Source organism: Pseudomonas sp. WS 5021, assembly GCF_012985535.1.
In the GTDB taxonomy this organism is placed as follows: domain Bacteria; phylum Pseudomonadota; class Gammaproteobacteria; order Pseudomonadales; family Pseudomonadaceae; genus Aquipseudomonas.
The window spans coordinates 114,150-556,500 of the sequence record NZ_JAAQWP010000005.1; the positions used below are offsets into that span (position 1 = coordinate 114,150).

395 protein-coding genes, 6 tRNA genes and 6 pseudogenes (1 of these 407 running past the window's edge) are annotated in these 442,351 nt (G+C 61.2%); 187 read left to right on the top strand and 220 right to left on the bottom strand.

The features are described 5' to 3' along the window. Nucleotides 1-567 carry the beginning of a glutamine synthetase family protein gene (locus HBO19_RS17000; RefSeq protein WP_169956165.1) on the bottom strand. The gene continues 780 nt to the left of window position 1, outside the view, so only the first 567 of its 1,347 coding nucleotides appear in the window; the start codon lies at nucleotides 565-567; its stop codon lies off the left edge, out of view. Nucleotides 568-589: 22 nt separating this feature from the next. Continuing rightward, nucleotides 590-1,147 (bottom strand): XRE family transcriptional regulator, encoded by a 558-nt coding sequence (locus tag HBO19_RS17005; protein WP_038441866.1) that lies wholly within the window; start codon nucleotides 1,145-1,147, stop codon nucleotides 590-592. A 206-nt stretch (nucleotides 1,148-1,353) separates the two neighbouring features. Here HBO19_RS17005 and HBO19_RS17010 point away from each other — a divergent pair, with 206 nt between their 5' ends. Beyond that, entirely contained in the window at nucleotides 1,354-1,659 is a 306-nt protein-coding gene (locus tag HBO19_RS17010; protein WP_070995670.1) for an RcnB family protein, read from the top strand. A 175-nt stretch (nucleotides 1,660-1,834) separates the two neighbouring features. After that, on the top strand, nucleotides 1,835-3,040 hold the full coding sequence (locus HBO19_RS17015) for an MFS transporter (protein WP_170057918.1): 1,206 nt from the start codon (nucleotides 1,835-1,837) through the stop codon (nucleotides 3,038-3,040). A gap of 129 nt (nucleotides 3,041-3,169) precedes the next feature. Here the strand turns inward: HBO19_RS17015 and HBO19_RS17020 are convergent, their stop codons facing one another. The 3 genes from HBO19_RS17020 to HBO19_RS17030 form a co-directional block, all read right to left on the bottom strand. Beyond that, nucleotides 3,170-3,418, bottom strand: coding sequence for a DUF1652 domain-containing protein (locus tag HBO19_RS17020; RefSeq protein ID WP_029296553.1), 249 nt, complete (start codon nucleotides 3,416-3,418; stop codon nucleotides 3,170-3,172). Between the two features lie 11 nt (nucleotides 3,419-3,429). Beyond that, nucleotides 3,430-3,681, bottom strand: a complete 252-nt coding sequence (locus HBO19_RS17025; protein ID WP_029296551.1) for a CsbD family protein — start codon at nucleotides 3,679-3,681, stop codon at nucleotides 3,430-3,432. A gap of 134 nt (nucleotides 3,682-3,815) precedes the next feature. Beyond that, nucleotides 3,816-5,309 (bottom strand): helix-turn-helix transcriptional regulator, encoded by a 1,494-nt coding sequence (locus HBO19_RS17030; RefSeq protein WP_169956161.1) that lies wholly within the window; start codon nucleotides 5,307-5,309, stop codon nucleotides 3,816-3,818. Between the two features lie 264 nt (nucleotides 5,310-5,573). Between HBO19_RS17030 and HBO19_RS17035 the strand changes: the two genes are divergently transcribed. Both HBO19_RS17035 and HBO19_RS17040 read left to right on the top strand, forming a co-directional pair. Beyond that, nucleotides 5,574-6,542: a hypothetical protein gene (locus tag HBO19_RS17035; RefSeq protein ID WP_169956159.1), complete on the top strand. Its 969-nt coding sequence runs from the start codon at nucleotides 5,574-5,576 to the stop codon at nucleotides 6,540-6,542. An 87-nt stretch (nucleotides 6,543-6,629) separates the two neighbouring features. Then, nucleotides 6,630-7,250, top strand: a complete 621-nt coding sequence (locus tag HBO19_RS17040) for a hypothetical protein (RefSeq protein WP_169956157.1) — start codon at nucleotides 6,630-6,632, stop codon at nucleotides 7,248-7,250. Nucleotides 7,251-7,287: 37 nt separating this feature from the next. Here the strand turns inward: HBO19_RS17040 and HBO19_RS17045 are convergent, their stop codons facing one another. Next, entirely contained in the window at nucleotides 7,288-8,457 is a 1,170-nt protein-coding gene (locus tag HBO19_RS17045) for a hypothetical protein (protein WP_170057919.1), read from the bottom strand. Between the two features lie 14 nt (nucleotides 8,458-8,471). Continuing rightward, nucleotides 8,472-9,358, bottom strand: a pseudogene (locus HBO19_RS17050) (nitrilase family protein). Between the two features lie 181 nt (nucleotides 9,359-9,539). Here HBO19_RS17050 and HBO19_RS17055 point away from each other — a divergent pair. The 3 genes from HBO19_RS17055 (at nucleotide 9,540) to HBO19_RS17065 (ending at nucleotide 12,071) form a co-directional block, all read left to right on the top strand. Beyond that, nucleotides 9,540-9,884, top strand: a complete 345-nt coding sequence (locus HBO19_RS17055; RefSeq protein ID WP_169956153.1) for an FKBP-type peptidyl-prolyl cis-trans isomerase — start codon at nucleotides 9,540-9,542, stop codon at nucleotides 9,882-9,884. Nucleotides 9,885-10,020: 136 nt separating this feature from the next. Then, a complete protein-coding gene (locus tag HBO19_RS17060; protein WP_170057920.1) occupies nucleotides 10,021-11,241 on the top strand; it encodes a putative DNA modification/repair radical SAM protein in 1,221 nt (406 codons plus the stop codon). Continuing rightward, nucleotides 11,238-12,071 (top strand): TIGR03915 family putative DNA repair protein, encoded by an 834-nt coding sequence (locus tag HBO19_RS17065; RefSeq protein WP_169956149.1) that lies wholly within the window; start codon nucleotides 11,238-11,240, stop codon nucleotides 12,069-12,071. Before HBO19_RS17060 ends, HBO19_RS17065 begins: the two co-directional genes overlap by 4 nt. 279 nt (nucleotides 12,072-12,350) lie before the next feature. Here the strand turns inward: HBO19_RS17065 and HBO19_RS17070 are convergent, their stop codons facing one another. The 7 genes from HBO19_RS17070 to HBO19_RS17100 all read right to left on the bottom strand — a co-directional run bounded on the left by HBO19_RS17070 (nucleotide 12,351) and on the right by HBO19_RS17100 (nucleotide 18,297). Beyond that, nucleotides 12,351-12,848 (bottom strand): Lrp/AsnC family transcriptional regulator, encoded by a 498-nt coding sequence (locus HBO19_RS17070; protein WP_029296543.1) that lies wholly within the window; start codon nucleotides 12,846-12,848, stop codon nucleotides 12,351-12,353. Nucleotides 12,849-12,862: 14 nt separating this feature from the next. Further along, nucleotides 12,863-13,705: an ATP-binding cassette domain-containing protein gene (locus HBO19_RS17075; RefSeq protein ID WP_262377052.1), complete on the bottom strand. Its 843-nt coding sequence runs from the start codon at nucleotides 13,703-13,705 to the stop codon at nucleotides 12,863-12,865. Nucleotides 13,706-13,708: 3 nt separating this feature from the next. Further along, a complete protein-coding gene (locus HBO19_RS17080; protein WP_057439424.1) occupies nucleotides 13,709-14,422 on the bottom strand; it encodes an ABC transporter permease in 714 nt (237 codons plus the stop codon). Continuing rightward, on the bottom strand, nucleotides 14,419-15,120 hold the full coding sequence (locus tag HBO19_RS17085) for an ABC transporter permease (protein WP_169956147.1): 702 nt from the start codon (nucleotides 15,118-15,120) through the stop codon (nucleotides 14,419-14,421). Before HBO19_RS17085 ends, HBO19_RS17080 begins: the two co-directional genes overlap by 4 nt. A gap of 155 nt (nucleotides 15,121-15,275) precedes the next feature. Beyond that, complete coding sequence (locus tag HBO19_RS17090) at nucleotides 15,276-16,055, bottom strand: ABC transporter substrate-binding protein (RefSeq protein WP_169956145.1); 780 nt, start codon at nucleotides 16,053-16,055, stop codon at nucleotides 15,276-15,278. Between the two features lie 257 nt (nucleotides 16,056-16,312). Further along, on the bottom strand, nucleotides 16,313-17,359 hold the full coding sequence (locus HBO19_RS17095; RefSeq protein WP_076962598.1) for an ornithine cyclodeaminase: 1,047 nt from the start codon (nucleotides 17,357-17,359) through the stop codon (nucleotides 16,313-16,315). Nucleotides 17,360-17,370: 11 nt separating this feature from the next. Further along, nucleotides 17,371-18,297 (bottom strand): arginine deiminase-related protein, encoded by a 927-nt coding sequence (locus HBO19_RS17100; RefSeq protein ID WP_170057921.1) that lies wholly within the window; start codon nucleotides 18,295-18,297, stop codon nucleotides 17,371-17,373. A gap of 307 nt (nucleotides 18,298-18,604) precedes the next feature. Here HBO19_RS17100 and HBO19_RS17105 point away from each other — a divergent pair, with 307 nt between their 5' ends. Then, on the top strand, nucleotides 18,605-19,495 hold the full coding sequence (locus HBO19_RS17105) for a GNAT family acetyltransferase (RefSeq protein ID WP_170057922.1): 891 nt from the start codon (nucleotides 18,605-18,607) through the stop codon (nucleotides 19,493-19,495). A gap of 134 nt (nucleotides 19,496-19,629) precedes the next feature. On the opposite strand, the gene HBO19_RS17110 is transcribed toward HBO19_RS17105, so the two are convergent. The 5 genes from HBO19_RS17110 to HBO19_RS17130 all read right to left on the bottom strand — a co-directional run bounded on the left by HBO19_RS17110 (nucleotide 19,630) and on the right by HBO19_RS17130 (nucleotide 25,825). Beyond that, nucleotides 19,630-20,649, bottom strand: a complete 1,020-nt coding sequence (locus tag HBO19_RS17110; RefSeq protein ID WP_169956137.1) for a branched-chain amino acid aminotransferase — start codon at nucleotides 20,647-20,649, stop codon at nucleotides 19,630-19,632. A gap of 230 nt (nucleotides 20,650-20,879) precedes the next feature. Next, on the bottom strand, nucleotides 20,880-22,259 hold the full coding sequence (gene lpdA / locus HBO19_RS17115; protein ID WP_170057923.1) for a dihydrolipoyl dehydrogenase: 1,380 nt from the start codon (nucleotides 22,257-22,259) through the stop codon (nucleotides 20,880-20,882). A gap of 4 nt (nucleotides 22,260-22,263) precedes the next feature. Continuing rightward, complete coding sequence (locus HBO19_RS17120) at nucleotides 22,264-23,529, bottom strand: dihydrolipoamide acetyltransferase family protein (protein WP_169956133.1); 1,266 nt, start codon at nucleotides 23,527-23,529, stop codon at nucleotides 22,264-22,266. Further along, nucleotides 23,530-24,588: an alpha-ketoacid dehydrogenase subunit beta gene (locus tag HBO19_RS17125; protein ID WP_029296529.1), complete on the bottom strand. Its 1,059-nt coding sequence runs from the start codon at nucleotides 24,586-24,588 to the stop codon at nucleotides 23,530-23,532. Nucleotide 24,589: 1 nt separating this feature from the next. Beyond that, a complete protein-coding gene (locus tag HBO19_RS17130; protein WP_169956131.1) occupies nucleotides 24,590-25,825 on the bottom strand; it encodes a 3-methyl-2-oxobutanoate dehydrogenase (2-methylpropanoyl-transferring) subunit alpha in 1,236 nt (411 codons plus the stop codon). 196 nt (nucleotides 25,826-26,021) lie between these two features. Here HBO19_RS17130 and bkdR point away from each other — a divergent pair, with 196 nt between their 5' ends. Further along, nucleotides 26,022-26,510, top strand: a complete 489-nt coding sequence (gene bkdR / locus HBO19_RS17135; RefSeq protein WP_169956129.1) for a Bkd operon transcriptional regulator BkdR — start codon at nucleotides 26,022-26,024, stop codon at nucleotides 26,508-26,510. An 81-nt stretch (nucleotides 26,511-26,591) separates the two neighbouring features. Here bkdR and HBO19_RS17140 read toward each other — a convergent pair whose 3' ends face one another. Beyond that, the gene (locus HBO19_RS17140) at nucleotides 26,592-27,455 is read right to left on the bottom strand and encodes an MBL fold metallo-hydrolase (protein ID WP_170057924.1); all 864 of its coding nucleotides are present in this window, start codon (nucleotides 27,453-27,455) and stop codon (nucleotides 26,592-26,594) included. A 169-nt stretch (nucleotides 27,456-27,624) separates the two neighbouring features. On the opposite strand from HBO19_RS17140, the gene HBO19_RS17145 reads away from it, so the two are divergent. From HBO19_RS17145 to HBO19_RS17165, 5 genes are all read left to right on the top strand, one after another. Continuing rightward, nucleotides 27,625-28,869, top strand: a complete 1,245-nt coding sequence (locus HBO19_RS17145; protein WP_170057925.1) for an FAD/NAD(P)-binding oxidoreductase — start codon at nucleotides 27,625-27,627, stop codon at nucleotides 28,867-28,869. Nucleotides 28,870-28,878: 9 nt separating this feature from the next. Continuing rightward, nucleotides 28,879-29,682, top strand: coding sequence for a sulfite exporter TauE/SafE family protein (locus HBO19_RS17150; RefSeq protein WP_170043151.1), 804 nt, complete (start codon nucleotides 28,879-28,881; stop codon nucleotides 29,680-29,682). A gap of 153 nt (nucleotides 29,683-29,835) precedes the next feature. Further along, nucleotides 29,836-31,011 (top strand): porin, encoded by a 1,176-nt coding sequence (locus HBO19_RS17155; RefSeq protein ID WP_169956121.1) that lies wholly within the window; start codon nucleotides 29,836-29,838, stop codon nucleotides 31,009-31,011. Nucleotides 31,012-31,269: 258 nt separating this feature from the next. Then, nucleotides 31,270-32,433 carry a nitric oxide-sensing protein NosP gene (gene nosP, locus HBO19_RS17160; protein ID WP_170043150.1) on the top strand — a complete coding sequence of 388 codons (1,164 nt, stop codon included), beginning with the start codon at nucleotides 31,270-31,272 and terminating at the stop codon, nucleotides 32,431-32,433. Continuing rightward, nucleotides 32,402-34,663, top strand: coding sequence for a PAS domain-containing hybrid sensor histidine kinase/response regulator (locus HBO19_RS17165; RefSeq protein ID WP_170043231.1), 2,262 nt, complete (start codon nucleotides 32,402-32,404; stop codon nucleotides 34,661-34,663). The genes nosP and HBO19_RS17165 overlap by 32 nt, the downstream gene beginning before the upstream one ends. Before the next feature lie 179 nt (nucleotides 34,664-34,842). On the opposite strand, the gene HBO19_RS17170 is transcribed toward HBO19_RS17165, so the two are convergent. Beyond that, nucleotides 34,843-35,508, bottom strand: a complete 666-nt coding sequence (locus HBO19_RS17170; RefSeq protein WP_029296512.1) for a response regulator transcription factor — start codon at nucleotides 35,506-35,508, stop codon at nucleotides 34,843-34,845. 27 nt (nucleotides 35,509-35,535) lie between these two features. After that, on the bottom strand, nucleotides 35,536-36,090 hold the full coding sequence (locus HBO19_RS17175) for a PQQ-dependent catabolism-associated CXXCW motif protein (protein ID WP_169954425.1): 555 nt from the start codon (nucleotides 36,088-36,090) through the stop codon (nucleotides 35,536-35,538). Nucleotides 36,091-36,366: 276 nt separating this feature from the next. Between HBO19_RS17175 and HBO19_RS17180 the strand changes: the two genes are divergently transcribed. Then, nucleotides 36,367-36,993, top strand: a complete 627-nt coding sequence (locus HBO19_RS17180; protein WP_169954424.1) for a response regulator transcription factor — start codon at nucleotides 36,367-36,369, stop codon at nucleotides 36,991-36,993. A 42-nt stretch (nucleotides 36,994-37,035) separates the two neighbouring features. Here the strand turns inward: HBO19_RS17180 and HBO19_RS17185 are convergent, their stop codons facing one another. Further along, nucleotides 37,036-37,683, bottom strand: a complete 648-nt coding sequence (locus HBO19_RS17185) for a pentapeptide repeat-containing protein (RefSeq protein ID WP_169954423.1) — start codon at nucleotides 37,681-37,683, stop codon at nucleotides 37,036-37,038. Between the two features lie 86 nt (nucleotides 37,684-37,769). Beyond that, a complete protein-coding gene (exaA, locus tag HBO19_RS17190; RefSeq protein ID WP_169954422.1) occupies nucleotides 37,770-39,662 on the bottom strand; it encodes a quinoprotein ethanol dehydrogenase in 1,893 nt (630 codons plus the stop codon). A gap of 254 nt (nucleotides 39,663-39,916) precedes the next feature. Between exaA and pedF the strand changes: the two genes are divergently transcribed. The 10 genes from pedF (at nucleotide 39,917) to HBO19_RS17240 (ending at nucleotide 51,333) form a co-directional block, all read left to right on the top strand. Next, nucleotides 39,917-40,378: a cytochrome c-550 PedF gene (gene pedF, locus HBO19_RS17195; protein ID WP_169954421.1), complete on the top strand. Its 462-nt coding sequence runs from the start codon at nucleotides 39,917-39,919 to the stop codon at nucleotides 40,376-40,378. Nucleotides 40,379-40,381: 3 nt separating this feature from the next. Next, entirely contained in the window at nucleotides 40,382-41,137 is a 756-nt protein-coding gene (locus HBO19_RS17200; protein WP_169954420.1) for a quinoprotein dehydrogenase-associated SoxYZ-like carrier, read from the top strand. Continuing rightward, a complete protein-coding gene (locus tag HBO19_RS17205; protein WP_170057926.1) occupies nucleotides 41,134-42,060 on the top strand; it encodes a quinoprotein relay system zinc metallohydrolase 1 in 927 nt (308 codons plus the stop codon). Before HBO19_RS17200 ends, HBO19_RS17205 begins: the two co-directional genes overlap by 4 nt. Before the next feature lie 27 nt (nucleotides 42,061-42,087). Further along, nucleotides 42,088-43,608 (top strand): aldehyde dehydrogenase family protein, encoded by a 1,521-nt coding sequence (locus HBO19_RS17210; protein ID WP_169954418.1) that lies wholly within the window; start codon nucleotides 42,088-42,090, stop codon nucleotides 43,606-43,608. A 411-nt stretch (nucleotides 43,609-44,019) separates the two neighbouring features. Next, on the top strand, nucleotides 44,020-44,091 hold the full coding sequence (pqqA, locus tag HBO19_RS17215) for a pyrroloquinoline quinone precursor peptide PqqA (RefSeq protein WP_003243383.1): 72 nt from the start codon (nucleotides 44,020-44,022) through the stop codon (nucleotides 44,089-44,091). Between the two features lie 103 nt (nucleotides 44,092-44,194). Further along, complete coding sequence (gene ercA, locus HBO19_RS17220) at nucleotides 44,195-45,358, top strand: alcohol dehydrogenase-like regulatory protein ErcA (RefSeq protein WP_169954417.1); 1,164 nt, start codon at nucleotides 44,195-44,197, stop codon at nucleotides 45,356-45,358. Further along, nucleotides 45,342-46,733, top strand: coding sequence for a hybrid sensor histidine kinase/response regulator (locus HBO19_RS17225; protein WP_169954416.1), 1,392 nt, complete (start codon nucleotides 45,342-45,344; stop codon nucleotides 46,731-46,733). Before ercA ends, HBO19_RS17225 begins: the two co-directional genes overlap by 17 nt. Nucleotides 46,734-46,857: 124 nt before the next feature. Further along, nucleotides 46,858-48,336, top strand: a complete 1,479-nt coding sequence (locus HBO19_RS17230; protein ID WP_169954415.1) for a DASS family sodium-coupled anion symporter — start codon at nucleotides 46,858-46,860, stop codon at nucleotides 48,334-48,336. A 187-nt stretch (nucleotides 48,337-48,523) separates the two neighbouring features. Next, the gene (locus HBO19_RS17235; protein WP_169954414.1) at nucleotides 48,524-50,185 is read left to right on the top strand and encodes an MFS transporter; all 1,662 of its coding nucleotides are present in this window, start codon (nucleotides 48,524-48,526) and stop codon (nucleotides 50,183-50,185) included. Further along, nucleotides 50,182-51,333 (top strand): HlyD family secretion protein, encoded by a 1,152-nt coding sequence (locus tag HBO19_RS17240; RefSeq protein ID WP_170057927.1) that lies wholly within the window; start codon nucleotides 50,182-50,184, stop codon nucleotides 51,331-51,333. Before HBO19_RS17235 ends, HBO19_RS17240 begins: the two co-directional genes overlap by 4 nt. A 43-nt stretch (nucleotides 51,334-51,376) precedes the next feature. On the opposite strand, the gene copD is transcribed toward HBO19_RS17240, so the two are convergent. Both copD and copC read right to left on the bottom strand, forming a co-directional pair. After that, a complete protein-coding gene (gene copD / locus HBO19_RS17245; protein ID WP_170057928.1) occupies nucleotides 51,377-52,234 on the bottom strand; it encodes a copper homeostasis membrane protein CopD in 858 nt (285 codons plus the stop codon). A gap of 3 nt (nucleotides 52,235-52,237) precedes the next feature. Next, a complete protein-coding gene (gene copC, locus HBO19_RS17250) occupies nucleotides 52,238-52,603 on the bottom strand; it encodes a copper homeostasis periplasmic binding protein CopC (RefSeq protein WP_169954411.1) in 366 nt (121 codons plus the stop codon). A 115-nt stretch (nucleotides 52,604-52,718) separates the two neighbouring features. Here copC and HBO19_RS17255 point away from each other — a divergent pair, with 115 nt between their 5' ends. After that, nucleotides 52,719-53,339, top strand: coding sequence for a TetR/AcrR family transcriptional regulator (locus HBO19_RS17255; protein ID WP_029298440.1), 621 nt, complete (start codon nucleotides 52,719-52,721; stop codon nucleotides 53,337-53,339). A 111-nt stretch (nucleotides 53,340-53,450) separates the two neighbouring features. Here the strand turns inward: HBO19_RS17255 and preA are convergent, their stop codons facing one another. From preA to hydA, 3 genes are all read right to left on the bottom strand, one after another. Further along, nucleotides 53,451-54,725, bottom strand: coding sequence for an NAD-dependent dihydropyrimidine dehydrogenase subunit PreA (gene preA, locus HBO19_RS17260; RefSeq protein WP_169954410.1), 1,275 nt, complete (start codon nucleotides 54,723-54,725; stop codon nucleotides 53,451-53,453). Beyond that, nucleotides 54,726-56,093, bottom strand: coding sequence for an NAD(P)-dependent oxidoreductase (locus tag HBO19_RS17265; protein WP_170057929.1), 1,368 nt, complete (start codon nucleotides 56,091-56,093; stop codon nucleotides 54,726-54,728). It lies immediately after the preceding gene. Between the two features lie 146 nt (nucleotides 56,094-56,239). Continuing rightward, nucleotides 56,240-57,679 carry a dihydropyrimidinase gene (gene hydA / locus HBO19_RS17270; protein WP_169954408.1) on the bottom strand — a complete coding sequence of 480 codons (1,440 nt, stop codon included), beginning with the start codon at nucleotides 57,677-57,679 and terminating at the stop codon, nucleotides 56,240-56,242. Between the two features lie 602 nt (nucleotides 57,680-58,281). On the opposite strand from hydA, the gene HBO19_RS17275 reads away from it, so the two are divergent. Beyond that, a complete protein-coding gene (locus HBO19_RS17275; protein ID WP_170057930.1) occupies nucleotides 58,282-59,769 on the top strand; it encodes an NCS1 family nucleobase:cation symporter-1 in 1,488 nt (495 codons plus the stop codon). A 155-nt stretch (nucleotides 59,770-59,924) separates the two neighbouring features. Then, complete coding sequence (locus HBO19_RS17280) at nucleotides 59,925-61,205, top strand: Zn-dependent hydrolase (protein ID WP_170057931.1); 1,281 nt, start codon at nucleotides 59,925-59,927, stop codon at nucleotides 61,203-61,205. 38 nt (nucleotides 61,206-61,243) lie between these two features. Here the strand turns inward: HBO19_RS17280 and HBO19_RS17285 are convergent, their stop codons facing one another. Beyond that, a complete protein-coding gene (locus tag HBO19_RS17285; RefSeq protein WP_169954405.1) occupies nucleotides 61,244-61,405 on the bottom strand; it encodes a hypothetical protein in 162 nt (53 codons plus the stop codon). A 212-nt stretch (nucleotides 61,406-61,617) separates the two neighbouring features. Between HBO19_RS17285 and HBO19_RS17290 the strand changes: the two genes are divergently transcribed. Continuing rightward, on the top strand, nucleotides 61,618-62,304 hold the full coding sequence (locus tag HBO19_RS17290; RefSeq protein WP_170058082.1) for a peptidase C39 family protein: 687 nt from the start codon (nucleotides 61,618-61,620) through the stop codon (nucleotides 62,302-62,304). A gap of 48 nt (nucleotides 62,305-62,352) precedes the next feature. Here HBO19_RS17290 and pbpG read toward each other — a convergent pair whose 3' ends face one another. Both pbpG and folD read right to left on the bottom strand, forming a co-directional pair. Continuing rightward, nucleotides 62,353-63,276, bottom strand: a complete 924-nt coding sequence (gene pbpG / locus HBO19_RS17295) for a D-alanyl-D-alanine endopeptidase (RefSeq protein WP_169954404.1) — start codon at nucleotides 63,274-63,276, stop codon at nucleotides 62,353-62,355. Between the two features lie 207 nt (nucleotides 63,277-63,483). Then, on the bottom strand, nucleotides 63,484-64,338 hold the full coding sequence (gene folD, locus HBO19_RS17300; protein ID WP_169954403.1) for a bifunctional methylenetetrahydrofolate dehydrogenase/methenyltetrahydrofolate cyclohydrolase FolD: 855 nt from the start codon (nucleotides 64,336-64,338) through the stop codon (nucleotides 63,484-63,486). A gap of 280 nt (nucleotides 64,339-64,618) precedes the next feature. Between folD and HBO19_RS17305 the strand changes: the two genes are divergently transcribed. The 10 genes from HBO19_RS17305 (at nucleotide 64,619) to HBO19_RS17350 (ending at nucleotide 74,015) form a co-directional block, all read left to right on the top strand. Further along, nucleotides 64,619-64,695: transfer RNA gene (locus HBO19_RS17305), tRNA-Arg, on the top strand. 32 nt (nucleotides 64,696-64,727) lie between these two features. Then, a tRNA-His gene (locus HBO19_RS17310) sits at nucleotides 64,728-64,803 on the top strand. 58 nt (nucleotides 64,804-64,861) lie between these two features. Next, nucleotides 64,862-64,946, top strand: a tRNA-Leu gene (locus HBO19_RS17315). 77 nt (nucleotides 64,947-65,023) lie between these two features. Further along, nucleotides 65,024-65,099: transfer RNA gene (locus tag HBO19_RS17320), tRNA-His, on the top strand. 401 nt (nucleotides 65,100-65,500) lie between these two features. Further along, nucleotides 65,501-66,811 (top strand): trigger factor, encoded by a 1,311-nt coding sequence (gene tig, locus HBO19_RS17325; protein WP_029298423.1) that lies wholly within the window; start codon nucleotides 65,501-65,503, stop codon nucleotides 66,809-66,811. A 92-nt stretch (nucleotides 66,812-66,903) separates the two neighbouring features. Continuing rightward, nucleotides 66,904-67,539, top strand: a complete 636-nt coding sequence (gene clpP, locus HBO19_RS17330; protein ID WP_029298421.1) for an ATP-dependent Clp endopeptidase proteolytic subunit ClpP — start codon at nucleotides 66,904-66,906, stop codon at nucleotides 67,537-67,539. Nucleotides 67,540-67,651: 112 nt separating this feature from the next. Beyond that, nucleotides 67,652-68,935: an ATP-dependent Clp protease ATP-binding subunit ClpX gene (clpX, locus tag HBO19_RS17335; RefSeq protein WP_029298419.1), complete on the top strand. Its 1,284-nt coding sequence runs from the start codon at nucleotides 67,652-67,654 to the stop codon at nucleotides 68,933-68,935. Nucleotides 68,936-69,095: 160 nt separating this feature from the next. Then, entirely contained in the window at nucleotides 69,096-71,492 is a 2,397-nt protein-coding gene (gene lon, locus HBO19_RS17340) for an endopeptidase La (protein ID WP_170057932.1), read from the top strand. Between the two features lie 148 nt (nucleotides 71,493-71,640). Continuing rightward, nucleotides 71,641-71,913, top strand: coding sequence for an HU family DNA-binding protein (locus HBO19_RS17345; protein WP_003174819.1), 273 nt, complete (start codon nucleotides 71,641-71,643; stop codon nucleotides 71,911-71,913). Nucleotides 71,914-72,143: 230 nt separating this feature from the next. Continuing rightward, nucleotides 72,144-74,015 (top strand): SurA N-terminal domain-containing protein, encoded by a 1,872-nt coding sequence (locus HBO19_RS17350; protein ID WP_170057933.1) that lies wholly within the window; start codon nucleotides 72,144-72,146, stop codon nucleotides 74,013-74,015. Between the two features lie 63 nt (nucleotides 74,016-74,078). Here the strand turns inward: HBO19_RS17350 and HBO19_RS17355 are convergent, their stop codons facing one another. After that, complete coding sequence (locus tag HBO19_RS17355) at nucleotides 74,079-75,254, bottom strand: MFS transporter (RefSeq protein ID WP_170057934.1); 1,176 nt, start codon at nucleotides 75,252-75,254, stop codon at nucleotides 74,079-74,081. A gap of 126 nt (nucleotides 75,255-75,380) precedes the next feature. On the opposite strand from HBO19_RS17355, the gene HBO19_RS17360 reads away from it, so the two are divergent. Both HBO19_RS17360 and HBO19_RS17365 read left to right on the top strand, forming a co-directional pair. Next, nucleotides 75,381-76,325, top strand: coding sequence for a LysR family transcriptional regulator (locus HBO19_RS17360; RefSeq protein ID WP_169954399.1), 945 nt, complete (start codon nucleotides 75,381-75,383; stop codon nucleotides 76,323-76,325). Nucleotides 76,326-76,369: 44 nt separating this feature from the next. Continuing rightward, a complete protein-coding gene (locus HBO19_RS17365; RefSeq protein WP_170057935.1) occupies nucleotides 76,370-77,158 on the top strand; it encodes a DUF2242 domain-containing protein in 789 nt (262 codons plus the stop codon). Between the two features lie 268 nt (nucleotides 77,159-77,426). Here the strand turns inward: HBO19_RS17365 and HBO19_RS17370 are convergent, their stop codons facing one another. Beyond that, nucleotides 77,427-78,467 carry an AraC family transcriptional regulator gene (locus HBO19_RS17370; RefSeq protein WP_169954397.1) on the bottom strand — a complete coding sequence of 347 codons (1,041 nt, stop codon included), beginning with the start codon at nucleotides 78,465-78,467 and terminating at the stop codon, nucleotides 77,427-77,429. A gap of 4 nt (nucleotides 78,468-78,471) precedes the next feature. Further along, the gene (locus HBO19_RS17375; RefSeq protein ID WP_169954396.1) at nucleotides 78,472-79,602 is read right to left on the bottom strand and encodes a carbon-nitrogen hydrolase family protein; all 1,131 of its coding nucleotides are present in this window, start codon (nucleotides 79,600-79,602) and stop codon (nucleotides 78,472-78,474) included. Nucleotides 79,603-79,813: 211 nt separating this feature from the next. Here HBO19_RS17375 and HBO19_RS17380 point away from each other — a divergent pair, with 211 nt between their 5' ends. After that, a complete protein-coding gene (locus tag HBO19_RS17380; RefSeq protein WP_170057936.1) occupies nucleotides 79,814-81,853 on the top strand; it encodes an NADPH-dependent 2,4-dienoyl-CoA reductase in 2,040 nt (679 codons plus the stop codon). Nucleotides 81,854-81,910: 57 nt separating this feature from the next. After that, complete coding sequence (locus tag HBO19_RS17385) at nucleotides 81,911-82,801, top strand: pyridoxal-phosphate dependent enzyme (protein WP_170057937.1); 891 nt, start codon at nucleotides 81,911-81,913, stop codon at nucleotides 82,799-82,801. Here HBO19_RS17385 and HBO19_RS17390 read toward each other — a convergent pair. The 3 genes from HBO19_RS17390 to HBO19_RS17400 form a co-directional block, all read right to left on the bottom strand. Further along, nucleotides 82,798-83,343 carry a cytochrome b gene (locus HBO19_RS17390; RefSeq protein WP_170057938.1) on the bottom strand — a complete coding sequence of 182 codons (546 nt, stop codon included), beginning with the start codon at nucleotides 83,341-83,343 and terminating at the stop codon, nucleotides 82,798-82,800. The two genes, HBO19_RS17385 and HBO19_RS17390, sit on opposite strands and share 4 nt — an antisense overlap. Nucleotides 83,344-83,457: 114 nt before the next feature. After that, nucleotides 83,458-84,285: a phosphonoacetaldehyde hydrolase gene (phnX, locus tag HBO19_RS17395; RefSeq protein WP_169954393.1), complete on the bottom strand. Its 828-nt coding sequence runs from the start codon at nucleotides 84,283-84,285 to the stop codon at nucleotides 83,458-83,460. Between the two features lie 78 nt (nucleotides 84,286-84,363). After that, a complete protein-coding gene (locus HBO19_RS17400; RefSeq protein ID WP_170057939.1) occupies nucleotides 84,364-85,473 on the bottom strand; it encodes a 2-aminoethylphosphonate--pyruvate transaminase in 1,110 nt (369 codons plus the stop codon). Nucleotides 85,474-85,585: 112 nt separating this feature from the next. Here HBO19_RS17400 and HBO19_RS17405 point away from each other — a divergent pair, with 112 nt between their 5' ends. Next, nucleotides 85,586-86,446, top strand: coding sequence for a LysR substrate-binding domain-containing protein (locus HBO19_RS17405; RefSeq protein WP_170043132.1), 861 nt, complete (start codon nucleotides 85,586-85,588; stop codon nucleotides 86,444-86,446). 146 nt (nucleotides 86,447-86,592) lie between these two features. Here HBO19_RS17405 and HBO19_RS17410 read toward each other — a convergent pair whose 3' ends face one another. The 4 genes from HBO19_RS17410 to HBO19_RS17425 form a co-directional block, all read right to left on the bottom strand. Beyond that, nucleotides 86,593-87,102, bottom strand: coding sequence for a flavin reductase family protein (locus HBO19_RS17410; RefSeq protein WP_170057940.1), 510 nt, complete (start codon nucleotides 87,100-87,102; stop codon nucleotides 86,593-86,595). Nucleotides 87,103-87,110: 8 nt separating this feature from the next. Next, complete coding sequence (locus HBO19_RS17415; RefSeq protein WP_076962641.1) at nucleotides 87,111-88,139, bottom strand: methionine synthase; 1,029 nt, start codon at nucleotides 88,137-88,139, stop codon at nucleotides 87,111-87,113. A gap of 26 nt (nucleotides 88,140-88,165) precedes the next feature. Next, complete coding sequence (locus tag HBO19_RS17420) at nucleotides 88,166-89,149, bottom strand: DUF1852 domain-containing protein (protein ID WP_076962662.1); 984 nt, start codon at nucleotides 89,147-89,149, stop codon at nucleotides 88,166-88,168. A 276-nt stretch (nucleotides 89,150-89,425) separates the two neighbouring features. Then, the gene (locus tag HBO19_RS17425) at nucleotides 89,426-90,304 is read right to left on the bottom strand and encodes a LysR substrate-binding domain-containing protein (RefSeq protein ID WP_169954389.1); all 879 of its coding nucleotides are present in this window, start codon (nucleotides 90,302-90,304) and stop codon (nucleotides 89,426-89,428) included. Nucleotides 90,305-90,570: 266 nt separating this feature from the next. Here HBO19_RS17425 and HBO19_RS17430 point away from each other — a divergent pair, with 266 nt between their 5' ends. Both HBO19_RS17430 and HBO19_RS17435 read left to right on the top strand, forming a co-directional pair. Then, nucleotides 90,571-91,896 carry an MFS transporter gene (locus HBO19_RS17430; protein WP_170057941.1) on the top strand — a complete coding sequence of 442 codons (1,326 nt, stop codon included), beginning with the start codon at nucleotides 90,571-90,573 and terminating at the stop codon, nucleotides 91,894-91,896. 118 nt (nucleotides 91,897-92,014) lie between these two features. After that, nucleotides 92,015-92,722, top strand: coding sequence for a YebC/PmpR family DNA-binding transcriptional regulator (locus HBO19_RS17435; protein WP_170057942.1), 708 nt, complete (start codon nucleotides 92,015-92,017; stop codon nucleotides 92,720-92,722). Between the two features lie 133 nt (nucleotides 92,723-92,855). On the opposite strand, the gene HBO19_RS17440 is transcribed toward HBO19_RS17435, so the two are convergent. Genes HBO19_RS17440 through HBO19_RS17455 form a run of 4 tightly spaced genes read right to left on the bottom strand, consistent with a single transcriptional unit; the run spans nucleotide 92,856 to nucleotide 96,570 of the window. Further along, on the bottom strand, nucleotides 92,856-94,160 hold the full coding sequence (locus HBO19_RS17440; protein ID WP_170057943.1) for a protein kinase: 1,305 nt from the start codon (nucleotides 94,158-94,160) through the stop codon (nucleotides 92,856-92,858). 35 nt (nucleotides 94,161-94,195) lie between these two features. Next, nucleotides 94,196-95,308 (bottom strand): cell division protein ZapE, encoded by a 1,113-nt coding sequence (gene zapE / locus HBO19_RS17445; RefSeq protein ID WP_170057944.1) that lies wholly within the window; start codon nucleotides 95,306-95,308, stop codon nucleotides 94,196-94,198. Nucleotides 95,309-95,320: 12 nt separating this feature from the next. Next, nucleotides 95,321-96,067 carry an anti-sigma factor gene (locus HBO19_RS17450; RefSeq protein WP_169954385.1) on the bottom strand — a complete coding sequence of 249 codons (747 nt, stop codon included), beginning with the start codon at nucleotides 96,065-96,067 and terminating at the stop codon, nucleotides 95,321-95,323. Beyond that, complete coding sequence (locus tag HBO19_RS17455) at nucleotides 96,064-96,570, bottom strand: sigma-70 family RNA polymerase sigma factor (protein WP_169954384.1); 507 nt, start codon at nucleotides 96,568-96,570, stop codon at nucleotides 96,064-96,066. Before HBO19_RS17455 ends, HBO19_RS17450 begins: the two co-directional genes overlap by 4 nt. A 205-nt stretch (nucleotides 96,571-96,775) precedes the next feature. Here HBO19_RS17455 and HBO19_RS17460 point away from each other — a divergent pair, with 205 nt between their 5' ends. From HBO19_RS17460 to HBO19_RS17475, 4 genes are all read left to right on the top strand, one after another. Continuing rightward, nucleotides 96,776-98,383 (top strand): amino acid adenylation domain-containing protein, encoded by a 1,608-nt coding sequence (locus tag HBO19_RS17460; protein WP_170057945.1) that lies wholly within the window; start codon nucleotides 96,776-96,778, stop codon nucleotides 98,381-98,383. Beyond that, on the top strand, nucleotides 98,380-99,657 hold the full coding sequence (locus tag HBO19_RS17465; protein WP_170057946.1) for a hypothetical protein: 1,278 nt from the start codon (nucleotides 98,380-98,382) through the stop codon (nucleotides 99,655-99,657). Before HBO19_RS17460 ends, HBO19_RS17465 begins: the two co-directional genes overlap by 4 nt. A gap of 101 nt (nucleotides 99,658-99,758) precedes the next feature. Further along, complete coding sequence (locus HBO19_RS17470) at nucleotides 99,759-100,850, top strand: catalase family peroxidase (RefSeq protein ID WP_170057947.1); 1,092 nt, start codon at nucleotides 99,759-99,761, stop codon at nucleotides 100,848-100,850. After that, a complete protein-coding gene (locus tag HBO19_RS17475) occupies nucleotides 100,847-101,383 on the top strand; it encodes a cytochrome b (RefSeq protein WP_170057948.1) in 537 nt (178 codons plus the stop codon). Before HBO19_RS17470 ends, HBO19_RS17475 begins: the two co-directional genes overlap by 4 nt. Here HBO19_RS17475 and HBO19_RS17480 read toward each other — a convergent pair. Continuing rightward, nucleotides 101,281-102,546 (bottom strand): MFS transporter, encoded by a 1,266-nt coding sequence (locus HBO19_RS17480; protein ID WP_170057949.1) that lies wholly within the window; start codon nucleotides 102,544-102,546, stop codon nucleotides 101,281-101,283. The two genes, HBO19_RS17475 and HBO19_RS17480, sit on opposite strands and share 103 nt — an antisense overlap. Nucleotides 102,547-102,643: 97 nt before the next feature. On the opposite strand from HBO19_RS17480, the gene HBO19_RS17485 reads away from it, so the two are divergent. Continuing rightward, nucleotides 102,644-103,099, top strand: coding sequence for a helix-turn-helix domain-containing protein (locus HBO19_RS17485; protein WP_169954378.1), 456 nt, complete (start codon nucleotides 102,644-102,646; stop codon nucleotides 103,097-103,099). Nucleotides 103,100-103,120: 21 nt separating this feature from the next. Here HBO19_RS17485 and HBO19_RS17490 read toward each other — a convergent pair whose 3' ends face one another. Both HBO19_RS17490 and HBO19_RS17495 read right to left on the bottom strand, forming a co-directional pair. Next, nucleotides 103,121-104,272 carry a carboxypeptidase family protein gene (locus tag HBO19_RS17490; protein ID WP_170057950.1) on the bottom strand — a complete coding sequence of 384 codons (1,152 nt, stop codon included), beginning with the start codon at nucleotides 104,270-104,272 and terminating at the stop codon, nucleotides 103,121-103,123. Between the two features lie 479 nt (nucleotides 104,273-104,751). Then, nucleotides 104,752-105,099: a DUF3077 domain-containing protein gene (locus tag HBO19_RS17495; protein WP_169954376.1), complete on the bottom strand. Its 348-nt coding sequence runs from the start codon at nucleotides 105,097-105,099 to the stop codon at nucleotides 104,752-104,754. Nucleotides 105,100-105,229: 130 nt separating this feature from the next. On the opposite strand from HBO19_RS17495, the gene HBO19_RS17500 reads away from it, so the two are divergent. Next, on the top strand, nucleotides 105,230-105,874 hold the full coding sequence (locus HBO19_RS17500) for an XRE family transcriptional regulator (RefSeq protein ID WP_169954375.1): 645 nt from the start codon (nucleotides 105,230-105,232) through the stop codon (nucleotides 105,872-105,874). Here HBO19_RS17500 and HBO19_RS17505 read toward each other — a convergent pair. Genes HBO19_RS17505 through HBO19_RS17520 form a run of 4 tightly spaced genes read right to left on the bottom strand, consistent with a single transcriptional unit; the run spans nucleotide 105,871 to nucleotide 111,423 of the window. Beyond that, nucleotides 105,871-107,823, bottom strand: coding sequence for an acetyl/propionyl/methylcrotonyl-CoA carboxylase subunit alpha (locus tag HBO19_RS17505; RefSeq protein ID WP_170057951.1), 1,953 nt, complete (start codon nucleotides 107,821-107,823; stop codon nucleotides 105,871-105,873). The two genes, HBO19_RS17500 and HBO19_RS17505, sit on opposite strands and share 4 nt — an antisense overlap. Continuing rightward, nucleotides 107,820-108,626 carry a gamma-carboxygeranoyl-CoA hydratase gene (locus HBO19_RS17510; RefSeq protein WP_170057952.1) on the bottom strand — a complete coding sequence of 269 codons (807 nt, stop codon included), beginning with the start codon at nucleotides 108,624-108,626 and terminating at the stop codon, nucleotides 107,820-107,822. Before HBO19_RS17510 ends, HBO19_RS17505 begins: the two co-directional genes overlap by 4 nt. A gap of 14 nt (nucleotides 108,627-108,640) precedes the next feature. Beyond that, nucleotides 108,641-110,248 carry a carboxyl transferase domain-containing protein gene (locus HBO19_RS17515; protein ID WP_170057953.1) on the bottom strand — a complete coding sequence of 536 codons (1,608 nt, stop codon included), beginning with the start codon at nucleotides 110,246-110,248 and terminating at the stop codon, nucleotides 108,641-108,643. Between the two features lie 11 nt (nucleotides 110,249-110,259). After that, entirely contained in the window at nucleotides 110,260-111,423 is a 1,164-nt protein-coding gene (locus HBO19_RS17520) for an isovaleryl-CoA dehydrogenase (RefSeq protein ID WP_038441790.1), read from the bottom strand. A 171-nt stretch (nucleotides 111,424-111,594) separates the two neighbouring features. Here HBO19_RS17520 and HBO19_RS17525 point away from each other — a divergent pair, with 171 nt between their 5' ends. Continuing rightward, on the top strand, nucleotides 111,595-113,280 hold the full coding sequence (locus HBO19_RS17525) for an AMP-binding protein (protein WP_170057954.1): 1,686 nt from the start codon (nucleotides 111,595-111,597) through the stop codon (nucleotides 113,278-113,280). 671 nt (nucleotides 113,281-113,951) lie between these two features. Here the strand turns inward: HBO19_RS17525 and HBO19_RS17530 are convergent. From HBO19_RS17530 to HBO19_RS17540, 3 genes are all read right to left on the bottom strand, one after another. Beyond that, nucleotides 113,952-114,851 (bottom strand): hydroxymethylglutaryl-CoA lyase, encoded by a 900-nt coding sequence (locus HBO19_RS17530; RefSeq protein ID WP_169954369.1) that lies wholly within the window; start codon nucleotides 114,849-114,851, stop codon nucleotides 113,952-113,954. A gap of 13 nt (nucleotides 114,852-114,864) precedes the next feature. Beyond that, nucleotides 114,865-115,266, bottom strand: a complete 402-nt coding sequence (locus HBO19_RS17535) for a MerR family DNA-binding transcriptional regulator (protein WP_154220670.1) — start codon at nucleotides 115,264-115,266, stop codon at nucleotides 114,865-114,867. A gap of 70 nt (nucleotides 115,267-115,336) precedes the next feature. Then, nucleotides 115,337-116,266 (bottom strand): LysR family transcriptional regulator, encoded by a 930-nt coding sequence (locus HBO19_RS17540; RefSeq protein ID WP_169954368.1) that lies wholly within the window; start codon nucleotides 116,264-116,266, stop codon nucleotides 115,337-115,339. 151 nt (nucleotides 116,267-116,417) lie between these two features. Here HBO19_RS17540 and HBO19_RS17545 point away from each other — a divergent pair, with 151 nt between their 5' ends. Next, a complete protein-coding gene (locus HBO19_RS17545) occupies nucleotides 116,418-117,647 on the top strand; it encodes an acyl-CoA dehydrogenase (RefSeq protein WP_170057955.1) in 1,230 nt (409 codons plus the stop codon). A gap of 104 nt (nucleotides 117,648-117,751) precedes the next feature. On the opposite strand, the gene HBO19_RS17550 is transcribed toward HBO19_RS17545, so the two are convergent. Next, nucleotides 117,752-119,092 (bottom strand): phosphate ABC transporter substrate-binding/OmpA family protein, encoded by a 1,341-nt coding sequence (locus HBO19_RS17550; RefSeq protein WP_170057956.1) that lies wholly within the window; start codon nucleotides 119,090-119,092, stop codon nucleotides 117,752-117,754. A 136-nt stretch (nucleotides 119,093-119,228) separates the two neighbouring features. Continuing rightward, complete coding sequence (gene xthA / locus HBO19_RS17555; protein WP_170057957.1) at nucleotides 119,229-120,041, bottom strand: exodeoxyribonuclease III; 813 nt, start codon at nucleotides 120,039-120,041, stop codon at nucleotides 119,229-119,231. A gap of 187 nt (nucleotides 120,042-120,228) precedes the next feature. Here xthA and HBO19_RS17560 point away from each other — a divergent pair, with 187 nt between their 5' ends. From HBO19_RS17560 to HBO19_RS17585, 6 genes are all read left to right on the top strand, one after another. Then, entirely contained in the window at nucleotides 120,229-120,879 is a 651-nt protein-coding gene (locus HBO19_RS17560) for a GNAT family N-acetyltransferase (RefSeq protein ID WP_169954365.1), read from the top strand. Between the two features lie 64 nt (nucleotides 120,880-120,943). Next, complete coding sequence (locus HBO19_RS17565; protein WP_169954364.1) at nucleotides 120,944-122,671, top strand: autotransporter assembly complex family protein; 1,728 nt, start codon at nucleotides 120,944-120,946, stop codon at nucleotides 122,669-122,671. Then, complete coding sequence (locus HBO19_RS17570) at nucleotides 122,668-126,342, top strand: translocation/assembly module TamB domain-containing protein (protein ID WP_170057958.1); 3,675 nt, start codon at nucleotides 122,668-122,670, stop codon at nucleotides 126,340-126,342. The genes HBO19_RS17565 and HBO19_RS17570 overlap by 4 nt, the downstream gene beginning before the upstream one ends. Before the next feature lie 220 nt (nucleotides 126,343-126,562). Continuing rightward, a complete protein-coding gene (locus HBO19_RS17575; RefSeq protein WP_169954362.1) occupies nucleotides 126,563-127,036 on the top strand; it encodes a MarR family transcriptional regulator in 474 nt (157 codons plus the stop codon). Between the two features lie 41 nt (nucleotides 127,037-127,077). Further along, nucleotides 127,078-128,280: an HlyD family efflux transporter periplasmic adaptor subunit gene (locus tag HBO19_RS17580; protein ID WP_169954361.1), complete on the top strand. Its 1,203-nt coding sequence runs from the start codon at nucleotides 127,078-127,080 to the stop codon at nucleotides 128,278-128,280. Further along, nucleotides 128,280-129,809: a DHA2 family efflux MFS transporter permease subunit gene (locus tag HBO19_RS17585; protein ID WP_169954360.1), complete on the top strand. Its 1,530-nt coding sequence runs from the start codon at nucleotides 128,280-128,282 to the stop codon at nucleotides 129,807-129,809. Before HBO19_RS17580 ends, HBO19_RS17585 begins: the two co-directional genes overlap by 1 nt. Before the next feature lie 133 nt (nucleotides 129,810-129,942). On the opposite strand, the gene lpxH is transcribed toward HBO19_RS17585, so the two are convergent. Beyond that, nucleotides 129,943-130,692 carry a UDP-2,3-diacylglucosamine diphosphatase gene (gene lpxH, locus HBO19_RS17590; RefSeq protein ID WP_170057959.1) on the bottom strand — a complete coding sequence of 250 codons (750 nt, stop codon included), beginning with the start codon at nucleotides 130,690-130,692 and terminating at the stop codon, nucleotides 129,943-129,945. Next, complete coding sequence (locus tag HBO19_RS17595; RefSeq protein ID WP_169954358.1) at nucleotides 130,689-131,192, bottom strand: peptidylprolyl isomerase; 504 nt, start codon at nucleotides 131,190-131,192, stop codon at nucleotides 130,689-130,691. Before HBO19_RS17595 ends, lpxH begins: the two co-directional genes overlap by 4 nt. 247 nt (nucleotides 131,193-131,439) lie before the next feature. On the opposite strand from HBO19_RS17595, the gene HBO19_RS17600 reads away from it, so the two are divergent. Next, the gene (locus HBO19_RS17600) at nucleotides 131,440-133,140 is read left to right on the top strand and encodes a glutamine--tRNA ligase/YqeY domain fusion protein (protein ID WP_169954357.1); all 1,701 of its coding nucleotides are present in this window, start codon (nucleotides 131,440-131,442) and stop codon (nucleotides 133,138-133,140) included. Between the two features lie 41 nt (nucleotides 133,141-133,181). Then, nucleotides 133,182-134,564: a cysteine--tRNA ligase gene (cysS, locus tag HBO19_RS17605; protein WP_170057960.1), complete on the top strand. Its 1,383-nt coding sequence runs from the start codon at nucleotides 133,182-133,184 to the stop codon at nucleotides 134,562-134,564. A gap of 73 nt (nucleotides 134,565-134,637) precedes the next feature. On the opposite strand, the gene HBO19_RS17610 is transcribed toward cysS, so the two are convergent. The 3 genes from HBO19_RS17610 to HBO19_RS17620 all read right to left on the bottom strand — a co-directional run bounded on the left by HBO19_RS17610 (nucleotide 134,638) and on the right by HBO19_RS17620 (nucleotide 137,916). Further along, entirely contained in the window at nucleotides 134,638-135,186 is a 549-nt protein-coding gene (locus HBO19_RS17610) for a dihydrofolate reductase family protein (RefSeq protein ID WP_170043109.1), read from the bottom strand. Nucleotides 135,187-135,413: 227 nt separating this feature from the next. Continuing rightward, nucleotides 135,414-135,773 (bottom strand): hypothetical protein, encoded by a 360-nt coding sequence (locus HBO19_RS17615; RefSeq protein WP_170057961.1) that lies wholly within the window; start codon nucleotides 135,771-135,773, stop codon nucleotides 135,414-135,416. Nucleotides 135,774-136,095: 322 nt separating this feature from the next. Next, nucleotides 136,096-137,916 carry a sigma-54-dependent Fis family transcriptional regulator gene (locus HBO19_RS17620; RefSeq protein WP_170057962.1) on the bottom strand — a complete coding sequence of 607 codons (1,821 nt, stop codon included), beginning with the start codon at nucleotides 137,914-137,916 and terminating at the stop codon, nucleotides 136,096-136,098. A 328-nt stretch (nucleotides 137,917-138,244) separates the two neighbouring features. Here HBO19_RS17620 and HBO19_RS17625 point away from each other — a divergent pair, with 328 nt between their 5' ends. From HBO19_RS17625 to HBO19_RS17650, 6 genes are read left to right on the top strand one after another with little or no spacing between them, the layout of a single operon-like run. Next, on the top strand, nucleotides 138,245-139,339 hold the full coding sequence (locus HBO19_RS17625; protein ID WP_170057963.1) for an ABC transporter ATP-binding protein: 1,095 nt from the start codon (nucleotides 138,245-138,247) through the stop codon (nucleotides 139,337-139,339). Beyond that, nucleotides 139,339-140,436, top strand: coding sequence for an ABC transporter ATP-binding protein (locus HBO19_RS17630; protein ID WP_170057964.1), 1,098 nt, complete (start codon nucleotides 139,339-139,341; stop codon nucleotides 140,434-140,436). Before HBO19_RS17625 ends, HBO19_RS17630 begins: the two co-directional genes overlap by 1 nt. Beyond that, nucleotides 140,433-141,299 carry a sugar ABC transporter permease gene (locus HBO19_RS17635; RefSeq protein WP_029293322.1) on the top strand — a complete coding sequence of 289 codons (867 nt, stop codon included), beginning with the start codon at nucleotides 140,433-140,435 and terminating at the stop codon, nucleotides 141,297-141,299. Before HBO19_RS17630 ends, HBO19_RS17635 begins: the two co-directional genes overlap by 4 nt. Before the next feature lie 10 nt (nucleotides 141,300-141,309). Next, complete coding sequence (locus HBO19_RS17640) at nucleotides 141,310-142,110, top strand: carbohydrate ABC transporter permease (RefSeq protein ID WP_017735079.1); 801 nt, start codon at nucleotides 141,310-141,312, stop codon at nucleotides 142,108-142,110. A gap of 10 nt (nucleotides 142,111-142,120) precedes the next feature. Further along, nucleotides 142,121-142,393, top strand: a complete 273-nt coding sequence (locus HBO19_RS17645) for a DUF2160 domain-containing protein (RefSeq protein WP_029293327.1) — start codon at nucleotides 142,121-142,123, stop codon at nucleotides 142,391-142,393. 38 nt (nucleotides 142,394-142,431) lie between these two features. Then, nucleotides 142,432-144,174 (top strand): ABC transporter substrate-binding protein, encoded by a 1,743-nt coding sequence (locus tag HBO19_RS17650; protein WP_169954352.1) that lies wholly within the window; start codon nucleotides 142,432-142,434, stop codon nucleotides 144,172-144,174. A 233-nt stretch (nucleotides 144,175-144,407) separates the two neighbouring features. Here HBO19_RS17650 and nuoN read toward each other — a convergent pair whose 3' ends face one another. From nuoN to HBO19_RS17755, 21 genes are all read right to left on the bottom strand, one after another. Then, a complete protein-coding gene (nuoN, locus tag HBO19_RS17655; protein ID WP_029293335.1) occupies nucleotides 144,408-145,871 on the bottom strand; it encodes an NADH-quinone oxidoreductase subunit NuoN in 1,464 nt (487 codons plus the stop codon). A gap of 7 nt (nucleotides 145,872-145,878) precedes the next feature. Next, nucleotides 145,879-147,411 carry an NADH-quinone oxidoreductase subunit M gene (nuoM, locus tag HBO19_RS17660; protein ID WP_170057965.1) on the bottom strand — a complete coding sequence of 511 codons (1,533 nt, stop codon included), beginning with the start codon at nucleotides 147,409-147,411 and terminating at the stop codon, nucleotides 145,879-145,881. A 39-nt stretch (nucleotides 147,412-147,450) separates the two neighbouring features. Next, nucleotides 147,451-149,304 carry an NADH-quinone oxidoreductase subunit L gene (gene nuoL / locus HBO19_RS17665; protein ID WP_029293339.1) on the bottom strand — a complete coding sequence of 618 codons (1,854 nt, stop codon included), beginning with the start codon at nucleotides 149,302-149,304 and terminating at the stop codon, nucleotides 147,451-147,453. Next, nucleotides 149,301-149,609, bottom strand: coding sequence for an NADH-quinone oxidoreductase subunit NuoK (nuoK, locus tag HBO19_RS17670; protein ID WP_003174727.1), 309 nt, complete (start codon nucleotides 149,607-149,609; stop codon nucleotides 149,301-149,303). The genes nuoL and nuoK overlap by 4 nt, the downstream gene beginning before the upstream one ends. Nucleotides 149,610-149,611: 2 nt before the next feature. Beyond that, nucleotides 149,612-150,115 carry an NADH-quinone oxidoreductase subunit J gene (nuoJ, locus tag HBO19_RS17675; RefSeq protein ID WP_017476146.1) on the bottom strand — a complete coding sequence of 168 codons (504 nt, stop codon included), beginning with the start codon at nucleotides 150,113-150,115 and terminating at the stop codon, nucleotides 149,612-149,614. A gap of 9 nt (nucleotides 150,116-150,124) precedes the next feature. Further along, nucleotides 150,125-150,673, bottom strand: a complete 549-nt coding sequence (gene nuoI / locus HBO19_RS17680) for an NADH-quinone oxidoreductase subunit NuoI (protein WP_003174725.1) — start codon at nucleotides 150,671-150,673, stop codon at nucleotides 150,125-150,127. Between the two features lie 11 nt (nucleotides 150,674-150,684). After that, nucleotides 150,685-151,692 (bottom strand): NADH-quinone oxidoreductase subunit NuoH, encoded by a 1,008-nt coding sequence (nuoH, locus tag HBO19_RS17685; protein ID WP_017737147.1) that lies wholly within the window; start codon nucleotides 151,690-151,692, stop codon nucleotides 150,685-150,687. After that, a complete protein-coding gene (nuoG, locus tag HBO19_RS17690; RefSeq protein WP_169954351.1) occupies nucleotides 151,689-154,403 on the bottom strand; it encodes an NADH-quinone oxidoreductase subunit NuoG in 2,715 nt (904 codons plus the stop codon). The genes nuoH and nuoG overlap by 4 nt, the downstream gene beginning before the upstream one ends. A gap of 135 nt (nucleotides 154,404-154,538) precedes the next feature. Beyond that, the gene (nuoF, locus tag HBO19_RS17695; RefSeq protein WP_169954350.1) at nucleotides 154,539-155,894 is read right to left on the bottom strand and encodes an NADH-quinone oxidoreductase subunit NuoF; all 1,356 of its coding nucleotides are present in this window, start codon (nucleotides 155,892-155,894) and stop codon (nucleotides 154,539-154,541) included. Next, complete coding sequence (gene nuoE / locus HBO19_RS17700; protein ID WP_029293358.1) at nucleotides 155,891-156,388, bottom strand: NADH-quinone oxidoreductase subunit NuoE; 498 nt, start codon at nucleotides 156,386-156,388, stop codon at nucleotides 155,891-155,893. Before nuoE ends, nuoF begins: the two co-directional genes overlap by 4 nt. 2 nt (nucleotides 156,389-156,390) lie before the next feature. After that, entirely contained in the window at nucleotides 156,391-158,175 is a 1,785-nt protein-coding gene (gene nuoC, locus HBO19_RS17705; protein WP_090402815.1) for an NADH-quinone oxidoreductase subunit C/D, read from the bottom strand. 71 nt (nucleotides 158,176-158,246) lie between these two features. Next, nucleotides 158,247-158,921: an NADH-quinone oxidoreductase subunit B gene (locus HBO19_RS17710; RefSeq protein WP_012724951.1), complete on the bottom strand. Its 675-nt coding sequence runs from the start codon at nucleotides 158,919-158,921 to the stop codon at nucleotides 158,247-158,249. Nucleotides 158,922-158,931: 10 nt separating this feature from the next. Next, nucleotides 158,932-159,345 (bottom strand): NADH-quinone oxidoreductase subunit A, encoded by a 414-nt coding sequence (locus HBO19_RS17715; RefSeq protein WP_003219575.1) that lies wholly within the window; start codon nucleotides 159,343-159,345, stop codon nucleotides 158,932-158,934. Nucleotides 159,346-160,003: 658 nt separating this feature from the next. After that, nucleotides 160,004-161,329 (bottom strand): isocitrate lyase, encoded by a 1,326-nt coding sequence (aceA, locus tag HBO19_RS17720; protein ID WP_003219577.1) that lies wholly within the window; start codon nucleotides 161,327-161,329, stop codon nucleotides 160,004-160,006. Nucleotides 161,330-161,836: 507 nt separating this feature from the next. Further along, nucleotides 161,837-162,562 carry a secretin N-terminal domain-containing protein gene (locus tag HBO19_RS17725; RefSeq protein WP_170057966.1) on the bottom strand — a complete coding sequence of 242 codons (726 nt, stop codon included), beginning with the start codon at nucleotides 162,560-162,562 and terminating at the stop codon, nucleotides 161,837-161,839. A 237-nt stretch (nucleotides 162,563-162,799) separates the two neighbouring features. After that, nucleotides 162,800-163,222 carry a GNAT family N-acetyltransferase gene (locus tag HBO19_RS17730; RefSeq protein ID WP_169954348.1) on the bottom strand — a complete coding sequence of 141 codons (423 nt, stop codon included), beginning with the start codon at nucleotides 163,220-163,222 and terminating at the stop codon, nucleotides 162,800-162,802. Beyond that, the gene (locus HBO19_RS17735; protein WP_170057967.1) at nucleotides 163,215-164,384 is read right to left on the bottom strand and encodes a cupin domain-containing protein; all 1,170 of its coding nucleotides are present in this window, start codon (nucleotides 164,382-164,384) and stop codon (nucleotides 163,215-163,217) included. The genes HBO19_RS17730 and HBO19_RS17735 overlap by 8 nt, the downstream gene beginning before the upstream one ends. Before the next feature lie 84 nt (nucleotides 164,385-164,468). Continuing rightward, on the bottom strand, nucleotides 164,469-165,839 hold the full coding sequence (purB, locus tag HBO19_RS17740) for an adenylosuccinate lyase (RefSeq protein WP_029293372.1): 1,371 nt from the start codon (nucleotides 165,837-165,839) through the stop codon (nucleotides 164,469-164,471). Between the two features lie 125 nt (nucleotides 165,840-165,964). Further along, on the bottom strand, nucleotides 165,965-166,588 hold the full coding sequence (hflD, locus tag HBO19_RS17745) for a high frequency lysogenization protein HflD (protein ID WP_005789104.1): 624 nt from the start codon (nucleotides 166,586-166,588) through the stop codon (nucleotides 165,965-165,967). Continuing rightward, complete coding sequence (gene mnmA, locus HBO19_RS17750; protein WP_169954347.1) at nucleotides 166,585-167,709, bottom strand: tRNA 2-thiouridine(34) synthase MnmA; 1,125 nt, start codon at nucleotides 167,707-167,709, stop codon at nucleotides 166,585-166,587. Before mnmA ends, hflD begins: the two co-directional genes overlap by 4 nt. Nucleotides 167,710-167,768: 59 nt before the next feature. Further along, nucleotides 167,769-168,215 (bottom strand): NUDIX hydrolase, encoded by a 447-nt coding sequence (locus HBO19_RS17755; RefSeq protein ID WP_169954346.1) that lies wholly within the window; start codon nucleotides 168,213-168,215, stop codon nucleotides 167,769-167,771. 212 nt (nucleotides 168,216-168,427) lie between these two features. Between HBO19_RS17755 and HBO19_RS17760 the strand changes: the two genes are divergently transcribed. After that, nucleotides 168,428-169,324 (top strand): DMT family transporter, encoded by an 897-nt coding sequence (locus tag HBO19_RS17760; protein ID WP_170057968.1) that lies wholly within the window; start codon nucleotides 168,428-168,430, stop codon nucleotides 169,322-169,324. A gap of 80 nt (nucleotides 169,325-169,404) precedes the next feature. Further along, entirely contained in the window at nucleotides 169,405-170,286 is an 882-nt protein-coding gene (locus HBO19_RS17765; RefSeq protein WP_170057969.1) for a LysR family transcriptional regulator, read from the top strand. 50 nt (nucleotides 170,287-170,336) lie between these two features. On the opposite strand, the gene HBO19_RS17770 is transcribed toward HBO19_RS17765, so the two are convergent. Then, entirely contained in the window at nucleotides 170,337-172,562 is a 2,226-nt protein-coding gene (locus tag HBO19_RS17770) for an NADP-dependent isocitrate dehydrogenase (protein WP_170057970.1), read from the bottom strand. 495 nt (nucleotides 172,563-173,057) lie between these two features. Between HBO19_RS17770 and icd the strand changes: the two genes are divergently transcribed. Beyond that, nucleotides 173,058-174,314: an NADP-dependent isocitrate dehydrogenase gene (gene icd / locus HBO19_RS17775; protein ID WP_169954344.1), complete on the top strand. Its 1,257-nt coding sequence runs from the start codon at nucleotides 173,058-173,060 to the stop codon at nucleotides 174,312-174,314. A 68-nt stretch (nucleotides 174,315-174,382) separates the two neighbouring features. Here the strand turns inward: icd and cspD are convergent, their stop codons facing one another. After that, nucleotides 174,383-174,682 carry a cold shock domain-containing protein CspD gene (gene cspD / locus HBO19_RS17780; protein WP_169954343.1) on the bottom strand — a complete coding sequence of 100 codons (300 nt, stop codon included), beginning with the start codon at nucleotides 174,680-174,682 and terminating at the stop codon, nucleotides 174,383-174,385. Nucleotides 174,683-174,906: 224 nt separating this feature from the next. Here cspD and clpS point away from each other — a divergent pair, with 224 nt between their 5' ends. After that, the gene (gene clpS, locus HBO19_RS17785) at nucleotides 174,907-175,275 is read left to right on the top strand and encodes an ATP-dependent Clp protease adapter ClpS (RefSeq protein ID WP_029293391.1); all 369 of its coding nucleotides are present in this window, start codon (nucleotides 174,907-174,909) and stop codon (nucleotides 175,273-175,275) included. A 29-nt stretch (nucleotides 175,276-175,304) separates the two neighbouring features. Further along, complete coding sequence (gene clpA, locus HBO19_RS17790) at nucleotides 175,305-177,575, top strand: ATP-dependent Clp protease ATP-binding subunit ClpA (RefSeq protein ID WP_070995983.1); 2,271 nt, start codon at nucleotides 175,305-175,307, stop codon at nucleotides 177,573-177,575. A 152-nt stretch (nucleotides 177,576-177,727) separates the two neighbouring features. Here clpA and infA read toward each other — a convergent pair whose 3' ends face one another. The 3 genes from infA to aat form a co-directional block, all read right to left on the bottom strand. Beyond that, complete coding sequence (gene infA, locus HBO19_RS17795) at nucleotides 177,728-177,946, bottom strand: translation initiation factor IF-1 (RefSeq protein ID WP_002553999.1); 219 nt, start codon at nucleotides 177,944-177,946, stop codon at nucleotides 177,728-177,730. Between the two features lie 100 nt (nucleotides 177,947-178,046). Continuing rightward, entirely contained in the window at nucleotides 178,047-178,754 is a 708-nt protein-coding gene (locus tag HBO19_RS17800; protein WP_169954342.1) for an arginyltransferase, read from the bottom strand. 55 nt (nucleotides 178,755-178,809) lie between these two features. Next, nucleotides 178,810-179,490 (bottom strand): leucyl/phenylalanyl-tRNA--protein transferase, encoded by a 681-nt coding sequence (aat, locus tag HBO19_RS17805; RefSeq protein ID WP_169954341.1) that lies wholly within the window; start codon nucleotides 179,488-179,490, stop codon nucleotides 178,810-178,812. A 521-nt stretch (nucleotides 179,491-180,011) separates the two neighbouring features. Here aat and HBO19_RS17810 point away from each other — a divergent pair. Genes HBO19_RS17810 through cysG form a run of 6 tightly spaced genes read left to right on the top strand, consistent with a single transcriptional unit; the run spans nucleotide 180,012 to nucleotide 187,497 of the window. Then, nucleotides 180,012-182,417, top strand: coding sequence for a DNA translocase FtsK (locus tag HBO19_RS17810; RefSeq protein WP_169954340.1), 2,406 nt, complete (start codon nucleotides 180,012-180,014; stop codon nucleotides 182,415-182,417). Between the two features lie 57 nt (nucleotides 182,418-182,474). After that, entirely contained in the window at nucleotides 182,475-183,098 is a 624-nt protein-coding gene (gene lolA, locus HBO19_RS17815) for an outer membrane lipoprotein chaperone LolA (protein ID WP_029293564.1), read from the top strand. A 10-nt stretch (nucleotides 183,099-183,108) separates the two neighbouring features. Further along, complete coding sequence (locus tag HBO19_RS17820; RefSeq protein ID WP_169954339.1) at nucleotides 183,109-184,434, top strand: replication-associated recombination protein A; 1,326 nt, start codon at nucleotides 183,109-183,111, stop codon at nucleotides 184,432-184,434. Continuing rightward, entirely contained in the window at nucleotides 184,431-184,805 is a 375-nt protein-coding gene (crcB, locus tag HBO19_RS17825) for a fluoride efflux transporter CrcB (protein WP_169954338.1), read from the top strand. Before HBO19_RS17820 ends, crcB begins: the two co-directional genes overlap by 4 nt. A 16-nt stretch (nucleotides 184,806-184,821) precedes the next feature. Beyond that, nucleotides 184,822-186,102 carry a serine--tRNA ligase gene (serS, locus tag HBO19_RS17830; RefSeq protein ID WP_076963826.1) on the top strand — a complete coding sequence of 427 codons (1,281 nt, stop codon included), beginning with the start codon at nucleotides 184,822-184,824 and terminating at the stop codon, nucleotides 186,100-186,102. Further along, nucleotides 186,103-187,497: a siroheme synthase CysG gene (cysG, locus tag HBO19_RS17835; protein WP_170057971.1), complete on the top strand. Its 1,395-nt coding sequence runs from the start codon at nucleotides 186,103-186,105 to the stop codon at nucleotides 187,495-187,497. Nucleotides 187,498-187,563: 66 nt separating this feature from the next. Here the strand turns inward: cysG and HBO19_RS17840 are convergent, their stop codons facing one another. The 7 genes from HBO19_RS17840 to HBO19_RS17870 all read right to left on the bottom strand — a co-directional run bounded on the left by HBO19_RS17840 (nucleotide 187,564) and on the right by HBO19_RS17870 (nucleotide 191,774). After that, entirely contained in the window at nucleotides 187,564-188,559 is a 996-nt protein-coding gene (locus tag HBO19_RS17840; RefSeq protein WP_170057972.1) for a glutathione S-transferase family protein, read from the bottom strand. Nucleotides 188,560-188,647: 88 nt separating this feature from the next. Further along, nucleotides 188,648-189,649: a glycosyl transferase family protein gene (locus HBO19_RS17845; protein WP_170057973.1), complete on the bottom strand. Its 1,002-nt coding sequence runs from the start codon at nucleotides 189,647-189,649 to the stop codon at nucleotides 188,648-188,650. Beyond that, nucleotides 189,646-189,981 carry a TusE/DsrC/DsvC family sulfur relay protein gene (locus HBO19_RS17850; RefSeq protein ID WP_170043092.1) on the bottom strand — a complete coding sequence of 112 codons (336 nt, stop codon included), beginning with the start codon at nucleotides 189,979-189,981 and terminating at the stop codon, nucleotides 189,646-189,648. Before HBO19_RS17850 ends, HBO19_RS17845 begins: the two co-directional genes overlap by 4 nt. After that, nucleotides 189,978-190,271 carry a sulfurtransferase complex subunit TusB gene (tusB, locus tag HBO19_RS17855; RefSeq protein WP_169954334.1) on the bottom strand — a complete coding sequence of 98 codons (294 nt, stop codon included), beginning with the start codon at nucleotides 190,269-190,271 and terminating at the stop codon, nucleotides 189,978-189,980. Before tusB ends, HBO19_RS17850 begins: the two co-directional genes overlap by 4 nt. Beyond that, nucleotides 190,271-190,621 (bottom strand): sulfurtransferase complex subunit TusC, encoded by a 351-nt coding sequence (gene tusC, locus HBO19_RS17860; RefSeq protein WP_057960003.1) that lies wholly within the window; start codon nucleotides 190,619-190,621, stop codon nucleotides 190,271-190,273. Before tusC ends, tusB begins: the two co-directional genes overlap by 1 nt. 1 nt (nucleotide 190,622) lies before the next feature. Beyond that, on the bottom strand, nucleotides 190,623-191,015 hold the full coding sequence (tusD, locus tag HBO19_RS17865) for a sulfurtransferase complex subunit TusD (protein ID WP_170057974.1): 393 nt from the start codon (nucleotides 191,013-191,015) through the stop codon (nucleotides 190,623-190,625). Between the two features lie 87 nt (nucleotides 191,016-191,102). After that, nucleotides 191,103-191,774, bottom strand: a complete 672-nt coding sequence (locus HBO19_RS17870; protein ID WP_029293588.1) for a Bax inhibitor-1/YccA family protein — start codon at nucleotides 191,772-191,774, stop codon at nucleotides 191,103-191,105. Nucleotides 191,775-191,926: 152 nt separating this feature from the next. Between HBO19_RS17870 and HBO19_RS17875 the strand changes: the two genes are divergently transcribed. Next, nucleotides 191,927-192,017, top strand: a tRNA-Ser gene (locus HBO19_RS17875). A 115-nt stretch (nucleotides 192,018-192,132) separates the two neighbouring features. Here HBO19_RS17875 and HBO19_RS17880 read toward each other — a convergent pair. From HBO19_RS17880 to HBO19_RS28560, 5 genes and pseudogenes are all read right to left on the bottom strand, one after another. Continuing rightward, nucleotides 192,133-192,369 (bottom strand): hypothetical protein, encoded by a 237-nt coding sequence (locus tag HBO19_RS17880; RefSeq protein WP_178121273.1) that lies wholly within the window; start codon nucleotides 192,367-192,369, stop codon nucleotides 192,133-192,135. A 320-nt stretch (nucleotides 192,370-192,689) separates the two neighbouring features. Next, nucleotides 192,690-192,899: pseudogene (locus tag HBO19_RS28555) on the bottom strand (hypothetical protein). Between the two features lie 188 nt (nucleotides 192,900-193,087). Beyond that, nucleotides 193,088-198,040, bottom strand: a complete 4,953-nt coding sequence (locus tag HBO19_RS17885; protein WP_170057975.1) for a hemagglutinin repeat-containing protein — start codon at nucleotides 198,038-198,040, stop codon at nucleotides 193,088-193,090. 104 nt (nucleotides 198,041-198,144) lie between these two features. After that, the gene (locus HBO19_RS17890; protein ID WP_262386285.1) at nucleotides 198,145-199,812 is read right to left on the bottom strand and encodes a ShlB/FhaC/HecB family hemolysin secretion/activation protein; all 1,668 of its coding nucleotides are present in this window, start codon (nucleotides 199,810-199,812) and stop codon (nucleotides 198,145-198,147) included. A 726-nt stretch (nucleotides 199,813-200,538) separates the two neighbouring features. Continuing rightward, nucleotides 200,539-201,238, bottom strand: a pseudogene (locus HBO19_RS28560) (tyrosine-type recombinase/integrase); the annotation flags it as partial. Nucleotides 201,239-201,407: 169 nt separating this feature from the next. Here HBO19_RS28560 and HBO19_RS17900 point away from each other — a divergent pair. The 4 genes from HBO19_RS17900 (at nucleotide 201,408) to HBO19_RS17915 (ending at nucleotide 206,561) form a co-directional block, all read left to right on the top strand. Further along, on the top strand, nucleotides 201,408-201,971 hold the full coding sequence (locus tag HBO19_RS17900; RefSeq protein ID WP_170057977.1) for a hypothetical protein: 564 nt from the start codon (nucleotides 201,408-201,410) through the stop codon (nucleotides 201,969-201,971). A 99-nt stretch (nucleotides 201,972-202,070) separates the two neighbouring features. Further along, nucleotides 202,071-203,351 (top strand): DNA cytosine methyltransferase, encoded by a 1,281-nt coding sequence (locus tag HBO19_RS17905; RefSeq protein ID WP_170057978.1) that lies wholly within the window; start codon nucleotides 202,071-202,073, stop codon nucleotides 203,349-203,351. Beyond that, nucleotides 203,338-205,647 (top strand): ATP-binding protein, encoded by a 2,310-nt coding sequence (locus tag HBO19_RS17910; protein WP_170057979.1) that lies wholly within the window; start codon nucleotides 203,338-203,340, stop codon nucleotides 205,645-205,647. Before HBO19_RS17905 ends, HBO19_RS17910 begins: the two co-directional genes overlap by 14 nt. Then, a complete protein-coding gene (locus HBO19_RS17915; RefSeq protein ID WP_170057980.1) occupies nucleotides 205,647-206,561 on the top strand; it encodes a hypothetical protein in 915 nt (304 codons plus the stop codon). Before HBO19_RS17910 ends, HBO19_RS17915 begins: the two co-directional genes overlap by 1 nt. 592 nt (nucleotides 206,562-207,153) lie before the next feature. Here the strand turns inward: HBO19_RS17915 and HBO19_RS17920 are convergent. The 4 genes from HBO19_RS17920 to HBO19_RS17935 all read right to left on the bottom strand — a co-directional run bounded on the left by HBO19_RS17920 (nucleotide 207,154) and on the right by HBO19_RS17935 (nucleotide 209,374). Next, nucleotides 207,154-207,360: a hypothetical protein gene (locus HBO19_RS17920; protein ID WP_170057981.1), complete on the bottom strand. Its 207-nt coding sequence runs from the start codon at nucleotides 207,358-207,360 to the stop codon at nucleotides 207,154-207,156. 360 nt (nucleotides 207,361-207,720) lie between these two features. Next, nucleotides 207,721-207,957, bottom strand: a complete 237-nt coding sequence (locus HBO19_RS17925) for a hypothetical protein (protein ID WP_170057982.1) — start codon at nucleotides 207,955-207,957, stop codon at nucleotides 207,721-207,723. 185 nt (nucleotides 207,958-208,142) lie between these two features. Continuing rightward, entirely contained in the window at nucleotides 208,143-208,919 is a 777-nt protein-coding gene (locus HBO19_RS17930) for a hypothetical protein (RefSeq protein WP_170057983.1), read from the bottom strand. Nucleotides 208,920-209,020: 101 nt separating this feature from the next. After that, on the bottom strand, nucleotides 209,021-209,374 hold the full coding sequence (locus tag HBO19_RS17935) for a siphovirus Gp157 family protein (protein WP_170057984.1): 354 nt from the start codon (nucleotides 209,372-209,374) through the stop codon (nucleotides 209,021-209,023). Nucleotides 209,375-209,466: 92 nt separating this feature from the next. On the opposite strand from HBO19_RS17935, the gene HBO19_RS28565 reads away from it, so the two are divergent. Then, nucleotides 209,467-209,592: a hypothetical protein gene (locus HBO19_RS28565; protein WP_262386288.1), complete on the top strand. Its 126-nt coding sequence runs from the start codon at nucleotides 209,467-209,469 to the stop codon at nucleotides 209,590-209,592. Nucleotides 209,593-210,229: 637 nt separating this feature from the next. Here the strand turns inward: HBO19_RS28565 and HBO19_RS17940 are convergent. Beyond that, nucleotides 210,230-210,838, bottom strand: coding sequence for a hypothetical protein (locus HBO19_RS17940; RefSeq protein WP_169954328.1), 609 nt, complete (start codon nucleotides 210,836-210,838; stop codon nucleotides 210,230-210,232). A gap of 486 nt (nucleotides 210,839-211,324) precedes the next feature. Between HBO19_RS17940 and HBO19_RS17945 the strand changes: the two genes are divergently transcribed. Continuing rightward, nucleotides 211,325-211,885, top strand: coding sequence for a hypothetical protein (locus HBO19_RS17945; protein ID WP_170043084.1), 561 nt, complete (start codon nucleotides 211,325-211,327; stop codon nucleotides 211,883-211,885). Nucleotides 211,886-211,961: 76 nt separating this feature from the next. On the opposite strand, the gene HBO19_RS17950 is transcribed toward HBO19_RS17945, so the two are convergent. After that, a complete protein-coding gene (locus tag HBO19_RS17950; protein WP_170057985.1) occupies nucleotides 211,962-212,492 on the bottom strand; it encodes a hypothetical protein in 531 nt (176 codons plus the stop codon). Nucleotides 212,493-212,542: 50 nt separating this feature from the next. Beyond that, nucleotides 212,543-212,983: a PACE efflux transporter gene (locus HBO19_RS17955; protein ID WP_169954325.1), complete on the bottom strand. Its 441-nt coding sequence runs from the start codon at nucleotides 212,981-212,983 to the stop codon at nucleotides 212,543-212,545. A 115-nt stretch (nucleotides 212,984-213,098) separates the two neighbouring features. Here HBO19_RS17955 and HBO19_RS17960 point away from each other — a divergent pair, with 115 nt between their 5' ends. From HBO19_RS17960 to HBO19_RS17970, 3 genes are all read left to right on the top strand, one after another. Beyond that, nucleotides 213,099-213,989, top strand: a complete 891-nt coding sequence (locus HBO19_RS17960; protein ID WP_169954324.1) for a LysR substrate-binding domain-containing protein — start codon at nucleotides 213,099-213,101, stop codon at nucleotides 213,987-213,989. 278 nt (nucleotides 213,990-214,267) lie between these two features. Beyond that, the gene (locus HBO19_RS17965) at nucleotides 214,268-214,705 is read left to right on the top strand and encodes a hypothetical protein (protein ID WP_169954323.1); all 438 of its coding nucleotides are present in this window, start codon (nucleotides 214,268-214,270) and stop codon (nucleotides 214,703-214,705) included. Nucleotides 214,706-214,777: 72 nt separating this feature from the next. Continuing rightward, nucleotides 214,778-215,098: a hypothetical protein gene (locus HBO19_RS17970; RefSeq protein ID WP_170057986.1), complete on the top strand. Its 321-nt coding sequence runs from the start codon at nucleotides 214,778-214,780 to the stop codon at nucleotides 215,096-215,098. Between the two features lie 46 nt (nucleotides 215,099-215,144). Here the strand turns inward: HBO19_RS17970 and HBO19_RS17975 are convergent, their stop codons facing one another. The 3 genes from HBO19_RS17975 to HBO19_RS17985 all read right to left on the bottom strand — a co-directional run bounded on the left by HBO19_RS17975 (nucleotide 215,145) and on the right by HBO19_RS17985 (nucleotide 216,885). After that, a complete protein-coding gene (locus HBO19_RS17975) occupies nucleotides 215,145-215,663 on the bottom strand; it encodes a hypothetical protein (protein WP_170057987.1) in 519 nt (172 codons plus the stop codon). Nucleotides 215,664-215,922: 259 nt separating this feature from the next. Then, entirely contained in the window at nucleotides 215,923-216,105 is a 183-nt protein-coding gene (locus HBO19_RS17980; protein ID WP_170043068.1) for a hypothetical protein, read from the bottom strand. A 60-nt stretch (nucleotides 216,106-216,165) separates the two neighbouring features. Beyond that, on the bottom strand, nucleotides 216,166-216,885 hold the full coding sequence (locus HBO19_RS17985; RefSeq protein ID WP_262380955.1) for an endonuclease: 720 nt from the start codon (nucleotides 216,883-216,885) through the stop codon (nucleotides 216,166-216,168). A 295-nt stretch (nucleotides 216,886-217,180) separates the two neighbouring features. On the opposite strand from HBO19_RS17985, the gene HBO19_RS17990 reads away from it, so the two are divergent. From HBO19_RS17990 to HBO19_RS18015, 6 genes are all read left to right on the top strand, one after another. Then, nucleotides 217,181-217,606 (top strand): hypothetical protein, encoded by a 426-nt coding sequence (locus tag HBO19_RS17990; RefSeq protein ID WP_169954319.1) that lies wholly within the window; start codon nucleotides 217,181-217,183, stop codon nucleotides 217,604-217,606. 167 nt (nucleotides 217,607-217,773) lie between these two features. Continuing rightward, nucleotides 217,774-217,980, top strand: coding sequence for a hypothetical protein (locus tag HBO19_RS17995; RefSeq protein ID WP_170057988.1), 207 nt, complete (start codon nucleotides 217,774-217,776; stop codon nucleotides 217,978-217,980). Continuing rightward, nucleotides 217,977-218,777, top strand: coding sequence for an aminoglycoside phosphotransferase family protein (locus HBO19_RS18000; RefSeq protein ID WP_222934695.1), 801 nt, complete (start codon nucleotides 217,977-217,979; stop codon nucleotides 218,775-218,777). The genes HBO19_RS17995 and HBO19_RS18000 overlap by 4 nt, the downstream gene beginning before the upstream one ends. 111 nt (nucleotides 218,778-218,888) lie before the next feature. Continuing rightward, nucleotides 218,889-219,221 carry a DUF2790 domain-containing protein gene (locus HBO19_RS18005; RefSeq protein ID WP_169954317.1) on the top strand — a complete coding sequence of 111 codons (333 nt, stop codon included), beginning with the start codon at nucleotides 218,889-218,891 and terminating at the stop codon, nucleotides 219,219-219,221. Between the two features lie 11 nt (nucleotides 219,222-219,232). Continuing rightward, the gene (locus tag HBO19_RS18010; protein WP_170057989.1) at nucleotides 219,233-220,144 is read left to right on the top strand and encodes a LysR family transcriptional regulator; all 912 of its coding nucleotides are present in this window, start codon (nucleotides 219,233-219,235) and stop codon (nucleotides 220,142-220,144) included. 207 nt (nucleotides 220,145-220,351) lie between these two features. After that, nucleotides 220,352-221,674, top strand: coding sequence for an OprO/OprP family phosphate-selective porin (locus tag HBO19_RS18015; protein WP_169954315.1), 1,323 nt, complete (start codon nucleotides 220,352-220,354; stop codon nucleotides 221,672-221,674). Nucleotides 221,675-221,851: 177 nt separating this feature from the next. Here the strand turns inward: HBO19_RS18015 and proP are convergent, their stop codons facing one another. Further along, complete coding sequence (gene proP / locus HBO19_RS18020; protein ID WP_169954314.1) at nucleotides 221,852-223,354, bottom strand: glycine betaine/L-proline transporter ProP; 1,503 nt, start codon at nucleotides 223,352-223,354, stop codon at nucleotides 221,852-221,854. A gap of 299 nt (nucleotides 223,355-223,653) precedes the next feature. Here proP and HBO19_RS18025 point away from each other — a divergent pair, with 299 nt between their 5' ends. From HBO19_RS18025 to HBO19_RS18065, 9 genes are all read left to right on the top strand, one after another. Continuing rightward, nucleotides 223,654-224,988 carry an EAL domain-containing protein gene (locus tag HBO19_RS18025; RefSeq protein WP_170057990.1) on the top strand — a complete coding sequence of 445 codons (1,335 nt, stop codon included), beginning with the start codon at nucleotides 223,654-223,656 and terminating at the stop codon, nucleotides 224,986-224,988. Between the two features lie 381 nt (nucleotides 224,989-225,369). Beyond that, nucleotides 225,370-226,035: a response regulator transcription factor gene (locus tag HBO19_RS18030; RefSeq protein WP_169954312.1), complete on the top strand. Its 666-nt coding sequence runs from the start codon at nucleotides 225,370-225,372 to the stop codon at nucleotides 226,033-226,035. A 113-nt stretch (nucleotides 226,036-226,148) separates the two neighbouring features. Continuing rightward, nucleotides 226,149-226,814 (top strand): response regulator transcription factor, encoded by a 666-nt coding sequence (locus HBO19_RS18035; RefSeq protein ID WP_170057991.1) that lies wholly within the window; start codon nucleotides 226,149-226,151, stop codon nucleotides 226,812-226,814. 20 nt (nucleotides 226,815-226,834) lie between these two features. Continuing rightward, nucleotides 226,835-229,198 (top strand): ATP-binding protein, encoded by a 2,364-nt coding sequence (locus HBO19_RS18040; protein WP_262386281.1) that lies wholly within the window; start codon nucleotides 226,835-226,837, stop codon nucleotides 229,196-229,198. Continuing rightward, nucleotides 229,195-231,543 (top strand): transporter substrate-binding domain-containing protein, encoded by a 2,349-nt coding sequence (locus tag HBO19_RS18045; protein ID WP_170057993.1) that lies wholly within the window; start codon nucleotides 229,195-229,197, stop codon nucleotides 231,541-231,543. The genes HBO19_RS18040 and HBO19_RS18045 overlap by 4 nt, the downstream gene beginning before the upstream one ends. A 401-nt stretch (nucleotides 231,544-231,944) precedes the next feature. Next, on the top strand, nucleotides 231,945-232,493 hold the full coding sequence (locus tag HBO19_RS18050; protein ID WP_169954308.1) for a fimbrial protein: 549 nt from the start codon (nucleotides 231,945-231,947) through the stop codon (nucleotides 232,491-232,493). A gap of 117 nt (nucleotides 232,494-232,610) precedes the next feature. Next, on the top strand, nucleotides 232,611-233,312 hold the full coding sequence (locus HBO19_RS18055) for a fimbria/pilus periplasmic chaperone (protein WP_346266500.1): 702 nt from the start codon (nucleotides 232,611-232,613) through the stop codon (nucleotides 233,310-233,312). 87 nt (nucleotides 233,313-233,399) lie between these two features. Next, nucleotides 233,400-235,943: a fimbria/pilus outer membrane usher protein gene (locus HBO19_RS18060; RefSeq protein WP_346266501.1), complete on the top strand. Its 2,544-nt coding sequence runs from the start codon at nucleotides 233,400-233,402 to the stop codon at nucleotides 235,941-235,943. Beyond that, nucleotides 235,940-237,067 (top strand): fimbrial protein, encoded by a 1,128-nt coding sequence (locus tag HBO19_RS18065; protein ID WP_170057995.1) that lies wholly within the window; start codon nucleotides 235,940-235,942, stop codon nucleotides 237,065-237,067. Before HBO19_RS18060 ends, HBO19_RS18065 begins: the two co-directional genes overlap by 4 nt. Before the next feature lie 20 nt (nucleotides 237,068-237,087). Here HBO19_RS18065 and HBO19_RS18070 read toward each other — a convergent pair whose 3' ends face one another. The 5 genes from HBO19_RS18070 to HBO19_RS18090 are packed head-to-tail and all read right to left on the bottom strand — an operon-like array spanning nucleotide 237,088 to nucleotide 243,550. Next, nucleotides 237,088-238,359, bottom strand: a complete 1,272-nt coding sequence (locus HBO19_RS18070) for an FAD-dependent oxidoreductase (protein WP_170057996.1) — start codon at nucleotides 238,357-238,359, stop codon at nucleotides 237,088-237,090. 2 nt (nucleotides 238,360-238,361) lie between these two features. Beyond that, nucleotides 238,362-239,933 carry an aldehyde dehydrogenase (NADP(+)) gene (locus HBO19_RS18075; RefSeq protein WP_170057997.1) on the bottom strand — a complete coding sequence of 524 codons (1,572 nt, stop codon included), beginning with the start codon at nucleotides 239,931-239,933 and terminating at the stop codon, nucleotides 238,362-238,364. Between the two features lie 55 nt (nucleotides 239,934-239,988). Beyond that, on the bottom strand, nucleotides 239,989-240,936 hold the full coding sequence (locus tag HBO19_RS18080; protein ID WP_169954303.1) for a dihydrodipicolinate synthase family protein: 948 nt from the start codon (nucleotides 240,934-240,936) through the stop codon (nucleotides 239,989-239,991). Nucleotides 240,937-240,980: 44 nt separating this feature from the next. Continuing rightward, nucleotides 240,981-241,907: a 4-hydroxyproline epimerase gene (locus HBO19_RS18085; protein ID WP_170057998.1), complete on the bottom strand. Its 927-nt coding sequence runs from the start codon at nucleotides 241,905-241,907 to the stop codon at nucleotides 240,981-240,983. Between the two features lie 26 nt (nucleotides 241,908-241,933). Further along, nucleotides 241,934-243,550, bottom strand: a complete 1,617-nt coding sequence (locus HBO19_RS18090) for an APC family permease (protein ID WP_170057999.1) — start codon at nucleotides 243,548-243,550, stop codon at nucleotides 241,934-241,936. 200 nt (nucleotides 243,551-243,750) lie between these two features. Here HBO19_RS18090 and HBO19_RS18095 point away from each other — a divergent pair, with 200 nt between their 5' ends. Then, entirely contained in the window at nucleotides 243,751-244,518 is a 768-nt protein-coding gene (locus HBO19_RS18095) for an AraC family transcriptional regulator (protein ID WP_170058000.1), read from the top strand. A 701-nt stretch (nucleotides 244,519-245,219) separates the two neighbouring features. Here HBO19_RS18095 and HBO19_RS18100 read toward each other — a convergent pair. The 4 genes from HBO19_RS18100 to HBO19_RS18115 all read right to left on the bottom strand — a co-directional run bounded on the left by HBO19_RS18100 (nucleotide 245,220) and on the right by HBO19_RS18115 (nucleotide 247,770). After that, nucleotides 245,220-246,056 (bottom strand): HAD family acid phosphatase, encoded by an 837-nt coding sequence (locus tag HBO19_RS18100; protein ID WP_170043201.1) that lies wholly within the window; start codon nucleotides 246,054-246,056, stop codon nucleotides 245,220-245,222. Nucleotides 246,057-246,405: 349 nt separating this feature from the next. After that, nucleotides 246,406-246,897, bottom strand: a complete 492-nt coding sequence (locus HBO19_RS28710; protein WP_170058084.1) for a hypothetical protein — start codon at nucleotides 246,895-246,897, stop codon at nucleotides 246,406-246,408. A 67-nt stretch (nucleotides 246,898-246,964) separates the two neighbouring features. Next, nucleotides 246,965-247,603, bottom strand: a complete 639-nt coding sequence (locus HBO19_RS18110) for an XRE family transcriptional regulator (protein ID WP_170058001.1) — start codon at nucleotides 247,601-247,603, stop codon at nucleotides 246,965-246,967. 5 nt (nucleotides 247,604-247,608) lie between these two features. After that, on the bottom strand, nucleotides 247,609-247,770 hold the full coding sequence (locus HBO19_RS18115) for a hypothetical protein (protein ID WP_169956945.1): 162 nt from the start codon (nucleotides 247,768-247,770) through the stop codon (nucleotides 247,609-247,611). Nucleotides 247,771-247,941: 171 nt separating this feature from the next. Between HBO19_RS18115 and HBO19_RS18120 the strand changes: the two genes are divergently transcribed. From HBO19_RS18120 to HBO19_RS18140, 5 genes are all read left to right on the top strand, one after another. After that, nucleotides 247,942-250,089, top strand: coding sequence for a TonB-dependent receptor (locus HBO19_RS18120; RefSeq protein WP_170058002.1), 2,148 nt, complete (start codon nucleotides 247,942-247,944; stop codon nucleotides 250,087-250,089). Nucleotides 250,090-250,221: 132 nt separating this feature from the next. Continuing rightward, on the top strand, nucleotides 250,222-250,764 hold the full coding sequence (locus HBO19_RS18125) for a sigma-70 family RNA polymerase sigma factor (protein ID WP_170058003.1): 543 nt from the start codon (nucleotides 250,222-250,224) through the stop codon (nucleotides 250,762-250,764). Beyond that, on the top strand, nucleotides 250,764-251,708 hold the full coding sequence (locus HBO19_RS18130) for a FecR family protein (protein WP_170058004.1): 945 nt from the start codon (nucleotides 250,764-250,766) through the stop codon (nucleotides 251,706-251,708). Before HBO19_RS18125 ends, HBO19_RS18130 begins: the two co-directional genes overlap by 1 nt. Before the next feature lie 102 nt (nucleotides 251,709-251,810). Continuing rightward, nucleotides 251,811-254,288: a TonB-dependent siderophore receptor gene (locus HBO19_RS18135; protein ID WP_170058005.1), complete on the top strand. Its 2,478-nt coding sequence runs from the start codon at nucleotides 251,811-251,813 to the stop codon at nucleotides 254,286-254,288. A 119-nt stretch (nucleotides 254,289-254,407) separates the two neighbouring features. Beyond that, complete coding sequence (locus HBO19_RS18140; RefSeq protein WP_169956949.1) at nucleotides 254,408-255,046, top strand: hypothetical protein; 639 nt, start codon at nucleotides 254,408-254,410, stop codon at nucleotides 255,044-255,046. Nucleotides 255,047-255,103: 57 nt separating this feature from the next. Here the strand turns inward: HBO19_RS18140 and HBO19_RS18145 are convergent, their stop codons facing one another. Beyond that, on the bottom strand, nucleotides 255,104-255,649 hold the full coding sequence (locus tag HBO19_RS18145; RefSeq protein WP_169956950.1) for a hypothetical protein: 546 nt from the start codon (nucleotides 255,647-255,649) through the stop codon (nucleotides 255,104-255,106). A gap of 168 nt (nucleotides 255,650-255,817) precedes the next feature. On the opposite strand from HBO19_RS18145, the gene HBO19_RS18150 reads away from it, so the two are divergent. Together HBO19_RS18150 and HBO19_RS18155 are read left to right on the top strand one after the other, a co-directional pair. Continuing rightward, entirely contained in the window at nucleotides 255,818-256,147 is a 330-nt protein-coding gene (locus HBO19_RS18150; protein ID WP_169956951.1) for a hypothetical protein, read from the top strand. A gap of 462 nt (nucleotides 256,148-256,609) precedes the next feature. Then, on the top strand, nucleotides 256,610-256,858 hold the full coding sequence (locus HBO19_RS18155; protein ID WP_169956952.1) for a DUF1652 domain-containing protein: 249 nt from the start codon (nucleotides 256,610-256,612) through the stop codon (nucleotides 256,856-256,858). A 3-nt stretch (nucleotides 256,859-256,861) separates the two neighbouring features. Here HBO19_RS18155 and HBO19_RS18160 read toward each other — a convergent pair whose 3' ends face one another. Continuing rightward, complete coding sequence (locus tag HBO19_RS18160; RefSeq protein WP_170058006.1) at nucleotides 256,862-257,224, bottom strand: NUDIX hydrolase; 363 nt, start codon at nucleotides 257,222-257,224, stop codon at nucleotides 256,862-256,864. A 141-nt stretch (nucleotides 257,225-257,365) separates the two neighbouring features. Here HBO19_RS18160 and HBO19_RS18165 point away from each other — a divergent pair, with 141 nt between their 5' ends. The 8 genes from HBO19_RS18165 (at nucleotide 257,366) to HBO19_RS18200 (ending at nucleotide 269,408) form a co-directional block, all read left to right on the top strand. Continuing rightward, the gene (locus HBO19_RS18165; protein ID WP_170043207.1) at nucleotides 257,366-258,334 is read left to right on the top strand and encodes a Gfo/Idh/MocA family oxidoreductase; all 969 of its coding nucleotides are present in this window, start codon (nucleotides 257,366-257,368) and stop codon (nucleotides 258,332-258,334) included. A gap of 79 nt (nucleotides 258,335-258,413) precedes the next feature. Next, complete coding sequence (gene lexA, locus HBO19_RS18170; protein ID WP_169956955.1) at nucleotides 258,414-259,031, top strand: transcriptional repressor LexA; 618 nt, start codon at nucleotides 258,414-258,416, stop codon at nucleotides 259,029-259,031. Next, nucleotides 259,031-259,642, top strand: a complete 612-nt coding sequence (gene imuA, locus HBO19_RS18175; RefSeq protein ID WP_170058007.1) for a translesion DNA synthesis-associated protein ImuA — start codon at nucleotides 259,031-259,033, stop codon at nucleotides 259,640-259,642. Before lexA ends, imuA begins: the two co-directional genes overlap by 1 nt. Before the next feature lie 7 nt (nucleotides 259,643-259,649). Beyond that, nucleotides 259,650-261,065 carry a DNA polymerase Y family protein gene (locus HBO19_RS18180; protein ID WP_170058008.1) on the top strand — a complete coding sequence of 472 codons (1,416 nt, stop codon included), beginning with the start codon at nucleotides 259,650-259,652 and terminating at the stop codon, nucleotides 261,063-261,065. Then, a complete protein-coding gene (locus HBO19_RS18185) occupies nucleotides 261,041-264,139 on the top strand; it encodes an error-prone DNA polymerase (RefSeq protein WP_346266502.1) in 3,099 nt (1,032 codons plus the stop codon). The genes HBO19_RS18180 and HBO19_RS18185 overlap by 25 nt, the downstream gene beginning before the upstream one ends. A 229-nt stretch (nucleotides 264,140-264,368) precedes the next feature. Further along, complete coding sequence (locus tag HBO19_RS18190) at nucleotides 264,369-266,498, top strand: PAS domain-containing hybrid sensor histidine kinase/response regulator (RefSeq protein ID WP_170058010.1); 2,130 nt, start codon at nucleotides 264,369-264,371, stop codon at nucleotides 266,496-266,498. Nucleotides 266,499-266,555: 57 nt separating this feature from the next. Then, nucleotides 266,556-269,090, top strand: coding sequence for an excinuclease ABC subunit UvrA (locus HBO19_RS18195; protein ID WP_170058011.1), 2,535 nt, complete (start codon nucleotides 266,556-266,558; stop codon nucleotides 269,088-269,090). 78 nt (nucleotides 269,091-269,168) lie between these two features. Then, on the top strand, nucleotides 269,169-269,408 hold the full coding sequence (locus HBO19_RS18200) for a DUF465 domain-containing protein (protein ID WP_032857259.1): 240 nt from the start codon (nucleotides 269,169-269,171) through the stop codon (nucleotides 269,406-269,408). A gap of 150 nt (nucleotides 269,409-269,558) precedes the next feature. Here HBO19_RS18200 and HBO19_RS18205 read toward each other — a convergent pair whose 3' ends face one another. The 3 genes from HBO19_RS18205 to HBO19_RS18215 form a co-directional block, all read right to left on the bottom strand. After that, a complete protein-coding gene (locus tag HBO19_RS18205; protein WP_170058012.1) occupies nucleotides 269,559-270,929 on the bottom strand; it encodes a VOC family protein in 1,371 nt (456 codons plus the stop codon). Between the two features lie 179 nt (nucleotides 270,930-271,108). Next, a complete protein-coding gene (locus HBO19_RS18210) occupies nucleotides 271,109-271,423 on the bottom strand; it encodes an SCP2 sterol-binding domain-containing protein (protein ID WP_169956963.1) in 315 nt (104 codons plus the stop codon). Nucleotides 271,424-271,478: 55 nt separating this feature from the next. Beyond that, on the bottom strand, nucleotides 271,479-272,189 hold the full coding sequence (locus HBO19_RS18215; RefSeq protein ID WP_169956964.1) for a histidine phosphatase family protein: 711 nt from the start codon (nucleotides 272,187-272,189) through the stop codon (nucleotides 271,479-271,481). Nucleotides 272,190-272,382: 193 nt separating this feature from the next. Here HBO19_RS18215 and sohB point away from each other — a divergent pair, with 193 nt between their 5' ends. The 4 genes from sohB to HBO19_RS18235 all read left to right on the top strand — a co-directional run bounded on the left by sohB (nucleotide 272,383) and on the right by HBO19_RS18235 (nucleotide 275,597). Beyond that, the gene (gene sohB, locus HBO19_RS18220) at nucleotides 272,383-273,405 is read left to right on the top strand and encodes a protease SohB (protein ID WP_170043213.1); all 1,023 of its coding nucleotides are present in this window, start codon (nucleotides 272,383-272,385) and stop codon (nucleotides 273,403-273,405) included. A 283-nt stretch (nucleotides 273,406-273,688) separates the two neighbouring features. Further along, complete coding sequence (locus HBO19_RS18225) at nucleotides 273,689-274,093, top strand: hypothetical protein (protein WP_169956966.1); 405 nt, start codon at nucleotides 273,689-273,691, stop codon at nucleotides 274,091-274,093. 259 nt (nucleotides 274,094-274,352) lie between these two features. Beyond that, complete coding sequence (locus tag HBO19_RS18230; RefSeq protein WP_170058013.1) at nucleotides 274,353-274,961, top strand: LysE family translocator; 609 nt, start codon at nucleotides 274,353-274,355, stop codon at nucleotides 274,959-274,961. Nucleotides 274,962-275,147: 186 nt separating this feature from the next. Beyond that, complete coding sequence (locus HBO19_RS18235; RefSeq protein WP_170058014.1) at nucleotides 275,148-275,597, top strand: hypothetical protein; 450 nt, start codon at nucleotides 275,148-275,150, stop codon at nucleotides 275,595-275,597. Nucleotides 275,598-275,909: 312 nt separating this feature from the next. Here the strand turns inward: HBO19_RS18235 and HBO19_RS18240 are convergent, their stop codons facing one another. Both HBO19_RS18240 and HBO19_RS18245 read right to left on the bottom strand, forming a co-directional pair. Further along, complete coding sequence (locus HBO19_RS18240; protein WP_346266503.1) at nucleotides 275,910-276,287, bottom strand: hypothetical protein; 378 nt, start codon at nucleotides 276,285-276,287, stop codon at nucleotides 275,910-275,912. Continuing rightward, entirely contained in the window at nucleotides 276,274-276,417 is a 144-nt protein-coding gene (locus tag HBO19_RS18245; protein ID WP_170057877.1) for a hypothetical protein, read from the bottom strand. Before HBO19_RS18245 ends, HBO19_RS18240 begins: the two co-directional genes overlap by 14 nt. Before the next feature lie 171 nt (nucleotides 276,418-276,588). On the opposite strand from HBO19_RS18245, the gene HBO19_RS18250 reads away from it, so the two are divergent. Then, the gene (locus HBO19_RS18250) at nucleotides 276,589-277,263 is read left to right on the top strand and encodes a response regulator transcription factor (RefSeq protein ID WP_169956972.1); all 675 of its coding nucleotides are present in this window, start codon (nucleotides 276,589-276,591) and stop codon (nucleotides 277,261-277,263) included. Then, entirely contained in the window at nucleotides 277,256-278,587 is a 1,332-nt protein-coding gene (locus tag HBO19_RS18255; RefSeq protein WP_170058015.1) for a HAMP domain-containing sensor histidine kinase, read from the top strand. Before HBO19_RS18250 ends, HBO19_RS18255 begins: the two co-directional genes overlap by 8 nt. 57 nt (nucleotides 278,588-278,644) lie before the next feature. Here the strand turns inward: HBO19_RS18255 and HBO19_RS18260 are convergent. After that, nucleotides 278,645-278,731, bottom strand: a tRNA-Leu gene (locus tag HBO19_RS18260). Between the two features lie 302 nt (nucleotides 278,732-279,033). Here HBO19_RS18260 and HBO19_RS18265 point away from each other — a divergent pair. Further along, nucleotides 279,034-279,387 (top strand): hypothetical protein, encoded by a 354-nt coding sequence (locus HBO19_RS18265; protein WP_169957038.1) that lies wholly within the window; start codon nucleotides 279,034-279,036, stop codon nucleotides 279,385-279,387. A gap of 185 nt (nucleotides 279,388-279,572) precedes the next feature. On the opposite strand, the gene HBO19_RS18270 is transcribed toward HBO19_RS18265, so the two are convergent. Then, a complete protein-coding gene (locus HBO19_RS18270; RefSeq protein WP_170058016.1) occupies nucleotides 279,573-280,184 on the bottom strand; it encodes a TetR/AcrR family transcriptional regulator in 612 nt (203 codons plus the stop codon). Between the two features lie 15 nt (nucleotides 280,185-280,199). After that, complete coding sequence (locus tag HBO19_RS18275; protein ID WP_170058017.1) at nucleotides 280,200-281,420, bottom strand: multidrug effflux MFS transporter; 1,221 nt, start codon at nucleotides 281,418-281,420, stop codon at nucleotides 280,200-280,202. A 259-nt stretch (nucleotides 281,421-281,679) separates the two neighbouring features. Between HBO19_RS18275 and HBO19_RS18280 the strand changes: the two genes are divergently transcribed. The 5 genes from HBO19_RS18280 (at nucleotide 281,680) to HBO19_RS18300 (ending at nucleotide 287,536) form a co-directional block, all read left to right on the top strand. Next, the gene (locus HBO19_RS18280) at nucleotides 281,680-283,740 is read left to right on the top strand and encodes a TonB-dependent receptor (RefSeq protein ID WP_169957041.1); all 2,061 of its coding nucleotides are present in this window, start codon (nucleotides 281,680-281,682) and stop codon (nucleotides 283,738-283,740) included. Between the two features lie 151 nt (nucleotides 283,741-283,891). After that, a complete protein-coding gene (locus HBO19_RS18285) occupies nucleotides 283,892-285,103 on the top strand; it encodes an EAL domain-containing response regulator (RefSeq protein WP_170058018.1) in 1,212 nt (403 codons plus the stop codon). A 55-nt stretch (nucleotides 285,104-285,158) separates the two neighbouring features. Continuing rightward, complete coding sequence (locus HBO19_RS18290; RefSeq protein ID WP_170058019.1) at nucleotides 285,159-285,638, top strand: VOC family protein; 480 nt, start codon at nucleotides 285,159-285,161, stop codon at nucleotides 285,636-285,638. 53 nt (nucleotides 285,639-285,691) lie between these two features. Continuing rightward, a complete protein-coding gene (locus HBO19_RS18295) occupies nucleotides 285,692-286,252 on the top strand; it encodes a nucleotidyltransferase family protein (RefSeq protein ID WP_170043220.1) in 561 nt (186 codons plus the stop codon). 156 nt (nucleotides 286,253-286,408) lie between these two features. Continuing rightward, nucleotides 286,409-287,536, top strand: a complete 1,128-nt coding sequence (locus tag HBO19_RS18300) for a GGDEF domain-containing protein (protein ID WP_170043221.1) — start codon at nucleotides 286,409-286,411, stop codon at nucleotides 287,534-287,536. 2 nt (nucleotides 287,537-287,538) lie between these two features. Here the strand turns inward: HBO19_RS18300 and HBO19_RS18305 are convergent, their stop codons facing one another. From HBO19_RS18305 to HBO19_RS18330, 6 genes are all read right to left on the bottom strand, one after another. Beyond that, nucleotides 287,539-289,725, bottom strand: coding sequence for a response regulator (locus HBO19_RS18305; protein ID WP_170058020.1), 2,187 nt, complete (start codon nucleotides 289,723-289,725; stop codon nucleotides 287,539-287,541). Between the two features lie 85 nt (nucleotides 289,726-289,810). Next, entirely contained in the window at nucleotides 289,811-290,662 is an 852-nt protein-coding gene (locus HBO19_RS18310; RefSeq protein ID WP_170058021.1) for a CAP domain-containing protein, read from the bottom strand. Nucleotides 290,663-290,742: 80 nt separating this feature from the next. Continuing rightward, on the bottom strand, nucleotides 290,743-292,071 hold the full coding sequence (locus HBO19_RS18315; protein ID WP_090290982.1) for an MFS transporter: 1,329 nt from the start codon (nucleotides 292,069-292,071) through the stop codon (nucleotides 290,743-290,745). Nucleotides 292,072-292,243: 172 nt separating this feature from the next. Continuing rightward, complete coding sequence (lhgO, locus tag HBO19_RS18320; protein WP_169957047.1) at nucleotides 292,244-293,437, bottom strand: L-2-hydroxyglutarate oxidase; 1,194 nt, start codon at nucleotides 293,435-293,437, stop codon at nucleotides 292,244-292,246. A 109-nt stretch (nucleotides 293,438-293,546) separates the two neighbouring features. Next, nucleotides 293,547-294,257, bottom strand: a complete 711-nt coding sequence (locus HBO19_RS18325; protein WP_029295107.1) for a FadR/GntR family transcriptional regulator — start codon at nucleotides 294,255-294,257, stop codon at nucleotides 293,547-293,549. A gap of 54 nt (nucleotides 294,258-294,311) precedes the next feature. Then, nucleotides 294,312-295,532, bottom strand: a complete 1,221-nt coding sequence (locus HBO19_RS18330; protein WP_170058022.1) for an MFS transporter — start codon at nucleotides 295,530-295,532, stop codon at nucleotides 294,312-294,314. A gap of 119 nt (nucleotides 295,533-295,651) precedes the next feature. Between HBO19_RS18330 and HBO19_RS18335 the strand changes: the two genes are divergently transcribed. Further along, nucleotides 295,652-296,557, top strand: a complete 906-nt coding sequence (locus tag HBO19_RS18335; protein ID WP_170058023.1) for a LysR family transcriptional regulator — start codon at nucleotides 295,652-295,654, stop codon at nucleotides 296,555-296,557. 28 nt (nucleotides 296,558-296,585) lie between these two features. Next, nucleotides 296,586-297,269 carry a GNAT family N-acetyltransferase gene (locus HBO19_RS18340; protein WP_170058024.1) on the top strand — a complete coding sequence of 228 codons (684 nt, stop codon included), beginning with the start codon at nucleotides 296,586-296,588 and terminating at the stop codon, nucleotides 297,267-297,269. A 180-nt stretch (nucleotides 297,270-297,449) separates the two neighbouring features. Here HBO19_RS18340 and HBO19_RS18345 read toward each other — a convergent pair whose 3' ends face one another. The 6 genes from HBO19_RS18345 to HBO19_RS18370 all read right to left on the bottom strand — a co-directional run bounded on the left by HBO19_RS18345 (nucleotide 297,450) and on the right by HBO19_RS18370 (nucleotide 301,723). Next, the gene (locus HBO19_RS18345) at nucleotides 297,450-297,848 is read right to left on the bottom strand and encodes a hypothetical protein (protein ID WP_170043224.1); all 399 of its coding nucleotides are present in this window, start codon (nucleotides 297,846-297,848) and stop codon (nucleotides 297,450-297,452) included. 32 nt (nucleotides 297,849-297,880) lie between these two features. After that, nucleotides 297,881-299,137: a 3-phosphoshikimate 1-carboxyvinyltransferase gene (gene aroA / locus HBO19_RS18350; protein ID WP_170058025.1), complete on the bottom strand. Its 1,257-nt coding sequence runs from the start codon at nucleotides 299,135-299,137 to the stop codon at nucleotides 297,881-297,883. A 102-nt stretch (nucleotides 299,138-299,239) separates the two neighbouring features. Continuing rightward, entirely contained in the window at nucleotides 299,240-299,797 is a 558-nt protein-coding gene (locus HBO19_RS18355; RefSeq protein WP_170058026.1) for a UPF0149 family protein, read from the bottom strand. A gap of 84 nt (nucleotides 299,798-299,881) precedes the next feature. Continuing rightward, nucleotides 299,882-300,574 (bottom strand): anti-sigma factor, encoded by a 693-nt coding sequence (locus HBO19_RS18360; protein ID WP_169957054.1) that lies wholly within the window; start codon nucleotides 300,572-300,574, stop codon nucleotides 299,882-299,884. Beyond that, nucleotides 300,571-301,110, bottom strand: coding sequence for a sigma-70 family RNA polymerase sigma factor (locus tag HBO19_RS18365; protein WP_169957055.1), 540 nt, complete (start codon nucleotides 301,108-301,110; stop codon nucleotides 300,571-300,573). Before HBO19_RS18365 ends, HBO19_RS18360 begins: the two co-directional genes overlap by 4 nt. Nucleotides 301,111-301,201: 91 nt before the next feature. Then, nucleotides 301,202-301,723, bottom strand: coding sequence for a DUF3455 domain-containing protein (locus HBO19_RS18370; RefSeq protein WP_169957056.1), 522 nt, complete (start codon nucleotides 301,721-301,723; stop codon nucleotides 301,202-301,204). 203 nt (nucleotides 301,724-301,926) lie between these two features. Between HBO19_RS18370 and HBO19_RS18375 the strand changes: the two genes are divergently transcribed. Further along, complete coding sequence (locus tag HBO19_RS18375) at nucleotides 301,927-302,712, top strand: sulfite exporter TauE/SafE family protein (protein ID WP_169957057.1); 786 nt, start codon at nucleotides 301,927-301,929, stop codon at nucleotides 302,710-302,712. Between the two features lie 134 nt (nucleotides 302,713-302,846). Here HBO19_RS18375 and pcsA read toward each other — a convergent pair whose 3' ends face one another. Together pcsA and HBO19_RS18385 are read right to left on the bottom strand one after the other, a co-directional pair. Further along, nucleotides 302,847-303,569: a phosphatidylcholine synthase gene (gene pcsA, locus HBO19_RS18380; RefSeq protein ID WP_169957058.1), complete on the bottom strand. Its 723-nt coding sequence runs from the start codon at nucleotides 303,567-303,569 to the stop codon at nucleotides 302,847-302,849. A 150-nt stretch (nucleotides 303,570-303,719) separates the two neighbouring features. After that, on the bottom strand, nucleotides 303,720-304,658 hold the full coding sequence (locus HBO19_RS18385; protein WP_170058027.1) for a class I SAM-dependent methyltransferase: 939 nt from the start codon (nucleotides 304,656-304,658) through the stop codon (nucleotides 303,720-303,722). A gap of 192 nt (nucleotides 304,659-304,850) precedes the next feature. On the opposite strand from HBO19_RS18385, the gene mdeB reads away from it, so the two are divergent. After that, entirely contained in the window at nucleotides 304,851-307,529 is a 2,679-nt protein-coding gene (gene mdeB / locus HBO19_RS18390; RefSeq protein ID WP_170058028.1) for an alpha-ketoglutarate dehydrogenase, read from the top strand. 147 nt (nucleotides 307,530-307,676) lie between these two features. Here the strand turns inward: mdeB and HBO19_RS18395 are convergent, their stop codons facing one another. Together HBO19_RS18395 and HBO19_RS18400 are read right to left on the bottom strand one after the other, a co-directional pair. After that, on the bottom strand, nucleotides 307,677-308,165 hold the full coding sequence (locus tag HBO19_RS18395) for a DUF1289 domain-containing protein (protein WP_170043229.1): 489 nt from the start codon (nucleotides 308,163-308,165) through the stop codon (nucleotides 307,677-307,679). Between the two features lie 36 nt (nucleotides 308,166-308,201). Continuing rightward, nucleotides 308,202-309,092: a LysR substrate-binding domain-containing protein gene (locus HBO19_RS18400; RefSeq protein WP_170043230.1), complete on the bottom strand. Its 891-nt coding sequence runs from the start codon at nucleotides 309,090-309,092 to the stop codon at nucleotides 308,202-308,204. A 112-nt stretch (nucleotides 309,093-309,204) separates the two neighbouring features. On the opposite strand from HBO19_RS18400, the gene HBO19_RS18405 reads away from it, so the two are divergent. Further along, on the top strand, nucleotides 309,205-310,215 hold the full coding sequence (locus tag HBO19_RS18405; RefSeq protein WP_170058029.1) for a zinc-binding alcohol dehydrogenase family protein: 1,011 nt from the start codon (nucleotides 309,205-309,207) through the stop codon (nucleotides 310,213-310,215). Nucleotides 310,216-310,298: 83 nt separating this feature from the next. Further along, the gene (locus HBO19_RS18410; protein WP_169957065.1) at nucleotides 310,299-310,598 is read left to right on the top strand and encodes a putative quinol monooxygenase; all 300 of its coding nucleotides are present in this window, start codon (nucleotides 310,299-310,301) and stop codon (nucleotides 310,596-310,598) included. A 39-nt stretch (nucleotides 310,599-310,637) separates the two neighbouring features. Here HBO19_RS18410 and HBO19_RS18415 read toward each other — a convergent pair whose 3' ends face one another. Next, nucleotides 310,638-311,888 (bottom strand): ribonucleotide-diphosphate reductase subunit beta, encoded by a 1,251-nt coding sequence (locus tag HBO19_RS18415; protein WP_169955302.1) that lies wholly within the window; start codon nucleotides 311,886-311,888, stop codon nucleotides 310,638-310,640. 224 nt (nucleotides 311,889-312,112) lie between these two features. Here HBO19_RS18415 and HBO19_RS18420 point away from each other — a divergent pair, with 224 nt between their 5' ends. Together HBO19_RS18420 and HBO19_RS18425 are read left to right on the top strand one after the other, a co-directional pair. Beyond that, entirely contained in the window at nucleotides 312,113-312,580 is a 468-nt protein-coding gene (locus HBO19_RS18420; RefSeq protein WP_169955301.1) for a GNAT family N-acetyltransferase, read from the top strand. A gap of 151 nt (nucleotides 312,581-312,731) precedes the next feature. Next, entirely contained in the window at nucleotides 312,732-316,490 is a 3,759-nt protein-coding gene (locus HBO19_RS18425; RefSeq protein ID WP_170058030.1) for a hypothetical protein, read from the top strand. Between the two features lie 2 nt (nucleotides 316,491-316,492). On the opposite strand, the gene HBO19_RS18430 is transcribed toward HBO19_RS18425, so the two are convergent. The 8 genes from HBO19_RS18430 to HBO19_RS18465 all read right to left on the bottom strand — a co-directional run bounded on the left by HBO19_RS18430 (nucleotide 316,493) and on the right by HBO19_RS18465 (nucleotide 327,504). Continuing rightward, nucleotides 316,493-317,281: an ABC transporter ATP-binding protein gene (locus HBO19_RS18430; RefSeq protein ID WP_170058031.1), complete on the bottom strand. Its 789-nt coding sequence runs from the start codon at nucleotides 317,279-317,281 to the stop codon at nucleotides 316,493-316,495. A gap of 11 nt (nucleotides 317,282-317,292) precedes the next feature. Continuing rightward, nucleotides 317,293-318,054 (bottom strand): ABC transporter permease, encoded by a 762-nt coding sequence (locus HBO19_RS18435; RefSeq protein ID WP_169955298.1) that lies wholly within the window; start codon nucleotides 318,052-318,054, stop codon nucleotides 317,293-317,295. A gap of 9 nt (nucleotides 318,055-318,063) precedes the next feature. Then, the gene (locus tag HBO19_RS18440) at nucleotides 318,064-318,825 is read right to left on the bottom strand and encodes an ABC transporter permease (protein ID WP_169955297.1); all 762 of its coding nucleotides are present in this window, start codon (nucleotides 318,823-318,825) and stop codon (nucleotides 318,064-318,066) included. Between the two features lie 205 nt (nucleotides 318,826-319,030). Continuing rightward, nucleotides 319,031-321,493, bottom strand: a complete 2,463-nt coding sequence (locus tag HBO19_RS18445; protein ID WP_170058032.1) for a TonB-dependent receptor — start codon at nucleotides 321,491-321,493, stop codon at nucleotides 319,031-319,033. A 152-nt stretch (nucleotides 321,494-321,645) separates the two neighbouring features. Beyond that, nucleotides 321,646-323,883, bottom strand: coding sequence for a TonB-dependent receptor (locus HBO19_RS18450; protein ID WP_169955295.1), 2,238 nt, complete (start codon nucleotides 323,881-323,883; stop codon nucleotides 321,646-321,648). A 306-nt stretch (nucleotides 323,884-324,189) separates the two neighbouring features. Next, on the bottom strand, nucleotides 324,190-325,248 hold the full coding sequence (locus HBO19_RS18455) for an ABC transporter substrate-binding protein (protein ID WP_169955294.1): 1,059 nt from the start codon (nucleotides 325,246-325,248) through the stop codon (nucleotides 324,190-324,192). Nucleotides 325,249-325,268: 20 nt separating this feature from the next. After that, nucleotides 325,269-326,333, bottom strand: coding sequence for an ABC transporter substrate-binding protein (locus HBO19_RS18460; protein ID WP_170058033.1), 1,065 nt, complete (start codon nucleotides 326,331-326,333; stop codon nucleotides 325,269-325,271). Nucleotides 326,334-326,352: 19 nt separating this feature from the next. Beyond that, on the bottom strand, nucleotides 326,353-327,504 hold the full coding sequence (locus HBO19_RS18465) for an LLM class flavin-dependent oxidoreductase (RefSeq protein WP_169955292.1): 1,152 nt from the start codon (nucleotides 327,502-327,504) through the stop codon (nucleotides 326,353-326,355). A gap of 412 nt (nucleotides 327,505-327,916) precedes the next feature. On the opposite strand from HBO19_RS18465, the gene HBO19_RS18470 reads away from it, so the two are divergent. The 3 genes from HBO19_RS18470 (at nucleotide 327,917) to HBO19_RS18480 (ending at nucleotide 331,696) form a co-directional block, all read left to right on the top strand. Next, nucleotides 327,917-328,357, top strand: coding sequence for a cytochrome c (locus tag HBO19_RS18470; protein WP_154842703.1), 441 nt, complete (start codon nucleotides 327,917-327,919; stop codon nucleotides 328,355-328,357). Between the two features lie 3 nt (nucleotides 328,358-328,360). Beyond that, nucleotides 328,361-329,782 carry a cbb3-type cytochrome c oxidase subunit I gene (locus tag HBO19_RS18475; protein WP_170058034.1) on the top strand — a complete coding sequence of 474 codons (1,422 nt, stop codon included), beginning with the start codon at nucleotides 328,361-328,363 and terminating at the stop codon, nucleotides 329,780-329,782. Between the two features lie 72 nt (nucleotides 329,783-329,854). Next, on the top strand, nucleotides 329,855-331,696 hold the full coding sequence (locus HBO19_RS18480) for a VWA domain-containing protein (RefSeq protein ID WP_170041585.1): 1,842 nt from the start codon (nucleotides 329,855-329,857) through the stop codon (nucleotides 331,694-331,696). Here the strand turns inward: HBO19_RS18480 and HBO19_RS18485 are convergent. Continuing rightward, the gene (locus tag HBO19_RS18485) at nucleotides 331,690-331,890 is read right to left on the bottom strand and encodes a protein DnrP (RefSeq protein ID WP_170058035.1); all 201 of its coding nucleotides are present in this window, start codon (nucleotides 331,888-331,890) and stop codon (nucleotides 331,690-331,692) included. The genes HBO19_RS18480 and HBO19_RS18485 overlap by 7 nt on opposite strands. Continuing rightward, entirely contained in the window at nucleotides 331,887-332,588 is a 702-nt protein-coding gene (locus HBO19_RS18490) for a Crp/Fnr family transcriptional regulator (RefSeq protein ID WP_170041583.1), read from the bottom strand. Before HBO19_RS18490 ends, HBO19_RS18485 begins: the two co-directional genes overlap by 4 nt. A 513-nt stretch (nucleotides 332,589-333,101) precedes the next feature. Between HBO19_RS18490 and HBO19_RS18495 the strand changes: the two genes are divergently transcribed. After that, nucleotides 333,102-334,289, top strand: a complete 1,188-nt coding sequence (locus HBO19_RS18495) for an NnrS family protein (RefSeq protein ID WP_170058036.1) — start codon at nucleotides 333,102-333,104, stop codon at nucleotides 334,287-334,289. Between the two features lie 10 nt (nucleotides 334,290-334,299). Then, complete coding sequence (locus tag HBO19_RS18500; protein WP_169955287.1) at nucleotides 334,300-334,731, top strand: hypothetical protein; 432 nt, start codon at nucleotides 334,300-334,302, stop codon at nucleotides 334,729-334,731. A gap of 40 nt (nucleotides 334,732-334,771) precedes the next feature. On the opposite strand, the pseudogene HBO19_RS18505 reads toward HBO19_RS18500, so the two are convergent. After that, a pseudogene (locus HBO19_RS18505) lies at nucleotides 334,772-335,209 on the bottom strand (hemerythrin domain-containing protein); the annotation flags it as partial. Nucleotides 335,210-335,399: 190 nt separating this feature from the next. Here HBO19_RS18505 and norR point away from each other — a divergent pair. From norR to HBO19_RS18540, 7 genes are all read left to right on the top strand, one after another. After that, on the top strand, nucleotides 335,400-336,917 hold the full coding sequence (gene norR / locus HBO19_RS18510; RefSeq protein ID WP_170041580.1) for a nitric oxide reductase transcriptional regulator NorR: 1,518 nt from the start codon (nucleotides 335,400-335,402) through the stop codon (nucleotides 336,915-336,917). A 100-nt stretch (nucleotides 336,918-337,017) separates the two neighbouring features. Next, entirely contained in the window at nucleotides 337,018-337,665 is a 648-nt protein-coding gene (gene pdxH, locus HBO19_RS18515; protein ID WP_170058037.1) for a pyridoxamine 5'-phosphate oxidase, read from the top strand. Nucleotides 337,666-337,757: 92 nt separating this feature from the next. After that, nucleotides 337,758-338,312, top strand: coding sequence for a molybdenum cofactor biosynthesis protein B (moaB, locus tag HBO19_RS18520; RefSeq protein ID WP_169955283.1), 555 nt, complete (start codon nucleotides 337,758-337,760; stop codon nucleotides 338,310-338,312). After that, nucleotides 338,309-339,544: a gephyrin-like molybdotransferase Glp gene (gene glp / locus HBO19_RS18525; RefSeq protein WP_169955282.1), complete on the top strand. Its 1,236-nt coding sequence runs from the start codon at nucleotides 338,309-338,311 to the stop codon at nucleotides 339,542-339,544. The genes moaB and glp overlap by 4 nt, the downstream gene beginning before the upstream one ends. Nucleotides 339,545-339,727: 183 nt before the next feature. Then, entirely contained in the window at nucleotides 339,728-340,723 is a 996-nt protein-coding gene (locus tag HBO19_RS18530) for a peptidase U32 family protein (RefSeq protein WP_170058038.1), read from the top strand. A 10-nt stretch (nucleotides 340,724-340,733) separates the two neighbouring features. After that, a complete protein-coding gene (locus tag HBO19_RS18535) occupies nucleotides 340,734-341,624 on the top strand; it encodes a U32 family peptidase (protein ID WP_169955281.1) in 891 nt (296 codons plus the stop codon). Beyond that, on the top strand, nucleotides 341,618-342,085 hold the full coding sequence (locus tag HBO19_RS18540; protein WP_169955280.1) for an SCP2 sterol-binding domain-containing protein: 468 nt from the start codon (nucleotides 341,618-341,620) through the stop codon (nucleotides 342,083-342,085). Before HBO19_RS18535 ends, HBO19_RS18540 begins: the two co-directional genes overlap by 7 nt. A 194-nt stretch (nucleotides 342,086-342,279) precedes the next feature. Here HBO19_RS18540 and ampC read toward each other — a convergent pair whose 3' ends face one another. After that, on the bottom strand, nucleotides 342,280-343,422 hold the full coding sequence (gene ampC / locus HBO19_RS18545; protein WP_169955279.1) for a class C beta-lactamase: 1,143 nt from the start codon (nucleotides 343,420-343,422) through the stop codon (nucleotides 342,280-342,282). A gap of 132 nt (nucleotides 343,423-343,554) precedes the next feature. Between ampC and HBO19_RS18550 the strand changes: the two genes are divergently transcribed. Continuing rightward, complete coding sequence (locus HBO19_RS18550; protein WP_170041575.1) at nucleotides 343,555-344,433, top strand: LysR family transcriptional regulator; 879 nt, start codon at nucleotides 343,555-343,557, stop codon at nucleotides 344,431-344,433. A gap of 314 nt (nucleotides 344,434-344,747) precedes the next feature. Here HBO19_RS18550 and cysC read toward each other — a convergent pair whose 3' ends face one another. The 4 genes from cysC to HBO19_RS18570 are packed head-to-tail and all read right to left on the bottom strand — an operon-like array spanning nucleotide 344,748 to nucleotide 351,487. After that, nucleotides 344,748-345,368: an adenylyl-sulfate kinase gene (cysC, locus tag HBO19_RS18555; protein WP_169955277.1), complete on the bottom strand. Its 621-nt coding sequence runs from the start codon at nucleotides 345,366-345,368 to the stop codon at nucleotides 344,748-344,750. A 30-nt stretch (nucleotides 345,369-345,398) separates the two neighbouring features. Beyond that, complete coding sequence (locus tag HBO19_RS18560) at nucleotides 345,399-346,406, bottom strand: NAD(P)-dependent alcohol dehydrogenase (RefSeq protein ID WP_169955276.1); 1,008 nt, start codon at nucleotides 346,404-346,406, stop codon at nucleotides 345,399-345,401. A gap of 4 nt (nucleotides 346,407-346,410) precedes the next feature. Next, the gene (locus HBO19_RS18565; RefSeq protein ID WP_170058039.1) at nucleotides 346,411-350,514 is read right to left on the bottom strand and encodes an SDR family oxidoreductase; all 4,104 of its coding nucleotides are present in this window, start codon (nucleotides 350,512-350,514) and stop codon (nucleotides 346,411-346,413) included. A 37-nt stretch (nucleotides 350,515-350,551) separates the two neighbouring features. Then, complete coding sequence (locus HBO19_RS18570; protein ID WP_169955274.1) at nucleotides 350,552-351,487, bottom strand: DMT family transporter; 936 nt, start codon at nucleotides 351,485-351,487, stop codon at nucleotides 350,552-350,554. A 91-nt stretch (nucleotides 351,488-351,578) separates the two neighbouring features. Between HBO19_RS18570 and HBO19_RS18575 the strand changes: the two genes are divergently transcribed. Next, on the top strand, nucleotides 351,579-352,484 hold the full coding sequence (locus HBO19_RS18575) for a LysR substrate-binding domain-containing protein (protein ID WP_169955273.1): 906 nt from the start codon (nucleotides 351,579-351,581) through the stop codon (nucleotides 352,482-352,484). A 92-nt stretch (nucleotides 352,485-352,576) separates the two neighbouring features. On the opposite strand, the gene HBO19_RS18580 is transcribed toward HBO19_RS18575, so the two are convergent. The 6 genes from HBO19_RS18580 to HBO19_RS18605 all read right to left on the bottom strand — a co-directional run bounded on the left by HBO19_RS18580 (nucleotide 352,577) and on the right by HBO19_RS18605 (nucleotide 359,114). Next, nucleotides 352,577-353,719, bottom strand: a complete 1,143-nt coding sequence (locus HBO19_RS18580; RefSeq protein ID WP_170058040.1) for an aromatic ring-hydroxylating dioxygenase subunit alpha — start codon at nucleotides 353,717-353,719, stop codon at nucleotides 352,577-352,579. A 41-nt stretch (nucleotides 353,720-353,760) separates the two neighbouring features. Next, on the bottom strand, nucleotides 353,761-354,864 hold the full coding sequence (locus tag HBO19_RS18585; RefSeq protein ID WP_170058041.1) for a mandelate racemase/muconate lactonizing enzyme family protein: 1,104 nt from the start codon (nucleotides 354,862-354,864) through the stop codon (nucleotides 353,761-353,763). After that, entirely contained in the window at nucleotides 354,861-356,231 is a 1,371-nt protein-coding gene (locus tag HBO19_RS18590; protein WP_170058042.1) for an NAD(P)-dependent oxidoreductase, read from the bottom strand. Before HBO19_RS18590 ends, HBO19_RS18585 begins: the two co-directional genes overlap by 4 nt. 23 nt (nucleotides 356,232-356,254) lie before the next feature. Beyond that, nucleotides 356,255-357,184 (bottom strand): isopenicillin N synthase family oxygenase, encoded by a 930-nt coding sequence (locus HBO19_RS18595; protein WP_169955269.1) that lies wholly within the window; start codon nucleotides 357,182-357,184, stop codon nucleotides 356,255-356,257. 13 nt (nucleotides 357,185-357,197) lie between these two features. Beyond that, nucleotides 357,198-357,872: a class I SAM-dependent methyltransferase gene (locus tag HBO19_RS18600; protein WP_170058043.1), complete on the bottom strand. Its 675-nt coding sequence runs from the start codon at nucleotides 357,870-357,872 to the stop codon at nucleotides 357,198-357,200. 330 nt (nucleotides 357,873-358,202) lie between these two features. Next, nucleotides 358,203-359,114 (bottom strand): LysR substrate-binding domain-containing protein, encoded by a 912-nt coding sequence (locus HBO19_RS18605; RefSeq protein ID WP_169955267.1) that lies wholly within the window; start codon nucleotides 359,112-359,114, stop codon nucleotides 358,203-358,205. A gap of 432 nt (nucleotides 359,115-359,546) precedes the next feature. Here HBO19_RS18605 and HBO19_RS18610 point away from each other — a divergent pair, with 432 nt between their 5' ends. Next, nucleotides 359,547-360,236: an isochorismatase family protein gene (locus HBO19_RS18610; RefSeq protein WP_170058044.1), complete on the top strand. Its 690-nt coding sequence runs from the start codon at nucleotides 359,547-359,549 to the stop codon at nucleotides 360,234-360,236. Between the two features lie 64 nt (nucleotides 360,237-360,300). After that, nucleotides 360,301-360,927, top strand: a complete 627-nt coding sequence (gene ycaC, locus HBO19_RS18615; protein ID WP_032861405.1) for an isochorismate family cysteine hydrolase YcaC — start codon at nucleotides 360,301-360,303, stop codon at nucleotides 360,925-360,927. Nucleotides 360,928-361,494: 567 nt separating this feature from the next. Here the strand turns inward: ycaC and HBO19_RS18620 are convergent. The 10 genes from HBO19_RS18620 to HBO19_RS18665 form a co-directional block, all read right to left on the bottom strand. Next, nucleotides 361,495-362,832 (bottom strand): cation:proton antiporter, encoded by a 1,338-nt coding sequence (locus tag HBO19_RS18620; protein ID WP_170058045.1) that lies wholly within the window; start codon nucleotides 362,830-362,832, stop codon nucleotides 361,495-361,497. A gap of 24 nt (nucleotides 362,833-362,856) precedes the next feature. Then, entirely contained in the window at nucleotides 362,857-364,329 is a 1,473-nt protein-coding gene (locus HBO19_RS18625) for an amidase (RefSeq protein WP_262386283.1), read from the bottom strand. Nucleotides 364,330-364,334: 5 nt separating this feature from the next. Further along, complete coding sequence (locus tag HBO19_RS18630) at nucleotides 364,335-366,005, bottom strand: tryptophan 7-halogenase (RefSeq protein ID WP_170058047.1); 1,671 nt, start codon at nucleotides 366,003-366,005, stop codon at nucleotides 364,335-364,337. 63 nt (nucleotides 366,006-366,068) lie between these two features. Then, entirely contained in the window at nucleotides 366,069-366,710 is a 642-nt protein-coding gene (locus tag HBO19_RS18635; RefSeq protein ID WP_169955799.1) for a peroxiredoxin-like family protein, read from the bottom strand. Between the two features lie 19 nt (nucleotides 366,711-366,729). Next, nucleotides 366,730-367,494 (bottom strand): hypothetical protein, encoded by a 765-nt coding sequence (locus HBO19_RS18640; protein WP_169955800.1) that lies wholly within the window; start codon nucleotides 367,492-367,494, stop codon nucleotides 366,730-366,732. Then, nucleotides 367,491-369,128: an FAD-binding oxidoreductase gene (locus tag HBO19_RS18645; RefSeq protein WP_170058048.1), complete on the bottom strand. Its 1,638-nt coding sequence runs from the start codon at nucleotides 369,126-369,128 to the stop codon at nucleotides 367,491-367,493. The genes HBO19_RS18640 and HBO19_RS18645 overlap by 4 nt, the downstream gene beginning before the upstream one ends. Continuing rightward, a complete protein-coding gene (locus tag HBO19_RS18650; protein ID WP_169955802.1) occupies nucleotides 369,118-369,984 on the bottom strand; it encodes a class I SAM-dependent methyltransferase in 867 nt (288 codons plus the stop codon). The genes HBO19_RS18645 and HBO19_RS18650 overlap by 11 nt, the downstream gene beginning before the upstream one ends. Nucleotides 369,985-370,018: 34 nt before the next feature. After that, complete coding sequence (locus tag HBO19_RS18655) at nucleotides 370,019-370,948, bottom strand: GNAT family N-acetyltransferase (protein WP_169955803.1); 930 nt, start codon at nucleotides 370,946-370,948, stop codon at nucleotides 370,019-370,021. Nucleotides 370,949-370,998: 50 nt separating this feature from the next. Beyond that, a complete protein-coding gene (locus tag HBO19_RS18660; protein ID WP_038441617.1) occupies nucleotides 370,999-371,511 on the bottom strand; it encodes a MarR family transcriptional regulator in 513 nt (170 codons plus the stop codon). Between the two features lie 178 nt (nucleotides 371,512-371,689). Beyond that, complete coding sequence (locus tag HBO19_RS18665; RefSeq protein WP_170058049.1) at nucleotides 371,690-372,307, bottom strand: LysE family translocator; 618 nt, start codon at nucleotides 372,305-372,307, stop codon at nucleotides 371,690-371,692. Between the two features lie 106 nt (nucleotides 372,308-372,413). Here HBO19_RS18665 and HBO19_RS18670 point away from each other — a divergent pair, with 106 nt between their 5' ends. Then, nucleotides 372,414-372,866, top strand: a complete 453-nt coding sequence (locus HBO19_RS18670; protein WP_169955805.1) for an Lrp/AsnC family transcriptional regulator — start codon at nucleotides 372,414-372,416, stop codon at nucleotides 372,864-372,866. Nucleotides 372,867-372,916: 50 nt separating this feature from the next. On the opposite strand, the gene tatC is transcribed toward HBO19_RS18670, so the two are convergent. From tatC to tatA, 3 genes are read right to left on the bottom strand one after another with little or no spacing between them, the layout of a single operon-like run. Next, nucleotides 372,917-373,663: a twin-arginine translocase subunit TatC gene (gene tatC, locus HBO19_RS18675; RefSeq protein WP_169955806.1), complete on the bottom strand. Its 747-nt coding sequence runs from the start codon at nucleotides 373,661-373,663 to the stop codon at nucleotides 372,917-372,919. Continuing rightward, nucleotides 373,660-373,956 (bottom strand): Sec-independent protein translocase protein TatB, encoded by a 297-nt coding sequence (gene tatB / locus HBO19_RS18680; protein ID WP_169955807.1) that lies wholly within the window; start codon nucleotides 373,954-373,956, stop codon nucleotides 373,660-373,662. The genes tatC and tatB overlap by 4 nt, the downstream gene beginning before the upstream one ends. Beyond that, nucleotides 373,956-374,171 (bottom strand): twin-arginine translocase TatA/TatE family subunit, encoded by a 216-nt coding sequence (tatA, locus tag HBO19_RS28715; protein ID WP_346266504.1) that lies wholly within the window; start codon nucleotides 374,169-374,171, stop codon nucleotides 373,956-373,958. The genes tatB and tatA overlap by 1 nt, the downstream gene beginning before the upstream one ends. A gap of 161 nt (nucleotides 374,172-374,332) precedes the next feature. Here tatA and gspK point away from each other — a divergent pair, with 161 nt between their 5' ends. After that, a complete protein-coding gene (gspK, locus tag HBO19_RS18690) occupies nucleotides 374,333-375,298 on the top strand; it encodes a type II secretion system minor pseudopilin GspK (protein WP_169955808.1) in 966 nt (321 codons plus the stop codon). Between the two features lie 1,420 nt (nucleotides 375,299-376,718). On the opposite strand, the gene HBO19_RS18695 is transcribed toward gspK, so the two are convergent. The 6 genes from HBO19_RS18695 to HBO19_RS18720 form a co-directional block, all read right to left on the bottom strand. Continuing rightward, a complete protein-coding gene (locus HBO19_RS18695) occupies nucleotides 376,719-377,447 on the bottom strand; it encodes a hypothetical protein (protein WP_169955809.1) in 729 nt (242 codons plus the stop codon). Between the two features lie 16 nt (nucleotides 377,448-377,463). Beyond that, nucleotides 377,464-380,178 carry a magnesium-translocating P-type ATPase gene (gene mgtA, locus HBO19_RS18700; protein ID WP_170058050.1) on the bottom strand — a complete coding sequence of 905 codons (2,715 nt, stop codon included), beginning with the start codon at nucleotides 380,176-380,178 and terminating at the stop codon, nucleotides 377,464-377,466. Between the two features lie 207 nt (nucleotides 380,179-380,385). Further along, nucleotides 380,386-380,670, bottom strand: coding sequence for a hypothetical protein (locus HBO19_RS18705; protein WP_170058051.1), 285 nt, complete (start codon nucleotides 380,668-380,670; stop codon nucleotides 380,386-380,388). A 308-nt stretch (nucleotides 380,671-380,978) separates the two neighbouring features. Further along, nucleotides 380,979-381,590 carry a LysE family transporter gene (locus tag HBO19_RS18710; protein WP_170058052.1) on the bottom strand — a complete coding sequence of 204 codons (612 nt, stop codon included), beginning with the start codon at nucleotides 381,588-381,590 and terminating at the stop codon, nucleotides 380,979-380,981. A 38-nt stretch (nucleotides 381,591-381,628) separates the two neighbouring features. Then, nucleotides 381,629-382,456 carry an AraC family transcriptional regulator gene (locus HBO19_RS18715; RefSeq protein ID WP_170058053.1) on the bottom strand — a complete coding sequence of 276 codons (828 nt, stop codon included), beginning with the start codon at nucleotides 382,454-382,456 and terminating at the stop codon, nucleotides 381,629-381,631. A gap of 42 nt (nucleotides 382,457-382,498) precedes the next feature. Beyond that, entirely contained in the window at nucleotides 382,499-383,782 is a 1,284-nt protein-coding gene (locus HBO19_RS18720; RefSeq protein WP_170058054.1) for an arsenic transporter, read from the bottom strand. 139 nt (nucleotides 383,783-383,921) lie between these two features. Here HBO19_RS18720 and HBO19_RS18725 point away from each other — a divergent pair, with 139 nt between their 5' ends. From HBO19_RS18725 to HBO19_RS18745, 5 genes are all read left to right on the top strand, one after another. Further along, complete coding sequence (locus HBO19_RS18725) at nucleotides 383,922-384,137, top strand: hypothetical protein (protein ID WP_003212603.1); 216 nt, start codon at nucleotides 383,922-383,924, stop codon at nucleotides 384,135-384,137. A 116-nt stretch (nucleotides 384,138-384,253) separates the two neighbouring features. Next, nucleotides 384,254-384,949, top strand: coding sequence for an alpha/beta hydrolase (locus HBO19_RS18730; RefSeq protein WP_170058055.1), 696 nt, complete (start codon nucleotides 384,254-384,256; stop codon nucleotides 384,947-384,949). Nucleotides 384,950-385,063: 114 nt separating this feature from the next. After that, a complete protein-coding gene (locus HBO19_RS18735) occupies nucleotides 385,064-385,759 on the top strand; it encodes an AzlC family ABC transporter permease (RefSeq protein ID WP_057440118.1) in 696 nt (231 codons plus the stop codon). Further along, complete coding sequence (locus tag HBO19_RS18740) at nucleotides 385,756-386,067, top strand: AzlD domain-containing protein (protein WP_169955816.1); 312 nt, start codon at nucleotides 385,756-385,758, stop codon at nucleotides 386,065-386,067. Before HBO19_RS18735 ends, HBO19_RS18740 begins: the two co-directional genes overlap by 4 nt. Nucleotides 386,068-386,106: 39 nt before the next feature. After that, nucleotides 386,107-386,460 (top strand): hypothetical protein, encoded by a 354-nt coding sequence (locus HBO19_RS18745; protein ID WP_170041544.1) that lies wholly within the window; start codon nucleotides 386,107-386,109, stop codon nucleotides 386,458-386,460. Nucleotides 386,461-386,597: 137 nt separating this feature from the next. Here HBO19_RS18745 and HBO19_RS18750 read toward each other — a convergent pair whose 3' ends face one another. The 11 genes from HBO19_RS18750 to HBO19_RS18800 form a co-directional block, all read right to left on the bottom strand. After that, entirely contained in the window at nucleotides 386,598-387,302 is a 705-nt protein-coding gene (locus HBO19_RS18750; RefSeq protein ID WP_169955818.1) for a YoaK family protein, read from the bottom strand. A gap of 80 nt (nucleotides 387,303-387,382) precedes the next feature. Beyond that, nucleotides 387,383-389,017 (bottom strand): ABC-F family ATP-binding cassette domain-containing protein, encoded by a 1,635-nt coding sequence (locus tag HBO19_RS18755; protein ID WP_170058056.1) that lies wholly within the window; start codon nucleotides 389,015-389,017, stop codon nucleotides 387,383-387,385. 167 nt (nucleotides 389,018-389,184) lie between these two features. After that, the gene (locus HBO19_RS18760) at nucleotides 389,185-390,201 is read right to left on the bottom strand and encodes a DNA topoisomerase IB (RefSeq protein ID WP_170058057.1); all 1,017 of its coding nucleotides are present in this window, start codon (nucleotides 390,199-390,201) and stop codon (nucleotides 389,185-389,187) included. A gap of 64 nt (nucleotides 390,202-390,265) precedes the next feature. Next, complete coding sequence (modC, locus tag HBO19_RS18765) at nucleotides 390,266-391,351, bottom strand: molybdenum ABC transporter ATP-binding protein (RefSeq protein WP_170058058.1); 1,086 nt, start codon at nucleotides 391,349-391,351, stop codon at nucleotides 390,266-390,268. Next, nucleotides 391,351-392,031: a molybdate ABC transporter permease subunit gene (modB, locus tag HBO19_RS18770; protein ID WP_169955822.1), complete on the bottom strand. Its 681-nt coding sequence runs from the start codon at nucleotides 392,029-392,031 to the stop codon at nucleotides 391,351-391,353. Before modB ends, modC begins: the two co-directional genes overlap by 1 nt. Further along, nucleotides 392,032-392,799: a molybdate ABC transporter substrate-binding protein gene (gene modA, locus HBO19_RS18775; RefSeq protein WP_170058059.1), complete on the bottom strand. Its 768-nt coding sequence runs from the start codon at nucleotides 392,797-392,799 to the stop codon at nucleotides 392,032-392,034. Between the two features lie 110 nt (nucleotides 392,800-392,909). Continuing rightward, nucleotides 392,910-393,974 carry a nitronate monooxygenase gene (locus HBO19_RS18780; protein WP_169955824.1) on the bottom strand — a complete coding sequence of 355 codons (1,065 nt, stop codon included), beginning with the start codon at nucleotides 393,972-393,974 and terminating at the stop codon, nucleotides 392,910-392,912. An 83-nt stretch (nucleotides 393,975-394,057) separates the two neighbouring features. Next, the gene (ada, locus tag HBO19_RS18785) at nucleotides 394,058-395,134 is read right to left on the bottom strand and encodes a bifunctional DNA-binding transcriptional regulator/O6-methylguanine-DNA methyltransferase Ada (protein WP_170058060.1); all 1,077 of its coding nucleotides are present in this window, start codon (nucleotides 395,132-395,134) and stop codon (nucleotides 394,058-394,060) included. An 87-nt stretch (nucleotides 395,135-395,221) separates the two neighbouring features. Then, the gene (alkB, locus tag HBO19_RS18790; RefSeq protein WP_170058061.1) at nucleotides 395,222-395,890 is read right to left on the bottom strand and encodes a DNA oxidative demethylase AlkB; all 669 of its coding nucleotides are present in this window, start codon (nucleotides 395,888-395,890) and stop codon (nucleotides 395,222-395,224) included. 25 nt (nucleotides 395,891-395,915) lie between these two features. Then, entirely contained in the window at nucleotides 395,916-396,083 is a 168-nt protein-coding gene (locus HBO19_RS18795) for a hypothetical protein (RefSeq protein WP_169955827.1), read from the bottom strand. A gap of 26 nt (nucleotides 396,084-396,109) precedes the next feature. Further along, entirely contained in the window at nucleotides 396,110-396,412 is a 303-nt protein-coding gene (locus tag HBO19_RS18800) for a DUF1883 domain-containing protein (protein ID WP_003173824.1), read from the bottom strand. A 214-nt stretch (nucleotides 396,413-396,626) separates the two neighbouring features. On the opposite strand from HBO19_RS18800, the gene HBO19_RS18805 reads away from it, so the two are divergent. From HBO19_RS18805 to HBO19_RS18820, 4 genes are all read left to right on the top strand, one after another. Continuing rightward, nucleotides 396,627-396,977: a hypothetical protein gene (locus tag HBO19_RS18805; RefSeq protein WP_029294633.1), complete on the top strand. Its 351-nt coding sequence runs from the start codon at nucleotides 396,627-396,629 to the stop codon at nucleotides 396,975-396,977. A gap of 182 nt (nucleotides 396,978-397,159) precedes the next feature. After that, nucleotides 397,160-397,810, top strand: a complete 651-nt coding sequence (locus HBO19_RS18810) for a c-type cytochrome (protein ID WP_170058062.1) — start codon at nucleotides 397,160-397,162, stop codon at nucleotides 397,808-397,810. Next, the gene (locus tag HBO19_RS18815; protein WP_169955830.1) at nucleotides 397,807-398,730 is read left to right on the top strand and encodes a c-type cytochrome; all 924 of its coding nucleotides are present in this window, start codon (nucleotides 397,807-397,809) and stop codon (nucleotides 398,728-398,730) included. The genes HBO19_RS18810 and HBO19_RS18815 overlap by 4 nt, the downstream gene beginning before the upstream one ends. Nucleotides 398,731-398,804: 74 nt before the next feature. Next, on the top strand, nucleotides 398,805-399,035 hold the full coding sequence (locus HBO19_RS18820; RefSeq protein ID WP_169955831.1) for a hypothetical protein: 231 nt from the start codon (nucleotides 398,805-398,807) through the stop codon (nucleotides 399,033-399,035). A gap of 9 nt (nucleotides 399,036-399,044) precedes the next feature. On the opposite strand, the gene HBO19_RS18825 is transcribed toward HBO19_RS18820, so the two are convergent. Together HBO19_RS18825 and HBO19_RS18830 are read right to left on the bottom strand one after the other, a co-directional pair. Next, on the bottom strand, nucleotides 399,045-399,326 hold the full coding sequence (locus tag HBO19_RS18825) for a hypothetical protein (RefSeq protein ID WP_169955832.1): 282 nt from the start codon (nucleotides 399,324-399,326) through the stop codon (nucleotides 399,045-399,047). A gap of 144 nt (nucleotides 399,327-399,470) precedes the next feature. Then, on the bottom strand, nucleotides 399,471-399,656 hold the full coding sequence (locus HBO19_RS18830; protein ID WP_076960784.1) for a hypothetical protein: 186 nt from the start codon (nucleotides 399,654-399,656) through the stop codon (nucleotides 399,471-399,473). A gap of 311 nt (nucleotides 399,657-399,967) precedes the next feature. On the opposite strand from HBO19_RS18830, the gene galU reads away from it, so the two are divergent. Together galU and gorA are read left to right on the top strand one after the other, a co-directional pair. After that, nucleotides 399,968-400,807, top strand: coding sequence for a UTP--glucose-1-phosphate uridylyltransferase GalU (gene galU, locus HBO19_RS18835; RefSeq protein ID WP_029294645.1), 840 nt, complete (start codon nucleotides 399,968-399,970; stop codon nucleotides 400,805-400,807). A gap of 100 nt (nucleotides 400,808-400,907) precedes the next feature. Further along, nucleotides 400,908-402,266 carry a glutathione-disulfide reductase gene (gene gorA, locus HBO19_RS18840; protein WP_170058063.1) on the top strand — a complete coding sequence of 453 codons (1,359 nt, stop codon included), beginning with the start codon at nucleotides 400,908-400,910 and terminating at the stop codon, nucleotides 402,264-402,266. Here the strand turns inward: gorA and HBO19_RS18845 are convergent, their stop codons facing one another. Beyond that, on the bottom strand, nucleotides 402,267-403,274 hold the full coding sequence (locus HBO19_RS18845; RefSeq protein ID WP_170058064.1) for a DNA-binding protein: 1,008 nt from the start codon (nucleotides 403,272-403,274) through the stop codon (nucleotides 402,267-402,269). 196 nt (nucleotides 403,275-403,470) lie between these two features. Here HBO19_RS18845 and HBO19_RS18850 point away from each other — a divergent pair, with 196 nt between their 5' ends. The 3 genes from HBO19_RS18850 to ahpF all read left to right on the top strand — a co-directional run bounded on the left by HBO19_RS18850 (nucleotide 403,471) and on the right by ahpF (nucleotide 406,779). Next, complete coding sequence (locus HBO19_RS18850) at nucleotides 403,471-404,403, top strand: site-specific integrase (RefSeq protein WP_170058065.1); 933 nt, start codon at nucleotides 403,471-403,473, stop codon at nucleotides 404,401-404,403. Nucleotides 404,404-404,535: 132 nt separating this feature from the next. Beyond that, a complete protein-coding gene (gene ahpC, locus HBO19_RS18855) occupies nucleotides 404,536-405,099 on the top strand; it encodes an alkyl hydroperoxide reductase subunit C (protein WP_010210361.1) in 564 nt (187 codons plus the stop codon). A 126-nt stretch (nucleotides 405,100-405,225) separates the two neighbouring features. After that, on the top strand, nucleotides 405,226-406,779 hold the full coding sequence (ahpF, locus tag HBO19_RS18860; RefSeq protein WP_169955836.1) for an alkyl hydroperoxide reductase subunit F: 1,554 nt from the start codon (nucleotides 405,226-405,228) through the stop codon (nucleotides 406,777-406,779). A gap of 127 nt (nucleotides 406,780-406,906) precedes the next feature. On the opposite strand, the gene gloA is transcribed toward ahpF, so the two are convergent. Continuing rightward, nucleotides 406,907-407,428, bottom strand: a complete 522-nt coding sequence (gene gloA, locus HBO19_RS18865) for a lactoylglutathione lyase (RefSeq protein ID WP_169955837.1) — start codon at nucleotides 407,426-407,428, stop codon at nucleotides 406,907-406,909. Nucleotides 407,429-407,628: 200 nt separating this feature from the next. On the opposite strand from gloA, the gene HBO19_RS18870 reads away from it, so the two are divergent. Then, on the top strand, nucleotides 407,629-408,165 hold the full coding sequence (locus HBO19_RS18870) for a DUF4946 domain-containing protein (RefSeq protein ID WP_262381009.1): 537 nt from the start codon (nucleotides 407,629-407,631) through the stop codon (nucleotides 408,163-408,165). A gap of 203 nt (nucleotides 408,166-408,368) precedes the next feature. On the opposite strand, the gene HBO19_RS18875 is transcribed toward HBO19_RS18870, so the two are convergent. Both HBO19_RS18875 and HBO19_RS18880 read right to left on the bottom strand, forming a co-directional pair. Beyond that, entirely contained in the window at nucleotides 408,369-408,734 is a 366-nt protein-coding gene (locus HBO19_RS18875; protein ID WP_038441053.1) for a histone-like nucleoid-structuring protein, MvaT/MvaU family, read from the bottom strand. Between the two features lie 198 nt (nucleotides 408,735-408,932). Then, the gene (locus HBO19_RS18880) at nucleotides 408,933-410,474 is read right to left on the bottom strand and encodes an EAL domain-containing protein (protein ID WP_169955839.1); all 1,542 of its coding nucleotides are present in this window, start codon (nucleotides 410,472-410,474) and stop codon (nucleotides 408,933-408,935) included. Between the two features lie 366 nt (nucleotides 410,475-410,840). Between HBO19_RS18880 and HBO19_RS18885 the strand changes: the two genes are divergently transcribed. The 6 genes from HBO19_RS18885 to hppD all read left to right on the top strand — a co-directional run bounded on the left by HBO19_RS18885 (nucleotide 410,841) and on the right by hppD (nucleotide 417,913). Continuing rightward, on the top strand, nucleotides 410,841-411,404 hold the full coding sequence (locus HBO19_RS18885; RefSeq protein WP_169955840.1) for a fimbrial protein: 564 nt from the start codon (nucleotides 410,841-410,843) through the stop codon (nucleotides 411,402-411,404). 27 nt (nucleotides 411,405-411,431) lie between these two features. Then, the gene (locus tag HBO19_RS18890; RefSeq protein ID WP_169955841.1) at nucleotides 411,432-412,181 is read left to right on the top strand and encodes a fimbria/pilus periplasmic chaperone; all 750 of its coding nucleotides are present in this window, start codon (nucleotides 411,432-411,434) and stop codon (nucleotides 412,179-412,181) included. A gap of 18 nt (nucleotides 412,182-412,199) precedes the next feature. Next, nucleotides 412,200-414,803 (top strand): fimbria/pilus outer membrane usher protein, encoded by a 2,604-nt coding sequence (locus HBO19_RS18895; RefSeq protein WP_170058066.1) that lies wholly within the window; start codon nucleotides 412,200-412,202, stop codon nucleotides 414,801-414,803. Continuing rightward, the gene (locus HBO19_RS18900) at nucleotides 414,800-415,825 is read left to right on the top strand and encodes a fimbrial protein (protein ID WP_170058067.1); all 1,026 of its coding nucleotides are present in this window, start codon (nucleotides 414,800-414,802) and stop codon (nucleotides 415,823-415,825) included. The genes HBO19_RS18895 and HBO19_RS18900 overlap by 4 nt, the downstream gene beginning before the upstream one ends. Beyond that, entirely contained in the window at nucleotides 415,822-416,541 is a 720-nt protein-coding gene (locus HBO19_RS18905; RefSeq protein ID WP_170058068.1) for a molecular chaperone, read from the top strand. Before HBO19_RS18900 ends, HBO19_RS18905 begins: the two co-directional genes overlap by 4 nt. 295 nt (nucleotides 416,542-416,836) lie before the next feature. After that, complete coding sequence (gene hppD / locus HBO19_RS18910) at nucleotides 416,837-417,913, top strand: 4-hydroxyphenylpyruvate dioxygenase (protein ID WP_057440066.1); 1,077 nt, start codon at nucleotides 416,837-416,839, stop codon at nucleotides 417,911-417,913. Nucleotides 417,914-418,032: 119 nt separating this feature from the next. Here the strand turns inward: hppD and rarD are convergent, their stop codons facing one another. Continuing rightward, the gene (gene rarD / locus HBO19_RS18915) at nucleotides 418,033-418,914 is read right to left on the bottom strand and encodes an EamA family transporter RarD (protein ID WP_170058069.1); all 882 of its coding nucleotides are present in this window, start codon (nucleotides 418,912-418,914) and stop codon (nucleotides 418,033-418,035) included. Nucleotides 418,915-419,047: 133 nt separating this feature from the next. On the opposite strand from rarD, the gene HBO19_RS18920 reads away from it, so the two are divergent. Next, a complete protein-coding gene (locus tag HBO19_RS18920) occupies nucleotides 419,048-419,524 on the top strand; it encodes an Lrp/AsnC family transcriptional regulator (RefSeq protein ID WP_169955850.1) in 477 nt (158 codons plus the stop codon). A gap of 33 nt (nucleotides 419,525-419,557) precedes the next feature. Here the strand turns inward: HBO19_RS18920 and HBO19_RS18925 are convergent, their stop codons facing one another. From HBO19_RS18925 to HBO19_RS18970, 10 genes are all read right to left on the bottom strand, one after another. Next, a complete protein-coding gene (locus HBO19_RS18925) occupies nucleotides 419,558-420,568 on the bottom strand; it encodes an aldo/keto reductase (protein ID WP_170041526.1) in 1,011 nt (336 codons plus the stop codon). A gap of 54 nt (nucleotides 420,569-420,622) precedes the next feature. Further along, entirely contained in the window at nucleotides 420,623-421,795 is a 1,173-nt protein-coding gene (locus HBO19_RS18930; protein WP_170058070.1) for an acyl-CoA dehydrogenase family protein, read from the bottom strand. Between the two features lie 8 nt (nucleotides 421,796-421,803). Beyond that, nucleotides 421,804-423,444 (bottom strand): ABC transporter ATP-binding protein, encoded by a 1,641-nt coding sequence (locus HBO19_RS18935; protein WP_170058071.1) that lies wholly within the window; start codon nucleotides 423,442-423,444, stop codon nucleotides 421,804-421,806. Next, the gene (locus tag HBO19_RS18940; protein ID WP_170041523.1) at nucleotides 423,441-424,292 is read right to left on the bottom strand and encodes an ABC transporter permease; all 852 of its coding nucleotides are present in this window, start codon (nucleotides 424,290-424,292) and stop codon (nucleotides 423,441-423,443) included. The genes HBO19_RS18935 and HBO19_RS18940 overlap by 4 nt, the downstream gene beginning before the upstream one ends. Continuing rightward, complete coding sequence (locus tag HBO19_RS18945; protein WP_170041522.1) at nucleotides 424,289-425,617, bottom strand: LLM class flavin-dependent oxidoreductase; 1,329 nt, start codon at nucleotides 425,615-425,617, stop codon at nucleotides 424,289-424,291. Before HBO19_RS18945 ends, HBO19_RS18940 begins: the two co-directional genes overlap by 4 nt. A 14-nt stretch (nucleotides 425,618-425,631) precedes the next feature. Further along, the gene (locus tag HBO19_RS18950) at nucleotides 425,632-426,873 is read right to left on the bottom strand and encodes an acyl-CoA dehydrogenase family protein (protein WP_170058072.1); all 1,242 of its coding nucleotides are present in this window, start codon (nucleotides 426,871-426,873) and stop codon (nucleotides 425,632-425,634) included. A gap of 178 nt (nucleotides 426,874-427,051) precedes the next feature. After that, on the bottom strand, nucleotides 427,052-427,975 hold the full coding sequence (locus tag HBO19_RS18955; protein ID WP_170058073.1) for an ABC transporter permease: 924 nt from the start codon (nucleotides 427,973-427,975) through the stop codon (nucleotides 427,052-427,054). Further along, nucleotides 427,972-429,684: an ABC transporter substrate-binding protein gene (locus HBO19_RS18960; RefSeq protein ID WP_170058074.1), complete on the bottom strand. Its 1,713-nt coding sequence runs from the start codon at nucleotides 429,682-429,684 to the stop codon at nucleotides 427,972-427,974. Before HBO19_RS18960 ends, HBO19_RS18955 begins: the two co-directional genes overlap by 4 nt. Before the next feature lie 16 nt (nucleotides 429,685-429,700). Further along, the gene (locus HBO19_RS18965; protein WP_262381006.1) at nucleotides 429,701-431,830 is read right to left on the bottom strand and encodes a TonB-dependent receptor; all 2,130 of its coding nucleotides are present in this window, start codon (nucleotides 431,828-431,830) and stop codon (nucleotides 429,701-429,703) included. Between the two features lie 205 nt (nucleotides 431,831-432,035). Next, nucleotides 432,036-432,965: a LysR family transcriptional regulator gene (locus tag HBO19_RS18970; protein ID WP_170058075.1), complete on the bottom strand. Its 930-nt coding sequence runs from the start codon at nucleotides 432,963-432,965 to the stop codon at nucleotides 432,036-432,038. 100 nt (nucleotides 432,966-433,065) lie between these two features. Between HBO19_RS18970 and HBO19_RS18975 the strand changes: the two genes are divergently transcribed. Both HBO19_RS18975 and HBO19_RS18980 read left to right on the top strand, forming a co-directional pair. Then, nucleotides 433,066-433,770, top strand: coding sequence for an SDR family oxidoreductase (locus HBO19_RS18975; RefSeq protein WP_170058076.1), 705 nt, complete (start codon nucleotides 433,066-433,068; stop codon nucleotides 433,768-433,770). 611 nt (nucleotides 433,771-434,381) lie between these two features. After that, nucleotides 434,382-434,753: pseudogene (locus HBO19_RS18980) on the top strand (SDR family oxidoreductase); the annotation flags it as partial. 116 nt (nucleotides 434,754-434,869) lie between these two features. Here the strand turns inward: HBO19_RS18980 and HBO19_RS18985 are convergent. Next, nucleotides 434,870-435,082, bottom strand: coding sequence for a hypothetical protein (locus tag HBO19_RS18985; RefSeq protein WP_170058077.1), 213 nt, complete (start codon nucleotides 435,080-435,082; stop codon nucleotides 434,870-434,872). A gap of 239 nt (nucleotides 435,083-435,321) precedes the next feature. Here HBO19_RS18985 and HBO19_RS18990 point away from each other — a divergent pair. Then, nucleotides 435,322-435,792: pseudogene (locus tag HBO19_RS18990) on the top strand (SDR family oxidoreductase); the annotation flags it as partial. A 117-nt stretch (nucleotides 435,793-435,909) separates the two neighbouring features. Here HBO19_RS18990 and HBO19_RS18995 read toward each other — a convergent pair. Next, on the bottom strand, nucleotides 435,910-437,220 hold the full coding sequence (locus tag HBO19_RS18995; protein ID WP_032860575.1) for an MFS transporter: 1,311 nt from the start codon (nucleotides 437,218-437,220) through the stop codon (nucleotides 435,910-435,912). Between the two features lie 170 nt (nucleotides 437,221-437,390). Here HBO19_RS18995 and HBO19_RS19000 point away from each other — a divergent pair, with 170 nt between their 5' ends. The 3 genes from HBO19_RS19000 to HBO19_RS19010 all read left to right on the top strand — a co-directional run bounded on the left by HBO19_RS19000 (nucleotide 437,391) and on the right by HBO19_RS19010 (nucleotide 440,325). Next, nucleotides 437,391-438,491, top strand: a complete 1,101-nt coding sequence (locus HBO19_RS19000) for a sugar diacid recognition domain-containing protein (protein WP_169955874.1) — start codon at nucleotides 437,391-437,393, stop codon at nucleotides 438,489-438,491. A gap of 112 nt (nucleotides 438,492-438,603) precedes the next feature. Beyond that, complete coding sequence (locus HBO19_RS19005) at nucleotides 438,604-439,752, top strand: glycerate kinase (protein ID WP_170058078.1); 1,149 nt, start codon at nucleotides 438,604-438,606, stop codon at nucleotides 439,750-439,752. A gap of 60 nt (nucleotides 439,753-439,812) precedes the next feature. Beyond that, on the top strand, nucleotides 439,813-440,325 hold the full coding sequence (locus HBO19_RS19010; RefSeq protein WP_169955878.1) for a GNAT family N-acetyltransferase: 513 nt from the start codon (nucleotides 439,813-439,815) through the stop codon (nucleotides 440,323-440,325). On the opposite strand, the gene HBO19_RS19015 is transcribed toward HBO19_RS19010, so the two are convergent. Continuing rightward, on the bottom strand, nucleotides 440,313-441,014 hold the full coding sequence (locus HBO19_RS19015) for an aspartate/glutamate racemase family protein (protein WP_170058079.1): 702 nt from the start codon (nucleotides 441,012-441,014) through the stop codon (nucleotides 440,313-440,315). The two genes, HBO19_RS19010 and HBO19_RS19015, sit on opposite strands and share 13 nt — an antisense overlap. Nucleotides 441,015-441,133: 119 nt before the next feature. On the opposite strand from HBO19_RS19015, the gene HBO19_RS19020 reads away from it, so the two are divergent. Beyond that, a complete protein-coding gene (locus HBO19_RS19020) occupies nucleotides 441,134-441,628 on the top strand; it encodes a hypothetical protein (RefSeq protein ID WP_169955882.1) in 495 nt (164 codons plus the stop codon). Nucleotides 441,629-442,351: the final 723 nt, after the last annotated feature.

Below are 442,351 nucleotides of genomic sequence, written 5' to 3' on the forward strand. Positions count from 1 at the left end.
GAGTACCGGGGCGAAACGCGACAGCCGCTCGATGTGCAGGGTCGGTTGGTCATCGGGGTCGTCGCTCAACGGGTCGCGGGCAAATTGCGGCAGGCCGTCGGCCAGTTTCCGGTCGAACAGGTAGAACTCCAGCTCGAACGCCACCACCGGGTGAATGCCCTTGCCGTGCAGGCGCTCCAGGACTTTGGCCAGGACTTCGCGGGGCTCGAACTCAATGGGTGCCTCGGTGCCGTCGGAGGTGATCAGCATCTGCCCCAGGGGCTGCGCTTCCCAGCTCACCGGCTTGAGCGTGCCGGGCACCAGGCGGCGGTTGGCGTCGGGATCGCCGTCGTGGAAGCAATAGTCGCCGATCTTGAACAAACCGCCCTGGGCGCCCAGCAGTACCGCGTTCTGTGGCAGCTTCAGGGGGCTGCCGGCGGCGACTTTTTCCAACATTTCAACCGGGTAGCGCTTGCCGTAGAACCGCCCTGGGATGTCCAGGCAAATCAGGTCGACGTAACGTACATCCGGATGGTTCTGGCGAAAGGTCCGCACTTCGGCCAGTAACGTGGAGGAATGGCTTTTCACGGGTGACGCTCCTTGGTGTGCCTCAGTTATAGACCCACAGCACGCGGGCCGGCAGGTCGGTCAGGTTGCCATAGCGGCAGTGGGCGAAACTGGCCAGGTGAAAGCTGTCGCCGGGGCCGAGGGTGACCGCATCGGCTTCGCCCTCGACCCACAGCGTCAGGTGGCCTTCAAGTACGTAACCGGCCTGTTCGGCGCGGTCGCTCATGGTCTGTTCGCCACTGTTGGCGCCGGGTTCGAGCAGGCTGTCGAGGATCGAAAACGCCCCTTGCATGCTCGGCGAGACGAGGATATCGGTGATGCCATTGGCGTAATACACCGTGCGCCGCTCGTTGGGGCGCGTGACCCAGTCCACCGCCTTGGGCTTGGACAGGCTGTAGAAATAAGTAGTGGGCACATCGAGGGCATGGCTGATGGCAGTCAGGTCCGCTACGGTGGGGCGCGATAACCCCCGCTCGACCTGGGACAGGAACCCCACGGAACGCTCGATCTTCTGTGCCAGTTGGGCCAGGGTGAGCTTTTTGTACTTGCGCAGGTCGTGAATCAGGATCGCCAGGGCGTCCAGTTCTTCTTGTTTGTCCATGGGGATTTCGTGAAATTCTTATCTAAAAATTTCATGAAAAATTACAGGATTAATTTCACCAGCGCAATAGGCGGTCCAGTGTAGGAGCCGGCTTGCCATCCACCGCGGGATTTTCCGGCAGGCAATCGGTGCCTGGATTGCCGGTGAATGATTGCCCAGCCCTGCTGTCGGAACCTGGGTACACATCATTTATTGAAGGAATGCCCATGAAAGCAACGTCCCTGATTGCCAGCCTGCTGGTTGCCGCCAGCCTGTCCGCCACCAGCCTTACCGTGCAGGCCGAGGACAATCCGCAGAAAACCGTGGAGCCTTCAAACATCAATACCCGAGACTTGAAAGTGGGAGACCGTGCGCCGGATATCCTGGTGCGCAAGGAATCGGCCCTTGCAGACTGGAAAAAGCGCGGGCTCAAAGCGCCCCATGACGACAGCCAGTGGGCGCGGGTCAATGACCGTTATGTGCTGGTGAAAATCACCAATGGCACCATTCTCGATATCACCCCTGCCAAGTAACCGGGTTGGGGGAAGGGGCCCGCGCCCTTCTTCCCCCTTTGCGCTGCGCATTTAAAAATTGCATGCACGAATGCATAAAAACAGTCTTTTTTGCCGCTCATCCTGAGTTAAGGTAGCTGCGCTTCGCGCCCGTCATGGCGTGTGCAACGACTCCTTTTCAGGAAACGAGAGCAGGATGCTGAACACAATAAAAAACTACCCCCGCAGTGTGAACCTGCTGCTGTCGGCCACGCTGGTGCTGACCCTGGCCAAGGCGATCACCTTTCCCTACATGGTGATCTACCTGTCCAGCCACTTTGCCCTGGGCATCAGCCAGGTGGGCCTGGTGATCGGCAGTTCGCTGATCGTCGGATCCCTGCTGAGTGTGTATGGCGGGTTCCTTGTGGACCGGGTCAACAGCTACCGGCTGTTGCTGGGCCTGAGCCTGTTGTTCGTCCTCGGGTTTGTCGGCACGCTGCTGGCACGCGAGCTGTGGCTGTTCTATAGCTGCCTGATCCTGATCAACCTGGCGTATGCGGTGATCGACGTCGCGGTCAAGGCCGGTTTTGCCAGCCTGTTGCCCGTCGACGCGCGCAGCGAAGTGTTTTCCATCAAGTACACCCTGACCAATATCGGCTACGCGGTAGGGCCGTTTTTAGGGGCGATGGTGGCCAAGGTCGACATGAGCCTGCCATTTGTCTTGTCGGTGCTGCTGGGGCTGGGTTTCTTCCTGCTGTACTGGCGTTGGGGCGACCGCAGCCTGGCCACGGTCGACGCCGCGCAAAAGCCGGTGCCCTTCATCGCGGTGGGCCGGGTGTTGCTGCGCGATCATCGCCTGGTGTGCTTCACCCTCGGTGGCCTGCTCAGCGCCGTGGTGTTCGGGCAGTTCACGGCCTACCTGTCGCAATACCTGGTGACCACCTCGGACGCCGAATACACCTACACCGTAATCAGCGCCATCCTGACCACCAACGCCCTGCTGGTGATCGCCCTGCAATACGTGATTGGCCGGCAGATCAGCCACCGTCACCTGAGCCGCTGGCTGCTCCTGGGGCTGGCGATGTTCATGGTGGGGGTGATCGGCTTTGCGCTGTCCACCAGCGTGTGGTGGTGGGTGGTGTCGATGGCGATCTTTACCGTGGGGGAAATCATCGTATTCCCCGCCGAGTACATGTTTATCGACCGCATCGCCCCGGACCACCTGCGGGGCATGTACTACGGCGCGCAAAACCTCTCGAACCTCGGCGCCGCGCTGGGGCCGGTGTTGTGCGGGTTGGTGCTGGCCAGCCTGCCGGCGCACTACATGTTCTACATGCTGGCGGGGTTTATCGTGGCCGGAGGGCTGTTCTACTTTATCGGGGCGTCGTTGAAGCCGCGCCCTGACATCCCACCACCGGTGTAAACGTCTGCGTCCCTGTGGGAGCGGGCTTGCCCGCGATTGCGGCCTGTCAGTAAATGCATCTTTGACTGAGCCGCCGCCATCGCGGGCAAGCCCGCTCCCACAGGGGATAGTGCCTACAAGGGGGCGGGGTCAGATGGAGATGGCACCGCCCACGGTGTTGCTGTGCAATTCGTAGCGCAATTCTTCGACCATCGTCGCGACGTCCTGCGGGGTCTTGAGCTTGTTCACGCTGATCCCGGTGACCACCAGGTCCACGCGCCCACTCTCGGCATCAAACACCTTCAACGTCAGTGACGAATCGCGGCACAGGGTGAACTCGCAAGTCAGTGGCAACAAGGCTTCTTCGATGCAATTACGCAGTTGGGACAAGGTAAACATGCCGGCCCCCATTAACGACGACGCAGCAACAGGCCCAGGACCAGACCCACGCCCGCGACGATTGCCACGGTGGCCAGCGGCTTGCGTTGGGCAAAGTCACCGACATTGTCCAGCACATCGCCATAGGTCTGTTGCAGTTGGCCGGCCGCCTGGCGCGCTACGCCCTGGGCCTGGAGTTGTTCGTCATCGGTCATGTCGCCAAGAAAGTCCTGGGCCTTGCCGACGGCCTTTTCCACGCGGCCTTTGATTTGTTCACTTTTCATGATGTCTCCTTCAAGGGCAACAATCGCCATGGCACAGAGCGTCAAACCCTGTGGCTACCCTTCAAGGTTAAGCAGCCCATCCCCTCGCAATAAGGCGAATTTGCACTGGTAGGGCTAGTGCATTTGCACTTGCTTCATGGTTTTTTTACCCGTCGCTCGCCGGCAAACAGCCCTCGTTCCCGCGCCCATACAATCGCGGCGCTGCGGCTGTGTACGTTGAGCTTGGAGTACACCGTTGCCACATGATTGCGCACGGTATTGGGCGCCAGCTTCAGGCGCGAGGCGATTTCCTTGTCGGCCAGGCCTTCACAGATCAACCCCAGTACATCCCGCTCACGGGCGGTCAGGTCGGTGAAGGCGATGTTCGGCTGGTTGGGGCTGTTGACGCTCTTGGCGTTGGCCAGTTTTTCGATCAGCGTCTGGCTGAACCAGGAGGCGTCCTTCATCACTTCCTCGATGGCCGACACCAACTCCAGCTCCGAGCGTTTGCGCTCGGTGATGTTCATCATCACCAGCAGGTAACAGGCGGTGTCCTGGATGGTTACGGTGTCGGCCGACACCACGCAGTCAATCACCTCATTGCCTTTTTTGCGGATCTTCAGGTCCTGGCCTTCGAGGCTGCCGGCCTTTTCCAGGGTGGCGAACAACTGCGTGCAGGCCTCGCTGCTATCGATAAAGTTGATATCGCTGATGGATTTGCCGATCAACTCTTCGCTGGTGTAGCCGGTGATGGTCATGAACGCATCGTTGACGTCCACCACCTGCTGATTGCCCGCGTCGCACACCAGGGTTGGCACCGGCGTCAGGCGGAACGACTTGGCAAACCGCTCCTCGCTCTGGCGCAGGGCGGTTTCGGCCTTGCGCCGGGGCTCAAGGTCAGTGAAGGAAAACAGCATGCATTCCTCATCGTTCATATCCAGCGGCTGGCCGGCGACAATCACCAGTTTGCTGCCGCCTTCGGGCAGCTTCAGCTCGGCTTGCATCTGCGGGATGGTCGCACCTTCGCCCAGGCGCTGGATTGCCAGCTCCTTGCGCTCGGCCTGTTCCAGCACGTCCAGTTCGTACACCGAACGGCCGATGACCTGGTCGCGGTTGTAGCCGGTCATTTCGAGGAAGCCCTGGTTGACCTTGATATAGCGCAAGTCACTCAGGCGGCAGATCACTGCCGGCGCCGGGTTGGCGTTGAAGGTCTTTTCAAAGCGCTGCTCGGCGCTGGCCCATTCGGTGGCATCGCTCAAGATCAGCACCAGCAATTCCGGCTTGCCGGCGCTGTCGGTGAGCGCCAGGCTGCGCAGACGATGGACCCAGGTACGGTCGGTGTCGGCGGCGGGCGTGACTTCGACCACCACATCGCTGAACTCTTCGCCGTTGGCCACCCGGCTCAGGGGATAGGCCTCCAGGGGCAGCGGGTGATTGTTGCGGTAGCGCAGGGCAAAGCGCTCGGCGTATTCGGCGGTGTTGGCCCCCAGCCCGGCGATGTCATCCAGGCCATGCATGGCCAGCGCGGCTTCGTTGGCCCACAGAATGCTCTGGTCGATCTCGGCGAGAATCACCCCATCGGACAGGCCGGAAATGATCTGCTGCAATTGGCGGCGATTGGTTTCTTGGGCGAGGACGGCCTGGCTCATGGTTTCTCCAAAAAAATCCGCGTAGGAGCCGGCTTGCCGGCGATGAGGCCCAGAGCTTCATCGCACGCCTTACGGCCGTCTTCGCCGGCAAGCCGGCTCCTACAGTTGGTGTGTGTGGAGTACGACAACTGGCCTTGAGCATAGTGCAGACCGATTCGGCTTGGCGGGGTGCGAATGCACCAGTTGCCCTAGTGCAATTGTGCCGAGACCGCAACCTCCGGCCTCGACACACTGACGGCCTACTCACTTGTCCAAGGAACGATCATGACCACTTTGTATGAAACCAACCGCTCGCCTTTTCGAGTGTCCTGGGGCTCGGTACTGGCCGGTAGTGCAATTGCCCTGGTGACCTACCTGGTGCTGAGCGTGCTGGGTACCGCCATCGGCGCCAGTGCAGTCGACCCCATGGCGGCGGGTAACCCGCTGAGCGGTTTTGGCACCGGTGCCGGGATCTGGCTGTTTGTCTCCACACTGTTGGCGATTGGCGTGGGCGCCTTCGTCGCCGGCCGCACCGCCCCGGATCGCGGCGGCCTGCACGGCGTCCTGAGCTGGACCATCACCACCTTGCTCACCACCTGGCTGCTGGCGGCATTGGCCACCAGCGTGGTCGGCGCAGCGGGCAATGTGGTCGGCAAAGGCCTGTCGGCGGCCGGCAGCGGAATTGCTGCGGTAGCCCCCGGCATCAGCGACAGCGTCAAGCAGCAGTTGAACGAGAAGGGCATCAGCCTGGATTGGGATAGCTTGCAGGGCGAACTCGACACCTTGCTCAAGCAAAGCGGCAAGGCTGAACTGGATCCGGCCAATGTCGAACAAAAAGCCGACCAGGCAGCGGCAGACGGCCAGCAAGCGGCTACTGATGCCGCCACCAACCCGGCCCAGGCTGCGACTGAGCTCAAGCAATGGTTCGAACGCGTCAAAGCTTCGGGTGAGCCTGCGTTGAATGCAGCGGACAAAGAGGCGCTGGTCAACATCGTCGCTGCCCGCACCGGCAAGAGCCAGGCCGAGGCTAGCCAGATCGTCGAAAACTATGCCCAGGCGTATCAGCAGGCCGTGCAGAAAGTCGAAGAACTGAAAGCCCAAGCCGAACAAAAGGCTCGTGAAGCTGGCGAAGTGGCGGCCAAGCAACTGTCCCGCGCGGCGTGGAGCACTTTGTTGATATTGGTACTGGGCGCCGCATTGAGCTTTGGCATCGGTCGCCTGGCCATTTCGACCCGCAAAGTACCCGTGGCTTGATCAAGGCTCATTGATGCCGTAACCACAACACCTTGCGTGAGCGCGTAAACTGTCGGTTTTTTTACGCGCTCATGCAAAGGTAAGCTTTTGACCCCGCTAAAAACCACAGCCCTCCTGCTATTCACCACCCTGTTGGCGGCGTGCGGCACTTCACCGCCACGCACCCCTGACGACATCTGCGGCATCTTCCGCGAAAAGGACGACTGGTACGACGCGGCCAAAGTCACCCAGAAGCGCTGGGGTGTGCCGATTCAGGTGCCGTTCGCCATCATGTATCAGGAATCGGGCTTCCGGCAGAACGCCAAGACCCCGCGCAAGTACCTGCTATGGATCATTCCCTGGGGCCGCGTCAGCACCGCAGCCGGCTACGCCCAGGCCAAGGATGAAGTGTGGGGCGACTACCAGAAAAGCACCGGCCGCAACTGGGCCAGCCGCCAGGACTTCGACGATGCCATCGACTTTGTCGGCTGGTACATGGACAAGACCGCCAGCATCAACGGCGTATACAAATACGACGCCTATGGCCAATACCTCAACTACCACGAAGGCTGGGGCGGCTACCGTAACCGCACCTACGCCAGCAAGGCGTGGCTGTTGCCGGTAGCCGGCAAGGTCAAGGCCCGCTCCGATCTGTATGCGCGCCAGTATGCGGGGTGCAAGGCGGATCTGGAGCGGGGGTTCTGGGGGCGGTTCTGGCGCTGGTTGTGAGGCCAGCGGGTCAGGCTCATGAGCCTGACCCGCGTGTTTACGCGATCAGCCTGCCAACGATGGGCACAATCAATAATGTGCTCAACGCCATCGAGATCACATTGCCGATATACGGATGAACGTGTGCCGGCAGCCGGCCCGCAATGGCACAGGCCAGCGGTGGTGCAATCAGCGCGCCGAGCAACGCGCTCGAACCGACCACCATCCAACTTCCGCCATGGGTCAACACCGCCGCCGGTACGACCGACACCAGCGGCACATAGGTGGGATACCAACCGCGCTTGATCCACTGACTGCGCCAGATCAGCACGCCCAATGCCGATGTCAGCGCCTGGGCACCGATCAGTTGCAGCACCAGTCCCGAACCATAGGCAGCGCTCAATGGGTTCAAGGCATACGCCAGCAGGACCCCCGCCAGCAGGCCAAGGCTGGCCCACTCATTGCCGAAGAACGGCGCTTCGGAAAAGTCCGCCAAGACCCTGCGCAAACTCCAGCCCAGGCCATAGGTTGGCGGCTTGAGCGGCAACGGTTTGTCCGCGGCGATAAAGTCCGAACGCACCAGAATCGGAACGCAACGACAAACGACAAAGGCCATCACACTGCCCGCCGCCATGCCCAGTACGTTGCCAATCACCACCGGTAACTCCAGCGGTACACAGACAAAATTGACGATCAGCAAGCACATCGGCGTGACCAACAGCGCACCCAGCAACGCGCCGTTGAGGGTGACCTTCCAGCCGCCACCAAACATCAGCACCATCGCCGCCGGCAGGGAAACAAACGCGGCGAAGGTGGGCTGCCAGGTGTCCGCAGTGAGCGTCCACCCCCACAACAGATTGCTCAACAGCAGGCCCAGCAGGGAACTGGTCACCAGCCACGGCCACAGCCCACTGCCGTAGCAAATCGCAAAACCCTGCCAGCGCCTGCCGGTGCGGCTGGCCCACCAGGCCAGGTACGCACCCGCCAGCAACCCAAGGGAAGCCAGTTCATGCTTGTAGAAGGCTACCTCGCTGATATCCCCCAATACCCAGCGCAGCCAGGCGATTGGCTCGGGTAAGCCTGCCACCATATCGCCGTAGCCGGGCCAGGAGCCCTGATGTGTGAGGGCCGTCCAGAGGATCAGCAAGGCACTGATGAACACCAATGCGATGATCGCCTTATCGACTTGAGATCGCGCGGTCCCGGGCTTGATGAATAGATTTTCCATGACCCACCCTCCCTTCAGCGTGGCAGGGCAGGGTGATGGAATAGCCGAGCATCTGATCGTACAGATCATGGCGCCGGTCACGGTGCAGGTCGTTGAGGCTGTTCCAGATCGGCGCACTGCGGGCGCTGGTCAGGTCGATATCGGCGAACAGGATTTCCTGGCGGTTGGCCGACGCCACCTTGCCGATAGGCCAGCCATTGGTCCCGGCGATCAGCGAACACCCCAGGTAGCGCGCATCGCGCTCCTCACCGATACGGCTGGCAGCGGCGATAAACACGTTATTGACATGGGCGGCGGTCATGGTCAGGTACGACGCCATGCATTTGCCGGCCTCGTCGAACAGCGGCGACGGCGTCCACACCCAGTTGTTGAGGCTGCAAATGATATCGGCGCCTTGCTGGCTGAGGATCCGTGGCACTTCCGGGAACCAGATATCCCAGCAGATCAACAGGCCAATGCGCCCGATAGGCGTTTCAAATACCGGAAAACCCAGGTTGCCGGGGGTGAACCACAACTTTTCCAGGTTCCACAAATGGGCCTTGCGATACTTACCGATCAACCCATCCGGGCCCAGCAGTACTGCGGTATTGAACAACTGCCGGCCATCGATCTCATCCAGGCCCGCCACCAGATACACCTGATGGGTGGCGGCAAACGCCATCCAGGCCTGCACACTGCTCCCGCCGGGAATGGCCTCGGCATGCTCGAATGCGTCCTGGCGGCTGCGGAAGAAGTAACCGCAGTTCGACAACTCCGGCAGCACGATCAGATTAGCCCCACCACCGACCGCCTCCGCGGCCAAGGCCAGGCTGCGCTGAAGATTGTCTTCGCGGTTGTCCAGACCGACCTGGGGATCGAACTGCACCACAGCGACACGGACGGGGCTTGTTGATTCGTTCATTGGGGGTGACCTCTTATTTTTATACAACCGGGGTGGTTGGTTTTTTATAAGAGGGGAAAAAATGGACAGGGTTAAGTCAGGCGCTTCTGGCTGGGGTGTAGTCTGGATCCTTTAGAGGGCACTTGCCAAAGACGCTGGATTCTGGGAAAAAGCCCGCCAGTGTGAACCCAACGAGACCCCCATGAGCACCGAAGAACTGCAAATCACCGACATCCGCCAAGGCGACGGCAAAACCGTGGTCAAGGGTGCGCTGATCACCACCCAATACACCGGCACCCTGGAAGACGGCACGGTGTTTGATTCGTCCTGGGAGCGGGGCAAACCGTTTCAGTGTGTGATCGGTAGCGGTCGCGTTATTAAAGGCTGGGACCAGGGCCTGATGGGGATGAAGGTCGGTGGCGTGCGCAAGCTGTTTGTGCCGGCGCATCTGGCTTATGGCGAGCGGACGATGGGCGCGCATATAAAGCCCCATAGCAATCTGCATTTCGAGATTGAGTTGCTGGAAGTGCTGACGCGCGACGATTGACGGCCTGACACCATGCAATCGTAGGAGCCGGCTTGCTTGCTCCTACGGTGATTTGTTCTACCGTTCGCCTGTCTCCCCTTGAATGGCGGGTGCTGCTGCTGATACTGTACAAAAATACAGTATTGGGTGGCCCGCCATGCCGTTGATCGAAAAACTCAGCATCCTCGCCGATGCCGCCAAGTACGACGCGTCCTGCGCCAGCAGCGGGGCGCCCAAGCGCACCTCCGAGGGCAAGGCCGGGCTGGGGTCGAGCGATGGCATGGGCATCTGCCACAGCTACACGCCCGACGGGCGCTGTGTGTCGTTGCTCAAGGTGCTGCTGACCAATTTCTGCCTCTACGACTGCCAATACTGTGTCAACCGCCGCTCCAGCGACGTGCCCCGTGCACGGTTCAGCCCGGAGGAGGTGGTGAGCCTGACCCTGGACTTCTACCGGCGCAATTGCGTCAGCGGGCTGTTTCTCAGCTCGGGGATCATCCGTTCGGCGGACTACACCATGGAGCAATTGGTGCGGGTCGCCAAGTTGCTGCGTGAGGAGCATGACTTTCGCGGTTATATCCACCTCAAGACCATCCCCGAAGCCGATCCTGCGTTGATTGCCGAGGCCGGGCGGTATGCCGATCGCTTGAGCGTGAACATCGAATTGCCCACTGATAAAAGCCTGCAGATCCTCGCGCCGGAGAAGCAGATCGGTTCGATCAAGCAGGCGATGCAGACGATTTTCACCGGTGAGCAAACCGTGCTCAACGAGCCACGGGCACCGCGTTTCGCCCCGGCCGGGCAAAGCACCCAGATGATTGTCGGCGCCGATGACACGGACGACAGCACCATCCTCCACGGGGCCGAGGCGTTGTATGGCAACTTCAAGCTGCGCCGGGTGTATTACTCGGCCTTCAGCCCGATTCCCAATAGCCCGAAAAGCGTGCCTCTGGCGGCGCCGCCATTGATGCGCGAGCACCGGTTGTACCAGGCGGATTTCCTGCTGCGCAGTTACGGGTTTCGCGCCAATGAGTTGTTCGCGGGGCCGGGGGATCTGGCGCTGGACATCGATCCCAAGCTGGCCTGGGCCCTGGAACATCGCGAGGTGTTCCCGCTGGACCTGAACCGCGCCGAGGCGACGTTGATCGCGCGTATCCCGGGGATTGGCCTGCGCACCACCGAGCGCCTGGTGGAGCTGCGCCGGCAACGCAAGATCCGTTTTGAAGACCTGGCACGCATGCGCTGTGTGTTGAGCAAGGCCAAGCCGTTTTTCATCACCAGCGACTACCACCCCCAGCAAGCAGAAAGCACCAGCGTGCTGCTGCGCGAGCAACTGCGCGACCGCCCGCAACCGCAACAGATGGGGTTGTGGGGATGATCAGCCTGGAATGCGACAACCTGTTCAGCACCTGGCGCGAGCAGGCGCGCTGGCTGCTCAGTCATCAGATCGACCCCAGCCATGTGTGTTGGGGCGAAGCGGAAGTGGCGGACCTGTTCGCCACCGATGAGCACTACCCCCCGCACAATGGCCCGTTCCAGGCGCGCATTCCCAAGGCCCTGCTGGAGCTGCTGGAAAGCGCCGCCTGTTACCACGGCGAACAGCGCTGGAGCCTGTTGTATGAAGTGCTGTGGCGCGTCAGCCATGGTGACCGCACGGCGATGATGGCGGGGGATCAACTGGGCAGCGAGCTGCAGCGACGGATCAAGCAGGTACGGCGTGAGGCCCATCACCTGCATGCGTTTGTACGTTTTATTGCCCTGCCGCAAGCCGCGGGACCGCAACTGCCGGAGTATGTGGCGTGGCACGAGCCGGCCCACGACATTCTGCACAGTGCCAGCCAGCACTTTGTCGGGCGCATGGGCCGCCATCGCTGGATGATCGCGACGCCCCTGGATGGGGTGTATTACGACGGTGAGCAGTTGATCCATCAACGCCAGTGCCCGGAGCAATGGCAGCAGTTGGCGCAGAATGTCGAAGACCCGCACAGTGCCATGTGGCTGACCTATTACAGCCATATCTTCAACCCGGCGCGGTTGAATCCCAAGGTCATGGAAGGTCACCTGCCGAGCCGGTTCTGGAAAAATTTGCCGGAGGGCAAGTTGATACCGGGGTTGATCAGCGAGGCGCGGACGGGCAAGCAGCGGGATGGGCAGGCGAAGCTGATTGGTGAGCGCCCTGGCAAGCGGATTTCAAGCGGGCAGGGTTAAAACGTGTGGGAAACATATGGGAAACATATGGGAAACATATGGGAAGCATATGGCGGGCTGGCTTGTGTGGGAGCTGGCTTGCCTGCGATAGCGTCACCTCGGTATAGCTGATAGACCGAGGCGTCTGCATCGCAGGCAAGCCAGCTCCCACACAGGCCAGCTCCCAGGCAAGCCAGCTCCCACACAGGCCAGCTCCCAGGCAAGCCAGCTCCCACACAGGCCAGCCCCCACACCAGCCCACCCCCCACATCTTATCTGCATCGTGTGAGGCGATGGGGTTCAGGCCAGCTCAGTCGCGGTGTTTTTCACCACCGCCAGCTCTGGATGGGCCACCAGTTTGTCGATGTGCAGCTCGTCGTTGTTCAACCAGGTTTCCGTCAGCACGCGGTAGTGCTCCATGTCCCGGCAGCGCATGCGCAGGCTGTAGTCGAAGGGGCCGCTGATCAGTTGGCATTCGAACACCTGCGGGCAGGCCTTGACGCAAGCTTCGAAGGCTTTTTGCGCCGAGCGCCCGCTCTGGTTCGACAAGGCCACCAGCACCAGCAACGACAATCCCGGCGAGACCATCTGCACATCGATGATCGCGCCATAGCCGCGGATCACCCCGCGCCGTTCCAGCTTGCGCACCCGTTCCAGGCAGGGCCTGGGCGTCAGGTGCACCAGCGAAGACAGCTTCTCGTAGGTGATTCGCCCCTGATGGCGCAGTACATCGATGATGGCTTCATCGATGCGATCCAGCGCAGGGGAGGAATGGGGTCCGTTGGCCTTGGTATCCATGGTCGATTCTGTGTTCACTTCAAGCGGTTGGAGAGAAATTGCTGCAAGCGTTCGCTGTTGGGATGGTCGAGGATCTCGGCGCTGCCTTGTTCTTCGACGCGGCCCTGATGCAGGAACAGCACCTGGCTGGACACTTGCCGGGCAAAGCCCATTTCGTGGGTGACCATGAGCATGGTACGACCTTCCTCTGCCAACGTCTGTATGACTTTTAGGACTTCCCCTACAAGCTCTGGGTCGAGTGCCGAGGTCGGTTCGTCGAACAGGATAATCTCCGGCTCCATGGCCAGGGCCCGGGCGATGGCCACGCGCTGTTGCTGGCCACCGGAGAGAAATGCCGGGTATTGGTCGGCGACCCGGCCCGGCAGGCCCACTTTATCCAGGTACATCCGCGCGCGTTTTTCTGCCTCGGCGGCACTGACGCCCAACACCCGGCGCGGTGCCATGCAGATGTTTTCCAGCACGGTCATGTGGCTCCACAGGTTGAAGTGCTGGAACACCATGGCCAGGCGCGTGCGCAGGTTCTGCAGTTGCGCCTGGTGCGGCGCCTGCACGCCTGCGCGGCCCGGGCGCATTTCAATGCTGATGCCGTCCAGGGTGATCACCCCGGCGTCGGGTTGTTCGAGGAAGTTGATGCAGCGCAGCATGGTGCTTTTGCCGGAGCCGCTGGCGCCGATCAGGCTGATCACATCGCCCTTGCTGGCGTTGAGCGAAACACCCTTGAGCACTTCATGGTCGCCATAGCTTTTATGCAGGTCTTCGACCTTGAGTTTGACGTTGGCGCCGGCCGCCACCACGCTCGGGCGGGGCGCGGCAACGTGGGTGGGATGAGCGGCCAGGGCCTGTGCGGACTGATTCATGGGTTAGCCTCGGGTCGGGACAAGAAAGCGCATCCAGCGTCGTTCGGCCAGTCGGAACAGGCCCACCAATGCAAAGGACAGCAGCATGTACAGCAGCGCGGCAATGCCGAAGGCCTGGAACGTGAGGAACGTTTCGGCGTTGGCGTCGCGGGCCACCTTGAGGATGTCGGCGATGGTTGCGGTAAACGCCAGGGACGTGGCGTGCAGCATCAGGATCATTTCGTTGCTGTAGGCCGGCAACGCGCGGCGCAGCGCGGCGGGAATCACCACGAACAGGTTCATCCGCCAGCCGTGCAAGCCGTAGGCCCGTGCTGCTTCAATCTCGCCGTGGGGAATATTGCGAATGGCCCCGGCGAAGATCTCCACGGTGTAGGCGCAGGTGTTGAGCACAAAGGCCAGCAGGGTGCAGTTCAACGCATTGCGGAAAAACTGGTTGAGCAGGGCGTTGTCCTGCACCACCTCCAGGCTGTACAGGCCGGTGTAGCAAATCAGCAACTGGATATACAGCGGCGTGCCGCGAAACAGATAGGTGTAGACCTCCACCGGCCAGCGTAGCCAGAAGTGCTCGCTGACGCGGGCAATTGCCAACGGGATCGACAGGAAAAACCCGAGGATCACCGACACAATAAACAGCCACAAGGTCATGGCCACCCCGGAAAACCCCGAGCCATCGGTCCACAGATACGCCAGGCCGTATTGCTGGATCAGTTCAATCATCGCGCCACCCCTTTGATGCCAACGTTGTAGCGCCGTTCCAGGCGCTTGAAGATGCGGTTGGAAAGGGTGGTGATCACCAGGTACACCAGGCCCGCGAGGATCAGGAAGTACAACGGGTCGTTGGTGGTTTTGCCGGCGTTCTGCGCGGCCTTGACCAGGTCTGCCAGGCCGATGATCGACACCAGCGCCGTGGACTTGAGCAGCACCAGCCAGTTATTGCCCAGCCCCGGCAACGCAAACCGCATCAACTGCGGGAACATTACCAGCCGAAAGCGCTGCCAGCGGCTCAAGCCGTAGGCGGTTGCCGCCTCCAGTTGGCCCACCGGCACACTGAGCATGGCGCCGCGAAAATTCTCGGTGAAATACGCACCGTAGATAAAGCCCAGGGTGATCACGCCTGCGGTGAATGGATCGATTTCGAAGTAATTCCAGCCGAGCATCTCGGTCAGGTCATTGAGCCACAGTTGCAGGCTGTAGAAGATCAGCAGGATCAGCACCAGGTCCGGCACGCTGCGGATCAAGGTGGTGTAGAGCGTGGCCGGGATGCGCAACAGCTTGTGGCTGGACAGCTTGGCACCGGCGGCGATCAAGCCCAGGGTCAGGCTCAGGACCAGCGCGAGGAACGCCAGCTTGATGGTCATCCAGGCACCCTGGGCCAACAGCGGGCCGAAGCCTTGCAGGTTGAGGAGTTCATTCATGAAGGGAGATCTCGATGGGCACGGTTTCCCTTTGTAGGAGCAAGCTTGCTCGCGAAAATCGTCAACGATGACCGGGTAAAACGGGTACCCGGTGGCGATCTTGAGTTTTTCGCGAGCAAGCTCGCTCCTACAGGGGGAGAGGCTATCTACTGACGTTATTCGTGATAGATATCTTCGTCACCGAAGTATTTCTTTTGGATCAGCGAGTAAGTGCCATCAGCCTGGATGGCCGCGATGCCCTTGTTGATCAGTGCCAGCAACTCCTGGTCGTTCTTGCGCAGGCCCATGGCGATGTCCAGCGGCAAGGTCGGGTCCTTGAAGGCCGGGCCGGACTGGTAGTCGGCGCCTTCAGGCTTGGACAAGAAGTTGAGCTGGGCTTCGAGCTTGTCGGTCAGCGTCGCGTCGAGGCGGCCGTTTTGCAGGTCGGCGTAGTTCTGGTCCTGGGACTGATACGCCTTGACCTGGGCACCGAGCTTGGCCAGGTGAGCACGGGCGTAGGCTTCTTGCAGCGAGCCCTGGAGCACACCCACCTGTTTGCCCTTGAGGGATTCTGGGGTGTCGCCGAAGCCTGCACCCTTGCGGGTGATCACTGAGGTGGGGCTGAGGAACAGACGGTCACTGAAGTCGATCTGTTTTTGCCGGGCCGGGGTCACGGCCATCGAGGACATAATGGCGTCGAACTTGCGCGCACGCAGTGCCGGGATCATGCCGTCGAATTCGTTGTGGACCCAGGTGCATTTGACTTCAAGCTTGGCGCAGATGGCGTTGCCCAACTCAATGTCGAAACCTTGCAGGCTGCCGTCGGCGGCCACGGATTCAAAGGGTGGGTACTCGGGGAACACGCCGAAACGGATTTCTTTCCATTCCTGGGCCTGGACGGCGGTGGCGCACAAAGGCAGGAGCAGCGCGGCGACGAGTGATCGGAGCGGAGTCATGGTGTTTTCCCTATATTTTGTAATTGATGTCAGGGCAGTAGAAAGGGTGCGGCATGCATTCATTTGCTGACTCTTTGGTCGCGCTCAGAATGCTTCATGATGGTGCGTTTTTTGTGTCGTTTACCTAGGCGTTGGCACGCGGAATACGCTGTTAAAACACCGGTTGCAGCAGAATCGGCTGCAACACCCTGTATATCGGCTTTTCAAATCAGGATTTACGGCCCGCCGCTCGCGCAAAGCGGCAGGCCAGAGCGGTTTCAGGCGCGCTTTTTGTGCTGTGCGACCGGTTGCTGGGCCAGGCGTGCGAACAGATCCTTGGGGTCGGCCAGGTCCGGCACCAGTTCCAGCTCGCTGCCCACGTCCAGGGCCTTGGCCACATCCAGCACATAACGCAGGGCCGAGTAGTCTTCGAGGGCAAAACCCACCGAGTCGAACAGGGTGACCTGGCGCGCGTTTTCCCGGCCCGGCTTCTGGCCGTTGATCACTTGCCACAGCTCGGTGACCGGCGAGTCCTCGGGCATATGCTGGATTTCGCCTTCGATACGGCTTTGCGGTTCGTACTCGACGATCACCCGCGCGCGCTCGACAATGCGCCGGTCCAGCTCGGTCTTGCCGGGGCAGTCGCCGCCGACGGCATTGAGGTGCATGCCGGGCTCGATCATGTCGTCGGTAAGGATGGTGGCGTAGGCCTTGTCGGCAGTGACGGTGGTGACGATATCGGCACCTTTCACCGCCTCGGCAACGCTTGCGGCCAGGGTCACTTTGATCGCCGGGAAAGCCTTGAGGTTGTTCGCCAGCTTGTGCATGGCCTTGGAATCGATATCGAACAGGCGGATCTCATTGATGCCCAGCAAGGCATGGAACGCCAGGGCCTGGAATTCACTTTGCGAGCCATTGCCGATCAACGCCATGCTGCGGCTGTTGTCCCGTGCCAGGTAGCGCGCGACCAGGGCCGAAGTGGCGGCAGTGCGGATCGCGGTAGTCAGGGTCATCTCGCTGAGCAGCACCGGCTTGCCGGTGTCCACATCTCCCAGGGCGCCGAACGCCATGACCGTGAGCATGCCGCTCTGGGTATTTTTCGGGTGGCCGTTGACGTATTTGAAGGCATACAGCGAAGCATCCGAGACCGGCATCAGCTCGATCACGCCCTCGGGCGAGTGGTTGGCCAGGCGCGCGCATTTTTCGAAGTCATTCCAGCGCAGGTAGTCGGCGCGGATGTACTCGGCCATCTCCGTGATGCAGGTTTGCAGGCCTTTTTGCGATACCAGGTAGCTGAGGTCGTTGACGTCGATATAACGGGTCATGGAAAAACTCCTTATTGGAATGAGGCGCGGGCCGGAAGATGCACTTCGGCCAACATGCAGCGGGCACTGCCGCCGCCGATGCGTTCGATGTTGTCGATATTCACCACGACTGGGTGGGTGTGGCGCTCCACATGCTGGCGCTGCGCCGGCTTGAGCGAGCGCCAGGCGCTGGCGGACATCACCAGCAGCGGCTGGCCGTCGCGGTCGTGGAGTTCCAGCATGTTGCCGGCGAAGGCTTCCAACTGGTCGAAGTCCAGGGCCAGGATGTCTTTGCCGGTGTCGCGCAGGGAGCGTTCCAGGCCTTGGCGTTCGTGGGCTTCGGGCAGCGCGTCCAGGCACACCACCGACAGGTCGCGGCCGACGCTCATCATCACGTTGCTGTGGTAGATCGGTGCGTGATGGCGGTCGACGGCGTGGAAGGCGCAGACCTGATAGTCCAGGCGCTCGGCGAACTGGCGCAGCGCATCGCGATGGGTGCGCCCAGAGTGACAGGCGTAGCTGATGCGGTGCTGGCGGTCGAGGACCATGCTGCCGGTGCCTTCGAGGAACATGTTCTGTTGTTCCAGGTGGCTGAAATCAATGGTGTGCTTGATCGCGAAGCGCTGCTCCAGTACTTGCAGCACACCTTTGTTGCGTTCCAGGCGACGGTTCTGGCCTTCCATCGGGTACAGCACCAGGCTGCCGTCGGCATGGCTGCTCCACCAGTTGTTGGGGAAGATCGAATCCGGGGTATGGGGTGCGGGCGTGTCCTGCACCACCAACACTTCCACGCCATGCTCGCGCAGGGTGGCGACGTAACCGTCGAACTCTTGCAGCGCTTTGTGCTGTGCGGCCACCGGGTCGACGGGCGCGCGCTGGAAGCGGTTGTTGATCGCGGTGTCCGGGTTAAAGGCAAAGTGCGCCGGGCGGATCATCAGGACGGTATTGGTGGTTTGCATGGGGGCACGGGTCCATGGGGTTGGGCATTGCGGCTATTTTGTGCGCTCTGGCCGCAGAATCCCGGCTGAAACAGGGGAGCGGCCCAGCCGGGAAAGCTGAAAAGAGGGGTGTGGCAGCCGAATCGGCTGTCAGGGGCGCTCAAACCTGTAGGAGCTGGCTTGTGTGGGAGCTGGCTTGCCTGCGATAGCATCACCGCGGTGTGGCGGACACACCGAGGTGCCTGCATCGCGGGCAAGCCCGGCTCCCACACAAGCCCACACATGGGTATTGTGGTGGCTGTCATAACGCTGCCCGTCAGGAGGAGTCATGTCTACCGCCGTCCGCCTCGCCCAACCCACCGATGCCGAAGGCATCAGCCAAGTCATCCTGGCGGCCCTGCACAGCAGCAACGCCGGCGACTACCCGGCGGACGTGATTGCGCGGGTGGCGAGCAACTTCACGCCAGAGGCGGTGCTGCAATTGCTCACGCGGCGTACCGTGCTGGTTGCACTCCAGGATCAGGCAATCGTCGCTACCGCCGCCTTGGACGCCAATGTGGTGCGTTCGGTGTTCGTCAACCCGGCGCTGCAAGGGCAGGGCATCGGCCGCCAACTGATGGTCGTTATCGAACAGCGGGCCCGTGAGGCTGGGGTCACGGTATTGAGCGTACCGTCGTCCCTCACCGCCGAGCCGTTTTATACCAAGCTGGGGTTCCAGACCGTGCGCGATGTGTACCACGGCAACGAGCGCACCCTGGTGATGGAGAAGGTATTGTCGTCCCGCCACCCCATCGGGATTTACCGCGACCGCCTGCATCGTGCCCAGGTAGCGGCGCTCTGGCAGTTGGCGTTTGGCTACGACACCCCGCATAACCGGCCGGAACTGGCGATTGATAGAAAGCTTGCGGTGGAGGACGGGCTGTTTTTTGTCGCCACCCACGGCAAGACCGTGATCGGCACCTTGATGGCAGGCTACGACGGGCATCGTGGTTGGTTGTATTCGGTGGCCGTGCATCCGGACTATCGCCGGCAAGGCCTGGGCGCGTCGCTGGTGCGCCATGGGGAACAGGCGTTGATCGCCCTGGGCTGCCTGAAGATCAACCTGCAGATCAATCTGGGCAACGAGACAGTGGTGGGGTTCTACGAGGCGCTGGGGTATGGCGTGGAGCCGAGGATCAGCATGGGCAAGAAGATTGCGCAGAACCTGCCAAAATCCTGAAACCACCGCAAAACAAATGTGGGAGCTGGCTTGCCTGCGATAGCGATATGTCAGTCACCAATGCGTTGACTGACAGTCCGCTATCGCAGGCAAGCCAGCTCCCACACAAGCCAGCGCCTACAATCAGGGTCGGCTTAGACCTTGACGATCCAGCCGGCCGGCGCTTCAACGTCGCCGGACTGCACGCCAGTCAGCTCTTTGTAGAGCTTCTGGGTCACCGGGCCGACGTCTTTTTCGCTGTAGAACACGTGCAGCTTGTCTTTGTACTCGATCCCGCCGATCGGCGTGATTACCGCTGCGGTACCGCAGGCGCCGGCTTCCTTGAAGTCTGCCAGTTTGTCGATCAGCACGTCGCCTTCGACCACTTCCAGGCCCAGGCGGGTCTTGGCCAGTTCGATCAGCGACAGGCGGGTGATGCCCGGCAGCACCGATGGCGAGTTCGGGGTGACGAACTTGTTGTCGTGGGTGATCCCGAAGAAGTTGGCCGAACCGACTTCTTCGATTTTCGAGTGGGTGGCCGGGTCCAGGTAGATGCAGTCGGCAAAGTTGGCTTTTTTCGCCAGGGAGCCGGGCATCAGGCTGGCCGCGTAGTTGCCACCGACCTTGGCGGCACCGGTGCCGTTCGGCGCGGCGCGGTCATAGCCGGAGATCAGGAAGTTGTGCGGGGTCAGGCCGCCCTTGAAGTAGGCGCCGACCGGGATGCAGAAGATCGAGAAGATGAACTCGGGCGCGGTACGCACGCCGATGTTGTCACCGGTGCCGATCACGAACGGGCGCAGGTACAGCGCGCCGCCGGTGCCGTACGGCGGGATGAAACGCTCGTTGGCGCGGACCACTTCCTTGCACGCCTCGATGAAGGCTTCGGTCGGCACTTGCGGCATCAGCAGGCGGGCGCAGCTGCGTTGCATGCGGGCGGCGTTCTGGTCCGGGCGGAACAGGTTGATCGAACCGTCCTTGCAGCGATAGGCCTTCAGGCCCTCAAAACACTGCTGGCCATAGTGCAGGGCGGTGGAGCCCTCGCTGATGTGCAGCACGTTGTCTTCGGTCAGGGTGCCTTCTTGCCAGGCGCCGTCTTTCCAGGTCTGGAGGAAACGCTTGTCGGTCTTGATGTAGTCAAAACCCAATTTGTCCCAATTGATGCTTTCGTTACCCATGACACCCTCTATCTTTTTTCAACCGCCTGGTCGAAGGCAGGCTTTCGGTTTATTTCTGGATGGGCGCAACAATACTTCATTCTTGGCCTGTGTGGGAGCGGGTGGGGGGACCATTGAGCATCTGTTTTGGCTGATCCACCGCTATCGACGGCAAGCCGGCTCCTACATTTGGTCGGCGTAACGCGCTCGATTGTAGGAGCCGGCTTGCCGGCGATAGCATCACCACGGTTTTACAGGTGCAACGCATGCCCCAACGCCCGCAGCGCCGCTTCCTGCACCGCTTCACCCAGGGTCGGGTGGGCATGAATGGTGCCCGCCACATCCTCCAGGCGTGCACCCATTTCCAGGCTCAGGCCAAAGGCCGTGGACAGCTCGGACACGCCGACCCCCACCGCCTGCCAGCCGACAATCAGGTGATTGTCGCGACGTGCCACCACCCGCACGAAGCCGGTCTTGGACTCCAGGGTCATGGCCCGGCCATTGGCCGCAAACGGGAAGCTCGAGACGATACAGTCCAGGCCTGCGGCCTTGGCTTCGTCCGGGGTCTTGCCGACCACCACCAGTTCCGGGTCGGTAAAGCACACCGCCGGGATCGCCGCCGGGTTGAATTCGCGGGATTTACCGCTGATCAGCTCGGCCACCATCTCGCCCTGGGCCATGGCCCGGTGTGCCAGCATCGGCTCGCCGCTCAGGTCGCCGATGGCCCATACGTTGCGCATGCTGGTCTGGCAGCGGCTGTCGATCTCGATCGCCGCGCCATTCATCGCCAGGTTCAAGGCTTCCAGGTTCCAGCCCTGGGTGTTGGGTTTGCGACCAACGGCGACCAGTACCTGATCGGTCTCCAGGGCCAGGGTGCCGCCCTCCGGATCGCGTACTTGCAGGCTGCCGCCTTCAAAGCCAGTCACGCTGTGCTTGAGGTACAACTTGACCCCCAATTGCTTGAGGGATTCGGCCACCGGTTGCGTCAGCTCGGCGTCGTAGGCTGGCAGGATGCGGTCCTGGGCTTCGACCACGCTGACCTCGGCACCGAGCTTGCGATAGGCAATCCCCAGTTCCAGGCCGATGTAACCGCCACCGACCACGATCAAGCGTTTTGGCACACGGCTCGGCGCCAGGGCTTCGGTGGACGAGATGATCGGCCCGCCAATCGGCAGCATCGGCAGGTTGACGCTTTTCGAGCCAGTGGCCAGCAGCAGGTGCTCGCACTGGATACGTTGGTCGCCCACGTCCACGGTCTTGCCGTCGACGATCTTGGCCCAGCCATGGATCACCTGCACTTTGTGCTTTTTCAGCAGGGCGGCAACCCCGGTGGTCAGGCGGTCGACGATCCCGTCTTTCCACTCGACGCTCTTGCGGATGTCCAGGGTTGGCACATCCACGTCGATACCCAGGGCCGAACCCTGGCTCAGGTGCACGGTTTGCTGGAACTGTTCGGCGACATGGATCAGCGCCTTGGACGGAATGCAGCCGATATTCAGGCAGGTGCCGCCCAACGCCTGGCCTTCTACCAGGATGGTCGGGATGCCCAGTTGGCCAGCGCGAATCGCCGCCACATAACCGCCGGGGCCGCCGCCGATAATCAGCAGGGTGGTCTGTAATGTCTGAGTCATGCCCTTACTCCAGGAACAGGCTGGCGGGTTGTTCGAGCAGGCCACGGATGGCCTGGATGAATTGCGCCGCGTCCATGCCATCGACCACCCGGTGATCGAAGGAGCTGGAGAGGTTCATCATCTTGCGGATCACGATCTGCCCCTTGATCACCATTGGCCGCTCGACGATGCGGTTGACACCCACAATCGCCACTTCCGGCAGGTTCAGCACCGGAGTGCTGACAATCCCGCCCAACGCGCCGAGGCTGGTCAGGGTGATGGTCGAGCCCGAGAGCTCGTCACGACTGGCCTTGCCATTGCGCGCGGCAGTGGCCAGGCGAGTGATTTCTTCGGCGGTGCCCCACAGGCTGCGGGCCTCGGCGTGACGCACTACCGGCACCATCAGGCCGACATCGCTCTGGGTGGCAACGCCCACATGCACCGCGCCAAGGCGGGTGATGACTTGGGCTTCGTCGTCATAACGCGCGTTGATCTGCGGGAAATCGCGCAAGGCCACGACCATCGCGCGCACCAGGAACGGCAACAACGTCAGCTTGCCGCGGCTGGCGCCGTGTTTTTCATTGAGGTGTACGCGCAAGTCGTCCAGGGCCGTCACGTCGATCTCTTCGACGTAGCTGAAATGCGCAGCGCGGCGCGTGGCATCCTGCATGCGCTGGGCGATCTTGCGGCGCATGCCGATCACCGGGATCTGCTCTTCGTCATTGCGCTCGGCATACGGGTTGGCGCCGACCGAGGCGCGGGTGTTGCCCTGTTGCAGATAGGCATCGAGGTCTTCATGCAGAATGCGCCCGGCCGGGCCCGAGCCCTGCACCAGACGCAGCTGGATCCCTGCGTCCAGCGCGTGCTTGCGCACGGCGGGGGAGGCCAGCGGGCGCTCATTGGCGTCCCGGGCCACCGGAGCCTGGGCCGCTACCACCGGCTTGGCGGCCGGTTTGCTTTCAGCCACCGGCGCCTTGATTTCGGCTTTCGGGGCCGGCGCGGCTTCTTCAACCACGGCCGACAACGCCGACTCCCGGGTATTGCCCGCGCCTTCGACTTCAATGCTGATCAGGATACTGCCCACCGCCATGACTTCACCCGGCTCACCGCCCAGTGATATCACCTTGCCGTGGACCGGCGAGGGAATATCCACCATCGCCTTGTCGGTCATCACATCCGCCAGCACCTGGTCTTCCACGACCATGTCGCCGACCTTGACGTGCCAGACCGACAATTCCACTTCTGCGATGCCTTCGCCAATGTCCGGCATCTTGATAACGTGCGTGCCCATTCAGACCTCCATGACCCGTTGCAAAGCCGCGCCCACACGGGTCGGGCCAGGGAAATACGCCCACTCTTGTGCGTGAGGGTAGGGGGTGTCCCAACCGGTCACACGCTCGATAGGCGCTTCCAGGTAATGGAAGCAGTGCTCTTGCACCAAAGACACCAGCTCGGCACCAAAACCGCAGGTACGGGTGGCTTCATGCACCACCACGCAACGGCCGGTTTTTTTCACCGACTTGACGATGGTTTCCAGGTCCAGCGGCCACAGGCTGCGCAGGTCGATGACTTCGGCATCGATCCCGGTTTCTTCGGCGGCCACTTGTGACACATAAACAGTGGTGCCGTAGGTCAGCACCGTGACGGCCGAGCCTGGGCGCACGATGGCGGCTACATCCAGCGGTACGGTGTAGTAACCGTCCGGCACCTGGGCTTGCGGGTGCTTGGACCACGGGGTCACCGGGCGGTCGTGGTGGCCGTCGAACGGGCCGTTATACAGGCGCTTGGGCTCGAGGAAGATCACCGGGTCATCGTTTTCGATGGAGGCGATCAGCAGGCCCTTGGCGTCATAGGGGTTGGACGGCATCACCGTGCGCAGGCCGCAGACCTGGGTGAACACCGCTTCGATACTCTGGCTGTGAGTCTGCCCACCGTAGATGCCGCCGCCGCAAGGCATGCGCATGGTCAACGGCGCGGTGAACTGGCCAGCCGAGCGGTAACGCAGGCGCGCCGCTTCCGAGATGATCTGGTCGGTGGCCGGGTACACGTAGTCGGCGAACTGAATCTCGGCCACCGGGCGCAGGCCATAGGCGCCCATGCCCACGGCCACGCCGACGATGCCGCTTTCGGAGATCGGTGCGTCAAACACCCGCGAGGTGCCGTACTTGGTCTGCAAGCCTTCGGTGCAACGGAACACGCCGCCGAAGTAACCGACGTCCTGGCCGAACACCACCACATTGTCGTCGCGCTCAAGCATCACATCCATGGCCGAGCGCAGGGCCTGGATCATGGTCATGGTGGTCGTGGTCATGGCGGTTTCCAGCTCGATTTTATTGTTGTGATCGTTCATGTCAGATCCCCAACTCTTGACGCTGGCGCTTCAAGTGCTCCGGCATCTCTTTATAAACGTCTTCGAACATGCTCGCGGCGCTTGGAATCTGGCCACCGGCCAGGGTGCCGTACTGTTCGGCTTCTTTCTGCGCGCTGAGCACTTCGGCTTCAAGCTGTGCACTGACCGTGGCGTGTTCCTCTTCGGACCACTGGCCAATCTTGATCAGGTGCTGCTTGAGGCGGGCAATCGGGTCGCCCAGGGGGAAGTGGCTCCAGTCATCGGCAGGCCGGTATTTGGACGGGTCATCGGAGGTGGAGTGCGGGCCGGCGCGGTAGGTGACCCATTCGATCAGGGTCGGGCCGAGGTTGCGGCGGGCGCGTTCGGCAGCCCAGGCAGAGGCGGCGTACACCGCGATGAAGTCGTTGCCGTCGACCCGCAGGGAGGCGATGCCGCAGCCCACGCCGCGTCCGGCGAAGGTGGTGGCTTCACCACCGGCGATGGCCTGGAAGGTGGAGATCGCCCACTGGTTGTTGACCACGTTGAGGATCACCGGCGCGCGGTATACGTGGGCGAAGGTCAGGGCGGTGTGGAAGTCTGATTCAGCGGTGGCGCCATCGCCAATCCACGCCGAGGCGATCTTGGTATCGCCCTTGATCGCCGAGGCCATGCCCCAACCCACGCCCTGTACGAATTGGGTGGCGAGGTTGCCGGAAATGGTGAAGAAGCCATAGTCCTTGACCGAATACATGATCGGCAACTGGCGGCCCTTGAGCGGGTCGCGCTCGTTGGACAGCAGTTGGCAGATCAGGTCGACCAGCGGCACTTCGCGGGCCATCAGGATGCTTTGCTGGCGGTAGGTGGGGAAGCACATGTCGTCGATGTTCAAGGCCAGGGCCTGGGCGCTGCCGATGGCTTCTTCGCCAAGGCTTTGCATGTAGAACGACATCTTTTTCTGACGCTGGGCGACCACCATGCGGTTGTCGAAGATCCGCGTCTTGAGCATGGCACGCATGCCACGGCGCAAAATCTCTACCGGCACACCTTCAGCCCATGGGCCCAGGGCCTGGCCCTGGTCGTCGAGCACGCGGATCAGGCCCTTGGCCAGGTCGGCGGTGTCGGCGGGTTCTACGTCTACGGCGGGTTTGCGCACCGTACCGGCGTCGGTCAGGCGCAGGTAGGTAAAGTCGGTCTTGCAACCAGGACGGCCCGAGGGTTCGGGAACGTGCAGGCGCAGCGGTTCGTAATGCTGGGTCATGGCTTTCTACGCTCGATCTTGTGAATTTCTTGTAGTGGGCGCGCTTAGCTGACAGTCATTCCCCGGGTAGGAGAAATCTTGTCCTACAACAATCATAGGCCGGGCCGCGGAGAATATTTATCTCTGTTTGGTTGCGCCTGAGATCATTTGAGGATAAAAAATCTGCATAAACATAATAAACAGGTGGTTTTGTCTCATGCGCAAGCTGGACCGTATCGATATCGGGATTCTCAACAGCCTCCAGGAGAACGCCCGCATCACCAACGCCGACCTCGCACGCTCGGTCAACCTGTCGCCCACGCCGTGTTTCAACCGGGTCAAGGCGATGGAGGAATTGGGCTTGATCCGTGACCAGGTCACGCTGCTGGATGCCGATTTGCTGGGGCTGCACGTCAACGTGTTTATCCACGTCAGCCTCGAGAAACAGAACGAGGAAGCCCTGCAGCAGTTCGAGGGCGCGATTTCCGACCGGCCGGAGGTGATGGAGTGCTACCTGATGGCCGGCGACCCGGACTACCTGATCCGGGTGCTGGTGCCGACCATCCAGTCGCTGGAGCGCTTTATGATGGATTTCCTGACCAAGGTGCCGGGGGTGGCGAACATCCGGTCGAGCTTTGCGCTCAAGCAGGTGCGCTACAAGACCGCGCTGCCTCTGCCGGCCAATGGCATCAACCTGGGCTCCTGACGCAAACCGTTGTAGGAGCCGGCTTGCCGGCGATGACGGTGGATCAGGCAGGCCACCATCGCCGGCAAGCCAGCTCCTGCATCAAAGCTGGTTGAGGGGGATCTTCAGGTAGGTCACGCCATTGTCTTCCGCCGGCGGCATATTGCCCGCCCGCACATTCACCTGGATCGCCGGCAGCAACAGGGTCGGCATTCCAAGCCCGGCGTCGCGCTGGGTGCGCATCTGCACAAACGCCGCCTCGTCCACCCCGTCATGCACATGAATATTGCCCGCGCGCTGTTCGGCCACGGTGGTCAGGCATTTGGCCGCGCGGCCTTCAGGCGGATAGTCGTGGCACACATACAGGCGCGTCTCGCCGGGAAAGGCCAGCAACGTGCGCATCGAGGCATATAACTGGCGTGCATCGCCGCCGGGGAAGTCGCAGCGGGCGGTGCCGACGTCAGGCATGAACAGGGTGTCGCCCACCAGGATCAACTGGTCGTCGATCAGGTAGGCCATGTCCGCCGGAGTGTGCCCAGGCACGTGCAGGGCCTGGGCCTTGAGGTTGCCGATGTGGAAGATCTCGTCGGGAGCAAACAGATGGTCGAACTGCGACCCGTCGGCCCGGAACTCCGGCTCCAGGTTGAACAGGTTCTTGAACACATCCTGGACTTTGCTGATGGACTGGCCAATTGCAATCTTGCCGCCCAATTGCCGGCGCAGGTAGGGCGCGGCGGACAGGTGATCGGCGTGGGCGTGGGTTTCCAGCAGCCATTGCACCTTTAGGCCTCGTTCACGGACGAAGGCAATCACTTTGTCGGCCTGGGTCGTGTCGGTACGCCCCGAGGCCGGGTCGTAGTTGAGCACTGAATCGACGATGGCACAGGGGCTGCCGGGCGTTTCATAGACGACGTAGGTGTAGGTTGACGATGCCTCGTCCAGAAAGGATTGAATCAACGCGGGCATGACGGTGTCCTGGGTAGCTGATAGCAGCTTACATTCGAGGTGATTTCCACATAGGCTTGCGAGCTTAGTGAAACAAACGACCCGAAGCAAAGGATCGATTCTGAACGGGGCGTGACGCCAAACGGCAACGACCCTTGTGTGCATTGTTGAAATAAGAAAGGCCAGGACTATGAACGACCAACACTGGGGACCGACCATCAGTGGCGACATCGTGGTCATCGGCGGCGGCTCGGCAGGCATCGGCCTGCTAGCCAGCCTGCTCAAGCGCGACCCGCAACTCAATATCATCCTGATCGAACCCAGCGCCGAACATTACTACCAGCCCGCCTGGACCCTGGTGGGCGGCGGCGCCCATGACATCCGCAAGACCATGCGCCCCATGGCCCGGGTATTGCCCGATGGCGTGACCTGGGTGCAGGCGGCGGTCAGCCAGTTGCTGCCCGACGAACAGGCCCTGGTGCTCGACAGCGGCCAGCGCGTGACGTGGAACAACCTCGTCGTCTGCCCCGGCCTGCGCCTGGCCTGGGAGAAAATCGAAGGCCTGGAGCAGACCCTGGGCCAGAACGGCGTCACCTCCAACTACAGCTACCAGCACGCGCCCTACACCTGGCAACTGGTGCAGCAGCTCAAGGGTGGCAAGGCGATCTTTACCCAGCCGGCCATGCCGATCAAATGCGCCGGCGCGCCGCAAAAGGCCATGTACCTGTCTTGCGATCATTGGCTCAAGCAGGGTGATCTGAACAACATCGACGTCGAATTCAACCTGGCCGGTGCCGCGCTGTTTGGTGTGGCGACCTTTGTGCCGCCGTTGATGAACTATGTCGAGAAATACGGCGCGCAGTTGGCCTTCAACTCCAACCTGATCAAGGTTGATGGCCCGGCGCGCAAGGCCTGGTTCGAGGTCAAGGACGCCGCAGGCAACATCAGCATCGAGGAGAAATCCTTCGACATGCTGCACGTCGTACCGCCACAAGTGGCCCCGGATTTTATCCGCCACAGCCCACTGGCCGACGCCGCTGGCTGGTGCGAGGTCGACCCCCACAGCCTGCAACAGGTGCGTTACCCGCACATCTTCGCCCTGGGCGACGTGTGCTCCACCAGCAATGCCAAGACGGCCGCCGCGGTGCGCAAGCAAATCGTGGTGGTGGCCGAGAACCTGCTGGCCCTGCGCAAACAGGCGCCGTTGCCGCTCAAGTACGACGGTTATGGCTCCTGCCCACTGACGGTGGAGAAGGGCAAGGTGGTGCTGGCCGAGTTCGGTTATGGCGGCCGATTGCTGCCGACCTTTGCCCTCGACCCTACCGTGGCGCGGCGTTCGGCGTGGTTCTTGAAGGCGACGCTGCTGCCGTGGTTCTACTGGAACGGCATGCTCAAGGGCCGCGAATGGCTGACCCGTCTGGCCAAGGTGGAGTGAGAGAACCCTATGCTGCTGGCAAGTTTTTTGGGTGTGTTGATGGGCCTGGTCATGGGGTTGACCGGGGCCGGGGGCGGGATTCTCGGTGTGCCGGCGTTGGTCCTGGGGCTGGGCTTGACCATGACCGAAGCGGCGCCGGTGTCGTTGTTTGCGGTCGGCGCGGCAGCGGCAGTTGGAGCGCTTGATGGCTTGCGCCATGGCCTGGTGCGTTACCGCGCGGCGCTGTTGATCGCGTTGCTCGGCGCGCTGTTTTCGCCTTTGGGGGTGTTTTTTGCCCATCAGTTGCCGGACAAGATCCTGATGGGCCTGTTCAGCGCGCTGATGGTGCTGGTGGCATGGCGCATGCTGCGGCGCGAGAAAGTCGAGGCCGGCCCCAGCGACCATGGCGCCGCGTCCTGGGGGCAAAAAAACTGCATGCTCGATCAGCAGACCGGGCGTTTTTCCTGGACCGCCAAATGCACCGCGACCCTGGCCGCCCTGGGCGCTGTAACCGGCGCAGTATCGGGCCTGCTGGGGGTGGGCGGCGGTTTTCTGATCGTGCCGGCGTTCAAGCAACTGACCGACGTGCAGATGCGCGGGATTGTCGCCACCTCGCTGATGGTGATCAGCCTGATCTCGCTGATTGGCGTGGTCGGTGCGTTCCATGCCGGGGTGGTGATCGACACCCTCGGCTGGGTATTTATTGGCGCCAGCATCGTCGGCATGCTTGCTGGCCGGCGCCTGGGCTCGCGGGTCCCGGCGCGGGCCCTGCAAATCGGTTTTGCCAGCCTGTGTGTCGTGGTGGCAGGCGGGATGTTGTTCAACGCCCTTTGACCCCAACCCCGCGCCTACTGGTGTAAGCCTTAAGTGGCGGGCCCTCGGCGCCCTCCAAAGCACCGCGCATCCCCCTCCAAGGCAGCGTTTAACCGCGCTGCCCGACTTTCGATAATCGCCTCCGACACCCAGACCCCCGTCGCGGAGCGCGCCATGCATAACAATAAGAACTTCCCCCGTCGTTTGTTGCCAGCCTTTATCGCCAGCCTCGGCTTGAGCTCGCTGGCCCAGGCCGAGATCGTGCTGTACGACAAGGACGAGACCACCTTCTCCACCGATGGCTATATCAACGCCTTCTACGTCAACAGCGACGTGGACCGTGCCGGCGAGCAGTACGACCGGCGCCAGTCGCGGGTGAAGATGGGGTTTTTGCCCAACTACCTGGGCTTCAACATGGGCAAGCAGGTCGATGACCTCAAGCTCGGCGCCCGTGCTTCGTTCTGGGTGACCATCAATGACAGTGAAACCAACGGCACCGACACCGCCATCGACGTGCGCCAGTTCTACGGCACCGTGGCCAACCCCGAGTGGGGCGAAGTGCTGATCGGCAAGGACTTCGGTCTGTTCGCCCGCTCCAACATCCTGCTCGACGAACTGCTCGCAGGTTACGGCCAAGTCAGCGACAGCCTGGGCCTGGTGGACGGTGGCGGGGTCTCGTTCGGCAACATCGGTAGCGGCTACCCGTACCCGTTCCCCACCTCGCAGATCACCTACCGCACCCCGGTAATGGAAGGCCTGCGGGTGGCCGTGGGCATCATGGACCCGGTCGACACCAACGACAGCAGCGCGCTGGGCAAGGCCTACCAGAAGAACCCGCGCACCGAGAGCGAGATCACCTACCAGTTCGACGTGGGCGGGGCGAAGATCTACAGCTGGCTCAACGGCAGCTACCAGACCTCGGACAACACCGACTCCAGCGTCGAGTCGGTGACCTCCAAGGGCCTGGGCTATGGCGTGCAGGCGAAGATGGGCGGCTTGTCGCTCACCGGTTCCGGCTTCCAGGCCAAGGGCATCAACCCCTTCTTTACCAACAACGCCGGGGAAGCCACCTTGCGCAATGTCGACAGCAACGGCTACCTGTTGCAGGGCTCCTACAAACTGGGTAAGAACCGCCTGGCGCTGTCCTACGGCAAGACCAAGGACGACGGCAACGGCGTGGTCGGCAGCGGTGCCGACTACCAAACCCGTGGCATTGCCCTGTTCCATGACATCAACGACAACCTGAAGCTGGTGGCCGAGTACAACCAGTTCGAAATCACCGGCCACGACACCAGTGCGCAGAATGAAGATACCGATACCTTTGCGGTGGGGGCGGTGCTGACCTGGTAATGACCTGGAACACGGTCAAACGTGTGGGAGCTGGCTTATGTGGGAGCTGGCTTGCCTGCGATGCTTGCGACTCGGTGGATCAGTTACACCGCGGTGATGCAATCGCAGGCAAGCCAGCTCCCACACAAAGCCTGTTCCCACAGAGATTCATCTGTTGCTCGGTGGCTCTCATCCCATCGAAGCCCCGACCCAGTACCCAAGTAGCATAGGTCGCCACCCCGCGCGTTCGTACACTTGAGCTTCAACGGGGAGATGACCATGCAGCAGGTGCACAGCGAAGGCGTAGTCACAGCCATGTCCCAGGCCAGCGAGGCGCGGCAGGTGGCCGATGAGCTGGCGCGCCAGTTGTTGCACCCGTACCTGGGTTTCGTGCTGTTCTTCTGCTCTGCCACCTACGACCTGCAGGCCCTCGGCCAGGCCCTGCAACACAGTTTCGGTGGTGTTCGTGTGGTGGGTTGCACCAGTGCCGGCGAGATCACACCCCAGGGGTACGGGCGCAATTGCGTGACGGCGGTGGGGTTTGACCACGCGCACTTTTCCATCGCCACCGAGCTGATCGACCAGGTCGAGCACTTCAGCCTGATCGACGCGCAACAAATGGTCGAACGCCTGGTGGGCGGCTGTCGCAGCAACACCCTGGCGCCGATCAAGGGCAACAGCTTTGCCTTGACCCTGCTCGATGGCCTGTCCAGCCGTGAAGAAATGGTCCTCGCCGCCCTGAGCGCGGCGCTTGGTGATATCCCCCATTTCGGCGGTTCGGCCGGCGATGACAACCACCTGACCCACACCCACGTGTATTTCGACGGCGCCTTTCACAGCGGCGCGGCGGTGGTGGTACTGGTCAATACCTGGCTGGATTTCGAGGTGTTCACCACCCACCACATCCTGCCCTTGGCACAGAAGCTGGTGGTGACAGGAGCGGACAGCGCCTCGCGACGGGTCTTTGAATTGAACGCCGAACCTGCCGCCGAGGAATACGCGCGGCATATCGGCGTGGCCGTGGCGCAACTTGATCACCGGATCTTCGCCGCCCACCCGTTGGCGGTGCGCGTCAACGATCAGTACTACGTGCGGGCGATCCAGCAGGTCCACGACGACTTGAGCTTGAGTTTCTACTGCGCGGTGGAAAACGGCATCGTCCTCACCGCCATGACCCCGGGGCCGATCCTGCCCAACCTGCAGACCCTGTTCGACGGCCTGCAAGCGCGCCTTGGCGACTTGCTGCTGACCATTGGCTGCGACTGTTTCCTGCGGCGCCTGGAGCTCGAAGAGCACGGCGCCCTGGAGCCGATCGGCGCCTTTTTGCGCGAGCAACGGGTGATGGGGTTCAACACCTACGGAGAACAGTTCAATGGCATGCACATCAACCAGACCTTTACCGGGGTCGCCATTGCCCGTGGTCGAACCCCTGGACAGCGCTGAACTGCACGCGCAGATCCGCGCCCTGCAGCAGGACAATCGCAAGCTGGCGCGGATCAACGCCGCGCTGATCGAGCGCGTCGAGTCCGGCGCGACCCGTGGCAACGACCCCTATGCGGCGTTCCAGCATTCGGTGGTGCTGGCCGAGCAGGTGCGCGAACGTACCGATGCGCTCAACCAGGCGATGGCCGAACTCAAGGCCAGCAACCATCTGCTGCGCGAGGCGCGGCTGCGGGCGGAAACCGCGCACCAGCATTTGATCGATGCCATCGAGAGCATTTCCGATGCCTTTGTGCTGTTCGACCAACACCAGCACATCGTGTTGTTCAACAGCCGCTTCCAGGGATTTTGGAGCAATAGCCCGGTGCAGATTGTCGCGGGCATGGGCCTGCGCGAGGTCAAGCGGTTGATGACGGTCAACGGCCTGTTCACCGAAGAAGCCCATGGGCATGCCGATGAAACCCTGTTCTACCGCCTGGATAACGGCCGTTGGCTGCAAGTCAGCGAACGGCCGACCCAGGACGGCGGGCGGGTGATTCTGTTTACCGACATCACCGACGTCAAACTGGCGGAAACCCTGCGCCGTGAACAGGCCGTCGCGCAGAAATCCCAGGAAAGCGAACGCTGGATCCGCCTGATCACCGACCATGTGCCGGCGTTGATTGCCTACCTCAATGCCGACCTGGTCTACGAGTTCACCAACAAGGTCTACGAGCAATGGTATTGCTGGGCGCAGGGCGCGATGCTCGGCAAAAGCCTGCGCCAGGCCCACAGCGAACAGCATTACCAGCGCCTGGAAGCCTACGTGGCGCAGGCGTTGGCGGGGGAGAGCGTGACCTTTGAGTTCGCCGAAACCAACATCAACCACCAGGAGCGCTACATGCTGCGCTCCTATGTGCCCAATCGCCTGGCCAGTGGCGAGGTGGTGGGGATCTTTGTGCTGATCCGCGACATCACCGAACGCCGGCGCACCGCCGAGGCCCTGCACCAGGCGTATCAGAACCTGGAGCTGCGAGTGCGCGAGCGCACGGCCGAACTGACCTCGCTCAACGACCAGCTGTTGCAGGAAATCCACGAGCGCCGCCGCGTGGAGTCGCGCCTGCGTGAAGCCAAGCTGGAGGCCGAGCAGGCCAACCTGTCGAAAACCAAGTTTCTGGCGGCGGTCAGCCATGACCTGCTGCAACCGCTGAATGCCGCCCGCCTGTTTACCGGGGCCTTGCTGGAACGCCGTGACCCGGTGGCCAACGAAACGTTGGTGCGCAACGTCAGCAATTCCCTGGAAGATGTGGAAAACCTGCTGGGCACCCTGGTGGATATTTCCAAGCTCGATGCCGGGGTGATCAAGGCCGATATCGCGCCATTTGCCTTGAGCGAACTGCTGGACAACCTCGCCGCCGAATACACCCAAGTGGCGCGCAGCGAAGGCTTGCAGCTGCACTTTATTGGCTGCTCGGCCCTGGTGCGCAGCGATATCCAGTTGCTTGCGCGGATCTTGCGCAACCTGTTGAGCAATGCCATTCGCTACACCTACGGCGGGCGCGTGGTGCTGGGTTGCCGGCGCGAGCATCAGCGCTTGTCGATCCAGGTCTGGGACACTGGTATGGGCATCGCGGAGGAGCGTCTGGAGGAGATTTTCCAGGAGTTCAAGCGCGGCGATGTGCAACGTCCCGACCAGGATCGCGGGCTGGGCCTGGGCCTGGCGATTGTGGAGAAAATCGCCAGGATTCTCGGGCACCGGATCAGCGTGCGCTCATGGCCGGGCCGGGGTTCGATGTTCAGTGTGGAGGTGCCGTTGAGCAGCACCGCACCCAGGGTCTTGCCTATGCCGGTGATGAGCGAGCCGATGCTCGAGCGCTTGCAGGGTGCGCGGGTGTGGGTGCTGGATAACGACGCGGCGATCTGCGCCGGCATGCGCACTTTGCTGGAGGGTTGGGGCTGCCAGGTGGTGACGGCCTTGTCCGAGCAGGACCTGGCACGCCAGGTGGACAACTACCATGCCCAGGCGGACTTGCTGATTGCTGATTACCACCTGGATGACGAACAGAATGGCGTGGACGCGGTGGCCAGGATCAATGCGCGGCGGGCCAGTGCCATTCCGGCGATGATGATCACCGCCAACTACAGCAACGAGCTGAAACTGCAGATCCGCGAGCTGGGGCACACCTTGATGCACAAGCCGGTGCGGCCGATGAAACTCAAGACTGCCATGAGCCACCTCTTGGGCCGCCCCTGACACAATCTCGATCAAAAATGTGGGAGCGGGCTTGCCCTAATGTCAGTCAGTTAAGCGCAGATCCCCTGTGGGAGCGGGCTTGCTCGCGAATGCGGTGGGTCAGTCAATACATTCATTACTGACCCACCGCATTCGCGAGCAAGCCCGCTCCCACATTTTGATCTCAGTCGTCAGGAAAATCAGCGCCGCAGGTAGGAGCCGAAGTCGATATCTCCAGCGCTCAAGATCGCCTGCACCCGGTTATGCACATTCAACTTGCGCAGAATCGCCGACACATGGGCCTTCACCGTGGTCTCGGCAATTTCCAGGGTGTAGGCAATCTGCTTGTTCGACTCGCCCTTGGTCATGCGTTCCAGCACCAGCAGCTGTTTGCGCGTGAGGGCCTGGAGCAGTTCCGGGGCGAAGGCCGGGTTGTCGTGCATGCGCCGCTGGCCGGGGTTTTTCTGGGTGCGGATGATGTCCGGCGGCAGGTACACGTTGCCATTGAGGATCTGCTGGATCGCCTCGGTCATCTGCGCCCGTGGCGAGGACTTGGTGATAAAGCCGACCGCCCCGTAGGTAATGGCCTGCAGCACGATCTGCTTGTCCTGCTCGGCCGAGACGATCACCACCGGAATCGTCGGTGCTTCGTTGCGCAGGTTGATCAGGCCGTTGAGGCCGTGCATGCCGGGCATGTTCAGGTCCAGCAGGATCAGGTCGAGGTCGTCATGCTCCTGGGTCAGGGCCAGGGCGCTGTCCAGGTCGGCGGTTTCCATCACTTCGCTACCGGCAAAACCGTCGCTGATGACGTTATGGATCGCTTCGCGAAACAGCGGGTGATCGTCGGCAATCAGAATTTTATACATGGCCGTTCACCTTTTTATTGTGGTTTTTCAGGGGGCAAGCTCAAAGGGCTCAGGGTGTGCTGCGGCGACTGGCAGCTTGGCTGCCTCCCACGCGTCCAGGCCATCGCGATACCAATACACAGCGCTATAGCCCAAGGCATTGGCCCGTTTTACCGCGTTCCAACTCAACCAGCAATCTGAGCGGCAGTAGAACACCAACGGGTGTGCAAGGTTACCGCCGCTGTAGGTATACAGGTGGCGGGCAAAGTAGCTTTGCCATTCTGGCGTCAGCTCCCCATCGCCGGTATTGGCCAGCCAATGGCTGCCGGGCAGGTTGGCGTGGGGCTGGTCTTCGATGAACTGGCCGTGCAGCCATTGTCGGCGGTAGACGTCGATCAGCACCGGGCGCGGTTGTTGCGCCAGCAGCGCTTGCAGGGCAGGGGTGTCGACGATGGTCGCGCCCGGCAGGTGCGCAGGCGTGGGGCTGCGATAGAGGTTGATGCGGTAGCCATCGCTGGAAAACAGCGCAGTGGGCGGCTGGGCAGCCGCCAGCAGCGGGGTCAGCGACAGCACGGCAACCAGGGTCAGTCGGGCGGGCAGCATGGCAGGTACGATCCTTATAGTTATGCGCCCATTACATGCCAGTCGCGCTGCCTTGGGAATGCGACGATAGACAGCAAAACCAGTACCAAAGTAGTAATTCACCGCGTGCCCGGGGGCTCTAGCATGCAAGGCAACGATCATCCCCGGGAGTTGTACGATCATGCGAATCCTCAAGGCGCTGCTCTTGCCGTTTTTGCTGATTGTCAGCCTGATCGGCGTGGACAAGCTCCACGGCCCGCGACCGGCGCCAGTTTTGGTGATGCCGGCGCATGCCTCATGAATATCCTGTTGGTCGACAAACACGCCGTGGTGCGCCTGGGCTACAGCAGCCTGTTGCGGGCGCTGCTACCGGGCGTGGAGCTGCGCGAGGCGGGCAGTGGCGAAGAGGCGCTGGCGCGGGTGCAGGAGGCGGTGCCGAACCTGGTGATCACCGGTTTTGGCCTGCCGGGCATCAGTGGCCTGGAGACCACCCGCCGCCTGCGCCAGCGCCTGCCGCAATTGCGCGTGCTGTTTTTCAGCCAGCATCAGGAACTGCCCCTGGTACGCCAGGCCCTGGAGGTCGGCGCTGCGGGTTATATCACCAAGGGCGCGACGCCTGCGGTGATGAACGAGGCGGTGCAGCGCATTCTCGACGGCCACACTTACATCGAACAGGCCCTGGCCACCGAGCTGGCCTATCACCCGGTCGATCACCGCCTGCAGGGCATGACCGCCCGCGAGTTGGAGATTTTCCTGATGCTCGCCAAGGGCACGCCCACCCGGGCCATTGCTGATCAACTGAGTATCAGCAGCAAGACCGTGTCCAATCACCTGACCTTGCTCAAGAGCAAATTGCAGGTCAGCTCCCATGCGGAGTTGGTGCATGTGGGGATTGATATGGGCGTGGTGCGGGCGGCGGGATAAATCGCACCTCGGTAGGCACCGACGAGCCGGCGCCTACAGAGGTTAACGGTCCCAAGTGGTGGGGCAGTCCTTGCAGCCCTCCATATTCGCATCCTGGAAGTTTGCATAGTGCTGGCGGGTGCCGGTGAGGGTGGCCTGTTCCAGGTTGCTTTCACCGAACTTGGCTTCTTGCAGGTTGGCATCGCTCAGGTCCGCACCTTGCAGGTCGGCCTTGCTCAACCAGGTCATTTCCAGGTCCGCGGCACGCAGGTTGGCCTTGTGCAGCTTGGCCCCCGACAGCCGCGCAAATTGCAGGTAGGCGGCGCTGAGGTTGGCGTTTTCGAACTGTGCACCCTGGGCGAACATGCCCCAGCCTTGCACGGCCATCAAGGTGGCACCGCTGAAATCCGCCAGGCGCAGGTTGGCTTGTTGCAGGCTGGCGCGGGTCAGGTTGGCACCTTGCAGTTGGGCTTTTTCCAGGTTGGCCAGGTCGAGGTTGGCGTGGCGCAGATCGGCCTCGCGCAGGTCGGCACCGGCCAGGTTCATTTTGCTCAAATCCTCGTTACGCAGGTTGGCGCCCTTGAGGTTGGCGCCGGGGCATTGGCTGTGGGGGGCGATGGTGCAGCCGTTGATGACCAGGGGTTGGTCGTCGCCATCGTCGGCGTAGGCCAGGGGGAGGGACAGCAGAAGTAAGAGGGGCAGGTAGTTCATGGCGGGGATCTCGTGGTGGCCGTTGGGGCGCGGAGCACCCTGGGAAGCGTTCCCACGCAGAGCGTGGGAACGATCATCAACGGGGGTTATTTTTGCGCGGTCTTGTTATCCCAGCTCGGGATCTTGAACACCCAGAATGACCCGCCTTGCGCCACCGGCTTGGTCAGCTCGGCCATGTCGCCGCCCCACAACGGCACCGCGCCGCCGTAGCCAACCGTCACGCCGATGTACTGCTCGCCGTCCTGTTCCCAGGTGATCGGCGGGGAGACGATGCCGCTGCCGGTCTGGAACTTCCACAGCTCCTTGCCGGTTTTCGCGTCGAAGGCCTTGAAGAAGCCATCGCCAGTGCCGGTGAACACCAGGTTGCCCTTGGTCGCCAGCACGCCGGCCCACAATGGCAGGGCTTCCTTGTGTTCCCATACCACCTTGCCGGTGGTCGGGTTCATCGCGCGCAGGGTGCCGACGTGGTCGTCATACATGCGCTTGATGCGGAACCCCATGCCCAGGTACGCCGAGCCCTTCTTGTAGTTGACCTCTTCGGTCCAGTATTCCTCTTTCCACTGGTTGCCCGGAATGTAGAACAGGCCGGTGTCCTGGCTGTAGGCCATGGGGTTCCAGTTCTTGCCACCGAGGAACGGCGGCGAGACTTCCACCGATTTGCCCTTGGTTTCACCCGGCAGCGGCTTGGCCGGACGCTGGCCTTCGTTTTCCACGGGGCGGCCGGTCTTCAGGTCGATATGGCTGGCCCAGGTGATGTTGTCGACAAACGGGAAGGCGTTCTGCAGCTTGCCGTTGTTGCGGTCGACCACGTAGAAGAAGCCGTTGCGGTCGGCGTGGCCGGTGGCCTTGACCACTTTGCCGTCCTTGTCCTTGTAATCGAACAGCACCAGCTCGTTGTTGCCGGAGAAGTCCCAGGCATCGTTTGGCGTGTGCTGGTAGAACCACTTCACTTCGCCGGTGCTTGGGTCGACACCCACTTGGCCGGAGGTGTAGAGGCTGTCGAAGTCGTGGGGGTTGCCGTCCTTGGAGGTGCGCGCCCAGGTGTTCCACGGCCCTGGGTTGCCGGCGCCGACGATGATGGTGTTGGTTTCGGCATCGAAACTGGCGCTCTGCCAAGGGGCGCCGCCGCCGTGGCTCCAGGCCTCGACCTTGCCGGTTTCGGTGGTTGGATCATCCGGCCAGGACGGTGCTTTCACATCGCCGGTGGTGGTGCTGTCCTTGCCATTGAGGCGGCCCATGTGGCCTTCGACAAACGGGCGCATCCACACTTCTTCGCCGGTGTCCGGGTCGCGGGCAAACAGCTGGCCGACCACGCCGAATTCATCACCGGAGCTGCCGTGGATCAGCAGGACCTTGCCAGTGACCTTGTCTTTGATCAGCACCGGGGCGCCGGTCATGGTGTAGCCGGCGGCGTGGTCGCCGAATTTCTTGTTCCACACCACTTTGCCGGTGTTTTTATCGAGGGCGATCAGGCGTGCATCGAGGGTGCCGAAGTAGATCTTGTCGCCAAAGATCGCCGCCCCGCGGTTGACCACGTCACAGCACGGGCGAATGTTGTCGGGCAGTCGGTGGTTGTAGGTCCACAGGCGCTTGCCGGTCTTGGCGTCGAGGGCGAATACCCGGGAGTAGGAGCCGGTGACATACACCACGCCGTCGTTGACGATGGCCTGGGATTCCTGGCCGCGTTGCTTCTCGTCACCGAACGAGTAGGACCAGGCCGGTGTGAGCTTGAAAACGTTCTTGTCGTTGACCTGGGCCAGGGGGCTCCAGCGCTGGGCGTTGGTGCCCATGCCGTATTGCAGCACGTCCTTGGTGGTCAGGTGGTCGTTGGCAATGTCTTCCCAGGTGACGTTGCGCGTCTGCTTGGCAGGTTCGGCAGCGGCGAAGCTCGCCGCACTCAAGGACAGGCTGCCGACCAGCAGGAAAGCCTGCACGGCAAGGCTCAGCGGCGAGAGGGCGGGTAGCGATCTTATTGTCATGGTTGCAGTTCCCAGTGGAGGTTTTGGCCTGCACAGGTTGCTGGCTGGATGGGGCACAGGGATACGGAAAATATCCCGGTGTAGCCGGGACAATTTCCCGAACCGCATCTGATTTAGCAGGGGCCCGCAAGCCTTACTACGAAGGGAGTAGAACCCGGCCACCAAAGCAGCATACGGGCCCTGGCGAGGCATTCCTATGATGGTTGCCATAGCCTCTGTAGAGAGGTTTTGCGTGCAATCCTGAGGGGACAATAATGACAACAAAACGCAACGCCTTGCTGGTTGCCGGCCTGTTGGCCGGGGTGATCGGCGCAGGTTCCGCCTGGGCCCATGGCAACGTCACACCCACTGCCGTGGAAACCAAGGGACTGACGCCGGTCAAGGATGCCGGCGTGACGCTGGATGCGGACGGCTGGGCGGCGGTGAACCCATATCGCCAGTCGCCGGAACATGACAAGGCTGTGGAAGTCGGCGCCTCGGCCTATAACCAGAACTGCGCCGCGTGCCATGGCCTGGAAGCCAAGTCCGGCGGTATCGCGCCGGACCTGCGCATGCTTGACGAGGGCGATGCCGGGGACGAGTGGTTCGTCGAACGGGTGCGCCACGGTGCCGTGCGCGATGGCCGGGTGTACATGCCGAAAATGGCCGACTACCTGAGCCAGGAAGCCTTATGGGCGGTACGCACTTATCTTGATAGCGTGCACGTCGAGGAGTAAGCCATGGGCTGGCGCGCACGTTGGCTGTTGGCTTGTTGGTTGCCAGTGGCCGCCTACGGGATGGACCCCGGCAAAGACCCGGTGCCATCGGTGATGTGGAGCTATTTCCACCAGCAGTTGCTCGGCAATGCGCCGTTTGTCTTTGATGAGCGGGTCCAACTGCTGGCGCCGCCCTTTGCCGAAGATGCGCGGCAGGTGCCGCTGGAAATCGATGCCCGCGCCTTCAAGGGCGAGGTAGTGAAGATCATCGCCTGGGCCGAACTCAATCCACTGCCGAAAATCGTCGACTTCCAGCCGGGCGAGGGCGTGTTGCCCTGGCTGGCGATTCGTATCCGCATCGAACAGGCTACGCCGTTGCGCGCGGCCGTGTTGACCAAAGATGGCCTGTGGCATGTGGGCTCGACCCTGATCGACGCCGCCGGCGGTGGCTGCACCGCGCCCAGCGTGGTGCGCAGCCAGCCGGGTTGGGAAGAGCACCTGGGAGAAGTGTTGGGCGGCCGTTACCCCCGCGCGGACTTCAGCCGGCTGCGCCTGCAAGTGGCGCACCCGATGGACAATGGCATGGTCAGCGGCATCCCTGAGTTCTACATCAACCACGCCGAGCTGCGCGACGCCCAGGACCGGGTGTTGGCGCGCCTGGAGCTGTTCGCGGCGGTCAGCGAGAACCCCGACCTGGCGTTTGACCTGCAAGGAGCGGGGCCGGTGCGCCTACTGTTGCGCGACACCAGCGGCAGCGAGTTTTCCGGAGCCATCCCATGAAGTGGCTATGGCTGCTGTTGTTCGGCCTGAGCCTGCCCGCGCTGGCCGACCTCGACTACGCCCTCAAGCCCCGGCAGATCGCTGTCGACACCTGGCTGCTGGAAGGCAGCACCGACAATTTCGCCAGGGCCAACGGCGGCAATATCGTCAATACCGCCTTTATCGTGACCCAGGCCGGGGTAGTGGTTATCGACACCGGGCCGTCCCGGCGCTACGGCGAGGCGATGCGCCAGGCAATTGCCACGGTCACCGACAAACCGGTGATCCAGGTCTTGCTGACCCATCACCACCCCGACCATGTACTGGGCAACCAGGCGTTCAAGGATGTGCCCATCGGCGCGCTGGCAGGCACCACCACGCTGCTGCGCGAGCAGGGCGATGGCATGGCGGAAAACATGTACCGCATGGTCGGCGACTGGATGCGTGGCACTGAAGTGCTGCTGCCCAGCCAGACGCTGAGCCCCGGCGTGCAGACCTTTGGTGGGCACTCCTTGCGCCTGCTGAGCCTGAGCGGCCATACCGGCGCCGACCTGGCGATTTTCGACGAGACCAGCGGCGTGCTGTTTGCCGGCGACCTGGTGTTTTACCAGCGCGCCCTGACCACCCCCAATACCCCCGGCCTTGCAGTATGGCTGGCGGATATCGCCACCCTGCAAGGCCTGCCCTGCAAGCTCATCGTGCCCGGCCACGGCCCCGTGGCCAGCGACGCGCAGCCCTTTGCACAAATGCGTGACTACCTGGGCTGGCTCGACCAGCTCATGGCTACCGGTGCCGCCAACGGCAGTGCCATGGGCGAGATGATCCGCAGCCCCATCCCCGAACGTTTTGCGGCCATCAGCCTGAGCCGCTACGAACTGATCCGCAGTGTCAGCCACCTGTATCCGCGCTATGAACGCGCCCAGATGCAACGGATAGATCAATAACAACATCCCCCCGAAAGAGGCCTCATCATGATCTACGCACAACCTGGCACCCCCGGCGCCATCGTCACCTTCAAGCCGCGCTACGGCAACTTTATCGGTGGCGAGTTTGTGGCCCCGGTCAACGGTGAATACTTCACCAACACCTCGCCGGTCACCGGCGAAGTGATTGCCCAATTCCCGCGCTCCAGCGCCGCCGATATCGACAAGGCGCTGGACGCCGCGCATGCCGCCGCCGATGCCTGGGGCAAGACCTCGGCCCAGGATCGTTCCCTGGTACTGCTGAAAATTGCCGACCGTATCGAGCAGCACCTGGAAGTGTTGGCCGTGACCGAGACCTGGGACAACGGCAAGGCCGTGCGCGAGACCTTGAATGCCGACGTGCCATTGGCCGCCGACCACTTCCGTTATTTCGCTGGCTGCATCCGCGCCCAGGAGGGCGGCGCTGCCGAGATCAACGAACTGACCACCGCTTATCACTTCCACGAACCCCTGGGTGTGGTCGGGCAGATCATCCCGTGGAACTTCCCGTTGTTGATGGCCGCCTGGAAACTCGCACCGGCCCTGGCCGCTGGCAACTGCATCGTGCTCAAGCCGGCCGAGCAGACGCCGCTGTCGATCATGGTGTTTGCCGAGCTGATCGCCGACCTGTTGCCGGCCGGCGTGCTGAACATCGTCCAGGGTTTTGGCCGCGAAGCCGGCGAGGCCCTGGCCACCAGCAAGCGCATCGCCAAGATCGCCTTTACCGGCTCCACCCCGGTGGGCGCGCACATCATGCATGCGGCGGCCGAGAACATTATTCCGTCTACCGTCGAGCTGGGCGGCAAGTCGCCCAATATCTTCTTTGAAGACATCATGCAGGCGGAACCGGCCTTTATCGAGAAAGCCGCCGAGGGCCTGGTGCTGGCGTTCTTCAACCAGGGCGAGGTCTGCACCTGCCCGTCGCGGGCGCTGGTGCAGGAGTCGATCTACGAGCCGTTCATGGCCGAGGTCATGAAGAAGATCGTCAAGATCAAGCGCGGCAACCCGCTGGACACCGAAACCATGGTCGGCGCCCAGGCGTCCGAGCAGCAGTACGACAAGATCCTCTCGTACCTGACCATTGCCCAGGAAGAGGGCGCCGAACTACTGGCCGGTGGCGCCGCCGAACACCTGGAGGGCGACCTGTCCAGCGGCTATTACATCCAGCCGACCCTGCTCAAGGGCCACAATAAAATGCGCGTGTTCCAGGAAGAAATCTTCGGCCCGGTGGTGGGCGTGACCACCTTCAAGGACGAAGCCGAAGCCCTGGCGATTGCCAACGACAGCGAATTTGGCCTCGGTGCCGGGCTGTGGACCCGCGACATCAACCGCGCCTACCGCATGGGCCGGGCGATCAAGGCCGGGCGCGTGTGGACCAACTGCTACCACCTGTACCCGGCGCACGCCGCATTTGGCGGCTACAAAAAGTCCGGCGTGGGCCGTGAGAACCACAAGATGATGCTCGACCATTACCAGCAGACCAAGAACCTGCTGGTGAGCTATGACATCAACCCGTTGGGGTTCTTCTGATCGCCTGATTGAACTGCCAGCTTCCACCCTTTGATGGGCAGACATCAGCCTCCCTGCTTGAAATGCAATCAAGTGTGGGAGCTGGCTTGTCGGATCGCTGCGATAGCGGTGTATCAGTCGATAAATGTATTGGCTGATACACCGCCATCGCAGGCAAGCCAGCTCCTACAGGGGAATGCAGCTTCGCGCTCTTGCTCTGCTGTTGATCTGCTTTTGATCTGGCTTTTGATCTTGGGCGCCCCGTTAAACCACGATGGCCGTCGCAGGTAAGCCCGCTCCCACATTTTTGATGGGGGTACACCCGCGACCATTGCAGGCTGCCGGCTCGTTCGAAAGTAGCATTCGCCCGCCAGCCCACCCATGCATTAATGCCTGTACCGGACTTTCCCGGCATAACAAGAGGAACGCCCCATGTGGACCAAACCCGCCTACACCGACCTGCGTATCGGCTTTGAAGTGACGATGTATTTCGCCAATCGCTGAAATTTCAACGGGGATGTGGGCCACCCATTGGTCTGATTGCATTCGCCAGCGGATGCGTTAGTGTGGCCCGTATCTTCCAAAAACAATAAAAACAGGCTTACCAATGAGCCAGAGTCTCAGCCAACTGCGTAAATTCGTTTCCCCAGAAATCATCTTCGGCGCCGGTTCCCGGCACAATGTCGGCAATTACGCCAAGACCTTTGGTGCGCGCAAGGTCCTGGTGGTCAGCGACCCCGGCGTGGTGGCTGCCGGTTGGGTCGCCGATGTGGAGGCCAGCCTGCAGGCCCTGGGTATCGAGTACTGCCTGTACACCGCCGTGTCACCCAACCCGCGTGTGGAAGAAGTGATGCAGGGCGCCGAGGTCTACCGCGAGCACCATTGCGATGTGATCGTCGCCGTCGGCGGCGGCAGCCCGATGGATTGCGGCAAGGCCATTGGCATTGTGGTTGCCCATGGGCGCAGCATCCTTGAGTTCGAAGGGGTGGACACCATCCGCGTGCCCAGCCCGCCGCTGATCCTGATCCCGACCACCGCCGGCACCTCCGCCGACGTGTCGCAGTTCGTGATCATTTCCAATCAGCAGGAACGCATGAAGTTTTCCATCGTCAGCAAGGCGGTGGTGCCGGATGTGTCGCTGATCGATCCGGAAACCACCGCCAGCATGGACCCGTTTCTCTCGGCCTGTACCGGGATCGACGCGCTGGTGCATGCCATCGAGGCCTTTGTGTCCACCGGCCACGGCCCGCTGACCGACCCCCATGCGCTGGAGGCCATGCGCCTGATCAATGGCAACCTGGTGCAGATGATCGCCAACCCCAGCGATATCGCCCTGCGCGAGAAAATCATGCTCGGCAGCATGCAGGCGGGCCTGGCGTTTTCCAATGCGATCCTGGGTGCGGTGCATGCCATGTCCCACAGCCTGGGCGGTTTTCTCGATTTGCCCCATGGCCTGTGCAACGCGGTGCTGGTCGAGCATGTGGTGGCGTTCAACTACAACTCGGCGCCGGAGCGTTTCAAGGTGATTGCCGAGACTTTTGGCATCGACTGCCGGGGGCTCAACCACCGGCAGATCTGCGGGCGGTTGGTGGAGCACCTGATTGCGCTCAAGCATGCCATTGGCTTCCATGAAACCCTGGGCCTGCACGGGGTGCGGGTGGCGGATATTCCGTTCTTGTCGCAACACGCCATGCACGACCCGTGCATCCTGACCAACCCGCGCGAGTCGAGCCAGCGTGACGTCGAGGTCGTCTATGGCGAAGCTCTCTGACGATCAACAGCGGGCCCTGGCCGGGCTGCTGGGGCTGGGTGATCATTCGGCACGCAAGAGCCACTACCCCGAGCTGACGGCGCGGTTGGATGAGCTGGAGGCCGAGCGCAAACGCTATATCCGCCTCAACGATGAGCTGGAGCAAAGGGTCGCGGCACGCACCGATGAACTGCTCGACGCCAACCACAATCTGCAACAGCAGATCGCCCGGCGCGAGCGCATCGAACAGGACCTGCGCGACGCCCGCGACGCTGCCCAGGCCGCCAACCGCAGCAAGGACAAATACCTCGCCGCCGCCAGCCACGACCTGCTGCAGCCGCTCAATGCCGCACGCTTGTTGATCTCCACCTTGCGCGAGCGAGAGCTGCCCAGCGTGGAAAAAGTCCTGGTGGAGCGTACGCACCAGGCCCTGGAAGGGGCGGAAGACCTGCTGGCGGACTTGCTGGATATTTCCCGCCTCGACCAGGCGGCGGTCAAGCCGGACATTGCCCTGTATCGCCTCGACGAACTGCTGGCGCCGCTGGTTTCGGAGTTCCAGTCGGTGGCGGCGGCGGCCGGGTTGAACCTGCGTGTGCACATGGGCCGCTATGCGCTGCGCACCGACCTGCGCCTGTTGACACGCATCCTGCGCAATTTCCTCAGCAATGCCTGCCGCTATACCGAGCAGGGTTGCATCCTGCTGGGGGCGCGGCGGCGCGGTGATCGCCTGCGCCTGGAGGTGTGGGACACTGGCCGTGGGATTGCCGCCGACAGCCTGGAGTCGATTTTCCTCGAGTTCAACCAACTGGACGTCGGCCGGGCGGCGGATCGCAAGGGCGTAGGCCTGGGCCTGGCGATTGTCGAGCGTATCGCGAAGATCCTCGGCTGCCAGGTGAGGGTGCGCTCATGGCCGGGGCGCGGCTCGATGTTCAGTATCGAGGTGCCGCTGTCCGAGGAAATACCGCTGCCCATCAGCCTCGCGCCACCCCAGGCCGGTGCCGGCAACCCATTGCCGGGGCGGCGCCTGCTGGTGTTGGATAACGAAACCAGCATCCTGGAGAGCATGCGCGCGTTGCTTGGGCAGTGGGGCTGCGAAGTGGTGACCGCCACTGATCAGGCGGGCGCGTTGGTGGCGTTGCAGGGTAGGGCGCCGGAGCTGATCCTGGCCGATTACCACCTCGATCATGGTGTGGTCGGCTGCGAGGTGGTCAAGCAGTTGCGCGAGCATTTCGACCGCAGGATCCCTGCGGTGATCATCACGGCCGACCGCACGGACCAGTGCCGGCGTTCGTTGCAGCGCCTGGAGGCGCCGTTGCTCAATAAACCGGTGAAGCCGGGCAAGCTGCGGGCGGTGTTGAGCCAGCTACTGGGTGCCGCGCCTGACACGACGGCCTGAATGTGGGAGCAGGCAAGCTGCTCCCACAGGCTTAAATCGCGTGTGCCTTGATACCTGTCAAAACCTGCCGCGACGCTTTGCCTCATGCTGCAGGCCTTGATTGTCATGGCCGACGGAGATTTCCATGAGTGCCCCCGCAACACCTGCTGTTTCTTTCAAGCTGCCCATGGGCCTGGTGATCGCCGTGCTGGTGATGATCGGCGTGCTGTTGTTGCCGTTGCCCGCCGATTTGCCGGTAGCCGGGCACCGGATGTTGGCGATCCTGGCGTTTGCCGTGGTGGTGTGGATCACCGAGGCGGTGTCCTACGAAGCCAGTGCGATCATGATCACCTCGTTGATGGCCTTTCTGCTGGGCACCGCGCCGTCCCTGCAGGACCCGACGCACCTGATCGGTTCCAGCCCCGCCATCAGCATGGCGCTTACCGGGTTTGCCAACCCGGCCCTGGCCCTGGTGGCCGGTGCGTTGTTTATCGCCGCCGCCATGACCCACACAGGCCTCGACCGGCGTATCGCCCTGGTCACCCTGACCCGGGTTGGCACCAGCACCCGCGGGATTCTGGTGGGGGCGATTGCGGTGACCATCCTGCTGAGCCTGGTAGTGCCCAGCGCCACGGCGCGCAGTGCTTGCGTAGTGCCGATCATGATGGGGGTGATCGCCGCGTTTGGCGTGGACAAACGCTCCAATATCGCCGCTGGGATCATGATCGTCGTCGCCCAGGGCACCAGCATCTGGAACGTCGGGATCCAGACCGCGGCGGCGCAGAACCTGTTGACCGTGGGCTTTATGGACAAGATGCTCGGCCAGCGCGTGTCGTGGATCGACTGGCTGATCGCCGGGGCGCCGTGGGCGTTGATCATGTCGGCGGTATTGCTGTTGCTGGTGCTCAAGTTGCTGCCTCCGGAAACCAACAGCATCCCCGGTGGCAAGGAGGCCGTGGCGCAATCTCTGGCCGATATCGGCCCGATGACCGGGCCGCAGAAGCGCCTGCTGACGGTCTCGCTATTGCTGCTGCTGGCCTGGGCCACGGAAGGGCGCCTGCACAGCTTCGATACCACCTCCACCACCTACGCCGGCCTGGTGTTCCTGCTGCTGCCGGGGATTGGGGTGATGACCTGGAAAGACGTGCAGTCGCGCATCCCCTGGGGCACGGTGATTGTGTTTGGCGTGGGCATCAGCCTCGGTACGGCGCTGCTGACCACCCAGGCCGGGCAATGGCTGGGCGCGCAGGTGGTGGGGCATACCGGCCTGGATCAACTGGGTCCGCTGGGGGTGTTTGCGATCCTTGGGGCATTCCTGATTGTGATCCACCTGGGCTTTGCCAGCGCCACTGCGTTGACCTCGGCCTTGCTGCCGATCCTGATCGCGGTGCTGCAAACCCTGCCGGGGGACTTCAGCCGGCTGGGCATGACCATGTTGCTCGGGTTTGTGGTCAGCTATGGCTTTATCCTGCCGATCAACGCCCCGCAGAACATGGTGTGCCTGGGCACCGGCACCTTTACCGCGAGGCAGTTTGCCAAGGTGGGCTTGTTGGTGACCTTGATTGGCTACCTGTTGATGCTGGTGTTCGCCGCCACCTATTGGAGCTGGCTGGGCTGGATCTAAAAGCCCCAGTGTGAGCCCGCTCCCACAGGGGAGCTCGGCTGGGCACATAAGTTGCGTCACATAGCAAATCAAATGTGGGAGCAGGCAAGCCAGCTCCCACAAAGATGACAAGATGAACCCCGCTCAGGTCTACTACGCTCTGAGTCATGGTTTTACCGGCCTCGTGCGTCGGTCATCAAGGTCACGAATGGATAAATACACCCCGCATACCTGGCAACCCCACGAGCGTCCGAGCTTGCCGGGGTCGCCGTCGACGCCCCATCACCCCACGCTCAAACGCTGGGCCTTTGCCCTGGTTGGCGTGCTGGTGGCAATCACCGGCGGCCTGGGCAATGCACTGGTGATCGCCAACCTGCCGTATCTGCAAGGGGCATTGGGCGCGACCACCGCCGAAATGGCCTGGCTGCCCGCGGCCTACGTGATGACCAACGTGTCGATGAACCTGCTGCTGGTGAAGTTCCGCCAGCAGTTCGGCTTGCGCGCGTTTACCGAAGTGTTCCTGGTGCTTTACGCCCTGGTCACCTTTGGCCATCTGTTCGTCAATGATCTCAGCTCGGCAATCGCCGTGCGTGCGGCCCACGGCATGGTGGGCGCGGCCCTCAGTTCCCTGGGTTTGTACTACATGGTCCAGGCGTTCCCCGCAAAGTGGCGGCTCAAGGCCCTGGTCTTGGGCCTGGGCACCGCGCAACTGGCCCTGCCGATGGCACGGCTGTTTTCCGAGGACTTGCTGCAAATTGCCGAGTGGCGCGGCCTCTACCTGTTTGAACTGGGCATGGCGCTGACCTGCCTGGGCTGTGTATTCCTGCTCAAGTTGCCACCGGGCGACCGCTTCAAGACCTTTGAAAAGCTCGACTTCCTGACCTTCGCCTTGCTCGCCTCGGGGGTGGCGTTGCTCTGCGCGGTACTGTCCCTGGGGCGTATCGACTGGTGGCTGGAAGCGCCGTGGATTGGCGTCGCTTCTGCCTGTTCGCTAGTGCTGATCATGGCCGGCCTGGCCATCGAACATAACCGCGCCAACCCGTTGCTGATGACCCGCTGGCTGGGCGGCGGGGTGATGATTCGCCTGGCCCTGGCGGTGATCCTGATCCGCATGGTGCTGTCCGAGCAGTCCACCGGCGCCGTCGGCTTTTTGCAGGCGCTGAACATGAGCAGCGAGCAGATGCGCACCTTGTACCTGGTGATGCTGCTGGGGGCGATCAGTGGCCTGGTGATCAGCGCGTTGACCATCAACCCGGCACACCTGCTGATGCCGCTGGTGATATCCCTGGCCCTGATGGCCACAGGTTCGGTGATGGACAGCTTCTCCAGCAACCTGACTCGCCCGCACAACATGTACCTGAGCCAGTTTTTGCTGGGGTTTGGCGGTACCTTCTTCCTCGGCCCGACCATGGTGCTGGGCATGCGCAATGTGCTGACCAACCCGCGCAACCTCGTGAGTTTCTCGGTGTTATTCGGTATTTGCCAGAACCTTGGCGGGCTGATGGGGGCGGCGTTGCTCGGCACGTTCCAGATCGTGCGGGAGAAGTTCCACTCCAGCATGATTGTCGAACACCTGACATTGTTGGACCCGCGCGTAGCCGCCCGGGTGCAGAGCGGTGGCTCGGCCTATGGCTCGGTGATTGCCGACCCGGAACTGCGCAACCTGATGGGCATTCGCAGCCTGGCCACGGCGGCCACCCGTGAAGCCAATGTCATGGCCTATAACGACGTGTTCATGCTGATCGCGATCATCGCGATCCTCACCATGTTGTGGATTTTTACCCGCAGCCTGTGGCTGATGAGCACCACCAAGAAAGCTGCCGCCAGCGCAGCGCCTTCCGTTCAACCTAGCGGCGCACTTCCTTCATGAGCGAACCTACGGCTACCACCACGACCACCAATGCCATTGCTTCCACCCCGGAGGGCACCACGCCGCCCGGTGCCACGGTCACCGAACAGCGTTCGTTGGGTGTGCGTGTCATCTCGTCCCTGGGCTTTGCCGCGATTGCGATCGTCGGCGTGTTGATCGTGTTGTACGCCTGGCAATTGCCGCCTTTCAGCAGTGCCGTCGAAACCACCGAAAACGCCCTGGTGCGCGGCCAGGTAACGATCATCGGCCCGCAATTGAGCGGTTATGTGTTCGAGGTGCCGGTGCAGGATTTCCAGTACGTCAAGGCCGGGGATCTGCTGGTGCGCCTCGACGATCGCATCTACAAGCAGCGCCTGGACCAGGCCCAGGCGCAACTGGCGGTACAGCAGGCGTCCCTGGCCAACGTGGTGCAACAGCGCAACAGCGCCGAGGCGACCATCAAGTTGCGCCAGGCGGCCCTGGCCGACAGCCAGGCCCAGGCGCGCAAAAGCACCGCCGACCTGCGCCGCAACGAAGAACTGATCAGCGACGGCTCGGTATCGCGCCGCGAACTGGACGTGACCCGCGCCGCCAACGCGCAGACCATCGCCGCCGTGGCCCAGGCCCAGGCCAGCCTGGAAATCGCCCGCCAGGATCTGCAGACGGTGATCGTCAATCGCGGCTCGCTGGAAGCCGCCGTCGCCAGCGCCGAGGCCGCCGTGGAGTTGGCGCGGATCGACCTGTCGAACACCCGTGTGCTCGCACCCAGGGACGGCCAGTTGGGGCAGATCGGCGTGCGCCTGGGGGCCTACGTCAACTCCGGCGCGCAGTTGATGGCGCTGGTGCCGAACCAGCTGTGGGTGATCGCCAATATGAAAGAAACCCAGATGGACAACGTGCAGGTGGGCCAGCCGGTGATGTTCACCGTCGATGCCCTGAACCACCGCAAGTTCCACGGCACGGTGCAGCGTATCTCGCCGGCCACGGGAGCCGAGTTCAGCCTGTTGCAGGCCGATAACGCCACCGGCAACTTCGTCAAGATCGCGCAGCGGGTGCCGGTGCGGATCACGGTGGACCCGGATCAGGAGCAGAGCGAACGCTTGCGGCCGGGGTTGTCGGTGGTGGTCAGTATCGACACGGCGGGGCGCTTGAAGAACAGCCCGCCCTGACCCCTGGCAGGAGCCGACTTGCCGGCTCCTGCAGAGGTTTTGTTTATGGGGCCATGAGCATCGGTGGCAGGGTGCCCAACAGCGAAACGGCCGCCACGGCCGCCGCGCCCAGCAGCCATTCCAGCAACACGCTGGCCTGCAATTGGCCCGGACGTTGCTGGCAACCCTTGATCCGTAGCCGGTTGAGCAATGCCAGGCCCAGCATGCCCGCCACCAGCAGCACCTTGATCAACAGGATCAAGGCAAACCCGCTGAACAGCGGGGTAGGCCACAATTGCCCGGTAAGCACGCGGACATTGATCAGCCCGCTGATCAGCAAACCCGTTACCAGCCCGTAACCGACACCACTGAAGCGCCGCAGGACCTCTTCCAGGTCGGTGCGCTGCGCTTGACGCAGGATCAACACCAACAGCAGCAACCCACCGAGCCAGGCCCCGACGCAGAGCAGGTGTACCACCTGATTGAGGATCAGCAATTGGCCGTTCAGGCCACTGAGCATGGCGCCATGGCCCACCGGGGCCAGGGTTGCCAAAAGCAGTACCGTCAGTGGCAGGCGCAGGCGGCTCCAGGGCGTCAGCAAGCCCAGCACCAACAAGCCATTGAGCAGCAGGTGCGCGCTCCAGACCTGGCCGAAGAAGGTCTTGCCCAGCACCAATTGCACGGTGGCCAGGTCCAGCGCCAGCAGTTCCCTGCCGGCCATGCTGGCACTGATCAATAGCAACCACGCCACGCCGCTGCCCATGGCCAGCCAGGCCAGTAGCGTGGTGATGCGCGCCAATTGCCGATCCAGTGCCGGCTGGGGTTTGTTGCCCAGGAGCACGGGCCGGAACACACAAGCCCCGAACATCAGCAGCACCGCCAGAAAGTGCAGGAAACGGCACAGCACCAGCAGGGTTGCCATGGGTTATTGGCCGACCTTGAAGCTGTAGCTGCCTTCGCTCTTGTGGGTATCGACCGAGACCGCATGCCACTCCACCTTGTAAGTGCCGGCAGCCAACGGCGCGGCAGGGGTCACCACCAGGGTTTTCTTGTCGGCGTCCGGGGTTTCCAGGCCTTTGACCGCCACTTCGGTGCCGTCCTTGCTCAGGGAGACCTTGGTGAACGTGGCTTCGACACCTTCGGAGAACACCAGGCGCAGGTCGGCGGGCGCGGCGACGGTGCTGTCGGCCGCCGGCGTGGTGTTTTTCAGGTGGGCATGGGCAAAAGCCGCCGAAGCGCCCAGCAGCGAGGCCAGCAAGGTCACCGTGGTCAGGGTTTTCTTGATCAACATCGTGCACTACCTATCAATGGGAGGAGTGGGCAGTGTACGAAGTTTCCACTCGGGCTGTCGCCCCGATCTAGAGCGGATGGTAGTCTTCAAGGCATGTCGTTGTCAGGGAGCCCCTATGGGCAATCACAAGATCGGTATCCGTCGGGTCAACGTCGAAAAGATTCTGCTGGCGGCTGAGAAGGTCTTCGCCGAAAAGGGCTACGGCAGCACCGCCATGGCCGACATTGCCGAACAGGCGCAACTGCCGCGCTCCAACCTGCATTACTACTTCAGCACCAAGAGCGAGTTGTACAGCGCGGTGCTGTTCGACCTGCTGGAAGTGTGGAAGCAGGACGCCCTGTGTTTCGAGATGTTCGATGACCCGCGGGTGGTCCTCAGCAGCTACATCCGGGCGAAGATGCAGCATTCGCGCAGTCGCCCCTATGGCTCCAAAGTCTGGGCCAATGAAATCATCCACGGTGCGCCGACCCTCGGTGAAGCGTTGGATGCAAGCCTGTACGACTGGGCCAAGATGAAGGAAGCGAAAATCCGCCAGTGGGTGGAAGACAAACGCATCCTCGCGGTGGAGCCGTCGAGCCTGCTGTATATGATCTGGGCCTCGACCCAGCACTATGCCGACTTTGATCATCAGGTGATGATCCTCAACGACCATCAGGCGTTGTCGGATATGCAGTTCGAACGGGCGGTGCAGACGGTGACCAGTGTGATTTTGCGGGGGATTGGCTTGGAGCCCTGAGTTTGTGGTGCGGTTGAGGGCCTTATCGCAGGCAAGCCAGCTCCCACATTTTGATTGTGTGAACCCGATCAAATGTGGGAGCTGGCTTGCCTGCCATAGCGATTTAAAAGGCTACACCGCCTCTCGGTAGGGGTTGCGTGGGTCCTGCGTCCAATTCAAAAACGGCTTGCCGGTGTCCATCGGCACCATCTCGATGCAGTCCGCCACCGGGCAGGTGATCTGGCACAGGTTGCAGCCCACGCATTCGTCGTCGATCACTTGGTACACGTGGGTCCCATCGGCCTGCTTGAGGCTGGCAATGGCCTGGTGCGAGGTGTCTTCACAGGCAATATGGCAACGCCCGCAGCCAATGCAGGCGGCCTGGTCAATTTTGGCGATGACCTGGTAGTTGATGTCCAGGTATTTCCAGTCCGTGGTGTTGCCCACGGCGCGCCCGGAGAAATCCTGCAGGCTGTTGTAGCCCTGGCTGTCCATCCACCGCGACAAGCCATCCTTCATCTCGTCGACAATGCGAAAGCCATGCAGCATCGCCGCCGTGCATACCTGCACCGCGCCGCAGCCCAGGGCAATGAACTCTGCGGCATCGCGCCAGTTGCCGATGCCGCCGATCCCGCAGATCGGCAAGCCCTGGGTCTGGGGGTCACGGGCAATTTCAGCGACCATGTTCAAGGCAATCGGCTTGACCGCCGAGCCGCAGTAGCCGCCGTGGGTACTCTGGGTGCCGACGATCGGCAGGGCGACCATGCGCTCCAGATCGACACTGGTGATGGAGTTGATGGTGTTGATCAGCGATACCGCATCGGCGCCCCCGCGATACGCGGCACGGGCGGCCACGCGAATGTCGGTGATATTAGGTGTGAGCTTGACGATCACCGGCAGCGAACAGTAGGTCTTGCACCAGCGTGTCACCTGCTCCACATACTCCGGCACCTGGCCCACGGCCGCGCCCATGCCCCGTTCCGGCATGCCGTGGGGGCAACCGAAGTTCAGCTCGATGCCGTCGCAACCGGTGGCCTCCACCAGCGGCAGGATGTTTTTCCATGACTCTTCGACGCACGGCACCATCAGCGACACGATCAGCGCGCGGTCCGGCCAATCCTTTTTCACCTGGGTGATTTCCCGCAGGTTGATCTCCAGGGAGCGGTCGGTAATCAGCTCGATATTGTTGATACCCAACACTTCACGGTTGGCGCCAAAGTGCGCCGAATAACGGGACGAGACGTTGACCGCCGCCGGGTCTTCGCCCAGGGTCTTCCAGACCACACCCCCCCAGCCGGCCTCGAAGGCGCGCACCACGTTGTAGGCTTTGTCGGTGGGTGGTGCGGAGGCCAGCCAGAACGGGTTGGGGGCTTTGATACCGGCGAACACAATCGATAGATCGGCCATTTACGCAGCCTCCACATTGAGCATGAGTTGAGCGTGCATGGCCTCGGCGGCCAGCTTGCCGTGTTGCACGGCCTGGACGGTGAGGTCTTGCCCGAGGCTGACGCAATCGCCACCGGCATACACGCCGGGGATGCTGGTTTGCAGCTGCGCATCGACAAAGATCCGTTCGCCCTGGCGTTGCAGTTGCTGGGCCAGTGGGTCGTGCAAGGCCTGGTCGTCGAAGCCTTGGCCGATGGCCTTGAAGATCGCATCTGCCGCCAGCTCGAAAGTTTCGCCGGTGGGGTGCAGGCGGCCGTTTTCCAGGCGCGTGCGGGCAAAGCGCATGCCGCGTACCTGGCCCTGGTCGTCCAGCAGCACAGTGTCGGGTTGGGCCCAGGTCAGCAGGCGCACCTGGTTGGCCTTGGCGATATCTTGCTCATGGCCGGTGGCGCCCATGTCGGCAAGCCCACGGCGGTAGACCAGGTTGACATCGCGCGCGCCCAGGCGGGCCATTTGCACGGCCATGTCGATGGCGGTGTTGCCGGCACCGAGCACGATGCAGCGGTCGGCCAGGGGCAGTTGGCTGAGGTCGTCGGCCTGGCGCAGTTCGCGGATGTAATCGGTGGCGGCGAGCAGGCCGGGGGCGTCCTCATGGGGCAGGCCCAGGTGTTTGCTGGCGGCCAGGCCCAGGCCGAGGAACACCGCGTCGAACTGCTGGTGCAGGTCGCTCAGGCTCAGGTTGTCACCCAGGCGCTGACCGTGGCGGATTTCGATGCCGCCGATCTGCAGGAGGAAATCCAGCTCCCTCTGGGCGAAGTCATCCACCAGTTTGTATTTGGCGATCCCGTATTCGTTGAGGCCACCGGCCTTTTCCCGGGCTTCGAAAATCACCACGTCATGCCCATGCAAGGCACTGCGATGGGCGCAGGACAAACCTGCCGGCCCGGCGCCGACCACCGCGATGCGCTTGCCGGTAGGGGCGGCGCGCTGGAACGGGTGTTGCTCGAAGTGCGCGTTGTCGATGGCATAGCGTTGCAACAGGCCGATCAGCACCGGGGCGCATTCTTCGCTGTGGTTGCGCACACAGGCCTGCTGGCAGAGGATTTCGGTCGGGCACACCCGGGCACAGCTGCCACCGAGGATGTTGGCCGAGAGAATCTTTTGCGCTGCGCCCTGGACGTTGTCGGTGTGGATGTTGCGGATGAAGGACGGAATGTCGATCTCGCTGGGGCACGCGTTGACGCACGGTGCGTCGTAGCAATACAGGCAGCGCGAGGCTTCCAGGTGCGCCTGGCGGGCGTTGAGGGGCGGTGCCAGGTCGGTGAAATGGCTGGCGAGGGTCGCCTTGTCTTCGTCGGGGTGGGGGAGGTGGTTCAGGGTCTGGATCACGGTAGTGTCCTCACGGTTTTTTGCCTCTGGCGGGCATTGATTTTTTTGTTGTTTGCACTGGCCTCATCGCGGGCAAGCCCGCTCCCACATTTGAACTGTGTGAACCCGATCAAGTGTGGGAGCTGGCTTGCCTGCGATCGGCGATGTCAGCGTTTCACCGCGGCTGGCTTGGAATGCTCCGCACGCTTGCGCAACTGCTCGAACACCGCCGGATACGCCGGCCGCTCGACATAGCGCCCGGCACCGCGCTCGGCGCGCAGGTCGCCGTCGACCCAGACCAGCTTGCCCTGGCTGATGGTGTGGCTGGGCACGCCGCGTACGGTCTTGCCTTCGAAGATGTTGAAGTCCACCTGCTGATGGTGGGTCTTGGCCGAGATGGTTCGCGAGCCCTGGGGATCCCACAGCACCAGGTCGGCATCGGCGCCGACCCGGATCGCACCTTTGCGCGGGTAGAGGTTGAAGATCTTCGCCGTGTTGGTGGAGGTCAGCGCGACGAACTCCTGCATCGACAGTCGCCCGGTGTTGACCCCTTCGTCCCACAGCAGCGCCATACGGTCCTCGATGCCGGCGGTACCATTGGGAATCTTGCTGAAATCGTCACGCCCAGCGGCCTTTTGTTCGGCGCAGAAGCAGCAGTGGTCGGTGGCGGTGGTGTGCAGGTTGCCCGATTGCAGGCCGCGCCACAGCGCGTCTTGGTGCCCGAGTGGGCGGAAGGGCGGGCTCATCACATAGCCCGCAGCGGTCTGCCAGTCGGGGTGCTGGTACACGCTGTCGTCCAGCAGCAGGTGCCCGGCCAGGACTTCGCCATAGACCGCCTGGCCCTTGGCGCGGGCGTAGGTGATTTCGTCGAGGGCTTCCTGGGTCGAGACGTGTACCAGGTACAGCGGCGTGCCGATGGTTTCGGCAATGCGGATCGCGCGGCTGGCGGCTTCGCCTTCCACTTGTGAGGGGCGCGACAGCGGATGGGCCTCGGGCCCGGTGATGCCCTGTGCCATCAGCTTGCGTTGCAGGTGATACACCAGTTCGCCGTTCTCCGCATGCACGGTGGGCACCGCGCCCAGTTCCAGGCAGCGCTCGAAGCTGGCGACCAGGGTGTCGTCGGCGGCCATGATCGCGTTCTTGTAGGCCATGAAGTGCTTGAAGCTGTTGATGCCGTGATGGCTCACCAGCTCGGCCATTTCCTCGCGCACCTGTTCGCTCCACCAGGTGATCGCCACATGAAACCCGTAGTCGGCCGCCGACTTCTGGGCCCAGCCACGCCACTGGTGAAAGGCTTCCAGCAACGACTGCTGTGGGTTGGGAATCACAAAATCGATGATCGACGTGGTCCCGCCCGCCAGGCCCGCTGCCGTACCGCTGAAAAAGTCCTCGCTGGCCACGGTGCCCATGAAGGGCAGTTGCATATGGGTATGGGGGTCGATACCGCCGGGCATCAGGTATTGGCCGCTGCCATCGAGTATCTCGGTGCCGGCGGGAATATCCAGATCAGTGCCAATAGCGCGGACTAGACCGTCTGCGCACAAGACATCGGCTTTATAACTTTCATCATGGGTAACAACGGTAGCGCCACGGATCAACAGAGACATGCCGAGTTCCTCAGAGGCTTGACCGGCTTATGCCAGTTCTAAGTGTTGTAGTGCTGCACACCGTGCAAGATTTATTCTTGTCAGTGGTGACAGGAATAGAAACTAGCCCGAGTTTTTCGAATGATCAAGATTATTTTTTATAAACATATATCCAGATTAAGTTGTTGAAATATATAGATAAAAATCTGAAATCACCAAAATGTAGCGTCCATTCACCATTTTGACGCACTTGACAGGTTCCCAATATGAGCAACATTTCCTATTGCAAATCAGACGCTTGAGAGTTGCCTCTTGACGGCGGGTAGTAATAAAAATAATTGTGTTGCACCAGATTGAGTCCTGATTGTTCGGACAACTTCTGCGTTATTTGGCCTGAGTGACGTTGAAAGTGCCGTGGGACTTTTCGGTAAATAAAATAAAGCTGATAAACATCAGCCAGTTATATAAGCGGTACGGATGGGGTGACGGCTTGCGGCACGGTAATTGAGTGCGCTGGCGGTTGGCCGGGTCCGTGATGTCATGTTGTCCATGCGGGACTACGGCCATCCAGCGTTGAGCGCCGGATGAGCAACAATAATTTTAAAAAAAACCGTGGAGCGGCCATGCAACAGAACAGATCGCAAGTCATAGAACGCGACGGCCTGTATGAACTCGACGCCGGCAGCGACGTCCTCGACAGCCCCCGCTACAACCACGACATGGCACCGACCAAGGTGCACGAACGAACCTGGAACAAGTGGCACATCACGGCGCTGTGGGTCGGCATGTCGATCTGCGTACCGACCTACACCCTGGGTGGGGTGCTTACCGCGTACTTCGGTTTGTCGGTGGGCGAGGCGCTGATGGCGATCCTGCTGGCCAATATCGTGGTGCTTATCCCCCTGACGCTCAACGCTTTTCCCGGGACCAAGTACGGCATTCCGTTCCCGGTGCTGTTGCGCTCATCCTTCGGCATCCTTGGTTCCAATGTGCCGTGCCTGATCCGTGCGCTGGTGGCGTGTGGCTGGTTCGGTATCCAGACGATGTTCGGCGGGCTGGCGATCCACTTGTTCCTCGGCTCGATTTTCGAGGGCTGGAAGAGCCTGGGCGGCACCGGCGAGGTGATCGGCTTCATGATCTTCTGGGTGCTGAACCTGTGGGTGGTGCTGCGTGGCGCCGAGTCGATCAAATGGCTGGAAACCCTGTCGGCGCCGCTGCTGGTGGCGGTAGGTATCGGCCTGCTGGTGTGGGCGTTGCCCAATGTGTCGCTCAGCGAACTCATGGCGATTCCGCCCAAGCGGCCCGAAGGCGCGAGCCTGACGGGTTACTTCATGGCCGGGCTGACGGCGATGGTCGGGTTCTGGGCCACGTTGTCGTTGAATATTCCCGACTTCAGCCGCTATGCCAAAAGCCAGAAGGACCAGATCCTGGGGCAGATTTTTGGCCTGCCGCTGACCATGTTCCTGTTCGCCGCATTGGGCGTGATCATGACCGCCGCCTCGGTGAAGTTGGTGGGGGTCAGCGTCTCCGACCCGGTGACCCTGATCGGCCACATCCAGAGCCCGGTGTGGGTGGCGGTGGCGATGGCGTTGATCATCATTGCCACGCTGTCGACCAACACGGCGGCGAATATTGTCTCGCCCACCAATGACTTCCAGAACATCGCGCCCAAGCTGATCAACCGCACCACCGCCGTGGTGCTTACCGGCCTGGTGGGGCTGGCGTTGATGGCCCATGAACTGCTGAAAAAACTCGGCCTGATCGTGTCCGATGTCAGCCTGGAAACCGTGTATTCCAACTGGCTGCTGGGTTATTCGAGCCTGTTGGGGCCGATTGCCGGGATCATGGTGGTGGACTATTTCCTGATCCGCCGCCAGCAACTGGACCTGGCGGGGTTGTACCGCGATGACGTGTACCCGGCGTGGAATGTGGCGGGGTTTATCGCCTTTGGCGTGCCGGTGGTGCTGACCTTGCTGTCGCTGGGTAGCGATGCATTCAGTTGGTTCTACAGCTATGGCTGGTTCACCGGCTCGGCGTTGGGCGGGGTGTTGTATTACGGCCTGTGCAGCAAGCGCAAAACCAGCCCGGTCGCTGCCAAGACATCCCTGTAAGCGATGTGGAATGCAATCAACTGTGGGAGCGGGCTTGCTCGCGAAGGCGGTGGGTCAGTGATGGATATATTGACTGATACACCGCCTTCGCGAGCAAGCCCGCTCCCACAGTTGGACCGCGTCAATCATAAGAAATACTGCCTGAGGAGATCCCCATGAACGCTGCCATCGACGTTCTACAATCGACCCATCAGCATATCAACCGCGACCGCCTGTGGCAGTCGTTGATGGACCTCGCCAAGCTTGGCGCTACCCCCAAGGGCGGTGTGTGTCGATTGGCCCTGACCGACCTGGATCGCCAGGCTCGCGATCTGTTTGTGCAATGGTGCGAGGATGCGGGTTGCACCGTGACTGTCGATGGCGTGGGCAATATTTTCGCCCGTCGCCCTGGGCGCAACCCGGCGCTGGCGCCGGTGATGACCGGCAGCCATATCGACACCCAGCCGACTGGCGGCAAGTTCGACGGCTGCTTCGGTGTATTGGCGGGAGTGGAGGTGTTGCGCACGCTCAATGACCTGCAGATCGAAACCGAGGCGCCGCTGGAGGTGGTGGTGTGGACCAACGAAGAAGGCTCGCGCTTCCCGCCATGCATGATGGGCTCCGGGGTGTTTGCCGAGAAATTCACCCTGGCAGACACCCTGGCCAAGACCGATGCCGAGGGCGTCACGGTGGGCGATGCGCTGAATGCGATTGGCTATGCGGGCCCCCGGCCGGTCAGTGGGCACAAGGTAGGGGCTTATTTTGAAGCCCATATCGAGCAAGGCCCGATCCTTGAAGATGAGCGCAAAACCATCGGCGTGGTGCTGGGGGCGCTCGGCCAGAAATGGTTCGACCTGACCCTGCGTGGGGTCGAGGCCCACGCTGGGCCAACGCCGATGCACCTGCGCAAGGACGCCCTGGTCGGTGCTTCGGCAGTGGTGGCTGCGGTCAACGCCGCAGCCCTCGGCCATCAGCCCCATGCCTGTGGCACCGTGGGTTGCCTGCAAGCCTACCCGGGCTCGCGCAATGTGATCCCTGGCGAGGTGCGCATGACCCTGGACTTCCGCCACCTGGAGCCGGCACGCCTGGACTCGATGATTGCCCAGGTGCGCCAGGTGATCGACGACACCTGCGCCAAGCACGGCCTGACCTTCGAAATGGTGCCTACCGCCGACTTTCCACCGCTGTATTTCGACAAGGGGTGTGTCGATGCTGTACGTGAGGCGGCCAATGGCCTGGGGCTGTCGAACATGGATATTGTCAGTGGCGCCGGGCACGACGCGATCTTCGTTGCCGAATTGGGGCCGGCGGGGATGATATTCGTGCCGTGTGAGGGCGGGATCAGCCATAACGAGATCGAAAACGCGGCGCCGGATGACCTGGCGGCGGGGTGCGCGGTATTGCTGCGGGCGATGGTGGCGGCGTCGGCGGCCGTGGCCAACAAGCGGGTGGCCTGAACCTGTAGGAGCCGGCAAGCCGGCTCCTACATTATTTATCAGGCGTGATGGGCGACAGGCTTATGGGCCTTGGCGCGTGTCGCGGCCTTGGGCTGTGGATGATGATGCCGGCGGGTCACGCGCAATACCCCCCACAACATGGCGCCGGCGACGGCCAGCCAGCCAAGCACCAGCAGGAAAATCGTGGTTGTCAGGCTCATGAGTGCCTCCTTTTGCCCTGTGCAGGGCACACACTGTCTTTGCAATGGACAGTCTAGCTGCCTCCCGGTTGCGTGCTATTGACCAATGGTCGTGTCCGTCCAACTTGTTTGCTCTATCCCGGGCTTTTTACTGCTGCCCAAGGCTATACCGGCGTCCAAGAGCGCCCTATGATCAACGCCCCAGCCCGCAGATGATCAAGAGAGTGAAGAAGTTGCGTTTACGGTCGAGTCTCAAAAAATCCTCGCTGGTGGCTGCCTGCGTCCTCGGATTGGCCGCGTGTGCCGGGCATCCCACCCCCTCGAAAATCCACGGACTGCCCGAACGTGTAGAGCTCAACGGTGTGCCGGCCTTTCGAGGCGACACCTACCAGGGTGGCCCAGCCGCCTTGGCCAGCATGCTGTCGCAACAAGGCATTGTGATTACACCGGGCTTGCTGGATAAGCCATTGCACCTGCCGGGTGGGGAAGCGGACCTTGAGCGCAATATGCAGATACTGGCGCGTGAGTACGGGATGCTGGTGTATCCGCTGGATGCCAAGCTAACCGCGCTGTTGGCGCAGGTGGCGGCGGGGTATCCGGTGATGGTGCGCATCACCGAGGGCTCGACACTCTGGGCCGAGCCGCGTTATGCGGTACTGGTGGGCTTTAACCAGCAGAACAGTACGGTATTGCTGCGAGTCGCAAGGGACCGGCGACGCCCGGTGGCGTTCAGCGACTTCGAGTCCGCCTGGAGCAGCGCCGGGCAGTGGGCGGTGCTGGTCCAGCGCCCAAGCCAGTTGCCGGCCAATCTGGATGCGGGGCGGTGGCAGCAGGCCGCTAACGCAACCGCCCAGGCCGGCCAGGAGCAGGCGGCAGCCCAGGCACTCAAGGTGATGGCCGAAAGACCGAAGCAGCCATAAAGCAAACGGCGCCCGAGGGCGCCGTTTTTTGTACCTGCCAATCGTGTATCAATGGGACTGGGCGACCCCGGTCTGGCGGGCCTTGAGATTCTTGTCGGCCTTGTATTGCAGGGCCACGTCCGGCACCGAGCCACTCTTGCCGGTTTCAATCCACTTGCGGATGCGGCTGGCATCGGCAAAGTGCGTGAACTTGCCGAAAGCATCGAGGATCACCAGCGATACCGGACGATTGCCCATGCTCGTCACCAGCACCAGGCAGTGGCCGGCCTGGTTGGTGAAGCCGGTCTTGGTCAGCTTGATATCCCAGTTGGCCCGGTTGACCAGGTGATCGGTATTGGAAAAGCCCAGGGTGTAGCTGGGCTTGCGGAACGACACGGTTTTTTCCTTGGTGGTGCTCAGTTGCGTGAGCAGCGGGTATTTGTGCGCGGCTTGCACCAGCTTGCTCAAGTCGCGGGCGGTGGACACGTTATGGATCGACAGGCCGGTGGGCTCGACATAGCGCGTGCTGTTCATGCCCAGGGCCTTGGCCTTGGCGTTCATCGCGGCAATAAATGCGGCATAACCGCCCGGATAGTGGTGGGCCAGGCTGGCAGCGGCACGGTTTTCCGAGGACATCAGGGTGATCAGCAACATCTCCTTGCGCGGCATCTCGCTGTTGAGCTTGACCCGTGAGAACACGCCTTTCATTTCCGGGGTGTCGCTGATGTTGATGGAGATGTACTCGTCCATGTTCTGCTTGGCGTCCAGCACCACCATGCCGGTCATCAATTTGGTGACGGAAGCAATCGGCACGACTACGTCGGGGTTGCTGGCGTAGATCACCTTGTTGGTTTGCAAATCCACCAGCATCGCGCTACCCGAAGCGATATGCAGCTGCGAGGTATCCCGTGGGGCCAGGGTGGTTTCACTGGCGTTGGCGACAGTGCCTGCGAATGCGAAGAACAGGCTGACGAGAGAGAGACGAATATTCACGCGGATGGACTCGCTAAAAGATAGAAAAATACCGGGTGCGACCGGCTTAATGAAAAATGACGTTACATATTATTAGTATGGGCCAGAAACTGTCGAATGTTCTTCTAAAACCAGACGAAAGCTCTTAAAAACAAAGAAAAAACGACTTTTTTTGCGGGCAATAAAAAGCCCCGCCATAAGGCAGGGCTTCTTTAGTGCGGCGGGTTATTAGCTGTGCAGCGTTTCGGCCGCGTACAGGGTGTTTTCCAGAAGGCACGCACGGGTCATCGGGCCTACGCCACCCGGCACCGGAGTAATCCAGCCTGCACGGGGCAGGGCGGTTTCATACACTACGTCGCCCACCAGCTTGCCGTCTTCCTGGCGGTTGATGCCGACGTCGATGACGATGGCGCCTTCCTTGATCCACTCGCCCTTGACCAGGCCCGGCTTGCCGGCGGCGACCACTACCAGGTCGGCACGGCCGACGTGGCCTGCCAGGTCCTTGGTGAAGCGGTGGGTGACGGTCACGGTGCAGCCGGCCAGCAGCAGTTCCATGGCCATCGGGCGGCCAACAATGTTGGAAGCGCCAACGACTACCGCATCCAGCCCATACAGGTCCACGCCGGTGCTTTCCAGCAGGGTCATGATGCCTTTTGGCGTGCAGGGGCGTAGCAGGGGGATACGCTGGGCCAGGCGACCGACGTTATAAGGATGGAAACCGTCGACGTCTTTGTCGGGGCGGATGCGCTCCAGCAGCAGGGAGGCATCCAGATGCTCCGGCAGCGGCAATTGCAGCAGGATGCCGTCGATGTTCGGATCGTCGTTGAGGCCGTCGATCAGGTCGGTCAGCGCCTGTTGGGTGGTGTCGGAAGGCAAGTCGTAGGCCTTGGAAACAAAGCCGACCTCTTCACAGTCTTTACGCTTGTGCGAGACATAAACCTGGGAGGCAGGATCGCTGCCGACCAGGATCACCGCGAGCCCCGGCGTGCGCAGGCCAAGCTTGCGACGTTCGGCGACACGTTTGGCGATCTGCTGGCGCAGGCTGGCGGCGATTGATTTGCCGTCGATAAGTTGTGCAGTCATTACGCGTGATTAACCATCGAGAGGGGGAGGAAAAGTGCGCGCATTCTCGCACGCCAGGACGTGAGGGCAAAGGCGCTTGGTCTGCAAATTCCCCTAACCCCTTAAATAAAATGAATTTTTTTCAAAAAAGATTTGACGGCCCCTGGGGGCGTCTATACTATTCGTCGCACTTGTCGGGCACAGCCTAGCACTGGTTAAGAAGGTCGAGCGCAATAGTGGTTTTATTGTGTGAGGCTGGAAGCATTTAGTTTGTAGTCCTCCAAGAGTACAGATTAATCAGGCGCCCGTAGCTCAGCTGGATAGAGCATCCGCCTTCTAAGCGGATGGTCGCAGGTTCGAGTCCTGCCGGGTGCGCCATTAGGCAGCTTTGGCACAAGTAGCGCAAGATGGTGGGCGTAGCTCAGTTGGTAGAGCACGGGATTGTGACTCCCGTTGTCGAGGGTTCGATCCCCTTCGTCCACCCCATATTTCAAAAGGCGCCAGATTTAACGGTCTGGCGCCTTTGTTTTAAAAGCTTCAAGCCGCGGATGTGGTGGAATTGGTAGACACACTGGATTTAGGTTCCAGCGCCGCGAGGCGTAAGAGTTCGAGTCTCTTCATCCGCACCAAATACAGCGTCACCCTTGCCATGGGCTGGGTTGGTGCTTAACAGAGAAGGCGATTGGCTTCTTTGTCACGCAATATGGTGGGCGTAGCTCAGTTGGTAGAGCACGGGATTGTGACTCCCGTTGTCGAGGGTTCGATCCCCTTCGTCCACCCCATATTCCGAAAGGCGCCAGATTTAACAGTCTGGCGCCTTTTTTGTTTTAGCGGTTTACGTATTCGGCGACTGCAGGTTCTGGGTCGCAGGGGTGGGCGCTTCGTCGTATTTTTGTTTCTCGATGATGCCGTACTACCCGCCGGCCTTGTGCGCAAGGTTGGCAGCCAGGGAGATGGTTGGCAGCTTCTTCTATATATAGAAGGGTTGGTACAGAGCCCTGGCGTGATTGGCTGTATTTGTCACTGGGGCGAGGAGCATTCGTGCATTCGTACCTGTAAAATGCCTGCTGTTTTTTAACCCGTTTTCAGTAGGGTGACTTCTTGAGTTTGACCCACTAGAATGCATGCCCTTGATTCTTGGGTCGGAAACGGCCGGCTAACGTCTGTGCAACGAGGAATATCCATGCAAGTTTCTGTTGAAAATACTACTGCTATCGAGCGCCGCATGAGCATCACCGTGCCGGCAGAGCGCATCGAGACTGCGGTCAACAAGCGTCTGCAGCAGACTGCCCAGAAGGCCAAGATCGCTGGTTTCCGTCCAGGCAAAGTGCCGATGAGCGAAATCAAGCGCCGCTTTGGTGCTGACGCGCGTCAAGATGCCGTAGGTGACGTGATCCAGGCTTCCTTCTACGAAGCTGTTGTCGAGCAAAAGCTGAACCCGGCTGGTTCGCCTTCCATCGAGCCTAAGTCCTTGGAAGCTGGCAAGGACCTGGAATACGTTGCCGTATTCGAAGTGTTCCCAGAGTTCACCGTCGCTGGCTTCGAAGGTATCGAAATCGAGCGCCTGAGCGCCGAAGTGGCTGATGCCGACCTGGACAACATGCTGGAAATCCTGCGCAAGCAGAACACCCGTTTTGAAGTGGCCGATCGCGCTGCCCAGAACGAAGACCAGCTGAACATCGATTTCGTAGGCAAGGTTGACGGCGAAGTCTTCGCTGGCGGCTCGGCCAAAGGCACCCAGTTGGTACTGGGCTCCAATCGCATGATCCCGGGTTTTGAAGACGGTCTGGTTGGCGCTAAAGCCGGTGAAGAGCGTGTTCTGAACCTGACTTTCCCTGCTGACTACCAGAACCTGGACCTGGCTGGCAAAGCCGCCGAGTTCACCGTGACTGTCAACAGTGTTTCCGAGCCTAAGCTGCCAGAACTGAACGAAGAGTTCTTCGCCCAGTTCGGCATCAAGGAAACCGGTATCGAAGGTTTCCGCGCCGAAGTTCGCAAGAACATGGAGCGTGAGCTGCGCCAGGCCATCAAGTCCAAGGTCAAGAACCAGGTCATGGACGGTCTGCTGGCCGCCAACCCGATCGAAGTGCCTAAGGCTCTGCTGTCCAACGAAGTGGACCGCCTGCGCGTACAAGCTGTTCAGCAGTTTGGTGGCAACATCAAGCCTGACCAACTGCCGGCCGAGCTGTTCGAAGAGCAAGCCAAGCGCCGCGTCGTGCTGGGCCTGATCGTGGCTGAAGTGGTCAAGCAGTTCGACCTCAAGCCTGACGAAGACCGCGTTCGCGAAATGATCCAGGAAATGGCTTCGGCCTACCAGGAGCCTGAGCAGGTCGTGGCTTGGTACTACAAGAATGACCAGCAGTTGAACGAAGTCCGTTCGGTTGTGCTGGAAGAACAAGTTGTGGATACTGTTCTGCAGAAGGCTAAGGTGACCGACAAAGCGGTCTCTTACGAAGAAGCAGTCAAGCCGGCAGAAGCAGCACAAGCCGACTGATTGTCCAACTCGTTTGAAAATACACCCATAAGCCAGCCTCGCGCTGGCTTATGCGTATTCAAGACATGACTATTTGGGAGTAACTGCAGAGCATGTTCCGTAATTCGTATATTCAGCAGAACTCTGATATCCAGGCCGCAGGCGGCCTGGTCCCGATGGTTGTCGAGCAATCTGCTCGTGGCGAACGCGCCTACGACATCTACTCGCGCCTGCTCAAGGAGCGAGTGATCTTTCTGGTTGGTCCGGTAGAGGACTACATGGCCAACCTGATCTGTGCGCAACTGCTGTTCCTTGAAGCGGAAAACCCGGACAAGGACATCCATCTCTACATCAACTCCCCAGGCGGTTCGGTGACGGCGGGCATGTCGATCTACGACACCATGCAGTTCATCAAGCCGAACGTATCCACCACATGCATTGGCCAGGCCTGCAGCATGGGTGCATTCCTGCTGACCGCAGGTGCTGAAGGCAAGCGTTTCTGCCTGCCTAACTCGCGCGTGATGATTCACCAGCCACTGGGCGGTTTCCAGGGCCAGGCGTCGGACATCGAAATCCACGCCAAGGAAATCCTGTTTATCCGTGAGCGTCTCAATACGCTGATGGCCAAGCACAGCGGGCACACCCTGGAAGAAATCGAGCGCGATACCAACCGCGACAACTTCATGAGTGCCGAAGCCGCGCGTGAATACGGGCTGATCGACGCCGTGATCGACAAGCGCCCCGCTTAATATAAGCCGCTCAAAATAGGGCTGGTCGGCATGTCCGACCACCGGCGGGCTTGAAAAAGCCCGCATAAGCCTTCATCTTGTGTTGCAAGCCTATCGGATTTGGATCGAACGAATGACTGACACCCGCAACGGCGAGGACAACGGCAAGCTGCTCTATTGCTCCTTCTGTGGCAAAAGCCAGCATGAAGTGCGCAAATTGATTGCCGGCCCCTCGGTCTTTATCTGCGACGAGTGCGTCGACCTGTGCAATGACATCATCCGTGAGGAGGTGCAGGAGGCACAGGCCGAAAGCAGCGCGCACAAATTGCCTTCGCCTAAAGAAATCAGCGGCATCCTTGATCAGTACGTGATTGGTCAAGAGCGTGCAAAGAAGGTTCTGGCCGTAGCGGTGTACAACCACTACAAGCGCTTGAACCAGCGTGACAAGAAAGGTGACGAGGTCGAACTCGGCAAGAGCAACATCCTGCTGATCGGTCCTACAGGCTCGGGTAAAACCCTGCTTGCAGAAACCCTCGCTCGCCTGCTGAACGTTCCGTTCACCATCGCCGACGCCACCACCCTCACCGAGGCTGGCTACGTGGGTGAAGATGTCGAGAACATCATTCAGAAACTGCTGCAGAAGTGCGACTACGACGTAGAGAAGGCCCAGATGGGTATTGTCTATATCGATGAAATCGACAAGATTTCGCGCAAGTCCGACAACCCGTCGATCACCCGGGATGTTTCCGGCGAAGGCGTGCAGCAAGCCCTGCTGAAGTTGATTGAAGGCACGGTTGCTTCCGTACCGCCCCAAGGTGGCCGCAAGCACCCGCAGCAGGAATTCCTGCAGGTTGATACGCGTAACATCCTGTTTATCTGTGGCGGTGCGTTCTCCGGCCTGGAAAAGGTTATTCAAAACCGTTCCACCCGTGGCGGCATCGGTTTCAGTGCAGAAGTGCGCAGCAAGGAAGAAGGCAAGAAGGTGGGCGAGTCCCTGCGTGAAGTCGAGCCTGACGATCTGGTCAAGTTCGGTCTGATCCCGGAATTCGTTGGCCGTCTGCCGGTCCTGGCTACGCTGGACGAGTTGGACGAGGCTGCTCTGATTCAGATCCTCACCGAGCCGAAAAACGCCCTGACCAAGCAATACGCCAAGCTGTTCGAAATGGAAGGTGTAGACCTCGAGTTCCGTGCCGATGCGCTCAAATCGGTGGCCAAGCGGGCACTGGAGCGCAAAACTGGCGCACGTGGCCTGCGCTCGATTCTCGAAGGCGTACTGCTCGACACCATGTACGAAATCCCCTCGCAGTCCGAGGTGAGTAAAGTGGTGATCGACGAAAGCGTTATAGAAGGTAAGTCCAAGCCACTGTATATCTACGAAAACAGTGAGCCGGCTGCCAAGGCTGCGCCAGACGCGTAAGCGTTTCGCAGTTTCGGTACAAACAAGGGGCCTCTAGGGGCCCCTTTGTTTTTCATAGGGATTTTTACTGTGTGTAACTGCCAGCATTGAGCTTGTTTTTTTTACACGCAGCCCCCATCTTGGTTTCAAGCTTACTTTCATCTGTCATAGAGGCGAAATCATGAAGACAACCATTGAATTGCCTCTCCTGCCATTGCGTGATGTGGTTGTGTATCCGCACATGGTTATCCCGCTGTTCGTGGGGCGCGAGAAGTCTATCGAAGCCCTCGAGGCCGCGATGACGGGCGACAAGCAGATCCTGCTGTTGGCCCAGAGAAATCCGGCTGACGACGATCCAGGCGAAGACGCCCTGTATCGCGTCGGCACCATTGCCACCGTTCTGCAATTGCTCAAGCTGCCGGATGGCACCGTCAAGGTGCTGGTCGAGGGTGAGCAGCGCGGTGGGGTCGAGCGCTTCATGGAGGTGGACGGCCACCTGCGTGCAGAAGTGGCGTTGATCGACGAAGTCGATGCGCCTGAGCGCGAATCCGAAGTGTTTGTACGCAGCCTGCTGTCCCAGTTCGAGCAATACGTGCAACTGGGCAAGAAAGTCCCGGCTGAAGTCCTGTCCTCCCTCAACAGCATTGATGAGCCAAGCCGTCTGGTCGACACCATGGCCGCACACATGGCGCTGAAGATCGAGCAGAAGCAAGACATCCTCGAAATCATCGACCTGTCGACCCGGGTCGAGCACGTCCTGGCCCTGCTGGATGCCGAGATCGATCTGTTGCAGGTCGAGAAGCGCATTCGCGGTCGCGTCAAGAAACAAATGGAGCGCAGCCAGCGCGAGTACTACCTGAATGAGCAGATGAAGGCCATTCAGAAAGAGCTCGGCGACAGCGAGGAAGGTCACAACGAAATCGAAGAGCTGAAAAAGCGCATCGATACCGCAGGCCTGCCAAAAGATGCGTTGACCAAAGCCACCGCCGAGTTGAACAAACTCAAGCAAATGTCGCCGATGTCGGCCGAAGCCACCGTGGTTCGTTCCTACATCGACTGGCTGGTGCAGGTGCCGTGGAAAGCCCAGACCAAGGTGCGCCTGGACCTGGCGCGTGCCGAAGATATCCTCGACGCCGATCACTACGGCCTGGAAGAGGTCAAGGAGCGCATCCTCGAATACCTCGCCGTGCAAAAGCGCGTGAAGAAGATTCGTGGCCCGGTGTTGTGCCTGGTCGGTCCTCCGGGCGTGGGTAAAACCTCGCTGGCCGAGTCGATTGCCAACGCCACCAACCGAAAATTCGTACGCATGGCCCTCGGTGGCGTGCGTGATGAAGCGGAAATTCGTGGGCATCGCCGGACTTACATCGGTTCGATGCCGGGAAGATTGATTCAAAAGATGACAAAGGTTGGCGTGCGCAACCCGCTGTTCCTGCTCGATGAAATCGACAAAATGGGCAGCGACATGCGTGGCGATCCTGCATCAGCCTTGCTCGAAGTGCTCGACCCCGAGCAGAACCACAATTTCAACGACCATTACCTGGAAGTCGACTACGACCTGTCCGATGTAATGTTCCTGTGCACCTCCAACTCGATGAACATCCCGCCAGCCCTGCTGGACCGGATGGAGGTGATTCGTCTGCCGGGTTACACCGAAGACGAGAAGATCAATATCGCCGTCAAGTATCTCGCGCCCAAGCAGATTGCGGCCAACGGCTTGAAGAAGGGCGAGATCGAATTTGATGTCGAGTCGATCCGCGACATCATTCGCTACTACACCCGCGAGGCCGGTGTACGGGGCCTTGAGCGTCAATTGGCGAAGATCTGCCGTAAGGCAGTCAAAGAACATGCCCTGGAGAAACGCTTCTCCGTGAAGGTCACGGCTGATGCGCTGGAGCACTTCCTGGGTGTGCGCAAATTCCGCTACGGCCTGGCCGAGCAGCAGGATCAGGTCGGGCAGGTGACTGGTCTGGCGTGGACCCAGGTGGGCGGCGAATTGCTGACCATCGAGGCCGCGGTGATCCCGGGCAAGGGGCAACTGATCAAGACCGGTTCCCTGGGTGACGTGATGGTCGAGTCCATCACGGCCGCGCAGACCGTGGTGCGCAGCCGCGCCCGCAGCCTGGGGATCCCCCTGGACTTCCACGAGAAGCACGACACCCACATCCATATGCCGGAAGGGGCGACCCCCAAAGACGGCCCTAGCGCTGGCGTAGGCATGTGCACGGCCCTGGTATCGGCCCTGACCGGCATCCCCGTGCGCGCCGATGTGGCCATGACCGGGGAAATCACCCTGCGTGGTCAGGTACTGGCCATTGGTGGCCTGAAGGAAAAACTGCTGGCTGCACACCGTGGTGGTATCAAGACGGTGATCATTCCTGAAGAGAATGTTCGCGACTTGAAGGAAATTCCTGACAATATTAAGCAGGATCTGCAGATTAAACCGGTTAAATGGATTGACGAGGTCCTGCAAATTGCGCTGCAATACGCGCCGGAGCCCTTGCCGGATGTGGCTCCCGAGATAGTCGCGAAGGACGAAAAACGCGAGACTGACTCTAAGGAAAGAATTAGCACGCATTAATACGTTTAAGCTTGGTGGCTTCCTTGACAGCTTTTTAGAGCCCTTGTTATAAAGCGGCTCTTATAAGTGCCTGTAGGCCATTCAGCACTGGTTTTTGCTTTCACCAAAAAACTTAGAATCATACTCAATAGATATAAGGGGACTTAGAGTGAACAAGTCGGAACTGATTGATGCTATCGCCGCATCTGCTGATATCCCGAAAGCCGCTGCTGGCCGTGCGCTGGACGCAGTAATCGAATCCGTCACTGGCGCTCTCAAGGCCGGCGACTCCGTGGTACTGGTAGGTTTCGGTACTTTCTCTGTGACCGATCGTCCAGCCCGCACTGGCCGTAACCCACAGACTGGCAAAGCACTGCAAATCGCTGCTGCCAAGAAACCAGGTTTCAAAGCCGGTAAAGCCCTGAAAGAAGCCGTCAACTAAGCTTCGTTCAAGCCTTTGCCTATCCGGGCTGGACGCAGGTCTGGCCTGGCAGCGGAGCGGCAACTGACCTGAGTATCCATTGGGTCGCGACGCCGGGGGGCGGGTTCAACACCCGTCCGTTCCGCCAGTTACGAGAAGGCGCATCCTCGGATGCGCCTTTCTTCTATCCGGATTCTACCCACGCTCCACGGTTGCCTAATTTTTGAAGTTCAACCGTTTCTGGGGGACGCATGCTGCAGAATATCAGGGACAATTCACAAGGCTGGATTGCCAAGACCATTATCGGGCTCATCGTTGTATTGATGGCCTTCACCGGTATCGAGGCCATTTTCCAGGCCACGACCAACAGCCAGGACGCGGCCAAGGTCAATGGTGAAGAAATCACTCAAAACGAGCTGAGCCAGGCCGTCGACATGCAACGTCGGCAGCTGATGCAACAACTGGGCAAGGACTTCGACGCGTCCTTGCTGGATGAAAAAATGCTGCGCGAGGCGGCCCTCAAAGGCCTGATCGATCGCAAGCTGCTGCTGCAAGGCGCGGCCGATTCGAAGTTCTCTTTCTCGGAAGCTGCACTGGACCAAGTGATCCTGCAGACCCCGGAGTTTCAGGAAGACGGCAAGTTCAGCGCTGAACGCTTCGACCAGGTGATCCGTCAACTGGGCTACAGCCGTATGCAGTTCCGGCAGATGCTGACCCAGGAAATGCTGATCGGCCAACTGCGCGCAGGCATTGCCGGCAGCGGTTTTGTCACCGACCAGGAAGTGCTGAACTTTGCGCGTCTGGAAAAACAGACCCGTGATTTCGCCACCGTCAGCATCAAGGCCGACCCGGCAGCCGTGAAACTCACCGACGACGAGGTCAAGGCTTACTACGACCAACACGCCAAAGAGTTCATGACTCCGGACCAGGTCGTCATCGACTACCTGGAGCTGAAGAAGTCTTCGTTCTTTGACCAGGTAGCGGTCAAGGACGATGAGCTGCAGGCCCTGTACGAGAAAGAAACCGCCAACCTCGCTGAACAGCGTCGTGCCGCGCACATTCTGATCGAAGTCAACGACAAGGTTACCGAGGCCCAGGCCAAGGCCAAGATCGAGGAAGTCCAGGCGCGCCTGGCCAAGGGCGAAAGCTTCGAGGCCCTGGCCAAGGAGTTCTCCCAGGATCCGGGTTCGGCCAACAGCGGCGGCGACCTGGGTTTTGCAGGCCCTGGCGTCTACGATCCTGAGTTCGAAAGTGCCCTGTACGCCTTGAACAAGGACCAGGTCTCGGCACCGGTACGTTCCAGCTTCGGCTGGCACCTGATCAAGCTGCTGGGTGTTGAAGCGCCAGAAGTGCCTTCGTTCGCCAGCCTGAAAGACAAGCTGACCCGCGAGCTGAAGACCCAGCAAGTGGAGCAGCGCTTCGTCGAGGCAACCAAGCAACTGGAAGATGCGGCATTCGAAGCCTCCGACCTGGCCCAGCCAGCTTCGGACCTGAAGCTGACCGTGCACACTTCGGCGCCGTTTGGCCGTGAAGGTGGCGAAGGCATCGCGGCCAACCGTGCTGTGATCCAGGCGGCTTTCAGCCCTGAAGTGCTGGATGAGGGTGCCAACAGCACCGCCATCGAGCTGGATCCGGAAACCATCGTGGTCCTGCGCGCCAAGGAGCACCGCAAGCCGGAGCAACTGCCGCTGGAAAGCGTGGCGACCGCCATCCGTGCCCAGTTGACCAAGGAGCGTGCAAGCGCTGCGGCGAAGACCCATGCTGACGAGCTGATCGCTAACCTGCGCGACGGCAAGCTGGCATTGGACCAGGCGGTTGATGGCCAGGCCTGGAAAGTCACCGAAGCTGCTACCCGTGGCCAGGAAGGCGTCGAGCCTGCCGTGCTGCAAGCGCTGTTCCGCATGGCCAAGCCGGCGGCGAAGGACAAACCGACCTTCACCGACGTGACCCTGCCGGATGGCAGCTTGATGATCCTGCGCTTGAACAACGTCAACGAAGGCGCTGCGCCAACCGATGAAGAGAAGGAGCAATATCGTCGCTTCCTCGCTTCGCGGGTCGGTCAGCAGGACTTCGCTGCGTTCCGCAAGGAGCTGGAAACCAAGGCTGACATCAAGCGGTTCTGATGTACTAATACCGTTTCAAAAAAACACCCCGGCCTGAAACCGGGGTCTTTTTTTGCCTGTTTGTCAGGTGCGGCGAGGCTGCAGGGTGGTGATCAATGCCAGCGTAGCCAAGGCGGCAACGACCCAGGGAAACCACATGACGCCCCATCCCTGAAGCAGTATGCCTCCCAGCAGCCCACCGCCGGCAATCCCCAGGTTCCACACCGTCACCAGCATCGACTGGGCTGCATCCGCCGAGTCACCGGCCGATTTGGCCAGCGCGGTTTGCAGCAAGGCAGGCAAGCCGCCAAACGCCAGGCCCCAGATGGCGACTGACAGGTAGACGACCTCGGTAGAGGCGATCCACAGCCCCAGGGCCAATGCTGCAGCGGCAAACAGGGTGCAACTGCTCACCAGTAGGACCTGCAGCAGGCGGTCAATCAACAGGCCGACGATCCAGATCCCCATCAGCGCGGCCAGGCCAAATACCAGCAATACCCGGTCGATGTCGGCGGTAAGCCCGGCGGGCGCCAGGAACGGCGCGATATAGGTGTACAGAATGTTATGCGCCAGCACGTAGGTAAAGGTCACCCACAGCACCGGTCGCACCCCCGGCAAACGCAGGACCTGGCGCAAGCCCAGGCGCTGTTGCGCACGTTGCCCGGCAAAGTCCGGCACCTGCCAGCGTACCCACGCCAGTAGCAGCACTGTCAGCCCGCTCATGATCGCAAAGCTCAAGCGCCAACCCACTGCAGTGCCCAGAAACGTTCCGGCAGGCACTCCAAGGGATAACGCCAGGGGCGCGCCCAGCATTGCCACGGCAATCGCCCGGCCCTGTAGGTGCGGGGCCACCATGCGGCTGGCATATCCTGCCAGCAGTGCCCAGAGCAAACCCGCGAACACCCCGGCCAACAGCCGTGCAACCAGGGTCAGCCAATACACGCTTGATAGTGCCGTGACACTGTTGACTAGCGCGAAGCCACCAATGGCTAGCATCAGCAAGGGGCGGCGGCGCCAGCCACGGGTGGCGATGGTCAGGGGGATGGCGGCCAGCAACGAGCCGAGGGCATACAGCGTGACGAGCTGGCCGACCAGCGCCTCGCTCACCCCGAGGCCGGCGCTCATCTGGGGCAGCAGACCTGCGGGCATCGCCTCGGTGAGGATGGTGATGAAGCCGGCGGTGGCCAGCGCCAGCAAGCCCGCCATGGGCAGGCGTTCGCGCTGGCTGGGCAGGCATTGCGATGTACTGCAGTCATTCATGTGGCTCGGCTCCGTATTCAAGGCATCAGGACATCGGGGCAGAGTAGGGGGCTGAACCACTTGGAAAAATGGGCTAAGGTTCCGAACTTATCGGACGTTTATGTCCGTAATTCGCAGGAAGTGACAATGGACAGTCTGGGCAGTATGTCGGTGTTTGTGCAGGTCGCGGAGACCCGCAGCTTTACCCAGGCCGGTCGGCTGCTGGGGGTGTCGTCCTCGGCTGTGGGCAAAAGCATTGCGCGCATGGAGCAGCGTCTGGGGGTGCGGCTGTTCCATCGCAGTACCCGCAGTATCACGCTGACGGCCGAGGGCGCGCTGTTTCTCGAGCGTTCACGGCGGATCCTGGCCGAGGTTGAAGCGGCCGAGCAGGAGTTGACTGAAGCAGCGACCACCCCCCGTGGCAAATTGCGCATCAGTTTGCCCCAGGTCAGGGGCCTGTTGATGCCGGTGCTGACCGAGTTTATGCGGTCCTATCCAGAGATTGAGCTGGACGTGGATTTTTCCGACCGCATGGTGGATGTGATCGAGGAAGGCTTCGACGCTGTGGTGCGCACCGGCAAGCCCGAGGACTCGCGGCTGTCGGCGCGGCTGCTGGGGCACTATCGGTTGGTGCTGGTGGGAGCGCCGCAGTACTTCGCCTTACACGGCGTACCGGCCTGTCCTACGGACCTCAACCATCATGCCTGCCTACGTCACAAGTTTTGCGCCACCGGCAAGCTGGAGAGCTGGCCCCTGCGCCATTTACCGGGCGAACCCGAACCGGTGCTGCGTGCACCGTTGGTCAGCACGACCATCGAGTCGCTAAAGCACGTAGTGCACGAAGGCCTTGGGATCGCCTGCCTGCCGGACTTCATGGTCCGCGAATCCGTCGAGCAGGGCCGCCTGCAGCGGGTGCTGGACGATTACCTGGAGCACAGTGGCAGCTTCTGGATGCTCTGGCCGTCGAGCCGACATGCCTCGGCCAAACTGCGGGTGTTTATCGATCATATGAGCGCCAGGCTTTTTCCTGCACCGCGCGTCGAGCCGGCTGGTGACGTTTTACCGACAGGAATCCGCGCGCGCAGCCGGTGATCTGTTGCACAATACCGCCCTGACCGTTTTCCTCAGGATGATCAATGTCGACTTCATTTCACTTGCGTGGCCTCGCGCTCGCGCTGGTGCTGGCAGGCGCCACGGGCTGCTCGTCGCCCAAGACCGCTATTTACGAACATGAGAACTTCGACGACTCCGGTACGTTTTCGCGCAATTACCCGGTCAGCGATATCGCGGCCTGCGAAGCGGCACGCCGGGCGTTGCTCAGCCAGGGCTACATCATCACCAGCAGCGACCCGAAGCTGGTGAGCGGTAACAAAAGTTTCCAGCAGACCGGTGAGACCCATCTACAGATCAGTTTCAACGTGGTGTGTGCCGAAGATGGCAGCGGCGAGCATCATGCCACCATGTTTGCCAACGCCCTGCAGGATCGCTACGCGCTGAAAAAGGTCAACAACTCCGCCAGCCTGGGGGTGGGCGTACTCGGTTCGGTGTCGATGCCGATCGGCTCCACCGACGACTCCATGGTCAAGGTGGCCAGCGAGACGGTCACCTCGCCCAAGTTCTATGACCGCTACTTTTCCCTGGTGGATGTGTTCCTGCCCCAGGAAGTGAAAGCCGCCGAGCACATTCCCGAAGCGCCAAAGGCCGATCTCGGCGTACCGGAACCCAAGCCCGCGCCGGCGGTGGATAAGGTAGAAGCGCCGAAAGAAGTGCCGCCGGTACCTGTCACGCCAGCGGTCTCGGAACCGCTTGCACCGCCGGTAGAGGCCATGCCCATTACCCCGCAAACTCCAGCAGAAGTGCCGACTACGCCTGTGCTGCCGGCACCGACAGAGGTGATTCCACCGCTGCCGGCCACCGGCGAGTAATTACGCGCGGGCCGAGAGGGTCAAGTTTGATGAATTAAATCCGTTGCCCGTCGCTACGTTTAATCCTGGAGTGCAGGAATGTCATGACCCTGTCTTTTTTTTGTCACCACGGCACTTTAGGCTGGTGATGCAGGTCACTTGAACAACCTGCTTTGATGACACAAGGAGTCGACGATGGACGATTATCAAGAAGAGCTGCTGGAATACCAGGCATTTGAACTGGACCCTTCGCACCCGGCCGACGACGCCACCGAGCTGTAGGCAGGCGTCAGGCGGAATGCCGCTGACTGCGGCGAAATTCCCCTGGGGTCTGGCTGTTCCAGCGCTTGAAGGCCCGTTGAAAGGCCTCCGCTGAGGCAAAACCGAGCAAGTAGGCAATTTCCCCAAACGCCAGTTCCGTGTCGCGAATGTAGGTCATGGCCAGGTCGCGGCGGGTGTCGTTGAGAATCGCGCGAAACTGCGTGCCTTCCTCGGCCAGTTTGCGGCGCAAGGTCCAGGTTGGCAGCTTCAGGCGCGCCGCCACTTCTTCCAGGTCGGGTTCCCGGCCGCCATTGAGCATCGGCCCCAGCAAACGAATGATGCGCTCGCGCAGGCTGCGGGTGCGGGTCAGTTGTTCCAACTCCCGTTCACACAATTGCACCAGCAAGTGCCAGGTACTTGGGCAGTGCTGCGGGTTGCGCAGGCCCAGGCTGTACTGGCTCAGCCGCAGTTGGTTGAGCTCGGCGCCGAACTGCACCGGGCACTCGCCCAGCACGCTGTAGCTGGCGCTGTAGTCCGGTGCGGCGAATTCGATTTCGATGCGCTCGGCCAGCACCGGCTGCTGGCACAAGTTCGCCATCTGATGCAGCCAGCCGGCCAGAATCGAGTCCACCACGAAGCGGTTATAAGCGTTGTACGGGCTGATGGAATAGAAGCGCAGCCAAGCGCCCTGGGCGTCTTCATGAAAGCTCGACTGGCCACGATAGTTGGCGCCGTACAAGGCCTCGAAGCGCGTCAGGGTGCGTGCCGCTTCGCGCACGTTGGGCGCCTGGGCGGCGGTGACGCCGGCCAGGCCAAGTTGATTCATACGGCTCAACTGGCCCATGCGCAGGCCCAGGCCGGGGTCGCCGGTCAGTTGGATGGCCGCATGGCCCAGGCGCATATAGCGCGGGATCGACAGGCGCGCGCCGGGTTCACTCAAGCGCGCCGGGTCCAGGCCGTATTGCAACAGCAACGGCTGCGGGTCCAGGCCATGGCTGAGGATGGCGTCGGCCAGGGTGTGCACGATGCCCACCGATAAGTCCCCGAGGCGCATCGGTGCCGGCTTCATGGGTTTATAGCCACACGTTCAGCAGGCGCGCACCACGTGCGTTGCCGTCGGCGAAGACTTGGCCGTTGGCACTGAGAAAGCTCTGGCCGCTGGTGCCCTGGTCCCAGAACTGCCCGCGCATGAATACGCTCATGCCGGCACCGGCCAGGCTGATGGGGGCCTGGCTGATCAGGCTCAGGCGATGCCAGGCTTCGCCTTCACTGAGCTCTTCGGGCTTGAGGCTGACTTCCGGGGGCGTGGACACACTTTTGAAGCCGCGCCATGGCTTGTCCCAGGTGTCTCGGCCAATCACCAGTGCCGGCACGGCCACCAGTTGCGCGCCTTGTTCGTTGAGCTTGCGGTAGTTGTCGGGGTACCAACTGTCGCTGCCGATCAGGATGCCCAGGCGCCCGGCCGGGGTGTCGATCACGCTGACCGCGTTTTCGTCGCCCGGGGCGATAAAACCGCGCTCATCGAAAATCGGGTAGAGCTGGCGCTGGGGTTGGCCCAGCGGCAGGCCATCGCGGTCGAACACCAGGCTGGTGTTGTACAGCGCGCCATGGCCGACCTGCAGTTGACCCTGGCTGATACTGGGGTTGGGCAGGGCGATGGAGCCGGCAACCAGGGTCACCCCGAACTCCTTGGCCAGGCCGCCAAACAGCACCTGGTAATCGCGGGCCATGGCCGGCGCCTTCATGCGCAGGTAGGCATCGTCCAGGCGGTTATCGCCCTGGGCGCTGATCAATGCGCGCAGGAACAGCAAAGGGTTGCTCGCCGACAGCCAGTTCATCGCCTCCTTGAAGTTAGTCGCCTGATACAGCTCGTTTTTTTCGCCACTGACCATCAGCCAGGTGCCGACATGTTCGGGCAGGACCACGATGGTTTTATCGTTGAGCAGGCCCAGTTCCTGGGCATTGCGCAGGTAGGCCGAGAGCTTGAGGTGCAAGCGTTCCAGGCTCTGGTAGTCAGCGGGGAACAGCTCCGGCTGGATGCCCAGCAGGTTGCCGTGATCGGCGGGAGTGCCCTCGTTTACAGCCAGGTTGATCCGCAGGTCCGACAGGTAATGCCCCACGGGGCGCTCCTGGGTCCAGACCAGATAGGCGGAAACGGCGGCGACCAGGGCCATGGTGAGGGTCAAAGCAAGTAATTTACGCATGGGGGAACAGACAACAGGCCGTGTGCAGGGTTCGCCCCTAGGGTAGGGCGCGTCGCCACGCTTGCCAAGGGGCGTTGCGCATTTGGATCAATAAGTTGTCAGTTTCAGTCATTGAGCGCTAACGGCGTGGCTCTTAGTCTGTGGAACATAAACCGATGGCCGGCCATTCGAGCCTGTCACGTCCCGTGATGATCCGTTGTGGAGCTGTACCATGACCGCTGCTGCCTACCCGCACCTGCTGGCCCCGTTGGACCTGGGTTTTACCACCTTGCGCAATCGCACCCTGATGGGTTCGATGCACACCGGCCTTGAAGAAAAACCTGGCGGCTTCGAGCGCATGGCGGCGTATTTTGCCGAGCGCGCCCGTGGCGGCGTGGGCCTGATGGTCACCGGCGGTATTGGCCCGAACGATGAAGGCGGGGTGTACTCCGGGGCAGCCAAGCTGACCACCGAAGCCGAGGCGCTCAAGCACAAGATCGTCACCCAGGCCGTGCACGAGGCCGGTGGCAAGATCTGCATGCAGATCCTCCACGCGGGGCGTTATGCCTACAGCCCCAAGCAGGTCGCCCCCAGCGCGATCCAGGCGCCGATCAACCCGTTCAAGCCCAAGGAGCTGGACGAGGAAGGCATCGAGAAGCAGATCAACGACTTTGTCACCTGCTCGGTATTGGCCCAGGTCGCCGAGTACGACGGCGTCGAAATCATGGGGTCCGAAGGTTATTTCATTAACCAGTTCCTCGCCGCCCACACCAACCACCGCACCGACCGCTGGGGCGGCGCCTACGAGAACCGCATGCGCCTGCCGGTGGAAATCGTGCGCCGGGTGCGCGAAGCCGTGGGGCCGAATTTCATCATCATCTTCCGCCTGTCGATGCTCGACCTGGTGGAGGGCGGCAGCACCTGGGAAGAAATCGTCCAGTTGGCCAAGGCCATCGAACAGGCGGGCGCGACGATTATCAATACCGGTATCGGCTGGCACGAAGCGCGCATCCCGACCATCGCCACCAAGGTGCCGCGCGGTGCGTTCAGTAAAGTCACGGCCAAGCTGCGTGGCGCGGTGCAGATCCCGTTGATCACCACCAACCGTATCAACACCCCGGAAGTGGCCGAGCAGATCCTCGCCGAGGGCGATGCCGACATGGTGTCCATGGCCCGGCCGTTCCTCGCCGACCCGGAGTTCGTCAACAAGGCCGCCGCTGGCCGCGCTGATGAGATCAATACCTGCATCGGCTGCAACCAGGCCTGCCTGGACCACACCTTCGGCGGCAAGTTGACCACCTGTCTGGTCAACCCGCGCGCCTGCTACGAGACCGAGCTCAATTACCTGCCGGTCCAGCAGATCAAGAAAATCGCCGTAGTCGGCGCCGGCCCAGCCGGCCTGGCCGCTGCCACCGTGGCGGCGGAGCGCGGGCACCAGGTGACCCTGTTCGATTCGGCCAGCGAGATCGGCGGCCAGTTCAACGTGGCCAAGCGCGTGCCGGGCAAGGAAGAGTTTTTTGAAACCCTGCGGTACTTCAAGCGCAAGCTGCAGACCACCCATGTCGAGCTGTGCCTCAACACCCGGGTGGATGTGGCGCAACTGGTGGCCGGCGGTTATGACGAGATCATCCTCGCCACGGGTATCGCGCCGCGTACCCCGGCGATTCCTGGCGTGGAAAACCCCAAGGTGCTCAGCTACCTGGACGTGCTCCTGCAGCGCAAGCCGGTGGGCAAGCGCGTTGCCGTGATCGGTGCCGGTGGTATCGGCTTTGACGTGTCGGAGTTCCTCGTGCACCAGGGCGTGTCCACCAGCCTGGACCGCGAAGCGTTCTGGAAGGAGTGGGGCATCGACACCCTGTTGCAGGCCCGCGGCGGCGTGGCCGGGATCAAACCCCAGCCCCACGCCCCGGCGCGCGAGGTTTACCTGTTGCAGCGCAAAGCTTCCAAGGTTGGCGACGGCCTGGGCAAGACCACCGGCTGGATCCACCGTACCGGCCTGAAGAACAAGCAGGTGCAGATGCTCAATAGCGTTGAATACCTGAAGATCGACGATGAGGGCCTGCATATCCGTATTGGTGCCGAGGGCGAGCCGCAGGTGCTGGCGGTGGACAACATTGTGATCTGCGCCGGCCAGGACCCGCTGCGCGAACTGCAGGACGGCCTGGTCGCCGCTGGCCAGAACGTGCACCTGATCGGCGGTGCCGACGTGGCCGCCGAGCTGGATGCCAAGCGCGCCATCAACCAGGGCTCGCGCCTGGCCGCCGAGTTGTAAGGGCCGCGCAGGGGCGGTGTTAGACTACCGCCCCTTTTTTCATGCAGACGTGCCCTGATGGGTCCTTTCGATTGGCTTCCCCACGCGCCCCTTGAACCCTTGCAGTTGGATTGGCTGAACGGGGTCGAGGTGGCCGTGCTGCGCCTGGACCGCATCGACCCGCTGATCAGCGGCAACAAGTGGTTCAAGCTCACCGGGCACCTGGCCCAGGCGCGACAGGCGGGTGCCAGCGGCATCATCAGCCTGGGCGGCGCCTACTCCAATCATCTGCATGCCCTGGCGGCGGCCGGCAAACGCTTCGGTTTTGCCACCGTCGGCTTGTTGCGCGGGCACCCGCAAGACACCCCGACGGTCCTCGACCTGCAAGCCTTCGGCATGCAACTGCACTGGCTGGGCTACGGCGGTTACCGTGCGCGTCATGCGCCGGACTTCTGGTTGCCCTGGTGCGAGCGGTATCCGCACCTGCATCCCGTACCCGAGGGCGGCGGCGCCATGTCCGGGGCGTTGGGCTGTGGCGTGTTGGTCGAGCAGGTGCGCAGGCAGTTGCCCGCCCTGGGGTGGGCCGACTACGACGCCTGGTGGCTGGCAGCCGGCACCGGTACCACCCTGGCGGGTTTGGTGCTGGCGGAGGCGGGCGCGCATCCTGTTTACGGGGCCATGGCGGTGCCGGATGACCACGGTGTCGTGCAGAACGTGCGGGCCATCGTGCAGGGCGGGTATGAACTGTTGGACGCCAGTCGTGGCGGTTTTGCGAAAGTCGACCCGCCATTGCTGGCCTTCATCGACGCCACGCAGCAGGCCAGTGGCTTGCCCCTGGAGCCGCTCTATACCGGCAAGGCGCTGCTGGCGCTCAAGCAGCAGATCGAGGCCGGGCGCTTTGCCCCCGGCACTCGCCTGGTCTTTGTGCACACCGGCGGCTTGCAGGGCCGCCGGGGTTTTGTGGATTAACGCTTGGGCAACATGCGCAACACGGTGTTATCCCGCATGAAGTAGTGGTGGTACAGACCCGCCGCCGCATGCAGGCCGATCAGCCAGTAGCCGATGGTGCCGCCCAATACGTGCCAGCCTTCGATCTGCTTGGCCAGGTCCTTGTTTTCACCGATCAGCGGTGGCAACTCGATCCCGTAGAACCACACCGAATGCCCTTCGGCACTGACAATCAGCCAGCCAAAGATCGGCATGCCGATCATGAACACATACAACGCCAGGTGCATCAAGGTCGCCAGTAGCGCTTGCCATTGCGGCGGCGCGGGCAAAATCTTCGGCGCCACGCCAAGGCTGCGGGCAAACAGGCGCAGCCAGACCAGTACGAATACGGTCAGGCCGAACATAAAGTGCAGTTCCTTGATTAACGTGCGTCCGCCACTGCCTTTGGGGAAAATCCCGCGAAATTCAATGGTGACGTAGACCGCCACCAGCAGCACTAGCATCAGCCAGTGCAAGGCGATGGACATCGTACTGTAACGGGACTCGCTGTTTTTCCACGGCATCGCGTCTTTCCTCACTCATCAGGGGCAAACCTCCGTTCTTTGGCGACGGAGTCCCTAAAGCCTAAACCTGTTATGCAAGGTTTGCCCGAGTGAGGGGCGATGTATTGATCTCGATCAGGCGCTTTGCGGCATTTCACCACGTGCCAGGCGCTGATTGATGTCGGCGATCACGCCGGGCAGGTCGGTGATCGTGTCGATCAGGTAGTGCGGGCGCGAGCCGGCGAACATCGTTTCGATACGCTTGCGTTCGCTGGCCAGGGTCGCCGGGTCCAGGGCGCGGAACTGCTCGTAGGTCAGGCCCAGGGCGTTGCCCGAGCAGGTCAGCGCCACGGTCCACATCCCGGCGCGGCGGCCTTCGAGGATGCCCGGCACGGTGTCGTCGATCTTCACGCAGGCCGCCACGTCATCGATGCCCAGCGCGATCACGTTGGCCAGGGCCTGGGCCGGCCATGGGCGGCCATTGGGCACTTCGTCGGTGGCCACGACATGGTCGGCGATGTAGCCGTTGGTAGCCGCCAGTTCGACCACCTTGTCCATCACTTGCTTGGGGTAGCCTGAGCAGGAGCCGATCTTGATCCCTTGCGCACGCAGCGCGGCGATGGTCTCCAGGGCGCCGGGAATCAGCGCCGAGTGTTCGGCGATCTTCTCGATCTGCAACGGCATGAAGCGCTCGTAGATGGCGGTCACGTCATCGTCGGTCGGTGTGCGGCCGAAGGCCTTGCGATAGCGCTCGGCCACTTGCGGCTGATCACACAGGGTGCGGATGTGGTCCCACTTGCCCATGCCCATCGGGCCACGGGCTTCTTCGATGGAAACCTGCACGTCGAACTCGGCAAAGGCCTCGACAAAAATCTGCGTGGGGGCAAAGGAGCCAAAGTCGACCACGGTACCGGCCCAATCAAGGATGGCGGCCTGCAGGGTGTTGGGGTTCTGATAGTTCATGGTTCAAATCCTGTAAATAATGTGTAGGAACCGGCTTGCCGGCGATAGCGGCCCTGAAGGCCCCATCGCCGAAGGGAGTCAGATTTCGAGCACTTCCATCTCTTGCAGCGCCTGGGCAATCGCCGCCACCGCCGCTTGCATCTCGGCCTGGTTGACGTGACCGATGCAGCCCACGCGGAAGGTTTCTACCTGGGTCAATTTGCCCGGATACAGAATGAAGCCCTTGGCCTTGACCCGCTCGTAGAAGTCCTTGAACTGGTAGCGCGGATCGTTTGGCGCGTGGAAGGTGACGATGATCGGCGCCTGGATCGCGGTCGGCAGGAAGCTGCGCAGACCCAGGTCGGCCATGCCGTCCAGCAGCGTCTGGCAGTTGGCGGCATAGCGCTGGTGACGGGCTGGCAGGCCGCCTTCTTCGTTGTATTGCAGCAGCGCTTCATGCAGGGCGGCTACCACGTGGGTCGGCGGGGTAAAGCGCCATTGCCCGGTCTTGGCCATGTAGGCGTGCTGGTCGAACAAATCCATGGCCAGGGAATGGCTGTTGCCCTGGGCGGCGGCCAGTGCCTCTTTTTTCGCAAAGACAAAACCCATGCCGGGCACGCCTTCGAGGCATTTACCGGAGGCGGCGATCAGGGCGTCAAACGGCACTTGGGCGGCGTCGATGGGCAGCGCGCCAAAGGAGCTCATGGCGTCGATGATCAGGCGCTTGCCATGGTGCTGGATGACCTGGGCGATCTCCGGCAGCGGGTTGAGGATGCCAGTGCTGGTTTCGCAGTGGATCAGCGCGATATGGGTGATGCTGCTGTCAGCCTGCAACAGACGGTCGACATCGGCGGCGGTGGTGGGCTGGTCCTCAGCGGTCTCGAAGGTGCTGAACGGGAGGCCCAGCACTTCGCAGATCTTCGCCAGGCGCTTGCCGTAGGCGCCGTTGATCAGCACCAGCACTTTGCCATCGCGGGGCACCAGGGTACCGATGGCGGCTTCGACGGCGAACGTGCCGCTGCCCTGCAAGGGCACGCAGTGATGGCTGTCGCCACCGTTAATGATCACCAGCAGTTGCTCGCAGAGGCTGGCGGTCAGTTGGTTGAAGCGGTCATCCCACGAACCCCAGTCAACCATCATCGCCTGGCGGGTGCGGGCAGAGGTGGTCAGGGGCCCAGGTGTGAGCAGGATCGGCGCGGCAGTACTCATTCTCTTGTCCTCGCAAAGCAGTGGGATGACGCTACGGGACATAAATTGCAGTTTGGCTTGTCATCAATCAAATTGTTTGTTGTTATGCCAGCCATCAGTGAGGCCGATAGCTATGAATCTATTCCAACTCCGTGCATTTGACGCCGTGGCCCGGGACGGCAGTTTTACCCGTGCCGCCGCGCGCCTGTTTATCAGCCAGCCAGCCGTGACCGGGCATATCAAGGCGCTGGAAGAGCACTACCAGATCACCCTGCTGCGGCGTACCGCGCGGCGCGTGGAGTTGACGGAGGAGGGCATCAAGCTGGCGGCCATCACCCGCAGCATCTTCGGCCTGGTGGATGAAGCGCAGACCCTGCTCGAAGCCAACCGCCAATTGCTCACCGGACGCCTGGAGGTGGCGGCAGATGGCCCGCATATGGTCATGCCGATGTTGGCAAAGCTGCGTGCCCGTTACCCGGGGATCACCGTCAACCTGCGCCTGGGCAATGCCCAGGAAACCCTGGCGGCGCTGCTGTCCGAGCATGCGGATGTGGCGGTGTTGACCGAAGTCGAGCCGCGCAAGGGCGTACACCTGCAGCCGTTGAACGAGTCACGTATTTGCGCGTTGGTACCGGCTGGCCACCCGTGGCTGGCGGACCCGGCGGGTATTCGCCTGGAGCAGTTGGACCAGGTGATCATGGTGCTGCGCGAGCCCAGTTCCATCACCCGCCGCACTTTCGACGAGGCGTGTGCCAAGGCCGGCGTGCAGCCCAAGGTGTTGCTGGAGCTCGATAGCCGCGAAGCGGTGGCGGAAGCGGTGGCCGCCGAATTGGGGGTGGGGGTGGTGTCCTCCATGGAAGTCAGCCGGGACCCGCGGGTGCATGCGATTGCGATCCGTGGCGATGGGCTGCTGAACCAGCACATGCTCGGCTGCATGGAACGACGCCGCGAGTTGCGCTTGATTCAGGCGTTTTTCGAGTTGGCCTCAAGCTGATTGGGACGTTGCCCCCCCCCCCAGTTGAGCAGTCGTTTGCATTCGACTTCGAGTTGGCCCCGTACCCCTCTCGCAGGGCTGTAGGTGTCTAGTGTGCGTTAACGCAACATAACGGAGTGGTTTTTGCGCAGGATAACCCTCGTCGCTCAAACTGCGCCATGCGCCGCCAGGTTGCGATACTGCCCTTTGAAATACAGCAATGGCTGTGCGGTATCGGCCTTTTGCAGATCCATGGCTTTCACCTCACCAATCACTATCACGTGATCGCCTGCGACGTGCTCAGCGTGGATTTCACAGTCGAGCCAGTGCAGGCTGTCGGCAATGACGGGGTTACCTAGCGGTGATTCCTGCCATTCGATTCCATGCCACTTATCCGTGCCTCGACGAGCGAACTGGTTGGAAATCCCAACCTGTTCACCGGACAGAATATTGACTGCGAATCGACCTGCCTCACGAATCTTCGGATAGCTGGCCGAGCTGCACATGACGCTGAACGAGACCAGTGGCGGGTTCATCGATACGCTATAAAACGACTGGCAAGTAAAGCCAATCGGCTCATCACCGGTGTGCGAAGTAATCACCGTGATACCGCAAGCGTAGTGCCCGAGCGCCTGACGAAAGCTCAGGGGCTCGATGGAAGTAGCAGTGAGTGACATCGCGATTCCTAGTTCGACAGCTCTTTTCGAATGATCTCTGCGCCTGCGCTCAACGCATTCAACTTGCCCCTTGCCACCTGGCGAGGCAACGGAGCCATGCCGCAGTTGGTGCAAGGATAGAGCTTGTCGGCATCTACGAACTGAAGTGCCTTGCGTAGGGTATTGGCGACTTCCTCGGGCGTCTCGATGGCATGGTTTGCCACATCAATGGCGCCCACCATCACTTTTTTACCCCGGATGAGTTCGATCAGATCCATCGGGACGTGAGAGTTGTGACATTCGAGCGAGACGATATCGATGCTGGATTTCTGCAACTTGGGGAACGCTTCTTCATACTGGCGCCACTCCGAACCCAGCGTTTTTTTCCAGTCGGTGTTGGCCTTGATGCCATAGCCATAGCAAATATGCACGGCGGTTTCGCATTTGAGCCCTTCGATTGCTCGCTCCAAGGTGGCCACACCCCAGTCATTCACCTCGTCAAAAAACACGTTGAATGCAGGCTCATCGAACTGGATGATATCTACCCCGGCAGCCTCCAGCTCTCTGGCCTCCTGATTGAGAATCTTCGCGAATTCCCAGGCCAGTTTTTCACGGCTTTTGTAGTGAGCATCGTAGAGGGTGTCAATCATCGTCATGGGGCCGGGCAGGGCCCATTTAATTGGCTGCTTCGTCTGCTGGCGCAAGAATTTGGCGTCTTCCACGAATACCGGCTTTTTCCGAGAAACGGCACCCACAACCGTCGGCACGCTGGCATCGTAGCGATCACGAATCCGGACGGTTTCACGATTCTCGAAATCGACCCCTTCGAGATGCTCGATGAAGGTCGTCACAAAATGCTGACGGGTCTGTTCGCCATCACTGACGATATCAATGCCGGCCAACTGCTGCTCCTGCAAGGCGAGGCGCAAAGCGTCCTGTTTACCTTCAACCAGTTCTTCATCCTGCAATTTCCAGGGCGACCAAAGCGTTTCAGGTTGTGCAAGCCAGGAAGGTTTAGGCAAGCTCCCAGCGGTCGAAGTAGGCAACAGCTTTTTCATTAAAGAAGACCTTGATTTGAAATTAATTAATGCGCGCAGCTAACAGACCATTGATCAAGAATGACCTTATAGGGCTTGATGAATTGCTCTTCGGCAAACTTTCCCTGTTCAGTAGCCAGTCGGCTTCGCTCTTCTCGATCATAAATAATTCGAGTCAATGAATAGTCCTGATGCTTCAAACTAGGCTGGTAGAACTTTCCAGCTACGGAGTTTGCATTGTAAATCTCAGGGCGGTAGATTTTCTGGAACGTATCCATGGTGCTAATGGTGCCAATCAACTCAAGATCGGTGTAATCACCGAGCAAATTCCCCGAGAAGTAGAAAGCCAGTGGCGCGGCACTGTTCGGCGGCATGAAATAACGAACCTTCAAGCCCATTTTCCTGAAGTACTCATCTGTCAAAGAGTAGGCATCTTGCTGGTACTCAAAGCCCAACACAGGGTGCTGGTTCTCGGTTCGAAGGTATGTCCGGGTACTGGATACGCTCAGGCAGATGACCGGTGGCTTGTCGAAGTGCTCTTTGTAAGCGCTGGAGTTGACGAAGCACTTGAATAGTTTGCCGTGCAAATCGCCAAAGTCGTGTGGGGTGCTGAATTGTGACTGGTTCTTGTTGTGCTCCAGCAGCCGCACACTGAAGTCATAGTCTCGCACGTAGGATGAAAAGTTATTTCCCACTATGCCACTGATGCGTTGATTGGTTTCTCGATCAACAATCGTGGTCTTCAAAATCTCAATCAAAGGAATAGCGTGGCCGCGACCTTCAGTATCAATTTTCATTTCAGCGGAAATAATATCCAACTCGACCGTGTAACGATCACCCGTAGGATTGTCCCAGTGCGCCAACGCATTAAAGCGATTATCAATCATCTTCAACGTGTTGCGCAGATTCTCCTGACGACTCTCCCCCCTCGCCAGATTGGCAAAGTTGGTCGTGATACGCGTAGTGTCTGAAGGAAAGTAATTCTCATCAAAACAAATGCTCTTGATAGCAAATGTGAATTCGTTGTTCATCGTGACCTGCACCCGTATTTTGGACAAACCTGAAATGGCGCCTGGCCTCTTTCAGATTTGATCAACATGCTGTTTCTTCACTCGACGGCTTGTAGATCGGCCAGCGTGAAGAGCTGCACGTATTTTAAGCAAGGAGGCTACATGAACAAAAACGAATTGATTTCAAAAGAGTATTAGTCACGCTCATGATGGCGTGCAGGCTCAGGAACGAGGTTGGGTCGAGTCTGGCCAGCCATCGACAGCCTGTGCACGGGTCAACTCAATGCAATTACTCAGCTAATCGTCGCGCAGGCTTTCCCGGACAATCTCCAGGAAAGTCGCCACTACCCGCCGCGAACTCTGCTCCTTGAGGCACACCAGCGTTTCCTTCATGCGCTGGGTGCAGTCGCGGATGGGCATGGCATATACCCGTGAATCCGCGCCGAACTCCGACGCCGAGACCACCCCCACGCCAATCCCCACCACCACCGCCTCACGCGCGGCTTCGCGGCCTTCCACCTGGATCGCCGGGCGGATGCGCAGCCCGGCCTGATGCATCTCGCGTTCCAGGGTCTGACGGGTCACCGAGCCGATTTCCCGCAGCACCAGGGGCGTGTCGTCCAGGTCCGCCAGGTCGATGGACTCGCGCCCGGCCCATGGGTGGTTACGAGCGACAAACGCCAGCATCGGGTCATCGCGCAGGGGGATCGAGAGCAGGCGCTCATCGTCGACATCGCGCCCCACCAGCGCCAGGTCAGCCTGATAGTTGTGCAGGCGATACAGCGCATCATCGGTGTTGCCGGTCTCGATCCTTACGGTGATCCCCGGATAGCGTTCGCAAAACCGCGCGATCTGCGGCAGCACATGCACTGGCGCGTCCACGGCCAGGGTCAGGCTGCCGGTCTGCAGGGCCTTGGAGTCTTGCAGCAGTTCCTCGGCTTCGGCGGCAATCACGAACAGGCGCTGGGTGATACTCAGCAGGCGCTCCCCCAGGTCGGTAAGGCGTACCGAACGCTTGTTGCGATGGAACAGCAGCACGCCAAAACGCTCTTCAAGCTTGCGCACCTGATCGGAAATGGCCGGCTGGGTGAGGAACAGCCGCTGCGCCGCCGCGGTAAAGCTGCCGTGGACGGCCACGGCATGGAAGGCTTTGAGTTGGGCATGGGAAACCGACATGGCACGACCTCTTACAAGCTGAGCTTATATTTGAAATACGATAAATCGATTTTACCTATTAGTCAGCCATTGCTTTGATAGCGCTCAGTCGCCGTAGGTTGAGTCCTACAACTTCGGCGATCATGGGCCCTTGCGTGCACCCTTGCAGGACTCATCTGACCAGTACCCAGCGCCCTGCGCCCCGGTACTGCAGTGCAAAACAATAAAAACACAGGCAATTGCTTCTCGATTCTGCCGGCACACTCACACCTGAGGTCAGAACCACCATGAATATCCCTATGGGTAGCATCAAGCGTTGGCGCATGCAGATTTTCGCCATCACCTGGCTGGCATATGCCGCCTTCTATTTCACCCGCAAAGCGTTTTCCGTGGCCAAGTTGGGGCTCGTCGACGACCCCAGTTTCCCGCTGGACAAGATGATGATGGCCAACCTGGATGGCCTGTACCTGGCGGCCTATGCCGTTGGCCAGTTCACCTGGGGCATGCTTGCCGACCGTTTCGGCCCACGGGTGGTGGTGTTGGGCGGGCTGGTGATTTCGGCGGCCGCCGCCCTGGTCATGGGTACGTTTGCCACTTTGCCGATCTTTGTCACCTGCATGTTGATCCAGGGGCTGGCGCAGTCCACCGGCTGGTCGGGGCTGTGCAAGAACCTTGGCAGTTTCTTCCCGGCGCAGCAGCGCGGGCGGGTGTTGGGGCTGTGGAGCTCGTGTTACGCGTTTGGCGGGCTGGTGGCATCGCCATTTGCCGGCTGGTGGGCCTACACCCTGATTGGCAGCTGGCACGCGGCATTTATCTCCAGTGCCGCGGTGGTGGCGGTGGTGGCGGTGCTGTTCTTTATCTTCCAGCGCAACACGCCACAGGACGTCGGCCTGCCGCAAGTGGAACCCGAGCCGGCAATGAGCGCTGAAGAGCAGGCAGCGGCGAAAAAAATCAGCATCCTTGAGCCGTTGCGCGAGATCTTGCGCAACCGCACGGTGCTGACCCTGGGCCTGGCGTACTTCCTGTTGAAACCGGCGCGCTACGCGATCCTGTTGTGGGGCCCGGTGATTGTCTATGAGCAGATGCCCTCGGTGGGCAAGGTCGGCGCAGCGATTGTGCCGACGGCGTTCGAGCTGGCGGGGTTGTTGGGGCCGATCATGATTGGCCTGGCGTCCGACAAACTGTTCGGCGCCCGGCGCATGCCGGCCTGTGTCCTCAGCCTGCTGGCGCTGACGGTGTCGCTGGCGCTGTTCATGGGGGCCTTGCATACCGGTAGCGTGCTGTTGGTGATGGCCTTGCTGTTTGTGATGGGCCTGACCCTGTACGGGCCGGACTCGATGATCAGCAGCACGGCGGCGATTGACTTCGGTACGGCCAAGGCAGGCGCCACGGCAGCGGGCTTCGTCAACGGCTGCGGTTCGGTGGGGGCGATCCTCGGTGGCCTGCTGCCGGGCTACTTCGACACGGTGACGGTGTTTATCGTGTTCGCCGGCGCCGCGTTGTTTTCGGCGCTGGTGCTGATGCCCTATTGGAACGCGCGGCCTGCGGTTCTGGCGCAAGTGGGCGACTTTGTGCCGGATCGTTCCGTCGCGATCAAACCCCTGCGCACCTGAGGCCCCTGCAACGCTGGCCGGTTTTTTGGTGGAACGATGGGTTCTTGCCCTATAAACTCTGCGGCCAAAGCGCCGGCCAGTAGACGTCTCGGCGCCACGGATATCAAGAGAGTGAGTCATGGGCGCACAGTGGAAGGTTAAACATAAAGAAGCGGCATCCAATGCCAAGGGCAAGATTTTCGGCAAGCTGGTGAAGGAAATCACCATTGCCGCCCGTAACGGTGCGGACACCGCGACCAACGCCCACCTGCGTCTGGTGGTCGAGCAGGCCAAGAAGGCCTCGATGCCCAAGGAAACCCTGGAGCGCGCGATCAAGAAAGGCGCGGGCCTGCTGGGCGAGACCGTGCAGTACCATCGCGTGACCTACGAAGGGTTTGCCCCGCACCAGGTGCCGTTGATCGTTGAGTGCGTGACCGACAACATCAACCGTACCGTAGCGGAAATCCGCGTGGCGTTCCGCAAGGGGCAACTGGGGGCTTCGGGCTCCGTGGCCTGGGACTTCAACCACGTGGGGCTGATCGAAGCCTCGCCGGATACCCCGGACGCCGACCCGGAAATGGCCGCCATCGAAGCCGGCGCCCAGGACTTTGAAGAAGGTGAAGAAGAGGGCACGACCCTGTTCATCACCGAGACCACCGACCTGGACGCGGTGCAGAAGGCTTTGCCGGAGCAGGGTTTTACCGTGTTGTCGGCCAAGTTGGGCTACCTTGCGAAAAACCCGGTCAGCGGCTTGAGCGATGCGCAGATGGCTGAAGTCGAAGCCTTCCTCGAAGGCCTGGACAACCATGACGACGTGCAGGATATGTTCGTCGGCCTGGCGGGCTAAACCCGGCCTGGAATTATGGGCGCAGACTTGTGTGGGAGCGGGCTTGCCCGCGATAGCGGTGTATCAGATGGCACATCAGCTGGCTGACCCACTGCTATCGCGGGCAAGCCCGCTCCCACATTTACAGGGCGTTTCAGAGTGAGGACAGCAGCGCCTCGATCTCTTCGAACGCTGGACGCGCCAGCACCTGCGGCTGGCAGCAACTGTCACCCAGTGTCTCCAGCACCTGGCGCTGTTCAGCGCTCAAACCCGCGTCAATCCGCTCCAGCAACTCCCCCAGCAACACCCCGAACGCCCGCACTTCAATGCGCTGCAATGCCCTGGTCTCCAGGGTGTCGGCCGTGGCATGGAACGACGCGGCGCCAAAGTCCCCAAGCAAACAATCACCCTGGGCATTGCACAAAATATTGTGGCCATACAGGTCGCCATGGGTGATGCCGTGCCGGTGCAGGTGCGCGGCCACGGAGGCGATGCCGCGCGCCATGCGCAACGCTACCTCCACGCTGAAGCGGGTGGCGGGGTCGTAGATGTCCCGGGTGCAGGACGCCAGGCTGGGCAGGCCGGCGAGGTTGCGGTAGCTCGGGTCGATCAGGTCCATCACCAGCGCGGCCTGGTCATCGGGGTGGCCGACCACGCGGCCTTGCACTTTGATCAGGTTGGGATGCAACCCGGCGGCAATGCAGGCCTGCATTTCGTGCAGCGGCGAGCCGTCGCTGGTGATGGTGCCCTTGTAGAGTTTGACCGCGACTGGCTCGTTCGACGGTTTGCGCAGGGCCTTGCGAATCACCCCCGAGGCGCCTTCGCCCAGCACCTGGCCCAGTTCCAGTTCGGCCCAGGGAATGTTCGGCGTCGCGTCATCAGTTGCCACGTCCACCGCGCTTTCCACCGGGTTGCCGGCATAGGCCAGCCAGGTCAGGCGCGGCAGTGTCAGCAGCCAGTGGGGTAACTGAGTCAGGCGGTTGGAAGCGATGCGCAGCAGTTCGAGGTTATGGCACTGGGCCAGGCTCGCGGGCAGTTGCTCCAGACGGTTGCCGGCCAGCATGAGTTTTTGCAGCAGTGGCCGCTCACCGAGGGCGTCCGGCAACTGGCGGATGCGGTTATCGGTGAGGATCAGCCAGCGTAACTGCGGTGGCAGCGCGGCGGCGGGCACCTGCTCGATCTGGTTGGCCTTGAAGCCGACCATGCTCAACTGCGGGCACAGGCCCAGGCACGAGGGCAGCTCGGTAAAGGCGTTGTCCGAACAAAACAGCACGCGCAGGTGGGGCAGGCGATGCAGGTCGTCCGGCAGGCTGCACAGGGCATTGCCGCTCAGGTTGAGAATTTCCAGGGAGTCGGCCAGGTCGAAGATTTCCCGGGGGAACTGCGTCAGGCCGCAGGACAGGTCCAGGCGCTTGATGCCAGCCAGTTGGCCGGCCTTGAGTTGGGCAAGGGTATCCATGAACAGCGTAGGTCACTCGACAAGGTCAAAGGCGCTCATGATAGCGACTTGAGCGCCAGCGGGCTGACTTGTTGCAACTGCCCCAGGCGGCTGCGGGTGCGCGCCAGGTCAATCGCCTGGCCTTGCAGGGCGTCGTCCAGTGGCTGTTGGCCCAGCAGGGTCAGGTGCTTGTCCTGGTCGTACAGCACGTCGATCAGGTTGATAAAGCGCTGCTGCACGGCAATCGGGCATTCGCCGAGCAGCGGCAGGTCGTCGATGATCCAGTGGTCGAAATCCTCGCACAGCAACAGGTAGTCCATCACAGCGGTGGGCTGTTCGCACAGGTCGTTGAAGGTCAAGGCCAGGCTGCGCGCCTGGTGCCAGCGCACTTGCAGTTGCCGCGAGCCGACCGCCAGCGCCAGGGGCGGGCCAGCGGTGGGGGGCAGCGCCAGTTCGCGGCGCTGGGCCGGGGTGCCGGGCCACACGTATTGGCCGTGGGTGAAACGCTGCTGCTGGTGGTTCTGCGCCAGGCCCCGGTAGTCCTGGGGCGCGCTGACTTGCATGACGTCCATGTGCGCGCCGATCAAGTCGATCACCGGCTTGAAACGCTGGTGATACAGCGGGTTGGGCAGCAAGCCCTGGGGCGGGTAATTGGAGGTGACCAGCACCAGGATGCCCCGTTGGAACAGGGCCTTGAACAGACGAGTGATCAACATCGCATCGCCAATGTCATGCACATGGAATTCGTCGAAACACAGCACCCGGCAGCCGTCGAGCAACTGGTCCAGGGTGGCGCCCAGGGCATCGGCCTGTTGGCGGTGGGCAAACATGCCACGGTGCAGGCGGGCGAAAAAGTCGTGGAAATGCACCCGCTGCTTGTCAGGCAATGGCAGGGCCTGAAAAAACCCGTCCAGCAGCCAGCTTTTGCCCCGGCCGACGGCGCCGTGCAGGTACAGGCTGCGGGTCGGGCGCCGGTCCAGCAGGTACGCGGTCTGCCGGGCCATGGCGTCGATCACCTGTAATTGGCTGGGGCTGAGGGTGTAGCCCTGTTGCCGGGCCTTGTCCGCGAAGAACCGCTGAATGGCTGGCGCGCTGTCACTGGCGGTTGTTTTGCCGAACAGGCGTCTGAGCAAGGGCAGGCGACGCGGGCGGCTCTCTCGAAAAGGCATGGCGGTGGCGTCCTAGAACCGAGTGGTCTGCTTGAGCAATGGGGTGGTCGGCTCGTCCTCTTGGCTGACCATCGCATAGTTGTAGCCGGGGCTGGACCAGTACTCGGCCTGGAGCCCCTCGGCGCTGCGGCTGCCCCTTGGCAGCAGGGTGTTCTGCGGGCCCGGCGGGCGAATGTAGAAACTGATGCGCCGGCCTTGTGGGTTCTCGTAGAGCACCATCGCCGCCGCGCCCTGGTCGGTGCTGAGCAGGCGCGCGCTGACTGGGCTGAAGCCGGCCTGGCTGAGGTCTGGCAGGCGATGGGCCTGGGCGAAGTAGCGGTCGAGCCAGGCTTGCATATCGCCATTGCCCTGCACCTGGTAGTCGGCGGGCATGATCGGGTTCTGGGCAAACAGGCGATAGGCCTGCATGGCGTCGGTCATCGGCAGGCTGCTGGCGAGCAGGGTGGCCTGCCGCGCTTGCCAGCCACCCAGGCCGCCCAGGCCGATGGCGACCAGCAACATGGCGGCAGTGGCCAGGTGGCGGCGCGACTGGCGCTTGAGGCGCTGGCGAAGCAGCGCCGGATCCAGCTCGGGGTTGACCGCTGGCGGCGCACCGATGGCCGCGCGCAGGTGCTGGGCATCCTGTTGCCAGGCGTGGACCTGGGCCGCGACCTCGGGGTGGGCGGCGAGCCAGATCTGCAATTGGCGGCGATCCGGCTCGCTGAGCTGGTGATCGACGTACGCGTGCAGGTCGCGTTCATTGGGGGGCAGGCTGATCATTTGAGTATCCGCAGGGTAGGGCGGGTGATATCGCCGTCGCTGAGCTGGCGCAAGGCCTGGCGGGCGCGGGACAGGCGTGACATCACGGTGCCAATGGGCACGTCGAGGATATGGGCGACTTCCTTGTAGCTCAAGCCTTCCACCGAGACCCATAGCAGCAGGGCGCGTTGCTCGCTGCTCAACTGGTCGAAGGCCTGCAGGGTCGATTGCGCGATCACCGTGCGTTCGACTGACGGTTGCGCGTCATCGCGGCCGGTAAAGAACTCCAGCATCCGCGCATAGCGCCGCGAACGCCGGTGCGCGTCGAGGAACTGCCGGTAGAGGATCGAAAACAACCAGGCGCGCAAATCCCCGTCGACGCGCTTGTGGCGCCAGCTGACGATGGCGCGCTCCAGGCTGGCCTGCACCAGGTCGTCGGCGCTGCTGGGGTTGCGCGTCAGGGACAGGGCAAAGCGCCGCAGCCTGGGGAGGAGTTCACGCAACTGGTCGTCGAGCTCGTGCATGGAGGGCCTGCGTGTCGTGGGCGGTGTTGAGGAAGACGCCTAGGGGCAAAGGTTATTCCATCTGTGGGAAAAATAAGCGCTGTAGATAGCCTTGGTCTCTATCGTTTGTAAGCTCCCGTAGCCCTGTAATGTCGTGAATCGTCCTCAGTCCAGCCCCCTGCCTGCCCGAACAGTGTGAGGCAGGGGCCAGTTGAGGAGTTGACCCATGATATCGACGACAGCAGCGGATAGCGGTTTTGCTTGCACCAAGGCACTGGGCCATTTGCCCATCATCCAACGTCATACCCTTCAAACCTGGGGCTGCGGGCCGGCGCGGGCGCTGCCGTACGCGTGTATCCACCAGGCATTCGAGGCGCACGCCGCGGCAACCCCCCATGGGATCGCCGCGCTCTGCTCGGGCCAGAGCATCAGCTATGAGCAGTTGAACCGCCAGGCCGATCGGCTGGCCCGGCACCTGCTCGCGCAGGGGGTGATGGCGGGCGATACGGTGGCGCTGTTTGTCGAGCGGTCGATCCCCATGCTGGTGGGGATGCTCGCGGTGTTGAAGATCGGCGCGGCCTATGTGCCGCAGGATGCCAGGATCACCCCACCGGCGCAGTTGGCGATGATCCTTGAGGCGCTGTCGAGTGCAGTGGTGCTGACCTTGTCAGGGTTCAAGGAGCAATTGCCGCTGGCAGCGGGCCATCTGTGCGTGTGCCTGGACGAGTTCCTGGCGCAACAGCCGTGGGTGGCGCAGGCCTGCGAGCTGAACGTCGCCGCGCCAGACCCCGCCAGCCTGTGTTTTGTGCTGTTCACCTCCGGCACCACAGGGCGGCCCAATGGGGTGCGGGTGACGCACCGCAATGTGTGCAACATCCTGCTGACGGCACCGGGCAACCTGGGCATCAAGCCGGGCATGAGGGTTGGGCAAATCCTCAATATCGCGTTTGATATGGCCGCCTGGGAAATCCTCGGCTGCCTGGCCCACGGGGCGACGTTGCATATCCGTCAGCAAGATATCGGCGAAACGGCCCGCCATTGCCAAGTGCTGATCGCCACCCCGTCGATTCTCGCCACCCTGGACCCACGACAGTGCGCCACGCTTGAGGTGGTCGCAGTGGCGGGCGAGCCATGCCCGCAGGCCCTGGCGGATCGCTGGGCGGCCCATTGCACGTTCTATAACGGTTGCGGACCCACGGAAACCACCATCGTCAACACCTTGCACCGGCACGTACCGGGGGCGCCGTTGACCATCGGCCAACCGACGCCCAACAACACCGTGTATGTGCTGGATGAACACGGCCAGGCCTGCGCGCCGGGGGAAGTGGGCGAGATGTGGGCCGGGGGCGACGGGGTGACGGCGGGCTATCTGCATGACCCGTTGTTGACTGCGCAGCGTTATCGGCCTGATCCGTTCCTGGGGGCGGGGCGGATGATGTTCCGTACCCGCGACCTGGGGCGCTGGACGGATGATGGGGCCCTGGAGCATCTGGGGCGGGTCGACGATCAGGTCAAGGTGCGCGGTTTTCGCGTGGAGTTGGACGCGCTGGCCAGCACGCTGGAGGCCAGTGGCGCCTGTAGCCGGGCGGTGGCGTTGAAGTTCGACAGTCAGCACCTGGTGGCATTCGTCACACCGGCCACGGCGGACATTGCGGCAGCCAGGCAGTTCTGCGCGCAGCGGCTGGCCTACTACTGTGTGCCGGCGGTGATTTTTGCCTTGGAGCACTTGCCCCTGACGGCACGCGGCAAGATCGACAAGACCCTGCTGCGGCAATGGGCCTGTGACAGTGAGGAGGGTCGCCAACTCGCCCTCAAAGCAGGGGGCCGAGCATGATTGAGCGGTGGATGGCGACGGTAGTGCCCGCCTTGCCTGGCGGGTGGCGGCGGTGGCGTGGCTTGCCGATATTTTCCCATTACAACCGGCTGGTGGCGTTGGTGCTGCTGGGCAACGGGTGGTTTGCACTGTCTGGCTTGAAGCTGCCCGTGATCGACGCGCACCAAGTGTCGATGCTGGTGATGATCAACCTGTCCCTGGCGATCCTGGTGCGCCAGCAGTACGTGATCAACGGGCTGTTTTGGCTGGCCACGCGCATCCCGCTGAGCTGGCCGCTGTACCTGCGTCGCCATGCTGCCAAGGTCTATCACCTGGGCGGGCTGCACAGCGGCGGTGCGCTGGCGGCGACGCTGTGGTTCGCGCTGTTGGTCGCCAGCCAGGGCTGGCGTTACCTGCAACAGCCGCAGAGAGTTTCTGCGCCGTGGTTGTTGGTCAGTGCGGCGCTGTTGGGAGTGTTGCTGTTGATGGTGGTCATGGCGCAGCCGGGGATTCGCAGGCGTTTTCACAATGGCTTTGAGCGCGTGCACCGCTTTGCGGGGTGGGCGGCCTTGCTGTTGTTCTGGGTGCAGGCACTGCTGGCCGAGGCTCATCCGGTTGCATTCGGGATGCTGCTGGTGCTGACCTTGAGCATTGCCCTGCCTTGGTTGCGCTTGCGCAAAGTGGCAGTCAGTCATCAGCGGCCTTGCGCTCATGCGGTGATCACCACATTGCGCCACACCACGCCCTTTGCCGGCTCGTCGACGGCGATCAGCCTGCAGCCGCTGCTGGAGTGGCATTCGTTTGCCAATATCCCGACCCCGGGCCAGCCGGGCTTTCGCCTGATTATTTCCAGGGCCGGGGACTGGACGGGGCGTTTTATCGAGCACATGCCATCCCATGTCTGGGTCAAGGGCATTACCACGGCGGGCGTGGCGAATATCGAGACGTTGTTCAAGTCGGTGGTGTATATCGCCACCGGCAGCGGGATTGGCCCGGTGATGCCGCACTTGCTGGCCGGGCAGGTGCCGATCCAGTTGGTGTGGTCCACCCGCAGCCCGGCCAAGACCTATGGTGAAGAGCTGGTCGCCGAAATCCTGCGGGCGCAACCGCACGCAGTGATTTGGGACACCGACGTGCGCGGCAAGCCAGACCTGGTGCAGTTGGCGTACGCGGCGGTGCAGGATTTTGGTGCCGAAGCGGTGATCTGTATCGCCAACCAGGCGTTGACGCGCCGGGTGGTGGCGCAAATGGAGGCGCGGGGGATCCCGGCCTATGGCGCGATCTGGGACTCCTGAATCACCCGCTGCGAAAAAGCCTACGGCCTTGGTGGAATAAGCCTGCGTGAGCGGCGTCTCATTGCACCTTCCACCTGTGGCCGTTGGCCTCGGAGCACTTCATGCCAGATCATCCATCGCCACCCCGCACGCCGTTGGGGCGCGCCAGCCTGGTGCTGCGCCTGGCCGCTATCGGCGTGGTCGTCGGCGTCGTTGCCGGGGCCTTTGCCTACGTCAACGGTACCCTCGACCCACAGCGGTTGCGCCCCAAGACCCTGGTCAATGCCCTGGAAACCAACAACGGCCTGCACCCTGGCTACCGGCGCAACCATGCCAAGGGCGTATGCGTGGCAGGTCATTTCGAGAGCAGCCCTGCGGCGCGTGCCTATTCCAGCGCGCAGGTATTCAGTGAAGCGCGCACCCCGGTGATCGGGCGCTTCGCCCTACCCAGCGGCAACCCCTATGCCCCGGACAGCAGCGTGCCGATCCGCAGCCTGGCGGTGCAGTTCAACCAGGCCAACGGCCAGCAATGGCGCAGCGGGATGAATAGCATGCCGGTGTTCCCGGTGGGCACCCCCGAGGCCTTCTACCAGATGCTCAAGGCGGGGGCTGCGGACCCTGCGACCGGCAAGCCCAACCCGGCCAGTCTGCCGGCGTTTTTTGCCAGTCATCCCGAGACCGCGCCGTTCCTGGCCTGGGTCAAGACCGCCAGGCCTTCGGCCAGCTATGCCAGCGAAAGTTACAACGGCATCAATGCGTTTTACCTGGTCAGCGCCAACGGGCAACGCCAGGCCGTGCGCTGGGGCGTGGTGCCGATGAGCCAGGACGCCAGTGGTGCCAGTGGCGCCGTTGCGCCAGGAGGGGCGGATTTTCTCCAGGCCGACCTGGAGCAGCGGTTGGCGGCCGGACCCTTGCGCTGGCAATTGCAGATCACCCTGGCCAACCCCGCGGACCCGGTGGATGACGCCAGCAAGGCCTGGGCCGGCGCGCACACGGTGCTGAACGCCGGCACCCTGGTGTTCGAACGCAGCCAGCCACAGCTGGACGGCGATTGCCGCGATATCAACTTTGACCCGCTGATCCTGCCCAGCGGTATCGAAGCGTCCAATGACCCGCTGCTGGCGGCACGTTCCGCTGCCTATGCCAGTTCATACCTGCGCCGTACCGGTGAAGTCAGCCAGTTGCCCAACCCCCCTCAGGAGTCCCGGCCATGAATGCCCAACCGCGGTTTTTCGCCCCGCTGGCGCGCCTGCTGCACTGGCTGATGGCGCTGATGGTCATCGCCATGCTGTTTATCGGTGCTGGCATGGTGGCTTCGGTGTCCCAGCGCCATGAATGGTTGTTGCACCTGCACAAGCCGTTGGGCATTGCGATTCTGCTGTTGGTGATCGTGCGCCTGGCGGTGCGTTTTTCTACCCGTCAGCCAGCGTTGCCTGCCGATTTACCGGCGTGGCAGGTGTTGGCGGCCAAGGCGTCGCATCTGCTGCTGTACGGCTTGATGCTGGTGCTGCCGCTACTGGGCTGGGCGATGATTTCGGCGGCGGGTGACCCGGTGATGCTGTCCAGCACCCTGCAGTTGCCTTCGTGGGTGCCGGCCAACGCGCAGTTGTTCGCGGTGCTGCGCACGGCCCATGGGTATCTCGCTTATTTGCTGTTCCTCACGGTGCTGCTGCATTTGGCGGCGGCGTTGTTCCATGGTTGGGTTCGCCGGGATGGCGTGCTGCAAAGCATGCTCGGCAAGGACTGAGGCCCCAGGGTCGTCCGCCAGTACACCAGCGCCAGCAGGTTGATGGCGGCGCCCAAGGCACACACGCCGAGCCAGCCGGCCCAGGCGTACATCAGGGTCGCGCCGAGCGAGCCCAGGGCGCTGCCCGCCGAGTAGAACAGCATGTAGCCGGCTGCCAGGCGGCTTTGGGCTTCGGGGCGTACGCTGTAGATCAGGCTTTGGCTGGTGACATGCACGGCTTGCAGGCCGAGGTCGAAGGTAATTACCCCAAGCAGCAGCGCCCACAACGAAGACTGGGTCAAGGCGATGGCCAGCCATGACAGCAGCATCAGCACCAGGGCCGCGCCGCTGGTCCACTGGGCGAGGCCGCGGTCTGCCAGGCGCCCGGCATGGGCCGCGCCCAATGCGCCGGCGGCACCGGCGAGGCCGAACAGGCCGATCTGGGTGTGGGACAACGACAGGGGTGGGGCGCTCAAGGGCAGCACCAGCGGGGTCCAGAGCACGGTACCCGCGGCAAAAATCAGAAACGCCAGCACTGCGCGGTCGCGTAGCACTTTTTCCTCACGCAACAGGCTGAACACTGAAACCAGCAACTGGCGATAGGAGCCTGACGCCCGAGGCTGCTCGGTGGTAGGCAAGACACGCCAGAGCAGCAGTGCCATTAACAGGGTCAAGCCCGCCGACAGCAGATACACCGAACGCCAGCCGGCCAGGTCCGCCATGATCCCGGACACCGTGCGCGCCAGCAGCAGGCCAACCACGATGCCACTGGTCACCAGGCCCACCACATGCCCCCGTTGCTCGGGCCGCGCCAGGTTGGCGGCGTAGGCCACCAACACCTGGGCCACCACGGCGAGCAGGCCCGTCAGCAGCAGGCCGGCCAGAAACCCGACGCGGCTGTTGGAGAGGCCGACCAGCAACACCGCACCGGTGGACAGCAGTAATTGGCCGACGATCAAATGCCGGCGATTGAGCAGATCACCCAGCGGCACCAGCAGTAACAGGCCAACGCCATAGCCGACCTGGGTCAGGCTGATCACGATGCCGACAGTGGCGGGGTCCATGGCGAACGTCGTGGCCATGGCATCGAGCAGGGGTTGGGCGTAATAGACATTCGCCACCGACAGGCCACAGGCAATGGCAAACAGCAGCACCACGGCGGCGCTTAACGATGATGGGGGCATGCTCAATTCTCAATGTGGTTGCTAAATGAAACTGGTTGTACGGTAGGTATTGCGGTTTTATATTGCAACTACATTTTTTGTCAGGCAGGCGTTACCCATGGTCAAACTCACCCGCTTTGAAACTGCCGAATGCCCGGTGGCGCGCTCACTGGAGGCGATTGGCGATGGTTGGGCGCTGCTGATCATTCGCGATGCATTCGATGGCATCCGCCGCTTTGGCGAGTTCCAGCGCAGCCTGGGCATGGCCAAGAACATACTGGCCACGCGCTTGCGCAGCCTGGTCGGCCACGGAATTTTTGAGATTGTCCCGGCCTCGGATGGCAGCGCTTATCAGGAGTACGTGTTGACGGAAAAGGGCAGGGGGCTGTTTGCGGTGATCATTGGGTTGCGGCAATGGGGCGAGGGGTTTTTCTACGCCGAAGGCGAGGCCCATTCGGTGCTGTTGGACCGTGAGCACGGTCAGCCGCTGCAGGCTTTGCAGGTGCATGCGGCGGATGGCCGGGTGCTCGGACCGCAGGACTGCCTGCGGGTGGCGGCGCAGTCCGAGGCTTAGGGTTAACTTATTGGGGCAGGGTCAGCGCAGTACGTTGACCATGTCCGCCACGGTGCTCAACACGTCCTTGCCCAGTTGCCGGGAGCGTTTGCCAGACCAGCCGGTACGCGGATCGGGCGCATCGTCGTTGTCCTTGAAGGGCATTTCGAGGGTCAGGGACAGGCAGTCGAATTTCTCGCCCACGCTGTTGCAAGCCAGGGTCATATTGGCCTGGCCAGGCAGGTCGCGGGTGTAGCCATGGGTGGTCTGGAAGTCGCGGGTCAGCTCGCTCAAGTGGCTGCGAAAGTGTTTTTCCAGGCCTTCGATACGCGGGGTGTAGCCGGGGTTGCCTTCGCACGCTGCGGCGAACACGTAGGGGATTTCCTCGTCGCCATGGATATCCAGGAACAGGTCTACGCCGTACTTCTCCATCTGCTGCTGGACGAACAGCACTTCCGGGCTCAGTTCCTGGCTTGCGCTCTGCCAGGCGCGGTTGAGGTCCTGGCCCATGGCGTTGGTGCGCAGATGGCCATGGAACGCGCCATCCGGGTTCATGTTCGGTACCAGGTACAGGTCGGCGGTGGCCAGGAGTTTTTTCAGCTCATCATCACCGTCCTGTTGCAGGCGTTCGATGATGCCTTCCATAAACCACTCGGCCATGTGCTCGCCGGGGTGCTGCTGGGCAATGATCCACACTTTGCGCTGCCCCGCGTCCCCCTTGCCACGGCGGAGCAGGGGGATATCACGGCCCTCGACACTCTTGCCGGTGGCCAGCAGTTGCGTACCGGCGCGGTTCAGCGCCTGGTCGATCAACCAGGCGTGGCGCGCGCGGCTGTAGGGCTCGAAGTAGGCGAGCCAGGCGTGTTTTTGCTCGGTTTGCAATTCGATGTGCAAGGTTTCGCCATCAAAGCGCGTCGGCACCCGGAACCAGTTGATATGGTCATAGGACGCCACGGCGTTGTAGCCGCTCCAGGCATGTTTGTAGGAAGACTGGCCAGCGTTGCTCAGGCGGAAGGTATGGGTATGACCAATGTGCATCCCTTCGGCCTTGAAGTGGAACCATTGGAAGTGCTGGCTGCGGGTATCCGGCTTGATTGCCAGCAGCAACTGATGGGCATCGCTGGTGTCGAGCACCTGGATATTGCCGCTGTCGAAGTCGCTGCTAATTTTGATGGAGGTCAAGGCCACGGTCATAGTCTGCTTGCCTGAATTTAAATGGTGTGGCGGGCAGTTTACACAGGCGCGGGGTAAAATCTGGACGCAAATTAATGCGAAAAAGAAGGGGGCGTCATCCTTGACGCTGCGGCAGCTTAGAGTCTATGAGATTGATTCTCAAGTGCTAATTTGGAAAGATCCGGGCTAGAGCGCTTTATCGGCTTTCTTTCGGCGATGGTCTTTTGCTACCATGCGCGCCATCAAGCAACACACAGTCTTCATTAGCCTGAAGCCACGCCAGAATAACTGGCAAAAAAAAGACCCGGCCAAAGAGCCGGGTCAAAAACCGTGATTAGCCTGATGAGGAGATATTCCAAGAGTCCGACCTAAGGTCCCTTGGTCTATCGACTGATCTCGCGACCAGCTGCATGCAATAATAATCATTATCATTTGCAAGTCAAATGTTTTTATCTGCCAGATAGAAATATTTTTCCTTCTGTTCCTGCACGCCTACCGGGTCAAGGGGTTTTCCCGCCGACCAGTTGCAGTGGACGCTCCAGCATGGCCTTGGCCATATCAATCAGATACACCACCGAAAACGCCAGGTCCCGGGTGCCCCCCAGCTTGTTGTTCGCCAGCTCATACGCGATGGCGGCGGCGCTGCGTAGCAGGTCCGAAGCGTGGACCAGGGCTTCTTCATGGCTGACAGTGGGGCTGGCCTCGAACCAGGCCACATCGTCCGATGTGGGCTCGGCGTCTTCTTTGAAGTAGTAGTCCAAGGCGCGCCGGGCTGCGTCGCTGCCCTGCAAGCACTTAATTTCATCGTCATCAGGTGTACCAGGCAGGTGATCCGGGGTTGTGGTCATGTGGTCGGTGCTCTGGGTGGGAAGGTGAACAGGTGGAGCTGATAATAATACGATCTGTATTTATGTCATTTGATTGATTACTACAAACTGTTTATTGTCGCCGCGAATACACCCGGTATTGTCATGCCCCATGGATAAATGGATAGCGTTGGTCAAAGCCAACATGAAGGCCCGCCAGGTCACGCAAAACCAACTGGCCACGCGCCTGGGCATGTCCCAGGGCGGTGTTGCCCATTGGCTGGGCAAGCGCCGGGTACCGAGCCTCGACGACATGAACCGGGTGCTCGAGGAACTGGGCCTGGGTTACCTGGAAGCGGCACTGGTAATCCGCGAGAAGGGCGAGGCCCCGGCCGACGAAGCCGCGCCGGCCGTTCAATACAACCCGTATTTTCGCTACCCCGTGAGGGACTGGAAGCAGCCCGGCCGGGTCCATGAATCGCGGCCGGCCTACGGCCCTGCGCGTTTTGAGGCGAGCGACTACGACGCCGATGGCGAGGCGTTCTGGCTGCAGGTGAGCGGTGATGCGATGACGGCACCGAGCGGGCCGAGCATCGCCGAAGGGATGATGATCCTGGTGGACCCGGCTCTCGCCGCCGAGCCCGGCAAATTGGTGGTAGCCCAATGGGCCGGCAGCAGCCAGGCGACCTTTCGCAAGTTGATCGAGGAAAGCGGCCAGCGTTACCTGATGCCGCTCAACCCGACCTACCCCAAGGCCCTGCTCACCGATGACTGTCAGATCATCGGCGTCGTGGTACAGGCCACGGTGAAGTTCTAGGCCAGGGCCTCCAGCTCCACCAAGGCGCTGCCTTCGCCGACCATTTCGCCTTCCTGGCAATACAGCGCCTTGACCACCCCCCCATGGGGCGCGCGGATGCTGTGCTCCATCTTCATGGCTTCGAGCACCACCAGTTGTGTGCCAGCCTCGACCGTCTGCCCGACTTCCACCAGCACCCGCACGATGCTGCCGTTCATCGGCGCAGTGAGGCCGCCCTGATGGGCCTGTCCGGCATCGACGGCGGCGATCGGATCAAACAGCGTCACGCCGCGCATCTCACCCTGCCAGCGCAGGAACAGCGTCTGCCCATGGCGCACGGCCAGGTGCGAGCGGCGGATTCCGGCATCCGCGATCACCAAGTGTTCGTCGCGCAGTTGCGGCACAGCGTGCGTTTGCAGCGTTACCAAGCGGTCCTGGCCGTCGCAGCTCAGGTGCAGTGAAGTCTCGGCGGGCAGGCCCGCACGAAAGCCCTGCGTCGCAGCCCACGGCGAGGCGGGGTCGTCGTCCCGCAGCCGAGGCAGTTGGCTTTGCATAAACGCGTGCCCAGCCGCGTGCCAGAACTCATCGCTCAAGGCGCTGGCGCCCGGCAGCAATTGCTCCTGATAGCGCGGGATGAAGCCGGTATCCAACTGCGCCGCAGCAAATGCCGGGTGGCCGATGATGCGCCGCAAAAAGCCCAGGTTGGTCTTCAAGCCGCCGACCGCAAACTCGTCGAGCATGCTCAACAGGCGCAGGCGCGCCTGTTCGCGGTCCTCGCCCCAGGCAATCAGTTTTCCAAGCATTGGGTCGTAAAAGGGCGAGACGTCGTCGCCCTGCTCGACGCCACTGTCCACCCGGCGTCCCGGGCCTGGCGCCGATTCACGGTACAGCGCCAGATGCCCGGTGGCCGGCAAAAAGTCATTGGCCGGGTCTTCGGCATACAGCCGCACTTCAATGGCATGGCCGCGCAACGGCACCTGCTCCTGGGTGATTGGCAGCGGCTCGCCTTGCGCCACGCGAATCTGCCAGGCCACCAGGTCCAGGCCGGTGATGGCCTCGGTCACGGGGTGTTCCACCTGCAAGCGGGTGTTCATCTCCATGAAGAAGAATTCACCGCGCGCATCCAGCAGAAACTCCACGGTGCCGGCGCCCACATAGCCAATCGCCTGGGCGGCACGCACCGCTGCCTCGCCCATGGCCTGGCGCAGGGCAGGGCTGAGGCCGGGGGCCGGTGCTTCTTCGACAACCTTTTGATGGCGACGCTGGATCGAGCAGTCGCGTTCATTGAGGTACAGGCAATGGCCGTGCTGGTCGGCGAATACCTGGATCTCTACGTGGCGCGGCTTGATCAGGTATTTCTCCACCAGCATCTGCGCGTTGCCAAACGACGACAGCGCCTCGCGCTGGGCCGAGGCCAGGGCTTCGGCCAGTTGGCTTTCGTCCTCGACCACTTTCATGCCCTTGCCGCCGCCGCCGGCCGTGGCCTTGAGCAGCACCGGGTAGCCAATGCGCGCGGCGGCCTGGCGGAAGGTTTCCAGGTCCTGGCCGGCCCCGTGGTAACCCGGCACCAGCGGCACGCCGGCGGTTTCCATCAATGCCTTGGCCGCCGACTTGCTGCCCATGGCATCAATGGCCGAGGCAGGTGGGCCGAGGAAAATCAGCCCAGCCTCTTCAATCGCCCGCGCAAAACCCGGGTTTTCAGAAAGAAAGCCATAGCCGGGATGAATCGCCTGGGCGCCGCAGGCCTTGGCCGCGGCGATCAGTTTGTCGATCTGCAGGTAACTGTCGGCAGCCTTGCTGCCGCCCAGGTCCACCCGGATATCGGCTTCGCGGCTGTGGCGCGCATCACGGTCCGTGGCGCTGTGTACGGCAACGGTGGTCATGCCCAACGCCTTGGCCGTGCGCATGACCCGGCAGGCGATTTCGCCACGGTTGGCCACCAGTACGCAGGTAATCAACGGTGCACTCATGAGCGCGGCTCCTGGGACTGCCAACTGGGCGCACGCTTGTGCAAAAACGCGCGCAGGCCTTCCTGGCCTTCGGCGCTGACGCGGATGCGTGAGATGGCATTTTCGCAGTAACGGCGCAACGCTGGGGTGAGTGCGCCGTTACCCACTTCGCGCAGTAGATCCTTGCTGGCGCGCATGGCGGCCGGGCTGTTGAGCAACAGGTTGGCGATCCATAGTTCGACTTGCTGATTCAGCGCCTCAAGCGGGTAGCTTTGCGCCAACAGCCCGATGGCTTGCGCCTGTTGGCCGTCGAAGCGTTCTGCGGTCAAGGCATAGCGGCGTGCCGCACGCTCGCCAATCGCCTGCACCACAAACGGGCTGATGACCGCCGGTGCGAGGCCGATGCGTACTTCTGACAGGCAGAACTGCGCATCATCGGCGCCAATGGCCATGTCGCAGCAACTGATCAGGCCCAGCGCGCCGCCATAGGCCGCGCCCTGGACCACCGCCAGTGTCGGGATCTTCAGCTTGGCCAGGTTGTACATCAACTCCGCCAGCTCGCGGGCGTCGTCGAGGTTGGTGTGGTAGTCCAGCTCGGCCGACTGCTGCATCCAGGCCAGGTCCGCGCCGGCGCTGAAATGCTTGCCGCGCCCGCGTACCAGTAAAAAGCGTAGGGAGGCATCGGCCTGCACCTGGTCCAGGGCAATGATCAGCTCACGGATCATTTCGGCGTTGAACGCGTTGTTCTTCTGTTCCCGGCTCAACCACAGCGTGGCAAAGCCACGGGGGTCGTTGACCAGTTCAACGGTGTTGAAATCGCTCATGGGTGCAGCTCCAATTACATGCGGAACACGCCGAAGCGGCTCGGCTCGATGGGGGCATTCAGCGCGGCGGACAAGGCCAGGGCCAGCACGTCACGGGTCTGCAAGGGGTCGATGACGCCGTCATCCCACAGGCGGGCGCTGGAGTAGTAGGGGTGGCCTTGAGTTTCGTACTGGTCGAGGATCGGCTGCTTGATCTGCGCTTCGTCCTCGGCGCTGAACGCCTGGCCACTGCGCTCGGCCTGTTCGCGCTTGACCTGCACCAGCACGCCGGCGGCCTGTTCGGCGCCCATCACGCCAATGCGGGCGTTGGGCCACATCCACAAAAAGCGCGGGTCGTAGGCGCGCCCGCACATCCCGTAGTTACCGGCACCAAAGCTGCCGCCGATGATCACCGTGAATTTCGGCACCTTGGCGCAGGCCACCGCCGTGACCAGCTTGGCGCCGTGCTTGGCGATGCCACCGGCTTCGTACTTCTGCCCGACCATAAAGCCGGTGATGTTCTGCAAGAACAACAGGGGAATCCCGCGCTGGCAGGCCAGTTCGATAAAGTGCGCGCCTTTTTGCGCCGCTTCAGCGAAGAGGATCCCGTTGTTGGCGAGGATCGCGATGGGGTAGCCATGCAAATGGGCAAAGCCGCAGACCAGCGTGGTGCCGAACAGCGCCTTGAACTCATCGAAGACCGAGCCGTCCACCAGTCGCGCAATCACTTCGCGCACATCAAAAGGTTGCTTGGCGTCGGCCGGGATCACCCCGTACAACTCGTCGCTGGCGTACAGCGGCGCGACCGGCGTGCGCTGTTGCAACTGCCCCTGCTTGCGCCAGTTGAGGTTGGCAACGCTGCGCCGGGCCAGGGCCAGGGCGTGTTCGTCGCTGTCGGCGTAGTGGTCGGCCACCCCGGAGATCTTGCAGTGCACGTCGGCCCCGCCAAGGTCTTCGGCGCTGACCACTTCGCCGGTGGCGGCCTTCACCAGTGGCGGGCCGGCGAGGAAGATAGTCGCCTGCTGGCGCACCATGATCGCTTCATCGGCCATCGCCGGCACATAGGCGCCGCCAGCGGTGCAGGAACCCATGACCACGGCGATCTGCGGGATGCCTTGCGCGCTCATGTTGGCCTGGTTGAAGAAGATCCGCCCAAAGTGCTCGCGGTCGGGAAACACCTCATCCTGGCGCGGCAGGTTGGCGCCGCCGGAATCCACCAGGTAGATGCACGGCAGGCGGTTCTGTTCGGCGATGGTCTGTGCGCGCAGGTGTTTTTTTACGGTCAGCGGGTAGTAGGAGCCGCCTTTTACCGTGGCATCGTTGGCGACGATCATGCATTCCACGCCTTCAACGCGGCCGATCCCGGCGATCACGCCAGCAGCCGGTACGTCTTCACCGTAGACCTGATACGCCGCCAGTTGGCTGAGCTCAAGGAACGCCGAGCCCGGGTCGAGCAGGCGGTTGATGCGCTCGCGCGGCAGCAGCTTGCCACGGGAGGTATGACGCTCCTGGGCCTTGCTGCCGCCGCCTTGCTGGACCTGGGCGAGCAGGGTGTGCAAGGCATCGACCTGTTTGAGCATCGCCGCGCTGTTGCTGGCGAATTCCGCCGAGCGCGGGTTGAGTTGGGTGTGCAGGGTGGCCATGGTGCACTCCCTCAGCGGGTTTCGTTGAACAGTTCGCGACCAATCAGCATGCGCCGGATCTCACTGGTGCCCGCGCCGATTTCATACAGCTTGGCATCGCGCAGCAGGCGGCCTGCGGGGAATTCATTGATGTAGCCATTGCCGCCGAGAATCTGGATTGCATCAAGGGCCATCTGTGTTGCGCGTTCGGCGCTGTACAGGATCACCCCGGCGGCGTCCTTGCGCGTGGTTTCGCCACGCTCGCAGGCCTGCGCCACGGCATAGAGGTAGGCGCGGCTGGCGTTGAGCTGGGTGTACATGTCGGCGACCTTGCCCTGGATCAACTGGAATTCGCCGATGCTCTGGCCGAACTGCTTGCGGTCGTGGATGTACGGCACGATCAGGTCCATGCAGGCCTGCATGATCCCGGTAGGGCCACCGGAGAGCACCACGCGTTCGTAGTCCAGGCCGCTCATCAGCACTTTGACCCCGCCATTGAGCGCGCCGAGGATGTTTTCTTCGGGCACTTCGACGTCATCGAAAAACAGCTCGCAGGTGTTGGAGCCGCGCATGCCCAGCTTGTCGAACTTGTTGCTGCGGCTGAACCCTTTGGCGTCGCGCTCGACGATAAACGCGGTAATGCCGTGGGCGCCTTTTTCCAGGTCGGTCTTGGCGTAGATCACATAGGTGTGGGCATCGGGGCCGTTGGTGATCCAGGTCTTGCTGCCGTTGAGCACGTACACGCTGCCACGCTTGTCGGCGCGCAGCTTCATCGACACCACATCGGAACCGGCATTCGGCTCGCTCATGGCCAGGGCGCCAATGTGCTCGCCGCTGATCAGCTTGGGCAAGTACTTGAGTTTTTGCTCGTGGTTGCCGTTGCGGTTGATCTGGTTGACGCACAGGTTGGAGTGCGCGCCGTAGGACAGCGCCACCGAGGCCGAGCCACGGCTGATTTCTTCCATGGCCACCACGTGGGCCAGGTAACCCAGGCCGGCACCGCCGTATTCTTCCGGCACGGTGATGCCCAATAGGCCCATGTCACCGAACTTGCGCCACATATCCACGGGGAACAGGTTGTCGATATCAATCTGCGCTGCCCGTGGCGCCAGCTCCTTGGCCACGAAGGCCTGCACCTGGTCGCGCAGCATGTCGATGGTTTCACCGAGGGCGAAGTTCAGGGTCGGGTAACTCATGGGAGGGCACCTATAAACATTATTGTTGTGGGGCTGGCGACGCCATTGGGCGATCACCTTTACGTTAACGTAAACTTGCGTTGCATGACTGTCAATCGTAGCTTACGTTAACGTCAAGCTCGCGCCTGACCGGCGCACCGTCCACCTACAAAAAAGACAATAGGGGTCGTCATGGATCAACCGAATCAGAGCTACAGCCGTGGCCCACAGGACAAGGCCCTGTTGGCCATGACCATCGGCCAGGCATTTGACCGCACCGTGGCGCAGCACCCGGAGGGCGAGGCCCTGGTGGTGCGCCATCAGCAACTGCGCTACACCTGGCGGCAACTGGCTCAAGCCGTGGACCTGCATGCACGCGGGCTGCTGGCCCTGGGGTTACAGGCCGGGGATCGCCTGGGCATCTGGGCGCCGAACTGCGCCGAGTGGTGCATCAGCCAGGTGGCCAGCGCCAAGCTCGGGGTGATCCTGGTCAACATCAACCCGGCCTACCGCAGCAGTGAACTGGAATACGTGCTCAAGCAGTCGGGTTGCCAGTGGTTGATCTGTGCCGGCGCGTTCAAGTCCTCCGACTACCACGGGATGCTGCAGGCGCTGGTGCCGGAACTGGCGGAGCAGGGCATCGGCCAGTTGCACTGTGATCTGTTGCCGCAACTGCGCGGGGTGATCAGCCTGGAGGCGCGACCGCCCTCGGGGTTCCTGCCCTGGTCGCAATTGTCGGCTCTGGGGACGGGTACACCCCCGGAACAATTGCACCACCGCGAGGCCAGCCTGCACTTCGATCAAGCCGTCAACATCCAGTACACCTCCGGTACCACGGGCTTCCCCAAGGGCGCCACCCTCAGCCACCACAACATTCTCAACAACGGCTACATGGTCGGCGAAAGCCTGGGCCTGACCGCGCAGGATCGCCTGGTGATCCCGGTGCCGCTCTATCATTGCTTTGGCATGGTCATGGGTAACCTGGGCTGTATCACCCATGGCACCACCATGATCTATCCCAATGATGGCTTCGACCCGCTACTGACCCTGGCCGCCGTGGCCGAAGAACGCGCTACCGGCCTGTACGGCGTACCGACGATGTTTATCGCGGTGCTCGATCATCCGCAACGCAGCACGTTCGACCTGTCGACCCTGCGCACCGGGATCATGGCCGGTTCCACCTGCCCGATCGAGGTGATGCGCCGGGTGATCAGCGACCTGCACATGAGCGAAGTGCAGATTGCCTACGGCATGACCGAGACCAGCCCGGTGTCGTTGCAGACCGGTGCGGATGATGACCTGGAGCGGCGCGTGACCACGGTAGGGCGCACCCAGCCCCAGCTGGAAAGCAAGATCATCGACGAAGCCGGCAACACCGTGCCGCGTGGGCAGATCGGCGAGTTGTGCACCCGAGGCTACAGCGTGATGCTCGGCTACTGGAACAACCCCGAGGGCACCCGCGAAGCCATCGACGACGCCGGCTGGATGCACACCGGCGACCTGGCGACCATGGATGAGCAGGGTTACGTGTGCATCGCCGGGCGTAACAAAGACATGATCATTCGCGGTGGCGAAAACGTGTACCCACGGGAGCTGGAGGAGTTCTTCTTCACCCACCCGGCGGTGGCGGATGTGCAGATCATCGGCATTCCCGACGAGCGTTACGGTGAAGAGATCGTGGCCTGGATCAAGTTCCACCCGGGGCAGGTGGCCAACGAGCTGGAACTGCAGACCTGGTGCAAGGGGCGCATTGCACACTTCAAGACGCCGAAGCATTTCCGGTTTGTCGAAGAGTTTCCGATGACGGTGACGGGGAAGATCCAGAAGTTTCGCATGCGTGAGATCACGATCGAGCAACTGCGAACGCTGAAACCCTGATCGCCCCGATCTAAAGGGTGGGAGCTGGCTTGCCTGCGATTGCGGTTTATCAGTCAATAATTGAGTAGCTGACACACCGCTATCGCAGGCAAGCCGGCTCCCACATTAACGGTGGCGTGTCAGTCGGTATTGTTTTCATCCAGACAGCACAAAGGGGAGCCGAAGCTCCCCTTTAATTTGTTGTTACGTGCTCTTTTTTTATTATTGAGGGGCGGTCTGTTGTTGTTTTTGGCAACCGTGGCCCTTTACCGCTGTTTTTGGCGACCCCCATCCGGGGTCAAGAGCAAACGTATTTTTTTGAGCGCTGATCTGCTTCTTCGCACGCGATCCAACCAGTGGGTAGCTACCTTGAGGTAGTTTTATTGTTCTCTGCCCGGTTGCGAGTGGCGGCTTGCGCCGTACCCTGCGAAGCACATCTTCTCCAAAAAAATCTGTTAGCTGCGTCTCTGCCGTGTTGTTTTTGTTATGTCAGAGTCGTTACGTCTTATTTTTATTAGGTTTGGTGCTTTTTATTCTTGTTATGCCATAGAGATAGCAGGAGCCGTGCCAACTTTTAAAAGTCCTTTAAAATCAATGGCTTGATTTTTATGGGGGAAATTTACTTCAGAAAATGCGACAAGATATGTTCCCGTGTTACCCGATGTGTAGCCGCGAGGTAACACAAGCGCTACTCAATGGGCATTGCGGGCCCTGGCCACGCGTGAGCCGGTAGGGCGGCCCAGGACCGTACAGATCTGCTGGCCCGCCACAATCAACTGGTCCATGTCGATACCGGTCTCGATGCCCAGGCCATCGAGCAGGTACAGCACGTCCTCGGTGGCCACGTTACCGCTGGCGCCCTTGGCATAGGGGCAGCCGCCAAGGCCGGCGATAGAGCTGTCGAACACCTGTATACCTTCCAGCAGGCTGGCATAGACATTGGCGATGGCCTGGCCGTAGGTGTCATGGAAATGCCCGGCGAGCTTTGCCCGTGGCACGTCCTTGCCCACCACCTCGAACATGCGCCGCGTAGCCCCTGCGGTGCCGGTGCCGATGGTGTCGCCCAACGACACCTCGTAACAGCCCATGGCATACAGCTCACGGGCCACGGCGGCCACTTGCTCCGGCGCAACCCGGCCTTCGTAAGGGCAACCCAGCACACAGGACACATAGCCGCGCACACTCACACCATGCTGCTGCGCCGCGGCCATGATCGGCGCAAAGCGCTCCAGGCTCTCGCTGATGGAGCAGTTGATATTGCGCTGGGAAAACGCCTCGGACGCCGCCGCAAAAACCGCGACTTCCTTGACCCCGGCCGCCAGCGCGTCCTCGAACCCACGCAGGTTCGGCGCCAGCGCGCCGTAGATCACGCCGGGCTTGCGCTGGATCTGTGCAAACACTTCGGCGGAGCCGGCCATTTGCGGGACCCACTTGGGCGAGACAAAACTGCCGACTTCGATGTAACCCAGGCCTGCCGCACTGAGGGCATCGACCAGTTGCACCTTGTCGGCCACGCTGATCGGCTGTGCTTCGTTTTGCAGGCCGTCGCGCGGGCCGACTTCGACCAGGCGCACATGAGAGGGGAGAGACATGGGATCTACCTTTTTATTGGGGTTGGCCGACCTGGCTCTGGATCGTCTGTTCCAGGGCCTGGGTGCAACGTTCTTCGGCGGTGTCCAGTTCCAGCTTCATCTGTTCGATGTCCAGCAACTGTTGTTCCAACTGCTCGCGGCGTTCGCTGATCTTCGCCAGCATGCTGTGCAATTGCTTTTGATTGCCGCTGCTGGGGTCGTAGAGCTCGATCAGTTCGCGGCATTCGGCCAGGGAAAAACCGATGCGCTTGCCACGCAGGATCAGCTTGAGGCTGACTTTGTCCCGGGGCGAATAGATACGCTCCTGGCCTCGGCGTTCAGGGCTCAAGAGGCCTTGTTCTTCATAGAAACGAATGGCCCGGGTGGTGATGTCCAACTCGCGGGCCAGGTCGGAGATGCTGTAGGTCGTGCTCATGGTCGCGCTCAAGGAGGGTCTTGGCGCTACGCTAATGGCTGCTTGACGTAAACGTCAAGCAAATCACCACCTACGCGTTATCCAGCTTCTTCTCGCGCGCCGTGACCTGCTGGCACAACTCGATCATCTGCTCGCGCATCCAGCGGTTGGCCGGGTCCTGGTCGGTGCTTTCATGCCAGTACAGGTGGGTTTCCACCGGCGGCACATCATTGACCGGCAGGTTGAATGAGTGCAGATCGTTACGCCGTGCAAAGCGCTCGGGCACGGTCATCACCATATCGGTCTGCTGCAACACCTGGGAGGCCATCAGGTAATGCTGCGAACGCAGGGCGATCTTGCGCTGGATGCCCATCTTGCCCAGGGCCAGGTCGACGTGGCCCAGGCCATTGCGCCGGCTGGAAATATGGATATGGGTCAGCGCCAGGTAGTCATCGAGGCTGAATTTTTCCTTGCCCGCCATCGGGTGGCCCTTGCGCATGGCACACACGTAGCGGTCCTCCATCAGCTTGACGTGGCGCACTTGCGGGTCGGTGTTGAGCGGCGCGTCCACCGCAAAATCCAGGCGGCCGGCGGCCAGTTCCTTGGTGGTTTCCCGACGTTTGGACAAAAAGCTCTCGATGATCACCGTGGGCGCCAGGCGGCGCAGGCGCTGGAACAGCGGCGGCAGGATCACCGCTTCAGTGAGGTCGGTCATGCTGATGCGGTAGGTCTTGGCCGCCTGTAACGGGTTGAAGATCCGGCTTTCCTGCACCGACACCCGCAGCAACGACAAGGCGTTGCGCACCGGGCCAATGATGTTCTGGGCCATCGGAGTCGGCACCATGCCCTGGGCGGTGCGCACGAACAACGGGTCGTTGAAGGTCTCGCGCAGGCGTGCCAGGGCGTTGGAAACCGCCGGCTGGGTGATGCCGACGATCTGCCCGGCGCGGGTCAGGTTGGCTTCGGTGTAGATCGCGTCAAACACGATGAAAAGATTGAGGTCGACCTTGCTCAGATTCATTTCGTTGCGCTCTTCTTGTTAGGTTTTCATGCGCCGATCATATATCGGTGATGAATGTTAATACACGCCGAGAATAGGCTAGGTAAATTATCAACGCTGTTCTAGCATCGATTGCATGACCTAAACAACCTCTCCAAGAAGGGAGCTGCTCATGGATTTTGCCTATTCGCCCAAGGTTCAGGAACTGCGTGAACGCGTTACCGCGTTTATGGATGCTTACGTGTACCCCGCCGAGCCGGTGTTCGAGCGCCAGGTCAGCGAAGGTGATCGCTGGCAGCCCACCGCCATCATGGAAGAGCTCAAGGCCAAGGCCAAGGCCGAAGGCCTGTGGAACCTGTTCCTGCCGGAGTCCGAACTGGGCGCCGGCCTGACCAACCTGGAATATGCGCCGCTCGCCGAAATCATGGGCCGCTCCCTGCTGGGGCCGGAGCCGTTCAACTGCTCGGCGCCCGACACCGGCAACATGGAAGTGCTGGTGCGCTATGCCAACGAAGAGCAGAAGCAACGTTGGCTGGAGCCGCTGCTGCGCGGCGAGATCCGCTCGGCATTCGCCATGACCGAACCGGATGTGGCGTCTTCCGACGCCACCAACATGGCCGCCCGCGCCGAGCGCCAGGGTGACGAGTGGGTGATCAACGGGAAGAAGTGGTGGACCTCCGGCGCGTGCGACCCGCGTTGCAAGATCCTGATCTTCATGGGCCTGAGCAACCCGGATGCGCCGCGCCACCAGCAGCACTCGATGATCCTGGTGCCGGTGGATGCACCGGGGGTGAAAATCGTCCGGCCGCTGCCGGTGTTCGGCTACGACGACGCGCCCCACGGGCATGCCGAAGTCCTGTTCGACAACGTGCGTGTGCCGTACGAAAACGTCCTGTTGGGTGAAGGTCGCGGCTTTGAAATTGCCCAGGGGCGCCTTGGCCCGGGCCGTATCCACCACTGCATGCGCTCCATCGGCATGGCTGAGCGCGCCCTGGAATTGATGTGCAAACGCTCGGTCAGCCGCACCGCCTTTGGCAAGCCGTTGGCACGCCTGGGTGGCAATATCGACAAAATCGCCGACTCGCGGATGGAAATCGACATGGCGCGCCTGCTGACGTTGAAGGCGGCCTACATGATGGATACGGTCGGCAACAAAGTGGCGAAAAGTGAAATCGCCCAGATCAAGGTGGTGGCGCCGAATGTGGCCTTGAAGGTGATTGACCGGGCGATCCAGATCCATGGCGGTGCCGGGGTCTCCAATGACTTCCCGCTGGCCTATATGTACGCCATGCAGCGCACCTTGCGCCTGGCCGACGGCCCGGATGAAGTGCACCGCGCGGCCATTGGCAAGTTCGAGATTGGCAAGTATGTGCCTAAAGAGCTGATGCGCAGCGGCCTGTAGGACCGCGTCGCCTGCATCGCGGGCAAGCCCGCTCCCACACTGACCTCTGTGGGAGCGGGCTTGCCCGCGATTGCGGTGGGCCAATCAACACCCGTCTGCAGGTTTCAATACACCCAGACCTCCACCCGGCGATTCTTGATCCGCCCCTCATCCACGGTGTTGGCCGCTACCGGCATCTCGGCGCCAAAGCCGCGAATATCGCGCAACACCACGCCACTCTTGACCAACTCCCTGCGCACTGCCATCGCCCGCAACTTGGACAGCAGGTCGGCGCGCTGCGGGTCATCCTTGGCATCACCAAACCCCACCAGCGTGACCCGTTTGTCCCGTTTGTCGTGGCTGCCTATATAAGCCACCACCCGCGCCAGATCCTGGCGTGCCTTGTTGTCCAGGCTGGCACTGCCTTCTTCGAAGCGAAAGTTCACGCTCAGGCGCTGCGCCTCGCGGGCGATGGCCTGGTAGGCCTCGGGCATCGGTGCCCGAGGCTGCACGGTGATGGCCTGGACCTGTTGGGCGATAAAGCCATTGGCGGCCACGATGGCCTGGCCCTGGGCGCTTTGGGCAAAGTCCACCAGGGCCTCGGCCCAGGGGTTGCTGTTATTGGGCGGCAGGTAGAAAAACAAGCGGCGCGACAGCGGATAGTCCTCGGTGGCGATCAGGCTGCTCTGCGGCAACATGGCTTGGGAGTCACCGTCAATGATGGCTGCGGCCTTGGCCTGGCGCACGTAGGGCAGGCCGATAAAGCCGATGCCTTGCGGGTCGTGGCTGACCGCATCGGACAATTGTTCGCTGGACTCAAAGCGCTTGGCGGTGCTGTCGAGGGTTTTGCCGCGACGGCTGAGCACCAGTTCCTTGAAGGTGTCGAAGGTGCCGGATTGATCATCGCGGGCATACAGTCGGATCTTCCCGCCGCTGGCGCCCAAGGCTTCCCAGGTGCTGATTTCGCCGCTGAAAATCCTCGCCAGTTGGTCGGTGGTCAGCATCTGCAGTGGGTTGCTTGGATGCAGGATGATCGCCAGGCCATCGATGGCAATCACCTGTTCGGCGCCGGGGCTTTTCAGGTCGCCCAGGGGTTCAAGCTCGACCAGCTCGCGGTCCTTGATCGGGCGCGACGCGGCGGCCAGGTCGGCCTCGGCATTTTTCAGCGCGGCGAAGCCGGTGCTGGTGCCGTGGGCGGCGATTTCCACCAGCACTCGCTTGCCCTGGGGGCTGGTGCCGACGAGGCGCTGTTCGTTGGGGCGGCTGGCCGGTTCACGGTGCACGGCCTTCAGGCCCTGTTGCTCCATCAGGCCCTTGACCAACGCCGGGCCCAGCGCCGCGCCAATGGTATTGGAACCCTGGATGCGCAAGGCCGGGCCATGTTCGGGAAAGGGTAGGGGCGTTGCAAGCGCCGCAAGAGGAAAAGCGCCGCAGAGGGCCAGCAGGTACAGAACGCGCAGCATCATGCCGCCACCTTCTCAAGCCAAAGGAAGTGCGGGCAGATTAAGTCAGTAAGGTTGCCAAAATATGACTGATACCCAGCCTATCCAAATATGGGAGCTGGCAAGCCAGCTCCCATATTTTATGGTGTCGGCGCAAAGATCAGCTCAGTTCCAGCCAGATCGGCGCATGGTCCGATGGTTTTTCCAGGCCGCGCAGCTCGTAGTCCACACCCGCGTCCTTGACCCGTGGCAGCAGGCCATTGGAGGCCATGATCAGGTCGATGCGCAGGCCCCGCTTGGGTTCATCTTCAAAACCGCGGCTGCGGTAATCGAACCAACTGAAGCGATCGGCCACATCCGGGTTCAGGTGCCGGAAGCTGTCCGTCAGGCCCCAGTTCTTCAGGCGCGCCATCCATTCGCGCTCTTCCGGCAGGAAGCTGCATTTGCCGGTCTTCAGCCAGCGCTTGGCGTTGTCGGCACCGATGCCGATGTCGCAATCCTCGGGGGAGATGTTCACGTCGCCCATCACCACCAGCGCCTGGTCATTGCTGAACTGGGTTTGCAGCAGGTGTTGCAGGTCTTCGTAGAAGCGCTGCTTGGCCGGGAACTTGGTTGGGTGGTCGCGGCTTTCACCCTGTGGGAAATAGCCGTTCATGATGGTGATCGGGTTGCCGTGTTCATCAGCAAAGGTGCCCCAGATAAAGCGGCGCTGGGCATCTTCTTCGTCGCTGGCAAAACCCTTGTGCAGGGCCAGTGGTTCCTGGCGCGAGAGCAGGGCGACACCGTAGTGGCCTTTCTGCCCGTGGTAGTACACGTGGTAACCCAGGGCCTGGACTTCGGCCAGCGGGAACTGGTCGTCGTGGACCTTGGTTTCCTGCAGGCCGATCACGTCCGGTTGATGTTTGTCGATCAGGGCCGCCAGTTGATGAGGCCGGGCGCGCAGCCCGTTGATATTGAAGGAGACGATTTTCATGGTCGGCAGTCCAGTCTGGCAAAAGGGCGATGCTAGCCGACAAGTCGGACGGGGGCCAGCGTGGCGGTAGGACAGATGCACTGCTAATGTCTCTCAAGGAGCCGATGGCAGGGAACGACTCAGTTGCCCCGGGCTCGTAACAATAAGAGCGCGGCCGTTTGAGTTGCGCCCAGGGGAGATACACCGGATGCCTGATACCTCGACCGCCATTGCCCAGGTTCATATGCTCGACCGCGGCTATTCGCGCGAAGCGCGTTCGCTGCTGTACCACGCCTATCGCCATGAGCCGACCTTCGCCTATCTGTTCGAAGCCGAACGCTCCGGTTATGAGCAGCGGGTCAGGGCCACCGTGCGCGAGCTGGTCAAGCAGCATTTTCTCCAGGAACTGCCGGCGATCGGCCTGCTGGTCAATGACCGGCTGATCGGCATCGCCCTGATTGCCCCGCCACAACGGCGCCTGGGCATCACGGAAAGCTGGGCCTGGCAATTGCGCATGTGGCTGAGCACCGGTGTGCGCTGCACCCGGCGTTACCTCGAATATCATCAGGCGGTGTTGGCTTGCCTGCCGTCCGAGTCGGTGCATGTGTTGCCGCTGCTGGGGATCCACCCGCAATTCCAGGGTAAGCACTACGGTGAGCAACTGCTGGAAGCCGTGCATAACTGGTGCGCGCAGGACCCGCATTCACAAGGGGTGGTGCTGGACACTGGCAATCCGCTTTACCTGGAGTTCTACAAGCGCCAGGGCTATGACGAAGTCGGAGAGGTGGCTGTAGGACCCATCCTGGAGCATGTGTTTTTTCACCCGAATCCCCAGGTGTTACAACCTGCAACGCCTTAACACAGAATTATTCAGACAATTCCCGGTTCTAAGGTGCTCCCCAGCTCGTGTAGCATCCGCGCCTATGAAGTTTTCAAATAGATTTACCAGCGGCTTGATTCTGCTGTTCACAAGCTGCGGCGCCCTGGCGCAAAGCGAGTTGGACGTGCGGGTCAAACCTTCAAACGATGCGCTGAAGGCCAATATCGAAGGCTATATCGGCGGGGTTGGCGAGCGTGACGAGGAGGCCTTGCTGCGCTTTAGCCGCGGTGCCGAGGAGCAGGCGCGCAAGGCCGCCCAGGCACTGGGCTATTATCAGCCGCAGATTGCCAGCGAGGTGAAGCCCGGCAAGAACCCGCGCCTGATCCTCAGTATCGACCCCGGCGAGCCCGTGCATTTGCGTAATGTCACGATTCGGGTGGACGGCCCGGCGGCCGAGCTCAAATCCTTTCGCGTACCTGACAGCCAAGACCTCAAGTCCGGCGCCGTGCTCAACCATGGCCATTACGAAGACGCCAAGCGCCTGATCCAGAACCAGGCCTCGCGCTTCGGCTATTTCAGTGGCCGCTTCACGCGTCAGACCCTGTCCGTCGACCCCCAGGCGGGCGTGGCCGATATCGAACTGGTCTACGACAGCGGCCCGCGTTACACCCTCGGCAAGGTCAACTTTGCTGGCGATACCCCGTTTGATGAAGAACTGTTGCAGCGCATGGTGCCGTTCCAAAGTGGCACCCCCTACGATTCCGAATTGATTGCCGAACTGAACCAGGCCCTGCAATCGAGTGGCTATTTCGAGGGTGTGCGGGTGGATGCCGCCCCGGCCGCGGCGGCCAATGATGTGATCCCGGTGGCGGTCCAGCTGGAAACCCGCAAACCGCGAACCATGGGCCTGGGCCTGGGTTTTTCCACCGACGTCGGCCCGCGTGGCAAGGCCAATTGGACGCGGCACTGGGTCAACCCCCAAGGGCACAGCTATGGCTGGGAGGCCGAGTTGTCGGCGCCTCGGCAGAACGTCGGCCTGTGGTACGACATTCCCCTCGATCCGCCGCTGACTGACAAGCTGCGTTTTGCCGGCGGCTACCAGAACGAAGAAATGGCCAACACCGACACCCTCAGCAAGTTGCTCACCCTCGGCCCGGAATGGCACAGCAAGTTGCCCAGCGGTTGGACACGGGTGATCTCGCTCAAATGGCAGCGCGAAGAATATCGCCTGGGGGACGACTCCGGCTTGAGCAATCTGCTGATGCCCGGAATCAGCTATTCCTACCTGCGCAGCGACAACCGCATCGACCCCCATAACGGCTATCGCCTGCAGTTCGATACCAAGGTGGCCAAGGAAGGGCTGGGTTCGGACACCAACCTGCTGTACGGCACGGCGATGATCAAGGGCTTGACCACCGTGTGGGACAAGCACCGCTTCCTCGGCCGTGCGCAGTTTGGCGGCAGCGCCACCAATGGCTACAAGTCGGTGCCGCCGTCCCTGCGCTTTTTTGCAGGTGGCGACCAGAGCGTGCGCGGCTACGAGTACCAGACCCTGTCCCCGGAAAACAACAAGGGCGACCGCATCGGTGGCCGCTACATGGTGGCCTTGAGCGCCGAGTATCAATATTCCATCGCCGAAAAATGGCGGATCGCGACCTTTGTCGACCAGGGCAACTCCTTTAACAGCCTGGAATTGCCGAGCCTGAAAACCGGGGTCGGGGTCGGCGTGCGCTGGGTGTCGCCGGTCGGCCCGATTCGCCTTGACCTGGCCCATGCCCTGGAAGATCCGGGCGGCATTCGTTTGCACTTTTCCATGGGGCCTGAGCTGTGAAGCGTGGTTTGAAAATAGCGGGTCTGAGTGTGGTGGCGGTTGCAGCCCTGGTGCCGCTGGCTGTCTGGAGCGTACTGGGTACGCAAGTCGGCAGTCGCTGGGCCCTCGGCCAAGTCCCGGGGTTGACCGTGGATAACTTCCAGGGCCGCCTGGGCGGGCAATGGAGCGCCGACCAGGTGCTGTGGCAACAAGACAGCAGCCGCGTGGAGCTCAACGCGCCGAAGTTCGATTGGTCACCGGCGTGCCTGTTGCGAATGACCTTGTGCATCCGGCAACTGGATGTGGAGCAGGTCAGCCTGCAATTGCCACCCAGCACCGAAGACAGCAGCGGCCCGATTACCCTGCCGGACTTGAACCTGCCCGTGGCCATCGAACTGGGCGACGTGCGCGTCGGCAGTCTGCTGTTCAACGGCAGCGAAGAACTCCAGGGCCTGCAACTGGCCGCGCACTGGACGGCCGCGGGGATGCAGATCGACGCGGTGCACCTGCAACGCGACGGCCTGGTGCTGGACCTCAACGGCGTGCTGCAACCCACCGGTGACTGGCCGCTGACGGCGAGCGGTAACCTGAGCCTGCCCTACGCCCCGGGCGGCGCGTCGTGGGCGGTGGCGCTGAACGTCACCGGTGATTTGCTCAAGACCCTCAAGCTCGACGCCGACAGCACGGGCTACCTGCCCGGCAAACTCAGCGGCGAACTGCAACCCCTGGTCGAGAACCTGCCCGCGCAGTTGCGCATCACCGCCGATGGTTTCAAACCCGCCGCCGACCTGCCGGACACCTTGCAACTCAACCAACTGGACCTGACTGCCAAGGGCGACCTGGGCACGGGCTATCAGCTGCTGGGCAAGGCTGTATTACCCGCAGAAAAAGGCCCGGTTGACCTGTTGCTGCAAGGCCGGGTCGATGCCAAGGGCGCGCAGATCGCCGGCCTGGACCTGAACGCCGGGGACAAGCAAAGCCTCAAGCTCAGTGCCCAATTGGATTGGCAGCAGGGTTTGAGCGCAGACGCAAAAATCGACTGGCTGGACTTCCCCTGGCATCGCCTGTATCCGCTGATTGACGAGCCGCAAGTGGTGTTGCGCACCTTCAACGGCGAAGTCTCCTACAAGGACGGCAACTACCTGGGCAATCTCAAGGCCGACCTCGACGGCCCGGCCGGCAAGTTCAGCCTGGTCACGCCGTTCAGCGGCGACCTCAAGCAAGTGTTCCTGCCCGAGCTGAAATTGACCGCTGGCCAGGGCAAGGCCGAAGGCCACCTGAACCTGCAATTTGCCGAGGGCATCGCCTGGGACACGGCGCTGGACCTGTCGGCGCTGAACCCGGCGTACTGGGTCGCAGAACTACCGGGCACCCTGGCTGGGCCGCTGCGCAGCAAAGGTGAGTTGAAGAACGAACAACTCAAGCTCAACGCCGACCTCGACCTCAAGGGCCGCCTGCGCGGCCAGCCTGCGGTGCTGGCGGCCAAGGCCGAAGGCGCGGGGGAGCAATGGACCCTGGCCAACCTGGATATCCGCCTGGGTGACAACCGCATCAATGGCAGTGGCAGCCTGCAACAGCGCCTGGCCGGGCAGATCGACATCAAGCTCGCACGCCTGGCCCAGCTGTGGCCGCAGTTGCGTGGGCAGGTCAACGGTCGGCTCGATGTGGCCGGTACGTTGAACGCGCCCCAGGGCAAGCTCGACCTCAAGGGCCAGCAACTGGTATTTGAAGAAAACCGCCTGCAAGCCCTCAGCCTGGACGCGACGCTCGATAGCGCACAGCGGGCGAAGATCGACCTCAAGGGCAGCGGCATCCAGGCCGGTGACACCCAGCTCGGTACCCTGACCGCCAGTGCCCAGGGCGATATCAAAAGCCAGAAAGTCCAACTGGAGCTGATGGGCCCCCTGGTCAAGCTGGCCCTGGCCCTGGACGGCAATCTTGACAAGGGCAACTGGCGCGGGCGCCTGGCCAGTGGCGATGTGCAGGCCGGTGGCCAGGACTGGAAACTGCAGGCCCCGGCAAAAATCGAGCGCATGGCCGACGGCAAGCTGACGTTCGCCGCCCACTGCTGGGTCTCCGGGCCCGCCAGCCTGTGTGGCGAAGACCAGCGGCTGATGCCTGATCCCAAGTTGCGTTACCACCTCAAGCAGTTCCCCATCGACAGCCTGGCGCAATGGCTGCCCAAGGATTTTGCCTGGCAGGGCAAGCTCAACGCCGATATCCAACTTGACCTACCGGCCAGCGGCCCCAAAGGCCTGATCGCGGTGGATGCCAGTGGCGGCACGCTGCGGGTAAAGGACAAGGACCAATGGCTGGATTTCCCCTACGACACCCTCAAGCTGGAAACCACGCTCAACCCCACGCGCATCGATACCCAGCTGAATTTTCGCGGTGGCAAGCTGGGTGAGTTGCTGTTACAGGCGCAGATCAACCCGGTGGCGAAAAACAAGCCGATCTCCGGCAACTTCAGCCTCACCGGCCTGGACCTGGCGGTCGCGCGGCCGTTTGTGCCGATGGTGGAAAAACTCAATGGCAAGCTCAATGGCAGCGGGCGCATCTCCGGCGGGTTGTTGGCGCCGCAGGTCAACGGCAGCATCAACCTGATCGCCGGCGAGATTTCCGGTCCCGAACTGCCCATCAGCCTTGAAGGCCTGAACGTGCAGGCCCTGATCGCCGGCGAAAGCGTGCAGCTCAACGGCGGCTGGCGCAGTGGCAAGGCCGGGCAGGGCAGCCTCAAGGGGCAGATCGACTGGGGGCGGGCGCTGGTCGTTGACCTCAGCCTGCAAGGTTCCCAGTTGCCGGTGACCGTCGAACCCTACGCCAAGCTGGAAGTGGCGCCCGACCTGAAGATCACCCTCAAGGACGACAAGTTGGCAATTGCCGGCAATATGCACATCCCGCGCGGCGATATCACCGTGCGCGAACTGCCGCCGTCCACGGTCAAGGTTTCGGATGACACAGTGATCGTTGGCAGCCAGACCGAAGAGGGCAAGCCGCCGATGGCCATGGCCATGGATATCAACGTGGTGGTGGGCGAGGACCAGCTCAACTTTGCCGGCTTCGGCCTGACCGCCAAGGTCCAGGGCCGGGTGCACATCGGCGACAACCTGGACACCCGTGGCGAACTCTGGCTCAACGACGGCCGTTACCGCGCCTACGGCCAGAGGCTGGATGTACGGCGTGCGCGCCTGCTGTTCGCCGGGCCGCTCGACCAGCCGTACCTGGATATCGAAGCCATCCGCAAGACAGACGACGTAATCGCCGGTATCCGCCTGAGCGGCAGTGCCGAGCAACCGACCACGCAAATCTTTTCGGAACCGGCCATGAGCCAGGAGCAGGCGCTGTCCTACCTGGTGCTGGGCCGCCCGTTGAGCACTACTGGCGAAGATAACAACATGCTGGCGCAAGCGGCGCTGGGCCTGGGGTTGATGGGCAGTGCCGGGGTGACCTCGGACATTGCCAAGAACCTGGGGATCCAGGACTTTGAACTGGACACCCAGGGCAGTGGCAATAACACCGCCGTGGTGGCCAGCGGCAAGATCACCGAGAAACTCAGCCTGCGTTACGGGGTCGGGGTATTCGAACCGGCCAGTACCATCGCCTTGCGTTACCTGCTGAGCAAGCGGGTGTACCTGGAAGTGGCCAGCGGCGTAGCCAGCTCGTTGGATATCTTCTACAAGCGCGATTTCTGACGTTTAGCCCACACCAACCTGTAGGAGCTGGCTTGCCAGCGATATCGGTCTGTCAGGCACTGGAAATAGTGACTGAACTACCGCTATCGCTGGCAAGCCAGCTCCTACAGTTGTGTCGTGGGGTATACCAAGCAACCTAACTATTTGTTTGACATTCGCTGCCTAGGCAGTAATATTTGGTCACATATTCACTGCCTAGGCAGTAATAAGGTGACTTTCGATGAAACACTTCACCCCGGAAAACTTCCACAACTGCCATCTCGGCCTGTTGCTGGGGCGCGCCGCGATTCTCAAAGACCGCATCATCGACACCCATATGGAACCCCACGGCATCACTGCCGCGCAGTTCAAGGTGTTGATCATCATGGCCCAGTTCGGCGTCGATACCCCGGCGGAGCTATGCCGCAACCTGTCCCTGGACAGCGGCTCGATGACCCGCATGCTCGACCGCCTGGAGCAAAAAGACCTGCTGGCGCGCAAGCGTTCCGAACAGGACCGGCGCCAGGTGCAACTGGTGCTGACCGCAGAAGGCCAGCGCCTGGCGGACATGTTGCCGCAGATCGGCGCCCAGGCCCTCAACCAGCTGGCTGGGGTGCTGGAGCCGGGGGAGTTGCAGACCCTGGAATACATCCTGAAGAAAATCCTGATCGCCGCCGGTGACCCCATCACGCTGCAGCGGGTCGGGACTCAATGAACACGCCAGTCACGCGCGCTGAATAACGCAAGGTACTTGTCATGGCTACTGCCCAAGCAAACAACACCGCTCAAACCCAACCCGACGACAGCAACCCGCGCAAACGCAAAATCATGTTGCTGGGCCTGGCGCTGATCGTCGTGCTCTGCGTCGTGGGCGTCTGGGGCTGGTACGAACTGTATGGCCGCTGGAGCGAAAGCACCGACGATGCCTACGTCAACGGCAACGTGGTGGAAATCACCCCGTTGGTCACCGGCACTGTGGTCAGCATTGGCGCCGACGATGGCGACCTGGTCCACGAAGGCCAGGTGCTGATCAACTTCGACCCCAACGACGCAGCCGTCGGCCTGCAAAGTGCCCAGGCCAACCTGGCGCGCACGGTACGCCAGGTGCGCGGCCTGTACAGCAATGTGGATGGCATGAAAGCCCAGGTACAGGCGCAAAAAGCCCAAGTGCAGACCGCCCAGGACAACTTCAACCGCCGCCGAATCCTCGCACAGGGTGGCGCGATTTCCCTGGAAGAACTGTCCCATGCCCGCGACGCCCTGAGCGCGGCGAGCAACTCATTGGCCAACCTGCAACAGCAACTCAATACCTCCACCGCGTTGGTGGATGACACGGTGATTTCCTCCCATCCGGATGTACAGGCCGCTGCCGCGCAACTGCGCCAGGCCTACCTGGCCAATGCGCGCAGCACCCTGATCGCACCGGTTACCGGCTACGTCGCCAAGCGCACCGTGCAACTGGGGCAGCGGGTCGAGCCGGGTACCGCGTTGATGGCGGTGATTCCCCTGGACCAACTGTGGATCGACGCCAACTTCAAGGAAACCCAACTGCGCCAGATGCGCATTGGCCAGCCGGTGGATATCGAGGCCGATCTCTACGGCAGCGACGTGAAGTACAGCGGCACCGTCGACAGCCTTGGCGCCGGTACCGGCAGCGCCTTTGCCTTGCTGCCGGCGCAGAACGCAACCGGCAACTGGATCAAGATCGTGCAGCGGGTGCCGGTGCGCATTCACATCAATGCCCAGGAGTTGGCCGAGCACCCATTGCGGGTGGGGCTGTCGACTCAGGTGCAAGTCAACCTGCATGACCAGAGCGGCCCGGTGCTGGCACAACAACCGCCGCAAAAAGCCTCGTTCAGCACCACTGTGTATGACCGCCAGTTGGCCGAGGCCGACGCGATGATCACCCAGTTGATCCATGACAACAGTGTGGCCGCGCCGAAGGCTGCGCAACGCTGATGAGCAATAACGCCTCCTTCACGCCGCCCAGCTTGCTGATGGCCACCATTGGCCTGTCCCTGGCGACCTTTATGCAGGTGCTCGACACCACCATCGCCAACGTGGCGCTGCCGACCATCTCCGGCAACCTGGGGGTGAGTTCGGAGCAGGGCACCTGGGTCATCACCTCATTTGCCGTGAGCAATGCTATTGCGCTGCCGTTGACCGGGTGGTTGAGCCGGCGCTTTGGCGAGGTGAAGCTGTTTTTGTGGGCCACCATTTTGTTTGTGCTGGCCTCGTTCCTGTGTGGTATCTCCACCTCGATGCCCGAGCTGATTGGCTTCCGGGTCCTGCAGGGCTTGGTCGCGGGGCCGTTGTACCCGATGACCCAGACCCTGTTGATCGCGGTCTATCCGCCTGCCAGGCGGGGCATGGCCCTGGCATTGCTGGCGATGGTCACGGTGGTCGCGCCGATTGCCGGGCCGATTCTTGGCGGTTGGATCACCGACAGCTACAGCTGGCCGTGGATCTTCTTTATCAACGTGCCCATCGGGATTTTTGCGGTGATGGTGGTGCGTGCGCAGCTCAAGAAGCGGCCGGTGGTCACCAGCCATCAGCCGATGGATTATGTTGGCCTGTTGAGCCTGATCGTCGGGGTCGGTGCCTTGCAGATCATCCTCGACAAGGGCAATGACCTGGACTGGTTCGAGTCCAATTTCATCATCATCGGCGCGGCCATTTCGGTGATCGCCCTGGCGGTGTTCGTGATCTGGGAAATGACCGACAAACACCCGGTGGTCAACCTGCGCCTGTTTGCCCACCGCAACTTCCGCATCGGCACCATCGTGCTGGTGCTGGGCTACGCCGGGTTCTTTGGTATCAACCTGATCCTGCCGCAATGGCTACAGACGCAGATGGGCTACACCGCCACCTGGGCCGGGCTGGCCGTGGCGCCGATCGGTATCCTGCCGGTGCTGATGTCGCCCTTTGTCGGCAAGTACGCACACAAGTTCGACTTGCGGCTGCTGGCCGGCCTGGCGTTCCTGGCGATTGGCCTGAGCTGCTTTATGCGCGCCGGCTTCACCAATGAAGTGGACTTCCAGCACATCGCCCTGGTGCAACTGTTCATGGGCATCGGCGTGGCGCTGTTCTTCATGCCGACCTTGAGCATCCTGATGTCCGACCTGCCGCCGCACCAGATCGCCGACGGCGCAGGCCTGGCGACCTTCCTGCGGACCCTGGGTGGCAGCTTTGCGGCATCGTTGACCACCTGGATCTGGATTCGCCGGGCTGACCAGCATCATGCCTACATGAGCGAGAGCATGAGTGTGTACGACTCGGCCACCCGCGATGCCCTGAACACCCTGGGCGGTGCGGGCCACAAGGCCTATGCGCAACTGGACCAGGTCCTCACCAGCCAGGCATACATGATGTCTACCGTGGACTACTTCACCTTGCTGGGGTGGATGTTCATGGGCTTGATCCTGCTGGTGTGGCTGGCCAAGCCGCCGTTTACCGCAAAGGCGGGGCCGGCGGCGTCAGGGCACTGATCTTGAATTGCAATGCAGTCAACTGTAGGAGCTGGCTTGCCTGCGATGGCATCACCTCGGTGTGACTGATGTACCGAGGTGCCTGCATCGCAGGCAAGCCAGCTCCTACATATTGATCGGTGTTGTGTCTGGGTTATGCGCCAGGCAACGCCAACTGCGGATTGACGAAGTCGAATGCCGCCAACTGGAAACCTTGCTCATCCACCTGCAACGCCCAACCCTGCTTGTCCCAATCCCCCAGCACAATGCGTTTGGCCGCCTGCTCGCCAATCTGCAATTTGTGAATGGCCGGGCGGTGGGTGTGGCCGTGGACCAGGGTGTGCACGCCATGGGCCTGCATTACCCGTGGCACTTCCTCGGGCGTTACATCGACAATATCGTTGGCCTTCATGCGCGTCTGCGCGCGGCTTTCACTGCGCAGCTTGCGCGCCAGCTTATGGCGGGTGCGCAAGGGCAGGTGGCGCAGGATAAACAGCACAAGGGGGTTACGCAGGATGCGCCGCAGCTTCATATAGCCGAGGTCGCGGGTACACAGGCTGTCGCCGTGCATCAACAGCACGGGCTCGCCATACATCTGCACGACGCTGGGGTCCTTGAGCAAGGTCGCGCCTGCTGCTTTGCAGAACGCCTTGCCGATCAGGAAATCGCGGTTGCCGTGCATCAGGAATATTTGGGTGCCGCTGTCGCTCAGCTCACGTAGAGCCGCGCATATCGAACGCTGGAACGGGGTCATGCCATCGTCGCCAATCCAGGCTTCGAAGAAGTCCCCCAGGATGTACAACGCTTGCGCGCCACGGGCGCGGCCGTGGAGTAAATCCAGAAACGCCCGGGTAATGTCCGGGCGCTCCTCTTCCAGATGCAAATCTGAAATCAGCAATATCACGCAATGATCTCGGCTTTCTCGATGATCACGTCTTCTGCTGGTACGTCCTGGTGGCCGGACTTCATGGTGGTGGAAACACCCTTGATCTTGTCCACGACGTCGGTGCCTTCGGTGACTTTACCGAATACCGCGTAACCCCAACCCTGTACGGTCTTGGCGCTGTGGTTCAGGAAGCTGTTGTCGGCCACGTTGATGAAGAACTGCGCGGAGGCCGAATGCGGCTCCATGGTGCGGGCCATGGCGACGGTGTACTTGTCGTTGGAGAGACCGTTGTCCGCTTCGTTCTGGATGCTTGGACGCTTGTCTTTCTTTTCTTTCATGCCTGGCTCGAAACCGCCGCCCTGGATCATGAAGTTGCCGATGACACGGTGGAAAACAGTGTTTTCGTAGTGGCCGGCTTTAACGTATTCGATGAAGTTGGCGACGGTGGTCGGCGCTTTCTCGGCGTTCAGCTCGATGACGATGTCACCGTGGTTGGTGGTCAGTTTGACTTGAGTCATGTTCATTACTCTTTTCAGGGAATTCGTGGGTTCGGCCGCCTGGGCACCTTACCGGGTTGGCTAAATTGCGGCCAAGGCGCGCAGTTTAGCGTGCCCTGCAGGAATTTCGAGGTGGTTTTTCACCGCCCATGCAATAAATGCAGCAGTTTTTGGCCATGCCCTGTCAGGTGTTTGACAGCATCGGCTATGATAAGCCCTTTGTTTGTCTGGCCCGACCCGGCCACGTACCTGTCTGTTCAAGGATCCTATGAGCAAGCCCACTGTCGACCCTACCTCGAATTCCAAGGCCGGACCTGCCGTCCCGGTCAATTTCCTGCGCCCGATCATCCAGGCGGACCTGGATTCGGGCAAGCACACGCAGATCGTCACCCGTTTCCCGCCGGAGCCCAACGGTTACCTGCACATCGGCCACGCCAAGTCGATCTGTGTGAACTTCGGCCTGGCCCAGGAGTTCGGTGGCGTCACGCACCTGCGTTTCGACGACACCAACCCGGCCAAGGAAGACCAGGAATACATCGACGCCATCGAAAGCGACATCAAGTGGCTGGGCTTTGAATGGTCCGGTGAAGTGCGCTACGCCTCCAAGTATTTCGACCAGTTGTTCGACTGGGCCGTGGAGCTGATCAAGGCCGGCAAGGCCTACGTCGACGACCTGACCCCGGAGCAGGCCAAGGAATACCGTGGCAGCCTGACCGAGCCTGGCAAGAACAGCCCGTTTCGCGATCGTTCGGTAGAAGAGAACCTGGACTGGTTCACCCGCATGCGCGACGGCGAGTTCCCGGACGGCGCCCGTGTACTGCGGGCCAAGATCGACATGGCCTCGCCGAACATGAACCTGCGCGACCCGATCATGTACCGCATCCGTCATGCCCATCACCACCAGACCGGTGACAAGTGGTGCATCTACCCCAACTACGACTTCACCCATGGTCAGTCGGACGCCATCGAAGGCATCACCCACTCCATCTGCACCCTGGAGTTCGAAAGCCATCGCCCGCTGTACGAATGGTTCCTCGACAGCCTGCCGGTACCGGCGCACCCGCGTCAGTACGAATTCAGCCGCCTGAACCTGAACTACACCATCACCAGCAAGCGCAAGCTCAAGCAACTGGTCGATGAAAAACACGTGTTCGGCTGGGACGACCCACGCATGTCGACGCTGTCGGGTTTCCGTCGTCGCGGCTACACCCCGGCATCGATCCGCAACTTCTGCGAGATGGTCGGCACTAACCGCTCCGACGGCGTGGTTGACTACGGCATGCTTGAGTTCAGCATCCGCCAGGACCTCGACGCGAACGCCCCGCGCGCAATGTGCGTGCTGCGTCCGTTGAAAGTGGTGATCACCAACTACCCGCAAGACCAGGTCGAGAACCTCGAACTGCCGCGTCACCCGCAAAAAGAAGAACTGGGCGTGCGCAAGCTGCCGTTTGCCCGTGAAATCTACATCGACCGTGACGACTTCATGGAAGAGCCGCCCAAGGGCTACAAGCGCCTGGAGCCGAACGGTGAAGTGCGTCTGCGCGGCAGCTACGTGATTCGTGCCGATGAAGCGATCAAGGATGCCGAGGGCAACATCGTCGAACTGCGTTGCTCCTACGATCCTGAAACCCTGGGCAAGAACCCTGAAGGCCGCAAGGTCAAGGGCGTGGTGCACTGGGTGCCGGCGGCTGCCAGCGTCGAGTGCGAAGTGCGCCTGTACGATCGCCTGTTCCGCTCGCCGAACCCTGAAAAGGCCGAAGACAGCGCGAGTTTCCTCGACAACATCAACCCTGACTCCCTGCAAGTACTTACGGGTTGTCGTGCCGAGCCATCGCTTGGCGACGCACAGCCGGAAGACCGTTTCCAGTTCGAGCGCGAAGGCTACTTCTGCGCGGATATCAAGGACTCCAAACCTGGTCATCCGGTATTCAACCGTACCGTGACCTTGCGTGATTCGTGGGGCCAGTGATGCAGCCGTGAGCGGCTTGCATAGAGAGAAAAGGAAGCATCGTGCTAACGATCTACAACACGCTGAGCAAAACCAAAGAAGTCTTCAAGCCGCTGGATGGCAACAAGGTGCGCATGTACGTGTGCGGCATGACCGTGTACGACTACTGCCACATCGGCCACGGCCGCAGCATGGTTGCCTTCGACCTGGTGACCCGCTGGTTGCGTTTCAGCGGCTACGACTTGACCTATGTGCGCAACATCACCGATATCGACGACAAGATCATCAATCGCGCCAATGAAAACGGCGAGTCGTTCGACGCGCTGACCGAGCGCATGATCGCCGCGATGCACGAGGACGAGGCGCGCCTCAACATCCTCAAGCCGGACATGGAACCGCGCGCCACGGACCACATCCCGGGCATGCACGCGATGATCCAGACCTTGATCGACAAGGGCTATGCCTACGCCCCGGGCAATGGCGACGTGTACTACCGCGTCGCCAAGTTCATGGGCTACGGCAAGCTGTCGCGCAAGAAAATCGAAGACCTGCGCATCGGCGCCCGCATCGAAGTCGACGAAGCCAAGCAAGACCCGCTGGACTTCGTGCTGTGGAAAGGCACCAAGCCTGGCGAGCCGAGCTGGGAGTCGCCATGGGGCGCCGGGCGTCCGGGCTGGCACATCGAATGCTCGGTGATGTCCACCTGCTGCCTGGGCGAGACTTTCGACATTCATGGCGGCGGCAGCGATCTTGAGTTCCCGCACCACGAAAACGAAATCGCCCAAAGCGAAGCGGCCACCGGCAAGACCTACGCCAACGCGTGGATGCATTGCGGCATGATTCGCATCAATGGCGAGAAGATGTCCAAGTCCTTGAACAACTTCTTCACCATCCGCGACGTGCTGGAAAAGTACCACCCAGAGGTTGTGCGTTACCTGCTGGTATCAAGCCATTACCGCAGCTCCATCAACTACTCGGAAGACAACCTCAAGGACGCCAAGGGCGCCCTGGAGCGGTTCTACCACGCATTGAAAGGCCTGCCGGTTGTGGCGCCGGCCGGTGGCGAGGCGTTTGTCGAGCGCTTCACCACGGTGATGAACGATGACTTCGGCACCCCCGAAGCCTGCGCCGTGCTGTTCGAGATGGTCCGCGAGATCAACCGCCTGCGTGAGAGCGATCTCACCGCTGCGGCCGGCCTGGCGGCCCGTCTCAAGGAGCTGGCGAGCGTGCTGGGCGTGCTGCAAATGGAAGCCGACGACTTTCTGCAAGCCGGCGCCGAAGGGCGTGTGGATGCAGCCGAAGTCGACGCACTGATCCAGGCCCGCCTGAATGCCCGTGCCAACAAGGACTGGGCAGAATCCGACCGCATCCGCGACCAACTCACCGCCATGGGCGTGGTATTGGAAGACGGCAAGGGCGGGACGACATGGCGCTTGGCTGACTGACGGCTGATGGCTGCACGCTGAATAAAAACGCCCCGACTGGTTCGGGGCGTTTTTGTGTGTGCTGGTTTATCAGTCAACGGTGCTCAACTGCATACCGGCTCTGGACAAAGCCATTGTCCGAGGCGCAGGTATCGATGTGGCGAAGGTCATATTCACGACCGTCTTGACTGAACAAGGGAACCCCCTGGCCCAGCAGGATCGGGATGCGAGTGATGATCAACTCATTGAGCAGGCCTGCTTCAAGAAATGCCTGGATGGTCTGGCCACCATCGATATACAGATGCTTCATACCGCGCTCGGCAAGCTGTTCGACGAGTGTGCTCACATCGACGGCCAGCACTTCTACCTTGCCCTGGAGGTGCACAGGAATCTCCAAGGTCTTGTGAGAAAGCGCAATGACCGGCGTGCCCTCATAGGGCCACTCGGGAAAGGACAGTACTTTCTCCAGGGTTTTGCGTCCCATGACCAACGCGTCAACCGTTGCGATGAAGCTGTCATACGTGATGCCGTTCAAGCCCGAACTTTCATATTTCGGTCGGTGCAACCACTCAATATCACCGTCCGGGCGGGCAATAAAACCGTCGATACTTGCCGCGATAAAGACGGAACATTTGATCTTCATGGGTGGTAACACTCCTTTTTTACCAAGTGGAATCAGGAAGGTATCACTTTGACGCCTACAAACGGCGGCGGATGGCGCAACGACAGGGCGGTTGGCCGACTGATGGCTCACACTGAATAAAAACGCCCCGCCTGGTTCGGAGCGTTTTTGTGCGTGCTGGTTTGCAAATCAGCACCGCTCAACTGTAGGAGCTGGCTTGCCAGCGATGGCGGACCGGCGATCGCAGACTAATCTGGATGGTGAGTCGGCCTTCCTCTTTCTTGCTCTGTTCCATATTGAACGACGGCGTTGTTTACCAATAGCTCAACGCCTTCGAGCATCCGACAAATTCCTAGTGCCACACGCCGTGCAGTGCCGTCTACTTCAAAAGCCAAATGGGTTGCTAATACTTGAAGCGATGCAAGGTCTTCCGAAGCGTTAATCAACAACACCTCTGCATCTAACCCTTCGCGCACGGTGAAAAGGCGGTGATCTTCAGCAGGCCGCTTGGTTTCGGCAGGAGGGTTCAGGTAGTAGTCAATCGCTCGTTGAGCAGCCCCCTGAAGCGAGGTTGAGTCTAACGGCGGGTTTGGACTGTGTTTGATCATGGTAAAGCTCCCAGAGTTATGGAGCCGCTACCCATCGCTGCGAAACGATACCCGGGTGGCAGCTGTACGCAGGTTCGCAGACCGGGACTCTAGGAACCCGGCATACCCAAAGGTATCCCGCGCACAGCCGCCATAACATCAGGCATAAAAAAGCGCCCGTTATCTTATGGTGGACGCTGTGCGTCTAGAGTTTAACCGGGCTGCGAAACCCGGTCGCTGAATTTGCAGCGACTACCGAAGATTATTGGGGCATCTTCCGAGCAGCAACCCTAAAACGCTGTCGGATAAATCTGAGGGTAGATGCATGTTGGGGCGGTTACCGTTACGTAGCGGCGCGCAACCGCTTGTATAGCGTATTGCGGCTAACCCCCAGCTCCCGCGCCAGGTGGGAGATATTGCCGCCGACCGCCGCCAGTCGTTGCTCAAGGTGTTGCCTATCGTCCAGCTCGCCCACCACCACCGGTGCGCTGGGAGACGTGTGCCCCAGGTCGACAAAAAAATCATCCGGCAGGTGCTCCGGGCGGATCGGTTGGTCCTCGGCCATGGCCAGTGCCACCTGCATCACGCTGCTGACCTGGCGCAGGTTGCCCGGCCAGGGATGTTGCTCGAACAATCCCAGCACTTCGGCGCTGAGTCCGGCCCACTGCGTGGGTTCGCGGTGCTGTTGCCACAGTTGCTTGAACAGCGCCTGCTTGTCACTGCGCTCGCGCAGGGGCGGCAGCTCCAGGGTCAGGCCGCCGATGCGGTAGTACAAATCCTCGCGAAACCGGCCGAGCTGCACCTGTTCGCGCAGCGAGCGGTTGGTGGCCGAGATAATGCGCAGGTCCACCGGGAACAATTCGCTGCTGCCCACCGGCTGTACGCAACGCTCCTGCAACACCCGCAGCAGCCGGGCCTGGGTGGGCAGGGGCATGTCGCCTATCTCATCGAGAAACAGTGTGCCTTTGTCCGCCTTGCGGATCAGGCCGATGCTGCCTTTTTGATTGGCGCCGGTGAACGCGCCTTTTTCGTAGCCAAACAGTTCCGATTCCACCAGCTCCGCCGGAATTGCCGCACAGTTGACCGCGATAAACGCCTGCTGGCTGCGGGAACTGGCCTGGTGCAGGGCTTTGACGAAGACTTCCTTGCCTACGCCGGTTTCGCCGTGGATCAGCAGCGGGATGTCTTTTTCCAGTAGGCGCTCGGCCTGGCGCACGGCTTTTTCCACGCGGCTGTCGCCAAAGTGCAGGGTCTTGAGGCCGATGACGGTGGGGGCCGGCTCGGTAAAGACCCTGGCCTGCACCGGCACCTGCCTGGGGCGTTTGAGCAGGCATTGGAAACGGTTGCGCCCGGCGGCTTGCAGGGCAAAGGGTAGGCCTTCGGGCTGGTTGAGCAGCTCCAGCAGCGAGACTTTGAACAGGCTGTCGATCATCACCCGTGACAGGCTGATGCCCAGCAGGTTGTCGGCGCGGCGGTTGGCCGACAGCACCTGGCCACTTTCATCGAAAATCAGCAGGCCGGCCCACTGGCTGTCGAGGTTGTTCAGGCCGGTATTGAACGTCAGTTGGAAGTGCTCGCCGCCAAACAGGTTGAGGATCAGGCGGTTTTCCACGGTCTGGCTCATCATCTTGACCATGCCCAGGGTGTGGGAGGGCGGCAGGTAGCTGTCGCTGGACACATCCAGCACCGCAATGATTTCGCGGTTGGCATCAAAGATCGGCGCGGCCGAACCGGTCATGAACCGGTTGGCCTTGAGGAAATGCTCGTCATGCTCGATATGCACTGCCTGGGCGCAGGCCAGCGCGGTGCCGATGGCGTTGGTGCCGGTGGCGCGCTCCATCCAACTGGCCCCGGCGCTGAAGCCACGGGCGAGCTTGGGTTCGATAAAACGCTGGGTGCCCCAGGAAGTCAGGACCTGGCCCTGGTTGTCGGCGAGCATGATCAGGCAGTTGGAATTGCTGAGGATGTTCTCGTAATAGGGCAGCACTTCCTGGTGAGTAGTCTGGACTAGCGCGTGCTGGCTCTCCAGCAACTGGCTGATGCCCTCGGCGGGCAACTGGTCGAAGCTGGGGGTGCTCTGGTGATCCAGGCCAAAGGCGCGGCAGCGGCGCCAGGAGTCCTGGATGATGGTGTCGTGGGGCAAAAGCGGGGCAGGTGCGGCCATGGTGGTGACCTTCTTTTTATTGTTGTTATGAACCGTGCACCGCTCACCTTGTGGGAGCTGGCTTGCCTGCGATGGCGTCCGTGAGATCGCTATCGCAGGCAAGCCAGCTCCCACAGGTTGAACGGTTTTACTGGGCTTACTCAGTGTTGTTCAGAACTGTTCATTGTCAACCCGCTGGTTGTTCAATTGTTCAGTTGTGAATGTTCATTTCTGTTCAGCACCGAGCACTGGTTTTGCTCAAGTCTCTGGTAAATCAACACTTTTTATTATTGGCACGAAACTGGCTCTGCCCCTGGAAGAACAATTCCAATAAGAAAAAGGGCGTGTCATGTCATTGACCCTGGAACATGTGACCCGTGTCGTCGAAGGCCAGACCTGGATCGATGACGCCAACCTGCGCTTTGAAGCTGGCTCTTTCAATGTGTTGCTGGGCCGTACGCTGTCCGGCAAGACCAGCCTTATGCGCCTGATGGCCGGCCTGGACAAGCCTGATGCAGGGCGCATCCTGATGAACGGCGTCGACGTCACCCATAAACCGGTGCGCTTGCGCAATGTGTCGATGGTGTACCAGCAGTTCATCAACTACCCCACCATGACCGTGTTCGAGAACATCGCCTCCCCTCTGCGCCAGGCCGGGGTGAGCATCGAGCTGATCCACAGCAAAGTGCTGGAAACCGCGAAGATGCTGCGCATCGACAAGTTCCTGCAACGTCATCCCCTGGAGCTGTCCGGTGGCCAGCAGCAGCGCACGGCCATGGCTCGGGCGCTGGTCAAGGATGCAGAACTGATTTTGTTCGACGAGCCCCTGGTGAACCTGGACTACAAACTGCGCGAAGAGCTGCGTCAGGAAATGCGCGAGTTGTTCAAGGCCCGCAACACCATTGCCATCTATGCCACCACCGAACCCAACGAGGCACTGGCGCTGGGTGGTACCACCACCATCCTCCACGAAGGCCGGGTGATCCAGAGCGGCAAGGCCGCCGAGGTCTATCATCAACCGCAGACCGTGCTGGCCGCCGAACTGTTTTCCGAGCCGCCGATCAACCTGATGCCGGGGCGCATCAGCGGTAACGAAGTGAGTTTCGCCAACGATGTGCACTTCCCATTGAACGTAGACCTGCGGCCGGTTGGCGAGGGCGAGTTCCGTTTTGGCGTGCGTCCCAGCCATATCAGCCTGGTGCCCAGCAACGACGATGACCTGGAACTGGCGGTCACCGTGGAAGTTGCGGAGATCAGCGGCTCGGAAACCTTCCTGCATGTGCGCAGCGAGCATTTTTTGCTGGTGTTGCACCTACCGGGGGTACACGAGTACGACGTGGATGCGCCGATCCGCATCTACATACCGACCCATAAACTGTTTGTGTTCGATGGCCAGGGTCGTTTGGTCCAGGCTCCCGGGCGCCGTGTCGCGAGGGTTGCCTGATGGCCGAGATCCATTTGCAGAACCTGGCGCATAGCTACAGCCCTACACCCACAGGGCCTGAAGACTACGCCATTCGCGAAATGAACCACGTCTGGGAGCAGGGCGGTGCCTACGCATTGCTCGGTCCTTCGGGGTGTGGCAAATCAACCCTGCTCAACATCATCTCCGGCCTGCTCAGCCCTTCGGAAGGCCAGGTGCTGTTCGACAGCAAGGTGGTGAATGACCTGACCCCGGAAAAGCGCAATATCGCCCAGGTGTTCCAGTTCCCGGTGGTCTACGACACCATGACGGTGTTCGATAACCTGGCATTCCCCCTGCGCAACCAGGGCATGGCCGAGGCGAAAGTGCACAGCAAGGTGCAGGAAATTTCCGAGGTGCTCGACCTGCAGAACCTGCTGGGTAAAAAAGCCCGCAACCTCAGTGCCGATGAAAAGCAAAAGGTCTCAATGGGCCGTGGCCTAGTGCGCGATGACGTGTCGGCGATCCTGTTCGACGAACCGCTGACGGTGATCGACCCGCACCTGAAGTGGAAACTGCGGCGCAAGCTCAAGCAGATCCATGAGCAGTTCAATATCACCATGGTCTACGTCACCCACGATCAGTTGGAGGCCTCGACCTTTGCCGACAAGATCGCGGTGATGTACGGCGGGCAGATTGTGCAGTTCGGCACGCCACGGGAATTGTTTGAGCGTCCCAGCCATACCTTTGTCGGCTATTTCATCGGCAGCCCTGGGATGAATTTGATTGAGGTGCAGGCCGATGCCGGTGGGGTGCGGTTTGCCGGGACACATCTGGCGTTGTCCGAAGTGCAGCAACGGCAGATATCGGAAAAGGATTACAAGAAACTCCAGGTCGGCATACGTCCCGAGTTCATTCATGTGTGGGATGAGCCCAATCCCGACGCGTTGCAGGCCGAGGTCATGCATGTCGAAGACCTGGGCACCTACAAGATCCTGACCCTCAACCTCGACGGCGCGCCCTTGAAGGTGCGCCTGGCCGAAGACAAACCGGTACCCGAAGGGCGGGCGTCGATCAGCTTCCCGGCGCAGTGGTTGATGGTGTATGCCGACGATTACCTGCTGGAGGCGCGCCCATGAACAAGGTGCAGAACAATAAGGCCTGGTGGCTGGTGTTGCCGGTGTTCCTGCTGGTGGCGTTCAGCGCGGTGATCCCGATGATGACCGTGGTCAACTACTCGGTGCAGGACATTTTCGATCAGTCCAGCCGCTATTTCGTCGGGGCTGATTGGTACAAGCAGGTATTGCTGGACCCGCGCCTGCATGACTCGCTGTTGCGCCAGTTCATCTATTCCGCGTGTGTGCTGCTGATCGAGATCCCGCTGGGCATTGCCATCGCCCTGACCATGCCCACCAAGGGCCGCTGGTCCTCCCTGGTACTGATTGTGATGGCCATCCCGCTGCTGATCCCGTGGAACGTGGTCGGCACCATCTGGCAGATTTTTGGCCGTGCCGATATCGGCCTGCTGGGGTCGAGCCTGAATGCCATGGGCATCAACTACAACTATGCCGCCAACACCATGGACGCCTGGGTCACGGTGCTGGTGATGGATGTATGGCACTGGACCTCTTTGGTGGCGCTGCTGTGCTACTCGGGGCTGCGGGCCATACCGGATGTGTACTACCAGGCTGCGCGGATTGATCGGGCATCGGCCTGGGCGGTTTTCCGACATATCCAGTTGCCGAAGATGAAGAGCGTGCTGTTGATCGCGGTGATGCTGCGCTTCATGGACAGTTTCATGATCTATACCGAGCCGTTTGTCCTGACGGGAGGCGGGCCGGGTAACGCAACGACCTTCCTAAGTCAGACCCTGACCCAGATGGCGGTAGGGCAATTCGACCTGGGGCCTGCAGCCGCGTTTTCCCTGGTGTATTTCCTGATCATCCTGTTGGTGTCCTGGCTGTTCTACACCGCCATGACCCACTCCGACGCCAACCGCTGAGGCCGCCAACATGAGCAAGCGCAAAGTCATTCCGCTGCTGATCTACATCCTGTTCCTGCTGGTGCCGATCTACTGGCTGCTGAACATGTCCTTCAAGAGCAACACCGAAATCCTCGGCGGCCTGACGCTGTTTCCGCAGGACTTCACCCTGGCCAACTACAAGGTGATCTTCACCGACCCCAGTTGGTACACCGGGTATCTGAACTCGCTGTACTACGTGAGCCTGAACACCGTGATTTCCCTGACGGTGGCACTGCCGGCGGCCTACGCGTTTTCGCGTTACCGCTTCCTGGGCGACAAGCACCTGTTCTTCTGGTTGCTGACCAACCGCATGGCGCCGCCGGCGGTGTTCCTACTGCCGTTTTTCCAGCTGTATTCGTCCATCGGCCTGTTCGATACCCATATCGCCGTGGCCCTGGCCCACTGCCTGTTCAACGTGCCGCTGGCGGTGTGGATCCTGGAAGGCTTTATGTCCGGGGTGCCCAAGGAGATCGACGAAACGGCCTACATCGATGGCTATAGCTTTCCGAAGTTTTTCGTGAAGATCTTTATCCCGCTGATTGGCTCGGGGATCGGTGTCACGGCGTTTTTCTGCTTTATGTTTTCCTGGGTCGAACTGCTGCTGGCGCGCACCCTGACGTCCGTGAATGCCAAGCCGATTGCCGCCGTGATGACCCGCACCGTGTCCGCTTCGGGGATTGACTGGGGCGTGCTGGCGGCCGCCGGGGTGCTGACCATCCTGCCGGGCATGCTGGTGATCTGGTTTGTGCGCAACCATGTGGCCAAGGGCTTTGCCCTCGGCCGGGTCTGAGGAAACGATGATGGAATGGATGGCCTGGACCACCCCGACTGCGCTGTTTTTTGCGGCGATTGCCCTGTTGCTGGCGGGCATGACCACGTGGGAATTGCGCTCGCCGAGCATCCCTCGGCGCGGTTTGTTACCGATCAGCACCACCCGTGGTGATCGCCTGTTTATCGGTCTTCTCGGGAGCGCCTACCTGCATCTGCTGGTGATTGGCGTAACCGGCTGGAGCATCTGGGTGGCGTCCGCGCTGTCTGTGGTGTGGCTGTTGTCTGTGATGCGTTGGGGATAGCCACAGGCATCCCTTTTGATCCCAACCAGGAGGTCTCTATGTTCGATAAAAACAATAAGCTGCGACATAGCATTTCATTGGCCGCAGTCTTGGCACTCAGCGGCCTGAGTGCTGCAGCCTGGGCCGATGCCTATGAAGATGCCGCGAAAAAATGGATCGGCAGCGAGTTCAAACCGTCCACCCTCAGCGAAGCCCAGCAACTTGAAGAGTTGAAGTGGTTTATCAAGGCCGCCGAGCCGTTTCGTGGGATGAAGATCAATGTGGTGTCGGAAACCCTCACCACCCACGAGTACGAATCCAAGGTACTGGCCAAGGCCTTCAGTGAAATCACCGGGATCAAGCTGACCCACGACCTGCTGCAGGAGGGGGACGTGGTGGAAAAACTGCAGACCCAGATGCAGTCGGACAAGAACATCTATGACGGCTGGGTCAACGATTCCGACCTGATTGGTACGCACTTTCGCTATGGCAAGACCGAATCCATCACCGACCTGATGGCCAATGAAGGCAAGGACTTCACCTCGCCGACCCTGGACCTCAAGGACTTTATCGGCATCTCGTTTACCACTGCGCCGGACGGCAAGATCTACCAGTTGCCCGACCAGCAGTTCGCCAACCTGTACTGGTTCCGCGCCGACTGGTTCGAGCGGGCCGACCTCAAGGCCAAGTTCAAGGAGAAATACGGCTATGAACTGGGCGTGCCGGTGAACTGGTCGGCCTATGAAGATATCGCCAAGTTCTTCAGCGAAGACGTCAAGGAAATCGATGGCAAGCGCGTGTACGGCCATATGGACTACGGCAAGAAGGATCCGTCCCTGGGCTGGCGCTTTACCGATGCCTGGTTCTCCATGGCCGGTGGCGGCGACAAGGGCTTGCCCAATGGCTTGCCGGTGGACGAGTGGGGGATTCGGGTCGAGGACTGCCACCCGGTGGGTTCCAGCGTGACCCGTGGCGGCGACACCAACGGCCCGGCCGCGGTGTTTGCCACGCAGAAGTATGTCGACTGGATGCGCGCCTATGCGCCACCAGAAGCGGCGGGCATGACCTTCTCCGAATCCGGGCCGGTGCCGTCCCAAGGCAACATCGCCCAGCAGATCTTCTGGTACACCGCCTTTACCGCCGACATGACCAAACCCGGCCTGCCAGTGATGAACGCCGATGGCACGCCGAAGTGGCGCATGGCACCGTCGCCCCGCGGTCCGTATTGGGAGGAGGGCATGAAGCTGGGGTATCAGGACGTGGGCTCCTGGACCTTCCTCAAGTCCACGCCTGAGAAGCAAAAACTGGCAGCCTGGCTGTATGCGCAGTTCGTTACGTCGAAAACCGTATCCTTGAAGAAAACCATCGTCGGCCTGACGCCAATCCGCGAATCGGACATCAACTCCCAGGCCATGACCGACCTGGCCCCGAAACTCGGCGGCCTGGTGGAGTTCTATCGCAGCCCGGCGCGGGTGCAATGGACGCCGACCGGCACCAACGTGCCGGACTATCCACGCCTGGCGCAGCTGTGGTGGAGCCACATCTCGGAAGCCGCCAGCGGCGAGAAAACCCCGCAACAAGCGCTGGATGGCCTGGCCAAGGACCAGGACGCCATCATGACGCGCCTGGAACGCTCCAAGGTGCAGCCGATCTGTGGGCCGAAGATGAACCCCGAGCGTGATGCCCAGTACTGGTTCGATCAGCCGGGCGCGCCCAAGCCGAAACTGGCAAACGAAAAGCCCAAGGGTGAAACCGTCAACTATGCCGACTTGCTCAAGTCCTGGGAGGCGGCACGTAAGTGAGGTAGGGCAGATAGCACAACGGCACCGTGAGGTGCCGTTTTTTGTGGTGTCTTTGCTGCCGCCATCGCGGGCAAGCCCGCTCCCACATTGATCCGGTTTCATCATGAGAACAGGGTCAAATGTGGGAGCGGGCTTGCCCGCGATGGCGACGCCAGTGGCACCGCACATCTGCCCCCAGGAACGCAAAACGGCACCCAAGGGTGCCGTTCTGTTTACTGCTTGAGCCTAAGCGATCAACCCGCCATCACCGCATGCTGCACCAGGGTGAGCAACGGTTGTGGGTAGACACCCAGGAAAAACGCCAGCAGGGCAATGGCCAGCAGCATCACGCCACCGGCTTTCTGTTCCCAGTGCAGCTCGGCGTCCACACGGCGCAGGTTTGGCTCGATCAGGTACAGGGTGACCATCACGCGCAGGTAGTAGAACACGCCGATGGCGCTGCCCAGTACCAGGGATGCCACCAGCCACCATTCGTGGGCTTCGACACCGGTCGCGACGATGTAGAACTTGCCAATAAAGCCTGCGGTCAGCGGGATACCAGCCAGGGACAGCATCATCACGGTCAGTACGGCGGTCAGGTACGGACGGCGCCAGAACAGGCCGCGGTATTCGTACAGGGCGTCGGCGTCACGGCCTTTGTAAGGCGAGGACATCAGGGTGATCACGCCGAACGCGCCGAGGCTGGTGATCACGTAGGTGACCAGGTACACGCCGATGGCTTCCACCGCCAGGCCCTTGCTCGCCACCAGGGCGATCAGCAGGTAGCCGAAGTGCGCGATGGACGAGTAACCCAGCAGACGCTTGAGGTTGTTCTGGGTCAGGGCCAGCAGGTTACCGAACAGGATCGACGCAATGGCGATCACGGTCAGTACGTCGCTCAGCACACCGGTGTTGGCGGCGGGGGAGATCTGGAACAGACGCACCATCACCGCAAACACTGCAACCTTCGACGCGGTAGCCAGGAACGCGGCTACCGGCGCCGGGGCGCCTTCGTACACGTCCGGGGTCCACAGGTGGAAGGGTACCAGCGACAGCTTGAACGCCAGGCCGATCAGCATCATGGCCAGGCCCAGTTGGGCGATTGGCGCAGGCATGCTGGTGGTGGCCAGGGCGTGACCGATACCGCTGAAGCTCAGGCTGCCGGCTTCGGCGTAGAGCAAGGCCATACCGAACAACAGGAACGCGGAACCTGCGGCCGACAGCACCATGTACTTGATGCCGGCTTCCAGGGAGCGCTTGTTGAAGAAGGCGTAGGCCACCAGGCCGTAGGTCGGGATCGACAGCAGTTCCAGGCCGATGAACAAGCCGGCCAGGTGCTGCGCGCTGACCAGCACGATACCGCCGGCCGCAGCCAGCAGGATCAGCAGGTACAGCTCTTCGCGGTTGCCCGGGTAGCCGGTGCCGCCTTCGCCGAGATAGGCGTGGGCGAGGGTGACGCAGGCCAGTGTCGCAACCAGGATCAACGCGGTGTACAGCAGCGCGAAGTCATCGATCATGACCAGCGGGGTCACCGCCAGCGGGGCTACCTTGAGTGCCGGGATAATCGACAGCAAGGCCAGGTTCAGGCCTGCGGTGGACAGCAGGAACGTCTGTGAGTGATTGCGGCGCCAGGCGATTGCCAGCATCACCACCACAATGGTGAGGCTGGTAATCAGCAGCGGCGCAAGCGCGATAAAGTGTTGGATCGTGAATTCCATAGCGCTCTTACCGGGCCGAAGCGAGTTGAGTGAAGGCGGTGCTCAACCACTGCTGCACGCCATGCATCGTGGCGGCAGAGGTGTCGATGAACGGTTGCGGATACACGCCGATATACACCAGCAATACCGCAAGGCCGAGCACCATGATCAGTTCGCGAGCATCCATCCCTTTGAGGACGGCGTCCGACTTGGTCGGGCCGAAGTAGGCACGGTGGATCATGATCAGCGAGTACACCGAACCGAACACCAGGCCGGAGGTGGCGATCGCGGTGATCCATGGCGCACTGACGAAGCTGCCCATCAGGATCAGGAACTCACCGACGAAGTTACCGGTGCCCGGCAAGCCCAGGGAGGCGGCTGCAAAGAACAGGCTGATCGCCGGCAAGTAGGCGATACGCGACCAGATGCCGCCCATTTCACGCATGTCACGGGTGTGCAGGCGCTCGTACAGTTGGCCACTGAGGATAAACAGTGCGGCTGCCGAAACACCGTGGGCCAGCATCTGGATCACCGCGCCTTGCAACGCCAGCTGGCTGCCGGAGTAGATGCCGATCAGTACGAAACCCATGTGGGAAACGGACGAGAAGGCAATCAGGCGCTTGATGTCGGTTTGGGCGAAGGCGAGGAACGCACCGTAGAAGATCCCGATCAGGCCCAGGGTCATGGCAATCGGCGCGAACTCGGCCGAAGCATTCGGGAACAGCGGCAGGGCGAAACGCAGCAGGCCATAGGCCGCCGTCTTCAACAGGATACCGGCCAGGTCCACGGAACCTGCGGTGGGCGCCTGGGCGTGAGCGTCAGGCAACCAGGAGTGGAACGGCACCACCGGCAGTTTCACCGCGAAGGCGATGAAGAAACCGAGCATGAGGATGTACTCGGTGGTCATCGACATCTTGGTTTTCAACAGGTCGGCGTAGTTGAAGGTAATCACGCCGGTGTTGTTGAAGTTGACCAGGACCAGGCCCAGGATCGCCACCAACATGATCAGGCCGGAAGCCTGGGTGAAGATGAAGAACTTGGTCGCCGCGTAGATCCGGGTTTTCTTGCCGTCCGAAGAACTGTGACCCCAGAGCGCGATGAGGAAGTACATCGGCACCAGCATCATTTCCCAGAAGAAGAAGAACATGAACAGGTCCAGCGCAAGGAACACGCCGACAACGCCGCCCAGGATCCACATCAGGTTCAGGTGGAAGAAGCCCACGTGACGCTCGATTTCTTTCCAGGAGCAGAGTACCGAGAGGATACCCAGCAGGCCGGTCAGCAGGATCATCAACAGCGACAGGCCATCGAGGGCCAGGTGCACGTTGATGCCGAAGCGTTCGATCCAGACGTGCTTGAATTCAAGCGCGAAGGTTGGATCGACACCCGGTGCCGGAGCAAATGAATAGTCGCCATGGGCCCACAGCCAGAGGCCGAGTGCGAGTTCCAGGGACATGGTCAGCAACGCAATCCAGCGGGGCAGGGTAGCGCCGAAGCGCTCGCCCATCCAGCAGAGCAGGCCGCCGATAAAGGGGATCAGGATTAGCCAGGGCAGAATCATGACGGGCTCGTTTCCTTTCGCAAGTTCGCAAAGTTCATATCAGACCGCTACCACTACGATGGCGCCGATCACCAACACGGCACCGGCCGCCATGGAAGCTGCATACCAACGCAATTGGCCGGTCTCGGTGCGGCTCAGGGCTGTGTGGCCGGCCTTGGCGGCACGCGGGATCAAACCGATGGTCTGGTCGAGCGGGTCTTTGCGCAGTACATGGCTGATCGCAAGGTAAGGCTTGACGAACAGTTTGTCGTAGATCCAGTCGAAGCCCCAGGCGGCGAACCACCAGGCCGAAAGGAAGCGGCCAATGCCACTGTTGGCCACGGCGGTCACGAAGCGACGCTTGCCGAGGAACAACATGGCCGCCAGCAGGATACCGGCGATGGCGATGGCGCCCGAGGCGATTTCCAGGCTGTGCTTGGCGTCGCCGCCGGCATGCCCGACGCTTTGTGGCAGTACGCCAGCCAGTGGCGGAGTGATCATGGCGCCGACGAAGGTCGACAGGATGATCAGCACCGACAGCGGCAGCCAGTGGGAAATGCCGTGGCCTGCGTGGGCTTCGGTCTTGGCTTCACCGTGGAACGTGATGAAGATCAGGCGGAAGGTGTACAGCGAGGTCATGAACGCGCCAACCAGACCGGCGTACAGCAGGCCCTGGTTACCGCTGGCAAAGGCTTCCCAGAGGATTTCGTCTTTGGAGTAGAAACCTGCGGTCACCAGTGGCAGGGCTGCCAGCGCGGCACCACCGACGATGAAGCTGGCGTAGGCCAACGGCAGTTTCTTCCACAGGCCGCCCATCTTGAAGATGTTCTGCTCGTGGTGGCAGGCAACGATCACCGCACCGGACGCCAGGAACAGCAGGGCCTTGAAGAAGGCGTGGGTCATCAGGTGGAAGATTGCGCCGTCCCAGGCGCCGACGCCCAGGGCCAGGAACATGTAGCCGATCTGGCTCATGGTCGAGTAGGCGAGGATCCGCTTGATGTCGGTCTGCACCAGCGCGGCGAAGCCGGCCAGCACCAGGGTCACGCCGCCCACCAGGCCCACCAGGTGCAGGATTTCCGGCGCCAGGGTGAACAGGCCGTGGGTACGGGCGATCAGGTACACACCGGCGGTCACCATGGTGGCGGCGTGGATCAGTGCCGACACCGGGGTAGGACCGGCCATGGCGTCTGCCAGCCAGGTTTGCAGTGGCAGTTGCGCCGATTTACCGACAGCGCCGCCCAGCAGCATCAGGGTCGCCAGGGTGATCCAGAAGTCGCCGACCTGGAATTTCTGCGGTGCCAGCACCAGCAGTTCCTGGATGTTCAGCGTGCCCACCTGTTGGAAAAGGATGAACAGGCCGATGGCCATGAACACGTCGCCGATCCGGGTCACGACAAAGGCCTTGAGGGCCGCGTTCCCGTTGTTGCGGTTGCTGTAGTAGAAACCGATCAACAGGTACGAGCACAGGCCCACGCCTTCCCAGCCGAAGTACAGGAACAACAGGTTATCGCCCAGCACCAGGAACAGCATGCTGGCGATAAACAGGTTGGTGTAGGCGAAGAAGCGCGAATAACCGGCCTCACCGCGCATGTACCAGGACGCGAACAGGTGGATCAGGAAACCCACGCCCACCACCACGCCGAGCATGGTGATCGACAGGCCGTCGACGTAGAGGGCGAAGTCAGGCTTGAAGCCCTCGACCGCCATCCATTGCCACAGCACCAGGGTGTAGTGACCGGCTTCGGGCGGCGCCACGTTGAACTGCCAGATGACGTAGGCGGCGACAATCGCCGACAGGCCAATGGAACCCACGCCGACCAGGGCCGAGAGGTTTTCCGACCAGCGTCCACGGGAGAACGACAGCAGCAGGAAACCGATCAGGGGAAATACGAAAGTCAGAAAGATCATGTTCATCCGCGCATCTCACTGGCAGCGTCGATATCAAGCGTGTGGAAGCGACGATACAGTTGCAACAGGATCGCCAGGCCAATACTGGCCTCGGCAGCTGCCAGGCTGATCACCAGGATGAACATTACTTGCCCATCCGGCTGGCCCCAACGCGCACCCGCCACGATGAAGGCCAGTGCAGCAGCGTTCATCATGATTTCCAGGCTCATCAACACGAACAGAATGTTGCGGCGAACCATCAGGCCGACCAGGCCAAGGCAGAACAGGATGCCGGCGACCGCCAGACCATGCTCCAAAGGGATAGCAGGCATCGTCATTGCTCCTTGGCTTCGTTGCGGCCCAAGTGGAAGGCAGTGATGGCTGCAGCGAGCAGCAGCATCGAAGCCAGTTCGACCACCAGCAGGTACGGGCCAAACAGGCTGATGCCCACGGCCTTGGCGTCTACGGTGGTGTGGCCGATGGCCTGGCCGCTCTGGTGAGCGAACAGCACATACAGCAGTTCAGCCAGCAGCAGCGCTGCCAGGATCACCGGGCCGAGCCAGATGCCGGGCTTGAGCCAGACGCGCTCCTGGGCGACCGAAGCCGGCCCCAGGTTGAGCATCATCACCACAAACACGAACAGCACCATGATGGCGCCAGCGTAGGCGATCACTTCCAGCACACCGGCGAACGGTGCGCCGAGGCTGAAAAAGGTCATGGCCACGGCGATCAGCGAAATGATCAGGTAGAGCAGGGCGTGCACGGGGTTGGTGTTGGTGATCACGCGAAGCGTGGACACCACTGCAATACCCGATGCGAAATAGAAAGCGAATTCCATCTTTCTTCCTTAAGGCAGCAAGCTCTTCACGTTGATCGGCTCGGCTTCGTTTTGTGCGGCGCCTTTCGGCTTACCGGCAACGGCCATACCTGCAACACGATAGAAGTTGTAATCAGGGTTTTTACCGGGACCAGAGATCAGCAGATCTTCTTTCTCGTACACCAGGTCCTGACGTTTGAACTCGGCCATCTCGAAATCCGGTGTCAGCTGGATCGCGGTGGTCGGGCAAGCTTCCTCGCAGAGGCCGCAGAAAATGCAGCGCGAGAAGTTGATGCGGAAGAAGTCCGGGTACCAGCGACCGTCTTCGGTTTCAGCTTTCTGCAGGGAGATACAGCCCACCGGGCACGCCACGGCGCACAGGTTGCAGGCTACGCAACGCTCTTCGCCATCGGGGTCGCGGGTCAGTACGATCCGGCCGCGATAACGCGGCGGCAGGTACACCGCTTCTTCCGGGTATTGCAGGGTGTCGCGTTTGCGAAAGCCATGGCCGAAAACCATCACCAGGCTTCGCAACTGGGTACCGGTACCCTTAACGATGTCGCCAATATATTTGAACATGGGTCAAATCCTCACTGAACCGCGCCCGCTGGCGTGTTCAACAACACAACGGCAGCAGTCACCAGCAAATTGATCAGGGTCAGCGGCAGGCAGAAGCGCCAGCTGAAATCCATCACCTGGTCGTATCGTGGACGCGGAATGGAAGCGCGCAGCAGGATAAACAACATGATGAAGAACGCGGTCTTGAGGAAGAACCAGAAGAACGCCAACTGCGGCAGGATGCCGAACGGACCGTGCCAGCCGCCGAAGAACAGCGTGACCAGCAGGGCCGAGATCAAGATGATGCCGATGTACTCACCGACGAAGAACATGCCCCATTTCATGCCGGCGTATTCGATGTGGTAGCCGTCGGCCAGTTCCTGTTCCGCTTCCGGCTGGTCGAAGGGGTGACGGTGAGTCACGGCCACGCCAGCGATGAAGAAGGTACAGAAGCCGAAGAACTGCGGAATGATGAACCACAGGTTCTGTGCCTGGTACTCGACGATGTCGCGCATGTTGAACGAGCCCACCTGCACCACGATGCCCATCAGCGCCAGGCCCATGAACACTTCGTAGGACACAGTCTGGGCCGAGGCCCGCAAGCTGCCCAGCAGGGCGAACTTGTTGTTACTGGCCCAGCCGGCGAACAGCACCGCATAGACCGACAAACCGGCCATGGCGAAGAAGAACAGCAAGCCGATGTTCAGGTCCGCCACGCCCCAGGTCGGGGTGATCGGGATGATCGCGAAGGCGATCAGCAAGGCGCTCATGGCCACGACCGGCGCCAGGGTGAAGATCACCTTGTCGGCAAACGGCGGGGTCCAGTCTTCCTTGAAGAACATTTTCAGCATGTCGGCGGCGATCTGGAACATACCAAATGGGCCAACGCGGTTCGGACCGTAACGGTCCTGCCACCAGCCCAGCAGGCGACGTTCGACGAAGCTGAGCAGGGCGCCCGCGACGACCACGGCCAACAGGATCACGATGGCCTTGACGACCGAGATGATCACGTCGATCACTTCAGGGGTGAACCAGGTCATTGCGCTGCCTCCTGCAGACCGTCAACGGTTTGGCCAAAGATCGCAGGAGGAATCCCGGCGAGGCCTTTTGGCAGTGCAACCAGGCCAGCACCCAGCTCGTCGTTGATGCGCAGCGGCAGACGCAGGGTCTGGCCGGCTACGTTCAAGCTCAGCAGGGCACCGTCGTTGACGCCCAGGCGATCGGCTTCGGACTTGGCCACGGATACGTAGGCGGCGGGAATGCGCTCTTGCACCGGCGCGGCCTTGGAAGAGGTCTCTTCGCTGCCGAACAGGTGGAAGAACGGCACAACCTGCCAGGTGCCCTGGGCCGGGTTGAACGGACGCGGTACTGCAGCGAACCAGTTCAGCGAATCACCAGTGCTTTCGATCAGGCGGGTGCCCGGGTCGCCAGCGCGGATATGACCACCGACTTCGTCCTGGAACTTGTTCCAGGCCTGCGGCGAGTTCCAGCCCGGCGACCAGGCAAACGGCACCTGCTGACGGGGCTCGACCGAACCCGAGTAACCTTCCATGGAGAAGGCGAACGCGGTGTCGTTGTCTTGCGGGGTACGCGGTTCGTGCACGCTGATATCAGCACGCATGGCGGTACGCCCGGAATAACGCAGCGGTTCACGGGCCAGCTTCATGCCCTTGATACGGAACGCGGCGGACGGTGCGGCGTCGACGATACGCGCCAGTTGCGGTGCGCTCGCGGCGACGGCTGCGGTGACGTGGTCGAGCTGGGTCCAGTCGATCGGCTGGTTCAGCAGGGTTGCGCGCAGGGCGTGCAGCCAGCGCCAGCCTTCGTGAACCAGGATGCTGGCGTCCATGTACTTCGGATCGAACACCTGGAAGAAGCGCTGGGCGCGGCCTTCCTGGCTGACCAGGGTCCCGTCGCCTTCGGCGAAGCTTGCGGCTGGCAAGACCAGATGGGCACGGTCGCTGGTCGCGGTCTTTTGGTGATCGGCGACGATCAGCACTTTGGCAGCACTCAGCGCGGCATCGACCTTGCCCGCATCGGTGCGGGTGTACAGGTCGTTTTCCAGCACCACGATGGCGTCGGCACTGCCGTCGATCACGGCTTGCAGGGCGCTGTCCAGGGACTCGCCACCGAGCATGGCCAGGCCAAGGCTGTTGGCTTCCGGCACGACCAGGCTGATGGAGCCGTTCTTCTCGCGCAGCTTGAGGGCCTTGGCGATGTTGGCGGCGGCTTCGATCAGCGCCTTGGAACCCAACGAGGTACCGGCAATGATCAAAGGACGCTTGGCCGCGAGCAGGGCGTCGGCAATACGCTGGGCCAGGGCCACGGCTTCTGCGTCCAGGCCTTCGACGGCAGGGGCGCTGGCGTCGAGGGCGTGGGCCACGGCGAAACCGATACGGGCCAGGTCGTCAGGTGCTGCGTGCACGCATTCTTCAGCGATATCGTCGAGCTTGGTTTCGGCAAGGCTTGCGATAAACAGCGGGTTCAGCGCGTGCTGGCCGATGTTTTTCACCGCAGCGTCGAGCCAAGGCTGTACGCGCATGGCGTCGGCCATTTCTTCGGCCTTGCCTTTGACCGACTGGCGCAGGGACAGCGCGATACGCGCGGCGGTCTGGGTCAGGTCTTCACCGAGCACGAAGATTGCGTCGTGGTCTTCGATGTCGCGCATGTTCGGCACTGGCAGCGGGCTGTCATTGAGCACCTGCAGGACCAGGCGGATACGCTCCAGCTCGCCGGCTTCGATACCGCTGTAGAAGTGCTCGGCACCCACCAGTTCACGCAGCGCGTAGTTGCTTTCGAGGCTGGCGCGTGGCGAACCGATACCGACGATGTTGCGCCCGCGCAGCAGGTCGGCGGCTTTGTCCAGCGCCTCGTCCAGGCTTAGCTTGGCGCCATCGGCCAGCAATGGCTGGCGAGGACGGTCTTCGCGGTTGACGTAGCCATAGCCGAAGCGGCCACGGTCGCACAGGAAGTACTGGTTGACCGAACCGTTGAAGCGGTTTTCGATGCGACGCAGTTCGCCGTAGCGCTCGCCCGGGGAGATGTTGCAACCGCTGGAGCAGCCATGGCAGATGCTCGGCGAGAACTGCATGTCCCACTTGCGGTTGTAGCGCTCGGAGTGAGTCTTGTCGGTGAACACACCGGTCGGGCAGACCTCGGTGAGGTTGCCGGAGAACTCGCTTTCCAGGACGCCATCTTCAACGCGCCCGAAGTACACGTTGTCATGGGCGCCGAATACGCCCAGGTCGGTGCCGCCGGCGTAGTCTTTATAGAAGCGTACGCAGCGATAGCAGGCGATGCAGCGGTTCATTTCGTGGGAAATGAACGGGCCGAGGTCCTGGTTCTGGTGGGTACGCTTGGTGAAGCGATAACGGCGCTCGTTGTGGCCGGTCATCACCGTCATGTCTTGCAGGTGGCAGTGACCGCCTTCCTCACAGACCGGGCAGTCGTGGGGGTGGTTGGTCATCAGCCATTCGACAACGCTGGCGCGAAACGCCTTGGACTCATCATCGTCGATGGAAATCCAGGTGTTGTCGGTGGCCGGCGTCATGCAGGACATGACGATACGACCACGGGTGTCGTTTTCGTCGGTGTACTGCTTGACCGCACACTGGCGACAGGCACCGACGCTACCAAGCGCGGGGTGCCAGCAGAAATAAGGGATGTCGAGGCCTAGTGACAGACACGCCTGTAACAGGTTGTCCGCCCCATCGACTTCGAGCGCTTTGCCGTCTACGTGGATAGTGGCCATGGTTCAAAGTTCTTCGTTGGCCCGTTGTCAGCGGGCGTGGCTAATGGAATCTTGTTATTCATGTGCATCAACACAGCCTTCACGGCGTCAGCACATGACAAGGCGAAGGGCACGGACCCTTCGCCTATTGAAGCGTTACGCGCCGACTACGATCGGCTTTGCCAGAGGCGGGACGGCGGCGCTTTTGGGCGCGATGCCGGCTTCGAACTCCGAGCGGAAGTACTTGATTGCGCTGCCCAGTGGCTCCACGGCGCCCGGTGCGTGAGCACAGAAGGTCTTGCCAGGGCCGAGGAAACCGACCAGGCCCAGCAGGGTTTCGATATCCCCCGGCTGGCCTTCGCCTTTCTCGATCGCCATCAGGAGCTTGACGCTCCACGGCAAGCCATCGCGGCACGGGGTGCAGAAACCACAGGATTCGCGAGCGAAGAACTGCTCCATGTTGCGCAGCAGCGAGACCATGTTCACGGTGTTGTCCACCGCCATCGCCAGGCCGGTACCCATCCGGGTGCCCACCTTGCCGATGCCACCGGCATACATCTGTGCGTCGAGGTGCTCGGGCAACAGGAAACCGGTGCCGGCGCCGCCTGGCTGCCAGGCCTTGAGGGTGTAGCCGTCGCGCATGCCGCCGGCGTAGTCCTCGAATAGCTCGCGGGCGGTCACGCCGAATGGCAGTTCCCACAGGCCAGGGTTCTTGACCTTACCGGAGAAGCCCATGAGCTTGGTGCCCATGTCTTCGCTGCCTTCGCGGGCCAGGGATTTGTACCAGTCCACGCCGTCGGCGATGATCGCCGGCACGTTGCACAGGGTCTCGACGTTGTTCACGCACGTAGGCTTGCCCCACACGCCAACGGCGGCGGGGAAGGGCGGCTTGGAGCGCGGGTTGGCGCGGCGGCCTTCGAGGGAGTTGATCAGTGCGGTTTCTTCACCGCAGATGTAACGCCCGGCGCCGGTGTGCACGAACAACTCGAAGTCAAAACCCGAACCGAGGATGTTCTTGCCCAACAGGCCTGCGGCCTTGGCTTCGGCCACGGCACGGTTCAGGTGTTTGGCGGCGGTGGTGTATTCGCCCCGCAGGAAGATGTAGCCCCGGTAGGTTTTCAGCGCACGGGCGCTGATCAGCATGCCTTCGATCAGCAGATGGGGCAGTTGCTCCATCAGCATGCGGTCTTTCCAGGTGTTGGGCTCCATTTCATCGGCGTTACACAACAGGTAACGGATGTTGATGGATTCATCTTTTGGCATCAGTCCCCACTTCACACCCGTGGGGAAGCCTGCGCCGCCGCGACCTTTGAGGCCAGCGTCCTTCACGGTCTGGACGATATCGTCCTGAGCCATGTCGGCAAAGGCTTTGCGCGCAGCGGCGTAACCGTTCTTGGCCTGGTACTCGTCAAGCCATACAGGCTCGCCGTCGTCACGCAGGCGCCAGGTCAGCGGGTGGGTTTCGGCCGAACGCTTGATCAGGTTGGCCGGGCCAAAGGAAGTCAGGGTCATGGGTAGCCCTCGAGCAATTGGGTGACGCCAGAGGCCTGCACGTCGCCGAATGTGTCGTCGTCGATCATCAACGCCGGCGCTTTGTCGCAGTTGCCCAGGCAGCATACCGGCAGCAGCGTGAAGCGCCCGTCTGCAGTGGTCTGGCCTAGGCCGATGCCCAGCTTGCTCTGGATCGCGTCGACCACTGACTCGTGGCCGCCGATATAGCAGACCATGCTGTCGCACACGCGAATGATGTGGCGGCCGACCGGCTGGCGGAAGATCTGGCTGTAGAACGTCGCCACGCCTTCCACATCGCTGGCCGGGATGCCGAGGATCTCGCCGATGGCGTAGAGGGCGCCGTCGGGCACCCAGCCACGTTCCTTCTGAACGATCTTCAAGGCTTCGATCGACGCCGCGCGCGGGTCTTCGTAGTGATGCAGCTCGTGCTCGATGGCCGAGCGCTCGGTTTCACTCAAGGTGAAACGGTCTGTCTGGATAAGCGTGCTGTTCATGCTTAGCGGTCCACGTCGGCCATAACGAAATCGATACTACCCAGGTACGCAATCAAGTCCGCGACCATCTCGCCTTTGATCACCGAAGGGATCTGCTGCAAGTGGGCGAAGCTTGGGGTACGAATCCGGGTGCGGTAGCTCATGGTGCCGCCATCGCTCGTCAGGTAATAACTGTTGATACCCTTGGTCGCTTCGATCATCTGGAAGGACTCGTTGGCCGGCATCACCGGGCCCCACGAGACTTGCAGGAAGTGCGTGATCAGGGTCTCGATGTGCTGCAGGGTGCGCTCTTTTGGCGGCGGCGTGGTCAGCGGGTGATCCGCTTTGTACGGGCCTGCCGGCATGTTGCGCATGCATTGCTCGATGATTTTCAGGCTCTGGCGCATTTCTTCGACGCGCACGATGCAACGGTCGTAGGCATCGCCATTGGCTGCCAGCGGAACTTCGAACTCGAAGTTCTCATAGCCGGAGTACGGGCGCGCCTTGCGCAGGTCGAAGTCGCAACCGGTGGATCGCAGGCCAGCACCGGTGACGCCCCATTCCAGGGCCTCTTTGGTGTTGTAGGCAGCGACGCCGATGGTCCGGCCCTTGAGGATGCTGTTGTCCAGCGCAGCCTTTTGGTACTCGTCCAGACGCTTGGGCATCCAGTCGATGAATTCCTTGACCAGGCGCTCCCAGCCGTTCGGCAGGTCGTGGGCCACACCGCCGATGCGGTACCAGGCCGGGTGCAGGCGAAAGCCCGTGATGGCCTCGATGACCTTGTACGCACGCTGACGGTCGGTGAAGGTGAAGAACACCGGGGTCATGGCGCCGACGTCCTGGATATAGGTACCCAGGAACAGCAGGTGGCTGGTGATCCGGAAGAACTCGGCCATCATGATGCGGATGGTGTCGACGCGGTCTGGCACCTTGATGCCCGCCAGCTTCTCGACCGAGAGCACGTACGGCAGGTTGTTCATCACGCCGCCGAGGTAGTCGATACGGTCGGTGTACGGGATGAAGCTGTGCCAGGACTGGCGCTCGGCCATCTTCTCGGCACCACGGTGGTGGTAGCCGATGTCCGGCACGCAGTCGACGATTTCTTCGCCGTCCAGTTGCAGGATGATACGGAAGGCACCGTGGGCCGAAGGGTGGTTCGGGCCCAGGTTGAGGAACATGTAGTCCTCGTTGGTGCCGGAACGCTTCATGCCCCAGTCTTCCGGACGGAAGCGCGCGGCTTCTTCTTCAAGCTGCTGCTTGGCCAGGTTGAGGCTGAACGGATCGAATTCGGTGGCGCGGGCAGGGAAGTCCTTGCGCAGCGGGTGACCTTCCCAGGTCGGCGGCATCATGATGCGCGTCAGGTGCGGGTGGCCCGGGAAGTCGATCCCGAACATGTCCCAGACTTCACGCTCGTACCAGCTGGCGTTCGGCCAGATACCGGTCACGGTCGGGATGCTCAGGTCGCTTTCCGAGAGGGCGACCTTGATCATCACGTCGCTGTTACGTTCCAGTGACATCAGGTGATAGAACACGGTGAAGTCGGCGCCGCTCGGCAGCCCCTGGCGCTTGGTGCGCAGACGCTCGTCCACGCCATGCAGGTCATAGAGCATGACGTACGGCTTGGGCAGGTTGCGCAGGAAGGTCAGGACTTCGACGAGCTTGGCGCGCGCCACCCACAGCACCGGCATACCGGTGCGTGTGGCCTGGGCGGTGAAGGCGTCAGGGCCAAAACGGTTATTGAGTTCGACGACCACATCCTGGTCGTCTGCCTTATAAGGCGGGATATACAGAGCGCTGCCTGTAGTCATGGTTTTTTATCGCTTTCGGTCAACGTAAAGAATGAGGCCAGGTTTTCGTTCTATAAAAGAAGCGGGCTGGATCAGACTTCGTCGGGGCTGCGCAGGTTGGTGACTGCGATTCGCTGTTCGCGGCGCTGTTCCTTTTGCGAAGGCATCTCGGCGCGGTACACGCCTTGATCGCCGACGACCCAGGACAGTGGGCGACGCTCCTTGCCAATCGATTCCTGCAACAGCATCAGGCCTTGCAGGAAAGCTTCAGGGCGGGGCGGGCAGCCAGGCACGTAAACGTCCACAGGCAGGAACTTGTCCACCCCCTGAACTACGGAATAGATGTCGTACATGCCACCGGAGTTGGCGCACGAACCCATGGAGATAACCCACTTCGGCTCGAGCATTTGCTCGTAGAGACGCTGGATGATCGGCGCCATCTTGATAAAGCAGGTGCCGGCGATAACCATGAAATCCGCCTGGCGCGGTGATGCCCGGATAACTTCGGCGCCAAAGCGCGCGATGTCGTGGGGCGCCGTGAAGGCGGTGGTCATTTCCACGTAGCAGCACGAAAGGCCGAAGTTGTACGGCCACAGGGAATTCTTGCGCCCCCAGTTGACCGCGCCACTCAGCACGTCTTCCAGCTTGCCCATGTAGATGTTTTTGTGGACTTGGTCTTCTAACGGATCGGAGACGGTTTCCCGTTCGCCGATGGGGTACTGATCGTTAGGAGCATCCGGGTCGATCCTGGTGAGATTGTATTGCATCGCCAAAGCCTCATTGTTTCAGCTTCGCTTGCCGCTTGCGACGAGCTTCCGGAGCCCAGTCAAGGGCGCCCACTCGAAATAGGTAGACAAGGCCTGCCAACAGAATTGCTATGAAAACGAGGGCTTCGACGAATCCGGTCCAGCCGCTTTCGCGGACGGACACAGACCAGGCAAAGAGAAAGAGGGCTTCGATATCGAAGATCACGAACAACATCGCGACCAGATAGAATTTGGCTGAGAGCCGCAAGCGGGCGCCACCTGTAGGTAGCATGCCGGACTCGAACGGTTCGTTTTTGCTGCGGCCCCAGGCTTTTGACCCGAGAAGGCTGGAGACACCGAGCATGAAGGCGCAGAGGCCGACAACACCGAGGAGGAAAATGGCAAAGCCCCAGTTGTGGGCCATGAGTCCTGTCGCTTCGGTCATGCTGGAAATCCTTAACAGAGAGCAAAGGTCTCTGAGCTCGAAAAAGTAACGACGCAGTGACGATATGTCGCAGCGCAATCAATCGCGGTGATTTTATGGCTAAACACCTAGCAAGTAAAATTCCTGTAGCTAAATTATTCGCTGAAATAAGGACATAGTGCACCTTTATGGGGCTGTAGCCCAGACGCTGCGGGCATTAGCTTGATTTTAATCAATTGTGTTTTGTTTAGGGTGTAACGAAGTTTTATTGCTCTAAATGATAATGAATATTGTTTGCAAGAGTTTTAAGCGGATAATGAGCGGGGCGCAGGGAAAGTTGTTGTTACTTGCCCGTTTGGCGCAAGTTGCCAGCGCGCAACTTTTAACTGATTTTTTCTGGGCGAATACCGCTCTGGATCAAGGTTTTGCGCAAAAAACGCCAGGCTGAGCGCATTTTCATTGTGGGAGCGGGCTTGCTCGCGATAGCGGTGTGTCAGCCAGCACTTTCTTGACTGACATATCGCCATCGCGAGCAAGCCCGCTCCCACATTTTGATCTTCACTGGGTCCGGAGCGATTTTTCAGGCAAAAAAAACGCCCCGAACCAGTCGGGGCGTCAGATCGTGCGGCACTGCGGTTAGCTTTCTATCGGGCCCGCAATGGCCGTGTACTCAGTTTACTCAGTGGAACTGTTCTTCTTCGGTCGAACCGGTCAGCGCGGTCACGGACGAGGTGCCGCCCTGGATCACGGTGGTCATGTCGTCGAAGTAGCCAGTGCCCACTTCCTGCTGGTGCGCCACGAAGGTGTAGCCTTTGGCGGCGTCAGCGAATTCCTGCTCCTGCAGCTTCACGTAGGCAGTCATGTCGTTGCGGGCGTAGTCGTGCGCCAGGTTGAACATGCTGTGCCACATGTTGTGAATGCCGGCCAGGGTGATGAACTGGTGCTTGTAGCCCATGGCGGACAGTTCGCGCTGGAACTTGGCGATGGTCGCGTCGTCCAGGTTCTTCTTCCAGTTGAAGGAAGGCGAGCAGTTGTAGGACAGCAGTTGGTCCGGGTATTCCTTCTTGATCGCCTCGGCGAAGCGACGGGCTTCGTCCAGGTCTGGCTTGGCGGTTTCGCACCAGATCAGGTCGGCGTACGGCGCGTAGGCCAGGCCACGGGCAATGGCTTGATCCAGGCCTGCACGCACCTTGTAGAAACCTTCCTGGGTGCGCTCGCCAGTCACGAACGGCTGGTCGTACGGGTCGCAGTCCGAAGTCAGCAGGTCAGCGGCGTTGGCGTCGGTACGGGCCAGGATGATGGTCGGCGTGCCGGCTACGTCAGCTGCCAGGCGGGCAGCGGTCAGCTTCTGTACGGCTTCCTGGGTTGGAACCAGGACCTTGCCGCCCATGTGGCCGCATTTTTTCACGGAAGCCAGTTGGTCTTCGAAGTGCACGCCGGCGGCGCCTGCCTCGATCATGCTTTTCATCAGCTCGTAGGCGTTCAGTACGCCACCGAAACCGGCTTCGGCGTCCGCCACGATTGGCGCGAAGTAGTCGATGTAGCCTTCGTCGCCCGGACCTTTACCGGCTTTCCACTGGATCTGGTCGGCGCGGCGGAACGAGTTGTTGATGCGCTTGACCACGGTTGGCACGGAGTCCACCGGGTACAGCGATTGGTCAGGGTACATGGACTCGGCGGAGTTGTTGTCCGCAGCCACTTGCCAGCCGGACAGGTAGATCGCCTGGATGCCGGCCTTGACTTGTTGCACAGCCTGGCCGCCGGTCAGGGCACCCATGCAGTTGACGAAATCTTTCTCGGGGCGGAAGGACGGCTTGGCGCCCTGGGTAACCAGCTTCCACAGCTTCTCGGCGCCCAGTTTTGCAAAGGTGTGCTCAGGTTGAACCGAGCCGCGCAGGCGGACGACGTCAGCAGCGGAGTAAGCGCGAGTCACGCCTTTCCAGCGTGGGTTTTCAGCCCAGTCTTTTTCAAGGGCTGCAATTTGCTGTTCGCGTGTCAGTGCCATGGGGAAAAACCTCGTCGCGTCTTTGTGGAAAAACTACTGGGTTGAAAATTCCGTTTGCCAGCCACGTATTCAGTGCGTGGTTATGGCTGCTCGCTGACCAGAAGCTTAGGCGGTCAAGTTGGGCTTGGCGGGGAAGGCGACGGGATGAACGATAGGCTCAAGGGAGAAAGTGAGCAGGTAGAGGCGAACCGAGAACAGTCTTCGGGCGTCGTGGGCCTTGGTACGATCCATCAGTGTGTTGCCGGGTTACCTGGTTAGCTTCCGTCCCTCGGGACAACTTCGTTCCAGTCGCAACCTCGTCAAACACGCCTTGTGGGCGGTACAGACACGAATCGGCTCAGGTGGGTAACTTGGAGCGACGATCCGAAGGCCCTTGCCAGGGCCCCTGATTAGCGGGAGCGAGGCCATCATGCCCATGCTTTTTTGGATCGTCAAATGTTTTGTAGTGCTTTTTTTATGGCACTACATCTTTGGTCTAATACGACTAATCAGTCAGTTTTTGGTGCTTCAGTTCAAGGCCTCGACTTTGACCCGCACTGTCAGGTCATCCCGGCCCTGGGTCGAGTAGGTGCGGGTTGTGCCCTGTTTGTCGGCCTGGGTCTGGCGATTGATGCCGGCCAGGGTGATCCACTCGCCCAGGCGCCCGCTGACGGTTGTGTCGGTACTTTGCACGTTCACTACATCGGGACGTTCCTGGCTCATGCGGTCACGATTGGTGCTGATGCTCAGGTGCACGGTCTCGCCGGTGACGCTGGCGGTCACGTAGAAGCCCTGGGTGACGTTGCGGTACTGGGTCTGGTTTTGCGGGCGGCCGTAGGCGTCGGGCTGGGTGGTGGTCAGGGGGACGCTCTGGCCGACCTGGATCAGCGCGGGCACACCTTCGCTGGCCTGGATCTGCTGGATCCCGCCCTCTCGGCTTTCGGTGCTGTAGGTAATGACCTGGCGGTTGGCCTGCTGATTGTTCTCATTAGTGTCGACGGTGATCAGCAGGCGCTTGGACGGGGTGTCCAGCTGTGTGAGCAGGGCGCGCAGGCCCTGGATCTTGTCGGGTTCGGCATTCACGATCAGTTGATTGCCGTAGGCGCTGACCGTGCCGTCCTTGCCAATGAAATTCTGCGCCACGGGTAACAGGTCGGCGCTGGTGCGGTTGTTCAGGGGTACGACTTCAGTGGCTGCCATTGCTGAAAAGCTGGCGGCCATGAGCAGGCTGGCGACTAGGGTGCGTAGGGACATGTCCGTTATCTCTGCAAGTCATTTGGGCTTGATGGTGCCAGTTTATCGGCCCGGAGGGGCGCGAGTTGAATCGTAGACGGCAAAAGGCCCTGGCATCGGGGATGGCAGGGCCTTTTTGGGTGTTGCTGATATCGTCATCGCAGGCAAGCCAGCTCCCGCACCGGCTGCGTCGCTCGAGGCATGCGCGGTCGAATGTGGGAGCTGGCTTGCCTGCGATGGCCGCGCCATGGTCTTAAATCAACCCTCGCGCTCCATATCAACATGGGGAATCCCGACTTCCAGGAATTCCCCGCTGACGATCTTGAACCCCAGCCGCTCATAGAACGGCGCGGCATACACCTGTGCGCTGAGGAACTGCCGGGTCTGGCCGCGTTTTTCGGCCTGGCCGATCACTGCTTCCATCAGCTTGTCGCCGACTTTCAGCCCGCGCCAGTCCTTGAGGACCGACACGCGACCGATCTCGCCGCTGGGTAGCAGGCGCGCAGTGCCAATCGGAAAGTCGCCTTCGAATGCGAGGAAATGCATGGCCCCGGCGTCGTCTGCGTCCCATTCCAGCTCAGGTGGAACCGATTGCTCAGCGATAAATACCGCTTCACGAATGCGCCGGATCTCGGCGATATCCTTTTGCCAGTCTGCGACACTTACGTGAATTTTATTCATCGGCAAACCCCAGGCTTCCTTGCTTGACCAGTTCGCACAGCAGGTCGCGGCCATCTTCATCGGCCAGCCACGGACCCAGGTTGTCGACGTGCAGGGCGTCGGCCGCGCAGATCAGCTTCAGCAGCTCGCGCAGTTTGCCCGGCAGGTAACGGCTCTGGCCACTGGCGAACAGCAGTACATCGTCGTCCACTTCCGACCAGGCCAGACGTGCGCTCGGATTGCGGATCAGGACTGCACCGTCTTCCAGGCTGCTGATGACTTCATCCTGCGCCAGCTCTTCAGGGCCGGCGACCAGTTCCGGGTAGCGTGGCTCGGTCATGAATTGGCCGAACCAGGTCAGCAGCATGCGTTCGTCGCTCATGTGCTCGGCCAGCAGGCTTTTCAGGCGGTCGAGGGCGTCGCTCTGGATTTGGTGCGGGTCGCTGACAGGCTGGGCGTCGGCGTCGGTGTAGCGCTCCTCATCTGTCAGGTACTGGCTGAGGAAGTCGGTGAAATGGGTCAGCACTTCAGCGGCGCTCGGTGCGCGGAAGCCTACCGAGTAGGTCATGCAGTCATCTTCAGCGATGCCAAAGTGCGCCAGGCGCGGCGGCAGGTAGAGCATGTCGCCCGGCTCCAGCACCCATTCGGCGCTCTCTTCGAATTCGGCGAGGATGCGCAGGTCGGCGTGTTGCAGCAGCGGGCTTTCCGAGCTGCACATCTGGCCGATCTTCCAGTTGCGCTTGCCCTGGGCTTGCAGCAGGAACACATCGTAGTTATCGAAGTGTGGGCCTACGCTGCCACCGGGGGCGGCAAAGCTGATCATCACGTCGTCGATGCGCCAGCTTGGCAGGAAGCGGAACTGCTCCAGCAACTCGGCCACTTGCGGTACGAACTGGTCGACCGCCTGCACCAGCAGGGTCCACTCGCGCTCTGGCAGGGTGCTGAAGGCGTCTTCGGCAAACGGGCCGCGGCGCAGTTCCCATGGGCGCTCGCCGTGCTCGATCACCAGGCGTGACTCGACTTCTTCTTCCAGCGCCAGGCCGGCCAGTTCGTCGGCGTCGATCGGGCTTTCGAAATCAGGGATGGCCTGGCGGATCAGCAGCGGTTTTTTCTGCCAGTAGTCGCGCAGGAATTCCCGTGCCGTGATGCCGCCCAGAAGTTGAAGAGGAATATCAGGATTCATGTGTAACCTATTGAAAAAAAGCACTTTTCAGACGGGAATAAAAACGCCCGGCGCTGCCGGGCGTCTCAAGGGATCAAGCCGCAATCAGATGCGTTTGGCTTGGTCTACAGCGTTGCCGATGTAGTTGGCCGGGGTCAGCAGTTTCAGCTCGGCCTTGGCCGCGGCTGGCATGTCCAGGCCGTCGATGAAAGTTTGCAGCGCCTCGGGGCTGATGCCCTTGCCGCGTGTCAACTCTTTCAGCTTTTCGTAGGGGTTTTCGATGTTGTAGCGGCGCATTACGGTCTGGATCGGCTCGGCCAGGACTTCCCAGCAAGCGTCCAGGTCAGCGGCGATTTTCTGCGCGTTGAGTTCCAGTTTGCTGATGCCTTTGAGGCTGGCTTCGTAGGCGATCACGCTATGGGCAAAGCCCACGCCGAGGTTGCGCAGTACGGTGGAGTCGGTCAGGTCGCGCTGCCAGCGGGAGATCGGCAACTTGCTGGCCAGGTGCTGGAACAAGGCGTTGGCGATGCCCAGGTTGCCTTCGGAGTTTTCGAAGTCGATCGGGTTGACCTTGTGCGGCATGGTCGAGGAGCCGATTTCGCCCGCGATGGTGCGCTGCTTGAAGTAGCCCAGGGAGATGTAGCCCCAGATATCGCGATCGAAGTCGATCAGGATGGTGTTGAAGCGCGCAATGGCGTCGAACAGCTCGGCGATGTAGTCGTGGGGTTCGATCTGCGTGGTGTACGGGTTGAAACCCAGGCCCAGCTCGTCTTCGATGAAGGCGCGGGCGTTGGCTTCCCAGTCGATCTCAGGGTAGGCCGACAGGTGCGCGTTGTAGTTGCCCACGGCGCCGTTGATCTTGCCCAGCAGTGGCACGGCAGCCACTTGCGCGATCTGGCGTTCCAGGCGGTACACCACGTTGGCCAGTTCTTTGCCCAGGGTGGTCGGCGAGGCCGGCTGGCCGTGGGTGCGCGACAGCATCGGCACGTCGGCGAAGCGGATAGCCAGTTCGCGGATGGCGTTGGCGGTCTGGCGCATCAGTGGCAGCATCACGTCATCACGGCCTTCGCGCAGCATCAGGGCGTGGGACAGGTTGTTGATGTCCTCGCTGGTGCAGGCAAAGTGGATGAACTCGCTGACCTGGGCCAGTTCCGGCAACTTGGCCGCTTGCTCTTTGAGCAGGTACTCGATGGCTTTGACGTCGTGGTTGGTGGTGCGCTCGATCTCTTTCACACGCTCGGCGTGCTCCAGGGAGAAGTTTTCCGCCAGGGTGTTCAGTACAGCGTTAGCCTCGGCGGAGAACGCCGGCACTTCGCTGATGGCAGGGTGAGCGGCCAGGCGCTGGAGCCAGCGCACTTCAACCAGTACGCGAGCACGGATCAGGCCGTATTCGCTGAAAATAGGGCGCAGGGCCTGGGTCTTGCCGGCGTAGCGGCCGTCAACAGGGGAAACCGCAGTGAGCGAAGAGAGCTGCATGGGGTGTTCTCGGACAGTCGGGCAACGAAATGGGGCGCGTATCATACATGAAAAAATCCGCCGGTCCGTTGCCAACTGACCGGCGTATTACGCGTAACGGCTTGAAAATAGCCCGCGGCTGCGACTTATTCGTTGCGCATCAACGGGTAAAGCTCTTTGAGCAATTTGCGACGGCTGATGACCAACTGCCAACGATGACCGCCCAACTGCCGCCACAACCGCGCTGAACGGATACCGGCCAAGAGCAGGGCGCGGATTTTCGAGGCGTTGTTGGGTTGTTGCAGGTTGCGCATGTCGCCGTGGACCTGGATCCGCTGGCGCAAGGTGCTCAAGGTGTCCTGGTACAAAGCGCCACAGGCCGCGATCACGTTCTCGTGGGCCGGGCCGAAGTGCTCTACCTGGGACTGGATCTGCGGCAGGCGCTTGCCGATGGTTTCCAGCAGGTCGTCGCGCTTGGCCAGTTGCCGCTCAAGGCCGAGCATCGACAACGCATAGCGCAGCGGCTCGCGCTGCAGGGTGCTGGGGTCGCGCTCGAGGGCGCCGATCAGCGCGCGATAACCTTCGCGCAGGCTCAGGTCATCGCCACCGTACACATCCAGGGTGTCCTTCGGGTCAACCACCAGCAGGCTGCCGAGCATGCAGGTCAGGCCTGCCTCGGTCACCTGGCCGGTCTTGGCGATCTTGTCCACCAGCACGGCGGCGAGAAACACCCCGCCCAGTGCTGTCAATTGCTCCTGGGTCGGGCTCATGCCGGGGTGCTCCAGGGTTCGGCGACTTCAATCACGCCGCCCCCCAGGCAGATCTCACCGTCGTAGAACACCACGGACTGGCCGGGCGTGACCGCGCGTTGCGGGTCATCGAACGTGGCACGGTAGCCATTGGCGGTTTTTTCCAGGGTGCAGGGCTGGTCGCTCTGGCGATAGCGCACCTTGGCAGTCAGGCGGCGTGGGCTGCTCAGGTCGATCGGGTTGACCCAATAAATCTCCGAAGCCAGCAGTGCGCCGGAGAACAGCAGCGGATGCTCGTTGCCTTGGCCGACGATCAGTACGTTGTGTTCCAGATCCTTGACCAGCACGTACCACGGCTCTTCACCGGCGTCCTTCAAGCCGCCGATACCCAGGCCCTGGCGCTGGCCGATGGTGTGGTACATCAGGCCGTGGTGACGGCCGATGACTTCGCCTTCGGTGGTCTTGATCTCGCCCGGCTGGGCTGGCAGGTATTGCTTGAGGAAGTCGCTGAAGCGGCGCTCGCCGATAAAGCAGATCCCGGTGGAATCCTTTTTCTTGGCGGTGGCCAGGCCATGTTTCTCGGCGATCTTGCGCACTTCGGGCTTTTCCAGTTCGCCCACCGGGAACAGGGTCTTGGCGATCTGTTCACCGCCCACGGCGTGCAGGAAGTAACTCTGGTCCTTGTTCGGGTCCAGGCCCTTGAGCAATTCGGTGCGGCCATCGATATCGCGACGGCGCACGTAGTGGCCAGTGGCAATCAGGTCGGCGCCGAGGATCATGGCGTAATCGAGGAACGCCTTGAACTTGATTTCGCGGTTGCACAGGATGTCCGGGTTCGGCGTACGACCGGCCTTGTATTCGGCCAGGAAATGTTCGAACACGTTGTCCCAGTACTCGGCGGCAAAGTTGGCGGTGTGCAGCTTGATGCCAATCTTGTCGCACACGGCCTGGGCGTCCGCCAGGTCGTCCATGGCGGTGCAGTATTCCGTTCCATCGTCTTCTTCCCAGTTCTTCATGAACAGGCCTTCCACCTCATAACCCTGCTCCATGAGCAGAACGGCGGAAACGGAAGAATCCACGCCGCCGGACATGCCGACGATGACGCGCTTCTTTTGTGTGTCAGAAGGGGCTGGATCACGCATAGGATTTCAACGGGTGTCTTGAAAAAGGACGCGATTCTAGCAGGCCCGAGCCCGCAAGGCTAAAGAGAAGGGCGGATCAGCTCTAGACTATGGCGCTGACCGGCCAAATAGTCATCGATACAGCGAATGATCAACTCGCTGCGCCAGTCGTCGCGCAAGGCTATCAGCTCGTCACGGCTCAGCCAGCGGGCGCGCACGATACCTTCGTCCAGTTGATAGTCCGGGTGGTGTCGCAGGGCCTTGGCGATGAAGCAGACCCGTTGGTAGGTCACGCCATTGCTGGGGGCGGTGTACAGGTAGATGCCGACGATGCCGGTGGCTTCGACGTCCCAGCCGGTTTCTTCGAGGGTTTCGCGCACGGCGGCTTCGGTCAGGGTTTCGTGCGGGTCGAGATGGCCGGCAGGCTGGTTGAGCACGGCGCGGCCGCCCTTGAGCTCTTCGACCATGAGGAAGCGGCCATTGTCTTCGACGATGGTGGCGACGGTGATGTGGGGTTGCCAGGTCATGGAGTGCCTCGGTTCAAGGGATGGCGCTGTTTTTGGACAGGGTTGCTATCAATGGGGGAGCGGCAAGCCAGCTCCCGCATTCTGATTCGGTTTCCGCAGTGGGCAGGTGGTGCATAAGCAAAATGCATGCTGCGCCGCACATTATATGATTTTACCGCTGGCAAGCCGGGGCGCAGTTTACCTCTCCAGAACAGTCGTTATTGGAGAGTGTCATGAAGCCGATTGCCCACAAAAGCTACGAGGCGCGTCTTACCTCCCCGCTGCCCATTGCCTTCATCCTGCTGTGGAGCTCTGGTTATATCGGTGGCGCTTTTGGTGTGCGTTATGGCGAGCCTTTCACCATGACGTTCTACCGTTTTGCTCTGGCGGCCTTGGTTTTCCTGGGGGTTGCGCTCGCCATCAAGGCTGAGTGGCCCAGGCGGCTTACACCTTACCTTCACGCGGCAGCCGTGGGCTTGCTCTTGCAGGCTCTGCAATTTGGCGGCCTATACACCGGGATAAGTCAGGGCGTCCCGGCTGGGCAAGCTGCGCTGATTGTCGGGTTGATGCCAGTGTTCGTGGTGATCGGTGCCTATTTCTGCCTGGGTGAACAATTAAGTTGGCGTGATCTGCCGGGCTCGATCCTGGGCGTGGGCGGTGTCGCCATCGTTGTGGCCAACAGTTTTTTTGGCTCCGGGGCATCAATGGGCGGTTACGGCGCAGTAGGTCTAGCGCTGGTCGGGATTACGCTTGGCACGCTCTATCAAAAGCGCTTTCTGGGTGGGGTCAACCTGTGGGTGGGCTGCTTCATTCAGATGGTCACCGCGTCGTTGGTAATGCTGGCGCTGGCCTACACCACAGAAACCATGCACGTCACAGAATGGGTGCCCTTCGCTGCTTCGGTGGCCTGGATCACCCTGATGAACTCGGTAGGCGCACTGACGTTGCTGTACCTCATGATTCGGCGAGGCGAGGCGAGCAAGGCCACCAATCTGTTTCATGTGATTCCAGCGGTCACTCAGATCATGGCCTCGGTGACGTTGGGGGAGGCTCCAGGTGCGCTGGCGATTGCAGGTTTTGTGGTGTCCGGAGTGGGTGTTTACCTGATGAACCATGCGCACACCCGTTAGGGAGGTTGGCGTTCTTGACAGATCGGGGTGCCACCTTGCACTAATGCTCGGGCGCATTTACTCATTCGCTTCGGTGTGCCATGAGAGTCAATCTTGATGTTCAGTCCCTGCGCAGCTTCCTCAAGGTTGCGCAGTTGGGCAGTTTTACCCGGGCTGCCCAGGCGCTGAGTCTGACGCAGCCTGCGATTAGTCAGCAGGTCCGGCGTCTGGAGGAATTACTCGGCGTCGGGCTTTTTGTCCGCGATAACCGCCAAGTGTTGCTGACTCTCGAAGGTGAGCGACTGATCGGTTATGCCCAGCAGATCCTGGAGCTCAACGACAAGGTCGGTGGGCTGTTCGATGTCAGCCGTAGCCAGGAGTCCGTGACGCTCGGCATCCCCGAATATTTTTCCGAGCAGATCCTGCAGCGCGTTATCGCAGCGGTGGCCGTTGAATTGCCGTCAGTCCGGATCGGGGTCAAAGTGGCGCGTTCCCTGGTGCTTGCGCAGGCGTTCAACGAGGGCGGGATTGATATTGGCCTGATGATTGACGAGCTGCCCAAGGTCAGCGGGGAGCCTTTGCATGCGCTTTCACTGAGGTGGCTGGGTGGCGAGCATGCTGGCGTGCCTGCCGAGGGGCAGGAGCTCTTGTTGGCGTTGTTCAAGGCGCCTTGCATATTCAGGAGTCTGGCGATCCGGCGCTTAGAGGAGAGTGGGATCAGATGGCGCTGTGTGTATGAGTCCGAGGACTTGGTGTCGTTGCGTTCAGCAGTCCAGGCCGGGGTTGGCGTGACGCTGCTGCCCTGGTTCGCCCAGGTGCAGGGCCTCAAAAGCCTGGAGGCGCTTGCCCATCTGCCGCAGCTACCCCGGTTTGGCGTCGAGCTTAGGCCGCGGGCGGGTTGGGAGCCGTGGTACAGGTCGCAGTTGCTGGCGATTATCGAGAGCGCCTGGCGTGCGGAGTACGGCGCGGTTTTAAAAGGCTGAAAACACAAACCCCGGCACATGGCCGGGGTTTGTGATGTCGCCCTACAGCATTACTTCAGTGCAGCGATGGCCGCATTGAGGGTAGCGCTCGGACGCATGGCCTTGCTGGTCAGCTCAGGATTCGGCGCGTAGTAGCCGCCGATGTCCACTGGCTTGCCCTGTACTGCGTTGAGTTCGGCAACGATGGTTGCCTCGTTCTCGGCCAGGGTTTTTGCCAGTTGAGCGAACTGCGCCTGCAGCGCGGTATCTTCAGTCTGGGTGGCCAGGGCTTGTGCCCAGTACAGCGCCAGGTAGTAGTGGCTGCCGCGGTTGTCGATGTTGCCGACTTTGCGCGATGGCGACTTGTTGTTGTCGAGGAACTGGCCGGTAGCCTGGTCCAGGGTCTTGGACAGTACCAGGGCTTTCGGGTTGTTGTAGTTCACACCCAAATGCTCAAGGGAGGCTGCCAGGGCCAGGAATTCGCCCAGGGAGTCCCAACGCAGGAAGTTTTCTTCCAGCAGTTGCTGCACGTGTTTTGGCGCCGAACCGCCAGCGCCGGTTTCGAACAGGCCGCCACCGTTCATCAGCGGCACGATCGACAGCATCTTGGCGCTGGTGCCCAGTTCCATGATCGGGAACAGGTCAGTCAGGTAGTCGCGCAGTACGTTGCCGGTCACCGAGATGGTGTCCAGGCCCTTGCGGGTGCGTTCCAGGGTGAACTTCATCGCGTCGACCGGCGACATGATGCGGATGTCCAGGCCTTCGGTGTTGTGGTCTTTCAGGTAGGCCTGGACTTTCTCGACCACTACGCCGTCGTGGGCGCGCAGCGGGTCCAGCCAGAAAATGGCCGGGGTGTTGCTGGCGCGGGCGCGGTTGACGGCCAGTTTGACCCAGTCCTGGATCGGAGCGTCTTTGGTCTGGCACATGCGGAAGATGTCGCCGGCTTCAACCGACTGTTCCATCAGCAGCTTGCCCTGGCTGTCGGTGACGCGGACTACGCCGTCGGCCTTGATCTGGAAAGTCTTGTCGTGGGAGCCGTACTCTTCGGCTTTCTTCGCCATCAGGCCAACGTTTGGCACGCTGCCCATGGTGGTTGGATCGAAGGCGCCATTGGCCTTGCAGTCTTCGATGACCGCCTGGTAGATGGTGGCGTAGCAGCGATCCGGGATCACGGCCTTGGTGTCGTGCAACTGACCGTCAGTGCCCCACATCTTGCCGGAGTCACGGATCATGGCCGGCATCGAGGCGTCGACGATTACGTCGCTCGGCACGTGCAGGTTGGTGATGCCTTTGTCGGAGTTGACCATCGCCAGGGAAGGGCGAGCGGCGTAGACCGCCTGGATGTCAGCTTCGATCTGCGCTTGCTGGTCGGCCGGCAGGGCCTTGATGCGGGCGTACAGGTCGCCGATGCCGTTGTTCAGGTTGAAGCCGATCTGCTCCAGCACAGTGGCGTGCTTGGCCAGGGCGTCTTTATAGAACTCGGCAACGATCTGGCCGAACATGATCGGGTCGGAGACCTTCATCATGGTGGCTTTGAGGTGGACCGACAGCAGCACGCCTTGTTTCTTGGCGTCTTCGATTTCGGCGGCAATGAACGCGCGCAGGGCGTTCTTGCTCAGCACGGCGCTGTCGAGGATCTCGCCGGCCAGTGCGGAGGTTTTTTCTTTCAGGATGGTGGTGCTGCCATCCTTGCCGACCAGCTCGATTTTGACAGCATCGGCGGCTTCGATCTGTACGGCTTTTTCGCTGCCGTAGAAGTCGCCGTTGCTCATGTGAGCCACGTGGGACTTGGAGTCAGCGGCCCAGGCGCCCATTTTGTGCGGGTGCTTGCGTGCGTAGTTCTTGACCGACAGTGGCGCGCGGCGATCGGAGTTGCCTTCGCGCAGGACCGGGTTTACGGCGCTGCCCTTGACCTTGTCGTAACGTGCACGGGTTTCTTTTTCCGCGTCGGTGGTTACGGTTTCCGGGTAGTCCGGCAGGGCGTAGCCCTGGGCCTGCAGTTCCTTGATCGCGGCTTGCAGCTGCGGGGTCGAGGCGCTGATGTTAGGCAGCTTGATGATATTGGCTTCGGGGGTAACGGCCAGGGCGCCCAGTTCGGCGAGGTGGTCCGCAACGGCCTTGGTGCCCAGTTGCTCGGGGAAGCTTGCGAGGATGCGCCCTGCGAGGGAGATGTCGCGGGTTTCCACTTCAATATCAGCGGAAGCGGTGAAGGCCTCTACGATAGGCAGCAGTGAATAGGTGGCGAGGGCTGGGGCTTCGTCGGTGAAGGTATAGATGATCTTCGAGCGGGTGGGCATATTCGGATTAACTCTCTTCTTTGCTAAAAGCGTGCGCGGAAACTCGAGATGCGCCGGGTAAAGCGCGTTCGTTCAAAGTCATCCATGAGCCGAATGTCGATGTTTCTTCGCGGTGATGTTGGGTTGCATCAGTCGAGCGTCAAGCGGGTGGGCTACGGTGGCAGCCCGGCTTTTTCAGGCGCAGGTGCTCGATATAGAGCGGTCGGCCGTCGTGACTCTTTGGTCAGCGGCGGCATTATACATAGGTCGCTATGCTTACGCCGAGCCTTCATACAAAAGGTGGGTCGTCCATTGGTCTAAAGGTCGCAGGGACCGGATTGCGCCTAAAGTCGCACACAGTGCTCAAGTTTGGCGTTTTTCCCTTTTGTTTCAAGGTTGTAGGCGACTAAATCTACGGTTTTCGCAGCAAATGTGCCGGGTGCAAGGTTCCAGTCCACATACAACTGGAGTAGGCTCGGGCACAGCCAGATGTTCAATCCACAAACGGAGTTCAGCATGGGATACAAGAAGATTCAGGTTCCGGCAGTCGGCGACAAAATCACCGTCAACGCAGACCATTCTCTCAATGTTCCTGACAACCCGATCATTCCCTTCATCGAAGGTGACGGTATTGGCGTCGACATCAGCCCGGTGATGATTAAGGTGGTCGATGCAGCTGTTAACAAGGCTTACGGCGGCAAGCGCAAAATCTCCTGGATGGAGGTGTATGCCGGCGAGAAGGCGACTCAAGTTTACGACCAGGACACCTGGCTGCCCCAGGAAACCCTGGACGCGGTCAAGGACTACGTAGTTTCCATCAAGGGCCCGCTGACCACGCCGGTCGGTGGTGGTATCCGCTCGCTGAACGTGGCCCTGCGCCAGCAACTGGACCTGTATGTATGTCTGCGTCCGGTGCGTTGGTTCGAAGGTGTGCCAAGCCCGGTCAAGAAGCCTGGCGATGTGGACATGACCATCTTCCGTGAGAACTCCGAGGATATTTACGCCGGCATCGAGTGGAAGGCCGGTTCGCCTGAGGCCATCAAGGTCATCAAGTTCCTCAAGGAAGAGATGGGTGTTACCAAGATTCGTTTCGACCAGGATTGCGGGATTGGCATCAAGCCGGTTTCCAAAGAGGGCACCAAGCGCCTGGCGCGCAAGGCCCTGCAATATGTAGTGGATAACGACCGTGAGTCGCTGACCATCGTGCACAAAGGCAACATTATGAAGTTCACCGAAGGTGCCTTCAAGGAATGGGCCTACGAAGTGGCGGCCGAAGAGTTCGGCGCAACCCTGCTTGATGGCGGGCCGTGGATGCAGTTCAAGAACCCGCGCACTGGCCGCAATGTAGTGGTCAAGGATGCGATTGCCGACGCCATGCTCCAGCAGATCCTGCTGCGCCCGGCCGAATACGACGTGATCGCCACCCTCAACCTCAACGGTGACTATCTCTCCGACGCCCTGGCGGCAGAAGTGGGCGGCATCGGTATTGCGCCGGGCGCCAACCTGTCCGACACCGTGGCAATGTTCGAAGCCACCCACGGTACTGCGCCAAAATACGCCGGCAAGGACCAGGTCAACCCGGGTTCGCTGATTCTGTCGGCGGAAATGATGCTGCGCCACATGGGCTGGACCGAGGCGGCCGACCTGATCATCAAGGGCACCAACGGGGCGATTTCGGCCAAGACCGTGACCTATGACTTCGAGCGTCTTATGGACGGCGCCAAGTTGGTGTCGTCGTCGGGTTTCGGTGATGCGCTGATTTCACATATGTAAGTCGAAGGCTATAAAAAACGGCCATCCTGATAGCTCAGGGTGGCCGTTTTTTAATGCGCAGTGGCTGATCAGGCCGTTTGCTGCTCTTTGGAATGAGCGGGTTTACCTTTATTGTTGTGCTTGTCTTCGTGCTGTTTCCCGGGTGCGGTCGCGCCTGCTGCACTGATAGCTACAGCATGCAGGCCCTTGGGCCCCTGGATGATTTCAAAGGACACCAATTGACCTGCTTTCAGCGTTTTATAGCCCTCCATGGCAATTGCCGAATAATGCGCAAAAAGGTCTTCTTCCTTGCCGTCTTCATTAATGAAGCCGTACCCCTTGGCATTGTTGAACCATTTGACCTTGCCACTGATCTTGACGCCAGACATACCCATATCCCTCTGCACCAGACTCCATCACTGGAGTATCATCCAGTTTATCCGTCCTAACCCGAATAAATAAGGTTGACTGCGCGGACCTTTTTTACCCACTGTGGGTTCTATTGGTTGTAACACCGTTTTGCCGATAGTCAAGGTGACCAGTCGGTCGGAGTTGAATTTCTGACAGGTCGCCCCCATCACTGTAAATGCACAACAGACGAACCTTTCTTTCCATGCATGCATTCAGCCAGATTCGACTAACATTCAATCAGGATCGCCCGGATCATCTAGAAGACGATGACGGTTCTGCAGGCATCGCTGTTCAGGAGGCCAAGCCTGCTTTACAGGCGCCGCCGATGTACAAGGTGGTTTTGTTCAATGATGACTACACGCCGATGGATTTCGTCGTCGAAGTGCTCGAGGTGTTTTTTAATCTGAACCGCGAGTTGGCGACCAAGGTAATGCTGGCCGTTCACACAGAAGGACGGGCAGTATGTGGAGTGTTTACCCGCGACATCGCCGAGACCAAGGCCATGCAGGTCAACCAGTACGCCAGGGAAAGCCAGCATCCGCTACTCTGTGAAATCGAGAAGGACGGTTAACTCCGACCACTTGGGTATGAGGTGAAGCTATGTTAAACCGCGAGCTCGAAGTCACCCTCAATCTTGCCTTCAAGGAGGCCCGTTCGAAGCGTCATGAATTCATGACCGTCGAACACCTGCTGCTGGCACTTTTGGATAACGAAGCTGCCGCCACGGTCCTGCGTGCGTGCGGCGCCAACCTCGACAAGCTCAAGCATGATTTGCAGGAGTTTATCGACTCCACCACGCCACTGATCCCCGTGCATGACGAGGACCGCGAGACCCAGCCAACTCTGGGCTTCCAGCGGGTGTTGCAGCGTGCTGTCTTCCACGTGCAGAGCTCCGGCAAGCGGGAAGTGACGGGCGCCAATGTATTGGTTGCCATCTTCAGCGAGCAGGAAAGCCAGGCGGTATTCCTGCTCAAGCAGCAGAGCGTGGCGCGTATCGATGTCGTCAACTACATCGCCCATGGCATCTCGAAAGTGCCAGGGCATGGCGATCACTCCGAGGGTGAGCAGGATATGCAGGACGACGAGGGCGGTGAGTCTTCTTCTTCAAGCAACCCGCTGGATGCCTACGCCAGCAATCTCAACGAACTGGCGCGCCAGGGGCGGATCGATCCGCTGGTGGGGCGCGAGATGGAAGTTGAGCGTGTTGCGCAGATCCTCGCGCGTCGTCGCAAGAACAACCCTTTGCTGGTGGGCGAGGCGGGCGTGGGCAAGACCGCGATTGCCGAAGGCCTGGCCAAGCGCATTGTTGATAACCAGGTGCCTGACCTGCTGGCCAACAGTGTCGTCTACTCCCTGGACCTGGGGGCGCTGCTCGCCGGGACCAAGTACCGTGGCGACTTTGAAAAGCGTTTCAAGGCTTTGCTTGGCGAGCTGAAAAAGCGTCCGCAGGCGATCCTGTTCATTGATGAGATCCACACCATCATTGGCGCCGGTGCGGCTTCCGGTGGGGTGATGGATGCGTCCAACCTGCTCAAGCCGCTGCTGTCTTCGGGTGATATCCGCTGCATCGGCTCGACCACGTTCCAGGAATTTCGCGGGATCTTCGAAAAAGACCGTGCCCTGGCACGGCGCTTCCAGAAAGTCGACGTGTCCGAGCCTTCGGTTGAAGACACTATTGGCATCCTGCGCGGCCTGAAAGGACGCTTCGAAGCACACCACGGCATCGAATACAGTGATGAGGCGCTGCGTGCAGCCGCCGAGCTGGCTTCGCGCTACATCAATGACCGGCACATGCCGGACAAAGCCATCGATGTGATTGACGAAGCGGGTGCCTACCAGCGCCTGCAGCCGGTAGAGAAGCGCGTGAAGCGCATCGAGGTGGCCCAGGTCGAGGATATCGTGGCGAAAATCGCGCGTATTCCGCCAAAGCACGTCACCAGTTCCGACAAGGAGCTGCTGCGTAACCTGGAGCGCGATCTCAAGCTGACGGTATTTGGCCAGGATGCGGCGATTGATTCGCTGTCGACGGCGATCAAGCTGTCCCGGGCCGGCCTCAAGTCGCCGGACAAGCCGGTGGGTTCGTTCCTGTTCGCCGGCCCTACCGGCGTCGGCAAGACCGAAGCCGCGCGGCAGTTGGCCAAGGCCATGGGCATTGAGCTGGTGCGGTTCGACATGTCCGAATACATGGAGCGCCACACTGTGTCGCGCCTGATCGGTGCGCCTCCGGGCTATGTCGGCTTCGACCAGGGCGGCCTGTTGACCGAGGCGATCACCAAGCAGCCGCATTGCGTACTGTTGCTCGATGAAATCGAAAAGGCTCACCCGGAAGTCTTCAACCTGCTGCTGCAGGTGATGGACCACGGGACCCTGACCGACAACAACGGGCGCAAGGCGGATTTCCGCAACGTGATCGTGATCATGACCACTAACGCCGGTGCCGAGACGGCCGCGCGGGCTTCCATTGGCTTTACTCATCAGGATCACTCTTCCGACGCCATGGAAGTGATCAAGAAGAGCTTCACGCCGGAATTCCGCAACCGCCTGGACACCATTATCCAGTTTGGTCGCCTCAGCCATGAGGTTATCAAGAGCGTGGTGGACAAGTTCCTTACCGAGCTTCAGGCGCAGTTGGAAGACAAGCGCGTACAGCTGGAGGTGACGGAAGCGGCACGCAGTTGGATCGCCGAGGGTGGTTACGACGCGGCAATGGGCGCTCGTCCAATGGCGCGTCTGATCCAGGACAAGATCAAGCGGCCGTTGGCCGAAGAGATCCTGTTTGGCGAGCTCTCCGACCATGGTGGCGTGGTGCATATCGATTTGAAGGACGGCGAGCTGACCTTCGAGTTCGAGACCACTGCTGAAATGGCCTGATGCTTCGCAGCAGTAGAAAAGGCGCCGAAAGGCGCCTTTTTGCTGTCCGCCAAATCCCAGGCAAGCCAGCTCCCACACTCATTCTGCGGTGCTGGTTAAATCCCACACACACAAAAACGCCCGGCATAACCGGGCGTCTTGTATTGACTTGTTTAGCGGGCGCGGTAAGTGATGCGCCCTTTGCTCAAGTCATAGGGCGTCAGCTCGACGCGCACTTTGTCACCGGTAAGAATACGAATGTAGTTCTTGCGCATCTTGCCGGAGATATGCGCGGTTACGACGTGCCCATTTTCCAACTCCACACGAAACATGGTGTTGGGCAGGGTGTCGACGACAGTGCCTTCCATTTCGAAGCTGTCTTCTTTCGACATGCAGTAAAGCCCTCGGTATCCAGTGAATGGCCCGGTGCAACTGCGCCAGGCAAAAGCGGCGTGCATTGTGCCCGAAAAAGGGTGTTTAAGCCAAGGGGTTCTAGTTAAGCGTGACCCATCTTTGATTAATTAGTAGCTCAATGGGCCGATATTGGGTCTTGTAGTTCATCTTTTTGCAGTTTTTGATCCAGTATCCCAGGTACACCGCTTCCAGATTTTGCCTGGATGCTTCACCGATCTGCCACAAAATGGCAAAACGCCCTAGGCTGCGACGCTCTTCGGCGGGTTCATAAAAGGTATAGACCGCCGACAATCCATTGGGCAGCAGGTCGGTGACCGCGACCGCCAGCAGCCTTCCCTCAAGGCGGAACTCGTAGAAGCGCGAGAACGGCAGGTCGCGCACCAGGAACGTGGAAAACTGGTCGCGACTGGGTGGGAACATATCGCCGTCGGCGTGGCGTTGTTCGATATAGCGCTGGTAAAGATCGAAGTACTCTTCGCTGAAGCCGGGCTTGGCGGGGGTCACGATCAGGTCGGCATTGCGCTTGAGGATGCGTTTTTGATTACGGTCCGGCAAAAATTGCGCTACGGGGATGCGCGCCGGCACACAAGCGTTGCAGTTCTGGCAGTGCGGCCGGTACAGGTGGTCGCCGCTGCGCCGAAACCCCATCTCTGACAGATCGGCATACACATGCACGTCCATCGGCTGGCTGGGGTCGAGGAACAGCGTAGTGGCCTGTTCTTCGGGCAGGTAGCTGCAAGAGTGGGGTTGAGTGGCATAAAACTTCAAGCGCGCCAACTCGGTCATGATCAACCCTCGGATAAGCTTTGAAATAAGTGTAAGCCAGGTGCGCGCAAGTCGCCTAAGAAACCCATGGCCCACTGCTGGCTTGATCAAGATGGTCGCGCAGGTAACCGGCAAAGTCGCTGCGGGGAATGGCGCGGGCACCGAGGCTGTGCAGGTGATCGGTGGGCATCTGGCAGTCGATCAGCACAAAGCCCCAGGCCTGCAATTGCCTGACGAGCGTGGCAAAGCCGTATTTCGAGGCGTTGTCTGCGCGACTGAACATCGATTCGCCAAAAAACAGCTGGCCCATGGCCAGGCCATACAGGCCGCCGACCAGTTCGCCCTGGTCCCATACCTCGACGGAATGGGCATAGCCCCGTTGGTGAAGTTGCAGGTAGGCATTCTGCATGGCCTCGGTGATCCAGGTGCCGTCTGCATAGCTGCGAGGCGCAGCACAGGCCTGGATGACGGCGGCGAAGTCCTGGTCAAAGGTCACCTCGTAGCGTTGCTGGCGCAGCAGCTTGGCGAGGCTGCGGGACACGTGCAGCTCTGTGGGGAACAGCACCGTGCGCGGGTCTGGCGACCACCACAGGATGGGCTGGCCTTCGGAGAACCAGGGGAAGCAGCCATGGCGATAGGCCTGGACCAGGCGGTCGGCAGACAGGTCGCCACCGGCAGCCAGCAGGCCGTTGGGTTCACGCATGGCTTTGGCCAGCGGTGGAAACGTCAGGGTGTTGCGTTGCAGCCAGGTGAGCATGGGTAGTCGGGCTTACGGAAGGGGAGGGCGGTGACAGGCCAGGGCCCGTCGTGTAAGCAGTGATTATTGTCGACCCGGCGCCACTCGGCCAGCCCGATCATGTAATCAATGCCCTGATGCATGAGCGCGTGTTTCTGCAACTCTATAGCGGTGGTGCGGTCGTAATCGCGTCATGTCGCCATCCGTTGGGCGGGAATGCTGGGTAAAGCTTGTCCAGTCTGATAAAAACAGCTCATAAGCCTTTGTCAGTAAAGACAATGCATGCTCAAATTGAAGCGTATGAGCAATGCGCTTGTCTATGCTCCATGAGCGAGGCCGGCAGCGTGGCAACGGGCACACAAACCCGTACAATGGCGGCACTATGTCCTTGTGGGCCGGCATTAACGCCCGTTCATGAATGAGTCACGGAGTGTTAAAGGACGTTTGACGACGCTCGTTCACTTTTCATCTGCCCGGATTGGGCAGTATTTTTATAGTCATTCAACTGTTGGACGCGCTTAAGGCGCAGGAAAAGACCCGTTTTGAAGAAATCCGCCGCAGCACCCAAAACAGCAGTGGTACCGGCCTGGCGCCAGCACCTGCACTATCGGCTTAAGGAAGGCGCGCTGATTGCCATCGGTGCTTTGTGCCTGTTCCTGATGATGGCCTTGCTGACCTATGGCAAGGATGATCCAGGCTGGAGCCATAACAGCAAGATCGACGATGTGCAGAACTTCGGTGGGCCCGTGGGCTCCTACAGCGCCGATATCCTGTTCATGATCCTCGGCTATTTCGCTTATATCTTCCCGCTGCTGCTGGCGATCAAGACCTGGCAGATCTTCCGCCAGCGCCATGAACCGTGGCAGTGGAGCGGCTGGCTGTTCTCCTGGCGCCTGATCGGCCTGGTGTTCCTGGTGTTGTCGGGCGCGGCGCTGGCACATATTCATTTCCATGCGCCGACTGGCCTGCCGGCGGGTGCGGGTGGTGCCCTGGGCGAAAGCCTGGGTGACCTGGCGCGCAAGACCTTGAATATCCAGGGCAGCACGCTGATGTTCATCGCCCTGTTCCTGTTCGGCCTGACGGTATTTACCGACTTGTCGTGGTTCAAGGTCATGGATGTGACCGGCAAGATCACCCTCGACCTGTTCGAGCTGTTCCAGGGCGCCGCCAACCGCTGGTGGGCCGCTCGTGTGGATCGCAAGCGCATGGTTGCGCAATTGCGTGAAGTCGATACCCGGGTCAACGAAGTAGTGGCCCCGAGCACGCCGGACCGCCGTGAGCAGGCCAAGGTCAAGGAGCGTCTGATCGAACGCGAGCAGGCCCTGACCAAGCACATGTCCGACCGCGAGAAGCAAGTGCCGCCGGTTATCGCCCCGGCGCCCGTCAAGGCGCCCGAGCCAAGCCATCGGGTGCAGAAAGAAAAGCAGGCGCCGCTATTTATCGACAGCGCCGTCGAAGGCACCTTGCCGCCGATCTCGATCCTCGATCCGGCGGAAAAGAAACAGCTCAACTATTCCCCGGAATCCCTGGCGGCGGTCGGCCATCTGCTGGAAATCAAACTCAAGGAGTTTGGCGTCGAGGTGTCGGTGGACTCGATCCACCCGGGCCCTGTGATCACCCGTTACGAAATTCAGCCGGCCGCTGGGGTCAAGGTCAGCCGTATTGCAAACCTGGCCAAAGACCTGGCGCGCTCCCTGGCCGTGACCAGCGTGCGCGTGGTGGAAGTAATTCCCGGCAAAACCACCGTGGGTATCGAGATTCCCAACGAAGACCGGCAGATCGTGCGCTTCTCCGAAGTGCTGTCGACCCCGGAATACGACAACTTCAAATCGCCGGTCACCCTGGCTCTCGGGCATGACATTGGCGGTAAGCCGGTGATCACGGACCTGGCGAAAATGCCTCACCTGCTGGTTGCTGGTACCACCGGTTCCGGTAAATCGGTGGGTGTGAACGCAATGATCCTGTCGATCCTGTTCAAGTCCGGCCCGGAAGACGCCAAGCTGATCATGATCGACCCGAAGATGCTTGAACTGTCGATCTACGAAGGCATCCCGCACCTGCTGTGCCCGGTGGTGACCGACATGAAGGACGCCGCCAACGCCCTGCGCTGGAGCGTGGCCGAGATGGAGCGGCGCTACAAACTGATGGCGAAGATGGGCGTGCGTAACCTGTCTGGCTTCAACGCCAAGGTCAAGGAAGCCCAGGACGCCGGTACGCCACTGACCGACCCGCTGTACAAGCGCGAAAGCATTCACGATGAAGCGCCGCTACTGACCAAGCTGCCGACCATTGTCGTGGTGGTCGACGAATTCGCCGACATGATGATGATCGTCGGCAAGAAGGTCGAAGAATTGATCGCGCGTATCGCGCAGAAGGCCCGTGCGGCCGGGATCCACTTGATCCTCGCGACCCAGCGGCCGTCGGTGGATGTGATTACCGGCCTGATCAAGGCCAACATCCCGACCCGTATGGCGTTCCAGGTATCGAGCAAGATCGACTCACGGACCATCATCGACCAAGGCGGCGCCGAGCAACTGCTGGGCCATGGTGACATGCTCTACATGCCGCCCGGCACCAGCCTACCGATCCGTGTTCACGGCGCCTTCGTTTCCGATGACGAAGTGCATCGTGTGGTCGAGGCTTGGAAACTGCGCGGCGCGCCGGAATACAACGACGATATCCTGGCCGGTGTCGAGGAGGCCGGTAGCGGCTTCGACGGTGGCAGCGGCGGCGACGATGATGCCGAGACCGACGCGCTGTACGACGAAGCGGTGGCGTTCGTGCTGGAAAGCCGTCGCGCCTCGATCTCGGCGGTGCAACGTAAACTGAAGATCGGCTACAACCGCGCCGCGCGTATGATCGAATCCATGGAAATGGCCGGCGTCGTCACGGCCATGAACACCAACGGCTCGCGCGAAGTGATCGCGCCAGGGCCGATGCGCGACTGACCTCGTGCCGCGTGGCAGCATGCGGCGCGCCTTTCACATTATTCTATGAGGACTCCCATGCGTCTTATCCGCATGCTGTTGTTGCCGGCATTGGCCCTGACCGCGTTTTCGGCCCACGCAGACCAGGCATCCGTCGCGAGCCTGACCAACCTGCTGGACAAATCCAAGACCCTGACTGCGCGCTTCTCCCAGTTGACCCTGGACGGTGGCGGCACCCAGTTGCAGGAAACAGCCGGTGAAATGGCCGTGCAACGCCCAGGTCTGTTCTTCTGGAAGACCGACGCGCCCAACGAGCAGACCATCGTCTCCGATGGCAAGAAAGTCACGCTGTGGGACCCGGACCTGGAGCAGGCGACCATCAAGACCCTCGACCCACGCCTGAGCCAGACCCCGGCCTTGCTGTTGTCGGGTGATGTGTCGCAGATCAGCGAGAGTTTCGAGATTACCTCCAAGCAACAAAGCAACGTGATCGACTTCACCCTCAAGCCCAAGTCCAAGGACACGTTGTTCGACAGCCTGCGCCTGTCGTTTCGCAATGGCGTGATCAACGATATGCAACTGGTCGACAGCGTCGGCCAACGCACCAATATCTTGTTCACCGGGGTCAAGGCCAATGAGCCGGTCCCGGCCTCCACGTTCAAGTTCGACATCCCCAAGGGTGCCGATGTGATCCAGGAGTAAATCGCTGCCCATGGACCTGTTTCGCAGTGACCCGATTGCCCAGCCCCTGGCCGCGCGCTTGCGCTCGACCAACCTGGATGAGTATGTCGGGCAAGAGCACTTGCTGGCCCGCGGCAAGCCCCTGCGTGAGGCCCTGGAGCAGGGTGCCCTGCACTCGATGATCTTCTGGGGGCCGCCGGGCGTGGGCAAGACCACCCTGGCGCGACTGCTGGCGAAAGTCTCGGATGCGCACTTTGAAACGGTCTCGGCGGTATTGGCCGGGGTCAAGGAGATCCGCCAGGCGGTGGAAGTCGCCAAGCAGCAGGCGGGGCAGTATGGCCGGCGCACTATCCTGTTCGTCGACGAAGTGCATCGCTTCAACAAGTCGCAGCAGGATGCATTCCTGCCTTACGTGGAAGATGGCACGTTGATTTTTATCGGCGCCACCACGGAAAACCCCTCGTTTGAACTGAACAACGCCTTGCTCTCGCGGGCGCGGGTGTATGTGCTCAAGAGCCTCGACGAAGCCGCGATGCAGAGGTTGCTGCAGCGGGCGCTGGGCGAGGACAAGGGGTTGGGCAAGCGCCACCTGAGCCTGGGTGACGAGGGTTTCAAGATCCTGCTGGCGGCGGCCGACGGCGATGGCCGACGTTTCCTCAACCTGCTGGAAAACGCCTCTGACCTGGCTGAAGACAATAGCGAGATTGGCGTCGACCTGCTGCAAAGCCTACTGGGCGATACCCGGCGGCGTTTCGACAAGGGTGGTGAGGCCTTCTACGACCAGATTTCCGCGCTGCACAAATCCGTGCGCGGTTCCAACCCGGACGGCGCGCTGTACTGGTTTGCGCGCATGATCGATGGTGGCTGCGATCCGTTGTACCTGGCCCGGCGTGTGGTGCGCATGGCCAGCGAAGACATTGGCAACGCCGACCCGCGGGCCCTGAGCCTGTGCCTGGCGGCGTGGGAGGTCCAGGAGCGTCTGGGCAGCCCGGAAGGCGAGTTGGCGGTGGCGCAGGCCATCACCTACCTGGCCTGCGCGCCGAAAAGTAATGCAGTTTACATGGGCTTCAAGTCGGCGCTGCGTGCGGCGGCCGAGCACGGCTCGCTGGAAGTGCCGCTGCACCTGCGCAACGCGCCGACCAAGCTGATGAAACAACTGGGTTACGGCGACGAATACCGTTATGCCCACGATGAACCAGATGCCTATGCCGCCGGTGAAGACTACTTTCCCGACGACCTTGAGCCACAACCGTTCTACCAGCCGGTGCCTCGTGGCCTGGAGTTGAAGATCGGGGAAAAGCTCAACCACCTGGCGCAACTTGACCGCTTGAGTCCCAAACAGCGGAGAAAACCATGATTCCCTTGGTGATTGCTGTTTCCGTAGGCGGTGTGGCCGGCACCCTATTGCGCTTTGCCACCGGCAATTGGATCAACGCCAATTGGCCGAAACACTTCTATACCGCGACGCTGGCCGTTAATATCGTGGGCTGCCTGCTGATCGGGGTGTTATACGGCCTGTTCCTGTTACGCCCGGAAGTGCCTGTTGAAGTGCGCGCCGGGTTGATGGTGGGCTTCCTTGGCGGCCTGACGACTTTTTCATCCTTTTCACTGGATACCGTGCGCCTGCTGGAAAGCGGGCAAGTGCCGCTGGCTTTAAGCTATGTGGCCATCAGTGTATTCGGCGGGCTGCTTGCCACCTGGGCTGGCCTGTCCTTGACCAAACTTTGATAAACGAGAGACCGACATGCTCGATTCCAAACTGTTACGTAGCAACCTTCAGGACGTAGCGGACCGCCTTGCATCCCGTGGCTTTGCCTTGGATGTTGCGCGCATCGAAGCGCTGGAAGAACAGCGCAAGACCGTCCAGACCCGCACCGAAGCACTGCAGGCTGAGCGCAATGCACGTTCCAAATCCATCGGTCAGGCCAAGCAGCGTGGTGAAGACATCGCGCCGTTGATGGCGGACGTCGAGCGCATGGGCAGCGAGCTGTCCGACGGTAAAGTCGAGCTGGACAAGATTCAGTCCGAGTTGGATTCGATCCTGCTGGGTATTCCCAACCTGCCGCACGAGTCGGTACCGGTTGGCGAAGATGAAGACGGCAACGTCGAAGTACGCCGCTGGGGCACGCCAAAAACCTTTGATTTCGAGATCAAGGACCACGTCGCCCTGGGCGAATTGACCGGCGGCCTGGATTTTGAAACCGCGGCCAAAATGTCCGGCGCGCGCTTTGCCTTGCTGCGCGGCCCGATCGCGCGCATGCACCGTGCCCTGGCGCAGTTCATGCTCAACCTGCACACCGGCGAGCATGGTTACGAAGAGGCTTACACCCCGTACCTGGTGCAGGCGCCGGCGCTGATGGGCACCAGTCAACTGCCGAAATTCGAAGAAGACCTGTTTAAGATCAGCCGCGACGGCGAGGCCGATCTGTACCTGATCCCGACCGCCGAAGTGTCGCTGACCAACATCGTGGCCGGCGAGATCCTCGACGCCAAGCAATTGCCGATCAAGTTCGTCGCCCACAGCCCGTGCTTTCGCAGCGAAGCCGGTGCCTCGGGGCGTGACACTCGCGGCATGATCCGCCAGCACCAGTTCGACAAGGTCGAGATGGTGCAGGTCGTCGAGCCATCGACCTCCATGGAAGCCCTGGAAGGCCTGACCGCCAACGCCGAGCGCGTCCTGCAACTGCTGGAGCTGCCGTATCGCGTATTGGCGCTGTGCACCGGCGACATGGGTTTCAGCGCGGTGAAGACCTACGACCTCGAAGTCTGGGTGCCGAGCCAGGACAAATACCGCGAGATTTCCTCGTGCTCCAACTGCGGTGATTTCCAGGCCCGACGTATGCAGGCGCGTTTCCGCAACCCGGAAACCGGCAAGCCGGAGCTGGTCCACACCCTCAACGGCTCGGGCCTGGCGGTAGGGCGGACCCTGGTCGCGGTGCTGGAAAACTACCAGCAGGCCGACGGTTCGATCCGCGTACCTGAAGTGCTCAAGCCGTACATGGCGGGCGTTGAGGTCATCGGCTAAATGGAATTTCTGCCACTGTTTCATAACCTGCGCGGCAGTCGTGTGTTGGTCGTCGGTGGCGGGGAGATTGCCTTGCGCAAATCCCGGCTGCTGGCCGATGCCGGCGCGTTGTTGCGGGTGGTTGCTCCCCTGATCGAAGACCAGTTGCGTGAACTGGTGCAGGGCAGTGGCGGTGAGCTGATTGTGCGTGGTTACCAGGAGGCGGATCTTGATGGCTGCACCCTGATCATCGCGGCAACCGACGACGAGCCGCTGAACGCGCAAGTGTCCAGCGATGCCCGGCGCCGGTGCGTACCGGTCAATGTCGTCGATGCGCCGGCACTGTGCAGCGTGATCTTCCCGGCGATTGTCGACCGTTCGCCCTTGGTGATTGCAGTGTCCAGCGGCGGCGATGCGCCGGTGCTGGCGCGCTTGATTCGCGCCAAGCTGGAAACATGGATTCCGTCCACCTACGGCCAATTGGCCGGGCTGGCCGCGCGCTTTCGCGCCCAGGTCAAGGGTTTGTATCCTGATGTGCAGCAACGCCGGGCTTTCTGGGAAGAGGTTTTCCAGGGCCCGATTGCTGATCGGCAACTGGCTGGGCAAGGCGATGAAGCCGAGCGTTTGCTGGTGGAAAAAGTCAACGGCAAGCCGCCCCATGCACCAGGTGAGGTGTATCTGGTGGGCGCAGGCCCTGGTGACCCGGACCTCCTGACCTTTCGCGCGCTGCGTTTGATGCAGCAAGCCGATGTGGTGCTGTATGACCGCCTGGTGGCGCCAGCGATTCTTGAACTGTGCCGGCGCGACGCCGAGCGCGTGTATGTCGGCAAGCGCCGCGCCGATCACGCGGTGCCGCAGGACCAGATCAACCAGCAACTGGTAAACCTGGCCAAGCAAGGCAAGCGTGTACTGCGCCTCAAGGGCGGCGATCCGTTTATTTTTGGGCGTGGCGGTGAAGAGATCGAGGAGCTGGCGGCCAATGGCATCCCGTTCCAGGTGGTGCCGGGGATTACCGCGGCCAGTGGTTGCGCGGCTTACGCTGGCATCCCTTTGACCCATCGCGACTATGCGCAATCGGTACGCTTCATCACCGGCCACCTGAAAGATGGCACCTCGGATTTGCCCTGGAATGACCTGGTGGGACCGTCGCAGACCCTGGTGTTCTACATGGGCCTGATCGGTTTGCCGGTCATCTGCGAGCAATTGATTCGCCATGGTCGTTCGGCGGACACCCCGGCTGCGCTGATCCAGCAAGGCACCACGTCCAACCAGCGTGTGTTTACCGGCACCCTGGCCGACTTGCCGCGCCTGGTGGCGGAGCATGAAGTGCATGCGCCGACCCTGGTGATCGTAGGCGAAGTGGTGGTGTTGCGTGAGAAGCTGAAGTGGTTTGAAGGCGCCCAGTCCCAGGTATAACCTGTTCGCCCGGCTGCACACAGACCCACTGTGGGAGCCGGACTTGCCCGCGATGAGGCTGGCGCATCAGCGCCAGATCTCTTTACCGCTCAATCCTTCTCGATCATGTTTGCTATCAAACACCTGCAACGGCCCCTTCGGCACAATCCCTGTCGGATTGATCGTCCGGTGGCTGGCATAGTAATGCCCCTTGATATGCGCAAAATCCACGGTCTCGGCCACCCCCGGCCATTGATACAGCTCCCGCAGCCAATTCGACAGATTCGGATAATCCGCAATCCGCCGTAGGTTGCATTTGAAGTGGCTGTAATACACCGCATCAAAACGAATCAGCGTGGTAAACAGTCGTACATCGGCCTCGGTCAGGTATTCACCGGCCAGGTAACGATGCTTGCCCAGGTGTTGTTCCAGGTGATCCAGTTCGGCAAACACCTCATCAAATGCGCTTTCATACGCCTGCTGCGACGTGGCAAAGCCTGCGCGATACACGCCATTGTTCACGGCGGGATAGATCCGCTCGTTCAGCGCGTCGATGGTGGGGTGCAGCGGTTCGGGGTAGAAGTCCAGGTTATTGCCAGTTAGCCCGTTGAACGCGCTGTTGAACATGCGGATGATCTCCGCCGATTCATTGCTGACGATGCGCTTGAGCTTCTTGTCCCACAGCACCGGCACCGTGACACGCCCGGTGTAGTCGGCGGTATCGGCGGTATAGCGCTGGTGCATGTAGGCAAAGTCGTCGAGTTTGTCGCCGGTGGAGCCATGGGCCTTGTCGAAGGTCCAGCCATTTTCCAGCATCAACCAACTGACCACCGACACGTCGATCAGGCTTTCCAGGCCCTTGAGCTTGCGCAGGATCAGGGTGCGGTGCGCCCACGGGCAGGCTAGTGAAACATAGAGATGGTAGCGGCCGGCTTCGGCCTTGAAGCCACCATCACCGCTCGGGCCAGGTTGGCCGTCGACGGTGACCCAGTTGCGGCGTTGCGCCTGTTCCCGTTGGAAGGCGCCATCTGCGCTACTTTCGTACCACTGGTCGTGCCAGCGTCCTTCTATTAGCAAACCCATGACTGACTCCTTGGCTATTAAGCGTTGGAGTGCAGTCTAATCGTCTGGGTTCGAACAAATAGCGCAAAGGGTCGGGGTTAATGATCGATTAAATCGATCTGTCCCGCGCGTCCCAGTACTGTTGTGCCAGTGTGAAGGCCTGTTCCCGTGGTTGCCCAAGACCGCGCAAGGCCAGGGCCATAGTGGCGATCAGCGCCAATTGCGGGTAGCTGTCCTGCACCTCGCCGCGCCACATCGCCTTCAAATGCTCGGGGTCGAGGCTGGCCGGCTTGACGTGGCGCTGGGCGGAGAGGGCTGGCCACTCCTCATCCCAGCTTGTGCCGCCGGTGGTGCCGTACAAGTGGCTGGTGGTGTCGGGATTGATCTCGATCTCGCCGCCATCACCCTTGATCACAATGGTGTTGTCACCTAGCAAACCACTGGCATCGCGGTGTACGCCCTGGTAACCGGGATGGAAGATACTTTGCAGGCCGCAGCGTGCGCCCAGCGGGTTGAGGATGCGGGCCAGGGAGTGGATGGGCGAGCGCAGGCCGAGGATATTGCGCAGGTCAATCATGCGTTGCAGCTGTGGGGCCCAGTCGCCCAGCGGCATAAACGCCAGGTTGCCTTGCTCCAGGGCGGTCTCGACCTGTTGCCAATTGCGGCACAGTGGAATCTGCAGTTCACTCAGCAACTGTTCGGTGTACAGCCGGCCGGCCGTGTGTGCGCCGCCGCCGTGCATGAAAATCCGCACGCCGCTCTGCGCCAGGCACTTGGCGGCCAGCAGGTACCACGGCAGGTGGCGCTTTTTCCCGGCGTAGGTGGGCCAATCGACATCCACTCTCAGAGATGGCGGGTTGAGGCGCTCGCGCAGGGCCTCGGTGAAGCCTGCGAGTTCCTCCGGGCTTTCCTCCTTGTGGCGCAGCAGCATCAGGAACGCACCGAGCTGGGAGTCCTCGACTTTCTCGTCGAGCAGCATGCCCATGGCTTCCCGGGCTTCTTCGCGCGTCAGGCTGCGGGCGCCGCGCTTGCCTTTGCCGAGGATCCGCACAAACGGCGCAAAGGGGTGTTCGGCGGGAGTTTCGGTGATCAACGGAGCAAAGTCGGTCATAAGCAATTCGTCGGCCTGGGCAGGCCCGCCAGCTTGGCGGCAAGTTTGGCGGGAGTGCCTTTGAACAGTCGGTTGAGGTGCAGGCTGTTACCCTTTTCCGGGCCCAGCTTCAGGGCGGTGTACTTGATCAGTGGGCGGGTGGCCGGGGACAACTGGAACTCCTGGTAAAAACCCCTGAGCAGCTCAAGGATTTCCCAGTGTTCGTCAGTCAGCTCCAGCGCTTCGGCGCTCGCCAGGGCGTTGGCCACCTCGGTCGACCAGGCATCCAGGTCAACCAGGTAACCATCCTTGTCCAGCTCAAGGGTGTGTGTGCCTACGGTCAGGGTGTTCATAGCCAAGTGTTGACCTTGTCATGCTCGATCGACAGCTGCACAAACCCCGGGTAGTCGACACTCTTGGCCCACTGCGGCAACACCAGGCCGCGGGCCTGGGCATCTTCGGCCAGTACAAAGATGCCCAGGGCCTTGGCTTGCAGGGCCTGGAAGGGCGCGCTGCCGGCTTGCAGGGCATAGGTTGCATCGCCGCACAGCAAGATCACATCTTGCGCGCCACACAGGCGTAGGCAACTGTCCAGGCGGGTGTCGGAAAAAGGGGAGTGGGACAACACATGCAAGGTCGACATCAGAGGGTCATCACCTGGTCGTAACGGTCAATCATCTGGGAAATCTGTTCGCTGCTAAGTGGCTGCGCGCTATCAGGGGCGGTCAATCCACGCTCTGCCAGGCTGTGGCTGCAGGCGAACACGTCGTCGATGCCAAACAGCGAGAGTGCCTGCAGGTTGGCCGTCACATCCTTTTGTTGCACGGCCTTGGCATCTTGGGCGGTTGCCAGTTGAAACACCCCGTCATCGAGAAACAGCAGGCCAATCGGCAAGTCGAATGCGCCGCCGGCCAGCACCACATCCAGCGCTTCTCGCGCACTGGGTCCGGACCACGGCGCCTGACGGCTGATTACCAACAAGGATCTGGACATTTTATGGCCCTCCAAAGCAGATCAGGCGGTCGGCATCCTGGATGGCATCATGCAACTGCCCAAGGCCTGACAGCGCCCACGGCGCATCCAGATTCACCGCATTGCGCTGGTAGCGCGCAGCTTCTTCAGTATTCAACACCCCACGGCGCAGCGCCGCAGCGATACAGACCACGCCATCAAGCTGATGCTTGCTGACGAAGGCGCTCCATTGTTGGGCGATATCCTGCTCATCCTGGGGCGTGACCACCGAATTGGCGGCGCTGTAGACGCCATCCTGATAGAAAAACAGCCGCACAATCTCATGCCCACCGGCCAGCACAGCCTGGGCAAACTGCAGGGCGCGGCGCGAGGAGGGCGCATGGGCGGCGGAAAAAAGCGCAATCGCGAACTTCATGGAACACTCTGTTGGCAAACCTTTGCCAATGATAAAGCCGCAGGCAACAAAAAGCCCGCCGAAGCGGGCTTTTTGGTAAGGCAGGGATCAGTCGTCGCGGCTCATGATGCCGAAGATCTGCAACAGGCTGACAAACAGGTTGTAGATCGATACATACAGGCTGATGGTCGCCATGATGTAGTTACGCTCGCCGCCATGAATGATAGCGCTGGTCTGGAACAGAATGCAGACCGAGGAAAACAGCACGAAACCTGCGCTGATTGCCAATTGCAGGCCGCTGATCTGGAAGAACATGCTCGCCAGCACAGCCGCCAGCAACACGAAGAAACCTGCAGTGATGAAGCCGCCGAGGAAGCTCATGTCCTTACGGGTAATCAGCACATACGCCGACAGGCCACCAAATACCAAGGCCGTCATGGCAAATGCCGAGCTGACCACTTCCGCGCCGCCCTGCATGCCCAGGTAACGGTTAAGGATCGGGCCGAGCAGGAACCCCATGAAACCGGTCAGGGCAAACGCCGACACCAGGCCCCAGGCCGAGTCGCGCAGCTTGTTGGTGAGGAAAAACAGGCCGTAGAAACCGATCAGTACCACGAAGATATTCGGGTAGCCGACACGCATCTGTTGCGCCACATACGCCATCACGCCGCTAAATGCGAGGGTGAGGGCGAGCAGGCCGTATGTATTGCGCAGGACGCGGCTAACCTCTAGCTGCTCAGCCTGCACGTTGCTATTAACTGCGTAATCCTGTTCGCGCATGGCGACACTCCTTCAGTTTTGAAACGTTCAGTCGCAAAGATCATAACAGACGCTCTGTAACAAGCTATGCAGAGAGTTTGACAGTGTGTTTCATTCGGGTATTATGGCGCCCGCTGAGACAGGATGGGCTACTATAATCCTGTGTTGCACAAGGGAAATTGGCAGAGTGGTTGAATGCACCGGTCTTGAAAACCGGCGAACGTTAATAGCGTTCCCAGGGTTCGAATCCCTGGTTTCCCGCCAAGATTCATACGAAAGCCCCGCTTATGCGGGGCTTTCGTGTTTCTGGGGTTCGGCTGTGGCTGGCTTGTATTTGCTCGGTGTTCCATAACTATTATGGAACCGTTCCATAACTTTTCTATTTTGACGGCTTCGTAGTGGCGCCGAGCCTTCTGTCAACGCACTTTGTGATTTCCTGATTGCTCTGCCCCAGCAGCAGGCTTGCGTTGCCGATATCCACGATTTCCGACGCCGCCTTGGGTCGAATATCTCGCAACTGAAACCCGCCGATCTTCGCGGCGAGCGCCGGATCTCCTTGTTCGATAGCTTTCTCGCAATCCATCTCTCGCGCCTTGTCCCAGCGCAAGCGCAGCATCCCCTTCGTCATCCTTTTTCCATACTTGTTGATCAGCAGATCCTTGGAAGGGTGGGCGGCATTCCTCTCTGAAATTTCCCGAACTAGCCTGCCTCTTCTATTCCGCTGGCCGGCAGTGCGAGCCAGGACTGTCGGTGATTACGGCGCTGGCAGTAAGATCCACCTCTGCCAGCGCGCAATGGATCGTTAGGCAGTAGGTCTGACCCGGAAGGTCGGCAACCCTCCTGATGATAATGAGCTTTTTGTAGTGCTGTGCTCGAAAGAGTCCCACCTCTCTGACCGGGGAGTGGGGGGCGTTAAGAGCTAACGGTCTCTGTTGATTAGTCAGGCGTCATAAGGACCGCCAAGGTCAGCTTGATGAACTCTTCGTTGCGGTCGATGGTATCCAGTACACCACGCACGTTGTCGGCAATTTCTGTACCGCCTTGCTGCTCAACCTAGTTCGTAAGCTCCATGATGGCTGCTTCAAGGGCGAGTTAGTTTTCGTTGATTTTGGACAGCAGGGAAGGGAGTAAGTCAGCGTTCGGCATCGGTGTTCCTCCTTTGAGTGAACAGCGTAGGCTGATGATGGCGCAGATGTGCTTTTCGTGGAAGTCGATGGATTTCAGCGAGGGTTGGTTAACATAGAAAAACTCTAATTCACGCATACGGATTTTGGTGTTTACGCGATCAGTAGTGGAAGCAGGATAGCCTCCTGCTTCCACGAGTGGATTGCTAGTTAATTGGTTTGCTGATCAATCCCGGCCTGTAACGCCTGGCGATCACTGTGCCCGCCGACTCTCAGCGGTCCAAGGTTGAAGGCTTGATCCTTACGTATGGCGTCGTCCTGTTTCTGGGTCAATTCGTCCTTGGCGCCCAGCACCAGATTGACCGGTGACTTCGACAGGTTCAGCCCGACATCCGCTCGGTAATCGCTGCCGGCCAACGTCGTTGCCGTCACCTTGGAACCACCCAAATCGACCTTGCCCTGGTCCGCGCTGATCCGGGCGCCAGTCAGGTGGGTTTCGCCACTCACCTGCAGGTTGACGCCTTGCGTGCGGATGCCCGACGCTTGAGTGACGCTGTCTTTCACCACATGGCTGACGTCCAGGTTCAACGTCGGGGTGTAGGACGTGTTGCCGCTCTTGTCGCCGAACAGCACGTTTGCGGTGGTATTGGCCACCGAACTGCCGGTGGTGTTTTTGCCGCTGACGGCGTAGCTGTCAGTGGTTTTTGGCCAGGCCTTTTCCTTGAGGTCGGACAGGCGAGTACCCACGGCATCCTTCTTGTCCGCCAGGTAAGCCTTGGCTTTGTCCACGCTCGTACCGAAGGCGCCGCGGGGCTCGGGGTTCACGTCGTAGCTACCGCTGCGGGTGAGTTTTTCGCCCAGGCGTTCCTTGGCGTTACCAACGCTGTTGACCACGCTGTCCTTGGCCGAGGCCAGGTGCTCGGTGCCCTTGTCCACGGCGTTCTCGAGCTTTTCGCGATGCTTGTCAAACGCGCCCTCGGCCTTGGCTTGCACCTTGTCCTTGAGCGGGCCGCTGGCCTTGGCCAGTTTGTTGACCACGCCGGGCTGGTTTTTCTCGACATCAAGCTTGGCGTCGACGTTGACTTGGGTGCTGCTGACTTGATCCTTGCGGCTCTCAATGACGAGGTCGCCGCCGACATTGCCACTGACCTGCTCGGCCTCAATCCGCGCGCCGGCCAGATGGGTGTCACCGGCACTGTTGATCACCACCTTATTCGCCTTGATCAGGCTGTCGTGCTGGGTGGTGCCTTGCAGGTGATCCACGTCGACCTTGGCCCGCGCATTGATGCCGTGCTGGGTCTTGGGGGTGTCATGTTCACCGGCGTCGGCCAGGGTGGTTTTGCCGCCGCTGCCGCCTGCGCCCAGGGTCACGCCCCAGCTGTTATGCGCCTGGGTCGATTGCGCCGATTCTTGCAGGATGCCGCCGTTTTGCGCATCCAGATTGACGCTGTCAGCCACCACCTGAGTCCCCTGCAGGTGGATCGCATCCGCCGCGTTGGCGCCGCTGGTGAGGCTCACCTTGCCGTTGCTGTGCAACTGCCCGACGCTAACGCCTTGGTCGTTTTCGGCGACTTTGCCGATGTTGAAGTTGGCGCTCAGGCTGCCGGTGGTACCGCTGCTTTCAGCGCTGCTGGTCTTGCCGGCACCGACCGTCAGGCCGCCGCCCAGGTTGCTGCCGCTGCTCACATGAGTATCGGTGGCTGCTTGCAGGTTCAGCTTGCCGCCAGCGTTGAGGCTGATGTCACCGGTCTTCGCGGTGCTGCTGCCGACCTTGGTGCCTTGCAGGGTCATGTCGCCACCGCTGCTGAGCTGGATCGGGCCGTTGCCCTGCAGCGTCGCGACACGCGCCTGGCTGTCCTGGGTGTTAAGGTGCTTGTCGTCCAGTTGCACACCGGCACCGAGGTTGACGTTCGTACCGTTGCTGCCCGGCGCCGTGCCCACGGTCAATGAACCGCTGCCACGCAGGCTGTTATTGGTGCTGCTCTGGGTATCGCTGGCCTGGTTCAGCGCCAATTCGCCACCGGCTTTGAGGTTGACGCCCGCCTGGCCGCCGTTGAACTGGCTGCCTTCATAACGCGCGTCGCCTTGGGTCTCGATGTTCACACCCTGGGTCCCGGCGTAGCTGCCGACCACCGCCGTGCTGCTGGATTCGCGCACATCGCTGCTGCCGCCTGCGCCATTGCCGCGCACGTTCAAGTCTTCACCGGTGGTGGTGTAGACGCGCACGCCCACTTTGGCGTCAACGCCTTGCTCGCTGCTGGTGTGGGTGTTGGCGGCCGCCGTGGCGAGGTGCTCGCCGGCATTGATCTTCAGCCCGCCCTCACTGGCGCGGTACTGGGTGCCTTCGTCTTTCACGGTGTTGGCGACATTGACCTGCACCGTGCCACCGCTGAACTGGCTGACCACGGCGGTACTGTCCTGCTGTGTGCGGGTCTTGTTGGTATGGCCGACTTCCACATCGAGCCCGACATTCGGTTGCTCGAAGGCATCCAGCAGGCCGGGCTGATGGAATTTGGCCTGGGCCACGCCGTTGACGGCTTTTTCGATCGGCCGGGTGATGCCTTTGTATTCAACATTGGCGCCGACGTCGGCGGTCCAACCGTTCTCTTTGTGGGTGCCGGTCTCGGTGTTATGCGCCGCCTGGTTATCGACCTGCGCCGCGTTGACCTGCAACTCAGAACCGGCCTTCACCTGCGCGCCCTGGCTGGTCAGGGTGTTGCCGGCGTTGATCGTCAGCGTGCCGGCCGACGCCACGCTGCTGGTTTGCGCGGTGGTTTTGTGGCTGGTGTCATTGCTGCTCTGGTGGCTGAACTGCGCACCATTGCCGGCTCGGTCCAGGCCGCCGGTGTAATACACGCCGCCAGCGGTGGTGGTGGTGTCGGTTTGGCTCCGGGTGCTGTCATCGGTCGCCAATAGCTCGACGTTTTTGCCGCTCACGGTCGCATCGCCCTGGGTCGCCTTCAGCTCGGAACCCTTGATGCTAACGTCGCCACCGGCCGTGACGGCCAGGCTGCCGCCGCTGAGGCTGGAAGCTTGCTGCTGGGTGGTGTCGGTCTTGCTGGCGTGCTGCTGGTCTGCATAGTTCACACCCGCGCGGTACTGACGCGTGCCGTCGGCGGTCTCCTTGGCGTAGCCATCGAAACCCCGCGTGTGAGTGTTGGTAGTGGTGTGAGAGGTGTTTTCAGCCGACGCGACTTTGATGTCACCCTTGGCATTCGCTTGCAGTTCGCCTGCCGCAGAGACCTTGGAGCCGCTGACGCTGATGTCTTTGGCGCTTTGCAGTTTGAGGTTGCTGTCCGAGCGCAGGTTGCTGGCGACGACGGTGCTGTCCTTGAGGTTCTTGCGGCTTTCATCCTTGGTGATACCGAAGAACTTGCTGTCGTTGCTGTAGCTATTGTCGTGGGAGGTGTTTTGCACGCCGTCGATCACCAGCGAGCCTTTGTCGCTGATGACGCTGGCCTGTCGGCCACCACGCGCCTGGCTGCCATTGATGCGCACGTCGTCCGCCTTGACGATCAGCTTGCCATCGGCGTTGACCTTGCTGCCGGTGTTCAGGGTCTTGCCCTTATCGCCATCGCCGTTCTTGCCGAAGAAACTGCCGCCAGTCAGGTCGCCGGAGTAAGCGTTGTCGCTGCTGCGCTGGGTACGGCTGGCGCTGGTGATGTCGACTTGCCGAGCGGCCAATTGAATGTCGCCCGCAGATTTCAGTTCGGCGCCTTGCAGTTGCAGTTTTTGCTGGCTGGTCAGCTCCAGGGCTTTGCCGGCCTTGAGGCTGCTGGTGACGCTGCGCTGTTCGCTGCTGGAATTGTCCCAGTTGGCTTTCCACAGGTGCTTGCGGTGGTTGCTCTGGTCGCGGGTTTCGTGGGTTTCGGTGGCGGCGCTCAGTTGCAGGTCGGCGCCGCTGTTGACGCGCAATGCGTCGCCTGCTTCGACCTTGCTGGCCTTGATCTGGGTGTTGGCGCCGGACAACAGCGTGGCCTGTTGTTGTGCGACGACGTTGTTGCCGTGCTGACGCGAGTCCTTGTCGGTGGTGGTGCGGTCATAGGTTTCGTAGGTGAACAGGAAGTTGCTGTTGTTCCACTGCTCACGTTTTTCCTGAAGTTTTTTGCTTTCCAGGCTGCTGAGGGTGAGGTTGCGGCCGGCGTCGAGCTTGACGTTGCGCCCGCCGACGTCGGTGGCGGCGAGGCTCAAGTCTTTGGCACTGTGCAATTCGACATCGCCCTGGCGGCTCTGCACACCGGCGCGGGTGGCGTCGAGGCTGTTGGCGTAGACCTGGCCGCTGATATCGAGGTTGCCGGCCGAGCTGACCTTCACCCCATCACGGCCCGCGACTTGCACCGCACCCACGCGCACCCCGGCACCTTCGGCGGTGCTGATGATGTTGATACGGCCGGCCTGCATTGCCCCGAACAGGCGGGCGTCGATACGCTGGTCCTGGGTTTTGCTCGCCGGGTCGACCTGGCGCACCTGGCCGCTGGCGTAGTCGACCTGATTGCGGCCGACCGTGAGGTTCAATTGGTCACGCGCACTGAGGCGCCCATCGCTGTCGATACGCGGCGCGATCAGGTTGATCGAACCCGCACCGTTTTGCAGGCCCTGGCCTTGCACCGTCAGTTGGCCGCTTGCATCGCGAGTGTTCAAGCCTTGCAGCTTGCCGTCGTTGAGTTCAGGGCGGCCCACTACCAGGTTGGCATTTGGGGTGTTGATGAAACTGCCGCCGTTGACGGAAATGCCATTGGGGTTGGCCAGCACATAATCGGCAGCCCGGCCAAAAATCTCCTGAGCGCCGTTGATGGCCGAGGCGTTGCGGCTCACCACTTCGTTGAGGATCACGCTCGCCGCCTGGCCCTGGAACTGCGGGTTGGCCGCCAGCTGCCCGGCGAGTTGCGATTGACCAGCCTGCAAGGCGTTGTTCAACACCACGCCCTGGCGGTCGACGTTGTAGTCCAGGAACTGGTTATGGGACAGGCCGCCGGCATTCGGCGCGACGATGTTGACGATGGGCACGCCGCCCTGGTTTTGCAGCTGCGGCGTACCGCCAGGCGCTTCGACGACGGTTAAGCCACCGGCCAGTACCAGCTGCGGCAGCAGGAACAGGCTGGCGATGGCCCAGCGCAGTTTGCCCTGGGGTGAAAGGTGAAACGTATGGGTGTCAGTCGGCATAAATAAATTCGCTCTGTGTTGGCTGATCCGCGACGTGCGTTGTTCGTTGCAACGCTGCTGTGGTGGTCAGGTACGGCGGTAAACTCAGGCTAAACAGGTGTTGCTCAAATCTGCACGCTAAGGCGCGTCAGCCAGACCTCCCGCTCCTGGCCAAACCCTGTGGGCGTGTTGAGGTTGCGTTGGTAATCGAGGTCCAGTTGCACGTTTTTCCAGCTCAGGTTGAGCCCTGCACTGGCACCGCTCAGGCGCTGGCTTTGAGCGCCGTGTTCGCGCTTGATCCAGCCGTTGTCCAGGCCCAGGCGCGGGGTGATTTTTACCGGCAGGTCGCTGGTGAGCGGCAGGCGCAAGGTGTTGCGCCATACCGCGCCGATGGCCCCGGACGCGATGTTTTCGCGGTAGCCACGCACCGCCGAATCGTCGGTGCCCAGCAGTTGTTCGATGGCAGGCAACGCATCCGGGCTGTATTGCGCCGACAGCTGGCTCTGCCACTGCCACGGTTGCCCCAGCCATTGGCCGTTGCGCCATTGGGTGAGGTTGGCGCGGTACTTATGGAATTGCGCCTGGGGCAGGTTTTTTTGCGTTTGCTCAGCATCACGGTCGGCGCCGAACCATGTCAGGCCTTGGGCGTAATTGACGTCGAGGTTCCACACTGCGCTGTTGAGCCAGAACAGATTCAGGCCAGCCTCGGCCACTGTCAGCGTCGGGCTCTGGATGCCTAAGCGAACCTTTTGCAGGTAGCTGTCGACGTCCTTGTAGGCCAGCTGCAGGTTGGCGCTGAGTTGATGGCCCTGGTCGCGCCACAGCACGCGGTCGGTGCGCAAACTGACCTGGTCGGTACGGCCGCTGTTGTAAAACGTGGCGCGGCTGAGCTTGTACGGCGAGCGGTATTCGTTGTGGCTGGCGAACAGGCTGTAAGTCCAGTACCCGTAGGGGATGGAATAAAACAGGCTGTTGCTGCGGCTGTAGCGCGGCCCGTGGTTGAGCGTGTCGCTGAAGCTCAGGTTGAGCGAATCGTTGAGCGTGAGCGGGCTGTCCAGGCTCAGGTTGATGGCATTGCGATCACGCCCCGTGCCGGCGCTGCCGAGGTTATCCACTCCAAGCCCCAGCCCCCAGCGTGACGCCGTGCTGCGCGAGCGCAGGATGATGCGCGAGGCGCCAGCTTCACTGCCAGGGGCGATGTCGGCGGTGAGGTCCACCGAACGCAGGCGGTTGAGCTGGTCCAGGCCTTGTTCCAAATCGCGCAGGTTCAGCGGCTTGCCGAGCATCCCGGGGAACGCGCCGCCTAACGACACCGGCAGGCTCTGGTCGGCCAGTTCGATGGCTTCGAGGTAGCCCTCTTCGACGTGAATATCCAGCGACTGCCCGGCCGCTGGCGGGCTGATCAGGTACGGGCGGCTGGCGATATAGCCGGCTTGCACATACAGCTGGGTGATCTCGGCCAGCAGGCGGTTGATCTGGGTGACGCCCATGCACGGCGCCACGTAGGGTTCGATGCGTTGGTTCAGCTCAGCCTTGCTGAACAGCGTGACCCCGGCCAGGCGCGTGCCACTTAGCGGCCAGCAGCGTTCATCCTTGGCTATGTCTGTTGGCAAGGCCGGCGTGGCCGCTTGCGTACCGAAACTACCGCGTTGCAGCTGCCGTTGGCGCTGCTCCAGGTGTAATTGCTGCAAGTCGCGCTGCTGTTGTTGCTGCAAGCGCAACGCTTCCTGGCCCGCTTGCCGCCCATCGGCGGCGGCCGGCAGCGCGCACAGGCAGAGCAGGGCGACGCCCAGGCTCTGGATACAACACAGGCGTTGGGTTGAGGGCTGATTCGGCACTCGACATCCTTAACGTAGAAATACACACAATCCATACCCCTAGCCAAACGGTGAACTCAGGGATCTTGCACAGTTGAGCCATCATTAAACTGTCTGCCACATCAGTTGTAGGATTTTTTACGTAAAACGTGGGGAATGCAGCGTTATTCACAAAATAAATGCACAGAGGTGGTGCGGGAGGGCCAGGCGATAACTCCTTGGGCGTTTCATGAGGCGATTTTTACCCTCATTCTGCTGACTCACCGATCAATCCTACCTTTCAGACGTATTTACCCCTTTGCCTTTTACAAATGCCGCTGGGGGGCCATAGGACAAACGCCACGAATCGTGGGCAATTTGGTAGTTTGTGTGCTGGTCGGCAGGACGTTGGGGCGGGGAGTAAATCATTTCCGCAATCTGATGTGCACCCCTTGAGTTATGGAGCTTTTAGCGTATCGAAATATGGAGGGATGCGGAAGCGCTAAAAATGTTAACTTGCTGAATTTAAAGAAAAAATCACCAGTCTTGAAAGTCGGCGAACGTTAACAGCGTTCCCAGGGTTCGAGTCCCTGGTTTCCCGCCAAGATGCAGATAAAAGCCCCGCTTATGCGGGGCTTTTGTGTTTCTGGGGTTTGGGTAGGTAACGGCGGTTTTTGATAGGCGTTCCGGAACTTTCGGGTAGGCGTTCCGAAACTTTGCCTCTTTTGATGGTTTGGCAGTGGCACCAATCCTCCCGTAAACCCGTTTGGTGATCTCCTGCTTGCTATGTCCCAGTAGTAGGCTGGCGTCGCCAATATCGATGATTTCCGATGCCGCCTTGGGTCTGATGTCACGAAACTGAAACCCTCCGATCTTTACTGCCAGCATAGGATCGCCCTGATCCAGCGCGTTCTGCTGCGCCTTCTCCCTTGCCTTGTCCCAGCGCAGGCGCAACATACCTTTCGTCATCCTTTTTCCGTGCTTGTTGATTTGTAGGTACTTAGACGGGTGGTTGGCATTTCTTTCGGTTATCTCTAACCCATTTCCCGAGACTGTTTTCTGCTGATTCTGTCCGCATCAAAACTCTGAGTTTCTGCCCGGTTTTACCCTGGGTGACCAGGAAGTAATCGCCCTCGGTGTCGTTGCTACGCATGATTATTACGTCGGCCGGCCTCTGGCCGGTCAGGTAGGCCAGGTCCATGGCTTCCTTGAGTTCTGGGCCCGCCATGCCGTAGACAGCGTCCCAAACCACCGCATTGGCGTAGTAGTCACGTGGTATCTTTTTGTTCTTCCTGACGCCTTGGCAAGGATTCTTCCGCTCGGTGAGGCCCCACTCGGGGGCCATATTGAACACGTGAGACAGAAGGGCGATTTCCCTGTTGGCCCTGACCTTGGCGGTGCGTGCGTCGCGATGCCATGCAACTGAAGGGTAATTCTCCCGTTGATCAGGCCCTGATTCAAAAATTTAGGAAAAGCGGCTTGAATACCACTGCATTCTTCATACGAAACCGAGTAGGATTCAGTCTATAAAGAAACTGCGGGATGTTCGAGTGTCCGAAGGGACGAGGCGCCGGCTGAGGATGGATCCTGAAATGGATAATAACGAGCTAATTTCTGACCTGATAAAAATTGGAATACCGTCAGTTGTCGCGTTGGCGGGAACTCTAAGTAGTTTAATACTTGCATGGTGGGGGCACAAACAGAGTCTTTTTATAAAAAAAATACAATACCTCCACGATATACAGAAAGAAAGAGACAGTCGGACGGGCGATTTGGTTAGAGAGTGCTCACTACAAATCAATTCGCTGCATGATGACTTTGTTTCTTTCGGGATCATGTTTTATGCAAAAGTTGATACTTTGGCTAATATGGATCCCTGGTTGGAGGCCGAGCAAGAGGTTATTACTGCTCGCTTTCAAAAGGCACTAGACTCCCTGCAAAGACATGCTGCAGTAAAGTCCTATGTTATGTTGTTGGGAGACGATGAGTTGTCTGAAATGTATAAAAGTTACTTGGCTGCTATTGGTCTAGTCGTTGGGGGCTATAGTTCAGATAGATTAGCGTCCGTTGATGAGCTCAGTTCTTTTATTGATCAGGCTAACGGTGTGCAATTAGAAATAATGAAAAAGATGAGTTCTATTTACCTAGTTCGTTAGGCTAAGTCTTAGTCTGAAGTGTTCAGATGAATGAATGCCGTGCTCTACAGAGAGTAAATTTTTTAATGACTTTTTGTATAATCTTTAGGAAGGGAAGACATGCGATTTATTGATGTTTTCGCCGGATGTGGCGGCCTCTCTCTCGGCCTATTGAAAGCTGGCTGCGAGGGTATTATCGCCGTAGAGAAAAACTCTATGGCTTTTGAGACGCTGCGTCATAACCTTATTGAAGGCGAACGCTACCAGTTTAACTGGCCAGATTGGCTACCCAAACAGGCGATGAGCTGCGAAGATTTTTTGAACGGCTATGGCAGAGAAATCGGTCAGTTAAAGGGCGAGATCGACCTTATGGTTGGAGGCCCTCCGTGTCAAGGCTTCTCGACTGCAGGAAGACGAAATCCTACAGATCCAAGAAATAAAATGGCTGAGCAATATCTTGAGCTTGTTAAAATTGTCCAGCCTAAGCATATCGTTATAGAAAATGTCAGTGGGTTTAATAGCAAGTTTACCGAGAGAAAACGCACCGGCGGTGAGCGCGAACAATATTTTAAAAAGTCTTATGCTGAGTTTATTAGTGAGGAGCTTTCTAAGATTGGTTACACCGTTTCTCGTGGAAAAGTAAATTGCGCAGACTTTGGTGTCCCACAGAACAGGTACAGGTACTTAATAATTTGTTCACTTGAGGGTGATCCGAACCATCTAGATGAGCTTCTGCAAAGTAGAGACCGCTTTTTAGAAGATAAGTCTTTGCCTAAGAGTAGGCCTGTATCCGTCTATGAAGCAATAGCGGATCTGCAGATAAGAGATAGAAAACTAGAAGAAAATAAAGATTCGGGCGTACGTGGTTTTGTTGAAGCAGTTTACGAAGCTCCGGAAGTATATTCTCCATATTTGGCTATTATGCGAGAGGACTATAGAGGTGCACCAAATAGTAGACGGTTGCCCAAGCATAAACCGGAAACAATCGTACAGTTTGCAAAAATACAACGTGAATCGCAACCAGGCAGGTCTCTTTCAAAAGAAGCTCGGGAGAAGCTTGGTTTGAAAAAACACGCTATAACAGTACTGACAAAAAACGCTCCTTCACCAACGATAACCACTTTACCGGATGACATAATTCACTATGACGAGCTAAGAATACTGACAGCTCGGGAAACAGCCAGGATTCAATCTTTTCCTGATTGGTTTGAATTCACGGGTAAATATACTACTGGCGGAAAAAAAAGAAAAATTGAATGCCCAAGATATACTCAAATAGGTAATGCGGTTCCGCCACTTCTTGCTGAGGCTATAGGGGTGTTTTTAACAGAACGAAATCAGCATTTTTTACAAGATGAATTAGAAATAGTACAGGAAGGTGCTATAAATGCAGGCTCTTAATTTTAGAGTTAGCTCGCATCTGAAATCGATAATTGGACGCGATCTGATAACGGATGATTTTGTTGCTGTTTTTGAACTTGTAAAAAACTCATTTGATGCCGGGTCAAGTGAGGTAAGTATTCACTTTACCGATGATAGTATTTTTATTATCGATGATGGTAAGGGGATGTCATATGACGATCTAATCAACAAATGGTTGTTTGTCGCCTACTCAGCTAAGCAAGACGGTACTGAAGACGACCCCAAAACCGACTATAGGGAGTCGTTTTCGTCGAAACGATATGCTGGTAGTAAAGGAGTTGGTCGGTTTTCATGTGATCGGCTCGGGGAATTACTAACGCTCCAAACTCAGAAAGAAGGCAGTAGTGAGGTAAATTGCCTTAAAATTGTTTGGTCCGACTTTGAAGGCTCATCAAAAAAAGACTTCATAAAGGTGGATGTGAGCCATACTAGATTAAAAGAATTTAAATTGCCTCCTGAAATAGCTTTCAAGCATGAAAGCGGAACAGTCTTAGAAATAGGGATTTTAAGGGAGTATTGGGATCGCCCTAAGCTGAGAGATCTTAAGTCTTCATTGGCAAAGTTGATAAATCCTTTTGGTGCTCATAAAGAAAGTTTTTCTGTACAAATTTATGCCGAGCGCGAAACTGCCGAAGATGAACGTATCCTCAATAGTACTGAAGAACCTCATCCTAACGAGATAATTAACGGGCCAGTAGATAACTTCATATTTCAAACGCTGCAAGAAAAAACTACCTGGTTAAAAACAACTATTGAAGGCGATTTTATAAAAACTGAACTTATTGATCGCGGAAAAGTGATCTATAGGGTTTCTGAGGTTAACGAATTTAAAGCGCTTAATGGATCAGGTTTTGAATGTAACCTGTTTTATTTGAATCGTTCCGCGAAAGCGACTTTCGCACGCCGTATGGGCATAAACTCGATTTCTTTTGGGTCGGTTTTTTTATTCAAGAATGGATTCAGAGTTTATCCGATAGGTGAGGAGGCAGATGATAGTTTTGGTATTGATCGGCGGAAGCAGCAAGGTTATTCGCGTTATCTAGGTACTAGGGATATCCTCGGAAAAATTGATGTTCATGGCGATGATTCAAAATTTAAGGAATCCTCTAGTCGTGACAAGGGATTGATAGAGACTGTCGCTTACCTCCAGCTGAAAGACGCATTTTGGAAAAAGTGCTTAATGCGGCTTGAAAACTATGTTGTCGGTGTTAGTTGGAGAGTTAAGTATGATGCTGACTTGCATGACTCGAGCCATCTAACGCGAGATGAGTTACGGTCGAAAATAATTGAAGTAATTAATAAGCTCTCTAACTCTCCTGGTGTTCAGGTCGAATATTTTGCTGAAGATTTTCTTACGCTTATAGATAGCAAGGCTAAAGATTTTGATAAGACTATCGACAACCTTTCCGATATAGCTGAGAAAACTGGTAACCAAGCCCTTTTTGAAGAAGCGAAGAATGCCAAATCTCGTTATCAAGAAATGCTTAAGGCCGAATCTGAAGCTATTCGGTATGCGGAGCGGGAAAGAGAGGAGCGTCATAGAGCTGAGGCGTTAGCAAAAAAAGCTGAAAAGGCGTTAAAAAGTGAGCAAGATAGAAATTTATTCCTTACTTCGCTTCAGAGTCATGACAAAGATGTTCTGGAAAGCTTGCATCATCAGGTTATTATCTACGCAAGTAACGCTAAGAATCTTATAGAAGCAAGTTTGTTTTCCATGCATGGAAATAGAAACGTTCCTCGCGAGGAGATAGAAAAAACTTTTGAAAATCTTCTTCTTTTAAATCAGCAGGTAATTGCTGCGTCGAGGTTTGCAACGAAGGCCAACTTTAAGTTGGACTCGAACTCGATTAGCGAGGATCTGTCATTATATCTTGAGCAGTACATAGAAAAGATTTGCAAGGTATATAAAAGTAAGATTTCCATTGATACTACAAGGCTTGCTAAAGACTTTAGGATTCAATTTAAGCCAATCGAGATATCTATTATAATAGATAACCTAATAGATAATTCAATTAAAGCTAATGCGTCGACTATGGCGGTAACTATAAGTAAGCCTCAGGCTAATGTATTGTCGGTTGTTCTGAAAGATAATGGTGTTGGGCTTTCTAGTGATGTTGAGCGATCATCAATATTTAGCAAGGGTGTGACTACCACTAGCGGTTCTGGTTTGGGTTTATATAACGTAAGGCAGTTGTTGCAGAATATCAATGGGACGATTGAGCTGATTGAAACTAGCTTCAATGGTACAACTTTCGAGATTAGGATATATAATTAATGGACGCAACCTACTGCATTCTTTGGCTTGATGATCAGAAAGATGAGCTTAATGGTGTTGTAAAGAATCTCGAAAGTCGTCTATATAGTGTTGGGTTGAATGTTCATATAACATGGCATGAAAAGTTTGATGATGAGAGCGTCAAACCTCTGGTTGAATCATTGAGGAAGCATTCTCCTTACGATCTCATAATGGTTGATTACGATCTTGGAGTGGGAAAGGTTGGGCATCGACTAACTAAACTCATCAGGAGTCATACTTATGGAGATATGGTTTTTTATAGTTCGGCTCCAGATGAAGAACTACGAGAGCAGCTTTATAAGGAGAGAGTTGATGGTGTGTATTGCATGCAAAGAGAGTCTTTAGCTCAAGAGGTCTTCTCGCTGGCCCAAAACGCCATCAGGCGAGTTGTACATCCGAATTACATGCGAGGTTTAGTTGTCGGGTCGGTAGGAGAGTTGGAAGGTCTTTTTGAGGATACTATTAATTCCATCATCTCAAAAAAAGGATCGCCTTCTGTTGAAGAGGTTAGAGGGATGGCCAAGCAATCGCTGCAAGCATATATTGATGAGCTTCAAAATGTTAATATTCCTCGATTTGACACCATGCCTGTTGACCGGATTGTTAAAAAGTTAAATTTGAGGGTCAAGGTGGATTTGCTTTTGATGCTCTTGGAAGAGGATGGGGGGCAGCTAAGTTTGAATTGTCACCATATAATCTCTAATTTTTCTGATGAAATTAATCAGCACAGAATAGAATTTGCTCATGCGAGAACTACTAATATCGAAGGTATTCCCGTTTTTCAGGATCGCAATAAAAAAGTCTGGGGTCCTGTAGATATGAGGAATCTACTTTTGAAGTTGAGGGAGCATTACGATGCAGCCAAAAATATTAATACTTATTTTCGTAAGTAGTGGCGGGTGATTTTTTGCTAGAGGGTTGAGTTGAGTTCACCCTCTTTGTTGATTTGCTTCTAGGTTCTAAAGCTATTTAATCATCACGCGCTATTATCCTTCAGCTATCCATTTCAACTCAACTCCGCCCTGTGAGGTCAGCCCGGGCTTTTTGGTGCTTACACGCAGTGCGTGCTCCCAGTGCAAGTGGGGGTTGACAAGAATACGGCTTGGGATAGGCAGGGCGGGTCGATATACTAGTTTCCGGGCAATGTGTGCGGCATGTCTGCTCTAAGGGGCTCTGCTTTGGAACGATTCTGTTGAAAAAGTCGGACGTGATTTTCAGGGTATAAAAGTAAGTGCATGAGATTGCAATCTTAAATAGCTGCAAAGGTGTTCTGACAGATCTCACGTAGCATTGCGAAAAACAGGCTCTTTCACCGATCAGGTTCCGGGAAGTTCGAGAAAACCGACTTTTTCAACACGATCGGCCAGAAACGGACACTCGCGATGAATCTAAGAGACCTGAGGCGATTCAATAAGCGCCTTCGCGTTATCCAGGTTTATAGGTTGTGCGATTTGGGCAACGGGCTGTAGATGTCCGCGCGATCAATCAGTGGATATTGAGAACTGCCAAGGTTAGCTTGATGAACTCTTCGTTCCTGTCGATGGTGTCCAGTGCTCCGCGCACGTTGTCGGCGATTTCGGTGCCGCCTTGCTGCTCAACCCGGTCCATCAGCTCCATGATGGCCGCTTCAAGGGCGAGTTGGCTTTCGTTGAATTTGGACAGCAAGGAAGGGAGTAGGTCTGAGTTCGGCATGGCTGTTCCTCCGTGGAGCATAAAGAGTAGCAGCAGGTTTGCGATGAGGGGCATGATCGGTTGGCAGGACGCCGGGAAGGGGGTACAGTTCCAAAACTAAAAAAACACCCTTTGTGGAATAGGGCCTCCAGCCTGGTCGGTACTACTGGATAATGGAACTCCGCGAGCCCTCAAGGCCGCAGACCGCTTGAGTTTGCATAGCGGTCTTGAAAACCGACGAATGTTAATAGCGTTCCGAGGGTTCGAGTCTCTGGTTTCCCGCCAAGATTCAGACAAAAGCTCCGCTTATTCGGGGCTTTTGTGTTTCTGGGGTTCGGCTGTGGCTGGCTTGTATTTTTATGGAACCGTTCCATAACTTTTCTATTTTGACGGCTTCGTAGTGGCGCCGAGCCTTCTGTCAACGCACTTTGTGATTTCCTGATTGCTCTGCCCCAGCAACAGGCTTGCGTCGCCGATATCCACGATTTCCGACGCCGCCTTGGGTCGAATATCTCGCAACTGAAACCCGCCGATCTTCGCGGCGAGCGTCGGATCTCCTTGTTCGATAGCTTTCTCGCAAGCCATCTCTCGTGCCTTGTCCCAGCGCAAGCGCAGCATCCCCCTCGTCATCCTTTTCCATGCTTGTTGATCAGCAGATACTTGGAAGGATGGGCGGCATTCCTCCCTGAAATTTCCCGAACTAGCCTGCCTCTTCTATTCCGCTGGCCCGCAGTGTGAGCCAGGACTGTCGGTGATTACGGCGCTGGCAGTAAGACCCACCTCTGCCAGCGCGCAATGGATCGTTAGGCAGTAGGTCTGACCCGGAAGGCCAGGAACACCGGGCCGAATGGGAAGGTACTGACTTCCAGCTCATCCAGTGGGTTGAGCGTGCGTGTGCGACTCCCAGCATTGCTGTAGATCACATGGCTGCTCGATACCTCGATGTTGACCTTGCCGGTGGCCGCCTGGATCAGATTCACCCTGAACCCTTCAGTCACGTCATCACCAATGGTGAGCGTGACGTCTGTATCGCTGATAACCAGAACCGACTTACCTGAGTCCACCATGGTCAGTGGTCTGCTGCCGGTGATGGAGACGTTGGTGTGTACGTGGCCCCCGGCGTGGTAGCTGACCATTCGTGGGTCTGCGAAGACGCGGGCGAAGGCGCCGACATAATTGACACTGGCGCGCATGTCATCGAATTGCTCGACCACGTAGGTGCCGATGCTGCCTGATACTTCAGCGTTGGGATCCAGAACCCATTTGCGTCCTACCATCAGCCCGATCTGGGTGTTGGCACGTACGCCGGCACGCATCTCTTCAAGGAACAGCTGACTGATCTGGCCACCGCCCTTACCTTGGACATAGGTAAACCGCGCAATGGAGTGGCTGTCTCCAGTAGGGCTGCCCTGGGAGGTGTCGACCTTGTAGTCGACAAAGTCCGCCGAGACGGTGGTGGTCGTTGTGTTGGCGTTTGGCGCCCAGGTGAAATCCAAGACCCTGCCGGTTTTAACCTGCTCTAACGAGGTGGTGGTTTGCGAGGTGGTAGTAGAGCCTGACTGCTTCAAATCATCGTTCATGTTACTCATCCTTAAGTGAAGTGCGTATGAGTGCAGGCCGAGCTGGCCCGAAGCGTATGATCACCGTCATAACGCCACTTTTGCTACAAAACCCTGTTGTCTTACTTGATCCGTATGGAACTGTCACCGCGCTCGAGGTGTGCCCAGATCGGCTCTTCGAGTAGTTCGTGTTCTGCATCTTCACCGGCGGCCATGCGTTTTCGTACGGCTACGTTGTGCTCTCGGATTTCCTTGAACTTGGCCGTGACGGTGCGCTTGTCGGGAGAGAACACGGTATTGGTGTCGATGACGTCGCCCGGGATATCGTCCTCTTTATCGACGATGACCTTTTCGGGCGCTAGAGCCAAAGTGATCGTGAACAAGGGCCGCCTGATCGTTTTTGTATCGGTGGCCTCTATGTTTTTGCGCAGGTACTCGACGAGCTTGCCGACGGTGTTCTTCCTGGTGTCGGCCATCGCTTGGAGTTCGGCGAGTTTGCCGGTGGCCTGATGATTTTGGACCCTTCAATCGGGCGCTATGATAGCGCCCAAATCTGAGGTGTCTGGATATGCGTCAATCGTCTTCGAATGAGTTCGAGCTCAAGGCTGCCAGCATGGTGCTTGATGAGGGTCAGCCGGTTACCGAGGTCTGTGCCAGCCTGGATATCGGCCCCTCTGCTCAACCCAGTTCGTAAGCTCCATGATGGCTGCTTCAAGGGCGAGTTGGTTTTCGTTGATTTTGGACAGCGGGGAAGGAAGCAGGTCTGAGCTCGGCATCGGTGCTCCTCCTTGGAGTGAACAGCGTAGCAGTTGGTGTTTGGTACGCCTGCTTTAGGGGTTTCTCCTTTCGATCAATGGCAGCCTCTCACCGACACTCCGTTTTAGGCGGTTCGACGCCCTTTCCAGTAATCGCTTACCATGGCTCACGGACTTTAATTTTCAATCATTAAATGTTTCTGAGTAATGAAAGGGTTTATATCCAATGCCCTCGTATTGACATTGCTCTATGCACTTTCAAATGGAGTGTCCGCTGAAACACCGAGCACAGCGAGGCGGAGGGTATCAGGTAAGGCCAAGGTGATTTCCTTTTCGAGTGATGGCATTTAGCCAAGATCCTAGCTCAGTAATTTGAGATATCAAATCTCGGCCCTGCATTTCAGCTGCCAGAATCGCTCCTGTTTTTGGAGACTCTCGATGACCGCTTTTGGCCGATTTCTGCCGGTGACAACCGACTGAAAACGGCCAATAGCTGACACTCCGTTTGTCTACAAATCCAGGAGCGCTTCACTGCGTAGCCGATGAAACGACTACTTTTTAAAAACTGCTAATCTTTCACTTCCGTTGATTAAAAGATCGCTTAAAACTCTGATTGATTGACATACTAAATATGGCTCGGTCAACTGTGAAATCTAATGTGTCGGATACGGCGATTAGTGACCTTAATTCTTCAGGGAAGTCTTCGATGCTAGCGCATACCGTTGGAATCAAATATCGAAAGTAGTCTCCAATTTCCGCGTCTCCCTCATAACCAATCGGATTGTCTTCGCTGGACACGTAATCTTCTAGCGCGTGATAAACATAGAAGCCTTTTATTGATGGAAGTGAATACTCCGTGAGCTCTTGATAAAAATTCGAACTCTCTAAGACTATGCGTTCCATTTCGTCGCGCGACGAGGGTTTGAGGTGCCTGCGAAACCTATATATATCTAAAAGAGTTCGACCTTCCTTGTTTTTTGGATAACTTTGAAACTCACGCGACTCTTCCCACATAAACTCATTTATACTGTCGAGTTTTTCCTCTAGCTCTGGAATAGCCAACAAGCTCGAAGGGATAGGACCGAAACAGTTATTCACCATTACAGCTATACGCCCATGTCGATCCATGGCGAACCACGTGAAGATAGTCCCAAAACTTGGCTGCCAATCTTTATCTAACGGCATTACTTCACCTCTGGTAAAACGTGTATATCGCCTGGGATTATTATCGCCAGTGCTGGATTGGCCCTGTTACAGAAACTTTACTGATCCAGGATCCTACCCTGTGAACTATTACCAGCGCTAGATATTTACTGACGGGATGGGGCAGTGGCATAGGCCTCTGGGTCAATTCGACGTCAGTTTCAACAGGCTCGTGCCTAACGTCCACTTTTTCCTGCTTTTGCACGGTATGATCAACGTCAGCTTGCGGCCAATAGGAGCCGCTGGACAGCTTGGGCAGGTGTTGTCGTTCAGCGTTTGCCTTCAACGTTCGCGGGTTCGCACTGGGTTGGGGCAAAGAGAGCATAGCGGCGGCCTTTTCTCTCTCCCGAAGTGCGCGTGTACAGTCTGTCCTGTTCTGCTGATTCAGCCGTCCGGCGTGTAGATAAGATGCGATACGGCAGTAAGTGACAGGTATGTTGGCTAATTGATAATTAGGGAAAACTGAGTATGCGTCGTTTAATAGCCAACGGGTTTGTGTTTGTCAGCATTGCTATACTCTGTTGCAGCTGCACATCTTATTCGTCCCAGCCGACAATCAACGAACCCGTTGAACCCGAAACACAAGAAATTATCTCCAGCTTCAGTTACGCAATAAATTCTCCATGGAAAGACAGTCGCTTCGGCAAGGACGCATACGCAGCGACACTCAACGTTATTCCCGGTGCGCAGGATAAGAACTCCAGCCTTGCCGCCCCGAGCCTGCCAGCATTAGAAATAAAGATCTCGGAGTTTTCATCTGGCGGCGCTTGCGGACAAGATTACTTGACGGGTCTGAGTCTGGGTTTGATCCCCAGTTGGTGTACGCGGACAAACCTTTTCAAGTTTGATTTTATATTGAATAAGGACCAGCGCTTTTGCAGGCAGAAAACCTACTCGATAAACTCCACGTCGTTTTCACATCTGACGATGATTCCGTTTGCACTTCTCAATACGGGCAATCAGCCATTGACGCTCTATCAGGCGGCGCTTAAAGATTTTCTTCGCAGAGGTCAATGTGCGACGCGTTGAGAGGCTGCTTTTGGCCGTTTGCTGCCTATCATGAGGTCCGCAATCGGCCAAACGCGTACGTTTATATCAGTAGGGGTCATGTAGCAACGTAGACAAGAACCGGCTGGAGGCAAGTGAGCGGCGGTGCCGAATCAAGTATTTCGGTAGGTTCACACCATGGATAGCTGCGCCCTTGAAGCCAGTCCATTATTTTTCGCATATGCTGGGAAGGACACTCCAACATGTGTTCGATGGTAATGGACAGCTGAGTGGCCAAGCCGCTTTGCGGTGAAAAGATCCAATGATATTCCCCGCAGCCTACACGTAACTCCCCAGTCGCTTTTGTTGACATGCCAACCAGCCATTTGCACTTATGAACATTGGCGTCGGGCTTTGGAGCGTCACCGAGGCAGAATGTATAAACGTTCTCATATTGCAGGCTAAAGCTGCGTACTAGTACTTCAGCAATATCTTCGCGCCCCTGGACGTTGGGAGGAAAAAGGACGTTGCCTCTCTGCACTAGCACGTTAAGAGCTGCGTCTAGACTGAAAGCATGTTGCAATAAGTCAGGCCGATTTCCGTCCTTACCGAAGATGTAGCTCTCAATCGCTCTGGTGGCATTTTTCATGGACAAATCCTAATGCTGCTACAGATTGGCGAATCTGGATTCCGCGTGAATTATGGGTTAACCGAAACTTCCCCCTTCGCGGAATTTGGTACATCGAACATCCTATCGAAGACCCACTGAAACGCCAGCGCGTAAAAGAAGAAGAAAACGAACAGCCCCAGATCGGTGACCAGTGCAGCCCACCAAGAAATCTCCAGCCACCATGCCACCAGTGGTACCAACATTAGAACTAGCCCACCCTCAAAGCCCAGTGAGTGCAGCAAGCGTCTGCCCAACGTGCGAGCACGCTGTGGCTGACGCGCTTCCCAGAGTTCAAAAGCGTAGTTAAACAGCACGTTCCACAGCAGCGCGCATACAGATAACATCACCGACAGCGCACCCGCATGGGCCAAACCTTCGTCGTATATCAACGAGATGCTAGGCGATAGCACCGCAACAGCGATTGATTCATAGAGGATGGCTTGAAGAATTTTTCGCGAAGGTCCTTGCATGGTTTTTTCCCAAGGGTGGCGAGATCGAATACCTGCGACGGTATCGCTGCGTACACACCAAGAAAAATGAGATAAATTAAATATTCATCAATTCAATTCATCTAGGGAACGATGCGTGTTTTCGACTCTTCCGCTGAACGCGCTGCGCACCTTCGAGGCGGCTGCGCGACTGGGTAGCTTTAAAGCGGCAGCTGAGGAACTCTCAGTCACCCCCGCGGCCATTTCCCACCAGGTCAGGATGTTGGAAGCCCGCCTCGGAGCGATGCTGTTCAAGCGAGCTGGACAAGGCGTCGCATTGACCGAAGAGGGCGAGTTGCTATATCGCCAGACTCACCGCGCCTTGTTAGACATTCGCCGCAGCCTGGAGGCTTTTTATCCGGACACCGTTCCCCAAACCCTAACCATTTCCACTACGCCGGGCTTGGCCGCTGCCTGGCTAATTCCACGACTGGGTGGTTTCTATCGAAGCTTTCCACAAGTCAAGGTGCGGGTCGATACAGGTAACGAACTAGTCGATCTACTGCGTGATTCCAGTATCGATGTCGCTATTCGTTCAGTCAGCCGCGACGACCCGAAGTTGTTCTGTCAGGAGCTAATGAAAGAGCAATTCTCTGTTTACGGCGCCCCAGGCCTGGTGGCCTCGTTGAATGTAAATCAGATCGAACTGATCAACTTACACTGGAAAATTCCGGGAGCATTCTCAATCAACTGGGAAAGCTGGTGCGCGGCCGCAGAATGCCAGACCTGGCTTGAAACGGCGCAGATGCGTGAGTTCGACGATGAGTATTTTGCCTTGAGCGCTGCGATTGCTGGTCATGGGCTGGTGCTGGCAAGCAATGTACTGGTAGCCGACAGCCTCAGGCATGGAGAATTAGTGGCCTATAGACCAGAAGTAAGCCTGCTTGGTCCGCGTTACGTTGCGGTGTGCGTGCCAGGACGGGAGCGGCAGGTGCCTGTGAGTGCGTTCCTTATGTGGCTGGCAGGAGCCGCTCTGCAGGACGGCTGACGATACTCGGCCTACACCTTTTTGAGCGCGGGCATACGATAAGTCTCAGGACTCGTGTGCTATTCGGGAGCTTGTGTTCTGTCGGCAGGACGCCGGGAAGGGGGTCAAAACAGTTGAGTAGGTAGCACGTTGAACCGCAAGGGTATCAGCTAAACAATCGGCGCAATCACTACTTGTTTTACAACGGGGCAATGAGCCATTAGCACATCTGTGCTAATTCCCCAGTAAGGGCATCAATGCTAACTTTTTTACTTTGTTTTTATTGTGAAAGAGGTTTTATGTTTAATCGCATCTCGAAGGTGTTGCTGGTTGCCACAATAATTCCGGTTATCTTGCTTGTTAATGGTTGTCGGGTGATTGCTCAGGAGCGATGGGTGGGAAGGTCAGATCAGGAAGCCTTGAACCTATTTGGTAAACCAGCAGCAGTCAAGAAGGTAAAGGGCGCGAATGGAGAGGAACTTATTGTCCTGACATGGGAGAAGTCTTCAAGCTGGACCAATACCGAAGCTGCAGGAACCTCGATGAATCATACCGGTAACGGCATGGTGTACACGGAGTATTATGAAACTGTAGGGCACAGTTCTGATTGTACGATTGAGGCCACCGTCAACCCGTTTGGCAAGATTGTGGATTTCAAGATTGATAATGGCCGTATAGTCAGTAATAAGTGTAAAAATATTCCTTACGTCCCTGGTTACATTCCGCCGGGGTTCTAGAGTATCTGCTACATCTTTACGGGGTCGAGCATCCCGCGCCCTGTTACAGAGCAACAACTAAGGATGGTGATCATGAATTACAAATGCCTGTTGCCCATGCTCCTGCTGGCTGGTTGTGTTTCCCAACCTAATCACCAAGGTATCAACTGGGGGGAGGGAGCCTGCCCAAAACCCGCTCCAGAAAGCATCTCCGCCACCCATCATCTGGTGATTGAAGACGGTAAGACGCTGAAGTGCCAAATCCGTCCTTATGTCTGGAACATGGCTTGCCAAGGGATCGTTGACGGGGAAGCTGAAGGTGTGGTTTGCCAGGATAATGGGGGGAACCAGATGATTTTCCTGTTTGACGACAAAGGCGTGCTTACTACGCATCGCAGCTTGAAGGCAGGTTAGGGGAGTACAGCTGTTCCAGCCAGTCATCTCAAACCTGGAAAAACCGTCAATAAAATGCGGCGCCTGTTATGACGATGCCTTTCGTATTGCTGGTTTTATAAATCTTGACTAAACCCTTATTGCTGTCGCCACTGGAGTGACATATTTTTATTGCCTTATTTAGCTCTGGCTCAAAAATCTCAATGCCGCGGCAGCTATTTCTACCGCCAGGGGATTGTGTATATGCCGTTGTGTAAGTGCTTTGAGTTCCGTCGGATAAATAAATTAAAAGTGAGAGCGGAATTTGTAGGGCTAGCAGGCACACTAAAAATAATGCCAGTGGAAGTGCTGTAATCTTTTTTAGGGTGTTTATGAGGTTTCCAGACAATATGTCTTTTTTAAAGATGATAAAGCCTAACGAGCTTATAGCTGTCAAGATTAGTGAGCTGGTGATATAGATTTTTTGAAAGTTTGGCTTGAAAAAAATCACTGAGTAAATGTGGCTACGCCATGCGAAAAGCAATGAAATAGTCAGCATCGTTCCAAAAATCATAGGCACCAAATAAAGGTACGAGTTCTTTTTCAATTTTGCTGCTCTCTATCCTCGGTGCCAGAATTATAGGCATCTTGTTCATTAAGTTTCCTCCCGCAGATCGCTCGCCACGAGTCCATGAACCAGTATCTCGCGATCTTAACGGCGTTGATTTCCTGAAACAGAATGCCGCCCATCATACGGGGGAGACGTTTTATCAAAGTAGTTCAGGCAGCTATGGTTGCGGCGCGCACCTGCGGGTTCCGGAATCCAAGCCTGAGTAACCTCTACCGAAAGCGGCCGGATTTCGGGCTCACATGCCCAGCGTAGGAATGGTCACCTCGCCACACTCTATGAGTTGGCCAGCGGTCAGTTGAAGCACATCATTGGGTTTTGCGGCGTACCCGGCAATAAAGCCGATGGACACCAAGGCGATACAGAGCAGGGATCTTCTGAAAATCATTGGGAATTCGCTGAGTTGTTGGTGTGAAAACATGCAGCACTGATTCCCGATTGTGCAAAAGGTTCCTGGCGCGCTGGCTCTGCAAGGCGCCTCTTACGACAGCAGCACCACACGAGCACTCTCGAACAGCACGGGCCGTACAAGGATTTTGTAGCTGTCAGCATCGAACGACTGCGATGGCAAGGCCGGCGCCAATCGGGCTTCGGCCTCGCAGGCGTAAGTCCCGATGTACCGCCAGTTATCCACGACGTGGTATTGCTCCAGCTGGCCATGGCGTTCGTGCAGTGCAATGGCGGCGGGGTATGGCCAGCGGTGGACGGCCCAGTGGGCCAACGCCTGCAGCAAACGCTCGGTGTGGGCTGCATGGGTTTCGTCGCCCCGGCATGCCCCGGCGCATTTACGGATCTGCGCACGGAAACAGCCCTTCGCGCTGGGTGGTTCTATACCCAGCAGGCTATGGCAGAGGCGGTGCTCGTCGGCGAGCAGGATCAATGCTTCGATTGCCATGCGCCGGCTGCGGAACAGCCCGTACAACTGCGGCCCCTCGGCCAGCGCGGTGGTGTCGATGATCTGCAGTTTGCCCCCGTGCAGGCGTAACGAGCACAGGCGGCGCTGCCGGCGCAGGCGCTTGTTCTTCAAAGGCTGCATCTCTTTGATCAGGCGCGACTCCAGCAACAGCGCACCGATTTCTCCCGCGGTTTGCTGATATTCGATCCGCTGTGCCTGGCGCAACATGCGCGCTTCTTCGGGGGTACGCAGGTGCGCCAGCAGGCGGCTGCGGATATCGACACTTTTACCGATGTACAGCGGCATCGATTCACCTTGCGCGTAGAAAAAATACACGCCGGGCGCACGCGGTGCCGCCTCGGCCTGGGCGCGAAGGTGGGCAGGGTATTCAAAGGGCGGGGCGGGGAGAGTCGGGCGTAGAGGCATGCCGGATATAGTGCGGCATCAACTGGCCGAAAGGGTTGCCGCCGGTCGGTCCAGTCTCGCGGCAGTCGATAGTGATCAGGCTTGCGGGGCCGATTTTAATGCGCTGATCGCCGTGGGAGAGGGGGCATGATACCTTTGCGCGCAATGTGGCTAATTGGCATCAGGGAGTGATGGAATGGAATACAACACGGCACTGCTGGTCGCTGCCGGGCTTAACCTGCTGGTGGCGCTGATGCATATCGGGGTCATCGTCAAAGGGCCGTCCTGGTATCACCTGTTTGGCGCGGGCGAGCGCTTTGTACGTGCAGCCAAGGCCGGTCGCCGCTTCCCGGCGGTGGTGACGTCGGGGATTGCCCTGGTGCTCGCCGCGTGGTCGGCCTATGCGCTGTCCGGCGCCGGAGTGATCGACCCCTTGCCCCTGCTGCGCCCTGCGTTGTGCGTAATCACACTGGTGTATCTGTTGCGTGGTCTGCTGGGCCCGTTCGTGTTGGCCGGCACGGGCCGTAGTACGCGCTTTATCATGATCAGCTCGGGGATTTGCGTGGTGTACGGGCTGGTGCACCTGGTGGGGTTGGCGCAGGTGTGGAATACCCTGGCCTAGGGCGGGCAACGCGTGCGCTGTCGCCGCCTCGGCCAGTTTTGCTGTACGGGCAACCAGGGCATCTCGGTGGTTGATTCTCGTCAACTCCATGCAGCACTATTCTTGCGCTTTTCAGGGCCGACGGGCGCAACTGTGTAGATGCCGTCACCATTTCCAGGGGAAAACCAATGAAGTACCTGCGCACCTTGAATGCCGCAATGGAACGCTTTGTGAGGCGGTTTACCCGCACGCAGTTCCTGTGCGCTGCCATTGCGTTCACCGCGCTCAACTTCTTATTGGACTACACCGTTGCTTCATATACCTCCCTCTACCTGCCCATGCTCAGCGGTTGGCTGTTTGCCATGGGCTTTGTGAAGTTCCCGCCTCAGCCATGATGTGTCTATTTGATCAATACCTGGAGCGATGGGACCTGACCGTCGATGGCGATGCATTCGCCTCGCGCAACGGCAATCTATTGCCTGTTCGCCAGGACGGTGTGCCGGCAATGCTCAAGGTCTCCCAAGTGGCCGAGGAGCAAGCCGGCAGCGTGCTGATGGCCTGGTGGGGCGGTGACGGTGCAGCGCCGGTGCTGGCCCATGACGGGGAGGCCTTGCTGATGGCGCGTGCGCTGGGCTCGGCTTCGCTTGTACAGATGGCCAACGGCGGTCGCGATGACGAGGCCACGCGCATCCTTTGTGGCGTGGCCGCGCGCCTGCATGCGCCACGGGCCAAGCCGATTCCCGCGCTGGTTCCCCTGGCGCGGTGGTTCGAAGCGCTATGGCCGGGGGCGGCGAGGCACGGCGGGATCCTTGCGCAGTGCGCCAGCACCGCACGCGATCTGCTGGCGGCGCCCCAGGATGTCGCGGTACTGCATGGCGATATCCACCATGGCAATGTCCTGGATTTTGCCGCGGCCGGCTGGCTGGCTATCGACCCCAAGGGCCTCTACGGCGAGCGCGGCTTTGATTACGCCAACCTCTTCTGCAACCCCGATCAAAGCGCCCTGGCTCCCGAGTGCTTTGCGCGGCGGATCGAAGTGGTCGCCAAAGCCTCTGGAATCGAGCGGCGTAGGCTCCTGCAATGGGTGCTCGCCTGGGCAGGTTTGTCGTCGACCTGGATGCTCGAAGACGGTGAAGAGCCGGGAATCACCCTCGGGGTGGCGCACCTGGCGGCGGCGGCACTGGGGCGGTGATTATCGTCAGGCTTAGTTGCACATAACAGAAAGGTAATCTTTAAGCTACCTTGGTGAAAGGGTCGGTTAGTTAATCTCAAGTCTGGAAAAATGACTTGAGAGATAAATCTGATGAACCTGTTGAAACTAAGTATTGCTGCATTGGCGTTGTCATTATCCACGGTCGCGTTCGCCACAAACGGCGGTGATCGTGGGTATGAGAAGTTGATGAGCGATAACCAGCAAGCCATGGCTGCTTATGCGCTAAAACAAGGTAAGGAACAACCCCAGGTCCAGGACTATCGCTATGGCATGAAACTGGACATCGCCAAGGTGGTCAACGTGACCCCTAAGATCAGCTCCTGCGACATCGTCCCGTCGCGCATGACTTACGAGGACTCGAGCGGCAAGCTCAACACTATCGAATATCAAGTCATGGGGCAGTGCCGTAATAATGGCCGCTGAAAGGTTGCCCTATGACTGCGCAGGCACCGTTGATTGACCGCGAACTGGCGCAGCGTTTTCTGACATGCGCACGCTGTGCCAGCTTTCGCCAGGCTGCCCGTAGCCTGAATATCCGTACTGCAGAACTGCGCAAGCAACTGGCCCAGTTGGAGGGGCGGCTGGGTAGCCCGCTGTTTGTATTACGAGAAAATGCCCTACGCCTGACCCTCAAGGGGCAGCGCCTGCAAGCGCTGCTGATAGCGCGGTTTGGCGATGTTCAACCACAAGTGGGCGCCGTGCCTCAACCGCTGTTGCGTCTGGCCGTGGAAGACTCCCTCATGCACGACCTGCTGGCGCGTGAGGTGCTGGATTTTATGCGCAAGCACCCGGCAATGCAGTTGGAAGTCATCCCGCTGACGGGCGAGCCAACACGCCAGGCGGATGTCATGGTGTGGTTGGCGGATGCTGACCGTCCTCGTCCCGCGCCGGGGTTTGCCATGACCACGCCGCAACGTCTGGCGCGCATTGACTTCAGCCCGCATATGGCCAAGCGTTACTGTCGCGGCAACCGTTTGCCGACGCAAATTGCGCACTTGTCCGACTTTATGTTGGTGCAAGGCCGTACGAATGCGCCGGTTGCGGCGTTTGCACCCTGGAACCGCCTGGTCAAACAGCGCCAGCGCGCAGTGGCCCAGGTGCATTCCCAGGCGTGGGTGCAGGAGTGGGTCAGGCACAGTGCCTGTGTCGGTTTGTTACCGGACTACATCGGCCATTTGGATAAAAACCTGCTGGCCCTGACCTCCTTGTTTGGTGAGCCTATGGAACGGCTGGCATGGCTGTCCACGGCGCCCTTGACCGCTGAGCAACCCCATGTGCAAGCGCTGGTGGCGTTGATTCACAAAGTGTTCGAAGAACGGCGTGACTGGTTTGAAAGAGTCATCTAAGTTGGTATTGGTTTTAACCATTCTGAAATATTCGATGTGAATGCCTGTGTAACTTGTAATTCCCTTGTTTATAAGGTCCTTGTCGCGGTTAAAGGGCAAGAAATATCCATGGTCACAAAACTGTCTTGTGAATAAATCCAAAATGTCATTTGGTCTTTGGAAACTCCCCGTCGCCAAGTAATACTTAACGATAGTGAGGGGAAGTTGATGTCGATTAGTTATTCAAAGTGCGTTCGGTTAACTCAATTCAGCCTGGCGGTGGCGGGCAGCGTATTGGCCATTTCGGCGCAGGCAGGCACGGTAACCACCGATGGCGCCGATATTGTGCTCAAAACCAAGGGCGGCCTGGAAGTGGCCACTGCCGACAAAGAGTTCAGCTTCAAGCTGGGCGGGCGTATCCAGGCCGATTACGCCCGGTTTGATGATTACTACACCCGTAACGGCAACACGGCGGACGCCGCGTATTTTCGGCGTGCCTATCTGGAGTTTGGCGGCACGGTCTACAAGGACTGGAAATACCAGATCAACTACGACCTGTCCCGTAACGTGGGCAATGACAGCGCAGGCTACTTCGACGAAGGCAGCGTGACCTACACCGGGTTCAATCCGTTGAATGTAAAAGTAGGGCGTTTCTACACCGATTTTGGCTTGGAGAAAGCCACCAGTTCCAAATGGGTCACGGCCCTGGAGCGTAACCTTTCCTACGATGTGGCCGAGTGGGTCAACGACAACGTCGGCATGGGCGTACAGGCCAACGGCGTGGTGGGACAGATGGCCTATTTGTCCGGCAGTGTGTTCAGCGAAAACAACAACGACACTGACGGCGACAGCGTCAAGCGCTACAACCTGCGCGGCGTGTTTGCGCCCCTGCACGAATCCGGCAATGTGTTGCACGTAGGGCTGCAATACGCCTACCGAGACCTCAAGGACGCCGCCATCGACACGCGCATCCGCTCACGCATGGGCATGCGTGGCGTCGAGACCAACGGCGGCAACAGTGCCGGCACCAATGGCACCCGCTCGGTATTTGGCGGGAGTGCGGCCCAGCAAGGCTTATGGCAGGACGACTCGGTGTGGGGCCTGGAAGGTGCTTGGGCGCTGGATGCGTTCTCGGTGCAGGGTGAGTACTTGCGACGGACCCTCAAGGCCGATGCAGCACAGAGTGACATCAAGGCCAGCGGCTACTACGCACAACTGGCCTATACCCTGACCGGCGAGCCTCGCATCTACAAACTCGATGGCGCCAAGTTCGACTCCATCAAACCGCAAAACAAACAAATCGGCGCCTGGGAGGTGTTCTACCGCTACGACGCGTTTACCGTCGAAGACGATAATGTCGTGGTCAGCACCAATGTGCGCCAGGTAGGTGACAGCCAGGGCAAGGCGCATACCCTGGGCGTCAACTGGTACGCCAATGAGGCGGTCAAGGTCAGCGCCAACTACGTCAAGGCCCGCACGGACAACGTCAGCAACACCCTGGGTGATGACACCGGTGATGGGGTGGTGATGCGCCTGCAATACGCTTTCTAAGCCACAGGTTCCGAAATCAGATGAGCCAGGGCGAGTCGGCGATACTGTCGATTGGTCCGCCGTCATCCCCTGTAGGAGCGGGCTTGCTCGAGAGGGCGGTGGTTCAGTCACCATTGTCGGCGGCTGACCCACCGCTATCGTTGGCAAGCCAGCTCCTACATTTGTTGTGTAGCGCAATCAGTCAATCCGCGGATGCTGTTGCGCCAGGTTCTGGCGCTTGGCTTCCAGCTCGGCGATCTGTTCGTCGAGGTCTTCGATCTTCTGTTCGATATTGTCGTGATGCTCCTGCAACAGCTCCCGTGCCTCTTCCATGTCCGACGCTGCCGGGGCCGCGCCGCGCAGGGGTTTGTTGGCGGTTTCCTTCATGGTCAGGCCGGTGACCAGGCCCACCACGGCAATGACCATCAGGTAGTACGCAGGCATGTACAGGTCGTTGGTACTTTCCACCAGCCAGGCCACGGCGGTCGGGGTCAGGCCGGCGATCAGTACCGAGATGTTGAACGCACTGGCCAGGGCGCTGTAGCGGATGTGGGTGGGGAACATCGCGGGCAGGGTGGACGCCATCACGCCGATAAAAAAGTTCAGCACCACCGCCAGCATCAGCAAGCCTGCGAAGATCAGCCCGAGCTTGCCGCTGTTGATCAGCATAAAGGCCGGAATAGCCAGGGCCAGCAGGCCGATACTGCCGGCGATGATAAAGGGCCGGCGCCCGACCTTGTCGCTGATAAAGCCGATCATGGGTTGCACGAACAGCATGCCGACCATGATCGCGATGATGATCAGCACCCCGTGGTTTTCGCTGTAGTGCAAGTTGTGCGTCAGGTAGCTGGGCATGTAGGTGAGCAGCATGTAATAGGTGACGTTGGTCACGGCCACCACGCCGACACAGGTCAGCAGGCTGCGCCAATGCTGAGTGGCGACCTCCTTGAACGATACGCGCGGGCCACGTGCCAGGCCTTCGCGGTCGCCCTGTTCAAGCTTTTCAACATGCTGTTGGAAGGCTGGGGTTTCTTCCAGGGCGTGGCGCAGGTACAAGCCGATCATGCCCAGGGGCAGGGCTAGGAAGAACGGCAGGCGCCAGCCCCACTCCTGGAACTGTTCTTCACCCAGCACGCTGGAGATCGCCACCACTACGCCCGCACCGAGCACAAAGCCTGCGATGGAGCCGAAGTCCAGCCAACTGCCGAGGAAGCCGCGCTTGCGGTCGGGGGCGTATTCGGCGACGAAGATCGAGGCCCCGGTGTATTCACCACCCACCGAGAAGCCTTGGGCCATCTTGGCCAACAGCAACAGGATCGGGGCCCAGATGCCAATCGAGGCATAGGACGGAATCAGGCCGATGGCAAAGGTGCTGATGGACATGATCACGATGGTGGCCGCGAGGACTTTCTGCCGCCCGTACTTATCCCCCAGCGCACCAAAGAACAGGCCACCCAGTGGGCGGATCAGGAACGGCACGGAAAAGGTCGCCAGCGCCGCAATCATCTGCACGCCAGGGTCGGCGCCGGGGAAGAACACCTTGCCCAGCACATAAGCCACGAAGCCATACACCCCGAAGTCGAACCACTCCATGGCATTGCCCAGTGCTGCGGCGGTGATCGCCTTGCGCATCTTGGCGTCGTCGACAATGGTGATGTCTTTCAACCCGATTGGGCTGACACTTTTCTTGCGTGATTTCATACAGGTCACTCTGTCACTGAACGGTGTCGATGCCATTGTTTTAATGGCATGGTCTACTCGGTCAGATACATGAGGACACGAAATAATTCACCGCTTAATGTTTTTTTTCCTGTAGGCGCCGGCTTGCCGGCGATGTTCGTCAACGCTGACGCAGCACAACTGCCCTGATACCCGCCGCACAGCGCTCCGTTCTGGGTCGCCCACCCCGCAGACAAGGGTGCTTTTAGTCCCAATCCTATTTGCTTCTTTTTTGCCACTGATAAGCTTTTTTCCTGGAAAAGTATCGGGAAATTCTTGTCATGATCGTAAATGCCGCCGTACCCAACGAGTTCAACGCCCTACGCGTTATCACGTTGGCAACCGACGCCACCTGTGCCAATTGGCTGTCCGGCGCGTTGAGCAGTATGGGCGTTACAGCGCTGGCCAACGCTAAATCCTTGAGCGACGTAGAGGCCTGGCTGGTCGACCAGCCGGTGGACGTCATCTTCTGCGAAATTCGTCCGGGGTCTGATGATGGGCTGATGCTGCCAAGCCTGCTCAAGGGGCTGCACGAAGCCGGCGCCGTGGCGCAGTTGCCGAGCATCTTCTGGACCGGTGAAGCCACCTTGAATGCGCAGGTGCGTGCTGTGGAAGAGGGCGGCGTGGCTTCCCTGCATGGCGGCACCCAGCAGCGCTGGATCAAGCACATGGGCGGGGTCGCCATCAGTGCGTTGGAGTCCCATGCCCGATTGGCCCGCGCCGCCGGGATTCTGGTGGAGATCCTGCGCGAAGGCGCAACCCTGGAACTGGGTGATGCCTTGCGAGCCGTGATGCTGACCCGCGCGAAACCGGACCCGCAGTTGCACATGACCACATTCGACGCCTTGGCCGAGGATGAAGTGATCAATGCGCTGACCACGGGGGAGGGCTTGCGCTTTGTGTTCCAGCCACAATTCGAGCTGTCGAGCCGGCGTGTAGTGGGAGCCGAGGCATTGGTGCGCTGGAAGCACCCGCGCTTTGGTGAAATCCCGCCGTCGGTGCTGATGCCGTTGGTTAACCGACTGGGCCTGGACCTGTTGCTGTTCAGCCTGGTGGAAATGTGGAGCATCCGGGCGATGCTGGCCCTCAAGCGTGAAAACATTCTGATCCCCATCGCGGTGAATGCCTCGGCAAAAACCATTTGCACCCCATACTTTGCCGACCGCCTCGCCACACGGATGCAGCAGGCCGAATTGCCAAACCACTTGCTGAAAATCGAGCTTACCGAGGACGTACCCGAACCGGACGAACTGCATCTTTCCGCATCGCTGACGGCAATCCGCGCCAAGGGTTTCCAGGTGTCCCTGGATGATTTTGGTACCGGCGCGGCCACGTTGAACCTGTTGGCGAACCTGTCGTTCGATGAAATGAAAATCGACGGCTCATTCGTGCGTGCCGTAGAGCAGCACTCGTCATCACGCAAGGTGATTGCGGGCATCGTCAGTTGGGCCGGCCTGCTGAATCTGAACCTGGTGGCCGAGGGCATTGAGGATGAGTCCACGATCCCTTTGCTGCATCGCCTGGGCTGCCGCGTCGGGCAGGGTTATGCGCTGGCGCGGCCGATGGAAATCGAGGCCTTTTTGAGCTTCCTGATTGAGCGGGGTAAACACCCGTAAACATACTTCTGTCCGTCTGGCTCTGGGAGGAGGCGGTTTTTAGGAGTGCTCTTATTTCAATTGTTTCGTCATGGCTTTAAATTTCCATCATCGATTTTTTTAAATTGTATGCCGCTGGAGTTAACTGCTCTGCCCATTCGATAACCACTGCTGGATGTCTTGAATCTCAAAAAGTCGACTACTTGCCTGGCAACTTAAAGTTTGCCGGTGGGTGTTGTATTGCCTGATCGAAAGTTCGCCTGTTTGTTTTTAATGTGCGATGGCTCAGTTGCACGGATGGAATTGATGTTGTAGGTCCGTCTTCCCTGACGGCAACTTACCAATGATGAGATAGCGTTATTTTTCATCTTTTTGCTCGTTATACAGAGTGTCCTGTGATCTATGAAACGCTTACAAATTGCTTTGCTGGATGATCATGCAATCGTGCGACATGGCCTGGTCAATCGATTGCTGCAGGAACCTGATTTTGAAGTGGTCGGTGTCTACGCCCGTACGCGTGAACTATTGGCAGGGCTGGCCAAGGACCCGGCGCAGGTGCTGTTACTGGACTATGTCCTGGGGCCCAGCGAGTTGGATGGCGTGTTACTGATTCGAGCGTTACGGGTGAAGTTTCCACAATGCCGCATCCTGGTGTTCTCTACGCACCATGACGCCGCCACCGTGATCCTGGCCTTGCGTGCCGGTGCCCGGGGATTTCTCGGCAAGGGTGAAGACATGGGTCAGTTGGTCGACGCCGTCCGGTTGGTGGCATCGGGGGCGGTTTACCTGAGCCCGGACATGGCCTACAGGGTTGCCGAAGCCACTGCGGTCAACTATGACGGCGAGGCGCGCAATCGCGAGGATGCGTTGCGCTTTGTCAGTCTGTCTGCCCGTGAGCAAGAAGTGATTCGCTGTTATCTGACGGGCATGACCATCACCGAAATTGCTGAGAAATTCAGCCGTAGCATCAAGACCATCAGCTCCCAAAAGGCTTCGGCTTTTCGCAAGTTGGGTGTGATATCGAACAACGAGCTATTCAAGATCAAGCACCTCATTGAAGGTATCTGAACCTGGCGGGTTGGCGCCGTGTCATTTGCCGCTTGTTGCATATACTGTTCTATCGTTGGGTATCCCTGTTTTCGGCAGCGCGGCTTGCGCTGGGTTGAGTGGGCTCGATCATAATGAAATCTATACGTATTGCTTTGTTGGATGATCACGCGGTTGTTCGACATGGTCTGGCCAATACCCTGGCGGCCGAGGCGAACTTTGAAGTGGTAGGCATTTATGAGCGCAGCCGCGACCTGATCGCCGGTCTCGCCACGGCGCCTGCAGACTTGCTGCTACTGGATTTCTCCCTGAGTCCCGAGGAGTTGGACGGCGTCTCATTGATCCGTGCCTTGCGAGTCAAGTTTCCCGCTAGCCACATCCTTGTGTTGTCCACCCACCACGACCCGGCGACCGTGGGCCTGGCCATGCGTGTCGGAGCCCGCGGGTTTGTCGGCAAGGGTGAGGACATGGACCAGTTGGTCAAGGCCATCCGCAAAGTGGCATCGGGGGCGGTGTACCTGAGTCCCGACATGACCTATCGCTTGGCCGAAACCGTCACCAGTGATACCCGCAAAGGCTCTGGCGAAGTGCCGGACGCCCTGATCCTGGCGGAGTTGACCAGTCGCGAGCAGGAGGTCATTCGTTGTTACCTGGCGGGCATGACCATCACTGAAATTGCCGAGAAGTTCAATCGCAGCATCAAGACCATCAGCACCCAGAAAACCTCGGCGTTTCGCAAGCTGGGGGTTACGTCGAACAACGAACTGTTCAAGCTCAACAAAATCATTGGCTCGCCATGAGGCGGTGGTGGTTGGGGGGCTTGTTGTTGTGGTCGCTTGGAGGGGCCGTCTTCGCTGCTGGCCCGGTTCAACTGAGCGAGCAGGAGCAGCGCTGGATACAGCAGCATCCGGTGTTGCGGGTGGGCGTGGTCGAAGACCTGATACCTTTTGAGTACATGCGTGATGGCACCCTGCAGGGACGCTCAGTGCATTACCTGCAATTGGTGACCGATGCCACCGGCCTTGAATTCACCTATGTTCCGGGAAAGACCATTGAGATACGCGAGCAAATGCTCCTCGATGGCCAGGTGGATCTGCTGTCCTCTTACTTGCGTTTCAGGTCTGAGCCGGCCACCAAGGGCCTTGCCTTGCTGACCTACCAGACCACCTCGCCGATCATCGTGACGCGTTTCGAAGGCCCGGATATTTTCGACCTCGACCAACTGCATGGCAAAACCGTGATGGTTCCTGACGTGGATCATTACGAAGAGATCGTCGGAGCATCAGGAATCGAGGTCACGCTGATCAAAAGCAAATCGGCCCTGGAGATGCTGACCCGCGTCCAGGACGGCAGTGCTGACGCGGCCGTTGCCACGGAAACCTTCCTGATGCCTTATCTGTACCGCCAGTTCCAGGGCATCCTGGAGGCTTCAGGTGTGGTCGGCAGCCAGATGCTGGATGTCAGCATGGCGGTTCGCTCGGACCAGGCACTGCTGCATTCGATCCTCGAAAAAGTCCTGGGCTCGATCACTGCCGAGCAACGCAATGACATGTACGACCACTGGTATCACGAGCTGGATCTGGATGTTCCAACCCTGCTTGCCATCTCCAGCCACTACTGGCATGTCCTGATCATGGGGGCGTTGGTGCTGGCCAGCCTGTGTGTGCTGGTCTATCGCGGCCATCGCAGGCGGCGTCAGGCTGTGCGCAACGAGCAGGAAAAAACCATGTTCCTGGCGGTCATGGGCCATGAAATTCGTTCGCCTATGAATGCCGTGCTGGCGGCCATGGAGTTATTGGGGCACACCCGGCTCAATGAGCAGCAGCGCCACTTTGTGCACCTTGCCAATGGCGGCGCCAATGCGTTGGTGCGTTTGCTGGATAACGTGCTGGACACGCCAGGCTCGGGTGCGCGGGCGTTGCGCCTGAGCATTGAACCGACCGATGTGACGGCGCTGGTGCAGGGCGTAGTGGGCTTGCACCGCCTGCGCGCCCGGGAAAAGCACCTGAGCCTGAATGTGAGCATCCACACCGCGCTGCCCTTGCTGTTACTCGACAGCTCCCGCCTGACGCAGATTCTTCATAACCTGCTTTCCAATGCCATCAAGTTCACCGATGCCGGCGGTGTCGACATCAAGCTGTGCCTGTTGGCCCTACCGGCCGGTGGTCAACAGTTGCAAGTCAAGGTGCGCGATACCGGGATCGGTATCAGCGAAGCGGTACAGGCGTCGTTGTTCCGGCCATATGCCCAGGCCAGTCAATCCTACAAGCGCTCCGGTGGTACCGGGCTGGGCCTGGTGATCTGCCAGCAACTGGCGAACTTGATGCAGGGGTCGTTCACACTCAGCAGTGAGCCGGGGGTTGGCACGACCTTCATCCTCTGCGTGCCGGTAACGGTTGCCCCCCAGACTGCTGAACCACCGCAGATTCAGCATTCCGCGCCAGAGGCCGAGACGGGCGGCCTGCAAATCCTGGTCGTGGAAGACACCCTGGCCAACCAGGAAGTGCTGCGGGCGCAGATCGGCGGCTTTGGCTGCGAGGCGGTGATCGCCGCCGATGCCGCCCAGGCCCACAGCTTGTTCGCGCAGCAGGCCTACCAATTGATCCTGATGGACTGTGACCTGCCGGACCAGGACGGTTACAGCCTGGTTCGCGAACTGCGTGAGTTCGAGCGCGGCTTGGGGCGTCCACGCTGCCCAATCATTGCCATTTCTGCCCTGACCGGTGAACAGCACCTCAAACGTTGCATGGATGCTGGGATGGACGCCGCATTGAGCAAGCCGATACGCCTTGGGCAACTGCGCGAAGTGATCGAGCGTTGGTGCGACGTCACCCTGGCTGCACCCCGTGCGAGCCTGATGGCCCCACAGCTGGATCAGGCGGCGATCAATCGGGAGATGGCCAGTGACCTGGGGAGCCTGATCAAGGCCATAGCGCTCTGTGACCGCCCCAGCGCCGTCCACGTTGCCCATCGTCTGCACGGTGCTGCGCTGATTATGGAGTGGCTGGCCCTGGGGCAGAGTGCCGAGTATCTGGAGCGCCTGCTGCGTGCGCAGGAGGGCTGGGATAGCCCGGCCTACGCCCAGGCCCTGCGGGCGTTGGTTGAGCATTGGCGGGCCTTGGGCGGGGATGCTCCCCTGGAAGTGCTGCCGCCCGCGCGTGCCACGCGGGTGACCCAGCGATGAACGCCAAATTGCTACGCCTGCTGCTGATAGCGTTCGTGCTGGGAAACCTGGGCGTCGGGGTGCAGGCCGGCCCGACGCCGCTGGAGTTGACCCAGCAGGAGCGTGATTGGATTGCTGCCCATCCGGTGCTGCGTGTTGGCGTATTCGATAACTTGCTGCCTTTTGAATACATCAGCAATGGCCAACTCAGAGGGTTGTCAGCCAAATACCTGGGGTTGATTGCATCGCGCACGGGCCTGTATTTCGAACCCGTCACCACCACTACGCGCAGCGCCCGCAAGGACATGCTGATCAGCGGCGAAGTCGATATCTTGTCCACCCGGCGCCGGGACGATGACCCGGCAAAGGATCTCGGGCTGCGTTACACCACGCCCTACAACACCAGCTCGACCGTTATCGTCAGCCGTTTTGGCGATCAACCGTTTGCCGACTTGGAGCAACTCGCCGGCAAGCGGGTGGTGATGCTGGGGCGCGAGGAGGATTACGTCGCTTTTTTGAAGCGTAAGGCCCCGGGGATAACCATTGTTTCTGCCCTGAATGCGCTGGACATGATGGCGATGGTCAAGGACGGCCGCACGGACGCGGCGATTGCTTCGGAGTGGCTGCTGATTCCCTACCTGTCCCGCCAATATCATGGGGTACTGCAGATTTCTGGGGTGCTGCCGTTGCTGCATACCGGTGTGAGCATGGCAGTACGTGACAGCGATGTGCTCCTGCTGTCTATTTTGGACAAGGTGCTGGCGTCCATCAGCGGCGAAGAGCGCAAGGCGATCTATGACGCCTGGTTTGCGGATATGGACCTGGACATTCCTACCGTCAAGGCCATTGCCGAGCACTACCAAGGTGAGCTGTGGTTGCTGCTGGCCGTGGTGGCAGTGCTCGTCGGACTGGTCGTGCAAAGTCGCCTGCAACGGCGCCAGGCCATGAACAGCGAACGGGAGAAGGCGATGTTCCTGGCGGTCATCAGCCATGAAGTGCGTTCGCCGATGAACGCAGTGCTGGCCGCCGTGGAACTGCTGGAGCACACCCCGCTCGATGAGCAGCAGCGACATTTCACCGGTTTGGCCAATAGGGGCGCCAATACCTTGCTGCGGCTGGTGGATGATGTGTTGGATATCTCCAAGATGGAAGCCGGGCAACTGGCCCTCAATCTTGAACCGGTGGACCCATGGGCGCTGGTCTTGCGGGTAGTCGACGAGCATCGAACGCAGGCGCAGGAAAAGGGCATTGAGCTGCTCGTCACCGGCGAGCGTCCCGGCGACCCATTGTTGCTGGACGAACTGCGTCTGGCGCAGGTGCTGCGCAACCTGATCTGCAACGCCGTCAAGTTCACCGATGTGGGTCGGGTAGAGGTGCAGTTGCAACAGCTGGAAAAGCCTGCGGTCGAGGTGCGACAACTGGTGATCCGGGTCATCGATACGGGCATAGGCTTGTCCAAGCAGGCGCAAGCCTCGCTGTTCCGGCCGTATGCCCAGGCCAAGCAATCCTATCGACGCACTGGCGGTACCGGCCTGGGCCTGGTGATCTGCCGGCGCCTGGTCAGGTTGATGCGCGGCAGGTTGGTGCTCAGCAGCTTGCAGGGGGTCGGTACCCAGGTCGAGGTGCGGTTGCCAGTTGAGCCGGCTGTTTCCCCGCAACTGCCGGCACCTGAGCCTGCGCCGAGCGCGGAATCGGCTAACGGTTTGCAGGTGTTGGTGGTGGACGACTCGCTACCCAGTCGGCAAGTGTTGCAGGCACAACTCGACAGCCTTGGTTGCGCGGTGCTGCTGGCGGCTGATGCCGACCAGGCGGTGGCGTTGTTCAGTGCGCACCGGGTCGATATGGTGCTGATCGACTGTGACTCGCCAGAGGGCGACGCCGAGCGCATGGTCAGCGCGTTTCGTGAGTCGCAGCTCCAACAGGAACGCTCATATTGCCCGATCATCGCGCTCTCGCAATTTAGCGGGAATGAATACCTGCAACGTTGTTTCGATGCCGGTATGGATGGTGTACTGAGCAAACCGCTCCAACAGGCCATGTTGCAGCAGATGATTGAACTCTGGTGCGAAGTAACCCCGGCGCCACAAGTTGCAGAGTACCCGGAAACTCCAGGGTCGCCGGAGGCCGTGCGCCAGGAACTTAACAGCCTCATAGAACTACTTGCCCTGCGCGATCGCGGCATGGCGCTGGAGGCGCTACACAGGCTGCGCACTGCCGCGTTGGACGTCGGTTGGGAGGACTTCGCGGCCACGGCGCAGCGTATCGAAGTGCTGTTGCAGGACGAAGTGAACTGGCCAGCAGAAGCGGTTGCGGGTCATGCCCGTAGCCTGCTTGAGCACAGGGCCGGGCTTCCCTGCGGAGCCTAGGTAGAGTAGGGGCTTCACAGCAGGACAGGTTGCTCTGGGAATGATGCAATCGCCGCGAATTGCATGCCCTGCCGCAACATATGCCTCACTGCCTCGATAAAGCTCGATGGCGGCCACCGGTTGTTCGCAGCTTCTCTATTGATAAACATTGCAGCGCCTGTTTTTAGGAGTGCTCCTATAGACGGGCTATTAATGTTTTTCCATTAAACAGTGCAGTGCAACAGTAAGTTTTATAGTGGTTTTAATTGTTGGGGATTTACCGTGCTCAATTGTTTTTCAGAGCACTCCTATATTGAGTTCGATGTGGGCTCCCTAAACTTAGCCCCGCAACAGCACAGAAGCTCTCCGATAAACGGAGGCTTTAAAACTTACTGTAGAACATCGCTCTCTCGGAGTTACTCATGAATTACAAAGCCCGCGCCCTCGCTGTACTGGTCGCTGCCACCGCCTCTACCGTTGCTCTGGCTTCAGACGGCAAAATCGATTTCAACGGCGAACTGAAAGCCGAAACCTGCAAGGTTGCGGTTAACGGCGCGGCTGGTGCGAGCCCGTCGACTGTCACGCTGCCAACCATCTCTACCGCTGCCCTGGGAGCAAAAGGCCAAGTGGCAGGCCAGACCGGTTTCAATATCGAGCTGAGCGATTGCTCTGCCGCGCTGAAAACAGCGGCTGCATTCTTTGAGTCGAGCGGCAGCGTTGATGCAACCAGCGGCAACCTGAAGAACGTGAGCGGTACTGCCACCCAGGTTCAGCTGCAATTGGTTGACGCAACCAATGGCAACGCGATCAAGGCCGGCAACACTGCGCAGGTCACTTCCACCAGCCGTATTGCCATCAATGCAACCTCCAAGGCCGCCATCCTGCCATACGCTGTCCAGTACTACGCTCAAGCCCCGACCACTCCGGGTACCGTAGTTGGCTCCGTGACTTACTCCATCAATTATCAGTAAGTCGCCGCTCATGGATACACGCCCTGTTCAGCAACAAAAGGGCGTGCTTCCAGGCAGCAACGGGATTACGTAATGCCTTGCACATCTGCCCTCAGACAATTGCTCCTGGCAAGCCTTGTGACACTGACGTGTTCCCAGGCTATCGGGGGTGTAGTGATTACCGGAACACGCCTGCTCTACCCGGCGGACCAGAAAGAAATCACGGTAAAACTCAACAACAATGGCACGCAGCCAGCGCTGATCCAGTCGTGGATCGACACCGGCAGCGTCGAGTCGACTCCGACCAGCTCCAAGGCGCCGTTCCTGCTTTCACCGCCGGTGGCGCGCATCGATCCGACCAAGGGCCAAAGCCTGCGGGTGTTGTTTACCGGGGCTCCAATGGCCCAGGACAAAGAGTCGGTGTTCTGGCTCAACGTATTGGAAATTCCACCCAAGCCCGAGGCGGGTGCAGATATCAATACGCTGCAAATGGCATTCCGTTCGCGGATCAAATTGTTTTATCGCCCGACCGGCTTGCCAGGCACTGCCAGCGAGGCGATCGAGCAGGTGCAGTGGCAATTGGTGCCCGCACGCGATGGGCAAGGCTTGGCCTTGCAGGCCTTCAATCCGTCGGCGTTCCATGTTTCGCTGATCGAGTTGGAACTGGTGGCTGGCGCCCAGCGTGAGCGCAGTGAAGACGGCATGATCGCTCCGGGTGAAACCCGCCAATTTGTGCTCCCAACGCTCAAGGTCCGACCGGCTGCGGGTGCTCAGGTGGAGTTCAGCGCTATCAACGATTACGGCGCACTGATCCCGACCCGTAAAGCACTCAAGCCCTGATTAAACCTCAAGTTTTTTAGTCGCGAGTCATTTATGTCGACCTCTTCCAGCTGCAGGCTTTCTCTGCGGGCGCGGCCTTGCTTCGCCTTGAATCCGCTCTCTGCCTTGATCCTCAGGGTATTGGCCATCGCCCCAGGTGCATGGGGTATACAGGGTGCGCTGGCGCAAGAGGTGCAGTTCAACGATGCGTTCCTGCCTGAAGACTCGCGCAATCTCGACTTGGGCGCCTACCAGACCGGCAACCCGGTGATGCCCGGGCAATACCGTGCAGACGTAGTGCTTAACGGCCAGTTGAACAGCCGCCAGGACATTCGCATCGACGCCCAGGCCGACGGCAGCAAGCCGGTGGTCTGCATGACGCGTAGCTTGCTTGAGCGTCAGGGCGTGGAGATGAGCAAGCTGTCGCCTGAAAGCACTTTGGCGCTGGACAGCCAGGGCTGTGCCGCCGTGGGCAGTCTGATCCCGGGTGCAACCGCGAATTTTTCCCCGGAAAACCAGGCCCTCGACCTGAGCATTCCCCAGGCGGCGCTGCGGCGCAATGTCCGGGGATACGTCAGCCCGGAACTGTGGGATCGCGGCGTGACCGCAGGCATGCTCAGCTACAGCTTCAATGGCAGCCGTAACCGCACCCGCAGTGGCAACTCTGACTCGGCATTCCTGGGCCTGCACACCGGCCTCAACCTGGGTGACTGGCGCCTGCGCCACAACGCGTCGATGAGCTGGCAGTCACGTCAGGGCAATAATTACCAAGCCCTGGACTCCTATGCGCAACGCGACATCACCGCGTTGAAAAGCCAACTGACGGTGGGCGAGTCCAACACCACCGGCGAGATCTTCGACACCCTGGCCTACCGTGGTGTGCAACTGGCCAGTGACGACCGCATGCTGCCCGACTCCATGCGCGGCTATGCCCCGGTGATCCGTGGGATTGCCCGCACCAACGCCCGTGTGACCATTCGCCAGGCCGGCAACATCCTGCTGGAAACCACCGTGGCGCCCGGGGCATTTGTGATTGATGACCTGTATTCAACCGGCTATGGCGGCGACCTCAGTGTCAGTGTGGCGGAAGCCGACGGCACCGAGCAGAACTTCATCGTGCCCTATGCCTCGGTCAGCCAGTTGCTGCGCCCCGGTACCTCGCGTTTCAGCCTGACCGCAGGCGAGACCCGCAACAACTACGTCGACAAGCAATCGCGTCTGCTACAAGGCACTGTGCAATATGGCCTGAACAATACGTTCACCGGATTTGCCGGGATGCAGTCCAGCGATGACTACACCGCCGTGCTCACCGGCCTGGCGTTTGGCACGCCGATCGGTGCCATGGCCATCGACTTGACTCACGCCCAGACCGACCTGGCCGCCGGTGCCGCCAAAGGGCAGAGCATGCGGGTGTCCTACAGCAAAAATGTGCTCAGCACGGGCAGTAACTTCACCGTTGCGGCTTATCGTTTTTCTACCAGCGAATACCTGGACTTCAGTAACGCCATGCAACTGCTCGATGCCGAGAAAACGGGGTGGGACACCAGCATGTTCGGGCGCCCGCGCAGTCGCTTTTCGGTCACCGCCGACCAGAGCCTGGGGGAGTGGGGGCAAGTGGCAATCAGCGGCTATGCGCAGAACTACTGGAACCTGCCGGGCAGTGATTTGCAGTACCAGTTCAGCTACAGCAAGCAGTTCAATCGCATCAGCTTCAGTGTGAACGCCAACCGCAGCCGCATGGGCCTGGGGGACATGGAAAACAGCTTTTTGCTGACCATGAGCATGCCTCTGGAATTTGGCGGTCCAGGCTTCAGCCCGCAAATGACCGCACAGGTAGGACGTGACTCCCAAGGCAACTACAGCGAGCAGGCCGGCATCAGCGGCACCGCTGGCGAGGACCGTCAATATGGCTACGGCGCGACAGTCGGCCATGACGGTGCCAGTAACAGCAAGAGCGCGGCCCTCAATGGCCAATACACCGGCGCGCGCGCCATGCTCAGCGCTGCCCTGGGACGCGGTGATGGCTACACCAGCGCCTCGGTGGGCGCGAGCGGCAGCGTGGTGGCGCATGCCGATGGGGTGACCATGACTCCTTATCGCGGTGAAACCATGGCGGTGGTCAGTGCCCCGGGTGCGCAGGGGGCCAAGGTGTCCGGCTACCCTGGCCTCAAGCTCGACAGCCGCGGCAATGCCGTGGTGCCGTACCTGCGGCCATATGAGTTGAACGAAGTGGCAATCGACCCTATTGGTAGCTCGCTGGACGTCGAACTCAGCGAAACCAGCCAACAGGTGGCCCCGCGTGCCGGTGCGGTGGTGCACCTCAAGTACACCACCAACCAGGGCCGCGCAGTGTTGCTCAACGTACGCCTCGACGATGGCAGCAGCCTGCCCTTTGGTGCTGGCGTGACAGATATCGACGGCACCTCGGTCGGCGTGGTCGGGCAGGGTGGCCAGCTCTACGCACGGATCAAGCCGCAAACCCGTCAGTTACTGATCAACTGGGGAAGCAAGACCCATCAACAGTGCGCACTGGTCATCCCGGCGGGCCCCGGCGAAGGGCAGCAATTGCAACAGGTAGACGCGGTTTGTGCGGCCGGTAAGCAAGTCGCTGGCAGCGTGCAGCCCAACACTCTTCAAAAGGTACAGTTATGAATATTGGCGCTTTGATCAAGGCGGGCCTGGCCGTCGCGGCATTGTGGGCGGCGGCGGGGACGGCCATGGCGGTCACCTGCACCTACATGGAGGGTATCCAGCCGGCCGTGGGCTCCATGCCATTGCAGATTTCGGCGATCACTATCGGGCGCGATCTGCCGGTGGGTACCGAGGTATATCGCCAGCGCTTCAGCATGGCTGCGGGCCAGGCGCCCAAGCTTGAATGCCTCTATGCCCCGTATCAGCAGTGGACTGAGATGACAGTCGACTCCAGTTATGCCATGGCCAATGTGTCCAGCGGGACCTACGCCAACAAGGTCTATAGAACCAGCATTCCGGGGCTGGGGGTTGCCTTCAACAGCTCGGGCGGCCTGCTGCCAAGGCAATCTGGCAAGGCATGGACCACATGCACATCTGGCTACAGGTGTTTGGTCCCATTTGACGGGCCTTCGAACTTTGAGCTGATCTTGATCAAACTGGGCGATGTAACGCCTGGTGTATTGGTGGGCAGTACGTTGCCGGTCGTCAGTCTGTTCGGCAACTTCGGCGATGCGAGAATGCGCGGCTTCAGTATGGGGATCTCCGGCAATATCCAGATTGTCTCGAGTACCTGCCGTACACCGGATGTCTCGGTGCCCATGGGCTCTCATCTGACCTCCAAGTTCACCGGGCTCAACAGCAGCACGGGCTGGACGGATTTTTCCATCGCTTTGAATGACTGCCCGGCGTTCAACGGGATCTATACGACAACGGGGCCGGCCTGGTCATCGCAAAGTGGCACGTCGCCTCTTGGTACGAACGTCGATAGTGGCTCTCTGGTGCGTAACACCCTGCAGTACCGCATCGACCCCGCGCGTACGGCGATCAACACGAATAACGGTGTACTGAGCCTCGACCCTGGCGCCATGGGCAGTGCGCCCGCCGCCACAGGGGTTGGCGTGCAGGTGCAGAACCGCAACGGCAACTCGGTCATCCTTGGGGCCAACCAAAGCAGCGGCCTCACCCTGCGCCCCAACGAGGGGAGTTATACGATCCCCTTGCGCGCCCGTTACCTGCAGACGGCGAGCACGGTAACCCCCGGCCCGGCGAATGCCTCGGCGACGTTTACGATTATTTACCAGTGATTGCTCCTGCAAGGCCTGCGTCAGAACCGATCCAACCGATAGGCCGCCAATGCCGGCAATCCCAGGGGCTGGGGCAGGTAGATCGGCGATACCAACTGGGCGACCAGCTCGGCAGTGACGGCCGCTTGCGTCAGCCCCAAATGTTGATGCCCGAAAGCGAGCAACACCTTACCGTCGCACACCCGGTCGATGATCGGCAGCGAGTCCGGCAACGAGGGCCGAAAGCCCATCCACGGCGTGGCGTCCTCAGCGCTCAGTTCGTCACGCAACAGGCCGCGGCTGAGCCGGTGCAACTGCCAGGCGCGCCGCATGTTCGGCGGGCGGTCGAGGCCGGCGAATTCCACGGTGCCGGCCAGCCGTAGCCCACCGCTCATGGGCGTCATGATGAACTTGCGTTCCAACGAGGTGACGGCGAAGGGCAAGCGGTCTTGCTCGTGGGGCAGCATCAGGTGATAACCGCGCTCGGTGTCCAGGGGCACCTTTTTGCCGGTCAGCGCCTGGGTGAGCCTGGCCGAGTGGGCGCCGCAGGCGATCACCACCTGGCGTGCGGCCAAGCGGCCCTGGTCAGTGATCAGTGCAACGCCCTGGGCCTGAAGCTGGCCGTCCTGGACCTGGCGCTTGAGAAAGGTCACGCCGCTGGCCTTGGCGGCCTTGACCAGTTCGCACACCACGCGATACGGATCGAGGAAATGCCCGGTGCGGGGAAAGAACAAGCCCCCCTGGATCCGCTCGCTTAATTGCGGTGCCGCCTGTTGCACGGCGCTGGCCGACCAGCAATCCACCGGCACGTTTTGCTGGGTCATGCGTGCTTGCAAACCTTCAATCGCTTGTCGCGACTCGGCACGCTCGAACACCAGCAGCGAGCCGTCCTCGCGCATCAACTGGGGCCGGTCGATGTTCGCCAACAAGCGCTGCCAGGCGCCCAGGCTGCTTTCGTTGAGGGCACGGATACCGGCGACCGTGCGCTGGTAAGCGGCCGGGCGCAGGTTTAACAAGAGGCGAGCAAACCAGGGCAGCGCACGGGGCAGGTATTTCCAGTCCAGGCGCAGCGGGCCCATGGGGTCCATGAGCATCGCGGGCAGGCGCATCAGGATCGACAGGTCGGCGATGGGGAACACCTGTTCGGTGGCCAAATGCCCGGCATTGCCGAACGAGGCGCCCATCCCCGGTTCCTGCTGGTCGATGACCACCACGCGCCGGCCCTGGCGCGCCAGTTGCAGCGCGCAGGCGACGCCGATGATGCCGGCGCCGACCACTGCAATGTCGATCTCGGGTTGACGGTTGTCTTGCATGTTCAGGCTTCTCTCTGGCCGTCGAGCAAGCGTCGCAACGCCAGCGGGTTGTCTTGTTTCAGGGCTGCGGGCAGCAGGCTGTCGGGGAAATCCTGGTAGCACACCGGCCGCAGGAAACGCCGGATCGCGGCGGTGCCGACCGAGGTCGAGCGCGAATCCGAGGTCGCGGGGAAGGGCCCGCCATGCACCATGGCATCACACACCTCGACCCCGGTCGGCCAGCCATTGACCAACAGCCGGCCAGCCTTGCGCTCAAGGGCCGGCAGCAATGCCCGTGCCTGCTCAAGATCGTCCTGATCCAGGTGCAAGGTGGCGGTCAACTGGCCTTCGAGGTGCTCGGTCACTTGGCGCATTTGTTGGTTATCGGCGCATTGCACCAGGAGCGAGGCGGCGCCGAAGACTTCGGCCTGCAAATGCGGGTTGGCAAGGAAGTCTTGCGCGTGGGTGGTAAACAGCTGCGCCTGGCATTGGTTCGGCCCTTGCGCCGGCAACCCGCTGGCTACGCAATGGGCATGCTCGGCCAGTGCGCCGACGCCCGCTTCATAGGCCTGGAAGATGCCCGGGGTGAGCATGGTCTGCGCCGGGCTGCGTTGCAGCAAGTCGCTGGCGAGGCTGACAAACTGCTGCAGTTGCGGACCTTGAACCGCAATCACCAGCCCGGGATTGGTGCAAAACTGCCCGGCGCCCTGGGTCAACGAGGCGACAAACCCTTGCGCCAGCGCTTCGCCGCGCGCCTTGAGGGCGGCCGGGAACAGGTACACCGGGTTGATCGAACTCATTTCCGCATACACCGGGATCGGCTCCGGCCGCGCCTGGGCTGCCTGGCACAAAGCGATGCCGCCACTTTGCGAGCCGGTAAAACCCACCGCCTTGATCCGTGGGTCGCTGACCAGGGCAATCCCCACTTCGCGGCCAGCGCCGTACAGCAGCGAGAACACACCTTCGGGCAGGCCACACTGCTTCACGGCACGGGCCAGCGCACGGCCCACCAGTTCGCTGCTGCCGGGGTGGGCGCCGTGGGCCTTGACGATCACCGGGCAACCGGCGGCGAGGGCTGAAGCGGTATCACCGCCGGCCACCGAGAACGCCAGCGGGAAGTTGCTGGCGCCGAATACGGCCACCGGCCCCAGCGGCACCTGGCGTTGGCGCAGGTCGGCACGGGGCAGGGGCTGGCGGCCTGGTTGGGCGCTATCGACCCGTACGTCCAGCCATTCGCCGGCGCGTACGGTGCGGGCGAAGGTGCGCAGTTGCTGGCAGGTGCGGCCCCGTTCGCCCTGGATCCGCGCGAGGGGCAAGCCGGTTTCGGCCACGGCACGCTCGATCAACTCATCGCCGAGGGCTTCGATTTCATTGGCGATGGTTTCGAGAAACTCAGCACGCGCCGCCAGGGATGTCTCGCGGTAGCTGTCGAAGGCTGACCACGCCAACGCGCAAGCCTGGGCCACCTGCTCGGTGGAACCGCCGGGATAGGCCGGCTCCAGCGCAGCATGGGTGGCCGGGTTGATCGCGCGGATGGCTGCGCGGGTGCCGGGAATGGAGTGCTGACCGATCAGCATAGTGCCTGTCAGAGTCATGGCCTGTTCCTGAAATAAGAAGGAACGCCGCTGTGCAACAGCGGCGTACGAGCAGTCAGTCGACGTTCTGTTCTGCCGACCAGTTGGCGTACCACTGGCGGAACAGCGCGTACTGATGCTCGGCATACCGGCGTTGGGCATCGCTCAGTACATCGCTTTGGTTGAAGTGCAGGCTGTATTCCAGGTCGCCATTGAGCACCATCAGGTGCTTGTAATAGAGCACCAGGTCGCAGCCTTCATCGAAGGACGACAGCACCGCCAGCGCCGCTTCCAGCTCGCGGGCCTGGCGCCGGGCCTTGGCATCGCCCTTGGCGGCCTGCTTGCTCAGGGCCACCAGTTGCAGGACTTCCCGTGGCAGGGCGTTGCCGATGCCGGTGATCGCGCCGGTGGCGTTGCAGTTGACGAAACCGTGCACCACCTGGGTATCGACACCGACCATCAGGGTCACGGCATCGTCTTTGGAGGTGATGTGTTCGGCGGCGTAGCGCAGGTCGGCGCCGCCGCCGAACTCCTTGAAGCCGATCAGGTTTGGGTACTCGCGGCGCAGTTCAAAGAACAGCTCGGCGCGGGTGGCAAAGCCGTAGTAGGGGCTGTTGTAGATCACTGACGGCAGGTTCGGCGCGGCGCTGAGGATCGCCGCGAAGTGGGCTTTTTGCGCGCTGGCTGAAGCGCCACGGGACAGCACCCGCGGGATGACCATCAAGCCATGGGCGCCGACCTTGGCCGCGTGGGCCGCATGGGAGACCGCCTCACGGCTGTTGACCGCGCCGGTGCCGACGATGGTCGGGATGCCCGCCGCGACCAGGCGCGCCACGCCTTCCTGGCGCTGGGCTTCGGTGAGCAACGGCCAGTCGCCCATGGAGCCGCAGTACACCACGGCGCTCATGCCGATATCGATCAGCTCGCGGCCCTTGGCGACCAGGGCGTCGAAGTCCGGCTGGCGCTCGGCGGTGCACGGGGTCATCAGGGCAGGGATGCAGCCGGTGAAGATGTTATCGCTCATGGTTCTAGCTCCTTGGAAGGGTCTGTTTAAAAGCTGCCGGGTGCTCAAATGCCCCAGGCGAAAGGGTCCTGTTCGTCGATCAGCAAGGTGCTGTCGGCGGTCATATAGGCGCGACCGGTGATGAAGGGGCGGATGTGTTCGCCCTCCCATTCAAAACGGCCTTCGAATTGGCTGGCGGTGATGCTGGCTTGCACCCAGGGCTCACCGGCCTGAAGTTTTCCGTCGGCGGCCAGGCACGCCAGCTTGGCGCTGGTGCCGGTGCCGCAGGGCGAGCGGTCGTAGGCTTTGCCGGGGCACATGACGAAGTTGCGGCTGTCGGCCTGCTCGTCATCGGCGAACAGTTCGATGTGGTCGATCAACGCGCCGTCTGCGCCAAGGATGCCTTGGGCTTCGAGGGCCTTGAGCATCGCCCAGGTGAAGTCGGAGAGGGCCTCGACATTGGCCATGTGCACACCCTGGCCGTGCTCGGACACCAGGAAAAACCAGTTGCCACCCCAGGCGATATCGCCGTAGATCCGGCCATGCCCCGGCACCTCCACGGGCACCTGCTGGCGATAGCGATAGGCGGGCACGTTGCGCAGGGTGACCGCGCCGTCCTCATGCAGGGTGGCGCTGACCTGGCCCACCGGCGTGTCGATGCTGTGTACCCCTGGTTTGATGCGGCCCAGGTAGTGCAACGAGGCGACCAGGCCGATGGTGCCGTGGCCACACATGCCGAGGTAGCCGGCATTGTTGAAGAAAATCACCCCGCAGGTGGCCCCCGGCGTGACCGGCTCGCAGTACAGCGCGCCGACCAATACATCGTTGCCACGGGGCTCCAGCAGGCAGGCGCGGCGCCATTGGTCGTGTGTGGTGCGCAGGCTGTCGAGCTGCTCGGCGATGGTCTGGCCGGCCAGCTGCGGGAAGCCATTGATGATCAGGCGCGTCGGTTCGCCGCCGGTGTGGGAGTCAATCACATGCAGTCGTTTCATCCAGCTATTCCTTGGTGATTGGCCAGTTATGCGTTCGCCGGGTGCATGCCGCTCGCGGGCAGCACGGCTTCGCTTTCGTCGTCTTCGTGTTCCAGTTCCACCAGGTGCGCCGGCACGCCGGTGGCGGCGCCCCAGTAGTAGATGCCCAGGGCGCAGGCGGCGACGACCAGGGTGTCGAAGGGATGGCTGAGCACGCCCAGGCCGCCAAAACTGCCGAGTTTTGATAGCACCATGGTTACGGCGTAGAAGCCGATCAGCCACGCGCTGGAACGCACTTGCCGGGCGATGTTCAGGTGCTGGGTCGGCACCAGGCGACGGCACAGCAGGTACACCACAAACATCACGATTTGCAGGCCCAGCAGCCAGGACACGGTGCTCCAGCCCGACCAGTAGACGATCAGCGCGGCGATGATGAATGACAGCGGCCCCAGCACACTCATCCACTTGACCCGGAACGGGCGCGGCATGTCCGGCGCATTGCGTCGCAGCGCCGCCACGCACACCGGGGCCACGGCGTAGCTCAACACCAGGGCGGCGGACACCACATTGATCAGCGCCTCCCAGGACGGGAACGGCAGGGTCCAGAACACCGACAAGCCAAAGGTCAGCCACAACGCCGGGCGCGGGATGCCGGATTTCTCATCGATGCGCGTGAAAATCTTGAAGAAGGTGCCTGTCTGCGCCCAGCCATAGATCACCCGTGGCGTGGCGTTCATGTAGATATTGCCGCAGCCGCTGGGGGAGATCACCGCGTCGGCCACCACCAGGTAGGCCAGCCAGCCCACCCCCAGGGCCAGGGCGATATCGCGATAGGGCAGGGCCAGTTCCTTGCTGATGCCGGCCCAGCCATTGGCGAGCATTTCGGTGGGCACGCCGCCGAGGAAGGCCACTTGCAGCAGCACATAAATTGCCGTGGACAGCAGCACCGAAAGGATCAGGGCAATGGGAATGGTGCGTTGCGGGTTTTTCACTTCGCTGGCCACCGAGATGATCGGCGTCAGCCCCAGATAGGCAAAAATCACCCCGCCGGCGGACACTGCCATTTCAATCCCCGACAGGCCGAACGGGGCGAACCCCTGGGAGTGGAAGTTGGCCGGCTTGAAGAAGGTGAACAGCACGCCGATCACCAGCAGCGGCACGATGAACTTGAAAATGCTGACCAGGTTATTGGCGATGGCGAAGGTCTTGACGCTGCGGTAATTGAGCACGAAAAACAGGCAGAGCAGGCCGAACTGCACCAGCCAGCCGAGGGTGGTGGGGTCGCTGGAGCCGGCCTTGGTCAACTCGGGAAACCAGGCGGCGGCGTATTGCCTTGAGGCGACCACTTCAATCGCCACCAGGCTGGAAAACGCGATCAGTGTGATAAAGCCCATCAGGTAGCCCAGCAACGGGCCGTGGGAATACACCGGGTAGCGCACCACGCCCCCGGCACGGGGCAGGGCCGCGCCCAATTCGCAATACACAATGCCCAGCAACAGCACCGCAAAACCGCCGAGCAACCAGGAAAAAATCCCTGCCGGGCCTGCGATGGACGACACGTGACTGGCGGCAAACAACCAACCGGAACCGAAGATCGCTCCCAGTCCGATAAAGGTGAGGTCGATCAGAGACAGCTGTTTCTTGAACTTGCCTTGGGCTGACATAGCGGCGCCTTCTTGTGGGTTATTGGATAGGCATGCAGTGGCGCTACAGTGAACCCATCAGCCCGCTGGCGATTGATGTTTTGCGCGGTCATCAATGACGAATTCAGCACAATTGCCGGATGCGCAGCGGTGCTCGACAGGGCCATGGCCATCGGGCAATCTGCTGGCCCGGCGAGGCGATAAACAAGGCGGTGAGCGGCATGATGCACAACGCGTTTGCAACCCTGTGCCAAGGTGGCGAGCAGCGGCCACGCAGCCTCGAACAGCTGCTGGCGGGCGTGGCCATGCTGTTGCCGATGCTCGACGTGATTCCCAATGCGACGATGTTTATCAAGGATGTGCAGGCGCGCTATGTCATGGCCAACCACACCCTGGTACAGCGTTGTGGCTTGAAAGACCGGCGCCCGCTACTGGGCAAGACCAGCGCCGAGGTGTTCCCCGCGCAGTTGGGGCCGGGCTACACCGAGCAGGACCGGCGCGTGCTCGAACAGGGCCTGGTGCTGGAGGATCAACTGGAGTTGCACCTGTACGGCAGCCGCGAACCCGGTTGGTGCCTGACCCACAAGTGGCCGTTATACAACCGCGAGGGCGCGATCATTGGCTTGGCGGGGATCTCGGTCGACCTGCAATCCGCCAGCGAGACCCACCCGGCCTATCAGCGATTGGCGGCGGTGGACGAGCACATCCGGGCCCATTTCAACCGGCGCGTGACCTTGGGTGAACTGACGCGCATCGCCGGCACGTCGGTGGCTCAGCTGGAGCGCTACTGCAAGCGCGTGTTCCACCTGACTCCCCGGCAAATGATCCAGAAAGTACGCCTGGAACATGCCCATCGCCTGTTGCATACCGAGTTGCCGATCACCGAAGTGGCCTTGCAATGCGGCTACACCGACCACAGTGCATTCACCCGCCAGTTCAAGGCGTTGACCGGCTTTACGCCACGCCAGTATCGCCAGGCCACCCGCTAATGAGTGGGCGCACGTCCCTGTAGGAGCTGGCTTGCCAGCGATAGCTGCGAGTCAGCCAACATCAACTCCAGCAATGCCGCCGCCATCGCAGCCTCGCCGGGGCTCGACAGCTCCTACATTGATCCTCAGGGGTTGGAAGATTGCATTTCACTGCCACCGCAGGATGCATACGGTACTCAATGTACGACGATCCAATGTAGGAGCTGGCTTGCCAGCGATAGCAGCGGGTCAGCCAACATCAATCCCAGCAATGCCGCCGCCATCGCAGCCTCGCCAAGGCTCGACAGCTCCTACATTGATCCTCAGGGATTGGAGGATTGCATTTCAGCTGCCAGTGCAGGATGCATACGGTACTCAATGTACTGAAGATCCAATGTAGGAGCTGGCTTGCCAGCGATAGCGGTGGGTCAGCCAACATCAATCCCAGCAATGCCGCCGCCATCGCAGCCTCGCCAAGGCTCGACAGCTCCTACATTGATCCTCAGGGATTGGAGGATTGCATTTCACTGCCACCGCAGGATGCACACGGTACTCAATGTACTGAAGATCCAATGTAGGAGCTGGCTTGCCAGCGATAGCGGTGGGTCAGCCAACATCAATCCCAGCAATGCCGCCGCCATCGCAGCCTCGCCAAGGCTCGACAGCTCCCACCTCGATCTTCAGGGTTTGGAGGCTTGCATTTCAGCTGCCCCATCTGATCCTCATTGCTGCAACTGAAGGGCCTCACGCTTGAAAAAACGCTTCTGCTCAAATGGAATCTCTTCGCGGTCGCCATAGGGCGCGCTGTACCAGTTGCCGTAGGTTGGGTTCGGCAGCAGGAACCAGCGTTGGCCGAACCAGGCCACATAGGGTTCGACCGCCCGGCGTTGGGCGGCCAGGGTGTTGTGTTCGGCCTGGACGAAATCCCCCAGGGAATCCCCGACCATCAACAGCACCCGTGCCTGGCTGGCGACCCACTGGCGGCGGCAGTTCTTGCCGTAGCCCGCCGGTGCGCAATGGCCGGTGGGGGTGGCGGCCGCCAGTACGTGTTCGTTGCTCTGCACCGGGAAGCCGCGCAGGCGCAGGTTGGCGACGGTGGCCTGGACTTGGCTGTGCTCGCGGTTGGTCAGGTAATACACCTTGATTCCCCGTTGCTGCACCGCCTGCAAAAACGCCACGGCACCGGGCAGGGCCTGGGCCTTGGCCTGGTCGACCCAGGTGTTCCAGCGGTCATAGGAGTAGACCTGGTTGTTGACGATGTCCCGCGCGTTGAGGGGCACGTTGTCCAGCAGGGTTTCGTCGATATCGACAATCACTGCCGGCGGCAGGCCGCTGAGGTTACGCGGGGCAAAGGGCAGGGCGTCCCAGTCCTTGGTGGCCAGGGCCACATCGAGCTGGCGGGTGGCGTCGGCGAACACTTGGCGATAGATCATCTCGTGTTCGATGGAGGTCTGGGTCCACAGCACCGCATCCAGTTGATCGTTGGCGGGTGGATGCTGTTGGCAGCCCAGCAGCACCGAAGAAAGCAGGCATACGCCGGCGAAATTCATAAGACGCATAAAAAGAGTCGGCCTCAAAAATGGCGGTCGCGGATCGATGATCAGGCCCGGCACAGTAGCGCAGTATTGCTCCCCAGCCTGCATCAGACGCTTATTTTCATCAGGGTTAGATCGTTTATTTCCTTATCGAAGGTGCATAGCATTTTAGTGAATATCCATTGCGTCCATTTACTGGTCGCAGCAAAGACCCTGGATGTAATAACAAACGCTCGTCTGCTGCCACGTTTTTGCAGTCTGCTTTTAATCAGAAGTGGACGGTCTGGCGTCGATTCCTGCTGCTCGGCCAGCGTCTTGCAGCGCGGCGCGTCATCTCTAGAATCGGCCCCAGAATTTAGACCTTTCCTGTCGATTACGGAGTTTCGAACATGATGAATGCCATGCAGATGCCAATGAACAACACGATGCCCATGATGCCGATGATGGGCATGCCGATGATGATGGCCACCATGCAGTGCGAGATAACCGGCGATGCCATGGTGTGCACCATGAAGCCGGCCGCCGGTATGGACATGGCGATGTTCAAGAACAACGCCGAAATGATGGCGATGATGATGAACTGCGGCATGCCGATGATGATGCAGTGCGCCAACCTGTCGATGATGTGCATGTCGCAGGACACCATGGCAATGCTCAACAACATGCCAGCGATGACCATGCCGATGATGAAGTGCGTCATGGAATGCACCCTGCAAGCCGATGGCATGACCTGCAAGATGATGCCGATGCCTGGTATGAGCATGGTGATGATGGACAACTGGTGCATGCTGATGAAGAAAATGATGAACGATTGCGCCATGCCGATGATGATCAGCTGCAACGGCATGCCGATGATGTGCTGCACCTGCTGAACCGACGTTTCGTGCGCATGAAAAAGCCCCGCCTGAGCAATCAGGCGGGGCTTTTTGCGTTCAGTCCAGGCGTTCGGGGTGGAGGATGACCAGGAACGCCAGCGCATCGCTGTCTGCCGGGTTGCGATAGCGGTGGGGCTGGTCGGCATAGAACAGGATCGAGTCGCCGGTGGACAGCAAGTATCGTTCCTCGTTGACGCTGACCTCCAGCACGCCCTGGGCCACCACCAGGTTTGCCTGGATCCCAGGCCGGCGGCCTTCGCACACCTCTTCACCGCGTGCGCTCAGGCGTACCTCATAGAATTCGGACTGGCGCGACATGTCGTCGGGGAACAATGCCCGGCTGACGAATGTGCCGTCGGCGCTCACCAGGCGTTTGCTTTGGTGGGCGGGCAGTAATTCAACCCCTTCGAACGAGCGGTTTTCCAGGAACGCCGCCACCGACACTTTCAGGCCCTTGGCGATTTTGCACAGCACCTTGATCGACGGTACGCTGCGCCCGGACTCGATCTGCGCGAGCATCGCCCGGCTGACGCCACAGGCTCGGGCCAGGGCATCCAGGGACAGGTAGCGTTTACTGCGCAGGCGATGCAGGTTGTGCGCGACGCACTGGCCGATGGCATCGTCGTCGCGGCTGGCGCAATCCTTGGGTTGAGCGATGGGGGGCAGCACGTCGGGAAGGGCCTGGAGAAAACTCATCGGCGTTACGCCCGGCGTGTGTCGCTGGGCGCGTTACTGGCCTGCAACGTGAATACCGACAACCCGGCGCGCGCGGCGTACATTGCCCACATCAACTGGGCCGCTGCACGAGCCTGGCGGCGTTTGCGGTGGAGGGTGAAATCAATGACGTTGGCGGATATCGACATGGCGCAGTCTCGGGTGACGGTGGTGACTCGGTTGCTCCACATTACTGCGCGCAGCTTATTTCCTTAAATACTGAGTTTGCATTTATTAATTCTATTTTGGACTTAAAAACAGACGTGACCTGCCGTATCCGATGTTCTTCCAACGCTTGAACTTTCCCAGGATTCGGCCCCATGCGCCTGCCACAACCTTTGCTGTTTCTCCCTCCTCGTTGGCTCGGTTTTGGCGTTGCCCTGACATTCACCCATCTGGCCCAGGCCCAGGAGGCGCTGCAGTTGTCGCCGCTGCAAGTCACCAGCACCGAACTGAGCGAAGGCGAAGCGGCCCAGGCGCAACTCCGGCAGGTGCCCGGCGCTACCAATTACGTCGACATGGCCAGCGTCGAGCAGGGGCGGGTGAGCAGCAATGAAGATGTGTTCAAGTACCAGGCTGGCATCTACGCCAAGGCGGCGAATAACGAAGGGGTGAAAATCTCCATTCGTGGCTCGGGCATCAACCGTGGCCCCGGCAGCCATGCATCTGGCCTGTATGAAACCATCGACGGGCTGCCACTGACCGGCCCCGGCGGAACGCCTTATGAGCTCAAAGACCCGCTGTGGCTCAGCCGCGTCGAAGTGCTGCGCGGCGCCAACGGGTTTGATCGCGGCGCACTGGCCCTGGGCGGGGCGGTCAACTATGTCACCCACACCGGCTACGATGCGCCCAAGTTGCGCGTGCGCTACGAGGCCGGCAGCCATGGGTATGCCCAGCGGGAAATCAGCTCCGGGCAAGTGCTGGGCGATGCCGACTATTACATCAGCCTGACCGACACTGACTACGATGGCTTCCAGCAACAAAGCGCCGGCAGCGGCAAAGGCGTGGCGGCCAACTTCGGCTACCGGTTCAACCCGGACCTGGAAACCCGCTTCTATTTCCGTTACCGCGAAACCGCCAACGACAGCCCCGGCAAACTCACGCGTCAGCAGATCGAGCACAGCCCGCGCGCAGCCAATGCCGTCAACCTGGCGCGCGACTCCAAGCGCTTGCAGCCGGGTTCTACCTGGATCGCCAACAAGACCACGCTGCAATTGGACGATAACTCCCGCGTCGAAGCGGGGCTGGTGTACCACGACTACCCCATGGACCTGCGCGAAGGCACCAACCGGCTCAAGGTGGCGTATACCGATATCAGCGGCACCTTGAACTACATCCGCCAGGACACGCTGCTGGGGCGCGACAGCAAGACCACAGTCGGCCTGCGCACCACCCAGGGCCTGCCCAATAACGGTGTGTCGGAGTACGTGCGGGTGCCTGCCGGTGCCACCGCCGATTTCGCCCCGGGGACCAAGACTCGTGACTACAGTTACCTGGGGTCGGATACCGTGCTGCACGTGAGCAACGACCTGGAGCTGCTGCCCGACCTGTGGCTGACCACCGGCCTGGCGGCGATCTATACCCGTCGCGAAACCGAAGTCACCTATCCCGACACCCATGCCCCCTTGAGCACTCATGACTGGGACTATGCCCCGCGCGTGGGCCTGCGCTATGACTTCAACCCGCAGTTGCAGGTGTATGGCAACCTGAGCCGCTCGGTGGAGCCGCCGCATGCCTGGTCGATGATCTGGGGTTCCAACAAGTTCTTTGCCAAAGACTCGGGTAGGCCGGAGGCCGGCTTGACCCGCGAAGGCGTGAAGCTGCAAAACCAGACGGCCACCACCCTGGAAGTGGGCGGGCGCGGCGAAGCGTGGTTCGGCCAATGGGACCTGGCGCTGTACCACTCGCTGGTGCGCCATGAACTGCTGAGCGTCGAAACCCAGGCGGCTACGCCTAACTTGTCGCAGGTGGTCGCCGAATCCAACGCCAGCCCGACCCTCCACCAAGGCCTGGAACTGAGCCTCACCAGCGCGCTGTGGGACGGTGGCAATACCGGTCGCCTGGCCCTGCGCCAGGCCTACACCTTCAGTAACTTCCACTACCGCGACGACCCGCGCTTTGGCGACAACACATTGCCCGGTATCCCCAAGCACTATTACCAGGCGCAGTTGCGCTACAGCCATCCCAGCGGCTTTTTCAGCAGCCTCAATGGCGAGTATTCCTCGCGGGTGGCGGTGGACTATGCCAACTCCTACTACGCGTCGGCCTATGGCTTGTTGGGCGCCACCCTCGGCTACGACGCACCGAAACAGGACTGGCAAGCCTGGGTCGACCTGCGCAACCTGACCAACCAGCGCTACGCCAATACCGTGACCCCGGGTTATGACGACCATGGCAATGATATGGCGCGCTCGACGCCGGGTGACGGCATGGGCGTGTACGCCGGCGTTTCCTGGAGCTTGCGCTAAACCCTGGTAGGCGCCGGCAAGCCGGTGCCTACGCCGATACCCAGGCGCCATCGTTGGGCCCTTGCTCTGCCATCGTTTTACTGTCATCGTTTGCGCGATTGGTAATCTTTCTTGTTTGAGAAATTTTTGCGCATGCATGACTTTCCCGTGGCCGATTGTGATACAGCCCGCCGCCAGCAGACACTCACCGCGCTCTACAGCGACCACCATTCCTGGCTCCAGGGGTGGCTGCGCAAGAAGCTCGGCTGTTCGCAGCATGCGGCGGACCTGGCCCAGGATGCATTCGTGCGGGTGTTGCTGCTGGCCGAGCCCCACAACATTCAGGAGCCTCGGGCATTTCTCGCGACCACTGCCGGGCGCTTGCTGATTGACGGTGCGCGGCGGCGCAAGATCGAGAAAACCTATATGCAAGCCCTGGCCATCCAATACGAAGACGCCGGCATGCCTGACCCTGCGACTATTCATGTGGCGTTGCAGGCCCTGGAACGCATTGCGCTGATGCTCGCCGGCCTGCCGGACAAGGCCCGCGAGGCGTTCCTGCTCAGTCGCCTGGATGGGCTGACCTACAGTGAAATCGCGGCCCAGCTCCAGGTCTCGTCCAGCACGGTGAAAAACTACATCTCCAGCGCGCTGGTGCATTGCTACCAGACCCTTTATGGCGCGGACCCGCTCTGATGCCCGCCGAACAGATTGTCAGCGAGGCAGCGCAATGGTTGGCGTTGCTCAATGACGAGGACGTCAGCGCCGCCGACCGTCAGGCATTTGAAGCCTGGTGTGCGGCCGATCCACGCCATCGGGTGGCCTTCGAGCGCATGGGGGCGTTGTGGGGCAGCCTCGATGAACTGCCTGCGGCACCTGCACGCCTGGCGTTGAATCAAGCCTTCATCCCACGCAAAGCCGGGTACGCCGTGCGCGGCGGGCAAGCCCTGGCGTTGTTGGGGGTGTTGGTGGCCGGCTGGGCGAGCGTCGAGCAACTGCCGCTGTGGATGGCCGACCAACGCACCGGCGTCGGCGAGCGCAGTCAGGTGGTCTTGACCGATGGCAGCCAGGTGCAGCTCAACAGCAACTCGGCGTTGGACGTGAAGTTCGACGGCCAACAGCGTGTGATCGAATTGCTCAAGGGCGAGATGTGGGTCGAGGTGGCCAAGGATGGGCAACGGCCGTTCGTGGTGCGCACCGATCAGGGCACGGCGACCGCGTTGGGCACGCGTTTCCTGGTGCAGCGTGCGGTGGATGGCTCGACCGTGGTCACGGTGATCGAGTCAGCGGTGGCCGCCAAAGGCACTGACAGCGAGGCCGTGAAGGTGACGGCAGGCCAGCGCGCGATTCTCAGGCAGGGGCACGCCCAGCCAGCGCAAGCGGTCGGCAGCGGCGACCCGGCGGCCTGGACCCGGGGCTTGCTCACGGTGGATGACCGGCCGTTGAGCGAAGTCCTGCAAACCCTGGCCAGCTATCGCCATGGGGTGGTGCGGTTTGATGCCCAGGCGTTGCACGGGATGCGTGTGTCGGGGGTGTTCAAGCTCGATGACAGCGACGCGGCGCTGGCGACCCTGGCGGATAACCTGCCGATCAAGGTGGAGTATTTCACCGACCTGCTGGTGGTGATCAAGCCCCTCTGATCTGCCTGAAGACACCCGTTCAAATAAAAACCGGTCTCATTCATACCCGATTTCCCGACATGGCCGTCATGGAATATAGAACCCTCTTTTCCAGGACCTCTCATGTCACGCTTTGCTCGTCCGTTGCACCCGCTGGCGCTGTCAGTGGCGATGGCTTTTGCCGCTGTGCCCCTGACCATTCACACCGCATGGGCTGATGAAAGCAGCCATTTCTCGATCCCTGCCGGTGACCTGAGCCAGGCCCTCAACGGCTTTGCCGAACAGGCCGGGCTGGTCCTGGCCTTTGATCCGGCCTTGACCCGCGGCAAGCGCAGCAGCGGTTTGAACGGGCAGTTGAGCAGCGACGCGGCACTCGCCCAGTTGCTGGCGGGCAGCGGTTTGCGTGCCCAGGCGCTGTCTGCCCAGCGCTATCGCATCGAGCCGATTCCCCAGGCGGATGGCTCGGTGGAGTTGCAGGCCACCACCATCAGCGGCGCTGCTCAAAGTGAAAGCCCCGTCGGCCCGGTGTCCGGTTATGTGGCCACGCGCAGCCTGTCGGGCACCAAGACCGACACCGCGCTGATCGAGACCCCGCAGTCGATCTCGGTGGTCACCAAAGACCAGATGCGTGCGCAGAATGCCGAGAGCCTCAACCAGATCCTGCGCTACAGCGCCGCGGTCGTCCCGGAAACCCGTGGCGCCACCGCCTCGCGCCTGGACCAGTTGACCATTCGCGGCTTCTCGCCGGTGACTTACCTCGACGGCCTGCGCGTGGCATCGAGCCGCGATGCCTCGCCGCAAAAGGATGCCTTCGACCTGGAACGCGTGGAGGTCCTGCGCGGCCCAGCCTCGGTGTTGTACGGCCAGGGCAGCCCCAGTGGCGTGATCAATATGGTCACCAAGCGCCCGTTGGATACGCCGTTCCATGAAGTCGGCGTGGAGTACGGCACCTTCGACAAAAAGCGCACCACCTTCGATCTCAGCGGCCCGCTGGATGAGCAAGGGGTGTATTCCTACCGCGTCGCCGGATTGTTCGACGATGCCGACGGGCAGGTGGAGCACACCGAGACCCGTCGTCAATCGCTGTCCTCGGCCTTCACCTGGCGCCCGAACGAGGACACCTCGCTGACCCTGCTGGGGCATTTTCAGAAGGATCCCAAGGGGGCTTCCTACGGCTCGATGCCGGCCTGGGGCTCGGTGTTGCACAGCCCGCTAGGGCGCAAGATCGATGTCGACTTCTACGATGGCGAGAAAAACTTCGAGAAGAGTGACCGCGAGCATTACTCCATCGGCTATGCCTTCGAGCATCACCTCGACGACGTCTGGACCGTGCGCCAGAACGCCCGCTATATGCGCAGCGAAGGGATCTACCGCAGTATCTACAGCAGCAACCTGCAGGCCGATTACCGCACCTTGAACCGCTCGACCATCGCCACCGATGTCGACATGGACGCCTACAACCTGGATAACCAGTTGCAGGGCAAGTTCGACACCGGCCCGGTGCAGCACACGCTGTTGATGGGGCTTGATTACCAGAACACCAGCGTCGATACCAAGGCCGGTTACGGCAAGGGACCGGACCTGGATATTTTCGACCCGGTGTACGGTGCGCCGGTGACCACCCCGGCATTTTCCAGCGACGCGACCCAGCGTAGCGAGCAGACCGGTGTGTACCTGCAGGAGCAGGCGAAGTGGGATAAATGGGTACTGTTGATGGGCGGTCGTTATGACTGGGCCAGCACGGATAACAGCTCGTTGAGCTTGACCGACGGCAAGAAAACCAAATCCTCCCTGGACAGCAAAGCCTTCACCGGCCGCCTGGGCGTGGTTTACCTCTTTGATAACGGCCTGGCGCCTTACGCCAGCTATTCCGAATCCTTCTCGCCGCAAACCGGTACCGGCTACGGCGGTTCGGTGTTCAAGCCCACCGAAGGCAAGCAGTACGAAATCGGCATCAAGTACCAGCCGCCAGGCAGCAACAGCTTTATCACCGCAGCCATCTTCGACCTGCGCCAGAACAACGTGCCGACCATGGATCCGGATCCCACCCACCTGTGTGGCAACGGTCGCTGCCAGGTCCAGGACGGTGAAGTGCGCTCCCGTGGCTTTGAACTCGAAGGCAAGGCCAGCCTCAACGACAACCTGGATATCACGGCGGCCTATGCCTACCTCGATAACCGCATCAGCAAATCCAACAGCACCGTGCGCTACGCGCCGATCACCGACATCGGCGTAGGCCCGGCCGTGCCGACCCAGGGCACCACCACCTACGCTGTGCCGCGCCACACCGCTTCGGTGTGGGCTGACTACACCCTGCATGACGGCAACCTCAAGGGCTTCGGCGTCGGCGCGGGTGCGCGTTATGTCGGCTCGTCCTGGGGCGATACGGCCAACACCTTGAAGGTTCCCGGCTACACCTTGTTCGATGCGTCGGTGCACTACGACATCCCGCACATCAACACCCTGGGCGACAACCTGCGCCTGGCGCTGAACGCCACCAACCTGGCGGACAAAGAGTACGTTGCGTCCTGCTATTCGTACTCGTGGTGCTGGTACGGCTCGCAACGCACGGTGCAGGCCAGTGCGACGTATCAGTGGTAAATGCCGATAACGAGTGAGGATTTTTCCTACAGCGGCCTTTTACCCGGGCCGTTGACTCTCTATTATCCGCCCCCAGCACCTCCGGCCATGGAGACGCTCCATCAACTAAGGAAGTCGTAATGCACATTGGAAAAATGCTGGGGTTGGCCCTGATGATGTTGGCAGTGAGTGGCTGCGCCAGCTTCACCAAGGACGAAGTCGCGCCAGTCACCCTGCCATCGAAGGCGAGCTTCGCCAACAAGCCGAACGTCTATGTCGACTTTGATTTCTATCAGGGCGAACCGACCAACGCTGCCGCTGCCGAAGTCCCCCAGGCGCGGGACATGCTGCGTCCGCAACTGCAAAAGATCCTCACCGATTCCGGCCTGTTCGGCCGCGTGACCCTGGATGAGTTCCAGAAGCAGCCGGGCGACTACAGCCTGCGCCTGAAGGTCTACAACCATCCGCCAGGTGGCGGTCAGATGGCATTGGCGTTTATCAGCGGCTTCACCTTCACCATTATCCCGGCGCTGGGTACCGACCAGTACACCATGAGCCTGGAGGCCTTGGACCCACAGGGCCAGGCGCTGAGCAAAGGCAGCAACCACGATGCGATCAACACCTGGTTGGGTATCTGGTTTATCCCGATGATGGCCTACACGCCAAAAGAAGCGGTGACCGATACCTTCACGCGCCAGGTCAATGCGCTGCTCAAGCAGATGGTCGAGAGCAATAACCTGAAGTACTCGGCACTGGATGCCGGTGTGCCGCGGGCCTGATTTTGGCCGCAAAAAAAGGGAGCCGGCTGACCGGCTCCCTTTTTTTTACCCGGGTTTTTACTTGAGTGCCTGAATGAACAGCGGATCGCTGTACAAGGCCTTGAGCAAGTCACGCACCAGCGGGTTATAGGCATTCGCCGCATTCGGAATCGCAATGGGGCCGAAGAATGAACTGGACCATACGCTGGTCACTTCCTTGGTGGCGTCGTACACCACGGCGTCATCCTTGAGCAACGTAAAGCGCGCGGCCAGTGTGCCGTGGCCGGAACCCACGCCAGCTGTCAGCTCGTTCTTCACCAGCAGTACGTCAAGGCGCCGCGGCGCGCTTTGATTCAGCAGGCCGGCCAGGGACAGTTCCTGGGTAAGCGCCGCCTGCACATGGGCCGGGATACTGCCGGTGGGCGAGCTGATCGGATTGGCCCGGACCATCAACGAACCCTGGCCCGAGGCGGCAGTAACCTTGGCCTGGCTGATGGGTTGCAGCGCTGGCGTCTGCTTGAGGCGCTGGACGTTGTCGAAATTGGGCTCGTATTGCGTCATGGTCACGCCGCAACCTTGCAGCAGCAGTAAGACCAGTGGGGCCAACATAAGAAACTTCTTCACGGCATTTCCTTGCGTGAGGGGGGTAGGGGGGCGCGATTATGGTCAGCCGCTGGTAGGGCGGCAACCCGCGCGGGAAGGGGAGATCGCCAAGAAGGCATTTTGCTGGCCCCCATCTGCTGCATGTTTCGCCAAAATCACTTTTATTTTCAGGTGGTTAGGTGGATTCCAATGCGCAACGTAAAAATCACGCTGATTGCCTTGGCCCTGGCGAGCGGGGCGGCGGCAGCCCAGGGCAAGGCGCTGCGTGAAGGGGATCGGTACATGTGCAGTTGGGGGGCGGGTACGGCGGCCAGGGCCCAGGAGCTGAAGTTGGCTGGCGTTTCGTTGTATGCGGCGCGGCAGAAGATCCAGCGGTACAAGTTCGACAAGTCGTGGATGCGCATGATGGCCATGGGCATCACCGAGCAGACTTATGACAGCCCCTCGCGGCTCAAGCCGACGGCGGTGCGTTCGAGTTTTTATGAAGAGTGCGTGCGCTACAAACTGGCGCGTAGATAGACACGCTGCAGACTGGTTTATTAACCTGATAGTTATTAGGGTTTTAACCCGGCAAGTTTGGAAGTTGCACCAAAAAGTGGCACTAAAGATATCGCGAACCATGAAAAATGTGTGGTTATTGAATGACTTAGCGCTGTTTCAATCCGACGAAAGGCTAATAATAAACTTGTTACAGGTTGTCTCGGTGGTTATTATGACCGGGCGTTCACCTCCCACGGTTTATGCATTTTTAAATCCCAAGTTTCCATCAGCTACTTGGGATTTTTTTTGCCCGGGATTTGACCTTCATACCTGCTTGGCAGATAAGTGTCCGTGGTTTTTCTGGCGTCATTGCGCCGGCGCTTTCGGGGAAAAGTGTGGGGTGGCTAACACTTTCGTAGGATTGCCTACACGCGTTGCACAACCTGATCTACCCTGCATGGATCACGTCCATCGCGTCATGTGCGAGCAAGGGTGCCCAGGATGATTCCGATCGTTGAGTTGAGCCGCATCATGGCGTCCGGTTTCGTCCCGCTGGCGTGCGACTGTAGCGTCAACCCCCAGGGTTTCTTGACCATCCGTGTCTTTGAGCCGGAGTCCGGTCGCGTCGACCTGCTGTTGACCGGCGTGTCGCCCCAGGGCCTGGATAGCATCCGTGCCATCTCCAACCTGATCGGCGAGCTGCGCACCGAGCTCAAGGCCGGGCGCCGTGGGTTTGCGGCATTCGGCTAGGCGTCAGAGCCGGCGCAGAAACGAGCGCACAATGCGCTTGGTGGCGTCGGTGGCGTCCAGTTGCTCCAACGCACTGTAGGCATGCCACTGGCAATCGATGATTTCATTGCAGGGCCGGGCCTGGTCGATGTTCACCACCGAGGCTTCAAACACGTGATGCAGCGTGTCACTGGCTTTCAATTCCTGTAGATACAGCAACCCATCCACGTTCAGCCCGGTTTCCTCCTGCAACTCCCGCTCGGCCGCGCCGACCGGGCGCTCATCGCGCTCGACCTTGCCCCCAGGCAATGCCCATTTCGACCTGGCCTTGCGCACGAACAGAATGCGCCCCTCGTGTTCGCAAATCACCGTTGCGCGTATTTTCATCGTCTGTGCCCCCGCAGCTGGATGATTGTCATAAAAGTGTAATGCAATTGTCATGCTAGGTCTTTATAGGGGGAGGCTGGAGACCACGCAGGAAAACGCCGATACTGCCCGACTGAAAAAATACCGCTGAAGGAAAGTCTGATGAGCACCATCCGCTGGGGCATGATCGGTTGTGGCAGTGTTACTGAACTCAAGAGTGGACCCGCTTTCTACAAAGCGCCAGGCTCGGCCCTGGTGGCCGTGATGGGGCGTCGCGAGGAAGCGGTGCGCGATTATGCGGCACGCCACGGGATTGCCCGCTTTTACACGGATGCCCAGGCGCTGATCGATGACCCCGAAGTGGATGCGGTGTACATCGCCACACCACCCGACAGCCACCTGGAGTACAGCCTGTTGGTGGCAGCGGCGGGCAAGCATTGCTGTGTAGAAAAACCGATGTCGCTGAATGCCGAGCAGAGCGCGTTGATGCAGCGCACCTTCGAGCGGGCCGGGCTGCATCTGTTTGTTTCCTATTACCGCCGTTCCCTGCCGCGCTTCCAGCAGGTCCGTGCCTGGCTGCAAGAAGGGCGAATCGGTGAGTTGCGGCACCTGAGCTGGACGTTGTGCAAGCCGCCATCGCCCACGGACACCAACGCCAGCAACTGGCGCACCGACCCGGCGATTGCCGGCGGTGGTTATTTTGCCGACCTCGCCAGCCATGGTTTCGACCTGTTCCAGTACCTGGCGGGGGATATCGTCGAGGTCACGGGGTATACCGCGCGCCAGGCCGGGCGCTATGCGGCGGAAGATGCGGTCACCGCCTGCTGGAGCTTCAGCTCGGGCGCGCTGGGGATGGGCTGCTGGAACTTTGTGGCGGACCGGCGTGAAGACCGGGTCGAGTTGATCGGTAGCACAGGGCGGATCAGCTTTGCAGTGTTCGACGAGCAGCCGTTGCACCTTGAGGCCGAGGTCAGCCAGACCCTGCATATTGCCCATCACCCCCATATCCAGTGGCATCACGTGCTGGGCATGAACGCGCATATCCGTGGCGAGAGCGTACACCCGGCACTGGCGATCGAGGCCTTGAAGACCGACCGCATCATGGATCGGGTGTTGCAGCGCAAGCCCTGACCCCGCCCACCCTTGTCGGAGCCGCCAAGGTGTTTGTCTGACTGGCGGCTATTGTCAGAAATTTCCCACAGGAGTACAAATGTACTCCATGACGACTCTCACTCCCCGCCGCTCCGCCATCCTGAACTTCATCCGCGAACGTATCGCGCAGCAAGGTCAGTCCCCCAGCCTCGCCGAGATCGCCGAGGCCTTCGGTTTTGCTTCGCGCAGTGTGGCGCGCAAACACGTGCTGGCGCTGACCGAGGCCGGGTTTATCGAGGTCAACCCGAACCAGGCCCGGGGTATTCGCCTGCTCAATCAACCGGCGCGCCCGCAATGGCTGGAGGTCCCGGTGCTGGGCCGCGTGGCCGCCGGCCTGCCCATCGGCGCCGACGCCGAAGTGCATGCGCGGCTGATGCTGGACCCGGCGACCTTTGCCCGGGTCCCGGATTATCTGCTGCGGGTCCAGGGTGACTCGATGATCGAAGACGGCATCCTCGATGGCGACCTGGTGGGCGTGCGCCGCAGTGCCGAGGCGCTGAACGGGCAGATCGTGGTCGCGCGCCTGGACGGCGAGGTCACCATCAAGCGCTTCGAGCGGATGGGCCACAGCGTGCGCCTGTTGCCGCGCAACCCGGCCTATCAACCTATCGTGGTCCGTGCCGACCAGGACCTGGCCATCGAAGGCGTGTTCTGTGGCCTGGTGAGGCAAGGGTGATGGGCGCCGTGGTTGCACTGGACTCGCTGTTCAATGGCGGGCGGGTGTGGAAGGGGCGGCCGGCCGCGCCGCCGGCCAGTGTGTATCCCACCGGGCTGGCGGCCCTGGATGCGGTGTTGCCCAGCGGTGGCTGGCCGGCGGCGGCCTTGAGTGAAATCCTCGTGGCCCAGCAGGGCGTGGGCGAGTTGCAACTGGTCTGGCCGACCCTGGCGCGGCTGTCGGCGGCCGGCGAGCGCATTGTGCTGGTGGCGCCGCCGTATACCCCATACCCCCACGCCTGGCAGAACGCCGGGGTGGACCTGCGCCAGCTCTCGGTGATCCAGGCCGATGAGCGCGATGCCTTGTGGGCGGCCGAGCAGTGCCTGCGCTCCGGCAGTTGCGGCGCGGTGCTGTGCTGGCCACGCAAGGCCGATGACCGGGCTTTGCGCCGCTTGCAGGTGGCCGCCGAGACCGGCCAGACCCTGGCGTTTGCCTGGCGGGCCATGGGCGAGGCGATCAACCCGTCACCGGCCGCCCTGCGCCTGGCCGTCGAGCCGAGCCAGGTGCGGGTGCTCAAGTGCCGCGGTGGCCTGGCCCATCCCGCACCCATTGTCCTGGCCAGCGGGCACTGAGGTTGATATGCGCTGGGTGTGTATTGTCTTCCCGCAATTGGCGTTGGACGGGGTCTTGCGTCGACGTCCCGAGCCCGAGCAACCCTTGGCGTTGTTGGCCGGCCCGCCGCAACGCCGGGTGCTGCAAACCGTCAATGGCGCCGCGCGTGCCTTGGGCCTGCGCCCCGGCCTATCCCTGACGGCGGCCCATGCCCTGACCAAGGCCTTTGCCTGCGTCGAATACGACCCGGTGGATATCGAGCGCTGCCAACAACTGCTCGCGGCCTGGGCCTACCGTTTCAGTTCCCAGGTCAGCGTGTTCTATCCACGGGCCTTGTTGTTTGAAATCGAATCGAGCCTGGGCCTGTTCGGGCCGTGGCCGCTGCTGGAAGCACGCTTGCGCGAGGAACTGAGCGACCTGGGCTTTCGCCACCGTATCGTCGCCGCCCCCAACCCGGCCGCCGCGCGGGTGTTGGCCAATGCCTACGATGGCCTGGCGGTGGCCGATGCCGAGGCGCTCCAGCAAGCCCTTGGGCCGATGCCGATCGATCGCGTCGGCATCGACCCGCAAGCCGCCACAGCCTTGTCGCGCATGGGCCTGCGGACCCTGGCCCAGGTCCAGGCGTTGCCCCGGCATACCTTGGCCAGGCGCTTCGACGCCGGGTTGCTCAAGCACCTGGATGCCTTGACCGGGCTGCGGCCGCTGGGCCTGGATTTTTATCAGCCGCCGGATCGGTTTGACCTGCGCATCGAATTGAATTTCGATGTGCAGTCCCACCAGGCGTTGCTGTTTCCCTTGCGGCGCCTGACTGGCGACCTCGCCGCGTTCCTCTGTGGCCGCGACAGTGGCGTGCAGCGTTTTGCCCTGCACCTGGAGCATGCCGAGGCGCCAGACAGCGTGATCACGGTGGGCCTGCTGAGTGCCGAGCGCGAACCCTCGATGCTGTTTGAACTGGCCCGTGGCCGCCTGGAGCAGGTGCAAGTGGCCGCACCGGTGCGTGGCCTGCGCCTGCTGGCCGAGGATCTGCCGGTGTTTGTGCCACAGCGCCAGGATCTGTTCGATGAGCGCCCGCAGCAAACCCTGCCGTGGGTGCAATTGCGCGAACGTCTGCGGGCGCGCCTGGGGGATGAGGCGGTGCAGGGCCTGCGCTTTAATGCTGACCATCGCCCCGAGTGTGCCTGGCTGCCGGGCACCGACAGCCGCGCCTGCCCAGCCTTGAGCCCGGTGCAACGCCCTGGCTGGCTGCTCAACGAACCGACCTTGCTGGCCGAGCAGGGCATCCAGATCCTGCTGGGCCCGGAGCGTATCGAATCCGGTTGGTGGGATGGCGCCGATATCCGCCGCGATTACTACCTGGTGCGCACCCGCGCCGGGCAGCAAGGCTGGGCCTATCGCACCGTGGGCGACAGCGCCGGGTTGTGGCTGCAAGGCTGGTTTGCATGATGGAGGGCTACGCCGAACTGCATTGCCTGTCGAACTTCAGCTTCCAGCGTGGCGCGTCCAGTGCCCGCGAGTTGTTCGAGCGCGCCAAACAGCAAGGGTATCAGGCCCTGGCAATCACCGATGAATGCACCCTGGCCGGTATCGTGCGCGCCTGGCAGGCGGCCAAGGAGGTCGGGCTGGGGTTGATCGTCGGCAGTGAGGTGCGCCTGGAAAACGGCCCGAAACTGGTGTTGCTGGTGGAGAACCTGCAGGGCTATCAGCACCTGTGCCGGTTGATCACCCTGGCCCGGCGGCGTGCCGAAAAAGGCCAGTACCGCCTGTTGCGCGAAGACTTTGCCGACCCGCTGCCGGGGTTGCTGGTGCTGTGGCTGGCCGAGGAGGGCGATACGCCTGCCGACGGCCAGTGGCTGTGCGAGACCTTCAGCGGGCGGCTATGGCTGGCGGTAGAGCTGCATTGCGCCCAGGACGATGCCCGCCGCCTGGCGCAGCGCCTGCAACTGGCCGCCAGCCTGCACCTGCCGGCCGTGGCCTGTGGCGATGTGCATATGCATGTGCGCAGCCGGCGCGCCTTGCAAGACACCATGACCGCCATCCGCCACCACCTGCCGGTGGCGCAGGCCGGCCAGCGCCTGTACCCCAATGGCGAGCGGCACCTGCGCAGCCTGGAGGCCCTGCGCGCGCTGTACCCGGCGCACTTGCTCGCGGAGTCGCTGCACATTGCTAGCCGTTGCACTTTCGACCTGAGCCAGTTGCGCTATCAATACCCCAGGGAGTTGGTGCCGCAAGGGCAGAGCCCACAATCCTGGCTGCGTGCCTTGACCGAAGAGGGCATCGCCCATCGCTGGCCCGAGGGCGCGACAGCCAAGACCCTGGAGCAGATCGATAATGAGCTGCAGTTGATCAGCGAACTGGGCTACGAAAGCTACTTTTTGACGGTGCACGACATCGTGCGCTTCGCCCGCAGCCGTTCGATCCTCTGCCAGGGCCGTGGCTCGGCGGCCAACTCGGCAGTGTGCTTTGCCCTGGGCATCACCGAGATCGACCCGGGCCGGATGAACATGCTGTTCGAACGCTTCCTGTCCCGCGAACGCAACGAGCCACCGGACATCGACGTGGACTTCGAGCACGAACGCCGCGAAGAGGTGCTGCAATACGTGTTCCAGCGCTATGGCCGGCGTCGTGCGGCCTTGACCGCGGTGGTCAGCAGCTACCACGGTGCCGGCGCAGTGCGGGATGTGGCCAAGGCCCTGGGCCTGCCACCGGATCAGGTCAACGCGCTGGCCGATTGCTGTGGGCGCTGGAGCGATGAGGCGCCGCCCCTGGAACGCTTGCGCGAGGGTGGTTTCGACCCGGACAGCCCGGTATTGCGGCGGGTGCTGGGGCTGACCCAACAACTGATCGGCTTTCCGCGCCATCTGTCCCAGCACCCCGGCGGCTTCGTGATTTCCGAGCAGCCGCTGGACACGTTGGTGCCGGTGGAAAACGCCGCCATGGCCGAGCGCACCATCATCCAGTGGGACAAGGACGACCTGGACGCGGTGGGCCTACTCAAGGTGGATATCCTCGCCCTGGGCATGCTCAGCGCGATCCGCCGCTGCTTCGACCTGCTGCGCCGCCATCGCCATCGCGACCTGACGCTGGCGACAGTGCCCCCGGACGATGCGGCAACCTACGCAATGATCAGCCGCGCCGACACGATAGGCGTGTTCCAGATCGAGTCCCGGGCGCAGATGTCCATGCTGCCCCGGCTCAGGCCCGAGACGTTCTATGACCTGGTGATCGAGGTGGCCATCGTGCGCCCCGGGCCGATCCAGGGCGGCATGGTGCATCCATATCTGCGGCGGCGGAACAAGGAAGAGCCTACGACCTATCCGTCGCCCGAGCTGGAGGCGGTACTCAAGCGCACCCTGGGTATCCCGCTGTTCCAGGAGCAAGTGATGCAGATCGCCATTGTCGCGGCGCACTACACCCCTGGCGAAGCAGACCAGTTGCGCCGCTCGATGGCGGCCTGGAAGCGCCATGGCGGCCTGGAGCCCCATCGCCAGCGATTGCGCACCGGCATGCTCAAAAACGGCTACAGCGAGGCCTTCGCCGCCCAGGTGTTCGAGCAGATCAAGGGTTTTGGCAGCTACGGTTTTCCGGAGTCCCACGCGGCCAGTTTCGCCTTGCTGACCTATGCCAGCTGCTGGCTCAAATGCCATGAACCGGCGGCATTCGCCTGTGCCCTGATCAACAGCTGGCCCATGGGTTTCTATAGCCCGGACCAGATCCTGCAGGACGCACGCCGCCATCACTTGCAGATTCGCCCGGTGGACGTGACCGCCAGTGACTGGGATTGCAGCCTGGAACCCATCGACGGCGAGCAACCGGCGATTCGCATGGGGTTGCGCATGATCAGCGGCTTTCGCGAAGAAGAGGGCCGGCGTATCGAAAAAGCTCGCCAGGCCGCCAGGTTTGCGACTATCGCCGACCTGGGTGAGCGCGCCCAACTGGACAGCCGGGCCCAGGAACTGCTGGCAGATGCCGGGGCCTTGCGCCAGTTGGCCGGGCACCGGCATCGGGCGCGCTGGGACGTGGCCGGGGTGGAAAAACAGCTGGGCTTGTTTGCCGGGGTGTCGAGCCCGCAGGAAGAGGCGGTGCAACTGCCGGCCCCCAGCGTCGGCGAAGACCTGTACGCCGACTATGCCAGCGTGGGCACCACCCTGGGGCCCCATCCCTTGGCGCTGCTGCGTGATCAACTGCGCGCACGGCGCTGTCGCAGTTCCCAGGAGCTACAGGCGGTGGAGCATGGGCGCAATGTCAGCGTTGCCGGCCTGGTCACCGGGCGTCAGCGACCGGGCACCGCCAGCGGCGTGACCTTCGTGACCCTGGAAGATGAGTTTGGCAACATCAACGTGGTGGTCTGGCGCGACCTGGCCGAGCGCCAGCGCCAGGTGCTGGTGGGCTCCCGGCTGCTCAAGGTGGATGGGCGCTGGGAAGCGGTAGGCGAAGTGCGCCATTTGATCGCTGGCCGCTTGAGCGACCTGACGCCGCTGTTGGCGGGGATCAGCGTGCGTAGCCGGGATTTCCGCTGAGGGGGGCAACCTTCCTGCGGCCATCGTGGTTTAACGGGCAGAGCCTGCGCGCGGAGCGCTATCCTCTGTAGGTGCAGGCTTGCCAGCAAGAACACCTAGGGCCCACGTCATGGTTAACGACCATCGCCGACAAGCTTGCTCCTGCAATGGTTCGCAGATGCAGTGAAACCATCGCGTCCGGCTATGCTCCAACATTGGCGACTGTCCTCTCTCTGCACCGAGTTGATCCATGCAATTTTTATCCAATACCCATGGTTGTGACGGCTGGGGCGGTGAAATGGCCCAAAGGATTCGTGCCTTTGACTGGTCGACCACGGACCTGGGCTCGATTGACAGTTGGTCCACCAGCCTGACCTGCGCCGTGCAGATGCTCCTGGCTTCGCCGGTGCCGATGGTGATGCTCTGGGGGCGCGCCGGGCACATGATCTACAACGACAGTTACTCGGTGTTCGCCGGCGGGCGCCACCCGTTTCTGCTGGGCGTGCCGGTGGAGCAAGGCTGGCCGGAAGTGGCCGACTTCAACCGGCATGTCATGGACACCTGCCTGGCTGGCGGCACCTTGTCCTATCGCAACAAGGCCTTGATGCTGCTGCGCAATGGCCGCCCCGAAGACTTGTGGCTCGACCTCTATTACAGCCCGGTGGCCGGTGACGACCAGCAGCCGGCCGGGGTGCTGGCGATTGTCGTGGAAACCACCGCGCATGTGCTGTCCGAGCGTTTGCGCCAGGAAGCCGAGGGCGCTTACCGCGTGGCGGACGAGCGCTTGCAACTGGCGCTCAATGCCGGGGCGCTGCTGGGCTCCTTTGTCTGGGATGTGCTGCCGGATCGGCTGTCGGGCGACGAGCGTTTTGCCCGCACCCTGGGCCTGTCCCTGGACGACGTGGAGCAGGGCCTGTCCATTGCCGTCGCCACCCAGATCATCCACCCCGATGACCTGGCGCGGGTCAACCGCCTGATTGCCCGCACCCTGGAAACCGGTGGGTCGTATAACGTCGAGTTTCGCGTGCGACGCCCTGACGCCAGCTATCTGTGGGTACTGGCCAGTGGGCGTTGCGAGTTGGATGCGGGCGGGCGGCCGCTGCGTTTTCCGGGGGTGATCATTGATATCCATGTGCGCAAGATTGCCGAAGAATCCCTGCTCAAACTCACCCATAACCTGGAGCAGCGCGTCGCTGCCGAAGTCCAGGCGCGCTCGGCCGCCGAGGACCAGTTGCGCCAGTCGCAAAAGCTCGAGGCCATTGGCGGGCTGACCGGGGGCGTGGCCCATGACTTCAATAATCTGCTGCAGGTGATTGCCGGCAACCTGCACTTGCTGGCCCGCCATGAACGGGACAATCCCCAGGTACAACGGCGCGTCGGTGCCGCCCTGGCGGCTGTCGAGCGCGGCGCCAAGCTGTCCTCGCAACTGTTGGCCTTTGCCCGGCGCCAGCCCCTGTCACCTGCGGTGTTCAACCCCCGGCGCATTTATGAAGGCCTGGGTGAATTGCTGCAGCGGGCCCTGGGGGAAACGATCCAGATCGATGTGCAATTACCGCAAGATCCATGGTGCATCCATGTCGATCGCAATCAGTTGGAAAACGCCGTGCTCAACCTGGCGATCAATGCCCGGGATGCCATGAAGGGCGAGGGGGTGATCCGCATCACCGGTGAAAACATCACCCTGTCACCCGAGGATGGCAGCCGCAACGGGATTGCCCCCGGTGAATATGTGCGCCTGTCGGTCAGTGACACCGGGGCGGGCATGCCGCCGGCGGTGCTGCGGCGGGTCTTCGAGCCATTCTTTACCACCAAGCCGGACGGTCACGGCACCGGCCTGGGCTTGAGCATGGTGTTTGGTTTCGTCAAGCAAAGCGGCGGGCACGTGCAGATCAGCAGCGAGCCAGGGCAGGGCACCGTGGTGCAGATGTACTTTCCCCACAGCCTTGAGCCGGAAAGCCAGGAGGCACCTGCCGCCGTGGCACTGCAAGAAGGCGGCCGGGAAACCATCCTGGTGGTGGAGGACAACGAAGGTGTGCGCGGCGCGGCCGTGGAGTTGCTGCAACAGTCCGGCTACACAGTGCTCACCGCCGAGGATGGCGATGATGCGATGCTGATGCTGCGCACCGGCTTGCGGCCGGACCTGATCTTCACCGATGTGGTGATGCCGGGGCGAATCAAAAGCACCGACCTGGCCGAGTGGGCCAAGGCGCAACAGCCGCCGGTTGCGGTACTGTTCACCTCCGGGCATACCCGTGACATTCTTTCCAGCGACCACTTGCTGGGCAGCGAAATACATCTGCTGGGCAAACCCTACAGCCCCGAAGAGCTGACGCAACAGGTACGCTCGGTGCTGACCGCGCGGATAAACCACTGCGATTGAACGTTTGCCAAGGTGCCGGATCCACCACTGGACTTGCCGCCTCCTATAAGGTTGACCATGACTTCACAGCGCCACTTGCCGCCTGCCACCGATCTGCCTGCCGCGCGCCCCGGTTTTGTCCGGGTGCGGGGCGCCCGGGAACACAACCTGCGCAATGTCGATGTGGACATCCCACGGGATGCCCTGGTGGTGTTCACCGGGGTGTCGGGGTCGGGCAAGTCGTCCCTGGCGTTTTCCACGTTGTACGCCGAGGCGCAGCGGCGTTACTTCGAGTCGGTGGCGCCCTATGCCCGGCGCCTGATCGACCAGGTGGGCGTGCCGGATGTGGACTCGATCGAAGGCCTGCCGCCCGCCGTGGCCTTGCAACAGCAGCGGGGCACGCCGAGCACGCGCTCATCGGTGGGCAGCGTGACCACCTTGTCCAGCCTGATCCGCATGCTCTATTCCCGCGCTGGCAGCTACCCGCCGGGGCAGCCGATGCTGTACGCCGAAGATTTCTCGCCCAACCTGCCCCAGGGCGCCTGCCCGCAGTGCCACGGCCTGGGGCGCGTGTATGAGGTGACCGAGGCGCTGATGGTGCCCGATCCCTCGCTGACCATTCGCCAACGCGCCGTCGCCTCCTGGCCGCTGGCCTGGCAAGGACAAAACCTGCGGGACATCCTCGTGACCCTGGGCTATGACGTCGATGTCCCCTGGCGCGAGCTACCAAAAAAACAGCGTGACTGGATCCTCTTCACCGAGGACACGCCCACGGTGCCGGTGTATGCCGGCTTGACCCCGGCGCAAACCCGCGACGCCCTCAAGCGCAAACTCGAACCCAGTTACCAGGGTACCTTCAGCGGCGCCCGGCGCTACATCCTGCACACCTTCACCCACACCCAGAGTGCGCTGATGAAAAAGCGTGTCGCGCAGTTCATGCAAGGCAGCCCGTGCCCCTTGTGCGAGGGCAAGCGCCTGACCAAGGCTGCGCTGTCGGTGACATTCGCCGGAGTGGATATTGGCGAGTTGTCGCAGCTGTCGTTGTTGCAACTGGCACAGCTTTTACGGCCGGTGGCCGAGGGCACGGGGCGGGTAAAACTCTCGGTGGAAAAACGCCTAGCCGCCCAACGCATCGCCCAGGATTTGCTGGAGCGGGTCAGCACCCTGACCGACCTGGGCCTGGGCTATCTGTCGCTGGAGCGCAGCACGCCGACCCTGTCCTCTGGCGAGTTGCAGCGCCTGCGCCTGGCGACGCAATTGGGCTCGCAGTTGTTCGGCGTGATCTACGTGCTGGATGAACCGTCGGCGGGCTTGCACCCGGCCGATGGCGAAGCCTTGTTCACTGCCTTGGAACGCCTGAAAGCCGCCGGCAACTCGCTGTTTGTGGTGGAGCACGACCTGGAAACCATGCGCCGCGCCGACTGGCTGATCGATGTCGGCCCGGCAGCCGGCGAGCAAGGCGGCCAGGTGCTATACAGCGGCCCACCGGCGGGCCTGGCACAGATTGAAGCGTCACAGACCCGCGAGTACCTGTTTGCCGAGCCGCGCCCGTTGAACACCTCGCACCGTGCGCCGAGTGGCTGGCTCAGCCTGGAAGGGGTCAGCCGCAATAATCTCGACGGGGTGAGCGTGGACTTCCCCCTGGGCTGTTTTACCGCGGTGACGGGGATTTCCGGCTCGGGTAAATCCAGCCTGGTCAGCCAGGCCCTGTTGGACCTGGTGGGGGAGGGCCTGGGGCGGGTGGTGGTCAGCGACGACGAGCCCGATCTGGAAGACGCACCGCAAACCAGCGGCGGGCGCATCCGCGCGGGCCTGGAGCAGATCCGCCGCCTGGTGCAGGTGGACCAGAAGCCCATCGGCCGCACCCCGCGCTCCAACCTTGCGACCTATACCGGCCTGTTCGATAACGTGCGCAAGCTGTTCGCCGCCACCCCGGCGGCGAAAAAACACCACTACGATGCCGGGCAGTTCTCCTTCAACGTCGCCAAGGGCCGCTGCCCGAACTGCGAGGGCGAGGGTTTTGTCAGCGTCGAATTGCTGTTTATGCCCAGCGTCTACGCACCATGCCCCATCTGCCACGGCGCGCGCTACAACCCCCAGACCCTGGCGATTACCTGGCAGGGCCTGAACATCGCCCAGGTGCTGGGCTTGACCGTCGAGCAGGCGGTGGACGTTTTCGCCGAACAACCGGGCGTACTGCGTGCGTTGCTAGTCCTGCGCGACATCGGCCTGGGTTACCTGCGCCTGGGCCAGCCGGCCACCGAGCTGTCCGGCGGCGAGGCCCAGCGGATCAAGCTGGCCACCGAGCTGCAACGCACCGCGCGGGGCGCGACCTTGTATGTGCTCGACGAGCCGACCACCGGCCTGCACCCTCGTGACGTCGACCGCCTGCTACTGCAACTCAACCACCTGGTGGACGCCGGTCACACGGTGATCGTGGTCGAACACGAAATGCGCGTGGTGGCCCAGAGCGACTGGGTCATCGACATCGGCCCAGGCGCCGGCGACCGTGGCGGTAAAGTCGTCGCCAGCGGCACGCCCCAACACCTCGCCCAGAACAAAACCAGCCGCACCGCCCCGTTCCTCGCACGGGAACTGGGCCAGGGGAATTGACCTTGGGCATGACAAGAGGCCCATGGATGGGCTAGCTTCAAGGTGTACCAGTCATTGATTAACTTGCGGAGGTACTTCATGCCAGTGAAACATGATCTTTATCAGGATTTGGGGTTGAGCAAGGAAGACGTTCAGCAGCGTCGGGCAAGCCACCATCGGTTAGATGTATTGCTCACCCAGTATGACGTCGCCGACAAGGAGGTGCTGGAAGCAGAATCCGCAAGTGCCAATGACGATGATGTAGAGAACCTGAAAAAGAAACGCCTGTTGATCAAAGATAAAATCGTCGAACAACTGGAACAGACCAAGGGGCACTAGCCAACGTTGGGAGCGGGGGTGTCCATATTTGTTCAGAATTGACCGAAGGACAGCAGCCCCTCCACTGCCTATTATCCCAACCGTTCGCCCGACCCTGGGGCACGTTGACTGCGCATGGAATGCGTTGTGGTGTCGGGCGAACTCTCTTTTCTAGGTGCGCAGCGCCTGTAGGCAAGCGTCGATCGAGCGCTGCTGGGTGTCTGCATACAGTTGCAATTCATCAAGGGTCCGGCGGCCCAGGGCCTGTTCAAATTCGGCCTGGTTGGCGTTGGCCGTGTAGTGGCTCTGCGTCGCATCGCCCAGGTTCGACTGGAAAATCCCCGCCGCGCTGACCGGCAGAAAATCCTCGTACACCAATGGTTCGATTGCCACGCAGCCGGCCGCAAGCAGTGCGTCCAGATTGGGTTGCGGGCTCTTGTCGGCTGCGCGGCCCGTGTCGGTCACGAAGTAGCGAAAGAACGCCAACCCTTGTTCGCGCATGGCCCGGTGATTATCCGGGAAGGCCTGGAAATGCTGCGCCATCAGTTCGGTGTAGCGCTGGGCGTTGGCTTCGTTGGGGAAGGCGCCCAGTTCATCCCGCGCGGCGTTGAGCAATTGGTCGTAGAGTGCCCGGCCTTTGGGTGTAAGGGCCACGCCACGCTGTTCGATTTCACCAAACCTGGCGCTGTGGCTGCCCTTGGCATCGGTAAAGGCGATGGCTTCGTCGAGGGCCTTGAAGCTGGTCTGGCGTAGCAGGATCGGGCATTGGCGGCGGGGCGGGCCTTCGATCACGGCTTTGGGGGTGATGCCTTTGCCGGGCATGTCGGCTTGTACGCGGTCGATGTCCAGGGTCCGTGGGGTCAGGTGATTGATGTGCGGGCCCTTGAAGGCCACCACATCGGCAATCAGCCGGTGCTGGTCGCTGAGTTGCTGGTACTGGGCTGCGCTGACCGTGGCGGTGTGGTGCCAGCGAAAGGTTTCCAGGGCTTGTTGGACAAAGGCCTGGGCATCGCTGGCATTCAGGCCGCCGTCGGTTTCAGCTTGCTCTATCAGCGCCAGGGCTCGTGGGGTGAAGATCGAGCGCTTGGCCAGGGCGGCTTCGGCAAAGGCTCGCAGTTCAAGGTTTTCGATCAGTTCCAGGCGCAGCAGCGAGGTAAAGACCCGGAACGGGCTTGCCTGCAAGGCGCTTTCATGCACCGCGCGAAAGGCGGTGGAATGCACCGGCACGCCGGCCGGGGTGAGGTCGTAGTAGCCCACCGGTTGCATGCCCATCACCGCAAACAGGCGGCGGATGGTTGCCAGCTCATAGGCGCTGCCCAGGCGGATGGCGCCGTGGCGCTCCATGTCCAGGCGTTGGATTTCACCGGTGCGCTGCAGTTGCTGCGCCAGGTCGGTATCGCTGGCCAGTACCCGGGCATTGGTTTGGGCCACCAACTCCAGCAGCGCGCCATACAGCGGTACTTCCTCGCGGTACATGTCGGACATGGCCCTGGAGAAGTCTTTGCGGATGTCGTCGGGGCTGATATGGCGCGGGGTAGGCATAGAAAAATTCCTGGCTGCGATAACGGTGGTATGGGCCGTGAGCCAGATTTTGTTGGGCGGTGCCCTTGGGTGCAAACGAAGATTCCTCTGGACTTCATTCTGCAAATGAATGAGCGCCACAGGCATAAACAAAAATCCCGCCTGGGTAGGCGGGATTGGTCAACCCAGGTTGCCCTGGATCAGCCTGGGAACAATTCGCTCAGCTTCATTGCCAGCATCATGTCGCCTTCGGCGCGCAGCTTGCCGCCCATGAAGGCCTGCATGCCATCGGTTTCGCCGCTGACGATACCTTTCATGGTTTCAGCATCCATCACCAGAGTCACCTGGGCGTCAGGGTTCTCGCCTTCTTGCAATTCGCAAGTGCTGTCCTTGACGATCAGCGAGAAGTTCTGGGTGTCGTCGATACGGAAACCGAACACCAGGTCCAGGCCGGCAGCAGCGCTTGGGTTGAATTTGGCTTTCATTGCTTCTACGGCTTTAGCTACGTCAGTCATGGTTCGATCCTTTTATGGGTGGTGCCAGTGACCTTGGGGTCACGGTTGGCCGCAGTCATCGGAAAGTGATGAGCTGCGGCGCCTTCAACAGTTGCAAGTGGGTATGGCTGTTGAAGGAAGCCAGTGCCACTTCGCGACCACGGAACTTCAAGTGGTTGAGCGAAGTGTTGACAATCTGCCAGTTCAGCTCGAAAGCCTGGGTGGCAGGTATGCGGGTAATCAGGTGGAGCAGGGCGGTGATGGTGCCGCCAGAGGTAAATACCGCAATCTTGTGGGAATTGTCGGCAGTCTCGAGCAGGCGCTGCAGGCCACCCTGGACGCGCTCGACAAAGCCCAGCCAGCTTTCCAGGCCGGGCGTGTCATAGGTGCCGCTCAGCCAGCGCTCGATGATCAGGGCGAAGATGCGCTGGAACTCGCCACGGTTGTGTGGGGCGTTGCGCAGGATTTCCAGGGCTTCGGGCTCGCTGTCGAGCAGGTCTGGGAGCAGGGCGCGGATGATCGCGTCGGCGTCGAATTCGTTGAAGGCGCTGTCGATTTCCAGGGGCGGCACCGGCAAGCCTTGGGCGCCGATGGCTTCGAACGCGGCGTTGGCCGTGTGCTGCTGGCGGCGCAGGTCGCCCGATACGCAGCGGTCGAACGTCAGGCCCAGGTCCGCCAGGTGGCTGCCCAGTACCTGGGCCTGCTGCACACCGACGGGCGACAGGACGTCATAGTCGTCTGCACCGAAGGAGGCCTGGCCATGTCGAATCAAATAGATGCTGCCCACGTCCGTTCACCCGGTACGTTGAAAGTCTGGCGAGGTTATGAGGATGCCGGGAAGCTGTCAATGAAAAAACATACGCTTGTTTTAAAAGCTCGTTAGAGGCCCGTTTCAAGGGGTTTCAGCTCTGGCTCACCGGCAGTCCCATCGGTATGCTGGGGCAATCCGCGCCTGGCGCACCGTTTCTGTAAGGAGTCCCATGGAGTTTTTGGCTGAGTATGCAAGTTTTCTGGCTAAAACCGTTACGTTGGTCGTCGCCATTCTGGTGGTGCTGATCAGTTTTGCGGCGTTGCGCAGCAAGGGCCGGCGCAAGAATGCCGGGCAGTTGCAGGTCAGCAAACTCAATGATTTCTACAAAGGCCTGCGCGAGCGCCTGGAGCAGACCTTGCTCGACAAGGATCAGCTCAAGGCCCTGCGCAAGTCCCAGGGCAAGGCCGAGAAAAAACAGAAGAAAACCCCCGAGGCCAAACCACGGGTGTTTGTCCTGGATTTTGACGGGGACATCAAGGCCTCAGCCACCGAGAGCCTGCGCCATGAAATCACCGCGTTGCTGAGCCTGGCCACACCCAAGGACGAAGTGGTGCTGCGCCTGGAAAGCGGCGGTGGCATGGTCCACAGCTATGGCCTGGCGTCCTCGCAATTGGCGCGGATCCGCGAGGCGGGCGTGCCCTTGACGGTGTGCATCGACAAGGTCGCGGCCAGCGGCGGCTACATGATGGCGTGCATCGGCGAGAAGATCATCAGCGCGCCGTTTGCCATCCTCGGCTCGATTGGCGTGGTGGCCCAGTTGCCCAACGTCAACCGCCTGCTGAAAAAGCACGATATCGACTTTGAAGTACTCACTGCTGGCGAGTACAAGCGCACCCTGACGGTGTTTGGCGAAAACACCGAGAAGGGCCGGGAGAAGTTCCAGGAAGACCTGGACATCACCCATCAACTGTTCAAGAACTTCGTGTCGCGCTACCGCCCGCAACTGGCCATTGACGAAGTGGCTACCGGCGAAGTCTGGCTGGGCGTCGCGGCGCTGGACAAGCAACTGGTGGACGCCTTGCAGACCAGTGACGAATACCTGGCCACCAGGGCCAAGACCGCCGAACTGTTCCACCTGCACTATGCCGAGCGCAAAAGCCTGCAAGAGCGGGTGGGCCTGGCGGCCAGCGGCTCGGTAGACCGGGTACTGCTGACCTGGTGGAGCCGCCTGACCCAACAGCGCTTCTGGTAACCCCCGCCTTGTAGTCGGCTTGCAGACCATGACGATCTTCAGATCGCTATTGCCCGCAAGCTGGCTCATATATCGCCGCAATGCAGGCTATACACGTTGTTGTCGTCCGGGGCGCCCTGGCAGCGTAGGGGATTACACAGTGCATCTTAGGTAGTAATCCCCTTTACCCAAGTCCATTCTCTTTGGTGTTGCGCGACCTGCTTACATTGGACACTGGTATTGCTGGCTGTAATTCTTGGGCTCTACCCCAAAGGGGTTATTCTCAAGGATAAGGAATCGCCTGATGCTCGGTTACTATGCGCACTACAGCCAGTATTACATCACTACGCTGATGCTCTTCACCACCCTGTTTTTTGCCTTGCCGATCTTTATCGCGCCTATTGCCTGGGCCCGGGCGATGCGCTGGACGATTCCCGAACATCAGCATCTGGCCATTTATTTTGGGCGCTGCCTGGGGGCGTTTATCCTGGTGGTGGAAGTGGCGATGTTGCGCTCGGCAACTACGGGCACCAGCTTTAGTTATGCGTTCGATATGCTGTTCGTAGTTTTCTCATTGATGTTTGTGGTGCATGTGTACGGGGCTTTGAAGCGTATCCAGCCTATTACTGAAACCCTGGAGATCGGCTTCTGGATGATTCTGTTTGTGCTCAATATGCTCTTCTATCCAGCCCAATCAATTACTTTCTAATCAGCACCTGCGCTATAGCCATCGGCCGCGATTATCAGCACTGAGCATTGTCCGCAGTCCCCTGAATATGATCGTGACGTTGGCTTGATTCTACGCCAGCGCTAAATAGCGATCGTGCCATTTGTGCGGGGGCAGGGCACGAGGATGGAGCATCGTTGATCGGGAATTGTATCTCTCGATCTGCCCCCAGCTGTACGGGGCGAGGCGCCACAGAACCCTCTACTGTCAGTGCAACAATAAATCGCCTGGATAACGCCCCATGTTCATGTCCACCAGCCTGCTGTCGGCCTTTGCGCTGTTTGCCTTCGTGTCTTCGATTACCCCTGGGCCCAATAACACCATGTTGCTGGCGTCGGGAGTGAACTTCGGTTTTCGCCGCTCGATTCCCCATGCCCTGGGGATCAGCGTGGGTTTTATGGTGTTGGTGATTTCGGTCGGCCTGGGCCTGGGGGAAGTGTTCAAGGCGTGGCCTTGGGCCTACACCGCATTGCGTTACATCGGCGCGGCGTACTTGTTGTACCTGGCGTGGAAGATCGCGACTTCAAGCGCGATGTCGGATGACACGGACGGCAAGCGCAAGCCCATGACCTTTCTCGCCGCTGCGGTGTTTCAGTGGGTCAACCCCAAGGCATGGGTCATGGCGTTGGGGGCGATCACCACCTATACGCCGGCGGAAGGTTACTTCACTAACGTGCTGGTCATTGCCGTGGTGTTTGCTGTGGTCAACTTGCCGAGTGTGTGCGTGTGGGCCGGGTGTGGCACCGGCTTGCGCAATGTCTTGCGTGAGCCGCGCTGGTTGAAGCTATTCAACTGGTCGATGGCGGGGTTGTTGGTGTTGTCGTTGTACCCGATGTTTTTCCTCGGGTGACAGGTTCGGGATATCAAGCCTTGGGGCTATCGTGAATGACTCTAATGAACTGTGAGAATTGACAGTATCGGACAGTCAGTGGCTTGCCCACTATCAATTGCTGTTCACGGTTTTCGAGCCTTTCAACGAATGTTGTTTTTGGGGCGTCGTTAAACCATCAATCTTGAGTCAATGGAGTGTCACCCAATGTCTAAGGAACTCATCAGCCCGCCGGGCGCAGACGCGTTGCAACCCCATCCCGAAGCCGGAGGTTCTGTAGAGGGGTTCAAAGCCCCGCCCTCTCAGTTGGCCTATCTCAAAGACAACTCGGTTAACCCAGCCAGGTACTTGATGATGTCCAGCGGATACGTCATGACCACCAAGGATATTAACCAGGCCTCGAAATTCCTGGTTATCAGTTATGGCGACGGGAATTGGTACATTATGACGGTCGATACTGCAGAGTATCTTTCGTTTACCGACCGCAGCTACCTCTACGCCTATTCGGGCTGGAGTAATGCGAGATACGTGACCCTCGACCCCGTGAGCTTTAAAAAATACCCGGGGCTCTATCTGCATAATGGCTACGTCTGTTGCAATGGCCTCAAGGACAAGCCAGACAGCCTGATGAGCGTCCATCCCGAGTTGATCAACTAGCGGTTAAACACGCCAAATCGTGCGCTGGGTACAGCGGTGTATCACGCGCACCTTGACCCGGGTTTCAGACCGGCGAGATCGTAGCCAGCAGGCCGATTCCAACGGTCAGTGCCAGAAACCCGAGAAGAAAAAATGCCATCTTAGCCATGGGGCCTCCAAAAGGAAGAAGGGCGGCTGGAGAGTTCCTGCCGATGAGCCATTGTCACGGTTGTGGTCTGTTCGGTACAGATGCAGGTGTTAAAGAAAAAAGCGTATCAGATGCAGCTTGCACGCTGCTGTACCGAGGTTTCGGCTGGGGCGTGGAGGTGCCGATCAGACTGTCCGGGCAACTTTAGCGCGCCTGGGATTGGCGTCCAGCCGGCGCAGGCTTTCGACGGCAGGCAGGATGTATTTGAACCACTGCGCGCGGTGCGGGCCTGGCTGGTCGCGCATCTGTTCGATGCCCGGCGATTGAGCTTCGTCGATGGGGTAGCAGTCATCACTGCTGCGCCTGCCGTCGCGGTACACAATAAAACCGCCGCGCCCGCTGCCACATTGGTGCAGGTATACCGGCGACAGTTCTCGTTGCTTATCAACGCGCGCATTCAACTGGACGATGTAGGCCCCCATGGCAAGCGACACGCCCACAATCAGCCCCAGGCATAGCACCAACTGCCAGGTGTAGCTGGCCCCCGCCTTATCGCAATGCACTGGCGACACAGCATACAGCTGCCTGCTCGATGCTCTGGCCCACCAGGAACCCGCTACCGCCCCCCAGGTTGACCAACTGCCCCCGCGAAGGCAGGACGCTGGCCATCAGGGCGAATAAAATCAGGGCCAACAGGACTCTTTTGACGATCGCATAAAGGTTCATGACGGTGCTGACCTCAGGATTTGAAGAGCCCCAGCTTAGAGAGTGCCGGGTTAACGCGAGGTAAACATCCGCTGGAAATCGCTCGACTTCCGTTATCCTTCACTCCTCTGCGCAACACCCGTCCGAGGGGACTTTTTAGTGCATATTCACCTGCTGCTGGTCGAGGACAACCTGGATCTGGCCACCACCGTCATCGAGTACCTGGAGATCAGCGGCATGGTCTGCGACCACGTCACTAATGGCCAGGCTGGCCTTAACCTGGCACTCGCCCAGCATTACGACGTCATTCTCCTGGACATCATGTTGCCGCGCCTCGACGGCCAGCAGGTGTGCGAGCGGTTGCGCCAGCAAGGCAGCCAGACGCCCATCCTCATGCTCACTTCACTGGACGCGCTCTCGGACAAGCTCGCCAGCTTTGCAGCGGGCGCTGACGACTATCTGGTCAAGCCATTCGAGCTGGCCGAGCTGGTGGCCAGGATTCGCGCCCTGAGCATGCGCCGCAGCAGCCAGACCAGCCGCCTGCAGGTAGACGATCTGGTGATGGACCTCACCACCCGCAAAGTCAGTCGCGCCGGGCAGGCGCTGCATTTGTCACCCATCTGCTGGACCTTGCTGGAATACCTGATGCGCGCCAGCCCTGAACCCGTGCCCCGGGAACGCCTGGAAACTTCAGTCTGGGGCGACGAACCGCCGGACAGCAACACCCTCAAAGTGCACATGCATCGACTGCGCAAGGCGGTAGACAAACCCTTCGGCCGGCCGTTGATCCACACCCTGCCTGGGGTCGGTATCCAGGTAAAACCCCATGCGTAACGGCTTGAGCTTGAAGTGGGTGATCAGCGGCAGCTTCCTGCTGCTGATTGCCGTGGTGTTACTGATCTACAGTCAACTATTGCCGGTATACACCGTGCGCGGCCTGCTCTACACCGCCAGTGCGATGATGGAAGAAGAGGCGCAGTACTTCATCAGGCACTATAAAAAGGACCCGACCACACCCCCTCCGCACAACTACTTCTTCGAGGGCGTCATTGGCAAGGAAGCCTTGCCGGCGAGCGTGCGTGAGTTGCTCAAGGCGCCGCCGAGCATGTCTTTCGGTGCCGTGCAGGTGTTCGGTGATACCGACTCCGATGACGACGACGCCGAGGTCCGGGCGGTTCTCTCCCAAGACCTGGGTGACGGCAAGACCCTCTATATGTATGACATCGACCATGACCACGAAGAGGGCGGCGAGGTCGAGACGCCGCTGTCCGATGCCTACTTTGACCAGGTGCTGCAAGGCGTGGTGTTTGTCAGCCTGGCGGTGTTCGTGCCGGCGCTGATCATCATCGCCCTGTTGGTCTGGTGGCTGGTGCGGCCGCTGGGGCGCCTGGCGCAATGGTCCAGCACCCTGAAAAATCCTGACGCAATGGCCAGCGCGCGCCCGGATTTCAGCTTCAAGGAGTTCAATACCCTGGCCGACGCCCTGGCCCAGAGTGTCGAGCAAGTGCAGGCCGCCAGCCAGCGTGAAGGCCGCCTGTTGCGCTACACCAGCCATGAGCTGCGAACCCCGCTGGCGGTGCTCAAGGCCAATATAGAACTGCTGGCCCTGCAGGCCGGCGGTGTCCTGCCATCCTCCCTGCAGCGCATCGAACGCTCGGTGTTGAACATGCAACTTATCGCCGAGACCTTGCTGTGGATGAGCCGCGAACGTCCCGAACCGCTGCCCGAAGAAGACATCGACCTGAGCGCGTTGGTCGGCGAGCTGATTAACAAACATCGCTACCTGATCGGCAATCGGGATATCGAACTGCTTGTCGACATCCACAGCGAACCCTGCCGACTACCCCCCACCGCGTGCCGCATCGTGATCGGTAACTTCCTGCGCAACGCCCTGCAATACGCGGAAGAGGGCCAGGTAGAAATCAGCTTCAACTACCCGCGCCTGGTAATTGCCAACCACATCAGGGAGGCCAAGCCGAGGGAGGAATCCAGCGATTACGGCTACGGCCTGGGGCTGCAGTTGATGCGGCAGCTGTGCGCAAAACTGGGCTGGCAGATTGATGTGATTCTTGAGCAACAGCGTTTTACGGTGGTTCTTGAGTTTGCGGGATGTCGAGAGTTCGCAGGCGAGGGATTTGCGGCGCCACTAGTCAAATAGCGGAGCAGAAAAGATAAGGGCCTGCATAAAGTTCATCATGCAAGCCCTTGATATCTATGGTGCCCGAACCCGGAATCGAACCGGGACGCCCTTACGAGCGGGGGATTTTAAGTCCCATGCGTCTACCAGTTTCGCCATTCGGGCGGCAGCGCGATGAAGCAACTCAATAGGCTTTGTCGAACAAAGCGCTTGAGCGGTGCAGCAGGCTAGGGAATATATAGATCCAGGCACCTTGGCGCAAGTTTGCATGTGCTCTTTTTCTGCTCGATCGGGCGTGTCAGCTTTGAAAAAAAGCCCGCTATATCAGTGATCTACATTTTCCCTGGAGGGGCATGCGACGCCCTGGCGCACTTTCAAGGCTGGCATCGCGCAGGCGTTGTAGCAGATGTTTAGCGCATGGCATTGTGCGATCATCTACGTTTAGATCAATCGAGTAGGGTAGTGACATGCGCGTCATCACGGTGAGAACCAAAACGGAACTTGAATCTGCCAAGAATGCCGGTTACGAGCAGATCACTGTCCAAGGTGAGCTTGCAGACAAGCTCAAGTCGTCCAAGAAGATCGCGGTAGCGGGAACGATCACCGTTGGGTTGTTGACTGCCGCACTGGCGGCTGTGCCTTTTACCGGCGGGCTATCGATGGCGGCGGCGGCACCTATCGCGGCACTGACGGGACTTGAGATAGCAGCCATTATCGCTGCGGCGTCTCTTGGCCTGGGTCTGATCATCGCCCTGTTCAAAGGCTACGAGGAGATCTCCTTTGAGAAGGGAAAAATGGTCCTTAAAAAGAAACAGTCATGAGTGGTTTTATCGACGGCCCTCCGTACTTCTTCCGTTGCAAGAAGTGTGAGCACCGTTTCACTCGTGCGGTGCGGTTGGGGTTGTTGTGTCCCCAGTGTCATTCGATACGCATTGAACGAGACAGGCAGGTGAACAAGTAAACCGAGGGGGCTTGTGCGAGATGCTCGCCAAGCCCTATCAGATACTTACCCACGCAACCGACGAATAATCTCAGCGTAACCCACCGCCCGTGACAACCGTTGCAGCGCCTCCAGTCGGCGCGAGTAGGCCTGTGCATCTCCGTAGGTCAGCTCTACATGCAGGCTGTCGATCATCACCAGGTAGGCCTGCGCCAGTACTTCCGCGGTCTGTTCGTCTACGGCCGGATAGGCTTTGAGTAGCCCCTGCTGGAAGTGGCTGCGGAGCATGGCCATATAGTCATTGAATCCGGACATGACCACGCCCCTCAGCGGCGCCGGTGGGTAAAACGCGGCCCTCAACAAGAACCGCAGGGATGCATGGGCGCTGTAGCGGCGCTGCAGGTTGTCGATGTAGACCTCGCCGGGGGCCTTGATCGAACGGGCGTTTTTTGCAAACTGGCTTTGCACGTAGTCGCGCTCGGCCTGCAAGGCAAGTTCGAGCACGACCCCGTAGAGCGCGTCCTTGCTGGCAAAGTGGGCGTACAGCGAGGCCTTCTTGATGCCCGCGCGTACGGCGATGTCATTCAGCGAGGCCGCGTCGTAACCGTGCTCGGCAAATTGGTCCAGCGCCAGGTACGCGATGCGTTCGGCGGCCGAGGTCAGGGTGTTGGATGTCATGGTGGGGTTCCTCAATCAGTGCCCGGTCAGGTCATAGGCTGCGCCTGCACCCCGGGGGAGGCTGAGCGTTGTCAGTAGGCAGGTCAGCAACGCACTGGCCAACAGCAGCGTGGCCCAGGCCACCGGTCCATGGTTCAGGGCCAATGCCGACAGCGGCGTTGCGCTGGCGGAGATCGACAGTTGGAACGCGCCCAGCAGTGCGGCGGTTGAGCCCAGCGCGCGCTTTTGCGAAGACATGACCAGCGACATCAGCGTGGATTCGGCGATGCCCAGGCCAAACAGGGCGATGGCCATGCCTGCCACTATACCGGGCAGGCCCAGGTTGGTCAGGGTGCAAACCACCGCGATTGCCGAACCTGCGGCCATGCACGTCACGCCGATCATCGACAGACGGTTCAAGCCCAGGCGGCTGACCAGCTTCCCGGCGCTCATCGCCCCGATCAGGATGGCTACGCCGGTCACCCCGAACAGCATGCCAAAGGCTTGCGGGCTCAGGCCGTAGGTCTGTTGGTAGACCAGGGTTGCGCCGCCGATGTAGGCAAACAGAAAGAAGAACACTGCGGCCACGGCGAGGGTCGGGCGCAGGAAGTGCCGGTCCCTGGCAATCGCCAGGTACGTCCGGCATGCGGCGCCCAGGCGCAGCGGTTCCCGGTGGTTGGCGGGCAGGGTTTCCGGCAGCGACAGCCAACTGTTGCCCAGCACTGCCAGGCCAAAGGCGGCGAGTACCAGCATCACCGCACGCCAACCGTAGTGGGTATCGATCACCCCGCCCAGTGCCGGGGCGAAGATCGGCGCAACCCCTTCGATGGTCATCAGCAATGCAAAGAGCTTGGTCGCGGCTACGCCTTCGCTGACGTCCCGCACCATGCTCATGATCACCACCAGCGTCAGTGCGCTGCCAAGTCCCTGGACGAAGCGCAGGGCGATCAAGGTTTCAAGGGTCGGCGCCCACGCCGCACCCAACGAGCACAGGGTAAACACCACAAGGCCGGCCAGCAGGGGCCGGCGGCGTCCGTAGGCGTCGACGATGGGCCCGAAGATCAACTGTCCAGCGCCCATGGCCAGGAGGAAGAACGTCAGGGTCAACTGCACGCTGGCGAAGCTGCTCTGATACTCGCGAGCAATTTCGGGCAGGCTCGACAAGTACATATCGACAGCCGACGGGCCGAGGGCGCCGATCAGTCCCAGGCCGATAGCCAGCCTCAGGGGAACCCCGGGGGTGGGTTGCGAATTCATACAGACTCCAGATACTAAAACATCCTACCGGTCGGTAGGTTGTGCGGATGTTAACGGCACCTTTTAGATCGGTCAACAGGGCAGAGGCGCCATGAATCCGTGAGTATCGGTAGCGATACAACGTGATCGCTGCAAGTGAATGAGAGTCGTTATCAATTGTATTTCTTTAAATTCAAGATTGGATTAGACTCGCGCCCGCTGGGCACAAACAGCGTTCTGGGCATCAGAAAAAACAAAAACAGGCGTAGGGGAGCAGGGCGTGAATTTCAACAAAACGACAATGGCGGTGGCAGTGGGTTCGGCGATCTGCCTGTGCAACGCTGCGTGGGCCGCAGAACCTGCGAGTGCTCTGGAGATTGCGCCGATCACCGTCACCGGTGAAAAGATCAACCGTAGCCTGGAGCAGACCCAGTCCAGCGTGGTGGTGGTAACCGACCAGCAACTGCGTGAAAAGCACGACCGTGACCTGGTGGATGTGTTTGCGCGTACGCCAGGTGTGTACAACCAGTCCGGCAATGAAAACTGGGGGATTCGCGGCGTGCCCGTGTCCGGTTTCGACGACCAGGGCCCGGCCACGCTCAACGGTGCGGTGTCGGTATTCGTCGACGGCGCCGTGCAACCGAACCGCGCCCTGACCCTCAGCCCGATGCCGCTGTGGGACGTCGACCAGGTCGAAGTGTTCCTCGGCCCGCAATCCACCACCCAGGGCCGTAACTCGCTGGCCGGCGCGGTGGTGATCCAGACCCGCAACCCGACCTTCGAACCGAGTTTTTCCGCGCGCACCAACATGGGCACCTATGGCGAGCGCGGTGCAGCGGTGGCCGGTGGCGGCGCGCTGGTCGATGACAAGATCGCCGGGCGCATTGCCGTGGATTACCAGGAGGGCGACGGCTACATCGACAACGTCGCCCTGCATGACGACGCCAACCCTAACCGCACCGCCAATGCCCGGGGCAAGCTGCTGATCCTGCCCAACGACGATCTGGATGTGCTGCTGACCTACGCCCATAGCGAAAGCCGCAAGGGTGACAACTCGGCGATGCGCCAGAACGACAAGATCCGTTATTACAAGATGACGTCCAACACCAAGGCCTATGACAAGCTCGCGCAGGACACGCTCAGCGCCAAGGTGGACTACCGCCTGGACGACAACTGGTCGCTGACCAGCCTGACCGCCAATACCCGTTCCGACTACGACGCGCGTCTGGATTTCGACCAGTCCGCCGACGCCAACCAAGTGGTGTTGCGCACCCAGGATGGCGACCTGTTCAGCCAGGAACTGCGCCTGAACTACAGCGGCGACACGCTCAAGAGTTTTGTCGGCGCCTACTACGGCCACAACACCAACAACTTCCACGACCGCCTGTTGTTCAATAACGTCCTGTTCGGCACCGCCAAGGGCGAGACCACCATTGAAAGCAAGGCTGTGTTCGGTGAAATCAACTGGACATTCGCCCCCCAGTGGACCTTGATCACCGGCCTGCGCTACGACCACGAAACCAACGACACCCACATCAAACAGGACGATTTCTCCAGCCCTGGCAAGGTCAGCAAGTCGTTTGATGCGCTCCTGCCGAAACTGGGCCTCGATTACGAACTGGCCGCTAACCAGTACCTTGGCGTGATGGTGCAAAAAGGCTATCGCGGTGGTGGCGTCAACGTGCGTGCCGGTGGCGGCCACGAAGGCTACGACCCGGAATACACCACCAACTACGAGCTGTCCTACCGTGGCTCGTTCTTCGACAAAACCCTGCGGACCCGTGCCAACCTGTACTACACCGACTGGAAAGACCAGCAGGTCAGCGTGCTCGAGCGCAACACCGACTTCGTCCAGGTGTTCAACGCCGGCAGCAGCGATATCAAGGGCCTGGAAGTGTTTGTCGAGAAAGACCTCGGCGCGCAGTTGACCCTGACTGCCGGTGGCTCGATCACCGCAGGCAAGTACAAGGACTTCGTGACCGGTGATGGCCGCGATATGAGCGGCGAGGACTTCCTCTATTCGCCCAAGTACAAATTGTCCCTGGGCGGCCTCTACCGCTGGAACGAGCGCCTGACCCTGAACACCGACCTGGTGTACCAGAGCACCGCGCCGTCGGAGTATGAGTTCGATACTGCAGGCAAAGTCACGGGCGAGCGCCGCAGCGACAACTACTGGCTGGTCAACTTCAACACCGAGTACAAAGTCACCAAGAATGTCGCGGTCTCCGGCTTCGTGAAAAACGCCTTCGACAAGGAATACATCACCAACAACCGCAGCGGCGATATCGTCGATGTGGGCGCACCGCGCACAGTGGGCCTGGCGTTGCGCTACGACCTGTAGGGTCATGATTCGCTGGCCAGTCAACTCCCACAGTTGATTGGCGGCGTTTTCAAACCATGGATTTTTCGCTTTCCATTTAAGAGCTTTCCTAAATACGTCGGTAGGAGATGTCGTGAGAATGAGCGCACTTCTATCTCATCTGTGATGTGTCATGTCCTTTCTACCGATTCGTGTTCTGGTCCTCGAAGAGCACCCCTTCAAGCAGCTCGTTGCCATTCAGGCCTTCAAGGACGCCGGCTGTGACAGCGTGGAGGGCGTGGCCGACGTAAAGGCTGCGCTGCAGTTGCTGGACCACGCAGGACCGGTGGATATCGTGCTCTGTGCCTTGGACGAGGCGGGCATGCAGGGGCTCACTACGCTCGAATTGCTCAGCCGTACCCGCCGGGTCAAGTCGCTCATCATTTGCAGCGTGCTTGCCCCCGACCTGCAAGACGCCATCGACCGTATGGTCGGCATGCTGGGGGTCAGTGTCCTCGGGTATGTCGATGTGCCAGTGCGCGCAGGGGCGATCACCCCGCTGTTAAGCCGATACCTGGAAACCACTGTCGCCCCCGGGCATGCCGCTCAGAAGGCACGCCACACGCTCGCCAGCCAGGCCGGCCTGGAACAGGCCATTGCAGGGCATGAGCTCAAGGCGTTCTTTCAACCCAAGTTCAATTTGGCGAGCGGTGAAGTCGGCAGCCTTGAAGTGCTCGCGCGCTGGGAGCATCCGCAGTACGGCGTGCTATGCCCGGCGGATTTCCTGCCGCAGGTCAGCCAGTTCGGGTTGATGGACCCTTTGTTTTTTGCCCTGCTGGAACAGGCGTTGGCCTTTGTGCAAACGGCGCAGGCACAAGGGCACGTGCTGTCCCTGGCGTTTAATCTGGAGGCCGAGCAACTGTCTAATGAGTCACTGCTGCCACAGCTGTGCAAGGCGCTGGAGCGCTACGCCATACCTGCGTCGCGCCTGACTTTCGAAATCACCGAAAGCGGCCTGCTGGAAGTCTCTCCCAGGGTGCTCGAAACCTTGATCCGCCTGCGGATGATGGGGGCCGGCCTGTCCATCGATGACTTTGGTATCGGCTACTCCTCACTGGAGCGCCTGTGCCAGTTACCGTTCACCGAAATCAAGCTCGATGCGCGCTTCGTTCGCGACCTTGACCGCAGCCCTCGTAACCGTGCGGTGATCAGCAGCACCCTGGCCCTGGCTGAAGCGCTGGATATGGCGGTCGTGGTCGAAGGCGTAGAGCACGAAAGCCAGCGCCAACGCTTGCTCAAGTTGGGTTGCCATCAGGGGCAGGGCTATCTCTGCGCGCGGCCCATGAGCGCCGCACGTGCGCTCTCGTGGCTGGAGATGAGGTCGGCGTCACGCAGCACGCGCTGATGTTGGAAAACAGGGGCTAGACTCAAGGGCTCACTTTCCTTTTTGGAGACTCCAGATGCCCCATAAAAACACCATCTGCCTCTGGTTCGACGGCGCCGCACTGGAGGCTGCCAGGTTCTACGCCGCCACATTCCCGGACAGCACAGTCGAGGCCGTACACAAGGCGCCGGGCGACTATCCCGCGGGCAAGCAGGGCGATGTGCTGACCGTGGAGTTCACCGTCATGGGCATCCCATGCCTGGGCCTCAATGGCGGATCGGGTGTCCAGCACAACCAGGCGTTTTCATTCCAAGTGGCCACTGACGACCAGGCTGAGACGGATCGCCTGTGGCAGGCGATTGTCGGCAATGGCGGCGAGGAAGTTGCCTGTGGCTGGTGCCGCGACAAGTGGGGCCTTTCCTGGCAAATCACCCCGCGCATGCTCATGGCGGCGATCATCCATCCCGACCCCGCGGCGGCCAAGCGTGCATTCAGTGCAATGATGGGCATGGTGAAAATCGACATCGCGGGCATCGAGGCGGCGCTCAAGGGTTGATGAAACCCTGGTATAACGTGCGTTTTCAATACAGGAATGGCAAGGGAATGCAGATGAAACTGACGGCCCAGAGGCTGGTCGAGCTGGCGATGGCCAACCCCATCAACGCTCAATTGACCGCGCGTCTGCCAGCCCTTGGCCTGGACCAATGCCTGTTGACGGCGGGTTGCCTGTTCCAGGCGGTATGGAATCATCAGGCCGGGCTCAGCCCCGATTGGGGGGTGAAGGATTACGACGTGTTCTACTTTGACACCGATATGTCCTGGGAAGCCGAGAATGAGGTGATTGAGCGCGCCAGCGAACTCTTGCGCGACCTGGATGCGAATATTGAAGTGAGGAACCAGGCGCGCGTGCACCTGTGGTATCCGCAGCGGTTCGGCATGCCTTACCCGCAGTTGCACACAGCCCGTGGCGGGGTGGATCGCTACCTGGTGGCGGGCACCTGTATCGCCTTGGCCGTGGACACTGGCGAAATCTATGCGCCCTACGGCCTGGCCGACATCGGGCAGGGAATACTTCGACTCAACCCCATCACCCCGCAGCCAGAGCTGTTCGAGCACAAGGCCAAGAGCTATCAGGCTCGTTGGCCATGGCTCAGGATTGAAGCCCCATAGACTAAACAGCGAAACCTGGCTTGCCAGTGATGGTGATAATCCAAAGGCTTTAACACCGGTGTTTGCCGCGACACAGGCAGGTGATTTTGCTGTTCTGCGTGCTGGCAGGGTGCCACAATGCCATTTTGTCGCAGCACTAGGGATCAGGCGAATCAAATGAATGGCCTTGGGCGTGAGCAGGACCAGGATTTGTTTATCGAAGAGCAGGTGCGTACCGACCGCTTGCATCAGCTGTTTCGCCAATCCTTTTCTGCGGTTTTTGGCAGCTATCTGGCCGCTGGCATGCTGTGCTGGCTGTGCTGGGACCGGCTTGAACCGCGCCTGATGATCGGCTGGCTGGCATTGCTGGCCGGCTCGTCGCTGCTGCGTTTGTCGATGTTCCTCCAGTATTTTCGCAGCCCCAAAAATGAGCGCACGCCGCAACGTTGGGAGCGGCATTATTGGCTCACCCTGGTGCTGTCGGCTGGAATCTGGGGGCTGGGCGCCTTTGCGGTGATGCCCGCCGATGACCGGTTGACCCAGGCGCTGGTCATGCTCTTTGCCGTGGGCATGTCGGTCAGCGCGGTCTCGTGCTACTCGGCCTATCGGTACATGACCATAGTGTCCATGGCCCTGGTGTTGTTGCCCTGTACCCTGTGGCTGCTGCTTCAACCGTCCAAGATGCAGACGGGCATGGCGGTCGCGGTGCTAGTGTTCTCGTCATTTGTCGTGGGCGCCTCGCGCAAGTTGTCGCAGGCACTGGAGACGGCGTTTCGCCTGACCCGCGAAATAGAGCGGGCCCACAGTATTTCAATGCGCGCCGCCCAGACCGACGAACTTACCGGGCTGATGAACCGCCGGGCATTTTTCGAGCAGGCCCAGGTGCTGTATGACCAATGCAAGCGTACGCACCAGCCGCTGAGCGCGCTGATGCTGGATATGGATCACTTCAAGACGATCAACGATACCTACGGCCACCAGGCCGGAGACCGGGTGTTACGGCAGATTGGCCAGGTGATCAGGGCGTCGTTCCGCCAGGCTGACGTGTACGGGCGTCTGGGGGGCGAGGAGTTTGCGGTGTTGTTGCCAGACACCACCCTGGAAGTGGCCCGGGAGATCGGCGAGCAACTGATCCTGGCCATTGCGGGCCTGACTACCGACCCTGGGCTGGACCTGACCGCGAGCCTGGGCGTGGCCTCGACCCATGCCGTGGGTGATGACTTGCAGCATTTACTGAACAGCGCCGACAAGGCCCTGTACCGCGCCAAGGCCATGGGGCGCAACCAGGTGGCGGTCGCGTCCTAGCCTCAATCCTTGCCCATCGCCCTGGCCAGCACTCGTGAAATCTGGTCGGCGGAGTAGGGCTTGGCCAGGAACTCAAAGCCGTCATAGCCGGACTTGGCCAGCTCTTCGCTGTAACCGGAGGTGAGGATCACCGGCAGCTCGGGCCGGCGCCGGCGCAATTCCCTGGCCAGTGCCACGCCGCCCATGCCTGGCATCACCACGTCGGAAAACACCCCGTCGAACGCCCGGGCATCCGGGCCGATCATCTCCAGGGCTTCTTCGGCATGGGTGGCCCACACCGTCTGGTAGCCCAGGTCCTGCAGGATCTGGTTGGCGAAGCGGCCCACTTCCAGGTTGTCTTCCACGATCAGGATGCGCCGGCGCACGGCGTCCGGGTCCAGTTCCAGGGGGGGCTGGAGGGTGCAGTCGTGGATCGCTTCGGGCTCCACCTGCGGCAGGTACAAGGTAAACACGGTGCCTTTGCCGAGCACACTGGCGACATCGACGTTGCCTCCCGATTGCTTGGCGAACCCGAATACCTGCGACAACCCAAGCCCGGTACCTTTGCCAACCTCCTTGGTGGTGAAGAACGGCTCGAAGATGCGTTCAAAGGTCGCCCCGGCAATCCCGCTGCCGGTGTCCGCCAGGGAGATCGCGACAAAGGCTTTGCTCGAGCCGCCATGCCCGCGTATGCACGGCAGCGGCTGGTCTCTTTCCAGGCGCAGCACCAGCGTGCCCTGGCCGTCCATCGCGTCCCGGGCGTTGAGGGCGATGTTGATCAGGGCGGTTTCAAACTGGCTGGAGTCCGCGCAGACATAACAGGCCAGTTCAGGCAGTTCGACGCTGACATGGATCCGCGCGCCGGTGACCGTCTCCAACATGTCGCCGATGTTCTTTACGCGCACGCCGACATTGAACACTTGCGGGTTCAGCGGTTGGCGCCGGGCAAAGGCGAGCAATTGGCTGGTCAGCTTGCTAGCACGCTCTACGGTATCGGTCACGGCACTCATATAACGCTGGCGGCGTTCTTCGGGCAGGTTGGGCATGCGCAGGAAGTCGACCGAGGAGCGAATGATCGTCAGCAGGTTGTTGAAGTCGTGGGCCACACCACCGGTCAACTGGCCAATGGCTTCCAGCTTTTGCGACTGACGCAACGCCGCCTCAGTCTGGTTAAGCAGAGTGGTGCGTTCCACCACCCGCTGCTCCAGGGTCGCATTCAAATCGGCCAGCGCCGACAAGCCCTCGCGAACGATGGCATCGGCCCGCACCCGTTCGATATGGGCCCAGGAGCGTTCGGTGACTTCACCCAGCAGCGCCAGGTCGTAGGAAGACCAGCGGCGCGGGATGCGGTCGTGAATGGCCATCAGCGCGGTCAAGCGCCCGGACTTGATCAAGGGCATGCAAATGGTCGCCGTCACGCCAATGGCCTGGAAGGTCGCGGCTTCCTCGGGCGTCAGTTCCGTCAGGTTGTCGTTGATGATCAACGGCTCGCCGGCCTGCAGGCGCTCGACCGCCAATTGGCCGAAGTCGGCCAGGCGGTAATTTCCGACGATGCTCGGCGAGCCTTCTGCGGCCCAGTTGTCGCGGATGGTAAAGCCGTCTTCATCGGCCTCCATGTCTGCATAAGCGCAGTTGGACAGGTTCAGGTGGGTCGCCAGGATCCGTGTGGTGGCGGCCATGATCGCCGCCGGATCGGTGGCATTGGCCACCCCATTGCTGATTGCATCCAGCACGGCGAGGCGGCGGGCCATGAACACGGAGTTGGTGGTTTCGGTGACGGTATCGAGAATGCCCACGACCGTGCCGCCGGCATCGCGGATCGGGCTGTAGCAAAAGGTGAAATAGGCCTGTTCCGGTGCGTCACCGCGCTCGATGATCAGCGGGAAATCTTCGATAAACGTAGCGTGCCCGGCAAATGCGGCGTCGGCGATCGGGCTGATCTGGCTCCAGGCTTCCTGCCAGATGGTACTGAAGGGCTGGCCCAGTGCGTCGGGCTTGTTACCGAGGATCGGCAGGAACGCGTCGTTGTACAGGGTAACCAAACCCGGCCCCCAGACCACCGCCTGGGGAAAATGCGAAGCAAGGCTCAGTGACACGGTGGTCTTGAGCACATCCGGCCATTGGTCCATTGGCCCCAGAGGGGTGCTGGCCCAGTCATGGCGGCGAACCCGTTCGGCCATTTCACCGCAGCCTTGTAGCCAGTCTGTCATCTACTCAACACCTAGTTCGTCCCACGCTGCGATATGGCACCGCAATATCAAACAACAGACCCGGGCAATGCCCGGCAGTTCAGCGCTACTGCACGCCTAGCAGCGCGGTCCAGTAAATTCCTGCGTCGCTTTTTGGATCCAGCCCATAGGCCGCGCCCAATTCGCGAAATTGCGGGTTCATCAGGTTGGCGCAATGCCCGGGGCTGGCGAGCCAGCCATCGACCACTTTGCGCGGCGTATCAAGGCCAGCGGCAATATTTTCGCCGATCTGCTGGGCGGCATAACCGGCCAGTTCCGCGCGGTCGCCCGGGGTTCGGCCGTCACGGTCCAGGTGGTCGAAGAAGTTATGGTTGGCCATGTTGCGTGCATGACTGTCGGCGGCGCTCGCCAGTTGCGCGTTCCAGGCCAGCGGGGTGGTGGCCGCGAAGGCCTTCTCGCCACATTGGCGCGGTTGCTTGCGGGCGGCGTTGACCATCTCCAGCAACTGCGGGCCGGCTTCCTGGGAACTGGCCAGGCCCCGGCTCAACAGCGGGCGGGCGAGGACAATGCGCCAGTCCTGGCCATTGTTGCTGACGCCGATATCGACGAATTGCGGGTCCAGCACTACCCGGCAGAAACTCTCGCGCACCGCTTTCATCGCCGATTGCGCGTCGCTCGGGCCGGACAGGCTGATCGCCTGCACATTCACCATCGGGTAGGCCGCCTGGGCCAGGTCCTGCTGCAAATCGCCGACATTATTGACCGGCAGTACCAGGCGCGGGTCGACCGCCAGCGGCGGCAACTCTTGGGAACCCTGGTCGGCGCAGCGCTGCAATTGGCTGCGGTACTGGTTGATCGAGTCGATCAATTGACTCTCTTCGCTCGCCGACGCCGTGGCGCAAAACGCCAGACTGGCGGCCAGCGTGGTAACACCCATCATCAATGACAGAACGCGCATGGACGTTTCCCTTGAGCATGAAAGTGCCCATGATGCGCGATCAAGGGGCGCAGATGCACCCCTTGGACAACATTTTGCCCCTAGTTCTTGAATGCCGAGTGCTTGCGGCCCTGGTCACACAGGGCAAACACCACCACCAGCACCGAGGCGATGGCGAGGATGATCACCACGCCATCCGTCGAGTGTGTGGTCGAGGCGGCCACCATCGACAAGGCACCCAGCGGCGCCAGGCCACCGGCGATGGCCGTACCGATTTCACGCCCGGTACCGAAGCCTGAAGAGCGGGTCTGGGTCGGGAACTGGCGGCTGAGGAACGAACCCTGTGGCGCGAACATCATGGGGGCGAGGATCCCGGTGCCGATCCCGATGGCCAGGTAGATCATCAGGCTTTCCCCGGTGTTCAGCAGCGCCAGGAACGGGTAGGCGAACAGCAGCGACAGCACGCCGCCCAGCACCAGTACCGACTTGCTGCTCCACTTGTCACACAGCCAGCCGAAGCACGGCACGGCGACAATCGCCACCAGGCTGGCGATGGTCACCGACAGCGAAGTGACGTGCACATCCACACCCTTGAACTGGGTGAGGTAGGCCAGGGAGAAGGTCTTGAAGATGTAGCTGAGGGCGTTGTAGCCAATTGCCACGAAGAACACCACCGCGAGGCCCTTGAGGTCGTTCTTGAACAGTGCCTTGAGCGGCGAGACCTTGGCCTTGGCCGGCTCCTTGCTCAGCTCCTTGAACTCCGGGGTTTCCGGGATACTGTTACGTACCCACAGGCCCACGCCCACCAGGGCGATGCTGCAGATAAACGGGATGCGCCAGCCGCCGGCCAGCAGGAACTCATTGCCATTGATGGTCAGCAGGTACACGGTCAGCGATGACAGCAGCAGGCCCAGGTTCAAGCCCAGCGCCGGCCAGGCACCCTGGCTGCCGCGCTTGCCTTCTGACGCATGCTCGTAGGACGTGACTGCCGCGCCCGACAACTCGGCGCCGGCACCCAGGCCCTGGATGATACGGATAAACACCAGAATGATCGGCGCCCAGATACCAATCGAGGCGTAGCTGGGGATCAGGCCGATCAGCGTGGTGCACACGCCCATCATGCAGAAGGTCAACACCAGCACATGTTTACGACCGAACTTGTCACCCAGGTAGCCGAACAGAATGCCGCCGAAAGGGCGGGCGATGAAGCCGATGGCGAAGGTGGAGAACGCCATCAGGGTCGCGGTCTTCGGGTCGCTGTTATCAAAGAAGATCTTCGAAAAGACAATCGCCGCCATGGTTGCGTAGAGGTAGAAGTCGTACCACTCCAGCATCGAACCGAAGATCGTGGCGGCAGCGACCTTGCGCAGGCGTTTCTTGGTTTGTGCCGGGGTTTCCACCGTGGCGGGGTTGTGGGCTTTTGCCGTCATGCTGTACTTCCTTCTCAGTCATTATATTTATTAGGGTGTTGCGAACGCGCTCAAATGTGGGAGCTGTCGAGCCTTGGCGAGGCTGCGATGGCGGTGGCTCGAGCGATATATTGGTTGCCTGTGCCGCCGCCATCGCAGCCTCGCGGGGCGAGACAGCTCCTACAGGGGGTATTTAGTTGGGGCTGAACATGCGGTCGGCGATCATTTCGCCAATCGGAATGGCCGAGGTGGCTGCCGGTGAGGGCGCGTTACACACATGCAACATGCGCGGCGTCTGGGCGAACAGGAAATCGTGCACCAGGCTGCCGTCGCGCATCACCGCCTGGGCGCGGATCCCGGCTTCGTAGGGCAGCAGGTCGTCGAGTTCCAGGGACGGGCAATACTTGCGGCATTGCTCCAGGTAGCCGGATTTGAACAACGAGTTCTTCATTTCCACGCTGCCCGAGCCAAGGTTCTGCCAGATGGTTTTCCAGAACCCGGGGAAGCGCGCGTACTCGGCCACATCCTTCCAGTTGACGGAGAACTTCTTGTAGTTCTCCCGGCCCAGGCCCAGCACGGCATTGGGGCCGACGGTGACGCTGCCATCGATCATGCGGGTCAGGTGCACCCCCAGAAACGGCAGTTCCGGATCGGGGATCGGGTAGATCAAGTGGTTGACGATGTTGTTCTTTGACGCGGGCAAGCGGAAATACTCGCCCCGGAACGGGATGATCTGGTGGTCGATATCGATCCCGGCCAGGGTTGCCAGGCGGTCCGATTGCAGGCCGGCGCACACCACCAGGTGCCGCGCCTGCCAGGCACCGTCGTGGGTGCTGACGGTGACTTTGTCGCTGTCTTCGGCAATCGCCGTCACGGTTTTTTCCAGGCAGATCTCACCGCCATTGCGGCGAATCACCCCGGCCATGGTTTCGCAGACCTGGCGGTAGTCGACAATCCCGGTGGCATCCAAAAACAACCCGCCCAGGCCGACAATGTTCGGCTCGCGGGCACGCAACTGCTCGGCGTCGAGGCGCTCGACCTTCATCCCGTTGAGTTGCGAGCGCGCATAGAGTGCTTCCATGCGCTGCACTTCCAGGGCGGTGGAGGCCACCAGCAACTTGCCGCATACCTCGAACTTGATCCCATGTTCGCGGCAGAACTGTTTGGTGGCCTCGGCGCCGCGCTTGCACAGGTCGGCCTTGAGGCTGCCCGGCGCGTAATAGATGCCGGCATGGATCACGCCGCTGTTGTGGCCGGTCTGGTGCTTGGCCAGCAACGCTTCCTTTTCCAGGATCACCAGGGACGCGTTGGGCTGGCGCTTGAGCAGCTCCATCGCGGTGGCCAGGCCGACAATGCCGCCGCCGATGATGCAAAAGTCATAAATCATGTGGGCTACCTAAATCAGTACATTTCAGTCTGCTTATCAGGTTGTCAGACTAATGTTTTTGTTAAAAAAACGGCGCGCCCGCAGGCACGCTTTATCGGTCTTGGGTCGATCAGTGGGTAGCGGGCAGCTCCAGTTGCAGGCGCTTGGCGGCCGCGCGCAAATGCGCTTCGGCGGCCGCGGCGGCGCCTTGGGGATCGGCGTCGACGATGGCCTGGTACAGCGCCTGGTGTTCCTGGGTGGCATCGGCCGAGCCGCTGGCAAAGCGCGAGGCGGAGTTTTCCCAGGCGGTCTTGCGCGCGCTGGCCAACTGGCTGCGCAAAAAGTCGTGGAAGGCGACGAAGTATTCGTTTTTGCTGGCGTCGGCGATGGCCCGGTGAAACTCCACGTCGGCCAGCGCTGCTGCTTCAAAGTCGGCGCGCTTGTCGTGCATTTCCTGCAAGGCGCGTTTCATGCGCTGCAGATCGCCCGCGTCGCGGCGTTGGGCAGCAATGGAGGCCGCCTGGGTTTCGATCCACAGGCGCACCTCGAACATTTGCGCGAGGTCAGGGCGCCGGCCGTTCTTTTCCGGAAAGCGGAACACCGTGCCGGCCGGGGTCTGCGAAATAAACGAGCCCAGGCCACGCCGGGCGGTCAGTACGCCATCGGCCTTGAGCTGGGCAATCGCCTCGCGCACCACCGAACGGCTGACATTCAGCTGTTCCGCCAACTGCTGCTCGGTAGGCAGGCGCGACTCGGGCGCCAGTTGTCCGGAGTCAATCTCGGCCCGTATGGCGCTGACAACACGCACGACGAGGGAATCTGGACGCTGGAGCTCAAGCATGGCAAAACCTAGGTAATCAGGTTGTCAGACAATAGCCGTTACGATTTTCCCTTGTCAAGGCGCCGTGCTGGCTTGCAGCGTTTTTACCCGGCGCGTGAAGGCCAACAGCAGCGCCAGTACGACCAGCCCCGAGGCCACCCCGAAGGCCATGTGCAAGCCCTGGCCGACCGCTGGTGGCAGGGCAGAATGGATATCGCCCGTGCCCCAGGCAAACACTGCACCCAGTGCCCACGCGCCGATTATCAGGCCCAGATTGCGCGACAGGTTCAGCCAGCCTGCAATCACCCCGCGTCGACCCGCCGACACATTGCTCATCACCGCCGTGTTGTTGGCCGCCTGGAATTGCGCGTAGCCCAGGGTGAGGATCACCAGCGCGCCGATGTAACCGGCGGCGTCCAGGGGCATCAATGCCAGCACCAGGCAGCCGGCCAGCATGCACAGCAGGCCACCCAGCGTGGTGGCGTAGCTGCCGCAGCGGTCGGTCAGGCGCCCGGCCGGTACACCCGCCAGCGCCGCGCTACAGGGGCCGACGGCCATGGCCAGGCCCATTTGCGCGGGGTCGAGTCCGAGGCCATGGCTCAGGTAAAACGGCCCGGCGACCAGGGTGGTCATCATCACCGCCGCCACCAGCGTACTCATGCCAAGCCCGGCGCCCAGGGCGCGGTCATGGAGTGTCGCGAATACACTGAAGCGGCCAGCGCCCGAGGCTTGCGGATCGCTATCGGCCGGTGTGCCTCTTACCAGCACACAAGCGAGGGCGGCCAACGGCAGCATCACTAGAAACAGCGCGCGCCAGCCAGACGCGGCAATCAGCGCGCCACCAATGGCCGGCCCCAGGCCGGTGCCTACCGCCGACAGGGTCCCCAGCAACCCCATGACGCGCCCGGTCTGCTCTTTGGGGACGGTGGCCGCGACCAGCGCCATGGTCATTGCCAGCATGATCGCCGCGCCAAACCCTTGCAGTGCCCGCGCCGCGACCAACATGCCCAGGGACGGCGCGGTACTGCACAGGGCACAGGCCACGGCGAACACCAGCAGGCCCGCCAGCAGCAGGCGGCGATGGCCGAAGCGGTCGCCCAGACGGCCGACGCCTACCAGCACGGCAGTGGTCGCCAGCAAGTAGCTCAGCACCACCCACTGCACCGCGGCAAAGGTTGCAGCAAAGGCCTCGGCCATCTGGGGCAGGCCGACATTGGCAATGCTGGTGCCCAGCGAGGCCAACAACATGCACAGCGACAAACCGGCGAGTGCGCCGCGTGGGGTAGGGGATGTCATGGGATGTCCTCGTGCTGCACCGTGGCCGTTGCCCGCAATCTACGGCGTCGCCTAACATGGCGGAAGACGCATCGGTTGCACTCTATACATGCGTCAAACGCCTGATGAGGATTGCCGCCGTGTCGCTGCCTGACTTCAACCTGCTGATTACCCTGGACGTACTGCTCACCGAAGGCAGCGTCGCCCGTGCCGCCCAGCGCCTGGGCCTGAGCCCCTCGGCCATGAGCCGCGCGTTGGCGCGGCTGCGCCAAACCACCGGCGACCCCTTGCTGGTGCGCGCCGGCCGCGGCCTGGTGCCGACACCACGCGCCCTGGAACTGCGCGAGCAGGTCAGCCAACTGGTGCAAGATGCCCAAGCGCTATTGCGGCCGCTGCAGGTCCTGGACCTCAAGGGCCTGGTGCGCACCTTTGTACTGCGCACCAGCGAAGGTTTTGTCGAAAGTTTCGGCCCGGCGCTGATCGCCCGTGTCGCCGAACAGGCACCCGGGGTGCGCCTGCACTTTGTGCACAAGCCCGGTGCAGCGCTGCGCGACAGTGGGGTGGACCTGGAAACCGGTGTGGTCGATAGCACGGCCAACCCGGAAGTGCTGACCCAGTTGCTGTTTCGCGACCGTTTTATCGGCGTGGTACGCGCCGGCCACCCACTGAGCCAGGGCCCCATCACCACCGCGCGCTACGCCGCCGGCCGGCATATCTATGTGTCGCGGCGCGGGCGCGAGCGCGGGCAGATTGACGATGCCCTTGAGGCCTTGCACCTCACGCGGGACGTGGCGACCATCGTCACCGGGTTCTCCACGGCCGTGGCCCTGGCGCAAAGGACCGACCTGATCGCCAGCGTTCCCGAGCGCTATACCCGCGGCCTGCGCGATGGCCTGTGCAGTTTTGCCCTGCCGGTGCCAGTCCCTGAGTTCAGCGTGGCGATGCTCTGGCACCCACGCCTGGATGCCGACCTCGCGCATCGTTGGTTGCGCGGCTGTTTGCGCGAGGTGTGTGGCGCAGAACAGGTACAATCCCCGCTGCCTTGATTGCGAAAGACCAGGAAACAGGAATTCGATGTTCACCCTTACCCACTACGCCAGCCCATGCCCCGAGCCCGTCAACAGCCAGATCCTGCAGATGGTGGTCGACTACCTGACTGATATCAGCATGGTCGCCATCCCGCCGAGCAACCTGCTGTACAACGTCTACCAGTATGCAATCGGCTACGAAGTGCACCTGTACCTGAAAGCGGTGGGCGGGGCCAAGGGCATTGCGGTCGAGCTGATCGTCGCGATGGATGAGCAGGACCCGGCCAAGGTCATCGGCTTCTTGCTGTACCTGCCGGTCAAGGACGATCCCGAGGCCTGCGGCGTGGCCTATATGGCCGTGCATGCCAGCCACCGCCGCCAGGGCGTGGCGCGGGCGATGATGGACGAGATGCTCGGCCGCTACCCCCATTGCGAATTGACCTGCGCGGTGGAAAAAGTCCCGGCGTTCGAAGCCATGGGTTTCCAGGTGCGCGGCGTGCGTGGCACCCAGGTGTTGATGAACACCCGCGACTACAGCACCGATGGCCTGATGGGCGTGTTGGATGTGGCGTCGATCTACAGTTCGCTGGAGGTGCGGCAAATCCACACCTACCTGCTACACAAACACGGCAAGCGCGCGATGATCGATGCCGAGAAACAGCGTGACCGGCATTTTGACCAGATGACGCGCAAGGCCCAACTGTTCGTACAAACCCGCTGCGCCCTGTAGGAGACGGCAAGCCGTAATGTCGTTCAGTTAAGCGCAGATCCCCTGTGGGAGCGGGCTTGCCCGCGATGGCGTCATGTCAGTCGGTATATCTGTCGACTGACACTCCGCTATCGCGGGCAAGCCCGCTCCCACATTTGATCTGCGCTGCTTTGAGCATTGCGTTCGCTTAACTGAATGGCATTACAGGGTTGGGCTGTCGCGGAAAAGGTCGTGGGCATCCAGCAGCCGATAGGCAATCTCCGGCCGCTTCTCCATCCCTTTGCGGATTGCTGCCGGAATCGACTGCCGGGTCTTGCGACACAGGCCCGGCAGTTCGTCGATGACGATCTGGATCCCGCGCATGCTTTTGACTTCGGTATGCCCTGGGGCTATGTGCACGCGGATGCCCAGTTGCTGGTGCATCAGCTGTTGCATGCGTTCCAGGTCGGCCAGGCTTTGCAGGTTTTCCAGGCGTTCGAGCAGCTTTTTTTCTTCCTGGCGGGTCAGTTGCAGGATGCGCTGGTCGGTGCCGGGCGCCTCGAGCAGTTGCTCGCGCTCGCAGTCACATACAGCAGGTGGGCAGGGCTGGCGAATTGTCATGATCACTCCCTCCCCACGCTGGTGTTGACGGCTCAGTAGGTCAGTTGCACGCCCAGGCTGCCCAGGGCGTTCCAGTACTCAGGATAGGTCTTGCCCACGCAGTCCGGGTCCTGAATCTTGATGCCCGAGACTTTCAGCCCCGCCAGCGCAAAGCACATGGCGATGCGGTGGTCGGCGTGGGTGTCGATCAGCGCGGTGCACGCAGTGCCGGCCAACGCCGGATCGCTGGCGACCAGTAAGTCGTCACCGATGATGGTCGCCAGGCCCGGGCGAATTTCGTTGAGGCCGTCATGCAGCGCCTGGACGCGGTCGCACTCCTTGACCCGCAGGTTGGCCAGTTCGGTGAAGCGCACCGGCGTATTGTTGAACGCCGCCAGCACCGCCAGGGTCGGGATGGCGTCCTGCATCTGCGAGCCGACCACCGTGGCCGGCATCTGCGGGAACTGTGCGATCACGGCCTGGGCCTTGGCGTCGGGCTGGGTGAAATCCTGTGCGGCGACGCCCAGGTCGATGCTGCCGCCGGTCAGCACTTCGGCGGCCCACAGATAGGTGGCGGCAGAAGCGTCGGGTTCGATCAGGTAATCATTGGCGGTGTAGCCGGTCGGGGCCACGCGCCAGGTGCTGTCGTTGACCACGTCCACCTGGGCGCCAAACGCGCGCATGCAATCGAGGGTCAGGTCGACATAACCACGGGCGCCGATGTCCTTGCCGGTCAGGGCCACCTCGATCGGGGCCTCGCCGCAGGCCGCGAGCATCAACAGCGCCGACACGTACTGGCTGGACAGGCCGCCGTCGATCTCGAAGCGCTTGGCCTGCACCTTGCCGCGACCATGCACGGTCACGGGCGGGCAGCCGGTGGGGCTTTGTACCTGGATGCCGTTCTGGTTCAGGGTCGCCAGCAGCGGGCCAATAGGACGCTTTTGCATGTACGCGTCGCCATCCAGTACCACGCTGCCGTCCACGGTCGCCACGGCGGCTGTGAGAAAGCGCATCGCGGTGCCGGCGTTGCCCAGGAACAACGGTTGCGCCGGCAGTTGTAGCTTGCCGTGGCCGGTGACGACAAAGGTCACGTCATCCGGCTCATCAATGGTCACGCCCATCTGGCGCAAGGCCACGGACATATGCCGGGTATCGTCGCTTTTCAGCGCGCCGCTCAGGCGGCTGGTGCCCTTGGCCAGGGCCGCCAGCAGCAGGGCGCGGTTGGTGATGGATTTGGAGCCGGGAGGCGCTACCTTGCCGTGCAATGGAAAGTTGGGCGGTGTCACGGTCACGGTTTTCTGCGAACTCAAGGTACAAGGCTCCTGATTCAAGGCGCGGTGGCTGGGAGTGGCCGGCTGGCGGAGACGAATAATCGACCATCCGGCACGGCAGGGTCAAATCGTGGCGCAGGTTTAACCGCGCTGGCTCAACCAATAGGCATGCAAGGCCCTGGCGGCCGGTTCGATGCGCGCGACGTGTTGTTGGTGGGCCGGGACATCCAGGTCGGCCGGCAATTCGAAGTTGTCCTGCTCGGCGCACCAGGAGATGGCTTCCAACTGTGCCGCCTGTTCGCTCGGCAGGGGCGGCCATTCGCTGATCGCGGCGCCACGGATATAGCCAAAGCACCATTCTTCCGCGAGGGTCAACGGCAGGCTCTGGTGTTCGGTTTGTTCAAAACGCGCCTGGAAACCCTCGGCATCGGTGGCCAACTGCAGAGCAATGCTATTGAGATGGCGGGTGCACAGGTCGATGAACTGCCCCAGCTCTTCCTTGCTTTCCCATGCCGGGATCTGGCCTCCCCAGATGGCCGGGAACCAGATGGCAACCTCCACCGGTGCCGGGCCGGACACCAGGGCGGTGAAGTAACCATCGAGCTCGGCCAGGTTCAACACCGAGTTGTCGTCGCCGTACTTGAGCAGAATGTCTTCGATGAAGTCGAAATCGGCAGGGGCGAGGGCTTGGTCGTGCATGAACATATCCTTTGAGCGTCAAGCGCCGCAGTTAAGGCGGCGTAAAACGCGGAGGATGGCGCGAGTCGGCGTTTTAATCCAGTGCTAGATCACCTTCACCGCGCGGCCAATCGCCTGGATCGGCCCGGTCGGCTTACCGGTCGGCGAGCCATTGGGGCCTTCCAGAGTCATCTCGAACAACTGGTTCGGCGCCAGCGGTGGCAGTTTGTCCAATGGGATCGACAGGCTCTGCCCCGGCTTGACCAGCCCCAGGGAAACCGGGGCTTGCCAGTCCTCACCCTTGGTCCAGAATTCCAGTGCCTTGTCCGCCGGTATTTCCATCACGCCCAGGGGGATCAGTTGGATTTGCTGACTGTCGCTGGCCTGGACCACCCAGCCGGGCGCCTGGCTTTGCGGGGCCATCAGCACCACCACGTAGGCGGTAGGGTTGACGGCAGCGGGGCGGGCCAGCAGCAGCGCGGCCAGGACCAGGCTGGCCAACAAGCCAGCACCGGCCAGGCCACGCCACAGCGCCAGCAGGTTCCACCACGGCACCGACGGCGTATCGCCCACCGCGCGATGGCCCAGGCTGCGCTCAATGCGCCGCCACAGGTAGGGCGACGGCGCCACCGGCGCGGCCAGTTCGGTCAGCGGCAACAGGCGCTGTTCCCAGGCATCCACCGCCGCCCGCAAGGGCCCATCGTGCTCCAGCCGTTGCTGCACGTGCAGGCGTTGCTCGGCTGCCAGGGTGCCCAGCACGTATTCGCTGGCCAGTTCGTCCAATTCGTCGGGAGTCATGCCATGCACTCACGCAAGGCCGCGAGGCTGCGTTTGATCCAGGCTTTGACAGTCCCCAGCGGGGTGCCCAGTTTCTGTGCGATTTCACTGTGGGACAGGCCGTCGACATACGCATGCAAGATACAACTGCGGCGCGACGGCTCCAGGTGTTCCAGGCACTGGTAAACCTTGGCGCTACGGGCGCGGTATTCGAAATGCGCGGCGCTGGATTCAGCCACCAGTGTGTGTTCATGCTCGTCGCTGAGCGCGACTTCACGGCCCGTTTTACGCATGACGTTGAGCGCCATATGCCGGGTCACGCTATACACCCAGCCACGGGCCGAACCCCGGCGCGGGTCGAAGCCGCCGGCGCCGTTCCAGATGTTGATAAACGCCTCATGCACGATGTCCTCCGCCAGCGCCGTATCCCGCGCAATGCGCTTGGCCACGCCGAGCAGCCGGGCGCAATCCTGTTCGTACAACTGACGCAAGGCGTGCTGTTCGCCGCGGGCGCAGGCCAACAGACAGGCTTCATAGTCAAAGAGAGGTTCGGGCAAGGACTGGGGCCGCCTTTTCAGGGTCAATCCCCGGCCGCGAATGGCCGGGGTGCTAGCGCAGCAGCTTAGACGAGTTTTTTTGCCAGGCGCATTATTTGGCCGCCCAGAAGATGTAGTCCGCCTGGTACTTCACCACTTCCTGCTTGCCCTTGTTGGCGGTGCTGCATTCGGCGCTCGGCGCCACGCCACCTTTGAGTGCCACGCGCTGGATATAGCTGACACCGCTCATTGCACCCTTGCCTTCGGCGGGGTTGGCCTTGACCAGTTGATAGGGCAGGTTGCCCGCGCTGGACGGCGCTACGGCCAGTTGCGTGCCGGTGACTTTCGAACCGTCCTGGGCCTGCCAGGTGGCGGGCGGGCCGAAGTAGGTACCCACCTGCTTGCCGCTACGATCATTGAGTACTGCCTTGGGGCCGACGAACACCCATTCGGTCTGGCCGGCAGCGTTGGCCTTGTCGCGGCATTCGTAGGTGATTTCGCCGACACCCGTGGTTTGCATGGTCACCTTGTGGCCATCCGGCACTTTGATGCTGTCGGGCAGGGTGGCCTGGGCAAAGGCTGTTGGGGCGGCGATAAGCAGGCAGGTCAGGCAGAGCAGGGGTTTAGTGTTCATTGGTGTCTCTCCATAAGGGTGAACAGCAAAGCAGCGCAAGGGCTACTTCCTGTACTACTCATGGCGCGGCTGACTGGATGCACGGCGCGACAAATAAATCTGTGAGCTGAAAAAGGAATAAAGTCAGATCGTATTGATATAAGTCGTTATAAGAAAAATCGCTATGCTGCCGCCAGAATTTTATAAGGCCGCAGGTAGTTGTAATGGATGTGGGTAATTTTGGTTTTGTAGTTGCAGGCCTGATCGTTGGTTTTATCGTCGGTATGACCGGCGTCGGGGGTGGGTCGCTGATGACTCCGATCCTGTTGTGGTTTGGCATCAACCCGGCCACGGCCGTGGGCACCGACCTGCTGTATGCAGCCATCACCAAGTCCGGCGGGGTGCTGGTGCATGGCAAGAACAAGAATATCGACTGGACCATCACCGGCTGGCTGACCCTGGGCAGCGTGCCGGCGGTGTTGCTGACGTTGTGGTTCCTCAAGAGCCTGCACACCGATCCGAGCGCGATGAACGAGGTGATCAAGCAAGCCCTGGGTGTGGTGCTGTTGCTGACGGCCCTGGCGATTCTGTTCAAGAAAAAACTCTTGGCCTTTGCCCAGCACCATGCAGGCGACCACTACCATATGAGCCCGCGCAACCTCAACGGGCTGACGGTATTCACCGGCGCGATCCTCGGCACCATGGTCGCCCTGACGTCCATCGGTGCCGGCGCCCTGGGCACCGTGGCGCTGTTTATCCTGTACCCGTTCCTGGCCACCAAACGCCTGGTGGGCACTGAAATCGCCCACGCAGTCCCGCTGACCCTGGTCGCCGGCCTAGGGCACGCGAGCATGGGCAACATGGACTGGCATTTGTTGGGGTTCTTGCTGATGGGGTCGCTGCCGGGGATCTACGTTGGCAGCCACATGTCAGGCCGGGTGCCGGACGAACTGCTGCGCCCGTGCCTGGCGGTGATGCTGGGGTTGATTGGTTTCAAGCTGGCGTTCTGACCCTGCCCACACTCTGTTATCGATCGCAGGGTGTCAGGTACCGAGCGTTATATTGAGGATTATCGCTGGCAAGCCAGCTCCTACAAGGGATTGTGCTTTTGTAGGAGCCGGCTTGCCGGCGATGGCGCCGCACATCATGCCTTACGCGATTTATCCAACCACTCCACTGCCGTGCGCCAGATACAAATCCCCAGGAAGTACGCCGACATCAACAACCACAGGCCCATGGTCAACGTGTTGGTGTACGGCCGGTCGATCACCAGCAACAGGCTGCACAGCAGCCACACCGTGGTCACCGCAATATTGATCGGCATAAAGCGCTTGACCCGGAACGGGTGCAGGAACTTCATCGGCGTGACTGTCAGCAGCGCCAGGCCGATCACCGTGGCCAGGGTGATCCAGGCGTCCGGATCGATGATGTAGACGCACAGCGCCACCACGTTCCAGGCCGCCGGGAAGCCTTGGAAGTAGTTGTCCTTGCTCTTCATATTGACGTTGCAGAAGCAGAACAGCGATGACACCAGGATCACCGAGACGGTGAACAGATGGGTGAAGTCCGGCAGGTCGATATAGCGGTAGATGAACAGCGCCGGGATAAACACATACGTCAGGTAATCGATCACCAGGTCGAGCACCGAGCCATCGAAGCTTGGCAACACGGTCTGCACATTGACCCGCCGCGCCAGCGACCCGTCCACGCCGTCCACGATCAACGCCAGGCCCAGCCACAGCAGGCAGGCCTTGGGCTGGTTCTCCAGCAGCGCCAGCGTCGCGAGGAAGGCCAGCACCACGCCGGTGGCGGTAAAACCATGGGCGCCCCAGGCTTTGAGTCTGGCTACATGCAGGGTCGATATCACAGGGGCGTTCTCCAAAAGGTGAAACAGGGCAGCCGACGGCGAGTTAGCGTCGAATCTGGCCAAGGGATGCAAGTATCGACCGGGAAGGTGGGGATAAGGTTCACCACCACGGCGTTAGGTCTAGGGTAGCAAGCGTTGACGGATTCGGCATCAGCCCTGACGGAACACCAGGGCCTTCAAGCCACTTTGCGGATCGATATCAGGAAATTCCGGCGGGTTTGCCAGGCGCTGCTCAAAGCGCAGCCCCGGTGCTTCGCGGGTGACGCCCTCGATGAGGAAATCTTCGCCCAGCGCCGGGTCATTCATGCAGGCCAGTACCGTGCCTCGGGGCGTCAGCAGGTCCGGCAGGCGGCGTAGTACGCGCTGGTAATCCTTGGTCAGCAGGAAGCTGCCTTTCTGGAAGGACGGCGGATCGATGATCACCAGGTCATAGGGGCCGTTGCCGGTGACCTTGGCCCAGGACTTGAACAAGTCGTGCCCCAGGAAACTCACCTTGCCCAGGTCATGGCCATTGAGCCGGTGGTTGTCGCGACCCCGGCTCAGGGCGCCACGGGCCATATCCAGGTTGACCACATGCTCGGCGCCGCCCTCGATGGCGGCCACGGAAAACCCGCAGGTGTAGGCAAACAGGTTCAATACCCGCAGGCCATGGGCGTGCTCGCGCACCCAGTTGCGCCCGTAGCGCATATCCAGAAACAGCCCGCTGTTCTGCTTTTTGCCCAGGTCGATGCGATAACGCAGGCCGCCTTCGGTGATGGTCAATTCGTCGACCATCTGCCCCCACAACCATTCGGTGGTGCTTTGCGGCAGGTAGCGATGTTGCAGGGCCAGGGTGTGGGCGCCGGCCTGTTGCCATTCGCAGCTTTCGCACAGCTCACGCAACTGGTGTTGCAAGGCTTGCAACTGCGCAGGCTCTGGCTCCTTGAACAACGAGACCAGCACCACGCCTTGCAGCCAATCCACGGTCAATTGTTCCAGGCCCGGCCAGCAGCGGCCCCGGCCGTGGAACAGGCGCCGGGTTTCTGTGGGCACGTCGCGCAGGGCTTCGAGCAAATGGGAATGGAGCAGGGCGAGGGCGTCTGGGGTCATCGGGCAGCGTCGATCATTAAACGGGCGGCATTTTAAACACAATTGCGGTGTTTCAGGTGGTTGGAGCACAACGTGCTTTTAATCAGCTGTGTTTAAGCGTTTTGTGCTGCAAATCGCCGCGCCACCTGGCCAGAACAGTCAAAAAATCCTTTTGGGCAGACATAAACTGGAAAAAACAGCTCGGAGGTGCCCATGAACGGTTTCGTAAAGACAGTCAATCAAACAGCCATTGACCAGCAAGAGCTCACCGAGTGGCGCGATGCCCTGGACTCCCTGGTGCGCCACGCCGGCCCCGAACGTGCGCGGGAGATCCTCGATATGCTGGCCGACGCCGGCAACACCCCAGCCATCGGCTGGAAGCCGCGCCATGGCACGCCCTACATCAACAGCATCAGTGTTGCCCAGCAGCCGCACTTTCCCGGCGACCTGGCCACCGAAGAGCGCCTGGCCTCGCTGGTGCGCTGGAACGCCCTGGCCATGGTGGTGCGCGCCAACCAGGCCTATGGCGAATTGGGTGGCCATATCGCCAGCTATGCCAGCGCGGCGGACCTGTTCGAGGTGGGCTTCAACCATTTTTTCCGTGCGCGCCACGACAACGTCGGCGGCGACCTGGTGTTCTACCAGCCGCATTCCGCGCCTGGTATTTACGCGCGGGCGTTTCTTGAAGGCCGCTTGAGCGAGCAGGACCTGGCCCACTATCGCCAGGAGCTGGGCGCCGTCAAGGCCGGTGCCCGTGGCCTGTCCAGCTATCCGCACCCGTGGTTGATGCCGGACTTCTGGCAGTTCCCCACCGGCTCCATGGGGATTGGCCCGATCAGTTCGATTTTCCAGGCGCGCTTTATGCGTTACCTGCACCATCGTGGCTTGCAGGACACCACCGACCGCCACGTCTGGGGCGTGTTCGGCGACGGCGAGATGGACGAGCCGGAAAGCATGTCGGCCCTGACCCTGGCGGCCCGCGAAGGCCTGGACAACCTGACCTGGGTGGTCAACTGCAACCTGCAGCGCCTCGATGGCCCGGTGCGTGGCAATGGGCGGATCATTGACGAACTGGAGGCGCTGTTTGCCGGTGCTGGCTGGAACGTGATCAAGCTGGTGTGGGGTTCGGATTGGGACGCCTTGCTGGCCAAGGATGAGGATGGTGCGTTGGTGCGCACCTTGTCCCAGACCGTGGACGGGCAGTTCCAGACCTTTGCCGCCAAGGACGGTGCCTATAACCGCGAGCACTTCTTCGGCCAGAGTGAGTCCCTGGCCAAACTGGTGGCCGGCTTGAGCGACGAGCAGATCGACCGTCTCAAGCGCGGCGGCCACGACATGCTGAAAATCCATGCGGCCTATCACGCCGCGCGGCGGGTCAAGGGGCGCCCCACGGTGATCCTGGCCCAGACCAAGAAGGGCTTTGGCATGGGCGAAGCCGGGCAGGGCAAGATGACCACCCACCAACAGAAAAAACTCGACCGCGATGCGCTGATCGCCTTTCGCAACCGCTTCCAGTTGCCCTTGAGCGACGAGCAGACCGAATCCCTGAGCTTCTACAAACCCGCCGCCGACAGCGCAGAGATGCGCTACCTGCACCAGCGTCGCGCCGCCCTCGGCGGTTATGTGCCCAGCCGCAGCCAGCACGCCGAGCCGGTGCCTGTGCCGCCGGTGAGTGGCTACGGCGGCTTCGCGACCCAGGCCGAAGGCAAGGAAATGTCCACTACCATGGCCTTTGTGCGCATGCTCAGCAATTTGCTGAAGGACAAGGCCCTGGGCCCGCGGATCGTGCCGATTGTCGCCGACGAGGCACGTACCTTCGGCATGGCCAACCTGTTCAAGCAGATCGGCATCTACTCCAGCGTCGGCCAGCGCTACGAGCCCGAGGACATCGGCTCGATCCTCAGCTATCGCGAAGCCACCGACGGGCAGATCCTTGAGGAAGGCATCAGCGAAGCCAGTGCTATCAGTTCCTGGGTCGCGGCGGCTACCAGTTACTCGGTGCATGGCTTGCGCATGCTGCCGTTCTACATCTACTACTCGATGTTCGGCTTCCAGCGCGTGGGCGATCTGATCTGGGCCGCCGCCGACCAGCGCGCCCGGGGCTTTTTGCTCGGCGCCACGGCAGGGCGGACCACCTTGGGCGGCGAGGGCTTGCAGCATCAGGACGGCAGCAGCCATCTGATGGCCGCGACTGTGCCCAACTGCCGCGCTTACGACCCGGCATTCGCCGGCGAATTTGCGGTGATTCTCGACCATGGCATGCGCCAGATGCTTGAGCACGATGTGGACGAGTTCTACTACGTGACCCTGATGAACGAAAACTACCCGCAGCCGAGCCTGCCCGAGGGCGTCGAAGCGGCGATCATCAAGGGCATGTACCGCCTCGATGGCAGCGCCGGGGCCAAGGTGCGCCTGCTCGGCTCCGGCACCCTGGTGCGCGAGGCCCAGGCCGCCGCGCAGTTGCTGGCAGACGATTGGCAGATCGCCAGCGAGGTGTTCAGCGTGACCAGCTTCAGCGAACTGGCCCGCGATGCGCGCGAGGTGGAGCGCTGGAACCGCCTGCATCCGCTACAAGAACCGCAGCGCAGCCACCTGGCGACCTGCCTGCCCGAGGGTGCGCCAGTGGTTGCAGTGTCGGACTACGTACGCGCCGTGCCACAGATGATCGGTTCCTACCTGGGTTCCAGCTACACCGTGCTGGGCACCGATGGCTTCGGGCGCAGCGACACCCGTGCGGCGTTGCGCGACTTCTTCGAGGTGGACCGCCACCACATCGTGCTTGCCGCGCTGGCCGCCCTGGTGGAGCAGGGCAGCCTGGAGGCGCAGGTGTGCCAGCAGGCGATTGAACGGTACGGCCTGCACACCGAGCGTGCGGCGTCGTGGACCCACTGACACCTCAAGGTATATGAGGACTCATTGTAGGAGCGGGCTTGCCCGCGATGGCGTAGTGTCAGTTGATGCATAGGTGACTGACCCACCGCCATCGCGGGCAAGCCCGCTCCCACACAAGCCCGCTCCCACAGGGGTTTGTGGTGTGCTTTAGAGAGTGGCTATCAACTGAGGCCCAAACGCCTCACGCAAAAAATCCGGCGCGATATAGCGCTGGTAATGCGCCTCCGATAGCAGGAAAAACTCCCGATCAATCGCATCACGCAAATCCGCCAGGTGCCGCTCACGAAACTCGGGCAGCAACACCAACCCGTACGCATCCAGCCGGGAAATCACCCGTGCGCCCCTGGCAATCAACTGATAGGCCCAGCAATACGGCGACTGGTGCGGCATAAAGCGGATCTTGCGCTCCTCCAACTGTTGGCGCAGGCGCGCAGGATCAAACACCTCCAGCTTGCTGGCCATGACCTGCACCAGCAACTGTTCGAGGCGCAGCCAGACCGCTTGTTTTTCCTCGGCGCTGTAGCCATTCCACTGAATGACTTCATGGTGATAGCGCTTGCAGCCACGGCACACCAGGTCGCCATACACGGTGGAACACAGGCCGACGCACGGCGTCTTGATGGTTTGATTGGACATAAAAACCGCGTCTTTCCTAATCCACTACAAAAGGGTTCACGGGCGCTCCATGGCGCTGAACTGTTGGTTCAACCATTGATACAACTGGGTGACCGCCCGCGACATCTGCCCGCGATGGGGGCAGGCGAAACTCAAGGGGTACACATCCCCGGCAATCTCTGGCAGCAGCACCACCAAGCGCTGCGCCTGGACATCGGCGTACACATCCAGCCAGGTCTTGTAGGCGATGCCTTCGCCGGCCACGGCCCAGCGCCGTACCACATCGGCGTCGTCGCTGAACAAGGGGCCCGCGACCTGCACGGTCTGCCCGCCCAACTCCCAGCGGTCATGCAGACGACTGTTTTGCAGGTACAGCAGGCACGGGTGGTGCGTCAGTTCGTCGGTGGACGCGGGGGCGCCGTGGCGCGCCACGTAGTCCGGCGAGGCCACCAGCACCCGGCGGTTCCAGGGCGCCAGGGGCAGGGCGATGTAGTTGGCGTCCTCGTTCCAGCCATAACGCAGAGCCACGTCCACCGGGTCGCGAAACAGGTTGGTGACCTGGTCCGACACCAAAAAGCGCAAGGTCAGTTCTGGATGCAGGCGGCGGAACTCGGTGAGCATCGGCAGCAGGATGTTGCGCCCCAGGTCCGACGGCGCGGCGATCTGCAACGTGCCCCGCAGCGGCGCGTCATCGCCGCGCAAGCGTTCGCGGCCCAGCTCCAACTGCTCCAACACGCTGCGGGCGGTGGGCAGGTACTGTTCGCCTTCGGCGCTCAAGCGCAGGCTGCGGGTGGTGCGGGTAAACAGCCGTACTTCCAGTTCCCGCTCCAGGCGCTTGATCGCTGCCGCGACCTGGCCCGGCAACAGGTTGGCCTCCACCGCAGCGGCGGTAAAACTGCCCAGGGCGGCGCTGCGCAGGAACAGCCCGAGATCATCGATGCGGATCATTTTCACTCCAGCAATGAAAGTGTTGCTGCATTTTGTCGATTTTTCTTCGTCCTGGGAACGGTAAAAATGCACGCCATCGAGGGCCATCGTCCCTCATCACTCGTGAGTTCCCATGAAAGCAATCACCTTTACCGAACATGGCCTGCCCATTGACGACCCACGTTCGCTGATCGACGTGAACATCAACGCCCCCCAGCCAGGCCCTCGGGACCTGCTGGTGGAAGTGCAGGCTGTGGCGGTCAACCCGATCGATACCAAGGTGCGCGCTGGTACCTACGCCCAGGAATCGAAAATCCTCGGCTGGGATGCAGCGGGTATCGTGCGCCAGGTCGGTAGCGACGTGAGCTTGTTCAAGCCAGGCGATGCGGTGTACTACGCAGGTTCCTTGATCCGCGCAGGCAGCTACAGCGAATTCCAGGTGGTCGATGAGCGCATCGTTGGCCACCGGCCACGCACGCTGGACGCGGCCCACGCCGCTGCCTTGCCGCTGACTTCGATCACTGCCTGGGAGTTGCTGTTCGACCGCCTTGGTGTGACTGAAGGCGCAGGCGAGGGTGATGTGCTGTTGGTGGTCGGGGCCGGTGGTGGCGTGGGGTCGATCCTGGTGCAACTGGCCCGCCAACTCACCAACATGACCGTGATCGGCACCGCCTCGCGCCCGGAGACCATCGAGTGGGTCCAGCGCATGGGCGCCCATCATGTGATCGACCATAGCCAGCCCATGCTGGCCCAGCTCCAGGCATTGGGGGTCGATGGGGTCAGCCATGTCGCCAGCCTCACCCATACCGAGGAGTACCTGGCGCAATTGGTCGAAGTGCTGCGCCCCCAAGGGCGGCTGGGGTTGATCGATGACCCGGACAGCCTGGACGTCATGCCGCTCAAGCTCAAATCCCTGTCCTTGCACTGGGAGCTGATGTTCACCCGCTCGCTGTTTGAAACGGCGGATATGATCCAGCAGCACCACCTGCTCAACCGGGTGGCGCAGTTGATCGACCAAGGCGTGTTGCACACCACTCTCGGTGCGCATTTTGGTGCGATCAACGCGGCCAACATGCGCAGCGCCCATGCCCTGGTGGAAAGCGGCCAGGCGCGGGGCAAGATTGTGCTTGAGGATTTCCAATGAACACCCTGATCAAAGCCCTGGGCTTATCGCTGTGTGTAATGCTCGCCGCATGCGCCAGCCAACCTACCAATGGAGTCGCCAGCATGAGCAAACCCCTGATATCCATCGCCGTACTCAAGGCCAAGCCGGGCCAGGAACAAGCGCTCAAGGCCGGCCTGCTGGCCTTGGTCGAGCCGACCCGCACCGAGCCAGGCAACCTGGATTATGTGCTGTTCGAACTGCGTGATGAGCCAGGCACGTTCTATATGCGTGAAGCGTTCAAGAACCAGGCGGCCCTCGATGCGCATTTTGCGATGCCGTACTTCCAGCGCTTTGCCGCCACGGCGGATGACTTGCTGCTGGAACCTCTGAAGCTGATCTTTCTTGAGCAAGTCTCCAACTGATGCGTGCGCCATCGCCGGCAAGCCGGCGATGGCCTGCGATCAATCCCAGCTCAACGCCCCACCGGTCTGATACTCGATCACCCGGGTCTCAAAGAAGTTCTTCTCTTTCTTCAAGTCCATGATCTCGCTCATCCACGGGAACGGGTTGGTGGTGCCTGGGTATTCTTCCTTCAAGCCGATCTGCGACAGACGACGGTTGGCGATGAACTTGAGGTAGTCCTCCATCATTGCCGCGTTCATGCCCAACACGCCGCGCGGCATGGTGTCGCGAGCGTATTCGATCTCCAGCTGGGTCCCTTGCAGGATCATCTGGGTCGCTTCTTCCTTCATCTCGGCATCCCACAGGTGTGGGTTTTCGATTTTGATCTGGTTGATCACGTCGATGCCGAAGTTCAGGTGCATCGACTCATCGCGCAGGATGTACTGGAACTGCTCGGCCACGCCGGTCATTTTGTTGCGTCGGCCCATGGACAGGATCTGGGTGAAGCCGCAATAGAAGAAGATGCCTTCCAGCACGCAGTAGTAGGCGACCAGGTTGCGCAGCAGTTCTTTGTCGGTGTCGACGGTGCCGGTCTCGAATTTCGGATCGGAGATAGAACGTGTGTATTTCAGGCCCCAGGCGGCTTTTTTCGCGACCGACGGGATCTCGTGGTACATGTTGAAGATCTCGCCTTCATCCATGGCCAGCGATTCGATGCAGTACTGATAGGCGTGGGTGTGGATCGCTTCTTCGAAGGCCTGGCGCAGGATGTACTGGCGGCACTCCGGGTTGGTGATCAGGCGGTACACGGCCAGCACCAGGTTGTTGGCGACCAACGAATCGGCGGTGGAGAAGAAACCCAGGTTACGCATGACGATGCGACGTTCGTCGTCGGTCAGGCCTTCGGGGTTTTTCCACAGGGCGATGTCGGCGGTCATGTTGACCTCTTGCGGCATCCAGTGGTTGGCGCAGCCGTCGAGGTACTTCTGCCAGGCCCAGTCGTACTTGAAGGGCACGAGTTGGTTGAGGTCGGCGCGGCAGTTGATCATGCGTTTTTCGTCAACGGCGACACGGGCGGAGGCGCCTTCCAACTCGGCGAGGCCTTCGGCGACGTCGAGTTTGTCCAGGGCGGCCTTGGCGCGCACGATGGCGGCGGAGTCATTGGCGGTGACGGCGCGGGCCTCGATGGCGGCGGCGGCGCCGGCACCGTCGAGGCGGTCCATGTTGGCTTCGGTGGCGTGGCCGGCGTTGGCGCCACGGATCACGGCTGCACCGGTGTCTTCGGTGTCGACTTCATCCCAACTCAGCATGAAATACTCCTTCCTGGTCTGTTCTGACGGTGTGTGAGACCGTCCAAAAAACTTGATAGTTGCCGGCATCGCACACTATGTAGTGGTCGGCTGCGTGTGTGGGCACACTATATGGTGTGTGGGAAAGCTGGTCAACGCACAAGATGTGCGGTCTTCGGTCGCTGCCCGGCGCAAGATCAGCTATAACGCCTGGGTTTATTGGCCCTGCTCGGAATCTCAAAGGAATGAAAAATCTACTGATCCGCCCAGCCACCCAGGACGACGCCGAGAGCATCTTCCAGGTGCATAAAAACTCCGTCGAAAACCTGTGCACCGCCGACTATGGTGCCGAACAGATCGCCATGTGGCTTGATGGCCGCTCCCCTGAGACTTACCGCCCGGCCATCGCCGCCGGCAACCTGTGGCTGGCCTGCAGCGATGTGCTCCAGGGCTTCGTGGAGATCGAGGGTCTGGAAGTCAGCAAGTTGTTTATTCGTGGCGAGGCGGCCGGGCAGGGGGTGGGTAAGCGCCTGTTGGCCGAGGCTTTGCAGCAGATCGCCGCAGCCGGGCATACCAGCGCCTACCTGGAAGCGACCCTGACCGCCGAAAAATTCTACGCCGCGTGCGGTTTTCGCAAGATTGGCGAAGGCACCTTCAGCCGTGGCAACAGCCCGGTGTCTATCGAGATCATCAAGATGGCGCGCATTCTGTAGTGAGGGGCGCGCTGCATTTGGTAATACCTTGTGGTTTGCTCTCAGATTTGTCTGTCAGGGTGGCATTGCGTCTGGTGCTAGGTTTTATCACTCCAGGAGCCCTTCACATAAAAGGATATTGAATGAACAAAACCTGTTAGCTGGAGTGATTATGCACGTATCGTCCCTGCCCAATACCTTGTCGTTTATTAGACAAAATCAGTCCGCTCAAACCGCCCCTCCAACTTCCCATGAAGAACGTCGAGAACCATCATCGGGGCAACTGACGACGCAGAACGATGTACCAGACAAGCGCCGCCTGCGTAGGGGAGTACCGGCGGCAGCTGTTCGCGAGACGGGCAGCGCAGATGATTTTTTTTCAAAAGTAGAAAGTGTCAAACAAAGCCAGGGCCGAGTGGCCTATATGCGAGGGTATAACTCACCGGGGTCAGTGCCGCTGCCGGCTGGTTATTCGGATTTGATGAGTAGTTCCGAGTTTTATAAAATGGCATTGCAGCCCGGGGTGACCGATGAGCAATTAGGCATGCTCAAACACTTGGCCGAAAAGCGCACTATTATCAAAACACAAGAAAGGGTGATGGAGTTTTCGAACGTAGTTTCGGGTAAAGAAACTAAGTTGACACCCATGCCGCAAAGTTATTATCTGGCAATGATTAACCAATCGAGCGACGGAGAGTGTGCGGGCATATCGCACCTGCTGTCCTTGGCGACAAGGGAGGGCAAGGCTGATATTTTCCTGGGCAATATTTACCAGGCGCTGGCTTCTCCTGATACGCCTGAATCTCAAGCATTCTTTGCTGCAGTTGCCAGGGCCCAGAAGTACGCCGGGTATGCCGACAAGGCTCATGATCCGGCCACTGACAGGCTCGGGTCTTACAAGTCAATCGTAGCGCAGCTCCTCAAAGCCCCAGCCCCGACGACGTTGATTATTTCTGCCAGTGGGCATCGTCTATCGGCAGGAGTGACGGCGGGAGCGGACGGTAAACGGACCTATTACTACGCCGACCCCAATATTGGCTTGGTCAGGTTTTCTTCTGCCAAGGCATTTGAAAGCGGAATGAAAAAAATCTTTACCGATCCAGATCTGAAAAAATTAATTAGGCCATACAACAACGATCTGGATAACCCTAAATACAGGTTCAGCGTATTTAATCCAGAGCATGTCTCGGGGATTAGACCGACGTCCACGCGGATGCAACTGGCATATAATGCGCCCTTGGCCGATCTTGATACGATAAAAGTAGTTGATAGTGCGCACCTGCCTTCCTCGGCTGATTTTAGAAAACATGCAAGGCCTGTTGCGGGTATGGAAGCTGCGGTTTATCAAAATGTTCTGGAAAGCGTGGACAACATACATGCCAAGAAAGGTATGGCCCAGTATCACGCCACCTTCGATTCATTGAAAACCGTTCAGGGCTTTATAAAACAGTACCCCGGTTCCCCGTACATTGGCAGCATGCAGGGGCTTGAGCAAAAGTTGCTGCGCACCTTAGCCCAAGCAACCCCACCTCCCGGTTATCCGTACATCGACAAAGAGATGCAGCGCGATCGCCAGTTGTTTGCCACACACCAGGGGGGGACGCCTCTTGCCAGGATGGCTGCACCCGCTGTCATCAACAATACGGGGGAAGTGCAGCGCCTTCAGGCCCTCGATGACAGCCAGGCGCCGATCCGTATCGGCACCCTGGATATCAGTCGCGTCGATCTTTACAAAATGGGCATCCATATCCACGGCAAGCCGATAGTTGCTCAGCCTGCAGGTGACCCGAATGGCAAGCTGTTGGCCAATAACCTGCAAATTGATTTTGCGCGTTTCAAGGCATGGTCCGATTCCGGTGATGTTCGGTTCAGTGACCAGGCAACCAAGCTGTTCTTTGAAATTGCGATTCATCGTGATCCGTCCGCTGGACCGCTGATCCCCAGTACCGAAGTGTCGAAGGTGCCTGACAACTTCGAAAAGCAGATGCAGCAAGTGCACAAGATTTCGGCTCAGATTCAAGAGATGGTTCGCACTAAACAAGCGATGCCTGCGAATTTCTTTGATGCAGGTGGGGTGGACAAGTTTGGAAAAACGCGGGCTGCCGGCTTGGGTTTCCAGGCATTCAGTACATTCCAGGGGCTGCGCAGCGCGATAGAGTCTTTTCACAATGGAGACGTGACCCAAGGCAGTATCAGTTTAGGTGCAGTGGCTGCCCAGTATGGGGGCGACGCGATTGGGGCTTCGCTCAACAAGTTGGGGCAAAGTGTCATTCATAAGGCTGCGCCTTCGATCATGGGATTTAAAGCGTCGAGTGTTGGGCAACTGATTGGCAAAGTCGGCACCGGGGCGGGTGCGGCGGTCAGCGTGCCGTTTGATATCTACAGTGCTGTCGATTCCTTTAAAAAGGCCAGTAAGAGCAGCGGTGCTCAAGCCCAGGACCATTATGTTGACGGTGCTTTCGCGGTGGCCAACGCCGCGACCTCGGTAACGTTGGGCGCCGCATTCATGATGGGGGCGGCGTCGGCTGGGCCGGTGGGCCTGGTCGTGGCCGGGACGCTCATGATGAGCCAGATGATTTACCACTCCGTGCGCAGCGTGGAAGACCTGGATAAGGTCACGCCGCTTTCGGGCGAACAAAAGGCCGTCACCGGTGTGAGGGCGTTCCTGGGTCTGGAGCCTGGATTTGATGTGCTCAAGCCTTACCTGCAGACCCAATACACCCACGAAATCGATGAGCAACGCCAAGCTCGCTATAAAGCGTTCCTGAGCGGTGATGCAAAGAACACCTTCGAGCGGGTGGTCTACGGCTCGTCGCAGGTTGAGGTCAAGCAAGTGGACGGCAAAGTCCCACTGACGCCAAGAGTCTGGTTTTCGCCGGTCACCTGGCTGCTGAATCTGATTCCAGTACCCGGCAAGGTCCCGTCGGTGGCGGTTCGTGATGGCACTGACCGGGTAGGCGTGGATGAAAGCTATTCATCATTTAACGGCAAACCGGTCAAACAGGTTGAAGGCGAGTTGGGTGATGGAAAAGCCACGTTATGGGACCTGGGTGGTGGTGATGATTATGTAAGAGGGGTGGAAAACAAACCCAACGTCTTCTTGCTAGGTACCGGCAAGAAGGTGGTCAGTGGCGGGCGCGCTGATGACACGGTGGTCATGAATGCCGATGCACGCCAGACACTGGAGCGGGCGCGGGAGGTCGAGAAAACGGGAAACAAAGATTTCAGTCCCAGGCAAATATCCCTGGAGGGTGGCGAGGGACGTAACACCCTGGTTTTTTCTGGAGAATTAAGTTCGCCACGCGACGATGTTGGAAAGAAAGAAAGTGTCAGCTACGTAGGGCATGTCATTAATCTGAAAGACCATAGCGTCTCGGTAAAAACTGAAAAATCCAACACCGAGGGGGTGAAAAAAATCGCCAGTGTGCAGAACTTTTCCAATGTCACCACGGTGAAGAACGGCGAAAGTTATGTTCAAGGTGATGATCAGAATAATTTGCTGACCCTCAATGGCCGCGAGGACATTGCCCGCACAGGCAAGGGGGCCGATGTCGTGGTGATCAATGGGGGGGCCAGGGTGGTCGCTGAAGGCGGCAGCAATACGTACATCATCAATAAGGGGTCAGGCAGTGTTCACATTGAAGACCTGCAGGGCAGTACCGTTCAACTGGACTACACCGACGCCCAAATCTCGGACTGGCAGGTGACGCCCGCGGGGGATCTGAAGGTGACCTTGGACGGCGGCACTGCCGAGCAACGCCGGTCCGTCGAGTTCAAGGGGGCTTTTTCCAATGACCCGAAAGACCAAGGCAAGTCACGGCCAGTATTCATCACCAGCGATGGGGTGATGATGAGTGTCATTGACCCGCGCAAGCCGGGATCATCCACAGGCACGCCACAGATCCAGCGCCTGAAGGTTGCGGCGGGCTGACCTCAGTGGCCTGTCAGCTCCTCCAGCAATTGCCGCTTGTGCTGTTGCAGCACCGCTGAAGCACGATCCCGTGGGTGGGGTAGGTCGACACGGATCTCGTGCTTGATCCGCCCCGGATGGGCGTCCATCACAATCACCCGGTCGCCCAGGTACAGTGCTTCTTCGATGTCATGGGTGACCATCAGCACCGTGCAGCGCTGCTGCACCCAGATGCGCTGCAGTTCCCGTTGCAGGTGCACGCGGGTCAGGGCGTCGAGGGCGCCGAGCGGTTCGTCCAGCAGCAGGACCTTGGGCTTGTTGATCAGCGCCCGGGCAATCGCGGCGCGTTGCGCCATGCCGCCGGACAACTGATGGGGGTACGCATTCTCGAAACCGCCGAGGTTGACCAGGGCGATGTGCTCGGCCACCTGGCGGTTTTTCTCGGCCTGGGGCAGGTCATGGTTTTTCAGGGCCAGGGCGATGTTCTGGCTGACGGTCATCCACGGGAACAACCGGTGGTCCTGGAACACGATGCCGCGCTCCAGGCTGGTGGCGGCGATGCGTTTGCCATCGAGCAGGATATCGCCCTCGTACTCGGCCTCCAGGCCGACAATCAGGCGCAGCAAGGTGGATTTGCCGCAGCCACTGGCGCCGACGATGCTGACGAACTCGCCGGGTTGCACGTCGAGGTGAATATTGTGCAGCACCGGCAACGAGCGGCCTTCGATCCGGTAGGCCTTGTTCAGGCCGCGAATCTGCAAGGCGCCGGTTTGCAGGTGCTGGTGTAAGGCGTGGTGAGCGATTGCATTCATGTCAGGGCCTTTCAACGAAGGTGGCGCCAGCGCAGCAGGTGGCGCACGAGGCGGTTAAACAACAGGGTCATGAGGTAGCCGAGCAGGCCGATGCACAACACGCAGAGCACGATGACTTCCATGCGCGAGCCGGCCTCGGCATTCATCATCAAGTTGCCCAGGCCCGCTGCGGAAGACAGGAATAACTCGCTGCCAATCGTCGTGACCCAGGCAAAGGCCAGGGCGTGCAAAACGCCGGTCGCGATGCTCGGCAGCGCGGCCGGCAGCAGCACCTGGGTGAAGCGCTGCACGGGGCTCAGCACCAGCACCAGGCCCACTTCGCGGTAACGCTGCTCGACATGGGTAAAGCCCTGCCAGGTGTTCAGCACCATCGGGTAAAACGCGGCCAGGCTGACGATCAGCACCTTGGAGAACTCGCCATTGCCGAACCACATGGCGATGAGCGGGATCCAGCCAAGCATCGGCACCTGGCGAATGCTATGGAACAGCGGCCCGATCAAGCGGTTGGCCACGCTGGACAACGCCATCAGCACCCCTAACGCCACGCCGAACACAATGCCCAGGGCCAGGCCGCTGCTGGTGCGCGCCAGGCTCGCCAGCAGGTTGACCAGCAACTCGCCGTTGCCGAGCATATCCAGCAAGGCCGTGCCAATCGCCGACAGCGGCACGAACGCATAGGCACCGGCCGCGCCCTGGCGCGAGGCGTATTCCCAGGCAAGGACCAGCAGCAGCGGGAGCAACAGCCCGCGGGACTTTTTCAGCAGGTTCGTCATAGAGGGCTCCTAGCGCGTCTGCCAGCGAAACAGGCGCTGTTCGATATGGCGCAACAGGTAGTCGATGGCAAAGCCGATCACGCCGGTGACCACCACCCCGACCATCACAATGTCGATGCGCAGCATCTGCCGGGCCATCTCGATCATCTGCCCCAGGCCGCTGTCGGCCGCCAGCAACTCGGTGGCCACCAGCACCACCCAGGCGCGGGTCAGGCTGATGCGAAAACCGGTGATGATCGGCGGCGCGGCGGCGGGCAGGGCCACCAGGCGCACAAAGCTCGGCCAGCGCAGGCGGTACACGTCGGCGACCTCGAAGTAGCTGCGCGGGATGCCCTTGACCCCTTCGCCGGCCGCCAGGGCCACCGGGAAAAACGCGGTCTTGGCCACGATGATGATCTTGAAGGTTTCATCGATGCCAAACAGCAGCACGAACATCGGAATCAAGGCGATGCTGGGGATCTGGCGCAGGGTATGGAACAGCGGCCCGCAATAAGCCTCGACGGTTTTCGACAAAGCCATCAACACGCCAAAGCCCAGGCCACACAGCGAGCCGATAGCAAAGCCAATGCCCAGCCGTGACAGGCTGTTGCCCAGGTGTTCCTGCAACTCGCCGCTGGCCAGCAGATCGGCAAAGGTCTGCAGCACCTGCGCGGGCGGCACCAGCAGGTTGCGCGGGAACAGCCCCAGGTGCGCGACCCACGCCCACACTGCCAGCAAGGCCAGGGGGGAGATCAGCCAGGTAAGAGGGTTCAGTAAGTGATTCAGGCGCATGGCAGGTCTTATTTCAGCGAAGTACCCAGCCACCATCGCAAGACATGTGCCATAAACCCGTAAACCCTGTAGGAGCCCGGCTTGCCGGCGATGGCGCCCTTCTGCCATGCGCAGGGCATGAGGCCGCAATCGCCGGCAAGCCGGCTCCGACAGGGGGAAATGGTGGTTGGGTGCTGCTGTGGCAACACCCGTTCAGCAGTCGCGTCTAGAAGTCGTAACTCACGCTGGTGTAGTAGAACGCGCCCTGGGCACCTTCTGGGCTGGTGATCGAGTAGATCGGCACGCCGTACAACTGCGCGCCATCGGCCTTGTCCGGGTGGCTGTCGAACAGGTTGATCGCGCCTACCGAGACCTTCAGGCCCTTGTCGAAGGTGTACGACAGGTCCACGTCCGTGACCCACTGCGGGCTGTAGGTCTGGTCCAGGCTGGGGTTGGTGGCATTGCGGCTGATCCATTGGCCATAGCGGCGTTGGGCAACCGTCAGGCCCCAGTTCTCATACAGCCAGTTGGCGCTCAGGGTCAGTTTGGTTTCTGGCGTGCCTTCTTCGATCAGGCCCTGGGTGTTGCGCCCGACAATCTGCGATCCCTTGATATTGCCCACGTCGCGCAACGCCGTGATTGTGGTGCGGTTCTTCGCAAAGCCGCTGCTCAGGTTCAGGCGCCCCCATTGCTGCAGGTTCCACTGATAGTTGCCGGTCAGCTCGATACCATCGGTGCGCGTATCGGCGACGTTGGTGTAGAACGCCGCGCTCTGGATATTGGCGTAGGGCGTGCCGGCAAAAATCGGCGTGACCACCGCAGACGGCAGTTGGTCGGAGAGGGTGATGCGGTTGTCGATATTGATCCGGTACGCATCCACCGTCACCGAGGCGTTGTCCAGCGGGCGCCATACCAGGCCCAGGGAGTAGTTGGTGGACTCCTCGGGCTTGAGTGCCTTGCCGCCCAGCAACCGCGCTTCCTGGCTGTCGGCGCGCAGGGTGCGTTGCTGCACTTCCACATAGTTGCCGCTGCCGGGCGGCTGTTCCACCACCTGCACGCTGAACGACGACATGCCGCTCTGCACCAGCGACGGCGCGCGGTAGCCGGTGCTGGCGGTGGCGCGCGCGGCGATCTGTGGGGTGAAGTCGTAGCGCAGCGACAGCTTGCCGTTGGTGGTGTCGCCGAAGTCCGAATAGTGCTCGGTACGCACTGCCACCCCGGCCTGGAATTTCTCGGTGACCTGACCTTCGACATCGATATAGGCGCCCAGCACCTTGCGCTCCAGGGACGCGGCATCGACCTGGGTGATGCCCGAGTAATACCCAGGGATGCGGCGCCCGGTGATCGGGTCGACCGTGTTGAACAGCGGCCCGTTCTGCCAGCCCGCCGCATCACCGGCACTCAGTTGGTAGTTCTCCTTGCGCCAGGCCAGGCCGGCGGACAGGGTCAGCGGCTTGAACAGCAGGTCGGTGGGGAAGTCGCGCACCCAGTCCAGGGTCAGGTTGGTCTGCTCGTTTTCGCGCTGGCCGGTGTAGATATTCGACGGGCTGTTGGTGCCCCAACTGGGGTTGATCGCATTGCGATCGGTGGATTCGAGCGTGTTGTTACCGTGGTTCAGCGCCAGGTCGAACTTGCCCAGTTGCTCGTGCTCGTAGCGCAGGCCGCCGGTCACCGCATAGTCCTGCAGACTGTAGCGCGTCACCGGCAGGCGCCCGTCGGGGTAACGCTGCAACGCGGTACTGCCGTAGTTGCTGCGCAGGGTGGTCGGCGGGTCGAAGAAACCTTCGGCGTCGGTGTTCTTGTGGGCGTAAGTGGCAAACCCATAGGCGGTCAGGCCGTCGCCGACGCCGATCTCACTGTTGGCCACGAAGTTGTACTGGTCGGAGACATTGCCCGAGCCCCAGCGCCAGGTGCGGTAGCGGTTGTTCTGTTCCCGGGGCGTGTTGATGCTGGTGGAACCTTGATAGAAGATCCGGTTGTCGGGGTTGGTGTCGCTGGCCGGATCCTGGCTGCCGGCGTCGAAGCTCAGGGTCAGGAAACCGTCGTTGGGTAGGCTGAAGCCTTTCCAGCCGCTGAGTTTGCGCTGGATACCATCGCCCTTGTCATAGCCGCCAAAACGGTAGCCGACGTTGCCGCCGTCGTCGTTTTCCTTGAGCACGATATTGATCACCCCGGCGATGGCATCCGAGCCGTATTGCGCCGCCGCGCCGTCACGCAGGATCTCCACGCGCTGGATCGCACTCAGGGGGATCAGGCTCAAATCCACCGCCGCTGCGCCCCGGCCATTGACCAGGCTTTGGCGGGTGATATTGGCGCTGCTGTGGCGGCGCTTGCCGTTGACCAGCACCAGCACCTGGTCCGACGCCAGGCCGCGCAGCGATGCGCCTTGGGCGATAGAGCCGGCGAAGGCACCCTGGGGTGACTGCGGGAAATTGAACGACGGCGACAGGGCGGTCAGCGCGCCAGACAGGTCGCTGGCGCCGGTCTCTTGCAGTTGCTCGCCGGACAGCACATCCACCGGCGCGGCGCTTTGCAGGGCGGTCAGGTCGCTGCGGCGGGTGCCCAGTACCACCACGGTGTCGAGGTGGTCGGCCTTGGCCGTGGGTTGGATTGGTGCGGCAATGGCGGGCACGGCAAGGCTGCCCAGGACCAGCGCGATGGCGCCGGCCAGTGGAGTGTGCTGGAACATAAACGTATTCCTTTCAAACAAGGCTGGCCCTCCAAACAATGCAGATCACCTGTAGGAGCCCGGCAAGCCTGCGATGGCGAGCTCAAGGACGCTATCGCAGGCAAGCCTGGCTCCTACAGTGGGTCTGTGTTGTTTGGGAGAGGGGCTTGGGCTTAGAAACGGCTGGTCACGCTCACGCCCACGGTGCGTGGGTCGCCGTAGGTGATCACGTACTGCCCCAGTCCACCGTTTGGCCTGCCATGCACCTGGTAGCGGCGGTCAGTGAGGTTGTTGACGAAGCCGGTGACGCTGAGTTTTTCATCGGCGCTGTACCAGCTCAGGCGGCTATTGACCAGGGTGTAGTGGGGTTGGCTGAGGGTCTTGTCGGCGCTGCTCTGGCGGTCGGCGAGGAAGTATTCCTTGTCGCGGAAACTGGCGTCGGCCCCGGCCACCAACTTGCCGCCGATCTGCAGCGCGATGGTGTAGTCGCCACCCACCGACACCACATTGCGCGGCGAGCGCACAAAGCTGTTGCCGCTGTAGTCACCGGTGACCGCGCCGGTGTTGGGGTTGGTGTTCTTGAAGTCGGTGTATTCGGTATCGAGGAACGACACCGCCGCCCGCAGGTGCAGGGAGTCGGTGGGCTGGCCTTCCAGTTCCAGCTCGGCGCCCTTGACCTTGCCTTTGGCGCCATTGGTCAGGGCCGTGGTCAGCACGCCGTTGTTGACTGTCAGCAGGTTGACCTGAATATCCGAATAGTCGTAGTAGAAAATGTTCGCGTTGGCGGTCAGGCGGCGGTTGAACCACTCGGACTTGACCCCGAACTCATAGGCGTCGAGTTGTTCCGGGTCCACCGTGGTCAACTGCGCCAGGCTGGTGGACAGCCCGGTGTTGAAACCACCGGAACGGAAGCCGTGGGCATAGCGAAAGAACACTCGTACGTTGTCATTGATCCGGTATTCGGGCGTGACATCGTAGGTCCAGGCTTCCCAGGTCTTGTTCTCCTGGCGGCTGCCATTGGTGCCGCTGCCGGCCAGGGGCACCAGCGGGCCGTTGGCGGTATTGCGGGTCAGTTGGGTGAGGTTCAGGTCGATGTCTTTCTTTTCCTGGGTCCAGCGCAGGCCGCCGGTCACGGTGAAGTTGTCGGTGAAGTCGTAGGTCAGGTTGCCAAACAGCGCGTAGCTGTTGGTCTTGTGGTCGTAATTGAGATCCCGCAGGTCGGTCGCGCCATTGATCTGGTTGGAACCGGTGCCATTGGGCGTCGGGCCGGGGGCAATGAAACGTCCGCCGCTGCTGTCCAGGTCTTCGTGGAAGTAGTGCGCACCGGCCAGCCAGCGCAAGGTTTCCTGCTGCGGCGAGGCCAGGCGGATTTCCTGGGAATACTGGGTGTATTTGTTATCGCTGGTGGACGTGCCGTTGACCTCATAAGGCGTGTAGTCGGCATCGCTGCTGGACTGGCCGCGAATGTAGTCATAGGCGCTGATGGAGGTGAGGGTGTAGTCGCCCAGGTGCCAATTGAGGGTCAGGGACGTGCCGTCATGGTTGAGCTTGGAATCGTCCTTGACGTTGAGCGCGATATTACGGCCTTCGGGGCGCTGGTAGCCGACGTTGTAGTAGCGGCCCAGGGTCAGTGCCCCGTTGGAACCGTCGCCCTTGAACTCGCGGCTGTGGATCTTCAGCAGCGCGTCCAGGTCCGGGTTGAGCTGGGCAAGGAACTGCAGGCGCACGGCCTTTTTGTTGACGTCGCCGTAGGTGTGATCGTCCACCAGGTTTTTCTGGAAGCCGTCGCGCTCCTCGGAGTACAGCGAGATCCGCGCGGCGAGTTTTTCGTCCACCAGCGCGCCGCCAAGGGCGCCGCTGAGGATCCTTTCATTCTTGCTGCCAAAGCCGATGGTGCCGAAACCGTCAGTGTCGAACGCGGGTTTTTTCGAAATGATATTCACCGCGCCCGCCGTGGTGTTCTTGCCATACAGGGTGCCCTGGGGCCCGCGCAGGATCTCGATGCGCTCCAGGTCAAACAGCGGGCCGCCGCCGGCAATCGGCGCGTTGAGGTAAACGTCATCGGCATAAATGCCCACTGGGTACACCGTGGCCGCCCCGGTGTCGCCGGTGCCCAGGCCGCGGATGTACCAGCGTGGGCGGCCGTCGCCGTCGGGGTTCTTCGCCGAGGCGTTGGGAATGAAAGTGGTGATGTCGCCCATCGAGCGCACGCCGTCGGCCACGATGCTGGTGCCCTGGACCGCCGACACGGCCACCGGCACCTCTTGCAAGGTCTGCTCCCGGTGTTGCGCGGTGACGGTGACGGTCTTGAGTGCCGGCTCGTTTTCAGTGTCGGCTGCCAGCACGTAATCGCTGCCAGTGAACAGCAATGCGAGCCACAAGCCCTTGGTGATTGGATTAAGTTTGTGCATGTAAATCTCCCCCGGAAAAGTGTCCTTGAAGGGGCTAGAGCAGAGATCGTGCCAATCCCGATACGTGTATTTATGTTATTGATATTTAAGGATAAAAAGTTTTTGTTTGGACGTGATTAAACGCGGCGAATCCGGGCTGTCGAGGATCCAGCAAAAACTGCGTGGCCAGTGCTGCTGGAGCAGCACAGAAAGTGCTGCGTGGCCAACACTGTAGGAGCCGGCTTGCCGGCGATGGCGCCCTTGAAAGCACTGCATCACTCAGGGGCGTCATCGCCGGCAAGCCGGCTCCTACAGGGGTTGAGGGGGTCAGACTGCGACGCGGGAGGTGGAGCCGATGACTTTTTCCAGCACGCTGAAGTCGATCCAGTCGCGCACATCGAAATGCCGTGGGATGAAGTGCCAGCGATGCAGGAAATCGGTGAAGTCCTGCAAGGCCTCGATCGAGCGAGAGTCCAGGGTGGTGCGCAGCCGCCGATGGGCATCCTCGCCATAGGCCGCCGTCACCCAGTACTCGCTGGTGTTCAGCTCCTGGGCGAGAAAGCGCCGGGTCTCGTCGGGATTGGCCCAGGCCCATTGCTCGGTGCGCAATACCGTATCGACAATCTTCACGCTGGCATCGAAATGCTCGTGCAGCAGGTGGGTATCTACCGTCAGCGTACGCGGCGTGCCGTTGTTGCTGCGGATCAACGGGTCCGGGTGGGAGCCGGTATCGACCACCACATGCAAGCCGAACTCATTGGCCAGGTGTACGGCGTGGGCGCCCTTGAGGAAAATCGCATCGATATCGCCGCGCAGCAGGCCGATCAGCTCGTTGTTGCGCCGGCTGAAGCGGCTCACCCCGAGGCTGGCCGGGGTGCCGTACACGTACTGGGTCTGGTTGTCGCTGTAGGTGCCGCCGTAGGGATAGTCCACCAACTCCACATCCGCCACGTTCAGGCCTTCGAGCTTGAGCGCGTTTTCCAGGCCGCGCAGGGCCTGGGCGCGGGTGAAGTCGATCTGCACGTTGGCCCACTTGGGCAGGCCGAAGCGCCGGTTTTTCAAGTCGCGCACGCTTCTCACGCCGCTTTCGGCGGTGGTCAGGATCAACTGCACCTCATCGCTCCACGACAGCCCCAGCACACGGGTCTGGACCCCGCTGGAGTAGGCCCAGATCGCCGGTATATTGCCGCCGTGGCGCACCGAGTTCTTCAGGTGATGGTCGTAGTGGGCTTCGCGTACTTCGCGCTCGGTGGACTCGCGCAGGGATTGGATATTGGTGCCAAATGGCTGGAAGGCTTCGGCCAGTCGCCCGGACTGCACCGCAATGCCAAGCCCGGTGGGCACCGGGCTGTGGGTGTACCAGAGAGTATCGAGTGGTTTGCTCATAAAGGTCTTCGTTCAAATCCCTATGCCCTGTAGGAACCCGGCAAGCCGGGCTCCTGCAACGATGTCAGGTGGTTGAGGGGCCGCGCATCGATCCAGGCGCGCACATCAAAGCTGTTGGGGATAAAGCGCCAGCGGTGCAGGAACTGCACAAAGTCCTGCAGCGCGGCAATCGCCTGTTCATCCAGGGCCGTATGCAGCCGCAGGTGGGCATCCTCGCCATAGGCGGCGGTGACCCAGTATTCGCTGCTGTTGGTTTCCCGGGCCAGGTAGCGCCGTGTTTCTTGCGGGTGGGTGTGGGCCCATTGCTCGGCGCGCAATACCGAATCGAGGATACCGGTGGCCACATCCAGGTGGTTGTCCAACAGGTTCAGGTCCACCGCCAGGGTGCGCGGCGTGCCGTTGTTGCTGCGGATCAGCGGGTCCGGGTGCGAACCGGTGTCGATCACCGTGTGCAGGCCAAAGTCATGGGCGTGCTGGGCGGCGCTGGCGCCCTTGAGAAAGATCGCATCCACCTCGCCGCGCAGCAGACCGATCAACTCCAGGTTGCGTTCGGCCAGCGGCGCAGAGACCTGCGTGCCGGCGATGTTGCGCACCGGGCTGTCGCTGAAGGTGCCGCCATACCGGAAGTTCACCAGCTTCACATCGCCGACCTGCAAGCCTTCCAGCGACAGGGCATTTTCCAGGCCGCGCAAGGCCTGGGCGCGGGTGAAATCGATCTGCGCGCCGGACCAGTCGGGCAGGCCGAAAGTGCGGCCCTTGAGGTCCTTGACCGTTTGGATGCCGCTGCCCCGGCGGGTCAGGATCAGTTGCACTTCGTCGGCCCAGGACAAGCCGATCACCCGGGTCTCGCGGCCCTGGGCACGGGCCCAGATCGCCGGGATATTGCCGCCGTGGCGCACCGAGTTGCGCAAGCTGTGATCAAAGTGCGACTCGCGCACGGCCTGGTCGTTGGACTCGCGCAGCGACTGCACCTCGGCGCCCAGGGCGCCGACGGTCTCTTGCAGCCAGCCTTTTTGCACGGCAATCCCCAGCCCGGTGGGCACCGGGCAGCGGGTGTACCAGAGGGTATCGAGGTGTTGGCTCATTCAGGGTCTCCCGCAGCAGTCAGGCGCTGGCGCGCAAAGGTTGGGTGGCCGCCTGTCGATGCACCAGCGGCAAGACTTCCTGGCCAATGCGCAGGGCCTCTTCCAGGTGCGGGTTGCCGGCGAGGATAAAGGTCGAGAACCCGGCGTCGCGGTACTCCACCAGGCGCTCGGCAATGTTCTCGTGACTGCCCACCAGGCCCACGGTGGGCCCCGGCTTGGCCTTGGCAAACCCGGCCCACAGGTTGGGGCCGATGATCAGGTCGTCGAAGCGGTCGACATTCTGGTGATAGGCCGTCTGGCGCGCCGCACCCACCGAATCCGAACCGTTGGTGAAACCTTTGGCGAGCACGCTGCCCTGGCCTTCGAGTTTGTCGAACTGGCGGCGCAGGTCTTTCCAGGCCAGCTCTTCGGTCTCCCGGGCAAACAGGTCGACCCGCAGGCCGAAGCGCACGCTGCGCCCCTGTTTGTCGGCCAACTCGCGCACCCGCTCGATATGCGGCTTGAGCTTGTCGATGGGCTCGGCCCAATTGAGGTACACATCGGCATGCCTGGCGGCCACGTCCAGAGCGGCATCGGAGAACCCGGAAAAGTACACCCCCGGTTTGCGCTCATGGTGCAGGCCAGGGGGCAGGGCGCCGTTTTCCAACTGGTAGATATCACCGTCATAGGAGAACTTTTCCTGCTCCCACAGGCCCTGGATGATGTCGAGGAACTCCCCGGTACGTTTGTAGCGCAGGTCGTGTTCGAGGAAATCCCCATTGGCCCGCTGACTGGCCGGGTTGCCACCGGTGATGATGTTCCAGTCCAGGCGGCCCCGGCTCAGGTTCTGCAGGATCGCTGCTTGCTGCGCGGCGTAGGCGGGCAGGGTCCAGGTGGCCTGGAAGGCAATCAGGAACTTGATACGCCGGGTTTCCCGGGCCAGCGCGGCCGCGACGATCCATGGCTCGGGCCCGGTGGGCAGCAATGCCCCTTCGAAGCCGGCCAACTCGGCGGCCTTGGCCACCTGGGCGATGTAGTCGATGTAGGTGAAACCGTCCGGCTCGCCATTGGGCAAGCGCCCCGGGGCGATATGGCCGGGGCGGTATTGCGCATTGCCCCGGTTGTGTTTGTCAGTGGTCAACTGCGGACCATCGGTGCCCAGCGGCAGGCGCCAGAAAAATTCAGTGCTCATGGGTGCTCCTGATTCAGTCATGCAAGGTGCGAGGACCTGTTGCAGCAGCAAGTGCAACGGCCATGCCATGGCGGCTGCGGCCCCTGCGGGCGGGGGGATGCCTGCGGATGGGGGGCAGGAGCGATGTGGGGATTGCGTCTGTAGCAACACCTGAGCAGCAGTGGCTGTTCAGCGGGCAGCACAAAACTTTTGTAGGCGCTGGCTTGCCAGCGATGGCGGTGTATCAGTCGACACAGGTATTGACTGGGCCGCCGCCATCGCCGGCATCGCCGGCAAGCCGGCTCCTACAGGGGCACGTACGTCTCGACAATCAATACCCGACCAAAACCATCGGCATTTCTTGATCGCCATCAAGCAGCTTTTACCCCCCAGCTTTCTATCATGGCCCCTGCCAAGCAATGAGGAAGCGACCATGTCAGAGACCTTCACCAAGGGCATGGCCAGGAATATCTACTTCGGAGGAAGCGTGTTCTTCTTCCTGATATTCCTGGCCCTGACCTACCACACCGAACAAACCTTTCCCTCGCGCAGTAACCAGGACCAACTCACCGAATCGGTGGTACGCGGCAAGGGCGTCTGGGAGCGCAACAACTGCGTCGGCTGCCACACCCTGCTGGGCGAGGGTGCGTACTTTGCGCCGGAGTTGGGCAATGTGTTCAACCGCCGCGGCGGCGAGGAAGCGTTCAAGCCATTCCTGCACGCCTGGATGAAGATGCAACCCTTGGGCGTTCCCGGCCGGCGTGCGATGCCGCAATTCAACCTCAGCGACCAGGAGGTGGACGATATGGCCGAGTTCCTCAAATGGAGCTCGAAGATCAACACCAATGGCTGGCCGCCAAACAAGGAGGGCTAAGGGATGCGTACCGTCAATCCATATCTGAAATTCCAATCCCAGGCCGTGGCCAAACCCTACTTTGTATTCGCCCTGATCCTGTTCCTGGGCCAGGTGCTGTTCGGTTTGATCATGGGCCTGCAATACGTGGTCGGCGACTTTCTGTTCCCGTTGATCCCCTTCAACGTGGCCCGCATGGTCCACACCAACCTGCTGATCGTCTGGCTGCTGTTCGGGTTCATGGGCGCCGCCTATTACCTGGTGCCGGAAGAGGCCGACCGTGAGTTGCACAGCCCCAAGCTGGCAATCCTGCTGTTCTGGGTGTTCGCCGCCGCCGGCGTGTTGACCATCCTCGGCTACTTGCTGGTGCCCTATGCGGCCCTGGCCAAGCTGACCCACAACGAGTTGCTGCCAACCATGGGCCGGGAGTTCCTGGAGCAGCCGACCATCACCAAGATGGGCATCGTGGTCGTGTGCCTGGGCTTTCTCTACAACATCGGCATGACCCTGCTCAAGGGCCGCAAGACCACGGTGAGCATGGTGATGATGACCGGGCTGATCGGCCTGGCGGTGTTCTTCCTGTTCTCGTTCTACAACCCCGGCAACCTGGCGCGGGACAAGTTCTACTGGTGGTGGGTGGTGCATCTTTGGGTTGAAGGCGTGTGGGAGCTGATCATGGGTTCGATGCTCGCCTTTGTGTTGATCAAGGTCACCGGCGTCGACCGCGAGGTCGTGGAAAAATGGCTGTACGTGATCATCGCCATGGCCCTGATCACCGGGATCATCGGCACCGGTCACCACTTTTTCTGGATCGGTGCGCCCGAGGTGTGGTTGTGGGTCGGCTCGATCTTCTCGGCCCTGGAGCCGCTGCCGTTCCTGGCGATGGTGATGTTCGCCTTCACCATGGTCAAACAGCGTCGGCGCCAGCACCCGAACCGGGCGGCCACGTTGTGGGCCAAGGGCACCACGGTCACCGCGTTCTTCGGCGCCGGGGTCTGGGGCTTCCTGCACACCCTGGCACCGGTCAACTTCTACACCCACGGCACCCAATTGACTGCCGCCCACGGCCACCTGGCGTTCTTCGGCGCCTACGCCATGATCGTCATGACCTTGATCAGCTACGCCATGCCCCGCCTGCGCGGTATCGGTGAAGCACCGGATGCACGCTCGCAGACCCTGGAGATCTGGGGCTTCTGGATGATGGTCCTGTCGATGGTGATGATCACCCTGTTCCTCACCGCTGCCGGTGCCGTGCAGGTCTGGTTGCAACGCTGGCAAGTGGACGGTGTGGCGCTGCCGTTCATGGCCACCATGGACCACCTGACGGTGCTGTTCTGGGCACGGCTGGCCAGTGGCGTGGTGTTCCTGCTGGGCCTGCTCTGCTACCTGTGGAGCTTCCGGCAGCGGGGCAAAGGCTTGGACTCTGTCGCCCCCGTGCCGGCTTAAAACGTCAACGTTAATCCCCAAGAGGGCGGCCCGGCAGGTACTGCGGGCCGTTTTACGTCTGGAGCACTTCACATGGCCTTTACCCTTGAGTTGGAAGAGTGGGTCGGCAGTGTCTGGCACCGCTTTATCACCCGTCGCGCCAGTGCCGACTTCCCCGAGGCGCGGGTCGATCTGGTCGACCGCCAGCGCAGCCTGGCCCTGTTGTTCCGCGCCCTGGGCGGTGCCCATGGGATAGCCGTGGAAGCCGCCAGCGAGCGCGACCTGCTGCTGCGCCGCAACCTGTTGATGCGCATCGCCGGCACCTGCCGGCAGGCGCCCCTGGCCTCGTGCGACGGCCATCGCCTGCGCCTGCCGGCAAGCCTGGCGGTGTTTCCCTCGGTGGCCCTGAACCTGGAGCTGTACCGCTGGCTGGCGCTGCTGGCCGCCCATGCCGGGCCGATGACCCACTGGGCCCGGGATAACCAGCGCTGGACCTGGCTGCTGTTGCAGCGTTACCCGGCCATGCTCCCCAGCTATCAGCGCCTGGTGGACGCCCACCTGCAATTGCGCCCCGATCCCGCTACCCTCAACCCCGCCGAAGCCGCCGTGGAAAAGGCCTTGCGCAAGGCCCTGCGTGAACCCGGCAGCGTGCGCCAGCTACCCCGCAGCGAGCGCGCCGCCTGGCCGTTGCCGCTGTGGCTGTATCCACCCTTGCACCTGCACAGCCCACAGGCCGCAGATCAGGACGACGAGGGCGACGACCTGACGACGCGGCCTGGCGAACAACAGGGCGCGCCCAAGCAGGCCAACCGGGTCGACGACAACAGCCGCGACGGTGGCCTGTTGGTGGTGCGCCTGGAAAACCTGTTCAGTTGGACCGAGCACGTCGATCTGGACCGCTGGGCCGACGACTCCGAAGACGAAGATGCCGCGCGGGTCGCCGAAGACCTCGACCAGTTGAGCCTGTCACGCCAGCGCGTGCGCAAGAGCGGCGGGCTCAAGCTGCACCTGGATTTGCCGCCGGCCGATGTCGATGACATCCCCCTGGGCGCAGGCATCAAGCTGCCAGAGTGGGACTACCGTCAGCAGCGCCTGCAAGCCAACTTCGTCAACCTGCAACTGCTGCAACCCCGCGACAGCGCGCCCCAGCCGCTGCCGGCTCGCCTGCTGCCCCAGGCCGCGCGTTTGCGCCGCCAGTTCCAGCAACTGCGCACCGACCGCCAATGGCTGCGCCAACAGCCCCAGGGCGCGGAACTGGACCTGCAGGCGTGGCTGGATTTTTATGTCGAGCGCCAGCACGGCGCATGCGCCGAGCGTGGCCTGTTCAAGGAGCAGCGCCGCACCCGGCGCGACTTGGCTTGTTTGCTGCTGGCCGATTTGTCGATGTCCACCGACGCCCATTTGAACGATACGCAAAAGGTCATCGACGTGATCCGCGACAGCCTGCTGCTGTTTGGCGAAAGCCTGGCGGGCCTGGGCGATGCGTTTGCCTTGTATGGCTTTTCGTCCTTGCGTCGCCAGCAGGTGCGCCTGCAACAGCTCAAGTCATTCCAGCAACCCTACGACGACCACACCCGAGGCTGCATCCAGGGCCTGAAACCGGGTTACTACACACGCATGGGCGCCGCCATCCGCCAGGCCACCCAGACCCTGGGCGCCTGTAGACAACGGCGCAAACTGCTGCTGATTGTGACCGATGGCAAGCCCAATGACCTGGACCTGTACGAGGGCCGCTACGGCGTGGAGGACACCCGCCAGGCCGTGCTAGAAGCGCGGCGCCAGGGCCTGGTGCCGTTCTGCATCACCATCGATAAACAGGCCGGGGAGTACCTGCCGTACATGTTCGGTGCCCACGGCTACACCCTGATCCGCCAGCCGGAGCAACTGCCGCTGCGCTTGCCGCAGCTCTACCGGCAGTTGACCGAAGATCAGTAAAAGTCCCGGGGCAGCCAGAAGAACATCGTGATGCAGAACACCGCCAGCCCCAGGCAGAACCATTGGAAGCGCTTGAGCCGCCGCGCCTCAAGGCTGGCGGTGGAGGCGGGCAGGGGCATGGCGCAGCGTTCGCAGGCCGCGTGGGGTGGCGGGTTGGCATGCTGGCAATACAGGCAGACTCGCGCTGCGCTCATTCAAATTGCTCCAGGCGCAGGCGATCAAGAATGGCGATCTGCCGACCGTCCTGGGTGATGATTTTTTCATCGATCAACCGGCGAATGATCCGCGAGAACGTCTCCGGCTGGATCGACAAGTGCCCGGCGATCAACTGCTTGGCCATGGGCAGTTCGAACGAACTGTCGACGCTGTGCAGGCGCACCAGTTGCGTCAGCAGGTAGCGCACCACGCGGTGGGTGGCGTTTTTCAGGGACAGGGTCTCGATCTCGTTGACCCGCTGGTGCAGGCGCACACACAACTTGCCCAGCAGGGCGAAGGTCAGGCGGCTGTTGCTGTGGAGCAGGCGCATATAGGTGGCGTTGGACAGGCGATACAACTGCGTGGGGCACACCGCCTCGGCGCAGGCCACGTAGTTGGGCGTGTCCATCAGCATCATCGCCTCGGCGAAGGTCTGCCGCTCGCCGATCACTTCAAAGACCTTTTCCTGGCCGTCCGGGGTCAGGCGGTAGATCTTCACCGCGCCGGCAATCACAAAGTAAAAGCCATCGGCCGGTTCGCCCTGGCGGAACAGCGGCTCGCCCTTGTCGACACTGAGCAACTGACTGCTGGCCATCAGCTCGTCCATCTGCTCTTCGTTGAGCGGCTCGAACAGGTGATGGCTGCGCAGGATCTGATGATGCACGCGGTGCAGGACCCTCGGCGTGTCGCTGATCATACAAGCCACAACGACAGGCCACTGGCCGCCGCCATCATCGAACCGAGAATCACGAACCAGGCCAGGGGCTGGATGACTTTTTTCATGGGGACTCCGTGGGGGCAGTAATAAGGGATAACCGGCTAGAGCAAGAGCTGGGCCAAGGCACGGGCCGTGTAAAACCTGGGCTGTAGCGCCTACATGGTCAAAATGACCCTGCCTTTGTGGGTTTAAATAACCCTCTAATGGTCATTTAAACCCTCCTGGACAACGCTAACCCCCTGTAGGAGCTGGCTTGCCAGCGATGGCATCGCTGCGGTGTACCCACCAGACCGAGGTGTTTGCATCGCAGGCAAGCCAGCTCCTACAGGTGTAGGGCGGCGCACTGGGGAATTCGGCCCGGCCTTTGCAACACTGATTGCGCGACGGCCCCAAGGATATTGCGCCGCCCAGGAGCCCTGCTTGATCTGCGACAAGGGCCGGGCACGGGCAATCCCGGATGATCGGGCCGGCAATGACTTGAGGAGTGGTGGTATGCACGTGCTGGATCGACGCAAGGCCATGTCGATAACCCCGTTGTTTCGCCTGGCTTTCCGGCCATTTTTCCTCGGTGGCTGCCTGTTGGCGCTGCTGGCGATTCCCTTGTGGCTGCTGGCCCTGGCCGGCGATGCGGGCTGGCAGCCGGCGGGTGGCTGGCTGGCGTGGCATCGCCATGAGTTGCTGTTCGGTTTCGCCCTGGCAATTATCGGCGGGTTCCTGCTGACGGCGGTGCAGACCTGGACCGGCCGCCCCGGCATCAGTGGCGCGCCCCTCGCGGTGCTGGCCGGGTTATGGCTGGGCGCACGCCTGGCGTGGCTGTTCAACCTGCCATGGCCGTTGCTGGCTGTGCTGGAACTGAGCTTTCCCCTGGCGGTCGCCGGGCTGATGGGCTGGACCCTGTGGAAAGTGCGGCAACAACGCAACTACCCGATTGTGCTGGTCCTGCTGCTGTTGACCCTGGCCGATGGCCTGTCCCTGTATGGCCTGCCGCGCGGTGACGAAGGCTGGCAGCGCCAGGCGGTGTTGACCGGGTTGTGGCTGGTGGCGGCGATGATGGGCTTGATCGGCGGGCGGGTGATTCCGTTCTTCACCCAGCGCGGCCTGGGGCGCACTGAAGCAGTGAAGCCCTGGCCGTGGCTGGATTACCTGCTGTTGGCAGGCTCGGCGTTGGTGGCGCTGCTGTATGCCAGCGGTGTGGCGCTGATGCCCAGCCTTTGGGTTGGCCTGGTGTTTGCCCTGCTGGGGCTCGGTCATCTGCTGCGCCTGGTGCGCTGGCACGACCCAGGCCTGTGGCGCGTGCCGCTGCTGTGGTCGCTGCACCTGGCCTATGCCTGGCTGGCCGTGGCTTGCCTGGGCATGGCGCTGTGGCATTTCGGCGTGCCGCTGAACCCGAGCCTGGCGGTGCATGCGCTGACGGTGGGGGCGATGGGCGGGTTGATCCTGGCGATGATCGCGCGGGTCAGCCTGGGCCATACCGGCCGCCCACTGACGCCACCCAAGGGCATGACCCTGGCCTTCAGCCTATTGAACCTGGCCTGCCTGAGCCGGGTGCTGCTGGTGCTGATCTGGCCGTATGCCGCGTTGTGGCTGGCGGGCCTGTGCTGGACCCTGGGCCTGGGTGTGTATCTATGGCGCTATGCCCCAATGCTGTGGCGTGCGCGGGTTGACGGCCATCCGGGCTAGGAGAACGGGAATGCTCTATTCGTGGTTATTGATCGTGCATCTGCTGGCGGCCATCGCCTTTATCGGCACGCTGTTCTTTGAGGTGGTTATCTGGCACCGCGCCCGTGATGAGCTGGCGTGGTCGGCTCAGTTCACCAGCGACCAGGCGATTGCCCGGCGTTCGCGGCAGGTGCTGCATGGCGTGGTGGTGCTGTTGTATGGCGCGGGCATCGGCTTGGCCTGGCACTACCGCGGCGTGCTGGGCGCGCCCTGGGCCAGCCAGTTTTCGGCGATGTTGAGCCTGAAGATCGTGTTGGCGCTGAGCATCATCGGGCATTACCTGTTGCTCGCGTACTGGCTGACGCAAAAACGCCTGAGCCCGCTGCGGGCGGTGTGGATCCGCCGCAGCATCCTTGGGCATATGGTGCTGATCGTGATCCTGGCCAAGCTGATGCTGCGCTGAGTCCTGTAGGCGCGAACAAGCTCGCGCCTACAGGCAGGGGTCAGGCTGTTAGCGCACGAACAAACAACACGTCATTTTCCAGATGAATATGCTCCAGCAAATCCCCATGAAACACCTCCAGCCCGTGATACAGGGCACGCCAGGTATTGCAGGCGTCAGCGGGCGGCTGGATGCGATGGGTCAGCGCCAGCAACTGCTCCAGGGCCTGGCCGTGTTGTTCATGTTCATAGCGCATGACCTGGATCGGCGGCGCGGCCTGGGGACCCATGCCCATTTGCAGCATCGGGAACAGCACCTGTTCCTCCTTGAGCATATGGCCCTCCAGTTCCTGTTCGATATCCCGCAGCAGGTCGGCCAGGCCATTGGGGCACGCCAGGTGATGGCCGTGGACCTGCTCCACACGGCTGGCCAGGCGGATCAGTTCCGGCAGTTGCTCGCGGTGGCGAGCGTGGTAGCGCTCCAGCAAATGTTCGATCAGTTGCGCCTGGGGCAGGCTGTCCGGGGCGATGGTGTTCATCGGCTTTCCTCATCAAGTGAACAGATACACCGCTGATTGCATGCCGTGTGCCATTGCCAACCCATTGAAAAACCGCATTTAATTTTTTGTAGTGGTCAGGATCACCCTGATGCTGCACGGTAGAACCGACCATACAAGGGTAGTAATGACCATGTTGCGTGAAAGTCTGTCGGCCGACCTGATTGTCGAATTGCCCAACGCGGTGCGCCTGCAACGCCTGGTGCAGACCCTGCGCGAATATTTCCATAGCGGCGCCGTGGGCCTGTTGCGCCTGGATGGCGACGACAGCCTGCGTCCGGTGGCCACGGTGGGGCTGGTGCATGAGGCCCTCGGCCGGCGTTTTGTGATTGCCCAGCATCCACGGCTGGCGGCGATCATGGCGTCCCGCGAGCCGACCTGGTTCGAGCCCGACAGCCGCCTGCCGGACCCGTACGACGGGCTGCTGGACACCCAGGTCGGCGAACCGCTGCCGGTGCATGACTGCATGGGCGTGAGCCTGTTCGTCGAAGGCCGGCCCTGGGGTGCGATTACCCTGGATGCCCTGCACGCCGGGACCTTCGACGCCAATGCCCGCGAGCAGCTCAAGCGTTGTACGTTGCAGATCGAGGCTGCGGTGCGGGTCACGCGGCTGGAGCAGGAGAACCGCAGCCTGCGCCTGTCACGCCATGAACCGCTGGCGGGTTTGCCCAGGGTCGAAGATGGCGAAATCCTCGGCCAGAGCCCGGTCCTGCACCAGTTGCTCAACGAGCTGGATGTGCTCGCCGATTCGGACCTGCCGGTGTTGCTGCTTGGCGAAACCGGGGTCGGCAAGGAGCTGTTCGCGCGGCGCCTGCATCGCCTGTCGCGGCGCAGTAAAAAGCCGCTGATCCAGGTCAACTGCGCGGCGCTGCCGGAGTCGTTGGCCGAGAGCGAGTTGTTCGGGCATGTCAAAGGCGCGTTCTCCGGCGCCACCAGCGACCGCGCCGGGCGTTTTGACGCGGCCAACGGCGGCACGCTGTTCCTCGATGAAGTGGGCGAGTTGCCGTTGAGTGTGCAGGCCAAACTGCTGCGCACCTTGCAGAACGGTGAGATCCAGCGCCTGGGCGCCGACAAGCCGTTGCATGTGGATGTGCGGATCATCGCCGCCACCAACCGCCACCTGCCCGAGAGCATTCGCCAAGGGCTGTTTCGCGCCGACCTGTACCACCGCCTGTCGGTGTACCCGGTGCCGATCCCGGCATTGCGCGAGCGCGGCCACGATGTGCTGCTGCTGGCCGGGCACTTCCTGGAGCTCAACCGCGCGCGCCTGGGCCTGCGCGGCTTGCGCCTGTCACCGGCAGCCGAGCAGAGCCTGCTTGGTTATGCCTGGCCGGGCAATGTGCGCGAGCTGGAACACGTGATCAGCCGCGCTGCCCTCAAGCAGTTGAGCCGTGGCGGCAATCGCAACCAGATCATGACCCTGGAAGCCGAGCTGCTGGATCTCGACAGCGCCACCTTGGCCCAGGCCCCTGTGCCTGAAGTGCCGGCGCCAGCATTCCAGAGCTTGAGCGATGCGGTGGACGACTGCCAGCGTCAGAAGGTGCGCCAGGCGTTGAGCCTGTCTGGCGATAACTGGGCCAGCGCTGCACGCATGCTGGGCCTGGACTCCAGCAACCTGCACAAACTGGCGCGGCGCCTGGGGCTCAAGTAGCCGGGCTGCGACCCCATGCCGCGGCGCGCAGTTGATCGCGATCAAGGTGCGCAGGGCGTCGGCTGATCAGACTGTGGCGAATTGACCGGAGGTTTGCCCCATGCCCCTTTCCCTGGCGCAGATGCGCCGCAACTACACCCTGTACGGTTTGCGGGATGACCTGGTACAGGACGATCCCCTCGTGTTGTTCGGCCAGTGGCTGGAGCAGGCGCGCAAGACCGAAGTGGCGCCGGTGGAGGCCAACAGCATGGCCCTGGCCACGGTCGATGCCCAGGGCCGTGCCCATTGCCGGATCCTCTTGCTCAAGGGCTTTGGTGCCGAGGGCTTTACCTTTTTCGGCCACTACCAGAGCGCCAAGGGCCAGGAACTGGCGAGCAACCCCAGCGCGGCCATGACCTTTTTCTGGCCCGGCCTGGAGCGCCAGGTACGCATCGAAGGCACGGTCGCACGCCTGGCGCCACAGCTGTCCGACGAGTATTTCCACTCGCGGCCGCTGGCCAGCCAGATCGGCGCCTGGGCGTCGCCGCAAAGCCAGCCCCTGGCCCATCGCGCCGAGCTGGAAGGGCACCTGCGTGATGTCACCCAACGCTTTGCCGGGCAATCACCGCCGCGCCCGGCAGAGTGGGGCGGCTATTGCCTGCAACCCGAGCGCGTGGAGTTCTGGCAAGGCCGCCCCGACCGCCTGCACGACCGCCTCGACTATCGCCGGCACGACGACACCTGGCAGCGCAGCCGCCTGGCCCCCTGAATCCGCCTAGAGGTACCTCCTCGGAGGAATAGGCCCGCCGGCCTTTGCGGTGCAGGCTGGGGCCATTGCTCATTTATCCCGGGATTTTCACCATGGCACATCTGACTCAACGCAATTTTGTCTCACTGAATATCGCCGTATTGACCATCAGCGATACCCGCAACTTTGACAACGACACCTCCGGGCAAACCCTGTGCGACCGCGTGCAAGGGGCCGGGCATGCGCTGATCGACCGGGCCCTGGTGGTGGACGACATCTACCAGATCCGCGCGCGGATTTCGCAATGGATTGCCGACCCCCAGGTGCAAGTGATCCTCACCACCGGCGGCACCGGCTTTACCGCGCGCGATAACACCCCGCAAGCGGTGCTGCCATTGCTGGACAAGCATGTCGAAGGCTTTGGCGAGCTGTTTCGCCAGGTGTCCCTGCAAGAGATCGGCATGTCGACCCTGCAATCGCGTGCCCTGGCCGGCATGAGCAATGGCGTGCTGGTGTGCTGCATGCCCGGCTCGCCCGGGGCCTGCCGCACGGGCTGGGACAAGATCCTCTTGGGGCAGCTGGACAGCCGCACCGGGCCGTGCAACTTCGCCCCGCACCTCAAGGCCCAGGCCGCGCAAGCGCTGGAACCCTGCGAGGCGCGGTCATGAGCACCTCGGTGTGTGAAAGCGGCGAACTGATCCCGGTGGACGAGGCCATCGAACGCCTGTTGGCCCAGGCACCCCCTCCACCGTCCACCCAGCAAGTGAAAACCGCCCAGGCCCTGGGCCGGGTGCTGGCCAGCGATATCTTTTCCCCGGTCAACCTGCCGGCCTGGGACAACAGTGCCATGGACGGCTACGCGCTGTGCGCCGCCGACCTGCCGGCCGAGGGCGGCTACCTGCGCCTGGCCGGGCGCATCGCCGCTGGCGAGGGCGCAGCCACAGCGTTGAGCAGTGGGCAAACCATGCGCATTTTTACCGGCGCACCCTTGCCGGCCGGGGCTGACACCGTGGTGCCCCAGGAGCGTTGCCGGGTCTACGGCCAACGCATCTGGTGCCCGCCGATGCGCACTGGCGAGCATGTGCGCAAGCAGGGTGAAGAAGTGACCCAGGGCGCCTTGCTGCTGCCGGCCGGCAAGCGCCTGCGCGCCCAGGAACTGGGCCTGCTGGCGGCGGCCGGGCTGGCCCAGGTCAAGGTCTATCGGCCGTTGCGGGTGTGCCTGTTGAGCAGCGGTGATGAACTGCGCGAGCCGGGCGATCACCTGGCGCCGGGGCAAATCTACAACAGCAATCGCCATTGCCTGGCCGCGCTGCTGCAAGGCTGGGGCGTGGAGGTACATGACTATGGGGTGATGGCCGACGAACTGGCCGTCAGCCGCGATGCGTTGACCCTGGCGTCCTCGGAATGCGACTTGCTGCTGACGTCTGGCGGGGTGTCGGTGGGCGAGGAAGATCACCTCAAGCAGGCGATCAAGGAGCTGGGGCGCGTTGATTTCTGGCGCCTGGCAATCCAGCCGGGCAAACCCCTGGCCTTTGGCGATGTGGCCGGCAAACCGTGGATCGGCTTGCCCGGCAACCCTTCGGCGGCACTGATTACCGCGTTGGTGGTGGTGCGCCCGTTCCTGTTGCGCGCCCAGGGTGTGACTGACGTCACCCCGGTGCCGATGCTGCTGCCCGCCGACTTTACCTGGGCCCAGCGCAACCGCCGCCGCCAATACCTGCGCGCACGCCTGACCCCGGGCATCGACGGCCAGGCGCGGGTCACGCTGCACCCCCGGCAAAGCTCGGCGATGCTCAGCGCCGCGTGCTGGGCCGATGGCCTGGCGATTGTGGAGCGTGAGCAGTTGGTGGAGAAGGGCGGGCTGGTGCGGTTCGTGTCTTTTGCCGAACTGATGCAATAACTGCCAGCGGTGCCGATGGTGGTGATGGTCAATGTGGGAGCGGGCTTGCTCGCGATAGCGGTGGATCAGTCAACATTTAAATTGCCTGACACACCGTAATCGCGAGCAAGCCCGCTCCCACACAAGCCCGCTCCCACAAGGGATATGCGGTGTTGGTGATGAATTTTCTGATGAGGATCAACCATGCAACTGGTCTGCCCGGCAGGCAATCTGCCTGCGCTTAAAGCCGCCGTGCGCCAAGGTGCCGATGCGGTGTATGTGGGTTTTCGCGATGACACCAACGCCCGGCATTTTGCCGGGCTGAACATGGACGACAAGCAGTTCGACGGCGCCGTCGCCCACATCCGCCAGCACCAGCGCAAGCTGTATGTGGCGGTCAACACCTACCCGCAGCCCAAGGGCTGGGAGCGCTGGCAACGGGCGGTGGACCGTGCTGCCGACCATGGCGTGGATGCCCTGATTGCCGGCGATCCGGGGGTGCTGCAGTACGCCAGCCGCCGCCATCCGCAGATGGCCTTGCATCTGTCGGTGCAGGGTTCGGCGACCCATGCGGCGGCGTTGCAGTTCTACGCCGAGCGCTATGGCATCCGCCGCGCGGTGTTGCCCCGGGTGCTGTCGCTGGCCCAGGTCAAACACGTAGCCGCCAGCAGTTCGGTGCCCATCGAAGTCTTCGGTTTCGGCAGCCTGTGCATCATGGCCGAGGGCCGTTGCCACCTGTCTTCGTATATCACCGGTGAGTCACCGAACCTGTGCGGCGTGTGCTCGCCGGCCAAGGCGGTGCGCTGGAGCGAAGATGCCGACGGCCTGAGCGCGCGCCTGAGCGAAGTGCTGATCGACCGCTACACACCGGACGAACCGGCGGGCTACCCGACCCTGTGCAAGGGCCGTTTCATGGTCGATGGCAAGCGCTTCCATGCCCTCGAAGAACCCACCAGCCTCGACACCTTGGACTTGATCCCCGAGTTGATCGCCATGGGCGTCGAAGCGGTAAAAATCGAAGGCCGCCAGCGCAGCCCGGCGTATGTCGAGCAAGTCACCGGGGTCTGGCGTGCGGCACTGGACGCGCACCGCAGCGCGCCGCAACGCTTTGTGGTCAAGGACCAGTGGCGCAGCGTGCTGGCCGGTCTATCCGAAGGCAGCCAGACCACCCTGGGCGCCTACCATCGTTCGTGGCAATGAGGAACCGCACATGAAACTCAGCCTGGGACCGGTGCTGTTTTATTGGGATAAGCAACAACTGGGGCAGTTCTACAGCGAGATGGCCAGCCTGCCGCTGGATGTGATCTACCTGGGGGAAACCGTGTGCTCCAAGCGCCGCGCGTTCAACCTCGACCAGTGGTTGGGCCTGGGCCGCGAATTGCAGTCGGCGGGCCATGCGCAAATCGTGCTGTCGAGCCTGACCCTGATCGAGGCCGCCTCGGAGCTGTCGAGCCTGCGTCGCCTGTGTGACAACGGCGAGGTGTTGGTCGAGGCCAATGACATGGGCGCCGTGCAGCTGCTCGCCGAGCGCAAGCTGCCCTTTGTCGGTGGGCCGGCGTTGAATCTGTATAACGGCCATGCCTTGGTGCAACTGCTGGATGCCGGGATGATGCGCTGGGTGCCGCCGGTGGAGTGTTCGGCGGCGCTGATTGGCGATGTGCTGGAGCAGGTGCGTGAACTGGGCCGGCCGTTGCCGCAAGTCGAAGTCTTCGCCTATGGGCATCTGCCCCTGGCCTATTCGGCGCGCTGCTTTACGGCGCGGGCGGAAAATCGGCCCAAGGATGACTGCCAGTTCTGCTGCCTCAACTACCCCGATGGCATGGCCTTGACCAGCCAGGAAGGGCAGGCGCTGTTTACCTTGAATGGTATCCAGACCCTGTCGGCGGAGGTCACCAACCTGCTGGCCGACTACCCGGGGCTGATCAGTTGCGGCGCCGACCTGCTGCGCCTGAGCCCACGGGCGCAAGGCATGGTGGGCATCGTCGAAGCCTTTGACCGGGTCCGCCAGGGCGCCACGCCGCCGGTGTTTGTCGAAGGCTGCAATGGCTACTGGCATGGCCAGGCCGGGATGTTGCGGGTCGAGGAGGTGGGACTGTGCTGAACCGCAAGCAATGGCTGCTCAAGGGCGCCGACCGCTTACTACCGTTGATGCGCAAGGTGCCGTTCGTGGTGCAGCGCCTGGCCTTGCAACAGGCGCTGAACCGCTGCCTGGCCGAACCTTTGCGCGATGGCGGTTTTGAACTGCTGCGCGGGCGCTGGATGTGCCTGCGCATTCCCGACCTGGGCTTGCGCTGGTACTTGACCCTGGGTCGCGACGGACTGCGCATCGCCGAACAGGCCCAGGCCCAGGTGACCATCAGCGGCAACTGGCGCGAGTTCCTGTTATTGGCCAGCCGCCAGGAGGATCCGGATACCTTGTTCTTCCGCCGGCGGTTGGTGATCGAGGGTGATACGGAGCTGGGTTTGAGCCTGAAGAATCTGATCGACAGCCTCGACCCAGACGTGTTGCCGCCCTGGTTGTGGCGCAACCTGGAACGAGCCGGCAAGGGCCTGGCGGCCTGAAGATCAAGCTCGCGTAGCTGCGCCCCTGTGGGAGCGGGCAAGCCCTAATGCCAGTCAGTCAAGCGCAGATCCCCTGTGGGAGCGGGCTTGCTCGCGAAAGCAGTGTGTCAGTCGCCGGATATGTCGACTGAGCCACCGCCATCGCGGGCAAGCCCGCTCCCACATTGGCAAGATGACGGGTTAAAAAAGCTGGGCTATTGCTCCATGGCCTGCAGGATTGCGTGGGCGGCTTTCACCCGCTCGGCATTGGGGTAGTTCTTGTTCGCCAGGATCACCACGCCGATGCCTCTGCTCGGTACATAAGCGATATAGGCGCCAAAACCGCCGGTCGAGCCGGTCTTGTTCACCAGGGTATTGGCGCGCAACGGCTGTGCCGGGGTCAGCCAGTGGACCGGATGCGGCTCCATGGCCATGGGGGTGGAATTGCCGTCGACCAAGGCGTCAACACTCAGCGGGTAGGCGTACATCTCCCAACCAAGGCCCTGGGTGGTAGTGCCCACGGTGTAGTAACCGGTATGCGTGGTAGCGATGGCCTGTTGTAGCGGCTGCTCCAGCGATGTCGGGTCCATGTTCAGCGCCATGTAGCGGGCCAGGTCTGCCGGGCTGGTCTTCACCCCATAGGCTTCGCTGTCCAACGCTCCGGGGCTGACGCGCACCGGCTTGCCGGCCTTGTCGTAGCCCTGGGCATACAAGCCCATCTGGGGTTTGGGCACCTTGAGATAGGTGTGCTTGAGGCCGAGCTTGGGCAGCAGGGTCTGTTCCATCGCCACGTCGAACGGTTGCTGCAGGCTCTGCGCCGCCAGATAGCCGAACAGGCCCAGGCTGGGGTTGGAATACTGGCGGTGGGTGCCGGGGGCGAAAGTGGCTTTCCAGTGCTGGAAGTAGCCGATCATCTGCTGCGCATTGTCCGCCTCGCCGGGGAACTGCAACGGCAGCCCGCCTGCGGTGTAGGTGCCCAGGTCAAGTACGCTGATGTGCTCGAACTGGCTGGCGCGCAAGGCTGGCAAGTAGTCGCTGGCCGGGGCCGAGAGCTTCAACTTACCGGTGGCCTGGGCATAGCCGGCCAGGGTTGCGGTGAAGGTCTTGCTGACCGAGCCGATCTCGAACAGGGTGTTTTCGCTGACGGGCTGCTGGCTGTCCTGCGCGGCGACACCGTAGTTAAAGTATCGGGCCTTGCCGTCCTGCACGATGGCGACAGCCAGGCCTGGGATTGCCTGCTGCTGCATCAGCGGCTTGACGGTGGCGTCCACCACCTGGCGCAGGTCGGTGGCGGCCAGGCAGTTGCCGGCGCCGAGCAAGAGGCTGAGAATCGTGACGTTGCGCACGTGTTGGTACATGATGAGGTCGCTTCCTTGAGGATTGTCGGGGGAATCACGGCCTGCGCAGGCGCCGCCAAGATAGGCAGTTTGCCGGTCCCGGACAACCGATGATATCTCGCACCAGTCATTAGAAAAATTTGGGTTAAGACCATGTTGCGTTCCCATTTACCCCTTAACGCACTGCGCGCGTTCGAAGCCTCTGCCAGGCATTTGAGCTTTACCCGGGCGGCCATCGAGTTGTGCGTGACCCAGGCGGCGGTCAGTCATCAGGTCAAGAGCCTGGAGGCCCAACTCAACGTCACCCTGTTCAAGCGCCTGCCCCGTGGCCTGATGCTCACCCGCGAAGGGGAGACGCTGTTGCCGGTATTGCGCGAGTCCTTCGATCGCATCGCCCAGACCCTGGGCCAGTTCCAGGCCGGGCATTACCGCGAGGTGCTGACGGTGGGCGCGGTGGGCACGTTTGCGGTGGGCTGGTTGCTGCCGCGCCTGGCGGATTTCCAGGCGCGCTACCCGTTTATCGACCTGCGTTTGTCGACCCACAACAACCGCGTGGATGTGGCGGCTGAAGGCCTGGATTATGCGATCCGCTTCGGCGCCGGCGCGTGGCATGGCACCCACGCCTGTGAGTTGCTGGCGGCGCCGCTGACCGTACTGTGCGTACCGGCGATTGCCCGCCAATTGCAAGGCCCGGGCGATGTGTTGAAGCACACGCTGTTGCGCTCTTACCGGGCGGATGAATGGAGCCTGTGGTTCCAGGCCGCGGGCTTGCCCGCCGACACCCTGGTGCCGCGCAGCATCGTGTTCGACTCGTCCCTGGCGATGATGGAAGCGGCCTTGCAGGGCAATGGCGTGGCCCTGGCGCCGGCACTGATGTTCTCCCGCCAGCTGGCCCAGGACGTGATCCGCCAGCCGTTCGACGTGGGCATCACCACGGGTAGCTACTGGCTGACGCGCCTGCAATCACGCGCCGAAACCCCGGCGATGCAGGCGTTCAAGCAATGGTTGTTGGAGCAGGTGACGGGCCTGTAGGTACCTGGCGTGCCGGACGCCATCGCTGGCAAGCCAGCTCCTGCACTGGGGGGGGCGTTCGTCGATTCAAGCCGGCCCTTGGACCGGACTGAGACAAGTCCTAGGGGTTGCCCCGACCCTTCTAACTCCTATTGCGCCCCCCATCAACTGACCTCTACTTGCGGTGCGTAAAGTGTCATGGTGGTGGTTTTCTTTCGCGAGTTACGCCAGTTGGCGCGGTTCATCGTGACCATGGCCACGGCGACCATAAGACCGGTCTCAAACACCAGGCGAGGGTTAATACGCCTCAGTTGGCAGGGGTGGCCATTGGTGGGTCAAGTCCACAGCCGTTGGCGCAGGACAAACGTCTCGATGGTGTGGGCGGCGTGTTCGATCGAGGTGTTGGCGCTGTCAATCACGATGTCGGGGGCTACCGGGCGCTCGTAAGGTGAGTCAATGCCGGTGAAGTGCTTGATCAGGCCTTTGCGGGCCTTGGCATAAAGGCCCTTGGGGTCGCGCTGTTCGAGGACCGGCAGCGGTGCGTCGATGAAGATTTCAATAAAGTCGCCAGGGGCGAACAGCGCCCTGGCCATGCGTCTTTCCTGTTCGAAGGGCGAGATCAGGCACACCAGGGTGATGACCCCGGCATCCACCATCAACCTGCCGACCTCGGCGGTGCGTCGGATGTTTTCCTTGCGGTCGCTGTCGGCAAAGCCCAGGTCGGCGGTCAAGCCCTGGCGCAGGCGGTCGCCGTCGAGCAGGCAGGTGTGCAGCTGTTTCGCGTGCAGGCTGGCCTGCACGCAATTGGCAATACAGGACTTGCCGGCGCCCGACATCCCGGTGAACCACAACAGCAATGAGCGATGCCCTTTAAGGTTGCATTGGGCCTGGCGCTCGACATCGAACGGGTGGGGCACCAGGTCCGGGGTTTCCTGGGGGCGAGCGAAGGGAGGCATCAGGGGCATCTCCTGGGGCGCGCACGCCAGTCAAAACTCGATCACCGCGCGGTAGCGCACAGTGTTGTTGCGTAGGGCGTCGAGGGCCTGGTTGATCTGCGCCGTGGGAAAAATATCCACCAGGGGCCACACATGATGTTCGCTGGCAAATTCCAGCATCTTGAGCATGTCGTGGCGCCCGCCGACGTTGGCAGTGCTGACGGTCAGGGTCTTGTAGGTCATGGCCGCAATATCCAGCGTGACCGGGCCGGGCATCCCGGCAAAGCACAGGGTGCCGTGGGGGCGCAGCAGGGCGATGGCGCGCTCCCAGTCCTGGTCGTTGGAGGCGGTGACCAGCAGGAAGTCCAGGGTGTTTTCCTGGGCCTGCAAGGTGGCCGGGTCCAGGCCGTGGAAATGACGGGCCCCCAACTGCAAGGCCTGGGTTTTTTTGCTGGTGGAACTCGACAGTGCGGTGACGGTGCAGCCGAACTTGGCCGCAAACTGGATGGCCAGGTGGCCGAGCCCACCGATGCCCAGCACCCCCACGCGCATGCCCGGGCGGGTGCCGCGCAGCAGCGCGGTGAACACGGTCTGCCCGGCGCAGAACAACGGCGCAGCCACATGGGAGGGCAGGTTGTCGGGGATCGGGAACACGAACCGGCTGTCGCAGGTCATGAAGTCGGCAAACCCGCCTTTTTGCCCATCGGCGCAGGTCGCCACCACCGCCGCACAGTGTTGCTCCTCGCCCTTGAGGCACCATTCGCACGCCAGGCAGGCGCCCTTGTACCAGCCCACGCCAACGCGCTGGCCGGCAGCCAGGTGGGTGACCGCCGAGCCGCAACGCACCACCCGCCCCACGACCTCGTGGCCGCACACTTGAGGGTATTGGGAGGCTTCGCCCCAATGGCCTTCAATCAGGTGCAGGTCACTGGTGCAGGCGCCGCAATGGGTCACTTGGATTTCCACGTCGTTGGCCCCCGGGTCCGGGCGCGGGTAGGTGAAAGGTTCCAGTGGCGAGCCCGGGCCATAGGCGGCCCAGCCGTGGGTGGTGCGTGTCATGGGGTCACTCCTGTGTAAGGGTTAAGGCCGCGAGATAGTGCTGGGTCCATTCGGCGTCGATTGCCGGGCACTTGAGGTGATCGAGCAGCAGCGGCGGTGGCGGGTGGAAGTGGCTGAAGTCGTCGATGATCATTGCCAGGATCAGCAGCGTGCGTTGCAGCACGGCCTGGCCCGGGGCCTGCGCCTTGAGTCGGGCTTGCCATTGCGCCAGGGGTAGGGGCGCGAACTGCGCGTGGCCCAGCAGCGTTTGCATCCAGGCGCATAGCTGCGTCCAGGGCAGGTTCGGTGCGGGGTTGTACAGGTGCTGGAGCGGCGGCAAACCCAGGGCCTGGCCGTGGAGGGCGGTGTGGGTGAACACCTGTGCGACATAATCCACGGGGGTCAGGTTCAGCGACCAATGGGCTTCGTCAGGCCAGGCCTTGAGCGCCAGGCAGCTGCGAATCAGCAGCCCCACATAGTCTTCCTGGTTGATCGATGAACCACTGCCCGGGTTGGCGGGGGCGCTGATGTCACCGCAGCGCAGGATGTTCAGGCACAGCCCACGGCTTTGGCAAAAACCCAGCGCGAGTTGTTCGGCCACCAGCTTGGCGCGGTTATAGCCGGTGGAGGGGACCGGCTCTGGCAGGGTCGAGGCGAACACCACGGCCGCACCGCTGGCGGCGGCCAGGCCCAATACCTCGACTACGCCACCGACGTTGGTCTGGGCCAGGCGTTCATAACTTTTTAGCCAGTTGACGTCGGCGGCGCAGTGAATGATGCAGTCCACCTCCTGGCACAGGCTTTGATAGGCCGCGCTCGACATGCCCAACCGTGGTTGCGCCAGGTCCCCGGCCAGGCCCACGACCCGTGCGCTGCCAGGTGTCAGGCCCAGTTCGGCGATGCGCCGCTGGGCCTGGGCCGGATCATCGGCGCGCACCAGGCACAACACCGTCTGCACCCCGGCGCTGTGTTGCAGCTCGGCAACCACCCTGCGCCCCAGATACCCGGTGGCGCCGGTGACCAGCAGCGTGCGTCGGGCCAGGCGGGGTGGCACCTGGGGCAGGTTCGCCACGGCCGTGTTCAAGTGCGCCAGATAACGCTTGGCGTGTGCCGCGACCGAAAAAGCCACTTCCAAAAGCGGCGCGCCTTGCAGCCGATGGGCCAACTGCCGGCTGATCCCGGCCAATGTCGAGTCACGGGTGATGTCGGCAATCGTCAGGTCGGTGTCGAACGCGCGGTTGATGCGATTGATCAAGTCCAGCAGCAACAGGCTGCCGCCAATCTCGATAAAGTCGCTGTCCGGCCCCAGGGTGACGCCTTGCAGGTTCATGCAGCGCGCCCATAACCGGGCCAGGCGGGTTTGCAGCGGCGTCAACGGCGGTTGCTCGTCGGCCAGCGGTGTCAGTGGCTGTTGCAGCAGGGCCTGGGCGCCCAGGCGCTTCTGGCTGGCACCTGCCGGAATCGAGGCGGCCAAAAAATACCCCAGCGGCACGCTGAAGGCGGGTAGGTGCTGGCCCGCCCACTGGCGCAGGGCGCCGGCAGTGGGGGGCTTGCCGGAGTCCACGGCGCAGATAAACGCTACCAGCTGCAAGTCCGGGCCTTCGCCACGGGTGGTGACCAGGGCGCTGCGCACCTCGGGATGGGCCATCAACACGCGCTCGACGTCGGCGCTGAAGATCTTGAAGCCGCGCACCTTGAGGTGGGTGGTCGCGCGCCCGATCAGGTAGACCTCGCCGGCCTCGTCCAGGCGGACCCTGTCGCCGGTGCGCAGCAGCCGCGGGGCCAGCGCTGGGCACTCCTGGGCCAGTGGGTTGGCCACGAATGCGCTGCGGTTGGCCGCATCGTCCTCCAGGTAGCCGACGCTGAGCCCCGGGGTCTGCACGTACAGTTCGCCGTGGCCACCCAGTGGGGTGCAATCGAGGGCCGGGTCGAGCACGTAGGCCTGGGTGCCAGGGGTCCATTGCAGATGGCCGTCGGGAGCGACTAACGCGACGTCGCCCGCTTCATTGGAGCCATACAGGTCGATCACCCGGCAATTGGGCAGGCAGCGCACCAGGTTCTGCCGCGTGGACGGCGGCAGTTGTTCGCCGCTCAGCCACAGGCACCGCACGCCGGCAAAGGCCTGTTTGAACGCGGGCTCATCGTGCATCAGGCCTGCGGCCAGGCTGGGGGTGATCATCAATTGGCTGAGCTGGCCATGCTCGACGAATGCCCGCAGGGCCTGGGGGTCGAGCACCATGGCGTCGGGCATCAGGCACACGGTGGCGCCGCTGAAAATCGGGTAATACACATACCCGGCCATCCAGGCGTTGAGGCCCACCCGATCACCCGGGCGGATGTGCTGTTGCCACAACGCCAGGGAGTCCAGGCGGCCGTGCTCGCCGATGGTGACGATCTTCGCCGTGCCGGTGGTGCCGGACGTGAGCAGGCCGTAGGCCAGGTCATTTGCCCCCGGTACCCGGTGGAGCAAGGTGGCGGGCCGGGCGGGCGTGGCGGGCAGTTCATCGAACACCAGGCTGGGGTAGCCGGGCGGCAGGTCATTGAGGCTGCTGCTGTCGCCGATCACCACCACCGGCCGCAGATTGGCCAGGGCCTTGGCAGTGGCCTCCAGCCCATACCAATGGGGGATGTCGAGGTAGGGCCAGCCCAGCAGGCTGCACGCGGTCATGCTGATCAGGCTGCGCAGGTCCTTGTCCAGGCGGATCGCCACCCAGCCGCCGTGGGCACACTGGCTCGACAGGCGTTCGGCCAGCGTCACGGCATGGGCGTGTAGCTGCCGCGCATTTAGCTGCCTGTGGGGCGTCATCGCGACCAGGCTTTCGGGAGCCTGCTCCAGCAGGCGCAAGAAATGTTGCTGCCACGACAGGCCCGGTGCGATGGCCGCGCTGGCGTAGCGGTTGCTGGCGATTTGGCGTGCGCGGCTGTGCAGGCTTGCGTTGCGCGCAAGGGTGGCCAACTGAGCACTGATTCGCGGCCCCTGTGCAGCAGGGGTGTTTGGCTCGAGGGTAATCAGTGGCAGGCCAAGGGCCCTGGCCGAGGCCGTATCCGGGGCCACCAGGCACAGGAACCGCTGGCGCGCCTGCTCGGGAGAGCAATAGGTCAAGTGCTCGTTGGCCGTCAGCAGCACCAGCGGCCCGTCCTGCAACAGCGCCAGTTCACGCAGGGTCTGGTCGCTCAGGGTGTGGCTGGCGCTGTCCAGCAGCCAAAGGGCATAGTCGTCGGGCAAATGCGCCGCCAGTTGCAGGGCGCGCTGGCGCTGCTCGTCGGTGTGGGCCAGTAACAGCACCTGGAGCCGAGTGGTGGCGGGTTCATGCAGGCACTTGAGGTGATCGGCTGTATCAGCCTGGCGTTGCCAGGTGGCGCACAGCTGGAAAAACCGATAAATCACCTGTTTGTCCCGGGCCGTCTGTTCGACGATAGGTGGGAAATCCATGGCCGGGTGCGTCACCTGGGCGAACCCGCACGAGCGCTCGGCGTCATCATGCCAGCCCTTGAAAAACTGCCATTGCGCGACCTGTTCCGGCTGCCACGCCAACAGCCTTGGGGAATACTCGATGCCGGCAAAATCGCAGAAGCGCAGCAGTGTGCCCTGGGGGTCTGCCATCAAGTCGGCGTCACTGTCCAGGTACAGCACGTGATCGCTGGGGCAATGCTCCAGCACCAGGCCATGAATGCGTGCCAGTTCATCGAAACCCGACTCGTCGGCATCGAAATAGGTGGTGCCGCCGCCCTGGCTGACGCGATACAGCGACTGCATGACCGCCAGCGGCTGGCGCACCAGGAAAACATGCTTGAATGCGGTCAACCAGGCGCCATCGATGGCCTGGAAGTCGAAGAAATAGGCGATCTCCTTGGCACATTGCAGGTGCTGGGGTTCGGCCGGACGTTGGCTCAGCAGGGCCAGCGCCTGGCTGTAGTGGGTGATGCCCGCAGGGCCTTGCGCGGCCTGGCGGTTGCGCTCGATCAGCGCATGCTTTGCCGGGAAGTGTCGGGCCAGGAACGGCTCCGACAATTGTTCATGCAGCACCTTCACGCCCGGGTGTTGCATCACGGCGCGCTCGAAGGCGGTTGAGCGGCTCCTGGAAACGGCCCACACAATCACATTGGGCAGATGAGATGACGTCAGCATAAACAGCTCCTGGGCAGGGCCTGTGCACGTGAGGTATCTACAGCTCGCCAGCGGGTTTTTTCAGCGCAAGGAAACCCGAGAGCAGAATGAGGACCAGGCCGGTGGCGGTTCGGCCGTTGAGCATTTCGTTGAACAGCAGGGCGCCCCAGGCGATGGCGAAAATCAGGTAGGTGTAGTCAAACGCGCCGATGATCGAGGTCTCGCCAATTTGATAGGCCTTGGCGATCCCGATGCTGACCAGCACCATCAACACCGCCAATACGATCATGATCCACCAGTCGGCCTGGCCCATGGCCGACCAGCCGCCGATCAGGAAGCGCCAACCTTCATTGCTCGGGAAATGCGGGCCGGTCTGCATCACCACCAGGCTGCCGAGCACACCGATCACCAGCAGCGCGGCATTCATGGCCAGTGCCAGCAGCATGGGGTCCTCATCGGCACATTTGCCCTTGGTCACCACCACGGCGAGGGCGTACAGGATGGCGGCGAGTACCGGCAGCAGGGCATAGGTATTGAATTCTTCGGTGCTCGGCGCCAGGGTGATCAAGACCCCGACAAAACCCAGGCCGATCGCCAGCCATTTGCGCAGGGTCACGTCTTCCTTCAATGAAAGGGCCGCGAACAACGCAATGAACAGGGGCGTGGTGTAGATTGCCAGGGCAGCGATGGTCAGGCTGATAAAGGGCAGGGCGCCGTAAAAGGCGATCCACATCAACGACAGCAGCAGGCTTCTTATCACCACCCACAGCGGGGACAGTGGGCGCAACTGCGCGGCGCCGCGCATGTGCACCACTAACGCCAGCAGAATGGCGCAGGCCAGGACGGAGCGGATCACATACAATTGCCACATTGACGTATCGGGACTGGTCGCCTTGATGATGGCGTCTGACACCGACAGCAAAAATACCGAACCCACCACGATAAGAATGCTTTGTCGGTTATCGGTGGCGGTTATCGTAGTGCTTCCAGACATGAGTTTTCCTTGATTGGCCTGCAGTAAGGATTCTGGGTGAGCACTGGTTGTATTTAAAGTGACTTATGGTTACGCAGAAGGACTGAAAATTATGGATAATTTCAAACGCTCACTGCCTCCACTGTCCAGCCTTGTGCCTTTTGAAGCGGCGGCGCGACTTGAGAGCTTTTCCAAAGCCTCAGAAGAGTTGCACTTGACCCAGGCAGCCATCAGCAAACAGGTCCGTGCCCTCGAAGAATTTCTCGGTGTTGCTTTGTTTACCCGTAGAAACCGCGCGGTGTTCCTCACGGCGGCGGGGGTCGAATTTCGCGATACCGTGCGCACCGCCTTCCTGGGCATTGCGTCGCAAGCCGAAGACCTGAAAAAAGGCCGGGACAACAGCGAAGTGGTGCTGGTGGCGCAACTGTGCGAAGCCTTTTATTGGCTGACTCCCAATATTCCCGCGTTGCACAACAAGCACCCCGAGATCGAGGTGCGGCTTAACGCATCGACCCAGCCCATTACCGAAACCGCGGATAAATTTGATATCGCCATCCAGACCTCGGGCCGGGCATCTGGTGACCACACGCGGTTGTTTACCTTGAGCGACGAAATCTACCCGGTGTGCAGCCCCCGTTATCTCGCGTCCTTTGGCAGTACATCGCTGGCCCTGGCAGACCTGGCCAACCTGCCGCTGCTGCACCATGTCGCGGTGCCGCAGGACTGGAGCACCTGGAACGATTGGTTGCTGGAGTACGGCATCAAGCTGGGCGACCCCAAGGGCAAGTTCTTCGACAGCTATCCGGTGATGATGCAGGCCTGCGTCGCGGGCTTCGGTTTTGCCCTGGGGTGGCGCAGGACCACTGAAAGAATGCTGGCCAGCGGTGAGCTGGTGCGGCCCTTTGCGCAATCGACCCACTTGCCGCAAGCCCTGAGCGTCTACAAGTGGCGAGACGCCAACCTGGGCCCGGCAGCCCGGCAGTTGCTGGAATGGTTGAAGTCGTCGTTCGCCGACTGAGGCTAAGCGCTGCCCAGCACATGGGGGGAGCGTTTGTGCCCTGGCTGAACCGGCAAGCCGGCTCAGTCAGGGGGCATCGGCCTACACGGGGCTTAGGGATCTTCGGCGAGCAGCAGGCCGAGGGCTGCCAGGGTTTTTTTCTGGATGTCATGCACGGCGTGTTCGCTGTTGGCGCCCAGGCCTGGGTCGACGATAAAGCGCCCCTGCTGGTAGCCATCACTGCTCAAGCCGCGCTGCACGCTGGCGCACAGCGGCACATCTTCTTCACGAATCACCGCCACAAAGTCGATGACTTCCTGTTCTTCGCGCGTGGGGGTGGCCGCCTCGCAGAACCATTCGACCACCTGCACGGTGTGATCCACCGCGAGCGGGATGTGATGCAGCACATTCATATAGCCTCCTGGGTAAACCTCCAGGCAAAAATTCGGCCATAGGTACCAGGCGCCAAACTGGCGGGACTGGGCTGAGGTCTGCTTCATCGTATATCCCTGGTTCTCACCGCTGTCGTGGCTGACATGGGCGTGGTAATGCTCATGGATCGCCAAGTGGTAGCTCTTCAGGTCCAGGGTGGCCATGGACAGCGTCGGGTGGCACATCGGGCAGTGATAACACTCCGAATAGTTCTCCACCGAAACCTTCCAGTTCGACTGCACGCTGTAGTCCTTGGAGTAGGCATGGACCAAGCGTTCCGGTGCGGGGGCGAACGCGCGGATGGAGTCCTCCAGGCCGGGCAGCAGGGTTTGCATGGAGGCGCAGTGGCTGTCGAAGTTGATAAAGATAAACCCGCAAAATACCTCAAGGCGGATGGGTGCGAGTTGCACCTGCGCGGTGCTGAAGTTCTTGACGTGTTCGGACTTGCGCGCACTGATCAGTTGGCCCTGGGTGTTGTAGGCCCAGGCATGGTAAGGGCAGGTCAGCAGCCCGGGCACATGCCCGCGGCCCTCCACGAGCCGATGTGCACGGTGCTGGCACACATTGTGGAAGGCCTTGAAGGTGCCATCCTGGTCCTTGACCACCAGGGCACTCTGGCGGCCCAGGTCGCGTACGTAATAGTCGCCGACCTGGGCCAGGGCTGACACGTGGCATACGTACTGCCAGGTCTTGCAGAAAATCAGCTGCATTTCCTGCTCGAACAGCCCGCTGTCCACATAGTGTTCGCTGGGCAAGGTGAAGGATGCAAAGGGGTCGGCGGCAAAGCCTCGAGCCAGGTGCGGGGACGATGGGGCGCTGGACATGGAACCTCCATGGATCAACGGGGATAAAGGGGTGGGGGGGCTCAGCTGTACTGGGCGAGCGCCGATTCGAAACACCGGGGGTCAAGGTCAAGCCCCAGCCCCGGCCTGTCCTGTACATAGGCGCGGCCCTGGCGAATATCGAACCCGCCCGTGGCCAGTTGCACATCGTGGTGGCGGCAACAGTTCCAGCTCGCACGATGAAAACGCGCCGGCGTCGCGGTGGCCAGGTGCATGACGGCGCTGTCGGACACCAGCGTGCCGCCGACGTCCTCGATGTTCATCTGGATCCCGTGATGGAGGCAGAAGTCGCGCAGTTGCCGGGCCTTGGTCAAGCCGCCGACCCGGGCGATTTTCAGCCCGATGACCTGGGTGATGTTATGGCGCTGGGCGTACACCAGGTCGGCCAGGGTCACGATGGACTCATCCAGGATGATCGGGTTGCGGGTCAGCTCGCGCACGGCGCGGCATTGGTCCATGGACTCACAGGGCTGTTCGAAACACACCGTGGGATCCTGCACGCTGTTCATCACCGCGACGGCATCGGCCACCGTCCAGGCGCGATTGACATCGAAGGTGATCACCTCGCCCGGCAGGCGTTGCTCGATCAGGCTGTTGATCCGCGCGACATCCTCCACGACACCGGTACCCACCTTGCACGAATGGGTACGATAACCCTGCTGGCGGGCGGCTTGCAGGTGCGTCGCCATGTGCTCGGGATCACCTGTGGGGATGCTGCTCTGCAAGGCAATCGAGGCCTGGAATTTGCCTCCCAGCAAGGCATACACCGGCAACTGGCAGTGCTTGCCCAGAATGTCCCAGCAGGCCAGGTCAATGGCCGCTTTTACATAGGGGTGCCCGGGCAGCATGACGTCCATGCGCTCGTTGATCTGCTCCAGGTACAGCGGGTTCTCCCCCAGCAGGTGCGGCGCCAGTTCCGCGATCCCCGCCCGTACGCCTTTGGCATAGGCCGGCAGGTAGGTGGCGCCCCATGGGCAGCTTTCTCCCACCCCCTGCAAGCCGCTGTCGGTGCCGATCACCACCACGGTGGAGTCCAGCGCGGCATAGTGCAGGCGCCCGCCGCTGAGGCTGTATTTTTCCTTGAGCGGCACATCGAACTGATAGACCTTGATCGACGTTATTTTCATGGCGCACATACCCCCTCGGCGAGGGCCAGGCCCGGTATCCGGCGTGGGATGGCCGCATCCAGGATCGATTGTTGGAAGATCCGGTTGATCACGCTCAGTTGCAGCGCGTGGCGTTTTTGCTCGACCACCGCGATGCTGTCGAAACACGGCTCGTAGCTGTCCAGGTGTTCGGCCACCCAGCTGGGGCCACAGCTCCAGTTGACCACCTGGGTGATCAGCGTCGGTGACAGGCCCATGGCGGTGCCGATCTCAGCCGCTTCGCCAAGGATGACCCGGTTGATGCAAGCGAGAAACTCCACCAGGTGCGCCGCCAGCTTGATCTTCTGATTGTCGGTAAAGGTGATGCCGCAATGGAACGCGTGCGGCAGGGTGGGGGTGATGCGACCTAAGGCATCCTCGGTAAAGGCGCCGCTATGGCGGTAGGCGCGATTGGCTCCGTAGGGCGAGGGCGCCTGGAAGCCCGGCAGGGCAAGGGCAATGCGATTTTCCTGTTCGCTCAAGGCGGCGATCTTGACGTGATTGTCCTGGCTGTCGAACTGTGCGCCTGCCTGTCGATAACGCTCAGCGACGATGCGCCCCAACGGCATCGCCACTCCCAGCTCATCGGCCAGCGCCTCGGTGAGGTTCATGTCCTTGACCGTGATCTCCAGGGTGCAGGAATGGTCATAGCTGGCGTCGAGCATAAAGGGGGTCAACTGGTTGCTGACAAAGCAGTTGCCACGGGAGGTCTTGACGAAATCCCACAGCCAATGCAGCGGGATCTCATGGGCCCTGGCCAATACCAGTAACTCGGCCCACACGGCGGTCGCAGCGTAGAACAGTAGGTTGGTCAGCAGCTTGACGGACTGCCCGGCGCCGATCTCGCCCACGTAAAACGCCTTGCGGCCCATGGTCTCCAACACGTTGCGGCTCAATTGATAACCGCGCTCATCGCCCCCGATGTAAAAGCACACGTTGGCGAAATCCACCCCCATGTGCGACAGGTTGCTGACCGGGGCTTCCAGGCTGTAGATGGATTTTTGCCGGGCCAGCCCGGCGATGTAGCGGGTGTTGTGGTAGTCGGTGGTGGAGGTGTCGATCCACACCGAATGCGCCGCCATCCCGGCCAGCGCGCCGTGCGGCCCGGTCATGTTTTCCAGTACATGATGGGGCAGAGGCAGGCAGGTCACGACCACCTCACAGCCACTGGCGCACAGTGCCGGGGTGGCCTTCCAGCAGGCACCGGCGGCGATCACCGAGCGTGTGTGTGCCGCGTCGATGTCATACACCTGCACGGCGTAGCCGGCGTGCAGCAGGCGCTCCACCAGGGGGCGGCCCATATTTCCGACGCCGATGAAGGCGATTTTGCTTGGCGTTGCGCTGTCCATATCGCTTCTCCTGTGGGGCTGCTTCAAGCGAACTCGCGCGCCCTGCCGGCGCCCTGGCCGGACACCCAGATGGAATTAAAGTTGTCGAGCATCACCTGTTGGCAGGCGACCGTTGCGTCGCCGCCCAGGGGCGTGAACACCGCATCGATGTTCGGGTACACAAAAAACGGCAACGACACTCTGGCGGTGCTGGCGCGGTGGATGACCTGGTGCGGTGTGCTGGTGAACAGGCCGTTGCTCCACTTCATCAACATATCGCCGAGATTGACCACCACCTCGTGTTTGCGGCACGGCACGTCGATCCAGCGCCCCTGGGAAAACGCACTGAGGGCGCAGGCATCTCGCGGGTCCTGGAACAGCAAAGTAAACATGCCGTTATCGGTGTGCTTGCCCGCGCCGCTGCCCGACGGCGGGTAATACAGGGCGCGCTGGATCAACACCGGGTCGGAAAAAAAGCCCTGGAAAAATTCGCCATCCAGCCCCAGGGACCGGGCCAGGCCGCGCAACAGCGCGGGCACTACGCGGCTCATTACTTCGTGTTGCAGAGCCAGCATGGCCATGGCAAATCCGGGCGCCTGGTCGTCGCTGGGCAGCAGGTTTGGCCCGGTAAAAGGCAAGTCGCAGGCCGGTGCTTCCCGGCCCATGTCGAAATGCTGCTTGCGGTCGGGGCCGGTGGGCGCATGCAGGGTCTCGCCAAACGTATCGACATACCCACGGCACGTCTTGGGGCTGACTACTTGGCGGTCCTGGCCGAACTGCTTTTTGATCGACAGTGGCAGCGCAAAGAACTGGCGCGCCGTGGCCAAGGCATCCTCTATCAACGAGAGCCGGATACCATGATCGGCCAGGTAGAAGAATCCATCATTGACGCAACAATCGCGCAAACGGCTGACTTCATAATCTGCTTGGGTCGATGCAAGGCGCTCAAGGGAGATACTTTTGAGCACATCCATGTTCGACTCCTGATTATTTGTTGACGGCGAACGCCAAGTAGTGGGCTTGCACGTCGTTTAAGTAAGCAGCGTTCATAAAGGAGGGCAGTGCACAAAGTTGTGCAGAGGCGGTTAACTTGTCCAGGAATTTATCAAAGTGTTCGTCTTGATAAAAACTACAGCGAGTACTGAACAGAATCACTCCACCCTGCGTGGTAATGCGCATAAGTTCATGGATCGCCTCGATGGGTAAGTGGCCCTGGATAAACGCACCGCAACAAAAGGTCGCGTCATACTGGTTATCTGCAATCAATGGATTGTGTTCCGTAAGATCCACCCCGCCATACAGTCTGGCGTAGGCCTGGGTCTTGTGCGCCAGGTGGATCATGGCCGGCGACAGGTCACACCCGTCTACCGGCGCAAACCCCCGTAGCATCAGCTCTTTACCCACCAGGCCAGTGCCGCAGCAGGCATCCATGATACGCAGCGACTGGCGCTCCCGCGGGGCTCGGTGCAATGAGTCGAAGAGATCTGCGAGCATGCTGGGGCCGCAGTAATTTTCTTCAGAGACATCATTGTCATAATCGGCTGACCAGGTCTCGTAGTAGTTCTTTAGACGCGAATAGTCACGACCAAAGTTGAGTGCCTGATTCACGGAAGTTAATGGGGCAGTTGCGACGCCATTGCTTGCATAGTTTTCGCTGGCCATTCTGTATTCTCCGGAAAAATGTTTTTCTGGTTGAATTAGTTAATGGTACTGCGTGGGGTGTTCATTCTTGTTCGGTAACTACGATGGTGTAAAGCGGGGGATAGACGACTTATCCTACAAAATGCGCGACATGGTTAACTGGTCGTTATACATAACGTTTATTGAGCTGATGTAATTCCCGCCACTGGCGTCCAGTCACAGACGCCGGGGGCGATCAAGGGAGGTTGCCCGGGGTGCAGTGCTTTTCACGCCGTGGGAGGTACGCAGGATATGGGCCGAGCAGGGTACGGTTAATGGTCGCGGTCACACTTCGTCACCTTGGGCGCGGCCTCAGCTGTGCTGCTGTTGCTGCGCGGCAAACGCCTGCGCCAGAAAGTCGATCAACGTGCGCACCGACGGCAACAGTCCCCTCCTTGAAGGGAAGACGGCGGTGATCACGCCTTCGGTGGGGCGCCAATCGGGGAGCAGGCTGATCAGGCGCCCGTGTCTGATCTCATCCTCGACCACCGCCAGCGGCAGGTTGGCGACGCCCACGCCCTGGAGCACCGCGCTTTTCAGGGTGGGCATGTCATCGCTGATCAGCCGTGGTGCGTGGCAGATCTCGGCCGTCTCGCCTGCTGGCCCGGTCAGGCCCCAGACGTACTGCGCTGTCGGGTTGCCCCAGCAGATGGTCGGCAGTCCTGACAAATCGGCAGGGACCAGGGGCCGTGGATGCTCCTGTAAAAACCCCGGGCTCGCTACCAGCACCTGGGTGCTCCTGGCGAGCAGCTTCATCACCAGGTCGCTGCTTTCCAACGGTGGGAAGCACAGGTTCAGCGCAATGTCATAGCCCTCGCTGATCACATCGACCTTACGGTTGAAACTCTTCACGTTGAGCTCGACGCTGGGGCACTGCGCCATGAACTGGCCCAGCATCGGCGCCACCCAGTAATTGAGCAGGGCGGTGGTGCAACTCAGGCGAATCACCCCACGCGGCTCGGCCTTGTTGAAGGCGATCAGGTCCTCGGCCGACTCCGCCTCGGCGGTCATCGCCACGCAGTGGCGGTAATAGGCCAGGCCAATGTCGGTGACCTGGAACTGCCGGGTCGAGCGCTGTATCAGGCGTGCCCCCAGCCGCGCCTCCAACTGGCTGACCCGGCGGCTCAAGGTCGACTTGGGCATGTTGAGTGCCCGACCGGCCGCCGCGAAGCCACCATGCTCCACCACCTTGGCGTAGAGGAAGAGTTCATTCAGGTCGAACATGCGCATCGTTCCAATTTTGAGATGGTGAAGTCTAATTCAACCACTACCGAACACCTAGAGTGATGACTAAGGTGGAGCCGCTGTTTGTTTCAGGCCACACACGCGCAGTGAATCACGGTAGCGGCAGGGGGCATATGGGCTGGCACTCGGTGGGCTGGACTGGCTCGGGTGGGCCATTAGCGTTGGCTCCGTTCAGGGTAAATCTGCAGGAATGCAAAAAATGATCGCCTTGCGCTAACAAAAATTGCTGTGCGCAGGCGTTCCATTGTTGGAATTGTCAGCTGTTGCCAGGCGCTTCGAGGCCTGAGGTCCGAAAGCGAACTAACCTGGCGAGTCGTAACCCATTCATATCTGCACAGGACGTGCAGAGCCTGCCGGGCATTTGGCAGGCAGTCATGCCAGGGAGGTTCATCCACGCAAGAGGAAATGCAAATGAGCGCTTCAGGTAACGCTGCAAACTTTAATGGTCAGAAGCCGACGATTGACCCCACCGACACCGCCATGTTGCTGATCGACCACCAGAGTGGCCTGTTCCAGATCGTCAAGGACATTGATGTTCCTCAATTGCGCGCCAATGCCATTGCCTTGGCCAAGGCCGCGACCCTGCTGAAAATCCCGGTCATCACCACCGCTTCAGTGCCCCAGGGGCCGAACGGCCCGTTGATCCCGGAGATCCACGAGGCGGCGCCCCATGCCCAGTACGTGGCCCGGCGCGGCGAGATCAATGCCTGGGATAACCCCGAGTTCCACGCGGCGGTCAAGGCCACCGGCAAGAAGACCCTGGTGATTGCCGGCACCCTGACTAGCGTGTGCCTGGCGTTTCCGTCCATCGCGGCGGTGCATGAAGGCTACAAGGTGTTCGCCGTAGTCGACGCGTCGGGCAACCACTCGAAACTGGCCACCGACCTGACCGTCGCGCGCCTGGCCCAGGCCGGCGTGGTGCCGATCGACATCATGGGCACCCTGTCGGAACTGCAAGGCTCGTGGAACCGTCCGGATGCCCAGGAGTGGGCGAACGTCTACACCCAGGCCATGCCGCACTACCAACTGCTGATCGAGAGCTACATCAAGGCCCAGCAAGTGGCAAACAATCACGAAGAGCTAGACTCCCAGCGCAAGTAAATACGGCTGACCTTCCCCGGTGCGGTCCATTTGGGCAAGCACCTTTTTTATCAGGAGCATCATGATGTCTAAACCTTACGTTCGCCTGGACAAAGACAACGCAGCTGTCCTGCTGGTTGACCACCAGGCTGGCTTGCTGTCGCTGGTCCGCGATATCGAGCCCGACAAGTTCAAGAACAACGTCCTGGCCCTGGCTGACCTGGCCAAATACTTCAAGCTGCCGACCATCCTCACCACCAGCTTCGAAACCGGCCCCAACGGCCCGCTGGTGCCCGAGCTCAAGGCCCTGTTCCCGGACGCGCCGTACATTGCCCGCCCTGGGCAGATCAACGCCTGGGACAACGAAGACTTCGTCAAGGCCATCAAGGCCACCGGCAAGAAGCAACTGATCATCGCTGGCGTGGTGACCGAGGTGTGCGTGGCGTTCCCGGCACTGTCGGCCCTGGCCGAAGGCTATGACGTGTTTGTGGTGACCGATGCCTCCGGCACTTTCAACGAACTGACCCAGCAATCGGCCTGGGCCCGCATGACCGCCAACGGCGCCCAACTGATGACCTGGTTCGGCCTGGCGTGCGAGCTGCACCGCGACTGGCGCAACGATATCGAAGGCCTGGGGACCTTGTTCTCCAACCACATCCCGGACTATCGCAACCTGTTCACCAGCTACAACGCGTTGACCGAGGGCAAGTAAGCCCCAGCCCCCACCTCCTGTAGGAGCCGGCTTGCCGGCGAAAATCGTCAACGATAATGCGGGCAACCTGCAGAAACGCAGCCAGTTTGCGTTTTTCGCTGGCAAGCCAGCTCCTACAAAATGCCGGGGCTCATCTGACCTTGTAGGAGCCGGCTTGCCGGCGAAAATCGTCAACGATAATGCGGGCAACCTGCCGAAACGTAGCCAGTTTGCGTTTTTCGCTGGCAAGCCAGCTCCTACAAAAAGCCGGGGCTCATCTGACCCTGTAGGAGCCGGCTTGCCGGCGAAAATCGTCAACGATAATGCGGGCAACCTGCAAAAACGCAGCCAGTTTGCGTTTTTCGCTGGCAAGCCAGCTCCTACAAAAAGCCGGGGCTCATCTGACTCTGTAGGAGCCGGCTTGCCGGCGAAAATCGTCAACGATAATGCGGGCAACCTGCCGAAACGTAGCAAGTTTGCTTTTTTCGCTGGCAAGCCAGCTCCTACAAAAAGCCGGGGCTCATCTGACCCTGTAGGAGCCGGCTTGCCGGCGAAAATCGTCAACGATGACGCCGAGTGTCAGGTCTCTTATTTCACCGCAGCTTGGCCCACCAGCACGCGACGCTCCTCGCTCGTCAGCAGGCGGATCAGGGGCGAGGCGATAAAGGTACTGATGATGGCCATGATCACCAGCATGGTGAAGTACTCCTTGGGCAACACGCCCAGGTCATAGCCCACGTTGAGCACCACCAGTTCCATCAGCGCCCGGGTGTTCATGCACACGCCGATCAGCGCGCTGTTGCGCGGTGTCTCGCCCAGCCAGCGGCTGGCGCCGTAGGCCCCGAAGAATTTACTGGCGAACGCCACCAGGCACACCAAAAAGCAATTGAGCAGCGCCGTGTCGCCGTTGAGCGAGCCGATGTCGGTGCGCAGGCCGGTGTAGGCAAAGAACACCGGCAGGAAAAACGCATTGACCAGGCCACTGACCTTGGCATTCCACTGTGTGACAAAGGGTCGGTGGGTGTGCAAAGCGACGCCGATGATAAAGCCGCCAATAATCGAAAATACGCCGATCAGGTTGGTAATCACCGCACTGCCAAACAGCACGATCAGCATCAGGGAAATACCCTGGGCCGACAGCGGTTTGCGCTCCAGGTCGCCGATGATCCAGCGCAGCACCAAGGGTCGCACCACCCACAGCACCAGCACGATAAACACGGCCAGCGCAAGGATCCTGCCCAGGGAGGCCCACACGCTGAAGTTGGACGCGATGATCGACGTCACCCCACCGAGGATCAGCCAGCCGCACACATCATCGATCGCGGCCGCGCCAATCGTCAGGGTGGCCACGCGGGAGCGGGACAGCCCCAGTTCCATGAAGATCCGCCCGAGGATCGGCAGGGCGGTGATCGACAGCGCCGTGGCAAAAAACAGCTGGAAGGCCAGCAGCGGTGGCTTGTCGCCGACGATCTGTTGCCAGAAATACTCGGCCACCAGGAAGCCACTGGCAAACGGCACCAGCAGCCCACCCAGGCTGATCGCCATGATCGAGCGTTTACGCCCCTTGAGGTGGGCGCCGAATTCAAATTCCAGGCCCACCTGGAACATCAACAGAATCAGGCCGACCTGGGCCGTGGCGACAAAGGCGGTGGAGGTTTGCGGCACAAAGATACTGCTGAGCAGCTCCGGGAAAAAATAGCCCAGCAGGCTCGGGCCCAGGACCAGCCCGGCGAGAATTTCCCCGGCCACCGGGGTTTGCCCCAGGCAGCGGGTGCTGAGCCAGGAAATCAGGCGGCTGGCGCTGAAAATCACGATCAGTTGGATCAGGAACAACAGGGTCAAATGCTCGGCCTGGGAACCCACGGCCGATTGCCCGCCCGCAGGCGCAGGGGCTTGTAGCGTGATAGCGCTGGTGTTGGTTTGCATGGGGATGTCCTAGTACTTGAGGTGTCAGAGCGGGGGCTTGCGCCAACCGCCGAATTCCATTTCCAGAAAGCGCGCGGCGTCCAGTAACAACGCGTCCTGTCCCAGCCCGGCGACCAGTTGCACGGCCACCGGGCAGCCCTCGTCGAGGCGCCCCATGGGCACGCAAAGGGCCGGGAAACCGAGCACATTGAACAGCGCGCAATAGCCGATATCGAACGGGCGCTTCAGGGCACTGCCATGCGCCGGCGCCACGGTCGGCGTGGCAGGCAGCACCAGCATGCTCTGGCCGTCGAACAGCCCGGCCAGGGCCTGCTGCAAATGATCGCGCTGCTTGAGGAACCGCGAGAGCCCGGGGTTGCCTAGCCGATCGCCGCAACTGTCCATCAGGCTGGCGAGCAGTGGCCCCCGGGAAAACTGCGGCTTGCCGGCGAGGGCGGCATACAACGCCCGTGGATAATTCAGTGGCTGCCCATCCCCGAGGTAGTCGGCCAGGTGGATGCGGGTCTCGCACTTGAGCACGGCCAGCCAGATAAAAAAGGCGTTGGCAAAACACCCCTCATTCCAGGCTTGCACATCCACGCCCTGGTCTGCATAGCGCTGGCCGGTCTCGATCACCGCCGCCGTCACGGCGGGCGAGAGTGGCGTACCCCACTTCAGAGGGTCCGGCAGGCACACGAACACGCGCTTGAGCGTTGTCGCCCGGGCCGGTTGTTGATAGTCCGAGTGGATATTGCGGTCGATCCCGTCGCTGCCCGCGATGACTTCCAGCACGGCGCCCAGGTCCTCTGCGTAGCGGCACAACGGGCCGGCCGCAAAGTGGCTGGCAACGGCCTGGGACACCGGCAGCGACACGCGGTGTTCGTCCAGCGGCAGATGCCCGCTCAGCGGCACCAGCCCCCGCGATGGCTTCAAGCCAAAGATCCCATTGAACGCCGCCGGGATCCGGATCGAGCCGCCACCGTCGGTGCCCAGGGCAAAGGGCACGCATCCGCTGGCCACCAGCACCGAGTCGCCGCCGCTGCTGCCACCGGCGGTGCGCGAGGTGTCGTAGGGGTTGAGTGTGCGGCCATATACCAGGTTGTCCGTCTCGGGCCAGAGGGCCATTTCGGCCTGATTGCCCAGGGCCAGGGGGATGGCGCCGGCGGCCATCAGCCGTGCGGCCACCGTGGCGGTGCTGTGGGCGCGGGTGTTGCGGCGCAGGCGTGAGCCGCAGGTCTTGGGCTGCCCCGCAAGGCCCAGGCCCTCCTTCATGGAGAAGGGCACGCCATGCAAGCGTCCCAGTGGCCGCCCCTCAAGCACATCATTTTCGGCCCGGCGAGCGGCGTCGCGGGCCGCCGCGAACAGGTCGACCGCCATCGCATTGCACAGTGGCTGGACCTGCTCCAGGCGCGCAATGCATTGCTCGATCAGCTCCACGGGGGAAATCTGTTTGCCGCGGATCAACCCCGCCAGTTGCACGGCACTCAGTTCCAACAGGTCTGCCCCAACCTGCGCCATGCCGTTCATCCGCGACGTACCAGGTCGAGGAAGCCACCTTCTTTGCCAAACGGCGACTTGAGCAGCTCCGGCGACTCGCCATATTTGTAGAACAGCGAAGGCCGCAGGCGCAGGACCGCCGCCCGTGCCAGGTCCTGCACGGCGCCACAGCCATGGCGCAGTAGCAACGTGAGGTGACGTGCCGACAGCGACCACTTGACCATTTTCATCAGCCGCACCCGCAGCAGTGCCGAGCGCAGGTAATAGTTGGATGCGTAGATCGGCCGTGCGCGGTTTTCGGCCTTGTACAGGTCGAAGTTGATGGTGCGCGAGTAAAGGTTGGGCATCATCGTCGGGCTCAAGCCCGGGTTGGAGCGGCGGATCTCTTGCAGCAGGCAGGCAAACGGCAGCGGCGAGGGTTGCATCTCGCGGGTATAGCGCGGCAGCAGGTCGGCAAACTGCTGGGCCTGGTGACCATCGAGAAAGTCCCCGGTCATGTACATCGGCAGCACCACATGGAAGTACGCCATGTTGGCGAACAGCAGGGTCCAGCCCATCATGAACGGGTCGTCCATCACCTCGTACCACTTGCTCCAGGTGTCCTGCAGGGCCAGTTGCGCCTGGATATGCGATTCCAGGCAGTTGACGTAGGCGGGCGTGAGGCTGCCATGGATGTCCTTCTCGATCATCGCCGCCACCTGCGGGATCTGCTGCGCCACATAGGCCAGCCCGGCGCTGTTGGCCGGGTCGAAGGTAAAGGCCGCGTCACCCAGCAGGAACCAGCCTTCGGTCGAGTAGTACTGCCGCGCCTCGTACATGTAGTTGTGCATGGCCTGGGTATCGACCAACTGGCCCGACTCGATCAGCTCGGTGATGACCGGGTGGTCGGCCATGACCTTGTTTTTGAAGGCCTCCAGGGTGCTGATTTTTTCCTCGATCATGTCTGGGCGGTAGGTGATACCGATGCTGATCATCTCGTTGCCATCATCGCTGCGCATCGGGATCATCCAGATCCAGTAGCCCTTGCCGTAGAAATGGTGAGTCACGTAGTACGGGTCGTAACAGTGATGCTTGTCCTTGTGCGCGGTGATGCTGGACAAGATGCTGCGGTCGAAGTCCTTGAGCCTGAGCCAGAAGGTACTGCGCTGGTAGGTCGCCTCTTTGTGCAGCTTGAGCTTTTTTGCCATGAAGCGATTGCGGCCGGTGGCGTCCACCACCCAGTCGGCGGTCAGTTGCTGTTGCTCGTCGGCGGCGCTGCGCAGGGTCAGCAGATGGGTGGCGTGCTCGCCGGCGTTGAGGTCGACGGCGGTGACGTCGGCCTCGATCATGTCTACTTGATGCTCGCCGACGATCTGGCGCAGGTCCTTGTCGAAACTGAAGCGGTTGAGGTTGTAGGCCGGCATGCGGATCACGCCGGGTGCCTCGTGGACCACGTAGTTGCGGCACTCGGGGTTGTTGCGCAGCTTCAGGTAATAGGTCAGGCCGTACTTGTGGTAGTGCTTTTCTTCCAGCAGGCGCCCCAGCCCCAGGCCCTTGAAGAAGTGGGTGGTCAACTCGACCGTGGACTCGCCGACGATCGGGCGCTTGCGGTCCGGGCGCCCGATCAGGATGACTTCGACACCCGGTAGCCTTTTCTTGAAGTACAGCGCGGCCAGGTGACCGGCGACGCCGGCCCCCATGATTGCGATTCGTTTCATGTCGTCAGTCCCTGAACAAGTGGGGTCGCCGAAGGCGTGGGTGCCTTCGGCGAGCGTTGCCGGTTATGCGCGGCTGGCGGCCGTGATCAATACCTGTGGCTCTACCCGTTGCGAGTAGTCCACGTTGACGAAGGCGGCGCGGATCAGCCCGTCCTGGCCGATCACAAAGGCGCTGGCCATCGGCAGGGTCAGGGCGTCGGAGCCGTTGAACAGCTTGAGGTCGGCGCCCAGGGAGCGGTAGACCTCATCCAGCTCGTCTTCGAGCTTGAACACGATGCCGTACTGGCGCGCCAACTGGTTGTCGGCATCGCTGAGCAACAGGTAGTCGAGGCCGAGGGCTTCACGGGTCTTGCGCGAGAACTGCGGGGTCTGCGCCGACACCGCCACCAGGGTGGCGCCCGAGGCCGCCAGGTCCGCGACCATTTGCTGGTAGGCCGTCAACGCCTGCCCGCAGAAGGGGCACCACAGGCCTCGGTAGAACACCAGCACCAGCGGGCCTTTTTTCAGCAGTTGATTGAGGTCCACATCCTGCTCATCAGCATCCTTGAGCACCGCCAGGGGCGCCTTGTCGTTGGCCTTCAGGGCCTTGTCGTCCAGATGGCTGTCGAGCAGCGTTTGCAGCGACGCCTGGAACTTGTGCAGGACCTCGGCAGGCAGCTGGGCCATCTGGTCCTTGACGGTTTGTAGCTTTTCCTTGAGCGACATGGGTGACTCCTGTTCACGGCTATTGAGAGAGGCTGCGGGTAGCCCGGGTAAAAATCCTGCTGGCGGCCTTGCCGCTGGGTGGGTAGCGCTCGAACAAGTCCCGCACCCAGTCCGGGCGGGTCTTGCTGGCGTCGTTGATCCAGTTGGCCACCGAGTCCTGGGCGTATTTGTCGGTTTCATCGAGCATGGCAATCAGCAGTGGCTCGGCGATTTGCGGCTCGCTCTTGAGTTGGGCGATGTGTTCGCACCAAACCCCGCGCGGGCGCAGGATTTCCACGCAGAAACGGCGGATCAGCGGGTCGTCGCTGCGGGCATGGCCGCGTAGTAGCACCAGCGCCGCCGCCAGGTCCTGGGCCAGCAGCGGTCGCAAGGCAATCCAGGCCCATTCGCGCACCCCAAAGTGCGGGTCGGTGGCGAACTGGAACTGGCTCAGCAAGGCCTGTTCCAGCTCGCTGTGGCGTTCGCAATAAGCGTTGGCGAAGGCGGCCCAACTGCGCACGGTGTCCGAAGGATGCTCCAGCAGCAGGCGCCAGGTCTGCTCGCGCAAGGGCAGGGCGGTGCTTTCCAGCCACTGCCCCAGCGCCAGGCCCAGGCCGGCGACTTTCTTGGAAATACCCAGCGCCTGGCTGGCCTGGGCTGCGCCGAGCAGTGTTTGGGCCAGGGTAGGCTCCAACTGCGGGGCAATGGCGCGCGCCAGCGCCACCTGGTCAACGGCCAGGCATTCGCCCAGGTTGCGCGTGGCCAGGCGGCCCTGGTCAATCAGGTCTTTGCGTTCTTCACTCATATCGATACCACCGACGCGGTCGTGGGCTGTTCAGGGGTTGGGCTGGCGGCGCAATAGCGCCCCGGGGAAAGCAGGTTGTCGGGATCCAGTGCCGCCTTGATCCGCGCCCCAAGTTGCCAGGCGGGCCCCTGGGAGTCAGTCAACAGGTGCATGAAGCTGGCGGGCACGCGATACGGCAACACACCCAGCGCCTTGCCTTCGGCAAACAGCTGGCGATAGCACTCGTGGGCACGGGCCGAGGCTTGGGCGTGCGTGCGGTCGAACAGCAGCGGCACGGTGCAGTCAATGGCACGGCTCGACAGGCTGGTCAGCGTCACCGGGCAAGGCATTTGCTGTTGGCGGCACCGACGCTGCAGGGTGCGCACAAAGTCGGCGACTTCCTGGGTCTTGAGCGGCAGGATCGGCGCGTACCAGATCAGCCCGCAGTTATCCCGTGCCGGGTTCAGCGGCGCATCCGGCAGCGGCTTGGCGCCGGCGGTGTAGGCCAGCGGCAAGGCCACTTCGCTGGGCTGGCCTTCCATCAGGTCGATGCCTTGCAGCATTTTGCCCAGGGTCAGTTGCCAGCGCCGGGACCAGCCACCGGGCAGATACCCCAGCAGGCGCCGTGCCGCAGTCAATTGGCCCCGGGTCTTGAACAGCGATTTGCTGGCGAAGGGCTCAAGCTCAATGCTGATCATGCGTTTGAGCGAGGCGTGCTGCGCCTTCTGGCAATAGATCGAACCCACGCCCATCCATGCGGGCAGGCCCAGGGCATCGGCGGCGGCCCGTTGCTGTTCTTCGCTCATGCCCACCACCTGGGTGTCTTCACTGGCCATGGTCAGCAGCCGCGTACGGTTCATCAGGTTGATGCCGCCGATCTGCCCGGGGGCCAGGTCAAGCATGCGCTTGATACCTGCCAGGGCTGCTTCCAGCCCTTGTTCTTCATCCACCCAGAAGTAAAACGGCTGGATAACCTCGGGCTTGCGCACCAGGGCAATCGACATTTGCGTCACCACGCCCAGCCCGCTCTGGCTGAACAGGCCGTCGAGGTACGGCCCCACACCCCATTTGAAACAGGGCGCGCTGCCTCCCAGGGCCATGGGCGAGCGGTACAAGGTTCCGTCTGCCAGCACCGCTTCAAGGCCCAGTACCGCCTGGAAATGGTCGGTATGGGGGGTGATGCCGAAGCCACGCTCAAGGGCATTGCCGAGCACGCTGCAGGTCGGGCCGGCGCCGGTGACTGGCGTCATCCAGGGCAGGTTGTGCTCCTGCAGGTAGCGAGCGAGGTCGCCCTGGGTCACCCCAGGCTCCAGGGTCACCACCGACAGCGCCTCATCGAACGCCAGAATCCGGTTCATTGCGCTCAAGTCCATCAGCACGCAGCGGGCGTCGGTGGTCGAAGCGGTGCCGTAGCCCCAGTTGTGCCCGGTGCTGATCGGGTGCACGGCAACTCCATAGCGCCGGGCGATCGCCATGCACGCCGAAACTTGCTCGGTGCAGCGTGGCGCAATCACCACCCTGGCATACGCGGCGGAGCACATGGTGTCTTGCTGGAAGCGCTCGATGCTTGCCGCGTCGACGCGCACCCCCGCGTCACCGAGCACCTCGCGCCACTGCTGCTGGGCGAGCGTCAGGTGGGCGGATTCAAAAGGCACTGGCCAAGCCTCCGAGGCGCAGGAACAGGCGCAGCTGGTTCACATCCGCCTGGCGACTGGCGGGCAGCGCACTGTAGCGGCGGCGGAACTCGGGTTTGAGCACCCTGACGCAACGGCGCTTGGGCGTGCGGATCACCATCATCAACGGGCTGAACGCGGTGCTGTAGACCTTGGCGCAAGGGCCCAGGTAGCTGGCGGCCAGGGTCTGGAATTCCTCCAGGGAGAACGCGGCCAGCAGCGAATTGCGGTAGTCCAGCAGGGTTTCGGCGTCTGCGCCGTCGCTGGCGCGCTCGACAAAGTAGTCGACGGACTCGATGGTTTTCAGGCGCCCGAAGTCATTCAGGTAGATCGCCCGGTCATTGCGCAGCACCCGGGAGATATTGCGAAAAGTGCCTTCCAACTGGCCGAGGTTTTCCAGGTGATGCAGGGCCATCGACGAGATCACCACATCCACGCTGCGGTCAGCGATCGTGGCGAGCCGGGTCATGTCATCTGCAATCAGCTGGACGTTGTCGATGCCTTGCTGGTGGCACGCTTCACGGGCCACCTCCAGCATATTCTGCGACAGGTCCATGCCGATGAATTCGGCCCGTGGGTTGAGCCGTGCCACTTGCAGCAACAGGGCCGCCGGGCCGCAGCCGATGTCCAGCACCACGTCGCCGGGCTTGATCAGCGCGCACATCTGCGCACAGTGATAAAGGTGGGTGCCGGACAAGGCCTGGCCCTGGGCGGCGCTGTCGGCGTAGGACGCCACACTCTGCTGCTGTTCCATGACCAACGCAGGCTCGGGTATACGCTCGAAGGGCTGCTTGATCGTTATTTCTCTGAATATCGCGCGCAGCAATCCGCTGTCCATACTGCTTCCTCCATGAAATGACGTTTGAACGTGCTTACGCCAGGGCCAGCGCCCGCTGGATCCGTGGCGACAGGTTGCGGCCATGCACGCCGCAGCGGGCCATATGGGTCAGCACTTCGTGCGCGTCCCAGTGGCGTACGCTGCCGGTGGCGGGCAGGCGGATGTGGGCGTAGTCGCTGCGGCAGAAAAAATCGAAGAAGTGCGTGCGCTGGCCTTCCACGGCAAACCCCAGGGAGGGGCGCTGATAGGCCTGCTGGAATATCGCCGGCGCTTCGCCCAGGTCCAGCGACAGGGGCAGCGACAAGGCGTTGTTGAGCTTGGTGTAGGGCTGCACCCGGCCCATGGGCGAGAAGAACAGCACATTGCGATAAAACGCCCCCGCCCGTGGGTGCACGGCGATCAGCAGCCGCTGCACCCCGCGAAAATGCATGGCCCAGCGAAACATCGCGTTGTAGAGCATCAACGGCACACCCTTGCCGCGATACCCGGCGGCCACGGCCAGGGTGCCGACCTCGGCCAGCCGCCCGCCCGCCAGGCGTTGCAGCACCACCTCATTGCCATGCACCTCTTCCAGGGGCAGGCCGAGCATGGAGTCTTCGATCAACGACACCGTGCCGACGATCTGTCGGTCCTTGATCGCCACGAAGGTGGTAGTGCTGGGCAGCAGATGAAACGCGCAAAAGCGCATGCCGGCCCGGCACACCGTAGAGATACCGCGCCGCGCATAGCTGTCGTTGACCAGGCGCAACGCCTCTTCGAGTTCGAACAGGCTTTGCACCGGGCGAAACTCAAAGCCTTCGATGGCCAGGGGATGGCGGGCGATACGCTGGATAAACAGGCGCCGATACAGCGCCGGGGGAATGTAGCGCTCCAGGGAAACCATGCTGTGGCGGATGACATCGACGCCACTGTGAATGCGTGGCTTCCTGCCGAAATTGGTCATCACTCGTTGACTGTGCAGCATCAAACACCTCCTTGTGTGACTACCGCGATTGAAGCAATTGACGCCCGGGCCTAATGCCCATCCGGTAGTTGCTGGGACAGCGCGTGGCTGGCCGAGATGCAATAGATCGACTCGGACAACGCCTGGCGCTGTTCAAGGCTCAAGCCCTGGATGATGCCGCTGATCCAATCGGTGTGTTCGGCAAACACTTCATCGACCACGCGCTTACCGTCGGCGGTCAGGCTGATGATCAGCTTGCGCCGGTCGGTAGGGTCGGTCTTGCGCTTGATAAAGCCGTCGCCCTGCAGGCCATCGAGCAAGCCGGTCACGGTGCCGGTGGTGATCGACAGGCGCGTCGCCAATTCCAGTGGCGACAGTTTCCCGCCGGCGCTCTTGAGGGTGAGCATGATGACGAAGCGGCCCTCCGACAGGTTGTAGCGGGCCAGGCGGATGGCACACACACGATTGATCGCGGCCGCAGCCGACAGCAGCTCGAAGCACAGCTTGACGCTGTCCCTGACCTCGGCTGGCACCCCGTCAAGCTCGCGCAGCATGATGTGGTGTTTGTTCTCTAAAATATTCATAAGGCGCAGTTTATCTTGGTGCCTTACTAAGTCAACATTTTGTTTATTCTTCGTTGCAAGCACGGGGCAGGGCGCTTCGATCGGCAAGGTTTGTGGTGCAAAACCACAGTGAGTATGTTTGAGGCGGATGCCAGTTTTTGGGCGAGCATTGTCAGTGGCCGGCAACTACTGACCGCGCTCAACCGAGGAGTTCTTCGCCGAGCAGCACCCCGGCAATCACGATCATTGCCGCGCCCGAAACGCCGCTGACATAGCGCGCGGCAACCGGACGTGCCTGCAACACGGCCTGCGCGCCAAACCCCACTAGCAGGTAGACCACCGCACAGCTGAGGGTATGAATCAGCCCTAGCAGCACCATCTGCAGCGACACCGGCCAGGTGGCGCCAGGCTCGGTGAACTGGGGCAACAGCGCGAGGAACAGCAGGAAAACCTTGGGGTTCAGCCCACTGATGCACAACCCCTTGAGCATCCAGCGCTGCCAGCTATTGGCCTCCCGGCTGGCGTGCGCATGGGGTGTGGCAGGGTGGGCCAGCATATTGATGCCGAGCCACAGCAAGTAGCCGGCCCCGGCAACCGTCAGCACTGACAGCGCAGCAGGGTGACGGGTCACCAGGCTACCCACGCCGCCCGCCACGACCAGGGTGGCAAGTAAGTGGCCGCACAGCAGCCCAGCCACTGCGGGGATGACCCTGCGCCCCTTCAAGCCCGCCGCAATCGCGTAGGCCCAATCGGCGCCGGGCGTCAGCACAAACAGAATCGACACTGCCCAAAAGGCAAGCACAGCGGTCCACGTCATTGTTTTGTTCTCCCTGTAGGAATGTGCAGGAAGAATAATGAAATGCAGTTAGAATTTGCTTTCAAAGATACCTGGCAAAAGGCCTTGAATTGGGAGAATCTTCTAAGTGGACCGAATTGATCGAAAGATTCTCTGCGAGCTGCAAAAAGACGGGCGCCTGTCGGTCACCGAGCTTGCCGACCGTGTGGGGCTGAGCCTTTCCCCGTGCCATCGACGGGTCAAGGCCCTGGAGGAGTCCGGGGTGCTGCTCGGCTACCGCGCCTTGCTGGACCCCGGCGCAGTCGGCCTGAACTTCTCGGCAATGGTCTTTGTCACCCTGCGCGAAGGCGACCGGCCCGCAGTGGCGGCCTTTGAAGCGGCGCTGCTGGAAATTGCCCAGGTAGTGGATGCCCAGCGCCTGTTCGGCGAGCCGGATTACCTGCTGCATGTGATCACCCAGGATCTGCCGGCCTTTCAACGGCTCTACGATGAGAGCCTGTCGACACTGCCCAACGTGCAGCGCCTGACTTCGACCCTGGTGATGAAACGGGTGATCCAGGACCGTCCGCTACCGTTGTGATCATGGCGTAGCGCCTCATTGGTGCGGCGCTCCCATGCGCCGTGAGGCCCCTACGTCACCTCGGTGCGCGGCTTGCTCACCGACCGGCTGGCCAGCAGTCCCAGCTCGAACAGAATCCACATCGGCACCGCCAGCATGGTTTGCGAAAACACATCGGGCGGGGTCAGCAGCATGCCCACCACAAAGCAGCCGACGATCACATAGGGCCGGCTCTTTTGCAGGGTCTGGACATCGGTAATCCCGGCCCAGATCACCAAGAAGGTGGCCACCGGGATTTCAAAGGCCAAGCCGAACGCCAGCAACAGCGCGAGGATGAAGTCCAGGTACAGGGCGATATCGGTCATCATCGCCACGCCGTCCGGGGTCACGCTGGTAAAGAAGCCGAACATCATCGGGAACACCAGGAAAAACGCAAACGCCATGCCCGCGTAAAACAGCACTACGCTGGCGGCCAGCAGCCAGGCGGCGGTGCGGCGTTCCTGGCGGTACACCGCTGGCGCGATCATGCCCCAGGCCTGGTGCAGCAACAGCGGCATGCTGATGAACAGGGCGATCATCATGGTCAGCTTGAGCGGCGCCAGAAACGGCGAGGTCACCCCGGTGGCAATCATGGTTGCGCCGCTGGGCAGGAAATCGCGCAACGGCTGCGAGACGAAACTGTAGAGCTGCTGCGCAAAGGGGAACAACGCGCAAAACACCAGGAGGATCGCCAGGACGCAGCGCACCAGGCGCGAGCGCAGCCGGGTCAGGTGGCCGGTCACCGACAGGCGCGGGGCAGGCAAGGGCAGGTCGCTCATGGGGCAGGTTGTCCTGGGGAGGTGATGGTGGCTGGCGGCGGCGGGGCCTCCAGGCGGATACCGTCGCGCAGTTGCTGCTCCAGTTGCCGCAAGGGTTGCTGGTCGATGCTTTGCAACAGGTGCTCGTGGTCCAGTTCCTGGGTGACCTGGGCCTTGAGCGTATTCATCGCCCGCTTGGCCCGGCCCAGCCACAGCCCGGCATTGCGCGCGGCAATCGGCAGGCGTTCGGGGCCCAACACCAGCAGTGCCACCAGGCCCACCAGCAGCAGTTCGCTAAACCCGATATCGAACATCAGTGTTTGCTGTCTGCAGGTCGCTGAGGTTCGCCTTGCACCTCAAGGCTGGTCTTTTGCGCCGCCTGGGCGCCCGGCTCGTTGCCCATGGAGGAGCGAAAGCCCTTGATGGCCTCACCCACATCACTGCCCAGGCCCTTGAGGCGCCGGGTGCCGAACAGCATCACCACGATCAGCAGCACGATGACCAGTTGCCAAATCCCTATACCACCCATAACGCCACTCCAAGCCATTGATTTGAAATATGAAGGCGCAGTTTGCCGAGGCTTTATGACGGCGCGGTGACGTTTTTGCGGGAATTGTGTGAGCCTGCCACCTGGTTGAAACATCCACTGTGTTGACTGTCGCCAGGATCTACATAAAAGGTGGCTGGGCAATGGACAGAAATCGGCAGCAGGGGGCGGCGTTGTTGATGGTGCTGGTGGCCCTGGCGATGCTGGCGGGCGGCATGGCCTGGATGGTCGAGCAGGGGCGCCAGCAGGTCGACAGCGTGCGTCTGGTGCAGCAGCGCGTGCAGGCACGGGCGATCGAGCGGGCGGCGCTGGCCTTTACCGAGCAGGCCCTGCAAGACCCGTTGTGGCGCGCCAGCCCGTTGTTCTGGCAGGCCATGCGCGGGCAGCCGCTGGCTTATGACTTCAAGGGGGGCAAGGCGAGCATTCAGATTCGCGACCTGCACACCTGCTTCAACGTCAACGCGCTGATCGGCCCTGAAGCCGAGCGTGCCCAGCGTCAGTTGGTGCATTTGCTGGGGGCGGACATGGCTGCCGAACGCCTGGCCCAGACCCTGGCCGACTGGCTCGACGCCGACCAGCAGACCCGCCTGCAAGGTGCCGAAAGCAACGAATACCTGCGCCAGTCGCCACCGCGCCTGGCGGCCAATCAACGCATGCGCGATATCAGCGAGCTGAACCTGCTGGCGCTGCCCGACCCACTGCGGGCGTTGCGCTACCCGCAGCTATGCAGCCTGGACGAGACCGCCGGCTGGCGCCTGAACGCCAATGCGCTGAACCTGGAAATGCTGCCGCTGCTGGATGCGTTGTACGAGGGCGAAGTGTCGCGTTCGGTGCTGACCCGCCTGGTCAGCGCCCGCCCGGCGGGGGGCTATCGCGATGCAGGCGAACTGCGCCAGGCGCTGGGGGCGATGGATGACGCGATGTTTGAGCGTTTGAGCGAAGGTCTGCAGCTCAATGGTGACCACTTCCTGCTGCAACTGGACATCGACCTGGATGGCCAGCGGTTTCGCAGCCAGTACCGTGTCGAAGCGCAGGGCGTGGTGAAATGGCATGCGCGAGTGCCGGCGCAGGGCATGTTACTGCGCTCGCGGGAGCCTTTGCCGTTATAGCGCGATAGCCCAGGCAGTGTAAGCGTTGGCTTGCCCGCGATGACGGTGGTGCAGTTACCATTTTTGCCGGCTGGTTGACCGCTGTCGCAGGCAAGCTCCCCCATGGATCTGCCCGGTTGTAGATTTTGAGTGCAGCATGAACCCTGTAGGAGCTGTCGAGCTTTAGCGAGGCTGCGAAAGCGGTGGCTTAGCCAACATCAATGCCAGCCATACCGCCGCCATCGCCGCCTCGCTGGGGCTCGACAGCTCCTACATTATTTTTGCCCGGCTGGCATGGCGTGGTCGCTGTAGGCCGCCAGCGTCAAGGCTCCGCAGATCCCGATGAACCCTGTAGTAGCTGTCGAGCCCCAGCGAGGCGGCGATAGCGGTGGCTCAGCCAACATCAATGCCAGCCATACCGCCGCCATCGCCGCCTCGCTGGGGCTCGACAGCTCCTACATTATTTTTTGCCCGGCTGGCATGACGTGTTCGCTGTAGGTCGCCAGCGTCAAGGGTCCGCAGATCCCGCAAATCCCGATGAACCCTGTAGGAGCTGTCGAGCTTTAGCGAGGCTGCGATAGCGGTGGCCCAGCCAACATCAATGCCAGCCATACCGCCGCCATCGCCGCCTCGCCGGGGCTCGACAGCTCCTACATTATTTTTGCCCAGCTGGCATGGCGTGGTCGCTGTAGGCCGCCAGCGTCAAGGATCCGCAGATCCCGCAAACCCCGATGAACCCTGTAGGAGCTGTCGAGCTTTAGCGAGGCGGCGATAGCGGTGGCTCAGCCAACATCAATGCCAGCCATACCGCCACCATCGCAGCCTCGCTGGGGCTCGACAGCTCCTACATTATTTTTGCCCAGCTGGCATGGCGTGGTCGCTGTAGGCCGCCAGCGTCAAGGCTCCGCAGATCCCGATGAACCCTGTAGGAGCTGTCGAGCCCCAGCGAGGCGGCGATAGCGGTGGTTCAGCCAACATCAATGCCAGCCATGCCGCCGCCATCGCAGCCTCGCTGGGGCTCGACAGCTCCTACATTATTTTTGCTCGGTTGGCATGACGTGTTCGCTGTAGGTCGCCAGCGTCAATGCTCCGCAGATCCCGCAAACCCCGATGAACCCTGTAGGAGCTGTCGAGCTTTAGCGAGGCGGCGATAGCGGTGGCTCAGCCAACATCAATGCCAGCCATGCCGCCGCCATCGCCGCCTCGCCGGGGCTCGACAGCTCCTACATTATTTTTGCTCGGTTGGCATGACGTGTTCGCTGTAGGCCGCCAGCGTCAAGGATCCGCAGATCCCGCAAATCCCGATGAACCCTGTAGGAGCTGTCGAGCCCCAGCGAGGCGGCGAAAGCGGTGGCTCAGCCAACATCAATGCCAGCCATGCCGCCGCCATCGCCGCCTCGCCGGGGCTCGACAGCTCCTACATTGATTTCCCTCCGGTGTTTCAGAACCGCAGGGTAGCCCCCGTCGTCAGCCAGCGGTCGCGATCCCCGGTCAGGTTGTGCCCGACCACCAGGTCTACATCCACTTGCTGACCCAGATGCACTCGCGGCCCGGCTTGCCAGGCCTGGTCGCCGCCTTGCTGGCCATAGCGTTCTGCCAATAGCGTCAATGAGTCCGCCAAGCGGTATTCCAGGCCTGTGCCCCAGGTCAGTCGGTGGTTTTGTTCGCCATTGTCATAGGCATGGGCCCAGCCGGCATTGAGGTTCAAGCTCAGTGTCTCGAACGCTTGCCAGGTCAGCGGCAGGCCCAGGTCGGCGCCGTCGAACGGATGCCGGCGATCCAGCGCGATATGCGCCGCCGCCGCCCAGGCGATCTCCACGCCCGCATCCTGCCAGGCCCACAATGAACCCTTGAGTTGCGGGCTGAGTTGGGTCTGCTCAGGGTCATCCTCGAGGGCCGTGCCCCATTGCAGGTTGGGCAATGCCCTCGACGTACAGGCTGTAGAGAGCGTGGTGCGCTGTGTTGAACGGGTGTAGCCGGCGTCGACATTGCATTCGCCGGGGGCGTTGATGGCGCCATCATCGACCACGTAGGAACCGCCTGCGGCGAACGCCTTGGACACCAGGCCAACGGCCAGGGTCGCGCCGATAAAGACCAGGTTGCGGCGCAGCGCTCGTTGCCGCGACGCCGGCAGCCACTCGAAGGCAGCCAGGAAGGTGTGTTTGTGCATGGGATTATGCTCCGGCTCAGTACCACTGCTTGAAGCGGCGGATGTAGATCGTCTTCATCAGTTGTGCCACGCAGCAGTAGGCGAGCAAGGTGCCGACCAGCCAAGGGAAGTACGCCCACGGCAACGGCTGCAAGCCCACGATCGTGCCCAGGGGCGAGAAGGGCACATAGATCCCCAGGGCGATGACCAGGCTGGTCATCAGCAACACCGGCCAGGCGGCGGTGCTCTGGAAGAACGGGATCTTGCGGGTGCGCAGCATGTGCACCACCAGGGTCTGGGAGAGCAGCCCTTCAACGAACCAACCGGACTGGAACAGGGTCTGCATTTCCACACTATTGGCCGAGAACACGTACCACATCAGGGCAAAGGTGGTGATGTCGAAGATCGACGAGGTCGGCCCGATCCAGATCATGAAGCGCCCGATGTTCTGCGCGTCCCACTTGCGTGGCTTGGCCAGGTATTCCTTGTCCATCTTGTCCCACGGCAGGGCCAGTTGGGAGATGTCGTACATCAGGTTTTGCAGGAGCAGGTGGATCGCCAGCATCGGCATGAAAGGAATGAACGCACTGGCCACCAGCACCGAGAACACGTTGCCGAAGTTGGAGCTGGCCGTCATGTTCAGGTACTTCATGATATTGCCGAAGGTCTCGCGGCCTTTAAGCACACCTTCTTCGAGGACCATCAGGCTCTTTTCCAGGAGGATGATATCGGCCGATTCCTTGGCAATATCGGTCGCGCTGTCCACCGAGATGCCGACGTCGGCATCGCGCAGGGCGGGTGCATCGTTGATGCCGTCGCCGAGGAAGCCCACGGTGTGACCATTGGACTGCAAGGCCTTGAGCACCCGGGACTTTTGCAGCGGGGTCAGCTTGGCGAACACCGTGCGTTGTTCGACCTGCTGCTTGAGGGTGGCATCGTCCATGGCTTCGATGTCCACACCCAGCAGTGGTTCGCCGGGTTCCAGGCCGACCTGGCGGCAGATGGTGCGGGTGACCACGGCGTTATCGCCGGTCAGCACTTTGACCGCGACCCCGATCTCTTGCAGCGCGGCAATCGCCGGGCCGGCGGTTTCCTTCGGCGGATCGAGGAAGGTCAGGAAACCGTGGATCACCAGGTTGCGTTCATCGGCGGGAGTGTACTGCTGGCGCGCCAGGGCCTTGGGAATATTGCGGGTGGCCACTACCAGCACGCGGAAACCGTCCTCGTTGAACTCGTTGGCGGTGCGCAGCAATTCCTGGCGACGACCCTCGTCCAGGGCCACGGCGCTAGCGCCTTCCATCACATGGGTGGCAATGCCGAGCATTTCTTCCACGGCGCCCTTGCACACCAGCAGGTGATCGCCGTGGCTGTCCTTGACCACAATCGACAGGCGCCGGCGCACAAAGTCGAAGGGCAGTTCATCGACCTTGCTGTAGGCAAACGGCACCTGGAACTTGGGGTTGTGCTGGGAGAACGCGAGCACCGCCTGATCCATCAGGTTCTTCATGCCGCTTTGGTGATGGCTGTTGAGCCAGGCCAGGGACAGCACCTGGTCGTCCCGCTGGCCGAAGGCGTTGACGTGGTGCTCGAGGATGATTTTGTCCTGGGTCAGGGTGCCGGTCTTGTCGGTGCACAGCACGTCCATCGAACCGAAGTTCTGGATCGCGTTGAGGCGCTTGACCACCACTTTGCGCTTGGCCATGGCATTCGCACCCTTGGCCAGGTTGGCGCTGACGATCATCGGCAGCATTTCCGGGGTCAGCCCCACGGCCACCGCCAGGGCAAACAGGAACGCGTCGCCCCAATCGCCCTTGGTAAAGCCGTTGAGGAAAAACACGATGGGCACCATCACCAGCATGAAGCGGATCAGCAGCCAGCTGACGCTGTTCACCCCACGGTCAAAGGCGGTTTGCACCCGGGAGCCGACGATGGCCTTGGCCAGCGAACCGAAATAGGTACGCGGCCCGGTCGCCACGACCACCGCCTGGGCGCGGCCGCTGACCACGTTGGTGCCCATGAAGCAGATGTTGGGCAGGTCCAGCAGGTTGCTCTGGTCCGGCGCTTGAAGCGTGGCGGATTTTTGCGTGACGTCGCCCAGGGTGTCGTACTTTTCTACCGGCAAGGCTTCGCCGGTCAGCACGGCCTGGCTGATAAACAGGTCGCGGGACTCGATCAGGCGGATGTCGGCCGGGATCATGTCGCCGGCCGACAGTTGCACGATATCGCCGGCCACCAGTTCACGCATCGGCACTTCACGCAGGGTGGGCTTGGCGCCGACCTGCTCGCGGCGCAGCACGGTGGCGGTGGTGCGTACCATGGCCTTGAGGGCTTCGGCGGATTTTGCCGAGCGGTGTTCCTGCCAGAAGCGCAGCAGGCTGCTCAGGGCGACCATGGTCATGATGATAATGACCTTGGTCAGGTCCACTTCTTCACCGGCGCGCAGCGGCAGCCAGTAGTCGGTGACAAAGCTGATCACCGCGAGGGTCAGCAGTACGTAGATAAACGGGTTGTTCAGGGCCTGGAGGAACTGCACCACCGCGTGGGGCGGCTTGTCGTGGGCCACCTCGTTATAGCCTTCGCGTTGCAGGCGGGCGCTGGCATCCAGTTCGGTCAGGCCGTCCTTGGTCGCCCGGACATTGGCCAGGGTCGCTGCCAGGCCGTTTTGCGCTTCGCGGGCGGCACGCATCGACAGTTTGCTGTCGTGGGCGGTGCTGTTTTTGTTTGCAAGTTGCGTGGTTTTTACGGCGCTCATGATTTTTACTCCTGTCGACATACCCGTTACTTGCCGTCAGGCAGGCGAACACAGGCACGCCGAGTCGCAGTTTTTGCGATCGGGTCTAATAACTTTAACGAGGCGAGTTAATTAACGGGCGCGCAGAAAACTACGGCTGGCTTAGTTCGCAAGGAACGCCAGTTAATTAATTGACCAATAATCAGGAAGTTGCTGTTTCCAGTCGGCTTATGCCGCGCGCGCGCTCAGGCTCAGGCGCACTTGGGCAAGCCGGCTGGAAACGTTCCGTCTCTGCGGATCTTGAGGGTCGGCATGGTCCCAATGCTGGACCAGATGGCCGGTGGTGGGGCACAGGCGCCAGTGCGCCTGCAGGTGTTGCACATTGATACGCGGGGAAGGGGAAGCCAAGGCCAGGCGCACCGGGGCAACGCCCATGGAAGCACGGCACAGCTTGGCACGCAGGGCTGAGGCCAGCGTGCGTACATCAGGTAGAACAAGGGTCTGGAAATTCATAACACACCTCGGGACCGGACTGTGCCGGCTCAAGGCAGTTACGTTGGAGCATCAAGCTCTAGCGCAGCTTACCCGGCCTGGAAGGCGAGTCCCGTCATTACTCTGGGTTTGGCGCCCGACCCCTGTATTCACGGGGAGCGGACAGCGACTAGATACTGTGTCCATTGGCTTCTTTTGTGAGGTTGAAAAAAGGCCCTAGTTGCAGGCACGGGCAATTTACTCAGGCAGGCAGGGGATGTCAATCTGTAATGAACTTGTTTGTTGTCCGTTCAGACTTTATTCAGATTGGCCTGATTGGCTATATAAGTTCATAGATTGTATGCGGCCAATAATGCGAGATAAATCAGTACTAAGCCGCAGGCACCATGACTGACTCGCTGCCAAGTTGCCGAGGCGTTCTTTCGCAAGACATTGACCAAGCCTGCAATCAAAAAACACGACAGGATCGAGGCCAGCATAAAACCGGCGAAGAACACCAGGGTCTGGCCATGACTCGGCGTGGCGCCGACGATGCCTGACAAGGCACTGCCCAGGGCGCCCCAATACACGATGTTCTTGGGGTTGGCCAACGAGATGGCGGCCCCCACCATCAGCGCATTGCGCCCGGTGCTGGGCGGTGCGCTGTCGGGTTGCGGCAACTGCCAGGCATCTTGCAGGCTGCGCAGGCCGAGCCAGGCCAGGTACAGCGCGCAAACGGCGGTCAGCGGCACACGTACCGCTTCGTGCTGGATCAGCAGGGCCATGCCGGTCAGGCCGATTACCGCCCAGGTCGCATCGCCCACCAGCGAGCCTATTTGCACCAGCAACGCTGGGGTGAACCCATGCAGCAGGCCGCGGCGCAGGGTTTCCGCCAGCACCGCGCCAGGGGACAGGCAAAACACAAAGCCGAATACCAGTGCGCAAAAAAAGATCGTCAACATCGCCATCCCCATAAATGCCATCGCCGGCAAGCCGGCTCCTACAGGTCAGTCTGAGGCTGGGGGCACGCAGGGGTCTTGGACCAGATTGCGCTCTGATAGCGGCCAGGGGTAATCCCGTACGCCGCACGGAAGTGCCGGTTGAGATGGCTCTGGTCGGCAAAGCCCAGGTCATGGGCAACCTCGGCGGCGCTCAGGCCGCTGCGCAGCAAGCCTTTCGCGCGGCGGGTACGCAGTTGCATGGCCCACTGGCGGGGGCTCAGGCCGGTTTCTTTCTGGAAGGTGCGCAGTACGTGGAATTTCGACAGGCCCAACTCGTCACCCAGGGCGTCCAGTGCCACACCCTGATGCAACTGCGCGGCGAGTAACTCCTGGGCCTGGGCGACGAGCCGTGACCCGGCGCTGGCGCCACCCGGCAGGCGCACACCACTGAGCTTGACCACCTCGCCCAGCAGCACCACCAGGGCATCTTCGTTCAGCCCCCGCAGCAGCGGGTCGGCGCTCAGCGCGCCCTTGGCGGCGTGCGCCAGTTGCGCCGCCAGGGCAGGGGCAAAACACAGCGCGCGATCAAACTCCAGGTGGGCCAGCCCCAGGTCGTCGGCCAGGCGATCGGCACCGGCGTACAGGCTGACAAAGTGCCAGGGCGCCCCCTCGGCCGCACCGCCGCCCTGGATCTGGCCAGGGTTGTACAGGGTGATACTGCCGGGCCCGGCCTCGAAAGTGCGGCGGTCCAGCCACACCTGTTCGGCGCCCACCAGGTTGACGCCAATCACGCATTCGTCGTGGCTATGGCGGGCAAACGTCAGGCCGCTGCAGGTGGTGCTGCTGATTTCGTAATGGCCCAGCCAGGCGTGGTGCGGGGAACTCATGGGGTGGGCTCAGTGGCGGCGGGTGCGGCAAAGCATACCTGTTTAGATACTCAGGCGCAGGGCCAGCGCGGCCAGGGTGGCCAGCAGCACCGGCAGCGTCAGCACGATGCCGACCTTGAAGTAATAGCCCCAGGTGATCCGGATGCCCTTGCGCGCCAGGATATGCAGCCAGAGCAAGGTTGCCAGGCTCCCAATGGGCGTGATTTTAGGCCCCAGGTCGCTGCCGATCACATTGGCGTAGATCATTGCCTCCTTGACCACGCCCACGGCATGGCTGGTCTCGATCGACAGCGCGCCGATCAGCACCGTCGGCAGGTTGTTCATCACCGAAGACAGCAGCGCCGTCAGCAAGCCGGTGCCCAGGGCGGCGCCCCACACGCCGTAATTGGCGAAGGCGTCGAGCCAGGTGGCCAGGTACGTGGTCAGCCCGGCGTTGCGCAGGCCGTACACCACCAGGTACATGCCCAGGGAAAAAATCACGATCTGCCAGGGCGCTTCCTTGAGTACCTTGCGCGTGGAGATCTTGTGGCCTTTGGCGGCGATCACCAGCAGGAGCAGGGCGCAGGCGGCCGAGATGGCACTGATGGGAATGCCCAGGGGCTCGAGGGCAAAGCAGCCGACCAGCAGAATGCCCAGCACCCACCAGGCGGCGTGGAAGGTTGCCGGGTCATGAATCGCGCTGGCCGGCTCGGGCAGGTCGGCGGGGTCATAACTGTGCGGGATATCGCGCCGGAAGAACCACAGCAGCACCGCCAGGGTCGCGGCAACGCTGACCAGGTTGACCGGCACCATCACCGCCGCGTACTGGTTGAAGCCGATGTTGAAATAGTCTGCCGAAACGATATTCACCAGGTTGGAGACTACCAGCGGCAGGCTGGCGGTGTCGGCGATAAACCCTGCGCCCATCACGAAGGCCAGGGTAGCAGCGGGTGAGAAGCGCAGGGCCAGGAGCATCGACATGACAATCGGCGTGAGGATCAGGGCCGCCCCGTCATTGGCGAACAGCGCCGAGACCAGCGCCCCCAGCAACACCATATAAGCAAACAGCCGGCGGCCCCGGCCCCGCCCCCAGCGCGCCACATGCAACGCGGCCCAGGCAAAAAAGCCGGCCTCGTCGAGGATCAGGCTGATGATGATCAGGGCGACGAAGGTGCCGGTGGCGTTCCAGATGATCTGCCACACCACCGGGATATCCGCCAGGCTGATCACGCCACAGGCCAGGGCGAGGATCGCGCCCATGGTTGCACTCCAGCCTACGCCAAGACCCTTGGGTTGCCAGATGACCAGGACAATGGTGAACAGGAAGATGGCGAGGGCAGCAAGCATCAAGGCATTCTCTGTGGGGGGGATTCGACGTTTGATTGACCTGTGACAAGGTACCGAGGTTCTGTGCCAAGTGGTTGAAATTAAAATGAAACACAACTGTCCTAAAGTGCCCGCCATTGGTGATAAAGGAAGTAACGGTGTGACCCGTGCCACTCGCAACCTGCGCAAGACCCTCGATTCTGTCGCGGACAACAACGAAACCGCGGCTTTTGACTTGATGCGCGCCGTCGAAAAACTCAGCGATGAAGTGCTGCGTCAGCGCCTGCTCAACACCATTCACCGCCTTAACCAGGATGCCCATGAACTGCGTGAGGCCCGGGATGCGGTAGAGCGGGTGTCGGTCAAGCTGGCCTGATAATGGCACGTAGCCGTTCGGCGATTGGGGGGTGACGATCGAGCCGGCTGCGCTGACACTGGGCATGGTCGCGGCTGTCCGCAAGACCCCATGCTCAATCCACAGGAAGTCATCGAATGAGTGAAAAACCGGCAATTGTCCTGGTACACGGCTTTTGGGGCGGCGCAGCCCATTGGAGCCGAGTGATCGTCGAACTGCAGAAAAAGGGCTATCGCGACTTGCACGCGGTGGAAATTCCCCTGACTTCATTGGCCGACGACGCCGAACGCACACGCAAGATGGTGGCCCAGATCAAGGGGCCGGTGTTGTTGGTCGGGCATTCCTATGGGGGCGCGGTCATTTCCCAGGCAGGCAACGAGCCCAACGTCCAGGGCCTGGTGTTTATTGCCGCGTTTGCCCCGGATGCGGGGGAAAGTCCGGGCGCAATCACCCAGCAACACCTGCCCGAGGCCGCCGCCAACCTGGTGCCGGACAGCGATGGCTACCTGTGGGTCAAGCCCGAGTTGTTCCATGAGAGCTTCTGCCAGGACTTGCCGCAGTCAGAGGGCGACGTGCTGGGAATTACGCAGAAGGCGCCCCTGGCCAGTACCTTTGGCGATGAAGTGAGCAATCCGGCCTGGAAGAACAAGCCGTCGTGGTATCAGGTGTCCACCCAGGACCACATGATTCACCCCGATAACCAGGTACGCATGGCCGAGCGCATCAAGCCCCGGGAGATTCTCACGCTGGACGCCAGTCACGCCTCGCTGGCCTCAAGGGCAGGCGAAGTGGCGGCATTTATCGACAAGGCCGCCACGGCCCTGCAGCCATAAATCAGGCAGGCAACATTCCTTCCTGGCGTCGGGGTGTTGCCTGCAAGATCGTTCAAGACAATCCTGTTTGGCGCTGCCATGCTTGCCGACTGTCTGTCGATGAGCCTGTTGTCCATGCCTACTGCCTTGCCGCATTACGCCTTCGCCCGTGGCGCGATTGCGATTATTCCCCTGTCGTTGGCCTGCGCCCCGTGGGGCCTGCTCGCCGGTTCCCTGGCGATTGACGCCCAATTCACCCCGCTGGAAAGCCAGGGCCTGTCGGCCATTGTGTTTGCCGGTGCCGCACAGTTGGTGGCGATTGGCATGGTCAAGAGCGGCGCGAGCCTGATCGCCATTTTGCTCACCACCTTGCTGCTGACCTCCCAGCACTTGCTGTATGGCATGCATATGCGTAGCACCCTGTCGCCCTTGCCGGCGCGCTGGCGCATGAGCCTGGGCTTTTTGCTGACCGACGAATTCTTCGCCCTGGTCAGCCAATACGACCGCCAGACCTTCAACCGCTGGTATGCCCTGGGCGTGGGCCTGACGTTCTACGTGGCCTGGAACCTGTTCACCCTGGCCGGCATCGTGCTCGGCAAGAGCATCCCCAACCTCGATCAACTGGGCCTGGAGTTCTCCATCGCCGCGACCTTCATCGCCTTGATCACCCCGGTTGTGCGTGATGTGCCGACGGTGGTGTGCGTGGCAGTGGCCCTGCTGTTTTCGGTGCTGCTCAGCTACTGGCACTGGGAGTCTGCGGTGGTGGTGTCGGGGTTGTTGGGGATGAGCGCAGGGTATGCCTGCAAACGCTTGGGAGTGGGGCAGCGATGATTTTTGTGATGATTATCGGCATGGGCCTGGCGGTGTTTTTCAACCGTTATCTGTTTCTTGAACCGCGCTTGCCGGTGCGCCTGAACCGCGGCGCCCGGGAGTTTCTCGGGTTCGCGGTACCCGGCATGTTGACGGCGATTTGCGGGCCGATCATTTTCCTCGCCGAGCACAAGCTCAACCTGAGCCCCACCAACCCCTACCTGCTGGCCGGGATCTGTGCGGTGGCCCTGATGTTCTGGACCCGCAGCGTGTTGACCACGGTGCTGTTGAGCATGGCGCTGTTCTATCTGTTTCGCTGGTTGTTGTAGGCAGTGGTACAGTCGCGTTTTTTTCAAGGAAGCGATGGCATGCGGAAGGTGGTGATAGGTGCGTTGGTCCTGGCGGCGCTGGCCGGTTGCGCAGGTTCGAAGATGAAAGACGCACGCGCTGGCGCGCCCTATAAAACCCTGGCGTCTGATAAGGCGGCCCTGGTCGTAGCCCAATGCATCCAGTTTGGCTGGCAGGACGAGGCGGTATTCGGCGTCGACGCCGGCGGCTTCATGGAGCCTGCGCAAGGCGGTGGCCATACGGTGTACACCACGGGCGGTGACTACTTTGTCGATGTGCGCAGCGCCGGTACCAGCACCACGGTCAGTTACTACGCGGTGCAGGACAATTGGGCCGCCAAGCGCCGTCTGGCCGCCTTGGCGACCTGCCTGTAGGTTGTTTCTTTAGAAATCTTCAGAAATGCCCAGCGGACACTGCGCCGGCTTTGTCTTAAAATGCCAGCGCTTGCCCGACATGATGGCTCTTTACCAGTACATGGATGTCGAGGCCTAAATGTCGGGCAAGCACCTTTTCAACGTGGCATATAGCCCAGGTGCCAGCGCCGCGGAATCTTCAGCGACACCAGGCCCAGCAGCGCCGACAGCAGGCCGCTGACCAACAGTGCCCGGATCCCCATCTGGTGCTCCAGCACAGCACCGATCACCGCGCCGACAAACATTCCGGCCCAGGGAATCAACTGCACGCGCCAGCCATTGCGGCGCTCCCCCAGCATCCAGCGCCCCAGGCCGCGACCGAAACGCGACAACGCGCCGGTCACGTAAGTCAGCCCCACGGGCAAGCCATTGACCTGTTCCACCGCCGCATTGAGCATGCCCATGGCAATGATCGCAGCCAGTACTGCCGGCAACTGCTCGGCCATCGGCCACGCCGCGGCGCCGCACAATAGCGTGGCAATACACAGCAACAACGGCAGCGCATGGCGCTTGCTCACGCGGCTGATGATCACCCCCAGCGCATTGCCCAGGATAAACGTTGCCACCAACAGGGTGAGGCGCCCGGTCAGCCCCAGGTCACCCTCACTGATTGCCACCGCCAGCCGCGTGGTGTTGCCGCTCATGAACGAGACAAAATCGCCACTGGCCATGAAACCGATGGCGTCGGTCATGCCGGCCAGCACCGAAAGGCTGGCCACCAGCGTCAGGCCGATGCGCCCCCGCCATTTGTGCTGGTGCTGCAGGGCGGTATTGACCATGGGTTTAGGGGAAGAGGGCAGCACGGCGAGAGGTTCCTCTATGAGATTATCCGGCCACTACCGTAGGACGCTTTCCGGTTGACTGCAATGACTTGGCACATCCTTCAGTTCACTTCCAAGCGCCAGCCCATGACGTCCCAGCTCAGAACGTGAGTCGGCGCCAGTGCCTTGAGAAACGCTGCGTCATGGGAGACCGCAATCAGCGCCCCGGTAAATCCCTGTAAAGCCTGTTCGAAGGCCATCACCGACTCCAGGTCCAGATGGTTGGTCGGCTCATCCAGGAGCAGCAATTGCGCGGGAACCTTGCGCCACAAGGCAATCGCCATGGCAGCCTTCAAGCGCTCGCCACCGCTGAGCTGGCCGATGGGCTGGGTGACGCGCCATGCATCCAGTTGCAACAGCGCCAGACGGGTGCGCAGTTCGGCTTCGGCCAGTGGCGTGTCCATCAATTTCAGTTGTTCGACGATCGACTGCTGGTCATCGAGCAGGGTCAAGTGCTGGTCGAGATAGGCGCTGGGTACATGAACCGTGCATGCGCCGCTGACAGGTTGCCAATGCCCCGCCAGCAGCTTGAGCAGGGTGGACTTGCCGCAGCCATTGGGCCCGTGGACCGCAACCCGGACCGGCCCGCACAGGCTCGCGTTGATCAGGGTGCTCGGCGCGCGGGGATCGAGCCAGGGCAACTGGCAGTCGATCAGGGTTAGCACTTGGCGGCCAGCCGGCAGGGGTGTGCCGGGCAAGGCAAGGAAGGTCGGCGTTTCGTCCACCACCCGTTCGTGGGCCGTGCGCACGCGTTCGTTCAAGGCCTGCTTGTGCTGCACATGGGCGCTGCGCACGTTGCTGACGATTTCATTGGCGGCGCCTTTCCAGCGGGATTTGGTGAAGGCATCGACATTGGCGTTCTCTGCATGTTTACGGGCACTGGCGGCGTGGCGCTGGAAACTGTCGATAGCCTTTTTCAGGCGCTGGTGCTCGCGCCGCCGATCCAGCCGCGCATGTTCCAGGGCGGCCTGAGCGGCCTGTTGCTCGGCATCACGCTGCGCCCGATAGTCATCGTAGTTGCCGCCATAGAGCCGGGCCCCGAGGGGCGACAGTTCGATGATCCGCCCCAGGGTATTGAGCAGGCGTCGGTCGTGGCTGACCACCACCAGGCCGCCGCGCCAGGCGCCAAGGGTCGCCAGCAGCCAATCGCGGCCGGCACTGTCGAGGTGGTTGGTGGGTTCGTCGAGAATCAGCAAATGCGGCGCGCCCAGCAGGCCACCAATCAGGGCGATCCTGGCCAGTTGCCCACCGCTGAGTTGGCCGGCGGGCTGATCGGGGTCGATCTCGGCCAGACCGGCGCCATCCAGGGCCTGGCGCAGGCGTTCGGCCAGGTCCCAGCGATCATCGATCAGTTCCAGGTCGTCGGCCTGCGCGCGTCCCGCGGCCAGGCGCTCAAGTGCCGCCAGAATAGGCGCGCAACCGCAGACCTGGGCCACAGTCTGCCCCGGTAACAGCTCAATGCTTTGTGGGACATAGGCGATACGCGCCGAGGATTTGATAACCCCATGGGATGGCTCAAGCACGCCGGCCAGCAGGCGCGCCAACACACTCTTGCCCATGCCATTCCGGCCGACAATCCCGGTCGGGGTGCAATCGATGGACAGGTTGAGGTCTTCCAGCAAAGTCTCGCCATCGGCGAACTGAAAACCCAGGTGATGCAAGGAAACAAGTACAGGCAGCCGGTTGACGTCAGTCATCAGCACCTCCAGAACAATGTGGCACAAGCCAACAAGCGCGCCAGGCGGCTCGTTGCGTTTACATGTTGGAAGGCTTAGTTGTTCACGTCGGCGGTCGTCCTGCAGTCGGGAGGGATTGGTAGCCTAGCGCAGTTCAGTCATTTTTCCTACATCGGTGGCGTCAGTGCCTACAGTTGCTCAAGAAACATCGCCAACCCCACTTCTTCGGCTTTCAAGCCCTTGCGCACCCTGGGCCGGGGCAGTTTCGCCAGGCCGCCCAGGCTGAAGTGCTCCAGCACGGCCGGGTGGATGTAGCATTTGCGGCACACCGCCGGGGTATTGCCCAGTTGCCGGGCGACATTCTTGACCATCTCCACCACATGCCGTTTTGCATCCGACTCCGGTTGCCATGCCAGTTCGCGCAACACGGCCAGGGCCAGGGCACTGCCGGCCCAAGTGCGGTAGTCCTTGGCGGTAAAGTCGGCGCCGGTGAGGCTGTGCAGGTAGGCGTTGACGTCGGTGGAGCTGACGGTATGCCGCTCGCCGTTCTCGTCCAGGTACTGGAACAGGTTCTGCCCCGGCAACTCCAGGCAGCGCTTGAGCACGGTGGCCAGGCGCCGGTCCTTGATACTGACCTGGTGCTCGACGCCGCTCTTGCCACGGAACTGGAACTGGATTTCGCTGCCCTTGATATCCACGTGGCGGGTACGCAGGGTGGTCAGGCCATAGGAGCGGTTATCGCGGGCGTATTGGCTGTTGCCGACGCGGATCAGCGTGGCATCGAGCAACAGCACGACGGTGGCCAGGACCTTCTCGCGGTTGAAACCCGGCGCATCGATTTGCGCTTGTAGCTGCTTGCGCAATTTGGGCAACGCGTTGCCGAACTGCTGCAGGCGCGAATACTTGTCGCTGTCGCGCACTTCACGCCAGCGTGGGTGATAACGGTATTGCTTGCGGCCGCGGGCATCGCGGCCGGTGGCCTGTAGATGGCCCTTGGGGTCGGCGCAGATCCACACATCGGTATAGGCCGGCGGGATGGCCAGGGCGTTGATGCGCTGGATTTCGTTGGCGTCGCTGATGCGCTGGCCGTCGCTCTGGAAGTACTGGAACTTGCCCCGCAGTTTGCGGCGGCTCAGGCCCGGCTGACTGTCGTCAACGTAGTGCAGGTCACGGGGCAGGTCGACGGGCAGGGTGGAGTCGGGCATGGCAGAGTCCTTGGCAACAAATCAGGCCGGTATGCCTGATTGACCGCAGCACCGGGCCGTGCGTTCAAGCCAGTACGGCGACCGCCTTGATCTGTGCCCATAACGCCTGGCCGGGATGCACTTGCAACTGGTCCCGGGAATAACGGGTGATGCGCGCCAGCAGCGGCGTACCCGCCGCGTCGAGCCGTACCAGCACATGCGCACTGTTATCGGCAGGGATCTCCTGGGTCACGGTCACGGGCAAGCAATTGAGGATACTGCTGTGCTCTCCAGGTTGCAGGCTGAGGCTCACGTCCCGGGCCTGGACCTTGAACCGCAAGTGTTTGCCCAGCTCCAGCGGCGCGTGGGCCACGCGCATTTGCAGTGGGCTGTTGGGCAATTGCAGGGTCAGCAGTTGGTAATGGGCGTCATGCTCGCTGACCGTGCCGTTGATCACCACGCCGGCATCGTCGCCCAGGCCCAGCGGCAGGTCGAGCCGCGCCAGGGTCTCGCCAATCGGCCCGCTGGCCAGGGCCTTGCCCTCACTGAGCAGGACAATATGATCGGCCAGGCGCGCCACTTCATCCTGGGCATGGCTGACGTACAGCACCGGGATTTCCAGTTGATCGTGCAGGCGTTCCAGGTAGGGCAGGATCTCGCCTTTGCGCTGGCTGTCGAGGGCGGCCAGGGGTTCGTCCATCAGCAATAGCTGCGGGCTGGTGAGCAGGGCGCGGGCAATGCCTGCGCGTTGGCGCTCACCACCGGACAAATGCTGGGGGTGGCGATCCAGCAGGTGGCCGATCCCCAGCAATTGCGTGGCGTGGGCCATGTCCACGCGACGCTGGGCCTTGGGGATCCGCTTGAGGCCGAACTCCAGGTTGGCCAGCACCGACAGGTGGGGAAACAGGCTGGCTTCTTGAAACACATAACCCAGGGCGCGCTTGTGCGGCGGCACAAACACGCCGTTGCGGCTGTCTTGCCAGACCTGATCGTTGATTTGCACAAATCCGTCGCCGGCCCGTTCCAGCCCGGCAATGCAGCGCAGGCACGTGGTCTTGCCCGAGCCCGAATGCCCGTAGAGCGCGGTGACGCCGCGCCCTGGCAGCTTGAGGTCCACGTCCAGGGCAAATCCGGAGTAGTGCAGTTGCAGGCGCACCTCGATCATCGACATCAGCTCCAACCCGCTTTGGTTTTACGGCTGGAGTAGAGCGCCAGCAACACCAGGAAAGAAAACACCACCATGGCCCCGGCCAGCCAGTGGGCTTGGGCGTATTCCATGGCTTCGACGTGGTCGTAGATCTGCACCGAGACCACGCGGGTCTTGTCGGGGATATTGCCGCCAATCATCAGCACCACGCCAAACTCGCCCACGGTATGGGCGAAGCCGAGGATCGACGCGGTGATAAAGCCGGGGCGGGCCAGCGGCAGGATCACCGTGAAAAATGTATCCCAGGGATTGGCCCGCAACGTCGCGGCAACTTCCAGGGGACGGCTGCCGATGGCCGAGAACGCGTTTTGCAACGGTTGCACCACAAACGGCATGGAATAGATCACCGAGCCAATCACCAGGCCGGCGAAGCTGAAGGTCAGGGTGCCCAGGCCCAGCCATTGGGTGAACTGCCCGAGGTAGCCATGGGGACCCATGGTCAGCAGCAGGTAGAAGCCAATCACCGTCGGCGGCAGCACCAGGGGCAGGGCGACCACCGCGCCAATCGGCCCGCGCCACCAGGAACGGGTGTGCGACAGCCACAGGGCGATGGGAGTGCCGATGATCAGCAGAATCACGGTGGTCAGCGACGCCAGTTTCAGGGTCAGCCAGATCGCGGAAAAATCGGCACTCGATAGTGGCATTTACAGTTGATAACCGTAGGATTTGATAACGGCAGCGGCTTTCGGCCCCTTGAGGTAGTCAACCAGTGCCTTGGCGGCCGGGTTGTCCTTGCCTTTGTTGAGGATCACCGCGTCCTGTTTGATTGGGTCATGCATCTCGCCCGGCACAATCCACGCCGAGCCGCTGCTGACTTTGCCGTCTTTATAGATTTGCGACAAGGCGACAAAGCCCAACTCGGCATTGCCGGTGGACACAAACTGATAGGCCTGGGTGATGTTCTGGCCTTCGACCAGCTTGCTCTTGACCTTGTCGGTCAGGCCCAGCTTGGCCAGGACCTGGGTAGCCGCGAGGCCGTAGGGTGCGGCTTTCGGGTTGGCGATGGACAGGTGCTGGTATTCATTTTTTTGCAGCACCGCGCCCTTGGCATCCACATAACCTTCCTTGGCCGACCACAGCGCCAGGGTGCCCACGGCATAGGTGAAGCGCGAGCCCTTGACGGTGTCGCCTTCGCTTTCGAGCTTTTGCGGGGTGGTGTCGTCGGCGCTGAGGAACACTTCAAACGGCGCGCCGTTCTTGATCTGGGTATAGAACTGCCCGGTGGCCCCGTAGGCGGCGACCAGTTTGTGCCCGGTGTCTTTTTCGAAGTCGGCGGCGATCGCCTGGATCGGCGCGGTGAAGTTGGCGGCGACGGCCACTTGCACTTCATCGGCGTGGGCTGTGCCCAAGGTAAAGAGGGCGATCAGGGTGGCCAGGCCGGTGGGGGCCAGGCGTTGGGCGCGAATCATCATGAAGCAGCTCCTTGGGGTGCCGACGTGGCGGCTTGTTATAGTTAATCGCTATGTATGAGAATATATAGCGGTTCGCCATCGTCGGTACAGTGCAAAGTTGTCTCAGGGGTCTAGCCCTTGTTGAGTTGCGCCAGCGCCTGGCGGGCCAGGCTCAGGGTCAGCTCGCGGGTGGACAGGTCTTGCCCCAGGCGCAGCGCCTGGCCGGCCCACAGGCTGCTGAAGTCGGCTGCATCCAGGGCGCGCAACGGCAGCAATGCACCACCGGCCAAGGGAAACGCCGGGGCGGTGGGATTGATTGGCCCAAGTTCGCGCATCACGCGATTGATGATCCCCCGCGCCGGGCGGCCGGTGAACAGGTTGGTCAGTGCCGTTTCGCTGGCCTGGGCGCTGTGCAATGCCTGATGGTGGGCGGGGGTGATAGTGGCTTCGGGCGTGAACAGATAGGCCGTGCCGATCTGCACCGCCGAGGCGCCGAGGGCGAACGCGGCAACCATGCCCCGCGCATCGCCAATCCCGCCGGCGGCGATTACCGGCACGCTGACTGCATCGACGATCTGCGGCACCAGGGCCATTGTGCCGATCTGGCTGGTGAGGCGGTCGCTGAGAAACATCCCGCGATGCCCCCCGGCCTCATACCCCATGGCGATGATTGCATCGCAGCCGTGCTGCTCCAGCCAGATCGCCTCCTCGACGGTGGTGGCGGACGACAGCACTTTCGCCCCGGTGGCCTTGACCCGGTCCAGCAGCGCTTTTTCCGGCAGGCCAAAGTGGAAGCTGACGACTTCCGGGCGGAATTCTTCCACCACCTCGCAGCTGGCATTGTCGAACGGTGCGCGGTTGGAGAGCGGGGTGGGCGCGTCAAAATCTGCGCCCAGCTCACGGTAGTAGGGCTCCAGCAAATCCTTCCACTGGCGATCCCGCTCGGGGTTGGGGGCCGGTGGCCGGTGGCAGAAGAAGTTGACGTTCAAGGGGCGGGCGCTGGCCTGGGCAATGGTGGTCAACGCCTGGCGCAGTTGCTCGATGCTGAGTGTGGCCGTGGGCATCGAGCCCAGCGCCCCGGCCTGGCTCGCGGCGATCACCATCTCGGGGCTGGTGCTGCCGGCCATGGGCGCCTGGATGATCGGCAATTCAATGCCCAGCAGGTCGAGAATGCGGGTGTCTGGCCAGGTGCTCATGGATCGCTTCTCCAATGATGGAACGCTCAGGAAGGGCTGCCCGGCCCTTTTAACAGGGCCGGCCGGGGCAAGGCCAGTCTGTATTATTCACTGGACGCCGGCTGTGGTTCATGCGGGGTGTGGCGTTCGCGCTGGAGCAACAGCTGTTTGCGCTCCACGCCCCAACGGTAACCCGATAGATGGCCATCGCTGCGTACCACGCGGTGGCAGGGAATCGCCACGGCCAGGCTGTTGGCGCCGCACGCCTGGGCAACGGCGCGAAAGGCGCTGGGTGCGCCGATGCGCTTGGCAATCTCGGCGTAGCTGGCGGTGCTGCCCACCGGGATTTCCCGCAGTGCCTGCCAGACCCGCTCCTGGAAGGCGGTGCCGCGCAGGTCCAGGGGCAGGTTCAGGCCCAGGGCAGGCGCCTCGATAAACCCCACCACCTGGGCAATCAACTGTTCAAAGCCGGGGTCGGCACCGATCACATTGGCCTGCGGGAACTGGTCTTGCAGGTCGCGCGCCAGTTGGTCCGGGTCGTCACCCAGGAGGATTGCGCAGACCCCGCGATTGCTCTGCGCCACCAGAATCGCCCCCAGGGAACACTCGCCGACGGCAAAGTGAATATCGTTATGGATGCCACCGGCTTTGTAGTCGCTGGGCTTCATGCCGAGCAACTGGTCGGCTGACGCGTAGAAGCGGCTGTTGGAGTTGAAACCCGCGTCGTACAGCGCATCGGTCACCGACTGGCTGTCCTGCAGGTGCGCCCTGACCTTGCGTGAGCGATGGGCGCGGGCATAGCCCCGGGGTGTCAGCCCGGTCAGGGTCTTGAACACGCGGTGGAAGTGGAACGGGCTCAAGCCGGCGCCGTTGGCCAGGTCTTCCAGGGCGGGCAGGGTCTGGGCCTGTTCGATATGACGGCAAGCGGCGGCAACCAGGTGCGCATGGCGTTGCGCAACCTGGGTCTGGTCGGCCGAGGTACGTTTGTTGGGGCGGTACCCGGCGGCTTCGGCTTGCTGCGGTGTGTCGAAAAACTCGACATTCTTGCGCAGTGGCTGACGTGCGCTGCTGCTGGGGCGGCAATACACGCCGGTGGTCTTGACCCCGTAGACGAAGGTCAGGTCGGCCGTGGCGTCGCGGGCGACAATGGCTGCCCAGCGCAGATCATCTTCAGTGCTCATGGCAATAGCTCGGCAATGGATCAGTGGCCAGGATAATAAACCGCGGGCGCCCGGGCACTCCGTTGCTTGCGGTGGAATTCACCGGGGTCAGCCGGCCCTGCGAAACGTCAGGTTGATCCGTTGCGGCCCCATGCGCGGGTGCACGCCTTCCTTGATCGGCAGCACCCCATGAAAGCGCAGGCGATCGACGCCGCCCCAGACCGCTACGTCGCCATGGAACAGCGAGATCTTTTGTGTCTTGTCACTGCGCTGATGGCCGCCAAACAGAAACACCGCCGGCAGCCCCAGGGACAACGAGACCACCGGGGCGCTGTAGTCGCGCTCGTTCTTGTCTTGGTGCAGGGACATTCTGGCGCCGGGTACATAGCGGTTGATCAGGCAGGCGTCGGGTGCAAAGCCGTCGAAGCCGGCAGCCCTGGCCGCGTCGATCGCCAGTTCGCGCAGCACGGCCGGCATGCTCGGCCAGGGTTGTTGGCGCTCGGGGTCCAGAGGGCTGTAGCGATAGCCCTGGCGGTCGGTGGTCCAGCCCAGTTCGCCGCAACTGCTCAGGGCCGCCGACATGGTAAAGCCACCGGGGGTGACCATCTGCCGGAACGGTGACTGGGCGAGGACGGCACGAAGCTCGGGCAATACACGCTCAAGCCAGGGCAGGGCATAGCCCCTGAGGACGTAGGATTGTTCGCCGATTTGCTCGCGACGGGCCGGTTGTTGCAAGGCCTCGTCGCTGAACAGGTCACCCGTGGAATCAGGTTGCACAATCACTCCGCTGCTGGTCGTGGTTTTACAGGGCCTTGCTCACGGTGATCTCAGTGATTTCGTCACTGGCATCGTGAATTTTCGCCAAGGCCTCCTGGGCCTCTTCGATGCTCGCAGCGTGCAGTTGGGCAAATTCGAAGCGGCGTTCGCCGTTGAGTTTGTACTTGATGACGTATTTGGTGGTTTGAGTCACGGTGATTCCTGTGGCTTGGGTGGCAATCAGCTGAGTTTGGTGCTGGTGCGGCGAACAATGCGGATCTTATGGGACAACGCTGGCTTGCGGGTAACGCTGATGGCACGGCGCGTCACCACATCCAGGGTGATGTTCCAGAACCCGGTGCTTGGCGCGGTGATCTTGGCCGGGAACTTGTCGAAGGCGCCACCGTGATAAGTGTGGCGACCGCCATTTTTGAAGCTGCGAAAATTCGCATCGCTCATCAGGCGGATATTGCAGGTCTGAGAGCATTCAATGACGACAATATCCCCTTCGTTCAAGTGTTCGCGCTGGTGGATGAATTTCATGGGGGGGTGTCTCCAGAAGGGCTTTTTCTGAAAAATCAGAACGATACGTAGGTTAAGATGGAGTTTATCAGCCCCAGCACGTTTATTATCGGGTCGTCGTCGACGTCTTCGACAATTTAAAACAGTTATTTACCGATATATCAGGGATAAATCCTACGTGGGCGGGAGAAAAATACCATCTCCGCTGTCGTAGGGTCTTTATCGGAGGTTTTGTATGAAGTGGAGTGTATTGGTTCTGGCCCTGGCAATAGGTGGATGTGCTTCGGTTTCAGACATCAAGCAGACACCGCCAACCCTGGCGGTTATCTCCGGGAAAAAACCGCAGGAATACGCGGCGTGTGTGGTGCAGAAACTGTCGTCGACCCGTCGTCCGTCGCAGATCGAGCCTCATAAGGAAGGTGTTCGGGTGATTGTGCCGCAGAAGTTTTCGGCTGACCCGTCGGCCATTTTCGAGATTGAAGACCGCTCCAGCGGAAGCAGCATCAAGCTCTACGAGAGCATGTCCAATGTGCCGATTCGTCCGGGTGACGTGAAAAAAGCTGCGGAAGACTGTATTTCCGGCTGAGTCCACGACGCCGCTCATACGCGATCAACTCCGATCAAAAAGCCCGGCCTGCGGTTGCAGTGCCGGGCTTTTTATTGTCGGCAATTTCTTACATGGCGGTTGTGACTGTCGGCTCATTACCCTACCATTTGTAGGCTTATGCATTGTAGGTCTAAGCATATAACTATAAAAATGGAGTCGTGATGATGTCTGTGGAGAGAGTGTTGATGGGTGGCGCCTTGCTACTCATGCTCGGCAGCGCGCAGGCGCTGGAGGGCAACAAGATATTCAGTGAAGGTGGCGCGCAGCCTGGCGCGGCGGCGTGCATGGCATGCCACGGGGCGGATGGCCTGGGGTTGGCTGCTGCGGGTTTTCCGAGGCTTGCGGGGTTGCCGGCGGCTTATTTGAGCAAGCAACTGCATGATTTCAAGAGTGGCACGCGCAGCAACCCGGTGATGACGTCGCTGGCCAAGGCGCTTACCGAGGAAGAAATCGCGGCGGTGACCCAGACACTGGCGGCGATGCCGGCACCTGCCGTGGCCGTCGGCCATCGTAGTGCTACGCCGAACAGTCCCGCTGCAAAACTGGCGCTGCAAGGCGCCTGGGAACGGCAGATTCCGGCGTGCGTCAGCTGTCATGGCCCCTCGGGCGTGGGGGTTGGCGAGGCGTTCCCGCCGCTGTCCGGGCAGTCCGCGGCCTACCTGGCTGCCCAGCTCAATGCCTGGCGCGGTGGCACTCGGCGCAACGACCCCAATGACCTGATGGGGCACGTGGCCAAATCCCTGACGGATGACGAAGTGCAGGGTATCGCCAATTACTTCGCCTCCTTGCCTGGCCAGGAGGTCAAGCCATGAAGAATCTGTCATTTGCACCCGTGTTGGCCGCGTTGATCAGTGTCCCGGCGTTGGCCGCACCGATTGCCATGGAAGATCAGTCGCAACTGCAGGTGCCGGCTGCGGTCCCCGCCGCCAAGGCGTTCCAGCCGCCCCAGGAAAGCGAACTGCCTGACAACGCCTACGGCAAGCTGGTGATGCAGGGCTATGCGTTGTTCGTCGATACCAAGCGCCTGGCGCCGCAGTTTGTCGGCAACGGCCTCAATTGCAGCAACTGTCACCTGGATCAGGGGCGCCTGGCCAATTCCACGCCCCTGTGGGGGGCGTACCCTATGTACCCGGCGTACCGTAAGAAGAATGACAAGGTCAACTCCTTTGCCGAGCGCCTGCAGGGCTGTTTCCAGTTCAGCATGGATGGCGGCACGCCACCGGCAGCGGACAGCCATGAGATTGCTGCGCTGTCGACCTATGCCTACTGGCTGGCGAGCAAGGCACCCTTGGGCGTGGAGTTGCCGGGGCGTGGCTACCCGGAGGTGCCACAACCGGCCAAAGGCTACAACCTCGCGCAGGGTGCCGAGGTGTACAAGGCGCAATGTGCGGTGTGCCATGGCGCCGAAGGGCAGGGGCAGAAGGTGGGCGACAGCTACGTGATGCCACCGTTGTGGGGTAAGGATTCCTACAACTGGGGCGCCGGTATGCATCGGGTCAACACCGCAGCGTCCTTCATCAAGCACAACATGCCGCTGGGCAAGGGCGGCAGCTTGAGCGACCAGCAGGCCTGGGACGTAGCGGCCTATGTCAATCGCCATGAGCGCCCGCAGGATCCGCGCCTGGTAGATGGCTCGGTGGAGAAAACCCGCGTGAAGTTCCATGCCAATGATGGGGTGAACCTGTACGGGCAAACGGTAGACGGCGTGCTGATTGGCCAAGGCATCCGTTAAACTGTTGTCTGAACACAAAAAATGCCGCTCAAGCCCCGGGGTTTGAGCGGCATTGTCATTCTGGAAAAGCAATTATGAAACGTGAGCGCGTCAAAGAGCGGCATGCAGAGGGTCATATCTCTGCGACCCATGTGATTCAAAATCCGGCCAATTCGGGGGAGTGGATCGTGTTTTTCAAGAAAAGCGGCGGGCGCAGCTTTTTCCTGGTGGATGACCAGGACGAGGTCGAATCCTTTGAAAAACTCGATGACCTGATCGACACCATTCGCAGCCTCGGCATCAAGTTCGCCGAGATTCACATGTAGCCGCCCAGCTTACTTGCAGACCACCACTACACTGCGACCCTTGAAGTTGCCCACATCGGCGCCCAGGGTCTTGTCGCTTTCCTTCAAGGCTGGCGTGCCTTCGGTGCCGACGATGCGGTAACCGGTGCCGGCGCAGGAGGCATCGGCCTTTTCGTAGCAACTGGCCCAGGAATTGGCCTCGCCCGAACAGTCAATGGTCAGGCCTTGTTCGCCGTTTTTCAGGTAAATGTCGGAAGTGGTGGTGCAGCCGGCGAGCGCCAGTACCGAGGTCAGTGCCAGGATCTTGTTCATGTAAGGTTCGTCGTTGAGAAGTGTTAAGGGGCGCGCTGACACTGTTGTGGGGCGTTTCAGCGAGATTATAGCGAACGGCCATCAAGGTACAGACAATCACAAAAAAGCCCCGTTCACCGGGGCTTCATGCGCAACCGCAGAGGCTTATTTGCCCTTGGGTCGCTTGCTCGACGCGTGGCCGGCTTCATCCACAAATACTTCGGCTACCGCAATCGCCTGGCTTTCGGTGGCGAATACGCCGGCAACGCTGTCGCCGTGAAAGTTGATCAGGTGCCAGCCGTCTGCTCGCTTGGTGATCAGGTAGCCGTTTACGCCTTTGGGTTCTGACATCTATTAACAATCTCGTGGTCTGGTGTTCAAGCTGGCAATGATAGCGCCAAATGCCATGGGGGCGCGTAAGTTGTTGCAGGTCAGTGCCGAACCCCATAAAGCGTGCTAAAAAGGATATGGCCCTTTGAAATCAGGGGATGCTGGGTTTTCTCCGGTGCCGTTGGGGCCGCTTGTTTGAACATGGGCGGAACTAACGCCGACATTTTTTCTCTATGTTGACATCGCAACGCCAGCAGCGCCCATTGTAAGGTGGCTGCGGCCTGATTAGACTGCGCCGAATTTCGTACGCACAGCCCTTATTAAGGACTTATATGATCAAGAAATGCTTGTTCCCAGCAGCCGGTTACGGCACTCGCTTCCTGCCAGCGACCAAGGCCATGCCTAAAGAAATGCTGCCGGTGGTAAACAAGCCACTGATCCAGTACGGCGTCGAAGAGGCACTGGATGCCGGCCTGAACGAAATCTCCATCGTCACCGGTCGTGGCAAGCGCGCCCTGGAAGACCACTTTGACATCAGCTATGAACTGGAAAACCAGATCAAGGGCACCGACAAGGAAAAATACCTGGTCGGTATCCGCAAGCTGCTCGACGAGTGCTCGTTCTCCTACACCCGTCAGACCCAGATGAAAGGCCTTGGCCATGCCATCCTTACCGGTCGCCCGCTGATCGGTGACGAACCATTTGCCGTGGTCCTGGCGGACGACCTGTGCGTGAACCTGGAAGGCGACGGCGTCTTGACCCAGATGGTCAAGCTGTACCAGAAATACCGCTGCACCATCGTTGCAGTGCAGGAAGTCGATCCTTCGGAAACCAACAAGTACGGCGTGATCGCTGGCGACGACATTGGCGATGGCCTGATCCGTGTGCGCGACATGGTCGAGAAGCCAGCGCCGGAAGATGCCCCGTCGAACCTGGCGATCATCGGTCGCTACATCCTGACCCCGGATATCTTCAAGCTGATCGAAGAAACCGAGCCCGGCAAGGGCGGCGAAATCCAGATCACCGACGCATTGTTGAAGCAGGCCAAGGACGGTTGCGTCATTGCCTACAAGTTCAAGGGTCGTCGTTTTGACTGCGGTGGCGCCGAAGGCTACATCGAGGCGACCAACTTCTGCTACGAGCACTTCTACAAGACTGGCAAGGCTTACTGATTAAGCATGGCCTGTTGAGTCTCAAGAAAGCCACCTTCGGGTGGCTTTCTGGTTTTTTGGGTACAAGCGGGTATCCTGATGCCCTGCCGAGGAGAGTGAAATGGCCTACGATTTTGATCTTTATGTAATTGGCGCCGGTTCCGGTGGCGTTCGGGCGGCACGCTTTGCCGCAGGGTTTGGCGCGAAGGTCGCCGTGGCGGAAAGCCGCTACCTGGGCGGGACGTGTGTGAATGTGGGCTGTGTGCCGAAAAAGCTGCTGGTCTATGGCGCGCACTTTGCCGAAGACTTCGAGCAGGCCAGCGGTTTTGGCTGGTCCCTGGGCGAGGCGGACTTTGATTGGGCGACGCTGATCGCCAACAAGGACCGCGAGATCAATCGCCTCAATGGCATTTACCGCAACCTGCTGGTCAACAGTGGCGTGACCCTTCACGAAGGCCACGCGCGCCTGACCGGGGCGCACGAGGTCGAGATCAATGGAGAGCGCTTCACCGCCAAGAATATCTTGATCGCCACTGGCGGCTGGCCGCAGATTCCCGAGATTCCGGGGCGCGAGCACGCTATCGGCTCCAATGAGGCGTTCTTCCTTAAAGAGCTGCCCAAGCGTGTGCTGGTGGTGGGCGGCGGTTATATTGCGGTGGAGTTTGCCGGGATTTTCCATGGTCTGGGCGCACAGACATCGCTGCTGTATCGCGGCGATCTGTTCCTGCGTGGCTTCGATGGTGCGGTGCGCAAGCATTTGCAGGAAGAACTGACCAAGCGCGGCCTGGACCTGCAATTCAACGCCGATATCGCGCGTATCGACAAACAGGCCGATGGCAGCCTCAAGGCCACCCTGAAGGACGGTCGTGTGTTGGAGGCCGATTGCGTGTTCTACGCCACTGGGCGGCGCCCGATGTTGGATAACCTGGGCCTGGAGCACACCGGGGTCAAGCTGGACGAGCGTGGTTTTGTCGCGGTCGACGACCTGTACCAGACCGCCGAGCCTTCGATCCTGGCCATTGGCGACGTGATCGGCCGCGTGCAGTTGACGCCTGTGGCATTGGCCGAAGGCATGGCCGTGGCGCGTCGCCTGTTCAAGCCTGAGCAATACCGCCCGGTAGACTACGCGATGATCCCGACGGCGGTGTTCAGCCTGCCGAACATCGGCACCGTAGGCTTGAGCGAAGAGCAGGCTAGGGCCGATGGGCATAACGTGCAGATCTTCGAAAGCCGCTTCCGGCCGATGAAGTTGACCCTGACCGAGTGCCAGGAGCGCACCCTGATGAAGCTGGTGGTCGATGCCGACACCGACAAGGTGTTGGGTTGCCACATGGTTGGGCCGGAGGCGGGCGAGATCGTCCAGGGCCTGGCGATCGCCCTCAAGGCGGGGGCGACCAAGCAGCATTTCGACGAGACCATCGGCGTGCATCCTACGGCGGCGGAAGAATTCGTCACCATGCGCACGCCAGTTGCTGGCTGATCAGGCCTGGGCCGCTGCCTCTGGCGTCGTTGCAACGACGGCAGCCAGGCGCAGCGCCTCGATGGTGGCCTGGGCCTTGATCAGGTCCAGTTCCACGGCTTTGTAGCTGTGCTGTTGCTCGGCCAGTGCCTCCTGGCGTGACTGGCTGTCCAGCACCGCTACCCGCAGGCGCTCCTGGAGCAGGGTGCGTTCGCTGTCGATCACGCTCACCTGTTCGCTCAGCTTGAGTTGCTGGGCCTGAGCCTTGCGGCTTTGCTCCTGCAGGGCAGCCAATTCCTTCGCCGTAACCCGGTGTTCAATCAATAGCCGCTCATTGTCGCGATGCAGTTGGGTGATCTCGTCCTGGCGCACCAGGGCGCTCTGCTGTGCCTGGCGCAATTCAGCCTGCAGTTGTTGCAGCTGGCCTTCGTGGCGGCGCTGCTCCTGTTCGCGCTGATCCTTGATGGCATTGCGGTAGTGCTCAAGGGCATCGCGGGCGTGCAGGTGCTTTTCTTCCAGCGAACGAATCTGTTCGTCCTTGTCCGAGAGCCGTAGCTCGTAGTCGCTGCACGCCTGGCTAAGCCCGGCGTTACGGGTTTGCTCGGTCTGCAGGCTGGTGCTGGCGGTTTGCAGCGCGGCGCTTTCTTCGGCGAGGGCGGTGCCCTGGATATCAAATTGCTGCTGGAGTTGGCTGTGTGCGGCTTCAAGCGCTTCTACCTGGGCGAGCAGGGCGCTTTTTTGCTGTTCGAACTGGGCCAGGGCCAGGTCGATGGGCTCCTGGGCTTTCTCTTTCAGGCGCTGGGCCAGGCGTGTCACCAGTTCGCCGAGCTCGTCGTCGATGGGGGCTTCGGTGATGGTGAGGCGGGTTTCGCTCTCGTCGAGCTCTTTTAAATAGCGGTGAATGGTGGTTTTCGAGCCGGTATTACCCATTTCGATGCGCACCGCATCAATGCTGGGGTTTTCGCCGCGGGCGAGAATTGCCAGGCGTGCCGTTTGAACTACTGCTTTGTTGATGCCACCGCGTGCCATGGGGTCTCCGTCGATTTGATACTGTGGTATGTATTATGTACATACATACTATATCACGAATAAAAACACGTTGAAATTCATCATTTAACAGGTGGGATATTGGCGTATTATCCCGTGTCATGACGTGCCGGACCCTCTCCGGGCGCAGTTCCCGTACACCAACCTCTGTAGGAGCCGGCTTGCCGGCGATCGCGGCATGAGTGAACTAGATCGATACCTGAACGCCGCCACCCGCGATAACACCCGTCGCAGCTATCGCGCTGCCATCGAACACTTTGAGGTGAGTTGGGGCGGCTTCCTGCCCGCCACCAGCGACAGCGTGGCCCGATACCTGGTGGCCTATGCCGGGATGCTCGCGGTCAATACGCTGAAACTGCGGCTCTCGGCGCTGGCGCAATGGCACACCAGCCAGGGTTTTCCCGATCCGACCAAGGCGCCGGTAGTGCGCAAGGTGCTCAAGGGCATTCGCGCCTTGCACCCGGCCCAGGAAAAACAGGCTGAACCCTTGCAACTCAAGCATCTGGAGCAAGTGGTCGGCTGGCTTGAGCGTGATGCCGAGCAGGCGCGGGCAGAGGGCGATCGACCGCGCTGGCTGCGTGCCAAGCGCGACACGGCCTTGATCCTGCTGGGCTTTTGGCGCGGCTTTCGCAGTGATGAGCTGTGCCGTTTGCAGATCGAGCATGTCCAGGCGGTACCAGGCGCGGGCATCACCCTGTACCTGCCGCGCAGCAAGAGCGACCGCGAGAACCTCGGCCAGACCTATCAAACCCCGGCGCTGCTGCGCCTGTGCCCGGTACAGGCCTATAGCGAATGGCTGAGTGCCTCGGCCCTGGTGCGCGGCCCGCTGTTTCGCGGGATCGATCGCTGGGGCAACCTGGGTGAGGAGGGGTTGCATGCCAACAGCGTGATCCCGCTGCTGCGCCAGGCCCTCGGGCGGGCCGGCATTGCCGCCGAGCAATACACCAGCCACTCCCTGCGCCGTGGCTTTGCCACCTGGGCCCATCGCAGCGGCTGGGATTTGAAGTCGCTGATGACGTATGTCGGCTGGAAGGACATGAAGTCAGCCATGCGCTATGTTGAAGCGACGCCCTTTCTTGGCATGACTCAGGCCCGCGAACCGCTGCTTTAAGATTTCTTCTATTAATACAGCTGGTTGATAGCCAAAACCAATCGCAAGCATCAGGTTTGCCAATGAGCCATCGGCGATGAGACTGGGTAGGATTCACCCATCAACTTACTAACCCCTGACGGAGAGTCAACGATGCCTATCATCAACAGCCAAGTAAAACCGTTCAAAGCCACCGCTTACAAAAACGGCAACTTCGTAGACGTGTCGGACGCTGACCTGAAAGGCAAGTGGTCTGTCGTGTTCTTCTACCCAGCCGACTTCACTTTCGTCTGCCCAACCGAACTGGAAGACCTGGCTGACAACTACGCCGAATTCCAGAAACTGGGCGTCGAGATCTACAGCGTGTCCACCGACACCCACTTTGCCCACGCTGCCTGGCACAACACCTCGCCAGCCATCGGCAAGATCCAGTACACCATGATTGGCGACCCGACCCTGACCATCTCCCGCAACTTCGACGTGCTGATCGAAGAAGCTGGCCTGGCAGACCGTGGCACCTTCGTGATCAACCCTGAAGGCCAGATCAAGATCGTTGAGCTGAACGACGGCGGTGTTGGTCGTGACGCTTCCGAACTGCTGCGCAAAATCAAGGCGGCCCAGTACGTTGCTGCCCACCCAGGCGAAGTGTGCCCAGCCAAGTGGAAAGAAGGCGAGGCTACCCTGGCTCCGTCCCTGGACCTGGTCGGCAAGATCTAAGTCTGTGAAGTATCAAGGGCGGATTGCCGCACCTTAAGTAAGCCGCACCGCCCTCAAAAACGCCCGGGCGAGATTCGCTCGGGCGTTTTTTTTTACCGAATTGATTTGAAATAGGAAATCGCCCGTATGTTGGACGCCAATCTTAAAGCTCAGTTGAAGTCATACCTGGAACGGGTCACCCAGCCGATCGAGATCGTCGCCTCCCTCGACGACGGTGCGAAATCCCAGGAAATGCTTGCCCTTTTGCAGGACGTAACCAGCCTCACCACGCTGATTAGCCTGAAAACCGATGGTAATGACGCGCGCAAGCCATCGTTCTCCATCAACCGCCCGGGTGCCGATATCAGCCTGCGTTTTGCCGGCATCCCCATGGGTCATGAATTCACTTCGTTGGTGCTGGCCCTGCTGCAAGTCGGTGGCCACCCGTCGAAGGCCAGTGTCGAAGTGATTGAGCAGATTCGCAGCCTGAAAGGCGAGTTCAGCTTCGAGACTTACTTCTCGCTGTCCTGCCAGAACTGCCCGGACGTGGTCCAGGCGCTGAACCTGATGGCTGTGCTCAACCCGAACATCCGCCACGTCGCTATCGACGGCGCACTGTTCCAGGCTGAAGTCGACGAGCGCCAGGTCATGGCAGTGCCCAGCGTCTACCTCAACGGTGTGAACTTCGGCCAGGGCCGCATGGGCCTGGAAGAAATTCTCGCCAAGCTCGACACCAGCGGTATCGAAAAAGCGGCCGAGAAAATCAGCGCCAAGGACGCCTTTGATGTACTCGTCGTCGGTGGTGGCCCGGCAGGTTCTGCCGCGGCTATCTACGCCGCGCGTAAAGGTATCCGCACGGGGGTGGCCGCCGAGCGTTTTGGTGGGCAAGTGCTGGACACCATGTCCATCGAGAACTTTATCTCGGTACAGGAAACCGAAGGCCCGAAACTGGCCAGCGCCCTGGAAGCCCACGTGCGTCAGTACGACGTGGACATCATGAACCTACAGCGCGCCAGCAGCCTGATCCCGGCGAAAAATCCCGGTGAGCTGCACGAAATTCGCTTCGAGAGCGGGGCGACCCTCAAGTCCAAGACCGTGATCCTGGCCACCGGTGCGCGCTGGCGCGAAATGGGCGTGCCGGGCGAGCAGGAGTACAAGGCCAAGGGTGTGTGTTTCTGCCCACACTGCGATGGCCCGCTGTTCAAGGGTAAGCGCGTGGCGGTGATCGGCGGCGGTAACTCCGGTGTTGAAGCGGCCATCGACCTGGCCGGTATTGTCAGCCATGTCACGTTGCTCGAGTTCGACAGCAAGTTGCGCGCCGACGCGGTATTGCAGCGCAAGCTCTACAGCCTGCCGAACGTTGACGTGATCACCAGTGCGCTGACCAGCGAGGTCAAGGGTGATGGCCAGAAAGTCACCGGCCTGGCCTACAAGGACCGCGATACCGGCGAGTTCAAGACCATCGACCTGGAAGGCATCTTTGTGCAGATCGGTTTGCTGCCCAATACCGATTGGCTCAAGGGCACGGTGGAGTTGTCGCCCCGTGGCGAGATCATTGTCGATGCCCGTGGCGAGACGTCACTGCCAGGCGTGTTTGCCGCAGGTGACGTGACTACGGTGCCGTACAAGCAGATCGTGATTGCGGTGGGCGAGGGCGCCAAGGCTTCCTTGAGTGCTTTTGATCACCTGATCCGAGCGTAAGGCCTGAAACTAAAAAACCCATGAGAGATCATGGGTTTTTTGTGGCCGTTGCTTTTGTGGGCGCTGGTTTGCCTGCGATGCAGGCAAACACCACGGTGATACCCTCCTGCTGGGGCATCAAGCCGGTTTACAGCGGTGCTGGCTGGATGATCTCAACCCAGTACGCGTCCGGGTCCTTGATAAACGCCAGGCTTTTCATGCGCCCATCCGTCAGGCGCTTCTGGAAGTCACAGCCCAACGCTTCAAACCGCTCGCAGGCCGCCACGATATCCGGCACCGAAATGCAGATATGGCCAAACCCGCGCGGGTCGGTGTTGCCATTGTGGTAGGCAAAGTCGGCATCGTTCTCGGTGCCGTGGTTGTGGGTCAGTTCCAGGATGCCCGGGATCGACTTCATCCACTGGGTACGTGCGGCGGCATCGGCTGGGATCTGCGCCTTGTCGACCAGGGCGAGGAAGTACAGGCTGAATTCGGCTTCCGGGAAGTCGCGCTTTTCAACCAGGGAAAACCCCAGGACGCGGGTGTAGAAGTCCAACGATTTGGTGATGTCCTTGACCCGCAGCATGGTGTGGTTGAACACGAAGTTCGCAGTAGCGGTGTCGGGTTGGGCGGTGACGCCCGGGAAGGTGTTCAATTCGTGCAGGCTCATGGGCCCTCCAGAAAAAAATGGGGCAGACGCGGCTCGTGACTTGAGCGGTCCTTTGGCTTGCGGCTGACAGGCATCCGTGCAGCCGGGCCATGATACGCAAGCCGCGCCAGCCACGCCAAATGAAAAAGCTGACACGGGCCTTGCGACTATCCTACGTGCAGGCTCAAACTTTGCGGCTTGAACTCCGAGTGTTTTTTGCAATGAGCCGACTGAACAAACCGCTGTTGAGCACCGTGTGCCTGATCTTGGCCAGTACTGCTGTATTGGCGGCAGATCCCGAGATTCACTGGCCCAGCGGCTGGCAGGTGGAGGAAGTGGTGGCGGATGCCGATGCACCGGCCACACCGTCGCCGGTATCTCGCCAACGTGCGATAAAGAACAACGAAAACGGCGAGACACAGATGGTCATGGAGCTGACGGGCACCCCGATCGAGCCTGGGCATGTGGTCAATCTGCAAGGTGTGCTGCTGGAAATGCGCAAGTCCATCCAGAAGGACTTTGCCCGCAGTGGTTATCAAAGTGTCTGCAACAAGATGCACCCGACTACCTTGAGTCATCTTGAGGCCCTGGAAACTACCTGCGTGATTACCGAGAATGGTCGGCATGTGCTCTCGCAAACACTGGTAGGCGCTGTTGATGCGAATAAGGCCTATGTTTTTTCATACGCCGGGCAAGCTCAAGCCTATGAGTCGAGCAAGGAAGAAGTCAGTGAGGTACGTGCGAGCCTGAAACTTTGATGGGCGATGGCTAGATGCCTGACATGGCGCAGTTACAAAAAAACACATAACTATAAGGGCGCAGCGAACAGCCACTGGTCGGTGAATTTGTACCAAGTGGAATGTGTTTGGAAGTCCACGTTCCAAAGCCACGGGCCGCGAAATCGCAGTGCACAAACAAAAAAAGCCCCGCATCTGCGGGGCTTTTTATTAGTGCGCCGGTATTAGCCGCGCAACCAGGAATCTACAGTGGCTGCGCCATACTGTTCTTTCCAGGCCTTCAGGCCGCGGTGGTTGCCGCCCTTGGTTTCAATCAGTTCGCCAGTGTGTGGGTTGTGATACACCTTGACCACGCGTGCGCGGCGGGTTTTAGGTGCGGCTGCCGCTTGGATTCCCGATTTGCCCGGGTTTGGATCAAGGATGGAGATGATGTCACGCAGGCTCTTGCCGTAGGTTTTCATCAGCCCTTGAAGCTTTTCTTCAAATTCGATTTCTTTCTTCAAGCCAGCATCGTTCTTCAGGGATTCCAGCTGGGCGAGCTGCTCTTGAAGGGCTTTTTCTGCGGCACGAAATTCGGCGAGTCTGGACAAAATATTTACTCCAATAGTGTATTTGGCTGATACCAACTGTAAACAAAGCTATAAGCCAAGAGCCTCGGCATGACTCGGTAAAAGTGGCTCTCCTGCCGATTCAGCACAGGCAGGAAAAATTGTAGTAGTTAATGAGCCACGAGTAAATCATGTCCTTTGTATAAATAACAATATTTCATGATGATGCTAGATCGATATTCAAGCACCACGCAAAGACTTAATGAATGCGTCAAAAGGCACTGGGCGGCCAAACAGGTAACCTTGCAAAAAGTCCACGCCTTGCGCTGCCAGATAATCGCATTGCTCTTGGGTTTCCACGCCTTCGGCGACGATGCCCAAGTCAAGCTTGCCCGATAACTCGATGATGCTATCGAGTATATGCCGCGATAAAGCATCGGCCCCGATCATTGCCACAAAGCTTTGATCAATCTTCAAGTAGTCAACATTGAAGTTACGCAAATAACCCAGGCTGGAGTGGCCGGTGCCGAAGTCATCAATGGCGATCATCACCCCCAGTTCGTGCAGGGCCTGGAACAACTGGCGGGTCACGTCGGTGGGCTCGATCAGTTCGCGTTCGGTCAGCTCCAGGGTCAACAGGACTTGCCCGGGCTGGAAGGCCGCGAGGAATTCCCGACAGTCCTGCACCAACTCCAGGTCCTGGCAGTGCCGGGCGGTGATATTGATCCCCACATGGAAATTCCCGCCCAGGCGATCGGCATGGGGTGCCAGCTGTGTGGCCACCTGGCGCATCAATGCCCGGGTCATGGGCACAATCAGCCCTGAATGCTCGGCCAGGGGAATAAACAGGTCCGGGCGAACCAGGCCTTCTTTTGGATGCTTCCAGCGCATCAGCACTTCACAGCCGGCCCATTGCAGGTTGTCACCGCGCACCACCGGTTGGTAATAGGGCACGAACTCATTGGCGCCCAGCGCCCGCTGCAGTTCATGGGTCGGTGCGCTGGAGCGCTTTTGCAGCCAGTGCGCGAGCACGCCGGCCAATACGCCGAAAAACACCAGCAGGCTGAACAGTGGCGGGTACCGGGCTTGCATGTAACGCCAGACTTCCCCTTCGGGCATGCCGGCCTCCACGCTGTAGGCGTAACGCTGGGAGTCGAGGTGGTGATGGGCCACGGCAAACACCGGTAGCGCAGTGTCGCGCACTTTGCCGTCGCTACCCAGCCAATTGGGCCCGACCTGCAATACCAGGTCGGCATAACGGCTGATCAGGCGCAGGGCGTTTGTCAGGTGGTAACCGTCAATCGAGGCAAACGCCGCTTTGTCGCCGTCCACCAGCCGATAAACCAACAAGGCGGTATCGGGGGTGACGGGGTTGCCCTTCATCAGCCACAGGCGACCATTGACGTAATCGTCCGGGTTGACCGGTGACACATAGTCGCCGCCAAACAACGAGCTGCAATAAATGGACTTTTTAAACGACAGGGTGGTTGCACGGACAAAGGGGCGCCGGGTGACTTGCTCGCGCAGCGCCAGTTTTGCCGCATTGTCACAGTCCTGGCCCGCCAGCGGCAGTAGGTCCTGGGCGGCGAGGGCGGTGTTGTCGAGCATCAGGTCGAATTGGCGCACGGCCTCGATAGCCGTCTGCGCGGTGCTGTTTTCCAGGGTGCGCTGGGCCTGCAGGTACAGGATCACCACCCCTAGCAGAATCGGCAGCATGCCGCACAGGACCGTGATCAAGTAGCGGGCGGCGCGCTTGCGCGGGCCTTTGATGGTGAGTGGCATTTACGCGGCCTGTAGCAGAATGAGGGAGGGGCCTGGCAACGGCTACAGGCGAGGCGTCAGATACACGAATGAAATGATAGTTGCCCTATGGAAATAAGCACTTTAAACGCGTTGACCTAGCTACTTGGCCAGTTGTGCGTGTTTTTCAACCTTGCCAAACTTTGCAACATATTTTGACGAGGAAAAGCTGATTGGTCTATTGCGTTATTGCCTGGATCAATGCTTGTCAAAAAAACTGCAGCCCCATATAGACGCTGCATTCAAAAACCAACTCTTTCGCGTCATCAAGCCCAAATTTCGCGGGCGGGCTTATGCCTGCGTGGCGTTTGAGCGGGGCTCGATCTAACACATAGGAACACGTGCGTAATGAAAAACAATGTCCTGGCCATTGCCCTGCTGCTTGCTTGTGGTTTCGTCATACCTACGGCCTCTGCTGCCGACGGCACCATCACCCTGACCGGCGAAATCACCGGCACCACCTGCACCATCAGCGGTGGAACCGGCGGTGCCCCAGGCTCCGGGGCGAACTTCCCGGTAGTCCTCGACAAGGTCCAGGCCAGCGCCCTGTCCACGGCGGGGGCAACCGCCAGCTCCAAACCGTTCTTTATCTACGTGGGCGGCGGCGCCAGTTGCGCAGATGCGACCAAAGTGGCGGTGCTGTATGAGAGCACCAGCCCGGCCATCAACCCGGCCACGGGCAATTTGCGCAATACCGCGCCCAAGACTGCGGCGGCCAAAGTGGAAGTGCAAATTGTCGACGGTGCAACCCAAAGGCCCATGGATTTGCGCAGCGGCCACGCCTCGACCACGGCCACGGTCACCGGCGGGCTGGCGACCATGCCCTTTGCGGCACGTTACATCGCCACCGGCGGCGCGGCGGGAGTCGGGCTGGTGACTACGGCGGTGCAGTACTCGGTGATCTTTCCCTGATCGCCTGAAAAATCGAGGGTACGCAGCATGGGTTGCCTATCACGCCTAAAGGTTGCGCTGTGCCTGTGCCTGGCCTTCGCGCAGGCACAGGCCGGGGTGATCCTAAGTGGTACACGCCAGGTCTACGCCGAGGCGCGCAGGGAAATCACCGTACAGGTGCGCAACGATGATCAACAGGCCGCACGCCTGGTGCAGGTGTGGATGGACGACGGTGATGCACGGCAGTTGGCGGAACACAGTGAGGTACCGTTCAGCATCAGCCCGCCGGTGTTTCGCCTGGACCCGGGCAAGAGCCAGTCCATACGCCTGGCCTATACCCGGGAGCCGCTGGCCGGGGACAGGGAGTCGCTGTTCTGGCTCAACGTGCTGGAGGTGCCGCCCCAGGCCCGACCGGCGCAAACCGAGGCCGAGGAGGAGCGCCAGAACCAGCTGCGGTTTGCCTTTCGCATTCGCACCAAGGTGTTTTTCCGGCCCCAGGGCCTGACGGGCAACGCCCATGATGCGCCGGGGCAACTGACCTGGACCTTGCATACCGGCAAGCCGGCGGTGCTGCGGGTAACCAACCCGTCGCCCTTCCATGTGACATTCCATGAGGTCGCGCTGGTGATGGGCGGCCAAGCGGTGCCCACCGACCAGCAAGGCATGGTCGCGCCCTATGCCAGCCTCGACCTTGCCCTGCCTCCTCTGGTGCAGACGGTGCCCGCCGACGCCCGGGTGCAATTCCAGTACATCGACGATTTCGGTGGTTTCTCCGTGCCGCGCTGGGCGCCTCTTTAGTAACGCGAAGCCTGACTTATGTTTTTTTACCTGCAACGGTGGGCGCGGGGGTGTATTGCCCTGCGTGCTCTGTACTTTCCCGCAATGGTGGTGGCCTTGATCTGCCCCGAGGTCCTGGCAGCTTCGGTCACCTTCGACCTTGAGGCGTTTTCCAGTGGCCTTGCAGCGGGCGTGGATATTTCCCGCTTCAACCGCCACGACACCCTGGCGCCCGGCAAGTACCGGGTCGATGTACTGCTCAACGGCGCGCCTGCCGGGCGCCATGCGTTGGACTTTATTGCGGTGCAGGACGACGTCGTGCCGTGCCTGGACTGGCCGCTGTTGACCCGACTGGGCGTGGCGCCAAACCAGCCCGTCTCCCCAGGCCCATTGTGCGGGGATCTTGGCCAATGGATCCCCATGGCCTCCAGCAGCGTCGATAGCGGTGCGCTGCAGCTGGCCCTTAGCGTGCCCCAGCTCTACCTGACCCCGACGGCCCGAGATGCCATCGACCCCCGCCAATGGGACGAAGGCATCAATGCCGGCTTGCTCAGCTACAACTTCAGCGCCTCGACCATGACCGCCGGCAGTGGCGAAGACCGGGCCTACCTGGGGCTCAACACCGGCCTCAACCTCGGCAGTTGGCGTTTGCGCCACCAGGGCACGCAGGCCTGGAACTCGCGAAGCGGTGCCGAGCGCTACCAGAGCAGCGCGATCTATGTGCAACGCAGCCTCGCGGCCTGGCAATCGCGCCTGACCCTGGGCGACAGCTTCAGCAGCGGGCAGATCCTGGAGAGTACCCGCATGCGTGGCCTCAGCCTGGGCACCGACGAGCAAATGCTGGCGCCTTCACAACAGGGTTATGCGCCAGTGGTGCGAGGAATGGCCGACAGCAATGCCACCGTCACCGTCAGTCAGAACGGCTATACGCTCTACGAAACCACCGTGGCCCCCGGTCCGTTTGTGATCAACGACCTGTACCCCACAGGTGGCGGCGACCTGAGCGTCAGCGTCAAGGAAATCGACGGTCGCCAATACAGTTACAGCGTGCCGTTTTCCGTGGCACCGCACCTGCTGCGGCGCAGCGCCAGCCGGTACGGCATGACCCTGGGCCAGGTCCGCCAGAATGGCGTCGAGGGCCGGGCCCCCCTGGCGTTTGAAGGGACACTCCAGCATGGTCTGCTGGACGACCTGACGCTGTATGGCGGCAGCAGTTTTTCTGAAGGTTACGCCCAGGGCAAAGCGGGTGTGGCGCTGAATACCACCCTGGGTGCATTTTCGCTGGACGCCACCGATTCGCGCACGCATGTCCCTGGGCAGGGGGTGCTGTCGGGGCAGAACGTCGGCCTGGGCTTCGACCGGCAACTGTCGCAAACCGGTACGCACCTGGTATTGGGCGCCTATCGTTTTTCCACCGAGGGCTACCTGAACCTCACCGACGCAGTCAATGTGCGGGAGCTGGGGCGCCGGGGCCAGGATATTGGCAGCTACGCCCGGCAAAAGACGCGCCTGGACCTGACCATCAGCCAGCAGGCGGGGGCGGGCACCCTGGGGTTCTATGCCAGTTCGACCCAATACTGGGGCCCGCGCCTGGGGCGCGAAACCGCATATCACCTGAGTTATGGCGCCAGTTGGCGCCGCCTCAACTGGAACCTCAGCGCCCAGCGTTCGCGGGTCCAAGCCCCAGACCGGAGCAATCATCAAGACGAACACGCGCCGGTATTGCTGGCCCGTTCGGATAACGCCGGCAACGTCGATAATCGCGTGATGCTGACAGTGTCTCTGCCCCTGGGCAGCAGCCCGCGCGCACCGAGCCTGACCAGCACCTTGACTCGCAGTACCGGAGGCAGTCGCGGCAGCCAGCAACAACTGGGCATCAACGGCATGCTCGATGATGACGCCACGCTCAACTACGGCATCGCCGGCACCCGCGCCTCGGCCGAGGGGGCGAGCCAGGGCAGTGTCAATGCCTATGCCGGGTACAACGCCAGCACGGCCGCCCTGCGGCTGGGGTATGGGCAGAACCGCGACAGCAGCCAGCTTTCATTGAGCGCCGACGGCGGCCTGGTGGCCCATGCAGACGGCCTGACGTTCTCGCACTACCTCGGCGAGGCGGCCGCCCTGGTCCATGTGCCCGCTGCCCAGGGTGCACGGTTGAGCAATGGCAATCACCTGCGGGTCGACCGCAACGGCTACGCCGTGGTGCCGTCGCTGCGGGCGTTCCAGGCCAATACCGTGGGTATCGACCCCGAGGGCAGCGCCTATGACGTGGAACTGCAAGAGACCAGCCAACGCATCGTGCCCACCGCCGGGGCCATCGCCCGCTTGCGCTTTGCCACGGTGGTCGGGCGGGCAGTGGTGGTCAAGGCCCTGCGCGAGAACGGCAAGCCGTTGCCATTCGCCGCCCAGGTGTTTGATGAGCACGGCAGCGAAGTCGGGGTGATTGGCCAGGCCAGCAAGGCCTTTGTCAGGGGCATTGCCGAGCAGGGCACGCTCACTGTGAAGTGGAGCGAGACCGCCGCTGACCGTTGCTACATCCACTATCGCCTGCAACCCCAGGCAACGCGGCGCCAAGCCCACGCCGACCTGTTGCAAGGGCAATGCGTAGGCGTGGCGGCCGGGCGCGAGGTGACCGCACGATGAGCGCCAAGGCATGCCTTCTAGGCCTGCTCGCGCTGCTGGCCGCAGCCGAGGTGCACGCCAATGCCAGTTGCACGCCCGCGCCTCCCGTGGCGCTTTCGATTGCCTCCATCAGCGTGCCGGCTAACCCCCGGGTGGGCCAAGTGCTGGGCGACCCCCAGGGCTATGCGCTGCAATCCCCAGACGCGCAGGATTGCACCTATGGCGTGGGCGTGAGCGTGGATCATTGGTCGTATATCAGCGTGGCAAGGAACATGCGCTTTACCGGCAAGTATTTTGGCCACTCCGGGTTATCGCTGCCGATCTTTACCACCGGCCTGCAAGGTGTGGGCTATGGCTTGATGGCACAGGACCGCGATGGCGGTGAATGGAAAAGCATCAATCAAGGCGTGTCGATCCTGCGCGGGCCGCTACGTCCCGGCCTGGCCTCCTGGGGCGTGCGCGTGCGCGTGGTGTTTTTTGTCACCGGTGCGATCCAGGGTGGGGTGGTATTCGCGCAGCCCTTTGCAGAGTTCAGGGTCCATCCTGATTTTCACGCGGTCCATTTGTTCACTTTCGCCACCGTGGTGGTGGGGCCGCCGTTGAAACCTACCTGTTCGGTATCCACACCCTCGGTGCCGATCGATCTGGGCAGCGTGGCAGCCACCGCGTTCACCGGCGTGGGCAGCGTCGCCGGTGGTGCTAGCCGCGAGATTGAGTTGCAGTGCGCGGGCGGCACAGGGGGCAGGCTGGATGTGTGGGTGACACTCACCGACCAAACTCAACCGGCCAACCGTGGCGAGCGCCTGACGCTGACGCAAGATTCCACCGCCCGTGGCCTCGCCCTGCAACTGCTGCACGGCAACGCCGTCGTCAGCTACGGGCCGGACGCCAGTGGTATTGGCAACCCCAACCAATGGTCGGCCGGCAGTACGGGCAATGGCACGGTTCGCATACCGCTGACGGCGCGGTACCTGCAAACCGAGCCTACCGTGCATCCCGGCACGGCCAACGGGCTGGCCACCTTTACCTTGAGCTACCGATGAGCGGGGCCAGGGCACGTCTGGCAGCGGGCGTACTGGGTTGGCTGCTGGCCTGGAGTGCCCATGGGGAAATCGTGCTTGACCGCACCCGCCTGATTTACCCGGCAGCCGTGGGCCAGGTCACGCTCAACCTGAGCAATGAGGCGGATAACCCACGGCTGGTACAGGTCTGGATTGACGCAGGCGACCCCCTGGTGCGCCCTGAATACAGTGACGTACCGTTCACCGTGACCCCGCCGATCCTGCGCATGGACGCCGGCCAGGCCCAGGCGTTGCGCGTGGCCTATGATGGCGAGCCGGCGCAAGGGGGCGTGGAGCAGGTGTATTGGCTCAACGTACTGGGTATCCCGCCGCAGACGGATGCGGCCCACAGCGTGCAGTTCGCCTTGCGCAGCCGCATCAAACTGTTCCTGCGCCCGCCACTGTTGCCAGGGCGAGCGGAGGAGGCCGCCGAAGGCCTGGAGTGGCGCTTGCCCAAGGCGGGCACCCTGCATGTGCACAACGCCAGTGCCTACCATGTGAGCTTGACCAGCATTGTGCTGGGGAGCGAGGGGCGCCAGTACCGCAACGATGATCCGCCGATGCTTGCCCCCCGATCCAGTGCAATCGTTACCCTGCATGGCGCGCCGGGGCAGGCGTCGGGCGTGGCGCTGGTGCACTTCACCACCCTGGACGACCATGGCAACACCCGCACTCATGTAGCGAACACTGTGCAATAAACCCCTTGCACCCGTACGGGCATAAGGATTTGATAAGGAATACGGACAAAGCTGTTTACGCTGTGTAGAATCCGTTTACGCATACAAGAATAAGCGCCTGTTTCCATGCAGGCCTCGTCCGTCAGAGACGCCCGTAAGAGAATGACTCAACCATGAAGCTACTCGGGTTCCAACTCATCTACGGTGACTTCCTCGCCCGCAGCGTGCGGGGCATTTCCTGTGCGCCACCTGCCCACCTCATCCTTGCTGGCAATTAATTTACTTAATTCTAAAAAAGATGATGAGGCGCCAAATCATGGCAGATCTATACGAAAACCCAATGGGCCTGATGGGCTTTGAATTTATCGAATTCGCATCGCCGACCCCGGGCACCCTGGAGCCGATCTTCGAGATCATGGGCTTCACCAAGGTGGCAACCCACCGCTCGAAAAACGTGCACCTGTACCGCCAGGGCGCGATCAACCTGATCCTCAACAACGAACCCCACAGCATCGCTTCGTACTTTGCCGCCGAGCACGGTCCGTCGGTGTGTGGCATGGCGTTTCGCGTCAAGGATTCGCAACAGGCCTACACCCGCGCCCTGGAACTCGGCGCCCAGCCGATCCATATCGAAACCGGCCCGATGGAACTGAACCTGCCGGCCATCAAGGGCATCGGCGGCTCGCCGCTGTACCTGATCGACCGTTTCGGTGAAGGCAACTCGATCTACGATATCGACTTCGTGTTTATCGAAGGCGTGGACCGCAACCCGGTGGGCGCCGGCCTCAAGGTCATCGACCACCTGACCCACAACGTCTATCGCGGGCGCATGGTCTACTGGGCCAACTTCTACGAGAAGCTGTTCAACTTCCGTGAAGCGCGCTACTTCGACATCAAGGGCGAATACACCGGCCTGACCTCCAAGGCCATGAGCGCGCCGGATGGCATGATCCGCATCCCGTTGAACGAGGAGTCGTCCAAGGGCGCAGGCCAGATCGAAGAGTTCCTGATGCAGTTCAACGGCGAAGGCATCCAGCACGTGGCGTTCCTCACCGACGACCTGATCAAGACCTGGGACGCGTTGAAGAAGATCGGCATGCGCTTTATGACTGCGCCGCCAGACACCTACTACGAAATGCTCGAAGGCCGCCTGCCAAACCACGGCGAACCGGTGGAGCAGTTGCAGTCGCGGGGTATCTTGCTGGACGGCTCGTCCGTGGCCGGCGACAAGCGCCTGCTGCTGCAGATCTTCTCGGAAACCCTGATGGGCCCGGTGTTCTTCGAGTTCATCCAGCGCAAGGGTGATGACGGTTTCGGCGAAGGCAACTTCAAGGCCCTGTTCGAATCCATCGAGCGTGACCAGGTCCGTCGCGGCGTACTGACCACCGACTGACCTGGCTTTTTGTAGGAGCGAGCTTGCTCGCGATTGACGTCAACGATAACGCGTACCACCTGAGGTGGCGCGGTGTCTTTGAGTCCTTCGCGAGCAAGCTCGCTCCTGCAGTTATTGGGTCAGGCTCTACGCTGGCGCATCAGGTGCTTGAACCCCTCGAACACCAGCACCATCACCGCCAGCCAGATCGGGATGTAGGTCAGCCATTCACCCGGCCCGATGCTTTCCCCCAGCAGCAACGCCACCCCCAGCAACAGCACCGGCTCCACATAGCTGAGCAGGCCAAACAGGCTGAACGCCAACAAGCGGCTGGCGATGATGTAGCACACCAGCGCCGAAGCACTGATCAGCCCGAGCATCGGGATCAACCCATATAGCCCTTTGTGTGCATCCAGCACGGCGAAGCCCTGTTCGCCACTTTGGACAAACCACAACGCCACCGGCAGCATCAGCGCCATGTCCAGCCACAGGCCGCCCAGGTGATCGGTCGCCAGGCGTTTGCGCAGCACGAAGTAGATGGGGTAACCGATGATCACCAGCAGCGTGGCCCAGGAAAAACCGCCCACCTGGTACAGCTCGTTGAGCACGCCAATCGCCGCGAACACCACCGCGATCAGTTGCAGCCGCGAGAGCTTTTCGCCATACACCAGGCGCCCGGTCAGGACCATCGTCAGCGGCAGCAGGAAGTAGCCCAGGGACACATCCAGGCTGCGGCCGTTAAGCGGCGCCCACATAAACAGCCACAGTTGCACGCCCAGTAGCACCGACGACAGCACAATCCCACCGATCAGAAGTGGCTTGCCCGCGAGCAATCGCAGCAGTTCCCACACTTGGCGCCACTCACCGCTGACCACCATGAACACGGTCATGCACGGCACGGTCAGCAACATGCGCCAACCGAAAATCTCCAGGCCACTCAATGGCGTGAGCAGTGATGTGAAGTAATACATCACGGCAAACAACACCGAGGCCGCTACCGATAAAACAACGCCTTTAGACACGCAGTCCTCGCCAAACCGATTCAAACAAAAGAGGGGGGAATTTCAGGTGGGAATATATTGCTTTTGAGGTGAGACGTTTGCTCTGTTTTGCGGCATCTTATGGGAAATTTTCTCACGCCCAAGGTTCGCCAGCATGCCCGTCAGCCCCCAGCCGCCCCTGGATGATTTCGACCGCGCGATTCTCAAGCACCTGCAACGCGACAACACCACCGCACTGCGGGTGATTGGCGAGCAGGTAAACCTGTCGACCGCAGCGGTACAGCGGCGCATCAAACGCATGGAGCAGAGTGGGGCGATCATCGCGAATACGGCGGTGATCAATCAGGATGCAGTGGGCAAGCCGATCACGATCCTGGTGGAGGTGCACGCCGAGCGCACCCATATCGAAGACCTTGATGTGCTCAAGGTGCAGATGTCGATCCCCGAGGTGCAGCAGTGCTATTACGTCACCGGCGATGCCGACTTCATGCTGGTGATCGTGGTGGAAACCATGAAGGCCTACGAAACCCTGGCCCGCACGCTGTTCTACGAGAACCGCAATATCAAATGGTTTCGCAGCATCGTGGTGATGGACCGGGTCAAGGTCAGCCTGGATGTGCCGCTGGGTTGATGTGGGAGCAGGCAAGCCAGCTCCCACAGGGGGTCAGGGGCGGTGAATGCGCCCCGAGACAAAGTGCCCTACATCATTGAACCCCGGTGTCGACGCATGCCCCGGCGTCACCAGTGAGTCAATAAACGCCTCATCCTCGGCACTGATCTTCACATCGAGCGCCCCGGTATAGGCATCCCACTGCGCCTCGGTGCGCGGCCCGACAATCGCCGAGCTGACCGCCTGGTTGTTCAAGACCCAGGCAATCGCAAACTCGACAATCCCCACGCCACGGCCCTGGGTGTATTGCTGGATCTGTTGGGCAATGCGCAATGACTCCACGCGCCATTCGGTTTCCAGGATGCGTTTGTCCTGGCGTGCGGCGCGGCTGCCGGCTTCGGGGCTGATATCCGGTGCGTACTTGCCACTGAGCACGCCACGGGCCAGTGGGCTGTAGGGCACCACGCCTAGGCCGTAGGCCGCCGCCGCGGTGATCTGCTCCACCTCGGCCTGGCGGTTGACGATGTTGTACAGCGGCTGGCTGATGATCGGCCGGTCGACCCCCAGGCGCTCGGCCACGCGCACCACTTCGGCGATGCGCCAGCCGCGATAGTTGGACAGCCCCCAGTAACGGATCTTGCCCTGGCGGATCAGGTCGCCGATCGCCGAAATGGTGACTTCCAGTGGGGTGTCGTGGTCTTCGCGGTGCAGGTAGTAGATGTCCAGGTAATCGGTGTCGAGCCGGGTGAGGCTGGCTTCCAGCGCGTTGAAAATGCGCTTGCGGTTCAGGCCGCTGCGGTTGGGCAGGCCGTCCGGCGGGCCAAAGCCGACTTTGGAGGCGACGACCCAGTCGGCGCGATGGCGGCTGATGGCTTCACCGACGATTTCCTCGGAGCGCCCGCCGGTGTAGACGTCGGCGGTATCGATGAAGTTGATGCCCTGGTCCCAGGCCTTGTCGATGATACGCAGCGAGTCTTCGGTGTTGGTCTGTTCGCCAAACATCATGGTGCCCAGGGTCAGTGCGCTGACCTTGAGCCCGGACTGGCCCAGTGTGCGGTAAATCATGGTGAACTCCTCAAAAGCGCAGACAGTTGCTATGCAATACCAGAGAGCAAGGCTCTAGAACAAGCCCGACGTCGGTGGCTCGGTGCCCTTGAGCCGATAGGCGCCGACCACCGCGGCTTTCCAGTGCCGGGGATTGTGGTTGGCCACGGTGCGCGCATTGCGCCAGTGCCGGTCGAGGTTATGGCTGCGCCCGGTGGTGGAGGCGCCGCCGACGTCGAACAGCAGCTCGCCAGCCTTGAGTGCCGACTCGGCGGCGATGTATTGGGCCTGGGCCACATCAATAGCGGCGCGGGTCACGGCCTCATGGCTCAACTCCTCGGCCCAGGCCGCGTCGAGGGTGTCGGCGGCGCGCAACACCACCGCTTCGGCGGCAAACGCACGGGCCGAGATCTCACCCACGGAAAACTCCACATAGGGGTCGTCCACCGAGCGGCTGGCGCTGCTGTGCTTGATCGGCCGCGCATGGTCCCTTGCAAAGGCCACCGCATCGTTCAAGGCATTGCGCGCGATGCCGGCCTGCACCGCGCCGAGGAACAGTTGCAGGAACGGCGTGATGATCGAACGCTGGCCTTCCTCCACCACCCGCGTGCGGATTTCCTCGCGGCGCACCAGCACGTTGTTCAGGCGCGTGGTGCCGCTGGCGGTCAGGCGCTGGCCCATGGCGTCGAAATCATCCACCAGCTCCAGGCCTTCGCGGTCGCGGGGCACCACGAACGACACTGGCTCCTCGTTTTCATCCAGTGCCACCGCACTGACCCAGTCGGCATACAACGCGCCCGTGCTGTAGTACTTGCTGCCATTGGCGCGAAAGTGCTCGCCCTGGGGCACAATCCGCGCGCTGACCTGGCCGTTGGCGCCACCGATTTCCCAGCCGGCATTGCCGAACACCTCGCCCTGCAAGTAGTGGGCAAACCACAGCTGGCGCTCGGCTTCGGACTTCTGCACCAGCAGGCTTTCGATAAAGGCAAAGCTGGGGCGCAGGGACTGGGCGATATTGGAGTCCACCGCCGCCAGGTCGATGACGAACTGCACCACCTCGCGCACGCTGGACTCGCTGCCGCCGTAGCGCTGGGGAATACGCAGGGTCAGCAGGCGCGCTGCGGCCAGTTGGCGGATCTGCTCATGGGGCAGTTGCCGGGTGCGCTCGCGTTCGGCGGCGCCCTCGGCGATCTGCGGCAATAACACAGCGGCACGCTGCAACAGCTCTGGCACGGACAAAAAACTCATGACAATCCTTATATGGCTATGGCGTAGGTAATGAAGTGGTGCTCGGGCACCGGGGCGGGCCGGTCGATCTGCGGGATGGCATCGAGCAGGGCGCGGGTGTAGGCATGCTGCGGGTGGTCAAACACATCGCGCACAGGGCCGCTTTCGACCACCTCGCCGTCCTTCATCACCAGCACCCGTTCGCTGACCTGGTTGATCACCCCCAGGTCGTGGGAGATGAACAGGCAGGCCAGTTTCAGGCGTGACTTGAGGTCGGCCAGCAACGCGAGGATCTGCGCCTGCACCGACACATCCAGGGCCGACACCGGCTCGTCGCATACCAGCACCTGGGGGTTGGGCGCCAGCGCCCGGGCAATGGCGATACGTTGGCGCTGGCCGCCGGAAAGCTCCAGGGGGCGGCGCTCGAGCACGCTGGCATCCAGGCGCACCAGTTGCAGCAGCTCCAGGGTGCGCGCCGGCCATTCCCTGCGGGGCAGACCGGCGACTTGCAGCGCCTCGTTAAGCACGCGGGCCACGGTGTAGCGCGGGTCGAACGAGCTTTGCGGGTCCTGGAACACCACCTGGATGCGTTGGCGCAGTTGGCGCCGTTGTTGATCGTTCAGGGCGCTCCAGGGCCGGCCGTTGAGCCATACATCGCCGGCGTCCGGGCGCTCCAGGCCCAACAGCATGCGGGTGAGGGTGGTCTTGCCGCTGCCGGACTCGCCGACAATTCCCAGGGTTTCCCCGGCGCGCAGGCTGAAGCTGGCGTTGTGCACTGCAACATGGGGCTGGCCGTCGGGGCCGATAAAGGTTTTTTGCAGGTTGCGCGCCTCGATCAACGGCAGGTCGAAGCGCTCGGCGCTGGCCACTTTCGGCGCCGCCAGGGCCGGGCGCTGGAAATGCACCGCTCGCCCGGCCCGCAGTAGCGACTGGGTGTAGGGATGCTGCGGGTCATGCAGGATCGCCTCCACCGGGCCTTGCTCGACAATCACCCCGTGATGCATCACCGCCACCCGGTCCGCCAGGCGCGACACCACCGCCAGGTCGTGGCTGACCACCAGCATCGCCATGGCCTGGGAACGCAGGGACTCCAACAGCGCCAGGACCTGGGCCTGCACCGTGGCGTCCAGCGCCGTGGTCGGTTCATCGGCAATCAGCAGGCGCGGGCCGGCGGCAATCGCCGAAGCGATCAGCGCCCGTTGGCGCAGGCCGCCCGACAGTTGATGGGGGTACTGCAAGGCGCGCAACTCGGGCTGCGGCACGCCGACCGCGCGCAGCAGTTCGATGACCCGTGCCTGGCGCTCATCGCGACCCAGTGGCGTGTGCAGGCGCAGCGGTTCGGCAATTTCCTTGCCTACCGGGCGCAGCGGGTCGAGGGAGCCGAGGGCGTCCTGCATCACAAAGCCGATCTGCGCACCGCGCAGGGTTTGCCAGGCGCGGTCGTCCAACTGGCGCAGGTCGGTGCCGGCAAACGCCAGGCGCGCGGCCTGTACCCGTGAGCCTTCGCCGCTCAGGCCGCTGAGGGTGCGCGAGGTGACAGTCTTGCCCGAGCCGGACTCGCCCACCAGCGCCAGGCATTCACCGGCGGCCAGGCTGAACGATATGCCCTTGATAATCGGCGTGTGGCCAAACTGTACCCGCAGGTCTTGTACCTCCACTAACGTACTCATCGGGATTTACCCTCGCTGCGCGCCAGCCAGTCCCGGCCAAGGGCGGTGATCGACACCACCGTCAGGATGATCGCCACACTCGGCCAGGCGACCAGCCACCAGGCATTGGCCAGGTAGTTGCGGCCCATGGCGAGCATCGAACCCCATTCCGGCGCGGGCGGCGAGGCGCCAAAGCCGAGGAAGCTCAGCGCCGCGCCGGTGATGATGTTGTGGCCGATGCCAATGGTGGCGAGGATCAGGATCGGCTTGATCGCATTGGGTAGCACATGCCGCAACACCACGGCTGCGCGATGCCGGCCGAGGGTGGTGGCGGCTTCGACGTAGGGTGCATCGCGCACCACCAGGGTCTGCGCGCGCACCATCCGCGCAAAGCGCGGGATGCTCGCCACGCCCACTGCAATCAGAGTGATCCACAGGCCCTGGCCCCAGAACGTGATGATCACCAGGGCCAACAGCAGGTCGGGAAAGGCCAGCAAAACGTCGATCAGGCGCATGATCGCGCCATCCACCAGGCGCGGGCCGAGGCCGGCCGCCAAGCCGAGGATGATCCCGGCGCCCAGGCCGATGGCCGTGGACACCAGGCCCATCAACAGTGAAGGACGCACCCCGTGGATCAAGCGGGCGAGCACATCGCGCCCGTTTTCATCGGTGCCCAGCCAGTGGCTGGCGCTGGGTGGCAGGTAGGCGTTGCGGGCGGCGGCGGCCAGGGGGTCGACGCCGGTCAGCCAATGCGGCACGAGCGCCGCGATCAACAAGCCAATCACAAACAGCCAGGCCAGTGACAGGCCGGGGCGAAAGGTGCTCGGCAGCGCCAAGGGCAAGCGCCAGGGCAGGGTATAGGTGCTCATGCCAGGCCCCTCGCATACTGACTCTGTGGGTACGGCAACCCCAAGTGCTCACGCAGCGTGCTGCCACTGTACTCATGGCGGAACACCCCGCGCTTGCGCAGCAGCGGCACCACTTCATCGACAAACACCTCGACCCCCGAGGGAAACATGTCCGGCATGATGTTGAAGCCATCGGCGGCGCCCGCGAGGAACCAGTGTTCGAGGGTGTCGGCCACCTGTTCCGGGGTGCCCACCAGCAGGCGATGGCCGACCAGGATGCGCCGCGACAGTTCGCGCACCGTCAGGCCTTCGCGGCGGGCCAGGTTGAGTTGGGCTTCGAGAAACCCCTGGGAGCCTTTCTCATAGGTGCCCACTTCACCGATCCGCGCCCACGGCAGCGGCGCATCCAACTGCAGTTCCTCGGCGGGGATGCCGATCCGCGCGGCCACTTGCTGAATCAGGCCATGTTCGCCGTGGTAGGCATTGAGTTGATCAAAGCGCGCATGGGCTTCAGCCTCGCTGCTGCCGATCACCGTGGACAGGCCCGGCATGATTTTCAGGTGCTCGGGGTTGCGCCCCCATTGGCGCGCGCGCTGCTTCATGTCGCGGTAGAAGTACTGGCCATCTTCCAGGCTGGTCTGGGTGGTGAAAATCGCATCGGCATACCGCGAACCCAGGGCCTTGCCACCCTCCGATGAGCCCGCCTGCACCAGCACCGGCCGGCCCTGGGGCGAGCGGGGCAGGTTCAGCGGGCCCTTGATGGAAAAATGCCGGCCGACAAAGTCCTGGCTGTGGATCTTGTCGGGATGTGCGTAGCGGCCGTTGCCGGCATCGCCGATGATCGCGTCGTCTTCCCAGCTGTCCCAGAGCTTGCACGCGATGTCGATGAATTCTTCGGCGCGGGCGTAGCGCTCCCCGTGTTGCAACTGGTTGGCCAGGCCGAAATTCTGCGCGGCGGCGTCAGTGGCGTTGGTCACCACGTTCCAGGCTGCGCGGCCGCCGCTGATATGGTCCAGGGAGGCGAAGCGCCGCGCCAGGTTGTAGGGGTCGTTGTAGGTGCTGGAGGCGGTGGCGATCACCCCGATGTGCTGCGTGGCCAGGGCCACGGCGGTCAGCAGGAGGGTCGGTTCCAGGCGGCCTACCGGTTGCGTGGCCACATCGCCCGCCAGGGCCGGGCCGTCGGCGAGGAAGATCGCATCCAGGCAGCCACGTTCCGAGATGCGCGCGATAGTGCGGTAGTACTCCACATCCAGGTAGGCATCGGCCGGCACTTCGCCGACGCGCCAGGCCGCCGCGTGGGCGCCGAAACCGAGGATGTTCATGCCAATGCTCATGTGCTTTTTCATGCAGGTTCCTGGGGTTAGACGGCGCTGGCTTCATCGCGGGCGCTGGCATGCTCGGGGTGGTCGGCCACGGCCTGTTCCTGGGCGGCGCGCCAGGCGGCAGCGGGGCTGACATCGTTGAGGTAGAAGTCACCCAGGGCCCGCTCGCGGTAGATCGCCGGGTTATGCGAGGCCAGGGTGCGGGCATTGCGCCAATGCCGGTCAAGGCGGCGCACCTGGCTGGTGGCCGAGGCGCCGCCGACTTCGAACAGCAGGCTGGTGGCCTCCAGCACCAGCGGCAGGATCACTTGCTGTGCCTGGTAGGTGCGCACATCCGCATCGACGTATTGCGCCTCGCTGATGGAGCCGTCGAGCACCGCCTCATGGGTGCTTTGCAGCACCTGCGCGGTGGCCTGTACCAGGCTGTCGGCGGCATAGGACAGGCTCGACAGCTTGCCGATCACCCGCTGCACCAGCGGGTCCAGGCGCGGGCTGGATTGCCCGGGGATGCCAAACGCGCGGGTGCGGCCCTGGACAAAATCGACGGCGTCGCGCAACGCGGCGCGGGCGATCCCGGCCAGGGTCGCGAGGTGGAACAGCTGGTAAAACGCCGAGATATACGATTCGGCGCGCAGCTCGCCGGGCTTGAAGCGCCGCAGTACCTGATGCTCGGGCACCGCCACCTGCTCAAAGCGCGTGGTGCCGCTACCGCTCAGGCGCTGGCCAAAACCGTCCCAGTCATCCACGCGGGTCACGCCGGGCGCATCGGTGGGCACCACCACGCTGATAAAGTCGGGCCCGTCGGCGGCGGCCACGGCGATCCAGTCGGCATACAAGGTGCCGGTGCAGTAGTACTTCTGGCCGTCCAGTTGCCAGCCTTCGGCGGTGGGTTTGAGCGTCACCGAGTTGGTGGTGGTGTCACTGCGCTCGGCCATGGCTGCGCCCCACAATTGCCCGGCGACCACCTTGGGGAACCAGTACGCCTGGGACTCGGGGTCCTGGCTCACCAGCCGGCCCTCGACGAAGCCAAAATGCGCGCGCACGATTTGTGGCAGGTTTGAGTCGGCGCTGCCCAACTCAATCAGCAGGGCGAACAGCTCCGGCAGGCTGGCGCCCAGGCCGCCCTGGCTGCGGGGCACGCGCAGGGCGCCGAAACCTGCGGTTTTCAGCCAATCGACGGCGTCGAAGGCCAGGGTGCGTTCTTGTTCGCGTTGCACCGCGCCCTGGGCAATACGCTGGAAAACCGGGGCGAAGCGTTCGTGCAGTGGGGTGTCGCTCATGTTCGATTCCTTACTTGAATACAGTATCTGAAGCTGTCGGTGATCCACTGTAGGAGCGGGCTTGCCCGCGATAGCGGAGGGTCAGTTGATAAATAGTTGACTGATACACCGTCATCGCGGGCAAGCCCGCTCCTACACAAGCCCGCTCCCACATAAAGCAGCCTGTGTGAATCAGCCGTCATCGCGGTTTACCCCGTGGATCAATCAACCCGTTGAGTACATCCACCAACAGGTTCACCACCACATAAACCAGTGCCGCCAACAAGGTGATCCCCAGCACCACCGGCGCATCCTTGGCCACGGCTGCATCAAGCATCATTCGCCCGATACCCTGGCGGGCGAACAGCATTTCCGTGACCACCGCACCCCCCAGCAGGCTGGCGAAGATGAACCCGGACAAGGTCACCAGCGGCACCAGCGCATGGCGCAATGCGTGGCGCAGGCGCACGGCGGTCTGCGACAGGCCGCGGGCACGGGCCATGGCGATAAAGGGTTGTTCGAGGATGTCTTCCAGTTCCTGGCGCAGCACCTGGCTAAGCATCCCGGCAATCGGCAGGGCCAGGGCCAGGGTCGGCAGGATCAGGGTTTGCCAGCCGTTGGAGCCGGCTGGCGGCAACACCGGCCACTGGAACGAAAACACCAGCAACAGCAAAATCCCCAGCACGAATGACGGCGATGACGACAGCACCAGCTCGCTGGCCGAAGCCACGCGACGCACCCAGGGATTGCGCTTGGCGGTAAGCACGGCGCTGGCCAGCGCCAGGCCGATAGCCAGCAGGGCGGCACTCAGGGCCAGTTGCAGCGTCGCGCCAATCTGCTTGCCGATGGCCTCGGTGACGGGAATGCGCAAGCGGTACGACTCGCCGAAATCACCGTGGGCGATCCGCCCCACGTAGCGCCCGTATTGCACCCACAACGGTTGGTCAAAGCCGTATTCCTCACGGACCTGTGCCAGTTGCTGCGGGGTGGGGATGGCGTCCGGCCCGCCGAGAATCGCCAGCACCGGGTCGCCGGCACTGAAATGGATGGCGACGAAGGTCAGGGTGGCCGCGCCCCACAGCACGCCCACACCGGCCAGTAGTCGAGCGGCAAGCCGTTTCATGGTGCCTCCTGGTCCAGCCAGACGCTGGTAAAGAAAGGGGTGTTGTGCACGGTGTCGAAAATCAGCCCCTTGACCGCCGTGCGATAGGCAATCAGCACCTGGCTCTCGAAGTCCGGCACCGCCGGCACCACTTCGGTCAGGCGTTGTTGCGCGGCGCTGTACAGGGCTTGCAGTTGCACCGGGTCATGGGAGCGGCGGGCGGCGCTGAGCAACTGGTCCAGGCGCGGGTCGCTGAGGTTGCTGAGGTTGTTGCCGCTTTTGCTTGGCGAGGCGCGCGAGTCGCTGTGGTACAGGATGTACAGGCCGTCGGGGGTGTTGGTGTGCCAATAGCCGCCGCCGATGGCGTCGTAGTTGCCCGCCGTGCGGCGGTCGGTGAGCTGGGCCAGGGGCATCATTTCGATGATGAACTGCATGCCGACTTTCTTGGCATCCGCCTGCACCGCCACCGCGACGCTGCTGGGGAACGGCGGGCTTTCAAAACCCAGCAAGTGCGCCGACAGGCGCCGGCCGTCCTTGACCCGATAGCCCTCGGCATCGCGTTGGGTCCAGCCGGCGTCGTCCAGCTGGCGGTTGGCGGCGTCGACGTCGTATTTCAATACGTCGCGGTAGGCCGGGTCATAGAACGGCGTGTTCACCGCCAGGTAATCGCTTTTGGGCAAGAACTCACCGAACCCGGCAATCCAGGCCAGGCCGTCACGGTCGATGGCCTGGGCGATGGCCTTGCGCACCCGTACATCGTCGAATGGAAAGCGCAGGGTATTGAACGTGAGGCTGCGGTAAGGGCTGGCCATGCGGATCCGGTTGCGCACCACCAGGTTCTGCGAAGCACGCATCGCCGCGGTATTTTGCGCCGGTGCATCCAGGGTGAAGTCCGAGCGTTTGGATTGCAGGGTGCTGTAGCGGGTCATGGCCTCGGGGACGATGCTCAGCTCGATACGGTCCAGGTAGGCCGGGCCGATGTGCCGGGTCACCGGCGGTGCCCAGTGGTAATCGGCGCGCTTGATAAAGGTCGCGCCTTGTTCGCGGGTATAGCTTTGCAGCACGAACGGCCCGGATCCGATGGGGTGCTCGGCGATGCTCTTGGGCGCTTCGCGGATCTGTTTGGGCGAGACCATGCTCAGCCACGACTGCGCCAGCACATACAAAAACGGCGAGTAAGGCTCGCGCAGGTGCGCCTCAAAGGTGTAGTCGTCGATGATCCGGCCATCGACGTAGGGCGCGATGTACGCCGCCGCCAGCGGTGATTTGGTGGCCGGGTCGCGCATATGTTCCAGGTTGGCCCGCAGCGCCTGGGCGTTGAATTTTTCGCCGTCGCTGAAGGTCACGTCGTCGCGCAAATGGAAGGTGTAGGTCTTGCCATCCTCTGAGACGTCCCAGGACTTGGCCAGCCAGGGCGAGAGCTTGCCGTTTTCGTCCTGGTACAACAGGCAGTCGTAGACGATGCGCGCCAGCCATTGCACGTTGCCGTGGTAGCTGGAGTGCACATCGAAGGTGCCGGTATCCAGCGCGGCCGAAACGCGCAAGGTGCCGCCCGGCGTGCCCTGGCGGGTTTCGTGGTAGTCGCTGGGGTCATAGCTGAGCAGGCCCTGGGCGTCCAGGTGGCCGTCCACCCGCTGCACCGAGCTGGGCGGTGGGGCGTCCGGCGAGCAGGCGCCCACCAGCAGCAACCCCAGGAGCAGGGCGTGCCTGCTCCAGTGATTGATCGGCATCGTCAAGGCTCCCACCTTAGAAGTTGAACGCCACGCCGGTGAATGCGCCAAAGCCGTCCCCCGGATACAGCGCGGCAACGTCCTTGCCCTGGGCGTCATAGATCGGCTGGATGGCGGTGACGTAGTTCTGGTCGGTGAGGTTTTTCACGTCCAGGTACACCTGCCATTTCTTGCTCGGGGCTTCATACCCCAGCTTGGCGCCGAAAATCGTGTAGGAGGGCGCATACAGGGTGTTGGCGTAGTCCACGGCGGTACTCGATACCGAGCGCACATTGACCCCGGCGTAGAACCCGTCCGGATGGCGGTATTGCAGCTCGGCCTGGTACACGTGCTTGGGCAGCCCCGGCAGCTCGTTGGAGCCAAAGCGCGCGTCGTTGCGGTAGTAGAAGTCGTTGAGGGTGTAGGCCTGGCGCAGGCTGACGGTTTCGCCGCGCGCGCTTTGCCACAGCGCGGTATCCAGGCCGGCTTCGATGCCCTGGTGGATGGTCGGGCTGGCGTTGGACGTGGAGTTGACCGCCGCCGTGGTACGGGTGGCCGGAATCACTTCGACGGTGAGCAGTTCATCCTTGATCCACGAGCGGTACACCGCCAGGCTGCCATCGAAAATCCCGGCTTTGCCGCGCACGCCGAACTCAACGGTATTGGCCTTCTGCTCGGTGAGGGTCTTGGCGTAGTTGCTGGCCACCCCGGAGCCCGACGACGACCAACTGCTGGGCGGGTCGATGGAGCGGCTGACGTTGCCGAACACCTGGAAGTCCGGCGTGATCTCGTAGCGCAGGCCCAGGCGCGGCGCGACGTTCCAGCTGTCGTAGTCGTAGTGGTCCGGGTAGGGCGAGGTATTGGCGCGGTCCGAGTAGCGCACCTCGATATCGCGCTTGATCTGGCTCAACGACAGGCCGGTGGACAGCCATAGGCGGTCGGTCAGTTGCAGGTCATTGCCGGCGGCAAACACGCGGTCGAACGAGCCGGTGTAGCGTGCCTGTTTCTGCAAGGCGCCGTAGGTGCTGGAGGCTGGGTTGCCGTTGTAGGTCTTGACCCCGGCCTGCAGGTGCTGGGTGCTGGTCAGGCTCAGGGAGGTGTTACTGGTGTGCCCCTGGATCTGGTCGCTGCGGTTATAGGTCAGCGACAGGTTCAGGTCGCGCCAGTCCCAGTAGTTGGGGTTGACCGTGCTTTTGCGGTACAGCACCTGGGGATAGTTGTGATAGACCAGGCCAAAATCCAGGGTGGCGTCATCGTCGAAGGTGTAGGTGGTCTTGCTGCCGACCCAGGTCGAACCACGCTTGGTCGAATCATCGCGGCTGGCCAGGGCCACCGGGTTGGTTTGCGACGAGTCGTGCTTGAGCTGGGCCTTGGTCAGGGTGCCGGAGCTTTCGTGGTATTCCTCGCGGTAGCGTACGAACAGGCGGGTTTCCAGCTTGGGGTTGAAGCGGTAGCCGAAGTTGGTGACCACGCCCTTGGCCTTGGTGAAGGTCCAGTCCTGGTAACCGTCGCGTTCGGAGTTGCTCAGGCTGACGTAGTAGTCGCCGTTGTCCACCACGCCGCCGGTGCTCAGTTGTTGCTTGCGCCAGCCAAAGCTGCCGGCCTCCAAGCGCACGTGATTGCCCGGCGCAGTCAGGCCGGAGTTGGTCACCATATTGATCGCGCCACCCAACGACAGCGCGCCGTACTGGAAAGCATTGGCCCCGCGCAGCACTTCGGTGTAGTCCAGGCCCTGGGTTTCCAGCAGCTCATACGGCGTGCCGCCGGAGCCGGTCAGGGCCAGGCCGTCGAACAGGAACTTGGTGCCTTCGCGAAAATACCCCGGCGAGGTATTGGCCCCGGAGCCACGGATGGAAATCTTGATTGCATCGTTGCCACCCGCCGACTGCGCATACACGCCGGGCTGATAGGCGAGGGTGTCTTCCAGTGTTGCCGAGCGGCCGCGTTCGACGTCAGCGGCCTTGACCAGGCTGACGCCGCCGGCCACCTCGTCGAGCTTAAGCTGGGCTTCTTCGCTGGCGGTGACCTTGCTGGCCTGCACCGTTACGGTCTGCAGGCGCGAATCTTCGGCGTGGGCCCATTGGGCGGCGAGGATCAAGGTTAGGGCGCTGACGGTTTTAAACGAACTGGAGGCGAGTGGCGGCAGAGGCCTTGAGATCAACTTCAATTGTGCATTCCCTGTGATTGGCTACGAGTGGAGGCGAGTTTCTATTCGTATAGTCAATCTCTGGCAGGGATAGAGCAGAAAGCATGCCAAGCGCCAAAGCGGGTTTTTGCGGGGTATTTGGTTTTAATCAGCGGGTCTCTTATGCCAAAAACCCACACCTGTGTTGAACTGCTGTTGGATTTTGAACAGTGCCGAGGGGCCCGCGCTAGAGCGTTTTTGCCCTGTGTTGCGCTGATTCGGCGAGCAATTCGCCAGCGCGCGCCTGCAAGAAGCGATGCAGGACTTTGACCCGCTCCGACACTTGCAGGCGATGGGGGCACATCAGGTTGAAGGGCGTGGGTTCGCCTTGCCATTCGCCGAACAACGGCACCAGGCGCCCGGCCTTGATATCGCCGGCCACGTCCAGGTTCGCCTTGTAGGCAATACCGTGGCCGGCCAGGGCCCAGCGCCGCACGATTTCCCCGTCATCACTGAGGTAATCGCCGCCCACTTCGACCTCCTCAAGCAGCGTGCCCTGGCGAAAATACCAGGTGCTGTTGGGCCGGCCCTGGCGCATGTAGCGCAGGGTGCTGTGCTGCTCCAGATCGGCCGGCACCTGGGGTGTGCCGTGGCGCGCCAGGTACGCGGGGCTGGCGCAGGCGATACGGCGGTGATCGGCGACCACCGGCAGCGCCACCAGGCTTGAATCCCTTGGCACGCCAAAGCGCAGGGCGATGTCCACGGTTTCGCGGAACAGGTCGGCGTTGCTGTCGTTAAGCAGCAATTGCAGGCGGATATTCGGGTGCTCGCGCTTGAACTGATCCAGCCAACCGAGCAGTACATTGCGCCCGAAATCCGAGGGCGCGGACAGTTGCAGCAAGCCGCTGAGGCTCTGGCCGTGTTGCTTGATCGCCTGTTCGCCTTCCGCCAGGGCTTCCAGGGCCACCCGCACGCTGTCCAGGTAGCGCCGGCCTTCTTCGGTGAGGCGCATGCTGCGTGTGGAGCGGGCCAGCAGGCGCATGCCCAGGCGGGTTTCCAGGCGTTTGAGGGCAATGCTGGCGGCGGCCGGGGTCAGGCTAAGGCTGCGGGCGGCCGCCGAGAGGCTGCCACTGTCGGCGGTGCGTACAAACACTTCCAGGTCGAGGATTGAGCTCATTTGTAAAAATCCCTTAAAGATCCTGTCGTTTTACCGGGATTTTTCCGCGATTGCCAAGCTGGGAAGATGAACGCTCATTTTTCCGCACGAGGCAGTTCCCATGACATCTCCCCTCAAGGGCAAAACCGTGGTGGTGATTGGCGGTAGCAGCGGCATTGGCGCCGAAGTCGCCCAACAGGCGGCATCCCGTGGCGCGCAGGTGGTACTGGCCGGGCGACGCCTTACGTCGACGGTCGACAACGGCGTGCGCAGCGAGCCGGTAGACGTCACCGACAGCGCCTCCCTGCAACGTCTGTTCGAAGCGGTGGGGCGTTTTGACCACCTGGTGTTCACCTCGGGCCCTGCGGTCCAGGCCAAACACCTGCAGGACACCGACCTGCCACTGGCCCAGGACAACTTCAATGTGAAGCTCTGGGGCGCCTTGCGCGCAATCCAGCAGGCGCTGCCTTTTCTCGACGAGCGCGGCAGCATCGTCCTGACCTCGGGGCAGTTGGGGCGCAAGCTGGTGCCGGGGCAATTTATCAAGGTCGGCATCAATGCCGCGACCGAAGCGTTGGGCAAGCAGTTGGCCAAGGAACTGGTGCCACGGCGGGTCAACGTGGTCAGCCCTGGGGTGATCGACACGCCGGCATACGCGGGGATGCCTGAGGAACAGCGTCAGGGCATGTTCGCCAAGGTGGGCGGGGCGTTGCCGGTAGGGCGGGTGGGGCAGGCGGAGGAAGTGGCGGCGGGTTATTTGATGGCCATGGAGAATGGCTTTATCACTGGCAGCGTGATCGATATCGACGGCGGTGGGTTGCTGTGACTTGATCCTTGCGCCGGGAGGTGAGACGTCCGTGGGGCGGCTCACCTGACGCCGGGGATTAGCACTTGCCGCCGCACGCTGCGTCAACAACGCGTCAGGCCTACAGTGACGTATGTAACGCAGTATGCTGTGCGCCAGTTCGAATCTCACGTTAAGTTATTAACTGTTTAATGTATAGTAACGGTTTCCCTTCGAATCGGTCGTGGTGAGGTAAGTTACTTTTTCTCCAGGCTTAAGTGATGGGTTAAGGTTGCTTCCTCGTATTGTTATGTCCGAGCCTCCGCTGTCTGGAGTTACGATGGCCACATAGTCGGTACTTCTAAAGCTATCTGTAACAGTGAAACTTTTAATTGTACCTGTCAACTTCTCCATTTTTAATATCCTTTTTAGTTTTGTTGGAATTTAGTGTCGTGTCGGGTATTTGATTTGTCCTGGTCAATGGCTTGTTTGGCTAGGACTGTTAGTGATTTTGGAGGGTTTTGGTGGTTTTGCAGCTGTAAGAAATGACAGTTTTTAAGATTGATTTGTTATGTTGTAGATAGTGCAAAGTAATTATATGGATTGTCTTGCTCTGAATTTATATGGGTTTTTAGCGGCGATTGTCTTAAGGCTCGGGCCCTGCGGTCCAGGCCAAACACCTGCAGGACACCGACCTGCCACTGGCCCAGGACAACTTCAATATGAAGCTCTGGGGCGCCTTGCGCGCAATCCAGCAGGCGCTGCCTTTTCTCGACGAGCGCGGCAGCATCGTCCTTACCTCGGGGCAGTTGGGGCGCAAGCTGGTTCCGGGGCAATTTATCCAGGTTGGTATCAATGCCGCGACCGAAGCGTTGGGCAAGCAGTTGGCCAAGGAACTGGCGCCACGGCGGGTCAACGTGGTCAGCCCTGGGGTGATCGACACGCCGGCATACGCGGGGATGCCTGAGGAACAGCGTCAGGGCATGTTCGCCAAGGTGGGTGGGGCGTTGCCGGTAGGGCTGCTCACCTGAGGCCGGGGGTTAGTACTTGCCGCCGCACGCTGCGTCAACAACGCGTCAGGCCTACAGTGACGTATGTAACGCCGTATGCTGTGCGCCAGTTCGAATCTCACGTTAAGTTATCAACTGTTTAATGTATAGTAACGGTTCCCCTTCGGGTCGGTCGTGGTGAGGTAAGTTACTTTTTCTCCAGGCTTAAGTGATGGATTAAGGTTGCTTCCTTTTATTTTTATGTCCGGGCCTCCGTTGTCTGGAGTTACGACGGCCTCATAGTCGGAACCTCTAAAGCTAGTTTCAACAGTGAAGCTTTTAATTGTACCTGTCAGCTTCTCCATTTTTAATATCCTTTTTAATTTTGTTGGGGTTTAGTATCGTGTCGGGTATTTGATTTGTTCTGGTCAATGGCTTGTTTGGCTAGGACTGTTAGTGATTTTGGAGGGTTTTGGTGGTTTTGCAGCTGTAAGAAATGACAGTTTTTAAGATTGATTTGTTATGTTGTAGATAGCGCAAAGTAATTATATGGATTGTCTTGCTCTGAATTTATATGGGTTTTTAGCGGCGATTGTTTTAAGGCTCGGGCCCTGCGGTCCAGGCCAAACACCTGCAGGACACCGACCTGCCACTTGCCCAGGACAACTTCAATGTGAAGCTCTGGGGCGCCTTGCGCGCAATCCAGCAGGCGCTGCCTTTTCTCGACGAGCGCGGCAGCATCGTCCTGACCTCGGGGCAGTTGGGGCGCAAGCTGGTGCCGGGGCAATTTATCCAGGTTGGCATCAATGCCGCGACCGAAGCGTTGGGCAAGCAGTTGGCCAAGGAACTGGCGCCACGGCGGGTCAACGTGGTCAGCCCTGGGGTGATTGACACGCCGGCATACGCGGGGATGCCTGAGGAACAGCGTCAGGGCATGTTCGCCAAGGTGGGCGGGGCGTTGCCGGTAGGGCGGGTGGGGCAGGCGGAGGAAGTGGCGGCGGGTTATTTGATGGCCATGGAGAATGGCTTTATCACTGGCAGCGTGATCGATATCGACGGCGGTGGGTTGCTGTAAACACCGAACCCAATGTGGGAGCGGGCTTGCCCGCGATGGCGGCGTGTCAGTCAATACATAGGCTGACTGATCCACCGCTATCGCGGGCAAGCCCGCTTCCACATTTTTTGTGCCGTGTCAGGCCTTCAGGGTACGGGTCATGCGCAGCGCCAGCACACTACCCGCGACGATCACCGCCGCCAGCAGGTACAGCGCCAGGTCGGTGGAGCCGGTCGCATCCTTCACAAACCCCACCACATACGGGCTTAAAAAGCCCGCCATCTGGCCCATGGAGTTGATCAATGCCAGGCCGCCCGCGGCCGCGCCGGCGCTGAGCATGGCGGTAGGCACCGGCCAGAACATCGGCAGGCCGGTGAGGGCGCCCATGGTGGCGATGGTCAGGCCAAGGATGGCAATGGCCGGGGTGGTGGCGAAGTTCACCGCGATGATCAGGCCGACAGCGCCCATCAGCATCGGCACCACCAGGTGCCAGCGGCGCTCTTTGCGCAGGTCGGCAGAGCGGCCCACCAGCAGCATGAATACCGCCGCCAGCAAATAGGGGATCGCACTGAGCCAGCCGATCACCAGGTTATCGCTAAAGCCCATGTTCTTGATGATCGACGGCAGCCAGAAGTTGATGGCGTACACGCCGCTCTGGATGCAGAAGTAGATCAGGCCGAACGCCCAGATCGCCGGGTTCTTGAATACTTCCAGCAGCGAATCAGTGGTGGTCTTGGGCTTGTTGGCCAGGTCTGTGGCCTGGTCGGCCTCGAGCACTGCGCGCTCATGGGCGGTCAGCCACTTGGCGTTGGCGAAGCTGTCGCTGAGCAGGAAGTAGGCGAGGGCACCGAGGATCACCGTCGGCACACCTTGCAGCAGGAACATCCACTGCCAGCCCGCGAGACCGCCCTGGCCCGCCGCGAAGTGGTTGAGGATCCAGCCGGAGAACGGGCTGCCGAGCAGGCCCGACACCGGGATTGCGGACATGAACAGCGCCATGATCCGCCCACGGCGGAAGGTCGGGAACCACTGCGAGAGGTACAGCACCACGCCCGGGAAGAAGCCCGCTTCAGCGGCACCGGTAAACAGGCGCAAGGTGTAGAAGTGCGTCGGTGTGGTCACAAACAGCAGGCAGGTAGACAGGGTGCCCCAGGTGATCATCATCAGCGCAATCCAGCGCCTGGGACCGAACTTGGTCAGCGCCAGGTTGCTCGGCACGCCACACAGCACGTAGCCGATAAAGAAAATCCCGGCGCCGAGGCCGTACACGGTCTCGCTGAACTTCAAGGCGTCGAGCATCTGCAGCTTGGCAAAGCCGACGTTGACGCGGTCCAGGTAGTTGAACAGGTAGCAGATGAAAATGAAGGGGATCAGGCGCAGGGTGATGCGCTTGTAGACGGCGTTTTTGTCGTCATCGTTGGCCAGGGTAGCGGCGGCGCTCTGTGACATGGCGTTCTCTCTTTATTATGATTTTTCGCGATGCGAGGGTAACGTTGATCGCCCCAAGAGTCTCGGTCACGGGACGGTGCCGTGTCTTTGTGCCCCCGCACAGCGATCCATCCATTGCGCTGTGCCTTTGAACAATCGCTTAATGCAGCGCTTTCAAGGAATTTAGCCCCATGTTCGAACTCGATCATGACCTGGCGCAGGATATCGTCAATCGCACGATGGCCATTTTGCCCTACAACGTCAACGTCATGGACAGCCAGGGCCTGATCCTCGGCAGCGGCGAGCCGGAGCGCATCAATACCCGTCATGAAGGCGCGCAATTGGTGTTGGCCAACGGTCGCGTGGTGGAAATCGACAGCCAGACCGCCAAGCACCTCAAGGGCGTGGCGCCGGGGATCAACCTGCCGCTGCTGCATGACCAGCGCCTGATCGGGGTGCTGGGCATCAGCGGTGAACCGCAGTTGCTGCGCACTTATGCCGAACTGGTGCGCATGACTGCCGAGATGCTGGTCAGCCAGCGCCATCAGCAGGCGGAGCAGCAGTGGCGGCGCCAACGCTGTGATGATCTGCTGGCGTTGCTGCTGGCCGACAGCGGCGAGTCGCCGCGCCTGGTGGACGAGGCCCAGCAACTGGGGCTCAAGCCGCAGTTGCCGCGAACCCCCTATCTGTTTGAGCTGGGCCCGGGCCAGACTGCCGAAGCCCTGGCTGCCTGGCTGGCTTCGCGTTATCCGGACAGCTGGTGCGTCAGCAGCGCACAGTTTTCGTTGCTGTGGTGTCGCCCGGCGGCGGTGCCGATGGACAACCCGCGCCTGCTGGAAAAACTCGAGGCCTCGGGCTGGAACATCCTGCGGGTGGCCGTCGGTGGCCAGGCCGACGGATTGGCAGGCTTGCGCCGCTGTTATCGGCGGGTGGCGGACTTGCTCGCCTATGGCCGCGATGTGCTGCCGCAGTCGCGCCTGCTGACCCTCAATCGCTACCGGTTGCCGGTGATGCTCTGGCGCCATCGCAATGACGATGCCCTCGACGAACTGCTTAACCCATTGCGCAAGGTCCTGGCCAAGGACGCCAACGGCCAACTGCAGGCGACGCTGCGCAGTTGGTGTGAGCACGACGGGCAAAGCCAGGCCTGTGCCGATGCATTGGGCATTCACCGCAACAGCCTGCGCTACCGCATGGAGCGCATCGCCGAATTGAGCGGTGTCGACCCGTTGACCTTAGATGGCATGCTCGCGCTGTACCTGGGCGTGCAACTGCTGCCCCAAACCCCTTAGGAGGCGCTTTTGTAGAAATGAACAACAAACCCCAGCCGCGCTTGTGCATCGGACAGGCGTCATTGCCGGTGCCAACTGGCAGCATGGGCGTCATAAAAACCGGAGAAAGCCCATGAAAGTCATCATCGCCCCCGACTCGTTCAAGGACAGCCTGAGTGCCGAAGGCGTGGCCCAGGCCATTGCCGAAGGCCTGGCTGAGGTTTGGCCGCAGGCCGAATTGATCCAGTGCCCGATGGCGGACGGCGGTGAAGGCACGGTGGAGTCGGTGCTCGCGGCCTGCCATGGCCAGTTGCGCAGTTGCACCGTGCAAGGCCCGTTGGGCGGCGCCGTTGAGGCGCGCTGGGGCTGGTTGGCCGAAAGTGCCACGGCAATCATCGAAATGGCCGAAGCCAGCGGCCTGCAACTGGTCCCGCGGGAGCAGCGCGATGCCTGTTCCAGCAGCACCTTTGGCACCGGTGAGCTGATCCGCGCCGCCCTCGATGCCGGGGCCCGGCGGATCATCCTGGCGATTGGCGGCAGTGCCACCAATGACGGCGGCGCCGGTGCCATGCAGGCCCTTGGCGTGCAACTGCTCGACGCCCAAGGCCACAGCCTGGCGCGTGGCGGCCTGGCCCTGGCGCACCTGGCACGGATCAATCTTGAACAGTTGGACCCGCGCCTGGCCCAGGTGCGTTTCGATATCGCCGCCGACGTCAACAACCCCCTGTGCGGCCCCCACGGTGCCTCGGCGATTTTCGGCCCGCAAAAAGGCGCCAACCCACACCAGGTCGAGCAGCTGGACCAGGCCCTCGGACACTTCGCCGACCACTGCGCCGAAGTCTTGCCCCGGGACGTGCGCGACGAGCCGGGCAGCGGCGCGGCCGGTGGCCTGGGCTTTGCCGCCAAGGCCTTCCTCGGCGCTAGCTTTCGTGCGGGCGTGGAGGTGGTCGCCGACCTGGTAGGCCTGGAACACGCCATGCGCGGCGCCGACCTGGTGATCACCGGCGAAGGCCGCTTCGACGCCCAGACCCTGCGCGGTAAAACCCCGTTTGGCGTGGCGCGGGTGGCCAAGAAGCACGGTGTTGCGGTGATCGTTATCGCCGGCACGCTGGGCGAGGGCTACGAGCAGATGTATGCCCATGGCGTCGACGCCGCGTTTGCCTTGCCTGGCGGGCCGATGAGCCTGGAGCAGGCCTGCAGCGAAGCGCCGCGGTTGCTGCGTGAGCGGGCGGCGGACATTGCGCGAGTGTGGCGCTTGGGCGCGCAGCGCAGTGGCGGATGACAGCGCTTGTTATCGCCGCCTACACTGATCGGCCACTTGTCTTTCAAAGGATGAAACACAATGCCTACACATGACACCAATATCGTGATCCAGCGCTTTGCCGAAAGCCATCTTCAAGGCATGCATGCGCTCTACAACGATCCGGCCGTGTGCCGTCAGGTGCTGCAGATGCCGTTCCAGTCGCTGGAGGTGTGGCGCAAGCGCCTGGCCGATACCAATGAGCGACTGCTCAGGCTGGTGGCGGTGCAGGCGGGTGAGGTGCTTGGCAGTTGCACCCTGGAGCAGTACGCGCGCAGTCGGCAAAGCCATGTCGGCAGCATCGGCATGGGGGTGGCGGTGGCCTGGCAGGGCAAGGGGGTGGGCACCCAGTTGCTGGGCGCCGCGCTGGAGGTGGCCGACAACTGGATGAACCTGCACCGGGTGGAACTGACGGTGTATGTCGACAACGAGCCGGCCCAGGCGTTGTACCGCAAGTTCGGTTTCGAGACTGAAGGCCGGCTGCGCGATTACGCCGTGCGCGACGGCGTATTTGTCGATGCCCTGAGCATGGCCCGCCTGCGTCAGACCGCCTGATCGCCCAGGGCAAACGCCACCGCAGCCTGCGCATGCAGCAAGGTGGTGTCCAGCAGCGGCAGCTCGCTGTGCTCGGGCTTGATCAGCAGGCCGATCTCGGTACACCCCAGGATAATCGCCTGGGCGCCACGGGCCGCGAGGTTGACGATGGCCTGCTGGTAAACCTGGCGTGAGGCTTCGCTGATCACTCCGACGCACAACTCTTCATAAATGATCCGGTGCACGGCGTGGCGTTCTGCTGCGTCGGGCACCAGCACGTGCAAGCCCTGGGCTGCCAGGCGCGCCTTGAGAAAATCCTGTTCCATGGTAAACGCCGTGCCCAGCAGGCCAACGGTCAGGGTCTGGGCCTTGACCGCTGCCGCGCCCGCCGCATCGGCAATGTGCAGGAACGGCACCGACACGCCAGCTTCGATCTGCGGCGCCACCAGATGCATGGTGTTGGTACACAGCACGATGCAGTCCGCGCCACCGGCCTGCAGGCGGCGTGCGGCGTCTTGCAGGATCAGCGCCGCGTCATCCCAGCGCCCGGCGTGCTGGGCTTGTTCCACCGGGCCGAAGTCGACGCTGTACAGCAGGATTTGTGCCGAGCGCAGCGGCCCCAACCGGTCGCGTACCTGCTGGTTGATGATCCGGTAATACTCGGCGCTGGACTCCCAGCTCATGCCGCCGATAAGGCCGATGGTGCGCATGCAAAGCTCCTCAAGCTGTTGGGCGAAAGCTACACCTTACCCAACACGCGAGCGTTAGTCATACGCGCCGGTGCAGCATCTGCCATGATCGTTGTTTGCAGCCCCCGAGGAACACCGCAATGGACGATGTACAGCAATTGGGCGAGATGCTTCGTCATTACGCCGACAGCGAAGCGCACAAGCGCCAGCAGTTCGAGGTGCAGTCAGCCCGCTGGACCCAGAAAATCACTGAGCTGTACGGCGAGATCGAGCAGTGGTTGGCGCCGGTCAAGAGTGATGGTTTGCTGGAGGTGCAGCGTGAGGCTTATGTGGCGTCTGGCCCAAGCGTGCCGGTGGAGACTTCGACCTTCAAGACCGAGAAACTGACCATTCATATCGCGGGCAAACCGGTGGAATTTGTGCCGGATGTGATGGGGGCGGGTGGGTTGATTTCGTTGTCGGTCATGGGGCTGACCGCGGCCCGTTACGGCAGCATATCCCTCGTGCTGCTGCCGGGGTCCAATGATTGGTTGTGGAAGAAAACCAATGGCCTGAAAGACCCGGACACCTTTGCCTTCGATGCCAACTTCCTGGCCTTGCAGTTGCAGAGCCTGATTCCGCGCGAACGCGGCTGATCCCCAGGCAAATGTGGGAGCAGGCTTGTGTGGGCTTGTGTGGGAGCGGGCTTGCCCGCGATAGCGGTGTGTCAGGCAAGTATTCCTGACCTGATATACCGCCATCGCGGCATGAGTATTTAGACCACTCTTTTCTGGGTTTGTGTACATATCCGTTGCTGCGGTCACGGCGGCTATTGGTTCAGCCCTTACGGCGGATCACTTTTGGAAAAGAGCCCGGAGTGCCGGCCCAGCCAAAAGTAACCAAAAGGGCTCTTGCCCCCCAAATCAATATCGGATGACGGCCAGCGTGGTTTAACGGGGCGCCTAAGATCAAAATCACAAGCAAAGCGAGGCGGCCTGACAGCCGACCTGATCGTCAAGGCGTGCGCGTACCCCTGTAGGAGCTGGCTTGCCTGCGATGGTCGTTAACGATGACGAATGAATACCAGATACTCTGATGTGTTCTTTCGGGCGTCATCGCAGGCAAGCCAGCTCCTACAGGGGAATGCAGCTTCGCGCTCTGGTTCTGCTGTTGCTCTGCTTTTGATCTGGCTTTTGATCTTAGGTGCCCTGTCAAACTACGCTGGCCGCAGGCAGGTATTGCGCAGTGGGCGCCCCGGCATGGATGCCGGGGTAGCCGCGACACGGCCATGGATGGCCGATCGCGGCGGGCCCACGGAGCAATGCCTGACTGCGGGCATGCCGAGCCTAGGCGAGGCACCGAGTGGTGGGGCAAAAGCG

Coding starts and splice junctions, on each gene's coding strand:
- HBO19_RS17005 (WP_038441866.1), bottom strand. CDS start 1,147: ATGGACAAACAAGAAGAACTGGACGCCCTGGCGATCCTGATTCACGAC.
- HBO19_RS17010 (WP_070995670.1), top strand. CDS start 1,354: ATGAAAGCAACGTCCCTGATTGCCAGCCTGCTGGTTGCCGCCAGCCTG.
- HBO19_RS17015 (WP_170057918.1), top strand. CDS start 1,835: ATGCTGAACACAATAAAAAACTACCCCCGCAGTGTGAACCTGCTGCTG.
- HBO19_RS17020 (WP_029296553.1), bottom strand. CDS start 3,418: ATGTTTACCTTGTCCCAACTGCGTAATTGCATCGAAGAAGCCTTGTTG.
- HBO19_RS17025 (WP_029296551.1), bottom strand. CDS start 3,681: ATGAAAAGTGAACAAATCAAAGGCCGCGTGGAAAAGGCCGTCGGCAAG.
- HBO19_RS17030 (WP_169956161.1), bottom strand. CDS start 5,309: ATGAGCCAGGCCGTCCTCGCCCAAGAAACCAATCGCCGCCAATTGCAG.
- HBO19_RS17035 (WP_169956159.1), top strand. CDS start 5,574: ATGACCACTTTGTATGAAACCAACCGCTCGCCTTTTCGAGTGTCCTGG.
- HBO19_RS17045 (WP_170057919.1), bottom strand. CDS start 8,457: ATGGAAAATCTATTCATCAAGCCCGGGACCGCGCGATCTCAAGTCGAT.
- HBO19_RS17055 (WP_169956153.1), top strand. CDS start 9,540: ATGAGCACCGAAGAACTGCAAATCACCGACATCCGCCAAGGCGACGGC.
- HBO19_RS17060 (WP_170057920.1), top strand. CDS start 10,021: ATGCCGTTGATCGAAAAACTCAGCATCCTCGCCGATGCCGCCAAGTAC.
- HBO19_RS17065 (WP_169956149.1), top strand. CDS start 11,238: ATGATCAGCCTGGAATGCGACAACCTGTTCAGCACCTGGCGCGAGCAG.
- HBO19_RS17070 (WP_029296543.1), bottom strand. CDS start 12,848: ATGGATACCAAGGCCAACGGACCCCATTCCTCCCCTGCGCTGGATCGC.
- HBO19_RS17075 (WP_262377052.1), bottom strand. CDS start 13,705: ATGAATCAGTCCGCACAGGCCCTGGCCGCTCATCCCACCCACGTTGCC.
- HBO19_RS17080 (WP_057439424.1), bottom strand. CDS start 14,422: ATGATTGAACTGATCCAGCAATACGGCCTGGCGTATCTGTGGACCGAT.
- HBO19_RS17085 (WP_169956147.1), bottom strand. CDS start 15,120: ATGAATGAACTCCTCAACCTGCAAGGCTTCGGCCCGCTGTTGGCCCAG.
- HBO19_RS17090 (WP_169956145.1), bottom strand. CDS start 16,055: ATGACTCCGCTCCGATCACTCGTCGCCGCGCTGCTCCTGCCTTTGTGC.
- HBO19_RS17095 (WP_076962598.1), bottom strand. CDS start 17,359: ATGACCCGTTATATCGACGTCAACGACCTCAGCTACCTGGTATCGCAA.
- HBO19_RS17100 (WP_170057921.1), bottom strand. CDS start 18,297: ATGCAAACCACCAATACCGTCCTGATGATCCGCCCGGCGCACTTTGCC.
- HBO19_RS17105 (WP_170057922.1), top strand. CDS start 18,605: ATGTCTACCGCCGTCCGCCTCGCCCAACCCACCGATGCCGAAGGCATC.
- HBO19_RS17110 (WP_169956137.1), bottom strand. CDS start 20,649: ATGGGTAACGAAAGCATCAATTGGGACAAATTGGGTTTTGACTACATC.
- lpdA (WP_170057923.1), bottom strand. CDS start 22,259: ATGACTCAGACATTACAGACCACCCTGCTGATTATCGGCGGCGGCCCC.
- HBO19_RS17120 (WP_169956133.1), bottom strand. CDS start 23,529: ATGGGCACGCACGTTATCAAGATGCCGGACATTGGCGAAGGCATCGCA.
- HBO19_RS17125 (WP_029296529.1), bottom strand. CDS start 24,588: ATGAACGATCACAACAATAAAATCGAGCTGGAAACCGCCATGACCACG.
- HBO19_RS17130 (WP_169956131.1), bottom strand. CDS start 25,825: ATGACCCAGCATTACGAACCGCTGCGCCTGCACGTTCCCGAACCCTCG.
- bkdR (WP_169956129.1), top strand. CDS start 26,022: ATGCGCAAGCTGGACCGTATCGATATCGGGATTCTCAACAGCCTCCAG.
- HBO19_RS17140 (WP_170057924.1), bottom strand. CDS start 27,455: ATGCCCGCGTTGATTCAATCCTTTCTGGACGAGGCATCGTCAACCTAC.
- HBO19_RS17145 (WP_170057925.1), top strand. CDS start 27,625: ATGAACGACCAACACTGGGGACCGACCATCAGTGGCGACATCGTGGTC.
- HBO19_RS17150 (WP_170043151.1), top strand. CDS start 28,879: ATGCTGCTGGCAAGTTTTTTGGGTGTGTTGATGGGCCTGGTCATGGGG.
- HBO19_RS17155 (WP_169956121.1), top strand. CDS start 29,836: ATGCATAACAATAAGAACTTCCCCCGTCGTTTGTTGCCAGCCTTTATC.
- nosP (WP_170043150.1), top strand. CDS start 31,270: ATGCAGCAGGTGCACAGCGAAGGCGTAGTCACAGCCATGTCCCAGGCC.
- HBO19_RS17170 (WP_029296512.1), bottom strand. CDS start 35,508: ATGTATAAAATTCTGATTGCCGACGATCACCCGCTGTTTCGCGAAGCG.
- HBO19_RS17175 (WP_169954425.1), bottom strand. CDS start 36,090: ATGCTGCCCGCCCGACTGACCCTGGTTGCCGTGCTGTCGCTGACCCCG.
- HBO19_RS17180 (WP_169954424.1), top strand. CDS start 36,367: ATGAATATCCTGTTGGTCGACAAACACGCCGTGGTGCGCCTGGGCTAC.
- HBO19_RS17185 (WP_169954423.1), bottom strand. CDS start 37,683: ATGAACTACCTGCCCCTCTTACTTCTGCTGTCCCTCCCCCTGGCCTAC.
- exaA (WP_169954422.1), bottom strand. CDS start 39,662: ATGACAATAAGATCGCTACCCGCCCTCTCGCCGCTGAGCCTTGCCGTG.
- pedF (WP_169954421.1), top strand. CDS start 39,917: ATGACAACAAAACGCAACGCCTTGCTGGTTGCCGGCCTGTTGGCCGGG.
- HBO19_RS17200 (WP_169954420.1), top strand. CDS start 40,382: ATGGGCTGGCGCGCACGTTGGCTGTTGGCTTGTTGGTTGCCAGTGGCC.
- HBO19_RS17205 (WP_170057926.1), top strand. CDS start 41,134: ATGAAGTGGCTATGGCTGCTGTTGTTCGGCCTGAGCCTGCCCGCGCTG.
- HBO19_RS17210 (WP_169954418.1), top strand. CDS start 42,088: ATGATCTACGCACAACCTGGCACCCCCGGCGCCATCGTCACCTTCAAG.
- ercA (WP_169954417.1), top strand. CDS start 44,195: ATGAGCCAGAGTCTCAGCCAACTGCGTAAATTCGTTTCCCCAGAAATC.
- HBO19_RS17225 (WP_169954416.1), top strand. CDS start 45,342: ATGGCGAAGCTCTCTGACGATCAACAGCGGGCCCTGGCCGGGCTGCTG.
- HBO19_RS17230 (WP_169954415.1), top strand. CDS start 46,858: ATGAGTGCCCCCGCAACACCTGCTGTTTCTTTCAAGCTGCCCATGGGC.
- HBO19_RS17235 (WP_169954414.1), top strand. CDS start 48,524: ATGGATAAATACACCCCGCATACCTGGCAACCCCACGAGCGTCCGAGC.
- HBO19_RS17240 (WP_170057927.1), top strand. CDS start 50,182: ATGAGCGAACCTACGGCTACCACCACGACCACCAATGCCATTGCTTCC.
- copD (WP_170057928.1), bottom strand. CDS start 52,234: ATGGCAACCCTGCTGGTGCTGTGCCGTTTCCTGCACTTTCTGGCGGTG.
- copC (WP_169954411.1), bottom strand. CDS start 52,603: ATGTTGATCAAGAAAACCCTGACCACGGTGACCTTGCTGGCCTCGCTG.
- HBO19_RS17255 (WP_029298440.1), top strand. CDS start 52,719: ATGGGCAATCACAAGATCGGTATCCGTCGGGTCAACGTCGAAAAGATT.
- preA (WP_169954410.1), bottom strand. CDS start 54,725: ATGGCCGATCTATCGATTGTGTTCGCCGGTATCAAAGCCCCCAACCCG.
- hydA (WP_169954408.1), bottom strand. CDS start 57,679: ATGTCTCTGTTGATCCGTGGCGCTACCGTTGTTACCCATGATGAAAGT.
- HBO19_RS17275 (WP_170057930.1), top strand. CDS start 58,282: ATGCAACAGAACAGATCGCAAGTCATAGAACGCGACGGCCTGTATGAA.
- HBO19_RS17280 (WP_170057931.1), top strand. CDS start 59,925: ATGAACGCTGCCATCGACGTTCTACAATCGACCCATCAGCATATCAAC.
- HBO19_RS17285 (WP_169954405.1), bottom strand. CDS start 61,405: ATGAGCCTGACAACCACGATTTTCCTGCTGGTGCTTGGCTGGCTGGCC.
- folD (WP_169954403.1), bottom strand. CDS start 64,338: ATGACTGCACAACTTATCGACGGCAAATCAATCGCCGCCAGCCTGCGC.
- tig (WP_029298423.1), top strand. CDS start 65,501: ATGCAAGTTTCTGTTGAAAATACTACTGCTATCGAGCGCCGCATGAGC.
- clpP (WP_029298421.1), top strand. CDS start 66,904: ATGTTCCGTAATTCGTATATTCAGCAGAACTCTGATATCCAGGCCGCA.
- clpX (WP_029298419.1), top strand. CDS start 67,652: ATGACTGACACCCGCAACGGCGAGGACAACGGCAAGCTGCTCTATTGC.
- lon (WP_170057932.1), top strand. CDS start 69,096: ATGAAGACAACCATTGAATTGCCTCTCCTGCCATTGCGTGATGTGGTT.
- HBO19_RS17350 (WP_170057933.1), top strand. CDS start 72,144: ATGCTGCAGAATATCAGGGACAATTCACAAGGCTGGATTGCCAAGACC.
- HBO19_RS17355 (WP_170057934.1), bottom strand. CDS start 75,254: ATGAATGACTGCAGTACATCGCAATGCCTGCCCAGCCAGCGCGAACGC.
- HBO19_RS17360 (WP_169954399.1), top strand. CDS start 75,381: ATGGACAGTCTGGGCAGTATGTCGGTGTTTGTGCAGGTCGCGGAGACC.
- HBO19_RS17365 (WP_170057935.1), top strand. CDS start 76,370: ATGTCGACTTCATTTCACTTGCGTGGCCTCGCGCTCGCGCTGGTGCTG.
- HBO19_RS17370 (WP_169954397.1), bottom strand. CDS start 78,467: ATGAAGCCGGCACCGATGCGCCTCGGGGACTTATCGGTGGGCATCGTG.
- HBO19_RS17375 (WP_169954396.1), bottom strand. CDS start 79,602: ATGCGTAAATTACTTGCTTTGACCCTCACCATGGCCCTGGTCGCCGCC.
- HBO19_RS17380 (WP_170057936.1), top strand. CDS start 79,814: ATGACCGCTGCTGCCTACCCGCACCTGCTGGCCCCGTTGGACCTGGGT.
- HBO19_RS17385 (WP_170057937.1), top strand. CDS start 81,911: ATGGGTCCTTTCGATTGGCTTCCCCACGCGCCCCTTGAACCCTTGCAG.
- HBO19_RS17390 (WP_170057938.1), bottom strand. CDS start 83,343: ATGCCGTGGAAAAACAGCGAGTCCCGTTACAGTACGATGTCCATCGCC.
- phnX (WP_169954393.1), bottom strand. CDS start 84,285: ATGAACTATCAGAACCCCAACACCCTGCAGGCCGCCATCCTTGATTGG.
- HBO19_RS17400 (WP_170057939.1), bottom strand. CDS start 85,473: ATGAGTACTGCCGCGCCGATCCTGCTCACACCTGGGCCCCTGACCACC.
- HBO19_RS17405 (WP_170043132.1), top strand. CDS start 85,586: ATGAATCTATTCCAACTCCGTGCATTTGACGCCGTGGCCCGGGACGGC.
- HBO19_RS17410 (WP_170057940.1), bottom strand. CDS start 87,102: ATGTCACTCACTGCTACTTCCATCGAGCCCCTGAGCTTTCGTCAGGCG.
- HBO19_RS17415 (WP_076962641.1), bottom strand. CDS start 88,139: ATGAAAAAGCTGTTGCCTACTTCGACCGCTGGGAGCTTGCCTAAACCT.
- HBO19_RS17420 (WP_076962662.1), bottom strand. CDS start 89,149: ATGAACAACGAATTCACATTTGCTATCAAGAGCATTTGTTTTGATGAG.
- HBO19_RS17425 (WP_169954389.1), bottom strand. CDS start 90,304: ATGTCGGTTTCCCATGCCCAACTCAAAGCCTTCCATGCCGTGGCCGTC.
- HBO19_RS17430 (WP_170057941.1), top strand. CDS start 90,571: ATGAATATCCCTATGGGTAGCATCAAGCGTTGGCGCATGCAGATTTTC.
- HBO19_RS17435 (WP_170057942.1), top strand. CDS start 92,015: ATGGGCGCACAGTGGAAGGTTAAACATAAAGAAGCGGCATCCAATGCC.
- HBO19_RS17440 (WP_170057943.1), bottom strand. CDS start 94,160: ATGGATACCCTTGCCCAACTCAAGGCCGGCCAACTGGCTGGCATCAAG.
- zapE (WP_170057944.1), bottom strand. CDS start 95,308: ATGCCTTTTCGAGAGAGCCGCCCGCGTCGCCTGCCCTTGCTCAGACGC.
- HBO19_RS17450 (WP_169954385.1), bottom strand. CDS start 96,067: ATGATCAGCCTGCCCCCCAATGAACGCGACCTGCACGCGTACGTCGAT.
- HBO19_RS17455 (WP_169954384.1), bottom strand. CDS start 96,570: ATGCACGAGCTCGACGACCAGTTGCGTGAACTCCTCCCCAGGCTGCGG.
- HBO19_RS17460 (WP_170057945.1), top strand. CDS start 96,776: ATGATATCGACGACAGCAGCGGATAGCGGTTTTGCTTGCACCAAGGCA.
- HBO19_RS17465 (WP_170057946.1), top strand. CDS start 98,380: ATGATTGAGCGGTGGATGGCGACGGTAGTGCCCGCCTTGCCTGGCGGG.
- HBO19_RS17470 (WP_170057947.1), top strand. CDS start 99,759: ATGCCAGATCATCCATCGCCACCCCGCACGCCGTTGGGGCGCGCCAGC.
- HBO19_RS17475 (WP_170057948.1), top strand. CDS start 100,847: ATGAATGCCCAACCGCGGTTTTTCGCCCCGCTGGCGCGCCTGCTGCAC.
- HBO19_RS17480 (WP_170057949.1), bottom strand. CDS start 102,546: ATGCCCCCATCATCGTTAAGCGCCGCCGTGGTGCTGCTGTTTGCCATT.
- HBO19_RS17485 (WP_169954378.1), top strand. CDS start 102,644: ATGGTCAAACTCACCCGCTTTGAAACTGCCGAATGCCCGGTGGCGCGC.
- HBO19_RS17490 (WP_170057950.1), bottom strand. CDS start 104,272: ATGACCGTGGCCTTGACCTCCATCAAAATTAGCAGCGACTTCGACAGC.
- HBO19_RS17495 (WP_169954376.1), bottom strand. CDS start 105,099: ATGACCACAACCCCGGATCACCTGCCTGGTACACCTGATGACGATGAA.
- HBO19_RS17500 (WP_169954375.1), top strand. CDS start 105,230: ATGGATAAATGGATAGCGTTGGTCAAAGCCAACATGAAGGCCCGCCAG.
- HBO19_RS17505 (WP_170057951.1), bottom strand. CDS start 107,823: ATGAGTGCACCGTTGATTACCTGCGTACTGGTGGCCAACCGTGGCGAA.
- HBO19_RS17510 (WP_170057952.1), bottom strand. CDS start 108,626: ATGAGCGATTTCAACACCGTTGAACTGGTCAACGACCCCCGTGGCTTT.
- HBO19_RS17515 (WP_170057953.1), bottom strand. CDS start 110,248: ATGGCCACCCTGCACACCCAACTCAACCCGCGCTCGGCGGAATTCGCC.
- HBO19_RS17520 (WP_038441790.1), bottom strand. CDS start 111,423: ATGAGTTACCCGACCCTGAACTTCGCCCTCGGTGAAACCATCGACATG.
- HBO19_RS17525 (WP_170057954.1), top strand. CDS start 111,595: ATGGATCAACCGAATCAGAGCTACAGCCGTGGCCCACAGGACAAGGCC.
- HBO19_RS17530 (WP_169954369.1), bottom strand. CDS start 114,851: ATGTCTCTCCCCTCTCATGTGCGCCTGGTCGAAGTCGGCCCGCGCGAC.
- HBO19_RS17535 (WP_154220670.1), bottom strand. CDS start 115,266: ATGAGCACGACCTACAGCATCTCCGACCTGGCCCGCGAGTTGGACATC.
- HBO19_RS17540 (WP_169954368.1), bottom strand. CDS start 116,266: ATGAATCTGAGCAAGGTCGACCTCAATCTTTTCATCGTGTTTGACGCG.
- HBO19_RS17545 (WP_170057955.1), top strand. CDS start 116,418: ATGGATTTTGCCTATTCGCCCAAGGTTCAGGAACTGCGTGAACGCGTT.
- HBO19_RS17550 (WP_170057956.1), bottom strand. CDS start 119,092: ATGATGCTGCGCGTTCTGTACCTGCTGGCCCTCTGCGGCGCTTTTCCT.
- xthA (WP_170057957.1), bottom strand. CDS start 120,041: ATGAAAATCGTCTCCTTCAATATCAACGGGCTGCGCGCCCGGCCTCAT.
- HBO19_RS17560 (WP_169954365.1), top strand. CDS start 120,229: ATGCCTGATACCTCGACCGCCATTGCCCAGGTTCATATGCTCGACCGC.
- HBO19_RS17565 (WP_169954364.1), top strand. CDS start 120,944: ATGAAGTTTTCAAATAGATTTACCAGCGGCTTGATTCTGCTGTTCACA.
- HBO19_RS17575 (WP_169954362.1), top strand. CDS start 126,563: ATGAAACACTTCACCCCGGAAAACTTCCACAACTGCCATCTCGGCCTG.
- HBO19_RS17580 (WP_169954361.1), top strand. CDS start 127,078: ATGGCTACTGCCCAAGCAAACAACACCGCTCAAACCCAACCCGACGAC.
- HBO19_RS17585 (WP_169954360.1), top strand. CDS start 128,280: ATGAGCAATAACGCCTCCTTCACGCCGCCCAGCTTGCTGATGGCCACC.
- HBO19_RS17595 (WP_169954358.1), bottom strand. CDS start 131,192: ATGACTCAAGTCAAACTGACCACCAACCACGGTGACATCGTCATCGAG.
- HBO19_RS17600 (WP_169954357.1), top strand. CDS start 131,440: ATGAGCAAGCCCACTGTCGACCCTACCTCGAATTCCAAGGCCGGACCT.
- HBO19_RS17610 (WP_170043109.1), bottom strand. CDS start 135,186: ATGAAGATCAAATGTTCCGTCTTTATCGCGGCAAGTATCGACGGTTTT.
- HBO19_RS17615 (WP_170057961.1), bottom strand. CDS start 135,773: ATGATCAAACACAGTCCAAACCCGCCGTTAGACTCAACCTCGCTTCAG.
- HBO19_RS17620 (WP_170057962.1), bottom strand. CDS start 137,916: ATGGCCGCACCTGCCCCGCTTTTGCCCCACGACACCATCATCCAGGAC.
- HBO19_RS17625 (WP_170057963.1), top strand. CDS start 138,245: ATGTCATTGACCCTGGAACATGTGACCCGTGTCGTCGAAGGCCAGACC.
- HBO19_RS17630 (WP_170057964.1), top strand. CDS start 139,339: ATGGCCGAGATCCATTTGCAGAACCTGGCGCATAGCTACAGCCCTACA.
- HBO19_RS17635 (WP_029293322.1), top strand. CDS start 140,433: ATGAACAAGGTGCAGAACAATAAGGCCTGGTGGCTGGTGTTGCCGGTG.
- HBO19_RS17640 (WP_017735079.1), top strand. CDS start 141,310: ATGAGCAAGCGCAAAGTCATTCCGCTGCTGATCTACATCCTGTTCCTG.
- HBO19_RS17645 (WP_029293327.1), top strand. CDS start 142,121: ATGGAATGGATGGCCTGGACCACCCCGACTGCGCTGTTTTTTGCGGCG.
- HBO19_RS17650 (WP_169954352.1), top strand. CDS start 142,432: ATGTTCGATAAAAACAATAAGCTGCGACATAGCATTTCATTGGCCGCA.
- nuoN (WP_029293335.1), bottom strand. CDS start 145,871: ATGGAATTCACGATCCAACACTTTATCGCGCTTGCGCCGCTGCTGATT.
- nuoM (WP_170057965.1), bottom strand. CDS start 147,411: ATGATTCTGCCCTGGCTAATCCTGATCCCCTTTATCGGCGGCCTGCTC.
- nuoL (WP_029293339.1), bottom strand. CDS start 149,304: ATGAACATGATCTTTCTGACTTTCGTATTTCCCCTGATCGGTTTCCTG.
- nuoK (WP_003174727.1), bottom strand. CDS start 149,609: ATGCCTGCTATCCCTTTGGAGCATGGTCTGGCGGTCGCCGGCATCCTG.
- nuoJ (WP_017476146.1), bottom strand. CDS start 150,115: ATGGAATTCGCTTTCTATTTCGCATCGGGTATTGCAGTGGTGTCCACG.
- nuoI (WP_003174725.1), bottom strand. CDS start 150,673: ATGTTCAAATATATTGGCGACATCGTTAAGGGTACCGGTACCCAGTTG.
- nuoH (WP_017737147.1), bottom strand. CDS start 151,692: ATGACCTGGTTCACCCCTGAAGTGATCGACGTGATCATCTCGGTCGTC.
- nuoG (WP_169954351.1), bottom strand. CDS start 154,403: ATGGCCACTATCCACGTAGACGGCAAAGCGCTCGAAGTCGATGGGGCG.
- nuoF (WP_169954350.1), bottom strand. CDS start 155,894: ATGACCCTGACTTCCTTTGGCCCGGCCAACCTGATCAAGCGTTCGGCC.
- nuoE (WP_029293358.1), bottom strand. CDS start 156,388: ATGAACAGCACGCTTATCCAGACAGACCGTTTCACCTTGAGTGAAACC.
- nuoC (WP_090402815.1), bottom strand. CDS start 158,175: ATGACTACAGGCAGCGCTCTGTATATCCCGCCTTATAAGGCAGACGAC.
- HBO19_RS17710 (WP_012724951.1), bottom strand. CDS start 158,921: ATGCAATACAATCTCACCAGGATCGACCCGGATGCTCCTAACGATCAG.
- HBO19_RS17715 (WP_003219575.1), bottom strand. CDS start 159,345: ATGACCGAAGCGACAGGACTCATGGCCCACAACTGGGGCTTTGCCATT.
- aceA (WP_003219577.1), bottom strand. CDS start 161,329: ATGGCACTGACACGCGAACAGCAAATTGCAGCCCTTGAAAAAGACTGG.
- HBO19_RS17725 (WP_170057966.1), bottom strand. CDS start 162,562: ATGTCCCTACGCACCCTAGTCGCCAGCCTGCTCATGGCCGCCAGCTTT.
- HBO19_RS17730 (WP_169954348.1), bottom strand. CDS start 163,222: ATGAATAAAATTCACGTAAGTGTCGCAGACTGGCAAAAGGATATCGCC.
- HBO19_RS17735 (WP_170057967.1), bottom strand. CDS start 164,384: ATGAATCCTGATATTCCTCTTCAACTTCTGGGCGGCATCACGGCACGG.
- purB (WP_029293372.1), bottom strand. CDS start 165,839: ATGCAGCTCTCTTCGCTCACTGCGGTTTCCCCTGTTGACGGCCGCTAC.
- hflD (WP_005789104.1), bottom strand. CDS start 166,588: ATGAGCCCGACCCAGGAGCAATTGACAGCACTGGGCGGGGTGTTTCTC.
- mnmA (WP_169954347.1), bottom strand. CDS start 167,709: ATGCGTGATCCAGCCCCTTCTGACACACAAAAGAAGCGCGTCATCGTC.
- HBO19_RS17755 (WP_169954346.1), bottom strand. CDS start 168,215: ATGACCTGGCAACCCCACATCACCGTCGCCACCATCGTCGAAGACAAT.
- HBO19_RS17760 (WP_170057968.1), top strand. CDS start 168,428: ATGAAGCCGATTGCCCACAAAAGCTACGAGGCGCGTCTTACCTCCCCG.
- HBO19_RS17765 (WP_170057969.1), top strand. CDS start 169,405: ATGAGAGTCAATCTTGATGTTCAGTCCCTGCGCAGCTTCCTCAAGGTT.
- HBO19_RS17770 (WP_170057970.1), bottom strand. CDS start 172,562: ATGCCCACCCGCTCGAAGATCATCTATACCTTCACCGACGAAGCCCCA.
- icd (WP_169954344.1), top strand. CDS start 173,058: ATGGGATACAAGAAGATTCAGGTTCCGGCAGTCGGCGACAAAATCACC.
- cspD (WP_169954343.1), bottom strand. CDS start 174,682: ATGTCTGGCGTCAAGATCAGTGGCAAGGTCAAATGGTTCAACAATGCC.
- clpS (WP_029293391.1), top strand. CDS start 174,907: ATGCATGCATTCAGCCAGATTCGACTAACATTCAATCAGGATCGCCCG.
- clpA (WP_070995983.1), top strand. CDS start 175,305: ATGTTAAACCGCGAGCTCGAAGTCACCCTCAATCTTGCCTTCAAGGAG.
- infA (WP_002553999.1), bottom strand. CDS start 177,946: ATGTCGAAAGAAGACAGCTTCGAAATGGAAGGCACTGTCGTCGACACC.
- HBO19_RS17800 (WP_169954342.1), bottom strand. CDS start 178,754: ATGACCGAGTTGGCGCGCTTGAAGTTTTATGCCACTCAACCCCACTCT.
- aat (WP_169954341.1), bottom strand. CDS start 179,490: ATGCTCACCTGGCTGCAACGCAACACCCTGACGTTTCCACCGCTGGCC.
- lolA (WP_029293564.1), top strand. CDS start 182,475: ATGCGTCTTATCCGCATGCTGTTGTTGCCGGCATTGGCCCTGACCGCG.
- HBO19_RS17820 (WP_169954339.1), top strand. CDS start 183,109: ATGGACCTGTTTCGCAGTGACCCGATTGCCCAGCCCCTGGCCGCGCGC.
- crcB (WP_169954338.1), top strand. CDS start 184,431: ATGATTCCCTTGGTGATTGCTGTTTCCGTAGGCGGTGTGGCCGGCACC.
- serS (WP_076963826.1), top strand. CDS start 184,822: ATGCTCGATTCCAAACTGTTACGTAGCAACCTTCAGGACGTAGCGGAC.
- cysG (WP_170057971.1), top strand. CDS start 186,103: ATGGAATTTCTGCCACTGTTTCATAACCTGCGCGGCAGTCGTGTGTTG.
- HBO19_RS17840 (WP_170057972.1), bottom strand. CDS start 188,559: ATGGGTTTGCTAATAGAAGGACGCTGGCACGACCAGTGGTACGAAAGT.
- HBO19_RS17845 (WP_170057973.1), bottom strand. CDS start 189,649: ATGACCGACTTTGCTCCGTTGATCACCGAAACTCCCGCCGAACACCCC.
- HBO19_RS17850 (WP_170043092.1), bottom strand. CDS start 189,981: ATGAACACCCTGACCGTAGGCACACACACCCTTGAGCTGGACAAGGAT.
- tusB (WP_169954334.1), bottom strand. CDS start 190,271: ATGTCGACCTTGCATGTGTTGTCCCACTCCCCTTTTTCCGACACCCGC.
- tusC (WP_057960003.1), bottom strand. CDS start 190,621: ATGTCCAGATCCTTGTTGGTAATCAGCCGTCAGGCGCCGTGGTCCGGA.
- tusD (WP_170057974.1), bottom strand. CDS start 191,015: ATGAAGTTCGCGATTGCGCTTTTTTCCGCCGCCCATGCGCCCTCCTCG.
- HBO19_RS17870 (WP_029293588.1), bottom strand. CDS start 191,774: ATGCGCGAACAGGATTACGCAGTTAATAGCAACGTGCAGGCTGAGCAG.
- HBO19_RS17880 (WP_178121273.1), bottom strand. CDS start 192,369: ATGCTGCGCTTGCGCTGGGACAAGGCGCGAGAGATGGATTGCGAGAAA.
- HBO19_RS17885 (WP_170057975.1), bottom strand. CDS start 198,040: ATGCCGACTGACACCCATACGTTTCACCTTTCACCCCAGGGCAAACTG.
- HBO19_RS17900 (WP_170057977.1), top strand. CDS start 201,408: ATGGATAATAACGAGCTAATTTCTGACCTGATAAAAATTGGAATACCG.
- HBO19_RS17905 (WP_170057978.1), top strand. CDS start 202,071: ATGCGATTTATTGATGTTTTCGCCGGATGTGGCGGCCTCTCTCTCGGC.
- HBO19_RS17910 (WP_170057979.1), top strand. CDS start 203,338: ATGCAGGCTCTTAATTTTAGAGTTAGCTCGCATCTGAAATCGATAATT.
- HBO19_RS17915 (WP_170057980.1), top strand. CDS start 205,647: ATGGACGCAACCTACTGCATTCTTTGGCTTGATGATCAGAAAGATGAG.
- HBO19_RS17920 (WP_170057981.1), bottom strand. CDS start 207,360: ATGCCGAACTCAGACCTACTCCCTTCCTTGCTGTCCAAATTCAACGAA.
- HBO19_RS17925 (WP_170057982.1), bottom strand. CDS start 207,957: ATGCTGCGCTTGCGCTGGGACAAGGCACGAGAGATGGCTTGCGAGAAA.
- HBO19_RS17930 (WP_170057983.1), bottom strand. CDS start 208,919: ATGAACGATGATTTGAAGCAGTCAGGCTCTACTACCACCTCGCAAACC.
- HBO19_RS17935 (WP_170057984.1), bottom strand. CDS start 209,374: ATGGCCGACACCAGGAAGAACACCGTCGGCAAGCTCGTCGAGTACCTG.
- HBO19_RS28565 (WP_262386288.1), top strand. CDS start 209,467: ATGCGTCAATCGTCTTCGAATGAGTTCGAGCTCAAGGCTGCCAGCATG.
- HBO19_RS17940 (WP_169954328.1), bottom strand. CDS start 210,838: ATGCCGTTAGATAAAGATTGGCAGCCAAGTTTTGGGACTATCTTCACG.
- HBO19_RS17945 (WP_170043084.1), top strand. CDS start 211,325: ATGCGTCGTTTAATAGCCAACGGGTTTGTGTTTGTCAGCATTGCTATA.
- HBO19_RS17950 (WP_170057985.1), bottom strand. CDS start 212,492: ATGAAAAATGCCACCAGAGCGATTGAGAGCTACATCTTCGGTAAGGAC.
- HBO19_RS17955 (WP_169954325.1), bottom strand. CDS start 212,983: ATGCAAGGACCTTCGCGAAAAATTCTTCAAGCCATCCTCTATGAATCA.
- HBO19_RS17965 (WP_169954323.1), top strand. CDS start 214,268: ATGTTTAATCGCATCTCGAAGGTGTTGCTGGTTGCCACAATAATTCCG.
- HBO19_RS17970 (WP_170057986.1), top strand. CDS start 214,778: ATGAATTACAAATGCCTGTTGCCCATGCTCCTGCTGGCTGGTTGTGTT.
- HBO19_RS17980 (WP_170043068.1), bottom strand. CDS start 216,105: ATGTTTTCACACCAACAACTCAGCGAATTCCCAATGATTTTCAGAAGA.
- HBO19_RS17985 (WP_262380955.1), bottom strand. CDS start 216,885: ATGCCGCTGTACATCGGTAAAAGTGTCGATATCCGCAGCCGCCTGCTG.
- HBO19_RS17990 (WP_169954319.1), top strand. CDS start 217,181: ATGGAATACAACACGGCACTGCTGGTCGCTGCCGGGCTTAACCTGCTG.
- HBO19_RS17995 (WP_170057988.1), top strand. CDS start 217,774: ATGAAGTACCTGCGCACCTTGAATGCCGCAATGGAACGCTTTGTGAGG.
- HBO19_RS18000 (WP_222934695.1), top strand. CDS start 217,977: ATGATGTGTCTATTTGATCAATACCTGGAGCGATGGGACCTGACCGTC.
- HBO19_RS18005 (WP_169954317.1), top strand. CDS start 218,889: ATGAACCTGTTGAAACTAAGTATTGCTGCATTGGCGTTGTCATTATCC.
- HBO19_RS18010 (WP_170057989.1), top strand. CDS start 219,233: ATGACTGCGCAGGCACCGTTGATTGACCGCGAACTGGCGCAGCGTTTT.
- HBO19_RS18015 (WP_169954315.1), top strand. CDS start 220,352: ATGTCGATTAGTTATTCAAAGTGCGTTCGGTTAACTCAATTCAGCCTG.
- proP (WP_169954314.1), bottom strand. CDS start 223,354: ATGAAATCACGCAAGAAAAGTGTCAGCCCAATCGGGTTGAAAGACATC.
- HBO19_RS18025 (WP_170057990.1), top strand. CDS start 223,654: ATGATCGTAAATGCCGCCGTACCCAACGAGTTCAACGCCCTACGCGTT.
- HBO19_RS18030 (WP_169954312.1), top strand. CDS start 225,370: ATGAAACGCTTACAAATTGCTTTGCTGGATGATCATGCAATCGTGCGA.
- HBO19_RS18035 (WP_170057991.1), top strand. CDS start 226,149: ATGAAATCTATACGTATTGCTTTGTTGGATGATCACGCGGTTGTTCGA.
- HBO19_RS18045 (WP_170057993.1), top strand. CDS start 229,195: ATGAACGCCAAATTGCTACGCCTGCTGCTGATAGCGTTCGTGCTGGGA.
- HBO19_RS18050 (WP_169954308.1), top strand. CDS start 231,945: ATGAATTACAAAGCCCGCGCCCTCGCTGTACTGGTCGCTGCCACCGCC.
- HBO19_RS18065 (WP_170057995.1), top strand. CDS start 235,940: ATGAATATTGGCGCTTTGATCAAGGCGGGCCTGGCCGTCGCGGCATTG.
- HBO19_RS18070 (WP_170057996.1), bottom strand. CDS start 238,359: ATGCAAGACAACCGTCAACCCGAGATCGACATTGCAGTGGTCGGCGCC.
- HBO19_RS18075 (WP_170057997.1), bottom strand. CDS start 239,933: ATGACTCTGACAGGCACTATGCTGATCGGTCAGCACTCCATTCCCGGC.
- HBO19_RS18080 (WP_169954303.1), bottom strand. CDS start 240,936: ATGAGCGATAACATCTTCACCGGCTGCATCCCTGCCCTGATGACCCCG.
- HBO19_RS18085 (WP_170057998.1), bottom strand. CDS start 241,907: ATGAAACGACTGCATGTGATTGACTCCCACACCGGCGGCGAACCGACG.
- HBO19_RS18090 (WP_170057999.1), bottom strand. CDS start 243,550: ATGTCAGCCCAAGGCAAGTTCAAGAAACAGCTGTCTCTGATCGACCTC.
- HBO19_RS18095 (WP_170058000.1), top strand. CDS start 243,751: ATGATGCACAACGCGTTTGCAACCCTGTGCCAAGGTGGCGAGCAGCGG.
- HBO19_RS18100 (WP_170043201.1), bottom strand. CDS start 246,056: ATGCGTCTTATGAATTTCGCCGGCGTATGCCTGCTTTCTTCGGTGCTG.
- HBO19_RS18110 (WP_170058001.1), bottom strand. CDS start 247,603: ATGAGTTTTCTCCAGGCCCTTCCCGACGTGCTGCCCCCCATCGCTCAA.
- HBO19_RS18115 (WP_169956945.1), bottom strand. CDS start 247,770: ATGTCGATATCCGCCAACGTCATTGATTTCACCCTCCACCGCAAACGC.
- HBO19_RS18120 (WP_170058002.1), top strand. CDS start 247,942: ATGCGCCTGCCACAACCTTTGCTGTTTCTCCCTCCTCGTTGGCTCGGT.
- HBO19_RS18125 (WP_170058003.1), top strand. CDS start 250,222: ATGCATGACTTTCCCGTGGCCGATTGTGATACAGCCCGCCGCCAGCAG.
- HBO19_RS18130 (WP_170058004.1), top strand. CDS start 250,764: ATGCCCGCCGAACAGATTGTCAGCGAGGCAGCGCAATGGTTGGCGTTG.
- HBO19_RS18135 (WP_170058005.1), top strand. CDS start 251,811: ATGTCACGCTTTGCTCGTCCGTTGCACCCGCTGGCGCTGTCAGTGGCG.
- HBO19_RS18140 (WP_169956949.1), top strand. CDS start 254,408: ATGCACATTGGAAAAATGCTGGGGTTGGCCCTGATGATGTTGGCAGTG.
- HBO19_RS18150 (WP_169956951.1), top strand. CDS start 255,818: ATGCGCAACGTAAAAATCACGCTGATTGCCTTGGCCCTGGCGAGCGGG.
- HBO19_RS18155 (WP_169956952.1), top strand. CDS start 256,610: ATGATTCCGATCGTTGAGTTGAGCCGCATCATGGCGTCCGGTTTCGTC.
- HBO19_RS18160 (WP_170058006.1), bottom strand. CDS start 257,224: ATGAAAATACGCGCAACGGTGATTTGCGAACACGAGGGGCGCATTCTG.
- HBO19_RS18165 (WP_170043207.1), top strand. CDS start 257,366: ATGAGCACCATCCGCTGGGGCATGATCGGTTGTGGCAGTGTTACTGAA.
- lexA (WP_169956955.1), top strand. CDS start 258,414: ATGTACTCCATGACGACTCTCACTCCCCGCCGCTCCGCCATCCTGAAC.
- imuA (WP_170058007.1), top strand. CDS start 259,031: ATGGGCGCCGTGGTTGCACTGGACTCGCTGTTCAATGGCGGGCGGGTG.
- HBO19_RS18180 (WP_170058008.1), top strand. CDS start 259,650: ATGCGCTGGGTGTGTATTGTCTTCCCGCAATTGGCGTTGGACGGGGTC.
- HBO19_RS18190 (WP_170058010.1), top strand. CDS start 264,369: ATGCAATTTTTATCCAATACCCATGGTTGTGACGGCTGGGGCGGTGAA.
- HBO19_RS18195 (WP_170058011.1), top strand. CDS start 266,556: ATGACTTCACAGCGCCACTTGCCGCCTGCCACCGATCTGCCTGCCGCG.
- HBO19_RS18200 (WP_032857259.1), top strand. CDS start 269,169: ATGCCAGTGAAACATGATCTTTATCAGGATTTGGGGTTGAGCAAGGAA.
- HBO19_RS18205 (WP_170058012.1), bottom strand. CDS start 270,929: ATGCCTACCCCGCGCCATATCAGCCCCGACGACATCCGCAAAGACTTC.
- HBO19_RS18210 (WP_169956963.1), bottom strand. CDS start 271,423: ATGACTGACGTAGCTAAAGCCGTAGAAGCAATGAAAGCCAAATTCAAC.
- sohB (WP_170043213.1), top strand. CDS start 272,383: ATGGAGTTTTTGGCTGAGTATGCAAGTTTTCTGGCTAAAACCGTTACG.
- HBO19_RS18225 (WP_169956966.1), top strand. CDS start 273,689: ATGCTCGGTTACTATGCGCACTACAGCCAGTATTACATCACTACGCTG.
- HBO19_RS18230 (WP_170058013.1), top strand. CDS start 274,353: ATGTTCATGTCCACCAGCCTGCTGTCGGCCTTTGCGCTGTTTGCCTTC.
- HBO19_RS18235 (WP_170058014.1), top strand. CDS start 275,148: ATGTCTAAGGAACTCATCAGCCCGCCGGGCGCAGACGCGTTGCAACCC.
- HBO19_RS18255 (WP_170058015.1), top strand. CDS start 277,256: ATGCGTAACGGCTTGAGCTTGAAGTGGGTGATCAGCGGCAGCTTCCTG.
- HBO19_RS18265 (WP_169957038.1), top strand. CDS start 279,034: ATGCGCGTCATCACGGTGAGAACCAAAACGGAACTTGAATCTGCCAAG.
- HBO19_RS18270 (WP_170058016.1), bottom strand. CDS start 280,184: ATGACATCCAACACCCTGACCTCGGCCGCCGAACGCATCGCGTACCTG.
- HBO19_RS18275 (WP_170058017.1), bottom strand. CDS start 281,420: ATGAATTCGCAACCCACCCCCGGGGTTCCCCTGAGGCTGGCTATCGGC.
- HBO19_RS18285 (WP_170058018.1), top strand. CDS start 283,892: ATGTCCTTTCTACCGATTCGTGTTCTGGTCCTCGAAGAGCACCCCTTC.
- HBO19_RS18290 (WP_170058019.1), top strand. CDS start 285,159: ATGCCCCATAAAAACACCATCTGCCTCTGGTTCGACGGCGCCGCACTG.
- HBO19_RS18295 (WP_170043220.1), top strand. CDS start 285,692: ATGAAACTGACGGCCCAGAGGCTGGTCGAGCTGGCGATGGCCAACCCC.
- HBO19_RS18300 (WP_170043221.1), top strand. CDS start 286,409: ATGAATGGCCTTGGGCGTGAGCAGGACCAGGATTTGTTTATCGAAGAG.
- HBO19_RS18305 (WP_170058020.1), bottom strand. CDS start 289,725: ATGACAGACTGGCTACAAGGCTGCGGTGAAATGGCCGAACGGGTTCGC.
- HBO19_RS18310 (WP_170058021.1), bottom strand. CDS start 290,662: ATGCGCGTTCTGTCATTGATGATGGGTGTTACCACGCTGGCCGCCAGT.
- HBO19_RS18315 (WP_090290982.1), bottom strand. CDS start 292,071: ATGACGGCAAAAGCCCACAACCCCGCCACGGTGGAAACCCCGGCACAA.
- lhgO (WP_169957047.1), bottom strand. CDS start 293,437: ATGATTTATGACTTTTGCATCATCGGCGGCGGCATTGTCGGCCTGGCC.
- HBO19_RS18325 (WP_029295107.1), bottom strand. CDS start 294,257: ATGCTTGAGCTCCAGCGTCCAGATTCCCTCGTCGTGCGTGTTGTCAGC.
- HBO19_RS18330 (WP_170058022.1), bottom strand. CDS start 295,532: ATGACATCCCCTACCCCACGCGGCGCACTCGCCGGTTTGTCGCTGTGC.
- HBO19_RS18340 (WP_170058024.1), top strand. CDS start 296,586: ATGTTCACCCTTACCCACTACGCCAGCCCATGCCCCGAGCCCGTCAAC.
- HBO19_RS18345 (WP_170043224.1), bottom strand. CDS start 297,848: ATGACAATTCGCCAGCCCTGCCCACCTGCTGTATGTGACTGCGAGCGC.
- HBO19_RS18355 (WP_170058026.1), bottom strand. CDS start 299,797: ATGCACGACCAAGCCCTCGCCCCTGCCGATTTCGACTTCATCGAAGAC.
- HBO19_RS18360 (WP_169957054.1), bottom strand. CDS start 300,574: ATGACTCCCGACGAATTGGACGAACTGGCCAGCGAATACGTGCTGGGC.
- HBO19_RS18370 (WP_169957056.1), bottom strand. CDS start 301,723: ATGAACACTAAACCCCTGCTCTGCCTGACCTGCCTGCTTATCGCCGCC.
- HBO19_RS18375 (WP_169957057.1), top strand. CDS start 301,927: ATGGATGTGGGTAATTTTGGTTTTGTAGTTGCAGGCCTGATCGTTGGT.
- HBO19_RS18385 (WP_170058027.1), bottom strand. CDS start 304,658: ATGACCCCAGACGCCCTCGCCCTGCTCCATTCCCATTTGCTCGAAGCC.
- mdeB (WP_170058028.1), top strand. CDS start 304,851: ATGAACGGTTTCGTAAAGACAGTCAATCAAACAGCCATTGACCAGCAA.
- HBO19_RS18395 (WP_170043229.1), bottom strand. CDS start 308,165: ATGTCCAATCAAACCATCAAGACGCCGTGCGTCGGCCTGTGTTCCACC.
- HBO19_RS18400 (WP_170043230.1), bottom strand. CDS start 309,092: ATGATCCGCATCGATGATCTCGGGCTGTTCCTGCGCAGCGCCGCCCTG.
- HBO19_RS18405 (WP_170058029.1), top strand. CDS start 309,205: ATGAAAGCAATCACCTTTACCGAACATGGCCTGCCCATTGACGACCCA.
- HBO19_RS18410 (WP_169957065.1), top strand. CDS start 310,299: ATGAGCAAACCCCTGATATCCATCGCCGTACTCAAGGCCAAGCCGGGC.
- HBO19_RS18415 (WP_169955302.1), bottom strand. CDS start 311,888: ATGCTGAGTTGGGATGAAGTCGACACCGAAGACACCGGTGCAGCCGTG.
- HBO19_RS18420 (WP_169955301.1), top strand. CDS start 312,113: ATGAAAAATCTACTGATCCGCCCAGCCACCCAGGACGACGCCGAGAGC.
- HBO19_RS18425 (WP_170058030.1), top strand. CDS start 312,732: ATGCACGTATCGTCCCTGCCCAATACCTTGTCGTTTATTAGACAAAAT.
- HBO19_RS18430 (WP_170058031.1), bottom strand. CDS start 317,281: ATGAATGCAATCGCTCACCACGCCTTACACCAGCACCTGCAAACCGGC.
- HBO19_RS18435 (WP_169955298.1), bottom strand. CDS start 318,054: ATGACGAACCTGCTGAAAAAGTCCCGCGGGCTGTTGCTCCCGCTGCTG.
- HBO19_RS18440 (WP_169955297.1), bottom strand. CDS start 318,825: ATGCGCCTGAATCACTTACTGAACCCTCTTACCTGGCTGATCTCCCCC.
- HBO19_RS18445 (WP_170058032.1), bottom strand. CDS start 321,493: ATGTTCCAGCACACTCCACTGGCCGGCGCCATCGCGCTGGTCCTGGGC.
- HBO19_RS18450 (WP_169955295.1), bottom strand. CDS start 323,883: ATGCACAAACTTAATCCAATCACCAAGGGCTTGTGGCTCGCATTGCTG.
- HBO19_RS18455 (WP_169955294.1), bottom strand. CDS start 325,248: ATGAGCAAACCACTCGATACTCTCTGGTACACCCACAGCCCGGTGCCC.
- HBO19_RS18460 (WP_170058033.1), bottom strand. CDS start 326,333: ATGAGCCAACACCTCGATACCCTCTGGTACACCCGCTGCCCGGTGCCC.
- HBO19_RS18465 (WP_169955292.1), bottom strand. CDS start 327,504: ATGAGCACTGAATTTTTCTGGCGCCTGCCGCTGGGCACCGATGGTCCG.
- HBO19_RS18470 (WP_154842703.1), top strand. CDS start 327,917: ATGTCAGAGACCTTCACCAAGGGCATGGCCAGGAATATCTACTTCGGA.
- HBO19_RS18475 (WP_170058034.1), top strand. CDS start 328,361: ATGCGTACCGTCAATCCATATCTGAAATTCCAATCCCAGGCCGTGGCC.
- HBO19_RS18480 (WP_170041585.1), top strand. CDS start 329,855: ATGGCCTTTACCCTTGAGTTGGAAGAGTGGGTCGGCAGTGTCTGGCAC.
- HBO19_RS18485 (WP_170058035.1), bottom strand. CDS start 331,890: ATGAGCGCAGCGCGAGTCTGCCTGTATTGCCAGCATGCCAACCCGCCA.
- HBO19_RS18490 (WP_170041583.1), bottom strand. CDS start 332,588: ATGATCAGCGACACGCCGAGGGTCCTGCACCGCGTGCATCATCAGATC.
- HBO19_RS18495 (WP_170058036.1), top strand. CDS start 333,102: ATGCACGTGCTGGATCGACGCAAGGCCATGTCGATAACCCCGTTGTTT.
- HBO19_RS18500 (WP_169955287.1), top strand. CDS start 334,300: ATGCTCTATTCGTGGTTATTGATCGTGCATCTGCTGGCGGCCATCGCC.
- norR (WP_170041580.1), top strand. CDS start 335,400: ATGTTGCGTGAAAGTCTGTCGGCCGACCTGATTGTCGAATTGCCCAAC.
- pdxH (WP_170058037.1), top strand. CDS start 337,018: ATGCCCCTTTCCCTGGCGCAGATGCGCCGCAACTACACCCTGTACGGT.
- moaB (WP_169955283.1), top strand. CDS start 337,758: ATGGCACATCTGACTCAACGCAATTTTGTCTCACTGAATATCGCCGTA.
- glp (WP_169955282.1), top strand. CDS start 338,309: ATGAGCACCTCGGTGTGTGAAAGCGGCGAACTGATCCCGGTGGACGAG.
- HBO19_RS18530 (WP_170058038.1), top strand. CDS start 339,728: ATGCAACTGGTCTGCCCGGCAGGCAATCTGCCTGCGCTTAAAGCCGCC.
- HBO19_RS18535 (WP_169955281.1), top strand. CDS start 340,734: ATGAAACTCAGCCTGGGACCGGTGCTGTTTTATTGGGATAAGCAACAA.
- ampC (WP_169955279.1), bottom strand. CDS start 343,422: ATGTACCAACACGTGCGCAACGTCACGATTCTCAGCCTCTTGCTCGGC.
- HBO19_RS18550 (WP_170041575.1), top strand. CDS start 343,555: ATGTTGCGTTCCCATTTACCCCTTAACGCACTGCGCGCGTTCGAAGCC.
- cysC (WP_169955277.1), bottom strand. CDS start 345,368: ATGCCTCCCTTCGCTCGCCCCCAGGAAACCCCGGACCTGGTGCCCCAC.
- HBO19_RS18560 (WP_169955276.1), bottom strand. CDS start 346,406: ATGACACGCACCACCCACGGCTGGGCCGCCTATGGCCCGGGCTCGCCA.
- HBO19_RS18565 (WP_170058039.1), bottom strand. CDS start 350,514: ATGCTGACGTCATCTCATCTGCCCAATGTGATTGTGTGGGCCGTTTCC.
- HBO19_RS18570 (WP_169955274.1), bottom strand. CDS start 351,487: ATGTCTGGAAGCACTACGATAACCGCCACCGATAACCGACAAAGCATT.
- HBO19_RS18575 (WP_169955273.1), top strand. CDS start 351,579: ATGGATAATTTCAAACGCTCACTGCCTCCACTGTCCAGCCTTGTGCCT.
- HBO19_RS18580 (WP_170058040.1), bottom strand. CDS start 353,719: ATGTCCAGCGCCCCATCGTCCCCGCACCTGGCTCGAGGCTTTGCCGCC.
- HBO19_RS18585 (WP_170058041.1), bottom strand. CDS start 354,864: ATGAAAATAACGTCGATCAAGGTCTATCAGTTCGATGTGCCGCTCAAG.
- HBO19_RS18590 (WP_170058042.1), bottom strand. CDS start 356,231: ATGGACAGCGCAACGCCAAGCAAAATCGCCTTCATCGGCGTCGGAAAT.
- HBO19_RS18595 (WP_169955269.1), bottom strand. CDS start 357,184: ATGGATGTGCTCAAAAGTATCTCCCTTGAGCGCCTTGCATCGACCCAA.
- HBO19_RS18600 (WP_170058043.1), bottom strand. CDS start 357,872: ATGGCCAGCGAAAACTATGCAAGCAATGGCGTCGCAACTGCCCCATTA.
- HBO19_RS18605 (WP_169955267.1), bottom strand. CDS start 359,114: ATGTTCGACCTGAATGAACTCTTCCTCTACGCCAAGGTGGTGGAGCAT.
- HBO19_RS18610 (WP_170058044.1), top strand. CDS start 359,547: ATGAGCGCTTCAGGTAACGCTGCAAACTTTAATGGTCAGAAGCCGACG.
- ycaC (WP_032861405.1), top strand. CDS start 360,301: ATGTCTAAACCTTACGTTCGCCTGGACAAAGACAACGCAGCTGTCCTG.
- HBO19_RS18620 (WP_170058045.1), bottom strand. CDS start 362,832: ATGCAAACCAACACCAGCGCTATCACGCTACAAGCCCCTGCGCCTGCG.
- HBO19_RS18625 (WP_262386283.1), bottom strand. CDS start 364,329: ATGGCGCAGGTTGGGGCAGACCTGTTGGAACTGAGTGCCGTGCAACTG.
- HBO19_RS18630 (WP_170058047.1), bottom strand. CDS start 366,005: ATGAAACGAATCGCAATCATGGGGGCCGGCGTCGCCGGTCACCTGGCC.
- HBO19_RS18635 (WP_169955799.1), bottom strand. CDS start 366,710: ATGTCGCTCAAGGAAAAGCTACAAACCGTCAAGGACCAGATGGCCCAG.
- HBO19_RS18640 (WP_169955800.1), bottom strand. CDS start 367,494: ATGAGTGAAGAACGCAAAGACCTGATTGACCAGGGCCGCCTGGCCACG.
- HBO19_RS18650 (WP_169955802.1), bottom strand. CDS start 369,984: ATGGACAGCGGATTGCTGCGCGCGATATTCAGAGAAATAACGATCAAG.
- HBO19_RS18655 (WP_169955803.1), bottom strand. CDS start 370,948: ATGCTGCACAGTCAACGAGTGATGACCAATTTCGGCAGGAAGCCACGC.
- HBO19_RS18660 (WP_038441617.1), bottom strand. CDS start 371,511: ATGAATATTTTAGAGAACAAACACCACATCATGCTGCGCGAGCTTGAC.
- HBO19_RS18665 (WP_170058049.1), bottom strand. CDS start 372,307: ATGACGTGGACCGCTGTGCTTGCCTTTTGGGCAGTGTCGATTCTGTTT.
- tatC (WP_169955806.1), bottom strand. CDS start 373,663: ATGAGCGACCTGCCCTTGCCTGCCCCGCGCCTGTCGGTGACCGGCCAC.
- tatB (WP_169955807.1), bottom strand. CDS start 373,956: ATGTTCGATATCGGGTTTAGCGAACTGCTGCTGGTGGGCCTGGTGGCA.
- tatA (WP_346266504.1), bottom strand. CDS start 374,171: ATGGGTGGTATAGGGATTTGGCAACTGGTCATCGTGCTGCTGATCGTG.
- gspK (WP_169955808.1), top strand. CDS start 374,333: ATGGACAGAAATCGGCAGCAGGGGGCGGCGTTGTTGATGGTGCTGGTG.
- HBO19_RS18695 (WP_169955809.1), bottom strand. CDS start 377,447: ATGCACAAACACACCTTCCTGGCTGCCTTCGAGTGGCTGCCGGCGTCG.
- mgtA (WP_170058050.1), bottom strand. CDS start 380,178: ATGAGCGCCGTAAAAACCACGCAACTTGCAAACAAAAACAGCACCGCC.
- HBO19_RS18705 (WP_170058051.1), bottom strand. CDS start 380,670: ATGAATTTCCAGACCCTTGTTCTACCTGATGTACGCACGCTGGCCTCA.
- HBO19_RS18710 (WP_170058052.1), bottom strand. CDS start 381,590: ATGTTGACGATCTTTTTTTGCGCACTGGTATTCGGCTTTGTGTTTTGC.
- HBO19_RS18715 (WP_170058053.1), bottom strand. CDS start 382,456: ATGAGTTCCCCGCACCACGCCTGGCTGGGCCATTACGAAATCAGCAGC.
- HBO19_RS18720 (WP_170058054.1), bottom strand. CDS start 383,782: ATGCTTGCTGCCCTCGCCATCTTCCTGTTCACCATTGTCCTGGTCATC.
- HBO19_RS18730 (WP_170058055.1), top strand. CDS start 384,254: ATGAGTGAAAAACCGGCAATTGTCCTGGTACACGGCTTTTGGGGCGGC.
- HBO19_RS18735 (WP_057440118.1), top strand. CDS start 385,064: ATGCCTACTGCCTTGCCGCATTACGCCTTCGCCCGTGGCGCGATTGCG.
- HBO19_RS18740 (WP_169955816.1), top strand. CDS start 385,756: ATGATTTTTGTGATGATTATCGGCATGGGCCTGGCGGTGTTTTTCAAC.
- HBO19_RS18745 (WP_170041544.1), top strand. CDS start 386,107: ATGCGGAAGGTGGTGATAGGTGCGTTGGTCCTGGCGGCGCTGGCCGGT.
- HBO19_RS18755 (WP_170058056.1), bottom strand. CDS start 389,017: ATGACTGACGTCAACCGGCTGCCTGTACTTGTTTCCTTGCATCACCTG.
- HBO19_RS18760 (WP_170058057.1), bottom strand. CDS start 390,201: ATGCCCGACTCCACCCTGCCCGTCGACCTGCCCCGTGACCTGCACTAC.
- modC (WP_170058058.1), bottom strand. CDS start 391,351: ATGTCGATGATCGAGGTGCGCCTGCAACTGCACTACTCCGGATTTGCC.
- modB (WP_169955822.1), bottom strand. CDS start 392,031: ATGCCACTATCGAGTGCCGATTTTTCCGCGATCTGGCTGACCCTGAAA.
- modA (WP_170058059.1), bottom strand. CDS start 392,799: ATGATGATTCGCGCCCAACGCCTGGCCCCCACCGGCCTGGCCACCCTG.
- HBO19_RS18780 (WP_169955824.1), bottom strand. CDS start 393,974: ATGAGCACCTGGCCAGACACCCGCATTCTCGACCTGCTGGGCATTGAA.
- ada (WP_170058060.1), bottom strand. CDS start 395,134: ATGAGCACTGAAGATGATCTGCGCTGGGCAGCCATTGTCGCCCGCGAC.
- HBO19_RS18800 (WP_003173824.1), bottom strand. CDS start 396,412: ATGAAATTCATCCACCAGCGCGAACACTTGAACGAAGGGGATATTGTC.
- HBO19_RS18805 (WP_029294633.1), top strand. CDS start 396,627: ATGAAGTGGAGTGTATTGGTTCTGGCCCTGGCAATAGGTGGATGTGCT.
- HBO19_RS18810 (WP_170058062.1), top strand. CDS start 397,160: ATGATGTCTGTGGAGAGAGTGTTGATGGGTGGCGCCTTGCTACTCATG.
- HBO19_RS18815 (WP_169955830.1), top strand. CDS start 397,807: ATGAAGAATCTGTCATTTGCACCCGTGTTGGCCGCGTTGATCAGTGTC.
- HBO19_RS18820 (WP_169955831.1), top strand. CDS start 398,805: ATGAAACGTGAGCGCGTCAAAGAGCGGCATGCAGAGGGTCATATCTCT.
- HBO19_RS18825 (WP_169955832.1), bottom strand. CDS start 399,326: ATGAACAAGATCCTGGCACTGACCTCGGTACTGGCGCTCGCCGGCTGC.
- HBO19_RS18830 (WP_076960784.1), bottom strand. CDS start 399,656: ATGTCAGAACCCAAAGGCGTAAACGGCTACCTGATCACCAAGCGAGCA.
- galU (WP_029294645.1), top strand. CDS start 399,968: ATGATCAAGAAATGCTTGTTCCCAGCAGCCGGTTACGGCACTCGCTTC.
- gorA (WP_170058063.1), top strand. CDS start 400,908: ATGGCCTACGATTTTGATCTTTATGTAATTGGCGCCGGTTCCGGTGGC.
- HBO19_RS18845 (WP_170058064.1), bottom strand. CDS start 403,274: ATGGCACGCGGTGGCATCAACAAAGCAGTAGTTCAAACGGCACGCCTG.
- HBO19_RS18850 (WP_170058065.1), top strand. CDS start 403,471: ATGAGTGAACTAGATCGATACCTGAACGCCGCCACCCGCGATAACACC.
- ahpC (WP_010210361.1), top strand. CDS start 404,536: ATGCCTATCATCAACAGCCAAGTAAAACCGTTCAAAGCCACCGCTTAC.
- ahpF (WP_169955836.1), top strand. CDS start 405,226: ATGTTGGACGCCAATCTTAAAGCTCAGTTGAAGTCATACCTGGAACGG.
- gloA (WP_169955837.1), bottom strand. CDS start 407,428: ATGAGCCTGCACGAATTGAACACCTTCCCGGGCGTCACCGCCCAACCC.
- HBO19_RS18870 (WP_262381009.1), top strand. CDS start 407,629: ATGAGCCGACTGAACAAACCGCTGTTGAGCACCGTGTGCCTGATCTTG.
- HBO19_RS18880 (WP_169955839.1), bottom strand. CDS start 410,474: ATGCCACTCACCATCAAAGGCCCGCGCAAGCGCGCCGCCCGCTACTTG.
- HBO19_RS18885 (WP_169955840.1), top strand. CDS start 410,841: ATGAAAAACAATGTCCTGGCCATTGCCCTGCTGCTTGCTTGTGGTTTC.
- HBO19_RS18890 (WP_169955841.1), top strand. CDS start 411,432: ATGGGTTGCCTATCACGCCTAAAGGTTGCGCTGTGCCTGTGCCTGGCC.
- HBO19_RS18895 (WP_170058066.1), top strand. CDS start 412,200: ATGTTTTTTTACCTGCAACGGTGGGCGCGGGGGTGTATTGCCCTGCGT.
- HBO19_RS18900 (WP_170058067.1), top strand. CDS start 414,800: ATGAGCGCCAAGGCATGCCTTCTAGGCCTGCTCGCGCTGCTGGCCGCA.
- HBO19_RS18905 (WP_170058068.1), top strand. CDS start 415,822: ATGAGCGGGGCCAGGGCACGTCTGGCAGCGGGCGTACTGGGTTGGCTG.
- hppD (WP_057440066.1), top strand. CDS start 416,837: ATGGCAGATCTATACGAAAACCCAATGGGCCTGATGGGCTTTGAATTT.
- HBO19_RS18920 (WP_169955850.1), top strand. CDS start 419,048: ATGCCCGTCAGCCCCCAGCCGCCCCTGGATGATTTCGACCGCGCGATT.
- HBO19_RS18925 (WP_170041526.1), bottom strand. CDS start 420,568: ATGATTTACCGCACACTGGGCCAGTCCGGGCTCAAGGTCAGCGCACTG.
- HBO19_RS18930 (WP_170058070.1), bottom strand. CDS start 421,795: ATGAGTTTTTTGTCCGTGCCAGAGCTGTTGCAGCGTGCCGCTGTGTTA.
- HBO19_RS18935 (WP_170058071.1), bottom strand. CDS start 423,444: ATGAGTACGTTAGTGGAGGTACAAGACCTGCGGGTACAGTTTGGCCAC.
- HBO19_RS18940 (WP_170041523.1), bottom strand. CDS start 424,292: ATGAGCACCTATACCCTGCCCTGGCGCTTGCCCTTGGCGCTGCCGAGC.
- HBO19_RS18945 (WP_170041522.1), bottom strand. CDS start 425,617: ATGAAAAAGCACATGAGCATTGGCATGAACATCCTCGGTTTCGGCGCC.
- HBO19_RS18950 (WP_170058072.1), bottom strand. CDS start 426,873: ATGAGCGACACCCCACTGCACGAACGCTTCGCCCCGGTTTTCCAGCGT.
- HBO19_RS18955 (WP_170058073.1), bottom strand. CDS start 427,975: ATGAAACGGCTTGCCGCTCGACTACTGGCCGGTGTGGGCGTGCTGTGG.
- HBO19_RS18960 (WP_170058074.1), bottom strand. CDS start 429,684: ATGCCGATCAATCACTGGAGCAGGCACGCCCTGCTCCTGGGGTTGCTG.
- HBO19_RS18970 (WP_170058075.1), bottom strand. CDS start 432,965: ATGAGCTCAATCCTCGACCTGGAAGTGTTTGTACGCACCGCCGACAGT.
- HBO19_RS18975 (WP_170058076.1), top strand. CDS start 433,066: ATGACATCTCCCCTCAAGGGCAAAACCGTGGTGGTGATTGGCGGTAGC.
- HBO19_RS18985 (WP_170058077.1), bottom strand. CDS start 435,082: ATGGAGAAGCTGACAGGTACAATTAAAAGCTTCACTGTTGAAACTAGC.
- HBO19_RS18995 (WP_032860575.1), bottom strand. CDS start 437,220: ATGTCACAGAGCGCCGCCGCTACCCTGGCCAACGATGACGACAAAAAC.
- HBO19_RS19000 (WP_169955874.1), top strand. CDS start 437,391: ATGTTCGAACTCGATCATGACCTGGCGCAGGATATCGTCAATCGCACG.
- HBO19_RS19005 (WP_170058078.1), top strand. CDS start 438,604: ATGAAAGTCATCATCGCCCCCGACTCGTTCAAGGACAGCCTGAGTGCC.
- HBO19_RS19010 (WP_169955878.1), top strand. CDS start 439,813: ATGCCTACACATGACACCAATATCGTGATCCAGCGCTTTGCCGAAAGC.
- HBO19_RS19015 (WP_170058079.1), bottom strand. CDS start 441,014: ATGCGCACCATCGGCCTTATCGGCGGCATGAGCTGGGAGTCCAGCGCC.
- HBO19_RS19020 (WP_169955882.1), top strand. CDS start 441,134: ATGGACGATGTACAGCAATTGGGCGAGATGCTTCGTCATTACGCCGAC.